This is a genomic window from Bacteroidota bacterium (genome assembly GCA_016706255.1).
In the GTDB taxonomy this organism is placed as follows: Bacteria; Bacteroidota; Bacteroidia; order Chitinophagales; family BACL12; genus UBA7236.
Genome location: JADJJZ010000003.1, coordinates 650172 through 1111544 on the forward strand (window position 1 = coordinate 650172; position 461373 = coordinate 1111544).

General features: G+C 36.3%; 391 protein-coding genes, 9 tRNA genes, 1 other RNA gene, 19 pseudogenes and 1 riboswitch (2 of these 421 running past the window's edge). Of the genes and pseudogenes, 206 read left to right on the top strand and 214 right to left on the bottom strand.

Features of this window, described 5'->3' with window-relative positions:
• A protein-coding gene (locus IPI65_04560; GenBank protein MBK7440813.1) for a gliding motility-associated C-terminal domain-containing protein crosses the window boundary here: on the top strand, window positions 1-2122 show its 3' portion. 689 nt of this gene lie to the left of the window's left edge; 2122 of the gene's 2811 nt are visible here — the last part of the coding sequence; the start codon falls outside the window, past its left edge; the stop codon is at window positions 2120-2122.
• 96 nt (window positions 2123-2218) lie between these two features.
• Here the strand turns inward: IPI65_04560 and IPI65_04565 are convergent, their stop codons facing one another.
• Both IPI65_04565 and IPI65_04570 read right to left on the bottom strand, forming a co-directional pair.
• Window positions 2219-2869 (bottom strand): outer membrane lipoprotein carrier protein LolA, encoded by a 651-nt coding sequence (locus tag IPI65_04565; GenBank protein MBK7440814.1) that lies wholly within the window; start codon window positions 2867-2869, stop codon window positions 2219-2221.
• 58 nt (window positions 2870-2927) lie between these two features.
• Window positions 2928-5360: a DNA translocase FtsK 4TM domain-containing protein gene (locus IPI65_04570; GenBank protein MBK7440815.1), complete on the bottom strand. Its 2433-nt coding sequence runs from the start codon at window positions 5358-5360 to the stop codon at window positions 2928-2930.
• A gap of 676 nt (window positions 5361-6036) precedes the next feature.
• Between IPI65_04570 and IPI65_04575 the strand changes: the two genes are divergently transcribed.
• The gene (locus tag IPI65_04575) at window positions 6037-7080 is read left to right on the top strand and encodes a tryptophan 2,3-dioxygenase (GenBank protein ID MBK7440816.1); all 1044 of its coding nucleotides are present in this window, start codon (window positions 6037-6039) and stop codon (window positions 7078-7080) included.
• A gap of 259 nt (window positions 7081-7339) precedes the next feature.
• Here IPI65_04575 and IPI65_04580 read toward each other — a convergent pair whose 3' ends face one another.
• Entirely contained in the window at window positions 7340-8548 is a 1209-nt protein-coding gene (locus IPI65_04580) for a T9SS type A sorting domain-containing protein (GenBank protein MBK7440817.1), read from the bottom strand.
• A 472-nt stretch (window positions 8549-9020) separates the two neighbouring features.
• On the opposite strand from IPI65_04580, the gene IPI65_04585 reads away from it, so the two are divergent.
• Window positions 9021-9494, top strand: coding sequence for an outer membrane beta-barrel protein (locus IPI65_04585; protein MBK7440818.1), 474 nt, complete (start codon window positions 9021-9023; stop codon window positions 9492-9494).
• Window positions 9495-9609: 115 nt separating this feature from the next.
• Here IPI65_04585 and IPI65_04590 read toward each other — a convergent pair whose 3' ends face one another.
• The 3 genes and pseudogenes from IPI65_04590 to IPI65_04600 form a co-directional block, all read right to left on the bottom strand.
• Complete coding sequence (locus IPI65_04590; GenBank protein MBK7440819.1) at window positions 9610-10005, bottom strand: flavin reductase; 396 nt, start codon at window positions 10003-10005, stop codon at window positions 9610-9612.
• A 145-nt stretch (window positions 10006-10150) separates the two neighbouring features.
• A pseudogene (locus IPI65_04595) lies at window positions 10151-10695 on the bottom strand (arsenate reductase ArsC).
• Window positions 10696-10737: 42 nt separating this feature from the next.
• Window positions 10738-11066: pseudogene (locus tag IPI65_04600) on the bottom strand (winged helix-turn-helix transcriptional regulator).
• 200 nt (window positions 11067-11266) lie between these two features.
• Here IPI65_04600 and IPI65_04605 point away from each other — a divergent pair.
• From IPI65_04605 to IPI65_04630, 6 genes and pseudogenes are all read left to right on the top strand, one after another.
• Window positions 11267-11413, top strand: a complete 147-nt coding sequence (locus IPI65_04605) for a hypothetical protein (GenBank protein ID MBK7440820.1) — start codon at window positions 11267-11269, stop codon at window positions 11411-11413.
• A gap of 322 nt (window positions 11414-11735) precedes the next feature.
• On the top strand, window positions 11736-12452 hold the full coding sequence (locus tag IPI65_04610; protein ID MBK7440821.1) for a hypothetical protein: 717 nt from the start codon (window positions 11736-11738) through the stop codon (window positions 12450-12452).
• A gap of 8 nt (window positions 12453-12460) precedes the next feature.
• The gene (locus IPI65_04615) at window positions 12461-12838 is read left to right on the top strand and encodes a putative metal-binding motif-containing protein (protein MBK7440822.1); all 378 of its coding nucleotides are present in this window, start codon (window positions 12461-12463) and stop codon (window positions 12836-12838) included.
• 145 nt (window positions 12839-12983) lie between these two features.
• Window positions 12984-13160: pseudogene (locus tag IPI65_04620) on the top strand (putative metal-binding motif-containing protein).
• Window positions 13142-13462 (top strand): hypothetical protein, encoded by a 321-nt coding sequence (locus IPI65_04625; protein ID MBK7440823.1) that lies wholly within the window; start codon window positions 13142-13144, stop codon window positions 13460-13462. Before IPI65_04620 ends, IPI65_04625 begins: the two are co-directional and overlap by 19 nt.
• Window positions 13426-13773: a T9SS type A sorting domain-containing protein gene (locus tag IPI65_04630; protein MBK7440824.1), complete on the top strand. Its 348-nt coding sequence runs from the start codon at window positions 13426-13428 to the stop codon at window positions 13771-13773. The genes IPI65_04625 and IPI65_04630 overlap by 37 nt, the downstream gene beginning before the upstream one ends.
• A gap of 1170 nt (window positions 13774-14943) precedes the next feature.
• Here the strand turns inward: IPI65_04630 and IPI65_04635 are convergent.
• From IPI65_04635 to IPI65_04665, 7 genes are all read right to left on the bottom strand, one after another.
• The gene (locus IPI65_04635; GenBank protein MBK7440825.1) at window positions 14944-16038 is read right to left on the bottom strand and encodes a hypothetical protein; all 1095 of its coding nucleotides are present in this window, start codon (window positions 16036-16038) and stop codon (window positions 14944-14946) included.
• 239 nt (window positions 16039-16277) lie between these two features.
• Window positions 16278-16880 carry a cupin domain-containing protein gene (locus tag IPI65_04640; protein MBK7440826.1) on the bottom strand — a complete coding sequence of 201 codons (603 nt, stop codon included), beginning with the start codon at window positions 16878-16880 and terminating at the stop codon, window positions 16278-16280.
• 708 nt (window positions 16881-17588) lie between these two features.
• Entirely contained in the window at window positions 17589-17891 is a 303-nt protein-coding gene (locus IPI65_04645; GenBank protein ID MBK7440827.1) for a hypothetical protein, read from the bottom strand.
• Window positions 17892-18079: 188 nt separating this feature from the next.
• Window positions 18080-18607 carry a hypothetical protein gene (locus tag IPI65_04650; GenBank protein ID MBK7440828.1) on the bottom strand — a complete coding sequence of 176 codons (528 nt, stop codon included), beginning with the start codon at window positions 18605-18607 and terminating at the stop codon, window positions 18080-18082.
• 82 nt (window positions 18608-18689) lie between these two features.
• The gene (locus tag IPI65_04655) at window positions 18690-18890 is read right to left on the bottom strand and encodes a hypothetical protein (protein ID MBK7440829.1); all 201 of its coding nucleotides are present in this window, start codon (window positions 18888-18890) and stop codon (window positions 18690-18692) included.
• Between the two features lie 176 nt (window positions 18891-19066).
• Entirely contained in the window at window positions 19067-19219 is a 153-nt protein-coding gene (locus tag IPI65_04660; protein ID MBK7440830.1) for a hypothetical protein, read from the bottom strand.
• A gap of 186 nt (window positions 19220-19405) precedes the next feature.
• Entirely contained in the window at window positions 19406-19759 is a 354-nt protein-coding gene (locus IPI65_04665) for a hypothetical protein (GenBank protein MBK7440831.1), read from the bottom strand.
• 209 nt (window positions 19760-19968) lie between these two features.
• On the opposite strand from IPI65_04665, the gene IPI65_04670 reads away from it, so the two are divergent.
• From IPI65_04670 to IPI65_04685, 4 genes are all read left to right on the top strand, one after another.
• Window positions 19969-20256 carry a hypothetical protein gene (locus IPI65_04670; protein MBK7440832.1) on the top strand — a complete coding sequence of 96 codons (288 nt, stop codon included), beginning with the start codon at window positions 19969-19971 and terminating at the stop codon, window positions 20254-20256.
• Window positions 20257-20378: 122 nt separating this feature from the next.
• Window positions 20379-21122 (top strand): hypothetical protein, encoded by a 744-nt coding sequence (locus IPI65_04675; protein MBK7440833.1) that lies wholly within the window; start codon window positions 20379-20381, stop codon window positions 21120-21122.
• 71 nt (window positions 21123-21193) lie between these two features.
• Window positions 21194-21847, top strand: a complete 654-nt coding sequence (locus IPI65_04680) for a T9SS type A sorting domain-containing protein (GenBank protein ID MBK7440834.1) — start codon at window positions 21194-21196, stop codon at window positions 21845-21847.
• A 9-nt stretch (window positions 21848-21856) separates the two neighbouring features.
• A complete protein-coding gene (locus IPI65_04685; GenBank protein ID MBK7440835.1) occupies window positions 21857-22735 on the top strand; it encodes a T9SS type A sorting domain-containing protein in 879 nt (292 codons plus the stop codon).
• A 476-nt stretch (window positions 22736-23211) separates the two neighbouring features.
• On the opposite strand, the gene IPI65_04690 is transcribed toward IPI65_04685, so the two are convergent.
• The 25 genes and pseudogenes from IPI65_04690 to IPI65_04810 all read right to left on the bottom strand — a co-directional run bounded on the left by IPI65_04690 (window position 23212) and on the right by IPI65_04810 (window position 47984).
• Window positions 23212-23358, bottom strand: coding sequence for a T9SS type A sorting domain-containing protein (locus tag IPI65_04690; protein ID MBK7440836.1), 147 nt, complete (start codon window positions 23356-23358; stop codon window positions 23212-23214).
• Between the two features lie 31 nt (window positions 23359-23389).
• Window positions 23390-23605 carry a putative metal-binding motif-containing protein gene (locus IPI65_04695; protein ID MBK7440837.1) on the bottom strand — a complete coding sequence of 72 codons (216 nt, stop codon included), beginning with the start codon at window positions 23603-23605 and terminating at the stop codon, window positions 23390-23392.
• Between the two features lie 111 nt (window positions 23606-23716).
• Window positions 23717-23980, bottom strand: a complete 264-nt coding sequence (locus IPI65_04700) for a hypothetical protein (protein MBK7440838.1) — start codon at window positions 23978-23980, stop codon at window positions 23717-23719.
• A gap of 65 nt (window positions 23981-24045) precedes the next feature.
• Entirely contained in the window at window positions 24046-24255 is a 210-nt protein-coding gene (locus tag IPI65_04705) for a hypothetical protein (protein ID MBK7440839.1), read from the bottom strand.
• 255 nt (window positions 24256-24510) lie between these two features.
• Window positions 24511-24657, bottom strand: a complete 147-nt coding sequence (locus tag IPI65_04710) for a hypothetical protein (GenBank protein MBK7440840.1) — start codon at window positions 24655-24657, stop codon at window positions 24511-24513.
• 214 nt (window positions 24658-24871) lie between these two features.
• Window positions 24872-25483, bottom strand: coding sequence for a hypothetical protein (locus IPI65_04715; GenBank protein ID MBK7440841.1), 612 nt, complete (start codon window positions 25481-25483; stop codon window positions 24872-24874).
• A 78-nt stretch (window positions 25484-25561) separates the two neighbouring features.
• Entirely contained in the window at window positions 25562-25708 is a 147-nt protein-coding gene (locus IPI65_04720) for a hypothetical protein (GenBank protein ID MBK7440842.1), read from the bottom strand.
• Window positions 25709-26709: 1001 nt separating this feature from the next.
• A complete protein-coding gene (locus IPI65_04725) occupies window positions 26710-27021 on the bottom strand; it encodes a hypothetical protein (GenBank protein ID MBK7440843.1) in 312 nt (103 codons plus the stop codon).
• A 452-nt stretch (window positions 27022-27473) separates the two neighbouring features.
• The gene (locus IPI65_04730; protein ID MBK7440844.1) at window positions 27474-27752 is read right to left on the bottom strand and encodes a T9SS type A sorting domain-containing protein; all 279 of its coding nucleotides are present in this window, start codon (window positions 27750-27752) and stop codon (window positions 27474-27476) included.
• Between the two features lie 189 nt (window positions 27753-27941).
• The gene (locus tag IPI65_04735) at window positions 27942-28289 is read right to left on the bottom strand and encodes a hypothetical protein (GenBank protein ID MBK7440845.1); all 348 of its coding nucleotides are present in this window, start codon (window positions 28287-28289) and stop codon (window positions 27942-27944) included.
• A 195-nt stretch (window positions 28290-28484) separates the two neighbouring features.
• Complete coding sequence (locus IPI65_04740; protein MBK7440846.1) at window positions 28485-29075, bottom strand: hypothetical protein; 591 nt, start codon at window positions 29073-29075, stop codon at window positions 28485-28487.
• A 33-nt stretch (window positions 29076-29108) separates the two neighbouring features.
• On the bottom strand, window positions 29109-30044 hold the full coding sequence (locus tag IPI65_04745; protein ID MBK7440847.1) for a T9SS type A sorting domain-containing protein: 936 nt from the start codon (window positions 30042-30044) through the stop codon (window positions 29109-29111).
• Between the two features lie 557 nt (window positions 30045-30601).
• Window positions 30602-32287: a T9SS type A sorting domain-containing protein gene (locus tag IPI65_04750; GenBank protein MBK7440848.1), complete on the bottom strand. Its 1686-nt coding sequence runs from the start codon at window positions 32285-32287 to the stop codon at window positions 30602-30604.
• A 1031-nt stretch (window positions 32288-33318) separates the two neighbouring features.
• Entirely contained in the window at window positions 33319-33792 is a 474-nt protein-coding gene (locus IPI65_04755) for a hypothetical protein (GenBank protein MBK7440849.1), read from the bottom strand.
• A gap of 42 nt (window positions 33793-33834) precedes the next feature.
• Window positions 33835-34674, bottom strand: coding sequence for a hypothetical protein (locus IPI65_04760; protein MBK7440850.1), 840 nt, complete (start codon window positions 34672-34674; stop codon window positions 33835-33837).
• Window positions 34649-35617, bottom strand: coding sequence for a hypothetical protein (locus IPI65_04765; GenBank protein ID MBK7440851.1), 969 nt, complete (start codon window positions 35615-35617; stop codon window positions 34649-34651). Before IPI65_04765 ends, IPI65_04760 begins: the two co-directional genes overlap by 26 nt.
• A gap of 562 nt (window positions 35618-36179) precedes the next feature.
• A complete protein-coding gene (locus IPI65_04770; GenBank protein ID MBK7440852.1) occupies window positions 36180-36815 on the bottom strand; it encodes a hypothetical protein in 636 nt (211 codons plus the stop codon).
• Between the two features lie 34 nt (window positions 36816-36849).
• Window positions 36850-37293 carry an ATP-binding protein gene (locus tag IPI65_04775; protein MBK7440853.1) on the bottom strand — a complete coding sequence of 148 codons (444 nt, stop codon included), beginning with the start codon at window positions 37291-37293 and terminating at the stop codon, window positions 36850-36852.
• The gene (locus tag IPI65_04780) at window positions 37290-37919 is read right to left on the bottom strand and encodes an ATP-binding protein (GenBank protein ID MBK7440854.1); all 630 of its coding nucleotides are present in this window, start codon (window positions 37917-37919) and stop codon (window positions 37290-37292) included. The genes IPI65_04775 and IPI65_04780 overlap by 4 nt, the downstream gene beginning before the upstream one ends.
• A gap of 117 nt (window positions 37920-38036) precedes the next feature.
• Window positions 38037-38342, bottom strand: coding sequence for a hypothetical protein (locus IPI65_04785; GenBank protein MBK7440855.1), 306 nt, complete (start codon window positions 38340-38342; stop codon window positions 38037-38039).
• A gap of 13 nt (window positions 38343-38355) precedes the next feature.
• Window positions 38356-41103, bottom strand: coding sequence for a DUF4926 domain-containing protein (locus IPI65_04790; protein ID MBK7440856.1), 2748 nt, complete (start codon window positions 41101-41103; stop codon window positions 38356-38358).
• A pseudogene (locus tag IPI65_04795) lies at window positions 41096-42654 on the bottom strand (Eco57I restriction-modification methylase domain-containing protein). Before IPI65_04795 ends, IPI65_04790 begins: the two are co-directional and overlap by 8 nt.
• Window position 42655: 1 nt before the next feature.
• Entirely contained in the window at window positions 42656-43306 is a 651-nt protein-coding gene (locus tag IPI65_04800) for an SAM-dependent DNA methyltransferase (GenBank protein ID MBK7440857.1), read from the bottom strand.
• A 449-nt stretch (window positions 43307-43755) separates the two neighbouring features.
• Window positions 43756-47154 (bottom strand): hypothetical protein, encoded by a 3399-nt coding sequence (locus IPI65_04805; GenBank protein MBK7440858.1) that lies wholly within the window; start codon window positions 47152-47154, stop codon window positions 43756-43758.
• A complete protein-coding gene (locus tag IPI65_04810; GenBank protein MBK7440859.1) occupies window positions 47106-47984 on the bottom strand; it encodes a hypothetical protein in 879 nt (292 codons plus the stop codon). The genes IPI65_04805 and IPI65_04810 overlap by 49 nt, the downstream gene beginning before the upstream one ends.
• 915 nt (window positions 47985-48899) lie before the next feature.
• Between IPI65_04810 and pruA the strand changes: the two are divergent.
• The 8 genes and pseudogenes from pruA (at window position 48900) to lpxB (ending at window position 56613) form a co-directional block, all read left to right on the top strand.
• Window positions 48900-50527, top strand: a pseudogene (gene pruA / locus IPI65_04815) (L-glutamate gamma-semialdehyde dehydrogenase).
• Window positions 50528-50537: 10 nt separating this feature from the next.
• Window positions 50538-51773: a gliding motility-associated C-terminal domain-containing protein gene (locus IPI65_04820; GenBank protein MBK7440860.1), complete on the top strand. Its 1236-nt coding sequence runs from the start codon at window positions 50538-50540 to the stop codon at window positions 51771-51773.
• Window positions 51770-52726 carry a PorP/SprF family type IX secretion system membrane protein gene (locus IPI65_04825; protein MBK7440861.1) on the top strand — a complete coding sequence of 319 codons (957 nt, stop codon included), beginning with the start codon at window positions 51770-51772 and terminating at the stop codon, window positions 52724-52726. The genes IPI65_04820 and IPI65_04825 overlap by 4 nt, the downstream gene beginning before the upstream one ends.
• Window positions 52727-52734: 8 nt before the next feature.
• Complete coding sequence (locus IPI65_04830; protein ID MBK7440862.1) at window positions 52735-53448, top strand: hypothetical protein; 714 nt, start codon at window positions 52735-52737, stop codon at window positions 53446-53448.
• A 17-nt stretch (window positions 53449-53465) separates the two neighbouring features.
• On the top strand, window positions 53466-54236 hold the full coding sequence (locus tag IPI65_04835; protein ID MBK7440863.1) for a PD40 domain-containing protein: 771 nt from the start codon (window positions 53466-53468) through the stop codon (window positions 54234-54236).
• 83 nt (window positions 54237-54319) lie between these two features.
• A complete protein-coding gene (gene surE / locus IPI65_04840; GenBank protein ID MBK7440864.1) occupies window positions 54320-55159 on the top strand; it encodes a 5'/3'-nucleotidase SurE in 840 nt (279 codons plus the stop codon).
• A 9-nt stretch (window positions 55160-55168) separates the two neighbouring features.
• A complete protein-coding gene (locus tag IPI65_04845) occupies window positions 55169-55486 on the top strand; it encodes a hypothetical protein (GenBank protein MBK7440865.1) in 318 nt (105 codons plus the stop codon).
• A gap of 11 nt (window positions 55487-55497) precedes the next feature.
• The gene (lpxB, locus tag IPI65_04850; GenBank protein ID MBK7440866.1) at window positions 55498-56613 is read left to right on the top strand and encodes a lipid-A-disaccharide synthase; all 1116 of its coding nucleotides are present in this window, start codon (window positions 55498-55500) and stop codon (window positions 56611-56613) included.
• A gap of 66 nt (window positions 56614-56679) precedes the next feature.
• Here the strand turns inward: lpxB and IPI65_04855 are convergent.
• Window positions 56680-56753, bottom strand: a tRNA-Ala gene (locus IPI65_04855).
• Window positions 56754-56797: 44 nt separating this feature from the next.
• Here IPI65_04855 and IPI65_04860 point away from each other — a divergent pair.
• From IPI65_04860 to IPI65_04870, 3 genes and pseudogenes are all read left to right on the top strand, one after another.
• A pseudogene (locus IPI65_04860) lies at window positions 56798-57686 on the top strand (1-aminocyclopropane-1-carboxylate deaminase/D-cysteine desulfhydrase).
• Window positions 57687-57690: 4 nt separating this feature from the next.
• Window positions 57691-59490: a hypothetical protein gene (locus tag IPI65_04865; protein MBK7440867.1), complete on the top strand. Its 1800-nt coding sequence runs from the start codon at window positions 57691-57693 to the stop codon at window positions 59488-59490.
• Between the two features lie 32 nt (window positions 59491-59522).
• Window positions 59523-60887: a dipeptidase gene (locus IPI65_04870; GenBank protein ID MBK7440868.1), complete on the top strand. Its 1365-nt coding sequence runs from the start codon at window positions 59523-59525 to the stop codon at window positions 60885-60887.
• A gap of 1041 nt (window positions 60888-61928) precedes the next feature.
• On the opposite strand, the gene IPI65_04875 is transcribed toward IPI65_04870, so the two are convergent.
• Complete coding sequence (locus IPI65_04875) at window positions 61929-63467, bottom strand: 2,3-bisphosphoglycerate-independent phosphoglycerate mutase (protein ID MBK7440869.1); 1539 nt, start codon at window positions 63465-63467, stop codon at window positions 61929-61931.
• Window positions 63468-63604: 137 nt separating this feature from the next.
• Between IPI65_04875 and IPI65_04880 the strand changes: the two genes are divergently transcribed.
• The 5 genes from IPI65_04880 (at window position 63605) to IPI65_04900 (ending at window position 68113) form a co-directional block, all read left to right on the top strand.
• Window positions 63605-64006, top strand: coding sequence for a DUF4783 domain-containing protein (locus tag IPI65_04880; GenBank protein MBK7440870.1), 402 nt, complete (start codon window positions 63605-63607; stop codon window positions 64004-64006).
• On the top strand, window positions 63999-64859 hold the full coding sequence (gene nadC, locus IPI65_04885) for a carboxylating nicotinate-nucleotide diphosphorylase (GenBank protein ID MBK7440871.1): 861 nt from the start codon (window positions 63999-64001) through the stop codon (window positions 64857-64859). The genes IPI65_04880 and nadC overlap by 8 nt, the downstream gene beginning before the upstream one ends.
• A 98-nt stretch (window positions 64860-64957) precedes the next feature.
• Complete coding sequence (locus IPI65_04890) at window positions 64958-66886, top strand: sulfatase-like hydrolase/transferase (GenBank protein MBK7440872.1); 1929 nt, start codon at window positions 64958-64960, stop codon at window positions 66884-66886.
• Window positions 66883-67785 carry a diacylglycerol kinase family lipid kinase gene (locus tag IPI65_04895; protein MBK7440873.1) on the top strand — a complete coding sequence of 301 codons (903 nt, stop codon included), beginning with the start codon at window positions 66883-66885 and terminating at the stop codon, window positions 67783-67785. The genes IPI65_04890 and IPI65_04895 overlap by 4 nt, the downstream gene beginning before the upstream one ends.
• On the top strand, window positions 67772-68113 hold the full coding sequence (locus tag IPI65_04900; GenBank protein ID MBK7440874.1) for a translation initiation factor: 342 nt from the start codon (window positions 67772-67774) through the stop codon (window positions 68111-68113). Before IPI65_04895 ends, IPI65_04900 begins: the two co-directional genes overlap by 14 nt.
• Before the next feature lie 43 nt (window positions 68114-68156).
• On the opposite strand, the gene IPI65_04905 is transcribed toward IPI65_04900, so the two are convergent.
• The 4 genes from IPI65_04905 to IPI65_04920 all read right to left on the bottom strand — a co-directional run bounded on the left by IPI65_04905 (window position 68157) and on the right by IPI65_04920 (window position 71594).
• A complete protein-coding gene (locus tag IPI65_04905; GenBank protein MBK7440875.1) occupies window positions 68157-68495 on the bottom strand; it encodes a hypothetical protein in 339 nt (112 codons plus the stop codon).
• A 14-nt stretch (window positions 68496-68509) separates the two neighbouring features.
• Entirely contained in the window at window positions 68510-68845 is a 336-nt protein-coding gene (locus IPI65_04910; GenBank protein MBK7440876.1) for a tRNA-binding protein, read from the bottom strand.
• A gap of 82 nt (window positions 68846-68927) precedes the next feature.
• Window positions 68928-70181, bottom strand: coding sequence for a T9SS type A sorting domain-containing protein (locus tag IPI65_04915; GenBank protein MBK7440877.1), 1254 nt, complete (start codon window positions 70179-70181; stop codon window positions 68928-68930).
• 207 nt (window positions 70182-70388) lie between these two features.
• Window positions 70389-71594 (bottom strand): T9SS type A sorting domain-containing protein, encoded by a 1206-nt coding sequence (locus IPI65_04920; GenBank protein MBK7440878.1) that lies wholly within the window; start codon window positions 71592-71594, stop codon window positions 70389-70391.
• 84 nt (window positions 71595-71678) lie between these two features.
• Between IPI65_04920 and IPI65_04925 the strand changes: the two genes are divergently transcribed.
• The 6 genes from IPI65_04925 to IPI65_04950 all read left to right on the top strand — a co-directional run bounded on the left by IPI65_04925 (window position 71679) and on the right by IPI65_04950 (window position 80699).
• On the top strand, window positions 71679-73487 hold the full coding sequence (locus IPI65_04925) for a gliding motility-associated C-terminal domain-containing protein (protein ID MBK7440879.1): 1809 nt from the start codon (window positions 71679-71681) through the stop codon (window positions 73485-73487).
• Window positions 73488-73625: 138 nt separating this feature from the next.
• Complete coding sequence (gene dnaE, locus IPI65_04930; GenBank protein ID MBK7440880.1) at window positions 73626-77237, top strand: DNA polymerase III subunit alpha; 3612 nt, start codon at window positions 73626-73628, stop codon at window positions 77235-77237.
• Window positions 77238-77331: 94 nt separating this feature from the next.
• A complete protein-coding gene (gene trxA / locus IPI65_04935; GenBank protein MBK7440881.1) occupies window positions 77332-77649 on the top strand; it encodes a thioredoxin in 318 nt (105 codons plus the stop codon).
• Between the two features lie 68 nt (window positions 77650-77717).
• Window positions 77718-78653 carry a DUF58 domain-containing protein gene (locus IPI65_04940; protein ID MBK7440882.1) on the top strand — a complete coding sequence of 312 codons (936 nt, stop codon included), beginning with the start codon at window positions 77718-77720 and terminating at the stop codon, window positions 78651-78653.
• Window positions 78654-78882: 229 nt separating this feature from the next.
• A complete protein-coding gene (locus IPI65_04945; protein MBK7440883.1) occupies window positions 78883-79641 on the top strand; it encodes an alpha/beta fold hydrolase in 759 nt (252 codons plus the stop codon).
• 62 nt (window positions 79642-79703) lie between these two features.
• Window positions 79704-80699 (top strand): T9SS type A sorting domain-containing protein, encoded by a 996-nt coding sequence (locus IPI65_04950; protein ID MBK7440884.1) that lies wholly within the window; start codon window positions 79704-79706, stop codon window positions 80697-80699.
• 50 nt (window positions 80700-80749) lie between these two features.
• On the opposite strand, the gene IPI65_04955 is transcribed toward IPI65_04950, so the two are convergent.
• The 5 genes from IPI65_04955 to IPI65_04975 all read right to left on the bottom strand — a co-directional run bounded on the left by IPI65_04955 (window position 80750) and on the right by IPI65_04975 (window position 88325).
• Window positions 80750-82504 carry a T9SS type A sorting domain-containing protein gene (locus tag IPI65_04955; GenBank protein ID MBK7440885.1) on the bottom strand — a complete coding sequence of 585 codons (1755 nt, stop codon included), beginning with the start codon at window positions 82502-82504 and terminating at the stop codon, window positions 80750-80752.
• Window positions 82505-82715: 211 nt separating this feature from the next.
• Complete coding sequence (locus tag IPI65_04960) at window positions 82716-84530, bottom strand: T9SS type A sorting domain-containing protein (protein ID MBK7440886.1); 1815 nt, start codon at window positions 84528-84530, stop codon at window positions 82716-82718.
• 303 nt (window positions 84531-84833) lie between these two features.
• Window positions 84834-85958, bottom strand: coding sequence for a 4-hydroxyphenylpyruvate dioxygenase (gene hppD, locus IPI65_04965; GenBank protein ID MBK7440887.1), 1125 nt, complete (start codon window positions 85956-85958; stop codon window positions 84834-84836).
• Between the two features lie 622 nt (window positions 85959-86580).
• The gene (locus IPI65_04970) at window positions 86581-86928 is read right to left on the bottom strand and encodes a four helix bundle protein (GenBank protein ID MBK7440888.1); all 348 of its coding nucleotides are present in this window, start codon (window positions 86926-86928) and stop codon (window positions 86581-86583) included.
• Between the two features lie 239 nt (window positions 86929-87167).
• A complete protein-coding gene (locus IPI65_04975) occupies window positions 87168-88325 on the bottom strand; it encodes a homogentisate 1,2-dioxygenase (GenBank protein MBK7440889.1) in 1158 nt (385 codons plus the stop codon).
• A 330-nt stretch (window positions 88326-88655) separates the two neighbouring features.
• Between IPI65_04975 and IPI65_04980 the strand changes: the two genes are divergently transcribed.
• Complete coding sequence (locus IPI65_04980) at window positions 88656-90194, top strand: hypothetical protein (GenBank protein ID MBK7440890.1); 1539 nt, start codon at window positions 88656-88658, stop codon at window positions 90192-90194.
• A 186-nt stretch (window positions 90195-90380) separates the two neighbouring features.
• Here the strand turns inward: IPI65_04980 and IPI65_04985 are convergent, their stop codons facing one another.
• Complete coding sequence (locus tag IPI65_04985) at window positions 90381-91460, bottom strand: proline dehydrogenase family protein (protein MBK7440891.1); 1080 nt, start codon at window positions 91458-91460, stop codon at window positions 90381-90383.
• A gap of 184 nt (window positions 91461-91644) precedes the next feature.
• Here IPI65_04985 and IPI65_04990 point away from each other — a divergent pair, with 184 nt between their 5' ends.
• A complete protein-coding gene (locus tag IPI65_04990; GenBank protein ID MBK7440892.1) occupies window positions 91645-92940 on the top strand; it encodes a cyanophycinase in 1296 nt (431 codons plus the stop codon).
• A gap of 4 nt (window positions 92941-92944) precedes the next feature.
• Here the strand turns inward: IPI65_04990 and IPI65_04995 are convergent, their stop codons facing one another.
• Entirely contained in the window at window positions 92945-94027 is a 1083-nt protein-coding gene (locus IPI65_04995; GenBank protein ID MBK7440893.1) for a gliding motility-associated C-terminal domain-containing protein, read from the bottom strand.
• A gap of 281 nt (window positions 94028-94308) precedes the next feature.
• Here IPI65_04995 and IPI65_05000 point away from each other — a divergent pair, with 281 nt between their 5' ends.
• Together IPI65_05000 and IPI65_05005 are read left to right on the top strand one after the other, a co-directional pair.
• On the top strand, window positions 94309-96087 hold the full coding sequence (locus IPI65_05000; protein ID MBK7440894.1) for a DNA polymerase III subunit gamma/tau: 1779 nt from the start codon (window positions 94309-94311) through the stop codon (window positions 96085-96087).
• 25 nt (window positions 96088-96112) lie between these two features.
• Window positions 96113-99250, top strand: coding sequence for an insulinase family protein (locus tag IPI65_05005; GenBank protein ID MBK7440895.1), 3138 nt, complete (start codon window positions 96113-96115; stop codon window positions 99248-99250).
• 62 nt (window positions 99251-99312) lie between these two features.
• Here the strand turns inward: IPI65_05005 and IPI65_05010 are convergent, their stop codons facing one another.
• Entirely contained in the window at window positions 99313-100008 is a 696-nt protein-coding gene (locus tag IPI65_05010) for a hypothetical protein (GenBank protein ID MBK7440896.1), read from the bottom strand.
• A gap of 306 nt (window positions 100009-100314) precedes the next feature.
• Here IPI65_05010 and IPI65_05015 point away from each other — a divergent pair, with 306 nt between their 5' ends.
• From IPI65_05015 to IPI65_05025, 3 genes are all read left to right on the top strand, one after another.
• A complete protein-coding gene (locus IPI65_05015) occupies window positions 100315-101622 on the top strand; it encodes a pyruvate dehydrogenase complex dihydrolipoamide acetyltransferase (protein MBK7440897.1) in 1308 nt (435 codons plus the stop codon).
• Between the two features lie 93 nt (window positions 101623-101715).
• Complete coding sequence (locus tag IPI65_05020) at window positions 101716-102078, top strand: CoA-binding protein (protein MBK7440898.1); 363 nt, start codon at window positions 101716-101718, stop codon at window positions 102076-102078.
• A gap of 248 nt (window positions 102079-102326) precedes the next feature.
• Complete coding sequence (locus IPI65_05025) at window positions 102327-102998, top strand: metal-dependent transcriptional regulator (protein ID MBK7440899.1); 672 nt, start codon at window positions 102327-102329, stop codon at window positions 102996-102998.
• A 4-nt stretch (window positions 102999-103002) separates the two neighbouring features.
• On the opposite strand, the gene IPI65_05030 is transcribed toward IPI65_05025, so the two are convergent.
• The 5 genes from IPI65_05030 to IPI65_05050 are packed head-to-tail and all read right to left on the bottom strand — an operon-like array spanning window position 103003 to window position 107664.
• The gene (locus IPI65_05030; GenBank protein ID MBK7440900.1) at window positions 103003-103869 is read right to left on the bottom strand and encodes a metal ABC transporter permease; all 867 of its coding nucleotides are present in this window, start codon (window positions 103867-103869) and stop codon (window positions 103003-103005) included.
• A 12-nt stretch (window positions 103870-103881) separates the two neighbouring features.
• On the bottom strand, window positions 103882-105165 hold the full coding sequence (locus IPI65_05035) for a metal ABC transporter permease (protein ID MBK7440901.1): 1284 nt from the start codon (window positions 105163-105165) through the stop codon (window positions 103882-103884).
• A 6-nt stretch (window positions 105166-105171) separates the two neighbouring features.
• Window positions 105172-105906, bottom strand: coding sequence for a hypothetical protein (locus tag IPI65_05040; protein ID MBK7440902.1), 735 nt, complete (start codon window positions 105904-105906; stop codon window positions 105172-105174).
• 5 nt (window positions 105907-105911) lie between these two features.
• The gene (locus IPI65_05045; GenBank protein ID MBK7440903.1) at window positions 105912-106685 is read right to left on the bottom strand and encodes a metal ABC transporter ATP-binding protein; all 774 of its coding nucleotides are present in this window, start codon (window positions 106683-106685) and stop codon (window positions 105912-105914) included.
• Window positions 106686-106737: 52 nt separating this feature from the next.
• Window positions 106738-107664, bottom strand: a complete 927-nt coding sequence (locus IPI65_05050) for a zinc ABC transporter substrate-binding protein (GenBank protein ID MBK7440904.1) — start codon at window positions 107662-107664, stop codon at window positions 106738-106740.
• A gap of 97 nt (window positions 107665-107761) precedes the next feature.
• Here IPI65_05050 and IPI65_05055 point away from each other — a divergent pair, with 97 nt between their 5' ends.
• Both IPI65_05055 and smpB read left to right on the top strand, forming a co-directional pair.
• Window positions 107762-108157: a hypothetical protein gene (locus IPI65_05055; GenBank protein ID MBK7440905.1), complete on the top strand. Its 396-nt coding sequence runs from the start codon at window positions 107762-107764 to the stop codon at window positions 108155-108157.
• Between the two features lie 40 nt (window positions 108158-108197).
• Window positions 108198-108656, top strand: coding sequence for an SsrA-binding protein SmpB (smpB, locus tag IPI65_05060; protein MBK7440906.1), 459 nt, complete (start codon window positions 108198-108200; stop codon window positions 108654-108656).
• A gap of 11 nt (window positions 108657-108667) precedes the next feature.
• On the opposite strand, the gene IPI65_05065 is transcribed toward smpB, so the two are convergent.
• The 3 genes from IPI65_05065 to IPI65_05075 form a co-directional block, all read right to left on the bottom strand.
• The gene (locus tag IPI65_05065) at window positions 108668-109267 is read right to left on the bottom strand and encodes a hypothetical protein (protein ID MBK7440907.1); all 600 of its coding nucleotides are present in this window, start codon (window positions 109265-109267) and stop codon (window positions 108668-108670) included.
• Window positions 109268-109403: 136 nt separating this feature from the next.
• On the bottom strand, window positions 109404-110219 hold the full coding sequence (locus IPI65_05070) for a hypothetical protein (GenBank protein ID MBK7440908.1): 816 nt from the start codon (window positions 110217-110219) through the stop codon (window positions 109404-109406).
• A gap of 167 nt (window positions 110220-110386) precedes the next feature.
• The gene (locus IPI65_05075) at window positions 110387-111007 is read right to left on the bottom strand and encodes a protein-L-isoaspartate(D-aspartate) O-methyltransferase (GenBank protein ID MBK7440909.1); all 621 of its coding nucleotides are present in this window, start codon (window positions 111005-111007) and stop codon (window positions 110387-110389) included.
• A gap of 271 nt (window positions 111008-111278) precedes the next feature.
• Here IPI65_05075 and IPI65_05080 point away from each other — a divergent pair, with 271 nt between their 5' ends.
• The 3 genes from IPI65_05080 (at window position 111279) to IPI65_05090 (ending at window position 114864) form a co-directional block, all read left to right on the top strand.
• Complete coding sequence (locus IPI65_05080; GenBank protein MBK7440910.1) at window positions 111279-112139, top strand: alpha/beta hydrolase; 861 nt, start codon at window positions 111279-111281, stop codon at window positions 112137-112139.
• Between the two features lie 238 nt (window positions 112140-112377).
• Window positions 112378-113778, top strand: coding sequence for a phosphoglucomutase/phosphomannomutase family protein (locus IPI65_05085; protein MBK7440911.1), 1401 nt, complete (start codon window positions 112378-112380; stop codon window positions 113776-113778).
• Window positions 113779-113820: 42 nt separating this feature from the next.
• Window positions 113821-114864, top strand: coding sequence for a DUF2279 domain-containing protein (locus IPI65_05090; GenBank protein MBK7440912.1), 1044 nt, complete (start codon window positions 113821-113823; stop codon window positions 114862-114864).
• 194 nt (window positions 114865-115058) lie between these two features.
• Here the strand turns inward: IPI65_05090 and IPI65_05095 are convergent, their stop codons facing one another.
• The gene (locus tag IPI65_05095; GenBank protein MBK7440913.1) at window positions 115059-115712 is read right to left on the bottom strand and encodes a methyltransferase domain-containing protein; all 654 of its coding nucleotides are present in this window, start codon (window positions 115710-115712) and stop codon (window positions 115059-115061) included.
• Window positions 115713-115752: 40 nt separating this feature from the next.
• Between IPI65_05095 and IPI65_05100 the strand changes: the two genes are divergently transcribed.
• From IPI65_05100 to IPI65_05125, 6 genes are all read left to right on the top strand, one after another.
• Window positions 115753-116724, top strand: coding sequence for a Smr/MutS family protein (locus tag IPI65_05100; protein ID MBK7440914.1), 972 nt, complete (start codon window positions 115753-115755; stop codon window positions 116722-116724).
• Between the two features lie 94 nt (window positions 116725-116818).
• Window positions 116819-117199, top strand: an RNA gene (rnpB, locus tag IPI65_05105) — RNase P RNA component class A.
• Window positions 117200-117221: 22 nt separating this feature from the next.
• On the top strand, window positions 117222-117446 hold the full coding sequence (locus tag IPI65_05110) for a hypothetical protein (GenBank protein MBK7440915.1): 225 nt from the start codon (window positions 117222-117224) through the stop codon (window positions 117444-117446).
• A gap of 162 nt (window positions 117447-117608) precedes the next feature.
• Window positions 117609-118241 (top strand): toxin-antitoxin system YwqK family antitoxin, encoded by a 633-nt coding sequence (locus IPI65_05115; GenBank protein MBK7440916.1) that lies wholly within the window; start codon window positions 117609-117611, stop codon window positions 118239-118241.
• A 169-nt stretch (window positions 118242-118410) separates the two neighbouring features.
• Window positions 118411-119766 (top strand): sigma-54-dependent Fis family transcriptional regulator, encoded by a 1356-nt coding sequence (locus tag IPI65_05120; protein MBK7440917.1) that lies wholly within the window; start codon window positions 118411-118413, stop codon window positions 119764-119766.
• Window positions 119767-119768: 2 nt separating this feature from the next.
• The gene (locus tag IPI65_05125) at window positions 119769-119918 is read left to right on the top strand and encodes a hypothetical protein (protein MBK7440918.1); all 150 of its coding nucleotides are present in this window, start codon (window positions 119769-119771) and stop codon (window positions 119916-119918) included.
• 51 nt (window positions 119919-119969) lie between these two features.
• Here the strand turns inward: IPI65_05125 and IPI65_05130 are convergent.
• Window positions 119970-120882, bottom strand: a pseudogene (locus tag IPI65_05130) (ribonuclease Z).
• Window positions 120883-120885: 3 nt separating this feature from the next.
• Window positions 120886-121257 carry an STAS domain-containing protein gene (locus IPI65_05135; protein ID MBK7440919.1) on the bottom strand — a complete coding sequence of 124 codons (372 nt, stop codon included), beginning with the start codon at window positions 121255-121257 and terminating at the stop codon, window positions 120886-120888.
• A gap of 220 nt (window positions 121258-121477) precedes the next feature.
• On the opposite strand from IPI65_05135, the pseudogene IPI65_05140 reads away from it, so the two are divergent.
• The 4 genes and pseudogenes from IPI65_05140 (at window position 121478) to IPI65_05155 (ending at window position 127720) form a co-directional block, all read left to right on the top strand.
• Window positions 121478-124059, top strand: a pseudogene (locus IPI65_05140) (ATP-dependent Clp protease ATP-binding subunit).
• 614 nt (window positions 124060-124673) lie between these two features.
• Complete coding sequence (locus IPI65_05145) at window positions 124674-125570, top strand: hypothetical protein (protein MBK7440920.1); 897 nt, start codon at window positions 124674-124676, stop codon at window positions 125568-125570.
• Between the two features lie 247 nt (window positions 125571-125817).
• On the top strand, window positions 125818-126318 hold the full coding sequence (locus IPI65_05150) for a T9SS type A sorting domain-containing protein (protein MBK7440921.1): 501 nt from the start codon (window positions 125818-125820) through the stop codon (window positions 126316-126318).
• A gap of 229 nt (window positions 126319-126547) precedes the next feature.
• Entirely contained in the window at window positions 126548-127720 is a 1173-nt protein-coding gene (locus IPI65_05155) for a T9SS type A sorting domain-containing protein (protein ID MBK7440922.1), read from the top strand.
• A gap of 310 nt (window positions 127721-128030) precedes the next feature.
• Here IPI65_05155 and IPI65_05160 read toward each other — a convergent pair whose 3' ends face one another.
• Complete coding sequence (locus IPI65_05160; GenBank protein ID MBK7440923.1) at window positions 128031-128678, bottom strand: ester cyclase; 648 nt, start codon at window positions 128676-128678, stop codon at window positions 128031-128033.
• A 151-nt stretch (window positions 128679-128829) separates the two neighbouring features.
• Between IPI65_05160 and IPI65_05165 the strand changes: the two genes are divergently transcribed.
• On the top strand, window positions 128830-129159 hold the full coding sequence (locus IPI65_05165; protein ID MBK7440924.1) for a helix-turn-helix transcriptional regulator: 330 nt from the start codon (window positions 128830-128832) through the stop codon (window positions 129157-129159).
• 103 nt (window positions 129160-129262) lie between these two features.
• Here IPI65_05165 and IPI65_05170 read toward each other — a convergent pair whose 3' ends face one another.
• The 5 genes from IPI65_05170 to IPI65_05190 all read right to left on the bottom strand — a co-directional run bounded on the left by IPI65_05170 (window position 129263) and on the right by IPI65_05190 (window position 135115).
• Complete coding sequence (locus IPI65_05170; GenBank protein ID MBK7440925.1) at window positions 129263-129706, bottom strand: hypothetical protein; 444 nt, start codon at window positions 129704-129706, stop codon at window positions 129263-129265.
• Between the two features lie 8 nt (window positions 129707-129714).
• Complete coding sequence (locus IPI65_05175; protein MBK7440926.1) at window positions 129715-130437, bottom strand: hypothetical protein; 723 nt, start codon at window positions 130435-130437, stop codon at window positions 129715-129717.
• A gap of 20 nt (window positions 130438-130457) precedes the next feature.
• Window positions 130458-132086, bottom strand: coding sequence for a S8/S53 family peptidase (locus tag IPI65_05180; protein ID MBK7440927.1), 1629 nt, complete (start codon window positions 132084-132086; stop codon window positions 130458-130460).
• On the bottom strand, window positions 132080-133939 hold the full coding sequence (locus IPI65_05185) for a caspase family protein (protein ID MBK7440928.1): 1860 nt from the start codon (window positions 133937-133939) through the stop codon (window positions 132080-132082). The genes IPI65_05180 and IPI65_05185 overlap by 7 nt, the downstream gene beginning before the upstream one ends.
• A gap of 120 nt (window positions 133940-134059) precedes the next feature.
• Entirely contained in the window at window positions 134060-135115 is a 1056-nt protein-coding gene (locus IPI65_05190; protein ID MBK7440929.1) for a S8 family serine peptidase, read from the bottom strand.
• 229 nt (window positions 135116-135344) lie between these two features.
• Between IPI65_05190 and IPI65_05195 the strand changes: the two genes are divergently transcribed.
• Complete coding sequence (locus IPI65_05195; GenBank protein ID MBK7440930.1) at window positions 135345-136277, top strand: hypothetical protein; 933 nt, start codon at window positions 135345-135347, stop codon at window positions 136275-136277.
• An 86-nt stretch (window positions 136278-136363) separates the two neighbouring features.
• Here IPI65_05195 and IPI65_05200 read toward each other — a convergent pair whose 3' ends face one another.
• Entirely contained in the window at window positions 136364-137185 is an 822-nt protein-coding gene (locus tag IPI65_05200) for an SDR family oxidoreductase (protein ID MBK7440931.1), read from the bottom strand.
• A 53-nt stretch (window positions 137186-137238) separates the two neighbouring features.
• Window positions 137239-137739, bottom strand: coding sequence for a hypothetical protein (locus IPI65_05205; protein MBK7440932.1), 501 nt, complete (start codon window positions 137737-137739; stop codon window positions 137239-137241).
• Between the two features lie 75 nt (window positions 137740-137814).
• On the opposite strand from IPI65_05205, the gene IPI65_05210 reads away from it, so the two are divergent.
• Window positions 137815-138423 carry a cytochrome c oxidase subunit 3 gene (locus tag IPI65_05210; GenBank protein MBK7440933.1) on the top strand — a complete coding sequence of 203 codons (609 nt, stop codon included), beginning with the start codon at window positions 137815-137817 and terminating at the stop codon, window positions 138421-138423.
• 60 nt (window positions 138424-138483) lie between these two features.
• Here the strand turns inward: IPI65_05210 and IPI65_05215 are convergent, their stop codons facing one another.
• Entirely contained in the window at window positions 138484-138924 is a 441-nt protein-coding gene (locus IPI65_05215; protein MBK7440934.1) for a hypothetical protein, read from the bottom strand.
• A 190-nt stretch (window positions 138925-139114) separates the two neighbouring features.
• Here IPI65_05215 and IPI65_05220 point away from each other — a divergent pair.
• The 6 genes from IPI65_05220 to IPI65_05245 all read left to right on the top strand — a co-directional run bounded on the left by IPI65_05220 (window position 139115) and on the right by IPI65_05245 (window position 145242).
• A tRNA-Pro gene (locus IPI65_05220) sits at window positions 139115-139188 on the top strand.
• A gap of 133 nt (window positions 139189-139321) precedes the next feature.
• Window positions 139322-141358 (top strand): BatA domain-containing protein, encoded by a 2037-nt coding sequence (locus tag IPI65_05225; GenBank protein ID MBK7440935.1) that lies wholly within the window; start codon window positions 139322-139324, stop codon window positions 141356-141358.
• Between the two features lie 12 nt (window positions 141359-141370).
• The gene (pyrC, locus tag IPI65_05230) at window positions 141371-142636 is read left to right on the top strand and encodes a dihydroorotase (GenBank protein MBK7440936.1); all 1266 of its coding nucleotides are present in this window, start codon (window positions 141371-141373) and stop codon (window positions 142634-142636) included.
• A 1-nt stretch (window position 142637) separates the two neighbouring features.
• A complete protein-coding gene (locus tag IPI65_05235; protein MBK7440937.1) occupies window positions 142638-143171 on the top strand; it encodes a DUF4199 domain-containing protein in 534 nt (177 codons plus the stop codon).
• Window positions 143171-144127: a glycosyltransferase family 2 protein gene (locus IPI65_05240; GenBank protein MBK7440938.1), complete on the top strand. Its 957-nt coding sequence runs from the start codon at window positions 143171-143173 to the stop codon at window positions 144125-144127. The genes IPI65_05235 and IPI65_05240 overlap by 1 nt, the downstream gene beginning before the upstream one ends.
• Window positions 144124-145242: a glycosyltransferase gene (locus IPI65_05245; protein MBK7440939.1), complete on the top strand. Its 1119-nt coding sequence runs from the start codon at window positions 144124-144126 to the stop codon at window positions 145240-145242. Before IPI65_05240 ends, IPI65_05245 begins: the two co-directional genes overlap by 4 nt.
• Here the strand turns inward: IPI65_05245 and IPI65_05250 are convergent, their stop codons facing one another.
• From IPI65_05250 to icd, 3 genes are all read right to left on the bottom strand, one after another.
• Window positions 145243-146562 carry an amino acid permease gene (locus IPI65_05250; GenBank protein MBK7440940.1) on the bottom strand — a complete coding sequence of 440 codons (1320 nt, stop codon included), beginning with the start codon at window positions 146560-146562 and terminating at the stop codon, window positions 145243-145245.
• 41 nt (window positions 146563-146603) lie between these two features.
• On the bottom strand, window positions 146604-147380 hold the full coding sequence (locus IPI65_05255; protein ID MBK7440941.1) for a hypothetical protein: 777 nt from the start codon (window positions 147378-147380) through the stop codon (window positions 146604-146606).
• Between the two features lie 102 nt (window positions 147381-147482).
• A complete protein-coding gene (icd, locus tag IPI65_05260) occupies window positions 147483-148784 on the bottom strand; it encodes an NADP-dependent isocitrate dehydrogenase (GenBank protein ID MBK7440942.1) in 1302 nt (433 codons plus the stop codon).
• Between the two features lie 136 nt (window positions 148785-148920).
• On the opposite strand from icd, the gene IPI65_05265 reads away from it, so the two are divergent.
• The gene (locus IPI65_05265; protein MBK7440943.1) at window positions 148921-150357 is read left to right on the top strand and encodes an amino acid permease; all 1437 of its coding nucleotides are present in this window, start codon (window positions 148921-148923) and stop codon (window positions 150355-150357) included.
• Window positions 150358-150464: 107 nt separating this feature from the next.
• Here IPI65_05265 and IPI65_05270 read toward each other — a convergent pair whose 3' ends face one another.
• Window positions 150465-151361, bottom strand: a complete 897-nt coding sequence (locus IPI65_05270) for a hypothetical protein (GenBank protein MBK7440944.1) — start codon at window positions 151359-151361, stop codon at window positions 150465-150467.
• 227 nt (window positions 151362-151588) lie between these two features.
• On the opposite strand from IPI65_05270, the gene ruvB reads away from it, so the two are divergent.
• Window positions 151589-152581: a Holliday junction branch migration DNA helicase RuvB gene (gene ruvB, locus IPI65_05275; protein ID MBK7440945.1), complete on the top strand. Its 993-nt coding sequence runs from the start codon at window positions 151589-151591 to the stop codon at window positions 152579-152581.
• Window positions 152582-152700: 119 nt separating this feature from the next.
• Window positions 152701-154026 (top strand): T9SS type A sorting domain-containing protein, encoded by a 1326-nt coding sequence (locus IPI65_05280; GenBank protein MBK7440946.1) that lies wholly within the window; start codon window positions 152701-152703, stop codon window positions 154024-154026.
• Between the two features lie 193 nt (window positions 154027-154219).
• Here the strand turns inward: IPI65_05280 and IPI65_05285 are convergent, their stop codons facing one another.
• The gene (locus IPI65_05285) at window positions 154220-154840 is read right to left on the bottom strand and encodes a PorT family protein (GenBank protein ID MBK7440947.1); all 621 of its coding nucleotides are present in this window, start codon (window positions 154838-154840) and stop codon (window positions 154220-154222) included.
• 78 nt (window positions 154841-154918) lie between these two features.
• Between IPI65_05285 and IPI65_05290 the strand changes: the two genes are divergently transcribed.
• The 3 genes from IPI65_05290 (at window position 154919) to IPI65_05300 (ending at window position 159102) form a co-directional block, all read left to right on the top strand.
• Window positions 154919-155194: a hypothetical protein gene (locus tag IPI65_05290; protein MBK7440948.1), complete on the top strand. Its 276-nt coding sequence runs from the start codon at window positions 154919-154921 to the stop codon at window positions 155192-155194.
• Entirely contained in the window at window positions 155191-155952 is a 762-nt protein-coding gene (locus IPI65_05295) for an MBL fold metallo-hydrolase (protein MBK7440949.1), read from the top strand. The genes IPI65_05290 and IPI65_05295 overlap by 4 nt, the downstream gene beginning before the upstream one ends.
• Before the next feature lie 183 nt (window positions 155953-156135).
• Window positions 156136-159102 (top strand): T9SS type A sorting domain-containing protein, encoded by a 2967-nt coding sequence (locus IPI65_05300; GenBank protein ID MBK7440950.1) that lies wholly within the window; start codon window positions 156136-156138, stop codon window positions 159100-159102.
• A 76-nt stretch (window positions 159103-159178) separates the two neighbouring features.
• On the opposite strand, the gene IPI65_05305 is transcribed toward IPI65_05300, so the two are convergent.
• From IPI65_05305 to IPI65_05315, 3 genes are all read right to left on the bottom strand, one after another.
• Window positions 159179-160861 carry a gliding motility-associated C-terminal domain-containing protein gene (locus IPI65_05305; protein MBK7440951.1) on the bottom strand — a complete coding sequence of 561 codons (1683 nt, stop codon included), beginning with the start codon at window positions 160859-160861 and terminating at the stop codon, window positions 159179-159181.
• Between the two features lie 78 nt (window positions 160862-160939).
• Entirely contained in the window at window positions 160940-162628 is a 1689-nt protein-coding gene (locus IPI65_05310) for a gliding motility-associated C-terminal domain-containing protein (protein MBK7440952.1), read from the bottom strand.
• Window positions 162629-162792: 164 nt separating this feature from the next.
• Window positions 162793-164910, bottom strand: a complete 2118-nt coding sequence (locus IPI65_05315; GenBank protein ID MBK7440953.1) for a sodium-translocating pyrophosphatase — start codon at window positions 164908-164910, stop codon at window positions 162793-162795.
• A 238-nt stretch (window positions 164911-165148) separates the two neighbouring features.
• On the opposite strand from IPI65_05315, the gene IPI65_05320 reads away from it, so the two are divergent.
• From IPI65_05320 to rpoC, 22 genes are all read left to right on the top strand, one after another.
• Window positions 165149-166795: a sodium-dependent transporter gene (locus tag IPI65_05320; protein MBK7440954.1), complete on the top strand. Its 1647-nt coding sequence runs from the start codon at window positions 165149-165151 to the stop codon at window positions 166793-166795.
• The gene (locus tag IPI65_05325; GenBank protein ID MBK7440955.1) at window positions 166792-166935 is read left to right on the top strand and encodes a hypothetical protein; all 144 of its coding nucleotides are present in this window, start codon (window positions 166792-166794) and stop codon (window positions 166933-166935) included. Before IPI65_05320 ends, IPI65_05325 begins: the two co-directional genes overlap by 4 nt.
• A 126-nt stretch (window positions 166936-167061) precedes the next feature.
• Window positions 167062-167946 (top strand): helix-hairpin-helix domain-containing protein, encoded by an 885-nt coding sequence (locus IPI65_05330; GenBank protein MBK7440956.1) that lies wholly within the window; start codon window positions 167062-167064, stop codon window positions 167944-167946.
• On the top strand, window positions 167943-168473 hold the full coding sequence (locus IPI65_05335) for an adenine phosphoribosyltransferase (GenBank protein ID MBK7440957.1): 531 nt from the start codon (window positions 167943-167945) through the stop codon (window positions 168471-168473). Before IPI65_05330 ends, IPI65_05335 begins: the two co-directional genes overlap by 4 nt.
• Before the next feature lie 39 nt (window positions 168474-168512).
• On the top strand, window positions 168513-169655 hold the full coding sequence (locus IPI65_05340; protein MBK7440958.1) for an acyl-CoA dehydrogenase family protein: 1143 nt from the start codon (window positions 168513-168515) through the stop codon (window positions 169653-169655).
• 71 nt (window positions 169656-169726) lie between these two features.
• The gene (locus tag IPI65_05345) at window positions 169727-169924 is read left to right on the top strand and encodes a 30S ribosomal protein S21 (protein MBK7440959.1); all 198 of its coding nucleotides are present in this window, start codon (window positions 169727-169729) and stop codon (window positions 169922-169924) included.
• Window positions 169925-169976: 52 nt separating this feature from the next.
• The gene (locus IPI65_05350) at window positions 169977-170882 is read left to right on the top strand and encodes a tyrosine-type recombinase/integrase (protein ID MBK7440960.1); all 906 of its coding nucleotides are present in this window, start codon (window positions 169977-169979) and stop codon (window positions 170880-170882) included.
• Window positions 170883-170911: 29 nt separating this feature from the next.
• A complete protein-coding gene (locus IPI65_05355) occupies window positions 170912-171214 on the top strand; it encodes an HPF/RaiA family ribosome-associated protein (protein MBK7440961.1) in 303 nt (100 codons plus the stop codon).
• A 135-nt stretch (window positions 171215-171349) separates the two neighbouring features.
• A tRNA-Thr gene (locus IPI65_05360) sits at window positions 171350-171422 on the top strand.
• A gap of 9 nt (window positions 171423-171431) precedes the next feature.
• Window positions 171432-171514 (top strand) — tRNA-Tyr (locus IPI65_05365).
• A 117-nt stretch (window positions 171515-171631) separates the two neighbouring features.
• Window positions 171632-171704: transfer RNA gene (locus tag IPI65_05370), tRNA-Gly, on the top strand.
• Window positions 171705-171834: 130 nt separating this feature from the next.
• Window positions 171835-171907, top strand: a tRNA-Thr gene (locus tag IPI65_05375).
• Window positions 171908-171994: 87 nt separating this feature from the next.
• On the top strand, window positions 171995-173182 hold the full coding sequence (gene tuf / locus IPI65_05380) for an elongation factor Tu (protein MBK7440962.1): 1188 nt from the start codon (window positions 171995-171997) through the stop codon (window positions 173180-173182).
• A 42-nt stretch (window positions 173183-173224) separates the two neighbouring features.
• A tRNA-Trp gene (locus tag IPI65_05385) sits at window positions 173225-173297 on the top strand.
• Window positions 173298-173312: 15 nt separating this feature from the next.
• On the top strand, window positions 173313-173504 hold the full coding sequence (gene secE, locus IPI65_05390; protein MBK7440963.1) for a preprotein translocase subunit SecE: 192 nt from the start codon (window positions 173313-173315) through the stop codon (window positions 173502-173504).
• A 19-nt stretch (window positions 173505-173523) separates the two neighbouring features.
• On the top strand, window positions 173524-174069 hold the full coding sequence (gene nusG, locus IPI65_05395) for a transcription termination/antitermination factor NusG (GenBank protein ID MBK7440964.1): 546 nt from the start codon (window positions 173524-173526) through the stop codon (window positions 174067-174069).
• A gap of 1 nt (window position 174070) precedes the next feature.
• Window positions 174071-174517 carry a 50S ribosomal protein L11 gene (gene rplK / locus IPI65_05400; GenBank protein MBK7440965.1) on the top strand — a complete coding sequence of 149 codons (447 nt, stop codon included), beginning with the start codon at window positions 174071-174073 and terminating at the stop codon, window positions 174515-174517.
• A 22-nt stretch (window positions 174518-174539) separates the two neighbouring features.
• A complete protein-coding gene (locus IPI65_05405; GenBank protein MBK7440966.1) occupies window positions 174540-175238 on the top strand; it encodes a 50S ribosomal protein L1 in 699 nt (232 codons plus the stop codon).
• 25 nt (window positions 175239-175263) lie between these two features.
• On the top strand, window positions 175264-175794 hold the full coding sequence (locus IPI65_05410; GenBank protein MBK7440967.1) for a 50S ribosomal protein L10: 531 nt from the start codon (window positions 175264-175266) through the stop codon (window positions 175792-175794).
• A gap of 47 nt (window positions 175795-175841) precedes the next feature.
• Window positions 175842-176228, top strand: coding sequence for a 50S ribosomal protein L7/L12 (rplL, locus tag IPI65_05415; protein ID MBK7440968.1), 387 nt, complete (start codon window positions 175842-175844; stop codon window positions 176226-176228).
• Between the two features lie 114 nt (window positions 176229-176342).
• Entirely contained in the window at window positions 176343-180164 is a 3822-nt protein-coding gene (gene rpoB, locus IPI65_05420; GenBank protein MBK7440969.1) for a DNA-directed RNA polymerase subunit beta, read from the top strand.
• Window positions 180165-180194: 30 nt separating this feature from the next.
• Window positions 180195-184517: a DNA-directed RNA polymerase subunit beta' gene (gene rpoC, locus IPI65_05425; protein ID MBK7440970.1), complete on the top strand. Its 4323-nt coding sequence runs from the start codon at window positions 180195-180197 to the stop codon at window positions 184515-184517.
• 49 nt (window positions 184518-184566) lie between these two features.
• On the opposite strand, the gene IPI65_05430 is transcribed toward rpoC, so the two are convergent.
• Window positions 184567-186255, bottom strand: a complete 1689-nt coding sequence (locus tag IPI65_05430; GenBank protein MBK7440971.1) for a L,D-transpeptidase family protein — start codon at window positions 186253-186255, stop codon at window positions 184567-184569.
• 80 nt (window positions 186256-186335) lie between these two features.
• On the opposite strand from IPI65_05430, the gene IPI65_05435 reads away from it, so the two are divergent.
• The 4 genes from IPI65_05435 (at window position 186336) to IPI65_05450 (ending at window position 189560) form a co-directional block, all read left to right on the top strand.
• The gene (locus IPI65_05435; GenBank protein ID MBK7440972.1) at window positions 186336-186647 is read left to right on the top strand and encodes a DUF3467 domain-containing protein; all 312 of its coding nucleotides are present in this window, start codon (window positions 186336-186338) and stop codon (window positions 186645-186647) included.
• Between the two features lie 25 nt (window positions 186648-186672).
• Complete coding sequence (locus tag IPI65_05440) at window positions 186673-187416, top strand: glycosyltransferase family 2 protein (protein MBK7440973.1); 744 nt, start codon at window positions 186673-186675, stop codon at window positions 187414-187416.
• Entirely contained in the window at window positions 187416-188534 is a 1119-nt protein-coding gene (gene rffA, locus IPI65_05445; GenBank protein ID MBK7440974.1) for a dTDP-4-amino-4,6-dideoxygalactose transaminase, read from the top strand. Before IPI65_05440 ends, rffA begins: the two co-directional genes overlap by 1 nt.
• 108 nt (window positions 188535-188642) lie before the next feature.
• Window positions 188643-189560, top strand: coding sequence for a hypothetical protein (locus IPI65_05450; GenBank protein ID MBK7440975.1), 918 nt, complete (start codon window positions 188643-188645; stop codon window positions 189558-189560).
• A 5-nt stretch (window positions 189561-189565) separates the two neighbouring features.
• Here IPI65_05450 and IPI65_05455 read toward each other — a convergent pair whose 3' ends face one another.
• The 4 genes from IPI65_05455 to IPI65_05470 form a co-directional block, all read right to left on the bottom strand.
• On the bottom strand, window positions 189566-190327 hold the full coding sequence (locus tag IPI65_05455) for a shikimate dehydrogenase (protein MBK7440976.1): 762 nt from the start codon (window positions 190325-190327) through the stop codon (window positions 189566-189568).
• Window positions 190324-190986, bottom strand: a complete 663-nt coding sequence (locus IPI65_05460) for a DedA family protein (GenBank protein MBK7440977.1) — start codon at window positions 190984-190986, stop codon at window positions 190324-190326. Before IPI65_05460 ends, IPI65_05455 begins: the two co-directional genes overlap by 4 nt.
• Window positions 190987-190998: 12 nt before the next feature.
• Window positions 190999-191757, bottom strand: a complete 759-nt coding sequence (locus tag IPI65_05465; GenBank protein MBK7440978.1) for a phosphosulfolactate synthase — start codon at window positions 191755-191757, stop codon at window positions 190999-191001.
• A gap of 119 nt (window positions 191758-191876) precedes the next feature.
• Window positions 191877-193292 carry a tetratricopeptide repeat protein gene (locus IPI65_05470; protein ID MBK7440979.1) on the bottom strand — a complete coding sequence of 472 codons (1416 nt, stop codon included), beginning with the start codon at window positions 193290-193292 and terminating at the stop codon, window positions 191877-191879.
• A gap of 125 nt (window positions 193293-193417) precedes the next feature.
• Between IPI65_05470 and IPI65_05475 the strand changes: the two genes are divergently transcribed.
• Both IPI65_05475 and IPI65_05480 read left to right on the top strand, forming a co-directional pair.
• Window positions 193418-196465 carry a M1 family metallopeptidase gene (locus IPI65_05475; protein ID MBK7440980.1) on the top strand — a complete coding sequence of 1016 codons (3048 nt, stop codon included), beginning with the start codon at window positions 193418-193420 and terminating at the stop codon, window positions 196463-196465.
• A 233-nt stretch (window positions 196466-196698) separates the two neighbouring features.
• On the top strand, window positions 196699-197349 hold the full coding sequence (locus tag IPI65_05480) for a hypothetical protein (protein MBK7440981.1): 651 nt from the start codon (window positions 196699-196701) through the stop codon (window positions 197347-197349).
• A gap of 155 nt (window positions 197350-197504) precedes the next feature.
• Here the strand turns inward: IPI65_05480 and IPI65_05485 are convergent, their stop codons facing one another.
• The 3 genes from IPI65_05485 to IPI65_05495 all read right to left on the bottom strand — a co-directional run bounded on the left by IPI65_05485 (window position 197505) and on the right by IPI65_05495 (window position 203726).
• Window positions 197505-198110, bottom strand: a complete 606-nt coding sequence (locus IPI65_05485; GenBank protein ID MBK7440982.1) for a YdeI/OmpD-associated family protein — start codon at window positions 198108-198110, stop codon at window positions 197505-197507.
• A 101-nt stretch (window positions 198111-198211) separates the two neighbouring features.
• Window positions 198212-199753, bottom strand: a complete 1542-nt coding sequence (locus IPI65_05490; GenBank protein ID MBK7440983.1) for a hypothetical protein — start codon at window positions 199751-199753, stop codon at window positions 198212-198214.
• Window positions 199746-203726, bottom strand: a complete 3981-nt coding sequence (locus IPI65_05495) for a T9SS type A sorting domain-containing protein (GenBank protein MBK7440984.1) — start codon at window positions 203724-203726, stop codon at window positions 199746-199748. The genes IPI65_05490 and IPI65_05495 overlap by 8 nt, the downstream gene beginning before the upstream one ends.
• Window positions 203727-204286: 560 nt before the next feature.
• Between IPI65_05495 and IPI65_05500 the strand changes: the two genes are divergently transcribed.
• Complete coding sequence (locus tag IPI65_05500; protein ID MBK7440985.1) at window positions 204287-205840, top strand: aldehyde dehydrogenase family protein; 1554 nt, start codon at window positions 204287-204289, stop codon at window positions 205838-205840.
• Window positions 205841-205964: 124 nt separating this feature from the next.
• On the top strand, window positions 205965-207245 hold the full coding sequence (locus IPI65_05505) for a hypothetical protein (GenBank protein MBK7440986.1): 1281 nt from the start codon (window positions 205965-205967) through the stop codon (window positions 207243-207245).
• 63 nt (window positions 207246-207308) lie between these two features.
• On the opposite strand, the gene IPI65_05510 is transcribed toward IPI65_05505, so the two are convergent.
• Window positions 207309-208118 (bottom strand): class I SAM-dependent methyltransferase, encoded by an 810-nt coding sequence (locus tag IPI65_05510; protein MBK7440987.1) that lies wholly within the window; start codon window positions 208116-208118, stop codon window positions 207309-207311.
• A 3-nt stretch (window positions 208119-208121) separates the two neighbouring features.
• Complete coding sequence (locus IPI65_05515) at window positions 208122-210620, bottom strand: YfhO family protein (protein ID MBK7440988.1); 2499 nt, start codon at window positions 210618-210620, stop codon at window positions 208122-208124.
• 99 nt (window positions 210621-210719) lie between these two features.
• Here IPI65_05515 and IPI65_05520 point away from each other — a divergent pair, with 99 nt between their 5' ends.
• Window positions 210720-212015 carry a glycosyltransferase gene (locus tag IPI65_05520; GenBank protein ID MBK7440989.1) on the top strand — a complete coding sequence of 432 codons (1296 nt, stop codon included), beginning with the start codon at window positions 210720-210722 and terminating at the stop codon, window positions 212013-212015.
• Here the strand turns inward: IPI65_05520 and wecB are convergent.
• Window positions 212007-213098 carry a UDP-N-acetylglucosamine 2-epimerase (non-hydrolyzing) gene (wecB, locus tag IPI65_05525; GenBank protein ID MBK7440990.1) on the bottom strand — a complete coding sequence of 364 codons (1092 nt, stop codon included), beginning with the start codon at window positions 213096-213098 and terminating at the stop codon, window positions 212007-212009. The genes IPI65_05520 and wecB overlap by 9 nt on opposite strands.
• Window positions 213099-213199: 101 nt before the next feature.
• On the opposite strand from wecB, the gene IPI65_05530 reads away from it, so the two are divergent.
• Both IPI65_05530 and pfkA read left to right on the top strand, forming a co-directional pair.
• On the top strand, window positions 213200-214141 hold the full coding sequence (locus tag IPI65_05530; GenBank protein MBK7440991.1) for an NAD-dependent epimerase/dehydratase family protein: 942 nt from the start codon (window positions 213200-213202) through the stop codon (window positions 214139-214141).
• A 29-nt stretch (window positions 214142-214170) separates the two neighbouring features.
• A pseudogene (pfkA, locus tag IPI65_05535) lies at window positions 214171-215141 on the top strand (6-phosphofructokinase).
• A 1-nt stretch (window position 215142) separates the two neighbouring features.
• On the opposite strand, the gene IPI65_05540 reads toward pfkA, so the two are convergent.
• The 5 genes from IPI65_05540 to IPI65_05560 form a co-directional block, all read right to left on the bottom strand.
• Entirely contained in the window at window positions 215143-216555 is a 1413-nt protein-coding gene (locus tag IPI65_05540) for a T9SS type A sorting domain-containing protein (protein MBK7440992.1), read from the bottom strand.
• A gap of 131 nt (window positions 216556-216686) precedes the next feature.
• Window positions 216687-217832 (bottom strand): putative porin, encoded by a 1146-nt coding sequence (locus IPI65_05545; GenBank protein MBK7440993.1) that lies wholly within the window; start codon window positions 217830-217832, stop codon window positions 216687-216689.
• 34 nt (window positions 217833-217866) lie between these two features.
• Entirely contained in the window at window positions 217867-219171 is a 1305-nt protein-coding gene (locus IPI65_05550; GenBank protein ID MBK7440994.1) for a hypothetical protein, read from the bottom strand.
• Between the two features lie 163 nt (window positions 219172-219334).
• Entirely contained in the window at window positions 219335-220099 is a 765-nt protein-coding gene (gene rlmB / locus IPI65_05555) for a 23S rRNA (guanosine(2251)-2'-O)-methyltransferase RlmB (protein MBK7440995.1), read from the bottom strand.
• Window positions 220080-223505 (bottom strand): DUF2723 domain-containing protein, encoded by a 3426-nt coding sequence (locus IPI65_05560; protein ID MBK7440996.1) that lies wholly within the window; start codon window positions 223503-223505, stop codon window positions 220080-220082. The genes rlmB and IPI65_05560 overlap by 20 nt, the downstream gene beginning before the upstream one ends.
• Window positions 223506-223653: 148 nt before the next feature.
• On the opposite strand from IPI65_05560, the gene IPI65_05565 reads away from it, so the two are divergent.
• On the top strand, window positions 223654-225339 hold the full coding sequence (locus tag IPI65_05565) for a Na/Pi cotransporter family protein (GenBank protein ID MBK7440997.1): 1686 nt from the start codon (window positions 223654-223656) through the stop codon (window positions 225337-225339).
• Between the two features lie 61 nt (window positions 225340-225400).
• Here the strand turns inward: IPI65_05565 and IPI65_05570 are convergent.
• Together IPI65_05570 and IPI65_05575 are read right to left on the bottom strand one after the other, a co-directional pair.
• Window positions 225401-227123 (bottom strand): annotated as a pseudogene (locus IPI65_05570) (MFS transporter).
• Window positions 227124-227265: 142 nt separating this feature from the next.
• The gene (locus IPI65_05575) at window positions 227266-227763 is read right to left on the bottom strand and encodes a hypothetical protein (GenBank protein MBK7440998.1); all 498 of its coding nucleotides are present in this window, start codon (window positions 227761-227763) and stop codon (window positions 227266-227268) included.
• 281 nt (window positions 227764-228044) lie between these two features.
• Between IPI65_05575 and IPI65_05580 the strand changes: the two genes are divergently transcribed.
• The 3 genes from IPI65_05580 to IPI65_05590 all read left to right on the top strand — a co-directional run bounded on the left by IPI65_05580 (window position 228045) and on the right by IPI65_05590 (window position 232734).
• Window positions 228045-229124, top strand: a complete 1080-nt coding sequence (locus IPI65_05580; protein MBK7440999.1) for a cobalamin-independent methionine synthase II family protein — start codon at window positions 228045-228047, stop codon at window positions 229122-229124.
• Between the two features lie 22 nt (window positions 229125-229146).
• Entirely contained in the window at window positions 229147-229707 is a 561-nt protein-coding gene (locus IPI65_05585; protein MBK7441000.1) for a carboxymuconolactone decarboxylase, read from the top strand.
• Between the two features lie 213 nt (window positions 229708-229920).
• Window positions 229921-232734, top strand: coding sequence for a T9SS type A sorting domain-containing protein (locus IPI65_05590; protein ID MBK7441001.1), 2814 nt, complete (start codon window positions 229921-229923; stop codon window positions 232732-232734).
• Between the two features lie 54 nt (window positions 232735-232788).
• Here the strand turns inward: IPI65_05590 and IPI65_05595 are convergent, their stop codons facing one another.
• From IPI65_05595 to IPI65_05625, 7 genes and pseudogenes are all read right to left on the bottom strand, one after another.
• Window positions 232789-233346 (bottom strand): hypothetical protein, encoded by a 558-nt coding sequence (locus tag IPI65_05595; GenBank protein MBK7441002.1) that lies wholly within the window; start codon window positions 233344-233346, stop codon window positions 232789-232791.
• 155 nt (window positions 233347-233501) lie between these two features.
• Window positions 233502-234866, bottom strand: coding sequence for an oxygen-independent coproporphyrinogen III oxidase (hemN, locus tag IPI65_05600; GenBank protein ID MBK7441003.1), 1365 nt, complete (start codon window positions 234864-234866; stop codon window positions 233502-233504).
• Window positions 234867-235288: 422 nt separating this feature from the next.
• A pseudogene (locus tag IPI65_05605) lies at window positions 235289-236376 on the bottom strand (agmatine deiminase family protein).
• 91 nt (window positions 236377-236467) lie between these two features.
• Entirely contained in the window at window positions 236468-237166 is a 699-nt protein-coding gene (locus IPI65_05610; GenBank protein ID MBK7441004.1) for a response regulator transcription factor, read from the bottom strand.
• Complete coding sequence (locus IPI65_05615) at window positions 237153-238010, bottom strand: histidine kinase (GenBank protein MBK7441005.1); 858 nt, start codon at window positions 238008-238010, stop codon at window positions 237153-237155. Before IPI65_05615 ends, IPI65_05610 begins: the two co-directional genes overlap by 14 nt.
• A gap of 281 nt (window positions 238011-238291) precedes the next feature.
• Complete coding sequence (locus tag IPI65_05620) at window positions 238292-238684, bottom strand: gliding motility-associated C-terminal domain-containing protein (GenBank protein ID MBK7441006.1); 393 nt, start codon at window positions 238682-238684, stop codon at window positions 238292-238294.
• Entirely contained in the window at window positions 238659-240218 is a 1560-nt protein-coding gene (locus IPI65_05625; GenBank protein MBK7441007.1) for a hypothetical protein, read from the bottom strand. The genes IPI65_05620 and IPI65_05625 overlap by 26 nt, the downstream gene beginning before the upstream one ends.
• A gap of 197 nt (window positions 240219-240415) precedes the next feature.
• Here IPI65_05625 and IPI65_05630 point away from each other — a divergent pair, with 197 nt between their 5' ends.
• The 4 genes from IPI65_05630 (at window position 240416) to IPI65_05645 (ending at window position 243520) form a co-directional block, all read left to right on the top strand.
• Window positions 240416-240694: a hypothetical protein gene (locus IPI65_05630; protein MBK7441008.1), complete on the top strand. Its 279-nt coding sequence runs from the start codon at window positions 240416-240418 to the stop codon at window positions 240692-240694.
• Window positions 240654-242177 (top strand): T9SS type A sorting domain-containing protein, encoded by a 1524-nt coding sequence (locus IPI65_05635; protein MBK7441009.1) that lies wholly within the window; start codon window positions 240654-240656, stop codon window positions 242175-242177. The genes IPI65_05630 and IPI65_05635 overlap by 41 nt, the downstream gene beginning before the upstream one ends.
• A 40-nt stretch (window positions 242178-242217) precedes the next feature.
• A complete protein-coding gene (locus IPI65_05640; protein ID MBK7441010.1) occupies window positions 242218-242907 on the top strand; it encodes a hypothetical protein in 690 nt (229 codons plus the stop codon).
• Window positions 242908-243007: 100 nt separating this feature from the next.
• The gene (locus IPI65_05645; GenBank protein ID MBK7441011.1) at window positions 243008-243520 is read left to right on the top strand and encodes a J domain-containing protein; all 513 of its coding nucleotides are present in this window, start codon (window positions 243008-243010) and stop codon (window positions 243518-243520) included.
• A gap of 269 nt (window positions 243521-243789) precedes the next feature.
• On the opposite strand, the gene IPI65_05650 is transcribed toward IPI65_05645, so the two are convergent.
• The gene (locus IPI65_05650; GenBank protein ID MBK7441012.1) at window positions 243790-245229 is read right to left on the bottom strand and encodes a T9SS type A sorting domain-containing protein; all 1440 of its coding nucleotides are present in this window, start codon (window positions 245227-245229) and stop codon (window positions 243790-243792) included.
• Window positions 245226-245486, bottom strand: a pseudogene (locus tag IPI65_05655) (GIY-YIG nuclease family protein). The gene IPI65_05650 and the pseudogene IPI65_05655 overlap by 4 nt, the downstream one beginning before the upstream one ends.
• A 333-nt stretch (window positions 245487-245819) precedes the next feature.
• Between IPI65_05655 and IPI65_05660 the strand changes: the two are divergent.
• The 4 genes from IPI65_05660 to IPI65_05675 all read left to right on the top strand — a co-directional run bounded on the left by IPI65_05660 (window position 245820) and on the right by IPI65_05675 (window position 251969).
• Window positions 245820-247061 (top strand): phage integrase SAM-like domain-containing protein, encoded by a 1242-nt coding sequence (locus IPI65_05660; GenBank protein MBK7441013.1) that lies wholly within the window; start codon window positions 245820-245822, stop codon window positions 247059-247061.
• A 592-nt stretch (window positions 247062-247653) separates the two neighbouring features.
• On the top strand, window positions 247654-248973 hold the full coding sequence (locus IPI65_05665; GenBank protein ID MBK7441014.1) for a T9SS type A sorting domain-containing protein: 1320 nt from the start codon (window positions 247654-247656) through the stop codon (window positions 248971-248973).
• A 1165-nt stretch (window positions 248974-250138) separates the two neighbouring features.
• Complete coding sequence (locus IPI65_05670; GenBank protein ID MBK7441015.1) at window positions 250139-250426, top strand: hypothetical protein; 288 nt, start codon at window positions 250139-250141, stop codon at window positions 250424-250426.
• An 850-nt stretch (window positions 250427-251276) separates the two neighbouring features.
• Window positions 251277-251969, top strand: coding sequence for a hypothetical protein (locus IPI65_05675; GenBank protein MBK7441016.1), 693 nt, complete (start codon window positions 251277-251279; stop codon window positions 251967-251969).
• A gap of 260 nt (window positions 251970-252229) precedes the next feature.
• On the opposite strand, the gene IPI65_05680 is transcribed toward IPI65_05675, so the two are convergent.
• From IPI65_05680 to IPI65_05760, 17 genes and pseudogenes are all read right to left on the bottom strand, one after another.
• Complete coding sequence (locus IPI65_05680; GenBank protein MBK7441017.1) at window positions 252230-252760, bottom strand: hypothetical protein; 531 nt, start codon at window positions 252758-252760, stop codon at window positions 252230-252232.
• Window positions 252761-252796: 36 nt separating this feature from the next.
• Window positions 252797-254209, bottom strand: coding sequence for an AAA family ATPase (locus IPI65_05685; GenBank protein MBK7441018.1), 1413 nt, complete (start codon window positions 254207-254209; stop codon window positions 252797-252799).
• A complete protein-coding gene (locus tag IPI65_05690) occupies window positions 254210-255763 on the bottom strand; it encodes an RNA-dependent DNA polymerase (GenBank protein MBK7441019.1) in 1554 nt (517 codons plus the stop codon).
• 430 nt (window positions 255764-256193) lie between these two features.
• A pseudogene (locus IPI65_05695) lies at window positions 256194-261053 on the bottom strand (DEAD/DEAH box helicase).
• Window positions 261054-261168: 115 nt separating this feature from the next.
• Window positions 261169-261480 (bottom strand): hypothetical protein, encoded by a 312-nt coding sequence (locus IPI65_05700; protein ID MBK7441020.1) that lies wholly within the window; start codon window positions 261478-261480, stop codon window positions 261169-261171.
• A gap of 126 nt (window positions 261481-261606) precedes the next feature.
• Window positions 261607-262113 carry a nucleotide-binding protein gene (locus IPI65_05705; protein ID MBK7441021.1) on the bottom strand — a complete coding sequence of 169 codons (507 nt, stop codon included), beginning with the start codon at window positions 262111-262113 and terminating at the stop codon, window positions 261607-261609.
• 772 nt (window positions 262114-262885) lie between these two features.
• The gene (locus IPI65_05710; protein MBK7441022.1) at window positions 262886-263242 is read right to left on the bottom strand and encodes a hypothetical protein; all 357 of its coding nucleotides are present in this window, start codon (window positions 263240-263242) and stop codon (window positions 262886-262888) included.
• A 62-nt stretch (window positions 263243-263304) separates the two neighbouring features.
• Window positions 263305-263703 (bottom strand): hypothetical protein, encoded by a 399-nt coding sequence (locus IPI65_05715; protein MBK7441023.1) that lies wholly within the window; start codon window positions 263701-263703, stop codon window positions 263305-263307.
• Between the two features lie 330 nt (window positions 263704-264033).
• Window positions 264034-264402, bottom strand: coding sequence for a DUF2116 family Zn-ribbon domain-containing protein (locus tag IPI65_05720; GenBank protein MBK7441024.1), 369 nt, complete (start codon window positions 264400-264402; stop codon window positions 264034-264036).
• A 410-nt stretch (window positions 264403-264812) separates the two neighbouring features.
• The gene (locus IPI65_05725) at window positions 264813-265580 is read right to left on the bottom strand and encodes a hypothetical protein (GenBank protein MBK7441025.1); all 768 of its coding nucleotides are present in this window, start codon (window positions 265578-265580) and stop codon (window positions 264813-264815) included.
• A gap of 304 nt (window positions 265581-265884) precedes the next feature.
• The gene (locus IPI65_05730; protein ID MBK7441026.1) at window positions 265885-266196 is read right to left on the bottom strand and encodes an excisionase family DNA-binding protein; all 312 of its coding nucleotides are present in this window, start codon (window positions 266194-266196) and stop codon (window positions 265885-265887) included.
• 115 nt (window positions 266197-266311) lie between these two features.
• Window positions 266312-267286, bottom strand: a complete 975-nt coding sequence (locus tag IPI65_05735) for a hypothetical protein (GenBank protein MBK7441027.1) — start codon at window positions 267284-267286, stop codon at window positions 266312-266314.
• Between the two features lie 273 nt (window positions 267287-267559).
• Complete coding sequence (locus tag IPI65_05740; GenBank protein ID MBK7441028.1) at window positions 267560-269224, bottom strand: WG repeat-containing protein; 1665 nt, start codon at window positions 269222-269224, stop codon at window positions 267560-267562.
• Window positions 269225-269235: 11 nt separating this feature from the next.
• A complete protein-coding gene (locus IPI65_05745; protein MBK7441029.1) occupies window positions 269236-270525 on the bottom strand; it encodes a DUF4852 domain-containing protein in 1290 nt (429 codons plus the stop codon).
• Between the two features lie 478 nt (window positions 270526-271003).
• Window positions 271004-271207 carry a hypothetical protein gene (locus IPI65_05750; GenBank protein ID MBK7441030.1) on the bottom strand — a complete coding sequence of 68 codons (204 nt, stop codon included), beginning with the start codon at window positions 271205-271207 and terminating at the stop codon, window positions 271004-271006.
• 38 nt (window positions 271208-271245) lie between these two features.
• Window positions 271246-271773, bottom strand: a complete 528-nt coding sequence (locus tag IPI65_05755; protein ID MBK7441031.1) for a hypothetical protein — start codon at window positions 271771-271773, stop codon at window positions 271246-271248.
• 168 nt (window positions 271774-271941) lie between these two features.
• A tRNA-Glu gene (locus IPI65_05760) sits at window positions 271942-272013 on the bottom strand.
• A gap of 256 nt (window positions 272014-272269) precedes the next feature.
• Here IPI65_05760 and gap point away from each other — a divergent pair.
• The 16 genes from gap to ftsZ all read left to right on the top strand — a co-directional run bounded on the left by gap (window position 272270) and on the right by ftsZ (window position 292841).
• Complete coding sequence (gap, locus tag IPI65_05765; protein ID MBK7441032.1) at window positions 272270-273271, top strand: type I glyceraldehyde-3-phosphate dehydrogenase; 1002 nt, start codon at window positions 272270-272272, stop codon at window positions 273269-273271.
• A gap of 37 nt (window positions 273272-273308) precedes the next feature.
• Window positions 273309-274505, top strand: coding sequence for a phosphoglycerate kinase (locus IPI65_05770; GenBank protein ID MBK7441033.1), 1197 nt, complete (start codon window positions 273309-273311; stop codon window positions 274503-274505).
• 206 nt (window positions 274506-274711) lie between these two features.
• On the top strand, window positions 274712-276841 hold the full coding sequence (locus tag IPI65_05775) for a ComEC family competence protein (GenBank protein MBK7441034.1): 2130 nt from the start codon (window positions 274712-274714) through the stop codon (window positions 276839-276841).
• A 226-nt stretch (window positions 276842-277067) separates the two neighbouring features.
• Entirely contained in the window at window positions 277068-277523 is a 456-nt protein-coding gene (gene mraZ / locus IPI65_05780; GenBank protein MBK7441035.1) for a division/cell wall cluster transcriptional repressor MraZ, read from the top strand.
• The gene (rsmH, locus tag IPI65_05785; GenBank protein ID MBK7441036.1) at window positions 277520-278440 is read left to right on the top strand and encodes a 16S rRNA (cytosine(1402)-N(4))-methyltransferase RsmH; all 921 of its coding nucleotides are present in this window, start codon (window positions 277520-277522) and stop codon (window positions 278438-278440) included. Before mraZ ends, rsmH begins: the two co-directional genes overlap by 4 nt.
• Before the next feature lie 19 nt (window positions 278441-278459).
• Window positions 278460-278828 (top strand): hypothetical protein, encoded by a 369-nt coding sequence (locus IPI65_05790; GenBank protein ID MBK7441037.1) that lies wholly within the window; start codon window positions 278460-278462, stop codon window positions 278826-278828.
• Complete coding sequence (locus IPI65_05795; protein ID MBK7441038.1) at window positions 278815-280902, top strand: transpeptidase family protein; 2088 nt, start codon at window positions 278815-278817, stop codon at window positions 280900-280902. Before IPI65_05790 ends, IPI65_05795 begins: the two co-directional genes overlap by 14 nt.
• Window positions 280899-282356, top strand: coding sequence for a UDP-N-acetylmuramoyl-L-alanyl-D-glutamate--2,6-diaminopimelate ligase (locus IPI65_05800; protein MBK7441039.1), 1458 nt, complete (start codon window positions 280899-280901; stop codon window positions 282354-282356). Before IPI65_05795 ends, IPI65_05800 begins: the two co-directional genes overlap by 4 nt.
• Window positions 282356-283660, top strand: a complete 1305-nt coding sequence (locus tag IPI65_05805; GenBank protein ID MBK7441040.1) for a phospho-N-acetylmuramoyl-pentapeptide-transferase — start codon at window positions 282356-282358, stop codon at window positions 283658-283660. Before IPI65_05800 ends, IPI65_05805 begins: the two co-directional genes overlap by 1 nt.
• Window positions 283657-285006, top strand: a complete 1350-nt coding sequence (gene murD / locus IPI65_05810; GenBank protein MBK7441041.1) for a UDP-N-acetylmuramoyl-L-alanine--D-glutamate ligase — start codon at window positions 283657-283659, stop codon at window positions 285004-285006. The genes IPI65_05805 and murD overlap by 4 nt, the downstream gene beginning before the upstream one ends.
• Window positions 285007-285024: 18 nt before the next feature.
• Window positions 285025-286302, top strand: coding sequence for an FtsW/RodA/SpoVE family cell cycle protein (locus IPI65_05815; GenBank protein MBK7441042.1), 1278 nt, complete (start codon window positions 285025-285027; stop codon window positions 286300-286302).
• Entirely contained in the window at window positions 286302-287408 is a 1107-nt protein-coding gene (gene murG, locus IPI65_05820; GenBank protein MBK7441043.1) for an undecaprenyldiphospho-muramoylpentapeptide beta-N-acetylglucosaminyltransferase, read from the top strand. Before IPI65_05815 ends, murG begins: the two co-directional genes overlap by 1 nt.
• Before the next feature lie 3 nt (window positions 287409-287411).
• The gene (locus IPI65_05825) at window positions 287412-288758 is read left to right on the top strand and encodes a UDP-N-acetylmuramate--L-alanine ligase (GenBank protein MBK7441044.1); all 1347 of its coding nucleotides are present in this window, start codon (window positions 287412-287414) and stop codon (window positions 288756-288758) included.
• Window positions 288755-289552: a hypothetical protein gene (locus tag IPI65_05830; GenBank protein ID MBK7441045.1), complete on the top strand. Its 798-nt coding sequence runs from the start codon at window positions 288755-288757 to the stop codon at window positions 289550-289552. The genes IPI65_05825 and IPI65_05830 overlap by 4 nt, the downstream gene beginning before the upstream one ends.
• Entirely contained in the window at window positions 289539-290945 is a 1407-nt protein-coding gene (gene ftsA, locus IPI65_05835; GenBank protein MBK7441046.1) for a cell division protein FtsA, read from the top strand. Before IPI65_05830 ends, ftsA begins: the two co-directional genes overlap by 14 nt.
• A 78-nt stretch (window positions 290946-291023) precedes the next feature.
• Entirely contained in the window at window positions 291024-292841 is a 1818-nt protein-coding gene (ftsZ, locus tag IPI65_05840) for a cell division protein FtsZ (protein ID MBK7441047.1), read from the top strand.
• A gap of 225 nt (window positions 292842-293066) precedes the next feature.
• Here the strand turns inward: ftsZ and IPI65_05845 are convergent, their stop codons facing one another.
• From IPI65_05845 to IPI65_05870, 6 genes are all read right to left on the bottom strand, one after another.
• Entirely contained in the window at window positions 293067-293927 is an 861-nt protein-coding gene (locus tag IPI65_05845) for an alpha/beta fold hydrolase (protein MBK7441048.1), read from the bottom strand.
• Complete coding sequence (locus IPI65_05850) at window positions 293924-294442, bottom strand: TetR/AcrR family transcriptional regulator (GenBank protein MBK7441049.1); 519 nt, start codon at window positions 294440-294442, stop codon at window positions 293924-293926. Before IPI65_05850 ends, IPI65_05845 begins: the two co-directional genes overlap by 4 nt.
• Window positions 294443-294553: 111 nt before the next feature.
• A complete protein-coding gene (locus IPI65_05855) occupies window positions 294554-295597 on the bottom strand; it encodes a formimidoylglutamase (GenBank protein ID MBK7441050.1) in 1044 nt (347 codons plus the stop codon).
• Between the two features lie 105 nt (window positions 295598-295702).
• Window positions 295703-297091 (bottom strand): dihydrolipoyl dehydrogenase, encoded by a 1389-nt coding sequence (gene lpdA / locus IPI65_05860; protein ID MBK7441051.1) that lies wholly within the window; start codon window positions 297089-297091, stop codon window positions 295703-295705.
• Window positions 297092-297953: 862 nt separating this feature from the next.
• Entirely contained in the window at window positions 297954-299423 is a 1470-nt protein-coding gene (gene glpK, locus IPI65_05865; GenBank protein MBK7441052.1) for a glycerol kinase GlpK, read from the bottom strand.
• A 314-nt stretch (window positions 299424-299737) separates the two neighbouring features.
• A complete protein-coding gene (locus IPI65_05870) occupies window positions 299738-300811 on the bottom strand; it encodes an endonuclease/exonuclease/phosphatase family protein (protein MBK7441053.1) in 1074 nt (357 codons plus the stop codon).
• Window positions 300812-300878: 67 nt separating this feature from the next.
• On the opposite strand from IPI65_05870, the gene IPI65_05875 reads away from it, so the two are divergent.
• Together IPI65_05875 and IPI65_05880 are read left to right on the top strand one after the other, a co-directional pair.
• Complete coding sequence (locus tag IPI65_05875) at window positions 300879-301712, top strand: alpha/beta hydrolase (protein MBK7441054.1); 834 nt, start codon at window positions 300879-300881, stop codon at window positions 301710-301712.
• Window position 301713: 1 nt separating this feature from the next.
• Entirely contained in the window at window positions 301714-302172 is a 459-nt protein-coding gene (locus IPI65_05880) for a hypothetical protein (protein MBK7441055.1), read from the top strand.
• On the opposite strand, the gene IPI65_05885 is transcribed toward IPI65_05880, so the two are convergent.
• The 6 genes from IPI65_05885 to IPI65_05910 form a co-directional block, all read right to left on the bottom strand.
• A complete protein-coding gene (locus IPI65_05885; protein ID MBK7441056.1) occupies window positions 302169-303158 on the bottom strand; it encodes a T9SS type A sorting domain-containing protein in 990 nt (329 codons plus the stop codon). The two genes, IPI65_05880 and IPI65_05885, sit on opposite strands and share 4 nt — an antisense overlap.
• A gap of 226 nt (window positions 303159-303384) precedes the next feature.
• Entirely contained in the window at window positions 303385-303621 is a 237-nt protein-coding gene (locus IPI65_05890; GenBank protein MBK7441057.1) for a hypothetical protein, read from the bottom strand.
• Window positions 303622-303936: 315 nt separating this feature from the next.
• Complete coding sequence (locus tag IPI65_05895) at window positions 303937-304992, bottom strand: VOC family protein (GenBank protein MBK7441058.1); 1056 nt, start codon at window positions 304990-304992, stop codon at window positions 303937-303939.
• Between the two features lie 30 nt (window positions 304993-305022).
• A complete protein-coding gene (locus tag IPI65_05900; GenBank protein ID MBK7441059.1) occupies window positions 305023-305820 on the bottom strand; it encodes an SDR family oxidoreductase in 798 nt (265 codons plus the stop codon).
• A gap of 13 nt (window positions 305821-305833) precedes the next feature.
• On the bottom strand, window positions 305834-306538 hold the full coding sequence (locus IPI65_05905) for a TIGR04283 family arsenosugar biosynthesis glycosyltransferase (protein ID MBK7441060.1): 705 nt from the start codon (window positions 306536-306538) through the stop codon (window positions 305834-305836).
• Window positions 306535-307053, bottom strand: a complete 519-nt coding sequence (locus IPI65_05910) for a GNAT family N-acetyltransferase (GenBank protein ID MBK7441061.1) — start codon at window positions 307051-307053, stop codon at window positions 306535-306537. The genes IPI65_05905 and IPI65_05910 overlap by 4 nt, the downstream gene beginning before the upstream one ends.
• 206 nt (window positions 307054-307259) lie before the next feature.
• Here IPI65_05910 and IPI65_05915 point away from each other — a divergent pair, with 206 nt between their 5' ends.
• The 3 genes from IPI65_05915 (at window position 307260) to IPI65_05925 (ending at window position 312168) form a co-directional block, all read left to right on the top strand.
• Window positions 307260-307640, top strand: a complete 381-nt coding sequence (locus tag IPI65_05915; GenBank protein ID MBK7441062.1) for a hypothetical protein — start codon at window positions 307260-307262, stop codon at window positions 307638-307640.
• An 89-nt stretch (window positions 307641-307729) separates the two neighbouring features.
• Window positions 307730-310321 carry a PIG-L family deacetylase gene (locus IPI65_05920; GenBank protein ID MBK7441063.1) on the top strand — a complete coding sequence of 864 codons (2592 nt, stop codon included), beginning with the start codon at window positions 307730-307732 and terminating at the stop codon, window positions 310319-310321.
• Window positions 310322-310437: 116 nt separating this feature from the next.
• Window positions 310438-312168: a sodium:solute symporter gene (locus IPI65_05925; GenBank protein ID MBK7441064.1), complete on the top strand. Its 1731-nt coding sequence runs from the start codon at window positions 310438-310440 to the stop codon at window positions 312166-312168.
• Between the two features lie 50 nt (window positions 312169-312218).
• Here the strand turns inward: IPI65_05925 and IPI65_05930 are convergent, their stop codons facing one another.
• Window positions 312219-312626: a DUF1761 domain-containing protein gene (locus IPI65_05930; GenBank protein ID MBK7441065.1), complete on the bottom strand. Its 408-nt coding sequence runs from the start codon at window positions 312624-312626 to the stop codon at window positions 312219-312221.
• Between the two features lie 158 nt (window positions 312627-312784).
• On the opposite strand from IPI65_05930, the gene IPI65_05935 reads away from it, so the two are divergent.
• From IPI65_05935 to IPI65_05955, 5 genes are all read left to right on the top strand, one after another.
• Window positions 312785-313579 carry a thymidylate synthase gene (locus IPI65_05935; GenBank protein MBK7441066.1) on the top strand — a complete coding sequence of 265 codons (795 nt, stop codon included), beginning with the start codon at window positions 312785-312787 and terminating at the stop codon, window positions 313577-313579.
• A gap of 24 nt (window positions 313580-313603) precedes the next feature.
• Window positions 313604-314101 (top strand): dihydrofolate reductase, encoded by a 498-nt coding sequence (locus IPI65_05940; protein ID MBK7441067.1) that lies wholly within the window; start codon window positions 313604-313606, stop codon window positions 314099-314101.
• 19 nt (window positions 314102-314120) lie between these two features.
• The gene (locus IPI65_05945; protein MBK7441068.1) at window positions 314121-315374 is read left to right on the top strand and encodes an MFS transporter; all 1254 of its coding nucleotides are present in this window, start codon (window positions 314121-314123) and stop codon (window positions 315372-315374) included.
• Window positions 315375-315637: 263 nt separating this feature from the next.
• Window positions 315638-317047 (top strand): T9SS type A sorting domain-containing protein, encoded by a 1410-nt coding sequence (locus tag IPI65_05950; GenBank protein ID MBK7441069.1) that lies wholly within the window; start codon window positions 315638-315640, stop codon window positions 317045-317047.
• A gap of 75 nt (window positions 317048-317122) precedes the next feature.
• Complete coding sequence (locus tag IPI65_05955) at window positions 317123-317578, top strand: hypothetical protein (GenBank protein MBK7441070.1); 456 nt, start codon at window positions 317123-317125, stop codon at window positions 317576-317578.
• A 4-nt stretch (window positions 317579-317582) separates the two neighbouring features.
• Here the strand turns inward: IPI65_05955 and IPI65_05960 are convergent, their stop codons facing one another.
• The 5 genes from IPI65_05960 to IPI65_05980 all read right to left on the bottom strand — a co-directional run bounded on the left by IPI65_05960 (window position 317583) and on the right by IPI65_05980 (window position 326046).
• Complete coding sequence (locus tag IPI65_05960; GenBank protein MBK7441071.1) at window positions 317583-318323, bottom strand: response regulator transcription factor; 741 nt, start codon at window positions 318321-318323, stop codon at window positions 317583-317585.
• Window positions 318304-320193, bottom strand: a complete 1890-nt coding sequence (locus IPI65_05965) for a histidine kinase (GenBank protein MBK7441072.1) — start codon at window positions 320191-320193, stop codon at window positions 318304-318306. The genes IPI65_05960 and IPI65_05965 overlap by 20 nt, the downstream gene beginning before the upstream one ends.
• Window positions 320194-320667: 474 nt before the next feature.
• A complete protein-coding gene (locus IPI65_05970) occupies window positions 320668-321420 on the bottom strand; it encodes a response regulator transcription factor (protein ID MBK7441073.1) in 753 nt (250 codons plus the stop codon).
• Window positions 321417-324302: a histidine kinase gene (locus IPI65_05975; GenBank protein MBK7441074.1), complete on the bottom strand. Its 2886-nt coding sequence runs from the start codon at window positions 324300-324302 to the stop codon at window positions 321417-321419. The genes IPI65_05970 and IPI65_05975 overlap by 4 nt, the downstream gene beginning before the upstream one ends.
• A gap of 268 nt (window positions 324303-324570) precedes the next feature.
• The gene (locus IPI65_05980; GenBank protein ID MBK7441075.1) at window positions 324571-326046 is read right to left on the bottom strand and encodes a proline--tRNA ligase; all 1476 of its coding nucleotides are present in this window, start codon (window positions 326044-326046) and stop codon (window positions 324571-324573) included.
• Between the two features lie 97 nt (window positions 326047-326143).
• On the opposite strand from IPI65_05980, the gene IPI65_05985 reads away from it, so the two are divergent.
• The 4 genes from IPI65_05985 to IPI65_06000 all read left to right on the top strand — a co-directional run bounded on the left by IPI65_05985 (window position 326144) and on the right by IPI65_06000 (window position 332947).
• Window positions 326144-327724 (top strand): hypothetical protein, encoded by a 1581-nt coding sequence (locus tag IPI65_05985; protein MBK7441076.1) that lies wholly within the window; start codon window positions 326144-326146, stop codon window positions 327722-327724.
• A gap of 31 nt (window positions 327725-327755) precedes the next feature.
• The gene (locus tag IPI65_05990) at window positions 327756-329261 is read left to right on the top strand and encodes a hypothetical protein (protein ID MBK7441077.1); all 1506 of its coding nucleotides are present in this window, start codon (window positions 327756-327758) and stop codon (window positions 329259-329261) included.
• Window positions 329262-330148: 887 nt separating this feature from the next.
• Window positions 330149-332041, top strand: coding sequence for a menaquinone biosynthesis decarboxylase (locus tag IPI65_05995; protein MBK7441078.1), 1893 nt, complete (start codon window positions 330149-330151; stop codon window positions 332039-332041).
• A 69-nt stretch (window positions 332042-332110) separates the two neighbouring features.
• On the top strand, window positions 332111-332947 hold the full coding sequence (locus tag IPI65_06000) for a sterol desaturase family protein (GenBank protein MBK7441079.1): 837 nt from the start codon (window positions 332111-332113) through the stop codon (window positions 332945-332947).
• Window positions 332948-333247: 300 nt separating this feature from the next.
• On the opposite strand, the gene IPI65_06005 is transcribed toward IPI65_06000, so the two are convergent.
• A complete protein-coding gene (locus tag IPI65_06005) occupies window positions 333248-335356 on the bottom strand; it encodes an OmpA family protein (protein MBK7441080.1) in 2109 nt (702 codons plus the stop codon).
• Between the two features lie 114 nt (window positions 335357-335470).
• On the opposite strand from IPI65_06005, the gene IPI65_06010 reads away from it, so the two are divergent.
• The 3 genes from IPI65_06010 to IPI65_06020 all read left to right on the top strand — a co-directional run bounded on the left by IPI65_06010 (window position 335471) and on the right by IPI65_06020 (window position 340475).
• Window positions 335471-337318, top strand: a complete 1848-nt coding sequence (locus IPI65_06010; protein ID MBK7441081.1) for a PQQ-dependent sugar dehydrogenase — start codon at window positions 335471-335473, stop codon at window positions 337316-337318.
• Between the two features lie 138 nt (window positions 337319-337456).
• Window positions 337457-338359, top strand: coding sequence for a fibronectin type III domain-containing protein (locus IPI65_06015; GenBank protein ID MBK7441082.1), 903 nt, complete (start codon window positions 337457-337459; stop codon window positions 338357-338359).
• A 232-nt stretch (window positions 338360-338591) separates the two neighbouring features.
• Entirely contained in the window at window positions 338592-340475 is a 1884-nt protein-coding gene (locus IPI65_06020; GenBank protein ID MBK7441083.1) for a PQQ-dependent sugar dehydrogenase, read from the top strand.
• Between the two features lie 58 nt (window positions 340476-340533).
• Here the strand turns inward: IPI65_06020 and IPI65_06025 are convergent, their stop codons facing one another.
• A complete protein-coding gene (locus IPI65_06025; GenBank protein MBK7441084.1) occupies window positions 340534-341199 on the bottom strand; it encodes a G-D-S-L family lipolytic protein in 666 nt (221 codons plus the stop codon).
• 230 nt (window positions 341200-341429) lie between these two features.
• Between IPI65_06025 and IPI65_06030 the strand changes: the two genes are divergently transcribed.
• Entirely contained in the window at window positions 341430-344369 is a 2940-nt protein-coding gene (locus IPI65_06030) for a T9SS type A sorting domain-containing protein (protein MBK7441085.1), read from the top strand.
• Between the two features lie 52 nt (window positions 344370-344421).
• On the opposite strand, the gene IPI65_06035 is transcribed toward IPI65_06030, so the two are convergent.
• Window positions 344422-346017, bottom strand: coding sequence for a hypothetical protein (locus IPI65_06035; GenBank protein ID MBK7441086.1), 1596 nt, complete (start codon window positions 346015-346017; stop codon window positions 344422-344424).
• Between the two features lie 933 nt (window positions 346018-346950).
• On the opposite strand from IPI65_06035, the gene IPI65_06040 reads away from it, so the two are divergent.
• On the top strand, window positions 346951-347394 hold the full coding sequence (locus tag IPI65_06040; protein MBK7441087.1) for a hypothetical protein: 444 nt from the start codon (window positions 346951-346953) through the stop codon (window positions 347392-347394).
• A gap of 30 nt (window positions 347395-347424) precedes the next feature.
• Window positions 347425-347994: a group 1 truncated hemoglobin gene (locus IPI65_06045; protein MBK7441088.1), complete on the top strand. Its 570-nt coding sequence runs from the start codon at window positions 347425-347427 to the stop codon at window positions 347992-347994.
• A 545-nt stretch (window positions 347995-348539) separates the two neighbouring features.
• Here IPI65_06045 and IPI65_06050 read toward each other — a convergent pair.
• The 7 genes from IPI65_06050 to IPI65_06080 form a co-directional block, all read right to left on the bottom strand.
• Entirely contained in the window at window positions 348540-349469 is a 930-nt protein-coding gene (locus IPI65_06050) for a hypothetical protein (protein MBK7441089.1), read from the bottom strand.
• A gap of 237 nt (window positions 349470-349706) precedes the next feature.
• Window positions 349707-351083: an SUMF1/EgtB/PvdO family nonheme iron enzyme gene (locus IPI65_06055; protein MBK7441090.1), complete on the bottom strand. Its 1377-nt coding sequence runs from the start codon at window positions 351081-351083 to the stop codon at window positions 349707-349709.
• 291 nt (window positions 351084-351374) lie between these two features.
• The gene (locus IPI65_06060) at window positions 351375-352157 is read right to left on the bottom strand and encodes a hypothetical protein (protein MBK7441091.1); all 783 of its coding nucleotides are present in this window, start codon (window positions 352155-352157) and stop codon (window positions 351375-351377) included.
• A 32-nt stretch (window positions 352158-352189) separates the two neighbouring features.
• Window positions 352190-352606, bottom strand: a complete 417-nt coding sequence (locus IPI65_06065) for a hypothetical protein (protein MBK7441092.1) — start codon at window positions 352604-352606, stop codon at window positions 352190-352192.
• Between the two features lie 149 nt (window positions 352607-352755).
• Entirely contained in the window at window positions 352756-353502 is a 747-nt protein-coding gene (locus IPI65_06070) for a hypothetical protein (protein ID MBK7441093.1), read from the bottom strand.
• Window positions 353503-353574: 72 nt separating this feature from the next.
• Window positions 353575-354699, bottom strand: a complete 1125-nt coding sequence (locus IPI65_06075) for a hypothetical protein (protein MBK7441094.1) — start codon at window positions 354697-354699, stop codon at window positions 353575-353577.
• Between the two features lie 151 nt (window positions 354700-354850).
• A complete protein-coding gene (locus IPI65_06080; protein ID MBK7441095.1) occupies window positions 354851-355282 on the bottom strand; it encodes a hypothetical protein in 432 nt (143 codons plus the stop codon).
• 193 nt (window positions 355283-355475) lie between these two features.
• On the opposite strand from IPI65_06080, the gene IPI65_06085 reads away from it, so the two are divergent.
• The 6 genes from IPI65_06085 (at window position 355476) to IPI65_06110 (ending at window position 360735) form a co-directional block, all read left to right on the top strand.
• The gene (locus tag IPI65_06085) at window positions 355476-355934 is read left to right on the top strand and encodes a mobile mystery protein A (protein ID MBK7441096.1); all 459 of its coding nucleotides are present in this window, start codon (window positions 355476-355478) and stop codon (window positions 355932-355934) included.
• Between the two features lie 728 nt (window positions 355935-356662).
• Window positions 356663-356962, top strand: coding sequence for a Fic family protein (locus IPI65_06090; protein MBK7441097.1), 300 nt, complete (start codon window positions 356663-356665; stop codon window positions 356960-356962).
• A 718-nt stretch (window positions 356963-357680) separates the two neighbouring features.
• The gene (locus IPI65_06095; GenBank protein ID MBK7441098.1) at window positions 357681-358442 is read left to right on the top strand and encodes a hypothetical protein; all 762 of its coding nucleotides are present in this window, start codon (window positions 357681-357683) and stop codon (window positions 358440-358442) included.
• A gap of 428 nt (window positions 358443-358870) precedes the next feature.
• On the top strand, window positions 358871-359599 hold the full coding sequence (locus tag IPI65_06100) for a hypothetical protein (protein MBK7441099.1): 729 nt from the start codon (window positions 358871-358873) through the stop codon (window positions 359597-359599).
• 111 nt (window positions 359600-359710) lie between these two features.
• A complete protein-coding gene (locus IPI65_06105; protein MBK7441100.1) occupies window positions 359711-359896 on the top strand; it encodes a hypothetical protein in 186 nt (61 codons plus the stop codon).
• Window positions 359897-359952: 56 nt separating this feature from the next.
• Entirely contained in the window at window positions 359953-360735 is a 783-nt protein-coding gene (locus IPI65_06110; GenBank protein MBK7441101.1) for a hypothetical protein, read from the top strand.
• Between the two features lie 150 nt (window positions 360736-360885).
• Here IPI65_06110 and IPI65_06115 read toward each other — a convergent pair whose 3' ends face one another.
• The 7 genes from IPI65_06115 to IPI65_06145 all read right to left on the bottom strand — a co-directional run bounded on the left by IPI65_06115 (window position 360886) and on the right by IPI65_06145 (window position 366699).
• Complete coding sequence (locus IPI65_06115) at window positions 360886-361122, bottom strand: hypothetical protein (GenBank protein MBK7441102.1); 237 nt, start codon at window positions 361120-361122, stop codon at window positions 360886-360888.
• Between the two features lie 95 nt (window positions 361123-361217).
• Window positions 361218-361790 (bottom strand): hypothetical protein, encoded by a 573-nt coding sequence (locus IPI65_06120; GenBank protein ID MBK7441103.1) that lies wholly within the window; start codon window positions 361788-361790, stop codon window positions 361218-361220.
• Window positions 361791-361896: 106 nt separating this feature from the next.
• Window positions 361897-362193 (bottom strand): hypothetical protein, encoded by a 297-nt coding sequence (locus IPI65_06125; protein ID MBK7441104.1) that lies wholly within the window; start codon window positions 362191-362193, stop codon window positions 361897-361899.
• A gap of 86 nt (window positions 362194-362279) precedes the next feature.
• Complete coding sequence (locus tag IPI65_06130) at window positions 362280-362744, bottom strand: T9SS type A sorting domain-containing protein (GenBank protein ID MBK7441105.1); 465 nt, start codon at window positions 362742-362744, stop codon at window positions 362280-362282.
• A 329-nt stretch (window positions 362745-363073) separates the two neighbouring features.
• On the bottom strand, window positions 363074-363283 hold the full coding sequence (locus IPI65_06135) for a hypothetical protein (protein MBK7441106.1): 210 nt from the start codon (window positions 363281-363283) through the stop codon (window positions 363074-363076).
• A 65-nt stretch (window positions 363284-363348) separates the two neighbouring features.
• Window positions 363349-363651: a hypothetical protein gene (locus IPI65_06140; GenBank protein MBK7441107.1), complete on the bottom strand. Its 303-nt coding sequence runs from the start codon at window positions 363649-363651 to the stop codon at window positions 363349-363351.
• 258 nt (window positions 363652-363909) lie between these two features.
• Window positions 363910-366699: a T9SS type A sorting domain-containing protein gene (locus IPI65_06145; protein MBK7441108.1), complete on the bottom strand. Its 2790-nt coding sequence runs from the start codon at window positions 366697-366699 to the stop codon at window positions 363910-363912.
• A gap of 208 nt (window positions 366700-366907) precedes the next feature.
• Here IPI65_06145 and IPI65_06150 point away from each other — a divergent pair, with 208 nt between their 5' ends.
• From IPI65_06150 to IPI65_06175, 6 genes are all read left to right on the top strand, one after another.
• The gene (locus tag IPI65_06150; protein MBK7441109.1) at window positions 366908-367978 is read left to right on the top strand and encodes a DUF1573 domain-containing protein; all 1071 of its coding nucleotides are present in this window, start codon (window positions 366908-366910) and stop codon (window positions 367976-367978) included.
• 433 nt (window positions 367979-368411) lie between these two features.
• Complete coding sequence (locus IPI65_06155) at window positions 368412-369428, top strand: site-specific integrase (protein MBK7441110.1); 1017 nt, start codon at window positions 368412-368414, stop codon at window positions 369426-369428.
• 280 nt (window positions 369429-369708) lie between these two features.
• A complete protein-coding gene (locus tag IPI65_06160; protein ID MBK7441111.1) occupies window positions 369709-371457 on the top strand; it encodes a hypothetical protein in 1749 nt (582 codons plus the stop codon).
• A gap of 99 nt (window positions 371458-371556) precedes the next feature.
• A complete protein-coding gene (locus tag IPI65_06165) occupies window positions 371557-371835 on the top strand; it encodes a helix-turn-helix domain-containing protein (protein ID MBK7441112.1) in 279 nt (92 codons plus the stop codon).
• Window positions 371836-371876: 41 nt separating this feature from the next.
• Window positions 371877-373160, top strand: coding sequence for a hypothetical protein (locus tag IPI65_06170; protein MBK7441113.1), 1284 nt, complete (start codon window positions 371877-371879; stop codon window positions 373158-373160).
• Window positions 373161-373411: 251 nt separating this feature from the next.
• Window positions 373412-373933, top strand: coding sequence for a DUF3874 domain-containing protein (locus tag IPI65_06175; GenBank protein ID MBK7441114.1), 522 nt, complete (start codon window positions 373412-373414; stop codon window positions 373931-373933).
• A 181-nt stretch (window positions 373934-374114) separates the two neighbouring features.
• Here IPI65_06175 and IPI65_06180 read toward each other — a convergent pair whose 3' ends face one another.
• The gene (locus IPI65_06180) at window positions 374115-374432 is read right to left on the bottom strand and encodes a hypothetical protein (GenBank protein MBK7441115.1); all 318 of its coding nucleotides are present in this window, start codon (window positions 374430-374432) and stop codon (window positions 374115-374117) included.
• Window positions 374433-375093: 661 nt separating this feature from the next.
• Window positions 375094-375888: a hypothetical protein gene (locus IPI65_06185; GenBank protein MBK7441116.1), complete on the bottom strand. Its 795-nt coding sequence runs from the start codon at window positions 375886-375888 to the stop codon at window positions 375094-375096.
• A 196-nt stretch (window positions 375889-376084) separates the two neighbouring features.
• Between IPI65_06185 and IPI65_06190 the strand changes: the two genes are divergently transcribed.
• The 7 genes and pseudogenes from IPI65_06190 to IPI65_06220 all read left to right on the top strand — a co-directional run bounded on the left by IPI65_06190 (window position 376085) and on the right by IPI65_06220 (window position 384800).
• Window positions 376085-376684 (top strand): hypothetical protein, encoded by a 600-nt coding sequence (locus IPI65_06190; GenBank protein MBK7441117.1) that lies wholly within the window; start codon window positions 376085-376087, stop codon window positions 376682-376684.
• 91 nt (window positions 376685-376775) lie between these two features.
• A complete protein-coding gene (locus IPI65_06195; protein MBK7441118.1) occupies window positions 376776-377843 on the top strand; it encodes a nucleotidyl transferase AbiEii/AbiGii toxin family protein in 1068 nt (355 codons plus the stop codon).
• A 21-nt stretch (window positions 377844-377864) separates the two neighbouring features.
• On the top strand, window positions 377865-379427 hold the full coding sequence (locus IPI65_06200; GenBank protein ID MBK7441119.1) for a type I restriction-modification system subunit M: 1563 nt from the start codon (window positions 377865-377867) through the stop codon (window positions 379425-379427).
• On the top strand, window positions 379424-379828 hold the full coding sequence (locus tag IPI65_06205) for a hypothetical protein (protein ID MBK7441120.1): 405 nt from the start codon (window positions 379424-379426) through the stop codon (window positions 379826-379828). The genes IPI65_06200 and IPI65_06205 overlap by 4 nt, the downstream gene beginning before the upstream one ends.
• Window positions 379829-379896: 68 nt before the next feature.
• Window positions 379897-380667, top strand: a pseudogene (locus tag IPI65_06210) (restriction endonuclease subunit S).
• A complete protein-coding gene (locus IPI65_06215) occupies window positions 380660-383776 on the top strand; it encodes a type I restriction endonuclease subunit R (protein MBK7441121.1) in 3117 nt (1038 codons plus the stop codon). The pseudogene IPI65_06210 and the gene IPI65_06215 overlap by 8 nt, the downstream one beginning before the upstream one ends.
• Window positions 383777-383840: 64 nt before the next feature.
• The gene (locus IPI65_06220; protein ID MBK7441122.1) at window positions 383841-384800 is read left to right on the top strand and encodes a DUF932 domain-containing protein; all 960 of its coding nucleotides are present in this window, start codon (window positions 383841-383843) and stop codon (window positions 384798-384800) included.
• 137 nt (window positions 384801-384937) lie between these two features.
• Here the strand turns inward: IPI65_06220 and IPI65_06225 are convergent, their stop codons facing one another.
• Window positions 384938-385075 carry a hypothetical protein gene (locus IPI65_06225; GenBank protein MBK7441123.1) on the bottom strand — a complete coding sequence of 46 codons (138 nt, stop codon included), beginning with the start codon at window positions 385073-385075 and terminating at the stop codon, window positions 384938-384940.
• Window positions 385072-385428, bottom strand: coding sequence for a hypothetical protein (locus tag IPI65_06230; protein ID MBK7441124.1), 357 nt, complete (start codon window positions 385426-385428; stop codon window positions 385072-385074). Before IPI65_06230 ends, IPI65_06225 begins: the two co-directional genes overlap by 4 nt.
• 286 nt (window positions 385429-385714) lie before the next feature.
• On the opposite strand from IPI65_06230, the gene IPI65_06235 reads away from it, so the two are divergent.
• The 4 genes from IPI65_06235 to IPI65_06250 all read left to right on the top strand — a co-directional run bounded on the left by IPI65_06235 (window position 385715) and on the right by IPI65_06250 (window position 389536).
• A complete protein-coding gene (locus IPI65_06235; protein ID MBK7441125.1) occupies window positions 385715-386140 on the top strand; it encodes a hypothetical protein in 426 nt (141 codons plus the stop codon).
• Window positions 386141-386275: 135 nt separating this feature from the next.
• A complete protein-coding gene (locus IPI65_06240; protein ID MBK7441126.1) occupies window positions 386276-386965 on the top strand; it encodes an agmatine deiminase family protein in 690 nt (229 codons plus the stop codon).
• A gap of 257 nt (window positions 386966-387222) precedes the next feature.
• Complete coding sequence (locus IPI65_06245) at window positions 387223-388773, top strand: IS21 family transposase (protein ID MBK7441127.1); 1551 nt, start codon at window positions 387223-387225, stop codon at window positions 388771-388773.
• Between the two features lie 25 nt (window positions 388774-388798).
• On the top strand, window positions 388799-389536 hold the full coding sequence (locus tag IPI65_06250) for an ATP-binding protein (GenBank protein ID MBK7441128.1): 738 nt from the start codon (window positions 388799-388801) through the stop codon (window positions 389534-389536).
• A gap of 51 nt (window positions 389537-389587) precedes the next feature.
• On the opposite strand, the gene IPI65_06255 is transcribed toward IPI65_06250, so the two are convergent.
• The 26 genes and pseudogenes from IPI65_06255 to IPI65_06380 all read right to left on the bottom strand — a co-directional run bounded on the left by IPI65_06255 (window position 389588) and on the right by IPI65_06380 (window position 406341).
• Window positions 389588-390232, bottom strand: coding sequence for a hypothetical protein (locus IPI65_06255; protein MBK7441129.1), 645 nt, complete (start codon window positions 390230-390232; stop codon window positions 389588-389590).
• 54 nt (window positions 390233-390286) lie between these two features.
• Window positions 390287-391582 carry a J domain-containing protein gene (locus IPI65_06260; GenBank protein ID MBK7441130.1) on the bottom strand — a complete coding sequence of 432 codons (1296 nt, stop codon included), beginning with the start codon at window positions 391580-391582 and terminating at the stop codon, window positions 390287-390289.
• Window positions 391583-391587: 5 nt separating this feature from the next.
• A complete protein-coding gene (locus IPI65_06265) occupies window positions 391588-391956 on the bottom strand; it encodes a hypothetical protein (protein ID MBK7441131.1) in 369 nt (122 codons plus the stop codon).
• Window positions 391957-392598: 642 nt separating this feature from the next.
• The gene (locus IPI65_06270) at window positions 392599-392796 is read right to left on the bottom strand and encodes a hypothetical protein (protein MBK7441132.1); all 198 of its coding nucleotides are present in this window, start codon (window positions 392794-392796) and stop codon (window positions 392599-392601) included.
• Between the two features lie 298 nt (window positions 392797-393094).
• The gene (locus IPI65_06275; GenBank protein MBK7441133.1) at window positions 393095-393481 is read right to left on the bottom strand and encodes a hypothetical protein; all 387 of its coding nucleotides are present in this window, start codon (window positions 393479-393481) and stop codon (window positions 393095-393097) included.
• Between the two features lie 437 nt (window positions 393482-393918).
• Window positions 393919-393991: transfer RNA gene (locus tag IPI65_06280), tRNA-Lys, on the bottom strand.
• A gap of 111 nt (window positions 393992-394102) precedes the next feature.
• Entirely contained in the window at window positions 394103-394348 is a 246-nt protein-coding gene (locus IPI65_06285; protein ID MBK7441134.1) for a DUF4920 domain-containing protein, read from the bottom strand.
• Window positions 394349-394377: 29 nt separating this feature from the next.
• Window positions 394378-394554, bottom strand: coding sequence for a hypothetical protein (locus IPI65_06290; GenBank protein ID MBK7441135.1), 177 nt, complete (start codon window positions 394552-394554; stop codon window positions 394378-394380).
• A 192-nt stretch (window positions 394555-394746) separates the two neighbouring features.
• A complete protein-coding gene (locus IPI65_06295; protein ID MBK7441136.1) occupies window positions 394747-394884 on the bottom strand; it encodes a hypothetical protein in 138 nt (45 codons plus the stop codon).
• A gap of 6 nt (window positions 394885-394890) precedes the next feature.
• A pseudogene (locus tag IPI65_06300) lies at window positions 394891-396143 on the bottom strand (NAD(P)/FAD-dependent oxidoreductase).
• Window positions 396144-397182: 1039 nt separating this feature from the next.
• Window positions 397183-397356: a hypothetical protein gene (locus IPI65_06305; protein MBK7441137.1), complete on the bottom strand. Its 174-nt coding sequence runs from the start codon at window positions 397354-397356 to the stop codon at window positions 397183-397185.
• A 175-nt stretch (window positions 397357-397531) separates the two neighbouring features.
• Entirely contained in the window at window positions 397532-398101 is a 570-nt protein-coding gene (locus IPI65_06310; protein ID MBK7441138.1) for a hypothetical protein, read from the bottom strand.
• Window positions 398102-398551: 450 nt separating this feature from the next.
• On the bottom strand, window positions 398552-398776 hold the full coding sequence (locus tag IPI65_06315; GenBank protein ID MBK7441139.1) for a hypothetical protein: 225 nt from the start codon (window positions 398774-398776) through the stop codon (window positions 398552-398554).
• 139 nt (window positions 398777-398915) lie between these two features.
• On the bottom strand, window positions 398916-399155 hold the full coding sequence (locus tag IPI65_06320) for a hypothetical protein (GenBank protein MBK7441140.1): 240 nt from the start codon (window positions 399153-399155) through the stop codon (window positions 398916-398918).
• A 20-nt stretch (window positions 399156-399175) separates the two neighbouring features.
• Window positions 399176-399451, bottom strand: a complete 276-nt coding sequence (locus IPI65_06325) for a hypothetical protein (protein ID MBK7441141.1) — start codon at window positions 399449-399451, stop codon at window positions 399176-399178.
• A 22-nt stretch (window positions 399452-399473) separates the two neighbouring features.
• Complete coding sequence (locus IPI65_06330) at window positions 399474-399974, bottom strand: hypothetical protein (protein MBK7441142.1); 501 nt, start codon at window positions 399972-399974, stop codon at window positions 399474-399476.
• A 132-nt stretch (window positions 399975-400106) separates the two neighbouring features.
• A pseudogene (locus tag IPI65_06335) lies at window positions 400107-401616 on the bottom strand (ABC transporter ATP-binding protein).
• Window positions 401617-401641: 25 nt separating this feature from the next.
• A complete protein-coding gene (locus IPI65_06340; GenBank protein ID MBK7441143.1) occupies window positions 401642-401887 on the bottom strand; it encodes an ATP-binding cassette domain-containing protein in 246 nt (81 codons plus the stop codon).
• 139 nt (window positions 401888-402026) lie between these two features.
• Window positions 402027-402752, bottom strand: a complete 726-nt coding sequence (locus tag IPI65_06345; GenBank protein MBK7441144.1) for a glycogen-binding domain-containing protein — start codon at window positions 402750-402752, stop codon at window positions 402027-402029.
• 335 nt (window positions 402753-403087) lie between these two features.
• Complete coding sequence (locus tag IPI65_06350; protein ID MBK7441145.1) at window positions 403088-403477, bottom strand: hypothetical protein; 390 nt, start codon at window positions 403475-403477, stop codon at window positions 403088-403090.
• Window positions 403474-403806 (bottom strand): hypothetical protein, encoded by a 333-nt coding sequence (locus IPI65_06355; protein MBK7441146.1) that lies wholly within the window; start codon window positions 403804-403806, stop codon window positions 403474-403476. The genes IPI65_06350 and IPI65_06355 overlap by 4 nt, the downstream gene beginning before the upstream one ends.
• Window positions 403807-404068: 262 nt before the next feature.
• Window positions 404069-404392 carry a hypothetical protein gene (locus tag IPI65_06360; GenBank protein ID MBK7441147.1) on the bottom strand — a complete coding sequence of 108 codons (324 nt, stop codon included), beginning with the start codon at window positions 404390-404392 and terminating at the stop codon, window positions 404069-404071.
• 112 nt (window positions 404393-404504) lie between these two features.
• Window positions 404505-404720 (bottom strand): hypothetical protein, encoded by a 216-nt coding sequence (locus IPI65_06365; GenBank protein MBK7441148.1) that lies wholly within the window; start codon window positions 404718-404720, stop codon window positions 404505-404507.
• Window positions 404721-404761: 41 nt separating this feature from the next.
• Window positions 404762-404941 (bottom strand): hypothetical protein, encoded by a 180-nt coding sequence (locus IPI65_06370; GenBank protein MBK7441149.1) that lies wholly within the window; start codon window positions 404939-404941, stop codon window positions 404762-404764.
• Window positions 404942-404983: 42 nt separating this feature from the next.
• Window positions 404984-405784 (bottom strand): hypothetical protein, encoded by an 801-nt coding sequence (locus tag IPI65_06375; protein ID MBK7441150.1) that lies wholly within the window; start codon window positions 405782-405784, stop codon window positions 404984-404986.
• A 311-nt stretch (window positions 405785-406095) separates the two neighbouring features.
• Window positions 406096-406341, bottom strand: a complete 246-nt coding sequence (locus IPI65_06380) for a hypothetical protein (protein ID MBK7441151.1) — start codon at window positions 406339-406341, stop codon at window positions 406096-406098.
• 505 nt (window positions 406342-406846) lie between these two features.
• Here IPI65_06380 and IPI65_06385 point away from each other — a divergent pair.
• The gene (locus IPI65_06385) at window positions 406847-406993 is read left to right on the top strand and encodes an Hsp20/alpha crystallin family protein (GenBank protein ID MBK7441152.1); all 147 of its coding nucleotides are present in this window, start codon (window positions 406847-406849) and stop codon (window positions 406991-406993) included.
• A 110-nt stretch (window positions 406994-407103) separates the two neighbouring features.
• Here the strand turns inward: IPI65_06385 and IPI65_06390 are convergent.
• From IPI65_06390 to IPI65_06400, 3 genes and pseudogenes are all read right to left on the bottom strand, one after another.
• Window positions 407104-407820, bottom strand: a pseudogene (locus tag IPI65_06390) (ribonuclease H-like domain-containing protein).
• Window positions 407821-407860: 40 nt separating this feature from the next.
• On the bottom strand, window positions 407861-408286 hold the full coding sequence (locus IPI65_06395) for an SDR family oxidoreductase (GenBank protein MBK7441153.1): 426 nt from the start codon (window positions 408284-408286) through the stop codon (window positions 407861-407863).
• Entirely contained in the window at window positions 408283-408462 is a 180-nt protein-coding gene (locus IPI65_06400; GenBank protein MBK7441154.1) for a hypothetical protein, read from the bottom strand. The genes IPI65_06395 and IPI65_06400 overlap by 4 nt, the downstream gene beginning before the upstream one ends.
• Window positions 408463-408715: 253 nt before the next feature.
• Here IPI65_06400 and IPI65_06405 point away from each other — a divergent pair, with 253 nt between their 5' ends.
• A complete protein-coding gene (locus IPI65_06405; GenBank protein MBK7441155.1) occupies window positions 408716-409369 on the top strand; it encodes a hypothetical protein in 654 nt (217 codons plus the stop codon).
• Here IPI65_06405 and IPI65_06410 read toward each other — a convergent pair.
• Entirely contained in the window at window positions 409366-410664 is a 1299-nt protein-coding gene (locus IPI65_06410) for an NAD(P)/FAD-dependent oxidoreductase (protein MBK7441156.1), read from the bottom strand. The genes IPI65_06405 and IPI65_06410 overlap by 4 nt on opposite strands.
• Before the next feature lie 122 nt (window positions 410665-410786).
• On the opposite strand from IPI65_06410, the gene IPI65_06415 reads away from it, so the two are divergent.
• The gene (locus IPI65_06415) at window positions 410787-411992 is read left to right on the top strand and encodes an aminotransferase class I/II-fold pyridoxal phosphate-dependent enzyme (GenBank protein MBK7441157.1); all 1206 of its coding nucleotides are present in this window, start codon (window positions 410787-410789) and stop codon (window positions 411990-411992) included.
• A gap of 57 nt (window positions 411993-412049) precedes the next feature.
• Here IPI65_06415 and fabD read toward each other — a convergent pair whose 3' ends face one another.
• The 5 genes from fabD to IPI65_06440 all read right to left on the bottom strand — a co-directional run bounded on the left by fabD (window position 412050) and on the right by IPI65_06440 (window position 415017).
• Entirely contained in the window at window positions 412050-412925 is an 876-nt protein-coding gene (fabD, locus tag IPI65_06420) for an ACP S-malonyltransferase (protein MBK7441158.1), read from the bottom strand.
• 40 nt (window positions 412926-412965) lie between these two features.
• On the bottom strand, window positions 412966-413400 hold the full coding sequence (locus tag IPI65_06425; protein ID MBK7441159.1) for a hypothetical protein: 435 nt from the start codon (window positions 413398-413400) through the stop codon (window positions 412966-412968).
• Window positions 413401-413440: 40 nt separating this feature from the next.
• Window positions 413441-414067, bottom strand: coding sequence for a GTP cyclohydrolase I FolE (gene folE / locus IPI65_06430; protein ID MBK7441160.1), 627 nt, complete (start codon window positions 414065-414067; stop codon window positions 413441-413443).
• A 12-nt stretch (window positions 414068-414079) separates the two neighbouring features.
• A complete protein-coding gene (locus IPI65_06435) occupies window positions 414080-414487 on the bottom strand; it encodes a 6-carboxytetrahydropterin synthase (protein MBK7441161.1) in 408 nt (135 codons plus the stop codon).
• Window positions 414488-414579: 92 nt separating this feature from the next.
• The gene (locus IPI65_06440) at window positions 414580-415017 is read right to left on the bottom strand and encodes a hypothetical protein (protein ID MBK7441162.1); all 438 of its coding nucleotides are present in this window, start codon (window positions 415015-415017) and stop codon (window positions 414580-414582) included.
• Window positions 415018-415126: 109 nt separating this feature from the next.
• Between IPI65_06440 and IPI65_06445 the strand changes: the two genes are divergently transcribed.
• The 6 genes from IPI65_06445 to IPI65_06470 are packed head-to-tail and all read left to right on the top strand — an operon-like array spanning window position 415127 to window position 420777.
• Entirely contained in the window at window positions 415127-415621 is a 495-nt protein-coding gene (locus IPI65_06445; GenBank protein MBK7441163.1) for a hypothetical protein, read from the top strand.
• A 56-nt stretch (window positions 415622-415677) separates the two neighbouring features.
• Window positions 415678-416709, top strand: a complete 1032-nt coding sequence (locus IPI65_06450) for a class I SAM-dependent methyltransferase (GenBank protein MBK7441164.1) — start codon at window positions 415678-415680, stop codon at window positions 416707-416709.
• 16 nt (window positions 416710-416725) lie between these two features.
• Complete coding sequence (locus IPI65_06455) at window positions 416726-417979, top strand: FAD-dependent oxidoreductase (GenBank protein MBK7441165.1); 1254 nt, start codon at window positions 416726-416728, stop codon at window positions 417977-417979.
• Window positions 417980-418032: 53 nt separating this feature from the next.
• Entirely contained in the window at window positions 418033-418797 is a 765-nt protein-coding gene (locus tag IPI65_06460) for a DUF1365 domain-containing protein (GenBank protein ID MBK7441166.1), read from the top strand.
• Between the two features lie 18 nt (window positions 418798-418815).
• On the top strand, window positions 418816-420024 hold the full coding sequence (locus IPI65_06465) for a class I SAM-dependent methyltransferase (protein MBK7441167.1): 1209 nt from the start codon (window positions 418816-418818) through the stop codon (window positions 420022-420024).
• Between the two features lie 9 nt (window positions 420025-420033).
• Window positions 420034-420777, top strand: a complete 744-nt coding sequence (locus IPI65_06470; protein MBK7441168.1) for a T9SS type A sorting domain-containing protein — start codon at window positions 420034-420036, stop codon at window positions 420775-420777.
• Here the strand turns inward: IPI65_06470 and IPI65_06475 are convergent.
• Window positions 420774-421634, bottom strand: coding sequence for a universal stress protein (locus IPI65_06475; protein ID MBK7441169.1), 861 nt, complete (start codon window positions 421632-421634; stop codon window positions 420774-420776). The genes IPI65_06470 and IPI65_06475 overlap by 4 nt on opposite strands.
• Window positions 421635-421768: 134 nt before the next feature.
• On the opposite strand from IPI65_06475, the gene IPI65_06480 reads away from it, so the two are divergent.
• Both IPI65_06480 and IPI65_06485 read left to right on the top strand, forming a co-directional pair.
• Window positions 421769-422662: a MerR family transcriptional regulator gene (locus tag IPI65_06480; GenBank protein ID MBK7441170.1), complete on the top strand. Its 894-nt coding sequence runs from the start codon at window positions 421769-421771 to the stop codon at window positions 422660-422662.
• Between the two features lie 93 nt (window positions 422663-422755).
• Window positions 422756-423271 carry an RNA polymerase sigma factor gene (locus IPI65_06485; protein ID MBK7441171.1) on the top strand — a complete coding sequence of 172 codons (516 nt, stop codon included), beginning with the start codon at window positions 422756-422758 and terminating at the stop codon, window positions 423269-423271.
• A 43-nt stretch (window positions 423272-423314) separates the two neighbouring features.
• On the opposite strand, the gene IPI65_06490 is transcribed toward IPI65_06485, so the two are convergent.
• Both IPI65_06490 and IPI65_06495 read right to left on the bottom strand, forming a co-directional pair.
• Window positions 423315-423698 (bottom strand): VOC family protein, encoded by a 384-nt coding sequence (locus IPI65_06490; GenBank protein ID MBK7441172.1) that lies wholly within the window; start codon window positions 423696-423698, stop codon window positions 423315-423317.
• The gene (locus IPI65_06495; GenBank protein ID MBK7441173.1) at window positions 423698-424060 is read right to left on the bottom strand and encodes a YraN family protein; all 363 of its coding nucleotides are present in this window, start codon (window positions 424058-424060) and stop codon (window positions 423698-423700) included. The genes IPI65_06490 and IPI65_06495 overlap by 1 nt, the downstream gene beginning before the upstream one ends.
• Window positions 424061-424086: 26 nt before the next feature.
• Here IPI65_06495 and IPI65_06500 point away from each other — a divergent pair, with 26 nt between their 5' ends.
• The 8 genes and pseudogenes from IPI65_06500 (at window position 424087) to IPI65_06535 (ending at window position 432160) form a co-directional block, all read left to right on the top strand.
• The gene (locus IPI65_06500; GenBank protein ID MBK7441174.1) at window positions 424087-425070 is read left to right on the top strand and encodes a bifunctional phosphoglucose/phosphomannose isomerase; all 984 of its coding nucleotides are present in this window, start codon (window positions 424087-424089) and stop codon (window positions 425068-425070) included.
• Window positions 425070-425768 (top strand): lipoyl(octanoyl) transferase LipB, encoded by a 699-nt coding sequence (gene lipB, locus IPI65_06505; GenBank protein MBK7441175.1) that lies wholly within the window; start codon window positions 425070-425072, stop codon window positions 425766-425768. Before IPI65_06500 ends, lipB begins: the two co-directional genes overlap by 1 nt.
• The gene (locus IPI65_06510; GenBank protein MBK7441176.1) at window positions 425768-426832 is read left to right on the top strand and encodes an RluA family pseudouridine synthase; all 1065 of its coding nucleotides are present in this window, start codon (window positions 425768-425770) and stop codon (window positions 426830-426832) included. The genes lipB and IPI65_06510 overlap by 1 nt, the downstream gene beginning before the upstream one ends.
• A gap of 15 nt (window positions 426833-426847) precedes the next feature.
• Window positions 426848-428086 (top strand): T9SS type A sorting domain-containing protein, encoded by a 1239-nt coding sequence (locus tag IPI65_06515; protein ID MBK7441177.1) that lies wholly within the window; start codon window positions 426848-426850, stop codon window positions 428084-428086.
• A gap of 133 nt (window positions 428087-428219) precedes the next feature.
• Complete coding sequence (locus tag IPI65_06520; GenBank protein MBK7441178.1) at window positions 428220-429515, top strand: T9SS type A sorting domain-containing protein; 1296 nt, start codon at window positions 428220-428222, stop codon at window positions 429513-429515.
• A 76-nt stretch (window positions 429516-429591) separates the two neighbouring features.
• A pseudogene (gene mqnE, locus IPI65_06525) lies at window positions 429592-430790 on the top strand (aminofutalosine synthase MqnE).
• A 1-nt stretch (window position 430791) separates the two neighbouring features.
• Entirely contained in the window at window positions 430792-431400 is a 609-nt protein-coding gene (locus IPI65_06530; GenBank protein ID MBK7441179.1) for a histidine phosphatase family protein, read from the top strand.
• Entirely contained in the window at window positions 431393-432160 is a 768-nt protein-coding gene (locus IPI65_06535) for a menaquinone biosynthesis protein (protein MBK7441180.1), read from the top strand. Before IPI65_06530 ends, IPI65_06535 begins: the two co-directional genes overlap by 8 nt.
• 1 nt (window position 432161) lies before the next feature.
• On the opposite strand, the gene IPI65_06540 is transcribed toward IPI65_06535, so the two are convergent.
• Window positions 432162-433034: a nucleoside phosphorylase gene (locus tag IPI65_06540; GenBank protein ID MBK7441181.1), complete on the bottom strand. Its 873-nt coding sequence runs from the start codon at window positions 433032-433034 to the stop codon at window positions 432162-432164.
• Between the two features lie 48 nt (window positions 433035-433082).
• On the opposite strand from IPI65_06540, the gene IPI65_06545 reads away from it, so the two are divergent.
• Window positions 433083-433946 carry a universal stress protein gene (locus tag IPI65_06545; GenBank protein MBK7441182.1) on the top strand — a complete coding sequence of 288 codons (864 nt, stop codon included), beginning with the start codon at window positions 433083-433085 and terminating at the stop codon, window positions 433944-433946.
• On the opposite strand, the gene IPI65_06550 is transcribed toward IPI65_06545, so the two are convergent.
• Complete coding sequence (locus tag IPI65_06550) at window positions 433943-435772, bottom strand: hypothetical protein (protein ID MBK7441183.1); 1830 nt, start codon at window positions 435770-435772, stop codon at window positions 433943-433945. The genes IPI65_06545 and IPI65_06550 overlap by 4 nt on opposite strands.
• A complete protein-coding gene (locus IPI65_06555) occupies window positions 435705-436319 on the bottom strand; it encodes a YigZ family protein (protein MBK7441184.1) in 615 nt (204 codons plus the stop codon). Before IPI65_06555 ends, IPI65_06550 begins: the two co-directional genes overlap by 68 nt.
• A gap of 226 nt (window positions 436320-436545) precedes the next feature.
• Here IPI65_06555 and IPI65_06560 point away from each other — a divergent pair, with 226 nt between their 5' ends.
• A complete protein-coding gene (locus tag IPI65_06560) occupies window positions 436546-437790 on the top strand; it encodes a hypothetical protein (protein MBK7441185.1) in 1245 nt (414 codons plus the stop codon).
• 54 nt (window positions 437791-437844) lie between these two features.
• On the top strand, window positions 437845-438711 hold the full coding sequence (locus tag IPI65_06565) for a cyanophycinase (GenBank protein MBK7441186.1): 867 nt from the start codon (window positions 437845-437847) through the stop codon (window positions 438709-438711).
• A gap of 8 nt (window positions 438712-438719) precedes the next feature.
• Here the strand turns inward: IPI65_06565 and IPI65_06570 are convergent, their stop codons facing one another.
• Entirely contained in the window at window positions 438720-440156 is a 1437-nt protein-coding gene (locus IPI65_06570; GenBank protein MBK7441187.1) for a hypothetical protein, read from the bottom strand.
• A gap of 204 nt (window positions 440157-440360) precedes the next feature.
• On the opposite strand from IPI65_06570, the gene IPI65_06575 reads away from it, so the two are divergent.
• On the top strand, window positions 440361-442094 hold the full coding sequence (locus tag IPI65_06575) for a hypothetical protein (protein MBK7441188.1): 1734 nt from the start codon (window positions 440361-440363) through the stop codon (window positions 442092-442094).
• A gap of 28 nt (window positions 442095-442122) precedes the next feature.
• On the top strand, window positions 442123-444429 hold the full coding sequence (locus IPI65_06580; protein MBK7441189.1) for a M4 family metallopeptidase: 2307 nt from the start codon (window positions 442123-442125) through the stop codon (window positions 444427-444429).
• Between the two features lie 118 nt (window positions 444430-444547).
• On the opposite strand, the gene IPI65_06585 is transcribed toward IPI65_06580, so the two are convergent.
• Window positions 444548-446662: a S9 family peptidase gene (locus tag IPI65_06585; protein ID MBK7441190.1), complete on the bottom strand. Its 2115-nt coding sequence runs from the start codon at window positions 446660-446662 to the stop codon at window positions 444548-444550.
• Between the two features lie 186 nt (window positions 446663-446848).
• Between IPI65_06585 and IPI65_06590 the strand changes: the two genes are divergently transcribed.
• The 4 genes from IPI65_06590 to IPI65_06605 all read left to right on the top strand — a co-directional run bounded on the left by IPI65_06590 (window position 446849) and on the right by IPI65_06605 (window position 453265).
• Window positions 446849-449920, top strand: coding sequence for a TonB-dependent receptor (locus tag IPI65_06590; GenBank protein MBK7441191.1), 3072 nt, complete (start codon window positions 446849-446851; stop codon window positions 449918-449920).
• 36 nt (window positions 449921-449956) lie between these two features.
• Complete coding sequence (locus IPI65_06595) at window positions 449957-451297, top strand: RagB/SusD family nutrient uptake outer membrane protein (GenBank protein ID MBK7441192.1); 1341 nt, start codon at window positions 449957-449959, stop codon at window positions 451295-451297.
• Between the two features lie 419 nt (window positions 451298-451716).
• Window positions 451717-451974 (top strand): hypothetical protein, encoded by a 258-nt coding sequence (locus IPI65_06600; protein ID MBK7441193.1) that lies wholly within the window; start codon window positions 451717-451719, stop codon window positions 451972-451974.
• Window positions 451975-451990: 16 nt separating this feature from the next.
• Entirely contained in the window at window positions 451991-453265 is a 1275-nt protein-coding gene (locus tag IPI65_06605; protein MBK7441194.1) for a T9SS type A sorting domain-containing protein, read from the top strand.
• Between the two features lie 60 nt (window positions 453266-453325).
• On the opposite strand, the gene IPI65_06610 is transcribed toward IPI65_06605, so the two are convergent.
• From IPI65_06610 to IPI65_06620, 3 genes are read right to left on the bottom strand one after another with little or no spacing between them, the layout of a single operon-like run.
• Window positions 453326-453520 carry a hypothetical protein gene (locus tag IPI65_06610; protein ID MBK7441195.1) on the bottom strand — a complete coding sequence of 65 codons (195 nt, stop codon included), beginning with the start codon at window positions 453518-453520 and terminating at the stop codon, window positions 453326-453328.
• A gap of 5 nt (window positions 453521-453525) precedes the next feature.
• The gene (locus IPI65_06615; GenBank protein ID MBK7441196.1) at window positions 453526-454179 is read right to left on the bottom strand and encodes a hypothetical protein; all 654 of its coding nucleotides are present in this window, start codon (window positions 454177-454179) and stop codon (window positions 453526-453528) included.
• A gap of 24 nt (window positions 454180-454203) precedes the next feature.
• Complete coding sequence (locus IPI65_06620; protein ID MBK7441197.1) at window positions 454204-454668, bottom strand: L,D-transpeptidase; 465 nt, start codon at window positions 454666-454668, stop codon at window positions 454204-454206.
• A gap of 255 nt (window positions 454669-454923) precedes the next feature.
• Here IPI65_06620 and IPI65_06625 point away from each other — a divergent pair, with 255 nt between their 5' ends.
• Window positions 454924-456087: an acyltransferase gene (locus tag IPI65_06625; GenBank protein ID MBK7441198.1), complete on the top strand. Its 1164-nt coding sequence runs from the start codon at window positions 454924-454926 to the stop codon at window positions 456085-456087.
• Window positions 456088-456097: 10 nt separating this feature from the next.
• Here IPI65_06625 and IPI65_06630 read toward each other — a convergent pair whose 3' ends face one another.
• The 4 genes and pseudogenes from IPI65_06630 to IPI65_06645 form a co-directional block, all read right to left on the bottom strand.
• Window positions 456098-456673 carry a MarC family protein gene (locus IPI65_06630; GenBank protein MBK7441199.1) on the bottom strand — a complete coding sequence of 192 codons (576 nt, stop codon included), beginning with the start codon at window positions 456671-456673 and terminating at the stop codon, window positions 456098-456100.
• A gap of 207 nt (window positions 456674-456880) precedes the next feature.
• Window positions 456881-458095, bottom strand: a complete 1215-nt coding sequence (locus IPI65_06635; protein MBK7441200.1) for a homoserine dehydrogenase — start codon at window positions 458093-458095, stop codon at window positions 456881-456883.
• 5 nt (window positions 458096-458100) lie between these two features.
• Window positions 458101-459278: pseudogene (locus IPI65_06640) on the bottom strand (PLP-dependent transferase).
• A gap of 184 nt (window positions 459279-459462) precedes the next feature.
• A riboswitch (SAM riboswitch) is annotated at window positions 459463-459563 on the bottom strand.
• A 117-nt stretch (window positions 459564-459680) separates the two neighbouring features.
• A complete protein-coding gene (locus tag IPI65_06645) occupies window positions 459681-460052 on the bottom strand; it encodes a DUF4345 family protein (GenBank protein MBK7441201.1) in 372 nt (123 codons plus the stop codon).
• A 49-nt stretch (window positions 460053-460101) separates the two neighbouring features.
• Here IPI65_06645 and IPI65_06650 point away from each other — a divergent pair, with 49 nt between their 5' ends.
• The gene (locus tag IPI65_06650; GenBank protein MBK7441202.1) at window positions 460102-460767 is read left to right on the top strand and encodes an RluA family pseudouridine synthase; all 666 of its coding nucleotides are present in this window, start codon (window positions 460102-460104) and stop codon (window positions 460765-460767) included.
• Here the strand turns inward: IPI65_06650 and rnr are convergent.
• Window positions 460764-461373 carry the 3' end of a ribonuclease R gene (rnr, locus tag IPI65_06655; GenBank protein MBK7441203.1) on the bottom strand. Its footprint extends 1535 nt past the window's final position, so 610 of the gene's 2145 nt are visible here — the last part of the coding sequence; its start codon lies off the right edge, out of view; the stop codon is at window positions 460764-460766. The two genes, IPI65_06650 and rnr, sit on opposite strands and share 4 nt — an antisense overlap.

Consider the following 461373-nt stretch of genomic DNA (forward strand, 5'->3'; position numbering starts at 1 on the left):
TTGTATTTTTGGCGGGATGACGGTTACCGGATGGCATTCACCTTTTACTCAAGCGCGTAACGTAAGGCAAAATATTTTATCTTATCTCTATAATTTCGAAGGTGTAATTGCTTCAACTTTTACCTACCCCGATTCAATTTATTGTAAAACAGACCCCGATCCATTCCCGATTTTTGAGCCGGGTGCCGATACCGGAACTTTTACTGCAACTCCTGTCGGAATGATAATCGATCCCGAAACCGGGGAAGTAGATTTAAGTGCTTCCGCTGCAGGAACATATATTATTACGAATGGTGCTGTTATCGATTGTATCCCCGCCGCATTTACCATGATAATTGGTGATGAACCAAAAGCAAATTTCACCTATTTAGGCGGACCTTATTGCAGCACTGATTCAGACCCTACACCTTCTTATTTATTAGGCGGAATTGCGGGTACTTACACAGCTGCTCCGGCCGGATTGGTTTTAAATGCAGCAACCGGTACTATTGATATCAGTGCCTCCACTCCGGGAACTTATACCGTTACAAATACAGTAACAAGTTTATATTGCGGTAATGATGTACATACTGATATCATTACGATAAATCCTGCTTATGATTTAATTGTGGATGCAGAAATTTGTGAAGGAATATCATATACATTACCGGATGGTACGGTTGTAACTGTTGGGGGCACTTATATAAATAATTTTATTACACCGGCTGGTTGCGATTCTATAATTACAACGAATTTAATTGTAAATGATGCCTATGCAACTACAGTTAATGCCTCTATTTGTAATGGCGAAGTTTATGTTTTACCCGATGGCACAAATGCAACAACACCCGGCGCGTATGTGCAATTATTTCCAACTGCAGCAGGTTGCGATTCTGCAATTACAACTATCCTGGATGTAAATCCGGTTTATTCAAATGTGGTAAATACCGGAATTTGTTCAGGTGAAACTTATACCTTACCTGATGGAACTACAACTACAACAATGGGTACCTATAATATTACATTGCCAACTGTTGATGGTTGCGATTCAAATATTATTACACATTTAATGGTGTTTCCCGTTTATGCTATTAGTGAAACTGTAAATATTTGTGCTGGCGAAACTTATACATTACCTGATGGAACTGTAACCGGTGCAGCAGGTATTTATAATTCAAATTTATTAAGCGAATATTCCTGTGATTCAATTATTACAACAACATTAATTGTTGACCCTGTTTATAATCCTGTATTTAATGAAGCAATCTGTGAAGGTGAATCTTATACTTTACCAAGTGGAGTAGTTGTAAATGCATCCGGAACATATACTTCTTCTTATACAACTGCCGCAGGTTGCGACTCCATTATTACAACAAACTTAACTGTAAATCCCAACCCAATAATCACATTTACAATTGATGATATTGTTTGTTTGGAAGACGCTGTAATTCCACTGACTGCATTTCCTGCAGGTGGTATTTATTCAGGTACTGGTATAACAGGAACTGATTTTATTCCGTCCACTGCAGGTGTTGGTGGTCCATATATTATTACATACGATTACACCGATGCCAACGGCTGTTTTGCTACTGCATCTGTATCTATAAGTGTTGATCAAAATACCGCTGTAGCATGGGGAGATACTACTGTATTCGCCGGTGAACAAGCAACATTATACAGCGAAGCCGGCGGCGATTATACGTGGACACCACCAACTCAGCTCATTTGCGCAACATGTCCTGAAACGCCTGCTTATCCGCTGGAAAGTATTTTATATACCATCACATCTTATAATGTAAATGGATGTGTTGCTTCCGATGATGTTTATATCGAGGTATTACCAAATCCGGGAAATGCGACATTTATTCCCAACACCTTTACTCCAAATGGTGATAATTTTAACGACTACTTTTTTGCTTATGGATATAATTTAGTTTCTATTAAAAGTATGCGCATTTACGACCGCTGGGGAAGTATGATTTTTATAAAAGAAAATATGAATGCTGAAGCAGAAAATGAAGGGTGGGATGGAACTTACAATGGTGAAGTTGTGAATCAGGGTGTGTATGCTTACATCGTTGAGCTCACTTTTCACAATGGCATCACAACCAAATATCAGGGAAATATTACACTCATCAGGTAATATTAAAATACAAACTAATTTTCCTTAAAATAAAACAACCCTCTTAGCCGCAACAAGCTGCCAGGAGGGTTGATTATTTTCTTTCCGGGAAAATGATTACTCTCTTAAATCAATTACTTCAACACCGGGATATTTACTTTTATCAAATTTAAAAGTGCTATCCGATAATTCCATATTGAATTTAAAATTGGAAATTGTATAAGTATAATGAATCGCATTTTTATCGTAAACAACACCACGTTTAACAGTATTGTCACTAATGTCGATATACATTTTAATTTTACTGAAACTTAAATTTTTATTTTTTGGTGTAAGCTCAATTACCTGAATTGTTTTTCCGTTTTCAGTTAACTTTTCACCCATGTAAGCGAGATAATCTTTTTCAGCAATTTTAAAAATATCATTTGGTGTCATGATATCCTGACCCTGCTCAAAATTATTTATCTGCACTTCATTTACATCTTTTAAATAAGTCCAAAGTGTTTTGCCATCTGAAATAATCATTTGGTTGCCCATATCAGCTTTAAACATATTGCCTTTGCTGCTTACTTTGCCGGTTTTAGTTTCTTTGCTTTTGGCATCCTGGTTTTCAATGGTGAGGGAAATGTCCATCTGCATGGTTTTGTAAGCACTGTATTTCTGGCTTACCGCCTTTAACAGTTTAACTGCATTGGCATCAGATGTTTGTCCAAAAACAGTGTTGGCAGTAATAAAGAGAACAAACACCCCTGATAATAGTTTTTTCATGACTCGTAGTTTGAATTTCGTTGCAAAATTAACTTGTAAATGAATAGTTTGATTAAAATCAATCAAGATTTTGCAAATACTGTTCCAACTCTGTTAAATCGCCGTATAAAACTTCTCTGGCCTTACTTCCGGCATTGGGTCCAACCACACCTGCTGCCTCCAACTGATCCATCAAACGCCCGGCCCTGTTGTATCCCAGCTTAAGGCGGCGCTGAATTAGCGACGTGGAACCTTGCTGATGTTGAACAATAATTTTTGCAGCCTCCTCAAAAAGTGGGTCTCTGTCACCCTCCAAAATCTCCGCTTTTTCCTTCTGCGCCTGCTCATCAACAAACTCAGGCAGCATAAAAGCCTCGGGATAACCCTTTTGATTGGCAATAAAATCCACCACCTTGTCTACCTCCGGTGTATCCACAAAAGGACACTGTAAGCGAACTACATCGCTGCCTATCGCCAGCAACATATCACCTCTACCCACCAACTGCTCGGCACCACTACTGTCCAGGATGGTCCTGCTATCTACCTTACTGGCTACCTTAAACGCTATACGAGCCGGGAAATTGGCTTTAATTGTTCCCGTAATAATATTTACCGATGGCCTTTGTGTTGCAATTACGCAATGTAAACCCACAGCACGCGCCAGCTGGGCAATACGCGCAATCGGCATTTCCACCTCTTTACCTGCTGTCATAATCAAGTCGGCAAACTCATCAATCACCAGCACGATATAAGGTAAAAACATATGCCCTTCTTTCGGATTCAACTTCCGTTTTACAAACTTGGCATTATACTCTTTAATGTTACGCACCTGCGCATTTTTCAGCAGCTCATAACGCGTGTCCATCTCAATACATAAGGCATTCAGGGTAGCAACCACTTTTCTTGTATCAGTAATAATCGCATCTTCCTCACCCGGCAATTTCGCCAAAAAATGTTTTTCTATCACCGAAAACAAGCTCAATTCCACCTTTTTCGGATCCACCATTACAAATTTGAGCTGGGAAGGATGTTTTTTATACAATAGCGAAATCAGCAAAGCATTAATACCCACCGATTTCCCCTGACCGGTTGCTCCGGCCATTAGTAAGTGCGGCATGCGGGTTAAATCGGCGATATAATTTTCGCTCGAAATGGTTTTGCCCAAACAAACAGGTAAATCCATTTTAGCGTGTTGAAACTTGTCGCTGGCAATTTGACTCCGCATCGAAACCGTTTCTTTATTTACGTTCGGTACTTCTATACCAATTGTTCCTTTACCCGGAATCGGCGCAATAATACGAATACCCAAGGCAGCTAAACTTAATGCAATATCATCTTCCAGATTTTTTATTTTCGAGATACGTACACCGGCAGCAGGAATAATTTCATATAATGTTACCGTTGGGCCGATGGTCGCTTTTATTTTCGAAATCTGAATATTATAATTATTTAAGGTGGCAATAATCTGATCTTTATTGCGCTCTAATTCTTCCGTATTAATTGAAACGGTTTCGCTATTATATTCTTCCAGTAGTTCTAGGGTTGGATATTTATAATTTGGTAAATCTAAAATCGGATCAAAATTGTAGTGCATGTTTTCCATCTCTACAATTTCTTCATGCGGTTCTTCAATATCCAATGCTAAATTGTCCTGCTCTTCCATTAGCGGTTCCTCTTCACCTGCAACAACAGTTGTAAGTGGTTCATCCATTTCTAAAGTAACGGGAGTTTGTTTTTCAGCAACCGGCTCCACCTTTTTCAGCTCCATAATAATGGGCTCTTTTATTTCTTCATTCGAAGTATATACAGGCGGAACAATAATATTTTCTTTTATTACATTTACCGGATTAACTGCAGCAGCAACTAAAGTATCATCCTCTGAAAGTGGCTCTGTATCAGCATTTTCAGGTTTCGGTTTTCTGTTGAAGAGATTCATCAAAAAACTAAAATCTACTTTTGTAAAAATAATCATGTAAATAATCATCGCCGCCGTAAGCATTAAAATGGCGCCGATTTTCCCGAAAGTACTTTCTAAATAAAATGCAGTTCCTTTTCCAAATGCACCTCCGTAAGGGAACTGTGCAGTATAAAAAATAAATCCCAGCATGGTGCTGAGCCATATCATAATTACGGCACCCTGACCAATTATCGTGATATTATTAAATACGCGTTTATTAAAAAAACTATTTACGCCAATGGTAAAAAACCAAATCACAAAAAAGAAACTCGCAATACCAAACCAGCAATAAAAAAACTGGTGACTTACCACTGCACCTAAATTACCTAAATGATTTTGAACGGCAATGCTGCTGTTAAACACCTGCTTCCAGGGATGTTCCCAAATTAAACTCTGATCCTGTTTCCACGTAAGCAAATAACTTGCAAAAGCAATTCCAATAAAGAAACTACCCAATATCAGCATCACGCCCGTGGTTTTTTTAAACCTTTCGTCTTTTAAAAACGCGAGACTGCCCTTTTTCGATTTTTTTGTTGCTTTTTTCGATTCTGCCATCCTATAATAATCTATACACTTTGTCGAAGGTAAAGGTATATAACCTCTCGACACATGGAAACGCATTTTTACCCCAAACCAATATGTGGTTGTCTAAGATTTTGGGCGTCCCCTTTCGTAGTGTTTTTTTAAAAGCAGAAAATTAAGCAGGGCATTCCAAACGCTGATTCTAATTAACAGCTATCCCTACAATTTATTAATAAAAAACCCTACTCCAGGTCGGGCTATCCACTCCAACTCCTTTGCCGAGGCGGACAAACGGGTTTCCGTTTCTATCCCTAACGCGCCATGCTAATCACTTAATCGAAAAATTAATCCGTCCCAACCCGCTTAATCCGTTTAATCCGTGCCTGCCTGCCGGGGCAGGTTACTCTACACCACCTCCCACAAAAAATCAGCGAGTATCATCACACACCATAAAAAAAATCAGCTAAAATCTGCCAAAATCTGCGACCCGCCCCGCCGGGTTCGCGCCTGCCTGCCGTGGCAGGTTCCTCTTCAACACACCCCACAAAAAAGTCAGCGAGTATCACCCCACATCATATAAAAAAATCAGCTAAAATCATCCAAAATCCGCGACCCGCTAGCCGGGTTCAGCGTTCCCTTTAAAATGTGCCTATTCCTTTCACCCCGGAATTCCACTCAAACATTGTATTTTTGAAAAAATTTAAAACTAATGCGTCAACCAGTCGAATATACCGAATACCTCCAGCTCGAAAAAATACTAAACGCACAATCCCTCGAAAGCGATAAAGAAAATGCCCATGCCCACGATGAAATGTTATTTATCATTATTCATCAGGCATACGAACTCTGGTTCAAACAAATTCATTTTGAAGTAGATTCTGCATTAACCATCATGCGTAAAGATGCAGTCAACGATAATTCCGCAGAATTACAAACCATTGTTCATCGTACATCAAGAGTTATCACGATATTAAAATTATTAGTGCAGCAAATTGATATTCTTGAAACTATGACTCCCCTCGACTTTCATGAATTCAGAGATTTTTTGCGTCCTGCATCCGGATTTCAAAGCTGGCAATTTAAAATGCTGGAAGCTAAACTCGGTTTAAAATTCGATGAACGTCACGGTCAGCAATATTATTTAAGTATGCTGAAACCGGAATATGTACAATTTGTAAAAGAAGTAGAATCACAAAAAACATTTCTCGAGTTAATTGACGATTGGTTAAAACGTATGCCATTTTTTAACGACCATAATTTATGGGCGAATTATCATACACCAAACACAAACGATTCCGGTTATCATGCATTTTGGAATGATTATCTGAAAGCCTATGCATCAACATTAGTTGAAGGTGAAAAACAGAATATCGAAACGTTTGAAAAAATATTTTTAAGCGAAAATAAAAGTGAGTATACTAATTTAAGCAGTGAGGCAATGCGTAATGCATTATTTATTTCATTGTATCGTGGCAATCCGATTTTACAAATGCCATTTCAGCTCATGCAAAATTTATTGGATATCGACGAACAAATGGCCACTTGGCGTTTCCGTCACATCAACATGGTTCACCGCATGATTGGCTCCCGTGTTGGCACCGGTGGAAGTTCAGGCAAAGATTATTTGCAAGGTGCACTCAACAAACATTATATTTTTAAAGATTTCGCATTCCTCAGCAGCTATTTAATCCAACGCAACAAACTCCCCGAATTATCCCCCGAACTAAAAGCCCGACTCGGATTTAAATTTTAATAATTTATCACATCAATCGTAAATCGTATTTGTAAGGGCGGATGCAATTCGCCCCTACAAATACGATTTACTCACATTATTCTACCCTATAAAAATCCGTTTTTTTTACCCGTTCAATCCGTTAAATCTGTGCCTGCCTGGCAGTTCCTTTCAAAAACACATCCACCAAAAAAAATCAGCGAGTATCATCACACATCATCCAAAAAAAATCAGTTTAAATCCACCCAAATCAGCGACCCGCCTGCGGGTTCCGCGGTCTCTAAGCAGGTTCATCACCAAAACCGCCCCCCCGCGGGGTCCCCCCCCCCCCCCCCCCGGGGGGGGCTCCCATCTTCACCACCTGCATCCCCACTTCCCCATTCACATACAAATAATACAATCCCGCCTGTAAATCCCCACCGGTAATCGTAATTAAATTATCCCCCTCTACATCATCTTCCGCAACTAAATTCCCCATCACATCATACAACATCCACGAATCAATTAATCCCTTCTCACTATTCAAATAAATATTTTCAGTAAACGGATTCGGATAAATATTAATATCATTTTTTAATAAAGGATTTGTTTCAATTCCGGTTAATTCATCCAATCTATATTGACTAAAAAACCGCCATATTTCTCTGCAGGCATTAATATCTAAATTCGTCACCCCTAAAAATGTAACCGCAGTTCCCGGCCATGTATGACCGCCATCAATAATTTTAAATAATTCAACATTAATATCTTTATAACATGCATTGTATACATAATGCTCAGCAGTACATAAATCAGAGGGCACTAAATCCGGAATTGCTGTAAATGTTGGTGCTTCGTTACAATGATTTTGTTTTACCCAATAACTTACAACTGAGTCAACCGGTAAAAATCCGAAAGCACCATCATAAGGTACAGTGCCATCTGCGTTGCCATGAATTTGCATAACAGGTGTATTATGTTGCGGGTCGCAAAACGGCATTCTATCTTCATCAATACTTCCCGCAACACTCGCAATAGCAGCAATACGATTACTTAATTCACATGCAAGGGTATGACTCATAAATCCGCCATTACTCATACCGGTGGAATACACACGATTTAAATCAATATTATATTCGGCGTCCAGACTATCAATTAAAGCACTTAAAAATGCCACATCATCAACACCGGTTCCCGGGGCGATAAAACAATTCCAATATCTTTTGCCGAAAATATCGAAAGTACCATTCGGAATTACAGTTAAAAATCCAGCAGTATCTGCTATCGGATTAAAATTGGCGTATACCGACTGACCAAATGCATCAGAAGTATAACCATGTAAATTAAATACCAGCGGCGCAGGTGTATCCTCCGAATATGCAGCCGGCACATACAAGCGATAATTGCGATAAATACCGCCGGTAAAAATACTGTCGATAATAGTTACCTGCGCGTTAGCTGAAAACATCGCAGCAAGCATAAGGCTGAATAAAATAATTCTGTTTTTCATAATTGTATATACGATTACATAAAGATAAGGGTTTAATTAGCAAATTTGGCAATTAGCAAATTAGCTAATGGGATTGCTGCGCAATATTTTGGGTTGTGATCAAACTTGGAATGTATAGCGTACACAAAATCCGGCTGTTTAATTGGTACATCGGTACATTTTCACATTGGTACATCAATAAGCTGTTTAATCAGCATATTGAGGGAAAATTCCACAATAAATAAATAAATCGCATCATAGAAATCCAACCCGGCGCATTCGCTGAAAGCCTTTTATAATAAGCATTTCAGGAGTATATATTAACATAATTTTAAGTTTGGTTCAATTTTTCGACTACATAATATGAATGCTCACTAAAACCTTGTCAAATGAAAAAAATATTATTTATATGCAGCGCAATTCTATTGAATTTGCATGCATTCAGTCAAAGTAACGCCGGTTTTATGGAGGTTTGAACTATTCAAATGTAACGATGGAATCACCATCCATTTCTTCCGAATCAAGAACCGGATTTCAATTAGGTGCATATGTGCGCTCAGGAAATATTTTATATGGTCAGTTCGGTCTCGAATATGTTACCACCCAAAGCTATTTTTCAATAAACGATTCAAACGATATTTACAATGCAGATGAAGTGAGATGGCATATGCTGAATTTCCCGATTTATGCAGGTTTCAATTTGATACCCGTAGCGGATCGTTTAATAAATGTGCGTGTATATGCAGGGCCGGATGTATCACTTATTTTAAACGTTCCGGTTAATGATTTATCATTTGCGCCCGAAGACTTTGCTAAAGTTCGTATAGACGGAACCGTTGGTGCCGGATTTGATTTATTGTTATTTAGTTTAGATGCAGGATACAACTTCGGTTTAAGTAATGTTTTTTCTGATAATTATAACGGTAAAGCACATTACGCTTTCGTAAACCTCGGATTAAAATTTTAAATAATTGTTGTTGCTGTTCATTTACTAAAATGCGGATATTATTATAAAATAATACCCGAATTTATTAGTTTCGAAAAAGTCAAAATATCTGTTTCCTGTAACGTTGTAAACTTAACTACATCAAACAAAACAATTCATGATCACCACTTGGAATAACTGTTTTTTGTTTAGTAATAATAAAGCCGCAACATTTTCTAAAACAGGATAGTCTTGCCAAGTTGTAATTAATTTTTCTTGTGCAGGTAATTTTCCTTATTGTAATTATTCCCCGATTTTTACCTAAAATATTTACTAGTTTAATTTGCTCAGTGCTTAATAATTGTAATACTGCTGTATCGGTATTTTGCAGATTAAACAAAGTTTTAGTGTTATGATAAACAGCAACGGCATACATTTTCGGCGACATACTTACTGCAGTTACATAAGTGCAGATATTCATATTAAAATGACCATCCGCATAAGTTGCTAGACTGTAAACAGGCTGATCTACAATATTCCAGGGGCGGCGCATATTATTGCAACAAGCGGATTAATTGAATGTTCAAACATCACGTTCCGGGTCATGGCTCGAAATTTGCGCCACCGTTTTTTTATCGATAATAAATACGATAAATAAAACAGCCCAACCGAAAACACTTAAAATGTAGGGTAGGGTATCATGAATTAATGAACCGGCGGACAAATAAAAAGCAACTTATCGCAGCAACAAAAATTCCTGCAATTAATACAACCAGTTTTGAACGAAGCGAATTAATCATTGTATTTATCTTCTTCAAACCATATTTATCTACAAATGCCAATACTGCATTTTTAATAATATCGCGAATCATTCTTGTTTTAGCCAGCTTCTCTTCATAAGTGCCACCTAATCCTGAAGGGTCTTCAAAATCCCAGGCCAGTTTGCTGTGCATTCCGGGAAATACCGGACAACGCTCCGAATTTTTTGCATCACATACTGTGATTACATAATTAAACGATTTGCCCTGTTCATGTAAACTAAACACATCTTTAGTCGGGTTTTTCGAAATATCCATGCCCTCCTCAGCCATTACTGCAATTGCCAAAGGGTTCAAAACACCCGGCTCCAAACCGGCACTCTCCACTTCAAACATGTTTCCCCAAAACGTTTTAAATACGCTTCTGCCATCTGGCTTCTGGCCGAATTATGAATACATAAAAATAATACACGTGGTTTTTGCATATAATTTGATTTAATCGTAATATAACGATAATATAAATTTAATCAGCAACAGTCATTATCTGCTACCGGCCGGGTTAATAAATTGCCTAATACCATTTGCATTTGCTCCCAGACTGCTGAATCAATACAATAACAAATTTTAGCACCTTCAATTTCGCCTTTAATGATTCCGGCTTCTTTCAATTCCTTCAAATGCTGAGAAACAGTGCTTTGCGAAAGGGGCAGTTCTTCTACGATATCACCGCAATAACAACTTTCTTTTTTTAACAGGATCCGTAAAATGGCTACCCTTGCCGGATGCGCCAAAGCCTTGGCGAAATTGGCAATACGGTTGTCTTTACCGAAAATTCCTCTGCTTTAGTTAGTCCCATAATATCGCAATATTACGATAGAATATGCGAATAAACAAAATCACCATCATTAGAAACCGTTTCAATCGAATTAAGTGATGATGTATTTGCAGTTATTTAAAATCGCCTTCACTTATCATTTAGAACCCCTCCGCATTTTATTTTTACAACCGAAAGCCTATATTTGATTATTAAAACCGCTTTATTTAAACCAAACACACATGAAAAAAATTACGCTCCTCTTTCTGAATCTCGTATTTTGCTTCACCTTATTTGCTCAAATTAATATCGACTGGCAATCCAATTCGGTGGGAGCGGAGCAGATGAAATTTATGCTGCATTGGGAACTTCTGACGGCGGTGTTATAACGGGGATTTTCCACCTCAGGAATCAGTGGGAATAAAACAGTTGCATCATACGGGGCTACAGATTATTGGGTAATTAAATACAATGATGCCGGTGCAATCGAATGGCAAAAAGCATACGGTGGTTCCAGTGAAGATTATTTATATTCCATTGTAGAAACCGACGATGGCGGATTTTTATTAGGTGGCTCAAGTCAATCGGGAGCAACGGGAGTTAAAACAGAAGCGCTAATTGGTGTTTCCGACTACTGGATAATTAAAATCGATGCAACAGGAAATATTGTTTGGCAAAATACAATCGGTGGGAATAGTTCAGATAATCTCAATGAAATTGCTAAAACTTATGATGGTGGATTTATACTTGCCAGGTTATTCCTTCTCTGGCATCTCCGGGGATAAATCTGAAAATCCCTATAATGCTTCAAGCGATTATTGGATAGTAAAAATAGATAGTGTTGGCAATATTGTATGGCAAAATACCATTGGTGGAAATAGTACTGATAATCCAAAATCTGTTTATTGTAACCCTGACGGTACCAGTATTGTGCTGGGATATTCATTAAGTGGTGCAACCGGAGATAAAACCGAAGCCAATTTAGGGAATTATGATTTTTGGGTGTTAAAACTCAGTGCAGCAGGTGGTGTATTATGGCAAAATTCGATAGGTGGAAATAATGCAGACATGCCTAATAGTGTTGTACCGGCAATTGATGGAGGTATCATTATTGGCGGTTATAGCGGTTCCGGAATTTCCGGCGATAAAACAGAAGCATTAATTGGTATTTATGATTATTGGATTTTGAAACTCAATACATCTGGAAATATCCTTTGGCAAAATACCATTGGCGGAACATCCGATGATTATTTATTTAAAATTGTACCTAATGTAGCAGAAAATAAATATTTTTTATTCGGCTATTCTTATTCCGGAATTGGTGGTGATAAACAGAAGCCGGAGATGCAACCGCCAATTATTGGATGCTCGAAACAAATTTATCCGAACTATTGTTGGGCAGGAAACCATTCAGGCAACAGGATATGATTTTGGTTATGATGCAAGTATATGTAGATGGTGATTATGTTGTTGGTGGTAAATCAAATAGCGGAATTGGTGGCGATAAAACAGAAAATAATAATGGTGATTTTGATTTTTGGTTAGTAAAAATGACAACCTGTGAAGCAACAACCGAAGTTTGTAATACACTTGATGATGATTGCGACGGATTAATTGATGAAGGCGTGAAAAGTATTTTTTATGGTGATTCAGACGGTGATGGTTTCGGCGTTCCAGAAATTACAATATTGGCATGCTCCGCACCCGAAGGTTATGCAGATATTATTGGCGATTGTTATGATGCAAATCCTGCTATTTATCCCGGTGCTACTGAAATATGTAATGGGGTTGATGATAATTATGCGGATCGGTAGACGAAGGTTTACTCATCACATTTTATGCAGACAATGATGGAGATTCATACGGTGACCCAACAGATTTCGAATTATTTTGTGAGGGTATTGCTGGTTATGTGGAAGCTAATGGTGATTGCAATGATGCTAATAATTTAATTAACCTGGCGCAACAGAATTATGTAATAATATTGATGATAATTGTGATGGAAATATTGATGAAGGTTTAAATGTAACAGTTACAATTTCCGCTTCAGGTCCAACAACAATTTGTCAGGGCAGCAATGTTACAATAACTGCTACACATAATGGCGATGCATTGCAATGGAAAAGAATGGTGTAAATATCGCCGGTGCAACAAGTGCATCATTATTGGTTAATGCCACGGGAAATTATACTTGTATGGCTTACTCCGATTGTGATACAAATACTTCTTCAATAATTACGGTTACCGTAAATAAAAATCCAAAAGCAATAATATCTGCAGGCGGACCAACAACATTTTGTCCAGGTGGAAATGTTACTTTAACAGAAACACCTTCGGTGGATGCACCTATCAATGGTTTAAAGGTGCGGCAGCTATTCCAGGCGCAACAGGAACAACTTATGTGGCTACAACAACGGGTAATTATAAATGTCGCGTGACAAAAACCGCCACCGGATGTTTTAAATTATCGAATGCTATTGCAGTGTTGGTTACGTGTAAAGAAGGAGAGGGGTTGACATCAAATAATATTTCCATTTACCCAAATCCAACTTCCGATAAATTAAATATCGTTGCCGAAAATATTGATATTGCTGATTTAAAAATAATTAACAGCGCAGGTGAAATTGTTCAAATAATAAATAACTGGCAAAACGAAACGGTAGATGTGGCAAATTTACCTGCAGGCATTTATTATTTGCAATTGTTAAGCGAAACAGAAATCTTTCAGCAAATATTTGTGAAACAATGATGGAAATGAGTGATGAACGATGAGTAATGAGTGGTTTATCGTAAAGATTGAATTAAGTTTATGACTTTTATTTTTTTCTAAAATTGACATTATTTAAACAGCCGAAACCACGGAGCAACACAGAGGAAATACACAAAGGTCACGGAGAATTTCGGCTAAAATTGTTATTTATTGTGATTAATTTTCAATAAATTGTATAATTAAATTTTTTCGAAAAATTCTTTGTGTTCTTTGTGGGCTGTTTCCTCCGTGCACTTTTGTGGTTTCGGCTGTTAAGGTGGAATTAAATTAATACTGAGTGGTTTATCGAAAAGATTGAATTAGGTTTATGACTTTTTCTTTTTTCTAAAATTGACATTATTTAAACAGCCGAGACCACGGAGCAACACAGAGGAAATACACACAAAGGTCACGGAGAATTTCGGCTAAAATTGTTATTTATTGTGATTAATTTTCAATAAATTGTATAATTAAATTTTTTCGAAAAATTCTTTGTGTTCTTTGTGGGCTGTTTCCTCCGTGCACTTTGTGGTTTCGGCTGTTAAAGGTGGAATTAAATTAATACTGAGTGGTTTATCGAAAAGATTGAATTAAGTTTATGACTTTTACTTTTTTCTAAAATTGACATTATTTAAACAGCCGAAACCACGGAGCAACACAGAGGAAATACACACAAAGGTCACGGAGAATTTCGGCTAAAATTGTTATTTATTGTGATTAATTTTCAATAAATTGTATAATTAAATTTTTTCGAAAAATTCTTTGTGTTCTTTGTGGGCTGTTTCCTCCGTGCACTTTGTGGTTTCGGCTGTTAAAGGTGGAATTAAATTAATACTGAGTGGTTTATCGAAAAGATTGAATTAAGTTTATGACTTTTCTTTTTCTAAATTGACATTATTTAAATAAAAAAAGCCACTAAAAAACGCAAAGATTATTTTACAATCTACTTAGCGTTCCTTAGTGGCCTTCGCGACTCCGCGGTTATGGCTGTTAAATAATGAGATTAATTTGATTTTAATCACTCATCTCTCATCACTCATCCCTCATCACATTACCATAATCTTCTGAGAAACAGTTTGTTCACCACTTATTAAGGTTACGATATAAAGTCCGGTGCAAATGATTCCAAGTTTAAATCAATTTTATTAGTGGAGTTATAATTGCGTGTGATTAATTGTTTGCCATGTGAATCAGACACCTGAACCAAAACCGGCTCGATGAAGTATATTCAATACGCAATACCGATGTAACAGGATTAGGATATACATTTAAGCTGGAAGCCAATTCCTGATTTATTGATGTGCTGGCATATTTATTTTTTGCAAATTGCGAATTATCACAAACAATTTCAGAAACTAAACTTGGAATAAATCCGGATACATACGTATCGGTTAAGGTATTTATCGCAACCATTTTAAGCAAATTGGTAGTGTCGATGGCTGCAATTAAATACTTGCTGGTATTTTGATCAAAACAAGACGAGCCACCTACGTAGTATGGGAATTCAGCTAAATCGACACGGTTAATAATATCACCGGTTACTGTATTTATTTCAATAACATATCTTCCACTGAAATTAAATAACGTGTCGTAAGTATCATTTAAAGCGAATAATTTATCATTCTCATTATCATAATTAACACCAAAAATATTATTTATTGGTGCTGTAGTATTTAAAATAGTTCTTGTATATGAAAAAACACTATCTCTCACCGAAATGGCATATAAACCTATAGCAGGATCATTCGTGTAGCCTACATAGTAAATAATACCATTGTTGGAATCAAAACCAATTGCATCAGTAACAATACCAATCACGCCGGGCTCATTAATAATACCAATTAAACTATCTTCATTCGTGTTCACATTTAATTCGTAAATGCTGATATTTTCATCCGTTTCCATAATGAGGTTATACATTTTTCCGGTGCTCATATCAAATTCTGATATATTGGAATATGCAGAACCATCAACAAGATTTTCTTCAGCAGTTCCCGAATTAAAAGAATACAAACCCGAACTGTCGCCCGAAATTCCCGTTAAATAATAATTCGCATTGTATGCATCAAATGCTGATGAAGAAAAATAATAACCATCCAATAATGATGGTGTTACAGTTACCGACAAAGAATCAAACGCCTCCCACTGAACAACGTCAATTTTAGCAGTTGAATCGTTAACGGAAGCTCCGATAAGGGTGATTTGTGCACTTACAGCGGCATTGAGGACAAAAACAGCCGCTAGGCTAAGTATTAGTTTTTTCATGATTCTAAGTTTAGTCTCCTAACACCGGGAAGGCGGGATTGTTCACGTTTGGCATACTTTTCTTTATTAACAAGGGTTTTAAGCCCGTCTCCCGGGGTTTGTTGTCGTGGAGTTTCCAACTCCAGACGCCACCCCGGTCTCTGACCGCATTAAACGAGCGATCCCAAATTACCTGCAAGTAGAATCTAATGGAATTTCAATTTTTCAAAATTCCTTTTGCAAAATGCGAAATTTTGTAACTACGGCTTTACCCCAAAAATTCGTGCATAAGGTTTCACCACCTTTTTTATAATCCGAAAAAATATCGGTGGCGGACCTGCAGGAACAGAGTCGAACAATTCATCCAACACACAAATTTTTGCAAACATTTTTAATGTAAGCCCATTCGATTGCATTAATGGATATAACTGATCAAGCGAATAAACAAATTCAACAGGCACAAAATCTTCCGGTTTTTCTGAACGCAGCACAACTTCGTTATTGGTAGTATTCCACATTTTATGGTAAGCCCCTGCGGGAAAATTAATGCGTCCACCTGCACCAACCTGTTCCTCTTTTCCATTTAATTTATAATTCAAAGTGCCACTCACAACACTAATAGTTTCATGCATATGTTCGTGCATATGTTCAGGCGGCCCCGCTGCATGTGGCGCCAAAGTCAGTTCACAAAAAACTTTATTTCCTTCCTGCCGTAAAATTTTTTGGGTAATACCTTCACCCGTTGAGGTATATGTTTGACCCGCCTTAAAATAATTATTCAACTCCGGTTTTTTCAACGGGAATAATAAATTATAAATAACAGGTAAAATTAAAATGCCGCCGATGATATAAAGAATTAACATAACATGTGTGTTTGATAAAGAAAATCAAATATAAACTATAATAACCAAAACATTAAATACCGGCATTTATTTTTTAAAACATTTAATAATTATTGAATATTTTTATTGGAGCATCAACATCCCCCACGCCAGCACAACCCGCACCGGCTTTTCGTTACAACAAACCTCCTAATATAAATTTTTCCAAGTTGTAATAGAGCTCCGTATGAAAATACTGTAGTAATAATGTATTCCTTACTCCCAATCCGGCTGTTAATCAGCACATCAGCACATTAACACATTAGCACATTAGTTCGTTTGTTTTCACTACAATCCGGGCTAGGATATACTTGTATCTAATCTATCACAAAAATTATGGAACCCCGCTGGGGTTCTATCCGATTAGTGGGGGATATTTGTTAAAAATATGCAACCTCTAAAGAGGTTGGTTTTGTGTTTTAGCGAATTTTGGGTTAAACAAGTTACTTTTACCTCATACGGCACGTAAACCTAAAGAGGTTGGTTTTGTGCTTTATCGCATTTTTTTTAAACAAGTCACTCGTGCGTCATCCAACAAGTAAATCTAAAGAGGTTGTTTTTTGCACATTTTTGAAAAAAAAATGGGACTATGTAATACGTGAGGTAAATCTAAAGAGATTGTTTTTTTATGGCATTTTTGAAAAAAAATGTCATGCATGTCTCACCGTTTAGTAAACTTAATCAGTTTATTTAATTGGCATTTTTTGTTAAAAAAATCTCACTCCGTATCATTAAGAAATTAAACGCAAAGTAATTTAATTTACAATCAAAATTATCTTTATTAAACAAATCATAATTGTTCCCACCAGCAATTTTCAACCCCGTTGAAAATTGCTGGTGGCTGTTGTCGTGGAGTTTCCAACTCCAGACGCCACCCCGGTCTCCGACCGCAGTAAATGATAATTTATTTAGGAGCACTAAATAGAATTCACTCTTACTCCACCCTAATCCCCTGCCTGTTTGCTTCACATGCATTGCAATAAAAATTACCATCACAGCCAATTACGCCGGGGCAAGAAGTGTTACAAATATCACCTTTGTGTTCAGCGTGAAATTTGGCATCATAACAACCGGTTGATTCTTTGCTACAGGAAAAAACGAAACAACTTAATATTGTTAAAACAAAGTAGTTGAATATTTTATTAGTTTTTATTAAGTTCATTTTTAATTGGATTTAAATACTACATATTGTTTGTTGGTATTTTAATATCAGTAATTCCGGTTTTGTTTTTGAGTTTATCTACCATCGCAAAAAAACCAACTACGTGTTGGTGACAAATAATTTTTTTATTAGCCGAACGAAGGGTCAGTTGTTGCGAAAATTTGCTGAACTTTATTGAGGTAATTTCATTCAGTGGAATCTCTATTAATTTATTAAACACTGTTCGTTTTGTTACCGCTTCAACCGTAAGCCGAAATTCAACCCTGCGTTGATGAAACACCATAAACCCGCCTGAACCGAAAAAAAATAAAAAAAAGAATAATATTAAACTCCAGTCGCCGGGTTTATAATCGTGTATGCTTAGGCCTATCATAATTAATCCGAGCGCAATAAAAATAAAACCTAAATACCGGTACACATTCGGCATCTTAAATAAATCATCACCCGCTTCGGTTTTAAGGGGTGCCGATGCTGAAGCTTTATTTGCTAATGCAATTACAGCGCCAATTGCTAAAGCCGTGATTATATTTCCAATAATTGAATCCATACATGAATATTATTTAAAACCTAATTTGGTGAGCTGAAAAAATCTAGTTTTCATCAGATTCATTTTTAATTGGATTTACATTCTAAATATAGTGTGTTGTTATTTTAATATCAGTAATTCCGGTTTTGTTTTTGAGTTTTTCTACCATAGCAAAAAAACCAACCACTTGTTGGCGACAAATAATTTTTTTATTAGCCGAACGAATGGTCAGTTGTTGCGAAAATTTGCTGAATTTTATTGAAGTAATTTCATTCAAAGGAATCACTATTAATTTATTAAACACAGTTCGCTTTGTTACAGCTTCCTCCGTAAGCCGAAATTCAACCCTGCGTTGACGAAACACCATAAAACCGCTCGTAACGAAAAAAAATAAAAATACTATTAAACTCCGGTCGCCCGGTTTATAATCCCGTATCCTTAGGCCTGTCATAATTAATGTGAGCGCAATCAAAATAAAACCTAAATACCGCATACATTCGGAATCTTAAATAAATCATCACCCGCCTCGGTTTTAAGGGGTGCCGATGCTGAAGCTTTATTTGCTAATGCAATTACAGCACCAATTCCACCAATTGCTAAAGCCGTAATTATAATTCCAATAATTGATTCCATACGTAAATATAATTTAAAACTTAATTTGGTAAACTGAACAAGCCTCCATACACATATCAATTGCCATCCAAACCAACCATTCCAATAATTGTAGGATAATTGTTATCGGCAATAAAATCAAATTCCGGATCGCGGGCAACTTTCGTTATTTTTTTCTCAGGTTCTTCCGCAATTTTTCAATATCTTTTATCTCATTAATTTTTTCACTGTCCATTTGTAATAATTTAAACGCAATATTTTCTTTACTAACAAAATAAAAGTTGAATCGCCATCACTTTCTTTAAATCCATTGTTAATGGGCGATAAAATATTAACGGTATCACCCGTCTCCTGCGAAACAGCTATGATTTGAACATAATAATCCATATTCTTATTGTAGTTTGGTCCCTGACTGCTATAAATGAGTTTTATAGGCTCTTTATCTTTCAGGGCTTGCTCATCCATATGAAATTTTTCAATATCCCAATATTTATATTGGTTATTGCAACTGATAATTACAAAAACGAATAGCACAAAAACGGTGGCAAATTTTATTTTCATGGTTACAAATTAATACAACTAAGGTATTTTAAAATAAACAAAATTGCAAATGTAAGCTGCCTTGCTTATAAAGCTCCCTTCCCAATCCCGGCATAGTCTAAATCCTGTAACAGGTGCAACTACATGGTTTGTAATTGGTCATATATTTAATATCTTTATAATCATAAACCCGATATGAGCACGTATACTTCCCGCAACAGCAATGTAAATTGCAATCGGTTATCCATTTATGCGATAATTTATTGTTGCTATACATTGTTTTTCCATCCCGTAATATAGCTTATGGCCAACAATTCAACTGGGGCTGGGCCAGTCAGGTGCATGGAAATTACAACGATGAAATTCAAAAAGTGAGCACTAATGCAAAGGGTGAAATGCTTGTTTCAGGAGCGTTCTTTAGTAGTGCCATTCAATGGGGCGATACTATGCTTATAAATCCCTACGAAAATGATGCAGTCGGAGTTTATTTTGGAAAAGTAAATACACAGGGGAATTAAAATGGGCTAATAAAATATTTTGTGCCCCCGGCTACTGGGAAACAGATTTATTTTTTAGAGATGCTGATATAAATAATTTTGGTGAGAGTTTTGTTGCAGGTCATATTACCTACTATGGAATTATGGTTGATACCTTAATTCTTAATGTTGAAGGTGGTGATGATAGTAACAGCGGATTTGCTACACGTTTTGATGCAAACGGAAAAGTATTGTGGGCACACGTTTATGAGAGCGGTTGCGATGTTGCCAATATCATAGCGGATAATTACGGCGGCTTTTATATTACGGGAACCCTAAGATATTATGCGCAAGTCGATTTTGGTGATACCATTTTATATAACCCTTTAACTGAAACTCAGGCTTATATTGCGCATTACAATAGCAATAATGTTGTTGATTGGGCTAAATTAATACAAGGAAATATTAATGAAATTCACGGGCAGTCAATTAAAAATGACGAAATACTCATTTATGGTGATTATGAATCATATGTAGAGGTTAATCAATTAACCATTGATGATTTCTCAATAACTTGTATGTCGGAAACTGCAAATTGTAGTTTCTGGGGTAAATTAAATATAAAGGGTGAAGTGCAGTGGTTGAACAATGTTGCTGATGAACCAATTACCGTTTATAACCGATTTGAAGTGAAGGACGGTTACAAACAATTTATTTCGTTCGATAGTCCGTACATTACAGTATTGGGCGATACAGTGTATGGTGATGCTGAATATTATTATTCAAATCGCATGTTGTCGTTTGATAAAAATGGATTTTTTTTAGGAGCTGATATAATGCCTCAACAAATTGGGAATGCAGCGAGCCAATTGTATATGGCACCAACCGAAATTGGTATGCTACATTAAATTTAATTGATTCGGTTTCTTGTGGCGAAAATATTATTTATAACACTTCAATCAAATCTGACCCTGTTGTTTTGGAATTAGATGATGCATTCAACGCTATAGATTGTTATCATCAGGAATTGGAATATTCCAGTCATAGTCCTGTAATTAACTGGGACAGATTCGGTAATAAAGTGATGACCGGAAGTTTTAGTGGTGATACACTTCAATTTGGTCCGGATGTTTTAACAAACCTGCAGTTGCGATTTCAATATGATGCATATATCGCTTATGAAAATCGTTGCGATACCGTTTTATCATCTTTAACGTTGCAGGATAATGTGCTTAAAGCACCGGATGGTGTTGGATGGACCTGGTATGTGAACGATAGTTTAATGATGGAACAAACCGGTCAGGTTATTTTGCCCTTGTATTCCGGCTACTATACTGCAAGCGCAACACAAGCTGATGGTTGTGTTAAATGGACAAAACCAATTTGGTTTGATAGTAATATTGAACCCGGTCAAATTTTTATTTATCCGAATCCATCAAGCGGAAATTGCACCATCTTGTTGCCCGAAGTAATTACTTATTGTAATATTTACAATATCTCCGGTCAACTTGTTTATACCTGTTTGCCAAATACAAAAATCACACTCGAATTAAACAATCTGGCATCCGGCACTTATTTTATTAAATCCGGAAATGAGCAGCATGTGTATTCATCAAAATTCATTATCCTTTAAATTATTGGTATGTCAAAATTTACCCTTACAGATTACGCTATTTTTTCTGCCGTTTTTTTACAAACACAAAACCTGCAGGCAGAAGTTATTCATGTTGATATTGAACCGGACGTTGTTTTAGATGATGACGGTGAACTATATCTTTTAGATTTTGATCAGGATGGTAATAATGATTTCAGGTTTGTACACGATCAAGGAGGCTATGCTCCTGATTATGGTTCAGTGAATTTTTATTTTGATCGGGTATTTGCCGGTGTTGTAAATTATAATAATTGGATTGCAGGAACATATTTTACAGTAGGAAGTGTTATGTATAGTTCATTTATGACCTATCGCCCCTACATGATACCGTTTGCATATCCAATCGGTGTAATGTTGAGTTTTCAGGATGGTTATGCTCAACTTGCAGCGGAATTTGTTGTTGATTCGGCCGGTGAATTTTATAATGAAGAAGGAAAGTGGGTAGCAGGAGGCGAAGCATTTTTCGGTATCCGCACAAAACGCGACGAACATTATTATTATGGTTGGATACGCGCCACAGTTGCCGATTCCGCAAAATCAATAGCCCTTCACGATTATGCCTATGAAACAATTGCAGATAAAACCATAATTGCCGGTGATAGTTTAGGCACCATGTCCGTTTCCACATCATCATTGCAACCAATAAATATCACCTGCAACGGAACAACATTATTTATTCAAACAAATGAATCATATAATATTAATCAAACCGAATTAATTATTTATGATTTATCCGGCAAACAAGTTTTTAGCAAACAATTATCCGCAGGCAATCAATCAATTCAACTCCCACTGCAAACCGGAATATATATCGCAACCTGTAATTATAATGGTGATATAATTTCCAAAACAATTTCAATCCTCTAATCCCAAAGGAGCACTAAGCAAATTGTAATAATTGGAGCATCACCATCCCCCACGCCATCAAAATCGTTGCCGGCTTTTCGTTGCAACAAACCTCCTAATATAATTTTTCCAAGTTGTAATAGAGCTCCGTATGAAAATACTGTAGTAATAATGTATTCCTCACTCCCAATCCGCTGTTAATCAGCACATCAGCACATCATCACATTAGCACATTAAGTATGTTTGTTTTCACTACAATCCGGGCTAGGATTTACTTGTATCTATTCTATCACAAAAATTATGGAACCCCGGGGCCTAGGGGTTCTATCCGATTTTAGGGGATATTTGTTAAAAATATGCAACCCCTACCTCATCCGGCAGGTAAATCTAAAGAGGTTGGTGTTGTGCTTTAATGCATTTTTTTTTAAACAAGTCATTCTTGTCATTAGGTGGGTAAACTTAAAAGGGGTCTATTTTAATGTTATATAAAAAAGCAATTAATTTTTGACAAAACTATATACCTTATTAGAAGCTTCTGAATTGAGACGAATAAAATAAATTCCAGTTGGATAATTTTGCACATTTAATTCGTATTGTGTAGCCACAATCGTAGTATGAAAAACAATCTGACCATTTACATTCATAATGGAAAAGCCTGATTCAGCTTTAATTTGGCTACTCCATAATAAGGTTATTTTTCAGTAGTTGGATTTGAGATAGTATAATATCTTCTGTTTCGTAAACTGCAACACCTACTAACCCTTCATCTATTAATAAATTGCAATTATCATCTAAGGAGTTTAATATTTCCGGTGCTCCCGGATAAATATCATCATTGGTGTCATCACAGTCTGTGCTATCAGTTGTATATCCAATCAAAAATACATACAGGTAAAAGAGTCAATTGCAGGATTGCCAAAATCATCATGATCCGCATCTTTGAAAAAATGATATACTGGCAAATCTTCATTTATCAAACCATTGCAATTCTCATCCAGGTTATTACATGTTTCGATACCTCCCGGGGTGAATAAATGAATTTAAATCATTACAATCAGTGCTGTCTGCAATAAACCCCACGGTGCCCGGGCATGCTAAAGTGTCGACTGCTGCATCACCATATGAATCATTATCGAGGTCGGCAAACAGTAATACTTTTTCTGCATCATCATCAATAAGGCCATTGCAGTTATCATCAAATGTATTACATAACTCCGGAGCTCCGGTAAATAAATGAAAATTCATCATTACAATCAGTGCTGTCAAATACATAATTTAAATATGATTCGCATGACAAAATTGTATTATTAGCATCACCATAACCATCTAAATCAAGATCTAAATAATAAAGTGTGTGCATGGCATGCCAATTTAACTATCCAATAATCGCTTGTGGTAAACAAGCCAAGATTATCTTCAGATTTATCACCGTAAGCATCAGAATTCGAATACCCGCCTAATATATATCCACCATCAATCGTTGATGCACCTGAATAAATATAGTCAATTTCACCGCTTCTGATTATATCTTTGCCACTCAATTATTTGTCCGGTAGAATCTAATTTTAGTATCCAATAGTCGATACCCCAAACGCCACCTTCCATATCGCAACCACCGGGGAACTTGAATAACCAGTTAAAAATAACCGCCATCATCTGTTTGTTCAATATTTCTTAAGTAATCTTCATATCCTGCGCCAATGTCATTTTTGCCACTCAATTTCACCAACAGCGTTTAGTTTACAATCCAGTAATCATATCCATAATAACCGCCAATACAAGTATTTTCATTTTTATCACCGGATATATCCTGAAGTTGAATATCCACCTAAAATATATCCACCATCCTGAGTTTGTTCAAGATCAAATAAATAATCCGGAACGTTGCCTCCAATAGTATTCTGCCATTCAATATCACCAATCGAATCAATTTTATAACCCAATAATCTATGTCTTCATACATTACTATACATTCACACCCAAGATTATAAAAGGGATATTCCCGCCAACAGATGGTTCCGTTTTATTCCCTCGATATTTCGGATGAGGAATATCCGCCAATAATATATCCACGTCGTCTGTAATTTCAAGACTTGTCAGGTGTTCATCATCATTTGCCGCCAAACGTTTTATCCCACAAAACATCACCAACAGCATTTAATCTGACAATCCAATAATCATTAATTCCAAATCCTCCTCGGTTTTATCTCCTGAAATATTTGAAGAAGATTCACCACCAAGAATAAATCCGCCATCTGCAGTTTCACGTATACACTTTAGTTCATCCCGCGCAGTGCCACCAATTGTGTTTTGCCATAATATATTACCTGCTGTATCCAGTTTTAATATCCAATAGTCTGCATCTCCAATGTTCGCTTCAGTTTTATCACCGAAACACCTGGTTGAGTATCCGCCAACAATGTAACAGCTATCATGCGTAATCTCAACACAATTTAAATAATCTGACCCCGATCCACCAATGGTATTGTCCCATTCAACTTCACCCCATGGTGTCAACTTTACAACCCAGAAATCGCCCCAGGAGCCACCCATAAAGGCCTCGGTTTTGTCAGCGCCTACTTCCGACCACGATATACCTCCGGCAATATAACCGCCATCAAAACTTTGTTTAATACAATTTAATCTGTCATCACTGGTGCCGCCTATTGAGTTTTCCCACTCAATTTCCGGGGCCTGTGCCAACGCAGTTCCCATGTAAAGCAGGGAGCATACGGTTAAAATAAATAAAGTGAATAAGATATTTTTCATAGGGTATTTAACTTCAAAAATAATTAATCTAAAGGTGTTTTAGGTATAATTTTAATTGATGATACTATTTCATCACTTCTATATCGTAGCATCTTTTTCGCTGTTAAAATATAAATTGAACAAATAAATACCACCGCTGAACATGGTTTGACCAGTCAATACAATCGGTAATAACATAAAACCAAGGCAATAAGATAGGAGCGGAATTTTTGTAAAACTTTTCATTGTTGTGTTTTTGGTTTAATAAAGGTATAATATATTGATCAAATATTACTATAGATTTGGGTAAATTCAACGTGTGGCATTAGTTACATAATGAAATCAATTGCTTTTATTAATATTTTATTGAAGTTTATAGTGGTGTGGGTTTATAAATTATTTTTGGAGCATCACCATCCCCCACGCCATCAAAATCGTTTCCGGCTTTTCGTTACAACAAACCTCTTAATATAATTTTTTCGTTGTATGAGCCCTAAAAAACAGGTAATAATGTATGCTCACACCGGCTGTTAATCAGCATATCAGCACATCATCACATTAGCACATTAAATATGTTTGTTTTCACTACAATCCGGCTAGGATTTACTTATATCTAATCTATCACAAAATTATGGAACCCCTTTAGGGGTTCTATCCGATTTTTAGGGGGGATTTTTGTTAAAAATATGCAACCCCTACCTCATCCGGCAGGTAAATCTAAAGAGGTTGGTGTTGTGCTTTAACGCATTTTTTTTTAACAAGTCACTCTTGCATCATTCGGCAAGTAAATCTAAAGAGATTGTTTTATGGCATTTTTTGTTAAAAAAATGTCACTATTGTAAATCGCGAGGTAAATCTAATGAGGTTGTTTTTATGGCATTTTTGAAAAAAAAATTCATACATGTCTCACCGTTTAGTAAACTAACTCAGTTTATTTAATTTGGTATTTTTTGTTAAAAAAATGTCACTCAGTATCATTAAGAAATTAAACGCAAAGTAATTTAATTTACAATCAAAATTATCTTTATTAAACAAATCATAATTGTTTTACCAGCAATTTTCAACCCCGTTGAAAATTGCTGGTTGCTGCTTCGTGGAGTTTCTAACTCCAGACGCCACCCGGTCTCCGACCGCAGTAAATCGGTGCCGCGAAATGAACAATAAAAATCACTTCCAAAATGAAATTAATAATTACCGAATCCGATTTAACCAATGAACCCCTCATCACTCATCATCTCATCCTCATCCTAACCCACAACTGATATATGTTTTGGTGAACCTAACCCACCGCGTTCTTGCCACGTTATTGAAGCATGTAAACCCGCAATTTCTAAAAATCCATTCGTCTCACCAAAAATAGCTTCGCCAAACGATTGTGTTAAAAAACGAATTGCAACAACATTATCAATTTTATCTACTTTTAATTGACTGATATAATTTGGAATTTCTGTTTTTATGGCATCAAATAAATCCATATGTTCATGACTGCGAATTTCAGTTTCAAATCCATTTAACGACGGACTGTTAAACCGAAGATGCAGGCAATATTCAACTTTCAAAATCAGTTTTTTGTATTTCCAAGTTTCAGTATGTAATTCATTTCTTCCCAATTATAATAATCAATCAACATTCAGGCATCTTGTTTCATCCAGATTAACCGAAATGATATCACTATCATGAAAGTTCAATTGGTCTAAAATTAAATTAAAATTTTCCATGGGTGGTGCATTTGGTTTTGGTGTTGTTTCGTGGTTTAATAATTTGAAACTATGTCGAAATTAAATAATAAAACGCAAAACCCTGTAACCTTTGGAGCGAATTGATTTGTTATTTTAAATGTATCACTTCCAATACGAATGAGTTAAACCATCCCATGTCCGAGCAGGCTTCTTGCGCCCCAAAAAAATAAAAAAACCGCAAAACCCTGCGACATTTAGGAAACGGAATTGCGCTATTACTAAAATATATCACATGGAGTATCTTGAGGTTAAGCCATCAGCGTTTGTAACAGTTATTCAATAAATAATTTATTTGTTGCAAAAGCCTTGCCGTTTTGATTAAGTTTTATTAAATAAAGACCAGAAGCTAGTAAACTGCAATCGATGGTTATAGAATTACTTGTAATATCATATTGCCCAACTTTATGACCATCATAAGTAAATATTTCAATGAATGCATTTGAATAATTTATTAAATTCGTTTCGAAATTTAAAACTAACTTTGATCCTGATTGAGTTATTTGGAATTCAACTTCCGAATTATTTTCTATTTGAGTGTTGGTTGGCATCACAAAGAACCATCAGAATAATAACAACCAATGTCAAAATAATAGGTGTAAAGGGGAGACATAACAAACACCATAATATGTTTCCACCAGGAATTAATGCATCTCCATAAATATCCTTTTCCAAACCAACAAGAGCAATAGTATAAGAATCGGCTCCTGTGGCGGGCACATCAATATACGACAAAGTATCTATTACATCAGTAATATCAAAATAGGTTCATAATCCGAGATAATGCTGCGATAAAGAATATCTGAAGGTTTAACATCATCATCGGAGAATGTCATTTCTATGCCACCTAATCCTAAAGTTGCATCGTAAGTATGATATGTAATATTACCACCAATATGACACCAACTATTCGAAACAGTTGTCCACTTACTCGGACTTGACAAACTTAAATTACTTGTATCACCCGGTGGCGGTATTACCATGTATAAAAAAATATAGTCTTTGAAGGTATCGAATGTAGATCCATCAATGGTGAGCAATGTTTCAGGAAGCTGATGTGTTATATAATATGGCTCCACACCTCCGCCCATAGAAAATTCAGCATAACGATCAGGACTAAGTGCAAGTGCAGCCGCAACATTAAAACTAATTAGATTAGCCGGATTATCGATAGCAAAATGCGCAACTTATAATCTTCGTAACCCGAATAATAAGGTCTGGTAAATCCAAATTCATTGAATGAGTCGGCATCATTCATATTTACCAATTTTAAGTTGAAGTTTTTATTAATATTTCCCGGATCGCAGGTAATAGGGGCATCCGGTATTTGATACAGCGTATTCATATATGTCAATTGGAACTCCCGGGCCAACATAACAATCGTTTACAGCAATGTCATGTGAACTCAATCTAAGCCACCCAAAATGTGTAGAATCTTCAATATTAAGTTTTAGCCCAATAAAAGTTGTTTCGCCTCCAATCCAGGTAGCATCTGCATCACAACCTGACCACCATGATACTGAAATAAAACGATATAATCGTAATGTTTCAACTGATGACCAATCGAGTGCATCCGAAATTAGCGCACCATAGTTAAACCCATCAGCAAATGAACTATCTGCTGCTATTGCTATTACATCACCAAATATATGAATATCCACTTCATCATAATAGAAGTCGTAGTTATAATACAACATTACATCGTCAATGCCATTTGCATTAATATCAATATAAACGCTATCATCATGGCTATATGGAGAAATATTTGTGATACGTATATCCGGTTCCGGATTAGTAAGCATAACTTGTCCGCGCAAATTTGTTGTGCCCAATAAAGCTAGGGCAGAAGCGGAATATTCTAAATATCTTGGTTTCATTTGTATGGGGTTTTTATTTTATAGGTTGCTGTTTTAAATCATCATAATTTTTTTTACAAAATTTTTCCCTTCTTGATTTATTACTACTAAATAATTTCCATTAGTGTGCAAAGGAATTTGTGTATGAAGCATTTCAATATTACCCGTGTAAATTAATTTTCCAGTAATATCAAAAATTTCCATTGTTGTATTTGTATGTAATTGTGTCAGGTCAATAATAATATTCGACGCGCTGCAATAAATGTTTACACCGGATAAAATATTTTCGTTGATGTCAACATGTCCTCCCGCTTTATCGGCCGTTTCAACTGCCCAATCACAAAATGTTTCATAGGCGAAATCTTTAATTACAAATTGCTCGTTTGAGTCCACAACCGCACATCTAATCCAACCATAATGCAAACAGTCATGCTCATCGTAAAATTGAATACCGGCGTATCGGTCCTCACCGTGTAATAAATTATAATTCCACGGATTAATCAAATTGGAATAAAACCAACCACCAATTGGAGCATAAGAAGTAGCAGTAACTCCTCTTTCTTTATATGCAATATGTGCCTGACTGGTATCCACATGATTAAATGCATACATATTAACCCATTCCCATGACTCGAGTGGTTTTAAACCTGCAAAAGAATATACCGTACCCTTAGAGGTAGATGTAACAAATTGTGTTACCATCGCATTATTGCCAAAATAAAGCGCATGCATATTTATAACTGAATCCAGTATAGAGGAAAACGAATATGATTCGTAATAACCACCCCATACAGCATACTTACCTGTATGCACCGAAAAACGAAAATCATATATTCCGTTCAAATCCAGGTCGAGGTCAAAGTCAACATCATTTTCCAATACAATATCAGGAACAATGTCTGTGTACACAATTTCTGCTTCAACATTGTTTTTTGCGAATAAAAACGAAGCCGCCATTAGGGAATAAGCGGTCAATTTGTCGTGTTTCATGATATGGAAATTAAGTTAAAGTTAATAAATTCCAATTATTGTTCAAAATAATTATTCGAATAATTTCCACAATGAGCCGTGATTTTAACCCATTGGGTATAGGCTAAAAAGGCTCTTTAAATACTCCGAATTTATAATATCAACCAAAATTTTTGAAGCATCACCATCCCCCACGCCAACAAAATCGTTGCCGGCTATACGTTGCAACAAACCGCAATTAAATTTATGTTCAAAACCGGCTGTTTAATCAGCACATCAACACATTAGCACATCAGCACATTAATTGGTTTGTTTCCACTACAATCCGGGCTAGGATTTACTTGTATCTATTCTATCACAAAAATTATGGAACCCCTGCCTAATCGGTAGGTAAACCTAAAGGGGTTCAACATTCCTTTGATTGGCATTAGGAGGCTAAAAATATTCAACCCTTAAAGAGGTTCAACCCCGTTGAAAATTGCAGTTGCTGTTGTCGTGGTGTGTCTCGCCTCTAGGTGCTAAATCGGTTTCTCGACTAATTTAATATGTTGCAAACATTTTAATAAATACAACATATTTTATTGCTTAATAACTCGTTTGGTATAATACCGTCCATCCCCAAATGCGATTTTTATAAAATAAATGCCGGCTGCAAAATTGGTAATATCAATTGAGGCTTGTGAACCATTAATCGGTTGGGTCATAATGATATCGCCTACAAGATTTACAATCGAAATTTCATTTGCATCGGCAACTCCTGAAATATGAAAAATGCCGGAACCCGGATTTGGTGTTATGGCAATTAAAGCATTTATGTTATCATCAATATTAACTATTGCTGCTTCAGTAATTAATATTCTGCTGTAATAAACATCCTCTTCCCCATTTAATGTATTTGACCATGCTAAATGTGCGCCTTTATCATCGGAAGTCATATCAAAATAATCACCCATTTTATTTTGTGAGGGATAACCGACATGCGGATCAAATGATGAAGATAATTTCATATTTGCCGACCATGTTTCACCCTGATCAACAGAATAACAATAATAGAGTGACGAATAATCATCACCACCACCATCGCGGGTGTCGAGCCATATAACATCTATTCTGCCATTTGGTGCTACCGACATGGTACCAAACCAATGTGTATTGCCATCATTTTTTTCATCGTTAATCCAAATAGGATCTGTAAATGTTAGACCCCCATCAATGCTTTTTGCAAAAGCCACATCACCTTCATCCGGACCACTGTAAGGAGCAACCGAAGCTAAAACATAAATATTTCCATGTCCGGGTCCGCCTGAGCGATCAATATCAATATTTGCCTGTCCTAATAATCCTTCTGGATTAATACCACCAAATCCACCCAAATTGCCATTTAAATCCACAAATACCGGTGCATCCCATTCAATAGTTGCACCCGGAATTTGCGCATTAACCGAACGCGTAACTGTTAACGTTGTTGAAATTCCGCCACCGACCACATATAAATATCCATCGGCATCAACTGCCGGCATACCGTAATAAGGCTCAGCTTCAATATATTCACATGATTCATAACTTGCGTTGCCATCTGTTGAGCGTGTAAAATTCCCGTAGGTACATGCAGTATAATCAACCGTCCAATTGGTATAAATATTTCCGCTACCTACGCCGTTAGTGCGGTCAATGGCCATCCATTGTTTATCACCACCATAGGCATATGTGCCCGCATCCCAGGTGGCGCCACCATTTGTGCTTTTGTACACATCACATTCCCAATCGGGGTAAGGTGTGAGACTATTGTAATAAAAATTGCCCTGCAAATCATAATCTAAAACAGGGTCCGAACGGAAATTACCTTCATCAATTATCGACATATTCCATGTAGCCCCTCCGTCATTCGAATATGACCAACCCGCTTGTCTGAAATTACTTGCTATATCATCAAATTGCCGCCATCCAATTGCAATATGTAAAGTGTCGTTAATATCAATGGCAATGCTGGGTTCATTTGCCGCATCATCAACAATATTTGACGCCGCATCATTCAAATTCACCTGCATGGTTCTAATGGAAACAATAACAGTATCACCTTCTACAATACGTTGCTCAAAAAAAGGAGCAGTCGTTTTTTTATTATCCCACCTGTTGCGCAGGTAAGGGCTCTGAAGGCTTTCATTTTCAAATTTTTGTTCATTTGCGCGTATGGTAGTTTGCGCAAATAGTTGCGGTGACTGCACTAGTGCCAAAGCAATAGCAGTAGCTAAAATTGTTTTCATGGTGGAAATTTAAAACTAATTTATGTCATAATTGTTACGACATATTTCAAAAGATGAAAATATATAAATTTTCGTTGCATTAATAAATCAGCAACCATATAAAGAATACAATTATCCCAAATCATTTTCATTTTTTAAATTTTGCACTGCTGATGCCTGTAATTGTGTTTCTCTGTCTTTCGATTTCCGCGTTAGGTTCTTGTACCCCAAAAAACACATCCGCTAAAAAATACATCATCCAAAAAAACCTTCGCGCCCTTTGCGTGCTTAGCGATAAACACGCACCCCAAAAAAATAAAACACCGCAAAACCCTGCGAACATACACCTAAAATTTATACTTAATTGGAATACTTAAATCAGTATGTTTTGGAGCATCAACATCCCCCACGCCATCAAAATCGTTGCCGGCTTTTCGTTGCAACAAACCTTCTAATTAAAATTTTTCCAAGTTGTAATGGAGCTCAACCTAAAGGGGTTCTAACTGATTTCAGGGGGATTCTTTTGTTAAAAATATGCAACCCCTGCCTAAGCGGTAGGTAAATCTAAAGAGGTTGGTTTTGTGTTTTAGCGCATTTTATTTTTAAACAAGTCACTTGTGCGTTATTCGGCAAGTAAATCTAAAGAGGTTGGTTTTTTTGGCATTTTTTGTTAAAAAAAATGTCACGCTTGTTTCGCCGGGTAGGTAAACCTAAAGAGCTTGGTTTTTTTGGAATTTTTTATTAAAAAAATGTCACGCTTGTATCTCCACGAAAGTAAACGCAAAGTAATTTAATTTACAATCAAAATTATCAGTATCTACTAAATCATAATTGTTCCCAACTGCAATTTTCAACCCCGTTGAAAATTGCAGTTGCTTGTTGTCGTGGAGTTTCCAACTCCAGACGCCACACCGGTCTCCGACCGCAGTAAATGCGCGATGCAAAATGGATAATAAAAATAACTTCCAAATTGTAATTAATAATTACCGAACTCGAATTAAACACAGAACCACTCATCACTCATCATTCATCATTCATACCCAGCACTCATCCTACTCTCTAATTGATATATGTTTCGGTGAACTTAAATAATCAGGTTCTTCCCAGGTTATTGAAGCGTTTAATCCTGCAATTTCTAAAAAGCCAAAATTTTCGCCGAAAATTTCTTCTCCATAGGAATGAGTTAAAAATCTAATTGCAATTGCATTTTCTTTTTTGTCCTCATTTAATCCTTTGAGGTAATTGGGGAGTTCTTTAATAATTAAATCAAATAATTCCAAACATTCATGACTATGGATTTCTGTGTCAAATGCGCCTAATCCCGGACTATGAAATCTGAGGTGAAGGCAATTTGTCACCTTTAGAATTAGCTTTTTTGTTATCCATTTATCATCAGAGTCTTCATTTCCTTCCCAATTATAATAATCAATTAAAACAATCAGACTTCCTGTTTCATCAAGATTAACCGATATAATTGTACTATCGTGAAAGTTGAGTTTGTCTAAAATTAAATTAAAATTTTCCATGATATGTAAATTCGGTTGTGTTGTTTTTCGGTAATTTGTACATTAATGCTCGTGTGTTATTCCTTTTTGAAATGCGCCTAGTAAGGCAAAGGCGTACTCAATTTCTTTATCCAATTTTATTGCCCATGCTTTTGCAATAGCCGATTTAGAAACATCTTCCAAATTAGTTTCTAAAACCTTTAATATTCTAGCTGAAATAGCTGCAGATTTTTGCAAATATAATCGGGAATTTCTGCCCAATACTTCTGCTGCTATCAACAACTGGTCAAAAGGGTCTTTATCTAAAGTGTCGTAATGCTTTTCTATAATTTCATCCCATTTCAAATTATAATAATGTTGTATGATTTTAAGTATATCTGGAAGATCATCATCTCTCTCTTCAGGACGGTCGCTCCAAGCTATTAATTTTAATATTACCATTCCCTCTAATGGTGGAATGTTGGCGATTTTTTCTTCTATTTCAACCTGCACCGCTTCCTCCATTACTTCACCAAAACCTAACCAATGGAGATCAACGTTTCGCTCATTGAAGTTAACTGTATTCTTTTCCTCTATTTCACCAAAGGGAAGTAAATCAATGGCTATCTTAAACTTTTCCGAATAAAACGTCCATGGTGCTGCAACTTTATTAAAACCTTTAGATGCTAATGCAGCACTGATTTTATCATATGCTTTTATACTCGAAACCATAACAGCAAAATCAATATCCTTAGTACCTCGGCCCGGTTGAATGCCTGTTTTAAGTAATTCCAGTGCAATAGCACTTGCACCTATCAAATAATATGGAATTTCTAACTCACGCATCACCTCGTCAATACAATCAAAGGATTCTTTGAAATAAGGGATGGCTAGCGCTTTATAAGTTTGGTTGGATGTACTCATTGTATATTTTTTGAGCAGTTTCTTTATTTCGTTTTCCTCCCTCCAATATCAAGTCTGTATACACCAGCATAGGTGGTGCAGTTTTATTGGTATTGATTTTCCAAAACATGTCCAGCACTTCTACGGCTCCATTTTTATCAGGCATCAACTTATATTTTTTTATAAGTTCCATTCTATTTTCTTTGGTATAAATCAATAACTTTTCCGGTCTTAAATGTCTAGTGAGCTGATCTGCCGCAGGCTCACCACCCCAAACTGTTTTTTGGGTATCAAACTTTATTTCCTGCCAATTTCTTTTTATGGTATAACGTTCTTTCACCAATTTAGGTCTTAAAACCGTTGCGTATTCTGCTATCCATCTTTCGAATAACGCTTTTTTATTTTCCCAGATATAGGTTTTCTTATTTAATGATAACAGATAGCCGGTTTCTTTCAAACCTTCAATTACCTGTGGGATGTTACCTAAACCTACATTGGCATTTTCCGCTAACGCTCTTTGGGTTAACTGAATAGCTTCTTTGTGTTGTAACAGATAAAATAACACTTTAAGCCCTGTTTTGGTGAATGCCCTGTTTCCTTTGTTTTTTTCTATCTCTAAAGGTTTTTGGGTATCAACAAATAAAAAAAAACCACCCTTTTTAACATAAATATTCCCGTTGGCCTCCAGGTAGGGGATTCCCTTTTGTCGGAATTCTTCTTTGATTTTTGGAAAAAGACGATTGGCTAACAGAAGAAAATGATCATTTTTGCGAAAATCATCTTCCATCTGTTGCAGTTGATATGTTCTTATTTCACGTAAAACTTTGACCGTAAAGACATGTTTACGATGATCCATCTTTAGTTCCAAAACACCATCCAATGGACCTTTGTTGCTCCATTTGGCCTGAATTCCAACGATTTGGTTTAGGTTTTGAAGGGCAATATCTGCGATTTCCTGTTCCATTCTATTTATTTTATGTTCACAAATATACAATGTTCACGTGACGTGAACAAATTTAAAAGGTGAACGAATGGATAACTAAACCTGAACAAACTTTTTTTAAAAGGCATAAACACTGCTCAGACCCGTCATGGTTTGACGTGAAATTGGAATTTATTCCTTCGTAGGTGTCATGCCTGTTATTTTGTAAGGGCGGATGCAATTCGCCCCTACAAAATAACAGACATGACAATTTTTAGAAAAAATTAATGTGCAGAAAAATATTTTTATTTGAATCACGAGCAGTACTCAGACTGTGGAGACTGAATTTAAAATTTCACCGTTTATGCCTAAATTAATCATACACCCAGCTCTGTAAGAGCGACAGAATGGTAAAAAAAAGAAGACCACAAAACGTAAGCCCTGTAAGGGCGAAAGAATGGTTCTGAAAATTTAATTTTGAGGGAGATATCATGAAGACAGAAATTGAAAATTGCTAACCTTTTCCGGCATTATTCAACAGAAATGCCATTGCTATTGGCTTCACATTCGTTGCAATTATTTTGCCATCGTATCCAATCACATTTTAAGCTATATCAAAATTTTCATACCCGTTTTCTTTCGATCTTGATTTACCTAAAAACAAAACCCCAATAGAAAAACACCACAACGGAATTAAAAACCCACTTTTTAGGGCATGCAAATAATCATGCCCGCCTTTATGATTTACCAATTCGAGCAGGAGGGTTGAAAGTGGTATTGAAACAATGATACCTACAACCGACAATACCAATCTTGCAAAAGGGATATTTTTACCAAAAAATTTTAAAATAAAAAATGTCCCAACTGGCATAAATGGTATAATTAAATAAAAGGCATTTCTAAACAAATTAAATTTCCAGGCCGGTGTGGTGTTTAGCAACATATACGCTGTTGGCCCCTGACTAAAAAAGTATGTTAGCGAAATATCCAGCCCATAATAAACCAACGCACCAAAAATAATTGCCACAACATTAAACAACACCTTCCTATTCGGTATCACATCCACAACCCCATTTGCCCAAATCAAAAACAACCCAAAACCCACCGGAACAGCCCAATGAAAATACCCCAACCAAATCAATCCCGTCCACCCATGATATTCCACCTCAATTCTCCAAAGTAAGCCGCATAGGAGGGAGAGGAGGGTTAGGGAGGTATATGGGAATAATTTAAATTGCAATTTGTGTGTTTTAATAACTTATAACTATAAAAAATTATTTTATTTTTAAAATTTTATAAAAGTGTTTCATGCCTATTTGTTCTTTCTGACTTATTGCAGTTTTAGCTACACTATCAATTAGCAATTTTAGATCAGAAAATGAATAATCTTCAGTGTTGTCTGCTAGCAAATCCCAATCGATAAACTCACTCGGACGATCTTTCATATATTGCATGATGAATTCGTGTCTAGCTTCTAAATCGGGAACTTCAACTAAAACTTTTAGATCAAAACGGCCTGGTCTAATTGCAGCGGAGTCAATTTTATCCAAATGGTTTGTTGTCCCAATTATTAATATATCTTTTGAAGCGGCTTGTTCTAGGTGTATTAGGAATTCATTAACTTCACTACTGTAACTATGTGATAAATCATTTTTTCTATTGGGCAATATTGCATCCAATTCTTCAAAAATTATAACACAAGGGCTTTCTAAAGTCATTTTTCAAAAAAAATCTTAATGTTTTCTTGGCCTCCATGTACATAAATGCTTGCAAACTCAGATGGATTTACTTTAAAACACTTTAGTTTCAAACGTTCAGCTAGATTCTTTGCAATGAACGATTTTCCACAACCTGGAGGGCCATGAAAAATTACACCACTTGGTATTGGAATTTTGTAGGCAAGGTATAATTCCCGTTCAAGAAGTGGTAAAACAATTTCAGTTTCTAAAATTGACTTTAATTGTCTCATGCCTGCCACACCATTCCAGTCCTTTTGAAAATCCCTGGTTAAATTTATACTTGAAGAAAATGAAGTTCTATTTTGCAAATTTAATCCAGCAAGTAATTGCTTTTTTAAGGCAACAGCGGTTATATTTTCAGGATTAAGTTCACACTCTAAACAAGTCCATGCTAAAGCTTCTGCATGCCTGCCGATATTACGTAGAATGTCAATTCGCAACAACCAAGTTGCGCGCCTCATTTCAAAAGTTTCTTCTGCATCAGAAAAAAGCCCTCCTGAATCTGCAATTGAGGCTTCGATCAAACTTAGCGCTTTATTATATTTGCGAGCTGATAACAATCGCTGAATAATTAGAGGGATGTTTTTTTTATTAGAAAGGTTCATTTAAATAAAATGTATAGTTGAACAAATATTTACTTGAAATATAAATGTTATTTTAAGTTTAGAAACCTCAAATTGGTGTTTTTCTTATCCTCAGGTTGAAATAAACTTTTAAAATATTTATTTTGCAGGATAAGCGGTTATCAATATAGGTTTTTCTTGTCCGGTTTCAATAATCCAAATTGTTATTATGCAAGGGTTTCTTTGGTCTGGAGTAATAATTTTACACTTTAATTCGTACTTAATACCAAATTTGGAATCTTTTGTTTGCTCAATTTCCCTCTCAATTGCATGTTGAATAAGCGAATTCTTAAATGTTTCAATATCATCAATTTTGTAACCGAAACGTTTGAAAAAGTTAGCTTTGTGCTTCCCAATTTCGTGTAATTCATTTAATAAGTAGCCGGTAATTTTATTATCTGCCACAAATGACTGATTGTTATTTGGTATCTTCATGCTTTGGTTTTTCATCAATTTGATAACCATATACTGTTTCAGTCACACTTGAATCATTTACAATAAATTCTACTTCATAAGCATCTCTATTTTCATAAACATGCACTACTGTGCCAACTGAACCTTTAGGGACTTTATCGATTTTGGAATTTGCAACCACCATTGCATATTCATTAATTAACTTTGAAATATTTTCAAAGCTTTCCTCATAGTCTTGTCTTGATAAAACAGTATCAAATAGTCCAATATCTTCACCCTCGTGCCTATTGATTCCGATATATTCCAAACTGGCATCTTCGTAGCGTTTGAATTTGTAAACGGCATCATTCATAAGTGCAGAGTTAAAAACTCCAAGACTAACTAATAATTCAAAGTCTCTTACTGAAAGTGCTGTTACCTTTTTAAAAAGACCTGGTTCTAATTGTGTAATTACATCTTTGAGGCTTCTTTCTCGATAATCTGTGAGGTACATAAATACAGGTACACGGGTAGCAAATTTTATTAATTTATCTTGTATTTGTTTCCTTAAACTTTTGTATTCTTTTTCTTCTGCTGTTAATTCCTGCTTCTCTTTCTTAGTAAGTGATCTATCGTTGGCTTCTTTTTTTGATTTTTTAATTGCTTCCGATTTATTTATAATGGTTTCAATATCTTGATTTAAATTTCTAAATCCCTCAATACTCATTAATGCTTTCATTGCTTCTTCATTAGCCATCAAACGTGCAAGTGTAGGGTTATCTACATTTACAAGTAATGCGCTTTCCCATCTTCTAGCTAAAAGCGTTGCAGTTGTACCACTCATTGCCATATCTAAAATTCCTGCAGCATCTACTTGTTTCATAGAGCTACCATCATAAGCCAAAACCGGAAGGAAGTTTATAAACTCAGCAACTTTAGCTTCGGGATTTGTTTCATTTACATTGAGCCGACAACTGTAATCTGCAATTTGCCTTAAAGCGCGATCAGGTGCAAAGTCAAAAACATAACATTCTTCTTTTAATATTTCTTCCTTATTTGGTGACTTGCTGTCAGGATTTTTAATGACCCAAGGTGTTTGAACTCGAAATGCTGCTTGAAAATATGTTTCGGGACTAGAAGAATTACGCAACATAAAAATGCCAGTCCATGGTTTCACAGAAACACCAGTGGTGAGCTTTCCACACGAAAGAGTAATTGTTTTGGATTCTAATGGATTGTCAGTCATAGCATTCAAAACAGGAGGCAATGCTTCAATTCCTATGCCCGCTTGCATTCCTGCCGCAACAACAACTTTGTAATCGTGATAAAATGTATTTTGTCGTTTTTCTAGCAACAATGCCATTGCATTACAGGCAGCCACGGTCGGTAAAAACCAAAAAGTATGATTCAGTACTTTGAGCAATGGAGCGTGTGAAAAGGGCAAAGGCGGTTTTTTTGCTCCCATTTTTAAATGGTCAATGGTAGTTTCGCTAAACGAACCTCGAATTAAATCCAACCATTTTTGGACTTCATCTTCGTATTTGAAACGTACTTTTCGTCCTTCGCCTTCGGCTGAAAAGAATATATTTAAATCAAATCCGTCAAATTCACCTTGCATCGCAATTTGACGAATGGAATCAGGTAATTGATAAGTGAGCATTACCATCCGTGGTAACGATGCGTAAGGATTTGGACCTTTGGAATTATCCCAATTTTCTTTAGCTTTTTGCTCGTCAGAATATGTCCAGTTGAAAATTTGCTCTTCGATAAATTCTCCTGAACTGATGGCTCGAAAAGGAGTGCCTGACAAATATAAATAATGATTAGTGCTGATTGGGATAATTTTCTCCAAATGTTCTGTTTTATCCTCTTCGGCTATCCCTTCTCTTTCAATTTTATTATATTCTTCAATTTCTTTTTCAGCTTCTAAATCTTTACCGAATAAATCCTTGGCGTTTTCTCGCCATGCACCAAAATGGTATTCGTCAAAAATGATACAATCCCACACAGTTGCATGTACCCATTCATTTTTGGTTTTAATACCCCCTGTGTTGGTGTTCTTTCCTAAAAAATCTTGAAACGAGCCAAAGCAAACTAATGGTTTTTTAGTGTTAATATCCTGGCTCGACAATTCATCAGCGTGTTTGGAAATGAATTGCCAGCCTTTAAAATCTACATGAGATAGCAAATCTTCCTTCCAAGCATCTTCAACGGCTGGTTTAAATGTTAGCACCAGCACTTTTTTCCAAGCCATTTTTTTTGCTAATTGGTAACTGGCAAATGTTTTTCCGAAACGCATTTTGGCGTTCCACAAAAAATGGGGTGTTCTATCTTTATTTTCTTTTTTGAAGCTCTTGAAATATGAAATGGTCTTATTAACAGCCGCTTCTTGTTCAGGACGCATACCAAAATTAAGGATACGATTTTCTTCTGTTTTTTCACCTGTTTTGATTTGGTGAATTGCTCTCCGCAAATCATTTAATGAACATTTAAACCATTCTCCGCTATCATTTACTATTTTCCATTTTCGTAAAAGGCGGTGCACTTCATAGTCAGTAAATGAACTACCATCGCTTTTCATAGCCGATTCTTCAAATACAATTTTGTATTGAATAGCAGCTGTGCCTAACTGCTCTTTAATGCGTGTTTGGGCATCTCGGTCCGTATACCCTATTTTGAGTAAACCCTTATGCGTATCCACACCTATTAATTCATAAGCGTATATGGTTGGATTGGTGGACGGGCGTGGTGGAAAAAAATCTTTTTTACTCATCAGTGTCGTAATTTTCGTTTTCACTGTTTGGACGAACCATTGATTCAATGAATAAAATCTCGTCTTTAGTTAGTTTGTATTTCTTGTAAAGTTTTTCGTCTGTCCAACATTGTTCAAAGTCTTGAATTGGAACAAACGAATATACTTTTTTCATTGCGTTTTGGGTTATTTTAATCAATGAAACCAATAAATGAAAAAACCGTGTTTGAGTGTATCTTACTGCATTTTCTGCTGTGGATTTTTTAGCAAAAGGCCCCAAAATTAAATACGTTTCAGTACAACAAGAATTCGGCTCAACTATTAAAGGGTTCAACCAATCTTTTGCCATATTTCCAACGCCCCAAGCCTTTGTGATAAGAACTTTATAGTCGTTAATTAAATCTACATTTTTTCTGATACTGTCTTTTTTGATATAGCCAATTCCTTCTCTTTGCCATCCGTTGTAGTAAAACATAACAGCATCCTTGAATGGTTCTTTTTTGAATTTTGGTTTTACCCTTTTATAACTGCCATCAACTCTTACATCAAATCCGAAAGGGTCATTAGCACTTATCATTTCTGCAAAACTTTTCTCTTTTAAAGCCTGAACTTTATGTAGAATAGAAATTGCTTCATTGTATCTTATGAATGTTTCGGCCCCTTTTCTAATAAGACTCTTTCAGACTCAGACTTTATTTCTCCGCCTTCGTGAGTAAATACTTTCGTTTTTCCATTAAATTCCTTTTCCCATAAAAAATAGCATACTCCACCTTTGATTTCAACCCCTGGGAAACAATCAGAAGCAGTTGGAAAGTCGTGTAATGTTTTAATTCTTTTGTCTTTCAACATTTCGTCTCTAAACTCATCAAGTCCACGACCGCCTGTAAACCAACGAGAAGGGATAATCATAGTTAAATAGGTCGGATTAAGTTTTTTAGCTTGTTGTATAAACTTATGATAAATTGGAATTGCACTTGAACCTGTGCCACCACCATCATTTAATTGATAAGGTGGATTTCCAACGATAACGTCAAATTTCATATTGAATATTTTTTCAGGTTTGTCTATGTGAATAAAATTATAGGCGTAGGTTTCAAAGGCATCTACCCTATCATATACATCTTGGCTCGCACCGCAATAGTTACATTTACCACTTTGCCAGGTATGTTTCATTTGTTTGTAGCGAATGTTTCCTTGCTCGTCATCAAAGGTTTCGCAAATGGAGTATTTACCATTCGCTGTTTTGGAGCAATAAACACTCCTACGAGAAAGCAAAGCTGTTAAATCTGTAATAGCTATACCATATAATTGTTGGCTAAATATGTGGTTAATGCGTTCTTGGTTGTCGGGTATTTGGGTTGCCAAACCTTTCATCAATCGTTTTGCGATTTCACGCAGAAACACACCACTTTTAGAAACTGGGTCTAAAAACTTAGATTTGGGATTGCTCCACAATTTGGCTGGGAGTAGGTCTAAAATATCATTCACTAAACTGGGTGGTGTAAACACTTCGTCATTGCTCAAATTGGCAAGGCAGGACAGAACATCAGGATTATAGTTTGTTTGCACCATTTTATCCGATCTTTAGGTAATGTATTAATGGAAAGTCTTGAGTTGGTTCATCTATTGCTGCGGGATTATCTTCATCATTGAACATTGAAGTTTGATGAGAATTTTCAACTAAAAACTTGAAAATAAAATCTCTTCTTTTTATCATATCACCTATTGAAAAACTCCATTCTGAAAAAACTATTGGTTTTTTAGTTACCGGATTTGTATAGTCTAAAGCGTCTCCCCACAATATATTTCTACTTATAATATATTTTATGCTTTTAAGAAACTCAATTTTAACATTTGTGCCGTAATTAGACAAGTATCGTCTTGAAAAATTTGTATACAAACGGTCGCGACATTCTGCAGCGTTATCTTCCAAAATGTCTACACCATAAATAGATGATATTGCAAGTAAGGCATAACGTTCCCATTCATATTGACTTTTTTTATATCGGGTGTCAATTATGTCTAATTTACGTTTTAAAATTTCAGATAGAAAATTACCATTTCCGCATGCAGGTTCAAGGAAGCGTGACTCTATTCGTTCTGTTTCATGTTTTACTAAATCAAGCATAGCATTTACTTCACGCTGGTTAGTAAATACTTCACCGTGTTCTGTAACCCGCTTTTTGGATTTTACTTGATTATCTGTCTTTAGTTCTTCGTTCAACTAAGTTACTTTTTTTGGTTCATTAGTTTCAGGGTGCTTTAGCAAAAAATGTCGATTTTTGGTTATTAACCGTTGGGCATTTGGTCGGAATTAACCAATTGTGATAAGTGTATTTGGCTTTTTACTCATAATCATAAAGGAAAAATACCGTTTCATTTAACCAGTCCAAAAATACCAAAAAATCCGAAAAAGAAGTATTTCCTTTGTAAAATTATGCGACATATATTGCTGGATTACGCAATATCAATTTTGGGGTAGATTTAGTATTGCGCTTGTTTAGACCGTAATAAGTTCAATAAAAATTTAGGTCTAATTAATTTAACAACAAAATTTTACCAATGTCACCAAGGCATAAATGGTTACCTTTTTTTTATAAAAAAGCAATCATAATAGGCCATTTTCTAACAATATCTTTATGGGAAAAGGAATTGGATTTTTGTAACTGGAGCCTAAATATGGAAATCATAATTCATTAATGGGGTATCATTTATTTCATCTTTTTTTAATTTGTCAATTTGATGTCTTAAATAACCAGAATTAATTTTTTGCCGCTCCAAAGCTATGCCAAAATGATATAAGTTATCACTAAAATCATCCTCTAAGCAATACATATTGCTTAGTTTTATTTTGTAGGGATATCGTTCTTGGTGCAAATGGAGCGCTTCGTAATAATTTTTTATTGCTAAATGGAATTGTGAAATGGGTTTTAATGTAATCACAAAGTCTTTGTTTATTACTTTAATAAGCTTTAAAAAGGGGTCGTGTGTTTTACATTTACTTAATTTTAAATCCTTTGTATTGTGTATTGAATTTCTTAGCATATTTTTGATTCCTTTTTCATTTTCAACCATAAAATACCTAGATTTGTATACCAATTTGAAATATTCAAATTGCTTTAATATTTCTCCTAGTCGTCTATGATAATCGCCTAACGAACTATAATTGATTAGATAATTTATTCCACTGCTGTTGTAAATCTTAATTATTTCTGTAAGGCAGTAAATTGAATTGTTCACAATGTTCATCGCTTCTTCAAACTCCTCTTTTTTATAACCAAATATTTTGCTCATTTTGATTATATAATTGAATATTGATTTGTTCTCTGTTAAAAATTTGCTATTCTTTAACATGTATTTTAATATTTTTTCATCAATTTTCCATAAATTATTACTTTTAAATTCCATAATTAATGATTCTATATCTTTTATTTCATAATTTTGTTTTTTAATTTGTATTTTAATTAATTCCAATACTCGAATTAAATTAGAATTGATATTATCAATTGGAAATGGGATATTTGCATCATTTATTTTGTAGGAGTCGAAATATCCATTTTTAGGATTCCATTTTTCAGAAATAAAGCTCAATATTTTATTATTACTGTTGTTAATAAGTGTGAAATTTATTGCATACTGAAGGTGTAGTTCATGAATTCTGATATACTGAGAACTTACTAAATTATATTGCGATAATAAGGTATGATAATTCATTCTGTTGTAAAGGTCATCTTGTTTAAATTTTTGGTTGGCAAGTTTTAATTCGGATACTTTTAATTTGTGATTAATAAACGTGTAAAAAAGTACAACTTCTCTTATTTCTGGGTTTGCAGAAGTTGCTGAGAATAGATATCTTGATGTTAAATGAGGTTGATAATATTGATCCAAAAGATTAAAATGATGTTTATATTTTTCAAGTTGTTGCCTATCCGTACTTGAACTGTTCCAACTTACCACATTTATGCATTCTGGAAATATGCAGTTGCGAATTATTTTTTCATAATAAATTAAGAACTTGACTTCTGCAATTCTTCTAAAGATATTTAGTATTTTTTTAAGTTGAAATCCATAACTAACGCTTCTTCCTGCCCATAGAAATGTTTTACCAGAAGTGTAAAGAAGTGAAATTATAATCTGAAACACTTCGCCACTACTTACTGTAATTTTTTGGTGTATCAGTTTGTTTACCTCTGCAATATGCCATTGATCTAGATATTCAGTATTTAAATAGTACTGGCTACAACTAATTTCTATTGAATCAAGGCATTCTGCATTATAATCATTGTATAAATTTGTAAGCAAAGTATCTGCTATATTGGAGCATAGTTGAGCAAAATTAACTAAAAGTGATTTTGATTGGTTTGCGCTATTAGCCCTAATAATAGAATAAATGTGAGATAAAATAGTGAGAGATTCAACAGTTTTATTGTCTTTAATAATACTTGTCTTTTGATACAAAATACATGCAGCTGTTAGGTAGCATTTTAAAGACTCCAGACATTGTCTTTGATCAAGAATATCTGGTCTAGAATTCCTTTTGAACCAACAAAATAGTTTGTCCGACTCAAAGTCGAAACTTAAATTGTTTCCACTGATTTTAAAATTGTCGAAGCGAGCATTTTTATAAAAAAGTAAATGGCCAATAGAATTATAAAATAGAAAATGTATTTCAATTTTATGTAGATAATCACTAAATTTTAACGAGTCTAAAGCGCTTTGGAGTTCTTCTAGGTCATACGCTGAAACTCCTTCTGGATTTTTTTTCTCTACTAAATATAAAGAAGCTATACATGACTGTGTGAATATTGTACTTATAGCTTTTCGTGATAAAGAATTCGATTCGTTTTCAATATTTATTACAGATAAATATTTTCTACTATAATTTAATACGTCATAATAGTGGCTTAAAGCAAGCTCATATGATTTCATTTTTTCATACGTTAATCCTAGTTTTAACTTCAATTTACAATAGTTATAAATTTTACCATAATCATCATTTGCTGTGGGTTTTTCGCCTAATGTTAAAATAGCATCCGAATATGATATAATTGCTTCGTCATATTCTTGGTCGAAAAAAGATATGTCGGCCAGCAATGCGTTCAGAAAAACAATTGAATTAAATTGAATAGAGTCTGTGCTTGATACCGAATTATAATTTTTAAAAATGGAACGTAGTTCCTTTATGCGCATCTTAATAAATAATTTTATATCATAGGACTCATCTAACGAAAAATTAAAAGCAGCTGACTCATCTTCAAAAATTTTACTAATATAAGTAAGTTCAATTGATGTTTTATTATAATATTTGTAATCAAATAACCCAATTTCAGTTTCTCTGATGTGATTTATGCTTAAATAATTTATTAAATTTTCTATAAATTCTCTTAATTCTGGATTTTTCGTTTCAGAAATTAACTCAGGGACGGTTTCAAGATTATTTAAACTAAACGCAAAAGGGTGAAATTTAATTATATGATCCATTAAATAGGTAATTGAAACTAACATTTTATCACTATATCGTTTTATGTACCTGCTATTTGAAATTATAAAGGGGCGGTATAGGTATGAAGTGAAGTTATACTTATACTGATTATAGTAGTTAATATTTAAAAAATACTTGCTAGAGCCAAGTGAATTATTTTTTTTGGCATAAATAAATATGTTTTTGTGGTCTTTTTGAGAATAATTTTCAAATGGAATCAAAATTACGTTTTCATCTATTAGTTTTTTTAATTTTTTGGGCGAACCATTACTTCTGTACGTTAAATAAATTATCAAATTTTGCAAACACGTAACAACTTTAAAAATTGCAATGGAAGTAGCACCACCATTATTATGAACCAATTGCTTATAGTATTTACTCAAAAATGTATCATTTAGGGTATAAACATGTTCGGATAATAATAAATTGCTCAAATACACTTCTATAAGCTCTGTAAAAACCTTTGATTTGCTATTTTCAGATGAATATGTATTGTCTTTTATGAAACTATCAATATAAATTACATGTTGGAATATACTGCTTAAAGAACTTTGTCTATCGGAAACGTCAGCAAGCGAAGCATCAAACATTTGCGCCCAGCAACAAAAATAAATTTCGCTTTTGCTGTTGTTGCAAGATACTTTAAACTACCAAGAAATTCTAAAACCCTCGCTCTTTGTTGGCGGAAGTTATTATTTAGTGTAGTATTAATTGCAAGTTTTACATCTGTCATCTCCTCATGATAGGAAGTTGGGGATTGCTTATTATTTAATTTGTCAATTTCATCAAAAACAAAAATGAATTCAAATTTCTTGTCTTGAAGTTTGGATATTTTATCAAGATAATTTATAATTTCATTTTCTATTTCTTTAGGTGTTGCAATGACATAATTAATTTTTTTTGAACTGTTTAAATTAATTTTAAATTTATCCATGAATAAACCTTCATCATGATTTTCTTCAATTTGACTAATGCACCTATTATATAAACGGTTTATACCTTTTTGTAAAATAAAATGACGGTATTTCGGATGAATTGCCCTTACCATAAGTAGAGCTGAAATAAAAAGAATTGAAATTGCGATGGATAATAGTCCAGCAAGAATAATTGAATTTATTGGGGTAGCAAAATAATCCTTAAGATTTAAATCAGAAAATTTAGCAGAAAAGAAAAGTATTAATGACCAGGCAGCAATTGTAAATATAGGCAATAGTTTAAAGCTAAAAATGTTTTTATTCAGTATATCCTCACATCGGTTTAACAAATTAGCCTGTAAATAAAAAAGAATTTGACGATAAATATCAAATTCTTTAATGTTTGATTGCCCTAAATTTATTTTTGCAACAATAATGTTTTGATTATTTTTATTTTTTTGTTTATGATTTTCAAGGCATTTATTGACATACGTAGTCTTACCCATCCCTCTGTAACCGGTAATAAGGAAAGAGCCCGAATTTTATTATTGTTGAGTAAAAGTTCGAGTGTTTCGATTTGTTTTTGTCGCCCAATAAAATATTTGTTGGAAGACAATTCTTCAATATTTGCATAATCAGGATATGATTGTAATTCGAGATTTATGCTTTTTATATAGCTGCTATAAAGTGTGGTTTTCATGTAATAAATATATTTATTTATAAAATGTAATAAATTTAATTTATGATTAAGATTTTGGGTTTTACTTTTATTTATATTTCATATGTTGCTTGGTTAAAATTAATATGAGAGTTAGAATGATTATATATAAAATATTTGAGATTAATTTTAATTGTTTCATTAGTTTAAAAATGTATTTAGAATTATGCGGTTTATTGATGTCAAAATAAAGCATAATCTTTTGTGTAGTTTTTTCATATTTAATTCTAGATTTTTTTTTGAAGTAAGTATTGATCATATTAACTACAGGATTTTACTTTTGCAAATTTTTAACTTTAATAAAGTTATAATTATTTTATTTAGAGAAATAGTGTATACCCATCAAATTCACGGAAAAACCCCTCCCCCCCTCCATGTCACATTACAAAAACAAACCTCCAATAATACCAACGCTCCCAAGCAAAAACTCCTTGTTATCTGCCTACCAACCATGTCACAAATCACAAAAAATTATCTAATAAACCTTGCCATTAATACCTCCAAAACTCCCCTAGCCCGGGGCGCAGCGTAAAGCCCGCATCCCGCCTTAAGCGGGAGAGGACTTGCAGCGTAGCACCGGAACAAAACCCCCTCACGAAGCCCCCAAGCCCCTGCTCCAACCTCAAAAAATCTCAATTTGTGACAACATCTGCTTCAACCAATCCAATTAAGCTCCCTATCTTTGCAAAAAATTTCCTTTTATATGTCTAATGCTATTTTTCGTGTGCCTAAGGCGGTGAATGAGCCGGTGAAGGGTTATGCTCCCGGGAGTGAGGAACGCCGGTTGTTGAAGGCGGCTATTGCTGAACTGAAAGCAATGCAGGTGGATATTCCGATGTTTATTGATGGTAAAGAGGTGCGGACGGGTAAAACTGTGGCAATTCATCCTCCGCATGAGCTGAGTCATACCCTTGGGCACTATCATCAGGGTGATGCAGGTCATGTGAAAATGGCGATTGATGCGGCTTTGAAGGCGAAGGCGCAATGGGAAAATACTTCGTGGGAGGAGCGCGCTGCCGTGTTTTTAAAGGCTGCAGACTTGCTTACCGGCCCTTACCGATATAAAATGAATGCAGCCACCATGTTGGGCCAAAGCAAAAATGCGTTTCAGGCGGAAATCGACTCGGCTTGCGAACTGATTGACTTCTGGCGTTTTAACGTGGAATTTATGACGCAGGTGTACACCGACCAGCCGGAAAGTTTGCCGGGCATGTGGAACCGCATGGAACATCGCGCACTGGAAGGATTTGTGTTTGCTTTGTCGCCGTTCAATTTCACTTCAATTGGCGGAAACCTGCCTACAGCGCCGGCTATGATGGGGAATACTGTGGTTTGGAAGACTTCAAATACGCAAATTTATTCTGCCTGGGTAATTATGGAAATTTTACGCGAAGCGGGTTTGCCTGATGGCGTGATTAACCTGGTGCATGTAAGCGGTAGTGAAGCGGGTAAAGTGATATTTAGTCACCCCGATTTTGCCGGTATCCATTTTACGGGTTCTACTGAGGTGTTCCGCACCATTTGGAAAACCATTGGCGATAATATTGCTACCTACCGCTCATACCCGCGCATTGTGGGTGAAACGGGTGGTAAGGATTTTGTAATTGCGCACAAAAGTTCAAATGCGAAGGCGGTGGCGACGGCGCTGAGCCGCGGTGCGTTTGAGTTTCAGGGACAAAAATGTTCGGCTGCCTCTCGTGCCTATGTGCCGAGCAATTTGTGGCCGGATGTGAAAAAATATATGCAGGATGACCTCGGCAGCATGAAAATGGGAACGGTTGAGGATTTCGGCAATTTTATAAACGCAGTAATCGATGAAAAAGCATTTGATTCGATTTCAGGATATATCGCCAAAGCAAAAGCGGATGGTCAGGAAATTGTTGCGGGTGGCAATTTCGATAAATCGAAGGGCTATTTTATTGAACCTACGGTAATTGTTGCCAAAGACCCGAAATACCGCACGATGTGTGAGGAATTTTTGGTCCGGTGCTCACCATTCACGTGTATGATGCCGAAAAATGGGATGAAACACTGGAAATTGTAAATACTACCTCACCTTACGCGCTTACGGGAGCTATTTTTTCGCAGGACAGATATGAAATTGCCAAAGCAACACGCGTTTTGCGCCATGCTGCGGGTAATTTTTACATCAACGATAAGCCAACAGGAGCAGTTGTAGGACAGCAGCCGTTTGGCGGCGCCAGAGCTTCGGGAACCAATGATAAAGCGGGTAGTATCCTGAATTTATTGCGTTGGGTTTCAGCGAGAACGATTAAGGAAACGTTTAATCCACCAACCGATTATCGTTATCCATTTTTAAATGCAGAATAAATTTCTATTTTTGAAGATGATTAAATCTATTCAGTTGAGATATGTGATCATAGCGTTTTTAGCCACTTTTGTGACAAGGTATGCAAGCGCTCAAAGCTACGATGCTGCGCCTGATGTGTACTCGGTTAACGAGGATTTTGAAGATGCTATTTTCGATGTAATGAGCAACGACTTAAACACCACCGGTGAAACGAATGTTTATCTCACCATTCTTACCCCTCCGGCAAATGGAACTGTTATAGTTGATGAAGTGAATGATGTTTTAATCTATACGCCGAATCCTGATTTTGCAGGCACTGATAATTTTACCTACAACGGATGTGCTGATACCGACCCGGATATTTGTGGTTCAGCAACGGTTATTGTGACCGTAAATCCGGTTCCCGATAAACCGATTGCCAACGATGATGTGGTAAATACTTATGTAAATGCACCCATTAATATTGAACCTGTTTTAAATGATATTGATATTGATGATGAGGGTTTGGAATTTGAAATTTTAGATGATGCTAATAGTGGTGCAACAACAGTAATTGGTGGCGAAATTGTTTATTACGAACCATTTGATTGTTTCCTCGGCACCGATGAAGTAATTTATTCTGTTTGTAAAATTGGTAGCAGTATTTATTGTGATACGGCTACAATTACCATTAATGTTTTATCTGCCAATTTTAATGCACCAAATTTAGGTGATGATGTTGCAGAAGTTTATATCGATAATATTGTAAGCATTCCTGCTTTAGCAAACGATTTTGATGGCGATGGTGATGCAATTGCAATAACCGAATTATTATTGGATGGTGCAACCGGCCTTGTAGAATTTGTTGGCGATACCATTTTTTATACCGGTGTTGAAATTGGTATTGATGAATTTCAATATGTAGTGTGTGATGATAATTGTCCGTTCCGTTGCGATACGGCTTTGGTTTCTGTAACAGTTACTACACCACCTCCGGGCGAAATTATTGTGCATGTGCCGAATTCATTTTCACCAAATGGTGATGGTATAAACGACTTACTCGAAATTGAAGGTTTATTTCCGAACAGTCGCTTCGATTTAAAAATTTACGATCGCTGGAGCAGTCTGGTTTACGAAAATGTTGACCAAAGCAAAACCTGGGATGGTAAGAGTAATGTTGAATTTATTTCCAGCTCGGGTGATGTGCCTGAAGGAACATATTATTACGTTTTAAGAATTAATGGTTTCACCGATCCGATAGCAGGGTTTATAGTTGTAAAACGATGAAGAAAATATACACAACGTTACTTTTAGTAAGCTGCTTTGCGTTGGGAAAAACGTATGCACAGTTGCAGCCATTGTTCGACCAGTATCATTTTAATCAACTGGTGTTTAATCCGGCTTATGCGGGAAGTAAAGGCATGCTGGAAACAAACTTTTTTCTGCATCGCCATTCGGTAAATATTGATGGTGCTCCGGCATCGGAATCGTTTACCGTACATACGCCACTTGCCAATGATAAAATTGGTGTCGGCGTTAAATTTTTTCACGATAATATTGGTGTAACCAATACCAATTATTTGGGATTAGATTATGCCTATCGCATGCATATTAATTCGAATTTAACTGCGAGTATCGGCATTGAATTATCTATTGCTAATTACAATGTAAATTATAATAAACTGGATGCATTTAACGATGGTGACCCAACGTTTACCAATGCAACAGATTCGTATTGGGTGCCAAATGCCGGTATCGGTTTGTATTTACACAGCGACAATTATTATTTAGGATTGAGCACCGTTTCATTATTGGGATTAACTGATGATGATACACAAAACGAAGGCGCGCCTTATGATGATTATTTTGATCAGGCAAATGCCATTTACGGAACATTAGGTACCATTATCGATATATCAAAAAACTTTGCGATAAAACCGGATGCCATGGTTAAAATGACCAGCGGTTTACCTACGCAGTTAGATGTAAACATGAGTTTTATTTTAAACAATATGTTTTTAATTGGCGGTGGTTACCGAACCAACGAAAGTTATTCGATTACGGCTGAATATTTATTTGCTTCAGATAATGATATTACCAAACATGAAGCAGGATTCGGTTATTCTTATAATTCGATGTTGGGCGATGATGCGGTATTTTTAAGTCCTTCACATGAAGTGTTTTTTGTTTACCGATTCAACAAACACAATAACAATATTAAAAACCCAAGATTTTTCTGATACCCTTTATGATGAATCGTTGTAAAATCTGGATACTCTTATTTGGTTTGCTGACTGTTCAGGCAGCACAAGCGCAGGATGCTGAATTTATTCAGCGTGCGGACAAATTATATAAAAACCAAATTTATAATCGCGCTGCTGAAATGTATATTACCTATTTGCAGCAAAACTATAATTATGAAATTAATTTAAAACTGGCTGAGTGTTATCGCATGATGCACAATACCGTTGATGCAGAATATTGGTATGGTGTTATTGTTGACCAAAATGCAGCTGACCCGGATATTCTTAAAAAATATGCGGACTTATTAAAAACCAACGGAAAATATAAATCGGCGAAAATATATTATTTGAAATATGCTGCTTATGAGGAAGAGGGATATTATTATGCTGCTTCCTGCGACTGGGCGATATCGAATAAAAATAAAGCGCCTGAATATTATATTGACACTTTAGGATTTAATACTTCAGATTCAGAATTAACACCAACATTTTTTAAAAAGGGTATTATTTATTCGAGAAGTAGTGGTAATGAGATAAATCCTACCACCGGTGTTTCTTACTACGATTTATATTTTACGGAACAACGCAACGATTCACTCTGGATTATTACGCCAATGCAAAACGTAAATACCGAATTGCACGAGGCAGCACCTTTTACGATCAAAACGATAAAAAATTATATTTCACCCGCAACAATCACTACCGTGGAAGAACTGTAAAATCAAGCGATGGTGAAGTGAAATTGGAATTATATTTTTCTACTTATGTAGATAATAAATTTACCGGTCCGCGCCCTGTATCGGTTAATTCAAAAACATATTCTGTTGGTCAGCCAACTATTTCACCCGATGGTAATATTTTAATTTTTGCATCCGATAAACCGGGTGGATACGGTGGAATCGATTTGTATTTCTGTTCTAAAAAAGGAAATACCTGGTCGAACGCAAAAAATATGGGCCCAGCAATTAATACTGCCGGCGACGAATTATATCCATTTATGAGTATAGATGGCACATTGTATTTTGCAAGTAATTATCACCCCGGATTCGGCGGTTTTGATATATTTAAAAGCAGTCGTGTAGATCAATACTGGACAGCACCTGAAAACTTGGGTATGCCGGTTAATTCATCGCAGGATGATTATGCCATGATTATTAAAAACGGTTTTGGTTATTTTACTTCGAACCGCGCAGGCGGACAAGGCAGCGATGATATTTATGCGGTAACACAAATGTCGGCTTTGTCGAAAATTTATGTTTACGACACCGATTTGAAGCCGATTTACAAAGCAAGGGTAACATTTATTGAAAGTCCGAACATGCAGATTATTTGTGAAACAGATGCTGCAGGTTTGGGTGATATCAGCACACTTTCAGGTGCTACCATGGGTATTAAAATTTCGAAAGAAGGTTATCTGGATAAAATTGTTTACGATTTGAGCAGTCTGCGTTCCAGCAATGGCATTATTCCGGTTGAATTACAACCTTTACTTGGAAATAATAATTAATGCGGCGCTTTTTGCGTTGTGTTGATTATCATTTTACATTAATTTATTTATTGGGTAATTAACACCATTTAATTTTGTTTGACATGAGGGAGGATAAGGAAGTAACTATTTTAGTAACAAATGATGATGGAATTAATGCGCCCGGAATTCACGCATTGGTAAATGCGGTTAAACATCTCGGAAAAGTTGTAGTAGTAGCACCAAATAAACCGCAAAGCGGAATGGGTCATGCCATTACCTTAAATGAGCCGCTGCGTTTAAAAAAATCGAATGTATTTGGTGATATTGAAGCTTATGAATGTTCGGGCACACCTGTTGATTGTGTGAAACTGGCGAAGGATAAAATTCTGCATAAAAAACCGGAATTATGTGTTTCGGGAATTAATCATGGCAGTAATTCATCTATAAATATTATTTATTCCGGAACCATGAGTGCGGCTATGGAAGCGGGTATTGAAGGTATTCCGGCTGTGGGATTTTCGTTGTTGAATTATGCGCACGATGCCGATTTCAGCGGCGCTCAACATTATGCAAGTATTATTGCAAAACAAATATTAACTGCAGGATTGCCACAAGGCACTTTGTTGAATGTAAATATTCCCGATTTACCTATTGAGGCATTAAATGGCATTAAAATTTGTCGGCAGGCAGTAGCAAAATGGGAAGAAGAATATGCAGAACGAATGGACCCGCATGGACGCCCTTACTATTGGCTGACCGGAAAATTTGAAAATTACGATAAGGGTGAAGATACTGATGAATGGGCTTTGACAAACGGTTATGTATCGGTTGTGCCTGTGCAGTTTGATTTAACCGCACATCATGCCATTGCATACTTTAATAAAAACTGGAACGTTAATACCATTACCCATCCGCATAAAATGCATATCGATACAACTAAATCATTTAACGACCTGGGCTAAACAATTGGTATGAGCAAATTACAAGAAGATAATGTTTTTGTCGGGATGCTGGTATCCCTTTTTTTTACCGTTACTATGTTTTATGTTTTTTATCAGATTAACGACAGTCTTGCCGGCGACGTTTATATAAATGGTAACATATTTTCCGGTGTTTCAGAACGTTTTATTTCCACGCTCGCAGTATTTTTTAATATTATTCCTTTTGTTATTTACATCCGGACAAAAAAAGATAATTGTTTGCGCGGGGTTGGAATTGTTACTGTTTTGGCAGCCATTTTTATGCTGATTTATTATTATATTCTGCACAATAATTATTTAATTAATTAAACCCGCCCACCTTGAAATATTATATCATTGCAGGTGAGGCTTCCGGCGATTTGCATGGTTCAAATCTGGTTGCTGCAATAAAAGCCCGCGATGCAAACGCACAATTTCGTGGTTTTGGGGGAGATAAAATGAAAAGTGAGGGAGTTACTTTATTCCGTCACTATAAAGAAACGGCTTACATGGGGTTTATCGAGGTAGTAATGCACCTCCGCTCGATTTTAAAAAATATTGAGCAGTGTAAAAAGGATATCCTTGCCTACAAACCCGATGCAATTATTTTAGTGGATTATCCCGGATTTAATTTACGTATTGCACCTTTCGCAAAAGAAAACGGATTAAAAGTATTTTATTATATCTCACCACAACTGTGGGCATGGAAAAGCAGTCGTGTTGAAATAATAAAAAAATATGTCGACCACATGTTTGTGATTTTACCATTCGAACAAGCGTGGTATCAGCAACATGACTATCAGGTTACTTATGTTGGGCATCCTTTATTGGATGAAATTAGTAATAAAGTAAAAAATTCGCTTTTTTATAAAGTCAATAATTTATCTGCAGAACCCATTATCGGTGTATTGCCGGGCAGCAGAAAGCAGGAAATCGCCGTAAAATTGCCGGTGATGTTATCGATGGCAAAATATTATCCTAAATTTCAATTTGTGGTTGCCTGTGCACCGGGAATAGAAAAAAGTTACTACGAACAATTTGTCCGCGAGCAAAATGTATTTTATTTATTTAATCAAACGTACGACATACTACAAAACAGTGAAGCAGCACTGGTAACCAGCGGAACGGCAACACTGGAAACGGCATTGTTTAATATTCCGCAAATTGTTTGTTACAAAGGCAGTTTAATTTCCTATTTAATTGCCAAACAACTCATAAAGGTTAAATATATTTCGCTGGTGAATTTAATTGCCGACAAAGAAGTGGTGCCGGAATTAATTCAATTAAAATTCAACGAAAAAAATCTGAAAGCACATTTCGAACGTTTGGTTTACAATGATGAATACAGAACTACCATGCGCGATAATTACCAGCAACTGCGCGATAAGTTGGGTGGGGAAGGGGCTTCGGAGATGGTTGCTGCGGGAATAATCGAGCAACTATCAACAGTAAACTAATAATCCGTTTTAATCCGTTAAATCTGTTTAATCTGCGTTCCTTTTAAACGTCATTCAATCAGGTAGTGGAGATAGTGAGACTCGAACTCACGACCTCTTGCATGCCATGCAAGCGCTCTAGCCAACTGAGCTATACCCCCGATTGAGCGCCAAAGATAATATTTTTCAGCATCTTTGTAAGCCAATGATTTTGCCTATTCCAAAAGATAATTTTAACTACAAGGGTTATGCAGTAACAATTTTGCGTCTCGATAAGGCGCAACCTGAATTGCAGGGTAATAAATATTACAAACTAAAATATAATCTGGAAGCAGCAAAACAGCAGCAACACGATACCCTACTCACTTTTGGTGGCGCTTTTTCAAATCATTTACATGCAGTTGCACTCGCCGGCGAACAATTTGGATTTAAAACAATTGGCGTTGTGCGTGGTGAAGATGATGCACAAAATCCAACCCTGCAATTTGTGCGCAAAAAAGGTATGACCTTACATTTTATTACCCGCGAAATGTATCGCAACTCAAGAAGCAACGACGATTTATTACAATCCTTACACCAACAATTCGGCAATTTTTACGCCTTACCCGAAGGTGGCACAAATAATTTAGCGGTAAAAGGCTGTAAAGAAATGCTTGATGGAGAAAATAGTTATGATGTGCTTTGTTGTCCCGTTGGCACCGGTGGAACAATTTCGGGACTTATAGCAGCCAATTTACTCAATACGCATATTATAGGATTTCCTGCACTTAAAAGCCGGCACTCAATTACAACAGGAAATTCAATTATTATCCGGAAATGTGCATTCAAACTGGGAATTACAAACAAATTATCATTTCGGCGGTTACGCAAAATATCATCCCGATTTAATTAATTTTATTCAACAGTTTAAAACCGATTACCAAATTTTACTCGACCCCGTTTATACCGGAAAAATGTTTTACGGCGTATTCGATATGATGCAGAAACAACAATTTAAACCGGGCTCTTCTATTGCCTGTTTACATACCGGTGGTTTACAAGGTTGGGATGGCTGGTATTACCGGTTTCCCAATCAGCCAAAACTGAACAATTAATTCCGTGCAAAAAAAAATATTTTCATATCATTCGCTTTATTGGTTGTTGCACCTGGCATTGTTTTTTATTTTTTTTCTGCCGGAACTGATGCACCTCAATACATTTATGTATTCCAGCAGTGGCGACGGACTTAAAAATTATTTTACACTCCAAAGTTATATCAATCAGCCTGCTGCAGACGGTTATTTTCAGTATACCCAAATGAATTATCCGTATGGGGATTATATCTGGTATACCGACAATTCACCATTTATCGCTTTGCTGCTGCGGTTTATACATTTAAATATTACACCGGTGCATCATCCAATTGCTATTATGCACTTGTTGATCATGCTCAATTTATTGGCAGCCGCTTTTGTAGTCCGAAAAATATTAAAACGATTTATACAAAACGAATGGTTGCTCATTTTTGCATCGATAATTTTAGTATGGACCTCCCCGCAATTTTTCCGATTATTTGGCGGCCATTATAATTTATCTTTTTCCGTATTTTATTTTCTCGCCATCGAGTGGTGTTTCCGATGGTATGCTGCACTTGAAAACAAAGAAATAAATAAACATATTTATCTGGCTGCAAGTATGGGCTTACTGTTATTTATTGCATCAGGTATTCATTTATACTACATGCTTTTGCTTGGTTTACCGGTGGGTTTATTTGTGTTTTTTACTGCTGTGCTGAAATATAAAATGTTTGCGGTGAATCTAAAAAAATATAGCATTACCATCGCCGGTATTGCTATTGGTGTTGTCGCAATTGTGTTGTGTATCCGTTTCACCGATGGTTATCTCAGTCTGCGCTCCAATACACCCGACGGCGTTGATGTATCCAACTGGCAAGCACGATTGTTTCATTTTTACAAAGCAAAAAGCCAAATAAATTCAATTGCATTTATCGGCGGTTACCGAAATTTTGACCCTGAAAATGCACCTTATCTCGGCAACTTTTTTTGGTATCTTACAACAATTTCGTTGTTGTTTTTTTTATTCCGCTTTATAATTTTTAATAAAGTGAAAATACCTAAACCCACAACACTATTTTGGGTTACAACATTAACTGTAGTATTTGTTTTTTTCGCAGCCCGCGGTGAAGAAATGGGGTTTTTAGGGCTCGACAATTATTTTAATCCGCTGTATTGGTTGGGTAAAGTTTATCCACCTATAATACATTTCCGTTGTATTGCACGTTTTACCTGGTGGATATTTTATTTGCTGCCAATAGCATTAATTATCTATATAGACAGATTTGTTTTTATCCCTGCGCCTAAAATAAAAATGTTGTTTTATATCTGTGGTGCATTTTTAGTTGCACTTGATGTAAAAGATGTACACAAATTTTATAATTCCAGAATTTCGGAAAGCGATTTTATAGAAAAAAACACTGCTGTAATTCCCGACATTAATTACAACGATTATCAGGCCATTTTGCCAATTCCTTATTACACCGTTGGAAACGAAGATTATAATTACACCATCGACAATAATGAAAACTGGTTCCGCTATACTTGTCAGTTGCAAATTAAATCGCAACTGCCATTAATCTCGGTACGTTTATCGCGCACGCCCGTATCCTTTACAAAAAATATATTCACGTTATTTCAGGGTGATTCCATAAGCGCAACGTTATTAAAGCAATTAAACAATAAACCAATTTTGGTAATCTATAATCCGAAGGTGGAAGAATCCTCTAACTTGGAACCCGCGGCCACCATAATTAAAACCGCTCCCGATATTATTGAAAAATACCACATGGAAAAAATTGCCCAGCAGGGAAATACCATCTACTATAAGTGGAACATTAAATGATTTTGAACTAATTTTGAAACAAAAAACCGATTATGGATTTTATAAATAATTATATCGAAACCAATAAAGAGCAGTTGCTGAATGAACTGCTCGAAATTTTGCGTATTCCAAGCGTAAGTGCCGATCCAAAATACAAAGCAGATGTTGCGCGCATGGCAGAAGCCGTTGCCGAAAGTTTGCGCAAAGCGGGGGCCGACAATGTTAAAGTAAATACCACTGCAGGTCACCCGATAGTTACTGCCGAAAAAATTATTGACCCGGCAAAACCAACGGTATTGTGTTACGGCCATTACGATGTGCAACCCGCCGACCCAATCGATTTATGGGATTCACCACCTTTTGAACCGGTAATTAAAGACGGTAATATTTATGCACGCGGCGCATGCGATGATAAAGGTCAGGTGTATATGCACGTAAAAGCATTTGAAGCCATGATGAAAAATAATGCTTTACCATGTAATGTGAAATTTATTATTGAAGGCGAAGAAGAAGTTGGCTCACCAAATCTCGCAACATTTATTACCAATAATACAGAATTATTAAGTTGCGATGTAATTCTGATTTCCGATACTTCAATTATTGCAAACGATGTGCCTTCGGTAACTGTCGGCCTGCGCGGATTAACGTATATGGAAGTTGAAGTAGTTGGACCAAACCGCGATTTACATTCCGGTGTTTATGGCGGAAGTGTTGCCAATCCGATTAATACATTATGTGATATGATTTCATCCATGATCGATAAAAATGGACATATTACCATCGAAGGATTTTATGATGATGTGGAATTGGTAACCGATGCCGAAAGAAAAGAAATGGCAAAAACACCTTTTGATCTCGATGAATACAAAAAAGATTTAGGTGTAAATGAAGTAAAAGGTGAAGAAGGATATACATCACTCGAACGCGTTTCTATTCGCCCGACACTCGATGTAAATGGTATTTGGGGCGGTTATACCGGCGAGGGTAGCAAAACAGTATTGCCATCAAAAGCGTATGCAAAAATTTCCATGCGTTTGGTGCCCAATCAGCAGTCGCAAAAAATCGCCGATTTATTCGATAAACATTTTAATAAAATTGCACCACCTTACGTGAAAGTAAAAGTTACGCATCACCATGGCGGCGAACCTGTTGTTGTGCCTTTAGATTATCCGCCAATGCAGGCTGCAATTAAAGCAATGGAAAAAACATTCGGCAAAAAACCAATTCCAACACGCGAAGGTGGAAGTATTCCGATTGTTGCATTGTTTGAACGCGTGCTCGGTGCAAAAAGTATTTTAATGGGCTTCGGATTAAACAGCGATAATATCCATTCACCAAACGAAAAATACGGCTTGTTTAATTATTACAAAGGCATCGAAACATTGCCTTGGTTTTTTAAATATTATTCAGAAATGTAATTAATTAAAAATAGCTGCATTAAAAGGCTGATTTATTTTTTGGAGCATCAACATCCGAATTTAAATCAGCCTTTTTCACCGGCTATCCATTCCGGCAGGGGCTTTATCCTGGGCTCGTAATCCCAAATCTCCAAATCCCTCAATCTTCAATTCACAAATTTTTCCTCCCCCCCCTGGCCTCCATTTCTATCCGGGCTAGGATTTCATTAATGAGTCCTAATTAAATTTTATTTTGGGTTTTAATACGATTAATTTCCTACCAATTTTCTTACCACTGAAAAAATAAACAATCAGTAAAACCCTGCTCGGACAGGGCTGGTTTTTTTTAAAAATTGGCATCATCAGCTTCGTCCTCGTCCTGCACATTATTTTGTAGGGACGCATGCAATACGTCCCTACAAAATAACATGCATGACAATTTTGAGTAAAATATTAATTTGTGAAATGTCCTTTTTTTCAAATTGTGCTTTTGCAACCTAATTGAGCAATTGGTCTGTGGTTGTAGGGACGAATTGCATGCGTGCCTAGAACCACAGGCCAATTGCGATTGGGTAGGGTAAATGCCATTATAAATCGAAATTATTGTGTAAATTAAATTCCTGCCACCCACAGATGTCCGAGTAGGTTTCTTACGCCCAAAAAGAAATAGACAATCATTAAAACCCTGCGACCATTAAGAGATGGAAGTGGAATTAATTATGAGTAAATATTTTTATTGCTACATTCAATTTATCGCTCCGTAGTTGTCCTCATTTATATTTTGTAGGGGCGGATTCAATTCGCCCCTACAAAATATAAATGAGGACAGTTTTGAGAAGTATTAAATTTATCGAATTGTGTTTTAAAAGGAATTATTTCCTTCATAAAACAAATTGAGCAATTGGCAGCGGTTTGTAGGGGCGAATTGAATCCGCCCCTACAAACCGCTGCCAATTGCGACTCGGTAAGATAAACCCTATTATAATCTACTTCGAATTATCGCAGGGTTGTTCCGGTATAAAATATTTTAATTGAGGCAAGAACCATGCTTGTACAGAAAATTCAACTCACCAAAATATCCCCGGTCATTTCCGCAGGAATCGGTAATCCCATCAACGTTAAAATTGTCGGTGCAACATCACCCAGTTTGCCATTTTTTAATTTGGTGAATTGTGGTGTATTGTCAATATAAAATACCGGAACCGGATTGGTGCTATGTTGTGTATTGGGTGAACCGTCGGCATTTATTTCAAAATCGGAATTGCCATGGTCTGCTGTTAATATAATTGCGAAATTATGTTGTAAGGCCGCTGCAATTACTTCACCCACACAAGTGTCCACTGCTTCGCAGGCTTTTATACATGCTGAAAATACACCGGTATGTCCAACCATATCCGCATTAGCGAAATTCAGACAAATAAAATCTGCTTCGTCATTATTTATTGCTGCTACAATTTTATCTTTTACTTCGTAAGCACTCATCTCCGGTTGTAAATCGTAAGTGGCAACTTTTGGTGATGCTGCCATTATTCTTTTTTCACCGGCAAATTCTTTTTCTCTTCCGCCACTAAAAAAGAAAGTAACATGCGGATATTTTTCTGTTTCAGCAATACGAATTTGTCGTTTATTATTGAGCGATAATATTTCGCCCAACGTTTTATTTAAATCATCATTTTCAAATATCACCGAAACATTTTTAAAGGTGTGGTCATATCTGGTCATGGTAACATAATAGAGTGGTAATTTAAACATGCCCAAATCCGGAATATCTTCCTGCGTTAACACACGCGTAATTTGTCGGCAGCGGTCAGTTCTGAAATTAAAACAAATTACTACATCATCAGGCTGAATCACAGCTAGCGGATTGCCTGCTGCATCTGAATGTACAATCGGTAAAATAAATTCATCTGTTACATTTTCAGCATAACTTGCTTGTACTGCTGCAATTAGATCGGTTGTTTTTCTGCCTGTTCCTTTTACTAATAAATCGTAAGCGAGTTTAATTCTTTCCCAGCGGTTATCTCTGTCCATCGCATAATAACGTCCGCACACACTGGCAATAGTACCAATACTGTTATTTAAATGTTGTTGTAAATCTTTTAAAAATCCCGCTCCACTTTTCGGGTCACAATCGCGGCCGTCGGTAAATGCATGAATAAATAATTTATCTCCCGCTACCTGATTGTTTTTTGCAATATCACATAATGCTTTTAAATGATTAATATGTGAATGTACACCACCATCACTAACCAAACCGATGAGGTGAATATTTTTATTATTCGTTTTTGCATAATTTAATGCAGCAATTAAATTACCATTATTGGCAAGTGTTCCGTTTTTTATTGCGACAAAAATGCGTTGTAATTCCTGATAAACAATTCGGCCTGCACCTAAATTTAAATGGCCAACTTCACTGTTTCCCATCTGTCCTTCCGGCAAACCCACAAATTCACCATCGGTTCTCAGTTCTGCATTCGGATAACGTTTATAGTAGTTGTTTACATTTGGCGTTTTAGCCTGAGCAATTGCACTGGCAGCCGGGTTTTTACCATGTCCCCAACCATCCATTATAATCAGCATTGCTTTTTTTCCATTTTCCATACTACAAAGGTAGACGAGAAATAGAATTTTGCAGTCTAAAATTGTTATCCACGCGCTGTTATAGGGTATTTGTTAAAAATGCCTAATTTTGGTATGGTTTTAGCCAATACATCAGCATTGACCAAATTTGTATTACCATGACAAAGAATTCAAAATCCCGATTGTTAATCACACTACTTGTAGTGCCAATAATGATATTTGCTGCTGTAGTGAGCGATTTAGACAGTATTGCCAGTGCCATAAAAGGCGGTGATTCCAAAGAATTAGCTACTTATTTTGACAATACGGTAGAAGTTAAAATTGCAAATAAAGAAGGCGCTTACAGTAAAAGTCAGGCCGAAGCTATTGTAAAAGACTTTTTTACAAAAAATCCGCCTAAAGCCTTCAATTTTATCCACGACGGACCTTCCGGAGGAAACAATGCACATTACGCCATCGGTTCATTAACTACCGACAAAGGCAAGTTCAGAACTTATGTGTATATGAAGAAAAAAGCAGACAAATTCTATATACAGGAGTTAAGTTTTGAGAATGAGTGATAGTGTAGTGATTTGGGACCTGCTCGATGTTATCGATGAAGCCTTGATAGAAGACATTCAGGAAGGTGATCATACCACCCTCGCAACAATCGAACACGAAGCAGCAGGCACCGCAAAACTACTCGTAAAAGAACCCGGCATAATCGCTGGCGTAGAATTAGCCGAACAAATTTTAAAACATGTCAGCCCCGAACTCGAGGTTGACATTTTTATTCCCGATGGCGCCAGAGTGGTGCCCGGGGATATCGTTTTGCATGCCACAGGTCGCATTCAAGCCCTCCTTGTTGCTGAAAGAACCATGCTGAACTTTATTCAGCGCATGAGCGGAATTGCCACTAATACCAACCGTTTTGTGCAGGCCGTGCGACATACCAACGCTAAAATATTAGACACCCGCAAAACCACTCCAGGCCTCAGAACCTTCGAAAAATGGGCTGTGCGCATAGGTGGCGGACATAATCACCGCTTTGGGTTATACGATATGATTATGATTAAAGACAATCATGTTGATTTTTGCGGAGGTATCGAAAATGCCATTACCAGGGTGTTGCAATACCTTAAAGACAATGAATTAAATCTCCGTATAGAAGTGGAAACCCGCAATCTGGACGAAGTACAGCAAGTGCTGCGCACGGGCAGGGTCGACCGTATTATGCTGGATAACTACAAATTGGAAGATTTGCGCGAAGCAGTTAAAGTAATTGCCAATCAGTTTGAAACCGAGGCTTCAGGTGGCGTAAATATTAATACCGTGAAAGACATCGCCGAAACCGGTGTCGATTTTATTTCGGTAGGGGAACTCACCCATTCCGTAAAGAGCTTAGACCTCAGTTTTAAGGCCTTAATGCAGTAAAATCAACTGTTAAGGATACTTAATGTTCAGATTTCCGTTAAAGTATTTGATAATTACGGTTTATTTATTTATTACCTTTGTAGCCTACTTACAGCACCGTGAAAGAACAATTATTTCATATTGAAATCCTCATCAAACGACTTGCTATCGTTTTATTGTTGTATACCGTTTGCCGCTTATTGTTTTTTCTGTTTAATATGGATTTATTTCCACCCATTCCACCGGGTGAATTTTTACAGATTATGGGCTACGGTCTGCGTTATGATGTTTCTTCCATTATTTATGTAAATATCATTTTTATTTTTTTACATGTTTTACCAAATCCCTGGTTCGACAATCCTAAATATCAGCGGATATTAAAAATATTATTTTATTCATTTAACGGTTTTGCATTATTGCTGGAAAGTGGCGACTGGATTTATTTCGAATATGGATTAAAACGCACCGATGCACATGAACTCGGTTTAACCGGTGATACCAATATTTTACCTCAGGTAATAAAAGATTACTGGATAATTTTTGTTTTGGCATTCTCCCTCATTTTAGGTGTCGAATATTTATATCGCAAAACGGAATTACATCGTAAACAAAATAAAAACTTTGGAGTACCGCGTTTAATTCATTACCCGAAACAGGTTTTTGCCATGGTAGTGATTGTCACCTTTGTAATAATTGGTGCACGCGGTGGTATTCAGCAGGAACCACTATCGCCAAACGAAGCTGCAAATGTGGTGGAAGACGGACGTTTCAGTTCGCTCATTATTAATACGCCGTTTTCGGTTATTTATGCATTCGGACACAGAGAATTACACGAACCAAAATATTTTAGTGAAGAGGAATTAGCAAAACGATATAATATTTTTCATGATAACGAAGCATATTATATCAGGCCTGATTCTATTCCCGCCCCAACACAACCACAAAATGTGTGTGTAATTGTATTGGAAAGTTTTTCGAAAGAATATCTCGGTTATTTTAATCCGGGTGAACCTTATACACCTTTTCTTGATTCGCTGATGCGAGAAAGTTTAACATTTACCAATGCTTATTCAAATGGTAAATCATCTAATCAGGGTATTATTGCTGTTACCAGTGGTATTCCGGTTATGATGGGCGAACCGTTTATTTCTTCAATTTATCAGAAAAATGCATTTGAAGGAATGGGCACCATATTAAATAAGGTGGGTTATGGTTCTTATTTTTTCCATGGAGCAAACAATGGTTCAATGGAATTTGACCGCTTTATGGAACAAGCCGGATTTACAGGTTATTTTGGAAGAAATGAATATGGTAACGATAAAGATTTTGACGGCAACTGGGGCATTTTTGATGAGCCGTTTTTAAAATGGACAGCAAATAAAATGAGTGATTTAAAAGCGCCGTTTTATTCTGAAATATTTACCATTTCTTCGCATCATCCGTTTACGGTTCCACCACAACATATCGGTGAATTTCCAAAAGGTAAAATTCCGATGCTGGAAGTTGTCGCTTATGCCGATTATGCATTGCGTGAATTTTTTAAAGAAGCAGCTAAACAACCTTGGTATAACAATACATTATTTATTTTAACAGCAGATCATCCCGGCCCTCCGCTGCCTGAACATGAATTTTATCAGGAACAGGTTGGTGCACACAGCACATGGATGGTTTTGTATAAACCCAACGGTGAATTTAAAGGCACATCTGATATGGTGGTTCAGCAAACCGATATTATGCCAACTGTATTAGATTATATTGGTTACAGAGGTAAGTTTATGGCTTTTGGAAATTCCATCTTCAATAAATCTGCAGAACGCTATGCATTTAATTTCCATACACCGGATTATATGTTGCTGGATGACAGTTTCTTTTTGCAATTCAACGGCGGTCGTGCAATTGGATTATATGACTACAAACGTGATAGCACAATGAGTAATAATTTAATTTATGAATTGCCCAATGTTACGATGTCCATGGAGGACAAATTAAAAGCGATTATTCAAACACATCATCATGTTATGATAAATGATAAATTAGTTGCAGAGTGAAAAAACGCATCTTATTTATTATTAATCCGGTAGCCGGGGTAAAGAGGAAAGATAAAATTCCTGCCTACATCAATAAGTACCTCGACCACGATCATTTTGATTACGAAGTGGTGTATACCGAAAACCGAGGTCATGCTACAGAAATTGCACGTGAAGCAGCACAAAATAATTTCGACGTAGTTGCAGTTGCCGGTGGCGATGGCAGTGTAAATGAAGTTGCAACCGGTTTAATGGGCACGAATACCTGTCTGGCTATTATTCCCAGCGGTTCAGGAAACGGACTGGCAAGGCATCTTGGTTATTCTATCAATATTAAATCTACTTTACAAATTATCAATGCCTATCAGGTTAAAAAAATTGATGTTTGTAAAATAAATGATGAATACTTTTTTAGTTTAATCGGAATTGGATTTGATGCCTTTGTAGCAAAAGTATTTAGCCGTGAAGAAACGAGAGGATTTTTAACCTATGCCTGGAGTGCCATAAAAAGTTTAGGCTCATTTGATTCATTTGAATTTGAATTAACAGCACCGGAAAACAACCGAAAAGGCAAAGCATTTATGATTAATATCTGCAACTCCAATCAGTATGGTTACAATGTGAAAGTTGCACCACATGCAAATTTGAGTGATGGTTTAATGGATGTGATTATTGTAGATAATATTCCGAAGTGGAAAGTGCCGATTGCCGTAATTCAGGTATTTACACAAACACATCTAGGCAGTAAACATTTTTCTTCATTTAGAACAAACGAACTAAATATCAGCTCGCCGAATTATTCTTATTTACAAATTGATGGCGAAACAGTTCCAAAGGATAAAGATTTTAAAATCAGCATTATTCCACAACAGTTGCATGTTTTAATTAACCCAAAACATTTAACCGATGGCGAAAAATAAAATTAATTTATCGGGATTGGTATTTTCAACTGACCCCGATTTTAAAATGCCGGAAGATAATAATCAACAAGAAACCCTGCCACCCAATCAGCAGGATTTACGTATCTGGCTCGAAAAAAATCACCGCGGCGGAAAAACGGCCAGCGTCATTAAAAATTTTGTCGGCGACGAAACAGCACTTGAAAATTTATGTCGCGAACTCAAAACAAAATGTGGCACCGGCGGCTCTGCTAAAGATGGAGAAATAATTATTCAAGGCGACCACCGAAAAAAAATTGGTGAAATACTAACTAAAATGGGTTATAAATTTAAAATGGCAGGCGGATAAAACAAACTGTGCCTGAAATGTAGGCACAATTTGTCTCTAAAAATTAATTATTCGGGGCTCCCGCATTTATCCAGCACTCAATTTGTGCCCGCTCTTCACATGACATATTAATATTGCCCTGAGGCATATTTTCACTACTTACTACCTGACTATATAAATTACCGTTATCGGCAATGTTTTTTAATCCGGAATAGGTACCATAACTGGTATGGCATCCGCTCATGGCACATTTAGTTGCAACCAAAGGTTTAATTGTTCCTGAATAGGTAATTCCAGTGCAATCGATTGAAGTTCCACATCCTACTCCTGATTTTGAACACGCGCTCAATGTTACTAATCCGATTAATACCACGGGCATCATTTTTTTCCAACTGATTCTCATATATACTATTTGTTTTATGCAATGCGTAAGCCGTTCGAAACGGGCTTTTCTGTTTGCAATAAAACGATGCTCCCATCTTCATTTACTGCACCCAGCACTAAACATTCTGAAAAAAAATTGGCAATTTGTTTTACCGGAAAATTTACTACGGCAACAATTTGTTTACCAATCAGGTTTTCTTTTTCGTAATGCACGGTAATTTGTGCGCTTGATTTCTTTAATCCTAATTCACCAAAATCAATTACTAACTGATAAGCTGGTTTTTTAGCATTTGGGAAATCATTTACTTCCACAATTGTTCCGGTACGAATTTCTACCTTTTCAAAATCGGCATATTGAATAGCAGGCATCATGTGTTTTTTATTACACAAAAGTATACTATTGCTCCGAATGCCACGGTCAATTTTTTAATTGCTCAGCTAATTTTATTCACTAACGGTTAGCTGATTTAATAAATGTGGTTGAAATGGTTGTGCGTGCAGATATCAGTGTAACGAAATAAATTCCGGGAGGATATTTGCTGATGTCTGCATGTATAACGCCACCTTCATTTGTTATAGTATTAAAATTTTCAAATATTTTTCCGGAGGCATCACTAATTTTTATTACCGCTGCTTCCGATGCTGTTGTTTTAATCGAGATGTCATTATTAGCAGGATTGGGAAATACCGTAAGCTGATGTTCTGTTTCAAAATTGATACTGATACATTTACTATAGCCATAAGTATTATCCTGATCAACAAGTTTTAAGCGGTATAAATTATTTCCTGTAAATGGATGTTCATCTTCAAAAAAATAATTCAACTGCGCTGTGCTATATCCTGCAGCTTCTGCGTAGCCGATTGTTTCAAAAATTACACCATCCTGCGAACGTTGTATTTCAAAATAAGCGGTATTTATTTCATTCGCTGTTATCCAGTTTAAATTTACTTTATCATCGGATGCTGACCCTGAAAATTGAATTAACTGGAGTGGGAGCGGAGTTGCAGGTTTCACAACAACATCATCTATATAATAATAGGCTGCTGAAGAAGTTGGGTAACCAACCGCTTTTTTTGTTTGAATAGTAGTTGCCGCATCAGTTCTGAAATTACCAATTGTCATGTACTGACTGGCATCGGTTGCAGTAAAGGTGAAAGTTAGCTGATGCCATAAAGTGTCCCACAGTACCGTTGGATATTCAACCTGAGGAGTTGCTGCAATATACCCTGCAGCCGGTTGTGTTAAGGCTGATGTTGTGAAGGCAACACCAATATTATTTGTTGCATTTCCATTTAACCAGGTAATACCATTTGTGAGCCAGAAGGAAACTTCATAACTCGTTCCCGGAACAAGTGGTGTATTCAAAACGGTTGAAACATATTCTCTGAAATTTAAATATGAAGGATAATAAGTTGCAAACCCTGCCATGCCCGCTCCACTGTGTGGTGAAACTGTTGCCCAAAAAGTAACCGGTGTGCCTGCACCACCCAATCCGCCTGTTTTATAATAATCAGGACTACCATGACCGGGAACTACTGCACAGTATCCGCTTGGTGTATTCCATCCTGTTGGGTAACAAATCTGAGCATAGGAATTCGGGTTAGTTGCACTTGTGTCGAAACTGGCATTATTAACCAGATTTTGAGCAGACGTAGATATGCATGCGAGCAAAAAAATTAGTGACAATAATTTCAGCCTTTTCATAAATTATAGCATTTTGAAATCCGAAATAGTGTGCATGCATTCAATTAATAAAACAAAGATGTTTCACTTTTCGTGCTTCAGAAACTACAATTTTTATTGGTTTCCGAAAAAATAAAGCCGCTTCGTGCAGGTAGATTTAAAATGAGGGCAAAATGATTTTGGTTGTTGTGTGACATAAGTCACCGAACTAGGCTTGCATCAAACACTTTATAATTTTACAAATGCTTTGCTGACAATAGTTTCAGCATTTTGGGCAGAGATTAAATATACGCCGGAAGGGAGCGAAGTGACATCCAAAACGGACAGTCTATTTCCAAAAGTTTCCGAAAAATTTGCTGTAGAAATGAGTTGGTTTCCCATCATATCAAAAATCATGTATTGTTCAAATCCGGGAGCTTCAATGGTGATAGTTGTTTTACAAGGGTTGGGATAAATGATAAGATTTGTTTCAAATTCCGGCAACGAATTTTTATCTGCAAACACAGCAACACCACCATAACAGGCCACCCAAACACGATCATCTGCATCAATAAATAAACCATCGCAGGTATTATGTGGTAATCCGGAATTATCAGAATAAAATTGTGACCAGTTGTTATCAATATCTGCGCTGGTTACACCAATATGTGTGGCAAACCACATCGTACCATTTTCCTGAAAGCCAATTTTATTTACGCGTTCAGAAGTCATTGGTGCCGTAAATGTATTATATACAAATATCCAGTCATCATTTATTACATCATATTTATTTACACCAAAATAATCGGCGATATACATATATCCGTTTGCATCACCACAAACTGCACGAATCCAATTATCATTAATGCCGGCATTATCAAAATTATAATTTGTAAAAATATTATCCTGCAAAGTTGTTACACCATGATATCTTGAACCAATCCATAAAACACTGTTTGCATCTTTATACAAACAGGTTAATTTATTTGCGCTGATGCCGGAATTTAATGAATCAAAAATTTCCCAAGTATCATTTTCAATTTTTGCCAATCCCTTATCTGTTGCAACATACATCGTATTTTCATCATAACTACAAAAATCGGAAATGCTCATGCCGGGTAAAGGTGAATTAATGGTATCTAAATAAATCCAATTATTATTTTCTAAAATATATAATCCTTTATCAAAAGTACCGGCATATACTTTATCATTAACAGCTAAAACACATCTGAAATCATTGGTAACAAAAGGCGTATTGTCTGTATTGTAAATTGTAATTCGTCCGTTATTGGTGTTCAAAAACTGAATACCATTATTTTGAGTAGCAGCCCAAATCCCGTTTTGTCCGCCGGAAACTGAAATTGCAGAATCAACAATTCCTGTTGCAATCCACTCCGGTTGCTGCCCGAAAAGTGCTGTAGAAGTGAGTATAAACAGTATGACGATAAATTTCATCTTGCCTTGCAACGTTAAACGTTTATTAAACCTGAAAATTATATCTAAATTAAATTACTTTTGTAACCTGTTAAAATTACACAAATGAAACAAATATTCACTCCTCTTTTGATACTAGCCTGTTCGCTGGTAAATGCGCAATTTGTGTTAAATGGTGATGCAGTGAGCTTAGGGGGCAATTGTTATCAATTAACGGAAGAAGTAAACTACAGCGCAGGTTCAATTTGGTATGAAACCCTGATAAATTTAGAAGAAGATTTTGAAATTAATTTTTCACTCAATTTTGGTGATTTAGATGCAAGTGGTGCTGATGGAATGTATTTTGTTTTACAACCTGTTGGAACAGGATTAGGTGATGCCGGCGGCGGAATGGGTTATTTAGGTATTACACCTTCATTGGGTATAGAATTCGATACTTATCAAAATGGTGGTTATGGTGATCCGGCTTTTGATCATGTTGCCATTCAGTATAATGGTGATTTAGACCATACAGGGATTTTTAATCTGGATGGCCCCGTTCAAATTTTAGATGGAATAAATAATGTTGAAGATGGTGATTATCATCAGGCAAAAATAACCTGGGATGCAGAAACGCAACATCTACAGGTATTTGTTGATTGTGTTTATCGCGTTGGATTTGTAACGGAAGTTTTTGATATTATTGAAACCATTTTTGCCGGTGATCCGGAAGTGTATTTCGGATTTACTGCAGGTACCGGCGGTTCATTTAATAATCAATACGTATGTTTTGAATATACTACCGAAATTGATGCATTGGAAGATGTGAGTATTTGTCCGGGCGACAGCACACAATTAATTGTTCCCGACGGATTTGTTTCTTACGAATGGTCGCCTGCAACAGGATTAAGTGCAACTGATATTCGCGACCCGTGGGCATCACCAAGTGAAACAACAACATATACAGTAATGATAACCGATAATTGTGGTGAAATAATTTATGATACGGTGAATGTTATTGTAAATACACCCGATTTTATCGATTTAGGTGATGACCTTACTTTATGTGAAGGTCAATTATGGACATTTAATGTATTAACACCTGGTGCAACTTATTTATGGCAAGATGGTTCTACTTTGCCCACCTTAACTGTTGATGAAGATGGAACTTATTCGGTAACTGTTACGGATGGAAATTGTATTGATGCAGATACCGTTAATGTTACTTATGTACCAGCTCCTGATATTTCATTGCCGCATGATACTGTAATTTGCGGATTGGAAAATACCTATACAATTGATGTTACTACTTTAGGTGCAACTTATTTATGGCAGGATGGATCCACTGATCCAACTTTTACGGTTACTGATGATGGATTGTATTATGTTACAGTTTCCGTTGGAGGTTGTAGCGATAAAGATTCAGTTTTGGTAAGTTATTCTGTTCAGCCGACAGTAGATTTAGGTCCCGATCAAAGTTTATGCGCAGGCACAACAATTTTATTGGATGCAGGCTCCGAAAGTTTTGATTATGAATGGCAGGATGGTTCAACCGGAAGTACTTATTTAGTTACAACAGCAGGAACATATTTTGTAGAAGTTACCATTAACGGATGTTCAGCAGTTGATGAAGTGGTAATTGTTCCCGATCCATGTATTTGTGTGGTAACAGCACCCAATGTTTTTTCTCCGAATCAGGATGGTGTAAACGATTATTTTAGTCAGCTCGATTGTTACGATTTATCTGCTTATGAACTCACCGTTTATAATCGTTACGGTGAAATAGTTTTTAACACCAATATTTTAGATGGAAAATGGGATGGCACCTATCAGGGTGAAGATTGTGAATTGGGCACCTATGTGTATACCATAGCCTTTACCCGCATCACCGGTGAAACAGGAATGGTGCAGGGAAATGTGATTTTGGTGCGCTGATATTTGCAATTTAACCGCTTAAATAGGCGATTTCACTGAATCCTGAAATTATCGGAAAATTTATTCACATACGTTGGTAAATTATCTCTGGCATTTACCTTAACTTAAGGGTTGGAAAAATTATTTTCGCAGTCCGAAATGCCTAAATTTTCACATTTACACAATCATACCATGTTCTCGCTGCTCGACGGAGCCAGCGATATTTCCCGCTTATATAAAAAAGCCGTAAAAGATAATATGCCCGCACTGGCAATTACTGATCATGGTAATATGTTTGGTGCATTTCAATTTGTGGCGGAAGCATATAAACACAAAAATGAAGACGGCACATTAAAAGTAAAACCGATTGTTGGTTGTGAATTTTATTTAGTTACCGACAGGCATCGCAAACAATTTTCACGCGAGGAAAAAGATATTCGTTACCATCAGGTATTATTGGCGAAAAATGAAATCGGATATAAAAATCTGGTAAAAATGTGTTCGCTGGGATATATGGAAGGGATGTACGGAAAATATCCACGTATCGACAGAACATTAATTGAAAAATATCATGAAGGATTAATTGCCACTACTTGTTGCCTCGCTGCAGAAGTGCCACGCGCCATCATGAAAAAAAGTAAGGAAGAAGCTGAAGCAACATTTAAATGGTGGCTCGATATTTTTGGTGAAGATTATTATATTGAATTACAACGGCACGATATTCCTGACCAAATTTATGTGAATGATACTTTATTGCAATACGCAAAAAAATATAATGTAAAAGTTATTGCAACAAATGATGCACATTATGTAGATCAGGCCGATGCTAATGCACACGATATTTTATTGTGTATCAATACGGGTGAAAAACAGGCTACACCAAAAATGAAAGATTTTGGTGATGATGATATGATGATAAAAGGAAAACGTTTTGCCTTTTATAACGATCAGTTCTATTTTAAAACACAAGCAGAAATGACTAATTTGTTTGAGGATGTTCCTCAGGCAATTGATTATACAAATGAAGTAGTAGATAAAATTCAGTTACTGGATTTAAAACGCGATATTTTATTACCGGCATTTCCTATTCCTCCAGAATTTAAAATACACCCCGATGATGTATTAAATCAGTGGGAATATTTAAAACACCTCACTTTTGATGGTGCCAAAAAACGATATGGTGAAGTTGATGCAGAACATGAAGAAAGAATAAATTTCGAATTGTTTACCATTAAAACAATGGGATTTGCAGGTTATTTTCTTATTGTAATGGACTTCATCAGAGCAGGTCGCGATATGGGCGTTTTTGTTGGCCCCGGTCGTGGTTCTGCAGCAGGTTCGGTGGTTGCTTATTGTATTGGCATTACCAATATTGACCCGATGAAGTATAATTTACTCTTCGAGCGTTTTTTAAATCCTGACCGAAAGTCAATGCCCGATATTGATACAGATTTTGATGATGATGGCAGACAAAAGGTTATTGATTATGTGGTTGAAAAATATGGTAAAAATCAGGTAGCCCAATTAATTACCTATGGCACCATGGCAGCAAAAACAAGTATTAAAGATGTTGCCCGCGTTATGGATTTACCTATTTCTGAAAGTAATGCCTTATCTAAATATGTTCCTGAACGTCCTGGAATTTCATTAAACAGATTAATTTATGCGCCTTTAAGTGGAGATGGCAGTTTGGTGGATAAAGAAAATTTATCGCCTGATGAAATGGCCAACGCAAAAACACTGCGCAGTATTCTGGAAGATAAAAAAGATGTACGTAGCGAAATTTTAAAAGAAGCATTGGTATTGGAAGGTAGTGTGCGCAATACAGGCGTACACGCTGCAGGTTTAATTATTGCACCAAGCGACCTTACCGATTTATTGCCTATTGCCGTAGCAAAAGATTCCAATCTTTATGTTACACAATTTGAAGGCGAGGTAATTGAAAGTGCCGGTGTAATTAAAATGGACTTCCTCGGTTTGCGGACCTTGTCAATTATTAAAACTGCATTAAATTTAATTAAACAAAATCACGGTGTTGTTATCGATATCGATACAATTCCGCTTGATGATGTACCAACTTTCGAATTATATCAGCACGGTGAAACAAACGGAACTTTCCAGTTTGAAAGTCCGGGCATGCAGAAATATTTAAAAGAACTAAAACCCGATAAATTTGAAGACCTGATTGCGATGAATGCCTTATATCGCCCGGGTCCGCTTGAATACATTCCAACCTACATCAAACGTAAACACGGTCGTGAAAAAATTGTGTACGATTTGGTTGAGATGGAAGATATATTGAAAGAAACATACGGTGTAACTGTATATCAGGAACAGGTGATGTTATTATCTCAGCGCCTCGGTAATTTTACAAAAGGTGATGCCGATACCCTGCGTAAGGCAATGGGTAAAAAGCAAAAAGATGTGCTGGATAAAATGAAATCCAAGTTTATTGCAGGCTGCGAAAAAAATAATTTCGAACCAAAAATTTGCGAAAAAATATGGACCGACTGGGAAGCATTTGCACAATACGCATTTAATAAATCGCATTCAACCTGTTATGCTTTTGTTGCATATCAAACTGCTTATTTAAAAGCACATTATCCGGCAGAATATATGAGTGCGGTATTAACGCATAACCAAGGTAATATCGATAAGGTAAGTTTCTTTATGGATGAATGTCGCCGCATAGGTGTTCCCGTTTTGCCGCCTGATGTAAATGAAAGTGCAGTAACTTTTGCCGTAAATAAACAAGGGCAAATTCGGTTTGGATTAACCGCAATAAAAGGTGTTGGCGAAGCAGCTGTAATTGAATTAATTCGTGAACGGGAAGATGGCGGCGTGTTTACCGGTTTATATGATTTAACCAGAAGGGTAAATTTGCGCAGCGTAAATAAAAAAACATTAGAGTCGTTAATTCTAGCCGGCGCATTAGATAGTTTTGGATTAAACCGTGCACAATATTTTGCTGTAGCAAAAAATGAAGCAGCAAATGTGATTGAAAATGCAATTAAATACGGAAATAATTTTACCGGAAATGTTGTTACTTCGCAAAATACATTATTTGGCGACAGCAATGATATTGAAATAACAGAACCCAAAATTCCGGAACATCCTGAGTGGAACACTATTGAAAAATTAAAAAAGGAATTTGAGGTTATTGGTATTTATTTAAGTGGACATCCGCTCGATGATTATAAAATTGAAGTGGATGCATTTAAAACATGTAATATCAATGAGCTGGAAAAATTTACGGATAAAGGTGAAGTAGTTATAGTTGGATATGTAGCATCAACTGATACCAAAATCGGTAAATCAGGCGATAAGTATACCATTTTTTCACTCGAAGATTTCAGCAGTCATATTGAATTGGGCTTGTTTAAAAACAATTATATCAAGTACAAAAACTATGTAGACCAAACCGGAAATGTGCTGTTTGTAAAAGGAAATTATCAAACCGACAGAAATGACCCTGAACGGAAACGGTTTTGGGTTTCAGATATACAGTTGTTGAGTGAGGTTAGGGAGAAGAAATCGATGAAAATTACGCTGAGTATTTCCCTTTCGTCGCTAAACAAGGAGTTTTTGAGCAGTGTTGACCAGATGATTAAGGCAAACCCCGGAAAAGACCGAATTGTGCTGAAAATTGTAGAGGAAACGGAAAATTTTGATGTGCTTTTCCGCACCCAGACCGCTTGTGTGAAGGCAGATAAGCCGGTTTTGAACACCTTGGGGAAATTTGGGGAAGTGAGTTTACGGGTGGCTGGTTAAATTTGCAGATTAAAGCGATTTTTATAGGACTGTGGAACTAATTTGCAGCCTTATTGTTCTAAATTATACAAAACGAATAAAACAATTTTATACTATGGCATTAGAATTTACCGATGCGAATTTCAAGCAGACAGTGCTTGACAGCGAAAAACTTTCAGTAATCGATTTTTGGGCAGAATGGTGCGGTCCGTGCCGTGTTGTTGGCCCTGTTATTGAAGAACTTGCAAAACAATATGACGGAAAAGTAAACATTGGAAAAGTGAATGTTGACTTCAACCCAGAAATTTCAATGATGTATGGTATCAGAAATATACCTACCATTTTGTTTGTTAAGGGTGGGCAGGTTGTAGACAAACAAGTTGGGGCTGTGCCTAAAAGCGTGTTGGATGCTAAAGTACAACAACACTTATAATTGTTAAACATACTTAATTAAAGCCTTCCTTCGTTTGACGGAAGGCTTTTTTAGTTTTATTTTGTAGCATGAACGGACAACTCATATCGCTGAAAGATCTCAGACAGGTTGAAAATCTGGAGCTTATCGCCAAACAGGTGGTGGAAGGATTTATCCTCGGATTACATAAAAGTCCGTTCCATGGTTTTTCCGTTGAGTTTGCCGAACATCGGATTTACAATCCCGGTGAAGCAACCAGGCATATCGACTGGAAAGTATTTGGCAGAACTGATAAATTATTTACCAAAAAATATGAAGAAGAAACCAACCTGCGCTGTCAGATTGTAATTGATGCTTCTTCCAGTATGTATTTTCCTGAACCGGATAAAAAATCGACAGGATTGCATGTAAATAAATTAATTTTTTCTACCATTTGTGCCAGTGCAATTATTCACCTGTTAAAATTACAGCGGGATGCAGCAGGCTTAACCATTTTTACGGATGACCTTTTAGTGCATACCAAATCGGGAAGCAGCAATGTGCATCATAAATTATTACAAACGCATTTAGAACAATTTATCGGCAAATCATCACGCGATGTAAAAACAGATGCCGGAAAATGTTTGCATTTAATTGCCGAAAATATTCATCGCAGAAGTTTGGTGGTAATTTTTAGTGATATGTTTGAAGATACTTCAAAAACAGAAGAATTGTTTTCTGCGCTGCAGCATCTGAAACATAATAAACATGAAGTGGTTGTATTTCACGTTACCGACAAACAACATGAATTAGATTTCACTTACGATAATCGCCCATATGTTTTTGTAGATATGGAAACAGGCGAAAAAGTTAAGTTGCGGAGTAATGAAGTAAAATCGTTTTACACCGAACAAATGACTGAGTACATCAAAACATTAAAACTCCGTTGTCACCAATATCATATCGATTTTGTTGAAGCAGATATGAATACGGGATTTAAAGAAGTGTTGTTACCTTATTTGGTTAAGCGACAAAAACAACGTTAATCAGGTTCAATAAAAAGGTTTGATTTACATTTTTGCTCACTGACAAATTGTCGGAAGGTGAATTTTGTGGGTATTTTTTAAAAAAGTCAGATTTTACAGATGCGTAAGCGCTTAAGATTTCAAATTATTGATAATTAAACCTTCCAGGTTTAAACCTGGAAGGTTTTAGAGAGTCTGCCAAAATTACAGTAACTAAAAATGCTAATTTTAAGTATAATATCTTTGCCAAATGCAATTAAATTTCAAATCCACAGGACAAGGTGAGCCATTAATTATTTTACATGGGTTGTTTGGTATGTTAGATAATTGGCAGACAATTGCCCGTGCGCTGGAAAATCATTTTACCTTGTATCTTGTTGATCAACGCAATCACGGTAAATCGCCGCATATGGATGAGCATAGTTATAAATTAATGGCATCCGATTTAAGGGAATTTATGTTGCAACAGGGCATTCCGCAATCCAATTTGCTGGGACATTCCATGGGTGGAAAAACAGCGATGCAATTTGCACTGGATTATCCTGAAATGGTTACAAAATTAATTGTGGTTGATATGGGTATTAAACAATATGAAGGCGGCCACGATACCATTTTTGATGCATTAAAATCAGTGGAATTAAATACCATCACCAACAGGCATGAAGCAGATGTTCAATTGTCGAAATACATAAATTCAACTGGCGTAAAACAATTTTTATTAAAAAATTTAACACGCGAGCCGGATGGTTCGTATCACTGGAAATTTAATCTGAAAGCATTATCAGATAATTATAGCAATATACTGTCTTCAATTAGCAGTGAAATTCCATTTGAAGGCGAAACATTATTTATAAGAGGTTCATTATCAGATTATATTCCGGATGCAGATTGGGAAGCTATCACAAAATTATTTCCCATGGCAAAATTGGAAACAATAACAAATGCAGGTCATTGGGTGCATGCCGACCAGCCTGAAGCGCTGATAGCTGCCATTCGTCAATTTTTGTAAATAGATGTTAATAATGCCGAATTTGGCTATGTTTCAGTTAGCTTTGTTTTAAATAGATAACTATGAAAAAACAAATACTTACTACATTTTTATGTGCAAGTGCAATTGTATTGATTGCACAACCTACTATCACTTCAGGTGTAAATGGTGGTGTTGGGGATGAAATTACTTTTATGGAAATTCAACCTGAAGGCCTCAATTCAGGCGCAGTTGGCGCAAATGTTACATGGGATTACAGTGATATTATTCCTACCGGTTTCGAATATGGATTTACTATTGTGGATGCCGCAACTACACCACAGGCAGCCTCCTTTCCGGGTGCAAATGTTGCAGCTGACAATGGCTTAGGGTCATTAGGATATTCAAAAATTACAGCTACCGAGTTTACGAACTATGGCTCTTATGCAGGAGATGTTTTAACTTATTATGATGATCCTGAAGAAATTTTTGTTTTTCCATTAACATTTGGAACTACAAACATCGATGATTTACATTCAAACTTTTTTAGTGGAGCCGATTGGGAACGCTCCGGTACTACCACAATGGAAGCCGATGGTTATGGAACACTGATTTTACCTTCCGGCACTTATACCGATGTATTGCGTGTAAAAGTATATCAGGACTATCAGGATGAAACCGATTTATTACCTACACCAATTGAATATGATTTTACCTTGTATTATTGGTTTAAAGAAGGTTATATCGGTGCACTGTTCGAATATTTTGAATTAAATGTAGGTGGTGCTTTCCCTTCTGAAACAACTGCCGCAGCTTTAAATGCTGCTTTACCGGTAGGAATAAATGCATCAATTAATGCAGATAAATTATCGGTGTCACCAAACCCTGTAACCGATATGGTAAATATTGAATTGCCTGTTGCAATCAGTAATACGCAGGTTCGTGTTTATAATAGTTTAGGCCAATTAGTAGTTAATGAAAACCTAAACCCTAGCGGAAATATAATTACATTGAACATGCAGGATTATACAGCCGGAATTTATTTTGTGGAAGTAAGTGATGGAGAAAAAACATATAAAACTAAAATTGTAAAAAAATAATAATCAAAAAGGTCCGCAATTTGCGGACCTTTTTATTTTAAGCTTTATTATTAATGTTGGATAATTAATTTTTCAGAGAGAATTTCCCCTGCATTATTTATTTGAACAAAATAAATACCTGATTCCCAGTTTTTAATATTTAGTTGAAGGTTTTCAGATTCAATATTATTTTGGTTGAAAATTATTTTACCCTGAATATCAAATATCACTACATCATGCGCACCTTCAGCTTCAAACTGAATGGTAACTTGTTCTGCAGCCGGATTAGGGAAAACAATAAGATTAGCTGACTCTGTCGTATTAAAATCTTCACGACAAACTAAAGTTGTAAACTCCTGCAGTGGCGACCATGCTGAAACCACATCGGTGCCAACGGTATCACAAATACTTCTGATTTGCCAAACATAATTTTTGCTGCATTGTAAACTTTTTAAATTAAGTTTATTGTTTGCGCCCGGAACAATTTTTTTCTTCCATGTTGCAGCTGTGGCTTTTTTATACCATACTTCATATTGCATTGCACCAGGTTCAATGGTCCAGTTTAAACGAGCCTTTGTTGTTGTAATATTATTGGTAAATAAACCTGTAGGTGTTTCGCAGGTAATAATCGGGTCCTGAATAAAGTGTGCTATGGAAAGGCCGCCAACCATATAAATACTATAGTCGTTACCAAAATCAAAATCATTATTATAACCACTAGACGCTAATGCAATCCAATCGTTTGTACCATCTGCATTTACTTTTGTTACAGCTTGTTGAAATAATGTACCTGCTGCGAAATAAATATTATTTGCAATATCCATTTTCATGATATTGTGTAATAACAAATTATATAATGGGCCGTCGGCATCTAAATTTTGCCATAATACAGTTCCTGCAGCATCATATTTTATCATTGCTACACCGGTAGTGCCAACACCCGGATATCCTGCAACTACAGGAAAATTATCATTTCCCACTTCAACCTTTGTTGCGGTAATATCATTGTTGGCAGTCCAAATTGTTGTTCCGGTTGTAGATAATTTAGTTATAATACTTCCCTGAACGCCAACTACAACATACTCACCATTAATAATATAAGTATTACCCGAAGCATCACCGGCTGCATCTCCAATAGTTAAACTTAAAACACCGCCTAAACTCCAGATTTCATTACCATCTAAATCAATTTTTGCATAACCATTAACACTACCAACTATGCCGCGACCTGAAATTAATAATTTATTATCAGGCGTAAATTTGAAATTCATTGCAGCACCAATGCCATCTGCATCAAAATAATCCCATAATTCAGCACCTGCAGGTGAAAACTTTTTCACTTTGGTTACATATCCCGATGGTCCAGAGCCCATGCCTAATACATAAATATTGTTTGATGCATCAATTAAACATTTTTTTGTTGACGAGCCATCAAATGTGGTTTCATAAACATTGCGCCACAATAAAGAGCCTGCAGCATTAAATTTCATAATAACACTAGCGGCATCCACAGGTGAAGCAAAACCTGAACGGATAGTACCGGTCACAATAATATTATTGTCATTATCTGTTTCAACCCATGTTGCAACTTCATGACGGGTATTATCGGTATTGTCATAGGAAACAGTCCAGATAAAATTGCCTGCCGCATCATGTTTTGTCAAATAGATATCACCTGCCGGATTATAATCCCAACTGATGGTATATACATTATCAATATTGTCGGTAGTTAATGATAAACCACCTGTAAATTGCTGCCAGTCTAATGTTACCTGGGCATGCACAAAAATCGGAAGTGCTAAAAGTAGCAATAATATTTTTTTCATAATTTAATGTTTAGGTTTAAAAATTTTTTTTAAAATACAATGTACCATGATATTAATTACTTAATATATGTATATACAAAGAGATTACAAATTGACATAAATCATTGTGACTGTGGTTCAGTAGTTTGGTGATATTTGTCACTTAACAGTAATTTAAAAAAAAGGCAGCAAGATTATTTTTGCTGCCTTTATATGTTATGTTTTATTGAAATTATTTATTAATTATTAATTGTTCATTCACAACACTTGTTTCAGTTTCAATTCGGATTAAATACATACCGGATGGTAAATTTGAAACATCAATACCATTGGATAAATTATTATTTGATGTTATTACCATTTGGCCTGACATATCGAAAATTGTTGCTGATTTAATTGCTGCATCATCTGCATGAATATATACAATATCGTTTGCCGGGTTTGGATAAACATGAATTGTGCTTGCATCAGCAATTTCGCCTTCACGCAAAGGTAAAGTAGTGAAAGGTTGCTCTGCTGAAAATTCTGAAACCAATCCATCAGCACAAATACTTCTTATTTTCCAAACATAATTTTTATCTGCCTGTAATGATTTTACATTCAGTTTATTTTTAGTGCCTACTACAAATTTAATTTTCCATGTTGCAGCCGTAACTTTTTTATACCATATTTCATATTGCACTGCTTCAGGAACCAGTGTCCAGTTAAAGCGCGCCTGACTGCTTGTAATGTTATTGGTAAATAATCCGGTTGGTGTTGAACAAGGTGTGGCTATTACCTGATTATAATGAATTAATACTGCATATTGTTGTCCTAATGCATAAATTGAATTATCTGAGGCAAGACAAATTGCGGATCCTGTATTTGAGTAATCAGTATGTAATGCAATCCATTCTTCTACTCCGTCGGGAGTGTATTTAATGGTAACCATTTGCACTAAACTTAACCAAAAATATCCCGGCCACGGGCCGCCTTGGCCTGTGATGTAAATATTTCCGGAATTATCTTTTACCATCATTTTTGGTATTTCATCATTGCCGGTATGTTCATCATAAACTTGTGACCATAACATATTACCTGTTGCATCTATTCTAAATGTATACCAGTCGAAATAAAGGTCCCCATAACCTGTTATATATGCTCCGCCACTATTATCGCACACAATTTGGCGTGAAAATTCTTCATGTCCGAAGTCGTAATTATTGGTCCATAACAGTGTTCCGGATGAATTAAATTTTGTAACCACAAAATTTGATGAAATAAAAGGTGGAGTTCCAAACGTAGCATGTGAAGCTGTAAAAATATTTCCTGAAGGATCAATATCAAAACTAACTAACCCATTCACTATACCACTGGTATGCCATAAAACAGTACCGGCTGTGGTGATTTTTGCTAAGCTGGTGCCATATGCTCCAATAACGATATTGCCATCAGGTGCGAATTGCATTTTTAATAAAGTGCCACCAAAATCATTTCCTGCAGCATCTTCAATTACTGTCCATATATCATTACCATCAGTATCATATTTTTTCACCATCATAGTCCCTACTTCACCATGATATAACATCCACGCATTTACATCACCACCAACATAAATATTACCTGATGCATCAGTTAATATTTTTCTTCCGCGATAAGCGACACCTGTGCTGTAAGTTTTACGCCAGATCAATGATCCATCATCACCATTAAATTTCATGGTAACCATTTGAACCGGAAACCAATCGGTACCAAATCCGGTATTGGTGTAGCCCGTAACAATAGCATCACCATTCACATCAATGGCTACGTCACCTGCTAATTCCCATTGTGATGGTGTGGTGTTATCATAAGTTGCCGTCCACAATATGGTACCGTCGGTGCCTCTTTTTGTCAAATAAATATCTCCAAAAAAGATATCACTTAAGGCATAGGTATTGTCTGCAGCGTCCGTTACTACGGCACTTCCATCCAATCCATAATAAAAGTCGGGAGATACCCAATCTTCGGTAACTTGGGAAAACAATGTGCCTACCATTCCAAACAGCGACACAATAAACAGTTGCATTTTTATCATAACAGTTTCAAATTATATGTATATACAAATAGATTGCTTTTTACGTTCGTAGTTTGTGACTACAATCGCGCCATCTGCTGACTTTAGTCACCTTTTTGCGGGAAGATGAAAAAAGTATATAATTCGAATGCGGTAAGAAGAACTGCAAATATACGGTGGATTCCGAAGAAAAAAAATCTTTTTTCAGATTGTATGTATATACATGTAATCTTTTTACTAGAAGATTAAAAATAAAAAAACCGCTGATGCTGAACTATCTTGTTCAATATCAGCGGTTTACGTTATTTGGTGAGGTTAAAGTGTTCCTCTCAATTCCTGTTCTCTTTCAATGGCTTCAAAAAGTGCTTTGAAATTGCCTTTGCCGAAACTTCTTGCACCGTGGCGTTGAATAATTTCATAAAACACGGTTGGACGGTCTTCCACAGGTTTGGTGAACAATTGTAATAAATACCCTTCATCGTCGCGGTCGATTAAAATGTTCAGTTTTTTGAGTTCATTAAAATCTTCATCAATATGGCCAACACGATCTAAAACATCTTCGTAATAAGTATCGGGCACTCGTAAAAATTCAACACCGCGTGCGCGTAATTCGCTAACGGTTTCGATAATATTATCGGTTGCAATAGCAATATGCTGAACACCCGCACCTTTATAAAAATCGATGTATTCTTCAATTTGTGATTTTTTCTTTCCCGCAGCCGGTTCGTTGATTGGGAATTTAACGAATCCATTTCCGTTGCTTACAACCTTACTCATTAAGGCAGAATATTCAGTTGAGATATCACTGTCGTCGAAAGTGATTAATAATTTGAAGCCCATTACATCTTCATAAAATTTCACCCATTCGTTCATTTTTCCTAACTCAACATTGCCCACACAATGGTCAACATATTTTAGTCCTACCGGTTTCACGGTAAAAGGAGATTGTTTAGCAGCAAAACCCGGCATAAAAACACCATTATAATTTTTGCGTTCAACAAATTTATGAATGGTTTCACCATAAGTTTGAATTGCAGAAATCACCACTTCACCAAATTCATCTTTCATGGTGGTTGGTTCAATTACACCTTTTGCTCCGCGTTTAACAGTTTCTTCGTAACTTTTTGTTGCATCATCCACCCACAAAGCCAACACTTTAACACCATCGCCATGTTTACGAACATGCTCCGAAATTTCACTTTCCGGGTCAAATGATGTGGTTAACACAATTCTGATTTTATCCTGCTGCAACACATACGAAGCTCTGTCCTTAACACCGGTTTCCAATCCGGCATAAGCCACCAACTCATAACCCCAGGCCGATTGATAATAATAAGCTGATTGCTTTGCATTCCCCACATAAAATTCAATGTGGTCTGTACCTTGGAGTGGGAGGAAGTCTGTGGTTGTTTGATTTGTTGTTAATTCTAATGTATTCATTTTATTTTGTATTAAAATTTAATATTGAGGTTATAAGTATAGACCAAGTGCGAAATTTCCGGAAAGGCGGATGGAAAATTGGAGACACAACAAAATTCCAACGGAAAAAAAAGGCGGTGGGGGGGCGGGGGTGGTGGGGTGGGGAAGACCGGCCGAGAGTGACAAAAAGGAAAAAAAACAAAAAACAACCAACAAAAAAAGGTGGGGGGGGGGGCGGGGGGGGGGGGGGGGGGGGGGCGGGCCGGAAGGCTGACAATAAGAAACACAAAAAACACACCCAGGAAAAAAAATGCTGGTGGGTTAGCGAAGGGGCGGGGGGGCGGACGGACGGCCAGAGGGACAAAAAAGACAAAAACAAAACAACCATCAAAAAAAAAAAGTAGTGGGCGGAAAGGGCAGTGGGGGGGGGGGGGGCAGGACAGCGGAGTGCGAATGAGAAACCAAAAAAACCACGGAAAAGCAAAGTGACGGGCGGCGGGGTGGAGGTGGGGATGAGGGGGCGAAGAGCGGATAAAATGAAAAAAAAAAAAAGGGGTGGAGTGTGTTAATGTGTCCGCCGCGGCGGATGCTGATAAACAGCAGGTATATTGCCAATTTTAGTCACATTTAGCGATCAACGGGTTTATTTTTTTGATGATGAAATAATTTTAGTTAATATTTTATTTATTATAACAATTCTTTCCAGTAAATCGTCGCATGCAGGATAGTTTTTAGAATGTTTGCACAATCGTAGCCAATAATGTGACTCACTACCTTCCTTTGCGGCAATTTTCATTTTGTGAATAAAATCTGCCCTGCTTTCAGCATTTTGCGATTCGTTAACATTTGCTCCGACAGAAGTGCCGGCATCAAATAGCTGCCATGCCATTCTGTTTTTTTTTAATTTTTCAAGTTCCTCCGTGTAATCAATAATTAATAATGAAAATTCAAAAGTTAAATCAACGATTAAATTTTTTTCCTCGTTACTCATGTCAATTGTTTTTAAGGTTACAAAATATTTTGATATCAATATCAGGGATAAGTTGATATGGATATTTATTATTTATTTCATTGTGCTATATTTATTTTGTTTAAAAATTATCAATCGAACACATGATGCTATCTTCAAATCAACAGTTACTTCGGAAGCACATCACCCAATCAGCACATTAGCACATCAGCACATTAGCACATTCAACGAGCATGCCCTTCAAAGGACACATTATCACCTCAACTCAACCAGCTCAAATAATACTCAGTATCCTCAATCTCCAACGCAGCTTCAGTTAACTGCAGTGGTTTAAAAGGATCAATCATTACAGCAAGTTCCTTTGTTTCAGTTTTGCCGATGCTGCCTTCGTAGGTGCCGGGGTGCGGACCGTGGGGGATGCCTCCAGGGTGGAGGGTAATTTGTCCGCGCTCAACACTTTTTCTGCTCATAAAATCTCCGTCTACATAATATAATATTTCATCGCTATCGATATTGCTGTGATTGTAAGGTGCGGGAATTGCAAGCGGATGATAATCATACATTCGCGGCACAAAACTGCATACCACAAAATTGTGTGCTTCGAATGTTTGATGCACCGGAGGTGGTTGATGCACACGACCGGTTATAGGTTCGAAATTATGAATAGAAAACGCCCAGGGATAAACGTAACCATCCCAGCCAATTAAATCGAACGGATGATTTGCGTAGTGATAAGGATAAATAATTCCCTGCTTTTTTATTTTGAAATAAAAATCACCCTGCTCATCGTAGGTTTTTAAATTTTGAGGTGTTTTGATATCGCGTTCACAAAATGGTGAGTGCTCCATTAATTGACCAACACGATTTAAATAACGTTTTGGAAATTCAATCGGAGAAAATGATTCAACAATTAATAGGCGATTATTTTCGGAATTAAATTCAATCTGATATAATGTTCCTCTTGGAACAATAACATAATCGCCATATTCAAATGGAATTTCTCCATACATGGTTTTTAATGTGCCTGTTCCTTCATGGATAAATATCATTTCATCAGCATCCACATTTTTGTAAAAGTAATCGCTCATACTTTTACGCGGCGCTGCCAATGAAATGTGTAAATCGCTGTTCACCAAAACCGCTTTCCTGCTTTCCAGATAGTCATCGACAGGTTGAATTTTAAATCCTTTTAAGGAGCGGTGTTTGAGTTGCTTCGACAAAACCACTTTTGGTTCAACACTATAGGCCTCGCCCACCTGTTTAATTTTTGTGGGTGGGTAAAGATGATATAATAAACTATACGTGTTGCTGAACCCTTCAGTTGAAAACAACTCTTCGTGGTAAAGTGTCCCGTCCGGCTTGCGGAATTGGGTATGACGTTTCTCGGGAATTTTCCCGGCTTTGTTGTAAAATGGCATAAAATGTCCCTTTTTGAGTATCCTATAGCAAAAATACAAAGGAAATCATTCTTGAAAAGGTGATTTTTGTCGGAGGTGATGTGGTTAAGTGCTCATATAGTTTAGACTACAATACCTGTAGTTTAGACTGAGATAAGTTTTAAGTGGCAGATATGGGATTTGATTAGGCCTTTAAGCGGTATGCGCCTGAATTCGGCATTTTTGGCCGGCAGCAGTTAAAGCAATCATGAAAGCCCGTTTTATGATAGAAATGGTGAATATGGTCAATGGATTATATTTGTGCAGCTAAATTGTTTTCCCATCGTTTATTATTCAACTTAAATCAACAACATGAAACATTTACGAATTATTGGTGTTTGTCTCTTTTTTTTACAGATTTTTACTGTTACTGCTCAGGATATTAAGGTTCAAACTTCTTTATTAGATAAAGAGGTTGGTGCAGATGCATCCAAAAATCTAGGTGGTGATGAAAGCGGATTTTATGTAGCCAGTTTTACTTCAAAATATAAATTTGAAGTTGGTTTTAATGCAACAGGCACTCAATCTGCATTAGTGATCCAGAAATTTTCGAATGACCTTAAATTGCTTGCAGAAAAGGAAATTGTTCAGGATGATGATGAAAGTTTAGAGTGGCCAATTTTATTAGGCGGCGACTTATACAGTATTTCATTTAAATTAAATAAAAAAAGCAAGACCTGGAATGTTTATGGTCAAAAATTAGAAACCGATAAATTATATAATTCCGGTACACCAATTTTATTATATTCAAAAAAACAAGGGGAGGATGAATTTTCTCTAGCGCTTCAGACGGCTCTGTCGCCCGACAAAAAAAGTATCGCTTTTCATTCTTTTTACTCGCCGGGTGCCGGGAGGGATTATGCGCGTGTATTGGACCGTTATTATGGAGGTAATAGTACAACTATTGCAGTATTTGGTGAAGGCATGGTGAAAAATTGGGAAAAAGAAATTGTAATTCCGTATGGTGAAAATAAATACACCACATCGCAGGTACAGGTTGATAATAATGGTGATGTTTATGTTTTGGGATGGAGATTTGGTGCTGAAATCAACAAAATGAAACCAAGCGCCAATAAAGCAATTACAAGCTTACATAAAATTACAAACAAAGGAGCAACAATAACTGAACTTGAACTTAATATAAAAGGCGTTAATATTTTAGATGGTACAATGGCTTTTGATAAAACAGGTAATATAATGGTATCAGGAATTTGTAATTCGAATGATGAACCAAAAGAGATAGATGCTTTCTATGCTATTTCAGTAGATAAATCAACCCTCACAATTGCTAATGCGACATCTAAAAAATTTACCGCAGATTTATTAAAACGACTTGAAACCAATAAAAATGCCAACCTTGAATTTTCACTTGATGAGTTGTTATTAATGGACAATGGCGATTTTATTTTTTTGATTGAAGAATTTATTTACAGTGAAACTCAGGCCGGCGGTGTATACAGTGCTTTGAGTCTAATATCAGTTGGTATTGACGCGAATGCCGGAATAACCTGGATGAATGCCGTGCCCAAAAAACAATATACTATTTTAGATGATTATACATCCTATAATTTTATGCAAACCCGAGATAAAATATATTTATTTTATAATGGCAATGTAAAAAATGTAAATGCAAAAAGTTATGCTGAGCTCGAAGATTACCAGGCTAAAAATTCGGCAATTATGATGGTGACAATTAGCAGCGACGGCACTTATAAAAAGGTTGTTATTCCGGCAGAAATCAGCACTTACCAGTTGCGCGTTACCATGTCGCAGCAATCAACAAAAGATAAATTTATTTTCTTTGCCAAAGATGGAAAAAAGGAATACATTGGAGCGATTCAATTTAATTAATGTGCTGTTTTACTAAAGATGTTATTTAAACTCCGAATCGCGTTAGGGATTGTAGTGGAAAGCCCGCAGGAGCTGTAACGCAGTGGAAGCGACGAGGACTTGGAACGGAAAGCCCGGCCCCTATAGTAGATAAATAATTTGCGGGGGCAAATTATTTATCACTATAGGGGAAACGCCCAAAAAAAATTACAAACCTCTGCGTTTAATTTCTTTGTCGATGAGATTGAGTTCACGGCTCATTTGTCCGCTTACCGATTTGTTTTCCTGAGCGCGACGAATTAAATAAGGGATTACATCTTTAACAGGACCGTAAGGTAAATATTTTGTTACATTAAATCCGGCCTTTGCGAGGTTGTAAGTAATTTGATCGCTCATGCCATATAATTGTGAAAAATAAAAATGCGGATGATTTGCAGGAATATTTCTTTTTTGCATTTCGCTAGCAAGTAATAAACTACTTTTTTCGTTATGTGTTGCTGCGCAAACGGAAATTCGTTCACTATTATTTAAACACAACATAATAACCGCATCATAATCGTGGTCGGTTGCATTTTTGTCGGGTTGAATTGGCGATGGATAATTCATTTCTTCGGCGCGCTTGCGTTCTTTATCCATATAAGCACCACGAACCGGTTTTAATCCGAGTATATAATTATGTTCAACAGCATCGGCCAATGCGTGTTTCGAAAATTCGAGGCGGTCGTGACGATACATTTGCGGCGTGGCATATACAACAGCTTTTGTTTTATTGTACTTGCGCATTAATTCAAATGTTAATTCATCAACAGCATCCTGAATCCAACTTTCTTCTGCATCAATAAATAATCCGATATGATTATCGGAAGCCGCTTTTGCAATTTGGTCCATGCGGCTATACAATTTCACTTTTTCAGATTCTTCGTCTGCAGTTAATTGTGCTTTCGCATTTAATTTTTCCAATAATGCAAAACTGGTAACACCGGTTACTTTACTGCTGATAAACGGAATATTTTTTTTACCTGAAGCAAATTGTATAATTCGGATTAATTCATTTTTTGTCCGCTCAAATTCTGCTTCTGATTCTTTTCCTTCAACACCATAATCGATAATGGCACCGATGTTGAATTGTTCTAATTTATTTAATACCGGAATTGTTTCTTCCAACGTTTCACCACCACAAAATTGCTCATAAACGGTTTTTTTAATTGCCCATTTAAATGGCAAATGCATTTTTAATGTTAAGTTGGCCAGAGAGGTAAGGGTGTTGGTCATAGCCGGATTATTCATCACTTTGAATAACCAGTGTTCCCATTTAAGTTCCTTATTTGATTTACCTGAAAAAGCTATTTCGGTATCGTTAAAATCGATTTTCGGCGAAGGTTCCAAGGTTGTAATGATTTTTGGCAAATATACGCGGTTGTATTAAATGAAAAAATGACTTTACTACTTATATTTGCTCAAAATGATTGATATGCGGCTATTTCAGGCGATTTTGCTTATTTGTTGTAATGTTATGGTGATGGGACAGTCTTACACCAGTTATTTTACCGGCGACACTGCTGATGTGACTGTAACACCGCTTAAAGGGACAGTTTTGATGGGTGGTGCAACTGAAAATGACAATGCCATGCGCTGGTTTTTGGAACGTGCAAACGGTGGCGATATTTTGGTTTTGCGGACAACGGGTGAGGATGGGTATAACGATTATTTTTATGCTGATTTGGGTGTTGATGTTAATTCGGTTGAAACGATAGTTTGTAATACTGCCGAAGCCTCAACCGACCCTTATGTTTTACGCAGAGTGAGCGAAGCAGATGCTTTATGGTTTGCCGGTGGCGACCAGTGGGATTATGTTTCGTTTTGGCGGGATACACCGATGGAAGATGCATTTAATGCACTGATTAATGATAAACAAATAACCATTGGTGGAACCAGCGCCGGATGTGCAATTCAGGGCGAAGCATATTTTTCGGCTGAAAATGGCACAATTACTTCTTCACTTGCCATGCAGGATCCTTTTCATGCTTTAATGAAACTCGGCTATGCTGATTTTTTAAATAATCCGGCAACACAAAATATTATTACAGATACACATTATGATAACCCCGACAGACGCGGAAGACAAGTTGCATTTTTAGCGCGATTAGTTACTGATTACGGTGGAACATTTTATGGTATTGGTGTTGAGGAATATACTGCTGTTTGTATTGATGAAAATAATCATGCACATGTGTATGGCTCATATCCTGCTGATGAAGATTATGCATTTTTTTTACAAATGAATTGTTACGAACCTGCAACACCGGAAGTGTGTGAAGATGGTGAAAAATTAACCTGGAACAGGAGTGAAGCTGCATTAAAAGTGATAAAAGTTGCAGGCACAAATTCAGGTGCGGGTTATGTTGATTTAAACGACTGGAAAACGGTTACAGATGCAACTTATAGCTGGGAAAACTGGTGGGTAGAAAATGCAGTTTTTAATAATACGGAATCAGCTTCACCAATTAATTGTGATACCGTTTTGCAAGTGAATCAACTTGATGAAAATTCAATTAATTTAATGGTAAATCAGCAGCAGCAGGTTTTAATAATTACCAGTGCAATACATTTTGAAAAATATTTTATTCGTGATATTAGCGGAAAATTAATTGCAGAAAATAGTTTGGATTCCAATCTAATTTCAATTAAGGATTTAATACCGGGTAATTATTTATTTTCTGCTACTGATGCTGCAGGTAAAATATATTCCGGCATTTTTACTAAATAAATTTTTAACGGATTAAGGTAATATAACCTTGTTTAATTTCGGTTGTTTCGCTTATGTTGTTGAAGTAAGTGAGGTTGTAAACATACACACCGATATCGGCAGGAACGCCGTTAATAGTGCCATCCCAGCCAGTATTATAATCGGAAACCGTAAATATTTTTTTGCCGTAGCGGTTGTAGATATCAAATTGAGTAATCATAATATTTTCTTCGGTGATGCGGAATTTATCGTTAACGCCATCCTGATTTGGAGAAAATGCATTTGGGATAATAAATACTTCGGGGCAGTCAGTTAAATAATCGATTTGTACAAATATGGTATCAGTTGCACAACTGTTATTTACCGTTGCAATATACATTCCGTTTTGTTTAATGGTGCGTTTACTTCCGATAAAACCATCTTGCCAAACAAATAAGGGTTCAGTATTATCTGGTTCATCAATTAATTCGGTTAAATCAATATCAACAAGCTGGCCTTTACACACTGCGGTATCAAAATAAACAGTTTGTACCGGCATGGGTATTAATGAAATATTATCGAGATATAAATAAGCGGAATGAAATGCACCTCCATCACCTAAACATGGTGAAAAAGCATCTGAATAATTATTACCAATCAGTAAATATTTTTCTTCACCGCTTGCAATAAAACAATAATCCATTTTTATCCAGTTGTTTTCATTATCAAAAACAATTCCTTCCTGATTGCAAAATGTTTGTTCGAAAGCAAGCGGATTAGTAAAGTAACCGGTCGTAGAAAAATCGGTAAGCAGTTGATTGGTTAAATACATACAAATATTTGTCGGGAAGCAACTGCTTTGTTCGGCAAGGCTCACAAAATATTCAATGTGGTATGGTCTATTCGCAATCAACGGTTCTGTTAAGGCAACTTCAATAAATTCACGATAGGGAGAGCCGCCGGTTTGTCCGACAAAAATGCCTGCATATCCGTTGCCGGATTGTGCTGTTTGTGAGCCCATAAAATTGCCCGGAACGGAGGCCATTTCACCCATGTCGCAGCTATTAAAATAATCGGCAGTGGCAAAAGTAGGGTCGAACCAAAAGGGTGTGTATTCGAGTTGTGACATGTTGTTTGGGCAGCTGTCAAATAGTTCAAAATCGCCGTTGGGGATAAGATTTTGCCCGTGGCCAACCTGAAAACCCAATACAAAACAAACTGCAACAATAAATTTGATGCAAGTGGTTGAAACAGATAGAAATGTAGCCGTAAGCGGCATTAGGCGTCGGTAGTTGGTCACTACAAAAGTATCATAATTATTGAGGAAATGCGATTTTTAGGGCTCTTGGCGGGTAAATTTTGTGTCAGAATGCAAATACCAAAAGTCGGCAAAATTAGTATCTTTACCCCGTGCAGAGTTTTGTTGTTTCAGCGAGGAAATACCGGCCTTCATCATGGCATGATGTAATAGGGCAGGACCAGGTGGTGGTTACGTTAAAAAATGCGATTAAAAATAACCATTTGGCGCAATCGTTTTTATTTTGCGGACCAAGAGGGGTGGGGAAAACAACCTGTGCGCGTATTCTTGCAAAAACCATTAATTGCGAAAATTTACAGGAAAATGGCGAAGCATGTAATGCATGCGAAAGTTGTACTTCTTTTAACGAAAATGCATCGTTCAATATTCATGAAGTGGATGCTGCATCAAACAACTCGGTGGAAGATATCCGCAGTCTCGTTGATCAGGTTCGTTATGCACCGGCTTCAGGAAAATTTAAGATTTATATTATTGATGAGGTTCATATGCTCAGCGCATCTGCGTTTAACGCATTTTTGAAAACGTTGGAAGAACCGCCTGTTTACGTAAAATTTATTCTTGCCACAACAGAAAAACATAAAATTATTCCGACTATTTTGAGTCGTTGTCAGATTTTTGATTTTAACCGTATCAAAATCAAACACATGACCAAACAGTTGGAAATTATTTGTAAAAACGAGGGAATAGATTGCACCGACGAAGCCATGCACCTGATTGCGCAAAAAGCGGATGGTGCTATGCGCGATGCATTGAGTATTTTCGACAGAATTACCAGTTTTTCGGGCAAAACAATTACGGCAAAAGATGTAATTGAAAATTTAAATATTCTCGACTATGAATATTTTTTCAAAATAACAGAAGCATTTGCTGCAGAAGATGTAACTACTGCTTTGTTGTTATTTGATGAAATTATTAATAAAGGATTTGATGGTGATATTTTCATAAACGGACTCGCAGAACACTTTAGAAATATTTTGGTTTGTAAAGATGAAAATACACTTAAACTACTCGATACCAGTGAATCGGTAATTGAACGTTATAAAAACCAAAGTGATTTAATCAGTGCTTCGTTTTTAATAAGCGGTTTAAATATTTTAAATGGTGCAGATGTAAATTATCGTGCAAGCAAAAACAAACGTTTGCATGTGGAGTTGGCTATTATGAAATTGTGTTATATGCACAATGCAGTTTCTACACTGGCAAATGGCGGCGTGGAAAAAAAAACTTCTGACCTGAACGGAAAACGCCAAACCGTTTTTAGTAATCGTCTTGAAACCCCCGTAAAATCTGATACGCAGCCGGTTGCAGAAAAAAAAGAACCGGTTAATGATGCGCCTGTTAAAAAGGTAAAGGTTGAAAATAGTACAATAATTACAGCACAGGTTGAATCGGTGGAAACGGTAATGATACCGAAAAAAACAGATTTACGTCAGGCTATAAAAAAAGAAGAAGACGAAAAAAATGCCGCTCAACTGGTGCAAAAAACCGAAGAGCCGCTGAAGGTAATTTCACCGGAAATGTTTTTTATTGTTTGGAAACAATATGCTGATTTTATCCGTAACGATCAAAACCGTGTGGCAATTATTATGGATGCAGCCGCAGTTTCCATTAATGATACCAATAATATTGTTGTAAGGCTGGAGTCAAACCTGGAAGCCAATATTATGAAGGAAATGCAAAACGATTTACGTGAATTTATAATGGAAGGGCTTGAAAATAATCAATTTGATATTTCGTTTGTTGTAGAAACGGTCAAAAGTGATAAAGTAAAACGACCTTATACAACACAGGAAAAATATAAAAAAATGGAAGAAATAAATCCGCTCATAAAAGAGTTGAAAGAATCACTCGGCTTTGAGCTGGATTATTAATTGAATTTAATTGTAAACAAATACTATGAAAAAACAATTTCGTTTATTTATTAATTTGCCGGTAACATGTGTAATCACAATGTTATTGTTCAGTCAGGCTTTGATTGCACAACCAACTTCAGGTTCATCAAGTTCATCGGGAAATTCAAATCCCAATAATAAACCACCAACAACGGGAAGTCAGAGTTCATCCTCTTCTTCATCGTCGTCATCAAGTGGTGTAAGCGGACCGGTTCGAGTTGAACCGGGCACACCAGATCCGATTAGTATTTTTAATGCTAATAACACATCAAATGCACAAAATATTCCGCCAAAACCGGGAAAGTATGCATTTACAACTGTGCCTGACGATCCAACCAGAACACGTATTTATAAATTAAATAACGGTTTAACTGTTTATTTATCACAAAATAAAGCGGAACCAAGAATTCAAACCTACATTGCTGTAAAAGCAGGCTCTAAAAACGACCCGAAAGAAACAACAGGATTAGCGCATTATTTAGAGCACATGATGTTTAAGGGAACAAGTAATATTGGCACAACAAATTGGTCGCGCGAAAAAATGGTAATTGATGCCATTGCACAATTATATGAACAACATCGCAACGAAAAAGACCCGGTAAAAAAAGCTGCTATTTATAAACAAATTGATGTCATGAGTCAGGAAGCTGCAAAATTTGCGGTACCTAATGAATATGATAAAATGATTACTTCACTGGGAGCAAAAGGAACAAATGCATATACCAGCAAAGAACAAACGGTTTATGTGAATGATATTCCTGCCAATGAATTGGAAAAATGGCTGGTAATTGAAAGTGAACGTTTCAGCACCTGTGTATTACGTTTATTTCATACTGAATTGGAAGCAGTGTATGAAGAATATAATATGGGACAGGATCGCGACGGCAGCAAAATGTTTGAATCATATTATCGTGCGTTATTTCCAACACATCCTTATGGCACACAAACCACAATTGGTGAAGGTGAACATTTAAAAAATCCTTCGATGGTGAACATCATGGGATATTTTTATACTTATTATGTTCCGAGTAATATGGCCATTTGTTTGAGTGGAGATATTGATTACGATAAAACGATTGAGCTCATTAATAAATACTTTGGCACTTATGTAAATAAACCTGTCGGCGAAATGAAATTTGCTCCTGAAAAACCAATGACCGAAGTGCAACGCCGCGATGTGTGGGGACAGGAATCAGAAACCATGATGATGGGTTATCGTTTACCGGGCGCAAATACAAAGGAATCGATAATGGCAAAATTGATTACCGGAATTTTATATAATGCACAGGCCGGGTTGATTGACTTGGATTTGAATCAGCAACAAAAAGTTTTGGATGCCGGCGCTTATTCAACTGAATGGAAAGAATATTCTGTTTTAACATTATCGGCAGATCCGCGCGAAGGCCAAACCCTCGAAGAATGTGAGCAATTACTATTAGCAGAAATAGAAAAATTAAAACGCGGCGAATTTGATGAATGGCTGATAAAAGCTGTAGTAAACGATTATGAATTATCCAGAACAAAATCATTTGAATCGAATACCGGCAGAGCAAGCGCATTTGTGAATACTTTCGTAAAGGGTGTTGACTGGGGTAATTACCTGAATGAATATAAAGTGATGGAAAAAATCTCTAAACAGGAAGTAATAGAATTCGCGAATAAATATTTAGGTAATAATAATTATGCGGTTATTTATAAACGTAAAGGTGAAGATAAAAACATAAAAAAAGTTGACAAGCCGGCAATTACGCCAATTGAAGCAAATCGCGAAGCGCAAAGTGTATTTCTGAAAAAATTCATGGAATTACCTTCCAGCCGCGTACAACCTGATTTTATCGATTACAACAAACGTATCAGCAACCAAACCTTGGGAACAAATGTTCCGTTTGCGTATATTAAAAATGAAGAGAATAATTTATTTGAATTGTATTACATTTTTGATATGGGTTCTGCTAACGATTTGTATTTAACCCTTGCAATAAATTATTTACCTTACTTGGGGACAGATAAATACTCAGCTTCTGATTTACAGAAAGAATTTTTTAAATATGGTTTGAGCTTTAATGTATATACATCGAGCGACAGGGTGTATGTTTCATTGTCAGGTTTGGAAAGTAATTTAGATAAAGGTGTTGAACTGTTTGAACATGTGTTAAGTGCTGTTCAACCCGACAATAAAGCATATAAAGAATTAGTAAACGGGATGATAAAAGAACGTGTTGATGCCAAAACAAATAAATCGGCTATATTCAACAGCGCAATGGCCAGTTATGCCAGATATGGAAGTTTTTCGCCGGTTACTGACTTGCTTACTGAAAAAGAATTAAATAATACTTTACCGGCCGATTTGACGGGTAAAATTAAATCGCTCAGCACCTACAAACACCGAATATTTTATTACGGTCAGCGTTCACAGGATGAAGTAAAAACCGTGTTGGCAAAGTATCATAAAGCAAATGAAAATTTATTGGATTATCCTGTAGCTAAAAAATATACGGAGCAGGAAACAAAAACCAATAAAGTATATTTTGTAAACTATCCTATGGTTCAGGCACAGGTGATGTTTATGGGAAAAGATGAAACTTTTAATAAAGCATCGTTACCTGCAGCTCGCTTATTTAACGAATATTTTGGAAGTGGATTATCCAGTATTGTATTCCAGGAAATTCGTGAAACAAAAGCTTTAGCCTATTCAGCGTATTCCAATTATACTACTCCGGCAAATAAAGATGAAGCGCATTATGTTCGCGCATTTGTTGGCACTCAGGCAGATAAAATGCAAATGGCCATTGAAGCAATGCTTGAAATTATGAACAATATGCCACAGGCAGAAGAACAATTTAATGCTAGTATTGAATCGGTTACTAAACAAATTGAAAGCGAACGTATTACGCGTGCAAATATTTTCTGGAGTTATGAAAATGCTAAACGCAGAGGATTAACTACCGATATCCGCAGAGATATATATACAGAAGTACGTGGTATGACAATGCAGGATTTACAACAATTTTTCAACGACCATATTGCAGATAATACATATACCATAATTGTAATGGGCGATAAAACGAAATTGGATTTAGCTTATTTACAATCAATAGGTGAATTTAAAGAATTAACCCTCGAAGAAATTTTCGGGTATTAATTATATTAATAAATTATGTTATTCAGAGCCGTTAAGTAATTAGCGGCTCTTTTTTTATTGTATTATTCAATGGCACTTCCGGCGAGCCAGGCGGTCATCATTTTATCGTCAAGAATTTTTCCTACCACGCGATATTTTGAATAGTAAAAAGGATTTACACCAATTGGTTCTTCAGCCATCACACCAATATCCGGCTGATAATAATTTGAATGCACAAATTGAATTGTTTTGGCATCGTAATATATAAATCCAACATGTAAATCTAAACCTACAACATACAATCCGGGGCCCCGCGTTTTTATTTCCGCAATTACTTTTTCTGCAGGCACATTACTATAACGTTTAATGTCTGTTGTCATGCGTAAAATCATCGTTTCCGATGCCATTTGCGCCCATTTAACGCGCGGTATTTTAAACCCTGCATCACGTAAAACGGTAGTGACAAAATATCCACATGCAATAGAATCCGTTTTTGGTTGTGTGGTAGTACCATTAAATGCCCAGGGTGTGCCGAACCATGCAGGAAAAACGGAATTCGTTATTTCTCCAAAAATATAAGCACGAGATACTTTTATTAAACTATCCTTATTATTTCCAACTTCCAGATATGCATCATGTAATCGTTGTTGTTCAGATGTGATTTTAGATTTTATTTCTGTGTATGAAACCGGAGTTGCAGTTGCTGCGGGTGATGTCGGAACTTGATTACAATCTGCCTGTAAACAAAATAAACAGCAAATAATAAACATGGTTTTCATAAATGGGCAATTGAAGTGCAGTAACGTAAAAAAATCAATTTTATTGTGTTAGTGCATTACTTTATTTTATCAGATAAATGAAAATATTATATTGATTTAGCTGCGTGCTTTTAATACTATTTTCACCTCCCTCCATTACCCGCTTCTGAGCTAAGTAGTTGCAGCATACCGCTGCTGCAAATCCAAACCCTAAACCAACAACCGTCCCCGGAGCTATGATGAACACCCTACCTCAACAGCACAATCCACCTCCCCCCATAAATTTTCCCACTTTTCTTCCTATTTTCGCACTAAATAATAGTGATTATGGCGGAAGTAATACGTATGCCCCGAATGAGCGACACCATGACAGAGGGAACTTTTGTGGAATGGCATAAAAAAGTGGGCGATACAGTAAAATCAGGTGATATTCTTGCAGAAGTGGAGACCGATAAGGCCACTATGGAGCTCGAAAACTATGTGAAAGGAACACTGTTGTATATAGGGGTTGAAAAGGGAAAAAGTGCTCAGGTTGATCAGGTTATCGCAATTGTTGGTGCTCCCGGTGAAGATTTTCAGGCATTGTTGAATGATTCAGGCAAAACCGCAGCTCCGGTTGAAAAAAAGGAAGAAAAAGCGCCCGAAGCTGAGCCAAAGGCAGAGGTGAAAACCGAAGTTAAGGAAGCAGCCAAAGTTGAAACTAAAACTGAGGAAAAACCTGAAACCAAAACCGAAGCACCGGTTGCCAAAGAAAATACCGAAGACGGCAGAATAAAAGCATCACCTTTAGCGAAAAAAATTGCTCAGGATAAAGGCATTAGCCTCGACGCTGTTTCAGGTAGCGGACCTGAAGGTCGCATCATTAAAAAAGATGTAGAAGAATTTGTTCCGCAAACAAAAGAAGCTGCTAAAACGGAAAAACCTGTTATCCAAATTCCTCAAATTGTTGGCGAAGAAGGATACGATGAAACACCGGTTTCGCAAATGCGAAAAGTTATCGCTGCACGTTTATCGCAAAGTAAATTTACTGCACCACATTTTTATTTAACCATTTCGGTTGATATGGATAATGCAATCGCTGCACGTAAATCACTTAACGAAGTGAGCCCGGTAAAAATATCTTTTAACGACCTCGTTGTGAAAGCTTCCGCAATGGCATTGCGTCGAAATCCTGCTGTTAATTCAAGTTGGTTAGGCGATACCATCAGAACAAATAAACATATTCATATTGGTGTTGCTGTTGCAATAAATGACGGATTGGTTGTGCCGGTAATTCGTTTTGCAGATAATAAATCGTTGTCGCAAATTTCTGCTGAAACAGGCGACCTTGCCGAACGTGCAAAAAATAGAAAATTACAGCCTGCCGACTGGGAAGGAAATACATTTACCATTTCCAATTTGGGTATGATGGGTATCGAAGAATTTACTGCAATTATAAATCCGCCGGACGCTTGTATCCTTGCTGTGGGCGGCATTCAGCAGGTTCCGGTTGTTAAAAACGGACAAGTTGTTCCGGGCAATGTGATGAAACTTACCATGAGTTGTGATCATCGCGTGGTTGATGGCGCTGTTGGTGCAAAATTTTTACAAACATTAAAACAATATCTCGAAGATCCCGTTCGGATGCTTGCTTAAATTATAAATAAAATGGTTGGTTTTTACCGACCATTTTTGTTTTAGTAAATAAATTAGTCGGAACTTTTTCTGCCATTTTTGAATTTTAATAATATGTCGAAAAAAACTTTGGTAATTGGTGCTTCCAATAATCCTGAACGTTATGCATATCGCGCTGTAAAAAAATTAACGGCGCACGGTCATCCCGTTTTGGCACTCGGAAAAAAAGATGAAATGATCGATAATATTCCGGTGGTAAAAGAACGTCCCCTCGACAACGATATTGATACGGTTACACTTTATGTAAATCCACAATTGCAAAAAAATTATTACGATTATATCTTGCAACTGCACCCAAAACGAATCATTTTTAATCCCGGTACCGAAAACGATGAACTCGCAAACCTCGCCGAAAAAAACGGCATCCAAACAATCGAAGCATGCACACTGGTAATGCTCTCTATTGGCGATTATTAAAATATTAACTATAAACTTTTTTTGGGCGTTTCCCCTATAGTAGATAAATAATTTGCCCCCGCAAATTATTTATCTACTATAGGGGTCGGGCTTTTCGCTCCAAGTCCTCGTCGCTTCCACTGCGTTACAGCGCCTGTGGGCTTTCCACTCCAATCCCTAACGCGATTCGGAGTAAAAATTCCAATTTGATTCAAACAGCACATTAAAAAAATTGATTTAATATTGCATTACATTTATAACCGGAAATTTTGAGCACTGTAATATCACATACCGAAGAAAATTACCTGAAGGCAATATTTAAACTTTCAGAAATGCAAAATGGTAATGTCAGCACCAATGCGATTGCCGAAAAACTATCTACTACGGCAGCATCGGTAACCGATATGCTCAAAAAGTTGGCAACCAAAAAATTATTACACTACGAAAAATATTACGGTGTTTCGTTAACTGAAAAAGGAAAAAAACTCGCGAAAGATTTAATACGTAAACACCGTCTCTGGGAAACATTTTTAGTAGATAAATTAAAATTCAGTTGGGATGAAGTTGATGAACTCGCCGAACAACTGGAACATATTAATTCCGAAATTTTAACCGACCGTATCGACCATTTTCTCGGCTTCCCTAAATTCGACCCACATGGTGACCCTATTCCCGATAAAGATGGAAATATCGATTATCATGAAGATATTACACTCGATAAAATGCAAAAGGGTGATGAAGGTATAATTGCAGGTGTTATCGACCACTCAACACAATTTCTGCAATATCTCAATAAAATTCAATTGGTAATTCATACACGCATCAAAATAAAAGATGACGAAGAATACGACCAAAGTAAAGTGATTTTAATTAATCACAAACACGAATTGGTTGTTTCGCAAAAAGTAGCTGCAAATTTATTAGTCCGGAAAACAAAATGATTTGTTAAACTCCGGCGCTTGGTTCAGGCACCAACATTTTTTTATTTCTGCTCACTAGCAAATTACCACAAAAAGCGATTAAAAATAATCCGCCCAATACAGTTACCATTGCACCTGAAACCGATGCATTTAAAAGTAAGGCAAGATAATATCCACCCACACTGGCAACAATACCTATAGCTGCAGCCAATAAAAGCATCACTTTTAATTTATGTGTAATTAAATAAGCTGTTGCACCCGGAACAATTAAAAATGCTACAACTAAAATAGCACCTACACTTTCAAACGATAATACGGTTGTCATCGACACGGCACCCATTAATAAATAATGCCACAAGGTTACTGATACGCCAAGTGTAATGGCATAATCCGGATCAAATGTCGTTAAGTATAATCCCTTGTATCCAATTAAAATAAATCCTAAAATAAAAATGAATAAACTACCCAATAACCAAACTGCAGTTGGCACACCCGCCCACGTTTCGAAATTAATAAATGTAATGTCGCCATATAAAACGCAGTCTTGATCTAAATCTACCTTATCTGCAAAATAGGTAATTAATATTACACCTAATGCAAATAACCAGGTAAAACTTATTCCGATGCTGGCATCCTCTTGCAATTTTGCTTTTTTATGAAATAATTCTATTAAAACGGTGCACAACATCCCAAAAGCAGCTGCTCCAATTAACATCGGAACCGAGTTTCTTGAACCACTAATTAAAAATGCAATTGCAATGCCCGGTAAAACGGCATGCGAAATGGCATCACCAACCATGGTCATTTTTCGTAGTATTAAGTAACATCCCAATAACCCTGATGTAACTGCCACCAAACTACCCGTTAACATTATCCAAAATGCATCTGTCATCATATTACATTATTAATAAGGTATAATTTTTTCATGCGGATCTTTTTCCGGCTTATCTAAAAGCATAATTAATTTTTGTTCAATTTCCGGCGTAATAATATGTTCTATCCCTTCAGCATCATCATGCACATGGTCGCCCTGAATTTGTAATTGTTGGGTTAAATACATTTCCCACAAACGGTGAATGCGTGTAATACGTTTGCCTTCTGCCTGACCGGCTTCTGTCAATAAAAATCCGTTTACATGTTTCACAACATAGTCGTTGTGCAACAACATACTAAAACCCTGTTTAAACTCTCTGTTTTTCATTTCGCGCTCTTCAACAATTTCTGAAAGTGTAAAAACATTTTTACCCGGATTTTTTTCTTCCAAATGATACATTTCTTTCAGAATATTTTCACGCAACATTTTATTCAAATATTTTTTTCGGATGATATACTTCGGAACTACACCTTTTTTAGGTGCAAATAAAATACTCAAAACAGCAATCAATGAAATCATCATAACAATCCATGGCCCTGTCGGCATTTTATTGTCCGTGTAGGATACATAAGCACCAATAACACTGCCTGTAACTGCAAATAAAACACTTAACAAAATCATTTTCCGTAAATCGTTCGTCCAGTATTTTGCTGCAGCAGCAGGTGTAATAAGCATTGCAGCCATAAGCACAACACCTACTGCCTGAATGCCTGCAGCAACTGCAAGTACCGTTAATGTAGTCAGCAACAATTGTAATTTATTTACCGGTAAGCCTGCACTTTGGGCATAAGCCGGATCAAAACTTAATACTTTAAATTCTTTAAAAAATGTAAGCACCATCACAATAATTAAAATGCTTACACCGCCCATAGTTTTAATATCATCCGGTTGCATGGCCGCAGCTTTTCCAAAAAGGAAATTGTTTAAACCACTTTGCGCTGCATTTCCGCTTTGCTGAATATAAGTAAGTAGTAATATCCCCACACCAAAAAACACTGATAATACTAAACCAATTGCCGTATCTGATTTTAATTTGCTACGTTTCGTAATTACATCAACACAAACAATAGATAACCATCCTGTTACAAATGCGCCACCCAATAAAATCCACAAATTGCGTGAATCGAATAATATAAACGACAAACATACTCCCGGCAAAACCGAATGTGCAATGGCATCTCCGGTTAAAGCACGTTTCTGTAAAAACGCAAATGTTCCAATTGTAGCAGAACTGATCCCTAATAAAATCATTCCCATTACCACAAATAGTACATTTGGGTCGTTTAGTGAAATAAAATCTATAAATGTTTTCATCTTATATTATAAGTCAAATCTGTAAGCAAAGCCGGTTGAAATAAACGGGACATCATAATCAAATTGGTAACCACCGGATACGTCAACTTGTATATTTGTATTAATTAAATACGTAAACCCCATATCAACTGAGGCTTCAAAATCGGTTAAATCTTCAACAAATAATTCTGCGAAATAACCAAACTTATCACCAATTGCAATTCCGTTTGAAAGTGAAAAAGGCATCTTTACATATCCATCGTCACCACTTAATGTTCCACCGGTATTTACACTTAGCGTCCAGAATTGATTGATATCAGCCGCGGCAGCAATCAGTAATTCAAAATTCGGGTCGGCATATAAATCTTCCTCTTCTCTTGTAATAGTTGAACCACCACTGCTGATTGCCGCACAATTAAAATAATTGCCGGAATACAATATACTTTTTAATCCCATTGAAAAGCTTTGCATTTGTAATACAGTTTCGCCCTTCAGGTTTTCATGAAGTTCAATAGATGGCGCATACGCAAGCCTTAATTCAGTATGTGCATTTAATCCCCATCTCACTAATGTTGTTGCATAATCAACAATTGGGCTATTATAATCGCTGTATTGAAATCCATGTTCCAATTGCAGCCAACCCGCAGGTACTACTTCTGCGCTTTCAGTAATATCAGGGCGGTCAGTAATTATACTTTCTGATTGTGAAAACCCAACCTGACAAAAAAATGAACATGAAAAAAATGCGAATGGTTTTAACATAATAATTATTTTTCACGTGGTGGAACCTGCAATTCGCTTAACATTTCACCAACTTTAGTTAATAAATCAATTTTTCCGCCATACGTTTTTTGTAAAAACTCGGGAACAAATATTTTTTCTTTCGGACCGCTGGCAATTAATTGTGTGTTTAATAAAATAATCCAGTCGAAATATTCATACGCACTTTGTAAATCGTGATGTACAACTAATATTGTTTTCCCTTCTGCGCGCATTTTTAACAGTAAATCAAAAATTGTTTTTTCGGTAGTCGCATCAATTCCCGCAAATGGTTCATCCATAAAATATAAATCTGCTTCCTGCGCCAGACTTCTTGCAATAAATACACGCTGCTGTTGACCACCTGAAAGTTGTGAAATTTGTCGGTTAATATATTGTTGCATATTTACCTTTTCCAGACATTCCATCGCCATTGCTTTATCAGCTTTGTTTATGCGTTTGAACAATCCTTTTTTCCCATAACGACCCATTAATACAACATCGAGCACACTTGCAGGAAAATCCCAGTCTACACTACCACGCTGTGGCACATAAGCAACTCGGTCGCGCACTTCATTAATATTTTTACCAAATAATTTTACGTATCCGCTATCAAGACTATTTAAATCCATCATGGCTTTAATCATAGTGGATTTTCCGGCACCATTTGGCCCAATTATGCCAACGAGTTTGCCTTCCGGCACTTCAAAATCGATTCCCCACAAAGCAGGTTTCCGATTGTAAGAAACCGTTACGTCATGTACTTCAATTGCCGGTATCATTTTAGTTTCCATTCCTATTTTTTATGCTTAATTATTTTATTAAAAGCAGGTTTTATTTTAATGCTTCATACATCACATTGGCATTGTGTTTTACCATGCCGATATAATTACCTTCATCAGTGCCGGCTGCCCCCATTGCATCACTATATAATGTACCACCTGTTTTAACCGGATGATTTTTTTGATTACATCCCTCAACAACAGCCTGAATACTTTTTTGACTCACACTACTTTCAACAAATACCGCTTTTATTTTATCAGCAATAATCATATTAACCATGTCAGTAATATCTTTTAATCCAAACTCCGCAGCAGTAGATATTCCCTGCAGTCCTTTCACTTTTATTCCATAAGCTGCACCATAATAACCAAAGGCATCGTGTGAAGTAATTAATATTCTGTTGGCTTCCGGTATGGACTGCATTTTTTCGCGTACGTATTTATCCAGTTCTTCCAATTGTGTTATGTATTTTGTTGTCTGCTCCTGATAAAATTTTGCATTATCAGGATCGGCAGTACTCATTTTGTTACCAATTTCACGCACACACAATATCCAAAGTTGCACATCAAACCAAACGTGAGGGTCATGAGTTTTAACGCCATTCACCTGTGCAACCGTACGTAATTTTTCTTCAGGTATTCCCGCTGCCACCGGGTACACTTTTTTACTTTCTGCCAATCGGTCAAAAACCTCCTGCATTTTACCTTCAAGGTGCACGCCGTTATAAAAAACAATATCAGCTGCGCGCAAAGCATTTAAATCGCCCTGCGTTGCCTTATACAAGTGTGGATCCACACCGGGACCCATCAGGGTAGTCACATTGGCTTTTTCACCAACAATATTTTTTACCGCATCGCCAATCATACCGGTTGTGGTAACTATGTTGAGTGTTGTGCCCGTTTTAGCCGTTTCCTGCTTGCAGGAGCCTAAAATCAGCAAGGTTGCAATTACATATACGAGTTGTCTCATGCCTTTCATAACGCAAAGGTATATAAAAAATTTAGATTAGTCTAAAATAATTTTTAGAATGTTATAAATTTGTTCTTCTGCGCAAATCCGTAACTTCGCTGCCACTATGGTTAATCCATTTAAGCCGGGAGATAAAAAAGTGTTTACGCATCTGGTAACAGACAGCGATATAGCCGCTTTTGAAACCGGCATTGTGCATCAGGTTTATTCAACTTTTTGCCTAACCCGCGATGCAGAATGGAGCACCCGTTTGTTTGTTTTAGAAATGAAGGAGCCGGATGAGGAAGGAATTGGAACATTCATTGAAGTAATTCATCGTTCACCTGCTTTGGTTGACAGCACAGTTGATTTTTTTGCAACTTTAGATGCAGTTAACGGACATGAAGTAATTTGTTCGTTTGTTGCAAAATGTGGTGAACGGATTATTGCAGAAGGGAAAACCGGACAAAAAATATTAAAAAAAGAAAAGCTGGAACGCATTATGTCGTCTCTGGAAAAATAATTTTCGAACTTGCTAACCGATTTATTTGTTACTTTGAATAATGAAACCTGCCGAATTAAATATCAGAAATAAACGAGCCACCTTCGAATACGAAATTATCGACAGGTATACAGCAGGTATTGTTTTGCGTGGCAGCGAAATAAAAAGTGTACGCGAAGGCCATGCAAGTATCAATGAAGCGTATTGTATGTTTAAAGAAGGAGAGTTGTGGGTAAAAAGCCTCAACATATCTGAATATAAACAAGCAACAGTTTGGCAACATGAACCTTTGCGCATGCGTAAATTATTGCTGAGTAAAAAAGAGTTAAATAAATTATTAGCAAAGGTGAAAGAGCGCGGCTACACTATTGTTCCGCTGAAAATGTTTTTAAACGACCGCGGCTTTGCAAAACTCGAAATAGCCCTCGCGCGTGGTAAAAAAACACACGATAAACGCAATTCCATTAAGGCTAAAGACGAAAAAAGGGATCTTGACAGATCCCTTAGAAATTATAAATAATGTACTGTTGTTTAAAGTGCAGTTAAATCAACATCGAATTTTAATTCAAGTAATACACTTTCAGACCCTGCTTCGTATGTTGAATCAAGTGGATTATAAATAGTGTAATTATCAGAATAATCTACATTCATGATAATATCATTATAAGCAAGACGTGTTAAATCATAATTTTCCCAACTAGACATAATTCCGGTTAAATCAAGATTAATACTTGTTTTACTTTTATTGTCATCACCCCAATACCAATAACTGGTTTGTGAACTTTGAGCAACAACACTGCCATCACCAAAATCATTCATAAATTCTTCTGAAAATACCTCACCATTTTCTTTAATATCCATATTGTAGATGTAGGTATAAACTTTGGTAACACCATTGGTAGTTATATATAAATTCGTACCATCATACTCGTACTCCAAATTTGTAGTTTGATCGTCAATAGTGGTTACAACAGTTCCTGTCATACTTTTTAATACCCACGGTTGAGTTATACGGCTATCGCGTGAATGGATAGAAAAAAATGGGTCTTCTTCTCCTTTTGCACATCCTGAAAATGTTAACGTAGAAGCAGCCAAAAGGCCAATTAATGTAAACGAAAGTAGTTTTTTCATATAAAATGCTTAAAAATATCGCGGCGCAAAGTTAAGGAATAACAGCTAGAAAGAGGGGTTTAAAGGGAAAATAGTTGCAATAAAAAAAATCCCGGCACATGGCCGGGACAATAATATTTTGATTTTTTGCTGCTAATTACCAGTAAATCATCAGGTTAACTCCGCCGTAGCTGTTAACATTGATTCCGGAAACGCCACTTTTATACTCACCGCGATCATTAAATTCAGTAGTAGTTGTTGTTCCGCCATTAGTGCTGCTGGTTACGATATCGTTAGTCCATTCACCACCCATGTTTTGCATAGCGAAACCTAAGCCTACTTCGCCACCAATAGAAATATTATCAGCAAAGAAATAGTTAAAACCACCGATTAAATTTAAGCCTAAGCCTAAACCACCCGGGTAACTAACATCCTGAGTTGTTGATGATGAATAACCATCTCCTGTGATGTCGTTAGTGTAGCTGTAACCTAAGCCTGTAAGCATGGCAAACATTAAATCAACACCTAAATATGGGTCTACTTTGCTCGATTCGGTAGCCATATGTTTTTCCATACCTAAGCCAATACCAAAGCTGAAACCATTCCATTTAACTTCTGTTTCAGAGTATTCATCCGGAACGCCTGTTGAATCACCCATAAAAGTTTTGCTGGAAACACTGTTTAAGCCAATAGAAAAGCGACTTGCAAGGCCATCGCTGTAGTAACGTTTATAAGCAATAACACTTTGTGGAATCAGGTTATCAATTGTTATAGGATATCCACCGGTAATAACACCTGCAGGGTCCTGAATTTCGGTACCTGATAAAATGGAAGAACCGTAATTTCCAAAAGCAACAGTTGCCAAACCGGTAATATTAAATCCTAAGCCGGAATATCCTTCCTTAGGCATATTTTGGGCAAACGCAGATACTGTGAATGCCGACAAGCACATAATTAACATTATTTTTTTCATAATTAATAGGTTTTTGTTTGGAACAAAGTTAAACACTGACTGGCCTGCAAAAATTGCGCAAATAACAATTTACTAAAGAGGTGAACGATTTTTAGTACGTTTTATCGCAATTGGAAAATAATTAAAATTCCAATAGAATCATATCATATTAAATATTTTGTAATATGTCAGAAAATTTTACCGGGTAACATAGGCACAAATTTGAAATTATCACCTACTTCTTTTCTGAAGTCATTTTCCCCGGTTTTGGTCATTTTTACCATCATCTGATCGGCGTCATTCCCCAATGGTAAAACGATAATACCACCTACTTTAAGCTGTTTCAGCAACTGCTGTGGTATCTCCTTGGCTGCTGCCGTTATTATAATTCTGTCGTAAGGCGCATGTGTGGGAATGCCCTCATAACCATCGCCGAAATACATTTTTACGCCTGTATATCCCAAAATGTATAATTGTTGTTTAGCCTTTTCATGTAATTTCCGAAAACGCTCAATCGTATAAACTTTGGCACCCATTTCAGCTAAAACCGATGCCTGGTAACCGCTTCCTGTCCCCACTTCCAACACTTTCATGCCGGGTTCCAGTTCTAACCATTCGCTCATATAAGCAACGGTATAGGGCTGACTAATCGTTTGTCCTTCTCCGATTTGAAATGCTTTGTCCTCATAAGCATGCTCCAAAAAGGCTGCATCCATAAACGCATGTCGCGGAATGGCATTTATTGCCGAAAGTACCCGTTCATCCGATATTCCTTTCCCGCGCAAAATCTCCACCAATTTTTGCCGCATGCCCTTATGCCTGTATGTGTCAAACGACTGATTCACCGTCACTTTAATTATTTCTTTGAGTTATTTTCAATCAGCAGCCTTAATTTTCTGCTACGCAGTTGCAAATGAATAACACTTTAGGAGTATACTTTCCACTTTTAACAACTAATTATCCACAATCAGTTTTTTAGCTGAAAAAATTATTTCCTGCTTTTTATTTTTACAGGCACGAATTTTGAAACTACGGGGTAACAATTTTAACAAAAAACATTAAAAACCTTATTTAACAATTATGAAGTTGCTTAAAAAAATCATTTTACCGGTGCTCATTTGTGTTACTACAATAGTAAGCGGACAACAAAAATTGGGCTTAAATGCACAACGCACTTATGATGTAACACCTGCAGATTACGGTCTGGTTTTCGATACCTTACGTATTTCTACCGACGATGGTGCAAGCCTTTTTGGATGGCATTTATATCCCGGTGAAAAAAATGATAAATCCTCAAAAAAATCAGTAATTATTAGTCACGACGGTAACATGAATATGGCAAACAGCCTCGAACAGGCAGGTAAATTCCTGGGTTTAGGCTATCATGTTTTTATGTATGATTACCGCGGTTTCGGAAAAAGCTCAGATTTTAATGTGAGCCCGAAATTTTACATCTATCAGCAATTTGCTACCGATTTAACTGCAGTTATTGAATATGTAAAAAAATATCACGCGTTATTTTCTATCGATTTATATGGCTACGGCATTGGTGGTGGTTTATCTTTAGGTGTTGGTGCAAATAATTTAAAAGTGCACAACGTAATTGCAGATAACCCTTATACCACTTTCGAAACAGTTCAAAATCGTTACGAACAAAAATCAGGCACCAGAATTATGATGCCAATCGGTTACAACGTAACATTATTGGAACCTAAAATGGCTTTAATCGACAAAGGTGATCACCTCCGCGGCATTTTGTTAATTATTGGCGAACAGGGCAATATCATGACCCAGGCTGATATGCTCGAATTACAGGCTATGAAGAAAAAAGTTACTACCATCTACACCGTTAAAGGCGTAGATAACGACAAAAACTTCAGCAGCAACCGCGATGAATACTTCAAACAAATAAAAGCCTTCTACGAAAAAGTAGGCGAATAATATTACACTACTTATACCGGTCCCCTGAGCCTGCTCAGGGGACTTCGTATGTACACTACCCGCGACAGCAAAGAATCTTAATCCCAACTCATAAATCCATCATGTGCACCACCAATGGTTGCATCCCCAGACCAACCATACCTCGCGAAGACGAAAGTCCTTGGCAGACCACCTCATCCTTTGGACTACACATTCCCTCCAAGAAAGTACTATATCTTTGCCGTCCAAATCTATTAGCATGATCAACATCAAATTCGGAACCGACGGCTGGAGAGCCATTATTGCGCAGGAATTTACAACTGATAACGTAGCTCGTGTTGCTAAAGCAACTGCTGATTGGATCAATCAGATTTCCGATAAACCGGCTGTGGTAATTGGTCACGACTGTCGCTTTGCCGGCGAATTATTTGCAGAGGTTACTGCTAAGGTTTGTTGCGAACAGGGACTCACCGTTTATATCGCAAAAGGATTTGTTTCCACGCCAATGGTGAGCTATGGTGCATTTGTTTTGAAAACAGCTGCCGGTGTTGTTATTACAGCATCACATAATCCGCCTGCTTACAATGGATTTAAATTAAAAAGTGGTTATGGCGGACCAACAATTCCGGAAGATATTGCTTTAGTGGAAAGTATGATTCCTGAAACACACGCAATTCCAACAACATCGTTAAAAGAATACGAAGCGCAAGGTAAATTACATTGGGTTGATTTAGAACAAATGTATTTTGATCATGTGACAAAAAGTTTTGATTTACCTGCAATAAATAATTCAGGTATTCGCCTTGGTTACGATGCCATGTATGGCGCCGGTCAGCGTGTTGCACAGCGTATACTAACAAATATGAGTGTGTTACATTGCGATGATAACCCGGGATTTAAAGGTCAGGCACCTGAACCGATTCACCGCAATTTATTAGAGCTAAGTAATTTAATTAAAAATGATCCATCACTGCAATGTGGTTTAGCAAACGATGGTGATGCTGATAGAATTGGCATGTATGATGGTGAAGGTAATTTTGTTGATTCACATCATATTATTTTATTATTAATTCATTATTTACATAAATACAAAGGTTACACCGGTAAAGTAGTAATTGCATTCAGCGTAAGTGAAAAAGTTAAACGTTTGTGCGAACACTACAATCTTGATTATGAAGTAACCAAAATCGGATTTAAATATATCTGCGGAAAAATGGTTGTGGAAGATGTTTTATTGGGTGGAGAGGAGAGTGGTGGTATTGCTGTAAAAGGCCACGTACCTGAACGCGACGGCATTTGGTGCGGATTATTATTACTCGAATTTATGGCTAAAACCGAAAAAACACTGATACAATTAATTGAAGAGGTGTATGCAATAACCGGTAGTTTCTTCTTCGACAGAAACGATTTACATTTAACCGAAGCATTAAAAACTACAATTATCGATAATTGTAAAAATAATAAATACAGCAGTTTCGGAAATTATACTGTTCAAAAAATGGAAGATGTTGACGGATTTAAATTCCATTTAAATGATACCAGTTGGGTTATGATTCGTGCAAGCGGAACGGAACCATTATTACGTGTTTATGCCGAATCACCGAATCAAACCGAAACGGAAAATATTCTGGCTACCGTTAAAAAAGTATTATTAGGATAAAATTTGCGAAAACGATAAATTATTTCTGCCCCCAAAAATACCATGTTGCGTAAACAAAAAAGTAATTCAATAAAATCAAATTTCCGTATTTTTTTATTGGGGGGATTATTATGTATCGCAAGTATTAAAAATAGTGCATTACATGCGCAAACTGCAGCCGACAGCACATTTAGCCTAAAGGAATTCGTAACTCCGGCGGATACATTTTCCGGTAAACGATTGGGATTAATTCTGGGAACAGAAACGGTATTATATACCGGAGCAACAATTGCATTATATCAATACTGGTATAAAGATTATCCTTTATCTGATTTTCATTTATTTAATGATAATGGTGAATGGTTACAGTACGATAAAATGGGCCATTTTTATACTACCTATTTTGAAACAAATATTACCACCGGTTTTTATAAATGGACCGGCATGGAAGAAAATAAAGCTTATCTGGCCGGCGCATTAACATCATCGGTATTACAATTAACCATCGAAGTATTTGACGGGTTTTCAGATAAATGGGGATTTTCCATCGGCGATTTTACAGCAAATACTTTGGGTGCATCTTTAAGTGCTGGACAAAATTTTTTGTGGGATGAACAACGTATTAAAGTAAAATTTTCATCGCATTATGAAGATTATTCCGGCTATGATCAAACTGTTCAGGATCGTGCTGCAAATTTATTCGGCACAACAGGCCCTGAAAAAGTATTAAAAGATTACAACGGACAAACCACATGGCTCAGCGTAAATCCATCCATGTTTATGCGTGAAGATACCCGTTTCCCAAAATGGTTAATGGTATCAGCAGGTTACAGTGTTGCAGGTTTATTAGGTGGTTACGAAAATCAGTGGTGCACCGACCCGCTCATGCGCCCCGAAGATTGTCCGCCCGAAGATTTAATTGATTACAGCAATATCGACCGTTATCGTCAATATTATTTATCGCTTGATGTTGACCTCACACAAATTCCAACTAACTCTCCCTATTTAAAAATGTTATTCGAAGTGCTCAACATTGTGAAGTTTCCGGCGCCGGCGCTTGAGTTTAATCAAAATCATGGGGTGAAGTTTAAGCCACTCTATTTTTAATTAGCAAATTAGCTGATTAGCAAATTAGCTAATGGGGGTTACTGCTAAATCTCACAATCCGTTTTCAAATTTGCATTTCTTTTTAATTGCTTAGCGCAATTAAACCTCCATATGAATCTGTTTTTATCCGTTAAAACCTTTAATCAATTTTTCTTTTAAAAAATCAGTTTAAATCAGCCCAATCAGCGCCCCGTTCACGGGGTCCGCGTTCCCACTTGCATGTAGTGATCAAAAAAGAATTCATGCTTCAGCTTGTCCGTTTTTAACATTGCAAATCCTCTGTCAGTTAAAAATCGTTCATATTCTTTTAAATCATATTGATGTGGGTGTAAAATATCACCGGGAATTGTTCTGAATAGATGTTTGAAAAAATTATGATTATGTGCATCAATTGTAACCACTAATTTACCGCCCGGTTTTACCATTTTTGCCAATAAATCATAACTGAAATTAATATCAGCAACATGGTTAATTGCATTCATACAATAAATAATATCGTATTGTTTATTGGCAACATATTTTTCAAGTGGTAAACTATAAAAGGTAGTATACGGATAATTGCTGCGTTTAAAATGTGGAAGATTTTTTTCATATTCATCTACCAAAGGGTCAACCGCATCTACATTACATTGTGCTAAATTCATAAAAATACCTGCAGGTCCGCAACCGGCGTCTAATACATCCATTCCGGGTTTTGGGGGACAAACAGGTTCGATCAAATCGAGTAGTTTTTGCCAATATGCCCGTTTCCAGACATGGTAATTATCGACATCTTTGCCCTTAAGATAGTTTTCCCACCATTTTAATTCAGCCTTTTGAGCCAGACTCCACTTTATCGTTTTTTTCATTCGTAACTTTGTAAGCTTAAGGCGTAAAATTACACAAACAATGAAAATACCTGTTGGAACAGCGGTGGTAATTCTCGAAAGCGGGGAAACAGGCATAATTGCATATTATGATGGCAATACGGCATTCATTGATGTGGATGGCGATACTGTGCAGGCCCATGCTAAAGATATTGAGCCGGTTGCCAGTTTCGGAAAAGCACCTGTCAAACAAATAAATACCGATACACCAAAAAAATTCGACAGTATTGAAGAAGGTTTGCTCATTCAATTTGCAGCTGTCAGAAATATGGCCGGCGAACTTACGCGATTCGATTTGTCGTTAGTAAACAATACTCCATCCAATATATTATTTGAATATCAGTTTCATGTTTTTGGCGCATCACCAATTACCATAAGAAAAGAGCTGAATAGTGCAGCAACAATTAAACTGCATGAATTTAAAAGAGACCAGTTAAATGATGCCCCCATGTTTGTAGTTAATTGCTGGTTAAAAACAGAAACGGGTGGAACCAAACCTTCCGTAACAAAAGAAATAAAATTAAAAGCAAAACAATATTTTGCAAAAATTGATAGTCCGGAATTTAAGCAGCAGGATAAATTTGTTTTAGAAGTAGCAAAAGAAATTGAACCCAAAGTAAAAAAGGTACCCATTGTTGAAGTAGAAAAAGATGATTTCTTTTTTGAAAAGAAAAAAATTCCGGCTCAACACGAATTAATTGTTAAAGCAGAAATGCCGGATTTTATCGATTTACACGCTGAAAACTTTTTATCAGGCTATCAACAAATGGAAGCAAACGATATTTTATTTCGACAAATTAGCCACTTCAAAAACTTCTTAGAAAAAGCCATTCGATATAATCTCCATAAAATTTATGTTGTGCATGGTATCGGTAAAGGGGTATTAAAAACAGAAATTGAAAAGGTGTTAAAAAAATATCCTGAAGTAAGTTCTTATAATAATGATTTCCATGCCCGATTCGGCTTTGGTGCTACAGAAATATTTTTGGATTAAAATTTGCTGTAATTTCGTGTTAATTCTAAAAAACACATGCTGTTTTTTGAATAAATTAAGTCGAATAACAATAAAAACGTTCTTTAAAGAAATTCCTGTAAGCCGTTCTATCGCTTCGCAGTAATGCGGAGAGGAAAGTCCGGATAACACAGAGCACCGCAACACCTAACCGGTGTGTATCCGCTCAGGCGGGTAACGGAACAGTGCCACAGAAAATAACAACCCCAAAGTAGATGTCACTGCGTGGCATCACTTCGGGGCTAAGGTGAAAACGTGAGGTAAGAGCTCACGGGTATTTATGGTAACATGAGTATCGGGTAAACCCTGCGGGTTACAATGTCAAATATGCCGGAGTAAAAGAAAAGCGGCTCGTTTTAATCTTCGGCGGGTAGACAGCAAGAACCTGGTGGTGACGTCAGGTCCAGATAAATGATAGAAACTCAAACAGAATCCGGCTTATGAGTTTACAGGGATTTTTTTAATGAACGTACAATAATATGCAAATCGGTAACCAAATATTAATTTGCCCTTATTGTGGTCAGCCTACAAAAGTTGTTTGGGTGCATGGGCACGGACAATGTATGATTTGCAAAACAAATTTTGATGAATGTTGCAGAGGTGAAACTACTGATGAAACATTTAATCAAAAAGAAGAAACCGAATCAGAAAAAGAAAAAAATAAAACGAATAACAACACCACTACACAAAATGAAAACAATTAAACCCGCCATTACTTTTTATTATTAATTATTTCAGGTGCGCTATTTGCACAAAACCCGGTTACATTTATTCCGCCTGATCCTGCAAAAGGTGGACCAGCAGCGGCGCCGGTAAAAACAGATACCATAATCACCGTTCTTGATGCAGCAAAAAATTATCGCAGAGTGGTGGTATTACAAAATGATATTATGGTGCAGGATGGTTGCTGGATTGGAAAAAATAAAACAGGAAAATGGTATAATTATTCACCTACCGGATTACTCATCAATTTAGCTGAATATGATAACGGTGTTAAATCCGGTATATACATGGAATTCGATAAAGGTGGTGCATTAGTTGTTCAGGAGGCATATAAAAATGATAAATTGGATGGCGAACAAAAAAAATATGCTTTTGGTCCCGGTGGCAGAATTTTAAAAAGCAGTTATTCCTATACAAATGGAAATTATAACGGCACCTGTACCGAATATGCAGATAATGGATTAATCCGCTCTCAAATTCAATATAAAGACGGTAAAAAACATGGTATCACGAAGTGGTATTATACCAATGGAAAAATAGCCATGATGCAAACCTACAGCAATGATATGCTCAACGGCCCGCAAAAAGTTTATAATCAGCAGGGAGGCGTTAGCAGCGAAGGAGATTATGCCCAAAATATGAAATCCGGCATCTGGAGCGAGTTTTATGATAACGGTAAACTGAAATCGCAAGGCGCTTATAAGGCAGATGTTAAAACCGGTATCTGGAAATATTATGATGAAAATGGTACTGTAATAAAGACAGAAACTTTCTGAAAAAAACTACAAAATTTATTTTCTCTGTCCAATAAATTATATTTACCTTCGTTTAGTTTTGTGTACGAACACTGTACACTAACTTAAACTTTTTAACAATTAAATTAATTCAACAGCATGCAGGTTTCACGCGCTTTGCAGGCTGTAAGTGAACACTTAAACGAACAGAATGGCTAACATTTTATTAATTGATGACGAAAAAAGCATCAGAAAAACCCTCAAGGAAATACTTGAATATGAGGGTTATGTAGTAGACGAGGCCGGCGATGGTGCCGAAGGCCTTCGTATGATTCAGGAAGGTGATTATGATATCGCCCTTTGTGATATTAAAATGCCAAAAATGGATGGCATGGAAGTGCTCGAAAAAGCACAAATCAGCAATCCTGATGTGCCTTTTATCATGATTTCCGGTCACGGCACTTTAGAAACTGCTGTTGAAGCGGTAAAAAAAGGCGCTTTTGATTATGTGGCAAAACCACCTGATTTAAATCGACTTCTCATTACCATTCGCAATGCGCTCGATAAATCGAATTTAATTACTGAAACAAAAGTATTAAAGCGCAAGGTTACCAAAACCCGCGAAATAATTGGCGATTCACCGGCTATTCAAAAAATAAAAGAAACTATTGAACGTGTTGCCCCAACCGATGCCCGCGTATTAATTACCGGCGATAACGGAACAGGTAAAGAACTGGTTGCGCGTTGGATTCACGAAAAAAGTAATCGTGCAAATGGCCCTTTAATTGAAGTAAACTGCGCTGCAATTCCAAGCGAATTAATTGAAAGCGAATTATTCGGTCACGAAAAAGGGGCATTCACCTCTGCCATCAAACAACGTATCGGAAAATTTGAATCTGCTAATGGCGGAACATTGTTTTTAGACGAAATTGGCGACATGAGCCAAAGTGCACAGGCAAAGGTATTACGTGCATTACAGGAAAATAAAATCACCCGCGTTGGTGGCGATAAAGAAATTCCGGTTGATGTTCGTGTTGTTGCTGCAACCAATAAAGATTTAATTAAAGAAGTGGAAAATAATACTTTCCGCCTCGATTTATATCACCGCTTGAGTGTAATCCTCATTCATGTTCCTTCGCTTAACGACAGAACTGATGATATCCCATTATTATCAGAACGTTTTGTAAAAGAAATTTGTGAAGATTATGGTGTGCCGAAAAAAGTAATTACACCAAAAGCCATGATGGAAATTATGAATATCAACTTCACCGGAAATATCCGTGAGTTGCGTAACGTAATTGAACGTCTGGTAATTTTAAGCGAACAAAAAATTACGGAAGAAGATGTAATTAATTATGCGCAATCACCAAAAAGTGGTGGCAGTCCGAAAGATTTATACGAACGTTTCGAAAAATTCCAGGATTTTAAAGACCATATCGAAAAAGAATTTATTTTACATCGCTTAAATAAAAATGCCTGGAACGTTTCCAAAACTGCTGAAGAACTCGATATTCAACGCAGTCACCTGTATAATAAAATTGAAAAATATAACCTTAAACGCGACTAATCATGTCAAAAAAACAAGCTGAAAAAAAACAGGCTACTCAGCAGGTAAAAGAAGAATCCGTCGCTTCAACCGCACTCAATATAGTTATAGGAATAATAATAGTGGCTATTATGGCATTAATTATTATTTGGATGATCCGCGATTTGTTGTAAAATAATTATAGCATTTATTTAATCCTGCACTGAAAGGTGCGGGATTTTTATTTACCGCTCCACCACAACCACCTTCCCCTCAATAGCAAGAATACTATTTTCAAACACCGTTTTTGCTTCTTCAAGCAATGGTCTTAAATCATCGTACTTAGAAGAAAAATGTCCGATCATTAATTTATTTACTGCAGCAAGTGAAGCCATTTGTGCAGCTTGTAAGGTTGTGGAGTGAAAAGTATCTGCAGCGCGTTGTTCACCGGCAGCATCAAAAGTGCAATCGTGATACAATAAATCTACACCTTTTATTTGTTCAGCCATTGCTGGATTTAAAGCCGTGTCGCAACAGTAGGCATAAGCGCGTGCACGTAAAGGATCCAGCGTAATATCTTTATTTAAAATCCGTTCTCCGGTTTTTTCATCGAGCTTCCTTTTTTTATTTCCGGAATTAATTCAACAGGAATATCCAACTCATGAAATTTTTCACGATTTATTTTTCTTTCCCGCTGCTTTTCCCGAAATAAAAATCCAAGGCAATCAATTCGGTGTTTTAATACAATGGTATCAATTGTAATATCTTCACCATCAAAAATTGTTTCCGAACGTGTTGGGTCAAGTGCACGAAAAACTAATTCATAACATAAATCAGTTTGCCCAACTTGCAATTGTATTTGCAGAATATCAATTAATGCTTGCGGCCCACAAATATATAATGGCCTGTTGCGTTTTAATAAATGATAAGTGGAAACAACTCCAATTAATCCGAAATAATGGTCGCCGTGTAAATGGGAAATAAAATATGATTGATTTTCATCCACTTAATGCCCAGCTCGTTGAACCGCATTTGCGTGCCTTCACCGCAATCAATCAAATATAATTTATCGTTGATATTTACCACCTGAGCACTTGGATGTCGCCCATGCGCAGGTATGGCACTATTGCTCCCGATAACGGTTACCGAAAACGACATTATTTATTCTTCGCCTATTTCGCGTTCAATTTCTTCCATTAAAATGAAGTCTGTAGCCTCACTTTCGGTAGGCACCACATTCAAAATGGTATCCAGTTGCGATATCTTGATCAGCTTCACGGTAGAGTCGCCACAGCCGGTCAACACAAAGGTGCCATTCGACTCTTTACAAAGGCGGTGACCAATTAATAGGGCACTCAACCCGGAAGAATCGATAAAATTAACGTCGCTCAGGTCGCAAATAATGTTGCGAAACCCTTCCTGGTTAAGGATTACAAGCTCACTTTTCAGGTTGGCTGATATAATAGAGTCCAATTTAGGCTCATCTAGCTTAAAAATGCAATAACGCTCTTTTTTGTCTACTGTAAACTTCATACTGTTGTTATTAGGTGTAAAAATAAACTTTACCCTGCGAAGGTAAGTAATTAAAATTTTTTCCAAATTTGTTAGTCAATTAGAAAACACCGGGAAAGGGAATTTTATTTGGACTGTAACGTTTACACTAAAACGACAATCAAGTCACAACTTTATCACAACTTTCCTTGTTATTTTGTCAGGATTGCAGGGATGGTTCAAAATTTGAAAGAAAGATATAATGGACGCAAAATTTTCTCCAAAAGTAAAAGAAGTGATCTCTTACAGCCGTGAAGAGGCGCTGCGACTGGGACACGACCATATTGGGCACCGAACATTTACTGCTCGGACTGATACGTGATGGCGACGGTCTTGCCATAAAAGTGCTGATGAGCCTCGACGTAGATATCGCCGTACTGCGCAAAACGGTGGAGGATGCCATAAAGGACAAAACCTCACGCCAGCCTTTTAATGCAGGCAGTCTGCCGCTTACCAAACAAGCTGAAAAGGTGCTCAAAATAACTGTGCTCGAAGCCAAAGTGCTCAAAAGTGATACAATTGGCACTGAACATCTCATGTTGTCTATCCTGAAAAACAAGGATAATATCGCAACACAGATTTTAGGACAATTTGACGTGGACTATGACGTATTCCGTCAGGAACTCGATTATGTGCGTCAGGACAAAGGTTTAAAAGATACGCCTCCAACCAACCAACAGGAAGATGATGGTTTTGAAGAAGAGGATAAAGGCGACCGTGGCTTTAATGTGCCACGCAAACCGGGTAATGCAAAATCAAAAACGCCTGTGCTCGATAATTTTGGCCGCGATGTAACTCGTGCTGCCGAAGAAGGTCGTCTCGACCCGATTGTTGGCCGTCAGGAAGAAATTGAACGCGTTTCGCAAATCTTAAGCCGACGCAAAAAAAATAATCCGATTCTAATTGGTGAACCGGGTGTGGGTAAAACTGCAATTGTGGAAGGTTTGGCACTGCGCATTATTCAGCGTAAGGTATCACGTGTGTTATTCGACAAACGTATTATCATGCTCGACCTTGCAGCATTGGTTGCAGGAACAAAATACCGCGGTCAGTTCGAAGAACGTATGAAAGCAATTATGAACGAACTCGAAAAAAATCGCGATGTGATTTTATTTATCGATGAAATTCATACAATTGTCGGAGCAGGTGGAGCCAGTGGTTCGCTTGATGCATCCAATATATTTAAACCGGCTTTAGCACGTGGTGAACTCCAATGTATTGGTGCCTCAACTTTAGATGAATATCGTCAGTACATTGAAAAGGATGGTGCTTTAGATCGTCGTTTCCAAAAAGTATTGGTTGATCCGCCTTCACCTGAAGAAACAGTTGAAATTCTTACAAATATTAAATCGAAATATGAAGAGTTTCACAATGTAATTTATTCAACTGAAGCAATTAAAGCTTGTGTTACTTTAAGTACAAGATATATTACCGACCGTTTCCTTCCGGATAAAGCCATTGATGTTTTAGATGAAGTTGGTGCACGCGTGCATTTAAAAAATATTCACGTGCCAGATGAAATTGTAAAACTCGAAGGCCAGATTGAAGAGATTAAAGAAGAAAAAATAAAGTAGTAAAAAGTCAGCGTTACGAAGAAGCAGCAAAATTGCGCGATACTGAAAAACGTTTGCTCGAAGATTTAGATAAAGAAAAACGAAATGGGAAGAGCATGTTAAAAGTGAACGTTATCCGGTTACCGAAGATGATATTGCAGAAGTAGTAGCGATGATGACCGGTATACCAACCAAACGCATCGCTCAAAGTGAAGGCATTAAATTGGTAGGCATGGGCGATGAATTACGTCGCGGTGTTATTGGTCAGGATGAAGCCATTCTTAAAATTACACGCGCCATTCAACGTAACCGTGTTGGATTAAAAGATCCGAAAAAACCAATCGGTACCTTTATTTTCTTAGGTCCTACTGGTGTTGGTAAAACAGAATTGGCAAAAGTGTTGAGTGAATATTTATTCGATTCAAAAGATTCGCTGGTGCGTATCGATATGAGCGAATACATGGAAAAATTCAGCGTGAGCCGCTTAATTGGTGCGCCTCCGGGATATGTTGGTTATGAAGAAGGTGGTCAGCTTACTGAAAAAGTACGCAGAAAACCATATAGCGTAATTTTATTAGATGAAATTGAAAAAGCACATCCGGATATTTTTAATATTTTATTACAAGTATTAGATGATGGTATGCTTACTGATGGTTTAGGTAGAAAAATTGATTTCAAAAATACCTTAATCATTATGACTTCTAATATTGGTGCACGTCAGTTAAAAGATTTTGGTTCAGGCGTAGGATTTTCAACGCAGGCAAAACAATTGTCGCAAGATGAAAATAATAAAGGTGTAATTGAAACAGCGTTAAACGCACCCTTCTCACCTGAGTTTTTAAATCGTATCGACGATGTGGTAATATTTAATTCATTAAGTCGCGAAGACATTTTCAAAATTATCGATATCACTTTACGCGATGTAAAAAACAGACTGGAAACATTAAATTACAAACTCCAGTTAGAAGACAGCGCAAAAGAATTTTTAAGCGAAAAAGGTTACGACCCGCAATTTGGTGCACGTCCTTTACACCGCGCCATTCAAAAATACCTGGAAGATCCGCTTGCAGAAAGTATTCTTTCCGGTAAATTTAAAGAAGGTGATACCATAGTTGTTGAATACGACAAAGATGCAGCAGGCCTGATTTTAAATCCTGCCGGCGAAAAAGACAAAAAGAAAAAAGATAAAGGCAAAGACAAAAAAGAGGAAAAAGAAGAAGAAAAAGCCTAAATCATTTTTTTAAATAATTCAAAATCCTGCAATTTTTTTGCAGGATTTTTTTTTGAAGCACATAGCTTGCAGTTTCTCACAACCCGCGCCCCTGCTTTCCGTTCCAATCTTTGCTGAAAAGCGCAAAGGATTTCCACTACAATCAGGGCTATAAATAACCCTGCGCTGCCACTTACCCGGCCTTGTCAAAAAAAGAACAAATTGATTTATATCATAACGCTCTGCGCAGTCTCCGACTGCGCAGCCGAACCCGGGTCTCCCGACCCATAGGTTCACATTGTCACAAATTATTTTCAATAATCAAAACATTAAACCATACCAATTCAAATAATCATATCTGCGATCCAAAAAAATGTTTAAAAAATTCGAATCATTTTATTTCCAATATTTAATATTTCAATTTAAATACTAAAAGGTAATTAATTATAATTCATTTTTTATAAGTTGCAACACTGTCTTTGAAAGCGTTCCCAAACCCTTGTAGAAACTAGAAAATCCATACTCATTTGTTATAGTCACAAGTTTGCAATTTCGAAATGTATTGTAATAAAACGAGAAAGTTATGACAATTTATAAGCAGAACCAATGCAATTTTGTATAATAAACCTTAAGCTATGAGAACTTTAATTACACTGGCATTGATTTTTGTAATATATTGCACACATGCACAAGTACTTGAAAATGGAGTAATGGACATTAATAATATTGAAGCTCTGCTTAATGCAGACGGAGGCTTGTTTATGGAAGTGGAAGACTTTGATGCATATTTTTATGTGCCTAAACCAACAGATGACAATCCGCCTTCAACTATTTTTTCTGCCGGATTATGGATTGGGGCAACAGATATATCTGGTAATAAATATACAGCGGCACATATATACCGGCAATTCGGGCAGGATTTCTGGTTTGGCCCTGTTGCCATTGATTATACAGATGCTGATTATATTGAAAAATATAATAACGTATGGATATGTGATAAACCTACAATTGAAAATCATATAACTAACTTTGCAACAGCAGGTTACGAAGTTCCGTCTTCAATTGCTTCCTGGCCTGGCAATGGTAATATTGACAATGGTGAATCTGCAATTTTAGCACCTTTTTTTGATTATAATAATAATTTGATTTACGACCCCGAAAATGGTGATTATCCAATTATCAGAGGTGATAAAGCTGCTTATTTTATTTTTAATGATGATGCAGATATACATACTGAAACTGATGGTTCAAAATTGAAATTGGAGTTGCATGGTATGGCTTACGCTTTTGATGCTCCTGCAGACAGTGCATTAAATAATACATTGTTTATTAATTATTCAATCATCAACCGATCATTAATAGACTATAATCAATTTCAAGTAGGTGTTTTTACAGATTTTAATGTTGGTGCTTTCGATGATGACTACGTTGGATGCGACTCTACTTTAAATATGTTTTTGGTTATAATTTGGATAGGATTGATGGTCCAACTACCCCAAGTTATGGTGCATATGTACCTGCACAAGGTATGATTTTTCTTAATCAGTCAATGTACACGTTTAAAAATTACTACAATGACTTTTCAGTAATCGGTACGCCCGTAACAGATGAAGATTTTATTAATTATTTAGCGGGCAATTGGAAGGATGGAACTCCACAAACATTTGGAGGTAATGGCTACGGTGGGTTAATAAACTCAAGGTATGTTTCCTTCTGATATTTTTTGATACATTAGGTTGGTCCGCTGTAACATCTTTAGGAGCACCATCTGATGCTCGTGTGGTTGGAGCTATTTCACCTCAAACATTGTTAAGCAATGATACTTTATGTCTTGACATTGCCTTCCCTTTTGCTATAGCTTATGATGATTTGTATATCGATTCACTTGGATTGGGAAGCAGAGCATGGTATGCTGTTTCAAAATTAAAAGAAAGATCTATCCAGGTTTTAGATTATTATGATACCAACGTTACTGATTGTCAAATTGTTTATGCCAAAAATCCCGATTTTGTTTTGGATATTGAAGACGAAGTTTTATCTGGATATTCTTTGGCTCCAAACCCGGTTATCCAGTCAATAACAATTAATATTGAAGATAAAACAATAGGAGAATGTCAAATTTCAATTTACAATACTGCTGGTGTACTATTACAACAAAGTATTGAAGATGGAAGTCAGCCCATAATGGTTGACATGATTAAATTTCCCCAGGGGATGTATTTGATTCAAATTAAATCAAATAATAAATTGCTTATAAATCACGTAATAAATAAGTTGTAATTCCAAACATTTTTCCGGTTAATATCCCGCTCTGCGCAGTCTTCGACTGCGCAGCCGAACCCGGGTCTCCCTACCCATAGAAAATTTGCCTAACCTCTTAATTTTATTCCTAAAACAAAAATCACCCAAATGACTTTTATCACTCCCCATCAGTAACTTCTGTTACATATTTTCCCAACCAATCCCGATATTTTTGTAAATTGTTCAATCATTTAAATTAATTTACCCTATGCCTAGAATTTTTATCGCTATAATGGTATTATTATATACCAATTACTCTTTCGCGCAATGCGAAGTTGAAATTTCGCCAAGTAGTCCCGTGAATTTATGCCCGGGTGAATCTATTGAATTAACAACAAGTGTTTCTGATGTAGAATTATCAATAGACCAGCAACAATTGTTATACCTCGGTGGTGAAAGTGCGCGAAATTTACCGGGATACAGCACATGGCAATCGTTTACAGCTGGGGTAACCGGAGATTTAGTGCAAATTGACCAGGGCTTTTTTAATGAAATGACAGGAACTGCAACCTTGAATATTTTCACAGGAACCGGAAATGGTGGCAGCTTATTATATAGCGAAACAGTAACTATTTCCGGCGCTGGAAATTTTTGGGAAACATTTATTATTGAGCCGCCTGTTTCGATAACCGAAAATGAAGTCTACACTTTTGAATTAGTTCCTGATTTAGCAGGTGGATTACCCGACCCATATGGCGTTCAGGTTTCCGGACCGGCTGATAATTATGCAGGTGGCAGATGCGAATTCGATGTTACCTGGGATGATGTTTTTAAAACTTATGTAGCTGCGCCAATTTCTTACACATGGAGCACCGGTGAAACAACGGCAGACATTACCGTAAACGAACCCGGAACTTATACAGTAAATATTTCTGATGGCGCAGGTTGTTCCGCAACTGATGAAGTGACTGTAATTGTAACAGAAGTAAATACTGATGTTATTGTAGATTGGAACGTATTAACTGCGGAAGCTGCAGATGCTACTTATCAATGGATTAATTGTGAATTTTATGAAGCTGTTGAAGGTGCCACTAGTCAAACATTTTATCCGGAAGAAAACGCTTATTTTGCTCTTATCGTAACACAAAATGGTTGTACCGACACATCTGATTGTTTTTTCATGCAAATTGAATCGATATTATCATCCAACAAAACCAATATTGTATTAAAGCCAAATCCTGCAACCGATTTTATTTTATTAGAATTTGATGCCACAATTCATCCACAAACAATAGTTACTTATGATATGCATGGTAGTGAAATTCCGGTAACATTCAATAATAATTATGAGGCCAACATTCAAACAATAGCACCCGGTTTATATTTTAGTAAAATAAACCTCCCAAACGAATCCTACATTATTAAATGGATAAAAAATTAATGGCAATACCTTGCCACCGCTCTGCGCAGTCTCCGACTGCGCAGCCAAACCCGGGTCTCCCGACCCATAGGTACCGTATTTAAAAACAATAAAATTCTGTCAATTAATACAGCATAATTAAAAACTTAATTGCATCTCTAATCTATCCCACAATAACCCTAAAAAAACAAACACACAAAACACACAAAAATGATAAATTATTTTTTGCGCATTTTGTGTATTCATTAAATCTCATCGGCTATTTAACACAAATAAAACAGCCTAAAGTTCACTTTAGGTTCTTTATTAAAGAACCTGTTTCAAATCTTATTTAATTAGACTTTTTCATATAATTTTTCACGTATTTATTTTTTTCCTTCGCAGGTAATAAATCGTAATTCACAACTTTACCATCTACATATAAAAAGTCGTCACCCTTTCTTACCGGTGGTTTTGATTTAACACCAAATCCACCTACAAATACAGAATAAAAGAATAACGCACCACCACCAATTTGAGTCATTGTGCCCAACAAATCTGTAGTTTGCCATTCCTGCATTACCTTACCATTTTTAACGTTGCGCATAAATATGCCATCAACGTGCAGGTTTTTTTTGTTTGCCGGAGCGCCCATAAATTTTCCTGTATTTACAACACTGGAAGTAAACTGTATAGAAACAAAATCGCCATCTACAACCAATTTAGTCAAAGACATTTCAAAATCTGAAAATGCTGCACGCATATCCTGCATAAACCCGATGTATTGATCTTTAGTAAATACATATCCATCGCCGGTATATGTAAAATTATCATCCAATAAACCATCCAATTTAGCCCAGTCACCTTCCAGAATGGACTGTGAAACGGCAATTGCTGTTGCTAAGTTTGAAGATTCTTCTGACGTATGTGCTACCTCAGGTATTTTGTTTACAATGAGTTTTGCAGGTTGTTGACCTACTACTTTAAAAGTTGTTGCCATAATTAATAAAATCAAGGTGATAAAATAATTTTTTTCATATTAAAAATTTGAGCAACAAAGGACGAGAGAAAATACACGGCATACAATATACTTACCAAAAAGGAAGTGCTATAGTTTTGGGTAGCGTAATTATTCTATTTACTTTTACATCATGGAAACGTATAAACTTAACGGAACCTTTTTTTATTGCCCTGTTGACCTTACCCTAAGTGTAATAGGTGGCAGATGGCAGGGGCTTATCATCTGGAATTTACGCTCAGGCCCAAAACGATTTAATGAGCTGAAAAAAATACTCGTTGCCATTAATGATAAAATGTTATCACAAACATTAAAAACACTGGTTGAACAAGGCGTTGTTTCCAGAACCGACTTCAAATCAACACCACCACACGTTGAATATCAACTTACCATGAGTGGCCAAAACTTATTGAGCATTTTCGAACAAATGGAAAATTGGGGAAAAAAAATTAGTAATAATTAAAAAAGAAGCGCTCTGCGCAGTCTCCGACTGCGCAGCCGAACCAGGTCTCCAGACCCATAGTTTCATAATAATCAATAAAATCTCCCAACATTAATAATCCATCTCACAACCACCCATTCAAAATCTCCTGAATTTCACTTAACTCCGGCTTTAAATATTCAAAATGCGTAACATGTATATTCCCCGAAACAATATGCTTGTGATTTGCCGGAATAGATATTTTATTAGTTAATTCAAACAATGCGCTCAACACAGGAACAATTGTATCGTTCGTGTAAGCATGAAATATTTTCCTGTCAATTATTCCTTCCTCAATTAACCGTAGAATTTTATTATTTGGCTCGTAATTCGAAGTTATCACATGATAGTTATTTCTATCGAAAACAATTCCGTTTAATTCTTCAATCAAATTACTCTCCAGTTCTAAATCATTTACACCCGGTAAATTAACTATTCCATTTGCTAATGCACCAACTAATTGTTTTAGCGCACCGGCTATTGGAGTAGCACCAAACGGCAAGCTTATAACATTGCTTACCAAGTTCACATAGGATCTTAAATTATTATAATCAGCAATATGGGTCCCTTCATTTGGTGTGCGGTCATAATTAATTTTTTCACCTTAAATGGTGCCTTTGCATCTGCGTTCCAGATTACCTCATTTAAATAACGCGAAACAATTCCACCACGACTACGTGCAATTATTATACAAGATTTATTTTTATTGAAGCCCGCTTTTTTAAATGTGGTATTAATCCATTCAGCGTTTGCTTTAATACCATCTGTAACTGTTGGCATATTAATGCCTATTACATATCTGCAGCATTTTGGAATCAAATTTCCGGTTACCGTATCGTTACCAAAATATTCATCAAACCCTTTTTCTATTTTACTAACTAAACCCGGCAAACATATTAATACAGGTAATAGCGAATTATTAATTTCTTCAACTATTTTAGGTGTTAGTGTATCAACACTCCAGGGATTTAAATTCCCTAAAACACCCTTCGACATGTCATAAACCTTTATCTCATAATCTGTATCAACAATTGAACGTAACCAGGCACGACCCTTTTCAGGAATTTTTATATCTGCCTGCGGTTTTTTCCATTTGAAAATTTTGAAACCAATTTTGAAAATCTTTTTTAAAGGACCTCTGGAACGTGATTTTTGTAAGCCATTTAAATTTATTGAAAAGCCGATTTCATTTTCAAGTTCACTGGAACCAAAATTGCGTTTACCATCTGATGTAGTGCCTGTAGCTCGGGAAACATCCATTCCATAAGTTGTTCGTCATCTTAAAAATGTTTGGTCAATATCATTGCTTGTTGTAATTCAGCTGTATCAATATCACTATTGATATCCAGTTTTGGTGGATTATCACCTCTGGTTGCAATATCCATTACCTCAATTTCAACTTCATCTACCACCCAATTTTGACCGTTTAATTTTGGTTTACTTTTTTTAGCTGAGGTAGTGCTGTCACTTAATCCACGCTTATTTTTTTTACCCGGCTCAATAATATTACACTGCATACCGGAAACACTTATAATAATATCACCGGTTTCTGTGGGCAGAATAATATTACTTTGTCCGACATTTTCAAATGAAATACTGCGCGAATTTTTTGACAATGGGTCATTTGCGTAATTATTACGCAAATTGCGTTTCAAAAAGTCTGAAGCATATGGTGATGTTGCAATAGTTTGATATAATAATTGTAAATCTGCATCACTCAACTGATTCGCATCATTATTTAAATTGTAAGCTAACAACGGATGTAATGCAGGTTCAAGATGTAAGAGTTGTAATACTTCTGTTTGCATCATATTTCCAAGTTGCTCATTAATTGCAGTATCATCAATTCCTCTCCTGCGGAACAGTCCAAATAATTTTTTGAAGAAACCACCCTCATCCATTGCGGGAGCAGCTTTTTTAATTTCTTTAACTAATTCATCAGGATGAAAATCTAGTGCATGCGCAGCTTTTAATAATCCGTTTCCAAAATATTTCCTGTTCGAAGGGTTCGAATTATCTGCTGATTTAAATAAAGCCAGCTTAACAATTTCAACTTTTTTCCACGCGTTTGCTCCTGTGTATTTACTTAACTCTTTTTTATAATATTGAATATATAATGAAGCTGCTGCTGCAACTTGAGGCGTAGCACTCGATGTGCCTCCTCCCGATTGCACATAATATGTATGAATGCCTGCTGCTTTATTTACTAAACGATGAAACCACATTACATTCGGCGTATATCCCGCAATTGCTGTTTTCATTGCTTCATCGGGACCGTAGTTCATTTGCATATATAATCCGCCTTCGCTGCGCAATTTTAAATTTTGATCATAGAGGTAAGGACTATATTTACAAGTAGCACCCACTGCAGCTATAACACGGTCATATCGCGCCGGATATAATAAGGTTGTTGGTAACGCTTTTTTACCACCTTTTACCCAACTATTACCTGCTGCCGATACAATTACAATACCCGCTTCATAAGCACGGTTAACTGCATCCGCCATAATTTGTGTTGGCCAACCTGCCATCGACATCGTTACAACATCACAGTTATTTTTTATCGCATGATCAATGGCTTTCGCAAATGCTTTTCCCGATAATAACACAACCGATTCACCTGCTTTAATTGAAATAATTTTAGCAAACGGATTGCCACCAAAATACCCCGCATATTTTCCATCCGAAATGGAAATATCCACTTTATTTCCGGCGAGTAACGATAAGGTTGCATTACCATGACCCTGCTGTTCAACACCATCAGGCAATAAATTAATGTTCTCATCTTCCGGTGAACCTAAATCGCCGGTGCTTACACTAAATGATGTCGATTTATGTTCATCTAAAAATATTGGACGTAACGGGTGTCCATGTAAATAACCCGTATCAATATGTGCAATGGTTACCAAATCATCACTTTCATCCGAATTAAACCACGGTTGTATAAATCACTGAATACTTTTTGAAAGGCACTGCGCAACTGACTGTAGTTATCTTCTAAATGCCATATAAATTCGTTGTCGGTTTCAACATCCTGAGGGTTGGGGTAGGTAAATAAATATCCTTCATCACTGCGCACACCTCGGTTATTGGTATCTTCAACAGTGGCATCCGTAAATAAAGTTGCAGCATTATCCGGCTCAACAAAATTGATTTTTTTGTCGCTGTTTGCCATTAATAATTGATAAGCTTTATCCCATTCTGTTTTCCCGGGAAGTGATTCAGAAAACACACTTTTATCAACCACACGTAAACTATCTTCTGCAACACCCCTTAAACCACTTTGTGCAGAATGGATATAATTTTCTTCGGTATCCAATATGATACTTTTTATTTTATTGGAAGTTTTATTTTTTGTTTTTGGGGGAGATGCAACAGGATTCGGATTGTCAACTATCGTATCTGTTTTTATTGTTGCGCCAAAGTCAAATATTTTTTGTGTGCTGAATATTTTATTTTTAAACACTTCACTATCATCAATTCGCGGATGTTGATCAGAAGGCATTGCATTTAAAATTCCCTGCAACCAATTTTCATAAGTCAAAGTGCTCTTATCCGAAGTCGCATTAAATAATTTAATTAAATTGCTCGTAAAAATCCCATGACCTAATTCTTCCTGTGCAAATTCTTTATCCTGACAAGCTGCTAATAATAAATAATTTGCGGCGGTTTGTTTTTCATCAATTTTGGTAGTGCGTTGTTGCAAACTTGCTGCCGTCATGCCACGTTCCGATAAAATTTTCGTAACACTGCTTAATGGCACATAACGACGTTTCCGCGTTGGATGCGGATTTGTAATTAATGCAGCTTCAAAAGCAAATACACGGTTTACCGAACCTGAATGACAAGAATCCGAAATTAACACCACATTGGCGTCCGGCACAAATTGCTGAAAGGCTGCTTTTATTTCATCATCCAGCAAAAACTGGTCATAAGTAACCCACGATTCATCAAAACCATCTTCTTCATCGCCATCGGTATCAATAATTGGTGCACCATGTCCTGCATAGGTTACCAGAAAAAAATCACCCGGACCTACTAATTTGGCATATTTGGCAAACGCTGATAAAATTGCACTTTTGGTTGCCGCTTCATTTTGTAATGTTTCCGTATTAAATTGCATTGCCCGCGCCATTTTTTCCATACTCTCCATATCTGCAACACAACCATCTAATACAGGAACATGATTTCCGTAAAAATTCGTGTCCACAAAGTTTATTCCGATATGTAATGCATATCCTTTGCCGATTGTTTTTGTAGTGTCCATAATTATTCGTTTTTTATTAAATGCTAAAGTGTTTTGAATTATATTATTTGCCATCAATAAACCATTGCCATATTTTTCGCTGATATTATTTTGATAGTCGGTTTGATTGCCAATTTTTTTGCACGATTGAATAATAATTTGTTTAGCCTGCTCACGTGTTAATTCAGGCGCAAGCGATAACATTAACGCAGCAATTCCTGCTGCTCCCGGACAAGATGCGGAAGTGCCGTTAAAAAAATCATAAAATTCGCTTTTACTAAATCCGCCATCACCAATAATATCTGCAACGCGCGAACCGAAAGTGGGCTGATTAATATTATCTACCAATGTATAATCACCACTTGGGAAACAACATAATAAGGGCGGTCCGTAATCTGAAAAAACAGTGCTTTCATCTTTATCATTACTCGAACCAATTGCCATTACCATTTCATGTGAAGCATACTGATCATTTTTTAATGGCTCTTTACCATTTCCCGCAGCAAAAAACACCAAACAACCTTTTCCGTTTCTTCCTTTTTCTGCAGCATATTTAATGGCAAGATTAGTATGATCCGGAATTGGAAAAACATAATCATCATCTGTTTGATTGGTAAAATTACCAGCCGGTGGTCCTCAACTGCAGCAAATAATATCTGCACCATTATTAGCAGCCCACACAAATGCTTCGGCTTCAGTAATGGAACCCAAACCTATTGAACGTATTGGCATTAGCCGCGCATCAGGAGCCATGCCGGGGAATCGTATATCTGCTGAGCACGCAATACTTGCACAGCCTGTTCCATGCATATCATCAATGGCATGACCAGGCAATCGTTTACGTTGTTTATCCATTAAATCGACCGGATAAATAATTTTCCCCGGTATTGAAAATGCAGGATGTGCAAAATCCAAACCATCATCAATCACACAAATTACCGTATTTGCACCCCGGGAATATTGCCAAGCTTTTTCTGCTTCTACTTTTTTTAATACCCAATTATTTTCAAGCGCTGTAATTGCTGCAGCAGTAATATCATTTTGTAATAATGATCTTCGGCGGACTACCAATTCAGGGTGACAATATTCCACAGGTTTAAGGCGCAATAATTCCTGACATTTATCAAAAATATTTCGACCTAAATCAGCAACGGGCTCACAAAAAAATCCGTTTTTAATAAATTCTAATTGTCGCTTAATTACAAATCCATTTGATAGTAAAATACTAAAGGCATTATTGTAACTCAGTTCATCATAAAATTTAATAAAAATATTGCCGGTGTAAATCTGGTAAATACCTGTTTTCGCATAAACAAAAACGGAACCTACAAACCTGATTTGTGGCAAGGCTGCTTCCGCAACCAAAAGTTTTAATTCATTAATTAATAAATCAGCACCAATTACAACCGATTTCAATTTATATACAAATGCGGAAGCGTCACTAAATGTATTCATCAGTTCAAATCGGCTAAAAATTTCACTGATAGCAGCATTACCGGAAAAAATCACTTCAGGCCGAACACCACCATGGGTTCTAACGATAATCATATCGTCACTTTCCACTAAATTGTGGGTTTGACCTAGTTCTCCGTTAAATGTGACTGCCCGGTTCATGTTGTTTACAGAAGCATCTAAATGGTAATGTTGTGGTAATTCCTTTAATAAAATTCGGTAAAAGGTTTGGCATACCATTCACGGTTTTCCGTGAATTTGAAAATTTTAACATTTTTTTGGGGGGTAGATGTACATGTATCGTAAAATCGGCTAACCGCTTATTGCCTTTTCAATATTATTAATAATCGCTTAACATCTAAATGGTTTTTGAAGATGTCATTTTTTATAAGCAAATAAAATATTTCTTCGGTTTGGAGATTATTAAGTTTTTGATATTTTTACCCGATTAACCTTAAAAACAATTATTATGTTCTCATTTTTTTCCCGCGAATCGGATTATTCGATTGTGCCCGGATGGGCAACCTTTTTCAAACCAAATGAATACACTGCTTTCCTCGCCGCCCTGGATAGTTATTTCAAATCAAAAAAAATGGATTATGATTTGGGTGATGAAGTAGTTACAATTAAAAATAATAAAGCCTTATCCGGCTCATTGGGATTAAGCAATGTATCGCGAGCGTGTAAACAACAAAAAATAAAAAAGTACAACAAAATTGTTACTGATTATTTTGATGCTTTATTGCGGGCAGCAACAACTCAAAAAAAATTTAATACCACAGCCCTTGATTTTGAATCAGTTAAATCACATATTGCTGTCCGATTATATCATAAAAATTACATCAAACAAACCGGTGAACTTCTCGTGTTAACTAAACCTTTTTGTGGTGATATTGTTGCAATGCTGGTTTTTGATATGCCTGATAGTATTATTAATGTTCAACCACATTTTTTAGAAAAATGGAATAAATCATTTGATGAAGTATTTAAACTGGGAATGGAAAATGTAAATGCAAAAACAAAACATTCACCCAAACAAATTCAATTAGGAGAAATTATCATCCATCAGGTAACAGCCACACACTTTTTTAGCCCGAACATAATTTATCAATTTGAAAATTACCCGGAATTACTGGGTAAGTATGGAACACTTTTTTCCATTCCTAACCGCCACTCGGTGCTGCTTCATCCAATAAACAACAGAAGCATGGTAATGACTACAAAAGTGTTGATACAGGCAACGCTGGGCGCTCACAGTCAAGGCCCCGGGCCAATCAGCAATAATTTATTTTGGATGTATAATAATGATATCACACAAATCCCATTTGATATAGATGATAAAAACATCACACTTAATCCGCCAGAAAATTTTCAATTGATTTTGGCACCACTATTTTATTGAAATAATTTCTAAACACCACAAAAAAATAATCCTTGTCTTTTAGTTAAGACAAGGATTTATTTTAAATGAAATGATATAACTTTTATTTATGCTTCATCTTTCGATAGCATATCCATAATTTCCTGACTAACACCAACTGAACTGAAACCACCATCGTGATATAAATTCTGCATGGTAATCATACGACTTAAATCGCTGAACATGAATACACAATAATCGGCACAGGCATCAGCGCTTGCATTGCCTAAAGGTGAAAGGCTGTTGGCATAATTAAAAAATGCATCAAAACCTTTTACGCCACTTCCTGCAGTAGTCCAGGTTGGTGATTGCGAGATAGTATTTACCCTTACTTTTCTGAATTTACCATAGTGGTAACCAAAACTGCGGCCTATACTTTCTAAGGTTGCTTTAGCCTCAGCCATATCGCTATAACTTGGGAATGTACGTTGAGCAGCGATGTAGGTTAATCCTAATACACTACCCCATTCACTGATAGCATCTTTTTTATAAGCAGATTGTAATACTTTGTGAAATGAAACAGCTGAAACATCAAGTGTTTTCATCAAAAACTCATAACTTAAATCTGTATAAGCACGATTTTTACGCACGTTCGGACTCATGCCGATTGAGTGTAAAATAAAATCTATTTTACCGCCTAACACTTCTACTGAACGGTCAATCAGTTTTTCCAGATCTTCAATACTGGTTGCGTCAGCAGGTATTATTTCAGTTTTACATTTTTCAGCTAATTGATTAATTGCACCCATACGCATTGCAATTGGTGCATTGGTTAAGGTGAAAGTAGCACCTTCTTCAAAACATTTTTCGGCAACTTTCCATGCAATTGAACTTTCATCTAAGGCACCGAAAATAATTCCTCTTTTTCCTTTTAATAATTGATGAGCCATATTAGTGGTTTTTAGTGATTGTAACGTCGCGAAAATACAAAGTTTTCCTTTGCTTAATCCTTAATTTTAATGCGATTCTTCTTTTTCTTCCGCTTTTCGTAAGCTAGATCCTGATACTTTTTAGTGAGCATTAAAAAGGCAGCCTGGGTTTCCTCTTTGCTGGAAGGCGTGTCAGAAATGCTATAACTACCCTTTTGCGAGATATCTGTCAGTTTGTTTTTTTTGAAGATATACCTTCCTGTATAAGTAACTTTTATCGTGTCGGAATTTACCGGCGGCGTAGCATTCGCATTATATAATCGTTGATATTCATTTATCAGACTAATGGAATCGTTCCAATAATAATATTCACGGCGAACATCCCCGAAATTAAAACCGAAAAAGGTTTCTATCTTATACAAGGAGTCGTTTTTAAAGTAAGCCTTAAAAGTGGCACCCTTTTCAGGCATTGCCTGCACAAAAGTGGAATCGGCAATCAAAACGTAGTAATGGCTACGCGGCTTTTTGGTGTTTTGCGCTTCAGCTGAACTAATCAGCGAAACGGCTAAAAGCATAATGAAGAGTTTTTTAAGCATAAGTTGAAAAACAAAGTTAGCAGATAAATTGTTATCAAAACGTAATTTTGCCCAATGGCACTAACCCGAACAAATAACTCAGGTGAAAAACCACTCATCAAAAACCCTGCTATAATTGTAGTAAATTTTTTGCTGGTTGGTATTGTAGTGCTTTTTTTAGCCTTTTCTTATGGTTATTTTGCCTTCAAAAATGAGGACTGGATTGCATTTCGGCTGCCAAGGGTGTTTTGGCTCAGCACCTTATTTATTATTCTGGTAAGCGTGCTTTTGCGCAAAACAGTGCATTTTTATGATAAAGACAATGCCTTAAAATTGCGGATTCACGTGGGTATTGCCCTTATTTTTGCAACTGCTTTTGTAGTTTGCCAATGGATAGGCTGGCAGCAATTACATAGCCGGAATCTTCATCTTGACACCTCAACCAGTGTTTCATATATATACCTACTAACCGGTTTGCATGCCATTCACGTTTTGGTAGGGATGGTTTTTTTAATAACCGCATTTTTCCGCGTTTATAAACATACCGGAAGCCAGGTGAATGCGCTAATTTATTTTTCGGACCCAATTAGAAGAAGTCGTTTTAAAATGTTGGCTACCTACTGGCATACTATCGATTTATTGTGGGTGTATTTGTTTCTTGCGTTTTTATACAATCACACCTAAGTTATTTAAATGGCATAAAAAAACCCCTCCGGTATCACCCGAAGAGGTTTGTTTCACTCCTTAACCAACTATATAAAAAATTACTCGTCTTTTTTTATCGTGTTTGCGTTGCAGTTTTGCTTTCGCTTCTGCTTTGCTACCGGATTTTGCTTTCACTTCTGCTTTATGCGCTTTTACTTTTTCTTTATCGGTAGTTGTTTGCGCATCATGATGTTCTTTTACGGCTGCTTTCGCTTCGCCTTTAGTTTCGTATTTACCTTTTAACTCATCTTTATGTTTTGCAGCAATTGCTCTTTTTGAAGGAGTAGCGGCTTTTTTAGCAACCGGTTTTTTTTCGGCTTTTTGGTTTACTACTGCAGCTTTACTTTTTTCGGTAGTTGCAGCTTTCACCTTTTCTTTCTTTTCACCTGCTACTTTCGAATCGCCACTTGCTGTTTGAGCAAACATGTTGGTAGATAAAACCATCATCGCGATTGTCATCATTACCATTATCTTTTTCATAATTTTAAGTTTTAGTAGTTAATCAATTATTTGATACATGAAATACGAATACCGTGCCAAACTGGTATCATTATAACGCATGATACCCCATTTAAAACAGCAAAATCAATTATAACATCTTGAAATTCAACATTTTATAAATTTTCATCGATTTATCAATTTCTGTTTATACTTTTGCGCTCAACATAAACGGGATGTAGCTCAGCCCGGTAGAGCACACGTCTGGGGGGCGTGGGGTCGCAAGTTCGAATCTTGTCATCCCGACACGTATTTTAGCTGCTTACCGGCAGCTATTTTTATTTACCTTCCGTTAATGTGTATTAAATTACCCAAACCATAGCTGAAGGCATACTAAATTTACCTCAGTTTTGGTTTATAACTCGATTAATTAAACAATATGCAGTTTGTATACCCGGCATTTTTATTTGGATTAGCAGCACTGGCAATTCCGGTTATTATACACCTGTTTAATTTTCGCAGGTTTAAAACGGTTTATTTTACTAATGTTCGGTTTCTTAAAAACATACAGGAAGAAACTGCAACAAAAAGTAAACTGAAACATTTGTTTATTTTATTATCCCGTTTACTGGCAATTGCTTTTTTGGTTTTTGCATTTGCACAACCTTTTATTCCTTCTAACCAATCGGCAAAAACTACTGCACATCGTGCTGTAAGTATTTACATTGACAACAGCTTTAGTATGGAGGCTGTTAATAATGATGAACAATTATTAAATATTGCTAAACGCAAAGCGGAAGAAATTGTACAGGGATATACAGTTGATGATAAATTTCAATTGCTTACAAACGACATGGAAGCAAAACATCAGCGACTGGTAAGTAAAGATGAAATGTTGCAGATGATAGCGCAGGTGCAACGAACACCTGAAGTGCGCAATATGGATGAAATTTTTAAACGCCAGAAAGATATTTTAAATCGCGAAGATGCCGGAACACAAAAGTTGATTTACAGTTTAAGCGATTTTCAAAAAAATGCCGGTGGCTTCGAAAATGATACCACCTTTAATATTAACCTCGTTCCACTTAAAAGTAACGAACAGCGCAACCTTACTGTTGATTCTGTTTGGTTTGCTACACCGGTTCAAATTTTAAATCAGCCATTACAACTTTGTTATACAATAAGTAATTACGGCAGTGAAGAAATAACCAACGCGCCGGTTTCTTTAAAATTAAATGAACAAATTAAATCTATCGCCGACATTACGGTTGGAGCTTATAGTAAAATTACTGATACCATGTCGTTCACACTTACTGAACCGGGCTGGTATAATGGCGAATTGAGCGTAAAAGATTATCCGGTAACTTTTGATGATGTATTATATTTTACTTTTAAACCGGTAAGTCAGATTCCGGTAATTACCATTAATGGAAATGCTGAAAATCCATTTTTAAAATCACTGATCGGGAAAAATAATTTCTTCGCAACAACTAATAATGCTGTTACACAAATTGATTTTAATGCTTTAGATAAATTTGATTTAATTATTTTAAATGAAGTAAAATCTATTTCCGGAGGTTTATCCGCAGCATTAAATCAACAATTGGAACGCGGTTGTAATATTATTATCTTCCCCGCAATTGATATGGATTTAAATTCTGTAAATGCATTTTTGCAAAGTAACAGTGTTGGCACATATGGCAATCTCCAAAAAAGAAACAGAAACGTGATTGCCATTAATACGAAAAATCCTGTTTTTACCGATGTATTTGAAAAAATACCTAAAAACTTATCGCTCCCTTATGCTGCCCAAAGTTTTGAAATAAATGCCTATGCCCAAACCATAGAAGAAATGGTAATGGAATTTGGCGACCACAGGCCAATGGTTGCCGGATATCCTGTTAAGCAGGGAACGATTTACCTTTCTGCTGTGCCACTCGATCGTGAAATAACTGATTTGCCCGTGCAGGCGAGTTTATTTGCACCAATGATGTATAAAATTGCTGTCAGCACACAAAAAGAAGCATCATTATATGCCACAATCGGCGATACAAAATGGCTGGAGCTACCGGGTATCAATTTGAGCGGTGATGCCACTTTAAAAGTGAAAAGTGCAGACAATGAATTTATACCTGAAATCAGAAAAACCGGCAACCGAACTGCTGTTAACCTAAGCGCCTATACAAATACAGCCGGAACTTATGCCATTGAAACTGCAGGAAATGCAATACCGCAAACAGGTCAAACCCTGGCTTTAAATTACGACAGAAGTGAGTCAGACCTGAGTTTCGAATCAGAGGAAAGCCTGAAAACACTTTACAATGCTAAGAACATCACTATTTTAGATAATACCGGCAGAAACTTTGCAAACGTTGTTACACAGATGAGCATTGGGACACCGCTATGGAAATTTTGTATTATATTTGTGCTGATATTCCTTGCGGCGGAGATCCTGTTAATCCGTTTTTTGCCGTAGTAAAAATCAACTATGCATTGCATCATTCAGGGAGTAAAGATTATAGACCCAACCTCACCTCATCATCTTTCAGTTAAATCTATTCGTATTCATAACGGTGTAATTGCCGAAATTGCTGATGTTATCACCAACAGCGATGCCGAGGTTTACGATTATTCCGGAAATTGTATTTCACCCGGATGGGTTGATATGCTGGCCGCTTTTGGCGACCCGGGTCATGAATACAAAGAAACAATAGCTACCGGAACAGCCGCTGCAGCTGCCGGTGGATTTACAACGGTTTGTTTAATGCCCAATACAGAGCCGGCATTACACAGTAAAGCTGAAATAGAATACGTTATAAATAAATCGGCTGCATCACCGGTTACTGTTTTACCTTATGGCGCAATTACCAAAAACAGAGAAGGTAAAGAACTAACTGAAATTTACGACATGCATTATGCCGGAGCAGTTGGTTTTACTGATGCTGATGTTGCTATTCGCGATACCGGAATTATGTTGCGCAGTCTGCAATATGTTAAACCATTTAATGGCGTAATTATAAATATTCCCAACGATCATAAAATTGTTGGAAATGCAAATGTGAATGAAGGGGTAATGAGCGTGCAGCTCGGTATGTATGGTATTCCGGATGTGTTGGAAGAATTAATGGTAATTCGCGATATTAAATTAGCTGAATATGCTGATTCAAATGTGCACCTCGGGGTAATTTCTTCAGCAAAATCGTTACCTCATATTCGCGATGCTAAAAAGCGTGGAATAAAAATTACAGCGGGTATTGCTGCTTATCAGATTTATTTCGACGAATCGGTTTTACATGATTACGATACTAAATTCAAAGTGAATCCACCACTTCGAACAAAAGAAGATATAACGGCGTTAATAAGTGCTATGCAAGATGGAACTATTGATGTAGTTTGCAGTTATCATTTGCCACATGAAAATGACGCAAAAGAAATTGAATTCGAATACGCTGCTTTTGGAATGGAAAGTTTGGAAGCTACTTTTGGTGCTGTGAATTATGCAGTCGGTAATGCTGTTTCAACTGAAACATTAATCACCATGCTGGCAATTAATCCGCGCAAAATTTTACAACTGCCTGTGCCATCAGTTAAACAAGATGGGTTGGCAGAATTAACCATTTTTAATGAAAGTGAAATTGCAGATTTTGCCGATTCTAATATTAAGTCGCGTTCACACAATACAGCTTTTATCGGAAAAAAGATGAAAGGTAAACCGCTGGCAATTATTAATAACAATCAATTTAAAGCTATATAATTTGGAAAATACCAATACGGATTCGGTAGAAAAAACGGGCTCCCGTAAACCAATCGTAGTGCGCAATGGTATTGTGTTGTCGCTCATATTAATGGGTATTTTACTCACAGTACATTTTTTTGATGTGGGTTATATGAACGAGCGCATTGCCTTGGGTAATATGGTATTGTTGTTGGTTGCTATTATTGTAACCCAACTGGAAGTGCGGGATAAAATTTTCAAAGGTATTTTACCTTTCGACCGTGCTTTTGGAACTGCCATGATGGTAGTTTTGATTGTAACAGCAATATTTTCGATATTTACATTAATATTTTATTTGACTATCGGAAAAGAGTTGCTTGGGCAAATGCGGGAAATTGCAGAAAATTCGTTGCGTGCTGATGGTAAAACAGAGGAAGAAATAAAAGAATCGATGCAATTTACCAATCATAGTTTTACGCCAATTGGAACATTTGTTATGTCGTTGATCGGCATGTTGTTTTTTGGCACAATCAGCGCTTTAATTGCATCATTATTTACTCAAAGAAGAGCATAATGCAGATATCGGTTGTAATACCATTATTAAACGAAGAGGAAAGTTTACCTGAATTAACACAGTGGATTCATCGTGTTATGACGGATAATAATTTTTCGTACGAAATCATTTTTGTTGATGATGGCAGTCGCGATAAGTCATGGCAGATTATTGGTGAATTGCACAATCAATTTCCTGCTGTAAAAGGGTTAAAATTCAGACGTAATTATGGCAAATCTGCAGCATTAAACGAAGGTTTTTCTGTGGCTCAAGGGGATGTAGTAATTACTATGGATGCCGATATGCAGGATAGTCCTGACGAAATTCCGGAATTGTATAAAATGATTATGGTCGATGGACTTGATTTGGTAAGCGGATGGAAAAAACGTCGCCATGACCCAATTTCAAAAACTATTCCTTCGAAATTTTTTAACTGGACAACCTCACAAATAACCGGAATTAAATTACACGATTTTAACTGCGGATTAAAAGCATATAAAAAAGACCTGGTAAAGAGTATTGAGGTTTATGGCGAAATGCATCGTTATATTCCGCAAATAGCAAAAACTGCAGGTTTTTATAAAATAGGAGAGAAGGTTGTAGAACACCGCGCGCGTAAATACGGGCAATCTAAATTTGGATGGGAGCGATTTATGAAAGGTTTTTTAGACCTTACATCCATAATGTTTGTTTCAAAATTCGGAAAAAAACCGATGCACCTTTTTGGCACCATGGGTTTTTTATCATTTTTAGTCGGTGGTATTATTACCATCTGGCTGATTATTGAAAAATTGTTAAAAATGAACTCCGGTGAAAAGTACCGACAAATTACCGACCAGCCGTTATTTTATATCGCATTAGTTGCTATTATTGTTGGCGTGCAATTATTTGTTGCCGGATTTTTAGGTGAACTCATTTCACGAAATTCACCGGATAGAAATACTTATCAGGTAGACCAACAGATTGGTATCGCATGAAAATTGTTTTACTTGGAACAGTTTGGCCGTATCGCGGTGGTTTGGCATCTTTTAATGAACGTTTACTCAAAGAATTTCAGGATAATGGTCACGAGGTAAATGCAATTACATTTACGTTACAATATCCCAATATTTTATTCCCCGGTAAAACACAATATTCAACTTCCCCGGCACCTGCAAATTTAAAAATTGAACGCACTGTAAATTCCGTAAATCCGCTTAATTGGATTAAAGTCGGCAAGCAAATTCAAAAACAAGCTCCTGATATTTTAATTATTAAATACTGGATGCCATTTATGGCCCCGTGTTTTGGTACCATTGCAAAAATTGCCAAAAAAAATAAAAAAACGAAGGTGATTTGTATCGCAGATAATATCATTCCGCACGAACAAAAGTTTTACGACCAACGATTTACAAGATATTTTATTAATCAATGCGACAAGTTTGTGGTGATGAGTGCAAGTGTGTTAAAAGACCTTACGCAATTTGACCGCACTAAAATGCGTGCAACAAACCCACACCCGTTATTCGATAATTTTGGTGAAAAGGTGAGTAAATCTGCTGCTTGCACTAAATTAAATCTTGCCCCAAATAAAAACTATATTTTATTTTTTGGATTTATTAGAGATTATAAAGGCCTCGATTTATTATTACAGGCAATGCCACAAATTAAATCGGATGTTGAATTAATTATTGCGGGCGAATATTATACCGATGATAAACCTTATCAGGAATTAATTGAAAAATATCAATTACAATCACGTGTTCATCAGTTTAATCATTTTATTGCCGATGAAGAAGTGAAGTATTTCTTTTGTGCTGCGGATATGGTGGTGCAACCCTATAAACATGCTACACAAAGTGGCGTAACACAAATTGCCTATCATTTTGAATTACCGATGTTGGTTACTAATGTTGGCGGGTTGCCGGAGATGGTTCCGGATTATAAAGTAGGCTATGTTACTGAGGTGGATTCAAATGCAATAGCTTCTGCCATTGATGATTTTTATTTACATCAACGTGCAGCACAATTTATCGAAAATATTAAAGCTGAAAAATTGCGTTTTGGTTGGGACAGAATGATGCAGTCGATTATTGCACTTGCTGCTACCTAATTATTTCTTCCGGTTAAAAATAAATTGCATCACAAAGTATAAAGGTAAACCACCAATGAAAATCAGAAATCCATAAAACGATGACTCACGGTCGCTGGTAATGGTGTTGTAGGTTACAAACAACAGTGTCGCAATAAATAATAATGGCACTACCGGAAAACCCTTCATTTTAAAACCATTATAATTAGCTGCAGATTTTTTTCTGAGTATAAATATTGCAGCTGCAGCGCTTGCCAAACTAATACTATCTATAAATAAAACATAGTTTACAATATTCTCAAAATCGCCGAGCAGAAATACGGATAATAACATTACAGCAATAAAAAAAGTTAGTCCGAATTGCTGAACTTGTGTTTTGGGATTAACAGATGCAAAAACCGGTGGCAAAATTTTATCTTCTGCCATGGCGTAGTAAACACGTGGGTTACTCATTACAGAAGTATTTAAGAAGCCCAAAACTGAGGTGAATAATACCACTGAAATAATCGTAGCGCCAACAGGACCAAATATTTTTTCAGCTAATGTGCTGGCAATTAATGGCGAAGTTTTCATTGCTTCAAATCCTATAACGTGCACATACGTGAAATTTAATAAGAGATATAATACAATTACAATTCCCATACCTGTAAAAATTGCTCGCGGAATATTTTTATTGGGTTCTTCAACATCAGCACCAAAATTTACTGTTTGCTGATATCCGCCGTAGGTAAAAAATATAGAAATAAGTGCTACACCAAAAGCACCTATAAAATTAAAATCACCATTGTTGTTTACCAATATTGTATTTTCAGATGCTGGTTTTCCGAAAATGGCGAAACAAAACGCCGTAATCATCACGATTTTTAAAATGGATAAAAAGTTTTGTGTTCTGGCACCCATTTTAATACCCAGAAAGTTGATGAAAAACAGAATCAGAATTATAACCTCTGCAATTATTTTTTGAATTTGCTCGGTATTTGATGCATCCGGAAAAATGATAGGTGTGATATATTCCGCTCCAATTAGTGCAACTCCTGCGCTGCTGCCTGCATTTATAATTACCTGACTCCAGTTGAGCATAAATGCGTAAGCCGGATGATAGGCATAGGAAAAAATTTTATAATAACCACCTGCAGCAGGTAATCGTGAGCCAATTTCTGCAAAAGTAAGTGCACCGCAAATAGATATAAATCCTCCAAAAATCCAGGCTGCAAAAAATATCCATTCACTACCTGCATTAGAAGCTACAACAGATGGGGTTCTGAATATGCCGACACCAATTACTAAACTCACCACTATCATGGTAAGGTCAAATCGTTTGAGTTTAGGTTGAATGGACATCCGGCAATAAAAATAACAAAATAATATTCAGGCAGGCAGATTTAATAGTATACTTCTAATTTGCTCAAAGGCACTATCATATCCTTCCCGGCAAAACCGGCATTTCTTACAATAGCATGATTGTCATCCTTTAAATTTATAACCATCACCCAATACATTTTGTCAAAATATAAAATATTACTCGGAACAATATCCTTACTTTGGGCGGCGCGAACACCATAAAAAACATCAGTATAATCTGCTGTACCCGTACCACTGTATTCGCTATATTTTACATACACAAAATCATTTTGGGGTTTTACATCATCGGTAACTATTGCTTTGTAAGGTTCAAAGTCCCCGAATTGCCGGATAATCACTGAATCTCCCTTTTTTAATAAAGTTATATTTATCCAAGGTGCTTTATATAAAAATTTATCTGCTACCCATATTGTTTCACTAAAACGCCCTTCTCCAATTCGAACCTTGTAAGCATTGGTAATGATATTTTGAATTACACTATAGGCACTATTATAATAATATGTTTTATAATCTGCTGCAGTAACCCATTGCGTTAAATTAGAGCGTCCAACTTTTGACCCAATTAAATAAACGGTATCCGCTTTATCCTGAATTTCACATTCAATTTGAAATTCACCTGTTGTATCAACTATGGCAACCTTATCATTTATTTTTATTTCAAAAGGTATAACATCAGGCCTTGGCAACAAGTTATCTAAATAAATCACCGGGTCTTTGTCAGCATACGCCTGACTATCAAACTTACAAGCTTGAATTAAATACATATTTACTAAAAGCAGTAATAAAAATTTACGCATGTGTAATCTGTTATTCAAATATACTAAATCATAATTAAGTTGTGCGTGGGCATAAAAAAAGAGCCTGTGAGAGGCTCTTTTAAAATATAATGTGCTGTTAAATTACATGTGACTGATTATTTCATTACCAAACTCGCTGCATTTAAGCATCGTAGCGCCTTCCATCTGACGGTGGAAATCGTAAGTAACACGTTTAGCGGCAATAGCTTTTTCCATACCTTTAATAATAAGGTCGTTTGCTTCCTGCCAGCCTAAATATTCAAACATCATACAACCACTTAAAATAACTGAACCCGGATTTACTTTATCCTGATTAGCATATTTAGGTGCTGTACCATGTGTAGCTTCAAATATTGCATGACCACTCACATAATTAATGTTGGCACCGGGAGCAATTCCAATACCACCAACCTGAGCAGCAAGTGCATCACTTAAATAATCGCCATTTAAATTTAATGTTGCAATAACATCAAATTCATCAGGACGTGTTAATACTTGTTGTAAAGTAATATCAGCAATTGAATCTTTAATTACAATGCCGGCACCAGGTTTTCCTTCCGGAATAACACACCATGGTCCGCCATCAATTTCAACTGCACCAAAAAATTCTTTAGCTACCTGATATCCCCAATCTCTGAAACCACCTTCAGTAAATTTCATGATATTTCCTTTGTGCACAAGGTTTACACTTTTGCGGTTATTTTTAATTGCATAATCGATCGCTGCATAAACCAAACGTTCAGTTCCAAGGTAACTTACCGGTTTAATACCAATACCAACCATGGTGTCGATATCGCGGAAAGGCATACCAACTGATGTTAAATCTTTTTGCCACGCATCCGCTTTTTCTTTTGAACCAAAACGAATTTTATCGAAATCTTTTGGAGAATTTTCTTTCAGCCAGCTTAAAAATTTAGTTGCTAACTCGCCATTTCCCTGCCAATCGATACCGGCATAAATATCTTCAGTGTTTTCACGGTAAATTACCATGTCCACTTTTTCAGGAGCTTTAACCGGTGAAGGAACACCCTGAAAATAACGCACCGGGCGTAAACACACATATAAATCAAGAATTTGACGTAAAGCCACGTTTAATGAGCGGATACCACCACCAACCGGAGTGGTAAGCGGACCTTTAATACCTACTAAATATTCACGGAATGCATCCAAAGTTGCATCCGGTAACCAACTGCCGGTCTGATTAAATGATTTTTCACCTGCAAGCACTTCCATCCATTCAATCTTGCGTTTTCCACCGTATGCCTTTGCTACTGCAGCATCGAATACGCGAACTGAAGCCGCCCAAATATCAGCGCCAGTGCCATCACCTTCTATAAATGGAATAATCGGATTGTCCGGAACGTTTAATTTGCCATTGGCAATTGTAATTTTTTGACCACTCATTGTTGTTTAATTTTTTAATTTGACCGCAAAGATACGACTAAGAGGGGAGTAGACAAGGCATTTTTTAATTCAAACTTACCTTTTCACACAATGGGCAGAAGCGCTTACATTTCAAACTTTTGCTTATTCTTACAGTATGAACAAACAACCGGAGTTAAAACGCGTTTTGGGATTGAGCACTGCCATATTATTGGTAATCAGCTCAATGATTGGCAGCGGCGTATTCAAAAAAATTGCTCCCATGAGCAGTGCGCTTATGGACAATCAACTCATTTTACTGGCCTGGATATTAGCAGGTGTGGTATCCATGTTCGGGGTATTTACTTATGCAGGTCTTGCATCGCTTACTGAAGAAGGGGGCGGACAATTCGAATACTTCAGAATTATTTATGGTAAATTTTTCGGGTTTTTGTTTGGATGGACATGTTTCACGGTTATTCAATCGGCTTCCATAGCTTCTATTGCTTATGTATTTGCAGAATCGGTAAATAATTTGGTGCATTTTAAGCTGCCGTTAGATGCTTATAAAGATATTAATATTGGAGAATTTATTTATCCGTTTGCGAATTCAGGGGTTAAAATTTTTACTATCGCAACTATAATTGCACTTACCGTAATTAATTATTTTGGCGTAAAAAAAGGCGGACTCATTAATGATATTTTTTCGTGGGCGAAAATTGGCGGCATACTTTTTCTCATATTTACCGGTTTCATTTTATATGGCAATTCAGATCAGGTTGCTGCTGAAAATAGTTTATTAGTTAAACCCGCAGATTTTAATTTAATATCCGGTTTATTTACTGCCATGCTTGCTGCTTTTTGGGCTTATGATGGTTGGGTGAATTTATCTTATATGGGTGGAGAAGTAATTAATCCAAAACGCAATATCCCGATTGCAATTGTTGGTGGAACTGCTGTGGTTATGATTTTATATACGCTCGTAAATATTGTTTATTTGCGTGTTTTACCGGTGCAAACTTTTATTGATATTGATAATGCCGGAAATAAAATTGCAGCAGCAGAAGTAGCACAATCTATTTTACCCGGAATTGGATATACCTTATTATCAGTATTAATTATGTTATGTACGTTTGGAGCAACAAATGCCAGTTTAATGTCATCACCGCGTATATATCATCAAATGGCAAAACAAAAATTATTTTTTAAAGGTTTTGGCGCAACACATCCTAAATATCAAACTCCTCATAAGTCATTAATTTATCAAATGTTATGGAGTAGCGTGCTGGTTGTTTCCGGAACATTTGATCAGCTTACCGATATGCTCATATTTGCTTCCTTTATTGCTTATGGCAGCGGCGCCGCAGGTTTATTATATATGAAAATGAAAGGAAAATTAGTAACTAATCCTGAAGATGGAACTACGCAACGCATTAAAATAACGGCTAAAGTTATTGGTTATCCAGTAATTCCCGTTTTATTTTTATTAGTTGCAATCGGACTTGTTTTTAACACATTACTTACAATGCCTAATGAAAGTATGGTTGGATTAAGCTTTATTGCAATAGGTATTCCGGTTTATTACCTTGTAAAAAAACAACACGCTGCTAAATGATAGCTTTTAATTGAACTTAATTTGGAAATAATATAAAATAAGAAAGGAGCCCCAAGCGGAGCTCCTTTTCTTTAGATAATACTTCTCTTAACAGCCATTCAGAAGTATTAATCTGTCAGCACAACCAGAAACTTAGAGGTTTTCCAGAACGCATCCGGATTTTCAATAACTAATTCCTCAATTGTTTTATCACCTTCAACCAAAGTATATGAATCGGTTGCATGTGTTGTAATTACTTTTGCACTTTTTGAATTGATAGATAATTCTTTGAATTTACGAATATCTATTTTAGTAAATGCACTTGCATCGAAGTTATTAACTAATTCTTTGTTCGCTCCGATTCCGATAAATCCACCTTCTTTATCTACTACACCTAATTCTTTTAATTCTTTATACGTACCGGCAATGTAATATGCAGTGTTTAAATCATCAGTCTGCTTAGAAATTACTTCAGCCTGTTGCGTATTTTGAGATTCTAATTCTTGTTTTTGAACTGTAATGGTACTTAAATCGGTAGATAAAGTTGCAATTTGATAATTTGCTTTTTCCAATTCAGTTTTTAATGCTAATAAATCAGATTCTTTTTGAGCTAATTGTTCGTTCAGTAAAGCAACTTTTTGATCTAATTCTTTAATTTTTAAACTGCTGCCTTTGCTTTTGCGATTTAACTCTTCAACTAAAGTTTTGTTTTTCTGAATTAATTCGTTTAACGTATTAATGTTAGCCAGAATATCCTGTTTTTGTTGATCTTTGCTGCGACCTTCTGTAGTTAAATTGGCATCTATTAAACCTTCGGTTCTTTTGATTTCGATAAGGTTTGAATCGATTTCATTCATCATACCCATATAGTCACCAATTTCATTCAGTGCGGCATCCCAACCTTGTTTATATTCTGCGCTTTTGCCTTGGAGGTCTGCGTTTTGTTTTTCCAGATCATCAATTTTTCCCTGGTTACATGCAAACATGAGTGGCGTGAAGCTGAAAATTAAAAGATACTTTTTCATAATTTTAGATTTGTAAGTGTTTATTGAAAATAGTGAGCCAAAATTTCATTACGATGTAAAATGCAATAAAATCAAGGCTTTGTGTAATTAACCATCAAAGCTACACACTTATTTTATGTGGAATTAGTCCTCAACATGTGGAAAATATTATAGTGTGTTTTATATTTCCTACACTGTATCTTTGAACCGTAGTGAAAAATCCGAATTTAGATCCTTCAGATGAATTTATGTCGAGTTCCGAAAAGGAATTTGAAAAAGCGATGCGCCCGCAGGGTTTTTTCGAGTTTCAGGGGCAGGATAGAATCGTTGATAATCTAAAAGTATTTATTTCTGCAGCCAAACAACGCGGTGAAGCACTTGACCACGTATTATTACATGGCCCTCCGGGTTTAGGTAAAACCACACTTTCATTTATTGTTGCCAATGAGCTGGGTGTAAATATGAAAATTACTTCCGGCCCGGTATTGGAAAAACCCGGCGACCTTGCGGGATTATTAACCAGCCTTGAAGAACGTGACGTATTATTTATAGATGAAATTCATCGCTTAAGCACCGTTGTTGAAGAATATTTATATCAGGCAATGGAGGATTTTAAGATTGACATCATGATTGAAACCGGCCCTAACGCCCGTTCCATTCAAATTAATCTGAACCCTTTTACACTTGTTGGCGCAACTACCCGTTCGGGAATGCTGAGTGCACCATTGCGCTCCCGTTTCGGAATTACTTCCCGCATCGAATATTATGATGCCCTTACTTTACAAACTATTGTTGAACGTTCAGCTAAAATTTTAAATACCGAAATAACGAAAGACGGTTCCTGGGAAATTGCCCGTCGCAGCCGCGGAACACCTCGTATTGCCAATAACCTCCTGCGCAGAATCCGCGATTTTGCCCAGGTTAAAGGTAAAGGTATAATCAATGTTGAAATTGCCCGTTTTGGCCTTACTGCCCTAAATGTGGATGAGCATGGACTTGATGAAATGGATAACAGAATCCTGAGCGATATAATTGAAAAATTTTCAGGCGGTCCTGTGGGCTTAACTACTATTGCCACTGCTGTTGGTGAAGATTCAGGTACAATAGAAGAAGTTTATGAGCCATTCCTTATTCAGGAAGGTTACCTCAAACGCACACCTCGGGGTCGTGAAGCAACCGAAAAAGCCTATAAACACCTCGGAAAGGTGCCACCCGGCAATAATTATAAACTTTTCGAGTAACACTTAAACATCCTTTTTCCGTTAAGTTTCGTCTTGTATTAAGCAGTCCAAGGCATTTTTATTTAATATCTTTGCATATAAATACCCTTTATAACACACAAAAAAAGCGCACTTTATAAATGAAACTATCAAAATTTTTAGCAGTTGCACTTATTGCAGCATTACCCGTTGTTACGCATGCGCAAGCAAATTGTGATGCGCCTAACACAGGCCTCGTTCCTTTTCTTGACCTGCAAACAGGTTACTACATGGGTTATCAGGCGGGTTTATATCCCGGTGGAACTAACGTATTATCAGGTTCGCATCTGAAAAGTGGAAAAACCATTGCTAAAGGCATAAAACCTTTGGATGGCGACGGTAACGTAAATTTTGGTGATGGCGTTGTGCTCGTTGCCGGTTTCGGTCCGTCTGTTCCCGGTCACATTTACGGCAAATTTGTTGAACACGTGAGAACACCGTCGGTAAGTTATGATTTAAATCCATGTATGGATGGTATCAACCTTTGTGTTGGCGGAAAAGATATTGGTTACGCAACCGACGACTCTACTGAAGTTGATTACTGGGAATTATTAGTGCAGAAAGTATATGATGTTGGATATACACCTGAACAGGTGCAAATAGGATGGATGTACTTTAATGCGAAGGGCTTAACCGTACCACCGGTTTTTCCTGACAAAGCACTTGAAACAAAAGAACTGGATATTGAATTTATTAATAAGGCAAAAGAATATTTTCCGAATTTGAAAATCGTGTATTGGAGTTCTCGCCATTTTGGTGGATATGCTGATACAACAATTGTTGAATATTATTCATTAGCTGAACCAACATCTTATCAAAATAGCTGGACCGTAAAATGGTTAATAGAAGCACAAATAAATGGTGCCGATCCTCGCCTGCAATACAAAGGTGCAAATCCTAAAGCTCCATATATTATGTGGGGACCAAATTTTTGGTGCGATGGTGATATCAGAAGAATGTATGATGACCAAAAGTATGTTTGTAATTTATCATTCGACCCGGATGATGGTTACCACTTAAGTGATCAACAAGACAGTAAAGATGCTTTGGATATTTTAGATGTTATGTATTACGGTGAAGTAGGAAAACAATTCGCTAAAAATAGTCCAACATGGTCTAGTTGTGTGCCTTGGCTCGATACTTTAGCAGGATTGCGCAAACCGGAAGAAGTTGCAGAAATATTTGACTATATGAAAATTTCACCAAATCCGGGTCACGATGAATTTTATATTAGTCTGCCAAATGAAACCAGCGCAGCTTATATCACCATTTATAATGAATTAGGCATTGTGGTAGATGAATTTATACATGAAGAAAGTTTTTCTACAGAAGTATTAATCGACATGAGTGGTAAACCAACCGGAATGTATTTCGCTAAAGTAATGATGGAAAATAAAATTACGACTTTACGATTTATTCGAAATTAATTTTCCTTAAATTATATTATTCAACGGCTGTCTGTATTAGGCGGCCGTTTTTTTTTGGGGGTAGATGGTTGTATATACGTTACCGGGGCCTTATAGTAAACATCAACATCAATTCAGCCTGAAATAAATTGGTAATGAATAGTTGTATATAATGCGGATTGAAATAATTTAAAACAGATAATTAAATATTTTTTTAGAAATAATAAACACCTCGTACTGTAACTAATCGATTAATTAAACCAACCACTTGTGGATTTGCTGAGGCGCCTACAGTAGTTATGGAACCCTGATATCGTGCATTTACACCCCAGTGTTTTTTCTCCCCAATTAAAAAAGTACCGCCAACAATATAACTGAGCTCATCATCATAAAGTGCACCTTCAATATTTTGTTCTATACCATTTATTTCTTCTCTCGAATTTATTAATCGCCCATACGATAAACCTGCCTGAAAAAGTAATCTGTTTTTATCATTGTAATTTGCAAGTATTGGTACTTCAGCATAATCCATCACCAATAAAAAAGTATTAAAATTATTGGCATTCGGTTTTGTTTTTGCTCCTTTTTGTGAGTAAAGCAATTCTAAACTTGCACTCCAGTTTGGTGAAAAATTTACATGCACAATTGGTCCGATATTTACCCCCAATTTGTTAAATCCCGCCAAATCATCACCATCAACCTGCGAAAAATTAACCCCCAGGCTTAATCCTGCGTCAAATAAATGAAATTCGCTGTCATTAGGATCACCTGCATTTATTTGTGCTTCAGCTACCGAAAACCCCGCCAAAATGGCAATTAAAATAATTATCCTCATTTTATGTGCATTACTTGTTTTTTATTCCCAGACTGCCCCGCCTAACTTTGGCGTTACATATTGCAAATAACGTAAATAATAATGTTTAAATATACCACCACCACATTAAAAAAGATTGAAGACCTGCTAAAAGAGTCAGGTTACATTGTGCGCTACGAACGTGGAAACTTTGTTGCCGGCTATTGTATTCTGGAAAGCAAAAAGGTGATTGTGATTAATCGTTACTATGAAACTGAAGCCAGAATCAACAACCTGATTGAAATTATGGGCAAAATAGGGTTGGTAGAAGCTGATCTTAGCGAAACTTCACGTAATTTCTTTAACGAAGTTCAATTGCAAACAGTAAAAGTTTGATAATCAGGGTATTAGGCTCAGGCACTTCGGGTGGCATTCCCATGATTGGATGCAAATGCCCGGTTTGTACCAGCTCTGATACCCACGATAAACGTTTGCGTTCCTCCATTCTAATTCAAACCGCAGAGCACAATTACGTTATTGACGCCGGCCCCGATTTTCGCCAGCAAATGCTCCGCGAAGGTATCGACAAACTGGAAGCTATCATTTTCACCCATTCCCATCGAGACCATACTGCCGGTTTAGATGATATCCGGGCATTCAACTTTTTTCAACAAAAACCGATGGACCTCTACCTTACTGACGCAGTTGAAGCATCACTTCGAAAAGAATACCATTATATTTTTGACGGCGGCTGGTATCCCGGATTGCCGGAAATCAGGTTTTTTACCATTCAAAACCGACCATTTTACATCAATGAAACCAAATTTCAACCCGTTGAAGTGCTACATCACAAAATGCCGGTTTTTGGGTACAGAATTAATAACTTCTGTTATATAACCGATGCGAATGCCATTTCACAAGAGGAAAAATTGAAACTTTTTGGATGTAAAGTGCTTATTATCAACGCTTTACGTAAAGAACCACACCTATCGCATTTTAATTTAGAGCAGGCCCTTGCCATTATTGATGAGGTAAAACCTGAAACTGCCTATCTCACCCATATTTCTCACCAAATGGGCTTACACGCTGAAATTGAGGCAACCTTACCGCCAAATGTTCATCTGGCGTACGACGGGCTCTCTCTTGAATTGTAACAAACTGCAATTATTTCAGCCCAAAACCCGCTCATTTAACCATTGTTCATAAGTCACAACAGGGGTAAATATGACTTGCCAATGACCAACCGAACTTTTATCTTTACCGACTGTTTAAATGAACAACAATCACGCTTTGTAGTATACTCAAATTCTTTATTCATTAAACCATCACATCAAATTATGAAAAAAGTGCTTACACTCCTCACGGCGGTTTTATGCCTAACTGTGACAAACGCACAAGATGCCCATCAAAAAGACCCATACAAAAAGACATTTATTCAAAACAATCAACGTTTGCCTAACCTACAGCTTCAAACTCAATATCGGGATATGCAAGCGTGGGAAAATTTTCGTGAACAAAACGGTAAATGGTGGGTTGAGTTTAAAGAAGAAACCGGAACGCCACACCGCGCTTTTGGTAAACCAATTGCAACCTCAGGAATTACCGCTCCTGAACGTGCATTAAATTTTATTAGCGCAAACTTACAGGCATATCAAATTAATACGTCTGATTTACGTTTGGTACAAAATAATACTACAGCAAAGTACCATTATGTAACTTTTATTCAGCAATACAACGGACTCGATATTTTATGGAGTGAAGCTACCGTTCGTTTAAACATGAATAATGAGGTATGTATGTTCGGTATGGATATTTATAATAATATCGATATCAGTACAATACCTTCAATTGGCACTGATGCAATTAAATCATTTGCTACTGCCGATTTTACGATTCAAGTTACAAGTGTTGATGTTGTTGCTATACCTAAAATATTACCGCTTCCCGGAGCTGATGGAATGGAATTTAAATTAGTTTATGAAGTAACTGTAAATACAATAAACGCGAATAATATTCCGGGTATGTATTACAGCCTGGTTGATGCAAATAATGGTAAAGTTTATTACCGCAGCAACAAAGTGCACGAATGTGGTGCTTATATGATGTCTGCCGATTTACAGGTTAATAGTGATATTACCGATAATCCGCTTACCGCTCCGGTAAATCGTGGCTTACCTTATTTAAGAATAGAAATTGACGGTGATTTTTATTACACTGATGAGTTAGGACATATTTCGCTTAATTTTATTACAGTACCAACTCCTGCAACAATCGACCTTCGTGGTTTATATGCAAGAGTGAGTGAAGGAACGGGTGCAACAAATATTGAGTCAATTGATATAACAGTTTTTCCAGGTGACAATATTATTGCATTTGATGATGAGTCAGGTGCAGTACCTTCTGAAGTTTCGGCTTACTATTGGCAAAACATTGTGCATGACCATATGAAATCTTATTTCCCAACATTTACAGATTTAGATGTTGATCAGTTAATTCGTGTGGAAAGAAATGATGGTTCATGTAATGCATTTTACGATGGAACAAGTACAAACTTTTATCAGGCAGGTGGTGGATGTCCTGCAACAGGATTATTCGATGATGTTGTAATGCATGAATATGGTCACGGAATTAATTATGATTTATATTCAGCATTAGGAGATCCGGGTGGAATGGGCAATGGCGCTATGCAAGAAGGTTATGCTGATTTATGGGGAATGACTGTTACTAACAATCCTATTTTAGGTCAGGGATTTTTAGGCGGTGCCGGTACTTATGTAAGAAGATATGATACAGCTCCAAAAGTTTATCCTGAAGATCTAATTGCAGAACCACATGCGGATGGTGAAATTATTGCCGGTGCATGGTGGGATTTAAATGAAAATTTGGGTGGCGATTTAACCTCAATGACCGCAATCTGGATGGAAACATTAAATGCAACAGTTGATGGTTTTGATGGAAATGAAGGTGAAATTTATCGCGATGTTTTAATTGAAGCATTATTGGCTGATGATGACAATGGTGATATGTCTGATGGTACACCTAATGATGATGCAATTGCTTCGGCATTTTGTGAGCATGGCATTGCACTCATTTACAATATTAATCTTGATCACGATGAATTAGTAACACCGATTGTACCATTAACACCAATATCTATAGAGGCTACTTTAGAAGTTGATTATCCTGAATTTGTAGGCGCTACAAAAATGTATTGGAGAACTAGTCCGGGTGTAGCATACAATGAAATAGAAATGACAGACCTTGGCGGTGCAAATTATTCAGCTTCAATTCCTGCACAGCCTCAAGGTACTATTATTGAATATTATTTTAAAGCAGATGATGCATATGATTGTGGAAGTGTTATTTTGCCGACCAAAGCTGATCTGGATGTTGAACCTAATTTACCATATTTCGCATTAGTTGGATTTAACCTAATTCAATATGAAGATTTTGATACAGAATTTGGTAGCTGGGAAGTTAATCCATTTGGGACAGATGGTGCAACGCTTTATGGTGTTTGGGATATAAATTCACCAATTCCTTCGAGTGATGATTTTGGTAATGCTGTTCAAACCGGAACAGACCACACTGAGGGTCCGGGTAATTTATGTGCATTTACCGCAAATGCTGGACTTGGTGATGGTATAGGAATACAAGACGTTGATGGTGGGGAAACAACATTAAGAAGTCCTTTCTTTGATTTAACAACATATGAAGATCCTGTGTTTAGCTATTACAGAAATTATTCAAATGCATCACCAACAAGTGCCAACCCAGGTAATGATGTATGGGAAGTATATATTACTGATAATGGAACCGATTGGGTTAAAGTTGAACGCACACATACTGAAGACAATACATGGAGAAGAAATGTTGTTCGAGTATTAGATTATGTAGATAATACTGACGAGGTAGCATTTATTTTTATAGCTGAAGATAGTATACGCACCGATGATGCATCTGGTTTTAATGGTGGTAGTGTTGTTGAAGCTGCAGTTGATGATTTATTTTTATATGAAGTTGGTGAACCTGTAATTCAATCAATAAACGAGACATATTTAATTACCGGTATTTTCCCTAACCCTGCTAATGACATGGTAAGCGTTTATTTCGGTGAAGTAAATGGTTCAGTAAATCTGATATTAACCAATGCAATTGGCGAAGTTGTTTTAACTGAAAATATGAACTTAAGTAGTAATAGTCAGTTTACCATTTCTACTTCAAAATTTGCACAAGGTATTTATACCCTTACTGTAAAAAATGATGGAGCAGTGGTGAATAAACAGATTGTTATTCAGCATTGAAAATAAAATTTTAGCATAAAAAAAGAGCGAACATTTTACAGTGTTCGCTCTTTTTTTTTAAATAATATTTTTAACATCACCTTACCAAAGTAACATTTTCATGCGCGAAAATAGTTTCTCCATAAATTGATTCAGCACTAATTACAACTGTATAAACACCTAAAGGTGCATCTTCATTATTATAAGTACCATTCCATCCATTATTAATATCTGTAGAAACAAACACAACCTCACCCCAGCGATTGTAAATGGTAAAGTCAATTAAATTACACGCTAATAATACAGGTGTAAAAATTTCATTATTGCCATCCCCATTTGGAGAAAATGCATTTGGTGCATGAATACCCGGTTCAATAATTACAATCACGGTAACAGAATCAAAACCGATACAACCGTTTGCATCTGTACCATAAACAACATATGTTGTGGTATCCTGAGGTGATGCAGTTGGATTGGAAATATCATAAGCCGACAAAGTTGGATCCTCATTCCACAAATATGTTGTTGCGCCGCTTGCATTTAAAACGGTATAACCTCCCAATGGTATACTAACGTTATCACCGGCATCAATAATCGGATCGGGATATAAGGTTACATTAACATAATCGGTATCATTACAACCATGTATATCAGTAGTAACTATTGTGTATACCATATCCGTTAAAGGATTTACAACATCGGTTGTTGCAGATGTAGGATCAGATAAATAGGTTGTGGGAATCCATTCATAGGTAGCTCCACCGCTTGCTGAAATCGTTACCGTTGAACCTGAACAAAGTGAAACATCTTCTGATGCAACTGCTTCGGATGGTTCATAAATTGTAATGGTATAATTAGATGAATCGCTTGCACAAGTGGCATCTAAAATTGCATTTATTATTGTATAGGTTCCGGGTAAAGAAGTTGCGATATGAATTTCACCGGTTATACTATTTAAATCTAAACCATCCGGTTCCGAAATAAATGTACCCGTATCTGCACCTGTCGCAAAAATGGGTAATAACGAAACATCCTCATAACTGCAGAAAGTGCTATCTGCATAACTGAAATCTAAAAACGCATATGAGGATAAATATTTAAAAATGTTTAATCGCAAATTAACTGCTTCAGGTGCAGGTGAATGCCATGATGTTACTGTCATCCCACCAAACATTACTTTACCTGCGCCCCAGTTTTTTTCTGCACAAGCCATTCTGTCTGAGAATGATTCTGTAATTAATGGCGTTAAATCCGGGCCTGTAATTTCTGTATGTGTAAAAGATGTACCTGACCATGCTGAACCCACAGGTGTGTATGGACCGTTAAAAATAGGATGTAATAAATCCACAGCCACAGCATCTGAAATAAATGATGGATACACAATTGTTACACCATCAAATCCGCAATTAATAGAAGTGCCTTCATTAGGTGCAGCATTCAAAAATAAATTTCCACCGTTAAAAACCCAATCTTCAATTAATGTAAGATTTGTTGTTAGAAAATTATTAAATTCATCAGCATGATCATCACCACCTTCCATAAAAACAAAACAAGTGCCGGCATCAAAAACTTCCTCAGCAACTACCGATGCATAATATCCTGACTCCCAGCTCCCGGCGCCAAAAGCTTCATCCATTTCGGTAATATTGGTATTTAAAATCGGCGCCCAGGTCCAGGGTTCAGGTGGGTCGCGTCGAATATACCAGGTTTCAGACTGGGCGTTCATTTCTAAAGCCGAAAAAAAACTAATAATTAAACAAAGTAGTATTGGATGTTTCATAAATGCAATTAAAAAAAATATGCATTTAAAAAGGAAGAACCGTTTCTAAATGCATATTCAAGTGAAAGAATTAAAATATTATCTCAGGAGTGCAACCGTTCCGGTTTTTATAAGCGGTTCTCCAAATTGATTCTCTGCTTTTATAACAACGATATAATTACCAACTTCCTGTTCAGTACCATTATAATTTCCATCCCATCCAACACTTGGATCTGCTGTAAAATATAATAATGCACCCCAGCGATTATAAATTGAAAAATCGGTAATGGTTCCTAAACCCATAAACGAAGGTTTATAAGAATCATTTAATCCATCACCATTTGGCGTAAATGCATTTGGTGTGGTAATATCTGATTCTTCAATTACAAAAATGATTACCGTATCTGTTCCAATACAACCATTTAAGTCAGTTCCTGTAACAACATATATGGTAGTATCTTCAGGGAATGCAGTTGGATTAGAAATATTCGGATCTGATAATGATTCAGCAGGAGCCCATACATAAGAAACGCCACCTGTTGCATTTAATTCTGTAAATCCGCCTAAAACCATAATTTCATCTTCACCGGCATCAATAATTGGGTCAGGATATAAAAATACTGCTACATCATCTGTATCTGCACAACCATTAACATCGTATGCAATTAGTTGATAAAATACATTTGTTGGTGGTGCAATAACAGTCGGATCTTCTAATGCAGGATCATCCAGATATACCGGAGGTGTCCACAAATAAGTTAAGCCACCACTACCATCTAAATTTGCATTTGTGCCTTTACAAATATTTTGGTCAGGACCTGCATCTGCAGTCGGTGTATCAGAAACTGTAAATTCGAAAGCTGATAAATATTCGCAACCACCAACAGCAACTGTATTGGTAATTGTATATGTTCCCGGAGTGGAAGCACCTAAATCAACTTCGCCGGTAATTGAATCAATTACTAAACCAACCGGTGTAGCTTCAAATATTCCCGGGTCACTTCCAACACCAAGTTCAGGTAGTGGATTGTCTTCATATTGACAATAAATTGAATCAGGATAAGTGAAATAAGTACTTACAAAAAACGGCTCAGCCATGTTTGCAAGATATTCGTGAATGTTTTTACGCAGATTTGATGCATTAGGTGCCGGTGCATGCCATGATGTACTTGTCATACCACCATAGATAATTACACCCATACCATAAGTTCTTTCAGAACATAAAACGTCACCATATTCATTTTCAATTAAGGTAAATCCGCATGGCACCTCAACAGTTGAGTGGCCAAAGTAGTTACCGGTCCATGTAGTTCCAACAGGAGAATATGGGCCTAAAAATATTGGGTGTGTTAATGCTACAGCAAATCCACTTGATGAATAATCAGGATAAGACAATGTAACACCGTCCAAACCCCAATCCATTGAAGTGCCATAATTCGGAGCTGCATTCATAAATAAATGCCCGCCCTGATAAACCCAATCGTAAATAGCAGTAAGGTTAGCGGTTAAGAATGTATTCATCGGTATCGCATGATCATCTCCACCTTCAAGAAATACATACTTCGATGTAGGTCCGAAAGCAGTAGCAACATCCACTGTAGTGTAATAGTCGGAATTCCATCCGCCGGCACCGAACACGGTGTTCATTTCGTTAATATTGTCATTTAATATTGGTGCCCATGTCCATGGTTCCGGTGGTGTTCGGCGTATATACCAAACATCTTGCGCAAACAATTCCGTTAAACCACTTGCAGCCAATAATAAAGTAAAGAGGAGAACCTTTTTCATAAATAGTGCAGTTTTTGGTGTTTCTATTTCTTCAAATAAGGTAATAAAGTTAATTTATTTTCTACAAAACCAAGTCATTTGCCATAATTTTTTTGTTAAGAAATAAAAAACCCGGTCAATAGCGCGCTATAACCGGGTTTCAAAAGAGTTAACTGACTGTTTTTTTACAAATAGGCAGCAATTATTAAGCTCACAATACTCATAAGTTTAATAAGAATATTCATACTTGGTCCGGATGTATCTTTAAATGGGTCACCAACAGTATCTCCGGTTACGGATGCTTTATGTGCATCAGAACCTTTATAATGTGTAGTTCCGTCAATATCAACACCCTTTTCAAACGATTTTTTTGCATTATCCCATGCTCCACCCGCATTACTTTGGAAAATGGCTAATAAAACACCACTCACTGTAACACCTGCCAACAATCCGCCTAGTATTTCAGCCGAACTGGTGTTTTCAAACATACCTTTTAATCCGAATCCAAATAAAACCGGAGTTAAAATTGCCAATGCTCCCGGTAATATCATTTGACGAATAGCGGCTTTTGTAGAAATAGCAACACATTTATCATACTCAGGTATACCGGTACCTTCCATAATGCCCGGTATTTCGCGGAACTGTCGGCGCACCTCTTCAACCATACTTTTTGCAGCGTTTCCTACAGCTTTAATTGCCATCGAACTGAATAAAAATGGAATCATACCACCTATAAACAAACCGGCTAAAACCGGCGCTTTAGATATATCAATTGTAGTTAAACCTGCTGTTCCCATAAAGGCAGCAAATAATGCTAACGATGTTAATGCAGCAGATGCAATAGCAAATCCTTTTCCTGTAGCTGCAGTGGTATTTCCAACTGCATCTAAAATATCTGTGCGTTCACGAACTTCTTTTGGTAATGCACTCATTTCGGCAATACCACCTGCATTATCCGCAATTGGTCCGAAGGCGTCAATGGCAAGCTGCATGGCAGTTGTAGCCATCATACCGGCTGCTGCAATAGCTACACCATATATACCTGCAAAAGAATACGACATAACAATTCCAATTGCCAATACAATAATCGGCAACATGGTAGACTGCATACCGATATAAATACCACCGATAATATTTGTGGCATGTCCGGTGCTACTTTGTTCTATAATTGCAGTAACGGGACGTTTGCCCATACTGGTATAATATTCTGTGAAATAACTAATCAGTGCTCCTACAACCAATCCGGTAATAATTGCGGCATAAACACCATTCATGGTAATAATTTCACCGGTTTTGATCATAGTCATTTGCTCAGGTAATATCCATTTTGCAATGAAATAAGATCCAACCGCAGTAATGGCAATTGAAAGCCAGTTACCCAGGTTTAAAGCACCCTGAACACTACCACCTTCTTTAATACGAACAAACCAGGTTCCTACTATACTAGCCAGCAAGCCAAATCCTGCAACCATCATAGGGAATACCATTGGTGCCATGCCGCCCATACTATCATCAGACAACACCTCACGACCTAATACCATGGTAGCCAAAACGGTTGCTACATAACTTCCAAATAAATCGGCGCCCATACCGGCAACATCTCCAACATTATCACCAACGTTATCGGCAATAGTGGCAGGATTGCGCGGATCATCTTCCGGAATTCCTGCTTCAACTTTACCAACTAAATCGGCACCTACGTCGGCAGCCTTTGTATAAATACCTCCACCTACTCGTGCAAATAAGGCAATACTTTCTGCCCCGAGTGAAAATCCTGTTAATACTTCTAATGCTACTTCCATTTGAGGGCCGTTCACATCTGCCCCATTCACAAACATATAATAGAACCATATAAATAAAGAGCCTAAACCAAATACAGCAAGGCCTGCAACGCCTAATCCCATTACGCTTCCGCCGGCAAACGACACATTTAATGCCTTGCTCAAACTGGTTCTCGCAGCTTCAGTAGTGCGCACATTCGCTTTGGTTGCGATTTTCATACCGATAAAACCGGCAAATCCTGAAAACACAGAACCAATAATAAACGCTACAGCCACCATAGGGTCTGAACGGTCAGAACTGCTTGCCAACCAGGCTAATAATCCTGCAGTAATTGCAACGTATATAAGTAATACGCGATATTCTGCCTTCAAAAATGCCATCGCTCCATCGGCAATGTTTTTAGCAATGCCTTGCATCTTTTCATTACCGGCTTCACGTTTATTTACCCATAATGCGACAAAAATCATGTACGCCAAACCAATTAAACCAAGGGCGGGAATCAAATAAAGAATTGTATTCATATATATGTTAATGCTGCTTAAAAAGAGGGTGCAAAGTTACCCTTCTGACTTGTGAAAATGAAATATGAAAATAAATTCTTTAGATAATTCCTTACGGAATAGCCTTTTTGTCGCAGAAAAATCAAAAAATCATGCAAATTGCCTCCCGATTAAGCCTTTAGCGTTATTTAACATGCTGCAATTTTGCCAACGGATAAAAATTTGTATTTTGCGCTCCAATTAAAACAACAACTAAAATATGGCACAACAAAAAGAAGCATGGGGTTCGCGGGTTGGCTTGATTCTAGCCATGGCAGGTAATGCTGTTGGTTTGGGTAACTTCCTCCGATTTCCCGTACAGGCAATCCAAAATGGTGGGGGCGCATTTATCATACCCTATCTCGTTTGTTTTTTGCTGATGGGTATTCCACTTTTATGGGTTGAATGGGCTTCGGGCCGGTTTGGCGGAACAAGAGGACATCACTCAACACCGTTTATTCTTGATTCAATGGATAAACGAAAATTCTGGAAATACATCGGTGTATTCGGTATTTTTACCAATCTCGCTGTAGCAGCGTATTACTGTTATCTTGAATCATGGACATTATCTTGGGTTTGGCATACCATTACACGATCATTTGCCGGACAAAGCCAGGATCAGGTTGCAGGATTTTTTACGGATTACGTAGGTTTATCTTCAGCAGAACCAATTATTTTTTGGGTAATCTGTTTGTTGTTAAATACATGGATACTCTCTAAAGGTTTAAGTGGTGGTGTTGAAAAAGTAGCGAAAATCGGTATGCCTCTATTAATAGGTTTCGGCGTTTTCCTGGCTATCATGGCCGTGACACTCCAGTCTGGTCACCACGGTGCTGTTAATGGCGGAAGCGTTGGCTTGAATTTCCTTTGGACACCCGATTTTAGTACAATTTGGAATATGAAAGTCTGGCTCGCAGCAGCCGGTCAAATATTTTTCACACTTTCTGTAGGTATGGGCTCCATACAATGTTATGCATCTTATGTTCGTAAAAAAGATGATATCGCATTAAATGCCATGAGTGCAGGATGGATGAATGAATTTGTTGAAGTTGTACTCGGTGCAGCTATCATTATCCCAATATCTGTTGGTTATTTAGGTATCGATAAAGTAATTGAGATGACCCAATCAGGTGGATTGGGACTCGGTTTCAGAACCCTGCCATTTTTGTTTGAACAATGGGGAACAGTGTTAGCGATAATTTGTGGGGTGTTTTGGTTTGGATTATTATTTTTTGCAGGTATCACATCTTCACTTGCCATGGGTACACCTTGGATGGGTTTTATGACCGACGAATTTGGATGGTCACGCGAAAAAGGTGCATGGAGTTTTGGTGCAATCGTTTTAATTCTCGGCTTACCTACTGTTTTATTTTTTAATTATGGTGTTTTCGATGAATATGACTATTGGGCCGGAACGGTCTCCCTGGTTGTATTTGCACTCGCCGAAATAATTTTATTCAGTTGGGTATTTGGTATGAAACGCGGTATGCAGGAAATAAACTCAGGTGGTGATATTAAAGTGCCAAATGCCTTCGGATTTATTATTAAATGGGTTACACCAATATTTTTACTGGTTGTATTTTTAGGCGCATTAATTACACCTTTAAATAATGATTGGGCAGGTGCATTTCAAAATGGATGGCAACTTGATAATAGTTCCATTATTATGAAAATAACCAACAACGGATTAAAAGAACAAATTGCCGCAGCACAAACTGCCGGTGATCAAGCTACAGTCGATAATTTACAAACCACAATTACCTATGTAAATGCATCAAGGTTACTGCTGCTCGCCGTATTCAGCGCTGTAGCATATTTAGTGTATTTTGCCTATCGTAAACGTATAAAAGAAGGGAGGTTCGCATGAGTTCAGTCGCATTATTTATGATGATAACTACAATATCCGTAGTTACATTTGTAACAGGGTTTTTCTTTTGGAAAGTATTAAAAACACCACCAAAAGAAGAACCGGATTCTTATTCGGAAAATGACGATGAAAAAAGGTGATTATTGTCATGAAAATAACTACAGGAGATAGTCAAAAGATTATCTCCTTTTGTTATACTTTTAGGCATGCAAATGAGGAAAAAGAAATGGCGGGAATATTTTACTTTCTCAAGGAGAGAGCGAAATGTGGGTTTGTATTTATTGATACTTATTGTTGTAATTACAATAAGTCCGGCTTTTGTCCGGATTATTCAGCCGGAACCTGAAAAGGTCAGCAATGATATTTTGGCAAAATTGGATTTTAATTTTATAACTACCGAAGAACAATTTCAATCTGATAACTTCGCTCAAAATAATTATAAAAATTTTAAAACGGATACCAAATATAATAAGTATCAAAATACAATTGTACCCGAACAAAAAATTACCTTGTTTGAATTTGATCCGAACACAATTTCAAAAGAACAATGGGAGCAATTAGGGGTTTCGAAATTTGCTGCAGAACGTTTGGTAAACTATATTGCAAAAGGCGGAAAATTCAGATCAAAATCAGATTTACTGAAAACTTATGGATTTACGCAAACAGATTTCGAGCGATTAGAGCCATATATTAAATTGGATACAATTTCTAATATAAAATTTGAAAGCAAAACACTGCCGGGAATTACGATTAATCGGGTAACAACTAACTTAAATACTGCTTCAAAAGAACAATTTATGCAGCTGGGTTTTTCTGCTGATAATGCCATGCGCATAATTAAATTCAGAGAAAATGCCGGTGGTATTTATAGTAGTGAACAATTAACAAGTTTATTTGGAATTGACATGGCTGTTTTATCAGAAGCGCAACCTTTTTTGGTGGCAGATGAAAATGAAATCGTTAAATTAAATATTAATACAGCAACAACATCAACGTTAGCAGCACATATTTATATTTCGGATGAAATGGCTCAGGCTATTGTTGATTATCGTAATGCAACAGGGAAATTTTATTCCTTATCCGAAATCAGAAAAGTACCCGGTATGTATGCCGGTTTGTTCGAAAAACTGAAACCTTATTTAATATTATGAATATTGAACAAAAAATAAAAAAAGCAATACGCGATGTTGCTGATTTTCCTAAAGAAGGTGTAGTATTTAAAGATATTACTCCTTTACTATCTGACCCGGTTTTATCAAACGATATTGCCGATGCACTCATGGAACATATTAAACCATTAAATATTGATGCCATTGTTGCCATCGAAAGCCGTGGATTTTTATATGGGTTTTTATTAGCCAATAAATTAAATATTCCATTTATTCCGGTTCGAAAAAAAGGCAAATTGCCCGGTGATACACTTGAATATACGTACGACCTCGAGTATGGTTCCGCAACTGTTGAAATTCATACTAAAGATATTCAACCAGGCTGGCGAGTGCTTATTCACGACGATTTACTCGCAACCGGAGGAACCGCTCAGGCAGCGGCAGAATTACTAAAAATGCAGGGTGCGCATGTAGCAGGTTTTGCTTTTGTTGTTGAACTCACATTCTTAAATGGCGTTAAAAAAATAAAACCTTATTGCGATACTATTGTTTCATTGGCTACGTATTGATACTTTTGCAGTCCTCTAAGCAATAACTATAATCATACTATGTCATTAGCAAATACAGATCATCTTTCAATAATTACTGAGTCAGCCCGCGACTTTGCAGAAAAATTTATTCGACCGGATATGATGGAATGGGATGAATCCCAGCATTTCCCCGTTGAACTTTTTCACAAAGCCGGAGAATTGGGTTTAATGGGCGTTTTAGTCCCTGAAGTATACGGCGGCGCAGGTTTAGGATATACTGAATATGTAAATATTATTGTAGAGATTGCATCTGTTTGCGGTTCAATTGGCTTATCTGTTGCGGCGCATAACTCATTGTGCACCGGCCACATTTTACAATTTGGTAATGAAGAACAGAAACAAATGTATCTGCCAAAACTGGCTTCGGCCACCTGGATTGGTGCCTGGGGATTAACAGAACCAAACACCGGTAGCGACGCAGGCAACATGCAAACTACTGCCGTTCGCGAAGGCGATGAATGGGTTTTAAACGGCACCAAATGCTGGATTACACACGGTAAATCAGGTGATGTAATGGTAGTAATTGCCCGCACAGGCGCACCAAGAACTTCCGGAAACTGCACAGCATTTATTGTTGAACGCGGTACACCCGGTTTCAGCGCAGGAAAAAAAGAAAACAAACTCGGTATGCGCGCAAGCGAAACTACCGAAGTGATATTTGATAATTGTCGTATTTCCGACAGTCAGCGCATGGGCGAAGTTGGCGAAGGGTTTAAACAAGCCATGAAAGTATTGGATGGCGGCCGTATTTCTATCGCAGCTTTAAGTTTAGGCATTGCCAAAGGTGCTTATAAAGCAGCTATTAAATACTCTAAAGAACGTCAGCAGTTTGATCAGCCTATTGCCAATTTCCAGGGTATTTCCTTCAAACTGGCAGATATGGCCACCAAAATTGAAGCCGCTGAATTGCTTACGCTCAAAGCCGCTGATTTAAAAAATAAAGGCAAAAAAGTAACAGAAATATCCGCCATGGCAAAATACTACGCTTCTGAAGTATGCGTTAGTGTTTCAAACGATGCTGTTCAGGTATTTGGCGGCTACGGTTACACCAAAGATTTTCCGGTAGAAAAATTTTATCGCGACTCAAAATTGTGTACCATTGGCGAAGGCACCTCCGAAATCCAAAAACTGGTTATCGCAAGGGAAATTTTAAGCAAGTAATCCATTTTTTAACCGCATATTAGGTATTTTAAATAACAAACCCTATTTTTGCAGTCCCAAAATAAAAATTAATGTTAATCATCGACGCAAGAGAAGCAGAATCAATCGACAAAGCACTCAAAAACTACAAAAAGAAATTTGAGAAAGCAGGTATCGTAAAAGAATTACGCAGAAGACAATCTTTTACAAAACCGTCTATTGATCGCAGACAAGAAGTTATCAAAGCCCGTTACAAACAAACATTTGTAACCGAGGCGAACAAAGGTTGATTTACTACACTATTGTGTAACAGCCTTTTTTGTTTACCTTTCAAATTCAATTATGTATTTGGATGGCTTTTACACATACCTCAAGTTCGAGAAGCGCTATAGTGCGCATACACTCGAAGCTTACAGTAAAGACATTTCGCAATTCCAATCCTTCCTTCAGGAAGAATATCAGTCGGACGACCCTGAATTACTATCCGTAAATCACCGTCAGGTAAGGGCTTGGGTAATACATTTAATGAATAATCAGGTTGCGGCCAAAAGTGTAAACCGCAAAATTTCTGCCCTCAAAACATATTACCGTTTTTTATTAAAAAACAATGCCATCACAAAAAATCCGATGGCAAAAGTTGTGGCACCCAAGGTTCCGAAAAACCTGCCGCTATTTGTTGAAAAAACGGGCATGGAGTCATTATTCGATGTTTTGGATACCGTTTATCCAACCGATACGGAAACCGATAAATTTGTAAAACTCCGCGACAGGCTTATCGTTGAATTATTGTACAGTACAGGCATGCGGCGCGCCGAGTTGTTGGGGTTAGATGATCAATCTTTCGACCGAGCGCAATTGCAGGTAAAAGTTTTAGGAAAAGGTAACAAAGAGCGCATTATTCCCGTTAGTAAGGGGATATTGATTATGGTGGATGCGTATATAGCGGAGCGGAAGAAAATGTTTGGGGCTGGAGGTCCATTTCTGGTTGCTGAAAGCGGCAAACCGGCTTACCCGAAAATGGTGTATAATATCGTACATAAAGTGCTCAATCACGTTACAACAATTACAAGAAAAAGTCCCCACGTTTTACGCCATACTTTTGCAACACATTTAAGTAATAATGGCGCAGAACTCAATGCCATAAAGGAATTGCTGGGGCATGCCAGTTTAGCTTCCACGCAGGTTTATACGCATAATACCATCGATCAGTTAAAAAAAATTCACAAGTTGGCACATCCTAAAGGATAGTGCTATATATTTACCAAAAAAGAAAAGACATGGACGTAAAAATTCATTCCATCCATTTTGATGCGGATCAGCAGCTGTTGGATTTTATCACAAAAAAAGTTACTAAAATCGAAAAACTGGACATGAACATTACCGACTTGCAGGTGTATCTGAAGTTAGACGCTGCAATTGGAGGAATACATGCAAAAATTGCCGAAATCAAGGCAAACATACCCGGTAAAACAATTTTTTCTGAAGAGCAGGCATATAGCTTCGAAGATGCCATAGAAGCCGCTGTGGACAACACTTTGACCCAGTTGAAAAAGCACAAGGATAAGCTCAAAATTGGGTAGGCAAGAAAAAATCATTCCATTTTTTTTGGAAGTTTTGCACAATCAATAAAAAACTTCGTATATTTGCATCCATTTTCGTAAAAACACCAGCGGAAATCATCAGATTTTCTTTGAAATACGATTAGGTATATAGAGGCCAATGTAGCTCAGTTGGTAGAGCTGCTGATTTGTAATCAGCAGGTCGGCGGTTCGAGTCCGTCCATTGGCTCTAGGCGGAGGGAAGATACCAGAGTGGCCAAATGGGGCAGACTGTAAATCTGTTGTCTTACGACTTCGGTGGTTCGAATCCACCTCTTCCCACTATCCATCAGTTCTTTGAAACTGAGAAAGACGCCGAATATAACAACCTTGCAAAGCATTCTGCTTGAATAGGATTGCTGTCTTCGTCATTTTCTCAGTAGGTATTAAAATTTTTAAGCGGGAGTAGCTCAGTTGGTAGAGCGTCAGCCTTCCAAGCTGAAAGTCGCGGGTTCGAGTCTCGTCTCCCGCTCGCTTAATAGCACTAACTGCTATGCTGCTTAAAAAGCAACAGGCGGTTAAAACCATTTTAATTTGTTAAAACAAATTAAATGGCGGGCACATGGGAACGTGCAGATGTGAAAAGGCGGAGAAAGAAAAAAGCCAATGTAGCTCAGTTGGTAGAGTGCATCCATGGTAAGGATGAGGTCACCAGTTCGATCCTGGTCATTGGCTCAAAAAAACAAATTGCAGATTAATCGGCTGCATAAAAAAGTAGGATTCGTTAAATATTAAATAATACAATTTTTTAAATTTTATAAAATGGCTAAAGAAAATTTCGTACGTTCGAAACCACACGTGAACATCGGTACAATCGGTCACGTGGATCACGGTAAAACAACCTTGACTTCAGCAATTACCTCAGTTCTTTCAGAAAAAGGTCTTGCTCAGAAGAAAGATTATGATTCAATTGATGCTGCACCTGAAGAAAAAGAAAGAGGTATCACCATCAATACAGCTCACGTTGAATATGAAACGGAAAACCGTCACTATGCACACGTTGACTGTCCGGGACACGCCGACTATGTGAAAAACATGGTAACGGGTGCTGCTCAGATGGATGGTGCAATTCTCGTGGTTGCTGCTACAGATGGTCCTATGCCACAAACACGTGAGCATATCCTCTTAGCTCGCCAGGTAGGTGTACCTGCAATTGTAGTATTCATGAATAAAGTTGACCTTGTTGACGATCCTGAATTATTGGATTTGGTTGAGATGGAAGTTCGCGATTTGCTTACTTTCTATAGCTTCCCTGGTGATACTATTTCTATCATTAAAGGTTCAGCATTAAAAGCACTTGAAGGTGAAGCTGCCGGTAAACAGGCAATTTTAGACTTGATGGATGCTGTGGATAAAGACATTCCAATTCCTCCACGTCTGACTGAATTACCTTTCTTAATGCCTATCGAAGATGTGTTCTCTATCACAGGTCGTGGTACTGTAGCAACAGGTCGTATCGAAAGAGGTATCATTAACTCAGGTGAAGGTGTTGATATTATCGGTTTAACTGCAGAAGCATTAAAATCTACTGTAACAGGTGTTGAGATGTTCCGCAAAATTCTTGACCGTGGTGAAGCTGGTGACAATGCCGGTTTATTACTCCGTGGTATTGAGAAAGATCAGTTAAAACGTGGTATGGTTATCTGTAAACCAGGTAGCGTAACCCCGCACACTGAATTCAAATGCGAAGTTTACGTATTGAAAAAAGAAGAAGGTGGTCGTCATACCCCATTCTTTAACAAATATCGTCCTCAATTCTATTTCCGTACAACTGACGTAACAGGTGAAATCACCTTACCGGAAGGAGTAGAAATGGTAATGCCAGGTGATAACATTACAATTACAGTAAAACTCATTTATCCGATTGCTATGGAGAAAAACCTCCGTTTCGCTATCCGCGAAGGTGGTAGAACCGTAGGTGCTGGTCAGGTAACTGAAATTTTAAAATAAATAAACAGGAAAATCCGCCCGTAAAGCGGATTTTCCGCCCATACGGGTGTAGCTCAATTGGTAGAGTGGCGGTCTCCAAAACCGTAGGCTGGGAGTTCGAGCCTCTCCACCCGTGCAACAAATAAAGAAAATGAATAAGTTAAGAGTATTTATAAGCGAAGCGTATCAGGAGCTCAGATTTAAAGTGAGCTGGCCAACATGGCCCGAGCTGCAATCAAGTACCCAATTGGTATTAGTTGCCTTCCTGATTATATCTGTAATAGTATTTGTTATGGACTTAGCATCTAAGGAATTGCTCGACTTATTCTACGGATTGTTTTAACCACCAGATCATATAACTAATGGCAGACAAAAAATGGTATGTATTAAGAGTGATCAGTGGAAAGGAACGCAAGCTGAGAGACTATATTGAACAGCATGTGAAACGCCTTGGATGGGACCACATTGTATCACAGGTTCTTGTTCCTACCGAAAAAATCTATAAGATTAAAAACGGTAAAAAGGTAATCCACGAAAAAAACAGTCTGCCGGGCTATATCCTGATCGAAGCAACTGAAGGAAAAATGACCCCGGAAATGATGCAAACGATAACCGGTATTACCAGTGTTATCGACTTTCTGGGAAAAGAACAACCAATTGCCCTGCGCCGCAATGAAGTGAACCGGATTCTGGGTAAAATGGATGAAATGAGTGAGGAAGGTGCTTCAATGAATGAACCATTTATCATTGGTGAAACAGTGAAAATTATTGATGGTCCGTTTAACGAGTTCTTAGGAAATGTTGATGAAGTGCACGAAGACAAGAAAAAAGTTAAAGTAATCGTAAAAATATTCGGTAGAAAAACACCAGTGGAATTAAACTTCGCACAGGTAGAAAAAGTAAGCTGATATGGCTAAAGAAATTCAAACGTATGTAAAACTGCAGGTTAAAGGAGGACAGGCAAACCCTGCCCCGCCAATTGGTCCTGCGTTAGGTTCTAAAGGTATTAATATCATGGAGTTCTGCAAACAATTTAATGCAAGAACACAAGATAAAATGGGTAAGGTATGTCCTGTTGTGATAACCGTTTATAAAGATAAATCTTTCGAGTTTATCATTAAAACACCTCCGGCAGCAGTACTTATACTCGAAGCTACCAAAAAACAAAAAGGCTCTGCTGAACCTAACCGCAACAAGGTTGGTTCTATTTCTTGGGATCAGATAAAAACGATCGCTCAGGAAAAAATGCCGGACCTGAATTGTTTTACAGTAGAAAGTGCTATGAAAATGGTAGCAGGAACTGCCCGCAGTATGGGTATTACCGTTACCGGAGACGCACCTTGGATCAACAATTAAGTCAACTAAAAAATTATAAGAAGTGAAACTTACAAAGAACAGAAAAAAGGTTCAGGCATTAGTTGACTCCAACAAACTATATTCGTTGAGGGAAGCTGCTGAACTTGTAAAAAAATCAACAACCTGCAAGTTCAATGCATCTGTTGACCTCCATGTGAGACTGGGTATTGACCCTCGTAAGGCTGATCAGGCCATCAGAGGAACTACCGCATTGCCTCACGGAACAGGTAGAGATAAAAAAGTTCTCGTGCTGTGTACTCCTGATAAGGAAGACGAAGCAAGAAAAGCAGGTGCTGATTACGTAGGTCTTGACGAATTCGTAGACAAAATTGTCGGCGGTTGGATAGACATGGATGTTGTTATTGCAACTCCGTCAGTAATGCCTAAAATTGCAAAACTCGGTCGTGTATTAGGTCCAAGAAACCTGATGCCTAACCCTAAAGTTGGTACTGTTACCAATGAAGTTGGTCAGGCTATCACCGAAGTTAAAAAAGGAAAGGTTGCCTTTAAGGTAGACAAATACGGAATTATTCACTCTTCAATTGGTAGAATTTCTTTCAATCCTGATCAGATTGCAGAAAACTCTGAAGAGCTCATCAAAGCATTGGCTAAATTAAAACCGGCTTCTGCAAAAGGTGCGTATTTCAAAAGCATTACTATGGCCTCTACCATGAGCCCTGGTATCGCAATTGATCCAAAAAGTGTAACTGAAATTCATTAATGCTAATCATCGAAATTCATACAAGATGAACAAAGAACAAAAATCGGCCGTAATTGAAGAACTCAAAGTAAAGGTGTCGCAATACGACAACTTTTATCTGACCGACGCTTCTGCAATGACCGTTGAAGACGTAAACAAATTAAGAAGATTATGTTTCGAAAGAGGCGTGAAATTCGAAGTGGTAAAAAATACTTTACTTCGTAAGGCATTCGATGCACATGGTTTAAAATATGAAGGTCTCTTCAATATCCTCCACGGTGAAACTTCTGTAATGTTTAGCGAGTCTTCAAATGAACCTGCTAAACTGATTAAAAAGTTTCGCACTGAAAATCAAAAAGAAAAGCCGCTTTTAAAAGGTGCTTATGTTGGAGAAGATGTATTTATTGGTGATAACAACCTTGATGCATTAATCAACCTGAAGAGCAAAGAAGAACTTATCGGCGATATTATTGGTTTACTCCAATCTCCTGCAAAAAATGTTATTTCAGCATTATTGTCAAGCGAGCAAAAATTAGCCGGAATCGTAAAAACACTCTCAGAAAGAGAGGACAAATAATTTCAAATTAACTAACAATTTTTCTAAATCAATAAAAACTCAAATCAATGGCTGAATTAAAAGAATTTGCAGAGAAGTTAGTAAGCTTATCTGTAAAAGAGGTTAATGAACTGGCAAAAATCCTTAAAGAAGAATATGGTATCGAACCTGCCGCTTCTGCACCCGTAATGATGGCTGCAGCTGGTGGATCAGGCGCAGGCGCTGCTGATGCAGCTGCTGAAAAAACCACGTTCGACGTAATTCTTAAAAACGCAGGTGCTGCTAAATTATCTGTAGTGAAAGTTGTAAAAGACCTCACTGGTCTTGGCTTAAAAGAAGCTAAAGATTTAGTAGATGCTGCTCCGAAACCGGTAAAAGAAGGCGTAGATAAAGCAACTGCTGACGATATCGCTAAGCAGCTTACTGAAGCTGGTGCTGAGGTAGAGGTTAAATAATCTCGCCCGGTTCTTTCTGCCTTCGGGCGGAGACAAATTTTAATAAGGCTAATCCCGATGCCAATATCGGGATAGCCTATTTGTTATTTTATTATATCAAAGCTTTGATATTGTATGCCAAAATCTACTGCAACCTCCAGAAAACCTGAAAGAATAAATTTCGGAAAAATAAAAAGAGCAGGTAATTATCCAGACCTTTTAGACATACAAGTTAAATCGTTCAAAGACTTTTTCCAGCTTGAAACAACTTCTGAAAACAGAAGAACGGAAGGGCTGTACCGGGTGTTTACTGAAAACTTCCCGATTACAGACGCACGCAGCATTTTCGTGTTGGAATTTCTTGACTATTTCATCGATCCTCCCCGTTATTCAATGGAGGAATGTATGGAACGTGGTTTAACTTATAGTGTACCTTTAAAGGCAAAACTCCGACTCTCTTGTAACGATGAGGAACATATTGACTTCCAAACTATCGTTCAGGATGTTTTTCTAGGAAATATTCCTTACATGACTCCGAAAGGAACGTTCATCATCAATGGTGCTGAACGTATTGTTGTTTCTCAACTCCACCGCTCACCGGGCGTATTTTTCGGTCAGAGCGTCCATCCAAATGGTACCAAAATTTATTCCGCTCGTGTGATTCCTTTTAAAGGCGCATGGATGGAATTTGCTACCGATATCAATAACGTAATGTACGCATACATCGACCGTAAGAAGAAATTCCCGGTTACTACTTTATTGCGTGCTATTGGTTATGATTCCGATAAAGACATTCTTGAATTATTCGGATTGGCTGAGGAAGTTAAAGCGGATGAAAAAACGCTTAAGAAACACATCGGTCGTAAACTCGCTGCCCGCGTATTAAAAACCTGGCGCGAAGACTTCGTAGATGAAGATACCGGAGAAGTTGTATCCATCGAACGTAATGAGGTTATCCTCGAACGCGATACCGTAATGAGTGCTGATAACATCGCACAAATTATCGAAACCGGCGTTCAAAAGGTAATTCTTACGCGTGATGATGTTACTGTTGACTACGGTATTATCCTCAATACATTACAAAAAGACGTTTCTAACTCTGAACTCGAAGCAGTTCAGCATATCTATCGTCAGTTACGTGGCGCAGAACCACCAGATGATGATACCGCCCGCGGTATTATCGATAAGTTGTTCTTCTCCGATAAACGTTACGACTTAGGTGAAGTTGGTCGTTATAAAATCAACCAAAAATTAAATCACCACCATATCTCAATTGATACCAAGGTGTTAACGAAAGATGACATTATTGCCATCATTCGCTACCTCGTAGAGTTATCAAATAACAAAGCTGAAATTGATGATATCGATCACTTGAGCAATCGTCGTGTTCGTACCGTTGGTGAACAATTATATGCACAATTCGGTATCGGTTTAGCCCGTATGGCAAGAACAATCCGTGAACGTATGAACGTACGTGATAACGAGGTGTTTACGCCAATCGAATTGATTAATGCAAGAACATTATCATCTGTAATTAACTCATTTTTCGGAACCAGCCAGTTAAGCCAGTTCCTCGACCAGGTTAACCCATTAGCGGAAATCACGGCAAAACGTCGTATCTCCGCATTAGGACCCGGCGGTTTGAGTCGCGAACGTGCAGGTTTTGAGGTACGTGACGTGCATTACAGCCATTATGGCCGTTTATGTACTATCGAAACTCCGGAGGGACCAAACATCGGTTTGATTTCTACACTTTGTGTACACGCGAAAATCAACAAAATGGGCTTTATCGAAACGCCATACCGCAAGGTGGAAAATGGTCGTGTCGATTTAAAAGGTGATATCGTTTACCTGAATGCCGACGACGAAGACAGATTTGTAATCGCTCAGTCGAACGTTCCGGTTGATGAAAAAGGTAATTTCACAATCAGTAAAATAAAAGGCCGCGAACAAGGTGAATTCCTTGAATTTGAACCTGAACGTGTTCAATACATGGACGTTGCACCTAACCAGATTGTTGGTGTTTCGGCTTCTTTAATTCCATTCCTTGAACACGATGACGCCAACCGTGCGCTCATGGGTTCAAACATGCAACGTCAGGCTGTTCCGCTGTTAAAACCGCAGGCACCTGTTGTTGGAACCGGTTTGGAAGAAAAAGTAGCATCCGATTCAAAAATGCTCGTTAACGCCGAAGGTAATGGTGTTGTTGAGTATGTTGATGCTAACGAAATTATCATCCGTTACGATGTTGGAGATAATGACTCTCTCGTAAGTTTTGAAGATAACCGCAAAGTTTACAAACTGCGTAAATTCAAAAAAACCAACCAAAGCACCTGTATCAACCTGCGACCAATTGTGGTTAAAGGTCAGCGCGTAAGCGAAGGTGAAGTACTTTGCGAAGGTTACGGAACTGAAGGTGGCGAATTAGCACTCGGAACTAACCTTAAAGTGGCATTCATGCCTTGGAAAGGTTACAATTTTGAGGATGCTATCGTTATTTCTGAGCGTGTAGTAAAAGAAGATTTATTCACTTCTATTCAGATTGAAGAATTTGAATTAGAAGTTCGTGACACCAAATTAGGTGAAGAAGAATTAACTTCTGATATTCCAAACGTTTCGGAAGAGGCTACCAAAGACCTCGATGCCAACGGTGTTATCCGTTTAGGAGCACACGTAAAAGAAGGAGATATTTTAATTGGTAAAATCACTCCAAAAGGTGAAACTGACCCAACTCCGGAAGAAAAATTATTACGTGCAATCTTCGGTGATAAAGCCGGCGACGTAAAAGATGCATCATTAAAAGTTCCACCATCAATTGAAGGAACTGTTATTGATAAAAAATTATTTGCGCGCGCTAAAAAAGATAAAAACGCTAAAGCAAGAGAAAAAATCGCTCTCGAAAAATTAGAGAAAGATCATACTCGCGCTATGGACGAATTAAGAACTATTCTTATTGATAAATTAACACTTATTCTTAAGGATAAAAAATCTTCCGGCGTTAAAACTGCTTATAAAGAAGAACTCGTTCCATCTAAAACCAAATTCAATGTAAAAGTGCTTGAAGGAATTAACTTCAGCAATATTGACCCATACAATTGGACCGGCGAACCGGAAACTGATGACATGGTACGTATGACTTTACATAATTATGGTATTAAAGTAAACGAAGAACTCGGTCGTTATAAACGCGAAAAATTCAATATCAGCGTTGGTGATGAATTGCCTACAGGTGTAATCAAACTGGCTAAAGTATTTATTGCAAACAAACGTAAATTACGTGTTGGTGATAAATTAGCAGGTCGTCACGGAAATAAAGGTATCGTTGCACGTATTGTTCGTGCAGAAGATATGCCTTTCCTTGAAGATGGTTCACCGGTTGATATTGTATTAAATCCGCTTGGGGTGCCATCTCGTATGAACCTTGGTCAGATTTATGAAACAGTATTAGGCTGGGCAGGAATTAAATTAGGCGTAAAATTCGCAACACCAATTTTTGATGGTGCCGAATTATCTGATATCGAATCATATATTTTACAAGCAGAATTACCTGCATTAGGTAGTACTTATTTATATGATGGCGAAACAGGTGACCGCTTCCACCAAAAAGCTACAGTTGGGGTTATTTATATGATCAAACTGAATCACATGGTGGATGATAAAATGCACGCTCGTTCAATCGGACCATATTCACTCATTACACAACAGCCGCTTGGTGGTAAAGCACAATTCGGTGGTCAGCGTTTTGGTGAGATGGAGGTTTGGGCACTCGAAGCATATGGTGCATCAACTATATTGCAAGAGTTACTTACCGTTAAATCTGACGATATTGTTGGACGTGCAAAAACCTATGAATCAATTGTTAAAGGCGAAAACATGCCGATTCCACAAATTCCGGAATCATTTAACGTATTGGTACATGAGTTACGCGGCTTAGCGCTCGATTTAAAATTTGAATAATTTCATTTCATAGTAAAATACAATCAGCATATGCCTTTCAAAAAGGATATCAAGATCAAACCAGACTTCACCAGAATCAGCATTGGACTGGCATCGCCCGATTCAATTCTGGAACGCTCATACGGTGAAGTACTGAAGCCTGAAACTATTAACTACAGAACGTACAAACCTGAACGCGACGGTTTATTCTGCGAACGTATTTTTGGTCCAATTAAGGATTATGAATGTTATTGCGGAAAATATAAACGTATTCGCTATAAAGGTATTGTTTGCGATCGCTGCGGTGTGGAAGTTACCGAAAAGAAAGTTCGTCGCGAACGTATGGGGCATATCAAATTAGTTGTTCCAGTTGTACATATCTGGTATTTTAAATCACTCCCGAATAAAATAGGTTATTTATTGGGAATGAGTTCTAAAAAACTGGAATCTATAGTTTATTACGAACGCTTTTGCGTTATTCAACCAGGTCCGCTGACGGAAGGAATCATGATTAATGGCGAATTAAAAAGCTATAAAACACATGATTTAATTACAGAGGAAGAATATCTTGAGGTATTGGAAACATTACCTAAAGAAAATCAAATGCTTGACGACAATGATCCGAATAAGTTCATGGCCGACATGGGTGCACCTGCGGTGTTTACCATGTTATCTCGCATTAACCTCGACGATTTATCAGCAGCATTGCGCCATCAGGCAAATACAGAAACATCACAGCAACGTAAAGCTGAAGCGTTAAAACGTTTGAGCGTTGTTGAAATGTTCCGTGAAGCAGTTGGTCGTTACGAAAATCGTCCGGAATGGATGGTTGTTCAATATTTACCTGTTATTCCACCGGAATTACGTCCATTAGTGCCACTGGATGGTGGTCGTTTTGCGAGTTCCGATTTGAACGATTTATATCGTCGGGTAATTATTCGTAACAATCGTTTGAAACGATTAATCGAAATCAAAGCACCTGAAGTAATCCTTCGTAACGAAAAAAGGATGTTACAGGAAGCTGTTGACTCATTATTTGATAATTCACGTAAATCGAATGCCGTTAAAGCAGAAGGTGGTCGTGCATTAAAATCATTGAGCGATGTACTGAAAGGTAAACAAGGTCGTTTCCGTCAGAACTTACTCGGTAAACGTGTCGATTATTCCGGCCGTTCTGTTATCGTTGTAGGTCCTGAATTAAAATTACATGAGTGTGGTTTACCAAAAGATATGGCGGCCGAATTATTTAAGCCGTTTATTATTCGTAAACTCATTGAAAGAGGTATCGTAAAAACAGTTAAATCAGCTAAAAAATTAGTTGATCGCAAAGAACCTGTTATTTGGGATATTCTCGAAAATATTTTGAAAGGACATCCTATTATGCTTAACCGTGCACCAACTCTGCACAGGTTATCTATTCAGGCATTCCAACCAAAATTAATTGAAGGAAAAGCAATCCAGTTACACCCGTTAGTTTGTTCTGCGTTCAACGCCGACTTTGATGGTGACCAGATGGCGGTTCACGTACCACTCAGCAATGCTGCAATTCTTGAAGCACAATTGTTGATGTTAAGTGCACACAATATCCTTAACCCACAAAACGGAAATCCAATTACCGTTCCTTCTCAGGACATGGTATTAGGATTATATTATACTTCTAAAGGAAAAAAATCTACCAAAGATGATTTAGTTCAGGGCGATGGTAAAGTATTTTATTCTGCAGAAGAAGTAATTATTGCTTACAACGAAGGTAAGGTTGAATTACATGCATACATTAAATGTAAAGTAAACATACTGGAGGACGAAAAAATTGTAAATAAATTAATCGATACCACTGTTGGTCGTGTATTATTTAATGAAGTAGTACCTGCTGAACTTGGATTTATTAATGCAATTTTATCTAAAAAAGCAATCGCAAAAGTAATTGGTGAAGTAATTCGCAGAACAGATGTTCCAAGAACTGCGAAGTTTTTGGATGATATTAAAGATCTCGGATTCCGTTCAGCATTCCGCGGTGGATTATCTTTCAACATCAGCGATTTAGTTGAGTTAGAAAGTAAACCTGCATTAATTGACGCTGCACAAGCTGAAGTTGATGAAGTAATTAGCAACCACATGTATGGTGTAATTACACAGAATGAACGTTACAATCAGATTATCGATATCTGGTCGCGATTAAATACAAGATTAACCGGTGATTTAATTACCAAACTTACTAATGATAAAAAAGGATTCAACTCAGTATTTATGATGTTGGATTCCGGAGCGAGGGGTTCTAAAGAACAAATTCGTCAGTTAGCCGCTATGCGTGGTTTGATGGCGAAACCACGTAAATCCGGTGCATCAGGAGAAGGTGGAATCATCGAAAACCCAATTCTTTCAAACCTGAAATCAGGATTGAGCGTATTGGAATACTTTATTTCTACTCACGGTGCGCGTAAAGGTCTTGCCGATACAGCGTTAAAAACAGCCGATGCCGGTTACCTTACTCGTCGTTTGGTTGACGTTGCTCAGGATGTTGTTATTACCGAAGTAGATTGCGAAACATTAAGAGGTATTTCTATCAGCGCATTAAAAGATAATGAAGACATCGTTGAGCCATTAAGTGAGCGTATCATTGGTCGTACAAGTTTGCACGATGTATATGATCCGTTAAACGATGAATTAATTGTTAAAGCTGGTGAATTAATTTCTGAACCGATTGCAAACAGAATTGATGAAACAGCAATTGAGGCTGTTGAAATTCGTTCAGTGTTAACCTGTGAATCGAAAAAAGGTGTTTGCGTAAAATGTTACGGAACAAACTTATCGAACAATCGCGTTGCACAAGCCGGTGACGCAGTAGGTATTATTGCAGCACAATCAATTGGTGAACCGGGAACGCAGCTTACATTACGTACCTTCCACGTTGGGGGTGTTGCGGGTAGCGTTGATACCGAATCAAAACTCGTTGCAAAATTTGACGGTAAAGTTGAATTCGACGGCGTTCGTTTTGTTGATACCAAAAATGATGAAGGCAAAAAAGTACGTATCGTAATTGGTCGTACCGGTGAAGTGAAATTGATAGAAGCGAAAACAAATAAATTGTTAATTACCAACAACGTTCCTTACGGTTCAATATTAAATGTAAGCGATGGTGATGAGTTGAAAAAAGGTGATGCCATTTGTTCATGGGATCCATTCAACGCGGTAATCGTTTCTGAATTCCCTGGTATTGTTGAATACGAAAATATCATTGAAGGTATTACCTATCGTGAAGAAAGTGATGAACAAACAGGTCACCGCGAAAAAGTAATTTCTGAATCACGTGATAAAACAAAAATACCTACCATCTTAATTAAAGATAAAAAAGGTGGCGATGTAAAAAGTTATAACTTACCTGTTGGCGCTCACATCAACGTTGAAACGGGAGATGAAGTTAAATCAGGTCAAACTATAGCGAAAATACCACGTGCCTTAGGTAAAGTGCGCGATATTACGGGTGGTTTACCACGTGTAACCGAATTATTTGAAGCACGTAACCCTTCTAACCCAGCAGTTGTTGCAGAAATTGATGGTGTTGTTGCTTTCGGAAAAATTAAACGTGGTAACCGCGAAATTGAAATTGAAAGCCGCGATGGTGAAAAGAAAAAATACCTCGTTCCACTTTCAAAACAAATTCTGGTTCAGGAAAATGACTATGTATACGCAGGTATGCCATTAAGTGATGGTGCAATTACACCTTCCGACATTCTTGCTATTAAAGGTCCTTATGCTGTTCAGGGATATATCGTTAATGAAATTCAGGAAGTATATCGTTTACAGGGTGTAAAAATCAATGATAAACATATCGAAGTTATCGTTCGTCAGATGATGCGGAAAATGACTATTACCGATGCCGGTGATACCAGATTCTTAGAAGATGCTAACGTAGATAAACTCGACTTCCTTGAAGAGAATGACAGAATATTCGATAAAAAAGTAATTACTGAAAGCGGCGATTCAACTAAATACAAAGCCGGTCATATTGTTACTTTACGTCAGTTGCGTGAAGAAAATTCACACCTGAAACGCGCTGATAAAAAACCTATCGAATATCGCGATGCGGTTTCTGCTACGGCAACACCTTTATTACTCGGTATTACCAGAGCATCATTAGGAACACGCAGCTGGATTTCTGCAGCTTCATTCCAGGAAACTACTAAAGTGTTAAGCACTGCATCTATATCTGCTAAAACAGATTACCTGATGGGTCTGAAAGAAAACGTTATCGTTGGACATCAAATTCCTGCAGGTACAGGTCAGCGTCATTTCTTAAACACTATAGTTGGTAACAAGGAAGAAATTGAAGAGCTAACAGCTAAAAAAAGCAAAAAGTCAATTGAACTTGATTAATTAAAGTTCTGACTAAACATACTAAGCCTCCTGTAACAGGGAGGCTTTTTTATTGGATTACTTCCTTAGGCGGGAATAAAGTATGTTCCAGTTTTGCATCGTGCCCATAAATATCACGGTTGAAATGAATTAATCCATTCGTGTCAACCCATGCTGTAAAATAGACTAGATAAACCGGAATTTTTTCTTCCAGCTTCACATATGTTTCTCGCCCTAAATAATAAAGGGAATCAATTTTTTGCTCGGTATAGGTGGTATCATTGCGCAATAAATAAGTGGCGAATCGTTTTGGTTCTGCAATACGAATACATCCATGACTAAAGCTGCGTGATTCTTTTTCGAATAAATTGCGCGAAGGTGTGTCGTGAAAATAAATGTTGTGTTCGTTCGGGAAAATAAATTTCACCCAACCCAGTGAATTGCTGTTACCTGGTTTTTGACGAATGATATAAGGTATTTTTGAATACTTATCCCAGTCAATATTTGAAACATCCACTACTTTTTTTGTGGATGGATCAACAGCTTCCATATTTTCTTTTTTCAGATAATTGGGATCTTTTTTTAAGGCGGGTAAAATTTCATTGTTTAATATACTTGGTGGTGGCACCCAATACGGACTGAATACAATATATTCCAGTTCATCATTAAATATTGTTGTGCTGCTGGATGATTTTCCAACTACAACTTTCATATCCCAGGCTAAACTATCCGATTCAAAAATATGCATGGTATATTCCGGAATATTTACCATGATATAATCGCCGGAAGGCACATCAGGCAGCCAGCGCATGCGTTCCATGTTTATTTCTAATTGCCTTACACGTTCCGCAGGACTTATATTTAATTCTCTGAAAAACTTTTCTCCCGCAATACCATCAGCAGTTAAGCCATGACGTAATTGAAATTGTTCAACAGCAATAACTGCTGTGGAATCAAGTATTGTTGTAGAATCCAAAACAGCAGCATCTCCCAATAAATACAATCGTTTTTTAATAGCCGCAATTACGGAATAATCATCGCCGGGTTTAATAGATTTTTTATCGGCCGGTAATTTTAAACTATCCCAGGGTTCAGCAGTTAATAATTTATATTTTTTTAATTCTTTTTTCAATAATTGATATTGCGGATATAACGGTTCATACGCAGTAAATGAATTTTTCCCGCCAGACAAAATTGAATCCAAAATGGCAACCGAAGGCACCGTTTTTCTTGTTACATACCAGTCTAATTCTTTTGTTGTTTTTTCGTTAATTCCGAACCACACTTTCTGCGCATAAACAAAAAATTCGGCAGTCAGCATTAATTCGAATTGGGTAGTTATTTTATCGGCACCGGCGTAATTATATTGTGGGTCGGCAATTGTAGTGTATGTTTTTTTTAATTCGGAATAATATAAAACGGAATCATTTAATCCCTCATCATCAAAATGGTCGAGCTGACTCATAAAAAAGCCGCCTTGTTCAATAATACCGTATTCATTAAACCAGGCCGACTGGAAATTACGGTTTCGGTAAAAGGTAAAAAGCTCATCTTTATGGTAATTAAAATCGGGATATTTCGCTAAAAAGGTGCTGAGTGTTTGAGAATCAAGGGTTAAGGGATGAAACACTTTGGTTAAAACCATGGTTGTGTCGGAATCAACGGCAGATTCCGCATCAGCCTTATTTTTACAAGCAAACAGGGCAGAAAAAATCCAGGCAACAAACAATAAAACAAGCAGGTTTCTGAAAGATTTCATAGTTCAAGTTTGTGCTAAATTGCTAAACAATTTCGAGATGCGGTGAATTTGGGATAATTTTACTAACAAAATTAAACGACATGAGCGATCAGAAAGAAAAAAACCAACTCAATATTGAGTTGTCAGAGGAAGTAGCAGAAGGTATTTATTCAAACCTTGCCATTATTACCCATTCAAGTGCAGAAATGGTAATCGATTTTATCCGCGTGATGCCCGGCGTTCCAAAAGCAAAAGTTAAAAGCAGAATATTAATGACACCGCAGCATGCAAAAAGATTATTACGCGCACTGGCTGATAATATTCAAAAATATGAAAGCATGCACGGCCCTATTACCGAAAATGAAGGATTTGGCGGATTACCAATGAATTTCGGGCCTACAGCTAAAGCTTAATACGAAAAAAATTATTCTGTTTATTTTGCAGGAAGCAACATATATCAGCATTGTTAGTCCTGTTTATCAGGGGGAATTATTAATTGAATTGTTGGTTCGCCGAATTATTAAATGTGTTGAACCTTTAACCAATGCATTTGAAATTATTCTTGTTAATGATGGTAGTGCAGATAATTCAGAAATTATTATCCAACAATTAGCTGCAGTCGACAAACGAATTAAAGGAATATTTCTTGATAAAAACTATGGACAACATATTGCGATAAAAGCAGGTTTGGACCATGCCAAAGGAGAATATGTTGTAGTGATGGATTGCGATTTGCAGGATCAACCGGAGTTTATTGCTGATATGCTCATTCAGGCTACACATGGATATGATGCGGTGTTTGCAAGAAGAGAAAAACGACATGACAGTAGATTGAAATTGTTTTATTCAAATTTGTTTTATGCTGTATTAGGTTTGTTTACGTTTTATGAATTAAATGGCTCAACTGCAAATTTCGGTATCTATTCAAATTCGCTAATTAAGGCAATCATTAATAAAAAATATTATTTTTTCTTTTTTCCAATTGCCGTTCGAAATGCAGCAACCAAAACCACAAATGTAATTGTGGAGCACGACATTCGTGCTGCCGGGGTTACAACGTATTCAATTAAAAAAGCATTATCGTTGGCATTTAAAATTTTATTTTCCACTAGTATATTTCGTATTTTTAAACACAAACATTTTATTTCATACGGCATTAAAAATAAATTCAATTTCGTGTAATGATTCCATTTAACAAACCTTGTATTTCCGGCAACGAAATGAATTATATTTCAGATGCGATTCAGCGCGGAAAAATTTCCGGGAATGGCTATTATACAGAAAAATGCCAAACCTTTTTTGAAAATAAATTCGGATTTAATAAAGTGCTGCTCACCCATTCGTGCACAGATGCTTTGGAAATGGCAGCCATTTTATTAAATATCGTTCCGGGTGACGAAGTAATTATGTCGACTTACACGTATGTATCTACGGCGAATGCATTTGTATTGCGCGGCGCGAAAATAATTTTTGCCGATACTGAAAAGGATACTCCAAATATTGATACAGCTAACCTGGCTCAGATAATTACAAAAAATACAAAAGCCATCGTCGTAACACATTACGGTGGAATTGCGGCAAATATGCAGGCTATACTCGAACTTGCTGCAGCGCATCGTTTGTTTATTGTTGAAGATGCCGCTGCTGCAATTGGTTCCTATTATAATGGTTTACCGGTTGGTAGTATTGGTCATCTTGCCACTTTTTCTTTTCATGAAACAAAAAATGTGCAGTGTGGTGAAGGTGGTATGCTGGTAATAAATGATGAACGTTTTATTGCCAGGGCTGAAATAATTTGGGAAAAAGGGACAAACCGGGCTGCTTTTTCCAGAAAAGAAGTAAATAGATATCAATGGCTGGATATTGGTTCCAGCTTTTCCCCATCGGAGTTGAATGCCGCTTTTTTATACGGACAACTTGAAAATTTTGATGATTTGCTATCAGCACGGGCAAAACAATGGGAAACCTACTACTCGAATTTATCAGAACTCGCTCCAAAGGCATTTCGTTTTATTAAAATTCCGGATTATGCCGGCCAAAATCACCATGTTTTTGCCATCCTAACCATATTTGGCGATGCCAGAGAAAACCTCTCAAAACACCTGCTTGAAGCCGGTATTTTAGCTGTGTCGCATTACCAATGTTTACACAAATCTCCCTATTACGATAAACAATATGTAGGCCCTGAACTGCCCAACAGCATTGCATTTGAGGAAAATTTATTACGCTTGCCAATTTATCCCGACCTAAAATTGGATGAAATTATTACAATATGTGACAGGATAAAAACGTTCTTTTGAAAGTTTCCTTCAGGTCAATTATATTTTATTTTTTCTCCTATTAGCCCGTTTTTTTTGATTTTGTTAAAAAAAAATATGATTTTCGTGGTTCCCTTATCATTGACCCACATGCAAAGAAAAACAAACATAACGTGTCTAGCGCTAGGAATAGCTTTGTTTGCATTTTGCAGACCTGCTATCGCTCAGCCAATTACACTTTCACGTGAGTTTGGAGCAAATTTGGGCTTTTCGAGCTTCCTGGGTGATTTAGGGGGTTCAGATGACATTGGGCGTCCTTTCTTCTGGGATGTTGACCCTGCAGTAACCAGACCGGCTTTGGGTATCGTTTTCCGTCAGGAACTTATTCCGCGCACTGCTTTCCGTTTTAATGCTTATGCTTCTATGTTAAAAGGTGATGATGCCTTGACAGATAATGAATTCAGACATTACCGGAATTTGAGTTTTCGCAGTCCGATTGTTGAAGCTACCGGTATGGTGGAATTAAGTTTATTTAGGTTCACCGGTATCAAGAAAAAACGCTGGAGTCCATATATATACGGTGGAATTGGCGCGTTTTACTTCAATCCGCAGGCAAAATATGATGGCAAATGGGTTGATCTACAACCTTTAGGCACCGAAGGCCAAGGTTTACCTGAATACCCTGACCGTCAGAAATACAATAGAATTGCGGTATGTTTCCCAATTGGAGGTGGTTTCCGAGTATTAACTTACAATCACTGGGTGCTTGGTTTTGAAATGGCCAGCCGCTTTACAACCACCGACTATATTGATGATGTAAGTACCTATTATCCGAATCCGAACTATTATTATTTGCATTACGATATCGACCAGGCTGCAATGGCGGCTTATTTATCCAACCCTTCTGACGGAACTCGCCCTGATTTGGTGCGTATAGAAGAGGGTAGAGGTGATCCTACAAATAATGACACTTATGTTTTTGGTGGCATGCTTACCTTTACTTACCACATTGAATTCCAACGCAAAGTGAACACCATTAAGTGTTATTTTGACGAAGACAATAAGTAAGCACTTTAATAACCTGCAGCGTTTTCTTCCTCGCTTTCATTATTCCAAATTTCCCAGGCATACTCAGCTTGCAGTTCAAGCATTTGCAATCCGTTTTTAATTGTAGCACCTTGTTTTTCTCCTTTTTCAAGAAATAAGGTTTTGCCGGGATTATAAATTAAATCGTATAAAATATGTTGAGCAGTAATAAACTCATAAGGAATTTCGGGACATAGTTGAATATCAGGATACATGCCAACCGGTGTGCAATTAATTATAATTGAGTGTTGGGATATAATTTCTTTAGTTAGTTGCTGATAAGTTAATTCAGTTGTTCCTTCTTTACGTGAAACTAATGTTGTTTGTATTCCTAATTCATTTAAGGCATACTCAACAGCTTTTGATGCACCACCTGTACCTAACACCAATGCTTTAGTATGATGTTTTTTTAATAGTGGCTTTAATGAATCACGAAATCCTGCATAATCAGTATTATAACCAACACGTTGAATTTCATCTATTTTAATACAATTAACGGCACCAATTTTTTGTGCAATATCATCAAGGTCGTCTAAATATTCTATTACTGATTCTTTATACGGAATGGTAACATTTAAACCTTTTAATTCTTTATTTACTTCAAAGAGGAAACGCACATCTTCCACGTTTTCGAGCGGATATAATTCATATTTACATTCTTCAATTTCTTCCTTGCGAAATTTATCCGAAAAATATTTTTCAGAAAAAGAATGGGTAAGTGGAAAGCCAATTAAACCAAATAGTTTCATGACTGGGTGGTATTGGATTTTGAAAACCGGGCTTTAATCAGTTCAACAAAAATTGGCACAACTGATATAAATATGATTGCTAAAACTACAATTTCGAAATTGTTTTTCACAAATTCATTTTGGCCTAAAGCGTAACCGAGTATGGTAATGGAAGGAATCCATAAAAGCGCACCAACAATATTATAGGTAATGAATTTTTTGTAGGTCATTGTCCCCAAACCTGCTACAAACGGGGCTATGGTGCGCACAATCGGAACGAAACGTGCAAGTATAATTGTTTTAGAACCGTATTTCTCGTAAAATTTATGTGTTTTGGCGAGATGTTCCGGTTTTAAAATTTGTTTACCTCTGAATTTTAATTTTAATGCCCGTTCACCAAAATATTTTCCAATAAAATAATTTGAAGTGTCACCTAAAATTGCAGCGACAATGAGCAATGGTATTAAAACAAAAATATTTAATGAGCCGAGCGCGCAAAAAGTTCCTGCCGCAAATAATAATGAATCACCGGGTAGCCAAGGCCAAATTACAATACCGGTTTCAACAAAAATGATGAGAAATAAAATAACATAGATCCAATTTTGGTATTGGGTAATCCAGTCGGCAAGGTATTGATCTAAATGTAAAAAAGTATCAATAAACGAGTGTATCAGTTCCATTTACAATTGATATTATTTCAAAAAATGATGGAACGTATCACCACGTAAACCTAAACGAAGTGTTTCGAGTGGAATTACTTCATTTGGCGGAATATTTCCAAGATTTACATTAGAGCCAAGTAATTTAATAAAATATACTTGTTGTGCTTTTAACGGCGCTTCCCAAAGAATTTTTTCCTGAGGCACTTGCGTTAATATTTCATCAATTAAATCGCTGCGCACTTCACCTTTGCTTTGGTAAATACCTACTGTTCCGCTTTCACGTGCTTCAGCAATTACTTTATAACTTCCGGCTTCTATTTCTTTTTTCATTAACTCGATCCATTTGTATGGGGCGAGCATTTTATTTTCATCTTTTGAGCCAACTTCACTTAACACAGTAACATGTTTGCTCAGGGTATTGATGTATTTACATTTTTCGTCGTGGTTCATTTCGATAGAACCGTCGCTTACTTCAGCATATTCCATTTTATAACGTTCGAGTAAACGCAGGTAGTCATCAAATTGACCTCTGATATAAAATGCTTCAAATAAAGTTCCGCCAAAGTAGCAGGCGATACCGGCATTTTTGTAAACAGCCAGTTTGTTTTCAAGATTTGGTGTTACGAATGCAGTTCCGAATCCTAATTTTAACAAGTCGATATATGGTTCGCCAACAGAAAGCATGTCTTCAGCTTCGCGTACGCTAAGGCCTTTGTCCATTACCATGGTAAGCCCCTCTTTGCGCGGTTTCATTTGACGCTCAGGGAGATTGCTTATAGAAAAGTTCATTAATTTATTAAATGGTTTCGGCGCAAAATTACGTAAAGGAAAGCAGAGTTTGAAGTTAAAAGCACACTGTTGCTAAACGCGAAAAAAAATCACTTATTTAATTCATTTTCAGGCAGGTATCAGTTGGCATTATACAATCCGATAACACGCTGAAATTCGGGGCGCATAGCCACATCTTTACAAACTTCGTATAAAATGGTATGTCGGCTGTAATCCAGCATCAACGCATGTTCCAACACCGAAATTGCTTCGCGCATACGGCCGGTATAACTCAAAGCCGCACTTTGCAGATAAAAATATTCAGGATAATGCCCGCTTCTGGTAATGGCATCATTTATAACCTCAAGCGCCTCAGGGTATTTTCCAAGGTCAAAAAGGTAAATAATATGGTCGAGCCAATAACTGAGAATGTCGGGACGCACATTAACCAAAATATTGAGGTATTCGAGCACATCGGTATCGCGGTCGAGCATTTTATAAATACTGATGATGGTACAGATGTAATCTTCATTACTCTCGTCGAGTTTCAAGGCTTTTTTGTAGTTCACCAAAGCCGGTTCAAAGCGGTCTTCCTGACGATAAGTTTCGCCGATGCGGAAGTAGGCTTCATGTAAAAACGGGTCCTGACGGGCAGCTTTGCGGAACTGGAATCTTGCCGATTTGTAGTTTTCGAGTCGCTCGTAACACAGGCCGATACGGAAGCTGTAATCTTCATAGCCACCTGATTTTTCGTGTGCCAGCTCGAACATGGCGATTGCTTTTTCAAAATTTTCGATGCGATAGTAAACATCAGCAGCATCGCGGTAAACGAGGTCAAAGTTTTCGTCGATGGCCATTACAAACTCAAAACTTTCGATAGCTTTTTCATATAAACTCAATCCCATGTAAGCCCTGCCGAGGTTAAACCACGCGAGCCAAGCGTAGGGTTCTTTTTCGATAATTTCCTTGTGCAACTTGACACTTTCGTCGTATTTGTCAGTCATGTCGACAATATGCGACAGTTTATATAAAGCATCCTCGCTGGAAGGGTTAATGGTTAAGGCTTTGGCCAGACAATCAAAAGCCTTGTCGAAGTTTTCCTGAATTTCATAAATATCACTCAATTCGGCATATACAACGTCTTTTTCCTCATCATCGGCTATTTCCAGGGCTTCGAACAGAATGGCTTCGGCTTTTTCCGGTTGGTTGGTTTCTATAAAAATATCGGAACGGAGCAGATAAATGTCTATTTCGTGGCTATCAAAAAGAAAGGCTTTATCTAATAAATCAAGGGCCTCATTATATTTTTTTCTATTCACCAAAAACTCCGCTTTACGCACCAGGAAGTCCGATGAGTAAGGGTTTTGGTTAATGGCGTAGTCGGCTACGGCTTCTGCGCGCTCAGGTAAATTGCGCATTTCGTAATATTCTAATATGCGTTCCAGACTGTCCTCATCAAAAAAGTGTTGTTCATTCGAATTGAGATATTTTTCAAATAACTCGATCAACTCCCCCATTTCTGTGTGCTCCCTGTCATTATAATCCGGCTCCATCATATTAATGCAAATTTAGTTTTTCCAAAATTAGTTTCCTTAACGTTTAACTATTCTGTAACATTTTTACCACTTGTTTCATTAACGAAGCAAAAGGCGAAACTGTATCTTTACCCAAAATTTTACATATGTATAAAATAGCGTTTGCGTTCACCACTATTTTAGTGCTCAATTTACTCCAAAATGTCAATGCACAAACAACAAGTTATTGGCAGCAAAATGTGGATTATGACATTACCGTATCACTTGACGACGTAAATCATGTGTTGAATGGTAATATTACCATGCAATACACCAATAATTCACCTGATGCGCTAACTTTTATCTGGATTCATTTATGGCCAAACGCCTATAAAGACAATAATACAGCTTTTGCAAAACAAAAAGTATTGCAGGGCAGCACCGATTTTTATTTTGCAAAAGATAATGAACGCGGTTATATCGATAATCTTGATTTTAAAGTAAACGGAACGTCAGTGCCTTTGGAATATGATCCTGAAAATCCGGATATCGCAAAAATTACTTTAAATACACCTTTGGCAAGCGGACAAACGATAACTATTACAACACCTTTTAAAGTGCAAATGCCAAAATGTTTTTCACGTATGGGACATGTTGGTCAGCAATATCAGGTTACACAGTGGTATCCAAAACCGGCAGTTTATGATAAACATGGCTGGCATCCGATTCCGTATTTAGATCAGGGCGAATTTTACAGCGAATATGGAAATTTTAAAGTAACAATTACTTTACCTGAAAATTATGTTGTTGCTGCAAGTGGTGATTTAAAAACTGCATCTGAATTAGAAAAATTAAATGAATTAGCAGATAATACTGCTGCAACAAATTTGACGGATGAAAATCTTGATTTTCCTGCCTCATCTGCAACTACAAAAACAATTGTTTATGAATTAAAAAATGCGCATGATTTTGCCTGGTTTGCAGATAAACGTTTTCATGTGATGCGCAGTTCTGTGGTTTTACCTGAATCAGAACGTACTGTATTAACATATGTATATTTTACCAATCAACATAAGGAAGAATGGAAAAAAGCATGTGACTATGTAAATCGATCGGTATTATTTTATTCGGATAATGTTGGTGAATATCCATGGAATATTGCACAAGCAGTTGATGGCACATTGGAGGTTGAAAGTGCAGGCGGAATGGAATATCCTACTGTAACAGTTTTAGGGGGAGATTATGATGCGGAGTCGCTGGATAATGTAATCACCCATGAGGTAGGTCACAATTGGTTTTATGGAATTATAGGCAGTAATGAAAGAGAACACGGTTGGATGGATGAAGGTATAAATTCATTTTATGAAAACCGATACATGGACACCTATTATGACCGTGAAAATGCATTAGGTTTACCTGAAAATCTTGTAGCCAAACTTGGTGTTGACACTTCTAAAGTTGATAATGTACAATTTCATTTATATCAGTCGATGGCGAAACAAAATAAAGCACAGGCTATTAATTTACACGCTACAGAATATACCATGATTAATTATGGTTTAGATGTATACATGCAAAGTGCTTATATTTTTAAATACCTTGAAGATGTAATGGGTAAAGATGAATTTGATCGTGTGATGCGCAAATATTATAAAACGTATGAATTTAAACATGTTTATCCTGAAGATATGCGCGAATTATTTGAAGCAGAAACGGGAGAAAAATATGGTTGGTTTTTTGATATGCTTATTAATGATGCCTGGGGCCCTGATTATAAAATCAGTAAATTCCAAAAAGGTAAAACTGCAATGGCAGTTGATATTACCAATAATTCTGATATACCTGCATCTTTTTCAGTTTCATTAATGGATGGTGATAGTGTTTTAAGGACAGACTGGTTCAGAGGATTTACCGGCAGCCAGACGATATATTTTAATTACAAACCGGAATGGCATGTTACACATTTAAAAATAGATGCACAAAAAACAATGCCTGAATATGAGCGTGAAAATAATACCATAAAAACATCCGGTATTTTAAAACGTGTTGAGCCTTTACAAGTAAAATTGATGGGTGCTGGGGTTGATAATCCGGATAAAACAACGCTGATGGTATCACCTGTTTTGGGATGGAACGAAAATGATAAATTCATGCTTGGTCTAGGCGTTTGGAATTCAACAATGCCAACACCTGCAATTGATTTTGTTGCAGCTCCGATGTATGCATTTGGTTCTGAAAAATTAGTTGGACAAGGAAGTATTGGTTATAACTTATATCCAAAATCAGGATTTATTGACCGCTTAAGAATTAGTGAAAGTATTGCCGGTTATAGTTACGGAATGTATGAAGTGAGCACTACAGCTGAAACAGTAAATATCACACCAACTTATATGCGCTTACAATCGAAAGCTGAGCTGGATTTCAGGAAAAAACATATGAGTCAGAAAATGAAACACAGTTTAAGTTATCGCAATATATTTATCAGAGAAAATGATGCGTTTTTTGATATTGGCATAAACGGAGACATTTTAGAATCGTATGCTAATGAATATATGGTAAATGAAATTGGTTATCACTTAAATGTGCCATCTACTTTATTCCCGCAGTCGTTATCTGTGGTTGGTGAATTGGGTGATAATTACACGAAATTATCACTTACTTATAATACCAGCATACATTATCCCGGAATGAAAAAGGGCATTGATGTGCGCATTTTTGCAGGAAGTTTTCTTGGCAATGCAGGAGATGAAAAACACAATTTCACCTTAGCCGGTAACAACGGTTATTATGATGATTTATATGATGAAATTTATTTGGGCAGAAATACTTACGACCGTTTATTAGCCAATCAAATTAGTTTGAGCGACGGTTTTTTTAAAGTGCCTGTTTATAATTACGGATTTAATTCAGATCAAATGCTGGCAGCAGTGAATTTGGAATTTGGTATTCCTAAAATTCCATTGGTAGGATTGTTTGCAGATATTGCCTATATCGGAACGGAAATTGAAACAAATAATTTTGAAGCAGTGCAATATGATGCTGGTGTTATGATAAAATTGCCAAAAAATATTTTTGCATTTTATTTCCCGTTAGTGATGAGCAGTGATTTATCTGATCAGTTTGGTGAAGATGATTCTTATTCCGATAAAATGTCGTTTATGTTAAGTTTAAACGCCCTCAATTTATTTGAGGTAATGCGGAAGATGGAATTTTAATTGCAAAATACCGTTGCGACGAATCAATATTCGCCCTACGAGAATTTGTTTCCTATCACATGCCTCTTGGGCGAATGTTGATTCGCCCTTACGAGCCCCTACGGGCCTATACGGCCCTTGTGGTGCCTGTGGCACATATTGTGTGAAGGCATGTGCGTATGCCTTTGATTCAAAAGTGGTTTTGGATAAGATTTTAATATGGATTTTCGTTTTATTGATTAAATAGCCTCCAATTGCATATTAAATATGGTTTTGTTGTTATGATGTGTTTTGCAATTGCATGCTCTGCCTGCGGTTCTCGTCATTTTTTGTTTGAAAATAATGCGTATAAAAATAAGTTAGCGGATGGCAGTTATTTTTTATATAACGACAGTGGAGAAATTTATTGGGAAACTATTTATAAGAATGGAACTATTATTAAAGAATACGAATACTGCCAAAATTATAAGTACAGTTTAATATTAAAATACGCAGTTGATTATGATACCTTGGGGATGCAGGAATATTTTTGTTATTTTAAAAATGGAGTATTATTTCAGGAGGGTAATTACAAAAAATGTCCCGGTATAATTGTAACTTATGTAGACTCCGTTTCACGAGGCGATTCAATAAGTTATAGTGCAATTTTAAATAAAATTGAAACCGGTACTTGGAAAACTTACTATAAAAATGGGCAACTTAAAAATACGGAAAATTATGCGCAATATTATTTGGAGTATAATACTTATCATTCAGATACGAGTGGTAACTTTTATATAATTCAAACAACGTTGCCCACAAAAAATGGGAAGTTTGAATATTATACTGAGGATGGGAGATTGTATAAATATGAAATTTGGGAGAATGGCTACTTAATTGAAACCCGCGTTTTTAAAGATAATTAGCGTTGAAAAGCGAATTTTTCATGTCACCCCTGCCTCGCCCGGCAGGTAAACCTACGGGGTTTTCTGAACTTATGAGGGGATGTTAGTTACAAACGTGGCACCCCTTCCTTATCAGGAAGGTAAAGCTACGCGGTTGTGATTTAGTTGGTTACGCCTCAGGCGTATTTCCAGTTGCGGCTTTTGCCTTCTTCGAGTAACTGGAGCATGGCGGTTAGGCGTTTTTGTTTGGTTGCGGGGGTTTTTGCTTCAGTTATCCATTGGATGTATTCTTTGCGATGAGAGTTGCTGAAAGCGGTCCAGGTTTTTTTGGCTTTGGCATTTTTATTTATTTCTTTTTGGACTTCTGGAGGTACAGTGACGGTGGTGATTTTTTTTGCGGTGGGTTTTGATAATTTAATTCCGGCATCGTTGAGTTGCATGGCTGTTTTAATCCATTTGGTTAATATTTTATCGGATGGTAAATCTTTTAGGGAAGTAACTTTTCCTAAATGTCCCATTGCTTCTTCGGTTTTTGCTGTGGCAACCAGTTTTTCGTCAATTAATTTTGCTTTCCAAAATCCAATTGCACAATGTTGTTTGAAGGCAGCCATGTGACAGATGTTATCATCTTTATAAACAAAAAATGGCATTCCCCATTTAATTTTTTCTTCTACCTCGGGACAAACAGCATGGACTAAGTCACGAAAATGTGTGAGTATAGGTTGTGCAAATGCTGCAGCTTTTAAAATTACCTGATCAACGTGCGGGCTTCGATTAGACATGTTTAGCGTTTTGATATAAATTGCCTTTATCAATTGAAAAAGCTATGCAATTTTAATAAAAAACTCACAAATAGAGTCGCCTGGTAATTTTAATAAACGTATTAATTGACTATAATTTTAAAATCACCAATGTTTACATTATTGTATTTAACCAAGGTATGATAATACCCGGCCAACAAATTTTTTCTATACACATTAAACCGAATGGTTTCGCCCGGATTACTTACGGGGATATTGGCATAGATATCTACAATTTTACCACTTATATCCATTATTTGTAACATAATTGTTGCACCTGATAGTATTTGAAAATTATCGGGAATTTGCAATTCAACAGTTGCGGTGTTGTGCATGGGGTTGGGGTAAAAATTAAATAATGTTGTATTTTTTACCGTTATAGTTGGCACATCAACAATATCACAACCCGGTTCCAAACAACCCATACTATCAAGACGCACCAGCCAAACATCTTGATCGGTTTCGCTAAATGCTGTGCCGGTTAAAATATAACCGCCATCCGAAACTTTTGCCACATCCGTAAAATAATTAGGCCTATCTGTTCTTGAATAATATGTACGCTCCCAAAGTTTTACCCCATTGCTGTCCAATTTGCAAATAAATCCTCTTCCCTGGCTAACATCATCTACATTTTTAATCCCAACTACTACAATTGATTTATTGTCCATTTCGCGAATACCCCAAATATCCTGTTTATAGGGTCCATTAAAAAAAGTTCGCCAAATGAAATTGCCATTATTGTCAAGTTTACCAACGTAGTTGGGCATTGGTGCATCACCAATTGAAACAACTGTATCTAAGCTTTGTTGCAAATAAATGTTTTGTTGATCGAGGGTTATTCTTGCAACACATCCACGATCATCATCAATAGTTCCAATTTTTTTTTGCCAGATGAGGTTCCCGGATGAATCTAATTTTGCGATGTACCCATCTGTCTCTGAAAAACTTGTTGTTGGATCTGTCAACCCACCAATGATAAAGTCACCATTTGTATATGAATCTATAGAAAATGCATAATTATTTAACAAATAATCAAACGTTTTTTCCCAAATAATGTTTGCGGACGAATCTATTTTTACTAAGTAGAATTGGGTTATTGAGGTCGATGTGTCTACAGCTACACCTGCTGAAACATAAGCCTTATTTTTGGTTCGTGCCCCCCTATAAATAATTGAATAAGATTGGCTATAGAATTTTTTAGTCCAAATTGTATCGCCTTCTTCACTAAACTTATAAACCATTCCTAAACTACCAACACCTCCATCAAAAATGGAATCGCAGTATTGATATATGCCACATGTTAAATACTGATTATCAATTTTAACAAGGTTACCACTAGACCCAACTGAATAAAGCACGCAAGTATCAGCAATTAAATTTTCACGAAATATATTACCTTCTAAATCCAATTTTCTAAAAAACACACCATCACGGTAAAATCCATCTTTTAAAACATTAGTATAACCTGTCATAACAATAGTATCCATATCCATCAAAAGACTATAACCCCATTCCGATTGGTGTTCGTGATCAATCAAAATATTGTAGGTGTTTTGGGATTTTATTTCCGGTAAAAAAAATAAAATGCTTATCTGTAAAAAAACTATCCGAAAATACTTATTCATTGACTACAAATTTTATTGACTGTTTAATCATATTATTTGATGTGACTACTCCTAGATAAAGACCAGAGGTTAACATATCATTATTCACAATTATCAAAGTAGATTGTTGTAATAAGTCATACTTAAATAATACTTTTCCATGCAAATCATAGATTATAAATCTTGAATTTTCTTGTAAATCGGATAACAAAATTTCAATAACACTTTGCGAACTTACCGGATGAGGGTAGATTTGAATGGCTCCTGTTTCGTTGATTTCAGATTGCTCTTTATAATCCTCATCCGATTCTAAATTGATTTCTTCTAGTGGTTCCTCGTAAGGCACACTTGAAATTTCTTCCAGAATAAGTTTAGCAACTACACCTATTCTATTATTTAAAGTTGATAATTGTTTTATTTTTTCAAATTGTTCTGCATTCATGTCGAACCAACTTAGGGTATCTTGATTTAATTCGTTTAGTATTGAATAAAGCTCATTAGAATAGCCAAATTCATCGCTATTTATATTTTCATCAATTAATTGAATGTTGGAGCTAGCTGCTTCATAATTACCCTGTTTCATAGCGATAACGGCATTTAAACTAGCCGCTCTTGAACTACTATCTGTTGATAAAAATGTGCTTAATTCTGAAATTTGTTCTGAGTCTAAATAATTTCTAATAAGTTTATTTCTTTCCATATCAGCCGCAAATTGCGATAAGGTATCAGTCATATCTTTAGCATTCAAACTATAATCAACCAATCTTCGTTGAGTCGGATTGACTAATCTTGAACCACCTCCATCAGAAAAATCTTCAGGGCAGGAATTTGTAGAATTAAAATTTTCTGTGCATTCAACTAAGGTAACAATTGAGGATGAAAACTCATAAGGTTCATAAAAAGGAGCCGTCGCAGAATTCGCATCATTATGATGATGGTAAATTATTTCATCGACACCTGAATTTGCTGCAAATTGTAGTGTTGAAGTAGTCAAATTATCTGTAAATAAATTTCCGGCAGGTGTAGTTACATCACTTGATACACATTCTCCCTGATCTTTTTTTATTCCACCTGATGTAACTGCAATATCATATTTATTTTCATCAAATGTATTACATTTAAAAAATATACCAGAGGTTGTATTTCCATTACTATTTTGCGCTTTTATTCCATATGCAATATCGGTAAAGGCATTACGATAAATTCTATTATTCGACGTGCCGTTATCATTTATAACTATACCTATTTGTCCAATTGGATTAGTCGCACCTGAACCTGTAAAATAATTCTCTTCAACTCCATAATCTGTTGAGGCATCCAGGTATAAACCATAATTTGATTTTGCTGGCATTGTTATAGCATTTAGATTTACTTCTGCTAACTCTGTTCCGCCAAGATATATACTCCTTACATTTTCTTCAAAAGTATTTGCATCAATTACAATATTATCAGCGGCAACTGTAAACTGCGTTGCATAAATGCCATAATATAAATCGATAACAGTATTAGGTGCACTGCCAGCTCCCCCGGTAGCCCCAAAAGCATTTGGGTTATCGTTGAATTTAAATGCAGCATCTGTACCTTTTACAGCCACACCTCTGTCAGTTCCTTTATAAATTGCTTCAGAAACACTATTTTCAAAATGGTTGCCACGGATATTTACCCCTTTAACAATTTTCATTTCAATATGTGCCTGTGGAATTTCATTAACATCGGCCAATGCGGAATTAGTTAAAAATTCACTGTTGCGAATTAATGATCTATTAACATGGGTATATGGATAGAATTCGATATCTGTAGTGTTATTAATAAAATGTGCATCATCAGCAATAATAATACCACCTCCCCAATTACCTGTTACCGGAGGTAAAAATTTACGTGGTAAACCTAAACTTACTGCTGTTCTTGCGTTTTCAATAATTGCATCACCTTTAACCCAGATAAAACCGTGATCGCTATTTGTATAGCTAGCAGAAATAAATGCTGGGGGAGTCGGATGACTGGTACCAGAGGTTCCTTCAACGTAAATCCCTTCCCACATCGTGCCACATGTAGTATTACCTGTTAATTTTGCCCCACCCTCAATTATTAGGCGGCCACCTCTTTTAACTCTGATATAGGTGGGATGGTTTGCAGCTTTACTGTCGGCAAACTGAATGATAGCGCTGTTATTTATAGTAAGTGTACCGCCAGATTCAATTGTTACTACTCCTTTTATTTTTGCATTATTATTCCATGTAACAGACGAAGTAATTGGTGATGGGTCAACTAAATCGTATGTTCCTGTGTACGTTTGATATATGTTACAATCATCAAATACACGGTAAACAAAATCATCATCAAAATTTTTAGAGTTATTACCTGCCAGAATATAACCACCTTCATCATCTTGAAGAATTTCATAAACGCATTCCAACCTTTTTATATCATCAGGGTAATGTGTACCATACCCATCAGTAACAATATAAGAATTTCGCCATTCCAAAACATCCGAATTATTGAATTTTGCAATGTATGGGTTGCTATTCCAAGTATAAGTCCAAGTATGTAATAAATCACAATCACAAGGTTGATCACCTGCAGTTATCGGGTCACAATCTTCATTATATTCAAAATCTTCCTCGTCGCCATCAAATAAATCGGAATCATGGAGGGTTGATGTAACAGCAAAACCACCATCATTGGTATTTGTTATTCCAACTTTTAAATCATAAGCACGAAATATTTCACTGTCTTCATCATCTACAATTGAAAGATTTGCTTCAAATGTCCAATCCGGTGAAGTTCCCGGATGAATTCGATAAACATGCACTAAAGCTTCGTCGTTAATACTTTGCACATCATCATTTCTATTAACTTGGACAGCAGCTACTAAATCACCGTCATCAGTTATTACATCGAACGCTACACTTGAACAATAACTAACAAGTCCATCTAAATCAGGTTCTTCGGTCGAAGTAATTTCAAAGGCAGTGCCAATATCTGCTAATGAGTTTGATAATCTATTTATAAAAATATGCCCGTATAATTCAGGGATTTCTGCAGTTTTTTTTGTGGAAAAAACGTAAAAATCATCATCCATTTCTATTAAACAGGTGCTGTGAGAGTTAAAATTATCATCCTCATATAAGATATTTTCATATTCTACCATTAGTGTTGTTGGGTTGAGTGCAACAACATAACCTCGACGCCGTTTTTCGTCTTCCATTGTTATCGGGTTATACCATAACTTTTCTGCATATCCGGCAATAATTAAATTTCCATCATCATCTTGAATTACACCGTAAGCTTCTGACATAAAATCAGTTGGGTTGTCTACATCAGGGTCTGCAATACCATAAACAGCTTCTTCTAGTATTTCACCTTCCATATCGGTTTTTACAACATACATTAATTCGTAAGGAGTTGAAGTGCACTCATCTAAATAAAATTGATCGCCCTCAAAGTTATATACCAAATCACCCGGATCGTCCCCACCATCATATTTAATTTGACCCACAGCAATATAACCACTTTCGTCATCTAATTGAATTACTTGTCTAAACCAACCTTGCCCTTTTGTATAAATTTCATACCATTCAACATGCCCATTTTCATCCATTTCGGCAATCTTAGGATATATACATCCACGTTGTAAATATTCTGTTTCAAATTCATTACATTCAGGATCAAATTCACCGCAATCCATGCAATTAAAACTACCAAAATCATTTAATCTTGAACTATAACCTGCAGCAACATAACCAACAATAACATCTTCATCTTTGTACGGACTAATATTATAATACCAATCTTCGCCAGATTCGTCTTGTTCAATATTATCATCAATTCCATACCAATGGTCTCGGTTCCAATTTAATCCAGGACCGGTTTGCCCAATTAAAGATAGGTTTTGGAAAGTTAGAAAAGTGGTGAAAATTAAAATTCCAACATTGAAGTTAATTGTTCTTTTAAATTTCAAACAATTGAAATTCAGGTAGATAGAAGGTTTCATTTTGAGAAATTTAGTGTGAAAAAACTATTTTTGATATAAGGTTTTAATCATTTTATAAAATTGTGTAATGTGAATTTAGTTAATTATTAATAAAAAAACAATCAAATTGCATTAAATCTGTTTAAATTAACATAAATGTGATTTTAATTGTATAGTAAATTTTATGTTCATTTAATCCGATTGTGACGAAAATAGATTGATGTTAACGGAGTTACAGATGTAAAAATTAGTTACGCTAATAATGCACTAATGGGCTGAAATTCAATTCATTGAAAAAAAATACATCGCTTTAAGAGCGGTAGAGCGGTTTTGTGATAAAATAGATGCAGTTTCTCCCAGCCCGGACTGCAATGGAAAGCCCGCATCCCGTTTTTTCAACGGGAGCGGACTTGTAATGGAAGGCCGGTGCAAAATGTGATGGCGTGGGGGATGTTGATGCTCCAAATTTTTATAATTCAATTTTTGTCAGATTGTAGCAATTTGAAGCGCGATTGCGGAACCGGGAGGCTGTTTTTTAGGTTAATTCGACGTAACTTTGCACATCAATTTTAAATACTAGAATGGAAACTTTAACAAAACAACATCAGATAGCGGCCGAATTGAAGGCTTTAGGCGTAGAATCAATGAATTCGGGGGTTAGCACCGGGTTAAAATGGTTAAAAGGGGATGGAAATGCGGTAGAAAGTTATTCGCCGGTTGACGGGGCTTTAATAGCTGCGTGTTCATCGGCTTCGCGTGAAGAGTATGAGCATATTATACAGACTGCGCAGGCAGCATTTTTAGAATGGCGCATGTGGCCGGCTCCAAAACGGGGTGAGGTGGTGCGTCAGATTGGCGAAAAATTGCGTGCACATAAACAGGATCTCGGCAAACTGGTGAGTTATGAAATGGGAAAAAGTTACCAGGAAGGTTTGGGTGAAGTGCAGGAAATGATTGATATCTGCGATTTTGCTGTGGGCTTGAGTCGTCAGTTATATGGTTTAACGATGCATAGCGAGCGCCCATTGCACCGCATGTATGAACAATGGCATCCGCTGGGTATTGTGGGCATTATTTCTGCCTTTAATTTTCCGGTTGCCGTTTGGAGCTGGAATGCAGCACTGGCTTTTGTTTGCGGTGATGTTTGTATTTGGAAACCAAGTTCAAAAGTGCCACTGAGCGCTATTGCTACACATAAAATTATTGCTGAAGTATTTAAAGCAAACAATGTTCCTGAAGGTGTTTCCAGTTTGATGGTTTCACATAGTTCGATAGGTGAGGAGTTGGCAAAAGATAAACGTGTGCCATTATTATCGGTAACCGGCAGCACGCGCGTTGGAAAACGTGTTGGAGCAATTGTTGGCGAAAGATTAGGTCGTGTAATTCAGGAATTAGGTGGTAATAATGCCATTATTATTTCGGAACATGCGAATATGGATATTGCCATTCGTGCAGCAGTTTTTGGTGCGGTAGGAACAGCAGGACAACGTTGCACAACTACCCGCAGATTAATTATTCATGAAAAAGTTTATGATGATGTAATTGCACGTTTGAAAAAAACATATGCTCAGTTACGCATCGGAAATCCATTGGATGAAAATAATCATGTTGGTCCGCTGATTGATACCAAAGCAGTTGACGATTATAATGCAGCGATTGAAAAAGCAATTGCTGAAGGCGGAAAAATACTTGTTGAAGGGGGAGTATGTGCTGGTGAAGGTTATGATAGCGGATGTTATGTGAAACCATGTATTATTGAAGCTGATAATAGTTTTGAAATTGTGCAGCATGAAACATTTGCGCCGATTTTATATGTAATGAAATACAAAACGATTCAGGAAGCAGTTGCAAAACATAATGATGTGCCGCAGGGATTGTCATCTGCAATTATGTCGAATAATATTCAGGAAACAGAATATTTTTTATCGCAGGCAGGTAGTGATTGTGGTATTGCGAACGTAAATATTGGTACCAGCGGTGCAGAAATTGGCGGCGCATTTGGTGGTGAAAAAGAAACCGGTGGTGGTCGCGAAAGTGGCTCTGATGCGTGGAAAGCTTATATGCGCAGACAAACGAATACGATTAATTATTCAACAAGTTTGCCATTGGCACAGGGAATAAAATTTGATATTTAATTTTAGATTATAAAAATGAAACAGTGTTGCACATTTCTATACGGAATAGCAACACTGTTTTTTTTGTGATTGATTCAGGCTTTTGTTTTAAGGTATTATATTTAAATAATAATTAACCAATTAATTGAAACCCGTAATTAAAATCCGAATTGATTCTGCACTTATTGCAGAATACACGTGGACACTAAAAGTGTTTGGCGATTATATCGGATTTACGGTTGAAACGGTTACCGAAAATTATGATTTGTTTGTTGCTGAACATGGATTAGGTGATATTCAGGTATCCCATTTTTTCAGAAATACTTATGTGAGCGGTGATAAACAATTTAAAGCGTATTTCAGAAATGAACCACTACATTTTACGGCATCAAATAAACCGGATTACCTGAGTAGTTGTTTTTATTTATTGAGTTACCTGCAAGAGTACGCTGATTATTTTCCGGATAAGTATAATCGTTTTCCATTTGCGATTAGTGTGCAACAACATTTTAATATACATCAGCAGAATTTGGTTGCGATTTATTTTGATCGGTTATATGCGGCAACACCAAAGTTGCAAGCGCTTGTAAAAAAACAAAAAAACAAATCTGCTTTTTTCCTTTCGCATGATATTGATTCGGTGTATGGGGCTTTGGGTGATAACTATCGTTATTTGTTAAAACACGGAAAAATCCGCACCTTGTTGCAATTGATATTTAATCATTATGTAAAAACGCCGGATTATTTGTTGTTAGATAAGATTATGCAAATTGAGGATGCATTTGATGTACGTTCTACTTTTTTCTTTATAGTAAATGAGGGTAAGGGAACACGAAAAATTCACAATGCGGATTATAATTATAAGGACGATAATATTCAATCGGTTGTAAAAAACATACAACAACGCGGATGGCAAATCGGGTTACACAAAAGTGCGGGGAAGAACAGTTATGAAAATGAATTGCAACGTTTAAATTCCGGCAGCTTACCTATTAACAGAAATCATTATTTGCTGACCGAACTACCGGCTACTTTCGATGCACTAGAACATGCGGGCATTGTTTTGGATGCCACCATGGGTTTTCCTGATGAACCCGGGTTTAGGAACAGTTACGGATTGCCTTTGAAGCCATTTAATTTCAGCACTAAAAAAGCCTATTCGTTTTTGGAAGTGCCACTTAATGTGATGGATACTTCACTGAAATTTTATCAAAAACAAGATGCTCGAACTGCTGAAAAAACCATACTTACGTTTTTAGAAAATAATACTGAAAATGCCTTGATATCTGTTTTGTGGCATAATAATTACTTTTTTGATTATACCGATAAAGGCTGGATTGATACTTATAAAAGTATCCTGCAATTTATTAAACAACAACATTTTGAAGTGCTTTCGCCCGAGCAGATTTTGCAAAAATATGTTTAATAGTAACTACTTATTGTAAAAATTACAATAAGTGCATTTTGTAAAAAATACAATAAGCAAATTTTATTTCCAGGCTTTCACAATTAAACCGGTTCCGGTTGCATGTTTACCGTTCACATCCATTTTATTTAAAATTAAACAGAAGGGAAAAGTAATGAGGTAATAAAATGGAATTAGGATGAAAAATAATTTAGAAACATTCAGCATTTGCAAAGGGTATTTCATGGAAAGTCGCCACGAAATTTTACCCGGATTTCCGTAAGCATAATACGCTTCGGTTTTGCTGAAACCGGCCAGCTTTAATTTATCCTGAATATCATTAATATTATAACCGTCGCGCACATGTTCTTCGATAAAAGAAGCTTCACCATCGCCGGAAACATCGGAACCACCCTGATCGGAAGGTGTTGAAATGAGCAGCATGGCGCCGGGTTTTAACGAGGTGTGATAATTTTTGAATACCTGTACATCTTCCAATACATGTTCCATTACATCGACACAAACAATTAAATCGAAATGTCCGGGAATGGTAAATGTGGTTAAATCTTTTACCTGAAAGCGGATATTGGTTTTACCGATTTGTTTGAAAAAACGATTGCAATCATCAATCTGCTCTTCTTTAACATCTACCCCTAAAAATTTCCATTTATTGCTCATGGAATTGAGGTAATATGAATACTGACCGAAACCTGAGCCGGCATCTAAAATATGTTGTTCCGCCTCGCGTTTACCTTTTGCCCAGGCTTTTAATTCTTTATGAATATGCCATGACCTTAATAATAACAGGTCGAGCATTTTATAAAACAGAATACGTAATGCAGGTGTTTTTTTAAAAACGTTTCCCAGACTTCTTTTTACCGGATCGTATTGCATGAATTAAATCTTATTGTCGTTTAGGGTATTTTTTGATTCTTTTCGATAAGCCATAAATGCACCGGCAGCAACTAATAATAATATTAAAGAAGATGCTGCGGTTGATATTTTTTTACCGGTATAAAAAGAATGTGGTTCAAATTTAAATACGATTTCATGTTCACCTTTTGGTATCCACAAACCGCGTAATAAATAATTTGCGCGGAAATGGTCAACATATTTTCCATCGATATATGCTTTCCAGTCCTCATTACCACGATACCAAATTTCAGAAAATACGGCAGGTGCATCAACATTACTTTTTGATGTGTAGGAAATTTCATCCATACCATATTTTTTTAATTTAATACTGCTGCTGGAGTCGCGCTGAATGGTTGTTGCAGGAATACTATTTTTAAATTCCTGATTTACGATAACGGTTGTTGCAGGATTAAAATTTGCGAGACCTTCAAATTCAGCATCATCATTTTCAACCATACGCACTGAATCAACAAACCAAACATTCCCCAATGCCATCGGATTGCGGTCAACAGATAATTTTCCATTGCGTGCGCCATAAACATATTTTGTATTGAGCATACTAATTACCTGCGGATTTCCTTTGCTTAAATAACCTTCAATTACATCCTGATAACGTTGCAATTTGGCACCGTGATAACCACCAATGCTTTTATATAAATAAGAAGTGCTGCCATCTTTATCTACGTCGGCCATGGTGCTCATAACCCTAAAATATGGGTCAGCATCTTTAATTACAGGAACCGACTGACGGAAACGCTGATCGTAATAATCAGCTTCCACAAAATTGTCTTTACCGAGATATTGTGCATCTACAATAAGTAAATCGATAACCGGTAAAATACAAATTGCTGCAATGGCAATATTGCGAGAAATGGTTTTCTTTAAAAATAAAAATAAGGCTAAAGCAGCTAAGCCAATTAAAAATGTTTCTGTAAATACATCTTTACGAATCATGCTTACGCGTGCATCTTTTATCAGCTCAATAAATGAAGTTGATTGTGGGTCGTTAACCGCAGCAAGGTATGCTTCTTCATTCGGACTTGTTAAATCAAATAAACTGCCTGACATTAACAACATTACACTTATAACCGCAACACTTATTGCAGCCCATTTTAATCCGTTTCTTTTTTTCTCATCACTTAATTCACCTGAAGTACTTAAAAACCGGTCGATGATATAATAACCTAAAACCGGAATGGTGAAACACAAAATGGTCATTGCCATTGATACCGTTCTGAATTTATTATACATCGGGAAATAGTCGAACATAAAATTGTTGAAAGCAGGAAAGTTTTTCCCCCAGCCTAAAAACAACGATAATAATGTTGCGGCTAATAACCACCAGCGTGTTCTGTTATCACCAATTATTAAACCGATAAAAAACAGAAAACATAAAATTGCGCCAACATAAATTGGTCCTGATGTAAACGGCATATCGCCCCAATATTTTCCTGCTTGTCCTGAATATTTTAATAATTCCTGTGCTTTTTGCGGACTTTGTTGATTAACGGATTGTAAATAATTCATCAGCGGGCCTTCAATTGCTTCACCTTTGCTGTCTTGCAAAAATGATTTTCCTGAACCACCGCCTGCAAAATTCGGATACATAATGCTGAATGATTCTGCAACGCCGCTGCTCCATCCGAAAGCATAGTCGCGATTCAAACCGTCTTCACCTTGTTTGTCGGCCTGATGTGTTAAATGTGAACCACCACGAATAGATTCTTTTCCATATTCATAAGTGGTCCATAATTTTGAGGTATTTGCTGCAACGGCAAAACCAACGGTTAATATTACGATGCCGACAACTTTAAATAATTCTGCCAGTTGTTTTGTTTTAACTGCAAAATAAAATTCAGAAATCAGCCAGCATAACAACATTAAAAACATGTAATAATTTATTTGCGGATGGTTGGCTGTAATTTCGAGTGTCATTGCAAATAAGGTAAGTGCACCGCCCAACCAGTATTTTTTGTGGAGGAGATAATTAATTCCCGTGAGCACGAGGGGCATTAACGCGAGCGCATTTACTTTTGTATTGTGACCTGCTTCGATAAATGTGATAAAATACGTACCTAAAGCATAACAAACTGCACCTGAAATGGATAAAAAATTATTTACTTTAAAGCTGCGCAACAATAAAAAGAAGGTTACCATTGCGATAAACATATAATTGGCCGGTCTGGGTAAAAACAGTCCGAGCATTTTATTCACTTTTTCAAATAAATTACCGCTATCATACACTGCAACCTGATAAGTTGGCATACCACCAAACATACTGTTGGTCCATAAAGCAGATTCGCCGGTATTTTCGTAATTGGTGGTAACCTCGTGACTTACGCCAACGAAGTTCATGATATCACCCTGTAATAAAATCTTGCCCTGGAGCAGGGGACTAAAGTACAAAGCACTGAAAATCATAAAAAATGCGAAAATCGCAATATAGGTCAGTAGTTTTTTAGCACCTTTGTTTTGTTCCATAGCAGGTAAAAATTTTGAAGTGCTAAAGTTAAGAACTTCGGGCTAATTGGGGCAATTTGTTAGGTAAGTTGTATAATTTTAACCCGATAAATAATTGTGTTGAAGAAGGTTTTGATAATTACCTATTACTGGCCGCCGGCAGGCGGAGTTCCCGTTCAGCGATGGGTTAAAATGACCAAATACCTGCGCAAATTTGGCTGGGAGCCCGTTATTTACACTGTTACAGCGGGTGAGTATCCGGTTTTGGACAGCACATTGGCACAACAAATTCCTGCTGATATTCAGGTGATAAAAACCCCGATTCGCGAACCGTATACGGTTTACAAACAATTGCTGGGCTACAAAAAAGATGAAAAAGTAAATGCCGGATTTCTGCATGAAAAGAAGAAACAGGGGTTTATGCAAAACCTGGCAGTTTGGGTAAGAGGTAATTTTTTTATTCCTGATGCCCGAAAATTCTGGATAAAACCATCTGTTAAATACCTTACTACTTATTTGAAAAATAATCCCGTTGATGCCATTATTTCAACCGGACCACCGCATAGTATGCATTTAATTGCAGCGGGTGTGAAACAAAATACCGGTATTCCGTGGATAGCAGATTTCCGTGATCCGTGGACTAAAATAGATTATTACAGCGAATTAAAACTTTCCGCTGCTGCGGATAAAAAACATCATCAGTTAGAAAAAAAAGTGCTCACTGAGGCAAATAAGGTAGTTACGGTTAGCTGGCAATGGGCTGCCGATTTTAATAAAATAAATAATGGTAATACAGAGGTAATAACGAATGGATTTGATGCTGCTGATTTTGATCCAGAACCAAAAACATTATTCGAAGGATTTGTTTTGCATCATGTTGGTATGATTAACAAAGCACGTAATCCGGAATTATTATGGGCAGCTTTAGAATCATTATGTAATGAACATCCGGATTTTAATCGCGATTTACAAATTCGTTTTACGGGGAAATCGGACTACAGTGTTTTAGATTATTTGAAAAAATATCATCTCGAAAATAAATTATTTCACGCCGGTCAGGTTAACCATGCAGCAGCAATTGAAGCGATGCAAAAATCTACTGTATTATTATTGTTATTAAATGATACACAGGATATTTTGGGTCGTATTCCGGCAAAATTATTTGAATATCTTGCAGCGAAACGTCCTGTTTTGGCCATTGGAAATCCTGATGGAGATGCAGCAAAAATAATTCGTGAAACGCAGGCAGGTGTTGTTGCTGATTTTAAAGATATTGAAGCAATTAAATCGGCTGTATTATTGATGTATAAACAGTTTCAGCAAAATACACTTCGTGTTGATGCCGGTGCAATCGACCATTATTCACGCGAACAAAATGCAAAAAGTTTGGCCGATTTATTAAATCGTTTAACGTAATTTATTCAGTATTTCGAATATGCGTGCAGTTGCGCGGCCATCCCAAAACGGAGGAATACTTCCTTCTTTATAATTATGTGTTTCTATTTGAGTAATCAGTTGATTAATTGCATTTATATCAGCATCAACAAGTGTATTGGTGCCTAATTGGATGGTTGATGGTCGTTCGGTATTTGGGCGAATGGTAATGCAGGGTTTTTTTCTAAAAGTTGCTTCTTCCTGAATGCCGCCACTATCGGTAACAATAAATTTACAGGTGGCAATTAATTTTTGAAATGCAAAATAATCTAAAGGGTCGGTGAGGATAATATTTTTGTTGGAATTGAGTTTTTCCCAAAGGTGAAAATTGTCTAATTTGCTTTTCGTTCGGGGATGTATGGGAAATACAACCGGATATTTTTCCGATAAATTAAATAACAAATCAATATTTTTTTCGAGGGCAGCTTTATTATCTACATTCGATGGTCGGTGGATGGTAACTAAGGAGAAAAAACCTTTATCTACACCTAATTTTTCCAAAATCGGATTTTCAGCAATTTTTTCATCAAAAGCAACGAGTGCATCAATCATGGTATTGCCGACAAAAAACATATTTTTTTCGGGTTTACCTTCTTCAATTAAATTATCGATACCACTTTGTTCGGTTATAAAAAAATAATCGCTGAGGTTGTCGGTAACGATGCGGTTTATTTCTTCGGGCATCGACTGATCGAAGCTGCGCAAACCACTCTCCACGTGCGCGAGTGGAATGGATAAAATTTGTGCGGTTTCGGCTGCTGCGCGGGTAGAGGTAACATCGCCTACCACCAGCATTAAATCGGGTTTGTAAGTATTATTGAGAAAATGGTTTAACCGGGCTTTGATGATATTTAACTGCATTTCGGGATTTGCAGTGCGGGTGTCGAGCAGGTAATCGGGTGTTATTCCTAATTGCTGAAAGAACACATCTGACAGGTTTTCATCGTAATGCTGACCCGTGTGGACGATACGCAGGTCGAAGTTATACAGTGCAGCATAATGTTTAAACTGCACAATTTTAATAAAATTGGGTCGTGTGCCGACCACCACGAGTAGCTTATTCATTTCAGTTTACGAACGCACGTAAAGGTAAATCATTATATCTTAGCGCAATAAATTTGTAAATATTACGTGTAAGTCTAATTTTGTTCTGTTAAATTGCATACATGCCAGGAGAAACGATACTATTAATAGGTGCCAGCGGCCAGATCGGCGCTGAATTAACAATGTTATTACGCAGTCAGTACGGTAATTCAAATGTAATTGCTGCTGATATTAAACAAGCTGAAGGCGAATTATTTGAATCCGGGCCATTTGAAGTGCTGAATGTACTGGATAAGGCAGGCATAGCCGCGGTGGCCGATAAATATAAGATTACACAGATTTATAATATGGCAGCCATGTTGTCGGCAACAGGAGAAAAATATCCACAAAAAGCATGGCAATTAAATATGGATGGTTTAATTAATACACTTGAAATTGCCCGCGAAAAAGGTATTTCAAAAATGTATTGGCCAAGTTCAATTGCTGCATTCGGGCCTACTACGCCGAAAGTAGATACACCACAAACCACCATTATGGAACCGAATACCATATATGGTATCAGTAAACAGGCAGGGGAAAGATGGTGTGAATGGTATTATTTAAAATATGGATTAGATGTGCGCAGTATTCGTTATCCGGGCATTATCAGTTATAAAACAGAACCTGGTGGTGGAACAACAGATTATGCGGTAGATATTTATTTTAAAGCTAAACAAACCGGAAAGTATACTTGTTATATTGCAGAAGATACCTTGTTGCCTATGATGTATATGCCTGATGCAATTAAAGCAACTATTCAGTTAATGGATGCACCTGCAGATAAAATAAAAATTCGTTCTTCATACAATCTTGCTGCCATGACTTTTTCTCCTAAAATGGTTGGTGCAGCAATAAAAAAATATATTCCTGATTTTGAATTAACTTATGATATCGATTTTCGTCAGAAAATTGCAGAAACATGGCCGGGCAGTATTGATGATAGTTCAGCGCGCAGCGACTGGGGATGGCAACATGAATATGATTTAGATAAAATGACAGTAGATATGCTTAAGCATATTAAATAATAATTAAACAAAAACACAGTACAACTCAAATGAAAAAAATTGCAGTAATGACTTCCGGCGGTGATTCACCGGGTATGAATGCTTGTATCAGGGCAGTAATTCGTACCGGTATTTATCACGGACTGGAAGTGTATGGTATCAGAAGAGGATATGAAGGGATGATTGATGGTGATTTTTATAAAATGGAATCACATGATGTAAGTAATATTATTCAACGCGGCGGCACAATTTTAAAAACTGCGCGTTCGCAACGTTTTATGACTGAGGAAGGCAGAAAAACTGCTTACAATAATTTAAAAAGTCATGGTATTGAAGGTTTTGTTGCTGTTGGGGAGATGGTACTTTTCGCGGGGCAACAGTATTTGAGCAGGAATATGGGATTACCTGTGTTGGCGTTCCGGGAACAATAGATAATGATTTATTCGGGACAGATTATACATTAGGTTTTGATACTGCAATTAATACAGCAATTGATTGTATTGATAAAATTCGCGATACGGCAATTTCGCATAACCGTTTATTTTTTGTGGAAGTAATGGGACGTGATGCCGGATTTATTGCATTAAGTTGCGGTATTGCCGGTGGTGCTGAAGCTATTGTAATTCCTGAAACGGAAACGAATATTGATAATTTAATCAGTATTTTACAAAATGGCTGGTCGCATCAAAAAACTTCGGCTATTGTAATTGTTGCAGAAGGTGATGAACGCGGCGGCGCATTCGAAATTGCGAAACTGGTAAAAGAAAAATTCGATTATTACGATACACGCGTTTCGGTATTGGGACATATACAACGCGGAGGAAATCCGACAGTACGCGATCGTATTTTAGGCAGCCGTTTAGGTATGGCAGCAGTTGAAGCGTTGTTAGATGGCAGAAAAAATGTAATGGCCGGATTAGTGAATGATGAACTTTCGTTTACACCATTCGCTAATGCGACAAAACATCACATGGACATTAATAAACAAATGCTTAAGCTGGTAGAAATACTTGCTTTGTAATTTATAGTTTAATAAAATTTCCGGTAATAATATTATTATTACCAATAGCAGATACCACATAATTTCCGGCAGGTAAATTATTTACATCAATCGTAATTAATTTATCTGCTGTTTTTATTTGTGGTATGGTTATTACTGCTTCACCGTTCATATTATAAATTACAACAGCATTAACAGTATTCATTTGCGGAATCGTTAAACCGATTTCATTTTCTGCAGGGTTTGGGTGAATGGAAATTGATGCTTCTGAAATAGTATTAATATTTAAAAATACACTCGGTTCAAATATTTCTACACCGGCACCTTCACCACCTGTCACAATAACTTTTTCATCAGGAAATTGGTCGGCAGCATAATAATATCGTTCATGGAAAAACATTGGAATTTCTTCCCATATTTCATAAATAAAATTATAAGCATAACTTGAGGAATACGTGAGATCAACACCAAAGCCTGAAGCATTTGTGCCGCCCGGAACTAACATACATGGGATGCTTACATCATATTCAAAATACGAAAACGGAAATACCTGAAAATAACTTTGTGGTGCAGGCATTGCTTCAACTTCTGTCCACGAATCACCATCCTGCATAAATTTTTCAACGCTGGTGGTTCCTTCATAGCCAAAGCCATTAAAATATCTTCCACCTAAAATATAAACGGCATTCATGTGTTCTATAAATGTTGAAGCTGCATAATCTCTGGCTGCATGTAAATCACCAACTTCGGTCCATGTTCCGGCAGTAGGGTCATATATTTCGGTACTGGCCATCTGAAAACCATAATCGGGATTATATCCTCCTGCAACCAATACTTTACCGTTTTCAAATAAAGCAGCGGTATGGTAACTTCTTCCTTTGTGTAAATTATCTACTTCTGTTAAGATATTTAAAGTTGGGTCGTAAATTTCAACTACATCGGTATTTCCATCTTCATTACTATAGCCACCAACTAAAAGCACACGACCATCTTTTAATTTTGTTGCAGTATGTCCTGAGCGTCCGAAACGCATATTGGGGCCATGTGTAAATTCACTTGTAGCCGGATCGAATAATAAAGTGGATTTATAATTAACAAATCCGCCGTCCCAGCCACCTGCTATTAATACTTTACCATTATTTAATAAAGTAGCAGTATGCGAAAAACGAACGCTATCCATTGAACCTGTAAGTGTCCAAACATCCGCCAATGGATCATAAATTTCTGCCGTAGCGGTATTTTGTGTGCCATCGTAACCACCGGTTGACAATACACGTCCATCGGCTAAAACCGTTGTAGTATGACCATTTCGGGAGGTTGTCATGTCGTTAAATACATTCCATGAGCCGGATGTAAATCCTTCAGTGCGATAGGGCGCTTGTGCAAAATTTTGGAAACTCAATAATAGGAGAGCAACAAGTAAACATGTACGCATACAATATATTTTAACCTCAAAAGTAAAAAATATAATCATTCGCTGTAAGGTATTTAACGGATTTTAAATCTATCAAAAAAAGGGTTGAAACATTAAGTTCCAACCCTTGAAGTAATAGCAGCAAAATTTTTTTAGAAAGCGATATTCAAATCCAGTCGGAACCGATTTGCTGTTTCAATTTCTGATTGTGGCGTATTGGCAACAATACCATTACATAAATAAGTTCTGGCAAGTAAATTAAATTTTTGTCCGAAAGCGTAACCTGCTCTTAATTCCATTCCTTCAAAATTGCTGCTTCGTGTTCCGGAAGCACCGGAATAACCCCAGCGCAGCCAGTCATCCTGAGCAAAATAATCTACTACACTATATTTTTCGATATGTGCGTAATAAACACCCAGCATAAAATCTTTTTTATCTTTTAACTGACCTAGTTCAGCGCCAACCACATAGCCGGTTGTTTGATCCTGATGATTATTTGCGACAATTGTGGAATCGGTATAATCTTCTAAATTCAACATTACATCTGCGGTAACAGATATCGGTAATTTAGCTTTGTAAGTATATTTTAATGCACTTACAAACATGGTATAATCTATTTTAAATGTTCCGGTACCGTCAGGTAAATTAGGTAAATCGTTAATACTGAAAATACCTGTTGCAACATTTAATTCCGATTTGTTTTTTGCAACATTTACATGTAACTGAGCAGCTTTTAATGTAACATCAGTATCCAATGGTTTTCCTGTTGAGGAAATAAAAAAGAATCCGGCAGTAGGTTTGAAATGTGTTGTTTCACCAATTTTCCAGTCGTAACCTGCTGCAATACCTTCGGGTGTAACATCCTCATCCCAAAATAATTCGTTGTGATAATAAAACGGATAAGTGTTTTTACCTGTTGATGCCCATAAACCTTTATAATTAAATTTGATGTAAGCTTTATCAAATGCGAGCCCAATTGGTGCAAATTCTCCGGGTGCGCCAAATGTAACGTGTGGTGATTGCTGATCGGTGGCACTTCCTGCACGTAGACGCATGCCAAATTCAACGTAATCGTTGTATTTATATGTTAAGCCAAAACGTGCACGTGTGCGCAAACGCAAACGATTATCGTTGGTGTCGCCGGCGGCTGTTATATTCATCCAGTCGTATTCTGCTCTGGTGCGCAGGTCGGCATTAAATTTAATTTTATCCCAAAATGGATTCACAGGTGGTGTGGTTTGTGCAGACAAAGCTGCAGTTATTGTAAAAAATACAATAAGTATTAAAAATTTTTGCATAAAGTTTTTTTTGAAGCGTGTGAATGAATGGTAATTATTGTGGAAGTTCAATTACATAATGGCCAACAAATGCGTGGCGTTCAAATGATAATAATAAAATGTGCACCCGGTTTGGATTTCCTTCTTCCCTAAATAAAAGCGGACCATCAGTGCCGACAGTATGACTGTCGAGCCATAATCCATTGCCGTCTAAGAGTAATCCGTAATAAGGATTTTCGAGTGATGAATTACTGATAATATCAGCGTATGCATTATAAAAAGAATGATTGCCAATTCCCATTGAACGTTGAAAACCGTTGTGCATATTTTCAGGTAGTAGTACCGGAATTTTATCCGGATTTATTCCGCCAATTACATATTGAACAGGATTGCCATTGTAATTAAAAATTAATTTAATTTCAATTGTTTTTGATTTTGCCGAATTCGTTGATGTTGTGGTTGAATAAATTACTTTCGATAAATCTTTAAGCATACTCAACTGTGTGGCGCGCGGTTGGGTTTTAGTATACATACCCGGCGCTGCGAAGGTTGCAAATTTTGTGGTATCGTTTAAAAAATTATTGATGCTGCTATAATTTACCGGATAAATAATATTTTTTGCTTTTGTCTGCCGTTCACCTTTTAATGGATACAGTTCGTTGTTGAGGTTTTTAAATGGCAATTCGTTTGATGCTTCTACTTTACGTAAAACACCAAGGTCAACATATTCATTACTGCGGGTGCCATAATTTTTTAACATTTCATTATACGCAGTTATTTCTATGCCATTGCGCGATTTGAATAATTGATTATATAATTCATCGGGAAAGGTAAACCAGCATTGAAAATATAATACCTCTTTATCGTTTTCTTTGGTGAAGAAAATAATTTCCCACGCACCTTTACCTAAACAATTATTTGCAATATCAACACGGGTTACAATTTTATCTTCATCACCGGCGCCGTTTGTGGTAAACTGCTGGTTATTAAATTTCACCTGTATACGATTCCATTCCTGATTTAATAAAGCCAGATAAGTGAGGTAATCGTTGCCTTTCACATAAAATGGCACAGATGGCATCATTTCTTCTAAATTGATATCTTTTAATCCGATGCTGTCGCTTTTTGCATTGCCCGGTGTAATTACAATATCAAATTTCCCTGTTGAGCTGGGAGTAAAAATAATTTCGTTGTGACTGTAAATGCCTGCCTGTGCGCTTCTGAATCCGATACTGTTGTTATCGGGATATTGTTCATCGGTCATGCGCATAATTGATGCACGTACCGATTTATCTGATGATTGTGCGGACAAAAAAAGCCCGATACTCATTACTGAGCATAATAAAATAATTTTTTTCATTTTGTTTGCCTGTTTGAGCAGCAAAAATAGACCTATGCAAGTGAGCAACTGGTAATTTTTTGTTAATGACTTCAAACGTTGTTTAAATGTTTCAGCGCATAAAATTCCAACAACAGCTGTTAAGTAGTTGAAAATGATGTAATTAGCAGAAAAAATAAAAATATTACATACGTTGGCGCATCACTTCATATAATAACATACCTGCTGCAACGGAAACATTATAGGAGTCGAAATTATTTTGCAGTGGAATTTTCACGGTAGTGGTTAAATATTTTCGTGACAATGCGCTTATACCTTCATCTTCTGCACCCATAATTATTGCGGTGGGAACAGTAAGGTCGGTATCGAAAACATATTTTGAAGCATTACCATCGGCACCAATTATCTGAATGCCGTTTAATTGGAGATATTTTAATACCAGTTCATAATTTTTTTCGCGACAAACCGGAATTTGTTGCAATGCACCGGCGCTGGTTTTAATGGCATCACTATTAACGGGCGCTGCGCTATGAGCGGGGATTACAATTGCGTGTACACCGCTTGCCCAGGCTGTTCTGGCAATAGCACCAAAATTTCGAACATCGGTAATGCCATCTAGAATTAAAATCAATGGTGTTTCGCCGCGTTCGATAACAAAAGGAATAATATCATCAATTTTTTGAAAACTGATGGCAGCAGTAAAGGCAATCACCCCCTGGTGATTGCCTCCTGTTAATGCATTTAATTTTTCGATTGGCACATATTGCAGCGGTATTGCTTTTTCTGCTGCTTTTTGTTTTATGAGCGGAACGATATCGCCCTGTGCCGAATTTTGTAGTAGAATTTTATCTACTGTTTTATCGCTATTCAGTAATTCAGCAACCGGTTGTCTGCCGAATACCAGATTATCAAATTTTTTCCGTTGTCGTTTATTTTCTGCCTCTCTCATTCGGTGCTAATATGCCGTATTTCATACGTAACGTTTCCCATTCCTTATCCAGTGCCTGTGAAAAATCAGCATCACCTGCTTTGCGCGATAAATCAATAGTATAATAAACCCATGTTTCTGAACGCAATTTATCATCTTCAAACATTGAAGCTGTTAATGTACTTTGTTGGGTCATTTTGTAATAATATTCTAATTCACTCATTACGCGGTCTTTCATCGATTTTACGATGTCCATCGCTTTTTCATTTTCACCTAAGCGCTGATAAACCTGAGCAACATTAATCATATTAAAATCGTAAGGAATACTGGAAGCCGGAAATAACTGATCCATTAAACTTAAAACGGTCAGCATTTTTTCTTTTTTCTCAGCACTTTCTTTCATCAGTTGCTGACCAACTTCATCATATTCTAAATTCACGGTATCGGTCATCATTTGACGTGCCTGTGCTTCAAGGTATTGACGTTCTTCATCCAGGCTTTTTACTAACTCAAAATAATTCATATATTTTGCTGTTAATATAGAACCCATTCCGCTTGGGTCAACATACATTTTACCACCACGTTCAACACCACCGTAAGTAAATTTATCTTTTTGATTTACCAGTAAATCGTATTGAATATCGGTGTTCATTTGTTTGCGATAACCATCCATTACCGATTTATCATTTTCCATTTCAACCGGCATCAGCTGATAAACCATGTTGCGCTGCATGAGGTATTTTTCCATACCTAAGTGTGATTCACCTGTTACGCTGATGGCAAAACAAATTGGACGAGTATTGATATTATTTGCAACAATATCTAACGTCATCAAATCATTTTTTAATAATGTTCCACGTTTTAAATCGAAGGTGAGTTCTTTTTTCATCGCTTCCACCATTGATTCAGGAACAATATTATTTTTTTTCATTGCATCGGCATCAATGGTAATTTTAAATTTCTTAGTAGGCACATAATTAAAATAATCATCTAACCCTTCACTGTAAATCTGGAATTTAGGATCGTCCTGACCAATAAATTTAATTACCTCACTCAATTCCATGGTTTGGTTTTTAAATTTACTCTTGTCATTATCTACAATCTGATTACGTTTATCACCAATAATTTTATCTGATGATAACGTAAGCGGAATTGCTTTTGAATCGTTTGTGGCATGACGCAACTGATTAATATACCAATCTACACCCAATAAACTTAAATTCACAATACGAATATCCGTTCTAATTCCTTCCACTTCCTGTGCATACCATAGCGGATAAGTATCATTATCGCCTTGTGTAAATAGAATTGCATTTGGCGGACAGGACTCCAAATAATTTCTTGCAATATCACGTGCAAAAGTGCGGTCTGAACGATTGTGATCATCCCAACCTTGTTGTGCCATAAGCAGCGGTGCAGGTAAACATAAAATAAATGCTATTGCCGCAACAGCCATTTCTTTTTTCATGATATTATTAATCAGATATGCAATACCACCCATGAGCAACATCACTGCCAAAGCATAAATGCTAATCATTATAAACATGGTAAATGAATACATGGTTAATCCTAAAAAGAACATAGCAAGCAAAATTATTCCTGCATACAATAAATATTCCTGAATCGTTTTTGTTTTAAAGTTTTTCGCTAAATCAATTATTGCACCGATACCAAAACCAATCCATATTGCAAATGCAAAAAATGCACCTACCTGCGCATAATCACGTTCACGTGGTTCGGTTGGTGGCTGGTTCATGTTGATGATGTTCATGATACCCATAAATAAAAACAGGGTTAACACGACAGCAAATCCGCGTTTATCTTTTCGCAATTGATAAGCCATACCCATGATACCGATAATAAATGGCAACATGTAATAAGTATTATGCGTAACTAAATCTTTTAATGAAGCAGGAACATCAACTAATTGCTCATTTTTAGTTTTATCGATAGCTTCAATCCCGGTAATCCAGTTACCATCTTTATAACCATCATAAAAATTACCTTGTGTATCGTTTTGTCGACCGGAAAAATTCCACATGAAATAACGCCAAAACATATGACCAAACTGGTAATTAAATAAAAATCCTAAGTTATCTCCATACGAAGGAACATAGGTTTCTTCATTTTGCGGATCAACACCAACATAATCATAATATAATCCGGCATGGCGATCTTCAAGTGAACCCATACGTGGAAATAAAACCTGCTTATTACGTTCTTTGAGTAATAATGCTTTATCATTTACATTCGGTCCTGAAAGATATTCGGAAGGAATTTTATATACAGGTTCAAATTCATGAGAAACAACCTGGTAACCATCTTTTCCTTCAACTACACCATATTTTGCTTTTCCTTTTTTATAATCTACCGGTTGCGCTGTCCAGTAAGGGCCATAAAATAATGCGCGACTTCCGTATTGTTCACGTTTTAGGTAAGATAAAAATGAGTGCACATCATTAATTCCGTTCATATTAATAACGGGTTCAGCTTTTGCACGGATTAACACCATGGCATAAGAAGTTAAACCAATTATTAACATGCTGAACGACATCATCACAATATATAATGCACGTTTTCCTTTTTGAATAGCATAACGAACGGTATAAATAATACCACCAATTACGAGCAATGAAAAGAATATAATTCCGGTGCCATAAGGTAAATTCATTCCGTTTACAAATACACGGTCAAAACCTGCTGCAATGGCAATAAATTTATCGAGGATACCATATAATACAAATGCAACTAAAGCTGTTCCGAGTAATAAAGTATAAATTAAACCTTTGCGGGTATAAGTATAATTTTTAAAATAATAGATTAAAGCAATCGCAGGAATAACGAGTAATGCCAATAAGTGCACACCGATACTTAATCCCATCATGAGCGCCATAAATAATATCCAGCGGTCTGAATTTGGATCATCAGCATGTGCTTCCCATTTTACGATAGTCCAGAAAATTAATATGAAGAAAAATGTTGCTAACGCATATACTTCTGATTCAACTGCAGAAAACCAGATACTATCCATAAAAATAAAACAGCCTGCACCAATAATTCCACCAAAAATGATGGTAGCGATTTGACTTCCGGTTGGTTCGTTGATACCTGCAACTGCTTTACGCATCATACGTGTTACAATCCAGAAAACAAACAAAGCACCGAATGCGGTGGACAGGGCTGAGAAGAAGTTTGTCATTATCGGGACCTGTTCGGGTCCGGAGGCAAACAGTGTGAAAATACGACCTACCATTAAAAAGATCGGTGCTCCCGGTGGATGCACTACTTGTAATTTGTATGTGGCTGCAATAAACTCACCGCAATCCCAGAAACTGGCGGTTGCTTCCATGGTGGAGGTGTATACTACCAGGGCAATCGCGAAAATAATCCAACCTGTTATGTTGTTGATCCTACTGAAACTCTTCATTCCTTTTATATTAAGTGGCGTAAAGATAAATAATTGGAATCGAAGGAATTTCAGTAGTTGTGTTATTATTTGTGAAATCTTAAGCAAGCATGATACAGGTCGGCACTTATTAGCTAAAAAATGAGTAGGTTAGCCTTTCTAAATCGCTATGGGACTAAACGTTTGGTTGATTTTTGGGGGTGTGGGCATTTTCCTGTTTGGCATACTGATGCTGGAGCAGGCGCTTCAAAATTTAATGAGTCGCCGTTTCAAGCTGTTTTTGAAGAAGCAGACGGGCAATACTTTTCGGGCGATTTTTAGTGGAACCCTTATTACTGCTGTGTTACAGAGCAGTTCAGTGGTTAATTTTATGGTGCTGGCCTTTGTCAGTTCAGGGGTAATAACACTGCGTAATGCCCTGGCTGTGATTATGGGCACAAACCTTGGAACTACCCTAAACAGCTGGATAGTGGCTACACTGGGCTTTAAAGTGGATATAGCGGCTTTTGCCTATCCGGTTGCCGGTTTGGCGGGGATGTTCCTCTTCATTTTTAAGCATAAGAACCGCCTGGAGCCACTTTTTAAGTTTTTGATGGGATTTAGTTTTCTATTTATCGGACTGGAGCTAATGAAGGAATCAGCCGAGTCGGAAGCGATTCAGCAGGTATTTAGCCGTTTTCAGGACAGCGGGGCATGGGTTTTCCTGTTGCTAGGCTTTGTTGCTACCACCATAACCCAAAGCAGCGCGGCAACCGTGGCTATTACGCTGAGTTTCCTGAATCAGCAGTTGATTGGATTTGAATCTGCCATGGCTGTCGTAATCGGCTCCGAAGTGGGCACTTCCGTAAAATTGTTATTAGGAGCATTAGATGGGGTTGCAGTTAAGCAAAGAGTGTCGGTGGGTAATTTTCTATACAATGTGGTAACTACCATAGTAGCATTTATTTTATTGCGGCCAACAGCGGTGTTGATTCAGGATGTTTTGGGCATATCAAATCCATTAACCGGACTGGCGACATTTCAAACGCTGATGAATTTTGGGAGTATACTGTTGTTTTTACCGTTCCTGAATGTTTTTAGTAAGTGGTTGGAAAAACGATTTAGGCATGAGGATAGAAAACTCACTATGTTTATTCAGCCACATCAGCCTGTTATAGTGGCAACGGCATTCGAATTATTACGTTCGGAAACCTGGTTTTTTATTAATCAGTGTAAAATTTTTACGGCGCATCAGTTTAGGGTAGAGGAACAAACACTGCATATCCCGGAAGTTTTTTTGCAACACCATCAACAACACGATTTAAATAGGAAATCGGTGGATGATTGGTATCATTTTTTGAAGGAACACTATGGAGAAATTCAGACATTTTATATTCAGTTAAAAATGAAATCATTAGATGCAGACGAGGTGAAAGAAATTGACCAGTTAATGGCTGCATTGCGCAGTGGTATGCATGCAGTAAAATGTATTCATGATATTGACCATGATATAGCGGAATTAAAAAATTCTTCAAATGAAATTAAGTTTAATTTTTTGCAACACATGAATACCCAGCAACAACTATTTTATAATAGTTTGTTTTTTGAAGATAAGCAGCAGACCGATGATGAAGCGATATTTAACAAATTGGTTGATTTATTAAAAGCTGTTCAACACACCTATAATGAACATCTGCAACATATTTACAGCATCTCATCTGAACATCAATTATCGGATATTGAAATTGCTACACTGATGAATTTTAATCGGGAAATTTTCACCGGCAATAAATCACTTATCATGAGTTGGAAAAATTATCTGCTCAGTCCTGAACGCTCAGAAAAATTCAGTGATTTACCGACATACCTCGCCTGATAAAAATTAGCAACATTCGGCTAATTAAATCTACCCCCTAAAAAAATTAATTTATAATAAATTAATGTGCTTCGGAAGCACCAATTTGAACACCCTGTTTTTTTAATAATTTAGAAACTGCTAATGCAAACCAAGCTAAATATGCAAAACATAAAACGGTAACCCAATATGAAGGATGGATTCCGATTATATCTGCAAGTTTACCCTGAATTGGCGGAATAATACCACCACCTAAAATCATCATAATTAAAAATGCAGAACCCTGAGAAGGTATATTTTCCTAAACCTGCAATTGATAATGCAAAAATATTCGGCCACATTATACTGCAAAATAAACCACCGCTTAAGAATGCAAAAATGGCAATTGTTCCGGTAGATAAAATACCAATTAACATGGCAGTTACACCTAATGCAGCGAAAATAAATAATGTTCTTGCCGGTTTATCTTTTCCGTAAAAGAATGCGGCAATTTGAATAATTACGCAAACGATATAAGCGTATAACGGCGTCATATCGTGACCTGCGAGTGTATTTACGCCAATAATTACTCCAAAAGCAATTATAGGAACTAAAATCATTAATAATTTTTTGCGCATGCCATAAACCGAAAATGCAGCAACGGAACCGGCCCATCGACCAATCATTAAACTGCCCCAGTACATCGAAATATAAGGCGCAATTTCAGAGGCTTGAAATCCGCCAAATGCATCCTGTTTTAATAATTCGGATAAATTACTTTGAATTGTTACTTCAACACCAACATAAGTGAATATACCAAGCATACCCAAAACTAATTGAGGGTAGTGTAATGCGCCCCAGCCTTCCTGATTTTTTGATGCGCGTGATTTAGCAAATAATAAACCACCAACAATTACAACCAGCGCTCCTGATAATAATAACATCCTTTTATTTTCAATAGGTGCATTTAATTCATGAATGGCTTCGGTTTGTGCGGCAATTGCTGCAGTATCCGTTGCTGGAATTTCTGCTAATGCAGTGCGCATATTTTCCACTTCCTGTGCATCACTTGTTTTATAACTACTGAATACAACGGTAAAAATTACAACTAACGCAAGTGTAATTCCAACTAATGTGCGTAAAGCATGGTTTGCTTTTTCAACGTGCGCGTCAATTTTTCCATCAGGCACTTTTTTCGAAGTGAAAAACAATAATGCACAAATTACAAATAAAGCACCGATGCCGCAATATAATAATGTGATGGTATTTAATTCAAGTGAATTAACCATTTCGTCGGTATGTGAAACGGCGCCAAACAATGCTAAACCAACTATAATTGGGCCAATGGTTGTACCAAATGAATTTACGGCGCCACCAAGTGTTATTCTGGTATTACCGGTTGCCGGATCACCCAAGGTTATTGAAAAAGGTTGTGCTGCAGTTTGTTGCAATGAAAATCCGAGGGCAACAATAAATAAGCTAAATAATATACCGCCAAATCCGCCGAAGTTAACGGCAACTATCATTGCCAGCGAACCTAAAAATGAAAATAATAATCCGTAAACAATACTGCGTTTATATCCCCAGGCAGAAACCAAATCGGACTGGCGGACAACGCTTAAAATAAATAAAGTGAGTGCACCTAAATAATATGCACCGTAAAAAGCAAAGTCGATTAACTGCGACTGAAACTGGTCGAGATGAAAATAATTTTTACAGAATGGAATAAAAACCCCGTTACCGGAAGCGATGAACCCCCAGAAAAAGAAAACGGTTACCAGGGTAGAAAGGGCACTGTAATTGGTTTTAATTGTTGGTTGCGTCATAATTTGCTGATTTACGGTTATGCCTGAAAGCTTATGCTATGCAAATAAGTGAATAATTTGGCATATCACCAAACGTATTGGGGGGTACTTATTGAAAAAATTACAATAAGTAGGTAAAACCGGCTGCAGAACCTGTAAATGCTTACTCTTTAGTCCATCGTGTTTCCTCAGAAAGAAACTCCGGTTTGATCATAGAGGTGCGAATTTGATTTTGGAATGCTTCAGTGGAAGTAACGGCATCAACACCGCCATCAAGTAAACTGATATCATATGTAAGCAAATCTTTTCCGTCAAATTTGTATGCGTAATGAAAATAATCGGAGGTGTCGCTTGCATAATTTTGGAGGTATACAAATTCTTGTCCTTCAATTTTTGTGCACCAGGCTTTGAATTCATCAGTCTCTTCCATATACATGCCGCCACGTTCCAAAACGGTAACTTTTAAGGTATTGTCATTTAGTTTAACAATTTCCATTTTCATTACTTCCATATCGGCATTTGACTGGCTCCAGCGACCAATAAGGTTTTTATCAATTTTTTCAGTGCCGGGACTGGCGATAGGGTAGTTGATACCAACGGGACAGCCTGTTAAAACCAGACATAAAGGGATAAAGAGGAGTAGTGAATGAAATTTGCGCATGTTTTTTATTTGGAGATTAAAGTTACAAGGTCTTATTTGTATAACAAAATGGATTTTAAATTATATAACGATTTGATAGATAAACGTTTAAATAATTAAATTAATTGGATATGAGGTGAGATTAATTGTTGTTTACATAGCGGTTACATTTTAAATTTTAATTAAATGAAAATGTTAATTTGTAAATGTATTTTGAATTCTGTTAATGAAACGTAAATCATTAGGTGGGTTAAGCAGGCATGTCTACTTTCGTTCGACATACTAAAAGAAAAACCACTATGATTAAAATTTCAACAGAGCCGATTGGCAGTGTACCACGTTCACAAAAATTATTGGATGCCATGCAAAAAAATGCGGCCGGTGAATTATCCGATACTGATTTTAATAACATTTTAATAGATGAAACAAAGTTGGTAATTCATAAATTTCATGATACCGGTTCAACTATTATTACTGATGGAGAACAATGTAAACCAAGTTTTGTGACTTACCCTTTACACGGATTAAAAAATTTATCGAATGATGGTGCTGTTATTCCGTTTGCAGACGGACATACAAGGCAATTACCTAAATTGGTGAGTGGTCCTTTTAAATATAATAATTATGCTGCACAATATCTCAACTTCGCAAAACAAATAACAAATTCACCATTAAAACAAGCAGTTATTTCTGCATCAGCTATCAGTTTAATTTATCCTGCTGAAGGTATTGCGGATTACCCGCGTGAACAATTTATTGCAGATTTAATCAACGAAGCAGAACGCGATATCAGAATGTGTCTGGAAGCCGGTGCAGCCAACGTACAGATTGACTTTACAGAAGCCAGGCTTGCATTAAAACTAGATCCTTCAGGAGGTGTACTAAATGCATTTATAGATTTAAATAATCAGGTGATTGACCGGTTTAGTGATGCAGATAAAAAAAGAATTGGTGTGCATAGTTGTCCGGGCGGAGATCATGATTCCACACATAGCGCAGATATTGATTACGCTGATTTATTACCGTCACTATTTAATTTACATGCAACTAATTTTTATCTTGAATTTGCTGCTGAGGAAGATAAAATTCATGTATTGGAATTAATCAGAAAAAATATTAAACCTAATCAGAAAGTTTTTATTGGTGTTACCAATGTAATCAGTCCGAAAATTGAAACACCGGAGGAAGTGCGCGACACGATTTTATTAGCTGCTGAATTTATTCCTGTAGAACAATTAGGCACTACTGATGATTGTGGATTTTCACCATTTGCGGATGACAGGTCTACAGCTCAGGATATTGCCTTTGCAAAAATTGCTGCAAGAATTGAAGGCACTAAAATGGCTGAAGCAATTATGAATTTACCACATGCATCAAATTAATTTATTAACTAAACATAAATATATGGCATACATTACATTACCGGAGGGAATTCCGGGTATTATCGGACCAATGATATTTCGTCCGGAAACTGCAAAACCAATGAATCAACTGGTTGAGGTATTATTACGCGGACCATCTTCTTTAAGTAGTGGTGAACGTGAAATGATTGCAGCATTTACCTCTTACCGCAATAAAACAGTTTTTTGTTTTCGTTCACATGGTGCTGCTGCGGCGCATCATTTAGATGGAAATATAGGTTTAGTACATCAGGTCCTTGAAGATTTTGAATCGGCACCGGTATCATCAAAACTAAAAGCGCTGTTAAATATTGCAGGAAAAGTGCAGCAGGATGGTAAATTGGTAACACCACAAGATATAGAACGCGCAAAAAACGAAGGTGCAACTGAATTGGAAATTCACGATGCCGTTTTAATAGCCGCGTCATTTTGCATGTATAACCGATATGTAGATGGATTAAATACATTTCAGCCGGAAGCAATAGAGGCTTATTTCGAAACTGGAAAAATGTTAGCAGAACAGGGATATTTGAACAGTATACCCGAACCACAAATCGCAGAATAATAATTTCGATACATGCCGCTCAGGTATGAAAAGCCACCTTGGGGAAGGTGGCTTTTTTTATGTGTAAGTGTTTTTGATATCATTATTTTTATTGGTTTATTTGGTCCAATCAATTTATTGGATTAACCACATTCCTTCTAAAATCACAATTATTTCGTGAAAAAAGTCTATATTGGTAAGTATTTGATGAATACTTTTACTCAAACTTAACATATGAAAAACTTCCTCGTTTTCACCTTAATCCTATTGTTGACAAACAATTTAATAATAGCCCAAACGCCGGGTAATGTTGACCTTTCATTTGAATGTGGCTGGTATGCTGACAACACGGTAAACAAAATTGTAGTGCAAAGTGACGGTAAAATTATTTTGGCGGGTGAATTTCAAACGTTTAACAGTACTGTGGCGCATCAAATTGTGCGTCTGAACCCTGATTTAACTGTTGACCCAACATTTAATTCGGGTTCCGGATTTCCGGATTGTAATATTACTGACATGTTGGTTACTGCTGACAATAAAATTGTGATAAGCGGCGATTTTATGAGTTATGATGGACATGCCTGTAGTTTAATTGTAAGATTAAATGCAGATGGATCATATGACCCGACATTTAATACGACAGCTTTAGGATTATTTTACCCACCGGAAAATCTTACGTTGCAACCGGATGGTAAAATACTTTATTCAGGAAGTTATTTGGAAACACCGGCTTATTTGGAAGATATGATTGTGCGCATGAATACCGATGGTTCACGCGATTCATCATTTAGTATTAATCTGGGTATTTCACAAACCTCTGATATAAAAGATATGGCTTTACAGTCGGATGGTAAATTAATTATTGGAGGATTATTTTACGGGCCGCTTGGTGTTGATTCGATGTATAATGTAATGCGCTTAAAAACGAATGGCGCAAAAGACAATCCTTTTATTGCAGCAGTGGGATATGCCGCAGGTGCAATAAGCGGAAATTATATTTCAAAAATTGCTATCAAAAATGATGGTGCTATTTTACTGACAGGTAAATTCACCAATTTTAACGGAACTCCCGCTAATGGAATTGTTCAGTTAAATGCTGATGGAATTGTTGACGTTACATTCAATTCCGGAATCGGATTTCCGGTAGGTGCAACATTTAATACCCTAAGTATTACCCCTGAAAATACCATTTTAGTTTCAGGTGGATTTGGAAGTTATAATGGCTCGTTAACAACTAACACAATAATTCTGAATAGTAATGGGTCAATAAATAAAACCTATCTCGTGCCATTTTCATTACAATATCTTTCAACAGTTATTTATGATATCGCTTATCTTGCAGATGGCACTGCAGTAGCAGGTGGCCCATTTAAAACATTTAACGATAAATTACGTACACATTTTGTTCATCTGAATGCTGATAGATCGGTTGAAGATGTTGATTTCCCGCTTATGGGAATTTATGGAGGGCAGAATGTTATATATGATTTCGTAATTACCCCGGACCAAAAAATAATTATAGCTGGCTTTTTTGATTTTTATGATAAATACCCTGTTGATAATATTGTTCGCTTAAATGCAGATGGTACTATTGATACGACATTTCATGTATCGCTGGAGTCAGATGGCGTACAGAAATATATTTTAGATATTAACCAAACACCAGATGGTAAATTATATATTGCAGGAGAATTTACTAAGGTAAATGGATTGTTGAGAAAGCGTATTGCACGACTAAATGCTGATGGAACAGTAGATTTAAGTTTTGCTCCGGTTGGCGGACCAAATGATGATGTATATAAAATAGCCGTTTCAGCTGACGGAAAAATATTTATTGCCGGATTTTTCAGTTCGGTTGCTGGTGTAACGAGAAAAAAAATTGCCTTACTGAATGCTGATGGTTCATTGAATTTAGCCTTTGATCCCGGAAGCGGCCCCAACAATGATATTTTTCAAAAGGCAATATTTCAATCTGATAATAAAATTATTTTATCCGGAGCATTTACTAAATATAATGGTATTACAAAAAAATATTTAATGCGATTAAATTTAGATGGGACAATAGATCCAACTTTTAATATTACTGAGCCTCCTTCTGCTATTCCCACTGATCTTGTTTTGCTTGCGGATGATAAGTTGCTTATTTCCGGGATGGAATTTTACAATGGAACCAATATTCATAATATTGCCAGATTAAATGCCGACGGTACTATTGACCCAACGTTTGATTTTACAGATGGATTAAATGGTACTTGTTATGATATTGATTTGCTGGCTGACGGAGGTTACCTGATTGCCGGCGATTTTTCAAACATTGACGGAACTCCATGCTATCAGGTCGCTTTGTTGAATAGTGACGGAACATTTAATGATGATTTCATTGTTGAATTTCCATCACCGCCAAATTATGTAGGCGTGCCAATCGCGGTTGTAGCTGAAATGCAGGATGATGGCAATATATTAGTTTCAGGCAGTTTTAAATCTTTTAATGGAGTAACCAGAAATCAATTTGCAAGAATTTATGGTATTCCTTCAGTATGCAGTATGCCTGAAAATTTATTTGCCGATAACATCACACCAAATAAAGCAAAAATTCACTGGGATGTAGTGCCGGGTGCAGAAACTTATCAAATTTATTACCGCGTTGTTGGTGCACCGAGTTGGACGAAGGTGAAGGCTTTTACGAATTTAAAAAACCTGAATGGTTTAGTGCCTTCAACCAATTATGAATATAAAATAAGGGCCAACTGTGGTGAAGGATATACTGAATTTTCTCCAACAGCTACTTTTACTACTTTACCATTAAAAATGGGCAGTCAGGAAATACAAGTTGAAATATATCCAAATCCTACAGATGGTAAAATTTCTGTTGAATTAAGTGAAACTACTGAAACAATTATAACATTTTATGATATCACCGGACGTCAACTTGATGTGATTTCAGAGGGAAATTCAAATCAATATACAATTTTGAATTATCGCGGATTAGTAATTATTAAAATTGCCGGAAATGCCGGTGTAATTACGAAGCAGGTAATTGTTCAGTAACGGTATTGCTTTTTTAAAAATAATCTGATTCGAAAATTAATACTCGGAATTATTTTAATTTCCGGCAATAATATTTTCCAAGGTTTTGGTATTACCGTTTGAATTTATTTCTAATTCCTGCAAAACACTTTTCCAGGTTACGATATCACTTTGGTAAGTGTTAAAATGTACATTGTAATAAGATAATTCTTGTTGTATTGCTTCATCAGAAAGGGCACCATTTGCAACTTGAGTTTTAAAATCTGCAAAACGTTTTTCGTCAACAGCCAACAACTCCATGACCACTGCATATAATTGCTTCATATTATTCCTTTTTGTAACCAATTCGGTTAATGCAGCATTTGCAATATTCATCTGAATGGTTTTATCTGCAGGAACTTTTGTGGTAGACAGCAGATTAAGTGCTGCATTTTCCTGCTTTGCCATGTTATCCAGTTTTGTATAAATGGTATCTTTCCATGCAATTAATTCGGCTTTAGTTTGGTTTAATTTTTCTTCACTTTTTGCTACTGTGAATTTTTCTGGAGCCAATACAGATACTGCAGATTCATTTGAACATCCGAAAATTGTGAGCACAATAATTGATGTAAAGAGTATAGTTAGATTTTTCATGCTATTGAATTATAAGTTTTCAAAATTATAAACAATCATTTGGCTATCACACGATAACCTTAATATTAAGGTCTGAATTAAGGCATTTAGTTCAAAACTCGCCTAAAATGGACTTAATTCTAAGGTATTTACATTTTTTTTACAATTCGAAGCCTCTAAATAGTTGAAGAAAATAACTCAGTAGCCGGTTGATTTCGCCTTAACCTAACATCAAAGGCCATACATACATTTCGAACAAATGGTTTGCCTTTTGGTGTAACAATTAATTTATCCGGATAAATTTCAACCAATCCATCTGTTTCCATTTCATGTAATTGTGCTGTTATTTCATGCATAATCGGTAAATAATTATTTTCGCTCGACCAGCTGGTTTCGAAACGACACATCAGATTTAAAATGTGTTTTCGGAAATTAATATCTTCAGGTGTTAACAAATGGCCGCGGAAAATTGGCAGTGTATTTTCCTGAATTTTTTCAATATACGTTTCCAGCGATTTTTCATTTTGTCCGAATGCATACCAGCTATCACCTATTGCTGAAACACCCAGTCCAATCATTAATTGTGTTTTTGAACCGGTATAACCCATAAAGTTGCGATGTAATTTGCCTGTATTAAACGATTCAAAAAGCGAATCTTCAGGTATCGCAAAATGATCCATACCAATTTCCACATAACCTAATTCCAATAACTGTTTTTTACCGATTTCATACAATAGTCTTTTTTCTTCATCACGCGGTAAATCCGCTTCATTAAAACCTCTTTGTCCATTACCTTTTATCCAAGGCACATGCGCATAACTGTAAAATGCAAGTCGGTCGGGACGCAACCGGTTCGTTTTATTAATGGTGTTTAAAATATCATCTACCGACTGAAAAGGCAAACCAAAAATTAAATCGTGACCAATACTTTGGTATCCAATTTCGCGAGCCCACTTTGTAACGCGTTCAACATTTTCGAAAGGCTGAATGCGATGAATAGCCTGTTGCACTTTTTCATTGTAATCCTGCACACCAAAACTCACACGGTTAAATCCAAGTTCAAATAGTTTTTCCAGATGTAATTTTGTTGTGTTATTCGGATGTCCTTCAAAACTAAATTCATGTTGAGGGGCTATTGTTGCCCGCGAAAAAATACCGTTTATTAATTGCGCTAAATTTTCTACGCTAAAAAATGTAGGTGTTCCGCCTCCTAAATGTAATTCCTTAATAATTGGTTTTTCAGGAAATAAATTGCAGTATAATTCCCATTCTTTTAACACCGTTTCGATATAGGGTGTTTCAACCTGATGCTGTTTTGTAATACGTTTATTACAACCACAAAACGTACATAAACTTTCACAAAAAGGTAAATGTATGTATAGACTGATACCTTCAGTAGAATTTGAATTTTGAAATGAACGGATGAGTAAATGCTCCCATTCGGGATAGTTAAAATTTTCTCCATCCCAATAAGGAACAGTTGGGTAACTGGTATACCTTGGACCGGGAACGTTGTACTTTTGAATAAGGCCTGAAAACATGCCACAAAGGTAGGTCAACCTTTTTATAAGGGTTGAGATGTGGGTCATTGCAAAATTGGGATGAAATAGCTATAGAAATACTATTTCATCCCAATTTCATACAATTTTAACGTTTAATGCGCTACAGAAATAATAATTCCTTTGCTACGCTGATTGTTGATTTTTACAATACTGATATAATTACCGGTTTCAAAATTACTTACATCAAGAGTTACGATATTCATTCCTGCCACAAGTTCAGCAACTTCAATTTGTTGAATTAGCATGCCATTTAAAGCGTATATTTCAATCACAGCCTTACCGGAAATTGCACTATTTATTACAAGTTGAGTTGTTGTTGAAGCCGGATTAGGTGAAACGGTAGTTGAAATTTGTGTATCAACATCACCATCATCAAAATGAACAAATTCTTTTAATGGCAGGCCAACGGGTTGTTGCTGGGTAACACAATGTACCATACCACCATAAAAGTATAAGTTACGACTATCGATTCCGATCACTGTTTTATCAGGATATAAATCTGTTAAAATAGCCAGCGCATCATCATCATTTACATCATTAAATGTTGTTGCAAGCACTACGTTATTACCTACATAATAATTATTGTAAGAAGATTTAAATCCTACACTTGCACCCCATGTTGTTTTAACATTTTTATTGGTTAAGGGTAGATATACTTTATTATAAACAGCACCATATGCGTTTTCAGCGTTCATTAATGTAGTAATATCAGTAGAAGAAATTCCCCAGTAATTTAAATCTGTTGAATTCATGGTTACCAAAGTTGTGCTGTCTAAAAATTTTGCAAAGCCGTCAATATGTGTATCGGTAATATCAAATGCACCACCATATAAACCATCGAGCCATATAATATTTGATACACCAAGATATTGTTCTAAATAATTATTGATATCAGCTTCAGTAAGCGACGGATTTCTGCTGTCGCCTGAAATACTGCTGCGGGTTGCTAAAAAAGTTCCTGCACCATCAACTTCTACTGCTCCGCCTTCTAAAACCATGGCCGATAAATTCACTCTTGAAATTCCCGTTTTTTCGGAAATACGTTGGGGCACTTTATCATCTTTTGAGTAAGGTGTATCATTACCCCAGCCATTAAATTTCCAGTCTAAAATTACCAGTTCATTAGCTGCATTATAAACATACATCGGACCGTTATCTCTCGACCAAACATCATCCGTTTTAATGATATAAAAAAATACATTTCCTAAAGCAATTCCTGCTGTGTTTAATAAATCGATAATTCTGTTTTTTCGGTATTATTATAGGCCACAATAAATACCTTTTCAGAGCCAACGAGCGCTGCCGTCATATCAATAAATGTTTGATCCAGTCTGTTTCTATACGTCATTCCATAAGTATAGTGATGTGGCCATTGCAGCCAAGTGCCTTCGTGTTGTGAAGTTTCACCGGGAAGGGTGTAAGTAGGAGCTTGTCCATTAACCATTTGTGCTATTGTGAGGCACATCATTATCAATAATATCTTTTTCATACGCTTTTTTATTAAAGGTAGGTATGTGGTTTTTTAAATATGCTGCTTTTTCGGGAATGGTAATATTTTGGGTATGAATGGTAAATATCGGTTATTTTTTATTCATCAAATTGGTAAGTTCAGCTTTCAAACCACGGCTCACAGGCACCTTGTAAGATCCGGCAAATATGGTATAACCTTTAATGCCGCTGATTTTATCTAACTGCACTAAATACGATTTATGACATCTGAAAAACAAATTATTATTTACTGTTTTTTCTAATTGCGATAATGGCATAAGTGTTTCGAAAACACCGGAAACAGTATAAATGCGGACATATTTTTGAACAGCTTCGGCAAATACAATATCTCTCACAGGGATACGCTGTAAAATGCCGTTACTTTTAATTGCAATTGATGTTTGTTCTGTTGTATCGTTTTGTTTGTTTGTTAATGATTTATATTTGTTAAGTGCCTTCGAAAATCGTTCTGCTGTTACAGGTTTAACGATATAATCTACAACATCGAGGTCGAATCCTTCAACGGCGTACTCCGGATGGGCAGTTGTGATGATTATTTTAGGTAAAGTTTGCGATTTTTTCACCCATTCAATGCCGCTGATTTTAGGTAAATTGATATCTAAAAAAATCAAATCAATTTCATTTGTCTCGAGTAAAGTTTCTGCCTGTATTGTGTTTTTACATACACCGATTAACACAAAATCCGTTTGGGTAGAAAGATGTTTTTCTATTAACAAACGAGCCAAAGGTTCGTCATCAATTACAAGGCAACGAATTTTATGCTGTTCCATGTAATAATTTTATGTGAATGGAATACTTATGATTTTCATCTTGTATACTGATTTGATGCGCATTTGGATAGGCAATAGTCAACTGTTTTTTAATATTATCAAGGCCAATACCCGGATGACTGTTTTTGGGTTGATAGGAATTGCTGACAGTAAATAACATTTCCTGATTTGTTACGTTTAAAATTATCTTAATAAAAGCATTTTCATTTTCAAATATGTCACTATGTTTAAATGCATTTTCAACAATTGTGAGTAATAGCAGTGGTGGTACTTCGTGATCAAAAGTATCTGCATTTGTTGTAAAAACGATATTTGTACCACCATTTTGTAATCGCGCCTGTTGTAATAATAGATAATTTTGAATTACCTCAACTTCTTCGTTTAGCTTGACCTGATTGAGTTTTGGGCTATAAATGCTATAGCGCAACACAACAGATAAATTATCTACCAATGTGGCAGCCTTGGTGGGGTCGATTAAAATTAAACTGTAAATTCCGTTTAACGTATTAAATAAAAAGTGCGGACTCAACTGCGATTTTAATAATTCCAGTTCTGATTTTAATTTTTGATTTTCAAGCTCAATTGAACGCCGTTTTTCTTTTTCATATTTGGTTACATACCAATATAAAAACGATATCAGAATAAACAGCGCATGATTAATAAAAAAGGTTAGCAATGCACGACCGGTGTTTTCCGCCAATAACATATTGCCAAGGCCTGAAAACAGATAAACACAATAAATGCCCGTTAGTAATAGGAAAATTGTAGTTACATAAACCTTCCATTTACCGTTGGCCGCAAATCGAGGAATTAATACCCCCAGATTAATGTACGCTTCAGTCATGTAACAGGCCAATTCGAACAAGGAAAGTAAAATTGCTGTTTGCAAGCTGTAAATGTCCAACAGGTAATCCATTTCATACATAAAAATGAATATCCAGAAGGCTACATGTATTAAAAATCGTTTTATTTGCTGATTAGCTGCTATCATTATCCCTGCATAGATAATGGTTTTTTATGTGGTGTGCAAGATGATGAACCACGGACTAAAAATCAGGAAGCGCTGTGTTAGCTAGATTAAACCTGAATTACAGCTTGTTTTTAAGTAATGATTTATGAATATAATTATCGCAACAAGGTAACCGTTCCCGATTGTTGCATATCCATTGTATCAATAGTTGCATGTGCCACATAAATGTAAGCTCCTAATTCCTGGGGTATATTTTTAAAATTGCCATCCCACCCAATATTAGCATCCGTGCTTGTAAAAATTAATTCTCCCCAGCGTGAATAAATTTGTAATGTATAAGTTTCGATATTACAATTATTATTGGTTACGGCATTAAACACTTCATTGTAGCCATCCCCATTTGGAGAAAATGCATTTGGGAATTGTATAAAACAACCTGTTGGGTCAGTATTATCAATCGTATCAATTTCGCAATCTATAAAATCAACAACAATAGTATCTGATTGTAATATACCACAATCATCAACTCCACTCACATAATATACCATCTGCCGAAACTTCAATATCTGCAACGGTTGAGCCGTTGCTCCATTCAATATCCGAAATTGGTGCAGTTACAATTAAATTAATGGAAGTAAAAACTTCATTACATACTATTGAATCAGCAGGTAATAAATCAAATAATTCACCACTATTAATTATAATCTCTGTAGTAGCTGTATCAGTGAAACAACCTATTGTAAAAATAAGAGTAACTAAATATGTTCCGGTGTCTGAGTATATATACGTTGCATTAAATAAATTAGAATTATCATCAATAGTTGCAGGATCACCAAAATTCCATGTAACAGCATCATAAACAGCGTCAGTGGTGAAATTAAATTGTGCAGCTCCACCCGCACATGCAGCAAATAATTCAAATTCCGGCTGATAAGATATTTCATTGTTTTGCACAAAAGCGGGAAGGCCGGCGTATACCGTTTCTCCGGATAAATTAAAGCCATTGTCTACATAATTGCAGGCAATACCGGCTTCATCCGGCGCATTAATTACACCTACTTTATTTTTATATTGCGTTGCGGCATATATTTTATTATCGGGTGCAATTTGTAATGCACCTACATTTGCCGTAGCTGAAGTTGTTCCAATAACTGTTGCGCTGGCTTCTATCAATGCAGCATCACCACTGGTAATATCCATTTGATAAATATTATCATCGAACCAACTTGAGGTATAAATAAAATTGTTGTTGGGAGAAAATTCTACACCATAAACTGTATTTCCGGGACCTAAGCCGGTAGCTGAATGTGGCGTTGTTATAACAATATCATTACTCACAATTCCGGTGGCATTATCAAAATCATATAATTCAATTCGGTTGCCACTTATTTCAACCGCAACTGCCAATTTATTATTGTCGCGATTCATTTTCATACAGCCAACACTTTGAAAAAAATCAGGACCATGCACAGGACCGATGGCTGTATTTACAGGAGTTGGATCAACACCTGCGGCAGTAACTAGAAATACACGAAATTCATTATCATTCCAACCATGCGTTAATACCCATACATCTTTTCCATTTGCATGTAATGCCGTGGTAACTTTTTCAGGTGTTTGTCCCGTTAAAAACACATTTTTTTCTGCATTTACAACAGCACCTAATCCACCATCAAGACACATATCTACGAGCGTATAATGTAATCCCGTTAACGGGTAATAACATTCGGTAGTAAAAATGTAATATTTATTTGGATCACCCGGTTTTGGAACAATAACAGCAGAATTACTGCTTGAGTTGTCTCCAACTAGATCAGTTCCGGAAGGCATAACATTGTTTTCCCGGTTAAACACGCTCACGCCATCTGTATAAAACAACAGGTTACCAAATTTATCAGAAACAGTGGCGCAACCTTCAAAATTGCTCATCGCACTGGTAGTAATGGCAACAGGGGAGGGGCCGTTAAAATTTATTCCGGCAGTGGCGAAATACCAATTATTATTTTGATTCTGACCATATAATTTACCGTGTGGTAACAAACATCCAACATATATAAAAATAATTAATATGGTATATTTCATGCGTATTTCAGTTCAAGCTTAAAAATTAATTTTGTTGTATTTTTACTTAAACAAAAAGGTTGGTTAAAAGTTTACTCAAATGGCATTAAAAGATACTTTTACCAAATATCTGATACCCTGTTTTAAGCAGTTTTAACCTATCGGCATAAATAGGGAGTTCGCTAAAAATGTTATATTTATATTCAAAATACACTAAGTTGAAGAAAATTACCACAACGTTGCTGATTTCATTAATTACATTTGGAACGGCATATAATCAAATAGCTGCACCATCATGGTATAAAGCAATGTGTGGGTATGATCAGGGTAATTCCCATGTATATGCTGATGACGAACTTAATATTTATTTTTCTGCAGTTTTTTTTGATACTTTAAATTTTGATTATACGAATAGATACAACACTGGTGTCTACAGGTGGTCTAATGATAACAAAAATGGATCCGGAAGGAAATTTGCAATGGATGAATACGATTAGTGTACATGATAGTTCTATAACACCGGCAGGTAATTTAATGGCTCCACGTGTTCAGGTTAACAACGGTTTGGTATATGTTATTGCGGAAGCATTTGATACACTCACCCTTAAACCAGGTGATACTAGTTTTCTTATACCCGCAAGTTTAAGCATGGCTACTTCTTTTATCGCTGCATATAACACGGAAGGGTCACCGATGTGGGTGAAAAACCTTCGATCAACAGATGCGGTTATTATACATGATTTTGAGGTTGATAATGCAGGCAATCTTTTCATTGTAGGTAATATGGGCGGCATTACTGATTTTGATCCTTCTGCTGCTGAATATTTTATGTCAACCCTGGGCCCCACAGATGATTTTATCGCTAAATATGATTTTGCAGGAAACTTAATTTGGGTGCATGCAATTAAAGCAACAGGGTTGCCCTGTCCTATTTTTTTGGAAACTGATCCGGATGGCAATGTGGTTATCAGCATGGCAATGATAAATAATGTAAGTGCAGATTTTGATCTCAGTGAAGCTGACCTTATTTTCGATTCAAATGAAGCAGGTGCTATGGTTATTGCAAAATATACCACAGATGCAGATTTAGTATGGGCTTTTAAAATTAGTGTTGATACGGGTTATGGTGGAGTAAATTTAACTGATATGTCGATTGATGATGATGGAAATATAATTTGTGTTGGTCGTGCAGGTGGAGATAATCCGATTGATTATGACCCTTCTGCAGATGTATATGCTATTTCAGGAGAAGACGGAACTGAGGGTGGTATGATTGCAAAATATAATGGTGATGGCAATTTTCAGTGGGCTTATCAATGGGATGTAACAGGCCAATTACAGTGCACTGCAGTTGCAACAGATAATGAAGGCAACGCATTTGTTTTAGGAGAGTTGATTGGCACAGTAGATCTTGATCCATCGGCTGCAGAATTTATGATAACAACAGAAGCGTATGCAGCTACTCCATATGATTATGATGGTTTTATCATGCAATTTGATGCTGTTGGTAATTTCGTGGATGCAGGACAGTTTTATGATGGCGGTAATGGATGGTATAGCAATGATATATTTATTGATGATGCGGATAATTTATTAATCACAAATTATTTTTCCGATTCAATAGATATTGATCCTACAACTGACACAGAAATTATTTACAGCTTTGTTCCATTTCTGCCAGACGATTATGAAGTAGAAGGATATTTGGCTAAATATGGCAATGCAACAACCTTTGTAGAATCTTTACAAAATGATTCGGAAATAATGTTGTATCCTAATCCGGTTCAAAATACATTACACATAGACTGCCCACAAAAAATTGAAAGTGTTGCTGTATTTGATATAACAGGAAAATGTATTTATATAAATGAGCAATTTAATCAGTCCGGTATTGATATGACTTCGGCTCCTTCCGGAATTTATTTTATCCGAATTCATAGCCAAAATTTAATTAATTCAGGCACATTTATCAAAATATAATAACTTTGTGCACTTCTGCTCAATAATTCATACATTCAACATGCAAAAATTTCTTATCGGCTTATTATTTATTGTTAGCTCAAATATTGCACTCGCACAACCCAATGCATCATTTAAATTAAGTTTGCAATATGCACAAACCACAAGGCCTGAGTTAACAAATTATTTTCAGGTAATGTCGGACAGTTTGCATATAAATGATGTACTCGATATTAATTCAGGTGGCGGATTTGCCGTTGGAATGGTGTTTGGCGGCGATCATACAGAATTTGATGCCGGAGGAGGGTATATCAGGTCTGCAGATGAAATTGGTTCAGATACGGCTAATTTGTTGTTTTACATAAACAACGACATCACCTATTATTTTGGTGCTAATTATTTACCGGTAAACTTTTTCCTTATTGGTGGAAGTTTTGTAATTAATTCTGCAACGGGAAAAAGTAATGTTTCAGGAGATGGAAATGGTGAACAATACCTTGAATCATTACCTTCTACCGATTTTAATATTTTTAGGGGATATAGTGTTGCCCTAAAAGCACAATCCGGCTTTTATGTAAATATTAATGAAGATGATGGCAACCGCTTGCGTTTAACCGGATATTATATTTACGGATTAACTGACTATAATTTTTATACAATTTCTGAAAAAAGACTTGCCAATTATCTGGGTGAGCAAAAAACAAATTATACCACTTTTGGGATAGAGCTGGCAATATTATTTGGAATGTGAGCGTAGTTAATATTTAATAATTTGCCCGGAGGTTTTTTAGCGAAAAGTTTTGTCAAGATTTGTATAAAACGGCTATTTTTGCCTCTGTTGATTCACACCCATGGATTTTTACACACTATTAGAAGTTGAGCGAGATGCTACTCCGGAAGAAATTAAATCCGCGTATCGCAGGTTAGCCAAGCAATACCATCCCGATTTAAATCCCGGCGATAAAAATGCTGAGGAAAAATTTAAATTTCTCGCAAAAGCGTATGAGGTGCTCTCCAGTCCAAATAAAAGAGCTATTTACGATCATGTGCTTGCACAACACGAGCAACACAAAAACGACCAACCAGATCCAAGCGCATATTACCATGAAGTCTACGATGACCCGCGTCCAAATGCCCGACCCGAGCCACCCTTAGGCCGAAATTCATCCAATGAAAATAAATTTATTCGCATTTTATTATGGTCGTTATTAATAGTATTCAATTTCATTATTTGTAAAGACCGTAACACACAACAACCGGCACAAATGAATAAACATTTTATAGATAGTTTATTTCAATTTTATGAGGTAACGGATAGTGTAGGGTTGAAGTTGGATACGACTATTAATTTACCTCAAGAATAAAATTATTTTTTGGGCGTTTCCCCTATAGTGATTAATAATTTGCCCCCGCAAATTATTAATCTACTATAGGGGCCGGGCTTTTCGTTCCAAGTCCTCGTCGCTTCCACTGCGTTACAGCTCCTGTGGGCTTTCCACTTCAATCCCTAACGCGATTCGGAGTTCGAAATTTCAATTTGGTTTATTAACAAAATTAAAAATGCATAATTGATGTCAAGTTCATTTGACGAAGCGATGCTAATTTAATTGGAAATTAATTAATTTAATTTATTTCACGATTTAATAAATTTAAGCGATTTAATTGCATTACCACTATAAATTGCAATTTGATAAACGCCAGCAGGAAGTTGATCAACAGGAATACTTAAAATATTATCCGGTGAATTCGATTTTACTGTTTTACTGAGCAACTGTTTTCCCATAATATCAAAAACAATAAATGTGAAATCTGAATTTAAATTATTATTCCATGTTAAATTAATAATAGCATTTGCCGGATTTGGATAAATTTCAAATCCAGATGCATGATTTGATAATTCATTAATTGGAATTACACAATCTGTAGTAAAAGTTACTACATTAGAAGGTGTAAGTTCATCGTTGCATTCGGTAACCATATATGCTTCGTATGCAGTACATGGTTCAAGGTCATGTAAAATGAGCGGACTGACAAGCGCATCAGCGGTATCTGTTTCTCCAGAAACTAGGTTGGTATAAATGATTTTATAAACATGAGCAAGTTCAGCGGTCCATGATATTTTTGCAGTTGTTGTAGTAATTGCCGTAGCTGAAATTGTTGTGTCAGGTAAACACTCCACGATATAATCATTGTTGAGTGTTGCAAGGTATGCTTCTTCCATTGCTGCAGGAGCAAACACATAGGCGAAAATAAATTCAACAGAATCGCCGGGCGCAAGTTCAGGTCTATAAAATGACATTTGCATTGAAATATCTCCTCCCTCCGATCCGACGATTGAAAACCCACCGGTACCCCAAAATGGATCATCCAAATCACTATCAGTCAATTGAAAATTTCCATAAGATCCGCGAGCAAGAGGGTCGCCGGCTACCATACCCAGAAATAGACCATAAGTAAAACTTTTAGCATAAGAATAATTAGAATCAACATTAACTCCATTTTCGGTGGCATAATCACCTGTCCACATTTGTTCATTGTCAGGATCAATTAATCGCACATAATAAATATTTTCTAATGTATCAGGCGAAATATTTATTAGTTTCAATTTTGTCAGGAAAAATAATTTATTAGCATACGCTGTTGTTGTTTGTTTTATAATAACATCGGTAGTATCTGCAATCCATTCAACAGTAATGCTGTCATCGTTTGCCGAATAACTAAAAATACTGCCCGGCATATCAGCAAAACCAGATGCGCCATTATATAAATTATCCCCATTCCAACTTAACCCCCATTGTTCAACAGGAGTCCCCGGGGCCACAAAATCACCGCTATAAGCCGGGCTACCCATATCCCAGCCATTCATGTCGTAATCCGCAATAATGCCATAAGCCGGATTGGGATTATCCAGTAAAATATAGCCTTCCGGAACTGTGTCGGTAATATATGCGCCATTTTCATTAATAGCTACCTCAACCAAATTAGTTTTGATAAATGCATTATCATCAACCATCTGTGAAGAAGCTTGATAGGTAATCAAGCTTAAGGAAATTAAGGATAAAAGTGTTTTCATAACCTATTGTTTCTCCAAAAATAATTGTTTTTTAATTTTCTTTTGCCAGCCGCAGACTTAAAATAAATTTCACGTTTTCGTGCAGCTTCAAATCCTTCACATTGTTAAGTATAAAAAATCGACCAAGGTTTAAATGCTTTAGTATATCGATTTTTTCCGGAATTATGTTCTTTTAACCTTCGTTCCGGATCAGTAGAAATTCCGACATAAATTTCATCATTGATTTTGTTTTTAAGTGCATAAACAGTCACTACCATATTTTTTGTTTTAAGGGTAAAAAAAAAGACCAATAAGCAAAATGCTGATTGGTCTTTTTAATAAATGGTTGTAGCCGTAGTGCTGACGTGTCAGGGAACCAGAATGAAAATCAACCAATTTTAATATCAACTCAAAAAAGACCAATAAGCAAAATGCTGATTGGTCTTTTTAATAAATGGTTGTAGCCCGTAGGGGACTTATCAAATATTAATGTCGTTTTCCTTGTTCTTACATAAACTACTGTAAATCAGTAAAATATGATTTTATTTTAGGTTTAGAATTGCATGTCTGACATCGTTTAACCTACCTTTGCTCGACAAATGCTCGACAAAATGAAAAGTATAAAAACAATTATCCGCAACAAAACCACAAAAGTAGACGGCACAGCTCCGATCTACTTTCAGTATTCTTATGACCGTGAAAAAAGAACATTATTAAAGACAGGAAAATACATAGAACCTGCTTTTTGGAGTGAAGACAAACAAAAGGTAAAACCCTCTCATCCTGCCGAAGAACAAATAAATGATTTTTTGAAATCTCAGAAATTAAAACTGGAAAAAATTATAGATGATGCTCTGATGCTAAAGCAAGATCCTACCATAAACTTTGTAATTGAAAAGTATAAAACAGATGTATTATTAAATGCTCCTAAAGTGAATGGCTTTTACGATATACTTGACCAATATGTTGAAACAGCTAAATCAAGAATATCAAAAGGTATAATTTCGGACTATGGAACTTTAAAACAATACTTACAGGATTTTGAAGAGTTTAACAAAACTACAGTGTCTTTTGCAACAATTACAAAGCCTTCAACCTATGATGATTTCCTGACCTACCTGAAAACAGAAGTAAAAAATCAAAGAGGCGGCAAAGGCCTGAAAATTAATTCCGTTGGCAAACACGCAAAAAACCTGAAAGCATTCTTGAATAATTGTATACGCCGCGAAATTATTCCGCATACCGACCTCCGATTTATGAAAAAACTCAGTGAAAAAGCTTTTTCCGTTTATCTGAATGAAGCAGAACTGGAACGTTTACATAAATTTGACCTCAGCAAAAAACCGGAAAAAGAAATTATCCGTGACCTCTTCCTGATTGGTGCAGAAACCGGATTGCGTTTTTCCGATTACTCACGGCTATCTAAAAACCACCTAAAAGAGAATTTTATCCGCATCAGCACCATCAAAACGCAGGACATGGTAGTTATTCCTATCTCAGCCCGTTTAAAGTCCGTATTGAGCAAATATGAAGATCATTCTGTATTCCAGATAACCAACCAATACTTTAACCGGGAACTAAAAGAAATACTCAAACTGGCCGACTTTACCGAAAAAGTAGTAATCCCCACAAAAAAAGGAACCAAGACCATTGAGAAGACTTTCGAAAAATGGGAATTAGTATCTTCGCATACTTGCAGGCGGTCATTTTGCACCAATCAATTTTTGAAGGGAGTGCCTTCATTGTTGATACGCAAGATCAGCGGACATAAGACAGAAAAGGCTTTTTTGGAATATATAAAGGTGGATGAGGAGTTGGCGGCGAAAGAGATGATGAAGTATTGGAATATGTGACGCGGACTTTAATAGACAAATCCATTTAAACGGAATTAAATGCTCTATCACATGGGGGCAATTTGTTAAATGGTGTAGTTAAAACCATAAATATAAAAAAATGAAGAATCCTACACTAATTAGAAAGAATAAAAAAGGAAATATTACCTTAAAGAATATTTTATGGGTTGATGGTAGTAATTTTCTCTAGTTTGAGTATGGGATTCAAAAAGGAGAAATAACAGAATTATCACCTGCATTATACCGGACAATGTATAAAAGACGAAAGATTTGCGGGTAGCAGACGGATAAGGAGTGTTAGAATATATAAAAAGGAATGCCGAGTTGCTGAAAAGGGGATGATGCGATATTGAAATTATGAAAACTACTTAATTTATCCTAGCTAATAATTTTATAGCTTTTGCATACTTCCTTTAATTTGATTCCAATTCATCATAATTTCTCCATTTTGCTCAGATTTATAATCAAAAATATGAGTTTTGAGCAATTTGGTAGAATTTTTATTTGTTTTTTCACCTATTTTATAATATTTTTGCTAACCTGACTTGAATTTCAAAAGAAGAGGAATTAAATTAATAACCAATTACATGCTATGAAAACAATCAATATACTATTATTATTGCTACTCTCAAACTGGAGTTTTTCGCAAATTACACTAGATTATTATTTGGAATGTATCCCTTGCGCACCAGCTGCTGGGGATGCGACATTAAGGTATTCAGATCAGAATACAGGTGCAATAATTGGGACATTTACTTCAACTGAATGTTACCTGGATATTAAGGGAATATTGCTACTTGAAGAAGGAGAAATTATCATTCCACTACAACCACCAATACTTTATTATGCAGAAGACTTTATTATCAGTGACCTGGTAAAATATGATGATAAAATGATTGCCTCAGGCAGTGTTGGTATACAATTTATTGACTCGTGGTCAAACCTTGATGGTTTATATGTGGAAGTCCAGAATATGGATATGGAGCTTGATGATATTCAGTTAGCAGTTGACACAACACATAACCTTCTTTATTTCGGAGGTGGACAAATTGAAAGTGTGAATGGTTTTGAAGAGAATGTTTTCTTTGGTTATTATGATGGTGATTCGGTTTATTTAGTAGATGTTCCGTTTTCTGAAGAATATGGAATGACCAGTATGGTTGTCCCTGAACCTGGGTTGGTATGGTTTGTTTCTTCTGGAGTAGGTGGGGGTATTTATGAATATAACTATTCTACTGATGAACTTATTGAAATCGATGATCCACTTAATATTATTATTCCTAATTACCTTAAATTCACTGAGAAAATGTCGGACGGATACATATATGCATATGGTTGGAATTTAGAAGATGGTATGACCTATATTGCAAGGTATCAGGATGGTGTTTGGAGTGAGCCTATAGCAACGTTTGGAGTCGATTTAATAGATGGTGGGAATGGAATTATCTATGCCAGCGGATGCTTGGACTATGACTGTCTAAATAATTTCGGGATATTTAATTATCCCGTGCTAATTCCGGCAGAACTTCAAAATGCTTCCCTAAGTGGATATATAGAAGGGTTGGTGCAAAATGATGAGTTATTTATTCTAGGGCCTTTACATGTGACAAGTGATTGCTCTTGGTTTGGAAAATTCTCCTTGGATAATCCGCTTACTATTTTTGAAGATTATTCGAATCCTATTTCCGTTTATCCAAATCCTGTAAAAAACGGATTTACTTTTGATCTTCCTCAGATTTTTACCGAAGAAAAAGTTTACGTGGAAGTCATAGATCAATTTGGAAAAAAAGTAACAGATTTAGTATATGTAGAAAATGATTTCATTAATATGGAAAAAGTTTCCAATGGAATTTACTGTTTAATAATCCAAACTTCTACAAAAGTATTTTATTCAAAATTTGTAAAAATTTAATATAGTGGTAAAAATGCAAGTAGGTAAGTGCCGATGAAAATTAACGTCGCTAAATATTTGTTGTATTTCAGTTAAAAGTTGGTGCAATTCGCGTAAAGAGGCTGAAAATCACCTGAGCGCCCTTAAATCGGCTGATGCGGCGCTTCGCAATTCGTCCCTATTAAAAAATATTCTTGTTTAAACTAAATTATTATGAGAAGATCACAGGTTGGAATGTACGTTTAAAGCGCAATGTTACTTTCAAATTTTTGCCTATTACGCTACTTGCAAACGGGCAATACTAGCCAGACGAGGAAATATTTGGCAATATTGGGATTTTTAATAAGGCTTCAGAGATTTCTTCATTAATTCCGGATGAAGAAATTATAAACCTTCCTTAGAATCAAATATTAATGATCCCAAATTTTATCAACTATTCTTTTCAATATATTCTATAGTTAACTAAAATTATATTTTGCAAAATCAAATTCAGTCAACTTCGGATCAATTATTTTTGTTTCATCATAATTGATGTTGTAAAGATGATATGCCATTACTTTAACCGGGAACTCAAAGAAATCCTAAAGCTGTCCGAATTTACAGAAAAAGTAGTGATACCTACAAAAAAAGGAACCAAGACCATTGAAAAGACTTTCGAAAAGTGGGAGTTGGTATCTTCTCATACTTGTAGAAGGTCTTTTTGCACAAATCAATTTCTTAGGGGAGTACCCTCATTATTGATGCGCAAGATTAGCGGGCATAAGACAGAGAAGGCGTTTTTGGAGTACATAAAGGTGGATGAGGAATTAGCGGCGAAGGAGGTGATGAAATATTCGGACTTAACGGCAAATAATTCAATTCGGGTAAAATAATAAGATCTTTGTTAACTTTAATTTAGTTATTCTCTATTTTATCGTGTCTAAATTGTTGTAAATCCCTTTTAATATTTGAATAACCCACACAATCATAATAAATTAGGAATATAAAATTCCAAATTTGAAAATTGCAATCAGGTATGTATACCACTAAAAAACGAGGTTTTCTAACAGTCAGGCTAGGAAGTGTAAAAATATGGATAGCAACCCCGGGAACAATCGGAAAAACAAGATCAAAAGAATTGAACGGTTGGGAGTTATGTTTTATATAAAATCTTATTTAATTTTACCGAAATTACAAAATACAAAAAATGGTAATAATTGAATTTAAGCGAGGAGATTTGTTGAAAAGTTTCGAAGATAACCTTAGTATCAAAGGAATTTCTTTGGATGCTGAATCTATTGAGCAATGTTTAATTCGAATTACCCAAATATTAGGAATGGAAGATGTTTCATTTATTATTAGACCTGAACCTTCAATCTATGATAAAGGAGTAATTCCTATTAGATTTACACGAAGGTCAAGATTTTCGGACAATGCCTTTTTCGAAGACCTAAAAAAGTTATCTGATTTTATTAATAATCAAGGCAATAGTTAGTTTTTATATCTCTAAGAAATAAGATTATTTATAAAATAAATAGGAAGATGGACTACTGGAACTATTACAATCGGCGGAGCCTTAAAACTTCGGTTGAAGGAGCTTAAAACATTATTTGACTACCTACCATTTTAGATTTCTGCTTCAAAGAAGACACCTCATTAGTATGCCACTATGGATATTTAAAATCCGGGCAAATCAAATCTGGTAGAATAAATTTAAGTCCAAGTATGGAAAAGGTAGGCAGCATTGATCTAACTGTGAAAATGGCGACTGATTTTCCTTACCTTGAATTTAATCACCATTCAAACGGAACTCCAATAAATTATCGAGTTAATTGCAGTATGACCGAAATATTCAGTTAATTAAGTTTCAAAAATTTCAAACTCTGGTAAAGGAATTGTACGTAATTCGCTTGCTCTAAAACCGGACCATTCCGTTTTCCAGATCAGCAATCAATATTATAACCGGGAACTCAATGAAATATTGAAACTGGCAGATTTTACCGAAAAGGTTGTGATCCCGACTAAAAAAGGAACCAAGACCATTGAAAAGACCTTCGAAAAGTAGGAGTTGGTTTCTTCGCATACCTGCAGGCGGTCGTTTTGCACAAACCAATTTTTAAAAGGTGTACCTTCGTTATTGATACGTAAGATTAGTGGACATAAGACGGAGAAAGCGTTTTTGGAGTATATAAAGGTGGATGAGGAGTTGGCGGCGAAGGAGATGATGAAGTATTGGCAGAATATATCTAATTGACAATTTTGAAATGATTGTAATCAAATAAAAATACAAGAAGTTAAATTATGTATTATATTTTTTATGAACAGGCGATGAAAAAATCAATGCCATGAAACTTTTTAAGATTATATTCTTTATCATATTTATACTTATGCTAGGCTCCCAACTAAAAGTGAGGTATGATGAAAAAAGAAATCAGATAGAAGCTGCAAATGCCTACAAAGTTAATTTGAATGCGTGTATTTACTCTCCATTTACTAAATTAAATCCTCCTTATTTCCAAGGCACTGAAGGTTATATAAAGCCGAATAGGTCTGACAACGAAAGGGACCATATTTATCCTCGGAAAATTAAAACATATACCCAGATCGGTCCGAATAAATATCGTGCAACCAGTTTTACATTAAATGAAAGAATCCCTGTTAAAGTAATTGATGAAAATATCACAACAAACTATCTTGGGCATTATGGATATTTAACTGTTCAATGCCTTGATACACTTCAGGATAAATTATTTATAATTTCAGATAAGTCATTTTCCGCTATACGATATTGGGAATGCCCTTTTACTAAAGCTATCTTACAGGCGCCGACACTTGCTAAATTAAAACTAGGGGCGGAACCACCATTATATGAGGGTGAATGGGTGAACTTAAGTGAGAAAGCCGTTATAATTTGTGTCAGGGTTTATGGAACTAATGATAAATATGTTGAAGGATATATCTATGATCCACAGAGTAAAATTAATTACTCTCATTCAATTAATATAAATACAGATATTTTAATTCCATTAGAATATTAGATTGAAAATAATTAAACTTTGGTATTTTATTAATCGCCTAGAATAAGCAATATTTATTTGAGGTTGATTTAACAAACCAATTTCAAAAATGTTCGCCTTCGCTGTGAATTCGTAGGGTCATGGGACATTAAACGGTGGATACTAGTTGGGAAAAAAATTAAGTTTATTAATTTTAATCTTTTATATTAAAATCACTATATAAAATTTACGTCCATTACCACCGGGATTCTGCAATATGAAAACTACAGAATAAGTTGAATTTAATTTATTAATATAAAGTTTTTAAAGTTTCGATATAAATCTTCGTTTATATGATTTAGCCTTAATAATCTATCAAGAAGTTCCAGATAATGGGTATAAAACTCATATCCTGCATGTCCACTTTTTTTAATATCTCCCAATGTAAAGGTTCTCCCTACTAAATAAACTTTATGAATTAATTTATGCATTAAATCCCAATGCGAATAACCCTGAATATCATATCGTTTAACAACCCCTTCACTGTCCTTAATATCAATGCGCATATTAAAAGGCAGGCCATTGATTACCCAAAACTCTTCACTACTAAGTACTAAAACGGTATCCCTGATTGTAAATTGAATCCCATTTCCAATTACGTCAAGGAATTCATATTTGTAATATGAATATAAATTTCCCGCTTGCGATTGATTTGTTTGATGATGCACTCTTTTTAAAACACAGAATATGTCCTCAGGCAAAGTGTTTGGAATAAAATCTTTTAATTGCTCAACTCCGAGTTTCTTAGTTATTTTGTAGAATTCATCTTTCATTGTTTGTTTTTTAAATTTTAGTTATTAAATATAATGTTATACCAACCACCAATCATTAGCCAAATTTAACTCAACTTTTGTTCTTGTCACCGCAGTGTACCACCACCGAAATAATTCCGGCTGCCGCATTCCATACATACTCTTTTCAAGAAATAAAAATATATTATCCCATTCTCCTCCCTGAGATTTATGACACGTCACAGCATAACCATAAGTTGCGCGTAAACAATTTAGGAAATCATCTTTCATCATTTCTTCTCGATATCGATCACTATTTCCTTTAATACCCTTACTTTTCATTCTCCTATTGAAATCTACCATAATTGCTTTATTCTGTTCCTTTGTAAAATTATTGGTTCTATTATATAAAACATCCAAGGCAAGTAAAATTTCATAGTCGGTTTCTGATAAAACTGCTCTAACCCTTACACTTTGGAAATGTAAATTAGCCTGTATTCGAATTTCTCCAAGGGATGTGACAACTACGAAATCTCCATTAGTAAGCGGAACTTTATAGTTATTTTGGGTTACTAATAGGATATCATTAACCTGTAGTGGTAAATCCAATGACCCATATAAATCTCGCCGAAATGCCCTGTTTAGGTTTTGAACTGTTTTGTTACTTCGGGCAATTGCTAATGCACCATTGTATCCTACTTCATTATATTTTTTAAAATAGTTATTAAACAATTCTTTTGTAGAAATGTGTATTTTAATATCATGGAATTTAGAAACGGGTAATTTTGGAAACTTAGGTGGGTTATTTATTAAGTTCAGGTTTCTAATTTCCCATGCGAAAAAAACAAGATCACTATTTTTCGTTCGTTCAATTTGCTGAAGATTATAATGAATTACTATTCGATTTTGCTCTGTTACCCAATTTCGGTCTAAAGCAGGACTATAAATTTGTCCGACTGGAGGTAATTGAAAAGGATCGCCGATAAAAATGACTTTATTATTTTTAACTGCTAAAAAAAAATCAATTAAAAGATATCCTGAACCGAATTTAGCTAAGGAGTCGTCAGATAGAATGCTGGACAGCATTGATGCTTCATCAACTATGTATAGTTTTTTTTCTTCATCAGGTTCTCTTAAGGCGAATTGCATTGTCATTTGACCATACCTATCAATTGTTGCTTCCGGTGGAAGTTCTTCATCGGCGCCATCAACTCTAGTAAAGTGGTATAGCTCACTATGAACAGTTTTAGCTTCAAATCCAGTTTTGCCTCTTAAAACAGCAGCAGCTCTCCCAGTTGAAGCAAGCATACAGAAATTCATATTATTTTCCTCCAACCATTTACCTAAATACTGCATTAAAAATGTTTTCCCTGTGCCTGCGTAACCTGTCAGAATAAATGTGTTTGCAGCTGGATGATTTAAAAAGTACTTAATTAGCTTAAATGCCTCTTTTTGGTCATTATTTAATATTTCCTTTGAAGATGCCGACATTTAATTATTCAAAAGTTTATTTAAAATATTCCAATGTCTTTTAGTTTGTTTTTTAATATTATTGTGCCCTATAATTTTGGATGCCTTGAAAGCATAGGATAAAAAGTTCCCCCAATTATATGAATCACTTTTTACAAATTTTTTTTCCTTTGAATTCCAAAGATATTTTCTAGTTCTTTTTGCTCCTTTGTACGAGAATCTTTTGTATAATCTTCTTTTAAAAATGATTCCTTTATTCTTACTAAAAATACTTTTTGAATAATATTTAGCCTTTCTAACGGAGCGTTTCATTTTACGGTAATAACCAGATAGACTTGCTGACTTTAATAAAACATTTTCACCATTAAATTCAAACCCGAGGTAAATAAAATTTTTATTCCAATTTACAACTGTATTAAACTCCTGCCCACAAATTAATTTTCCATTTTCCCTCTTAAATTGAAATATTTGAGTTTTAGTTGGTTGAATTTCCAATTTGTATTTTTCAATTTCTTTATATACGAGTTTCAATAATTCCTCTTTTATATTTAAAGGACAAACAACAACAATATCATCAGAATATCTTTTATAAATACTATTGTGGGTCGTAATAAAATCATTGATTGTCTTATCAAAGTGTAGTAGATACATATTTGCCAAAACGGAACTAATTGGTGAGCCTTGTGGAATGCCAAAGTCACGGTAAATTACAGTGCCATTCTTTAATTTTTTGGTTTTAGAAGGTTGAAGGAGCTTACCCTTCAATTTAAAAAAATCTTCTTTAGTGCAAAAGGCAATTGCATTCTGATTTCTTAAAAAGCGCATCCTGTCAACTTTCTTTTGTTTAATCTCAAGGGGAACGCCAAATTTATTTACTTTTCGAACGTAGATTTTATTCTTAAATTCATCAAAAATATCAACAATATCTACATGGCTGAATCTTGTAATATTTTTGAATACGTTAAAATGATCTGGACTTAATCGTGATACGCCTAATACCTCTGCCCAAATTTCTCTTAAAAGCTTATGGTTTAAGTTGTCAAAGAAACTGGAAATATCAAATGCGATTACTGCAAATTCATCTTTTGGATAACTCCGAATAAATTTGAAGACATCATTAGCGAAATCGATATTGCATTTATTAGAGCTATTTTTATTTTTAGGATTTACAGGAATTGAACGATATGCATTCACGACCGGATCTAAATTATAGCCATTGCTTTTGATTTTGATTTCATAGTGGTCAGAAAGTAACTTCGCATAATAACTAAAAATCAGCGAATCCAAATGGTTTGCGTAAAAAAGTTCTCGTGTTTTATGAGAGGATATTCTTTGCAATTTATTTTCTTTTTTGTTATTTTCATTAATTTTTCCATCGTGTGGTAAATATTCCTTCCTGAATTTTTTAACTGTAGAGGTTTTGTGGATGAAGGGTAAAAAAGCATGTTTTGCAATTATTTCTGGACTTGTGACATATTTTTCAATCCAGATATGTCGTTCACTATAATTTAATGGCAATCCAATGTGTGGATACCGCTTAATTTTAAACCAATCTTTATTTTTCTTAATAACCATACTGAAAAAAATAAAGTGAGCAGCGAAGACCCAATGCGAAGCTATTTGCTTTTAGAATTAGTTTCCCAATTCCCGAAATATGCATGCTGTTTCGGCACCGAAATGCCGCTCCGACTCAAGCTGGGTAACGAAATAATAATCGTATATTTACATCTAAATTCAATAATGAACCTAAAGAAACATATAATCATCAAGGTTGGCCTCGTAGCTGTTATGCTATTTGGCCAGCTGAATGCAGCTTTATCTGAAAATTGTCCAGAAATCGCTTGCATTTCAGAAATACCTTGTCCTCAACAGTTTTTCAAGTTGAGTGCAGAACTTTCGTTCATACCATAAAACGCATACTTCAGCCTCTTCGACTGCTCACAAAATTATTTTATAAACGTTAAATATAGCTTTGATTTTCAAAAATACAAGTATAATTAATAAGCTATTCAAAATTTAACTTCGGCAATCCCTCCACAATATCCACCGTCTGCACACTCACATTAATAACACTCAACAACAAATCTAATATATATCTTGGATTTCCAACCTCTTCTGCCCAATCATTGGGGTCGTTTTTGATACCGCTTTCTTTGTGGGTTGTGACTTGGTAACGCTCCATTATCCATTCTATTGCACTTTTGCCATTCACTATGTATTGATATGCCTTTTCCGGAATATCTTCAATAGTGATAAGACCATTATATGAAATTGTTTCTTTTTGGCCTTTTTTTGGAAAGCGCATTTTTGTTACTTTAAAGTTATTATATTCTGCCCCAATTAGGATAAGATCTTCATACGGAGGCACTTTTTCATAGTTGATGTGTAATTCTGCTAATTGTCTGCCTGCTTTGCTGAATTTCCAGAAATCTTTTACTTCTTCAACTAAAGGAATGCGAGGTAACATTTTTTTTAAATCATTAGCGAACTTTATTTTGTATTCAGGTGAATGTAAAAAACCATAGACATAATAAAAGATATCTTCTTTAATTACTGTTTTACTGTACAATTTTTGCGCTCGTTCCAATATTAGATCACTAATTCCATCTCTTCGGATGTATTCACTATCATCAAACTTATCAAATAAACTTGGATTTTGTTTCTGATGCACGTCATAGTAATAAAGTGGAAAGCATTGGCAACCTCCATCATACATATTTAAATCAGGTATACTATCTGAAATCAATGAGGCGAATCCTTTTCTTTCTCCCAATCCCGGAATTGTAATCACTCTATTATCCAATGTGTTGTTTGGAAAAAGTTTTGGAATTTTATACACCATATCATTAATTTCACGAGCAAAATAAACATTCTGTTTGAAAAAAGGTCGATATAGGCCTTTTCTTAAACTAGTGGAATTAAATTTGTGAATTTTATTCTTTTCAATGTCTTGCTTGAGACCTCTATTCCAAGTGATTTTAGTTGAATCAAAATCCAGAAAATCTTCTAGCTGTAAACTTTTATTTTTACTCAACTCATTAATGTAAGCAACACGTTGTTCATTGTAAAAAATGATTAGATTTTTAATATTTTTTTGCAGAATTATTAGGGATGAATTATAGCACCATGCATCGCGGGCAGTGGCGAGCCCTCGACTGTAAAATTGATTAAATATTGTAGGTTCTTTTGCATCATCTTTGTTACCCATCGAAATATAAGTATTAAAAATAGCATTTCGTTGACTGAGCCAATCACCATTTTGTTCCGGCGCTAATAACTTCCAATTTATATCAATATTCTTTATAGATTTATACTTCTTTATTTTATGAAGTTTTTCTTTGCGATTTAAATAATCGCCAATGTCAAAGTAATTTATTGTGGCAATTCCTGTGTGCTTTGGTTTTTTTATTAGAATTGTGATTGCAACTCCGGTTACAATGTCAAATATATTTTGGCCCTCTTGTTTCGCCGAATCTCCAGATCTACCTCTAATTGATCCCCGTAAATCTGCTACATAAATATTAGAAAATTCTTTTTGGATAACCTTTCTAAACCCATCAGTAGCATTGGTATCTAACCAACCTGAATTTGTAATAAAGGCAATTATACCACCCTGTTCTTTATCTAATCTATCAGTAGCCCAACGGAATGCTTTTATATACGAATTATATAAAGAGTTTTTGTTTGTAGCGACTGTTTCTGCAGCGTATGTTTTAGCAATCCGAGAATGGAGTTGCGTATAAACTTGATTTTGAGAATTGTCATTAGTGGATTTCTGACCAACAGAATATGGTGGGTTTCCAATAATTACTCTAAGTGGAGTTTTTTTCTGAGATGCCACTCTCTCCGAATTTTGTGGAAACATTTCACTAAATAATTTATCATCCCCTTCACTCTCCCCTAATTGAAAAGTATCCGTCAGACAAATTCCATCAAAGGACGTATATTCCTTTTCACCTAATGCATCGTGAAAAGCATTTTCAATATTTACAGCCGCAATGTAGTATGCCAATAAGACAATTTCATTAGCATGAATTTCTTTGTGGTATTTGCGGTATAAATCTTTCTTCTCAATTAATCCACTTTGGAATAATCTTGAAATAAATGTTCCTGTTCCTGTAAATGGATCAAGTATGTGAATATTTTCATCGGTAAGACTACGGTTAAATTCCTTTTTTAAAACATCATTTACTGAGTGGATAATAAAATCAACAACTTCTACTGGGGTATAAACAATACCTAATTTCTCCACCATTTTTGGCATTGCGGTTTTAAAATATTTTTCGTATAATTCCAATATTATCTTTTGTTTGCCTTCCGAATTGTCAATTCCTTCTACACGCTTGCGGACACTTGCGTAAAATTTTGAAAGGGATTCTGTGTCTTTATCCAATGCTTGGTCATCTAGTAGCTTTAGCATTTTTTCCATTGCAATGGAGATCGGGTTATTTTTTACAAAGGAATATTTTTCAAACAAGGCTTCAAAAACCTGAGCAGTTATGATATGCTGAGACAACATTTCAATAGCTTCATCTTGATTAATATTCGGGTTAATATTTTTCGAAGTCCGCCAAGAAAGCGATTAAATTCTTTATCATATTTTGGCGTTTCTTTAATTAATCTGTTAATACGTTCAACATGGCGTTGCGCAATTTCTGCAACACTTTTTAGCCCATTGCTCCCAATATAATCTGTCGCCAACTTTATTTACCATTCGGGCATAAACTACATTCTGCAATTGTTCGAATTGCAATGCCATTTGCTGACTTATATCTTTTGATGTTCCCGTAGCTAATTCTGGATCAAAAGGAACAGGCGTTCCGTCCTCAAATGTATATTCGGGACGACCAACCAAAATTTGTTCCGGTCGACTTTTGTTCAGTTCAATTTTATTTACAATTGCATTAAATCTGTCATCATGTGCACGCAGCGCATTTAAGACTGTCCAAACTACTTTATATCGTTCATTAGAATCAAGAGCTTTATCTGCTTCAACTGTTGATGGAACCACAACCGGAATAATGATATATCCATATTTTTTCCCCGGAGATTTGCGCATCACTCTTCCAACAGACTGAACCACATCAACCTGTGAATTGCGGGCTGATAAAAACATTACTGCATCCAAGGAAGGAACATCTACCCCTTCACTTAAACACCTTACATTGGTAAGCACACGGCATTCATTATTTTCAGTATCTTCTTTCAGCCAACCTAATAAATTATCGCGTTCCGGTGCAGACATTGTTCCATCAACATGTTTGGAAGCAACAGAAACCATTTGTTCCATCTTTTCAGTTGGTAATGAATTTATATATGCACTTGTAGCTAAATTGAAAGTTGAAGTAATTTTTCCTGAGATTTTAATACTCTGACAAAACGCCACAGCTCTTCGCATAGGATTAGGGTCAGTTGATTTTATAATTCCTTCATCACCTAAAATTTGTTTTGATAGTGCATTAATACATCCAATTAATTTTGAAGCATCATCGGAATTTATTTCGCTTTCTTTATCAGCTATCATTTTTTGCACTGCCGGAGGAACATCTTGATCACTTAATGTTAAGATCAATACTTTATAATCGGTCAGTAATCCACGTTCAACAGCTTCTCCAAATCCAATACGATAAATTTCTTCACCGTATAAATTCACATCATCCATAGAGCATAAAATTGCTTCTGCCTGTGCGGCTTTGCTTTTAACTTCATCGTTATATAAACGCGGAGTAGCGGTCATATACAAGCGTTTTTTCGCTTTTATAAAATTATTGTCATGTACTTTAACAAATGCAGATTCTTCTTCATCAGCAATGGTTACACCTGTTGTTCTGTGTGCTTCGTCACAAATAATTAAATCAAATTCGCCAAAATTATTTTGTGTTTTTATTAATTCTTTCTGAGCTTTCGAAATAACCTCAATTGATTGATATGTAGAAAAGACAACTGTCATTCCGGCATTTCCCTTTGTTTTGATCCTGTGAAATTGTTGCACGATATCTTTCATATTTGTGGAAGCAGGTAACGCTAGATCCACAATGCTAAATCCGTCAGAATCATCATTTTTTTTCCGACTTTGGCTAACTTCCGAGTCAGAACAAATACAAATAGCATTAATTGGCTCATCCGCTTCGTTACTCCATTCCCTTAATGTTTGTCCAAGCAAAGCAATAGATGGAACCAAAAAAAGTACTAATCCTTTTTTATTCGTTTCATTTTCTGCAATTTTCAGTGAAGCAATTGTTTTTCCGGTTCCACATGCCATAATTAATTTACCACGGTCATGTGTTAAAAAATATTCATGAGTAGCAGTTCTTACTTCATAAATATGTGGAAACACATCTTTTTTCTTAGATCGCGCAGATTCACCATGAATACCTTTCTCTAATTTTTCCCAATCAACCTTAGCTTCCTTTAAATCATTTAAATTTAATCTGGTAACAGGCGGAATTTGGTTTCTTATTGCTTCCTCTGCATTGGAACCCCATTTTTTGCCCGTAGTATCTATCCAAAGGCAATTAGTAAACCGGGTAGTTTTTAAATCCTCGTTTTTAAACTCCCGGCTTGAAGTGGCAAGAAACGAATCCACAGAGGGTTTATTTATAACGGCATCCTCAGCAAAACATTTACATTGAATTGCCCAAAAGTCCCCTTCCTGAGTAAGTGCAACCAGATCAATCCCTGTATCTTGTCCCCCAAAGTCGTTTTTTGCAAAAAAATCATTCCACATCCACACATTCTTAAACTTATACTGATATTTTGGCTCCGTTTGAAGGTAAGCCTGCATAAGCCGCTCGAACCGTGTGCCTTTATCGTGTTCGGAGAATGAATATTTGCGGTATTTGGTTAGGAGCTGAGTAAAGGTCATGGGATAAAAATAATATATTTATGGAAAATTTAAAATGAAATATACCTTAATTAGACCCTTGCAAATTATCAATTACTAAAATAGTATTAAGGATTGTTTGAGATAGCTAAAAATATTAATTGCCAGTATAAACAGGCAATCTGTCATAAACACCATTGTATCCATGGTCATAAAATGCATTTTCATGACCATTTATTTCTGAAATATTTATATCTACTGTGTTATTAATATTTGCATCTATTTCACCAGATACATTTATTGACCCATCAGAAACACTAACTGAGCCATCTACATCAACAGTATTTACAACTTTAACATTTTGATTTGTTGGAATGATTCCAGCATTTTGTAGGAAAATTGCCCATATTCCAATAGCAATTATTATTAAAATTGAATTTTTTGAAGTGTTTTTTGTGATATTTTCCATATAACGGCATTTTGGTTATAAATAAATGAAATAATTATTATAAAAGCTTAAGGATAGTCATTTTCATAGTTATAATATTAGCTTAAATATTAACTACCAATAAAACGAATTTTTCTAGTATTTATCTTACAATATTCTATTTGTATCAATATCATATCCTGCTGCTTTAAGTTCTTTTACAAGTTTAAATTTCCAATTTTCTTGATTGTCAATTTCAACATACAGAAGTCCATATAAGTCGCTTGGTAATTCTACACCTGTTATATATAGTGGACAAACTCTGTTTCTACCTAATTTGCCTATAAAATACCCCATCTCTAATATAACATTTTGTCGAGCTCGTATTATTAAATCCAAATCATTTTTATTTTTACCTAAATCGTCATCGGTAAGCAGTATAATAGCGAATCCAACCTTTGAATGCGCTTCAAATTTTTCTATAATTGTTTTCCCTTCATTTGCTTGTTCGTGAAGTATTATTGGATTTAGGCCAAGTTTTTCAAGTAGACGTGCAACATCAATTTTCACTTCGTTATTGTGTCCATGTACAATGAATATATCCTTAGAATTGTCTAAATTCAATAAATTGTTATTTTTTGTAGGGGAAACTTGATCAGGAATTTCGGACTTCATTAAATCAACTTTAGCGATTAATTGTTTTAGATTATTTAATTTAGCCTCAAGTTTTTCTTTTAATATAAATGGCTCAGTCTTATTCCTGTGTTCATAATAAAAATTTACCTTGTTATAAGAATTTTTGTATTCATTATTTTCATTATTAAATGATTGTTTTAAAAGTTCATAATTATAATCATCCCAATTTGAAAAATCTCGCTTACTTTGCTCAACTTGTTCTCTAGTATTGTTTTGTCTGGTTAATATTATTTCACCTAATTCTATCCTTTCTTGAACAGCGCTCTTAAATGAATCTTTCCCAACTATTAGTTGAGTTGGTGTTCTCTATCAAACCCTTGTGGCTGAACCTTTTTATAGTCATATGTGTATATAATATTGCCTCTATATATTCGTGTGGTAAAATAAGGTAAAATAAATTACATTTCAAATTTCAAAATTACCCTCAAATTTTCAAATTTAAGTCAAAAATAGTGAATCGAAGCCTAAAATTTTAGTTGTCATAGGTTTTTTTGACATAGGCAGCTCTTTAATTTATTAATTATCCACATTATAGTGCTTAATTTACAATATCTATAGTTTCCTTCAACTTTAGACAGGCTTTCAATTTTACGAAAATTCTTCCATATAGATAGACTTATGTTTTGTAGTTTTATTAAAGAGTACTTTTGGTAGTACAAGATCAAAAGTTAACTTTTTGGTTTGTCTACATAGTTTGCTTTTGCCATCATTATTTATTTTATTAAAAAAATATTTTCTAAATTGCATATTATTAAGAATATCCTGGGAAATTGCAACTCGCTATAATTCTATTATTATTTACTTTATCCTCCTTAAAAATTCTTGTCCCTGTGAAATCATTTATTCCTCTTTTAAAATTATCATAGGAGCTAATTTTTGGTATACTTATTGTCTTACCTTTTAGAGAATAAAAGGTCTGAGCCTCAAATTCCTCAAGCTTAATAGTTTTATCTGTAATGGGAGAATAGCAAAACCAAAAGTTATTCATGGCGATTACCAGGTCTGATAAAGTATCTGGAATACAAGTGTTATTTATTTTTTGTAAGGTTATGGGTTGATTCCTCCCCAAAGCAATTACTTGAAGGTTTGGATATATTTGATGTAACACCTCTCTATTATTGTAATACGTTATTGAATTGGGCTTTTTCTTAATTAATTTAATTAACTCTCCTACCCGAATTTTGGAATTTCCGACATAGGGAAAATCGACATCATTAAAAATTTAGTCATATAATTAGGTGATAATCGCGTAAATTTATGGGCGCTTGAATTTGGTTTATTTATATTTCCTATTTCATTATGTTCTTTAATTCTACTAAATATTCTTGATTTCCGTATGCCTACATAATATGGAATAAATTGCATTGAGCCTTTATTATATTGTGGCATAACATTTTTGTTATTTATTGGAGCTGCTAATCCAAAATTGTTATATGAATACATAAATCCCCATATATAAATACCTGGTAAGTTTGGGTTTGGAATATTACTAGAGTTATTTATAATTTCTCCTGTTTTTGGGTCTATATCATTAAAATGATATGGGCCATAAAAATCTATTGTTTTCATTGATTTTATTTAATTTAAACACTTCGTTCTGGGTGAAAGTAGAATCAAAGTAAATTGGTTAATTACTCAGGTGCGTTATTCTTAACAAAACTACCTTTTATTTTTAAATGACTAAGTTTTAAAAATTAATAAGGAACTGTTTCGATATTTTTTGGAGTTTGAGTGATTGTTGGCTTGGTTTTGCTATTTTGATTATTCAAGTAAGATAGGAGTAGGGCTATCCCAAATAGCACAAGGACTGCAAGTAAAAGACCAATTAAGGTTTGATTTCTATTGGAAGTTCTTGCGGATGATAAATCGTTAGAGGTTAAATTAGTAAGGTCTATCGGACTAAAAGATTCCATCATATTTCGTAATTTTTAAAGTGTCATTTAAAATTGAAAACCCATACTCAAAGCAGAAAATGTAGTTTTTACTATCCTCAGACTTAAGTTGATGGGTTAGGTAGGTAAAATTGTATCTTTTGGCTTGCAAGTCAGTTTTTGAAATTTCGGTGGTTCCGGTCTCAAAAATGGCTTTAAGGATTTCGCGGTTTCGCATTAATATTTTCAAAATGCTTTTGATATCTTCCCTGTTATTTCGTGCATTGGAGTTGTTGAAATCAAACCTGCATTTTACAGAGCAGAAATATTGATTCAAACGACCGTAAAATTCAAGACTGCATTCCCTGCATTTTTTAATCCTTGTTTTTTCTTCCATTGGATAAAAATATAATAATTTTTTCTGTATACAGTGTATATATGAGTTTATTTATATTTATTTACTAAATCTTACTTTGGTTAACGAGTGAAGTAGTAATTAAAACAAGTAAATTCGTATTAATTCAAATTTGCCGTGTACAATCGTTTGGCGAAAACATGTTAACACGTATTTATATTTAATTGCTTGGAAAAAAGAATTGCATTCGAGTTTACACGGATTTAATAGGAAGAATAGTATAATTAATAAGTGGTTTCAGAATTCAAAGTTTTGAACTTTTAGACAGTGCGGTGGTTTTATACTTTGGAAGATAAAAATGGTTATGATACGAAATGTGGAAGTGGAGGCAAACATGCTTTAATTTACCCCAAAAAAATATGATCAAAATTATTACTTTTGTGTATTAATAATTAAAACCTACTTCTCGGGCATCCCTGTGGATCCGATAACATACACCCGTTACTGCTTCCACATAGTGAGCAATCATTTGAAAAGTAAAAATTTGACTTATTTTCCATTTCCTCCTCCTCAATAATTGCATTTTGACTTTCAACGTTGTCCTCATTTCTAATTCTAAGAATTGTTTCATTATTTAAATCTTTTAGTTCTGAAGGGATTGTATTTAATATATTTTTGAATTTAAAAGTATATTGAATCAATCCGTTTTTCATAATGTAGAATTGTAAGTGAGTAATTCTATTTATAGGACGTGATTCAAATTCTTTAATTTGACCTTCATCTAAAGCAAAATGACTAATAGTTTTAATGCACCAATTTATGTATTCTGGATGAGCGAATAAGTAGTTTGGCTTAGCAATATTCGACTCCTCTAAAATCAAATTATTTGCTTTATAGGTATCTTTGAAAAAATTTTCTATATTGTTAAATGTAAAGATGTTTGCAAATTCAATAAATACTGGTAACGGTAATTTAGGTGGTGTTGATGAATATTCTATTGTAACTTGATTATTTGCAAAAAACTTACATTCTATATTGCTAAACGTAGTCCAGTTGTTCGTGATTCTATATTTGCTCTTTTCTAATAATTTTAACCTGTAACTTATTATATATGGTATGAGGTCTTGTGTTTGGCCACCAATTCCAAAATACACATCGTTAACGGAAAGATTTTTATACTTACCGAAACTAAAAACATAGGTTCCATATTTTTGATACATTAGTAAATATTTTAAATTTATCGAAACTTCCTTCAGCTGACATCCTGTTAATCCCTCTACACCAAATAGTTTAATTAGATCAATCCAAATTTAAATCTTCTCCATGGAAAAAAAGTATAAAAATAGAATGATCAATATAAACTGAGTATTGATAGATAAAGTTATAGAAAATAATATTAACAAAATAAATTTATTTTCAAATAACAAACCATTCTGCTCCCCTCGTCGGAAAAACAAAAATCTTTGAAACGCAAGGGTTTCTCAGGATCTGGGCAGTTCGTGGGAAAAACACTCCCTGATTTCATTACATCTCGTTTGTGAAGTAAGAATGCGCTCCTGCTTTAATGGATTGAAGCAATTCAAGTTTATTAAACAATCTTCTTGAACGACTCGATGTTCCCATTTGAGAAGATTGTATCTTGCCTTCCTCCATTCGCTTATATAATGTTGGTTTGGAAATACGAAGGAGTTTACATGCTTCATCAACTGTTAGAAACTCTTCGTGAGCGTTTACGGTGCTTTTTTCTTTTGCCTCTTTATTAAGGGCAAGGTTGACTGATTTCTGGAGCATCTCCTGAAACTCATCTTTGGTAAGTGATGTAAATATTTGACTCATTGTAATTAATTTGAGTCATAAAGGACGATATAAAAAAAGGATAAGTAAAGGAAATAATCTAAGGTAATTCGATTAACTTATTTCGTAATTTCCCCTAGGGGAGAATCTGTTTTTTCTATTTTGATTTTCCCTTAGTTGATTTAAGAACTCCCTTGACACGGTCTCTCAAAAAGGTAGGAAGAGATGTGTAGTTGTTACTTGTTCTCAAATAATCAGCCTCTTTTATAACATCAAAATGAAGAGCGATAAACCCGGTTAACGTTGCCTGACGATGCTCGGACAGTTCGGTAAAAGTTTTTTCTACTTGTTCATGAATAAGACGTATATAATTGGATTCCAAAGATTTATTATCCAAATCCAGATTATCTTCAAAAACGTTAGAAAGTGAAAATCCGGAAAACATCTGACTACTAAATAATTCTTGTTTATTTTCTGGTTCAACTCTGAAATGGTGCATTAACAAATCAAGTTGCTTCTCTGAAATTTCATTGTCGATTTTATTTATTGCGTCTTGTTTGTGTTGTGTGTCGTCACCTTCAGTGTCGATACCAACTTTTTTTAGCTCTTCAGTTATTGCATTAATTTTTTCTTCAGTATTTTTCATTTCCCCTTTTATTGTGTCCATTAGGTTAACCATTAAAGTCATAAAATACAAAACAGATAAACCAGAATAGGCTATTCTATCGTGTTTGGTTGCACGATAATGATTGTAAAATGGGATCAGACTAAATTCCACTTTAGAATAAAACGTATCCAATCCATAAAGTATAGAAGTTTTATCTTCAGATGTTAATTTATTGTTTGGAATTTTTAAATACCTTTCATTAATATCTTCAATTGCTTTGGAGGATAACATTTGGTATTCAAGTTTACTTAACAATTTTGAAAATTTATATTCAGGTAAAATCACAGCATAGCCCATCATTTGTTTCATCTCGGTGATTTTCGCCCAAAAGTATTCATATTTATTAAACATTGGCAATAATTCTACCGCACGGCGAAATTCGGGGCCTGAATTACCTAAATGCTCTAAATAGCAAATGGGCAAAAGCATGGCTTCAATATCGGGGTTTATTTTGGGTTTCATCATTTTTCTATTGAAAATTTGTCACCTATTTAAGGCCAAATAAATATAGATTGAGAAAAATCTAAATTTTGAATTATAAGGATAAATATAACATAATTTATTTTTGCTTGCTGTTGTCAATCAAAGTCGGGCTCTACAAATAATCGATGTAAATTTGCTGTATTAATATCGTATTTTTCGTTGTTGTATTTTATTAAGGCGTAAATTCTAATTTTTTTGCCATGTTTTTTGAGCAAAAAATATGAATTACCGTTATCAGGAATTTTCTTGTTTCGTTTATAAATCAGTATCACCGGGATTTGCAACTTTATTGTAGTACCTTATTTCAATATATTGTGGAGATTTTGTAACATAATTTATTACTATACTGTAGTTATTATTTTCCATTGAAAGGAATGCAATCTCGCCCCCTAATCTTTCTTCATTAATAGTGAGATCAGTATTGGTTATCAATTCATCTTTAAGTCTTGTATAAATTTCATTAGCATGATCTTGTGCCTTGTCTTTTAGCTCAATTTTGAAAATGGCACCTCTAAATTCAGCACTTTCATTATTAATATTATCATAATGATCAAAAACTTGCTCGTTGTAGTAGCCTCCTTTACGACTATCATATCGTTGAATGGTTTTATATATTGGTATTTGTTGCTTAATATTTTCCGAAAATCCAAATGTTATTTCATCTATAAATACATATTCGTTTATTTCAATGTTCTTGTAGCTGATCAAATTTTTGTAGTTTAAATCCCCTTTAAAATTTGAAGAGATTTCTTTGTAGGTAGATTGTGGATTTATATTGAAAAACATGTTTTTATCGGTTCCATTTAATAGGAAATCAGCTATTTGATGTGTGTTAAAGTAATCAGATTTAATGCTTTGAAAAGCAAACAAATATTCTGTTATTTCCGGATATAGTATATTATCAAATTGTGGGTTTACTATATATGAGCCTTCCATGTCAATAATACCCCATTTGCCTGCAGTTCGAACAATAGCTATGTCCTTATAAAAGCTGCTTGCAGATTCAAATTGGGGGTTAATCTTAAAACTCCCCTCTTCGTTTACATATCCAAACTTATCATCAATGCTTTTGGCTGGAATTAAATCTGATATTTTATGTTTAGGAACTTGTTTAAATTGGGGGTTTAGTAAATATTGGCCCTTATTATCAATCATCCCCCAGCTATCACCGTTGTTAACGAAAGCTACCCCATTTGAAAAATCTTTGCCTGATTTAAATTGCGGGTTGATTTTGTATTTTCCTTCTTTGTCAATGTAGCCATATAGTTCACTGTTGGATACACGTGCTAGTCCATCATGAAATTCCCCGGCATATTTAAATTGTGGGGTAATAATAATGATCCCTTTTTCATTTATATAGCCATATTTAGGTTCTTCGTCATCATTGCCTTTTAGAGAGAATGCTGCTAGACCTTCATAGTAATTGCCTAGAGATTTATAAATTGTCGGTATTGCAATGTCTCCGGTTTTATTTATCATTCCCCAATAGGAACCTTTTTTTACTAATGCATAGCCATTGATAAAGGGTTTAACTTCCTCTAAATCTGTGAGGGTTTTTATTACTTCTCCTTTAGTATCTATTAGTTGGGGATGGTTATTTTCTTGAACAACTATTGCTATTCCTTCAGCAAATATTGATCCTTGTTTGTATTGAGGGGTAATAATAAATTTTCCTTCTGTGTTTATGTACCCCCATTTGTCATCGTCTGTTTGCACTAATGCAATATTTTCATAGAAAAGTGATGCTGTTTTGAATTGTGGATTTATCAGTATCTCCCCTTTTTTGTCAATGTATCCCCACAGTTTATTCTGTTCGAAGGGGATAATTGATAAATCATAATCAGAGATAAAGTCAGACTTCTTGTTGCATGCAAATAGAGATACTGCAATAAGTAGGAATCCGATAATTGGTGATTTCATAAGTATATCTTTTAGTAAATTGACAAAAAGTTGAATAGCGCTGTTTGTATATCATTTGTTAATGTCCATGAAATAGTTGATGTATTGCCGAGGGGAGAGCAGTTGGGGAAATACGTATTGGTGTAATTTTTATTTCCTGGGTCAGTAACGGTTGGACCAACTTGAAGTGTTATTTTTTTGATTCCTCTCTTTTGCAAAATCTCATATGTAACATCAGTAATGTTTACTCTGACTATTGAATATGGAATCTCTTTATCAAAAAAGTTAACGGAATTTACCATTAATGGATATTGGTAATCATGAAGTCGGTAAATGTATATATATAGCCGGGAAATACTCATGCAACTGCTTGTCCAAATGGTAAATTCAAATTCTCTGCCATCGGTTTTTTTATTTATTTTTAATGTGATATCAAAGTAGCTCTTTTTATCGCATGTTTGTGTTGAGGAGATAAAAAAACTATTCAATAAATAAATGGATGACGGTTTAAGTATAAGCGTTTCGTCTTGAATGGTGCTTTTTTTAAGTGGTTGTTTTGATAACAGATTTGCATTACTAATTTCTGTTGGTGGTTGTGACTTTGAATGTAATACAGTTAATAGTTTTGCTTCTTGACATTCGTCTGACCATACTTCAATTTTATGTATGTAACACACAGTGAAGTTTTTGAGGTCAAATTTTGATGGAGAAACTGATTTTTCACTTTTAGAATATATCTTATTAATAAAAGAATAATGAAGTTTTAGGTACACCCTACGGTCAATTTTATCAGGCCCAGATTGACTTTGCACGGTACGTTCTTTCAATAGTTTGTCAGCTGAATCTAGTGACATTTTGATTTCATTAAATTCATCTCCATTGGCTATGTATGAATTTATTCCTTGGTTTACTTCGTCAAAGTTGACAGATTCTGCAAATTGGAGATATACGCCTGAGGGAAGCGGTTCAAAGTTAAAGGCTTGTGATTCCTTATTATATTTGCCGAAATTTGTTGTTATTTTAGCCGAGACATATACCGTGTCATAAGTAAATTTGTTGCAAAGCAGTTTAATTTTATTAATAGTTCCGTTTTTTTCTCTTGAATATTCTATTTCATTATTTCTATAATTATTGTAATCTTTGTCAAACCTTTTTAAATATGCATCACTAAATTGTTGCAAGTCAATTTTATTGCTATAATAGTATTTCATTAAATAAATGAATGACATTTCGTTAGTTGCAGTTCCCTGTGAGCGTAATGTAAGTGGTAAGAATAATAATGTAATAAAAATTTGCTTTTGGAAAAAGTTTAAGATTCTCATAGATAGCTTTATTTGGTAATAAATCTTTGTGTATTAAGAATAATGTACCCCGGTTTTAGTAAGGGATATTAGGCAAATATAGTTGTTTTTTGATTCATTAATAACTTTTTTTTATCTAACGGTTTTAGGCTACTTTCAAGTAAAAAGTTGAAGGCTTTTTAAACCCTAATGGCTGATGATCTCTTTCGTAATAGTAAAAATTAAAATATGAATTTAATCCGTTGTAAAGTTGAACGCCATCTTCGAAGCAATGCAGTTAAACACATTCGTATTTAACTGACTTCCAAAGCCTCTATAAATATATTATCAATTGCTCTTCCTTTTCCGTCTATACTGCTTTTTATAGGATTTTCTCTTTCGTTCCACAGACCTAAATATTCTTAACCGGTGAATTGAGACCCCTGGTTGGAGTTAATTATTTCCGGTGGATTATATTTTTCAATGGCTTCTTTAACAACTTGCCGACACCACTCACCAGTCATTTAACCTCGATAACTATAACGCCATAGCCTTTACGCATTAATATTATATCGGGCCTATCACCATTTAGAAAAGGCTGGAAATAAACCTCAAAAGAATCATCAAATGATTTTTCTAAAAATTCTAATATATATAATTCACCTGGTTCGGGTTTAACGCGATTGGATTTGATTATTGAAACGTCAGGGAATAATTTAGCCATATTCTTAATTTAAGCCGTGTCCGGTGATCGCAAATCTTTTATTCGTTTAGTACAAAACTGACTAAGTCCCAATAGCTTTCTGTAGGTGTAACCTTCCATTTTACCCATACAGAGATATTTTCAGCTCCTTTGGATTTATACAATGCGTTAAGATCACTATATTCATTAAACTCAACATGCTGAGGATTAATTTCTAATTCCTTATTTCCGTCTTTGATTTTAATCAGTATTCCTGTTTGTCCATTCACCGCAATCAATCTTCCTTTTATTAGATCACCATTATAGATCGTGGATTGAATTTCAGTTCCGCTATTTACCTCACTGCAACCATAAAATTTTGTTTCATTACCCGCATAAATAATCATGAAGACTTTGGATGCTTCAATAGTCTTTAATAAGTTATTATCCTTGGGATCTTCATATTGAACTTTGGAGTCGGAAGCTGCCTCGACATTACCCTTGATAATAACTCCAGTTAACAAAATAATTCTGTCGGTATTATCGGCTGTTTGTGAGTAAAGACTTAGAGCGGATGCCAACAAAACGAATAGGCTTATTGCTTTCATAAAAGACTTTTAAATGTGATCAAATATTGGTAAAAAAAACTCTAATTTAAAATAAATAAGGATAAGGAAGGTAAAGTTAACCATCGAAGGTTTATTCCTGTCCGCTCGACAATAGCTCGACCAAAAAAACAAAAACCCTTGCACAGCAAGGGTTTTGAAGGAATCTAGTAGCCCGTAGGGGAATCGAACCCCTGTACCAAGAATGAAAATCTTGTATCCTAACCCCTAGATGAACGGGCCATTTTTTTTGCCGCAGTATAAGAACATTTGCTTCGGAGCCGAAACCCCGGGAATCCCTCCCCATCGCGTTCCTTGATGGTGAGGCAAGCCTGCCTGCGTGTATTTTTCATCATTATTAGTAACAAAATCTTGTATCCTAACCCCTAGATGAACGGGCCGTTTTTGTAAACGAGAGTGCAAAAGTAATAGAAAATTTATTTTTATTAAAATTTCTGCACAAAAATTCTGTTTTTGAAGCTAATTTTACAGGCATATTATGAGTAACTATCGCGTAGCAATCAATGGATTCGGGCGTATCGGAAGAATTTTCCTCCGCAGGGCCCTCGAAAAAAGCAATTTTGAAATTATTGCCATTAACGACCTTACCGACGTTCAAACACTGGCACATTTGTTTAAATATGACTCTGTGCACGGGAGATTTAGTGGTACAGTTGAGGTGAAGGGTAACGATTTGCTCATAAATGATAAGCTGATTCGTGTGTATGCCGAAAAAGACCCCGCTAAATTGCCATGGAAAACCCTCAATATCGACCTGGTAATGGAATCAACAGGGCATTTTCTCGATAAGGAACATGCAATGCTACACATTACTGCCGGCGCTAAAAAAGTTGTGCTTTCTGCACCACCAAAGGGTTCCGATATTAAAACAATTGTGCTCGGTGTTAACGATAACCTGCTTACTCAGGATGATGTTATCATCTCCAATGCCTCATGCACAACCAACTGTGCTGCTCCTATGATTAAGGTGATTCATGAAAATTTTGATATCGAATCGGCTTATATTACTACCGTGCACAGCTATACCGGCGACCAACGTTTACATGATTCGCCGCATAAGGACCTCCGCAGGGCAAGAGCCGCTGCCGAAAATATTGTGCCTACATCAACAGGCGCTGCAAAAGCAATCACACTCACTTACCCCGACCTGATTGGTAAAATTGGTGGTGCAGGTATTCGTGTTCCGGTAAAGGATGGTTCATTAACGGATATTACTTGTATCATTAATAAAGAAACTACAGTTGAACAGATCAACGTATTATTTAAAGTTGCAGCAAACAGCGATTTGAAAGGTATTTTAAGTTATACCGAAGATCCAATTGTTTCAACCGATATTATTGGTGACCCGAATTCATGCATTTTTGATGCGCAACTTACACACGTTATCGGCAGAATGGTGAAAATTGTTGGCTGGTACGATAATGAATTTGGTTACTCCAGTCGCCTCGCCGATTTAATTGAACGTATTGCAAAAATGTAATCATAAATTAATCTTTAGAATTACCAACTCTTAAAAAATGAAAACTGTTGCCCAATTTAATTTCTCAGGACACCGTGCAGTAATTCGTGTGGATTTTAATGTGCCTTTAGATAAACAAACATTTGCAGTTACCGATGATAATCGCCTGCGCGCTGCTTTGCCAACTATAAATAAAATAATTAATGAAGGTGGTTCGGTTGTGTTAATGTCGCACCTGGGCAGACCAAAAGGCGGACCTGAGGATAAATATTCGTTACGTCACGTTGTGCAACCTTTATCGCTGTTGCTGGCTAAACCGGTTCAGTTTGTTAATGATTGTATTGGCGAGACTGCAGTGCAGGCAGCAAAAAATTTAAAATCAGGAGAAATTTTATTAGTTGAAAATTTGCGTTTTCATGCTGAAGAAGAAAAAGGTGATGCTGCATTTGCACAGGAATTAGCAAAACTGGGTGATGTATATGTAAATGATGCTTTTGGAACTGCTCACCGTGCACATGCATCAACAACTATTATTGCAAATTATTTTGACGCTGCACATAAAATGGCCGGTTTTTTATTAGCGGCAGAAGTGGCAGCAGCTACCAAAGTTTTACATCAACACGAAAAACCATTTACTGCTATAATCGGTGGCGCAAAAGTTTCTGATAAAATTATGATTTTGGAACGCCTGCTCGAAAAAGCAGATAATATTATTATCGGTGGCGGAATGGCGTATACCTTTTTTAAAGCAATGGGCGGTAATATTGGAAGCTCATTATGTGAAACAGAAAAATTAGATACGGCAAAAGAATTATTAGAAAAAGCGAAGGCAAAAGGTGTAAATATTTTATTGCCTGAAGATTCAATTCTTGCCGATAAATTTGATAATGCTGCACAAATTCAATCCGGCGACAGTAATAATATTCCTGATGGATGGATGGGTTTGGATATTGGCGAAAAAGCGATTCAAAAATTCAGCGAAGTAATTGCTGCATCTAAAACAATTTTGTGGAACGGACCTATGGGTGTTTTTGAGATGGAAAATTTTGCGAAAGGAACAATTGCCATTGCAAAAGCCATTGCAGCATCTACAAAAAATGGTGCATATTCATTAGTTGGTGGTGGCGACAGTGTTGCTGCGGTAAATAAATTTCATCTTGCAGATGAAGTTAGTTATGTATCAACCGGTGGCGGTGCAATGCTCGAATTTTTGAAGGTAAGGAGTTACCCGGCGTTGCGGCGATTCATTAATTAGCTTTCGCTGATTGATTTAATCATTATTTTTTCGCGTTTATTGTGATTGCATTTCGCGTTCCAATTGATTGGAATAGTGAATAGATTAAACCTGCGCAAAACTTTCTAACCGCTTACTACCTAATAAACAAACAACATTATTTTTCTTCGCTTTGCTGTTGTTGTAATCTTCACCCACAAAATATAGTTTTAACGCCGTTTACCCTTATGAACGGATATTGGAATTACATCCCTTTATTCCGGTATTTGATTCCATTTATTGCCGGAATCATCATATGCCTGAATTTTCATTTTAGTCAGCAATGGCTGAACTACTTGTTTTATGCGCTGGTGCTGGCGTATGCATTTTTACAACTGTATAACAAAACGGCATCCAAATTTAATCTGCAACCTTTTTATGGTGTATTGTTACATACAATTTTATTTATTGCAGGAATTGTTTTAGTAATTCATGAAACGCCTATTTATAAATCAAATTATTTTATGCAAAGCGCAGATAGTTCATCTGTGTTTCTTTGTCGTATAACTAAACCACCTGAACTGACTGATAAAAATATCCGCTTGTATGTAAATGTGGAGCAGCAAATTACATCTAACAAACAAATAAAAACGGTTGGTAAATCTATTTTATACATTGTCATTGATTCTACCCAAAAATATAGTTTTGTATATGGTGATTTGTTATTACTTAAAAATGTATTTACCACACCAACACCACCAAAAAATCCGCATGCTTTTAATTATGTAACCTATCTTCAAAATCAAAAAATATATCATACCGCATTTGTAAAATCGCACGAATATTTAACAACCGGAGCTAATAAGTCCAAGCCGGTTTGGAATTTCATCTTCAACACAAAAGCAAATTTTATTCGTTCGCTGGAAGCAAATCTGCACGACAAAAATGCTTTAGCTGTTGCTGAAACATTAATCATCGGACAAAAAAGTGTGTTGGATGAGGAAGTTCGTCAGGCCTATGCCAATACAGGAACCATGCATATTCTGGCGGTTTCAGGATTACACGTGGGTATTTTATTTATTATCCTGGAAGTATTATTTAAACCATTTGGCTTTTTCCAAAAGAAAAAAAGTAATGCTGCATTAATTAAAACAATTTTGATATTAATTATTATCTGGATATATACCTGTTTGTCCGGTTTATCAGCAAGCGTAAACAGAAGTGCTGTTATGTTTACCTTTTTGGCAATTGGAAAAACATATGAACGTCAGACCAATACATTTAATATTTTATTTTTATCGATGTTGATATTGCTGGTTGATGATCCGTACCAAATTACTCAGGTTGGATTTCAATTATCGTATATGGCTGTTGGGGGAATAGTTTTTTTTCAACCAATTATAACCAAGTTGTGGTATCCGAAAAATTATCTCTTGAAACAAATATGGGGCATGACTTCCGTTTCACTTGCTGCACAATTGGCAACATCACCAATTAGTTTTTTTTATTTCCACCAGTTCCCGAATTATTTTTTATTATCTAATATCGTTGCAATTCCGGTTTCATTTGTTGTATTGGTTTTGGGTTTAGCATTTTTTGTTGTCGGCACAATTCCATTTATTGGTATTTGGGTTGCATTTCTGCTCGAGTGGAGTTTGCGTATTATGAATTTTGCAATTATTAAAATTGAAAGTTTACCATTTGCGCTAACCGAAGGATTATATCTTGAAACCCCCGAAACAATATTGTGTTATATCGTACTAATTTATCTCGGCGCATTTCTGGTTTTAAAAGAAAAACGGTATTTGCTAAACATGTTGCTGCTTAGTGTTTTGATTACCGGTTTTATAGCAAACCGAAAAATCACCAATGACAGACAGATTTCTACCACGTTTTACAGTCTGAAGAACCAAACCGCTATTCTCTTCAAAAATGGTGAAAAGGCCGTATTATACTCCGATACTTCCCGGATTTTGGAAACTCCGGAGTTCAAATTCCAAATTTCGGCCGATTTTGTCGCTCAGGGCATAGCTGACCCCCCGGTAGGGCGTTTTGATGGTCCGGATACCAGTTTTTTGGAGGCAGATCTTGCTTTTCACTTCCCGTACCTTGTTTTTGGGGAGATGGTCATTTTTGTGGTAACTCCGGAAAACCGGCTTCGATTGCCACTTCAGGCAGATAATGTCAATTACGTTTTGTTACATGACAACCCGTTCATCAAGGCGGAAAAACTGCTGGAAACCTTTCCCAATGCGGTTTTTGTGGCCGATAATACCAATAGCAGAAAGAGTAATGGCTATTGGAAAACCCAATTTGAGGGTCTGGGTGTACATTTTCACTCCCTGAGGGATGATTCGGCACTGATTGTGAAGCACTGAATTTGTCACAAAACCGACTCAAATTTTGCATTTTTTCACGACTTCTCATTTTCCTTTCCGCCCCAATGCCCGCCCAGCTTGCACTCCGGTGGCATGCTAACAAATGTGCATAACCGATGTGCATTATTTGTGCAAAAATTTTTCAACCTCGAAAGTGTACAAAAGTGTACGAAAGTGTAATAAAACTTCTAAGTTTACGTTCGAATTAGTTCATTAACGACCAACTATGGCATTTTTAATCGGAGAATATGAGTGCACCCTCGACGTAAAGCAGCGCATCCGCGTTCCTGCCGGGCTCGTGTCACAACTCTCCGGTGATGACGTCGGAAAGTTCGTAATAACCCGTGGAGTTGACCCATGCCTTTATCTATACCCCATGAGTGAATTCTACACAGAAATGGACAAAATCAATCAGATTCCCGAGAACTCTGAAGAAGACCGTGATTTTAAAAACATGTTTTACAGTGGCACTTCGATTTTAACTATCGACTCAGCCGAACGCATTCTGATTCCCCGTTTGCATGTGCAACACGCCGGAATTACAAAAGATATGATTATGGTTTGCCAGAAAAACAAAGTTGTGGTTTGGGCGATGGAGAAATTCCGTGAAAAATACCTCAACAGGAATCCTGCAGACTATCAACAATTATCTGAAAAAGTGCGTGGCAAGTACGGTATATGAGTACATATCACACACCTGTTCTTTTACATACGAGCATTCAGGCACTCATTACAGATCCTGACGGAATTTACGTAGATGTTACTTTCGGTGGTGGCGGACATAGCAAAACAATTTTGCAACATCTTTCACCAAAAGGTAAACTTTACTGCTTCGATCAGGATGCTGATGCGCAAAATAATTTCATCAATGAGTTTGACGCTACAAACGCCACCTTTATCCCGCAGAATTTTAGATTTATTTCTAAATTTTTGCGGGTGCAGGGTGTTACCAAAGTAAATGGCATTCTCGCCGACCTTGGTGTTAGCTCTCACCAGTTTGATGAAGGTGAACGCGGATTTTCAATTCGTTTCGACGGTCCGCTCGATATGCGCATGAATGCAGCGCAACCGGTTTCTGCTTTCGATATTATTAATCGCTACACTGAAGAACAATTACAAAATATTTTCAGCTTATACGGTGAAATAAGAAATGCAAAACAATTGGCATATGCCATTACTGCTGCAAGAATTCAATTACGCAGTGAAGGTGGAATAAAAACAACTGCACAACTACGCGATATTGCACTTTCTGTAGTTAAAGGCGAAAAAAATCCTTACCTCGCCCAATTGTTTCAGTCGGTACGTATTGAAGTAAATGAAGAAATGGCTGCCTTAAAAGAAATGCTCAGCAGTGCTGCTCAATTAATTGTTCCCGGCGGACGATTAGTGGTAATCAGTTATCACTCACTGGAAGATCGTATGGTAAAAAATATGATGAAAACCGGCGATGTATATGGCAATCCGGAAGAAGATTTAATGGGCAGAAAAAATATTCCTTTTAAAATTATTACTAAAAAACCGGTAACACCGGAAGCAGAAGAATTACAAATAAATCCGCGTTCACGTAGTGCAAAATTACGTGTTGCAGAAAAAATATAATCGTTTTTTATAACAGGTAATGTCAGAAAAACAACAAGATACTAAAGCACCGGAAAATAAACGCAGCCTCGCATCAATATTAAAATCGTTTGATGAGGTGAAGTTTTTTAAGTGGGAGAATATTGTAAATAATATTCCCTACTTCGTATTTATTGTAATTATTGGCATTTTTTACATCTGGAATAATCATCGTAGTGTATCAATGGACCGCGATATCAGATCAATTAATCAAGAATTACTCGAAAAACAATATTACTATAATGCAACACGCGATTCACTTACACAACACAGCCGCCAAAGCTCTGTTGCGAAACGTGTCGACACATTAAATATGCAGGAATTATCTCACCCACCTTATACCATTAAACCAAAAAGTGGAAAACACTAAAAAGGACATATTATGGAGATTGTATCTCATCCTTGCAGGGATGGTGGTGGTGGCAATTGCTATAGTTGTGCAAATTGGTAATGTACAATTTGTGCATGGTGATGAATATCGCGCAATGGCAGACAGCATGCGCACAAAACGTCAGGAAATTAAACCAACACGTGGTTCTATTTATAGTGAACATCATGACGTGCTCGCAACTTCTTTCCCATATTTTAATACTTACATGGATGCCGTTGCGCCAAGTGATGCTGATTTCAAAAAAAATATAGATTCATTAAGTATTTCGCTTTCAAAAATGTTTAAAGACAAATCGGCTGCACAATACAAACAAAAAATTATGCAGGCACGAAAACAAAAAAAGCGATATGTTGAAATACATAAAAAAGTTACGCTGCCGCAAAAGCAACAAATGGAAAATTTTCCATTGTATCGTTTAGGTCAGAATAAAGGCGGATTAATTGCTGAACCAATTGAAACACGTGAATATCCATACGGAAGTTTGGCAGTAAGAACAATTGGATATGTGCGTGATAATAATCGTGTAGGATTAGAAGGCACTTATGATACACTGCTGCGCGGGAAATCAGGTTTTGCTAAAGTTAAAAAAGTTGCCGGTGGAAGTTGGGTACGCGTAGGTGAAAAAAATGAATTGGATCCTGTTGATGGCGTTGATGTAATTACAACTTTAGATATCAATATTCAGGATATTACTGAAACAGCGTTACGTCGCGCATTGGTGAAAAATGAAGCTAAATGGGGAACGGCAGTTGTAATGGAAGTGAAAACCGGAAAAATTAAAGCCATTGCTAATTTATCGCAAACAAGCGATGGACGTTATCTGGAAAATTATAATCATGCCATTTCCACAAAAGTTGAACCGGGTTCTACATGGAAATTATTTTCCTTAATGTGTTTGTTTGAAGATGGTATTGAATTAAATGACCATGTGGATTTAAATTATGGAAAATATCAGTTCGCTGATCGAACCATGAACGACAGCGAAGAGCATAACAGAACAAATGTTACTGTAAAAACGGCCTTTGCGTTATCATCCAATGTTGGTATTTCACGTCTGGCTTACCAAATGTATCAGAAAGATCCGCAAAAATATACTCAACATTTAATTGCTTCCGGCATCACTGAAAAAACAGGAATTGAATTATCCGGCGAACGTAAACCAACATTTAAACAATACCCAAAAGATAAAAATGATTGGTATGCCACAACCATTCCATGGATGAGTGTTGGTTATGAATTAGAACTTACGCCATTACAATTATTAACCTACTACAATGGTATTGCTAATAATGGTAAAATGATGAAACCATATTTAGTGCAGGAAACACAACAATATGGTGTTACACTTCAGGAAACGGAGCCGGTTGTATTAAATGAAAAATTATGCAGTGACGCAACAATTAAAAAATTGCAGGAATGTTTATTAGCGGTTGTTGATAGCGGAACTGCAAAACATTTAAAAAACGATTATTATCAGTTTGCAGGAAAAACGGGTACTGCGAAACTGGTTGAAAATGGTATTTATACACATAATTATCTGGCAAGTTTTGCAGGATATTTTCCTTATGATAATCCAAAATATTCCATTATCGTAATGGTTAATTCTCCGAGTAAAGGAGCGTTTTACGGTGGTGCAGTTGCAGCGCCGGTGTTTAGAGAAATTGCTGATAAAGTGTATTCGCATTTTATCAATATCCGCGAACCAATTAATACAAACGATTCTCTTTTTGTTGGTGTAGATGCAAAAGCACGTGGTTATGCGTACGACTTCCGACAAATATTATCGTGGTTGCATGTTAATGAAGGATTTGATGATAATGAAGAATGGGTTGCATTAAATGCACATGGTAAATCTGCCTCTCATGAAGCAATTAAAACATATCAGTATACCATGCCTGATGTGAGAGGAATGGGTTTACGCGATGCGATGTATTTATTGGAAACAAACGGATTAAAAGTAAAAGTAAACGGAGCCGGAAAAGTAGTAACACAAAGTATTACACCCGGTCAGGCAATTATTGAAGGAACTTATGTAACGATACAATTAAATTGAAAACTTTAAATACCATATTAGCTGCTTTAGGTGATGTTGCTGTAGCAAACGATATCAATATTGCCGGAATTACTTCTGATAGTCGTCAGGTAAAACCGGGATTTGTATTTGTCGCAGTTAAAGGAAGTACTGTTGATGGTCATGAGTTTATTAATAAAGCATTTGAATCAGGTGCAGTTGCAATAATTGCAGAAAATAAGGATAACGTAACTGTTGCCGGCCATATAATAATTGTAAAAAATGCTGCTGAAGCATTGGGTAAATTGGCACATGCCTATTATGATTATCCATCTACACAATTAAAACTGGTTGGTATTACCGGAACAAATGGTAAAACCACAACGGCAACTTTAGCTTATCATTTATTAAGGGATTTAGGATTCAAAGTTGGGTTAATTTCTACCGTTGAAAATAAAATTAACGATGAAATAATTCCATCTACACATACAACACCTGATCCTGTTCAATTAAACGGATTACTGTCAAAAATGGTAGAAGCCTGTTGTGATTATGTATTTATGGAAGTGAGTTCACATGCAGCACATCAGCATCGTATTGCAGGATTGGTATTTGCGGGTGGCGTATTCACCAATATTACGCATGATCATCTGGATTATCATAAAACATTTGATCATTATATCCGCAGTAAAAAAATGTTTTTCGACGGACTTCCAAAATCGGCATTTGCATTGGTAAATGTTGATGATAAAAGGGGAGAGGTGATGTTGCAGAATTGTGCTGCCACACATTATACTTTTTCTGTAAGAGGTCCTGCAAATTTCAAAGCACAAATTAAAGAAAATCTCATTACGGGATTAGTATTAAATATTGATGGCACCGAATTTCATTCCAATTTATTGGGAGAATTTAATGCATGGAATTTATTAACTGTTTATGCTATCGGAATTTTATTAGGTTTTGAAAAAAATGAAGTATTAACAGCATTAAGTAATCAAAAACCGGTTGAAGGAAGATTTGATATTGTGTATTCTGCAAATGATATGATAACAGGTGTGATTGATTATGCGCATACACCTGATGCGGTAGAAAAATTATTATCTACTGTTCGCAGCATGTTAAAAAAAGAGCAACAATTAATTACAGTTGTAGGTTGTGGTGGCGATAGAGATAAAACCAAAAGACCTGTAATGGCAAAAGTTGCTGCAGGTTTAAGCGATAAAACGATACTCACTTCTGACAATCCGCGCAGCGAACAACCTGAAGAAATAATAAAAGAAATGGAAGCAGGTGTTGCAGGCGAATTAATTAGAAAATGTTTATCCATTACCGACCGTAAAGAAGCAATTAAAACAGCAGTAATGCTGGCAAAACCAGGTGATGTAATATGTGTTGCGGGAAAAGGCCATGAAAAATATCAGGAAATACAAGGCGTAAAATATCCTTTCGACGATAAACAAATACTTTCAGAAACATTCAAAACCCTATCGCGATAATGTTATACTATTTCTTTAACTGGCTCGATCAAAAATACGACTTCCCCGGTGCCGGGATGTTTCAATACCTCTCATTCAGAGCAGGCTTGGCGGTATTATTATCGTTGATTATTTCCATTATTATCGGAAAAAGAATTATTCGTTTTTTACAAAAACAACAAATTGGTGAATCCGTTCGTGATTTAGGATTGGAAGGACAACTCAGCAAAAAAGGAACACCTACCATGGGTGGTATCATCATCATTCTGGCATTATTAATTCCTGTCTTATTGCTGGCTGATTTGAAAAATATTTATGTGTTGCTGATGTTAATTGTTACCGTGTGGATGGGATTAATCGGATTTCTTGATGATTATATTAAAGTTTTCAGAAAAAATAAAGAAGGATTACGCGGGAAATTTAAAGTAATGGGACAAGTTGGTCTCGGCGCAATTGTGGGATTAGTATTATATTTTTCTGACGACATAAAATTGCGCGATTACGATAATATTTATGTGTATGAAGTTGAAAACGGTCAACCAGTTGGTAGACCGGTTGAAAGTTATGCAGCTCAAAATGTAAGACTTGATGGTGCAGGTATGCTGAATGAAGCCGGAGATAAATATCTGAGCCATGATACACGTTCTACAAAATCAACAATTCCATTAGTAAAAAATAATGAGTTTGATTACGAATGGTTAGTTGGTTGGGCAAGTGATGATACAAAAAAATGGTTATTTCCTTTAGTATTTGTTTTAATCATCATCATCATTATCACAGCAGTATCTAATGGTGCCAATTTAACTGATGGATTAGATGGACTGGCAGCGGGAACATCTACAATAATTGTTTTAACGCTGTTAATTTTTGCATACGTTGCAGGTAATGCCATTTTGAGTGATTATCTAAATATTATGTATATACCCGATTCCGGTGAATTGGTTGTATTTAGTGCAGCATTAATCGGAGCTTGTATCGGGTTTTTATGGTACAATGCATTTCCTGCCCAGGTATTTATGGGTGATACCGGAAGTTTAACCATTGGTGGAATTATTGCTTCACTCGCAATTGTTATTCGTAAAGAATTATTAATACCTGTTTTATGCGGAATTTTTCTCGTGGAGAATTTAAGTGTAATGATTCAGGTGAGTTATTTCAAATACACTAAAAAGAAATACGGTGAGGGCAGAAGAATATTTTTAATGAGTCCGCTGCATCATCATTATCAGAAAAAAGGCATGTTCGAAACAAAAATCGTAACACGTTTTTGGATCATCACCATATTATTAGCAATTGTTTCCATAGTAACACTTAAAGTGCGATGAAACAGAAAAAACTTGTCATAATAGGCTCAGGCGAAAGCGGAACAGGTGCTGCCATATTGGCTAAGCGCAAGGGTTTCGACGTGTTTGTGAGCGACAAGGGAAAAATAAAAGATATTTATAAAGAGAAATTAATTAAAGAAGAAATTGCTTTTGAAGAAGGGCAACATAATTACGAAATTTTATTTGCAGCAGATGAAATTATAAAAAGTCCGGGCATTCAGGAAAAATACGAAGTGATGAAAAAAATCCGCGAACGTAATATTCCTGTTGTAGGCGAAATTGAATTTGCGTGGCGGTATTGTGAAGGAAAAGTAATTGCCATAACCGGCAGTAATGGTAAATCAACTTGCACATCACTTACTTATCACATGTTGCGTAAAGCAGGGTTAGATGTAGTGATAGGAGGAAACATCGGCAAAAGTTTCGCAGAATTAATTGCAAACGGAAAAAACGAATATTATGTATTGGAAATCAGCAATTTTCAATTAGATGATGCCATTACATTTAAACCATATATATCTGTTTTATTAAATATAACACCAGACCATTTAGACAGTTATAATTATGAATTTGAACGATATATCGCATCGAAATTCAGAATTAAAATGAATCAGACAGCAGGAGATTATTTTATTTATAATGCTGATGATGCTGTAGTTACAAATGAATTAAAAAATCAATTAACAAATAACAACAGCCCAAAATTAATCCCATTCACCTTGGATGACCGACCAGGTGAAGGGGCGTGGGTTGCAGATAACCAAATACAAATCAATATCAACCAAAACAAATTTACAATGACCATCAACGAATTAGCGCTACAAGGAAAACACAACCAGTACAACACTATGGCCGCAGGCATCAGTGGGAAGTTACTCGGGTTGAACAATGAGAACATGCGTGAGAGTTTCAGCGACTTCACTTCATTAGAACACCGTTTGGAGTTTGTTGCTCAGGTGCATGGCATCGAATTTATTAATGATTCAAAAGCGACCAATGTAAATAGTTCATGGTATGCTTTAGAAAGCCAGACAAAACCGGTAATCTGGATTGTTGGCGGAATCGATAAAGGAAATGATTATGCACTCATGACCGATTTAGTAAAAAAGAAAGTAAAAGCAATTGTTTGCCTAGGAAAAGATAATACCCGCATTCAGCAGGCATTCAGCAAGTTGGTTGACATCGTTGTAAATACTGAAAGTATGCGCGATTGTGTTGAGATGGCTTATCGTCTTGGCAATAATGGTGATGTGGTTTTATTATCACCTGCTTGTGCTTCATTCGATTTATTTGAAAATTATGAAGACAGAGGTAATCAGTTTAAAGCACGTGTTCGTGAATTATAAGCGTATAAGAAATTAATTATGTCGAAACCGGTAACATTTTTATTAAGTAAAGTAAAAGGCGATCGCTATATATGGCTGGTTGTGTTTTTGCTTTCCGTTGTTTCGATATTGGCTGTTTACAGTTCAACTGAAACGCTTGCCTATAAATCTGCAGGCGGGAATACCGAATATTATTTAATTAAACATACAATCATTTTATTGTTCGGGGTTTTTCTCATGTATCTCAGTCACCTTATTCCTTATAAATATTATAGCCGTATTGCACAAATATTATTATGGTTGAGTGTTCCGGCTTTGGTTTACACCATGACGCTTGCTCCTGAAGTAAATGATGCTTCGCGTTGGATCACGTTGCCGGTAATTAACCTTACCTTCCAAACATCAGATTTGGCGCGGTTTGCACTCATTATGTATACAGCCCGTGTGTTATCGAAAAAACAGGAAAAAATGGATTCTTTTAAAGAAGCATTTATTCCGGTTATTTTACCGATAGCAATTATTTGCGCATTGATTTTACCTGAAAATTTATCTACGGCAAGTGTTTTATTTTTTTCTTGTATTGTATTAATGTTTGTTGGTCGTGTTCGTTTTAAATATATCATGCTCACGGTTGGAGCAGGTATTGTTTTACTCGGAATTATTATTGCCCTTTCCTATTTATTACCTGATGTTGGTCGTTTGGGAACCTGGAATTCGCGCGTGGAAAGTTTTATAAACGGTGGTACGGAAGATGATTCATTCCAGACTGATCAGGCAAAAATTGCTATTGCCAAAGGAATGGTATTTGGTGTTGGTCCGGGTAACTCTACACAAAAAGATTTTTTACCATATCCCTATGCCGATTTTATTTATGCAACAATTATTGAAGAATATGGAATGATTGGCGGCATATTCATCATTTTTTTATATCTCGTTTTTTTATACCGCTGTATCAAAATTGTAGCAAAAGCACCAAGTAGTTTTGGTGCACTGCTTGCAGTTGGTTTAGGCCTGGTGCTTACCATTCAGGCCTTTGTAAATATGGGTGTTGCGGTGCATTTATTACCTACAACCGGTTTAACATTGCCACTGGTAAGTATGGGGGGAACTTCACTTTGGTTTACCAGTTTAAGCATCGGAATTATTTTAAGTGTGAGCCGTGAAATTGAAATGAAGGAAGAAAAAGAAATTAAACAGGCAGAAGCAATGGAAGCTTTAGCGGAAGATGTGATAACAGAAGAAAATGATGATGCTATTCATGCTGAAGAAGAGGCATTGGAAGCAATTGCTCCCAAAAAAATAAAAAGTAAATCTTAATGGAAAAAGCAATTAATATATTAATAAGTGGTGGTGGAACAGGGGGACATATTTTCCCTGCGATAGCTATTGCCAACGAAATAAAACGCAGAAGACCTGATGCGAATATATTATTTGTGGGTGCTGAAAATAAAATGGAAATGGAAAAAGTTCCTAAAGCAGGTTATCGCATTGAAGGGTTATGGATTAGCGGATTTCACCGTGGGTTAGACATGCGTAATTTGAGTTTTCCATTTAAATTAATTGCCAGTTATTTTAAAGCCGGCAGTATTGTGAAACGATTTTCACCTGATGTAGCCATTGGTACAGGCGGGTTTGCGAGCGGACCTTCACTGAATGCCGCAATTCGTCATGGTGTACCGGCATTGATTCAGGAGCAAAATTCTTTCCCCGGAGTTACCAATAAAATATTATCCAGAAAAGCAAAAACTGTTTGTGTGGCTTATGATGGAATGGATAAATTTTTTCCTGCACAAAAAATTGTTAAAACAGGAAATCCGGTTCGACAAAATATCGTTTTGTGTAATGTGAAACCGGAAAAAGCAAGAAAAGATTTCGACCTCGATTTAGACAGTAATATATTATTAATTGTAGGAGGAAGTTTGGGTTCACGTACTTTAAATAATTGTTTAATAGCAGGACTCGATCATTTTCGCGATCAAAAAATTCAGGTCATTTGGCAAACGGGAACACTGATGTTTGATGTTTGTAAGCAGGCAGCTAAAGGATATGATAATGTTAAAGTATTCGACTTTATCGCCAATATCGACCATGCTTATGCTGCCGCAGATGTAATTGTTTCGCGCGCCGGGGCTATTGCCATTTCTGAATTGTGTTTGGTTGGCAAACCTGTAATTCTGGTGCCTTTCCCAGCTGCTGCAGAAGATCATCAAACTAAAAATGCGATGGCACTGGTGCAGGGAAATGCAGCAATTCATATCACCGATAAAAATGCGCAAACAGAATTGGTGCCTGCAGCTTTAGCATTGTTGAACGATGAAAATAAACGCAACGAAATAAGTAAAAATATTACCGAATTCGCAATTGAAGATGCGGCAGAACGCATTGTTGATGAAGTATTTAAATTAATTCCATCCACTAATTAAATTATGCAATTACAGGATATAAAACGGGTGTATTTTGTTGGAATCGGCGGTATCGGAATGAGTGCCCTTGCAAGATATTTTAAATATCTCGGCGCTTCCGTTTCCGGTTACGATCGCACTGCAACTGCATTAACAAAACAATTGGAGCAGGAAGGTATGTTTATCCATTATGAAGATAATGTGGCATTAATCGACCGTCAGGCTGATATTGTAATTTATACGCCTGCAATTCCTAAACAGCATGCTGAATTAAATTATTTTATTCAACATAATTATCCTTTATATAAACGCTCTGAAGTGTTGGGTATGATTAGTCGCGAACGCTTTACCATAGCGGTTTCCGGCTCACATGGAAAAACTACCGTTTCCAGTATGATTACCTGGATTTTGAAAGATTCAGGTTATGATTGCACTGCATTTTTAGGGGGCATCTGCACAAATTTCCATTCCAATTTTGTGATTGGTGCAAATGATGTTTTAGTTGCTGAAGCAGATGAATACGACAGGTCGTTTATGCGATTATTTCCAAATATCACTGTAGTAACGGCAGTGGACAGCGATCATCTTGAAATTTATGGTACGCAGGAGGAAGTAGAAAAAGCCTTTATTGAATTTGGAAATAAAACGGAAGTTGGCGGATTAATGGTAATTAAATCCAATTTGCCAATTATCCCACATCTCAGAGAAAAAGTTTGGCGGTACTCGTTGCAGGATACCACTGCAGATTTATACGCAAAATCTTACGAAATAACGTTGACCGGAAGTAATGTAACACTGAGCAATGGCATTTCATTTTCGCTGAAATATCCGGGCATTCACAATATTGAAAACGCTGTAGCAGCGGTTTCCGTAGCTGTTCAACTCGGAATTGCGCCTGAAAAAATCAGTGCTGCATTGAATTCATTTAAAGGCATTTATCGTCGTTTCGAAAACATGTATGCAGATGATAAAACAGTGTATATCGACGATTATGCGCATCATCCGGAAGAAATCAGAATGTTTTTAAAAAGTGTGCGTGAAATTTATAAAGGCAAAAAAATCACGGCTATTTTTCAACCACATTTATTTACAAGAACCCGCGACCTCGCAGATGGTTTTGCTGCCAGTCTCGATTTAGCGGATAACATTTTTTTATTGCCGATTTATCCCGCACGTGAAGAACCAATTGAAGGTGTAACAGCAGATACCATACTTTCTAGAATTACCAATCCGAATAAAAGTATTTTATCGAAAGAGGACTTGCTTGAAAAAATTCGCACCACAGATTTTGAAATTATCTGCACAATAGGTGCCGGTGATATCGATAAACTCGTTCAACCAATAACAGAAATCCTAAAATCGCGCAAATGAGCTGGAAAAAAAAGGTAGTTCGCGTGTTTGGAATATTGATGCTAACGGCCTGTATCATCGGTTTGGTGGTGCTTACATCGTTTAATGCCCAGAGGCAGGATGAAATTGTATGCGAAAATGTTGACATCGCTATCGACCATGAAAGCGGCATGTTTTTTTTAGATAATGAAGACGTAAAAGGAATTTTATTACATCAATTTGGCGACTCGGTAAAAGGAGATCAATTACAAAAAATTGATGTGGGCAGAATAGAAAAAGTTTTAGAAAATGATCCTTATGTGCAAGATGCAGAAACCTGGCTTGATGCAAATGGTGAATTACATATCAAAATTGTACAGAAACAGCCAATTGCAAGGGTTATTAACAAGTATGGTGTGAATTATTATATTAATGAAAATGCTAATAAGATACCTATCAGCGGTAAATTTACAACTCGTGTACCTGTAGTTACAGGAAACATACAAGAAGGCACTTATAACTCGAACATGATTGAAACCCCGGTGCTCAAAAACGTGTTGAAATTAACACGGTTCATCCACAACAACACATTCTGGAATGCCCAGATTGAACAAATCTCCGTCGCTGATAACGGAAGTTATGTGTTGATACCAAAATTGGGTGATCACAAAATTGAGTTCGGTGGAATTGATAACATGGAAGAAAAATTTCACAAGCTGGAAATTTTTTATGCGGATGGATTGAGTTATGCGGGCTGGGAAAAATATGAAACAATTAAACTCGATTATAAAGGGCAGATTGTTTGTGTAAAAAAAATCAACTATGAGCAGGAATAACCGGATAATTACAGGCCTCGACATCGGAACAACAAAAATTTGTGCTATTGTAGGACAAATTACCGAAAATGGAAAAATTGAAGTGCTGGGCATGGGTAAGGCCGATTCGTTTGGCGTTATGCGTGGTGTGGTTGCCAATATCGATAAAACGGTGGAAGCAATTAAACTCGCTGTTGCCGATGCAGAACAAAAAAGTGGTGTTACCATTCGTGAAGTTTACGTTGGTATTGCCGGACAACACATTAAAAGTTTACAACACCGCGATATCTTAACCCGCAACGATGCGGAAAATGAGATTTCAATGGAGGATATTGACCGCATGGTTGAAAACATGCAGAAATTGGTTTTACCTCCGGGCGACAGAATTATTCACGTGTTACCACAGGAGTTTATTGTTGATGGTGAACTGGGAATTAAAGATCCGATTGGTATGAGTGGTGTTCGCCTTGAAGCAAATTTCCATATCATCACCGGTCAGATTTCTGCAGCAAAAAATATTTTTAAATGCGTAGAAAAAGCGGGATTAAAAGTTACAGATTTAATTCTTGAACCACTTGCATCTTCAGCATCTGTTTTAAGTGAAGAAGAAAAAGAAGCCGGCGTTGCACTGGTTGATATTGGTGGCGGAACAACTGATATTGCTATTTTCCAGGATGGTATTATTCGTCACACCGCCGTAATTCCATTAGGTGGAAATATTATTACCGAAGATATTAAAGAAGGCTGTATGATTATGAAAAATCAGGCAGAAATTCTGAAAGTGAAATTCGGTTGTGCTTTGGCAACAGAAACTGAGGATAATGAAATTATTTCCATCACCGGATTAAAAGGTCGTGAACCAAAAGAAATTAAAGTGGAAAATCTTGCCCGCATTATTCAGGCAAGAATGGAAGAAATTCTGGAACACGTATATTATGAAATTAAATTATCAGGATTTCATAAAAAATTAATCGGTGGTATTGTTGTTACCGGCGGTGGTGCTCAGTTAAAACATATTGTTCAATTAGTTTCTTATATCACCGGAATGGATGCTCGCGTAGGGTTTCCGACTGAGTATCTTTCAAAATCAAAATCTGAAGATATTCGTCACCCGATGTATGCAACTGCAGTTGGACTTATTTTAAAAGGTGTTGAAGATCGCAACTATCGTGAACAGGTTGTAATTGAAAACGACACTAAAACCACTGCAACACCTGTATTACAGCAGGAACCGGTTACCGTAAATCAAATGCAGAACAATAATGAGAACGATGAAGCGTTTGAAACTGCAAATGATTCGTATGAAGAAAATAAATCTGAAAAAAATAAAACCGAAAAACCGGGTTGGCTTAAAAATATGCTGAGCTCAACAAAAAAATGGTTTGAGGAAGATGACGTTTCAGATTTTAAATAAAAAAAATACCTGCATCTGACCGTGCAGTTTAAATAAACCAACTAAGTAAACCTTTTATAAAAAGCGCTACAACAAATTATGTATTTCGATATACCAAAAGAACAATCATCAATTATTAAGGTAATTGGTGTTGGTGGTGGCGGATCAAATGCCGTAAACCACATGTTCATGCAGGGCATTAAAGATGTGAACTTTGTAATTTGCAATACCGATCAACAGGCATTGGAAATGAGCCCGGTTCCAAATAAAATTCAATTGGGACCAAGTCTCACAAAAGGCCGTGGAGCCGGTTCACACCCTAGTGTCGGACAACAGGCTGCAATGGAAAGTATGCAGGAAATTAAAGCCCTGCTCGAAAAAAATACGGAAATGGTTTTCATCACAGCCGGTATGGGCGGTGGAACCGGAACCGGTGGCGCTCCTGTTGTAGCAAAACTGGCAAAGGAAATGGGCATTCTTACCATCGGTATTGTTACCGTTCCTTTTGGCTTTGAAGGAAAAAGAAGAAGAACGCAGGCACATGAAGGTTTAGAAACATTAAAACATTTTGTAGATGCAATTCTGATTGTTTCCAACGATAAATTGCGTGAAATGTTTGGCAACCTCGCATGGAACGAAGCCTTTGCAAAAGCAGATGATATTTTAACTACTGCTGCAAAAGGTATTGCCGAAATTATTACCGTTCCCGGTTATGTGAACGTGGATTTTGAAGATGTGAAAACAGTATTACGCGATAGCGGTCTGGCAATTATGGGTTCAGGAAGTGCGGAAGGTGAAAATCGTGCATTGGAAGCTGTAAGTGTTGCATTGGAATCGCCATTATTAAATGATAATGATATTCGTGGTGCAAGAAATATTTTATTAAACATTTCATCCGGCTCTAAAGCTGTGTTAATGGATGAAATTGCATCTATTACCGATTATGTGCAGGAAGCAGCAGGTAACGATTGTGATATTATCTGGGGGAATTGTACAGATGAAACTTTAGGTGAAAAAATTATGGTAACGGTAATTGCAACCGGTTTCGAAACCATCGAACAACGCAATACCCGCATCAAAAAAAACACCTATAAAATCACACATGTTGATACCAACGAAATGGTTTCAACTAAACAAGCACCAGTAGCGAAAGAAACAGAAGTTTTGGAAGAACCGGTTGAAAAAGAAGAAGAACCTGAAATTAAACTGGTAAATAAAAACGAAGTTAAACTCGAAAAAAAAGAGATTAAAAAAGAAGAGGATACTAATCCGCGCCAGTTTGCATTTAATTTCGACATGTTTGCTCCGGTAGAGGAAAAAATTGAAATTAAAAAAAATCCTGAACCGGTTGCAGAAATAATAAATGAAACACCAATTACGGAAATTGTTGCTGAAGATAAAATAGAAGTAACACCTGTAGCTGTTGTTAATCCGGTAAATGAAATTACGGAAGAACCAATTGCGGAAATTAAAAATGAAACTGAAATTGAAGCCGCACCTTTCTTCGAAATTAAAAAAATAACCAAAGAAATTGTTGAAGACGATGTGCAGGCAGAGGAAGAAATAATTTCTTACGTTAAAAAAGAAGAAATTATACCTATTGCAGAAAAAGAGGAAATTACTTTAAATACTCAACGCAATGAGCCAAAAACATTTATCACAAACAACGATAAAATGGATGTGGTAAATAATGCTTCAAGCGACAGAATTAATCGCTTAAAAAGTATGAGCATGAAATTGAATAACAACAATCTGGAAGAGATTGAAAAAGTGCCTGCTTATATGCGTCGCAATATTGACCTGGAAGAAACACCTGATGCGAGAGAAATTAATGTGTCGAAATACAATGTGGTAAATGGTGAAAACGGACCGGAGTTAAAAAAGAATAATTCATTTTTGCACGACAACGTAGATTAATTCGCCAATTAATAAAATACAAGGCGCTTCGAAAGAGGCGCCTTTTTTTCTGCTATAATGGCAGATTTTGGGTCTTTTTAGGGGTTTTTCGACTGCATTATTGTCATAGTCTCTAAGACCTTCCAGGTTTAAACCTTCCAGGTCTAAACCTGGAAGGTGTCCAACTTGAAACTGTAATTTTTACCCTCAACTTTAATTCCTTTCAATATTTCACCACGTCGTTCCTCACCCCAAAAACGCCTCTATCACCGGACCTGCAACTACACTTTTTTCCTCCAACACAAAGTGACCGGCGTCCTCGTATTTCACAACTTCAGCAGTCGGAAATTGTTCTTGCATCCATAACAAATGTTTTTCAGTTATAAATGCATCTTTCATCCCCCAAATAATTAATACCGGTTTATTTTTTAACACGGGTAACATTTTACCGATTGATTCATAATAATCCTGATCGCGTAATAATGATTTTGCGAAGGAAACTGTTCCATTACGTTCACCTGCATTGCCAAATGGTTTTAAATATTGCTGATGTACTTCAGGCGTTAATCGCGAACGTTCACCAAACGCTGCAGGTAAAATATATTTCGCAGAAAAATTAAAATAGCGATATAAAAATGGCATCAGCGGACTACCCAAAATGCCTTTCATTTTTTTATACTCCGGTTCATCCTGAATCGAACGGCACCAAGTATTTAATATAATTAATTTACTGATTTTATCCGGAATTTGTTCTGCAGCAGCTAACCCAATAATTCCACCAAAATCGTGCACCAGCATTGTAAACTGATTTAATTGCAAATGGTTAATCAGTTTTAATAAAGTTGCCGTGTGATTTTGAATACTATAATCATACCCCGAAGGTTTATCGGATAAGCCAAAACCGATATGGTCTAAAGCAATACAGCGATATTTTTTGGATAAATATTTAATTACATTCCTGAATTCAAAACTCCACGAAGGTGTGCCGTGCACAAACAGTAGCACTTCGCCTTGACCTTCATCAATATAATGTAATTGCGCTCCATCTACGGTGATATAATTGTGTGCAAATGGATATTCCTTCGTATTTAACCAGTTGGTATTCATATTTTATATTTTTGAAAAAGTACTTTTTTAATTGAAGCTAACGGGAAATATTTTGGTGCCATTAAATGATTTACTACCAATCCGTCAATCAGCGTAAAAAATAATTTTGCTTCATCTGCCGGATGGGCATATCCTAATGCTTTAAAATTTTGCGTCAGCGTGCTGTTAATATAATCTCTGGCCTTTGCATAATCCTTATCTAAAAATTGCTGTACACCATCCTGCATTTTAATAGCGTGAAACAAGCGCCAGAAATCTTTGTTTGCTGCTACCAAAGCAAAAGTTGATTCTACATGCAATGCCAACGCTTTTTTGGGTGGCAGTTTTTCGCGGTAGGCCGACATACTCGCCTGCACATCCGCAAAGCCGGTTTCCAAAATGGCTAACAGTAAATCTTCTTTTGAAGTAAAATAGTTATACATCAACCCTTGTGCAACGTCGGCTTCCCGCGCTATGGTTGCAATTGATGTGCTGCCGTAACCCTTTTCCGCAAACAAGCGGAGGGCCGTTTCCATGATGTGGTCTTTCTGATTTGTTTTCATTATGAATGAACGTTCATTCACAAAGGTAGATGCACTTTTTTAATTCACCAAATTTATTTTTTTAGGGAGATTGTAATGTGTTATTTATAAAGGACGTTTCGCAACTGCTTTTACAAAATCGGTAATAATATAAGCAACGAGTTTTCCGGTTTTATTGTCCATTTGTTTATGGGCCAAAACCGGCGCACCTTCGGCAATGTGGAGGTAGCAGGCGTCTAATGAAGTGCCGCAGTGGTAAACGTATTTGCGGACATCAACAGGTAACATACCACTTGGTGTGCGTGCACTTACCGGAACGTTTTGGATGGAGTCTAAATCTATTTCAACACCACAAGGTGCATTTTTGCAGAAATGAATACAATTATTTAAAGCCAACTCAAAGCTGATTTGTTCGCGGACAAAAATATCATCGTAAGTTTCATAATGTAAATCCGCTGAATGTTGTTCAAACAACGCGAGTGCGGTGTGAATATTATAGGATTCATGTAATCCGAACACCGCATATTTTGTTAAATATTTTTCATGATAAGCATATAAAAATCCATTGCCGCTGTGACGCCCCAACATCGGACGCATATCGCTATGCGGGTCGCAATTTATTACGTGAATGCCATGCAGTTTTTTTCCAAGATTAATACCTTTAATTATCGGATAAGCATTGTTATGTCCGCCCCCAACTACAATTGGAATTTTACCCGCTGCACTTATTTTTTCAATTACGGCACAAACACGTGCATCAACCTTGCCAACTAACCATCTTGCTTTTTCAATATCCGTATCTGATTTATAGTTTAATCCGTTGGCCATTTCCATTAAATCATCCATATCTACATGACCTAAAATCAGTAATTCCTTGCCGTTGCAAAACTGATTGCTTTGCATGTTTAATAAAAAATCGAGACTCGGTTTCCAGGCGGCATAAGCACCACCGCGACCGTGATTTGCGCGAACACCAATGTCTTCAGGAATGCCCAGCACGACAAATTTTGCCTGATCATATTTTAATTGTTGCTCCCAGTTTTCGGTGTCCTGAATGGTATGAACCGTTTCACCAATTTTGGTTTCACCGTGACGATGTTTTGTTCTGGAAATAATTTCTTCCTTTGAATAAAAATGTATGTGGACCATTTGACAAATTTAAAACTTAACAGCAGATCAATTAATAAATCAACAACATAAAAAAAGCCCTGTCTAAAAACAAGGCTTTTAAATTTTTATCTATTTAATTAAAAATTATAAATGAATTACTTCACCATACGCAGCAGCCGCAGCTTCCATAATTGCTTCACTCATTGTAGGGTGTGGATGAATTGCTTTAATAATTTCATGTCCCGTTGTTTCTAATTTACGAGCTACAACTACTTCAGCAATCATTTCAGTAACATTTGCACCAATCATGTGGGCACCTAAAAACTCACCGTATTTAGCATCAAAAATTAATTTTATAAAACCTTCAGGATTGCCACCGGCTTTTGCTTTTCCGCTTGCCGTAAATGGAAATTTTCCGATTTTTAATTCATATCCAGCAGCTTTTGCAGCAGCTTCTGTCATGCCCACACTGGCAATTTCAGGAGAGCAATAAGTACATCCCGGAATATTATTATAATCAATGCCTTCGGGTTTATGACCTGCAATTGCTTCAACGCAGGTAATACCTTCTGCGCTGGCAACGTGTGCTAATGCAGGGCCGGGAGTAACATCTCCAATAGCATAATATCCGTCAACATTTGTTTTGTAATATTTGTCGACAGTTATTTTACCTTTTTCAGTTTTTATACCAACAGTTTCCAGTCCGATATTTTCGATATTGGCAACAACGCCGGCAGCACTTAATACAATATCACATTCAATTATTTCTTCGCCTTTTGCCGATTTCACTTTTACTTTACAACCTTCGCCTGCAGTATCAACACCTTCAACTGATGATGAAGTCATAATGGTAATACCTTGTTTTTTGAAATTGCGCGCTAATTCTTTAGAAATTTCTTCATCTTCAACAGGCACAATACGATCCATAAATTCAACAATGGTAACCTGAGTGCCGATTGAATTATAGAAATAGGCAAACTCAACACCAATTGCACCTGCACCTACTACAACTAATTTTTTTGGTTGCACCGCAAGGTTCATTGCTTCGCGATAGCCGATAATTTTTTTACCATCCTGTTTCATGGTTGGTAAATCTTTACTGCGTGCACCTGTTGCAATAATAATATGGTTGGCAGCAACAATTTTTTTACCACCGGCATTATCGGTAACCTCAATTGTTTTTCCCGGTTTTACAATTCCGCTACCTTCAATAATATCGATTTTATTTTTTTTCATGAGGAACTGAACACCTTTGCTCATTCCGCCGGCAACGTCGCGACTGCGTTTTACCATTCCGGCAAAATCTGCTGTGGCGCCATTAATTTGGATACCGTAATCAGCCGCATGTTTCATATATTCAAAAACCTGAGCACTTTTTAATAATGCTTTGGTAGGAATACAACCCCAGTTCAAACAAATTCCACCTAATTCAGCGCGTTCAACAATGGCAGTTTTTAAGCCCAATTGCGAAGCTCTAATAGCCGCAACATATCCTCCGGGTCCGCTTCCTAATATAATTACATCGTAGTTCATAATTCCTCAGTTTAAGTTTTGCAGGCGCAAAGATACGGCAAACCGTGGAATGTATAGAAAAGGGAACGCAGAGCCCTACGGGCCGCAGATTTGGCTGATTTTTGCTAATAAAGGGAGAAAATTGATTTATGGGATTAAAAAATGGATAAAATAGGTTCAATTTCATCGCACAAAAATTAGCACTCATTTGCGGAATCCCCACACATATCTATTTAAAAAATCCGTCTATATCCGTTCAACCCGTCTCGATAGCAATCGGGATCCGCGTTCCCTTTCAAATACAACCCACAAAAAATCAGCGTCCCGCTAGCGGGAATCTTCCAAACACATCCTATAAAAAATCAGCTTCAATCAGCAAAAATCAGCGACCCGCCTGCCGGGTTCCGCGTTCCTTTTCACCCTCGTCCAAAAAATCCCATTAATCGAAATTTTACCACAAAGAACCAAAGGCCGCAAAGTAACGCTAAGGAAAAATGTTTAGATTATGTGTTATAAGATCCCACAGCGCACCAAATCCCATCCACCCAAATAAGTAATCAGCTCCCCGCTAGCGGGAATCTTCCAAACACATCCAATAAAAAATCAGTTTAAATCCGCCCAAATCAGCGACCCGCTTGCCGGGTTCAGCGTTCCAAAAAAATCCGTCCCATATCCGTTCAACCCGTTCAATCCGTGTTCCATTTCAAAAACATCCCACAAAAAATCAGCTTCCGCTTGCGGCATCCTCAAACACATCATCCCAAAAAAATCAGTTTAAATCCGCCCAAATCAGCGACCCGCTTGCCGGGTTCAGCGTTCCAAAAAAAATCCGTCCCCTATCCGTTCAACCCGTTCAATCCGTGTTCCCTTTAAAATCCGTCCATTATCCCTTTGCTCTATCCACCGCCGTATGCCATTTAAAATACAACTCATCCGCTTCCATCAATTTCATTTTGGGTTTAAATTTGGTCGATGTAAGTGGCTGTGTAGACAAATCTTCCATCGTAAACAACCCCGCACCAATACCCGCTAAACTCGCAGCACCTAATGCAGTAGATTCTAAATATTCTGGCCTTACAACCTGTGTCTGTAAAACATCACTTTGAAATTGCATCAGCCAGTTATTAGCAGTTGCTCCGCCATCAACTTGTAATGTTTTTAAAATAATGCCGGCATCTTTATTCATTGCCTGCAACACATCGCGTGTTTGATATGCAATCGATTCCAATGCTGCGCGAATAATATGCGCTCTGCCGGTGCCGCGTGTTAATCCGGAAATAGTTCCTTTTGCATACATATCCCAATGTGGCGCACCAAGTCCGGTAAATGCAGGGACAAAATACACATCACCATTATCATGTAATGAAGCAGCAATATATTCCGATTCGTCGCTGCTGGAAATTATTTGCAGACTATCTCTCAGCCATTGCACAACAGCACCACCAATAAATACACTTCCTTCTAATGCATAACTGATTTTACCATTTATGCCCCAGGCAATAGTGCTTAATAATTTTTGTTGAGATATCACCAATTGTGCACCTGTTTGCATTAACATAAAACAGCCTGTTCCATATGTATTTTTTGCACTTCCCGGTTCAAAACATCGCTGTCCGAATAAGGCAGCCTGCTGATCGCCGGCAACACCTAAAATCGGAATTTCTTTCCCACCAATATTTGCAAAACCATATTGGTCGATGGAATTTTTTACTTCAGGTAAAATGTTGGCAGGTATATTTAATGTTTGTAATAAATGTGTATCCCACTGAATACTTTTAATATTAAATAACATGGTTCTGGATGCATTACTAACATCAGTTGCATGTACATTACCATTTGTTAATTTCCATATCAGCCAGCAATCAATAGTGCCGCATAATAATTTATTTTCTGCAGCTAATTGTCTTGCTTGCGGAACAGTATCTAAAATCCATTTTATTTTTGTTCCCGAAAAATAGGCATCAATCACCAGTCCGGTATTATCGCGAATATAATTTTCTAATTGATTAGCCTTTAAATCCTCACAAATATCCGCCGTTCTTCTATCTTGCCAGACAATGGCGTTATAAACAGGTTTACCCGTAGTTTTATCCCACACCACCACTGTTTCGCGCTGATTGGTAATGCCAATACCGGCGATATCATCTAACGAAACATGTGCAATTGCTAATACTTCACGAAGTGTTTCCAACTGTGTTTCCCAAATTACCTCAGCATCATGTTCCACCCAGCCCGGCTTAGGAAAAATTTGTTCAAATTCTTTCTGTGCACGCCCAACCTCAACTAAATTTTCATCAAACAAAATAGTCCGCGAACTGGTAGTGCCCTGATCAATTGCAATGAGATATTTCATAAGCTTTGGTTGATTAGCTAATTAGCCGATTAGCAAATTAGCTAATGGATTTTTAGTAAAAATGTAATTTAGAGTTCTATTTTAATTAGCAAATTAGCTGATTAGCAAATTAGCTAATGGATTTATCGTAAAAATGTAATTTAGAGTTCTATTCACAATTTGCTTATTGATTTATCGTAATAATTTAATTTTTCCTTTTACTCAAAATCATCACTTATTTGCCTGTGGCAAATAAGAAATCGAAGCACAGAATTCGAATCATTCACAGAACCCCCATTAGCTAATCAGCTAATTTGCTAATCAGCTAATTACCATCACATTAACTGAATCGACATCTTCACAGGTTGATGATCCGAGTATTCAAACTTAGTATCAATGGTATTTATTTTCAGTAATTTAATATTAGGTGAAATCAAAAAGAAATCAATAATTGTTCTGAAGGTATTTTCATCTAAAGGTGTTTCAAGATGTCGGTTGGTTGGAACATCGGGATCGTAGGCCCATATCCAGTTTTCGGGTGTGTAATCAAAGCTCATGGATGGCGGCATAAAGCCGTCGTATCCCGATTTGGGAATAAATTTATCTTTTTGGAAATTGGGTGGACATTGATTCCAATCGCCACCGGCAATTACGTAATTTCCTTTTTTGTATTCTGCTTCCACATATTCTTTTAATGCCTTCATTTCACCATCTTTAATTTCACCCGTTTCGTCGTATGCGGAATTATGTGTGTTTATTACAATTAATTCTTTGCCATTTGCTAAAGGATAACGTTGTGTAAGAAAACATCTGTCGAGAAAAAATATTCTGGTTGGCCATGGAAATTTTCCGGGGTATTGTATGCGTGTAGATTCAGTTGGTTTATATCTTGAAAATGTGGCAACGCCACCAAATACTTTTCCCATTGGATTGGTATATGGAACAGGTACAAATTTTACATTATAATTTAATGCAAAACTGGAAGCATATCCCTGTAAAATATGATTGATTTCGCGCACCTGATCAATTTCATAACTTCTTTTTGATTCGCGGTCGATTTCCTGAATCAGATAAAAATCGACATCAGCATTTTCGCTAATTATTTTTTGTACACCCTGAAAATCTTTATCCCAAATTTCGCGTGGTGCACGAACTGATTTCCCGCCATCATAAAAAAAGTCCATTTCCTTACCTAAACCGCTGTAGCCGATGTTCCAGCACATGAGTGTAATTACCGAATCAATTTGTTTTGAATCAGCAGCCTTTCCTTTAATATCGGCCACCTCTTGTGCGCCGGGATCGCGTTTATAATCGGTTACTGTTCCGTAAATAATTACACCTGCAAGGTAAAGCACTACAACCAGCACCAGCCAGCCGACGATTTTGAGAATGGGTTTCAGTTTTTTCATACTGTTATTTGCTGTGAAGATAATACCTGTAAATAAATTTATATATTTATCACATAATTTAATATGCATGCAACATACCACTTACCTAAAACATAACAAAAAGGGACAGGAAATTTTTGAACAAAGCTGGACAGGGGAGAAGGAACCGATAGCCGTAATTTGTCATATTCACGGCCAGAGCGACCATAGTTCGAGGTTTGAACATGTTGCACAGTTTTTTGTAGCCCATCAGGTTGACTTTTATGCGGCAGATTTAATAGGTCATGGCAAATCGGGTGGTGCAAGGGGGCACGTGAATAAGTTTGAAGAATATCTTGAAACGGTTGATATGTTGTATGCTGACGTAACAGCCCGTTATCCCGGAAAACCTATATTTATATATGGACATAGTATGGGTGGAAATGTGGTGATTAATCACGCATTACAAAATAAACAAGCGGTAGCAGGTTATATTGCAACTTCACCGTGGATTCGGTTGGCATTTGAACCGCCTGCATGGAAGGTGGCGTTGGGTAAAACGGTAAAATCAATTTTTCCCGCGTTATTGCAACCAACAGGTTTAAATCCGGATTTAATTTCGCACGATAAAGTTGTGGTAGAAAAATACAAAAACGATAAACTGGTGCATGGAAAAATTTCTGCTGCCGGTTTTTTTGAAATATTAACGCATGGTAAATCCATTTTAACCCACGCCGGTGAATTACATTATCCCTTATTTATTGCGCATGGCACAGAAGACCGCTTAACCGATCATCATGCAAGCGGTGAGTTTGCAGCAATGCGGCCTGATTTAATTACTTATAAAGCATTTACGGGATTGTATCACGAAATGCATAATGAAGCAGAAAAAGAAGATTTATTTAATGCCATTTTACATTTTATTCACCAAAAAATTCAATAATATGACAACGCAGGTTAACGGATACTTAAAAACATTACAAATTCTTTTTATCGGGTTATTTACCGGACCTATTTTATTTTTAGGTGTATGTTTATTTATTCAATCAGGAAATCAACCGGTTGAACAAACGGGACAAAGTCCGCTGTTTTTTATCGCAATTGGCTTTGCAGTTATCGGAATTATGGGTTCTCGTGCCCTGTATAGTTCGAGAATAGCCAAAATACAAGAGATGGATAATGTAAAACAAAAATTAGAAAATTTTAGAACAGCATTTATTATTCGTCTGGCATTAATTGAAGGACCAACATTATTATGTATCGTTGGTTTACTGGTAGAAGAACAACAAATATTTTTATATGTTGCTATCGTGCTTATTTTGGCTCAGGCATTGAATTACCCGACAAAAAGCAAAGTAGCAAATGATATACAGATAAGTGAAGCAGAACTGATGTCCAATTAATTTTTTACGATTGTTCCCGACTGAATACTTTTATCATCAGCATATATTGTATAAAAATAAACACCTGCAGGAAATGATTTTACATTTATTTCCTTATTGGAATTGAAATTTTGCAATTTAAAAACCTCAGCACCTGTGGCATTGGTTATGGTAAGTGTGTAAAACACATTTTCAGTACCGGAATAATTTATATGCAGTATGTCTGTTGTTGGGTTTGGAAAAACAGAAAATATTTCTTTATGCTCAAGGGTGATTACATTTACGCCCAATGTATCACATTCACTGCCCGGAATAGCGCCGAGGCTATAGTTAACCATATTGGGTAAACCAGTTATAGCTCTTCTGCCACCCAACCATATTGTTGATGTATCAATATTGCATGCGTCTCCTAGCAAATTTGGTTCATTAATTACACAAAGATTCATGTTCTTGTAGGTATATATGTTATTTGGTATTAGATTATATCCGATAATAAAATATATTCTTCCATCAGGGCCTAATTCATGTTGCCCTATAAAATACCCACCATAGGGGTTTTCAAATAATAACACTTTTGTTTCTTCAATACTGTCATTACAATTTAGACAATATTGATAAAGAACATTTTTATCTGATAAATATATTTTGTTACCATCAGGGCTGAATGAAAAACCATAAGTGGTGAAAGATGGGGTATCAAAATTATCAATATAAGCAAATTCAGTTAAATCACCTGTGCATCTGTCAAAATCAAATAGTTCTACGAAATTATATCCTGTTAATGCTATTTTGCTGCCATCAGGTGAAAAAATCATTTCACCAATACTCGTATAAAAATCAATTAAATTTCCAACATTTTGAATAAAGGGACCTGAAATTCCATCTGGTGTGATTAAAAATTTATAAAATTTATTTGTTAACCCTGGATTAAAACTAGGAATGCTTTCGTGCACCACCAGCCACCAATCTCTTCCATTTGCATGTTTTACTGCATGCATTTTTTCCATAAGAGTATCATTTAATATGGGCGGATTTTGCATTTCGACATCCCCTAACCCACCATCTGCATTCATATTTACAAGACTATAGCTTATATGTTATTTTCGCTTTTGTAAAATATAAAATAAATTTGAATTGTTACCGGTATTGGAATAATTAATCACACCTTGTGTTATACTAGATGCATAAACTCCATATTGATCAACATTTAAGCAACATCCATTTGGCATTAAATTATGCAATTTGTTCCATACGTATCTTGCCATCTGTATGAAATAACAAATTTCCAACGCCATCAGAAATAGATGCGCTTGATTCATATATTATATTAGTCGGTATTTGCACACAGTTAATCCCAGTGTCGGTAAATGTCATTAAAAGTGAATCACCAAATACCCAATTGTTAGTTTCTTTTTGAGCATACAAATTTATGGTGAAGCATGTTACATAAATAAGTAGTGCATATTTCATAAGTTTAACTTGGGAGCCAATTTTTCAGTTACCGTTAATAAAATTACTAATTAATTTTGACTATTTAAACTCAAATGGAGTAAAGTTAATTGCATCACAAGATTCGCGGATGTTCAGAACTTACATCCCCCCAAATAAAATGCATATTACATATAGACTGGAGCAAAATCAATCAATCAATCCCGCTCTTCCATTAAGTATCGGGCTTACTTCAATCTTGCTGCAATCTTGTTTCAATTTTGCTTCAATCTTGTTCAATCTCGCTCAATCTTGTTCAATCTTGTTTCAATTTTGCTTCAATCTTTTTCAATCCCCTTACTTCACCCTATTCAATCCCATGGCCTTCACCATCCAATTAGGTAAAGCCTCATTCGGGTCGCGTTTTTTGAGATTTAAATACCAGCCGAATTTTTTTAAGATGGGCACTTTATGTGTTTCAACAAATTCAATAAGTGCGCCATCTGGATCTTCTATATAACTAAAATGACCCGCAGCTTCGCCCATATCAAAGTGGTTGCCACTGTCTACAGTAAACGGATAACCCTTTGATGCGCATAATGCCTTCATTTTATCCATTCCCTGAATATCAAAACAAAGATGAATAAATCCTAAATCGCCCCAATAACGATTGGCAAATATTTTATTTGGTAAACGGTCATAAACTTTTACTAATTCTATTTCACCATTGCCTAATAATTTACTAAAAGGTCCGCGACGCGATTCAGATTGTGCTAATAACACACGGCGCGATTTAATATTACCACCGGTTAAAACAGCAGTATCACTAAATACATCTTCTTTATCATAAATTACTTTATCAAAACCTAATATATCGGCATAAAATGCTTTTGACTTTTCAATATCGCTAACACCAATTATGGCACCATAACTTCCACCGGTTGTAAAATTTGTTTTGCCAAACCAATCGTTAGCTTTTACGATTTCAAAAATATTTCCATGTAAATCGCGCAAATAAAAATGGTCATCACCATTTGGATTTTTACTTATACCACCTAAAATATTTACCTGTTGGTTTTTTAAAAATGCATAAGTTGCTTGTATGTCGCGACTTTTCATCTTGCAACCATAAATACCTAAATCGCCATATTGTATATCAAATGCTGCAGCAACAGGTGTACGTGACGTGTATTGCCATATTTCAAATCCACCCCCGCCATTCATATTTACAGCTAATACAGCATGGCGTTTGTGCGGTTTGCCACCGGTATAAGGCAACATTAAATTTGCTTCTGCTGCTTCTTCAAAAATTTTAACATCCATGCCAAATTTTTCCCGGTACCATTTCCATGTTTTATGAACATCCGGATTTCCAATTCCTACCTGTTGAATGCCACTGATAATTGGTTTCATTGCTGACTATTGTAATTTAATTTTTAATAATTATTTTGTTGCTACTTTAGTTATTAATTTGTAATAAAGGGAGGGTATAAATCTTCTAAAGTATGCCATTAATATTTCTTTTCTTCCGATTAATACTTCTTTTTTATTTTTTCGGATGGCAGTAATTATTTTTTTTGCACAAACTTCAACCGACATACCATTTGCTTGACCCTTATCCATAAGCCCTTGTTCCCGTCCATCGCCTGTTACTGCATGAATAGATATATTGGTATGAATATAACCCGGCATAATAATATTAATATTCACCGGTGAACTACGCATTTTTAATTCAGCGCGCAGTGAATCAAAATAACCGATAATGGCATGTTTACTTGCACAATAAGTGGAACGGTTTGGCACACCTATTTTTCCGGTTATACTGCTCATGAGAATGATATTTCCAAATCCGTTTTTTTCCATTTGCGGCAAAACAGCTTTTGTTAAAGTGATGGCACTGAAATAATTGGTTTGCATAATGCGCTGCTCCACGTCGGCTGTAGTTTCCAAAACTGATGAGCGCTGACTGATGCCACCGTTATTGATGAGCATATCAATACGACCAAAAAGTGCAATTGCTTTTTCGGCGATGGCTGGTAATGCAGTATTATCCAATAAATCGACCTGTAAAATGGCAACATCGGTTGTGTATTGCAAACATTCCTGTTGCACCCGTTCCAGTTCAGGAATACGTCGTGCCGATAAAATGAGCTTGGCTTTTTGTTTAGCGAGTTGTTTTGATAACTCCTCCCCAATGCCTGAAGAGGCGCCGGTTATCCAAATAACTTTTCCTGAAAACATGCCGCAAAGATACCTAACTGTCTTTAGGATGTTTAATGAGGCTGTGGTAAGTTGATTTTATGCGCTGCGGAGAGGCTGTTCCAGTTACAAATAACAACATCGCAACAGTATTGGCAAAATTTACTTTCACCCATGTATTTTCATCATATTTTCTTGCAGAAACCAATGAATATTCCGGTATTACAACAAATTGATGTTTTTTTTGAATGCGTCGCACCAGGTCGTAGTCTTCCATAATGGTGAACTTTTCGTTAAAACCGTTGAGGGACTGAAAAACAGTTTTTTTAATAAACAGGGTTTGGTCGCCACCACGGCAAATGAGGCCGCCAAATTTGTTAAAGTAGGCATTTACACGCAACAAAAAACGGTCGGAGTCGAAACGGTACCTGAAACAACCGGCTTCAGCTCCGGCTTTGATTTGGGCCATTATAGATTTGAAACAAGATGATGGCGGGAGGCAATCGGCATGCACAAAAAATAAAATTTCGCCACTTGCTTTTTGTGCAGCATAGTTCATTTGTCCGGCTCGTCCTTTTACCGGGCATAAAATAGTGTGCACCCCAAGCCTGGAGGCCATTTCAAGGGTTTTATCGGTACTGCCACCATCAGATACAATAATCTCTACCTCAAGCCCCGCACTAATGTATTGCAGATGCCTGATAAGCCGGTGAATAAACCGCTCTTCGTTATAAGTTGGAATTATAACACTAAAGGTCATATATCTAAGTGTTTTACCATGATATAGTCGTCCTGAATATCTGCCCCTAAAATAAAAGTTGTGTTGCCGACGATGTTGTAACCTAATTTTTTATAGATTTCAACCGAAAGCGGATTTTTTTGCCAAACACTTAACCACATTGCTTTACAGCCTGTAGTCGCTGCCAAATTTTCGGCGGTTTGCATTAATTTTTTACCCACTTTTAACCCTTTAAAGGCATTGGATACATAAAACCGGGCAATTTCCATCGCTTTTATTTCGGGAATATACGTATTTCCACCGGCCATCAGTTTTATATAACCAATCATTTGTGCATTTGTTTCAGCTACATAAAAAGTAGTGTTTTTTTCTTGTAATTCCGCTTCTAAGTTGCTGATAGTGAAGTATTTATCTAAATAATTCGACATATCTTCTTTTGTATTAAAGGCATGATAGGTATCAAAAAAAGTTGAAGCCCCCAGTGTAGCCAGCGTCTGAGCATCCTGTAATATCGCTTTTCTGATTAAAATCTCCATTTTCACAACAAATTCGCCCTCAATTTTACCACTTCATCCGTTCATTTTTGGCATTGGTCGAAAAAAGATGTTAAAATTTGTCACCTCACTGTAACTTTAGGCATAGTTCATGCGTCAAAGCGTTAATAATGGTTAATGATATACCATATTAACATAAAGTATTTTAATTTCACAGTGCGTTAAAGCACTTTTGTAAAACCCGAATTATGAAAAAGCTGATAACCTTATTACTTGTTATTTTCACCGGACTATCGGTAGCTAAAGCATGCGATGAACCGGATAACGAAGATTTAGTAAAAAAAGCGGCAGCCATAATTGATGAAACGGCGCATCAGCAATACGCCAAATCGGAAGGTGAAAAGAAAATTTCAACCGCATCTGTATTACCTAAGCCGGATGAAAAAAATGTGGTAATAACCTTTACCATCGATGAGCAAAATAAAATTCACGTTGTTGAAGTGCAGGGTGGTTATGCATTTATAAACCATTATATCAAAACATCGCTTGAGGGTAAAGAAATAAAAACTGAAAATGCGATTCCCGGCATTAACTACATGATGTCTGTAAAATTGCCTACTTCAGTATAAACAACCTTCAAAATAATTTAAAACCTTCGTTTCGGCGAGGGTTTTTTTATGCCCCGTACTTTCAGGGCACTCGAAAGTTTTACCTACATTTGTTACTGCAAAAAAAAGAAATCGATTTTAACGATGCCGGGGAACAAACCATAGCAACAGCTTGTTTCACTTATTTAACAAATTTAATCAATACCATATATCACATCTACATGCGTAATTTATTTTTTAGTGTTTTATGCTTATTAATTTGCACATCAAATGCTCAGCAGGTTCAATGGAATGCATCACGTATTTTATTGGAAATAGAAAAATTAAATACCACAGCCAGTGTATTGTATATTGCTGCTCATCCCGATGATGAAAATACCAGACTGATTACCTACCTCGCAAACGAAAAACGTGTGCGCACCGGATATTTGTCATTAACTCGTGGCGACGGTGGGCAAAATTTAGTGGGAGAAGAACAAGGTGCATATCTTGGTGTTATCAGAACCCAGGAATTATTAGCTGCCCGCAGATTAGATGGGGGAGAACAATTTTTTACCCGTGCAGTTGATTTTGGTTACAGCAAAACCGCAAGTGAAACATTTACAAAATGGCCCAAAGACAGTATTTTATCAGATATGGTTTGGGTAATCAGAAATTTTAAACCGGATATTATTATTACCAGATTTCCTGCCGATGAACGTGCAGGTCATGGTCACCATACTGCAAGTGCAATGCTTGCAGAAGAAGCTTTTGAAGCAGCTGCCGACCCGACTCGTTTTCCTGAGCAGTTAGCTTATGTTTCTGTTTGGAAAACACAACGTTTATATTGGAATAATTCAACTTGGTGGGATAAAGATTTACCAACAAAAATTGCAAACGGTAGTCCCGAACTTGCTGTGTTCGATGTTGGCGGATATAATGTTTTACTCGGAAAAAGTTACGGCGAAATTGCTGCTGAAAGTCGCACCAACCATAAAAGCCAGGGTTTTGGTAGCGCACCAACAAGAGGTGAACAAAAAGAATATCTTGAATTAAAAAAAGGGAATGCTTTTACCAATAACGATATTTTTTCCGGCATTCAAACCGGATGGGAACGTTACCGCCAGGGCGCTGATTTGCAATTTATGATTTCAGATATAATCAATCATTATGATGTAAGTTATCCTGAAAAATCAATTGATGCATTATTAAAAGTTTATGCTTATTTAAAAACTATTCCTGAAGATCAGTTAATTGTTTATAAAAAAGAACAGGTGAAAAAAATTATTGTTGCCTGTTTGGGATTATGGATAGAACCTGTTGCCGATAAAGATATTGTTGCTAATGGTGATGCATTAAAAATTGTTAGCACAGCTTTAAAACGCAATAATTATCCAATTTCACTGGAGTCAATTTCTGTTTTGGGAAATGATTATAAAAGTGGCGAAATTTTACCTGCAGGTATAAATCAAATGGATACTTTTAATATTATTGTGCCGGAAGGAATTTCATCCTCACCTTATTGGCTGAATGGTGATTATGAAGGTATATTTAATGTGACAGACAGGAAATTAATTGGTAAAGCTGAAAATGATCCGGTAATATTATTTACTTACCATATTAAAATTGGAGATGAAACTTTTGCCTTTAACAGAGGTGTGGTTTACAAAGAAACGGATGCTGTAAAGGGTGAAATATATAAACCACTTGCTGTAGTTCCACGCGCAGTAGTTAGTGCATCTTCGTATAATGTGTTATTTACCGATAACAATCCGGAACAATTACAACTCAGCATTAAATCGTTTGCTGCCGATACATTAAATGGTCGTGTGCGTTTGTTCGGAAATAAAATAAATACTACAGCACAATCATTTACCATATTAAAAAATGGCTCAACAGCAGCTGTAAATTTTGATATAACTGCTCCTGCTGAACCGGGTGTAAAAACCACAACGGTTCAAATGTTGTCAGATAATGCCAATGCAGTATTAGGCGAACCGGCGAAAAAAATTACCATTATTGAATACGATCATATTCCGCGTCAGGTAATTGTTGAAGATGTAAAAGTAAAAGTGGCAAAATTTGATGCTGCTCCATGCACAAAAAAAATTGTTTACATTGATGGTGCTGGCGATTTGGTAGATGAAAGTTTATCTCAAATCGGATTACATATCACAACTATTAAACCTGAAGCCATGACGGCGGAATTATTGAGTCAGTTTGATGTTGTAATTATTGGTGTGCGCGCATATAATACTTCAAAAGCAATTGCAGATAATCAGCAGATGTTAATGAATTATGTAAATGCGGGAGGATTGGTTATTGCTCAATATTCTACCAATTGGGATATGTATACCGACCAGATTGGCCCATATCCTTTTAAAATTACCCGCAACCGCGTAACTGATGAAAATTCTCCGGTTGAATTTGTTTTACCTGAACATCGTTTATTAAATTTTCCGAATAAAATTACCCCTGCCGATTTTACAGGTTGGGTGCAAGAGCGTGGTATTTATTTTGTAGGTGAACCGGATGCTGCTTATCAGGCACCATTATCATTTACAGACCCGAATGAAAAAGCACAAACCGGCGGATTAATTGTTGCAGATTATGGTAAAGGGGCATTTATTTATACCGGCCTTGCATTTTTCAGAGAATTACCTGCAGGTGTTCCGGGTGCATATCGTTTGATGTTAAATATGATTGAATATAAACAGCAATAATATATAACCATGCAACAAACAAATGGAAAAAGCTACTGGCGTAATTGGTATGTGCTTGTTGTAATTGTTTTGATTGCAGAAATAATTATTTTCACTTTATTAACTGAACATTACTAATGAGTTGGATCGACTGGTTGGTAATGTTTGGTTCGTTAATTTTAATTGCCGCTTATGGCATTTATAAAACGCGTACCGTTCACACTGCTTCAAGTTATTTAAAAGGTGATGATGAAAAAAAGTGGTGGGAGATAGGGTTAAGCGTAATGGCTACACAGGCCAGTGCGATAACTTTTTTATCGGTACCCGGACAAGCTTACGACAGCGGATTAGGATTTATTCAATTTTATTTTGGATTGCCGCTGGCCATGATTGTAATATCGGTGTTTTTTATTCCGATGTATTACAAGCTGAAAGTATATACCGCCTATGAATTTCTGGAACAACGTTTTGATTTAAAAACACGCACCTTTACCGCAGTTTTATTTTTAGTGCAACGTGCATTTTCTACCGGTATTACCATTTATGCGCCTTCTATAATTTTATCGCAGTTATTAGGCTGGGATTTAAATGCAACGGTAATATTTATAGGTGGTATTGTTACGTTGTATATTTTATCAGGTGGCACAAAAGCTGTTGCCGTTACACATAAGCAACAAATGTTTGTTATTTATGCCGGAATGTTTACTGCATTCGGTTGCCTGGTTTATTATTTAAGTGAATATATTTCATTTAATGAATCGTTACACGTTGCAGGTGCATTAGGGAAAATGAATATCATAACATCAGGTAGCGAAAATGGCAGTTTTAATTGGAGCGACCGTTACAATTTAATTTCAGGATTAATTGGCGGATTATTTTTACAACTCAGTTATTTTGGAACCGACCAAAGTCAGGTAGGACGTTACTTGGGCGGAGAATCGGTGAAAGAAAGCCGTTTAGGATTAATGTTTAACGGTTTAGTGAAAGTGCCCGTTCAGTTTTTTATTTTATTGACAGGTTTACTGGTATTTGTTTTTTATCAGTTTAATCAGCCTCCTGTTTATTTTAATCAGGTAGCTTATGAAAAAACGCAACAATCGAAGTATGCAGCCGAATTAAAATCGCTTGAAATACAGTATAATATTGCAACAACGCAACAAATATCCTTAAACAGACAACTTGCGGAGCAGAAAATTACGGGTGATGAAGCGCAAATAGATTTATTAAAAAAATCGCATACGGAAACAGACAAATTGCGTAAGGAAATTAATGCTGTTGTGGTAAAGGCAAATCCCGGTATAGATGATGACCATGATTATATTTTTATGCATTTTGTGATGCAATATTTACCTGTTGGATTAATCGGGTTGTTATTCGCCGTAATTTTTTCAGCCAGTATGAGTTCAACATCTTCTGCGTTAAATGGACTGGCAACAACATTTTCGGTAGATATTTACAAACGAATGATTAATAAAAATGCAAGTGAAAAACAACATTTGCAGGCTAGTAAATTATTAACTGTAATGTTTGGTGCATTGGCAATTGGGTTTGCACTTATTTGTTCTATGTTTGATAACCTGATAGAAGCTGTAAATATTTTAGGCAGTTTGTTTTACGGAACAATTCTGGGCATATTTTTAACAGCATTTTTATTGAAGCGGGTTAAGGGCAACGCTGTATTTATTGCAGCAATTATTTCTGAGATGGTGATTTTATATCTGGATTTCAGTATTCGTTACGATTGGAATACACCAAAATTGGAAATTGGTTATTTATGGTATAATGTGATTGGATGTTTATTGGTAATGATTATCGCATTTTTTATCAGTTTATTTAATCCGCGTATCACTGAACCCCTTGATGCATAAAAAAAACAGGATGTTGAGCACCCTGTTTTCAATTTCGAATAATTATTTTTTTAACTGATTACCGCATAAATAACAGCAGCTACAATACTGGCGATGGTTGTATATCCGGCATCATAAAAAATAAGCATACCGTTGCGCATGGTATACAAATAATGAATGTAGGTAGTTAATCCGGAAAATATGAAGCCTACAATTAATCCGAATTGTGCGGCATCACTTACGCTCAAATTCGGGCCCATTAAAGCGCCCATAAAAAGCACAATAATAATTTCCACCAAAAGGGTTAGGCCATAAACGGCTTTGTTGAATTTGGTTTTAATTTCTTCGGAGGTTAAACCGGCGGCAGCCATCCAGCCTTTGCCGAGTATGCCATACCAGGCGGCTCCGATTACATAATAGGCGGCACCCCCTGCGAGGGCAGCTAGCCAGTTGACATTGTCGAATAAAGAACTTATCATAAGTAATTGGTTTTATATAAAATTAGGGTTTTGCAGCCTGAATTTCAAGCATTTGGCACTTTTTAACGTTGTGGAAAGCCTGTTAATGATTTTATTTCCTGAAGCAGGAGGGTGGTTTAGATGAACTTTTCACCCGCTATTTTGATTAATTTTACGCCATGCAACAGTATCTCGATTTACTCAGCAAAATATTAGAAGAAGGTAACCAAAAGTCAGACCGCACCGGAACCGGAACCATTAGTTTGTTCGGTTATCAAATGCGCTTCGACCTGCAAAAAGGATTTCCTTTATTAACTACTAAAAAATTGCATACCAGAAGTATCATTCATGAATTATTATGGTTTTTAAAGGGAGATACCAATATTGCCTATCTAAAAGAAAATGAAGTGCGCATTTGGGATGAATGGGCTGATGAAAATGGAAATTTAGGTCCGGTTTACGGACATCAATGGAGAAGCTGGCCAGCAGCAGACGGAAGAACAATTGACCAGATTACGAATTTAATTAATCAAATTAAACGCAATCCCGATTCAAGAAGATTAATTGTAAGTGCATGGAATGTTGGTGATATCGAAAAAATGGCATTGCCACCATGTCATTGTTTATTTCAGTTTTATGTTGCAGATGGAAAATTGAGTTGTCAGTTATATCAGCGCAGTGCCGATACATTTTTAGGTGTGCCATTTAATATTGCCAGTTATGCCTTACTCACATTAATGGTAGCTCAGGTTTGTGATTTGGAACCCGGTGAATTTATTCATTCGTTTGGTGATGTGCATTTATACAACGACCATATTGAACAGGCTAAACTGCAAATAACACGCGAACCACGGCCACTTCCGCAAATGAAAATAAATCCTGCTGTTAAAGACATTTTCGGATTTACCATCAACGATTTCGAATTGGTTAATTACGACCCGCATCCGCATATCAAAGCAAAAGTGAGTGTTTAATTTCATGTATTAAAATTAATTAACATGCCCGTTTTTTCAATAATTGTTGCTGTAGATTTAAATAATGTTATCGGATTAAACGGTGATATGCCCTGGTTAAAATTGCGCTCCGATTTAAAATATTTTAAAGAAAAAACATCCGGTCACTGGTGTATTCTTGGCAGAAAAACATATAATGCACTTGGTAATAAAGTGTTACCCGGCCGAAAATTTATTATTGTTACCAGAGATAAAGAATTTATGGCACCCGATAGTTTAATTGTGCATTCTTTAAAGGAAGCAATGAGTTTACCTGAATTGAATGATGAGGATGAAGTATTTGTATTAGGCGGTGGCGATATTTATAAACAATCTATGCAATTTGTAACCCGAATTTATCTCACCCGCATCCATGCTGAATTTGAAGGTGATACCTATTTTCCGGAATTAGATGAAGAATGGGCAATGGATTCAGAAGACAAGCGAAAAAAAGATGATGTGAATCCCTATGATCATGATTTTCTGATTTATGAAAAAAATTAGATAATTTCATGCTTCAATTATGAGCACACCACACAAAAGCCCATCCCGAAGTATTTTAAATCTTACCGTTTTAGTTGCAGCATTAGGCTATTTTGTCGATATCTATGACTTGCAATTATTTAACCTGGTTAGTAAACCTAGCTTAAAAGGTATCGGCATTACTGACCCCGCTATGGTCGACTTTTGGGATGTCAGGTTGTTTAATGTGCAAATGATAGGCATGTTGTTTGGCGGAATTTTATGGGGCATTATGGGCGATTTAAAAGGACGAAAATCTATTTTATTTGGCAGCATATTATTGTATTCGATTGCAAATATTTTAAATGGTTTTGTAGATAATACCACCCAGTACCAAATTGTGCGATTTTTTGCAGGCCTCGGACTTGCCGGTGAATTAGGAGCTGCAATTACTTTGGTTGCAGAAATAATGAGTAAAGAAAATCGCGGTTACGGAACCATGCTCATTGTAAGTGTCGGCGCATTGGGAGCAGTGGCAGCATTTTTTATCACATCACATGTTGACTGGCGGACTTCTTATTATATAGGTGGCGGACTTGGATTAGCATTATTGGTACTGCGATTCGGAACTTTTGAAAGTACCATGTTCGATTCCATTAAACATGAATCTGTTACCAGAGGTAATTTTATTTCACTATTTACCAATCGGGAGCGTTTTGTAAAATATGTGTATTGCATATTAATTGGTGTACCGGTTTGGTATTGTATTGGCGTATTAATGAAATTCAGTGAACGATTTGCAGGCGAATGGGGAATAGATACCAGCGGCGATAATGCGCTTCAAATTCGACGCACTGCCATTATGTTGAGTTATGTTGGTTTATGTGTCGGAGATATTTTGAGTGGTTATTTAAGTCAGGTTTTTCGTTCACGGAAAAAAGTGGTGTTAGGTTATTTAATTGCAACAATTATTTTAGCATTATTATATCTGAATATTAAAAGTACATCACAAACCTTATTTAATATTATGTGCTTTTTATTAGGTTGTGCTACCGGATATTGGGCATTATTTGTAACCATCGCATCCGAACAATTCGGAACCAATATAAGAGCCACAGCTACTACCACAGTACCAAATTTTGTAAGAGGATTTGTAGTGCCGCTCACACTTGGTTTTTCTGCACTGAGTTCAAATACAAATAATATTACCGCTGCACTTATTGTCGGAGCCATTGCACTTATACTGGCAATTGTTTCAATTCTGGCAATTAAAGAAACATTCGGCAAAGATTTGAACTATGTTGAAATGAGTTAGCCATTGGGCTGAAATGCCCTAAGTACAGGTGTTTTTATGATTTTTACAATCGTTTTCGTTTTTGTATTCCCGTATGCAATGTTATGCTCAACAACATAACCATTTAAATTTAACGTAAGGCCTTTTTTACACTTGTTTATCGATTTATACCACTTGTTCATCTGGTAAAAATGGCATAATCCACCATACTACTTTTGGCTTATTGATTTAAACCCCTGTTGGGGAAAACTAAAAAAATAATGCTAAATCTAAACAAGACACTTATGAAAAAATTGAACACACTTATTTTAACCTGCCTTTTTTTACTTGGCTTTACCGGCAGCGTTTCAGCTTGCGACAATTCTTCCTTTTCCTTAATTAACATGACTGATTTAGGTGGAGGACAATATGAGTTTACTGTAGAATTTTGCGCCGGAGGTGGCGTTGGCGGCGCATCCGGAGGAACCGGTACGTGGTTTGTGCAAGCTGTTGGTGGTGGAACAACATTCGCAACCTATCCTGCTACATTAACAAGCCCGCAAACTGCTGCAATTTACAGCGCATCAACATTCCCTTATTTAGGTAATGAATATCTGGTGTATGATTTATTGAGTTATCCCGGAACAGGCTGGGGGGCAGATTGGTGGACCACAACAGGCGGATTATTCGGCCCTGCAGGTTCATATTGCGTTACGTTTACTTTTGTAACGAACGGTATGCCGAATCAATTAATTTTAGGTGGAGCAGAAGGAGCCGGAGTTGGTGTTGCACCATACGGTTGTAATGGCTTACCTGAAATGGAAATTAATTTCGGTTTAGCTGCCGATGCAGGTCCTTCTTTTAATTTATGTAAAGGAAATCCGGGAACAATTACCGCATCTGCAACAGGCGGTACGGCACCTTACACTTATTTATGGAATACCGGTGCAACTACTGCATCAACAACTGTAACTCCACTTGTAAATACAACTTATACAGTTACTGTTACCGATGCTTTGGGAAATACGGATACAGATAATATTCCGATTTTTGTTAACCCTAAACCTACTGTTAATGCCGGCTTGGATAAAACAATTACCATTGGTTATGGTGCAACTTGTGTAACATTAAATGGTACCGCAACCGGTGCTTCTGATCCTTACACTTATTCATGGAGTAATGGTTCAACTATTAAAACACCTTCTGTTTGCCCAACAACAACTACTACATATACATTCACTGCAACTGATTACTACGGTTGTTCAAATAGTGATAATGTTGTAGTTACCGTAAAAGATGTACGTTGTGGACCGGGAAATACTAAAATTTATGTTTGTAAAAATGGTACAACAAAATGTATTAACTACGGACAAGTAGGCAGCCATTTAACCAGCGGTTGGGTATTAGGTGCATGCTGGATGAAATTAGATGATGCTACTGCCGAAGGTGAAAATCCAATTGCTATTTTCCCTAATCCTGCATCACAACAAGTAGAAATTGTTTTTGTAATGGCAGAAGATGCTACTGCAACAATTGATATTTATAATATGGCGGGAGAAAAATATCCGATACAAAATAATACTGTTCAGGGTTACGGCGGACAGGAAATTACACAGGAATTAAATGTTAGCGATTTACCTGCAGGTATATATCAGGTATTCGTAACAACAAGTTATGGTCAGGTTTTAACAGAAAAATTGGCTGTTGTTCGTTAATGCTGATCGTTCAGTTCATCTTAAAAAAGCCTTCTATCTTCGGAAGGCTTTTTTTCATTTCAACTTTTAATCAATATGAAAAACAGAAAAAATATCAATCGCATTTTCGTTGGCGCAGCAGTATTTATACTCGTTGCACTTACTGTAATATTTTATATTATGATTACGGCTGAAAATAAATTGTTTAAAGAAAAAGGAATTTCAGTAAAAGCAACTGTAATTGAAATGTGGCAAATTGAACACAAATCAAAAAGGTCGGTAGACATTGATTATTACTGTAAGGTAGCTTTTTTTACGAAAGATACAACTGCAACCAAATCACCGGTTAACACACTGCCCGATACTACTAAAAGTGGCGCAGATGCATTAATTGATAAAATATTTGAGAATATTGACTTAAGTATCGGTGATTATACTACTGCTGATTGCCTTATTAACAGCACCGTTTATAATGATTTAAACGTTGGTGATTCGTTACAAATTATTTACATCAGTGATGACCCTGAGCGCGTAAAAATGGATTTAAAATAAATATTTAATGTTCCAGAATTTTTAACACGGCATCCTTTTTTCTTTGTGAAACCGGAATGGTACTGCCTTCATCTAAAATCAGCATACCACCTTCCGATTTATCGAAAAGCCTTATTTTATCCGGGTTTACAAGAAAAGAATGGTGTGTGCGAACGAACCCGAGTGGTTCTAATAAACTTTCATATTCCTTCAAATTTTTAGAAACTAAAATGGTTTGATGATCAGATAAAACAAATTTGGTATAAATACCATCTGCTTCACAATATAAAATATCATCAATTTTTACATAATAGGTTTTATGAATATCTTTTAAAACAATTTTTTTGGGATGTTCATTTTTGTTTTGCATTTGTTCAAGCAACAAAGCAAGTTGTTTGGCAGGGTCCTGTTTAATATTATGGTAAGCTCTGGTTACAGTTCTTTGCAGTTCTGCAGGATCAACCGGCTTTAACAAAAAATCCATAGCACTGAATTTAAATGCATTAATGGCATATTTATCGTGCGCAGTAATAAATATTAACTGAAAGCTATATGTCTGCAACTGACTCAACAAATCGAATCCGGTGCCGTCATCAAGTTCTACATCTAAAAAAACCACATCCGGGTTATAAAGGGCAATGGCATTAATTCCACTCATCACACTATCAGCTTCATGTATGGCAATTATTTCAGGGCAATATGCATGTAACATCTCCCGCAACCCTAACCGAATGTTCACTTCATTGTCAATGAGTAATACGCGCATTTTTATAAATTTTAGGTAAATAAATTTTTACAATTACACCTTTTTCTTCGGTATTATTATTTATACTGAAACTGGCCTTTGTTTTTAATTTGATGTTCAGTAAGTAAATTCTGTCTTTTATAATCTGACTGGCACGTGAAATATGTTCATTGTTTTCTGCAGGAGTTGAATGTAATCCTTTCCCATTGTCAATTATGGTTATAATAACCTCATCATTTATTTCATCAAACAACACTTTTAATTCACCGGTATAAGTTATGCCACTAAATCCGTGTTCAATCGAATTTTCAACGAAAGGCTGAATAATCATCGATGGAATCATAATTTCATCTGTTTCAATATCCTTTACCAAATCTAAATGATAAGAAAACTTGGCGGGGAAACGCATTTTTTGCAACTCCAGATATTCCCGTAAAAAATCCACTTCCTGTTCAATAGTAACGTAATCCTTATAAGAACTTTCGAGTGTTTCGCGCATGATATGTGAAAACTTACTCAAATTGCTTGCTAATTGTTTTCCGTCGTTTTCCAACAACGCGTACGACTGTAAAGCAGTTAAGGCATTAAAGAAAAAATGCGGATTCATTCTGGCCCTGTTGAGCCGCTGTTCCGTTTCCAGTATGGTTTGCTGATGTTTCAGGTTTTTTTGACGATAATATAAAAATATGGTAATAGCAATTAAAAAGGCAACCACCACACCGGCAACTAAAAAACGAATTTTTAAAGCACTGATTTGTTTTTCCTGATTTAATTCGGTTATGGTTTGTTCATTTTTTGCTTTATTATATTGTTGCTCTAATTGATTTACAGTTGTTGTTTTTTCAATATTCATCAAACTATCGCTAACTGCTTTGTATTTCTCAAAATATTGTAAAGCAGCCTCGGGATTTTTATTGTCTTTGTAGGTATAATACAGCTGCTGATAAAATAACAACACCACATTATCATTACCCCATTCTTTAGCCCAGACTAATCCCTGTAACAATGTGGTAAGCGATGTTTCGAATTTTCCCAATGCATATAAACTCTGTCCCTTTCTGAACATCGCTGAAACCCGTAATTGCTCCAGTGCTTTATCCGATGATAATCCAATTACCGTATCACAATATAAAATCGCAGTTTCAAAATCCTGATGCTCTAATGCCAAACCACCTAAAATGTTATAACATTTAATAATATAAAACGGACTGTTGGCTTGTTGCGCATATTTTAATGCAAGTGGAGCCAACACCTGCATGCTGTCGAGGTATTTTTTATTTTTTGTCGACTCATACATCATACCATACGAAGTAGCAAGATTAGAATAGCCCATGGTGATTAATTCATTATCACCATATTCTAAAGCACGCTCCAGCGACATTTTCATGTATTTGGTGCCTTCTTCAGGTTGTGTGATACTGCTGAATGTGTAAGATACTTCATTACAGAAAATGATTTCATATTTTAAATTGTGATGTAGTTCTGCATTTTTTAAACCTTCAAGATAATAATATATCGCACTGTCGGGTTTATTTTCAGCAGCACTTACCATTCCACGTAAACGGAAAGTTTCCGGCGTAACAACGGAGTCGTATTTTTTATTGAGATATTTATTGGCTTTATTAATTCGAAATAATACACTGTCTAATTTTTTCTCTCTCAAATGAATATTGGCAAATAAAATTTCAGCCTGGGCTTTACAACAATTATTATCTGACTGGAGCAATTTTTTCGATATGGAAATTGGAACTGCATATTTTCCGGCTTTAAAATTGGCATCATAATTTGCTTTATCTGCCTTACTAAAATCATCACATGCACAGTCATTTTGTGATTTGGCTAACGACACAACAAAAACAAAAGCTAAGAGTGAAACTATTTTGGATAACATCGTAATAATTTTATTTATACGGATTAAAAGTAGCGCAAACAATTAATTATTTTTTATATAAATGCCGCATCAATAACTGCAATTCGTTGCACTTATTTCTAATTATGTATCAGTTGTGTATCCAGATGAATCAGTTGTTGCTCATCTTGCTCAAATGTTAAAATTTGCAGGAAATAAGTTTATATGAGATTAAGGTGAAGGTTAAATTTCACCCCAAAAACCACCTGAAATGCGGATTTGAAGTAGTATTTCGCACTTGTACTATTTTAAGCTACACTTATCCAAAAATTGAAGGGGTATACTTTATTAAGCATTACTTTTACCCTGTTGTCATGTGAATGTAGTTGCTTTGTTCTTCTGTTATCCATTTCGTTGTTCGGAACCGGAAACACACTAACACCCTGATCCTTTAAATAGTAATTGCAATGCAACTCAAATTTAAGCCGTAGCCTCATGCGGCTTTTTTTTATGCCCTTAAACGTTGTTGAGTTTTTCCAGTTGTTCAAGAAACGCACTTTTTTTACGCAGCGAAACCGGCACTTCGCTTAAATCACTCATTATTACCAAACCACCATCTTTATGCCGGAACGATTTTACATGGTTCAAATTTATTAAGTGGGAATGATGCACACGCTCAAATCCAAATGGCCGCAGCGATTCTTCAATTTCTTTAAGAATTTTAGCCAACAAAATTTTATTGCCATCTTTCAAATAAACAAAACTATAATTACCATAAGAGTTACAACGAATAATATCGGCCACCTGAATAACAAATAAACCATCGGAAGTATGTAAAATTATTTTCTTCTGCTGTAAAGTGGTTAAATCAGGAACTGCGGCGTTTGGTTCTACTACAGGAGGAACATCTTCCTTCTTTTGCGACACCTTCGCTACCGCAGCAATTAATTCTTCACTGTCGATGGGTTTTAATAAATAATCTAATGCATTGGTTTTAAACGCCTTAATGGCATATTCGGAGTAGGCCGTAGTAAATATGATTTCATAATCCTCATTCCCAACCACATCTAAAATATGAAATCCTAATCCATCCGATAATTGGATGTCTAAAAATATCAACTCAGGTGAAACCGACTGAATTAATTCAACAGAACTTTGAACGCTATCGGCTTCTCCTACAATTAAAACCTCGGGACAGTTTAACGCAATTTCCTGTTTGAGCGCTGAACGTGCTCGTGATTCATCATCTATAATAATTGCTCTTATCATAATATATTTTGTTCTAAATAGATTAACGGCATAGCCAACGCAACGCGGGTGCCAATAGCTTCCCCTTGTTTATCAGTTAAATCCCGTATTTCTAATGTGAATTTATTGGTATTTTCTTTATTGTTTAATGCTTCAAGATATTCCGTAATTAACAGTGTGGCTTTTGAATTGTGATTGCCCATTCTCGATTTTGATGAAGATGCCATCCTGCCAATACCATCATCAGTAATATCACATATTAACTTGTTACCACTGATTTTGAATTCTATTAAAATGGTCCCTTTTCCCTGTTTAGGTGCAATGCCGTGTATCAGTGAATTTTCAATAAACGGCTGCAACAACATCGGCGGAATACCAACTTCAGCAGGGTTTAATGCACTATCTGTCATTACCGAAAACACAAATTTATTTTCATACCGCATGCCTGCTAAATCCAGATATAGTTTAATGGCTTGAATTTCACGCTCCAACGGAATAAACTGTTCCTTATTTTCGAGAATATTCCGTAACAATTTTGAAAATTTCGAAATATAATCACTAGCCTTTTTTACATCGTTTTCTGCATAATAACCTTTTATCGTATTTAAGGCATTAAAAATAAAATGCGGATTCATCTGCTGCCTGAATGCCTGCTGATTTAATTCGGTTAATTTCTTTTCAATTTCAGCATTTTCTTTTTCCAGCAAAAACGTTTTATTTTTTTGCTCGTATTGCACCCGTAAAGCCTGCAGCCTCCGCCGCCACAACATGTATAAGGTGATGCTTAACAACGTAAGTATAATCAGCCAAAACCACCATAAACTCCAAATGGGTGGCTGTATATCAAACGCAAACGATTTAAACTCACTTTCCAATCCCGACTTATTAATGGCTGCTATTTTAAAATTATAATTTCCGGGTGGCAACGATTTAAAATGTATACTGCGTTCATCCGTAAAATGCCATTCCGTATCATAACCTTCCAAAATATATTTATAAGTTACTTCTGCCTTACTCATAAAAGAAGTTCCTGAAAAAGAAATGGTTACATCATTTTGGTTGTATTTAAAGTCAGCAGTGTTTGATTTTAAATACGAAACATCATTCACCATAAAATCCATAAACCGAATACGCGGTGGCGTGGCAAATTGCAGTGTTTCATTTTTATTAAAATAAATCAACCCCGATTCGGTGGCGATATATATTGTTGCTCCAATATTATCAATATCGGTAATTCTGTTAACTTCAATTTTTAATTTATTGGTAAAATTTACTACTTCAATTTTGCCTTCTTTGTAATCTACACGCACCAATTCATTACCAAAAGCTGCCCAAATAAAATTGTTTTCATCTACATACAAGGCATTACATTCACTATTCGGTAAACCCGCTTCTTTGTCCAGAATTTTAGTGAGTTTATTATCTTTTATAATCAATAAACCATTCAATGTAGCAATGTAAGTATAGAAACCATTATTGTCGAACGCTATATCGCGAACAGGCGATTTTAACAGCGGATTCAATTCACCCAGATTTATAAGCGTATCACCGTAATAATAAATCCCCTTCGATGTGCCAACCCATAAATGATTATACTTATCCGCTTTAATTACATTGGTTCGCGCGTTCACAAATTCATAATTACCGCGCTTATAAACCATATTGTTTATCACTTCAGAAATATGGTTTTCAAACAAACTTCGTTCAAGCATTATCGTATTATCCTGCCCTAAATAAACACGTGTTTTATCCTGAAACAAATCATTACCATATATATTAAAGGTTTTATTTGTTGTTCCTGTTATTTGGCGAATACTGCTTTTACCAATTACAAAAGTGCTGTTTTCAAAATGGCGAATATTGGCAATATCATGGGGTGAGGAAGCATCTAAGCGGCTGTGTTTAAAACTGCCATCAGGATATAAAACACCATAATTATCCTCTGCCATGCCAACCCATAAATTGCCGTCGTTGTCGTGTTCCAGACAAGTAATTTTATCAACCGGTAAATCATTTTGTTTGTTGTAAATATTTACTTCAAGCGATGGAATAAAATACAAACCCGCCTGCAAAGTAGAAACCCACAAATTATCCTCAAAATCAAACTCAACAGAAGACACACTGTAACCGCCCATGATTTTCCGCAGCGGTTTTATCCCCTCAGGATCATATATGAATAAACCTTCACGTGTGCCGAAATAAATTTCATTGGCATTTTTTATTTTAACGAAAATAACTTCCTGGCTGGATGCCGGTAACTCCAGTTTTGAAACATACGAAGTATCGTCTACAATTTGAAAAATATGTGTTCCCGCACTGATATAAATTAAATCATCCTGTTTATCACCGCGAATCGATTTAAACATTTGCGGAAATTTCCGCTCTACAAACCGAACTGTATTATCCTTTCCAATCCACGAAAAATTTTCCCGCCCGGTATATGTAAATGCGGTTGCCTGATCATTAGCATCAATTTTATAATATAACGATTCCCGTGAGCCGATATATAAATTACCCGCATCATCTTCACATTCCGACAAAATCATTTTGTTAAACTGCAACTTAGCAACCAAAGGTGAATTATAGGCATTATAAATTTTACCATCTAAATAAAAAGAAGCATTTCCGTTTACCGACTGAAACCAAATACGCTTTTTTTTGTCCTGATAAATTCTTAATATTTCATTATCTCCCAAACCATCAGCACTCGTAAAATGGGTGAAGCTATAACCGTCATATTTGTAAACACCGGTGTTCGTGCCAATCCATATAAAATGGTCAGCATCTTGTGTTACATAATAAATGGTTGAGGGTAAATAATTAATGGTTGGAACTACCTTAATAGAAACCGGCTCCTGTGCAAATACATGGTTGCTTAAGCACACACAAAGCAGCAAAAGCAAAAACAATTGTTGTATTTTTTTACCAAAAGGCGACATGAGCAGCATCCAGTATAATTGGGTTATAAAATTACCGATATAATAATTGGAAAGTGGAATTTATCACTATCACTTATCTTAAAATTCCCGGCACTTACATCGATTTAATAATCAGCTATTGATAAAACCTGCACACTTGTCAGAAATTTAAAATTAAGCCGGATTGATCATCTCCCCCAAAAAAAATACGACACCAAATGATGTCGTATCTAATTTATTTGAAAAAAAAATGTTAATACGCTTTGGCAAATACCACACGTTTGTTACTCGGTTTGCCGCTGTATATACATTTACCTGCTTCCTCTTTTGCATCCATCGGAATACAACGAATGGTAGCTTTGGTTAATTCTTTAATTTTATCTTCAGTCTCCGCAGTACCATCCCAATGCGCATGAATAAAACCACCTTTTTCAATTTGAGCAGTAAATTCATCCCAGGAATCCAATACAAAAGTATTTGCTGAACGAAATGCTAAAGCCTTATTAAACATGCTTTGCTGTATGGTTTCCAGCAATTCGCTGATATATAAACCAAGGTTTTCATTTTTTACCGTCGTTTTTTCTTTGGTATCGCGACGTGCAATTTCAACTGTTCCGTTTTCAACATCGCGCATTCCCATAGCAATACGAACAGGAACACCTTTTAATTCATATTCCGCAAATTTCCAGCCCGGTTTGGCAGTATCACTATCATCGTATTTCACAATAATATTTTGTGCCTTCAGTTCTTTAATAATAGCATCTGCTCTTTCAGTAATTGCTGCAAGTTGTTCAGCATTTTTATAAATAGGAACAATTACAACATGCAAAGGCGCTAGGCGAGGAGGAATCACCAATCCGTCGTCATCACTGTGCGCCATAATTAATGCACCCATCATTCTTGTTGATACACCCCAGCTTGTAGCCCAGGCAAATTCCTGTTTACCTTCTTTATTTAAAAATTTAACATCAAATGCTTTTGCAAAATTCTGTCCTAAAAAGTGGGAAGTTCCGTTTTGGAGCGCTTTTCCATCCTGCATCATCGCTTCAACACAATAAGTATCTTCTGCACCTGCAAAACGTTCGTTCGCTGTTTTTACCCCTTTAATTACCGGAACGGCCATATAATTTTCCATAAATTCGGCGTAAACATCCAGCATTTTCAGGGTTTCTTCAACCGCTTCATCCTTAGTGGCATGTGCTGTGTGGCCTTCCTGCCAATGGAACTCGGCAGTGCGCAAAAACAAACGTGTGCGCATCTCCCAACGCATAACATTTGCCCACTGATTAATCAAAATTGGCAAATCACGATAACTCTGAATCCAGCCGCGATAACAATTCCAGATGATAGTTTCACTCGTAGGCCTGATAATCAGCTCTTCTTCCAGCTTACTTTCAGGGTCAATCATCAATTTACCTTTTTTGTCAGGATTCGCTTTTAACCGATAATGCGTCACAACGGCACACTCTTTGGCAAATCCTTCAGCATGACCTTCTTCCTGCTCAAGAAAACTTTTTGGTATCAACAACGGAAAACTGGCGTTAACGTGTCCAGTGTCCTTGAATCTTTTGTCCAGAATACTTTTCATATTCTCCCAAATGGCCCATCCATGCGGCTTTATCACCATACAACCCCGCACAGCACTATACTCCGCCAACCCGCTCTGTATAACAAGATCGTTATACCACTCCGAATAGTTTATATCTCTTTTTGTAATCTTTTCCGCCATATGTTATTTTTGGTATGATTTTGGTTTTAAGTGTTTTGCAAAATTAATAATTGCAGCCACAGTAAACAGATTTAATTAAACAATTAAAATATCAGTTATGAAATTAAGATACCTTCCAATCCTCGCAGCGCTGGGCTTTTTCGCTACTTCCTGTGCTACCCAGACAGCATCACAGGGATCTTCAACTGACGATATTTACTTCTCTTCAGGTGATGAAATCCCTGCAGAGGTCATTACAACCACAACCACTTCAACCAGTTCTTCATCCGACCAGTATTCTACCTATCCCGGCAACACCGGTAGTTATGAATATAACGAACCAGCAGCAGATGATAACGGTTATCGCAGCGGCGAAGAATTTCCTACAACATCTGATGAATATTATGATGAAGAAGGAAATACTTACATCGTGAACAATTATTACGACGACAACGACTATGATGATTATTACTACACATCTAGTTTGTATCGTTTTTACTATCCAAACTATGGTTTCGGATATTATTCGCATTGTTATTCACCTTACTATTACGACCCTTTCTGGGGACCATCTTACGGCTGGAACGTAGGTATAGGCTGGGGTTACGGCTCTTACTATCCTTATAACTACGGTTATTGCTACCCTGGTTACTATGGTTATTACGATCCTTGGTATAACCCTTACTACGGTTACGGTTACGGATACGGTGGATACTATGGCAGCTACTGGAATGGCTACAACAACGGTTATTACGATGGTTACAACGATGGCTACTATGGTGGCAACTACGGTAACGACGGTTATTATGGTTATAGCGACGATTACTATTATGGTCCAAACACCTCAACCGGTTCAAATACCAATACTGGCGTAGCTTCTGCCGATATTTTAGACGCAGGTTACGACAAAGCGCATAACGCTGATATCAATCACGTGCTTACCGATAAAGGTGCACTGGTTACCGATAAAAAAGATGTAAATACAGCAGCAGGTTCCGAAGACTTTGCTTCAGCAGGTGATGCACCTTCAGTTACTACAGTTAAAAATGATGTAACTAAAGCCGATGCAGTTAGCTCTGGAAACTTCGTAAAACCGGGTGCAGTTGCAATCGACCAACCTACAGTTGCCGGTGCAGGTGTTGTTAAAGAAAACAGCGGTGTTAAAGTAATTAAATATTACAGCGCCGATGCTAAACCTGCAGTTGCCGACAATACTCCTGTAGCAGCAGATGTTAAAACTGACCGCGGTGTGCGCGATGGTAGTTATAATACCGTTTCAAAACCGGTTCCTTCTAACGACAACCGTCCCGCTGCCAATACAACTAAACCGGCTAACAATGGTAGCAACGATGCTTACCGTCCTGCAGGCGACCAAACTCGTCCACAAGGTGGTGCAGTAAAACAAAATACTGAACAAGCACCGGTAAGAACTTACGAGCAGCCAAAACAAAATGGCGGTAAAACAAATACATATGAACAGCCAAAATCAAATGGCACCAAAACATATGAGCAACCTGCTAAACCTTCACGTCCAACTTACGAAGCACCTAAATCATCAGGTTCTTCATCAGGAAGTAAAGGAACATATAACAATGGCGGCGGAAGTTCAACACGCAGCAGCGGATCTTCTTCAAGTGGTAGCAGGTCATCATCAGGTGGTGGTGGCTCTACCTCTAACAAGAGAGGCGGCGGTAATTAATCAACATTAAAAAACACTAAAATTTTAAACCATGCGCAAGATTTTTACAATGGTTATAGCTACTGCTTTGTCCGCATCTTTATTTGCACAAAGTGATGTTGATGCACTCCGCTATTCCATGATCGACTTTGGTGGAACAGCCAGGTCACTCGGTTCAGGAAATGCTTACGGTGCCCTCGGTGGCGATATGAGCACATTTAGTATGAACCCCGCCGGTATCGGAATTTACCGCAGTTCTGAATTTGTTATTACACCCGGTTTGCTCAGCATTAATTCCGATAGTAAATATTACGGCTCAACTGCAAGCGACGATAAATATAAATTCACCATCAATAATGCAGGAATTGTTTTTGCCGGCGTAAATAAAGGTAAAGAACATGCAACAACAGGATGGGTTGGCGGCGGATTCGGAATTTCTTTTAACCGAATTGCAAATTTTAACAGCTCAGTGTATTATTCCGGATTTAATGAAGGTTCTTCTTTATTAAATTCATATGCCGATTATATTAATGGCAACGGCGGAACAAATCCCGGCGATGTATATGATAAAGACCCGTTTGGAGCAGGTCTTGCATGGGAAACATATTTATTAAATCCCACTGCACTCGATTCAACACAATATTATCCTGTTGTTGATGGCAGATTGCAACAATCAAAATCAATTTTAACACAAGGTGGAATAAATGAAACCGCAATTACTTTCGGTGGAAATTATGGCAACCGTTTATATGTTGGTGCAACAATCGGAATTCCGCATATCAGTTACGTAAATACTTCAATTTATAACGAAGAAGATGTAAATAGTGAATACAACGATTTTCAATCATTTACATTAACCGATATCAGCGAAACTTATGGAACAGGTATTAACGCAAAATTCGGATTAATTTATCGCATCAACGATAATTTCCGCTTAGGTGCTGCAGTGCATTCACCAACATTATACGGTTTAACCGATAATTATATTTCTACCATGAGCAGCGATTTAGAAGGCAGCGGTTCTTATTCTTACGATTCGCCAATCGGTGAATACAGTTACGAACTCGTAACACCATGGAGAGTAATTGCAAGTGGTGCCGTTACAATTAAAAATATCGGATTTATTTCCGCAGAATATGAATTTGTAGATTATAGTGAAGCAGCTTATAATTTCAACAGAACATTAGATGGCGGCGATTTATCTTATGAAAATACAATTAATACCAATATAGACACAAAATACGGCGCATCGTCAACCATCCGTTTAGGCGGTGAATTAACTTACGATGTGTTCCGTTTTCGCGGCGGTTATATTATGAGCAGCACACCATTTAACGATGGTATTGCAGCAGAAGGTGCAGATTTTTCAAAAAATACCTGGACTGCCGGTGTCGGAATTAAAGAAGAATCTTATTTTATTGACCTCGGTTTTGCGCACAGTAATGTGACCGAATACGATACACAATATGTATACGACAACGGTGCAGGCGTAAACGAAGGGGCAACAATAAATAAATCTTTAAATAATTTCCTTTTAAGTTTTGGTTTTAGGTTTTAATGATTGTCAGTGAAGCAAAAGCCCTCCTGGTGGTTCGGGGGGGCTTATTTTTTTGGAGCATCAACATCCCCCACACTATCACATTCCCAACCGGCTCTCCACTGCAACAAACTTTACTTGCTTCATTATACTCAAAACCGGCTGTTCAATCAGCACATTAGCACATTTGCACATCAGCACATTAGTAAGTTTGTTTTCGTTCCGATCCGGGCTAGAATTCACTGCATCCATTTTATCAACCTCCAAACTGCAAACCGGGACACCTGGTATGAATTAGCAAATTTGTCGATTAGCAAATTAGCTGATGGGGTGTGGTGGTTGGATGGCAATCGGGCTTCGAAATTCGGTTGTTTATTTCTAGGAATAATCAATTGACAGCATCATTGGCTGACACATGGGTCAGCCCCTACGGGAGCTCCGAATGGTGAATTAGCAAATTAGCTGATTAGCAAATTAGCAAATGTGGGTTCGATGGTTGGATGGTAATCGGGCTTCGAAATTCGGTTGTTTAATTAATGATATATCATTTAATTATGAGCCGGGCTAATATTGATTAGCCCCAACAGGAGCTCCGAATGACATTCCTACTCAAAATCGGCTGTTCCATTGGTGCATTGGTACATCGGTACCTTCGCACATTATCAAGAGCTCCGAATAAAATCCTCACTCAAAATCGGCTGTTCAATCAGCATATCAGCACATCAGCACATTAGCACATTAATCGGCTGTTCCATTGGTACATTGGTACATAGGTACATTCGCACATTAATTAAGCCTCCGAATGAAATGCCCACTCAAATTCGGCTGTTTAATTAGCACATCAGCACATCAACACATTAGCACATTAGCACATTAGAACCTTCTTTCCCTACCTTTGTTGTATAATTATGTCATACCGAAATCTACAGCAATTTATCGACCTCCTCGAAAAAGAAGGTGAACTGGTACGTGTTAAAGAATATGTAAATCCCAACCTCGAAATAACCGAAATCGCCGACCGCTATATTAAATCAGATAAACCGGCATTATTATTCGAAAATACCGGAACCGAATTTCCTTTACTCATAAATAGTATGGGTTCTTACAAGCGCATGTGCCTCGCACTCGGCGTAAACGACCTCGACGATATTGGAAACGATATTGAATCGCTGTTCAAAAAAATGACATCCCCAAAAAATAGTTTAATGGAAAAAGTGATGTTATTACCCGAACTCGGAAAAGTAGCATCCTTTATGCCGAAAACAATTAAAGGTAAAGGTGAGTGTCAACAGGTAATTATGCAGGATCCGGACATTACAAAATTACCGGTTATGACCTGCTGGCCTGCCGATGGCGGACCGTTTATTACACTTCCCGTAATTCATACCATCGACCCCGAAAATAATATCCGAAATGTAGGTATGTACCGCATGCAGGTGTTCGGACCAAAATTAACCGGCATGCATTGGCATAAACATAAAGTAAGTGCAGGTCATTTTAATAAATATAAAAAATTAGGTAAGCGTATGCCGGTATCCGTTGCTTTAGGTGGTGATCCGGTGTATACATATTGTGCAACTGCTCCACTGCCACCAAATGTTGATGAATATTTATTAGCAGGTTTTATTCGCAAACGGAAAGTGGAATTGGTAAAATGTATCACCAACGATTTATACGTTCCTGCCGATGCCGATTTTATTATTGAAGGTTATGTTGACCCTGAAGAAGATTTTATTTTAGAAGGGCCATTTGGCGATCATACCGGTTATTATTCTTTAGCCGATTATTATCCTAAATTTCACATCACTTGTATTACACATAAAAAAAATGCTGTTTATCCTTCTACCATTGTTGGTATTCCGCCACAAGAAGATGCGTGGATTGGTAAAGCAACAGAACGCATTTTTATCACCCCAATTAAATTAACCATGTTGCCGGAAGTGGAAGATATGGAATTACCAATTGAAGGTGTTTTTCATAACCTCACCATCGTAAAAATAAAAACTGAATACGAAGGCCACGCACAAAAAGTAATGAATGCCATGTGGGGCGCCGGACAAATGATGTTTAATAAAATATTGGTCATTACCGATAAAATTGATATTCACAATTACGCAACCGTTGCAGCTTATTTAAGCAATAATGTTGACCCTGCCAACGACATTTATTTCAGCGCCGGACCAATGGATGTGCTCGATCATAGCTGCAGCAAATTTGCTTTCGGCTCGAAAGTGTGTATCGACGCTACCGATAAAAATAACGAGACAAAAATGCCTGTCGATACCAAATCGGTTACCATTAATAACGCTGAGCTACAAAATAAATATCCTGAAATAACCGGTATCAATACCGATTTATTAAAAGCAGGATTTTCATTTATTGCCATTGGTGTTAAAAAAAGTAAACCGGCGCATATCAGTTCACTGCATCAGCAACTGGTATTGGAAGAAGGCATCAATCAGGTGAAATTTATTATTTATGTAGATGATGTTGTAGAAGTAAGCGATTTTGGTGTAGTTACCTGGAACACCGCAAATAATATCGACCCGCGTCGCGATATGTTTTTATCGCCGAAAGGGAAATACGGTATTTCTCATTGTAGTATCGATGGCACACGCAAAACAAAAAAATACGATGATTTTCAGCGCGACTGGCCCAATGTTATTGCCATGGACAAAGCAATAATCGAAAAAATTGATGCTGCATGGCCAACCCTCGGGCTTGGAGAATTTTTACCATCACCATCACATAAATATGTCGGTCAGGTAATGAACCCGGGGGCTGTGGTGTTGGAAGATTAATGTTATGCATGCGCATTTAACAGTGCAAATGGTAAAATCTTTTTACCTTAGGGTGCTAAGTCTACTAGTATGCAACAGCTTGTAAATTATTTTGAAACCATTTCCAGCTTACACCGCTCGCTCATTTTATTTGGCGGCATGTTGTTTTTTTATTTGATTGAATATGCAGGTCCTTTATTTAAATTCAATTATAAAAAGCTCAGTCATGCAGGAATAAATCTTGTATTTACATTCACTACAATAATTGTAAATTTTTTATTCGCATTTACGATAGTAAAAATTGGCGACTGGTCTATTCAACATAATTTCGGCATACTCACACATGTACATGTTTCCTTATTCCTATATACCATTGTCGGTTTATTATTACTCGATTTAATTGGCGCCTACACGGTGCATTATGTAGAACATAAAATAAAATGGATGTGGCGTTTTCATCTCATTCATCATTCCGATACGTTTATCGATACCACATCTGCCAACCGACATCATCCCGGTGAAAGTATTTTTCGATTATTTTTTACGGTATTGGCAGTCGGCATTGTCGGCGCACCAATGTGGTTAGTGATGTTATATCAATCGGTTTCTGTAATTCTATCGCAATTTAATCATGCCAATATTAAATTACCATCTTGGCTCGATAAAGGCATCAGTCTGCTCATTGTTTCACCAAACATGCATAAAGTGCATCATCATTTTGTGCAGCCTTACACCGATTCCAATTACGGCAACATATTTTCCATCTGGGATCGCCTCTTCGGCACCTTTAAAACCCTTCCCCCCGACAAAATCCACTACGGCATCGACACCCACATGTCACCACAAGAAAACAACACCCTCGGTAATCTCTTCGCCATCCCCTTCCAACCTTACCGAGCGCCTAAGGGAAGTAAATTTAATGAGTGAAAATTTAATTAATCAAATTGATAATTTCAATCCGACAAATTAGGAAATTATTTTTTTTAACCACAACCCCGATAGCTATCGGGGCACAAAGAAAATACACGCAAAGTGCACGGAGAATTATTCGTATAATCGAATTAATCTCTATTGTAACTCATTAAAATTAAAATGAAATACCATTCGATAAATCCCTCTGCGTTTCTCTGCGTGCTGTTCCTTTGTGAACTCCGTGTTACCGGCTGTTTTATTGGTACATAAACCGGCTGTTTAATTAGCATATCAGCACATTAACTCATTAGCACATTACTCAGACTCTAAATTCATCGTCGCACTAGTAACCTGAAAAGTAGTCCTTCTATTTAATTGATGCAGATATTCGAAATTGTCTTTTTTGGCTTTGTATTTATTGATAAATGCCTCCGTTAATACACTGCCTTTCGGAACAATGGTGCCGTCAGGTAATGTTTCATCGGAGGTTAGGGTGCTTGGTGAACTTTCGCCATACCCTTTAAAGGTTAAACGCTCAGCAGCAATGCCATGGTCAATAAGATATTTTACAACGCTATTTGCGCGACCGCGACTGAGTTTTTCATTATATTTATCAATACCGCGCGAATCGGTATGTGAATTTAACTGAATATTTAATCCGGGATTTTCATTTAACAATTTCACTAATTTATCCAGTTCCGGAAACGATTCAGCCCGCAGTGACGAATCATTATAATCGTAATAAATATTTTTCAGTTTAATTTCTCCCGCTTTTTCGCCGATGGCAATTGGAATTTTATCTAATACCACTTCAGCATAAACAAAAACAGTATCGCCGGGTTTACCTTTAACTGTTTTGGTTGAAGTAAAAGAAGTATTATTAAAATAACCTTCTTTCATACCGGTCAATTTGTAATCTTTTAACGAATCAACCTGAACCGAAAATCCGTTTTCATCTTTTAAATTCCATTTACCTAACAAGGTTAATACATCCGGATAACTTAAAGTTGCAATCGCATTATCCAAAGGAATAGTATCTAATACCGCACTATTTACATCCAGTGAATCACTATATACTTTTTGAAAAACTTTTCCTTCTAACACATAAACCGGTGGCGGTAATTTCTTTTTTGTTTTCACAAACAAATAAATATCATCATCACCCATTCCACCTTTGCGGTTCGATGAAAAATATCCTGCGCTTAAAGTATCACTGTTTACAAATCGTTTTTTATCCAGCAAAATATATCCAAAATCATCAGCACCCGAATTTATCGGATATTCTAAATTTCTAATATTGCTGAATTTGCCATTTTTCCAAGTAGCGGAAAAAATATCCAATCCACCCATACCCGGATGTTTATCGCTCGAAAAATAAAAATTGCCTTCAATATCAAAATACGGAAACACTTCATTACCGGAAGTATTAATAACCTGTCCAATATTACTCGCCGCATCCCAGCCCGATTCCGTACGTTTACTCATATATAAATCTGCACCACCATAACCATCCGGATTTGTTGCTGCAAAAAACAAGGTATTACCATCAGGCGATAAACAAGGTGTGCCAATATTCATCGTATCATCAAAAAACGGCAATGCAATCGGTTCAGCCCATCCGCCATCAGGTTGCAGATTACTCACGTAAATACCACAATAATCATCAACTTTCCTGTCGGTGCTGCCGCAACGTGTAAAATAAACCTCAGTATAATCTTTATTGAATGCTAAAGTGCCATCATTATATTCAGAATTAAACGGACCTTTAAATAATTCAGGTGCCGTAAAACTGTTTGCATCTTTTATATCACTCACATATAAATCATAAAATTTATCGCCCGTCCACGAATCTTTATTTTCACCGGTGCTTGTTTCTCTTGAGGAAGTAATAATGAGTTTATCGTTTTGAAATATAACAGGGTTAAAATCTGCAGTACCACTATTTAGTACCGTTAATTCCGTTACATAAGTATCGCGTTCATATTCATTTTCCTGACGTTGTTTCCATGCAATTGCTTTTTCACTGGCTTCTATTTCTAATGTAATTTCCGGTCTGCGATAAGGCTCTTCCATTAAATACTTTTCAAATTCTTTAAGGGCTTCTTCATATTTTTCCTGCGCTTTAAGCATGAGCGCATAATTTAAAATCGCAATACTTTCATAACCCAAATCGGAAGCTTTGTAATACCACTCAGCAGCACTTTCATAATTATTATTAAAATTATAACTCTCAGCTATCTGATAAGCGAGTTTTGCTTTTTCATCGGGCAATTCTGCGCGGTTATAATCCTTTTGCAGCAACTCAGCCGCAAGTTTATATTTTTTTAATTTATAAGCAGTTGCACCATCCTGAATATTTTCCTGCACCTCACATGCTGCAAAAACAAGGCAAATAGCACCAACAATCAGTATTTTTAACTTCATAAACATCAAGTAAAGTTATAAAACGAAAAGCTATCGCAAATGGTATATCTGTATAAGTTTTGTAAAATCTCCATTTCGGCTTAATTTCATCAGTATTACAGCAAAAATCATTCTATGCGCAACACCTTTACCACCTTTTTTATCTTTTGCGGCCTAACCCTCGCTGCACAGCCCAATTTAGGCGTTCAACTCCGAACTTCAGGTTTTAATGAACCGCTCGACATTGTACATGCCGGCGACTCAAGATTATTCATCGTTGAGCGTGGTGGAACAATAAAAATTTTATACAGCGACAATTCCGTTGCAACCTTCCTCGATATTACTACGATAGTCGGCTCAACCGGCGGTGAACAGGGCCTTTTGGGGCTTGCCTTTCACCCGGATTATGCTTCAAATGGGTATTTCTATGTGAATTATACCGACTTAGCCGGCGATACCCATATTTCTCGTTTTAGTCGCTCCATTGGTGATTCCGAAAGTGCTGATCCTGCTTCAGAGCTCAATTTATTGTTTATGGACCAACCGGCATCTAATCATAACGGCGGCGATTTAAATTTTGGACCGGATGGATATTTATACATTTCAATGGGCGATGGGGGTGGAGCCGGACATAACCGTTCACAGGACATCACGGATAATAAATTGGGAAAAATTTTGCGCATTAATGTAGATGAGGGTATTCCCTATGCCATTCCGGAGGATAATCATTTTGTTGATGCCATTGGCGACGATGAAATTTGGGCTATGGGTTTGCGCAACCCGTGGAGGAGTAATTTCGACCGATTAACCGGTGACCTCTGGATTGCAGATGTAGGCGCAGATAGTTGGGAAGAAATAAATTTTATTGCTCATGATACTGCCGAATTTATGAACTTCGGATGGAAATGTTACGAAGGAAATATGTTGCGTGAAGGTACTTTATGCGATACCATTGTGCCTGATTTCGACTTCCCGGTTTTTGTTTATCCGCATGATATTAATGATGGCGGATTTGCTATTACTGGAGGATATGTTTATCGTGGCACAACATTCCCCGAATTATACGGTAAATATATTTTTTGCGATTATATCAGTGGCAATTTCTGGACATTAGAACCGGATGGTGCCGGCGGATTTATTAATACATTTTATGATTATATCATTGATCATATTACTTCCTTTGGTGAAGATGTAAATGGCGAAATTTTTGCCTGCGTAAATGAAACAGGAAATATTTATCAGGTTGTAGATTTATGTAATGCGTTCAGTGCAAATTTTACTGTTACCAACGCAAATGCACCAACAATAAATAATGGAGCAATTAATTTAAATGTTATTGGCGGAACTGCTCCGTATAATTTTATCTGGAGCAATGGCGCAACAACTGAAGATATTTCCGGATTAAATGCTGGCACTTATGCAGTGACAATTACCGATAACGAAGGATGTACTTTTACCGATAGTGTAATCGTAGAAAATAATTGTCAAGCCGCAACAGGAATAACATCTACCCCAACCGCAACTACAGTATTTATTAATTGGGATGATGTTGGTGCAACAGGATATCGTGTATTATACAAACCGGTTGGTCCGGGAGCATTTACACAAATAAATACACCTGTTTCTTCAATTACTATTTCCGGATTATCACCATCAACTGCATATACATTTAAAATAAGAAATAAATGTCCCGGCGCACCCGGAAGTTTTACCGCAAATGGAAATTTTATAACAGCACCACTAAAGGAAGGGGAATTTGCTGAAACAATTAATATCTATCCAAACCCAAATTCAGGTTTATTTACACTAAGTGGAATCAATAATATAACGGATGTAACGGTAATCGATTTACAGGGAAAATTGCTTGGAACTTACCAAACAACCTCTGATGGTTATCTTGACCTAAATAATATACCGAATGGTATTTATTGTTTGTATTTGCCTGATTATCAGCAATTTATATCATTAATCATCATCAAATAACAATTTATAATTTTAACATATGCAAAAAATTATAAGCAGTTTACAATTTATTAACCATTGATAAAAAATGAAAATTCATCAAATAAATTAGGATTTCAACAGGCTTAAGTTTAGATTTAACATCTAAAACCTACTCAAATGAAAAAATTATTTTTACTCATTTCTTTTTGTTTTGTGTTTATGGCAGCAAAGGCCACTATTCACATAATAAATGTTTCCAATTTTGTATTCAGTCCAAATGCGTTAACAGTAAATTGTAATGATACCATTCAATTTCATCGCGTTAACGGTACACATCCTGTTGTTTCTGAAACCGCTGCCTGGACCACCTTTACCATGAGTGGTGCGTTAATAAACCAGAATATTGTTTTAACCACAGCAGGAACCTACGCTTATTATTGCGATTTTCATGGTGGTGCAGGAGGAACAGGAATGGCCGGTACTATAACAGTTACCTGTGCACCGCCAACCTGTGCAACACCAACCGGTGTAACAAGCACAATGATAACTTCTACATCTGCTAAAATATCATGGAGTGCAGTTGCAGGAGCTACAAAATATCAAATTCAATATCGCCCTGTAGGCACGCCAACATGGCTGAAAAAAAATGCAACAACTACAAACAAAACATTAGTTGGGTTATCACCTGCAACTACCTATCAATACAAAGTAAAAACAATTTGTGCGTTGGGTAGCAGCCCGTTTTCCGCAACACAAACGTTTACAACATTAGTGCTTAAAACTGATGACAGTGGAACAAATTCCGAAGCACCTGCGCAAGAAGAACACGTAACACAAATGGGTGTATATCCAAATCCAAATTCAGGTGAATTTCAGGTGGTCATGATGCACGTGCATGAAGATGATGTGCGCATTAAAGTATATGATATGACCGGTAAATTAATTCTGGAACAACCGGTTACATTAATGGATATGGACTTTGTTGAAAATATAAAATTGCCTGATGGATTTAAAGGTAATGCAATTGTAAAAGTTACTGTCAACGGAAAAGATTATACCAAAGATATTTTAGTGCAATAATTAATTATTAATTTATTTTTAAGGGGTTGATTTAAATATTAACCCCTTTTTTATTTTTCATCATGCCCGCTAAAATTTTCCTGCTAAAGCTTCAGTTCAGGGCCTGTTTTTTCATCAAAACCGCAAAATATTTGTTTTTTTCAAATATGATTGCTTATCTTCGGTTTACTAATTCTTTTCAGGAGATACAACACACTGTAAACTTTTAATCATTAACATTTAAATTTATTGTATGCAAAACAAATTACGCAAATTGCTGACCATTGCAGCTTTGGGTTTGAGCACCGCTATGTATGCTCAGCCTGTACTTGATCTGGAAGTGTTGCCTTCGCCCGGGTTTAATTCGCCGGTTGATATTGCCAACGCTGGTGACAGCCGTTTATTTATTGTTGAACAAGATGGATATATCCGTATTTTAAATACCGATGGAACTTCTTCTTTATTTTTAGATATCGATTCCAAGGTAAAATCTTCCGGCAGCGAACAGGGTTTATTAGGCCTCGCATTCGACCCGAATTATGCCGTAAACGGATATTTTTATGTGAACTATACCAATAATACCGGCACCGGAAATACAGTAATTGCACGTTATACCAGAAACGCAGTTAATCCGAATATTGCTGATGTGGCAAGTGAAGTTATTTTATTATCTATTGTTCAACCATTCACAAATCATAATGGTGGTAATTTAGAATTTGGTCCTGACGGATATTTATATATTGGAACAGGTGATGGTGGAAGTGGTGGTGACCCGGGCAATCGTGCACAGGATATTACCGACCAAAAATTGGGTAAAATGTTACGCATCGATGTGAGCACAGTGCCTTATTCAATACCAGCCGATAATCCATTTGTTGGAATTACCGGAGATGACGAAATTTATCAATATGGTTTACGTAATCCATGGCGTTTTACGTTCGACAGATTAACCGGCGATTTATGGATCGGTGATGTTGGACAAGGTGCTTGGGAAGAAGTTGATTTTCATCAGGCCGGTTCACCTGCAGGTGAAAACTGGGGCTGGCGTTGTTATGAAGGAAATTCAACTTACAACGTAGCAGGTTGCGGTGTAATGGGTGATTATGATTTTCCAATTTATGTTTACGACCACTCATTTGGTGCAGGCGGATTTGCAATTACCGGCGGTTATGTTTATCGCGGAACACAAAATCCCGGAATGTATGGCTATTATATTTTTTGTGATTATGTTACCGGAAACTGGTGGACTACCGTTAGCAATGGCGCAGGTGGATGGATCAGTGCAATGAGTGATTTTGCATTTGATGGTATTTCATCTTTTGGTGAAGGTGTTGATGGTGAAATTTATTGTTCATCATTAAGCAGCGGCGAAATTTATCACGTAGTAGATAAATGTTCAAATATTGATTTAAGTTTTTTAGTAACAGATAATGCAGCACCAACAACTTCAAACGGTGCAATTAATTTAACCGTAACAGGTGGAGTTACACCTTATAGTTATAGTTGGTCAAATGGATCTACAACTCAGGATATTTCCGGTTTACCTTCAGGAACTTATACCGTTACAGTTTCTGATGCACAAGGTTGTAACGTAGAAGGTGAAACATTTGTTGATGATAATTGTACCGGTGCAACCGGATTGGTTGTTACTGCTGTAACGTCAACAACTGCAACAATAGATTGGGACGATGTTGGTGCAACAAGTTATAAAGTATTATACAAACCTGCGGGCCCGGGCGCATTTACCAGTGTGAATGCAGCTACTTCAAATAAAACTTTAACCGGTTTATCGCCAAGCACAACTTATACTTATAAAGTACGCAATAAATGTCCTGGTGCACCGGGTAATTTCACAGTAAACGGAACAAACTTTACCACTAACCCTTTACGCGAAGGTGAAGTTGCTCCGGCAATGGAAATATATCCTAACCCTGGTTCAGGTGTGTTTTATATTGATGGCGTTACCAGTGGCGATTTAATTTCCGTTCGTGATATTGCAGGCAGATTAATTTTATCTACTACAATAAGCGACGATGCATTTATCGACTTATCAGGTAATGCTGATGGTGTGTATTTTGTTGAGGTAAGTGATGAAGGAATAATTATTGCAACAGAAAAAATTATTCTTGCACATTAATTAAATATTTAATTCCAATAAAAAATCCGTGTTTAACTTTAAACACGGATTTTTTATTTTATTGCACCAGTAATGGTTTTACTATTTCCGACCACAACCGGTAACCCTTTCGATTCATATGCAATTTATCTTCAAAAAATAAAGTGATGTCAGGTTGCCCGTCTGCCGCAAGCATTGGCGTAAACACATCCGCATATACAATGTTTTGTTCATTGGCTATAAATGCCTGAACAAGTGTATTGTATGCAAATATTTTACTCATCATACCTAATTTCGACGGACTCGGTTTTAATCCGATATAAACAATTGGTGTTTCCGGATATTTAGCTCTGATGATGCCGTATAATGTTTTAAATCGTTCAAATACAATTTCCGGCGTCACATTATATTCATTCGCAAAATCGTTTTCACCACAATAAATTACAAATTGTTTTGCATCGTGTTTTAAGGCAATATCATTCGCATATTTAATTTGGTCATTTAATGTTGACCCACCAAAACCCCGATTTAAAACAGGATATCCTGCAAAAGAACTATCTAAATCAATCCAGTTTTTTATAGATGAACTGCCAATAAAAACAATTGGATGTTCAGGAATTTTTGAAGTATCATCTGCGTGTTTGTAATAATTTATTTCCGGCTCAAATTTTCCGGCATCCGGTTGTGCTGCAACTTCGCCCTGAATTTTAAATAACAACAGCAAACTTGCAATTTTATATTTCATTTTTTTGAAAAATTGGGATAATGGACGCATTGTGGTAATCAATCAAATTGTGTGCTAATAATAAACTGCAAAATTAACTTAAAAATTGTGTGTTCAACCGCCAAATTTAACAAGGTTTGGCATATAAAATTTGCAGAAAACACGGGTTTTAGTGCAGAAAATTGACATTTTAGTTAACGAAAATTAACAAATTGTCATTTATTTGTTATTTTTAACTAAAATCCACGTTTATGAAAAAAAGCTACTTAAAAATGTTAGTGATAGCCGGCCTGTTTGGCAGCAGTGCGGCTTATGGCCAGCTTGATCCTCCTTGTCTGGTGCCCGGAGCTACTTTATGCGACAACTTTGATGCCTATACTTCCGGCGACCCGCTTGGTCCCGGCGCGTCCTGGTTTACTACCTGGAGCGGAACCGAGGGTGGGGCAGAAGATGGAACAATCAGCTCCGATTATGCCTATTCCGGTGCTAATTCAGCACTTATTCCCGAAGGTGGTTCTACCGATGTTATCTTAAAATTAGGTAACCTGACCACCGGAAAATACCATCTCAACTGGCAAATGTATATACCTGATGGCAACATGGGTTACTACAATATTCAGGAATCTGAAACGCCCGGTGTTGCTTGGAATATGGAAGTGTATTTCGGAAACGTAACTTCAGGTGATGGTTCATTTATTGTTCCTGTTGGTCCTGACTTTACTTATCCTGTTGGTGAATGGTTTTTAGTTGAACATATTATCGACCTCGATGCCAATACCATTGAAGTAAAATTAAATGGCACAACAATTATGTCCGACGTTTTTGCGGGCAGTTTAGGTGCTATCGATTTTTATTCTGCCGGTGTAAATAACAGAATGTATTTTGATGATGTTGTGCTCATGGAAGAATTACCTGCAGAGGCATGTGCAATTCCCGGTGCAATTTTTTGTGATAATATTGATACCTACACTGCCGGCGATGCAGTTGGCCCTTATGCCGACTGGTGGAGCACATGGAGTGGTGTAGAAGGTGGTGCTGAAGATGGCGTTGTGAGCGATGCGCACGCTTATTCAGGAACTAATTCAGTATTAATTCCAAATACAGGTTCTACCGATTGTATTTTAAAATTAGGTGATGCCACAAGTGGTGTTTTACGTTTAGAATGGCAAATGTATGTGCCTTCAGGAAGTTCTGCATATTATAATATTCAGGAATCTGAAGTACCCGGTGTTGCCTGGAATCTCGAATTATATTTCGGCGATATCACCGATGGTCAGGGCGAATTTACTGTTCCTGCTTTAGGCCCAACTTTTTCTTATCCTGTTGACCAATGGTTTTTGGTTGAACATGTTGTTGATTTAGATGCTGATAATATTAAAGTGTATATCAACGGTGTTTTAGTTTTAGATGATGTTTATGCAGGTAGTTTAGGTGGTGTCGACTTTTTCTCATGGTCAGGCACGAACACATATTATCTTGATGATATTTTATATAAACCTGAAGATATTGTTGTAGTTGAACCTTGCGCTATTCCTGGTGCTATTTTCTGCGATAATATTGATACTTATACTGCAGGCGATGCAGTTGGTCCTTATGCCGACTGGTGGAGTACCTGGAGTGGTGTTGAAGGTGGCGCTGAAGATGGTATCGTGAGCGATGATTTTGCAAACTCAGGAACTAATTCAGTATTAATTCCGGGAACAGGTTCTACTGATTGTATTTTAAAATTAGGTGATTTAGGTGGTGGCGTTGTTCGCCTTGAATGGCAAATGTATGTGCCTTCAGGAAAAACTGCTTATTACAATATTCAGGAAACTGAAGTACCGGGTGTTGCATGGAACCTCGAATTATATTTTGGTGATGTAACCGAAGGTCAGGGCGAATTTACTGTGCCTGCAGCAGGACCAACTTTTTCTTATCCTGTTGACCAATGGTTTTTAGTTGAACATGTTGTTGATTTAGATGCAAATAATATTAAAGTTTATATCAACGGCGTTATGGTTTTAGATGATGTTTATGCAGGTAATTTAGGTGGTGTTGACTTCTTCTCTTGGTCAGGTACTAACACCTATTATCTTGATGACATTTTATATAAACCTGAAGATGTAGTTGTTGTTGAACCTTGTGATGTTCCCGGTGCTGTATTTTGTGATAATATAGATACGTATCCGATTGGTGCTTTAGGTCCTAATGCAGACTGGTGGAGCACTTGGAGTGGAACTGAAGGTGGTGCTGAAGATGGTTTGGTAAGTACTGATTATGCTTATTCAGGAACAAATGCAGCATTAATTCCTGAAGGTGGTGTTACCGATGTTATTTTAAAATTAGGTAACCTTTCAAGCGGAAAATATAATCTTTCATGGCAAATGTATGTGCCAAGTGGAAAACATGCTTATTATAATATTCAGGAAACTGAAGTGCCCGGTGTTGCATGGAATGCAGAAGTGTATTTCGGTTTAGCAACTGCCGGAACAGGTGATATTACTGTACCTGCTGAAGTATCGTTTACTTATCCCGCAGATGCATGGTTCCTTGTTGAACATATTATTGATATGGATGCAAATACCATTGAAATTAAAATTAATGGCACCTCAGTTTTATCAGAAGTATATGATGGTAATATGGGTGGTGTTGATTTTTATTCTATAGATGCAGATAATCGTTATTATTTAGATGATATCGTTTTAATGCCTATGGAACCTGTTGATTTAAATACTTATTATGCAGATGCCGACAGCGATACTTATGGAAATCCGGATGTATCAATTACCGTTGCAGGTGATGCACCTACAGGTTATGTTGAAAATAGTTTAGACTGTGATGATACAAATCCTGATATTTATCCTGGTGCTACTGAAGTATTAAATGGAAAAGATGACGATTGTGATAATTTGATCGACGAAGGATTAATCAGCATCGAAGATTTAAATGCTAATGGTATCGCAGTAAATGTATTCCCTGTTCCTGCAAATAACGAAGTGACTATCGAAATTATGAGTTTAATGAGTGGTAATACTGCTACATTCGAAATTTATAATACAACCGGTCAGTTAGTTTATGCTGAACAACTGGTGTTAAGCAACACCACAATCACAAAACAAATTAATATTGAATCAATGAGTTCAGGATTATATTTGGTTAAATTAACTTCAGGTAAAACTGCTGTTAATAGTCAGATTGTACAACATTAATTGCGTTAGAAAATTCAATTTAAACCACTGTCTGCAAAGGCAGTGGTTTTTTTTAATTTATTATTACCCGTTGAAATTTCCCGCCAACAATCTGATAAACAATTCCGTCGATAACAATTCGGTCGCCTTCAACCATTGTGGCTAAATTTTCAATATCCTGATCAATAGTATAAACACTGCCTTTATTTGCTTTCGCGAAATTGAGATAGTCTATATTAATACCGTAATTGGTGCCGCATAAAATTATTTTCACAGGCTTATTTACTTTACTTAATAATTCCATATCTCTTGGTGTGGCATAATTATCTGCAATCATAACAATCGTTTCCGCATCCGGATATTTTTTTAATGCAGCAATCAAGGCTTCTACATTATTTTCAGGTGCATCGCCACCGCTGCCATTTTTCATGGTAGTTTGCACCATTTGTTTTACATCCTGAATGGAACCGGCCTCACCCAAATAAATACCGCCCGTGCTGCCTTTTATTTTTGCGAAATCCGGTTTGTTGTTACCATCATTAAAAAAACAAAAATAATTTACTTTATTTTCGTTATTATATAACATTAATTGATACCATAATAATATTTGTGCAACGTATGGCGACATACTTCCTGTTAAATCTGCCACAACTAGCATTTCTTCCCATTCTTTATGTCGTTCCATTACATTTAATACGGTAGAATCATATAGCATCATTGTAGATATATCGTATGTTAATTCAGTTGCCGGTGTGCGGGGACATGTATTGAGCAATTTTGCCGGACTAACGGTTACAACACATTGATGGTTTTTATTTCCATCTGCATAAAACCGAAATCGTATTTTATATAAATATTGTGCTTTGCCACTAATAAATTTCGATTTATTAAAATCACCTAATTGCTGAAGTGCATTATATACTGCCGTTGTAAAAGCAGTGTCCAAATATCTATTGTCAATAGTGAAACTATCAATACTACCATATTCTGAAACATACAATTGTGTTACAATGGTGCCATTAATATCTTTTCTGCGTTTTATTTCCGGAAATACAATAGTATTCGTTAGGTTGGTTTTTAATTCGCCGCGTACACTACCATAAACCGGAGCACTAGGTAATTTTTTATCGTAAACTAATTGTTGAAATTCAGTAAAACAACCGGGCGGTACTTTTTCGGTAATTTTTTCAAATACAGAATCAACATAAGCAGTTTCCGAACCAGCAAAAGGAATTTCCATAGCCGGCATAATAGTAATAATAAATCCATGAAAATATTGAATCGCCTGCGTGGTATCTGTTGCTTTGGTTTGTTCCAGTAAAACCCATTTTACATCCGGCTCAAATGCATCCGGTAAAATACCATTTAAATTTTCGAGACGAATTTTATTTAAAGCCTTTTGCTGAAACGTTTCACTTTGTCTGTATTGCGTGTATACCAATTCCACTTTAATAATTTTATTGGCACGAATTAATCCCATGCCAATAGTATCTTTTATTGCATCTTCCGCAAATGCAGAGGTAATATAAATCTTATTAAAATTGTCGTAATTCTTAACAATTTTAGGAACTAAAACCGGTTTAAGATTAACAATAGAATCAATTGTCGCAGATTGACCGATCAGGCAGAAATGGATACATACAGCAAGCAGCGTACACAACGATTTCATGGCTAAGGTTTTGGAAATAACGAAAATCTCCCGGAAAATAGTATATGCGCGCACTCAACCAAATCTAAGCTGCAGCGAACAACTCATTCCTCATCAAACATTTTTGAACCACCTTAAAACAGCCGAAACCACAAAGGTCGCAAAGAAACAGCCCACAGAGAAAAGGAAGAGGGATTTATCAAATAAAATTAATTTTTAATCTAAATGAACAACTATTACAATTAATTTGAATATACGAACAATTTCTCCGTGAACTTTGTGTGTATTTTCTCCGTGGTCTTTGTGGTTTCGGCTGTTATTATAATTATCTATTTTATAAAAAATGAAAAATAAAAAACCCTAATTCCAAAGCCAATAATTAACTTCTATTCCTTCATTTTTCAACCCCCATAAAACAGCCGAAACCACAAAGGGCACAAAGAAACAGCCCACAGAGGAAACACAGAGCGAATAATCAAATAAAATTAAATTTTTATTTAACGGAACTACTATTACGATTAATTCGAATAAACAAACAATTTCTCCGTGAACTTTGTGTGTATTTTCTCCGTGGTCTCCGTGGTTTCGGCTGTTAAAAAATGTTCAATTAATAAAAAATTAAAAATATAAAACCCTAATTCAATCTATAGCAAAACCACTCATCCCTCATGTGAGCGCAGCGAACAACTCATTACTCATAGCTCATTACTCATTTTTGGCGTTTGCCGCAGTACAATCTATCCTCCAAATCCCATCCTGTCTGGCGGCACCGGGTCTTCCGCTGCAACCCCTTTTCCGAGGCGGACAAAGGGGGTTTCCGCTACAACCCCTAACGCAATGCGGTGGTAGCATGAACATACATCTCTAAAAGCCCATTACCACTGCATTTCACATTAATAGTAGTGCATTAAATCCAATCGAACTTTATTTACGTATGTAGTAGAAACAAACAAAATGAAGCGGAAAATCATAAAATGGAGTTTAATTACAGCATCAGTTGCCGTGATATTATTCCTTGCATTAGGCATACACTTGTATTATGTAACTGATAATTTTTATCAGAATCAGCGCAGTGGTCCGCAATTACAATTGGGCAGAATAGATTTTAAACAACCAATTGATTCAATACAAGCTGCCGATTTGCAAACAAAACTGAAACAAGTTCCCGGTGTTCAAAAAACATATTTTAATATCGAAGATCAAATTTTGGTGTATTCATTTTACAATACAGAACAAAGTGCCGATAAAATATTTGCTTCATTTAATGCAGGAAATATGGTTCCCGCAGAAAGATATATTGTTGCTGAGGAAGACAAAATGAAAGGTTGTCCGGCAATGAGTGGCAAAGCACAAAGCGGATTATTGCTGGTGTATCAAAAATTATTTTCAATTTTTTAATTCAACAAATACTAACCTAAAATTACAATTATGATTAAGAACAAAATGTATTTAGTGGTACTCGCAATGGCTGCCACTTTATTTTATACTTCCTGCAAGGAAGATGAAACACCGGACCCAACACCGGTAACACCATCGTTATACACCAGAGTTGGTGGAACAACATTAGTTGATGATCCTGCTGCACCCGGAACAATGATTGAAGCTGGAAGATTAACCCTGCGTTCAGTAGTAGACTCTTCAATATTTGTTATTGCAGCAGATCCGGAAATGGCAGCATTTTTTCCTGTATTGTTAGGAGAAGTAACCGGTGGTGATTTTTCAGGATTTGTTGCATTAAGCGATAATTTCACTGACTTTTTGTGTTCAGCAACAGGCTCAACAAATCCTGATTATGCCTACATTGGTTTAAGCATGACAGCAGCCCACGATCCCGGCACAAATTCACGCATGGGTATGGCAGCAACCGATGCCGATTTTGATGCATTTATCGGCGACATCGCCATTGGTTTATCTCAAAACGGCGTAACCGACACCGAACTCATCAACGACCTCGTTGAACTCCTCGAAACCACCAGAGCCGACATCGTTCAAATGTAAATATCACGGGTAATTATATATAAAAGCGATCATGTGAATGGTCGCTTTTTTTTTGTGTGTGTGGTCAATTATTTTTTAACAAATATGATTTTTAAAAGAAAATACCTATCTTGAGTTTATTGGGATCCAAACTGCCTTTTTTTTAATCTTTAAAATCAGTTTAATCCACGAATGAAATTATTTTAAATTTTATCATCTGTAAGCTTAAATAAGGTAGGTGATTTTCCAGCCTCCTGAACAAGCTCAAAAATTAAGCAACAATGACATTTGGATTTTGAGAACATTTTCAAAACTCAACATTTTCATTAACAACTAATATGACATCGTTTATGTAGAAATGATTGCGCTCTTCAAGCACACTAACGAAGTGACTTTTAGAAATCGCGCTACCAAACCTCGTTTGGCCAACGTGGCTATTATGATAACTCAGAGCTGCTGATATAGGGAATTTATAAACTGCTGTTGGAATTTGCAAGGTTGTAGATTATAATGGGTTGCATATTTTCATCAGATAAGGAATTTATGCAACTTTAAATTCCCATTTTTTAGTTTAAATATTTAATTTCAGCAGTTCGCACATCAAAAATCACGTTGATGTATTTTGAATACTTTTCCGAGTAAAATTTAAAATAGAATCTATCACCTTTTTGCTTATTAAATTCAACTGTTGTAGGCAAATACTTACTATAGCTTATGAAGTAAATAAACGGTTGCAGGTGGGTTGAGAGTAGCTTATCTTCCAACAACTTTTCATATCCCTTCTCGTCACCGAGCCTATCCTTAAACAGAAACCACATGGCAAATAAATTTTTAACGGAATTATTATAATTCCCCAATTCGGGTGACAATCCCAAAAATGAAAAATCATCTGCTTCCTGAAATATATTTTCATTAGAGTATGGATAGTTGCAATTAATCCGAATGGCTATTAAATAACTAATTTCAGTTACTTCATTTAAAACATTTTGTAATTTTGTATTAGATTTATTTAAATTATAATCTTTAGGAAAATATGTATAGGGTCTACCATCCAACTCATAGCAATCAAAAGATAATGGCTTATCAATTCTTATTTGCAAAAATTTATAATTATTTTTATATGTGCTATAAAATGCAGAATCTATACCTCGAATAATTGAATCTGAATTTAGCACTGAAATATTTAAATTTATCATGCAATCGTTGGGAACTATATATGCAGTTAGAAAATCATTTATATCATTTTGATTGCCGGTTGTATTCTTATTGCTCTCAGTTAGCTTGTTAATAATACTTGCTGCCAGTTGTTTTTCAAAATTAATTTTAATATAATTTGTAATTGCTTTATTTGTTAAATATTCATTATTGTCTACATGATACCACGGGCAAGAATAATACAAGCTTGTAAATAAAACATCTTTTTGAATTCTGAGATTTTCAGAAGTTTTACAACTAAAAGTAAGGAACAAACAGACAATTATTGCTAAATGCTTCATGAATGATTAATTTTTCAGTGATCTAACTTAAATGTTATTCTTGATAATTTATTTTTTATCTGAAAACATTGGGCGTTTCTCAAAAAATCACTAGTTGGAAATACATTTAGATTTGAATTCTGAGTGAATTTTCAACTGGCAATTTTAATTACTTGAATAAATATTAGGTATTGCCTAGTGTAAAATTATATTTAATTGCATTTAGTATTTAAATATGGAGTCATTAATAGGTCATTTTTATTTTTGTTTTTTCCACTTCCTATTCCACTTATATTTAAATGTGCGTTCATACCACCAATTATCGAGATTTGTAAAATATTTGGCATCGGGATTTACGGGGATTGACAGATAATTCATTGCGCATCTAAATCCCACATCGCACCGATATTCATTTTCCCGCATTTTAATCCTGGACTCAAGAGTCGGCTCTTTCCATGTACCACCTTTCACTACACGAAAGCGATAGTTTGAGGTGTCAGGCATATATTTCCGTAACTTTAAATAATCAGCACCCGTGCCCAGGTCGAAAAACATGTAATTAAGATATCCTTGCCGGTCCATGATTGGATACATATCCTCGTCATAATCAGTTCTGTAGGGATAACTAAATCCACCTGCTAAAAATACTTCTAGTGTATTTACAGGGTCTGAGTTAAATTTTTCTTCAAACGCATCTATTACCCATTCCCTCACATTTCCCTGCATATTTGCCACACCATTCCATTCAAATGCATAATCATTAATATCGCTCATTCGTTTGGGCAAATTAAGTTCGTTTAATTCTGAGCTATGATTAGAAGCAAAATCATCCAATTTAAAGTTATCCGGACGCATTCCTTTTGAGCGTGCAATTTCTAAAATAAAATAATCTTTGCCATAAGGGTAATTATTGATATCACCTTTGTTATTAATTGTTTTAAATGGTAGCTGGTAGGCATTATGTGCAGCGTATTCCCATTCTTCTTCTGTCGGCAAGCGGTATTGGGGTAATAGCAGCCCATCTGAAACAATTGGAAATCGACCCATTTTAGGATCGCCGGCATAGGGAGAATAATCTTTTACACCACGGTTTATGCCTGTAGTATACATATTCGCTAAATAGGTTTCTGTTGTAAAATGGTCTTCACCGGTCCCCATTTTATTAATATCAAGCATACCCCTGTCCCATAAAATAATTTCATTTAACCTGTCCGTTTTCCATTGTAAATAATCCTGAATCTGTAACCATGAGAGCCCAATTACAGGGTAATAGGAAAAGGCGGGGTGTAAAAAATTATTTGAAATATAAGGGTCATTGTAAGTTAAATCATCATTACAAATGTTTTCAGGTGGTAAACATTTTGTATATACTTCCGGGAAATCAGGAAATTGTTCTTTTGTCCAAATAGTATAAACGCGATAATTATAATTTATTTCTTCTGATGGTGCTAACCAAAATGATCGTAAAGATTTATTTCCTTTTATAAACGCCATATCCGGTGGCTTTACCCCAATTACTTCATCCATAACTTTAGAACGTTTTTCACGCAATGAATCGGCTGTTATAAAAGAAGTGAGGCTAAGCAGGAAAATAAATAATAAAATGAGAACGGGTTTTATTTTATTGTGTTTCATATAGGTTGCTATCTAATTAGTTATTCAAACAGGTTACTATAACCTTTTAAAATTATGCCTTCATTTGATAATTTACTCGGCTTAAAGTAATTAAAATGCCACTTACCTTCTTTCGAATTGATGGCATTATTATAAAAGAAAAGTGTATTTTCTAGAAAATTATATTTGCCAACAATTACCTCAGGGCAACTATTGTTATCTAAATAAATGTTTCCAATGTGATCAAAACGAATTTTAATATCTTGTATATCACTTGGTTGATTTGATAATGTAATAGATTTTTGATTTTTATCAACATGGAGAAAAAGGTTTGCCAGCCGTCAAAAAGTAGATGCCCATTTCGTCTAAGGTGTTACCCAAATAACTTATTCGAGTTTCTGTTTTGGTATTCGCATCAATTTTGACAATTTTATTTTTATCGCTCATGAGTGACACTCCGATTATGACGCCATATTGATATTGCATTTGATTATAATTTGCTAAATTATTATTATTATTATTATTATAAATATAATTATAAAAATCAATATATGGATTATTAATTAAGCTATTAAATATTTCTGGACCTTCCTTGAGACCATTATAGTAGAAATTTGAATTGATGCTTTGCTGGTAATTAATAAATTTTCCATGTGGTATCAGTTTGTAATTTTTTTGTAGTTTTAAATATTGGATTGAATTGATGTCTAGTCCTTCAAACGTTGTATCAATACAATAGCCATCAATGAGATAATTTGATTCATATACAGGGTATAATTCAGATTTATCACTTAATTTAACAACCTTTTTATTTATTATTCCTTCACCTGTTACTCTGGTTATTTCAGAAAATTTTTCAGCGTTATAGGCACTCCTGCTATTAATTACCGACTTATATAGTTTGCCCATTTTATAATAGGAGGTATCACCTTTTATTGTTGAAATGTATCCATCTCCATTAAACAAGGTGTGTTTACCATTTAAAAACTGCCAGCTAAGGAAATAAAGCTCACCATCTTTATAGGTGCAAGATTGAATATATTTATATGGTCTGTTAAGGCCTTCAGAAATATATTGGGTCCATACGCTATCCATAATGCCATGTGTAAAGTGTCCATGCAACACTCTCAAAACGGTATCACCGGATATTTCATATTTTGAGTATTCACCATTTGGCCGGCCTTTTCCATTTCTATTTCCAGATCAGGTATAGTATCTCCTTTATATAAAGTATACAATCCATCCATTAATCCATTCTTCCAATGGGTAATTGCATAAGGAAAATCAAAAGGAAAATTATAGGAGATATCTTTTCCATGTAGTTTATGATCCAAAACGTCAAATTCCCTTACCAGAATTTTATCAAAATATCGGGAATAGATCATATAATGTGCAGCATTTGCAGTATCCTTTAAAGCATATTGTTCATTAGCGAATTCAAAGTAATTTAAATCCCCATCAACTATCCTGATCGTATCCTGTGATAAAACCTGATTTAATTGAAATATAATCGCTAAATAGCATATGGTTAATCTGCGTGACATAATTTAAAGATATTTATTTTTTGCCAAATACCGCACAACTACAGTGATTCTTTCGGGGGAAATGAAAATTTTAACCATTTGTTAGGAAAAGCTATGTTTTGGGGGTTTACAAATTCAAAATGCGGCTTCACTGCATTGTAATATAAATCCTACTTACTTTTTACCAAATAGTATTTTCTAATTGAATATGTTATCGTGGTTTTAATGGAATGTAAATCTGCTTCTTCGTCAAAATCAGATTCATTTGAAATTGCTAATGGAATTATTTTTAATTGTTTCTTATTGATAACAAATTCATTCCTTTCATAAAATTCAGTATCGCACTGATAATCATTTTCAATTGCTGTTGTATCTCCCTCTTCCCTAAAACAGGCTGCATTTGTGCAGGAAGTTTCGGAGTCTTCCAGTTTTAAAACACAAATGAGTTGCATGGGATTTAAATTAATCAAATAAGCATCGGTAGAACTATAACCACCACCTCCACATGAACTCATATGCCAAAAACCTGAAGTTATAGATATGTTTAACATCTTTTTTCCTCGCATATTTTCAACTCGACCTACATGCACCTCAGGGACCTCCGATTCATTAAAGTCGCACAAAAAATAGGTAAAATAATATCCGCTATTTTGCTTGACAATAAACAATGAAGATTCCGTTTTAAATATTAAAAGATTTTCGCTCGCAACGCTATCAACTACAATTGTCTCCGCCGGAAAATTCATTTCTTTTGAATCACTCAGGAGTAGAAGATTTATAAAAAAAATTGTATCCGGATAATTTGCAACTGCTTGTTCATAGTTTGTTTCAGCATCACTATTTTGAAGGCTGGAATCGTCTACCTGACTGAAGCAGGGGATTGTTGAAAATATTATGATATAAAACAAGTATTTCATTTCAAAGTAAATTTAAATAATATTATATATAAACCTAATTTGAACAACAATTTATTATGCAAATTACCTGTTTTATTTTATGTTATGCCTTTTTAGGTATTCGTTTATTTGTATTTCAGATTTCTGTTTTAATAAATTATAAACGTCTACTCGTGGGTTAAAGTAAAGTAAATAATAGTTTGGTATTGAATAGTTCCCATTGTATTCAAAAATTCTGGAACCGAGGGCTATGTAATTCCCATTATCGAAGTTGATTTCCTTCAAGTAAAATTCTTTGTTTTTTATTTCTGTAGTATCAATAAAATCCCTTATGGGCCATATCACCCAATTTTTTAAATCATCGAAATTTGATGTATAAATAACTGGTTCCTCACCAGTCTTGATCAGCATTATTTTTTTGCCATCGCCAAGGATTTGGAGATTGGAATAGATATTTTTAAGCATTGCAATTGGAATTTGACCTTCAGGTGTTTTTTTATAAACCACCTTATAGTATTGGCCTCTTATAATAGTATCACCGGCGAAATAATTACTCATAGTATTGTAAGGATTTGATCTAATTAACCAATCTAATATTTTTTCGGGATCTTTGTTCTCCGATTTTGGGTAAACTGCATTAGAATAATAATTTTCTACATTAAAATCATAGATATTATCCGGAGTTATAAGAGACCCATTGAGTGGAATAAAATTCTCCTTGGCATACCAAAGCACAGGATCAATTACATAAGTTCCTTTTTTAAAGGCTATTGAATCCAAAATGAAATCGTTATCTCTAAAATCACTAGGGACAATTCGCATTGTATCCTTTCCATGCACAACCACTGCCATTAGGTCAGTTGGACATAAACCCCCTCCGGGAGTGGGAACTGAACTGAAATAATAATATCCCTTTTCAAATTGCAAAATAGGATAGAGGTATTTAGAAGATGAGCTAGCGTAAGTTATGGGATGCTGGTAATGCTTACCCGTGTAATAATCTGGCATCTTGCTAAAAACATGAAACCACTCAGCCTCCGATTCTGGCCAACTAACAAAAACTTTATAGTCCTTTGATTTAGGAGTAATGACATTGGAATCTGCATCAAGAACACTGATTTTGAAAGTGCCTCCATAAGGGCCAGGCTGTGCTAGTAAATAATTACAGGCAATAAAATAAAAACAAGTTAGGAAAAATAATTTTATAATGATTTTCATGGGTTAATATTTGGATTTAGGTCTTTGCAGAAATGAAACATTAATATAATTCAAACCCGAATTTAAAGTGCAACGGAGCATTCACCGAAAACTAATAGGTAATTCAAAATCGAAAAATAATAAACGTTTGCACTATTGATATATTTTTCAGTTACAAATTATTTACAATTCCTGAATAACTCTTCCCAATTTCATCATAAGTAATTTTTTGTCCAACCTCCAATTTATTTAGGGATACTAAAATTTCATTTATCGAGTTTGATAAATTTTCTTTTTGTTTTAGATTAAAATCACTTTCATCAATTTCACCATTTAAATCTAATATTTCTTCATTTAAAAAAAACATTATACTTTCCAATTGGTAATTTTCAGGACAATTTCCTTCACCGGTATAAGTACAATCCTTTACATGGTTATCATATTTAAGTTTAATCAGTGTTAATAGGTGTTGAAGGAATTCAATTTTGAAAGCTAATCTTTTGTAATCATAAATCTTTGATTTTACAGAAGATATAAATTCCTCATAATTGTCAAGCTGTGTGTAACTTACAAATTCTTCAGCATGTTGCTTAATAAGGTTCATTAGGTATCAATTGAAACAAAGTCTAAGGTAAACTATTGTTTCAATTATTTATTGACATTTTCATTCTACTCAAAATTTCAGGTAATACTTTGACAAATGAAGTTGAATAGACAGGTTATAACCTGACAAATAATTGCATAAGTTAGGATATTACCTTACATTTGCACTAATAAGTCAGGTAATAACCTTACAAATGAACAAAAAGAACCTACTCAAACAACAATTGAACAGCAAAATGGCCGCCTACGCTACTTTGAAGCATGTAGCCATTCCTACAACCGGTTGGATTAAAGCTATTCGAAGTGCCTTGGGCATGTCGATGGAGCAGCTGGGCAACAAATTATCAATTACAAAACAAAGTGTGCACGAGATTGAACACAGAGAAATGGAGGGTCGTATTACAATCAAATCGTTGAAGGAGGTTGCTTGCGCAATGGATATGCAATTAGTGTATGGTTTTGTTCCAAAAGATGGTTCTTTAGATGCACTTATTGACCGAAAAGCAAAAGAATTAGCCATGCAGATAGTAATGCGCTCTGCAAACACAATGAAACTTGAAGACCAGCAAAACACTCCTCAACGAATTGAGCAGGCTATAGCGGAAACAGCATCTGCAATTAAAAAAGAAATGCCCAAAATATTATGGGATTAAAATTTCGGGTTTTATTTAATCATAGATAGGAGCGTATTCAACTGTGATCCAACCTTAACTGCCGTATATATTTCTTTTGTTTGAATGAATGCCGGGAAACAGATCAATTTGATAGGATTATTGGCATCTTTAGCACAATTAGAATGCCCAACAATTTGTATATTGGTGCTACCAAAACATCATAGACTAAAATTTAATTACTTTTGGCTAACTCCAATCTGCCGAATGTGCTCACGCTAATTTGGCATGTATGAGTAAATTTAATTGATTTTAATAAAATGAATCTCATTAGCCGGTAAACAATAACACCTTGAAAACCAATCAAATTCATAACCAGTTATATAAATTAATATATGATAAAATTTAATAGACCAAATTCTTTATTTGGATTACTTTTATTATTAGTTTATGGTTGTAATTTGCTGATTACTTTAAAATGGACCAAAAACTACGACGAAATATTAATAGCTTCAATTATTTTCGAAGTAATTAGCTTTGCTATATTTTATTTTATAAGATATAAGATATTTATTAGCAATCTCTCGTTCTTTACCGTGTTTTTTGTGCTTTTTCCGGTTTACTTGGATATGTTATTGGATGACACTATTGGATTTAATTACTTAATTATACCACAGGCACTAATCTTGTTAATTATTGTTATTTTTATTAGGAAAAAACCTAAGTTAAATTCTAATGAAAATTGATTTAATACAGGTTCGGGGCTTGAATTGAATAAACTGTTGAACGACACTATTTATTGGATTGAAAATAAAATATTTGAGCCCGATGAAATTGCCATCCGATTTAAACACCGATTAGTCAGCATCCATTGTATCCCAAACGGAAACGGAAGACATAGCCGACTGATTGCCGATATTATTATTGAGAAAATTTTCAAGCGAAAGGTTTTTTCCTGTGGAGCTAATAATTTGACACATACCGGTGAAGCAAGAAAAAAATATATACACGCACTCAGAGCTGCTGATAGAGGGAATTATAAACTGCTGTTGGAATTTGCAAGATTGTAGATTATAATTGGTTGGGGAAGGAAGGTTGTAGTGAACCAATATTCAAAAAAATGTATATTCGTAGGAAACTAAAACGCAATTGATTAAATTAGATTATAGAAGATAAACTATGTAATTTGTTGATGTTTCTTACCATGATAGGAAAAAATACTTACTGCAAATCCAATGCAAGAAATAAATAAGGGTATGATCGGAATATACACAATTAGAAAAACTAGACCTTCTTCTTTTGATTTTAAAGGTAAATTTGGAAAACCTGCAATTTCTGACATAAGGATTATTATTAATAAATAATTTATTAACGTCAAAAACCAATATATTTTAATGCTTTTGGAGAAAATTCAAGACTTCTAATTTACCCAGATTAAAAGTTAAAATCCAATATGTAATTAATACAAGCATATAAAGTATGCTAAATAATTTATTTTTAACAGTTGGAGATGGAGGAGACATCCCAGGAGGATCAACATGTTGATACGTATATGTCCATGCGTAGAAAAAAAATATAAATGCTAATATGGTAAAGCAAAAATTAATTAATTTAAATTTTGCTAGTTTTGTGTTAGTGTCATTTAAATTTGCAACTGATTATTTCCTAAAGCTCTTCTTTTATGGGGTTACTCTCAGCTAAGTTTCATTTTTACTAAATTCGGAATTTGTCAAGTTTGATATAAAATTTTCCCTCAAATTTTTTATCTTTCCAGTAAAATCACATATTATGAAAATGAGCACAATTGGATGGATCGGGTTGGCCATTGGACTAATTGGCGGACTAGCAGGGTTGGCAGTGGGCATTATGGCTGCGCCTGTGGAGGGTTCTATTTTTGGCGTTGTTTTTATTGGTATATTTTTTCTTGTTTATTGGGTTTTTTTCCGGCCTATGATTACAGCAAACCGTATTTTAAAAACCGGTGAACAGCGCAACGGAAAAATATTGGAAGTGTGGGATACAAATGTCACCATAAATAACAACCCACAAATAGGATTACTTGTGGAAGTGAAAAATAAATACGGGAAAACATATAAGACAAAAACCAAAATGGTTATTTCCCGATTACAAGTTGGCGATGTGCGTCCCGGACAATCAGTAACGGTTCGTGTGGATCCACAAAATGAGCAAAAAATTGCAATTGAATCATTCGGTGCGGGTGGCGATGTGAGTTATACCAAAAATGAATATGAAGAAGACCTGCAGCAAATTCTTGGACAAATAGATAAAGAAAATAAAGAAATTTTATTGTCAGGTATATCTGCCGAAGCAAAAGTTGTAGGTTATTACGACCTGAATATAAAAGTAAATGGCGATAACCCGATGGTAATGTTATTTCTTGAAATTTACCCCGGCTTGCAAACTCCTTTTTTTGCAGAAGCCAAAGGCGTAATTGCAACGCAATCAGTATCGAAATTTCAACCCGGTAATATGATTACTGTAAAATATGATCCTAGAAATACTTCGAGGGTGACGTTGGAGCATAGTTGATGAATTAAGAATCGACGTTGAAGTTCATATGCCGATTTAGTCTTATTTTTAAGCCTATGAACAGGATAGTATTGCTAATCGGATTTTTTTTGTTTTGCGGAGCAGGAATTGCTCAGGTTTATATAATTGAACCTTTATATTAATGTAAAACCATACAACTTAAGGCGGGTGGTGAAATTGAATTATCTAACATTCATCAGAATATTAACCATTCAATACTACCTGAATTAGATTTGGATTAAGTATTTTTAATTTAAACTTTGAACATGTTAATAAATTCGCTCTGCAAAGCTGTTTCTAGGAAATGGATGTATTTCTATTTTATGAGTCTCATATTTATTTCTGGATGCTCCTCACCACAACGGATTTATGTCCTTAGTGCATGGGAATTCGAACATCCGATGTTACCAGATACAAAATTCGGATTATTGTCTGAAGAAGAAAAAAATAATTTAATAAAAACGGTATTTCAACAACGACTTAAATTACAGATAATAGTTGATATCAATAATTATGAAAATCACACGAACTTAAATAATACTGAAAAAACGGAATATATACAGTCCCTTTTAACGAATTTTCCACCAAACAATTGTGAAATGGCAATGTCAATTCGCAAAATCGATAGCACTTATTTCGATAATAAAGTATTATTAGTTACCCCAAATATAGGGAATTACGATTTTTATCAAATTCACTTTGCCGGGGAAGGCGGGAAAATTGATTTCTTTTGCAAGGGTAATCCAGGCTCATCAAACTATATTCAATTGCCTATTTTTAATATTGATACAAGTATAATTTACTATGGTAATTACTTAATAGCTATAAATAGAAATGCTAATTTTGATGTATCATCCAGAGCAAATGAAATTTTAGTTCCGGAAATATTATTTTTAAACAAGCCAATGCTGGAATACGATTTATCTGAATATTATTTAAATTATTTAGTATTTCACAATTATGAGCTTGGTGTGGAGAGCTTTATAAAATGGCTTAAAATTTTATCATATACTGAATATTTGCCGAAAGATATTAAACTTGACAGTGAAGAAAAAAAATATTATATTTTTAAATTCTATTCGATGGAAAAAAAGATGACAATGAGAGCTAAAGTGTATAAGCAATATCCAAATGCAATTGAGTATCTTGATAAATAAATCGGGCAATGCTGCATGGAAGTAAATTTATGTAAAATGAAAATAATCACAAATTCATGGCAGGGCTTAACATAAGCAAAAGTTGTCGGTTATTACGACCTGAATATAAAAGTGAATGGCGATAACCCGATGGTAATGTTATTTCTTGAAATTTATCCCGGCTTACAAACACCTTTTTATGGTGAAGCTAAAGCCGTAATTGCAACGCAGTCGGTATCAAAATTTCAACCTGGAAATATGATTACTGTAAAATATGACCCTAAAAATACTTCGAGGGTGACATTGGAGCATAGTTAACGCATTAAGAATCGACCTTGAAGTTCATATGCCGATTTAGTCTTATTTTTAAGCCTATGAACAGGATAGTATTGCTAATCGGATTTTTTTTGTTGTGCGGAGCTGGCATAGCTCAGGTTTACACAATTGAACCCTTATATGAATGTAAAACCATACAACTTAAGTCGGGTGGTGAAATTGAATTGTATTCTATAGATAGTTTTTCACGAGGAAAATTTATTATTGATCTGGATAAAATGTTATTCACCGATCCTATTACCATTAGGTCGCAGCCTGAAATTATCGACATTAAAAAGGTTACCAGATTGGAAAATAACCGGATTCAAATTGATCTTAAAAAAGATAATCGTTATTCACCTGATTTATATTATTTGCAGCTTGATTCCCTAAATAATCCATTATATCTTCAACAAGCAGAAGTTATATTTACAAATTATACCAGTAATCCTGAATCACTCATATTATTTTCAGAATGCACCCGTAACCTCGTGGTGGAAGTTCCACATCAGGAAGGTGACCCGGCTCCGGATGCTGTATTGATGGAAGGCCTTGAAAATGGTAAATATACAGATGGTGAAAATTCTTTTAAACTGGAAAATGGATACGTTATCTGGACAGCAGGAAAAGGAAAAAACGCGTTTCAACGAAAGATACATATCGATAATGCCTATGTATCTACGAATACAAATAACTATTACATTCAGCTCACCGGAAAAGATAATAACGGCATCGGTTATAGCATTGCATTTTTTCATTCCAGTTCAGCATATCCTGCAAATAATTATATTTATTTTGAAAGAATTGAGGGTGGTAAATGGATTGCGATGCGGTGTAATTGAAGAGGAGCGTATTTATGGGTATATTCATTTAACTCAGTTCAATCAAAATTTACTAAAGCGGTTATATTTGAAAGTAAATTCCTCTTTAAACATCGCAGGCAGAATACTTAGAAGAAATAAATCTTCAATATAAATAATTTAGTATCCGGTTCAATAAAACACATATTCAAACGTTATCATCGACTCCAATTCCTCAATACCTTTGTTAGTTGAATAATACATAATTTTATAAGGTAAGGATTTGTCATTGTAAGAAATCGTAGTTCTCCATTCATTTCCTCGTTCATTACCTGTTACCTCAACCGGAAGTCCATTATTGTATTTGACAATAACATCGGAAGAACTATATTTATTTGAGATTTTTGTTTTTTTAATTACTTCGCCCATCTTATTATATGTATAATTTACGAATATAGTATCGCCAATAATTACGGTATCTTTGCTAACAAAATCAATAGGAATTTCTATTTTTTGTATCAAAGTTAAATTCGAATCATATTTAAAATATTCAATTTTTCTATCACGGGAGTATCAATATCATCATATTTATCGTCAGAATAAAATTCCTTTTTTAATTCCCTATCTCCTGCATTGTATTCATAAAGAATCTTATACTCTAATTTCTGGTCTCTATAAGTTAGTTCTGCTTTAATTTTATCCTTGTCATAAAGGAAAACGGTTGAGTCGGTGTTTTTCTCCACACTAGATGTCGGATAATAATAATATTCATATCGGTTTACCAATTCTAAAGCTTTCATACCGCGGTTATTGTATTGATATTCAACACTTCTTTTAATAAGGTAGGCATTTGAATCTATGTCGAATTCATAAGAACATTCGCGCAGTGATTTCTTCCTTTTGTATTCTGCAAAAAAGAAGAGTTTACGATCGTCATAATCCAAGTAGCTATAATCTGGTAAACCTTTTCTATTGAAATGGATTGTTCTAACGGTCGTGTCAATTGCCTTTTTGTCATAGAAGGTTACTTCCGTTTCGATATATTCTTTAATATTCAATTCTTTAGCTACATCTGAAATATCAAAGCCTTTCTCCAAAAAATCCTTATGGGCTTTTTCAACTACTCCTTGGGATGACAAAGTTTTTGAGATGATGATTAACATCAAATAAATTATAATTTTCATAGGTAACGACTAATGATTCTTATTTAAATCCAGTGTAAACAAATATATTCCATGTATTTTTATATGTGGGATTAAAAGAATCGAAATATACTTCCGCCATTTGTATGAATTTTCCTTTATGTACATACGATGTCGAGATATTCATTGGTGCAATATCCTTTAATACAAATGGTGAGAAAATAAGATCCTGATCTGCAAGAAAATGAAAGCCATATTCGAGAGCAATTTGATTTTTTAAATGCGTTGAATCCTGCGCCTTTGATTTTACAATTAGTAAGGTAATAGCCAGGATGAATAACAGAAGTTTATTCCACATGTTGCAAATTTACTATAGTGTGTTTATCATGTATGATCAATGGGTAAAAAGACCTCTTTGCATAAGCTAATACTTAATTTCAAGCATTATTCTGAAATATAAAATGCAGAAATGGTATTGCTTGAATCAGATACTTTAATTATATAAATTCCCGGATTAACATCCTGCAGGACAATATCAGTTTTATTGGTCTGTGCAATATTTTCCCGGCTGATTATTCTGCCTGTAATATCCATAACCTCAATTGAGCTGAACAAAAAGGAAGCATTCACTGAAACAATTCCGGAACCGGGATTAGGAAAAATTTCTACATAGTTTTTGACTGGCAGATCATTTGCTGCGCCTATATTCAGCGTATAACAATCAGTAGTATCGACACAACCGCCTTTATGTAATATCAAACCGAATTCTCCATCACCGCCGGCGAAACTTGAAGGGTATAAACTAGATTCGATGATTTCACCCGAATTACAATCAAACCATTCGTACAGATCGGCATCGGTTTCGTATGGCTCAATATAATAGTCTGTAACATATAGAGAATCATTCAATTCAGTAAATAAGGTAGCCGGCCATCGCCGCCCGATATAATAAGCAAGAAGGTGGTGGTGTCAAAAGTCTCGTTCACCGTCTCCTAGTCCCGGAGGGTTTTCAGGTACACGAAACGTCAGGTGAAATAAGCTGTAACCGGAACGGCCACGATCACTCTCCCAGTCTGATAGCCTGTGAGGCCGCCGAGTGGGATTTTCCTCAGTTTTATCATAGGGCGGGAGGGGCTACCCAATACAATTCTGTCAGAATCAAGTAACAGGGAAGTATGAAGATATTCATCGTAATTGCCACCGAGCGATTTATCCCAGATTGCATTACCGGCTTGATCTTATGCCTGGAGCCAGCCGGCTGTTTTATCCCACCGCCGCCTTGATTTGCGGCGCGGCATCGTATTCAATATATCATCTGATCCTGCGCCTAATGTTTTATCCCACATTACATTGCCTGCGCTATTTATTTTTACGATCCAATAATCATACGTTAAATAGCCCGGAACAGTATCTCGGTTGATTATCGCCGCCAGGGTCGGGTTCCGCATCGTTGTTCGCGGCGCGCCTTGTCTGTCTTTTATTACCCAATAATCACTTCCACACCGAATGGTTCTCAGATTTTCAACCCGCACTGAGCTCCCGCCAGAATAAAAGTATTATCTTCTGAAGGAATTATCGCCGCCAGTTCATCTGTCCCGTAATCACCATTTCCGCTGAATACTTTATCCCATTGTGGTGTTCCCGAAGCGTTCACTTTCAACAGCCAGTAATCGTAATCGTACCGGTTTTCAGATGTTTTGTCAAAACCTGCAGGAGATCTTGAATAGCCGCCCAATAAATAGCCGCCATCAACGCAACGTTGCATACAAGTGAGTTTGTCTTCGTCTTGTCCGCCGATCGTATTTTCCCACTCCACATTGCCGATTGATCAATTTTCACGATCCAAAAATCATTCATGTCCCAGGAGCAGTTTCGATTTGTCACGAAATATTGGATTGGAATAACCACCTAACACGCCCGGGCATGCTTCATTGCTTAAATTCCTCCGGCCTCGATAGTTTTCCCGGCTGGACGGGTTAATTTCAAAGTCCCTCAGAGATCAGGCAACAAATTATTAAGTTTAAATAACAGTTGTTGATCGGTTTTAATAATATTGTTGTCAACATTGATTTCTTCACTTTAATATTTTATTCGATAATAAATTTCTGGTCAAATTGATTCCATTTACAATTACTTTCACAAAATAAATTCCGGTAGCATAATCAGAAACATCAATTTCAGTTTCACTTGATTTAATTTCTATTTGTAAAATATTTTTCCCTGATAAATCGCAAATTGAAATGTTTGATGAAGAATTTATATTGAATTGATTATCAATTGACAGGATTATTTTATCATTTGCAGGATTTGGGAAAATAAATATTCCATTTTCGTTTTGCAAGCTATTTATTTCTACACCTTCATCTATTAATTTATTGCAGTTATTATCTATTCCGTCAAATATTTCGGGTGCTCCGGGGTAAATAAATGGGTTTGAGTCATCACAGTCCGTGCTGTCAGATACATAGCCGGTAATTCCGGTTAAACATGAAAGGGAGTCGATTGTGGGATCTCCGTAACTGTCACCATCATTATCAATAAAAAAAAGTTGCGTGGGTAAACCTTCATCAATCAACAAATTGCAATTATCGTCAATTGCGTTACATAATTCGTTTGAAACAGGATTAATAAAGATATTGCTGTCATCACAATCATTACTATCAATTACATACCCGGCAGGTGCGGAGCCGGAGCAACTCAAAATAGTATTTAATACATTTCCATAAAGATCGCCATCAATATCTGCAAAATATACAACCGGTACATGAATTAGATTATTGAAATCATCGCAATCCGTATTGTCAATAACATAACCGGGTGGGGGAATCTCATCGCAAGTGTTTATTGAAAATAAATCATTTCCGTATCCGTCAGCATCTGCATCATGGTAATAAGTATAAAAAGTAAATCCTTCATCAATTAATACATTACAATTATCATCAAAAGTATTACAAATTTCAATCGCTGAAGGATTAATCAAATTATTCAAATCATTGCAATCGGTACTATCTTCAACAAACCCCGTAGGTGCAAATCCTGAGCAGGAAATAAATGGAATTAATACATTACCGTAGCCATCTTCATCAGCATCGAGAAAATAAGTTGTTGCTGTTAATCCCTCATCAATTAATAAATTACAATTGTCGTCGAGACCGTTGCATATTTCCGGAGTTGCGGGATTCATAAATGCATTTAAATCATTACAGTCTGAATTATCTGCAACATAACCAGCCGGAGCACCATCACATGTTGAAACGGAAATTAAAGGGTTTCCAAATCCGTCAGCATCAAAATCTATATAATAATTTGAATAAATAACACCTTCATCAATCAATGCATTACAATTATCGTCCAAAACATTGCAAAGTTCAATTGCATCAGGATAGATTAAAGGATTTGAGTCATTACAATCGGTATTGTCAAGAACATAACCTTCGGGAGGAGTGCATGAATTTAGGGGGTCAGATACACTTCCATAACCATCACCATCTGAATCGAAATAAAAAATTGTCCCATTTTCACACGACAATTTTATTACCCAGTAATCTCCATTTAATATTTGAGCTTCGGTTTTATCCCATGAAATATCTGAACTTGATTCACCACCAATGATATATCCGCCATCAGTGGTTGGCTCGATGCAATAAAAATTATCTGCGCCGCTTCCTCCAATAGTATTTTCCCAAACAACATTTCCCGATTCATCTAACCTTAATATCCAATAATCTATAACGCCAAGGCAAAATTCTGATTTATCTGCCATAATTCCAGACTTTGAACCTGTTCCAAGTATATATTCTCCATCGCTGAGTTGATGGATTTCTGTAAAAACTCCATCCTCACCATCACCGCCAATCGTATTTTGCCAAATTATATTACCTAAACTGTTAAGCTTCAATATCCAGAGATCCATGTAGCCAATCAAATTCTCCGTTTTATCACCGCCGATTCCTGAATTAGAAGCCCCACTTACAATATAACCACCATCGTTTGTAATATCAATATAGGTTAGGCTTTCACCTAGGGTGCCACCAATTGTTTGTTGCCATTGGATTAAACCTATATCACTTATTTTCACAATCCAATAATCTGAATAACCACCACCACCTACAGTGCCTTCTGTTTTATCTCCTGAAATTAGTGAGCTTGAAGTACCCCCTAATATATATCCTCCATCAGCAGTTTGTTTTATTGACTGTAAAACATCAGAACCATTTCCACCTATTGTATTTTCCCATTGTATATCACCTTCTCCATCTAGTTTGATGACCCAATAATCGTATGAAGCAAGGAAACAATCCTCACTTTTATTACCCGAAGCATACGAATTTGAATATCCCCCTATTAAGAAACCACCATCAGATGTTTCTATAATATCTCCGTTTCTTTCATTTAACGTTCCACCTATAGTTTTATCCCATTGTATAATACCCACGCTATTTACTTTCACAATCCAAAAATCATAACTACCTTCATAATTTGGCTCAGTTTTGTCATAAGAAATATCTGATTCAGATACACCCGCCAAAATAAATCCGCCATCTGAAGTCAATGAAATACTATATAAATCCTCATCTTTATTTCCTCCAATTGTGTTTTGCCAAAGTATGTTCCCCTCAGTATCAATCTTTACAATCCAATAATCAAACTCACCAAGATTGGATTCTGTTTTATCACCATATATATTAGATCCCGATACCCCGGCGAGGATATAATTTCCATCTGGGGTTTGTTTAATTGTTTTCAATTTGTCAGTTGATCCGCCGCCAATGGTATTCTGCCATTCGATTTCAGGCGCCTGTCCGTAAACACGAGTCAAGCACATTAATAAAATTAGGAATATGTATTTTATGAGGTGTTTCATGGAAGTAAATTTAAGGAAAAAATTGGGATTACGGTATCATTATTGCTTATTTCAGCGATTTATACCTTGATGAAATATTTGCTGCAAGCCCCCATGAATTGAATACAAATGATAAAGAGTGTTTACGTGAAAATTTAATCTTATGAAAATAAAACTGCTTCTTTTCAACTGTTTCATTTTACTGACACTAATAGTTAAGTGCCAAAATATGATAACGGCAAATGATTCTATGTTTTTAAGAGCGCCTAAAATAAGTTTCAGAGATAAAAACTTGTTTGATACTACCTTTAATCGGATTAACAACACTTTATATCTAAAATATAGAGACACCATTTACGGTTCTGAAGGAAGAGTTCGTTATTTATGGTTCCGTAATGAAGGAGATTCACCCGTAAAAATTTTAAACACGTTAACCAGTGATCCATGTTATGTTGCCAGCTTTTCACACGACCCAATCAACCCCGGGGATTCTGGTTATTTGTATTGTACTTGTCCATATAATGACCATGAAACTATTGGAAGCACTTTTACTATAATTACAGATGACTCAATTTCACCTCAGCTCAAATTAAACTTTAAACTGGTTGCTAAAGACTTTGTTAAATTAATTGATACAATTCTTTATAATGTGCCTAAGGAAAATGATACAATATTTGCAAGAATGATTTTTAAAAATGTGTCAGGTAAACCGCTCTGGATTGCCTTTGATTCAATTCCAAATTATTTAATTGGAAAATATATTATTAAATATAATAAAAATCCCTTGCCTGATACTACATATTATAAATTCAATAAAAATCGAGTTAGCAATTATTCACAATCAAGAATATACCCTGATTCAACCGGTTTCATTGATATCTTTTGGTTTCAGCGACCTTATGAATACTCTTATTCACCCGGAATTGCTTTTAACATTTACTTTGATACAATTTTATCATCTCAGCAAATTAAATATTTCGATGCTGTTGATTTTTATGGTGAGATTAAAAGATATTATCCTTATTTTGATGTTGAATCAATTAATGCATCCGGTGTATCAACTCCGGATGGTTTTGTCTTTAAATTCCATTTCAAAAATACCGGCAACCTACCGTTAATCATTTATGAAATTAATGCTCCGGAGTATGCCTCAGTTACAGTTAATAAAAATGAATATGCTGTAGGAGAGGAGGGGGAAATAATAATCAATTGTAATAAACCAATAAATAGAAGTTTTCAGGTTTCAGTGAGCACAAATTCTATTTGGAAAAATATTTCACTCCAATGTGAAATTCAATAGTTAATTTCCAAATGGTTCACCAATAATAAAGAAACCTCGTAAATCTTTTATTTACAAAGGTTTAAACCTGTTTAGTGTGATCCCCCTGGAACTTCCCGACGAATACTCCGTTGCACTTCGTATTGTCGGGATAAACTTCTCGTCCTATTTCATTAATTAAATATAAAAATCCGCCTTTGAAGCGGATTAATTTGTTCTTTTCGTGATCCCCTGGAACTTCCCGACGAATACTCCGTTGCACTACGTATTGTCGGGATAAACTTCTCGTCCTATTTCATTAATTAGGTACATAAAAAAATCCGCCTTTGAAGCGGATTAATTTATTTTTTTTAGTGATCCCGCTGGGACTACCAATACTGTTCCCGATTGCACCCTATTTTTATGTAATGCCCTGTTTATAACGGTTTCAACTTTTGCAGAGTTGCAAAATGATATGATTGAAATGAATACCAATGAAAAGTCTCTTACGGGTCGACAATTAAGGGATGGAATCTACGGTAAGAAACCAACAGATTTTTTTGTATTTGCCAATGGAGTGTGTGAAGAATATAAATTGGCAGAGCAAATTGGAACTTACGATAAGAACCGATCTATCCTTGCAAAGCTCAAAGCCTATCCCAAAAGTGGTCAACTATGTTTTCAAGACATCACCCCTGAATTTTTGGAGGTGTATAGCCAATACCTAAAGACTGAGCACAAGAATAAAACAAATACAGTCAACAAGGATTTTAAGTTTATCCGCAAGGTTTTTAATGATGCGTATAGGAAGGGAATTATTGAACATAAGGTTAATCCTTTCAATAATTATAAAATGAAAACCGATAAAACGAACATTTGTTTTCTTTTGGAGGATGAATTAGCTCTTTTCGAGAATGTAGCAACAACCCCCGGAACCCGATTAGAGTTACACAGAGATATGTTTGTTTTTGCAGGATGGACAGCGGGAATCAGAATATCCGATCTTTTGCAATTACAATGGAAAAATTTTAACGGAACGCAATTAGATTTTACAATCAAAAAAACAAAAACGCAACTTTCTATTAAGGTTCCAAACAAGGGACTGGCAATAATAGACAAGTACAAACCGGAAAAGCCGAACAAAAACGCTTTCTTATTCCCGGTATTTTCAGAAGAGTTGGATTTAAATAATCCGGTAGCAGTTGATCAGGCAATTAGCGGAGCCACAGCCTACATCAACAAGAATCTTAAGATTTTGGCAAAAAAGGCAGAAATCGATAAAAACATAAGTTTTCATGTAAGCCGACATACATGGGCTACCATTGCATTAAGAAAAGGTGTTACTTTATTGGCGGTTTCAAAGTTATTAGGGCATTCCAATATCCGAGAAACCATGATTTATGCTAAAATTGTTAATCCTGATCTGGATTTGGCAATGGATAAGTTTAAGTTTAATGATATAAGTGTTTCACAGAATTTAACTTATCGATAACGATTAAATGGAATTATGGCAGTAAAACCCATCAACGACAGTGTTGAAGAACATTTCACAAAAATATACCTGCCAGGAGGCTGGAATTCGACAATACACGGAGGCAATTGGGATTAATTTTTCAAACTTAGACCTTTTCCAACAAATACAATTGCTTGTCAATGAATACTAAAGCTCGATGAACAAGAACATACTAGTGATTATCCATTTTTATATCCATAACCATGAATCATCAAATACTTATTAAACCAGTTTTCAAGTAGGAACCTTTTTGCTAAATGTGGATGAATCAGAGGTGCTTTTTGATTGTGTGAAGTTAGGGCGGTTGAAATTAGAAGTATATGTAAAGTTTGAATTAACCACAAGAGTAATTCCGCAATATTCCTTTGAAGATTTCATGAATGGAGTTCCTAATCCTATTTTATTTGAATTAGGCATAACTAAGTTTTTTAATGAATTGGAATTGCACAAAATAATGAAATGGCAGGAAGAAACATTAATTGAAGTAGTTGACCGGGAAACAAGTCTGGTTATTAAAGGTTTACAAACAAAATGCAGTTCCGTAACTAAGCCTGAAGAGTTTCTCAAAGGAGAATTGGTCAAAATAATATTGTTAAAGGAAGCTCCTAAAAATGATATTGGAGAAATAGGCAAACTGATTTTTAATTTATATTCTTTTAAAGGCATGAAAAATAATAATTTGGATACAACAATATTATTGTATTCCTACGACAATTTTATTAATAAAAGATGCGGCCACAAATTCTTAACACCCTCCAATTTTGAATATTTAAAAGGAAAAAAGCGAACAAAGAAAGATGTAATATTCACTACCGAAATCACAATTTTTTATATAATTGAAAAATTACGCATTTGGATAGAACTTGTTCTTGAAAAAGGAAGTTGGAATGAAACATATTTAATTTTTAACTGGAAAGAACGACTGGAGCAAAAATTAGTGGAGGTAAAACAAAGAATTGAAACTGATACTAAGGAGATTGAATTGAAATTGGTTGATACTCCTGAAAATATGAAAGAACAAGTGCGTTTTAAATATTTCAACTTTTATAGGAGTTCATTCAACAATTTTAACAACAAAAGATATTTTGAATTTTATTCCGGAGTCACTTCCGATTATTATTTAAGGAAGTATACTAATTATGGTTATTTTGAAGGCAATCCCTCCAATGAAGTTAAACAAATTGGTGAAGCAATATATATTCAAAATATGGCTTGGAGGGCAAATAAAAAATTTGTGGAAGCAGCACAAGATCATTTCGACGACTATAGTGATATGGAAGAATTTGTAAACGAAATACCTGCAATCCTAAGTCATATGGTATACGACAAGATATCTTATGTAAATACGCAATTATTGGGCAATCCTTTAATGGATGAAATTTGGTATTATGGTTTGCCTAAGGAAATGATGGAGTTTAACTACAGAGAGTATTTGGAAAATCATCTTGAAAGTATGATAAATAAACTTGAAGTATATTTAAAGGAAGCCGAACAAAATAAAGGAATATTGTATTTGCAATCTCGACTGAAGCAGATGCGGTTAAGGAATTTGGATTACCGAAAATATAGATTTACAGATCAGCATAATAAAATTAAAACAAAATATTCTGAACGGTTGAAAGAATATTTAGAAATTGAAGCAGATTTTATTAATGGAACAAAAGATATTGAAACGCCAAGAATTTTAACTGTTAAAAGCTCGGGTGAATCATTTGACACAATATTTCCAGGAACCAAGGGAGAATTTATTTTGGATTTGCTTGAAGATTTATCAATTACAGTAAATGGTATTTCGCAATTAAGCGATAGGAGAAAGGGAGCTGTAAGAGGGGTGGTAGACGCATTACTTGAGAATAATGTCGCCCCCAATATAAGTATAGAGATTTTATGTAGAATTATAGCTGATAAAATTAGTCTTCCCCTAAATTCAAAACTTAATTTTACCAATATAAGTCAACATTATCAGGCTACTAATACAGCTTATATTAAAAAGAACTACATACATTAAAATTACATCCTATGCAGTCTTATGTAGTCAACTGAAAGGGCACTATCGTTTGCGTTGTTTTACACCGTGCAATGTTGCACAACAAAAAACAACAGCAAAATGAACGTCATTACGATCCAATCAGAAGCATTTGAGCAGCTTAAAAGTATGCTTGATGCAATCAACAACCGACTTACTGCAAAGGAAAAAGAACCAAAGGAAATTTGGCTCGACAATCAGGAGATGATGCAAATGCTAAAAATCTCCAAAAGAACCGCACAACATTACCGTGATAGCGGAATGATCTCTTTCTCTCAGGTAGGGAATAAGATTTACTACAAACTATCTGATGTTGAAGATCTTTTAAAGCGCCATTACAACAAGGCTTTTAAAAGATGACATTACGTATCCAATTTCTTAAATGTTTAAACTTATTATTTATGAATGTATCATTATTTAAAAACATCAAATATTTTATTGGTGACTGCACTTTAGAAGAGGTAGTTCACCGAATTAAAAGCGGAGAAACTCAGGAGCAAATACTTGCACTCCGACAATTAAAAGCAGAGAGCAAAGAGGAGGAATATGGAATTGCTAAGAAGAATCTGGTCAGTTTCACTGCTTCCGGCACTTTTACAAATGGAAGGAAAGTAACTGATCTGGTCGCTTATAATGGAAACATCGTAATTGATGTAGATAAACTTTCGCCCGTTTTGTTAAAGCAATGTGAGCATATTGCAAAACTTAACTCTTATACTCATGCCTGTTTTATTAGTCCGGGAGGTGATGGACTAAAAATTATTGTCAGGACAAACGGGACAAAGGAAACACATAAAGACGTATTTAATGCGCTAAAGAACTATATAGAGGAACTCTTGAATGTTTTTATTGACGAAAGTGGTTCTGACATTTCCCGACTCTGTTTATTTTCATTTGACACCTCCGCATCGTACAATCCAGATTCCATAATTTTTGATCCATTAAACCTAATTAACATGAATAACCAGAAAGAAATAACTCATCCTGAAGCACTTTTTGAACATTGCAAAAGATACACGAATAAAAAACATACCTATGCAGAAGGAACCCGCAATAATTATATTCATGCTTTGGCCTGTAATTGCAACAGAAGAGGACTTTCAGAAGAGCAATGCTTAGGCTTTACTATGGCTGAATTTGATTTGCCAAAAGATGAAATTAAGAGTGCAGTCAATAGTGCATATAAAAATATTTCTGATCATAACACTGATGAAACAAAAACTAAAAAAGAGAAGATTTCTAATATCAACAAAATTGAATCCTTTTTGCTTGAGAAATATGAATTTCGCTTTAATGTAGCTATGGGTACTATTGAATACAAATTACATTCTGATATATTATTTCAGACAATGAGAGATTACACGGAAAATTCAATGTTTCGGGAAATATTAAAAGCTGGGATAAAATGCAATATTTCAAACCTTAGGAGCATTTTGGGCTCTGATTTTTGTCCGATATATGATCCATTTTTTGAATATTTTAATGCACTTTCTGCTTGGGATGGTGAAACTGATTACATTAGTATGTTATCTGAAACTATTAAAACAACCAAAAAAGAAGAATGGGAAATTTGTTTCAGAAAATGGATTGTAGCCTATGTTGGCTGCATTATTAAGACTGAAACGATTAACCATACTGCAATTGTATTTGCAGGCAAGCAGGAATCGGTAAGACAACATGGTTAGAAAAACTTGTCCCGGTAGCCCTGAAATCACATTTGTTTTCGGGAACAATAAACCCGGAAAATAAAGACGCATTGATACATTTATCAGAGTGCATCTTAATTAATCTAGACGAATTAGAAAATTTGAATAAAACCGAAATTGGTTCATTAAAGAGTTTAATTACTTTACCCTCAGTAAAAATTCGGCGGCCATATATGCGCAACAACGAACTTTCACCACGAAGAGCTTCGTTTTGTGGTAGCGTAAATAATATGCAGTTTTTAAATGATCCAACAGGTAGCAGGCGTTTTCTTTGTTTTGAAGTGTTGGAAATCGAATACCAGCATAGCATTGAGATTGATAAGGTGCTTGCTCAAGCAATTAGTTTATTTCATTCCGGATTTAAATTCTGGTTTACTCAGGAAGAAATTAAACGGATAAATAAAAACAATGAGGAATTTCAAATGAGATCAATTGAGGAGGAACTCCTTCTTACTAATTTTGAGCATCCCAATCATAAGAGCACAAATATGTTATACCTAACAGCAACGGATATTGCTGCTAAAATATCACTAAATACAAAAATGAATCTTTCCAATGCAAGCGCAATAAGTATTGGTAAAATTCTAAATAAATACAAATTTAATAGAGTAAAAAAAGGTGGAATATATGTTTATGAGGTTTGTTCAATAGATTTTGAAAAAATTGATCGGAATACGAGGGAGGCCCCGAGTGATCCTGAATTGAGTGAATTGGAATTAAACGTGCCTCCCGATTCTAACTTGCCATTTTGAATGCAGGGTAGATTAGGTAACACCAGCTAATGAAATCCTGAAATCATTAAAGTTGGGAATTATTTGGAATAGATTTCACCTAATTACAGCAAAATGGAGCAATTTGTTTGCTCCATTTGCTATGTGCCGGAATTGCAATAATTTGGTTACCATTCTTACCTAAATTCTTTAATAGATTAATTTAGCCAAATGCCTCATCGGAATTAAAATTAACGATTAAGGCGATTAATTTTATTTTTTTTAAAGTTTTTCCATATTCTGTATTAAGGTTGTTAATACTTTCTTGGACTTCAATGGAAATAAAATTCAAATCTAAATATTTAGAATATTTATCAATCAATATTTTTGTCTCTAATAATTCTTCAATCTCAGATTGAAATTGCCATGTAAAAAAGCTGTGCAATGCGCCTTTGATTTTGTCTCGATTGGATGCGATTGCACTAAGATTGATTGTTTTTAAATCTACTTCAAAACCTGCAACGGCAGATTGAAATTTCATCGGTTCATATATCCTTTCAATTATTTGTTTAATCCTATCTTATAAATCATAAACAACGTCATTTAGAACAGGTGGAATGTAGGTCTCATTCAAACTTTTTATTTCTTTCTCAAAATATGCGAATTGTTTTTTGGACTTCACACTTTGAATCAACTTAAAATATGAACAAAAGTCCTTTATACTCAAAAATTTGACGACATCTCTTTCCCTAATTAATCTCAATAGCCAATTTGCATCAATTGTTAGGGTTGCAAAAATGGAAACTACCTTTGCCAAATCAAAAAGAATTTCTTTGCACAAAATTTTTATTTTTTCCTTTCCGTCTATTCCAAAATGTAAATCGATTTCGTAAAGTAAGGTAAGTGGTACTGGAAATAATCAAACCTGTTCTCTGAATATGGGTGAAATGGCCTTAATGTATTCACTTTGTCTGGTAAAGAGGCATATGGATTATTATAGTTTGGATCGCACATTTTACACATTTCTGTAAACAAGCCCTCTATTTGCGTCATTCCTAAAGCATAAAACCAAACCATTTATTTGCTTATACAATTCTATTAGTTCAGAAAAATCAACTTCCTTTGCTCACTGATGTAGGGGAGAAATTCTAATTGTTGCAGCATTATGCTTCTAACACTTGGGAATCTGGTATATACTTTTCCTAATTCTTCATAAAAAGTGCTTTATCAGTTTTATACAGTTTTTTCAACTCTCTGCCTTCAATACTTGTGATTTCACCAAGCCTGTGACCAACTTTATCAATGCTGTCAAGATCAAAATACTCTTTTGATTTTGGATTTGGAATCCGGTAAGGTCTATCCTTAAATTCGTCAAGCATCAATTCTACAAAACCCCACATATTATCTCTTCTTGCTTTGCTTAATGCCCTATCATTAATTCCGTTTGCTAAGTGGTTTTCAATTTTTTCCTTTTCCGTAAGACATCTTTTATAAAAATCACTTTGGGTTTTTTGATTGTGATTTCTTGGAGTTTCACCTTTTTTAATAAAATCTATTTCCTCATATCTAGCTATATAATAAGATATTTCTTCTAAATCAGACTTAACCTTACTTTCCAATTGTTCTCTATATATCCCGGGTAATCCTTTAAAATCAAGGAAGTAATAAAGGAATCTATCTAATTGATTGTCCCATTTTGACTCAGATTCTATTTTAAGACTGGTTTCAAAATCATCCTCAATTCCCATCAAATTCAGAATAAATTTACAACCAGTTTCAAGAGATGAAAAATTAATTTTGTTAATTGTTCCTTCAGGAAAATCAAATTCATTCAATATAAAAAAGCATAATTCTTCCTTTGACTTACTGAACAATATTGATTCTGGCATTTTCTTCATTATTTTGTCACTTGCATCAATAATGTCACCTCTGATTTTTAGTTCGTTTTTTATAGAAAATTTTAACATGTCTTTTTGACAAAGATAAGGGCTGTTCATGCTGTTTTATTCTTCTCGGGTTCTAAATTGCCTCTATGGGTTGCTTAATTACGGCAGCTTTTTAAGTTTGCTGCCGTAATATAGTTTACTTATATTTGCACTAAATTACGCAGATACTATCGCTATAGAAAAATTAAATATTGCCAAACTACAAATCCATTTTAAAGAACAAAGTACCTTTGGAAACAGCGACGTTGTGCAGTTCTACAGGAAGTTTGAACCCAAAGTTAAAGATACCACTATCAACTGGAGAGTTTACACCTTAGTGCAAACAGGGGTGCTTTCACGCGTTGGCAGAGGCAAATTCACTTTGGGTGAAGGCAGAAATTTTGTTCCGCCTGTTTCAAACCGTTTAAAAACCCTTTATAGCAAACTGCACAAACAATTTCCCTACCTGCAAATATGTATTTGGCACACCTCAGTGCTAAACGAACTCATGCTCCACCAGCCTGGCAGGTTCTACACTTTAGTTGAGGTAGAAAAGGACGCTGTAGAAAATGTGTTCTACTCGATTAAAGACCACAAATCCAATATCTTTCTCAACCCCTCAGCCGAAATCCTCAGCCGTTACGCTACCGGCGCACAAGAAATCACCATTGTAAAATCCTTGGTTTCTGAAGCGCCTATGCAAAATGTGCAAGGCGTTCAAACCACCACCATCAGAAAAATTCTGGTGGACATCTTTTGCGATGAAACCATTTTGCCGCGCAGCAGGGGGCGAAATGCAGTTCATTTTTCGCGAAGCATACAATCGCTACACCATCCAAGAAAGCCGGATGCTTCGGTATGCAGATAGGAGGAGGAGGAAAGAAAGTTTCGATAAATACTTAAATAAAGTTTCTAAATTTCGGCAGCAAACAAAGTAAAGTGCCGTTTTATAGTGCAATATGATACATAAAAATACTATTACATTAGAGTGGGTCGAAAAGGTTTCTAAGACAAACCGCAATGCTGATAAAATCTTGGTCGAAAAGGTTATCCGCGCTTTGCTGCTTTTGGAAGGGTTAAGCAAAAGCGGCTTGGAGTTTGTGTTTAAAGGCGGCACAGCTTTAATGTTATTGCTCAACTCGGCAAAGCGTTTATCAATTGATATTGACATCATCCTTTCAGACCCGCCAAAAGATTTGGACCAGCTACTCCAACAGGTGGCCGAAATGCAGGGCTTCAATAAAATGGAATTGCAGCACCGCGCCACTGCCTCTGATATAGAAAAAGCGCACTACAAATTTTTCTATACCCCCGTTCACAAAATGCACGCGGGCGATGACTATGTATTGCTCGACATTCTTTTTGAAGCTAACCACTACACTAAAATTTCGCCTGTTCCATTGCAGTCGCAGTTTATTATCAATGAGGGTGACCCCGCTCAAATAAACATGCCATCGCTTGAAGACCTATTGGGCGATAAACTCACTGCCTTTGCCCCCAACACCACCGGTATTCCATACGTGCGCAACGATAACAGCATGACAATGGAAATCAACAAGCAGCTTTACGACATCGGCAATTTGGTGGATGTGGTAACTGATGTTGAAGTAATAAAAACCACTTACCTTAACATTGTTAAAACAGAAATTGCTTATCGCAAGCTCGAAGGTACAACCGCTGCTGATGTATTGGAAGACACCTACCAAACAGCCCTCTGCATCGCGTTGAGAGGCACAGATGGCAGAGGCGATTTTGAAGCATTGCTAAAAGGCATCGAGAGTGTTAGGGGCTTCATCTTTTCCGAAAACTTCCACTTAGATAGGGCAATTACTTTCGCTGCTAAAGCAGCTTACGTTTCTCAACTCATTGCAGCCAGCGCCGCCGAAATAGAAAAATTCACAGACCCTAAACAAGTGGCAGAGGCAGTCATTCAACAACCGCACAACACCAAACTGAACAAGCTCAAAAAATCAAACCCCGAAGCATTTTTCTATTGGTGGAAGGCAACCCAATTAAGAAATGAGTAAATAAATATCAACTAATAATTTATGGTAAAAGAACAAGAACGCGACGAACTGCACCGCACCATCTGGCAAATAGCAAACGATTTACGAGGAAGCGTTGATGGCTGGGATTTTAAATCCTATGTATTGGGTATGCTTTTTTACAGGTTTATTTCTGAGAACCTGAGTTCTTATCTTAACAAAGAAGAGCGGCGAGCTGGAAATAGGGATTTTGACTATGCATCTATCTCGGATAAGGATGCTGAATTTGGCAGGACCGACACCTTAAAGGAAAAGGGTTTTTATATCCTTCCATCTGAGTTATTTGTCAATGTTCGAAAAAAGGCAAAAACTGATGGAAACCTGAACGAAACTTTAAGTAGAGTTTTCAAAAATATAGAGAACTCTGCCAAAGGATCTGACAGCGAGGATGACCTGAAAGGTTTGTTCGATGACCTGGATGTAAATAGCAATAAATTGGGTGCAACTGTGGCCAAACGGAACGAGGTATTGGTTAAAATATTGGATTCCATTGGAGATTTGAAATTGGGTGAGTTTCAGGAGAACTCTATTGATGCCTTTGGCGATGCTTATGAGTTTCTGATGACCATGTATGCCAGCAATGCCGGAAAATCAGGCGGTGAATTTTTTACCCCTCAGGAAGTGTCAGAGCTTTTGGCGGAAATTGCGGTTGTAGGCAAAAAGCAGGTGAATAAAGTTTATGACCCTGCTTGTGGTTCTGGCTCACTGTTGTTGAAGTTTGCTAAGGTGTTGGGTAAAGAAAATGTTAGGCAGGGATTTTTTGGGCAGGAGGTTAATATTACCACTTACAACCTTTGCCGCATAAATATGTTTTTACATGATATCAATTACGAGAAATTTGATATTGCACACGGTGATGTCTTAACAGATCCGAAACATTGGGATGATGAACCTTTTGATGCCATTGTTTCCAATCCGCCTTATTCTATCAGATGGGAAGGCGATGCTAATCCTTTATTAATAAACGATCCCCGCTTTTCTCCCGCAGGTGTGCTGGCGCCCAAGAGTAAAGCTGACCTTGCATTTACCCTGCACATGCTACACTGGCTTTCTACTTCGGGTACGGCCGCCATAGTTGAATTTCCCGGTGTGTTATACCGTGGCGGTGCCGAACAAAAAATTCGCAAATACCTTATTGATAATAATTATATAGATGCTGTAATACAGTTACCACCTGATCTATTCTTTGGTACTACCATCGGTACCTGTATTGTAGTGTTGAAGAAAAGTAAGAAAGACAACGCTACATTGTTCATTGATGCATCTGCCGAGTTTGTAAGAGGTGGTAGTAAAAACAAACTAACCGATGATAACCGGAAGAAAATACTCAAAGCTTACATTGAACGAAAAGACCACAACCATTTTGCAAAACTGGTATTGAATGCAGCCATTGCTGATAACGATTACAATATTTCCGTAAGTAGTTATGTTGAACAGGAAAACAATACCGAAGAAGTGGACATAGAGAGACTGAATGCACATATTGCTGAAATAGTGATTAAACAAAATAAACTGCGTTCGGCTATTGATGAAATAATTGCTGATTTAGAAGGAGGTAATTTATGAGTAGGATAGACGAGCTAATCGAAGAACTTTGTCCAAATGGTGTTAACTATAAAGAACTATGTCAAATAACAATTTGGGATAAAAGGTTTAATGGAGTGCCCAATTCAAAACAATTAAAAACATTTTCTTTTAAACATGTTTCAGCTGCACATCTAAAGCAGTTAAATATTAAGAATGGAAATATAAAATTGCTATCTACAGGTAAATTTCAAGGTTGGACAAGCGAAATTCTTGCTGAAGACAATTTAAATTTTGGAGAAGTTATTACTATACCTTCTGGAGGTTCTGCAAATATTAAGTACTATAATGGCAAATTTGTAGATAGTGGTAACATTTTAGCTGTTGCAATAGACCAAAATGTCAATTTAAAATTTGTATATTATTTTCTTTACAAAACATAATAAAGGTCGAAAGTTGCTTTAGGGGTTCTGGTGTAAAGCATCCCAATATGGTAGAACTTCTGAATTTTCAAGTTCCTATGCCCCCTATAGAAATCCAAAATGAAATAGTCAAAACCCTTGACTTGTTCACTGAATTGGAAACTGAATTGGAAACTGAATTGGAAACTGAATTGGAAGCTAGAAAAACGCAATATACGCATTATAGAGATAGTCTACTCCGTTTTGCAGGCAAAGAAGTTGAGTGGAAATCGTTGGGGGAGATTGGTGAATTTATTAGAGGCAATGGTTTACAGAAAAAAGACTTTACCGAAAGTGGGATTGGCTGTATTCACTATGGGCAGATTTATACATACTATGGAACATCTGCAACCCAGACAAAGTCATTTGTATCGCCAATCTTAGCAAAGAAATTAAGAAAGGCCAGTAAGAATGATTTAATTATTGCAGGTGTAAGTGAAAACGTAGAAGATGTATGTAAAGCAGTGGTTTGGCTTGGTGAAGAGGATATTTGTATCAGCGGAGATGCATTCATTTTTAAGCATAAGCAAAATGCAATGTATATCGGTTATCTTCTTCAAACTAAATCATTTTTAGAGTTTAAAAAGAAGTATGCACAAGGTGCCAAAGTTACACGATTACAAAGCGGAAGATTGCCCCAGTTTAAAGTGCCTATTCCTTCCTTGAAAGAACAGGAGCGAGTTGCATCCATCTTAGTAAAATTCGATACTTTAGTAAATGACATATCTATTGGTTTACCAGCCGAGATTGAAGGCCGCAGAAAGCAATACGAGTATTATCGAAATTGTTTATTGACATTCAAAGAAGTAGCTAATGGATAAATTCAATATAGTTGCTGAGAATCCGGAGAGCACTGTTGTTGCTGAATACACTCCTCCTATAAAAAGGGAAACTGTTTATCAAACAGAGGCACAGTTAGAGAAGGAGTTTATTCAACTCCTGCAAAGCCAGGCGTATGATTATTTAACAATCAGTAGCGAAGCAGAATTGGTTAACAATCTTCGTATTCAATTGCAGAAGCTGAATAACTATTTATTCAGTAACAACGAGTGGGATCATTTCTTTAAAAGTAAAGTTGCTAATTCCAATAGCGGAATAGAGGAGAAAACATCACTGATACAGGAAGATCATATTCAAATCCTGGATTGTGAAGATGGTACAAAAAAGAATATTTACCTGCTGGATAAAACTAATATCCACAACAATCAGTTGCAGGTTATAAATCAATACGAAGTATCAGATGGGCAATGCCCCAACCGCTATGATGTTACTATACTGGTAAATGGCTTACCATTAGTGCACATTGAGTTGAAGAAACGGGGTGTAGACATTAAAGAGGCCTTCAACCAGATTAACCGATATAATCGTGAATCTTTCTGGAGTGGCTCAGGCTTATTTGAGTATGTGCAGTTATTTGTAATTTCCAATGGAACTTATACCAAGTACTACAGCAACACAACAAGGTTTTCACTTGTTAAGGAACAGGGTCGCAGCACTGCAATCAATAAGAAACGCACCAGTAATAGCTTTGAGTTTACCTCCTGGTGGTCAGACGCCAATAACCGTCCAATTACAGACCTAATGGATTTTGGTCGCACTTTTTTTGCTAAGCACACAATGTTGAATATCCTTTGCAAATACTGTGTGTTTACAAGTGACAAACTATTATTGGCCATGCGACCTTACCAGATTGTTGCTACAGAGAGAATTTTACAACGAATCAATTCAGCCAATAACTACAAAGCCTATGGCAGTGTGGATGCCGGTGGTTATATATGGCATACTACAGGTAGTGGCAAAACATTGACTTCATTTAAAACAGCACAATTAGCTAGTAAGCTGTCATATATATATAAAGTAGTGTTTGTGGTAGACAGGAAAGACTTGGACTATCAAACAATGAAGGAATACGACAAGTTTGAAAAAGGAGCTGCTAACAGCAATACAAACATTTCCGTATTAAAGAAGCAACTAAGCGACACAAAGGCAAACATAATCATCACTACTATTCAGAAACTTTCCATTCTGATAAAGAAAGAAAGGAATCACAGTGCATTTACACAACCCATTGTTATCATTTTTGATGAATGCCATCGTTCGCAGTTTGGTGATATGCATAAGGCTATTACCAAAGCCTTTAAGAAATACTTTCTGTTCGGCTTTACCGGCACACCCATTTTTGCTATCAATGCCAGTAGTAGCAATAGGCCAGATCTAAAAACCACAGAACAGGCGTTTGGTCTAAAGCTTCACACCTACACAATTGTGGATGCAATCAATGATAAGAATGTGCTGCCGTTTCGTATTGATTATATACGAACCATGAAAGAAAAAGATGGTATCAAGGACGAAAGGGTTTGGGATATAGATAGAGAAAAAGCATTAGCAGCTCCGGTAAGAATCAGTAATAATGTAAAATATATTCTGGAGCATTTTGATCAAAAAACAAAGCGAAACAGTAAACCCTACAGCTTTTCGTCTTTGAAGAATATTTACGAGGTTGTGTCTGCAAAGGACCGCAAAAAAATTGAAGAAGTGAAGCAGAAGATCAGACTTACCGGCTTCAATTCCATATTTGCAGTTAGCTCAATTGACTTTGCAAGGTTGTATTACAATGAGTTTAAAACGCATCAAAACAGATTGCCTGAATTGCAGCGTTTAAAAGTAGCCACTATTTTCAGCTTTGGTGTAAATGATGATGATGAAGATGGCCTGCCGGATGAGAACTCTGAAGGTACAGAAGGTCTGAGTTTATCAGATAGGGATTTCCTTGATACTGCAATCAGCGATTACAATCAGATTTTTAAAACCAATTATGATACATCTACCGAAAAATTCCAGAACTATTACAAGGATGTATCTCTGAGAATGAAGAATAGAGAGATTGATTTACTGATAGTAGTAAACATGTTTCTTACGGGTTTTGATGCCACAACACTCAATACGCTATGGGTAGATAAGAACCTTAGGTTACACGGATTGCTGCAGGCATATTCGAGAACCAACCGAATTTTAAATTCTGTAAAGACGTTTGGAAATATTGTTTGCTTCAGAAATTTAGAGAAGGCTACCAATGAAAGCATAGCATTATTTGGTGATAAGGAAGCTGGGGGTATTGTACTGCTAAAAACTTTTGATGAGTATTATAACGGGTATAATGAAGGGTCAAAGATATTTCCCGGTTATATTTCACTGATCGATGAACTCACTGCAAAATTTCCGGTGGGTGAACAAATAATAGGAGAACAGAATCAAAAAGCCTTTATCCGCTTGTATGGTTCAATTCTAAAAGCAAAAAACATACTCACCGCTTTCGATGAATTTGTAGGAAAGGAAATACTAAGTGAAAGAGATGTACAGGATTACCATAGCATGTACATTAATCTTTACCATGAGTTCCGCAACAGAAATACTGGAGATGCAGAAAATGTGAATGATGATATTGTGTTTGAAATGGAGTTGATAAAACAAGTAGAGATAAACATCGACTATATTTTGGAACTTATTAGAAAATATCACGAAAGTCACCTAAGGGATAAAGAGATAATCATCAGTATAAATAAGGCAATTGATTCAAGTGTAGAATTACGGAATAAAAAGGACCTTATCCTTAAGTTTATTCAATCACTTACACCAAATGCCAAGGTTACAGATGATTGGCAGGATTATATTGAAGGGAAGAAGATTGAAGAGTTAGACCAAATTATAGCTGAAGAGGGTCTTGACAAGGAAGAAACTTATAAGTTCATAAACAATGCCTTCCGCGATGGATATGTGCAAACAACGGGCACTGGCTTGTCGAGGATACTGCCGCCGGTTTCGAGGTTTACACCAACAGGGGAAAGGACCCAGAAGCGAAATTCTGTTATAGAAAAGATAAAATTATTTTTTAATCGGTTTTGGGATATTTCAAACAATCATGATGATTAATTAGATTCTAATTTGACTTTTTTAATTAATTTTTGTTATTTCGATAAATGTAAATTGAGTTTATATGGCGTTACCAGCATTTCGTGAGTTGGATTTTAAGGCATCAAATGTGGACCTGAAATCAATTTTATTTGACGTTGAATTGAGAGACTTATATGTTTTGGAAAACTCTCGCGATAAAATATTTCAAGATTTTTACGCTAAAGTAAAATCTTATAAAGCGATTGTTAATTTGACAAACAACGAGGTTTTATCCGTTGTTACGGGTAATTATAAAATAGTGACTAATGAAGAGGCAATTGCTCTTGGCAAAAAGGCTTTTGTTGAATTATTCCCATCTGTGAATGAAAAGGAATTGGTTATTTTTAAAATAATATCCTCAGCACGTAAAACGTTTTGCCATATTGATCTTGTACATAAAAATATTAAATTGTCCCACGATAGTAAAGAATGGGAACAAGATAGCTGGTACCCATATCTAAGAATTACAAATAGTTATAATAAAACATATGCTTTAAGCTTTGAACTCGGGTTTGTTCGCAAACTTTGCTCAAACGGGGTTATTTTCAATAAGAAGACAGTTCGAGTTAAATATAATCACACAAAAACAGAAATACCCTACGATATACTTCCAGATGTAAGTGCACTTAAAAAACTTGAGGCTGATTTTATTTCGAGTCTTTATAATTTGAAGCGATTTTATGTTAAAAGTGATTTTTTTACTCCGATCACTTTAAAGGCATTGAATATAAAGGAAAAATCGTATACTGGAAAGGAACAACAATTTGATAATTTAGTTTCTTCCGTTGAAGGTTTGAATACTAATTATATAAATAAGGATGGGGAGAATGCTTACGCTTTATTCAACGTTATGAGTGATTTAGTATCCAATAATCCAAATGATATTATGGGGTATCATTTAGCGCCTAATTCGTATTATAAGAAGATATCCCACTGGATGTTAAGCTTTGCGTCGGCCATGGAAAGTCGGGATTTTACAATTGAGAGATATCTTAATTCTTAATTTATATATCCCTAATGAGATCGAGATATAAAAAAACTTTACTAGCCTGATATTCGTGTTGGGTGGGATTTAGGTTAATACTGCTCGCATTTAATTAATTAGTTGTCTCTTTTGATTTTCCCGATAAACAATGTACTTTATATGCCAAAAATTGCAACTATAATAATTATTATAATCCATAATAATCTTGTTGCCTTGTCGTTACTTTTTTGTGCAGCGATTGAAATTCCGATATTTGGTTCCACTAATTCTGTTATTGTTGTAATATCAATCATTTTCTTATAATTTTGATTTTATCGCCCTCTTGTGACACGATGATGAAATTATACACCGCCATGAAATTTTTACCAGCTAGCTCCTCGTAATGAGTAAGAACCATAAATGAATACCCCCGGCCGAGTAGAAACTGTTTGTGAAATACCTCTTCCTTTTTACCGGCCATAAGTTGATTCAAAATGCGAAAATTGATGAGTAATGGTTTATCAATTTCAGATTTACTTTCACGCAGTTCTTTTGCTTTAAGATTGTTATATCTAATCCTGTTTTCATCAGTTGCGAAAACTTGGTTTGCCCGGAATGCAGTAAATATTTCTCCTGTTAACGGATCTGTTTTTTCTATTTGTTTCATATCTACAAAGGTACAGCGAGTTTTTTCAGATAATTAATCCGGATTGAAGCAAATTAATGCGGTTGAGCGTATAAAAATCAATATATGCATATTAATCTACATGAATTTAAATTATCGATATATATTAATATAATTAATTGGCAATTTATATTTAATTTATATAAATAAAACTATTGCCAATGTAACGTATTAGCAAAAAAGAAATACTTAAAAAAGTTAGGTTTTTAAATCTTAAATCTGAAACCTTTATGCTTAAGTAAGCAATTAATTAGTAAATTTTAATTTTATGAAAACAAATATTAAAGTAGATAATAATAACCCTAATTATTTTGAAGAGTTAGAAAAGGAGGAGCAACAAAAAGCTGAAGTTGAATTAAGTTGCTTGTTGTTAGACCTGCAAGCACGGGAGTTGAATGTGAAAAAAATGAAGGCTGAAATACGGCACATGATTTCTGAAACTGCTAAAAACAGAATTAGCCTTGCCAACGAAAAACTGAGAGGCTCAATGGAACAAATAGCTCTGGAAATGGATATCCGGCGTACAGAGAACGTAAAAGATAAACTATATTTCCTAAAAGAGGCTTTGACAGACAATATAATGGATACGGATAATACCTATTTAGGCAGCGAACCAATCTATAAGCCATTGCTCGAAAATGAAAATAGAAAAATAGTTTTAAATAAATTAATGCAGTTGATAAAGGAATTATGATAACGGATAATATAAAGAACGTTATTTACCTTGCTGATGTTTTGTCGTCTAAAATGCCATCGTTTTACAAGCATTTTGTAAAGCTTATAGCTACTGCGGATTGGAATATGGTATCTTAAAAGGCACGGCAGATATTTGGGCGGTAGATTATATGCGGTGCAGTTGTCGAAAAACCAGTTTGTGCAGTATATTTTTAAGCCTGATTATTTGACTACCCGCAAGTATTTCCATTTATTAACCGATGCAGAGAGAGTATGGAGCAATTTGGAACTAGATACCGAAGTGGTTTCTTGTGATCTCGTATTAGATGGAGGTAACCTCGTTTATGAGAAAGATACATTAATTGTCACCGATAAAGTATTCACTGAAAATGCAGACAAAACCAAAACTCAGGTAATTCAACTTTTGGAAAATTGTTTTCATGCACGGGTTATTGTCATACCGAGAGCCTATAATGATATATTCGGCCACGCAGATGGCAATGTCCGGTTTGTTAATACTGATACAGTTATAGTGAATGAGCCAGGAACGCAGTTAGAATACTTTAAAAAAGTAACCGATATCCTTAGAATAAATAAGTTAAAATATATCTGTGCTCCCTATGGTTGCTTTGAATCCGGTCTAAGTGCAATGGGTTTGTATATTAATTATTTGCAAGTTGGGAATACTATTTTTCTTCCTGTATTTGACATAGAACAGGATGCAAGAGGTGTGAAGTTTTTTGAGGATGTCTTCAGTGGCTGTAATATTATTCCGGTCAAATCAAAACAAATTGCAAAAAGGGGAGGGGTTTTAAGATGTGTTAGTTGGGGAGTTAAGATTTAGATAACCTGTCTTCCCAAATTTGCCTGATGCCGGGTGCAATTTTCAGAAACTCCACTTCATTAAATTCATCTGTTTTAGCATTATTGCAAAAATCGGTGAAATTGACCACCCCGCGCCGATTTAAACTGACCACCTAAGGCCGGTTGAAATTGACCACCTGAGGCCGGACGAAATTGACCACCAAAAATTAAGTTTAGGTTCATGTTGATTTGGTAGCACTAATATACACAGTTTTGAGCAATCAAATTGTGCAAAAAGTGCCAAATAATCCAATCAGTATGAGTAAAATAAGACATATACTTCGCCTACATAGCCAAGGCCACAGTAAATTACAAATTGCAACCCAAACCGGTGTTGCCCGTAATACGCTCAAAAAATATTTACAAACGTTTTTGTCGAGTGGATTGACTATTGAACAAATAAATACGTTAAGTGACAAGTCATTAGAGGATTTGTTTATTAAAGTTGAAGCTCCACGTGTGAATGATAAAATTGTTGCCCTGGTTGCATTGCTCCCGCATTATGACAAAGAATTAAAACGTAAAGGAGTAACCCGAAAATTACTTTGGGAAGAATATAAACAGTTACATCCGGATGGTTTTGGCTTGAGTCAGTTTAAATATTATTATACCGAATGGAAGGGTCAAATGAATCCTACCATGCATCAGGAACATAAAGCGGGAAATAAATTGTTTGTTGATTTTGCAGGTAATAAAATGCAAGTCATTAATCGTCATACTGGAGAAATAACCACTGTTGAAATTTTTGTAGCGATACTCGGTGCTAGTCAATTAACTTATGTTGAAGCTGTTGCCTCACAACAAAAGGAAGATTTTATAGCTGCATGTGAAAGGGCAATTTTATTTATTGGTGGTGTTCCTGCTGCCATTGTTCCGGATAATTTAAAATCGGCTGTGAATAAAAGCAGCAGATATGAGCCTACAATAAATGAATCATTTGCAGATTTTGCTGAGCATTATGGCACTACTATTTTGCCGGCCCGCGCTTATAAACCGAGAGATAAAGCACTGGTTGAAAATGCAGTGCGCCTTGTTTACACACGAATTTATGCAAAACTCAGGGGCATAACGTTTTTTTCTTTAGAAGAACTCAATGCAGCAATACTTATTGCACTAGAGGCGCACAACAATGGCCCTCTAAAAGGCCGGAACTACAGTCGCAGGCAGCAGTTTAATGATATTGAGGTATCTGCGCTTGCTCCGTTACCTACGTTGCGCTATGAGCTTAAAAAACAGCATTTTGCCACTGTTATGAAAAATGGTCATGTTTGTTTAGGTGCCGATAAACATTATTACAGCGTCCCTTATCGATTTATTAAAAAGAAGGTGAAATTGTTATACTCGGTCCATAGTGTAGAAATATTTTATCACTATGAACGCATTGCATTGCATACTAGGGATAAAACTCCGCATGGTTATACAACCGAAAAAGACCACATGGCTTCTACCCATCAGTTTGTTAGCGATTGGTCACCTGAAATGTTTATTAACTGGGCTGCCACGATACATGAAAATGTTCATGCGTATGTCAAATCAGTATTAGCCGTTAAAAAGCATCCTGAACAAGCCTATAAATCATGTTTAGGCATATTAGCACTAGGAAAAAAGTATGGCAATGAACGGTTGATTAACGCCTGCAAACGCGGATTAAATTATGGTGTTTACAACTACAAACTAATCAATGAAATACTTCTAAAAGGTTTAGATACAATTACAGATGAAGAAATAAGCGAACAGCTCAAAATGCCGGCACATGATAATATACGCGGTGAAAACTATTATCAATAATAACTAAATATATTAAATAAAAAAAATGAATACTACAACATTATCAAAAATGCAAAAAATGCACTTGTATGGGATGTACAGGGCATTTAAAACCAATCTGGAATCTGAAAATCAACCATTACAAACTGCTGATGAAATCGTGGCAGAGTTAATATTATCGGAGTGGGAAGACCGGCAGAATCGGTCCATTGAACGACAATTAAAAAACGCAAAGTTTAGATACAAAGCAGCAATAGAAGATATATTTTATGATGACACCAGAAATTTTGACAAGAATCAAATGATGCGTTTTGCCGAATGCAGTTTTATAAATAAAAAAGAGAATATTATTATTACAGGTAGTACAGGAATCGGTAAAAGTTATATTGCATCAGCTATTGGTCATCAAGCTTGCAGTTTGGGTTATCGAGTAATGTATTTTAATACCACAAAATTATTTGCAAAATTAAAAATGGCAAAAGCTGACGGGTCGTATATGAAAGAAATAACGAAATTAGAGCGTCAGCACCTGCTCATATTAGATGATTTTGGTATACAACCCTTCGATGCTCAAAGCAGATCGGCGCTCATGGAAATAATAGAAGACCGGCATGGTAAAACTTCAATTATTATCACTTCACAGCTTCCTGTAAGCAAATGGTATGAAGTAATCGGTGAAAAAACAGTAGCAGATGCCATTTTGGACCGAATAATACATGGTGCACATCGGCTTGAACTTATTGGAGAATCTTTAAGAAAAAAAACACCGATTATCCAGGAATAAAAAAAGATATTATCTTTATAAAAATAAACTATTTTTTTAACACCAAAAAAATTACATTAACCTAAAAACTTCGCCAGCAAAAATGGTGGTCAATTTGCTTCGGCCTGATGTGGTCAATTTAACCGGCCTGTGCACATTATTGCACCAATAACAGCAAGGGACACAATTATCTTTAAAATACTCAAGATTTGGTTCCCTTCTATCAATTTCCATTGACCATCCTCGTGTAATCTGTTTTTTAAATATTTTCCTATGTTTAACCAGTTGTTTTATTTGATCGATAGTTGTTTTGCAATAATAACATTGGTCTTCAGAAATGATTTTTTCAAATTCATTAATTGATAGTTTGAAGGGGAATTTGTTTTTAACATAATCCTCCATTTGCTTTTCAATATTATTCTTTTCCAGAATTTTCAACTCTTCAATCTCTTTGTATATTTTATTTATAGTATTGTATGGCTCTGGGAAAAGATTCTCATCAACACTTTCATTTTGCCAATATATTTCAATATATTCTTTTAATTTTTCATTATTTAGGATTAATTCAAAATTTTGAAACTCGTGCCAGTTTATTGGGTTTTCGCCTTTTCTTACTGATGCATACAAGAATATATTCAATTTGCTATTAAAGCTGGCTACTGCTTTTGCAAGGTATTTAACTGCATGTGGCGACTGTGTTAAAAATGGATTATTCATAATTTCCTTTGCTTATTGTGGCATATAAATTTATACTCAATTACTTAATTATTTTCATTTCAGTTCATTGTCAAGACTCTCTAAGTATTGGATCATTCCATCACTTTTTTCATTCATCCCTTCACTCATATCAAATATAGCATCAAGTTGTTTAACTATTTGATCCCAGATCTCCGTATTGTCATTCCCGATATAATATTCAGTAAAAAGATTTTTTGTCAAATCAATGTTTTTTTCATTATTAAAATAAAATGTAATAATATGTTCGGCATAAGCTTTTCTTGTCCCATCATCGAAACCACTAACTAATTTTGGCAAATCCCTATTCTTTAAGTATGTCAAGTTCTCAAAAATTATTTGATTTAAATCCGTATCTTGTTTGTCAAAGTAAAGCGCACCCTTTTCATATACTAATGTTATATAAGGGGTAAATTTTCCATTGGGCAGTTCATTACTCATATTACAAGCATAGAAAGTGTAGAAATATCCAAGTTGTGCATATAAATTTATTTTTAATTTGTTATTATTAAAATCAATGGCCTGATAACCCCCTTCAAAGGAAAATATTGATTTAAATGTGTTTGTAGAAATTTGCTGAAAAAAATTGTAATTATAAGTGTGAGCACCCCCAGTATAATAGTAGGTAAGCAATTCAGGTATATTATCACCATCGATATCTGTAAAAATATACTTTCGCCAATTATTTTGTTCCTGTAAGTCTGTAGAATCAGGAAATTTTGAAAGTTGGGTATAGGTTGTATCAATAATGAGGATAATTTTGTCGGGGTCAAAGCCATTTGATTCGATAACACTCGATGCTTGTGATTTTATTAATGGAGGTTGAATATAGTCAACTTTAGGAGAAGTTGGACTTTTATCTGATATGGTTGATTTACTTTCATTTTGATTGATCAATAAAAAGTAAATCAGTAGCCCTATAAAAATAACAATTATAAAAAATAAAGGGATACCTAAAGATTCTTTTCCTTTTTCCGATTCATTTTTGGTTTTAGTTTCAAGATCCTCATATGTTTTTCTTAGTTCTTCTTGCTTCTTTCGATATTCCTCTTCAAATTTACGGCGCAAATCCTCTTCCTTTTTTTTTAGATCATCGCTATTTGGTCTTGAAGCCTTAAAGTAGCTTAATCTTAAATCGTAATCTTTTCTTTTATCGTTTTTTGATAATATTTCATATGCTTCTAATATTTCTTTGAACCTTTCTTCAAAGAATTTTTCTCCATTATTTTTATCTGAGTGAAATTTATTCGATAGTTTACGATAGGCACTTTTTATTTCTTGCTCATTGGCCTTTTCTGAAATACCTAATATGTAATAGTAGTCTCGCACAATTATTTTTATTTATATTGTTCAGATTCTTTTAGATATTCCTCCCAAAGTATTGCTTTATTAGAGTTAATATTATCCTCTATAAATTGGATTCCTTCATCAGAGAGTTCACCAACCTTTCTAAATGGCTCCCACTCAATCCTTTTAAGAAGTTTTGCTCTAACGAAATGGGTATTATTAAAAGTTAATTCAAAGTTGTTACCTTTTTCATCATTTATTCTGATATGTTCCGGTTTCATTAAAATATTTCCGGGGTATCTTTTGGATGAAGTCAACATTACTCCGATAAAGAAGCCCGAATCATAATCTTCTAAGTAAACTATAGGATGATAAGCCTCCGAAGATTTCCTTCCGAAAAATATTTCTCCTTTGATCATTGCTTAATGCTTTTTGATTAACATAAAATAGTTTCTCAAAAATAGAGCTTTCTGCCCTAAAACTCCCAATTTTTACCCCAAAACTAAAAACCCTTGTAAAGGATTGATTTACAAGAGTTTATACTTGATTATCGATCACATTAGAATTATTGAAATTGTTTCCGATTACACCCTATCTTTATCAATGCTCTGTTTAAAAAGGGTTCATCTGTTTGACGATGCTTTCAAAAGTCAAATAAATTCAACAAATGAGCCAAATGCTTACCTACTTTCACTTTTTGGAGTATATTTGATATAAATTCAATAACATGTATATAGCAGCAGTTACAACCAATTTACGCAAAGACAAAATGAACAAAAAAGGCATGGTCCCTGTCAACTTTAGGGTTGTAAAAGACCAGAAAATTTATTATGTTACAACTGATACTAAACTAACTGCCGATGAATGGGGTGAAAAAAATAATAGGCATATAAATGCTAGATATTGTCCTAGATGCCAAGAAGACCCATGCATGTGTAGCGATATTGACTAGGTCGCTTAAATTATGAGTTATGCCAAAGGTTAACCAGTGAGGCACATAATCATCAATAAATCCAAATTAAGGTATTTATATTTGTATTACTTATTAGTTGGTGTTTAAATTATTCAGCATCGGGATCACTACACATGCATGGGTCTTCTTGACAATAAGGGCAAGATGTATCCCGTTCAATATAACTATCTTCTAAATCTCGTTTCATACTTTCATAAGCTTGATTGTTTTGATAACTAGAATAATTTTCCTCATCATTTTGAGTGTTTTCTTTTGCATAGTCCCAGCCATATTTTATAAACATCAAATGAAGCCTATCAAATTCGCTTGGTGCAAATATATCTATGGCAAAAATATCATAGGGTGTTGAGAGTAATTTGATCTTTCAGATGGAGAATCTTCTAAAACACTTTGAATCAAATTTTTGTGACGTGCTTCGGATTCTAAATATTGCTGCCAGTGATACACTTCGCCATAATAATAACTTCCATAAAATATAAATTCCGGGTGAGTTTTCATTTCGTTAATTGTTTCTAAATCAAATTGATTTAACCTGCCAAATAAATAGTAGGCATATTTCTCTAGTAATGGAAAATTACTTTCTCTCAGAAATATATAAATTTTTTGTAGTTTAAATCTTTATTTTCATATAAGTATTTAAAGACTATTTGATCTTGTGTCTCTAATAGTAATGGATACCTTATAAAATCTTTATTGAGGATATAATAGAATACTTTTCTGCGGGGCGAAAAATTAATTCGCCCAGTTAAGAGGATTTCCGGAGTCAATGGAGGATCTTCTTGGTTTAATAAATTATCTCGTATTAGCATATAAGGTCTGCAAATGGTTTCTCCCCTTATAATATAAATTTTTTTGTCGTAAATTTTTGTAAATTCATAGATAATATCATCCCCCATTTCATTAGTAATGCCTGGAAATGATTTAAATACTTTTTCATAAACTAATGATTTGTTGGGTTGATGTTTAAACATATCTATCAGGTTTTAAATTGTATTTATCAGGTATACGTCTTTAGGCTGTTTTTAACACTGGCTTTCGTATTTTATAAAATTCTCTCAATTTACCTTCTGAGTTTAGAACTCTATTTATTGGCTGTGTCAAAGCCTCTAAACTTAAGTTAAAAGCTTATTTTCTTCAATTCTAGTAAAAATCATTAACCTTGATTAAACTCATTATTCAATAATTATGTGTTAAAGATAAACTATTAGTAAAAAAAATTCGATAACACTCAATTTGCCCATAGTTTGCGGTGCTTTGGATTGGTTTTGAAATGAAGTTGGTTCGTATGTAAAGCTTGTATTATTGAGAAAGGAGAGCAACTAGCGAAGCATTGTTTACCCAATGTTTACCCCAAAACTAAAAAACCCTCGTAAATCATTGATTTACAAGGGTTTATGCTTGATTAGCGTGATCCCGCTGGGACTCGAACCCAGGACCCCAACATTAAAAGTGTTATGCTCTACCAACTGAGCTACGGAATCGAAATCACCTATGTTTTGATATTAAAGGCAGCAATATTTTGCACCCCTTTTTTTCAAAAGTGTCGCAAAGATACAACCTTTAGTGGTAAATAAAAATAATGTGGAAAAGAATTATTTTATCAATACACCGTCGGCTACGAAACGTAATTCCTGCTTGGGTTGTGTGATAGCATCTATTTCTTTTTGGCTCTTGCCGGCATCTGCTGCAAGGTGACGTTGCTCGTCAACAGAAACTTCACGGATTTCTGCTTTGCCTTCTACAACAACAGTTTTACCTGTGATATCTTTCGGAACAAAAAATCCGTAGTCTTTAAAGGTTACCATCATGGTTTCACCGTTGCCTGCATCTAAGGTCATCCAGCAACCTTTGGCCTGACAAACACCTGTTACTGTCCGAAAACTTTTCCGGTGTAACCGTCAGCCTTAGCTTTGTTACCTGCAACATTTAATATGTTTGCAGCACCTTCTGCTGTTATTGCTTTACCGTAGGTTTTTGATGAATCGCCGGGCGTGTATGAAGCCAGTTGATATACACTTCCTTCGTTCATGGTCATATCTTCCATATCTTCGGCATCATCGCCCTTTTTATCCTACCACCGCAAGACACCATCATGATGGTTCTGAAACAAATAACAGACTGTAAACTAATTTTTTCATTGTTCAAATTTACACAAAATTACATCGAATTGGAGAAAGAATTGTTCTAAATTTTCTTAAAAAGTGTGTGTGCCTCCAAAGAGCAAATGTTGTGCCGTTTAGGCGAGATTGTCAGCGCTGATTACATAAGTAATGTCATCGATGTCATCATCACTGCTGATCTTTTCCTTGTCTTTGCAAGAAGTAGCCAGACTGAACGTTGCAGCCATTACTACGAGGTAGATTAATTTTTTCATATGATGTCAATTTTTACCCGAAAATAACAATTTGAAATAAAACGAAGGCTTTCTCAACTGGTCGCGAATGTCGATATCTTCGAACATTACCATGATAGTTTCGCGTAAAACCTTGTTCCTGTTGGCTTTGCGGACCACAAAGTTGAACAGCCAGGGGTATTTAACTAATTTTTGCATCCGGTAACTCAGGTTTAATTCGCCACCTAAGCGCCTATAAATGGCCTCATCGTATTTTTTGAGCCCTGCCGCAGCGAAGTTTTGTTGCTCAATGGCCTCCTTTGCCTGCTGCGCTGCCGTATAACCGCTTAAAATAGCGTTTCCGATACCTTCGCCGGTAAAAGGGTCAATCAGGCTGGCAGCGTCGCCAATAAGCATGTAGTTGTCGCCGCTCAGTTTTCGCTTTTTACTGCCTAAGGGTAAACCATAGCCGCGTATATCGTCCACAGGCTCCGCATTTTTGAAGCGTTCACTTAGTTGTGGGTATTTTTTGATGATATTGTTGAGCTCGTTTTTGAGGTTGATACGCTTTTTTTACCACGTAATCGCTGCGCATACCTACGCCCACGTTACATTCGCCATTTGCCAGCGGGAAAATCCAGAAATAACCCGGTAAAAAGTCCTTTAGGAAATGGAGCTCAATATAATTGCCTTCCTTGATGCCTGTAACACCTTTATAATATACCCGCAAACCAGCGCAGTGGTGTTCCTTCTCTACCTCCAAACCCCAATTTTTTCGCAACTGCGAATGCGCGCCACTTCCGTCAATTACCAGTTGGGCGTTGATGGTATAGTTTCCGGCTTTATCGTAACAGGTGAATCCCTCAGCGGTTTTTTCAAAGCGGTCGATTTCAACACCCTGCAGCAAATTAACCGAAGCATGTTTTTTCACCTCTTCGATCATAAAATTGTCGAAATCCATACGTTTTGTAATAAACCCGGGTGCGATTTCGCGTTTTTCGTCTGTTTTTGGGTTTATTCGGAAGGGAATGCTCAATTCCTCCAAATTAGGCGCAACAAACGTAACACCCAGCAATTAAGCTGGATGGGGACAAGCTCAGTTTTTCGACAAAGGAGCGGTCGTAGCGGTTTAAAATTTCAACCACCTTTCCGCTCAGGGCATCACCACAAATTTTATCGCGGGGAAAAATCGCCTTATCGGCGACAATACAAGGGATATTTTCTTTTGCTAAAAACAATGGTTGCAGCCCCTCCGGTCCGGCCCCAAGAATTAAAACAGGTGTTTGTAAAATGTTCGACATGAAGCGCAAAAATAACCCAAGATTTTTAAGATGTGATTATATGTGTATCACAACAAGGTGATGTATCCCATTTAGCGAAAATGAATTTGCAAATATTAGATGCCTGAATGGTGATTGCAGGCATTATCCTAGATTCACATTTTTGTGTCACCCCTGCCTTATTAGGCGGGTAAGCCGCTGGGTTCAACAGATTCTTGGGGGTGGGTTTGTTACCAATCTTTCCTGCTGCAGTTTTTGTTTATGGGTGAAATGACATGTTGTGCTATTATTTTTACATTAATCTTTAATGCACATTTTTTGTGTCACCCCGCTGGGGTTCAAACGATTCTTTTGGATCGATGTTACTACAAACTGCTACGCAGTTTTTGTTTATGGATAAAATGGCATGCTGTGATATTATTTTACATTAATCTTTAATGCACATTTTTGTGTCACCCTGCCTCGTCCGGCAGGTAAACCTGCGGGTTCGGATTCTAGGGGTTGGTTTTACCAATCTTTCACTGCTACGCTGGTTTGATTTGTAGATAAAATACCATGAGTCGAATTATTTTTAAATTGCATGATCAAATTATGAGGCTAGGAGATATTCGATTAATGGTCCTAATTAAAAACAACGATGCACCAACCGCGGCGGTGAGAGAATGGTAAACAACGATGCCCTCCCTAAATAAGTAACTCCGTAGAAAGTGAAACAAAAATGTAAAATCGAACAATAAATCCGTAAATCATAAACAAAAAATGAAATATAGACAAACTCAACCGCGTAGCTTTAACTGCCGAACGGGTTGCATATTTAAATTCACAACCTCACCACTACCGAACCGTATGCACCAACGCCTTGAAGGCATCGGGGGCTACGAGGCCGAGGAGGCTGTTGGAGCCCCAGGCGGAGATCGAGAAACTGCCGAATGATTTTGAGATGTTGATGCCTGCATTAAATTGGCCGTAACCTCCTGTATGGGCATTAATGCCAACTGTTAATTGTATTGGTGTTATGGATTTTGCAATCTCCATAAATACGAGGGATCATATGGTGTATTTAATATATACTGACCACCAAGAGTGAAATAAAAGATTCACCAAACATTTTATTTGCAGAAATATTTATGCGTGATGGTAATGCTTGTGTAAATACATCCGTTTCTTCTGTTACGCCTAATATTTGTAATAAAGAATCTGAATTTCCTTCCGGTAACATCATCTGCAGCGCCAAATAAATTATCTATTTCAACACCTTCAAAATGAACCGTTGAATCTGAATATATTTTTGTCGGGTCCTATTCAAAATACCATACCCAAATCGTTTACCATTGCATTAATTCTAATTTCAGGACCTTTTAAATAAATCTGACCAAAATATCCGCGCTAAATCCAACCCCGCAAAATTACTAAGTGATGGTTTTATCACCGGATGTTTTGATACTGAAATCATAATCTAAATCAAGATAACGTCCATCTTCAGCGGTGTATAATGTTGCTGTAGGGGCTTTAATATCTAAACCCGAAATGCCTTGCACTAATCCTATAGTTGCTCCAAGTTTGAAATTGTTATAATCTTCAGTGTAATTTTTCATCAACCCAACTTTGTATTCCATCGTGTTGGTGAGACTAAACTTAGAACCAGAAAGTTGTGCGGTATAATCCTGATAATCGTAATTACCATAAAACACTAAATGAAATAAATCGTCAGTGAATTCGCTGCTCTCCTGAAAATTATAATCTACCCACGCAATAAAAATGGTTGAAGGATAATTTTTTAATGCCATCATCATATACAACCCACTGGATAAATCAACACCAATTCTGTTTTTATCGGATAATTTTGCAACAGCATCGGCTTTCATTTGTTCGGTAATAAATCCGCTGCCAAAAAAGTTTTGAATAAAACTCGCACTGAAACAATTACTTGCTGTATATAAATCGCCATAACCATTAAATACAATCCTGTGATCTTTCATCTCACATTTAATGGATCGTAAATGCCAAAAATGGTTGTTGGCGAGCATATAAATCGTTATTTGTTATGATTGCGGTTGAATCACCGGCAGCGCTGATGGTATTCATCAGGCAGAATAATCGAAAAAAATAAATCAGTTTTTTAAACATCACTTGTCAGAAATCAGCGGTTGAAAAGGTGCAATTACATCTCCAACCAACTGTATCGCCATTTATAATCACTATAAATTTTTACGATATCACTGCAGCTTGGAATTGATGCGGTATTAAATGTAACGGTGGCTACTGCTTTTGTTGCAAGCAAAATAGCATCTTTAATTCACCGTCAACGAGTTGATGAATTTCGGTTTGTGTTGCATCGTACACGACAATCATCAGACAAAACGCCTGCCTGAATATTATATCCACTAAAATTTAGCGAGTCGAGAGATAGTGCCTAAATCATCCATAAACTACAATGTTAATATTTGCTTCAAGTGGAAAAGTATTATCGGCAAAAATGTTAAATCAATATTGCCAATACCTTCTATACCACTTTCTGCATCAAGGGTTACAGGGAATTCACTTTGTAATGTTAAATCAGTAGCCATAAATTCAAGTGGCATACTTAAATTCAAATCGATATCAATAATACTGGATGGAATTGCGAAATCCTGGTAATTAAATTCGTTTGCCATTCGGATTTACCTGCATTTCAACATCATAAAATAATTTATCGGGAAATATTTCTACTAATTCATTCACATTGGAATTAGCTGAAGTTAATGCAATGGTTGTATAACTCGGGAATAAACGGATTGTTTAATGCGATTTATATTAATTGGTACTTTCAACTACAGACGGACAATTTAAAAACACGGTTTCGCCGGTTTCTGTATTTGTGCCACCTAGAGAATTAATTAAAACTGTTCCACTTGCACCCAAACCATTGGTGATAGCTAAATCAATATTAATGTCGCCGAAATTAATCTCTCCCGATATAAACTGATCAAATAATTCAACACCTGAAGTAGTATCGGCAACGAGTATTTCATATTGCCCTAAATACCCCTTCAATGAATTAGGAACAAGATTTTCTAAACCATAATTACCTGCAAACTATCTTCTAATGTGATGTAGGCTTCCATTCCCATTTCGGTAAATTCGGGCCCGCCCATATCATATTGCACATCGTTGGCATTATTTATCAGATTTTGCTCAGGGAAAACGGCAACGGCTTCCTGCAATTCCATATCGCGGGCAGTAAGTGTTATTACTACAACATCGCTGGTATCTATTAAAACCGGAACATCAGGACTGCCCGGTGTGCTGAAATATAATATCTGGCCTAACAAATTTCCTTCAACCGTCATTGTCGCGGAGTCTTTGTAATGGTTAAAGGAACCCGCAGCAGGAATATGAAAAGGTATCTTCTAAAATCGTTTCGCCACCCACCGAGTTGGTTAATTTAAATACAACAGTATCTAAATCAACCGGTAAGCCATTTGCAATACTAAGATCCAGGTAGCCGGCATTAAAAGTAGCCGTTTCGAAAAATGTAGTTGCATCCACGGGAGTTGGGTCGGTGGATAGCCGTAAATCGGGTCCAGCGTAGTTTCTGAGCCGTTTGATGCAATAATAAAGTACCCAATTGGAAACCCCTAAATCGATAGCAATATTTCCCAATGATAGCCTAACAGAAACGGTTTGATCGTCGAGGGCTAAGGAATCGAGAGAAACAAAATATTCAACGGAGGTATCGGGTATTTCGATTGCCTCTTCGGTTAAATTGTAGTTGAGGAGCTGACTTTGGTAAACGATGGTAACACTTTCATCGTCGTTGATTTCTGAAAGTGAATCCGGCACTAAATCATAAACATCCAATTCGCCGGTCACAATGGGCGCGAGGTAACGCGTATCCTGCCTGTATCAGCTTCTGCGGCATGCACTGAACAAGGCTGCAGCCAATAGTATGAGGAGTATACCTTTTCTATTTATATACATTTAGTTGTGAAGATAAAGAATATTTTATTGCAGTTGCATGAACCGGCTCCGTATGTCGTTAATCTGACCTTTCGGAATTGCCTCAATCAGCTTGCGGGTATAGTCTTTTTGAGGGTTATTGTAAATTTCATCTGCATCGCCCATTTCTTCAATTACACCCTTGTTCATTACCACCATGCGGTCGCTCATAAACTTTACAACACTAAGGTCGTGGCTGATAAAGATATAGGTGAAATTAAACTCATTACGCAATTGTATCAATAAATTGAGCACCTGAGCCTGAACGCTCACGTCGAGTGCAGAAACACTTTCATCACATATAATAAATTGCGGATTCAGCGCCAGTGCGCGGGCAATACAAATCCGCTGCCGTTGTCCACCCGAAAATTCATGCGGATAACGATTATAAAATCAGCTTTCAGCCGGTTTTTCCATCAGCTCAATTACTTTTTGTTTTCTTTCGGCATCGTTAGCATATAAATTGTGCACCGTCATTGGTTCTTTAATGGCACTGCCAACAGTCATACGCGGATTAAGCGATGAATACGGGTCCTGAAATATTATCTGAATATCTTTTTCGCAGCGGTTTCATTTCGCTGTTGGGAGATGTAAAATATTTTCCCCTTAAAAATGATTTCTCCTGAAACAGGTTCAACCAAACGAATAATGGTTCTGCCTAAAGTTGTTTTCCGCAACCACTTTCGCCCACAAGGCCAAGTGTTTCTCGGGATAAACATTAAATGAAACATCATCCACTGCTTTTACCCAACCTGTTGCTTTACCGAATAAACTTTTATTTGTTGGAAAATATGTTTTCAGATTTTAATCTGCAAAATGGGCTCCTGCTGAAATAATAACTGGTGACGCATTTTAGTTTCAGCGTCCGACACAACATTACTTTCTAAAGCACCTGCAACAGTTTGATTTTTTTCAACTAATTCACCGTTGGCATTTTCTGTCATAAAATCAGCGATGACAGGTAATTTGCGCAAACGTTGTCCCAGCGGTGGGCGACAAGCCATGAGGCCTTTGGTATAGGGATGTTTGGGGTTTTCAAAATTTCGAGCACTGTGCCCTGTTCAACAATTTTACCTTTATACATTACCAATACGCGGTCGGCAATATCTGCAATTACACCAAGGTCGTGTGTAATAAAAATGATGGAAGAATTAATTGTACTTTTTAATTCGGCCATTAAATCCAGAATTGTTTTCTGAACTGTTACATCTAATGCCGTTGTTGGTTCATCTGCAATTAAAATATCAGGATTACAACTCATGGCCATGCCAATCATGACACGTTGTTTTTGGCCACCACTTAATTCGTGCGGATAAGCATTATATATACGCTCGGGGTTTGGCAATTGAACTTTAGCAAATAATTCGAGTGTTCGTTGTTTCGCTTCTTTTTTTGATTTTTTCTGATGTAAAATTATTGCTTCATCTACCTGAGCACCACAAGTAAAAACGGGATTTAAACTCGTCATGGGCTCCTGAAAAATCATAGAAATTTTATTGCCGCGATAATGACGCATATCCTTATCGGCGATGGTCCGCAAATCAACCGGCGTTTACCCTCTTCATAATATAACATTTCTCCACCGCAATAATACCCGGAGGATTAGGAATCAGTCGCATCAATGATAAAGAAGTTACCGATTTGCCTGAACCAGATTCACCCACAATACCCACAGTTTCACCTCTGAAAATCTGGAACGAAATATCATCCACCGCCTTAACAATTCCACTTTCTGTCTGAAAATGGGTAGCCAGGTTTTTTACGTCGAGCAATAATGGTTTGGACATGAGGTAAAGGTAACGAAAATTTGGCGTTGAATTTGGGTAGTAAAATCCTTATTATAAAAGTGTTGTTTTTAGAAATTTATGATGTGAAAAAATAAACATCAGTAAATTAAATATCCACTTTTAAAAAAGGAGCAGCAATTTATTTCTCCAAAAAACTCTTCATCCGGAGAAACCCACAAAACGGAGTTGCCTCTGCCATATTCGTTTTGTTCGGTATTGGAATTGTTTGGGTCAAGAATCCACTTGCCGTCAACAACAAATTTGTAGGTATATTTTCCGGCAGGCAGATAACAAGGAAAATCCAAACTCCATTGTCGTTCATCATTTTATAACCGGGTTCGGCCCAATTACAGAAACTACCGTAATAAATACTTCTTTTTGCCTGCGGGAAATTATTTAATGAAAATAAATGATTTGCTGATATCACGATACAAGAATTTACATTTTCTTCTAATAATGACTTACACTGATTTTTAGGGTCGGTTATCCATTGCCCGTCAACAATAAATTTATATTCATAATTGCGGAAGGTAATACAAAGGAAATTTGCCAACCGGTTGCCGTTTTCCATAATGAGTTCACCGGCATTCCAATTATTAAATGAACCTGTTAGCATTACGATTTTAGCATCCAAATAACCATCTAAAACAAAATAATGTGGTTCCCCAAGTGACATGACAGAATTAATATTTCCTTTGCCATCAGGCCTTGCAAGCGGGTTTCCGGGGTCGAGCATCCATTCGCGGTCGGCAATGTATTTGTAAGTATGTGTTCCTTCTTTTAAATATAAATTTAATTCCCAACCGGTTGCGGTTTTTTGCATGGCGAGTTCTTTTTCATTCCAGTTATTAAAACTGCCTGCCAATATCATTTGTTTTTTATCGGTAAATCCGTTTAATTTAAACGTATAATTCGTATGAAAATAAGTACTGTTATAACTATTATATCCATCAGATTCTCTTACATTATTATTGGTATCGAAAATCCATTTCCCGTCTACAATATATTTATAAAAATATTTTCCGGTTTTAATTTAATTGTTGTAACCCAGCCGGAATCGGTTTTCTGCATCGGTGTTTGCCCTATCTCCAGTCGTTAAAATTGCCACTTAAAAATACATCTGTAGCAGATAATTGTTGCGGTAAATAAAATACAGTTATATCTTCCGCATTCTCAAATACTGTTGGTCTGCCGGAGAAACTATTTACCCCGTAACTGACCGGTCCGATATCCCGGTGTGCTGCTGCCTTCTCCTTCAAAATTAAAAAACAAAGGCATATTTCCCCATTGAAAATCAATATTATCGTCACTTACTGACTTATAAATAATCGCTTTGCGTTTTGTTATAGATTTAATTTTCCATCCTTCATCAAACAGCTTGCCTAAATTGTGATAAGTGAATAAACTATCTTCATTTAAACCAAAATACTGCATGAGATGGTCATAATCAGCACGTTTTTGTTTTATTTTAACCTGCACCATTCCATCTGTAACACGAACCGCTGAACCCGATAATTGTGCATGCGACAATTCAGGTAATGCTACAGTAAGCAACAATAAAAAAATACAATATTTTATAAATCTGCTCATTCTTTAACTACAGGATAAAAATACATACTCAATTGTTTTTTCTTTTGATTGATGGTCACAATTCCCTTCGAAAGATAGTCATAACCAAGGATTCCATTTATAGTTGTTTCATAAACCAGTTGCAAATAATTCAAATTGGTAAGGATAAATGGCATGGCGACAAATGATTTACCTCCTATAACAACAGAATCCATTTGTCCGTTCAGCACCAGTTGATTATTTCCGCCCGAACCTGCCAACGAACCATTGGTGGTAAGTGTAAAATGTTTTAATACTTTATTACTCACCATATTGCTTAATACATTTCGTTCTGCACGGTGTCGAGACAAAAGCGCAATTTTTTTCAGCGGCATATACATCCATAAAAATGATATTATTTACAATATCAATTGGCACATTGAGGTCGGGTTGTGCTAAGCGGTTATATCCTACTATACGATTTCCTTCCTTATCCAGTTTATATAGAATCAGTAAATTATATTTGTAAAATCGATTTCCATTTCTACCTCTTTAAACAAGGATGTTCCCTAACAACCTAATATTTTTACCCCGCGGGCATCCTCAAGGTGACCCAGATTCACAATATCAGCATCAACATTGGTGTAAAACATTTCCTGTAAAACAAGGGAATCGATTGTTGTGTTTAATACCGTATTGCCACCTCCGGTGATTCCGTATGATGCGGCATTGCCCTCTGCCATTCTGCCCCAGAAAATAGGTTTTATTTAATACTAAATGTGGTGCTCCTGTATCTAAAATGAAGTTGCCAACCAGTGAATCTACTCTCGCTTCAATCAGAAATAAATTCTGAACCCGTTTCAGCGGAATAAATAATTCATCAAATTCGCCCTGGGGAATAGGGTCATCAAAACCCTTATCTACATCAGGCATACTTACCGTTGTTGCCTGTGCCATAAAACACATTAACAACAATGGTAAAATCAATATATACCTGAAATTATTTTCACCCCCATCAATTGCCCAAAAATAAACGAATAAAGCTATACCTCGGCCGGTTTTAACACAATTAAACATTTCTTACCGGTGAATGCCATTTTTTTATCGGTGGGGAGATGGTTGTTTTCGGCTCCGAATTAAATACTCTGTTGCTATAACAACAACGAAACCTGAAGTGCATCAACAAATCGATAGTATTAAATTTACTGCCAATTATGGTTCTGGCTGCTTTATTATCCGCTAATCCTAATTTTTCAACCAGTCCGATGTATTGTAATCCTTCCACAAAAAAGCAAACAATAAAACAGCTATTGCAACACAAAGTAATTACCCCGAATAAAATTTTACAAAAGTATAAATAAGAATTACGACTAATAAATCGCCGATGTAAGGCCGTACAATTCTATCATTTACAAATAGCGCTATTGCTACTTCAGTTAAAAATAGACCTACAGTTGCCAAAAGATAGAATAAACGGCGTTCATGATAGGGGAGTTGTTGATGCATATTTGTGAGGATGCAAGTAAATCCTGAATAGTTGTATCCTTATTACAATAAACGAAAAGCGATTAAAAATAAATCGGCATTCGTGCCTGAACCTGATTTGGAAATCCATCCTGCAATAACCAGGTTTCCGGCATTATCTAATGTTGCATCATGAATATCAAAATAATCGTTTTCAGTAATATCGGGATGCTTATAAACGATAGTTCCCTCTTCGCCAAAACTGGTATCCAATTGTCCATCCGCATTATATCTTGCAACCAAAATAGTGTGGCCTGTTCCGGCGCCTATTAATAAAAATTTACCATCGGGTTGCATAATGCTGCACCTCAGTGTTTCATTCGACTTTTTGGCAAACTCAAGTTTGATTTTACCAGTAGGTCCGTATTTTTTGCTGATATCACCAAAATAGGAATAATCAAGATACCCTTTTTTGTTAATTAACATTGCGCCGAAATCATCATTACTATTTAGCGTTGTTGTGCCACACAAAATATAATTTCCTTTGGCATCAAGCATAATATCTTTTAAATCATCAAATGCATCTTCAAAACCTTGTTGCATTGATTTGCCATAAGCAAATGTAGAATCCGCAGTGCCGTTATCATTTATTTTCTGGATAATAAAATTGCTGGTTGGATGCGGATTGTTTTTTGGAACGGCATTTCCGCCTATGAGATAAGTGCCATCAGCAAGTGCAATTATGGTTGTTGCTTTACATTTATCTTTTGAATCTATAGCTAAAGGGTCGCCAATCGGGAAACGATTTGTATAATGTCCACCATTCGCGAAACTCAAGTCAGGTCTGCCATCAGATTTAAATTTTGTTATGATGAGATTCGACAAATTGCCTCCATTTGAGCTGCCAACGCCAACGATATTATTATAAAAATCTATATCAAAATCATACAGCTGATAGGCTGACTCGTTTGCAGGAAATAATTTAGCAAAGGTTGAAACAGCAACACCATTATCACCAAATTGTATATCGCGTTTGCCATCGGCATTTAAACGAATAAAAATACTTCACTTGGTTTTCCTTATCAAAACCATAACCACCAATAATAATTTTTTATCTGCCTGCAGTAATATTTTTACCACTGTTGAATTATGAAATAATTTAATACTAATAATGCCATTTGTGCCAAATTGATTATCTAAAACCCGGACTGATTAAATTTTGTAATAAATATTTCCTTGCCCGTATCATAACCTGCTTCTTTAGTTCCGGCAACAAAAATGTCGCCGTTTTGAGCTGCTGTGATAGCGGTTGCATAATCTGATCCATTTGATATGGGATATTGTAAAATTCCACTATTTGCAAATTGCGTATTTAAACTGCCGGGTTGTGCAAATGTTACATAAAATGAAAAATAGAAAACCGAGAAAATTAATAAGCGCATGCCTGTTATTTTGTTTACAAAGATATACATTTCGGCGGCTTGTCCAAATTACATGCCAATTTAATAAATATCGCTTGAAAGTGTTGATAATAAAGAGTTTTAAGGTTTAGTGGAAATCTCACAAATATAAATTAGACAAGACGGAAATTGATGCTTTGAAACTGATTAAAATCAATTTCAAATCGTGATGCAGGTCATACCTTTTAGGTTAAAAACTATAGTATATTCGGGATGTAAAAATTATTCAGTTCACCTTAAAAATAAATGATATGACACTCGTAAAAAAGGCTGGTCTTCACCATTTGCCAACGGATATTTATCCGACTTATTTAACACAGATAAGTTTTTTAATGACGAATTCATTAATTTGGAAAGAATGCCTGCAGTTAATGTTATTGACAATGAAAAATTTTATGAATTAAGTTGCTGTTCCCGGAATGCACAAAGAGGATTTTAAAGTTGAAATAAAAGGACGGTTTGTTATCAATTTACGGCGAACGTAAGGATGAAAAAAAGGAAGAGGATAAAAAATTACACCAGAAAAGAATTTAGCTGCTTGTCGTTTTCACGTATGTTTACCTTACCTGAAAATGTTAGAGCAGGAGAAATAGATGCTGATCAAAAATGGCGTGTTGAACATTGTATTACCTAAAAAGAAGTAACTACGGTTGCTGCAAAAAAGTTGAGGTGAAATAACAGGTTAAACAGGTTTTTATCAATGCTAGTTTTAGTGATGCCCGGGTGTGTAATCCGGGCATCGATTTAATCCTGGAATACAATATATTCTTCATTCAACAAGGGCAATCCTTTTAACCGCATAATTACCTGTGCAACGGCGATTACATCTTTGCTACAATATTTTGCTATTCGATTTAAATTATCTTCTTTCCAATAAACATTACCTACCATACTGCCGTCAATATCATCTTTAGGTGTTGGAACCTGCAGTACATGTGCAAGCAGATTTAATGAGGTGTAATTTTTGAAATCCCCGAATTTCCAGAGCTCCAGCGTATCAACATGATTTACTTCCCAAGGTTTTTTGCCGTAAATATCCAGCACAGGCGGTAGGGCTAAACCATTAATTAAAAACCTTCGGCACAACCACGGCACATCAAATTCTTTGATATTATGACCGCACAATAAATAATCATTTTTTGATACATTAATTAATGTTGGTGTAAATGTTTCCAACAATAATTTTTCATCATGCCCACTGTAAGTTTTAATATTCAACACATAGTGGTCATCTTTTTTTACAAAATAGCCACAGGAAATCACAATTATTTTTCCGAATTCAGCCAATATTCCTGCTGTTGAAAAATAATATTCTGCAGGATCTTCCTCTTCCTTTCGGAAACGGCGGTTTTGTCGTTAAATAATTTTGAACAGCAGGAGGAGCTGATTAAAATCAGCATATCCCGGAACAGTTTCGATATCGAAAATGAACAGAGATTCGGGGTTTACATTTTTTAACATAATTAAGGGCGTTACAATTTATGCGCAAAATAAATAAAAATCATGTATTTATTTTGTTATACATTGGTATAACGGTACCTGTAATTCCTTTTGCCGCGTCAGACAATAAATATAAAATTACATCTGCCACATCGCTGGTTGGTGTAAATGTTTTGTATTGTTCAGGTGTTGCCCAGCTTAAATTATTTGGTGTTTGTAAAGTGGCAGGAACGATACAGTTCGCACGGATATCCGCTTCACGACCTTCTTCTGCAACACTTAAAGTTAGGGTAACCACTGCACTTTTACTGGCTGCATAAACGGCATTTCCGGCAGCAGGATAAATGGCAGGTTTTGCGCCAATTGTTATGATACTGCCACCATTATTTTTTTTCAAAATTTGAACAGTATGCTTTAATAATAAAAATGTAGGCAGGGCATTCAGGTTAAATAAAAACTCATAATCTTCAAACGAATAGTCGCTCACCGATTTACCCGGTTTATGCCCCGCCTGCAAGGTGCACCCAGTCCTGCAATATTGGTATCATTTCCAACCAGTGCCTCCACATCGGCTTCTTTACTCAGGTCGGCTACCATAGGAAATAAGGTTTTGTTGATGACATCCGGGAAAAGACTGCCAAGGGTTGCGAGACTCTTTTTCATTTACCGCACTTGCCCTCAAAAGTGCCTTTTTCGAGCAGTAATGCTGCAACCACGCGGCCTAAAGCCCCATCGGCGCCTGTAATTATTATCGTTTTGCCTGACATGTTTTTTTCTCAAAAATAAGGTTTTGTCACTGGTATTGGACAAATATATAAGGGCATGTGCAGACCAAATTTTAAATTGCTATAAAAAAACCTTTATTTTGTGCAGTATTGAGCAGCAGCCTGCCGCTACGATTAATCAATTCTTGAGTATGAAAAAAACGACACTTACACTGATTATTACTTTAGTTACCTTGTTTTCTGCCCGTTCCACGTATGCCCAGCTTTGGTTGATGACCGATGGCGGGGTTTTTTTTACTGAAGATTTAGTGGGCTATGGTATCAACGCGAAAGCGGCCTACCATTTCGGCGATTACGACCGCAACATGGCTACTTTTGGCGGTGGTTTCAATATGATGCCTAATAAGAAACTCGATTTTGTGGTGTATGATTCAACAGGTTTACTTACTGATACCCTATCAACTACCTTAACTTCTAATGTAATTACCATTGATGGTGATTATCGCAGATACTTCTTCCAAACTGATGCTGACGACTATTTTGCCTTTTACGGATTAATTGGTGCCAGCCTTTGGATGGTGAATTCTAAACTTGCCCTTGGCGCTTATGCCGATACCATTTACGCACCACCTGCGGGAACTGCTCTCGTGCAGTCGAATATGAGTGTGCGTATGCCAATTGGTTTCGGTATGGACTGGACAATCCGTGGTCGTTTTTGGTGGTATTTTGAAGCTAAAATGGAATTGCCGTTTACTCAGGTAAATAACGATTTTATTGGCAACGATTTTGGCGTGAGTTACCACATGAATACAGGTGTTCGTATCCTCCTTTGGGATATCTATTAATTTAATTCCTGCTTTTTTGTTGGGCTGATGTTGTTGATGATAATCCGCAAGGCTCTGTCGTACGTAATATAATTCCACATCCAGTTTATAAATACCATAAACCGGTTTCTGAATCCAACCAGCGACATTAAATGGATAAACATCCAGATATACCAAGCAAAATAACCACCGAAAGAATAACGTGGTAAATCAACCACGGCACGGTGACGCCCAACTGTGGCCATGTTTCCTTTATTTTTATAAATAAATGGTTTTAATGGTTTTTTAGCAGACATTCGCTTAAAGTTTTCTGCGAGATTAGATGCCTGTTGTAATGCAACTTGCGCCACACCGGGATGTCCGTTTGGAAATGCCTTATCTGTTTGCATTAATGCAATATCACCTATTGCATAAATATCTTTGTGGTCGGCAACTTCATTAAATCCATTCACCATAATTCGATTACCTCTGGTAATTGCAGCTGCATCAATTCCTTCAATAACAGCACCTTTAACACCTGCTGTCCAAATAACATGGTCGGAGGAAATAGACTTACCATCTTTTAAAATTAATTCCGTTCCTGTGTAATCGCTTACCAATGTATTTAACCAAACTGTTACACCTAAATCTTCAAGATATTTTTTTGATAAGCGAGAAGCTTTTTCCGACATGGTTGGTAAAATACGATTGCTGCCTTCTATTAAATGTATTTCCATTTTTTCAGGATCTAATTCCCGATAATCGGATGGCAATACATTTTTTTTAATTTCTGCCAGCGCACCCGCTAATTCTACTCCCGTAGGGCCACCACCAACAATAATAAAATTGAGTTTTTGTTTCTCCGGATTTCCCGCTGCCTGCAAAACAGCATTTTCAAACTGCTGTAAAATTGCACTACGCATACTTAATGCTTCAGGAATCGATTTCAGCGTATATGTTTTGGTTTCCAGATTTACATTTCCGTAAAAATTTGTGGTTGCACCGGCTGCAATAATGAGATAATCATAATTGAAATCACCGGCTGAGGTATGCACTTTTTTTTGGGTTTTATCTATACCTGTAACTTCTGCCAAACGAAAAGCAATATTTGGGTATTTACCTATTTTTCTCCGCAAGGGATATGCAATACTTTCAGCAGTTAAACCGGCTGAAGCAATTTGGTATAATAACGGTTGAAATGTATGATAATTATACTTATCAATTAACACTACCCGGTAAGGTAAATTATTTAGTCTTTTAATTAATTCCAATCCGGCAAATCCGCCGCCAATTATCACAATTTTGGGAAGTGAAGTATCACCAAATCGATTTTGCATAGCCTGAACAATTTGATTATAAGGATAACCCAAAATTAAAACAATGTGTTCAGAAAAATGCGAATATTTTAGTTCCTGCAATTTTATTTCAGTTAGTTTTGTAAAACAAAAAATCTATTGGTATGGCAAAGCAAGTAAGGGTTTCCGGATTTGGTTCTTTATGTGTTCAACCGGGCACTTCCGATAAAGTTATTTTACCACATAATGAGCCGATTTATGCTACAACGGCATATACATTTGAATCAACCGACCATGCTTTGAGTTTATTTGACGACCATCACAAAGGTTATGTTTATTCAAGATGGGGAAACCCCACCGTTTCCATGGCAGAAGAAAAAATTGCCGGCCTGGAAACATTCGGTAGCGATATTAAAGCAAAAGCGCAATTATTCAGCAGCGGCATGGCAGCAATTGCAGCAGTAATCTTAGCTAATGCAAAAGCCGGTGATAAAATATTAACCCAACCGCAATTGTATGGCACCACCGATGAATTAATTCAGAAGCAACTCAGCGACTGGCAAATTGGAAATATCCGTTGCGATTTAAATGATTTTAAAACTGTTGAGCAAATTTTAAAAACAGATAAAACAATTCGTTTAATTTATATTGAATCACCTTCAAATCCCATGATGGAGGTTTTTGATATTCAAACATTATGCAAAATTGCGCATCAATATAAATGTCGCGTTGCAGTAGATAATACTTTTTCTTCACCTTATTGTCAGCGCCCACTATTGTTAGGTGCTGATTTTTCTGTGCATTCTGCTACCAAATATTTAAATGGACATGGAAGTGGTTTAGGTGGTGTTATAATTGGGCGAGATGAAAAGTTTATGAAAAATGAAGTTTGGATGAAGGTGAAGTTATTAGGTGCAAATTCAAATGCATTTGATAGTTGGTTATTATTACAAGGATTAAAAACACTTGAATTGCGTATGGAGCGCCATTGTAATAATGCAAAAAAAGTGGCTGCATTTCTTGAACAACATCCTGCCGTATCTAAAGTATTGTATTGCGGTTCAAAAAATCATCCTCAAAAAAATATTATTAAAAAACAAATGCTGGCACACAGTGGCATGCTGAGTTTTGAATTAAAAGGCGGATTAAAAGCCGGTGTTAAATTGATGAACAAAGTAAAAGTGTGTAAAATGGTAACTTCCTTAGGCACATTAGATACTTTAATTCAACATCCTGCAAGTATGACGCACGTAAATGTTCCACGCGAACGCAGAATGGCTGCAGGTATTACCGACGGACTAGTTCGGTTAAGCGTGGGCATAGAAAATGCAGCAGATATTATTGCAGATTTAACTCAGGGTATGAAATAAAAAAGCGGCCTTACTCATGTAATTCCGCTTTTAGTTAAATATATTATTGATATAAATTTAGCAACTCATTGCTTCAACTGTCGGACTTATTTTTTTAATTAATCCCTGTAATACTTTTCCGGGACCTACTTCAATATAATTTGTTGCCCCGTCAGCAGTCATTTGTAAAACACTTTGTGTCCATTTAACCGGTGCTGTTAACTGTGCAATTAAATTATTTTTTATATCTGCAGGGTCAATTACTGCAGCAGCAGTAACATTTTGATAAACCGGGCAAACAGGTTTGCTGAAATTAGTGCTGTTAATTGCATCATATAATTCGATACGTGCAGGTTCCATTAATGGTGAATGAAATGCACCTCCAACTGGTAATAATAATGCGCGTTTTGCACCGGCAGCTTTTAATGCTTCGCAGGCTTTGTTTACTGCATCAATTTCTCCGGATATAACTAATTGACCGGGGCAGTTATAATTGGCTGCAACCACAACACCTTCAGTTTCATTACAAATACGTTCAACAATATCATCCGCAAGGCCAAGTACGGCGGCCATTGTAGACGGTTGTAATTCGCATGCTTTTTGCATGGCCATTGCACGTTTATAAACTAATAATAAGCCATCTTCAAACGACAAGGTTTTATTTGCAACCAATGCAGAAAATTCACCAAGTGAATGCCCGGCAACCATATCAGGCTGAAAATTTTCGAGTGTTGCCGCTAAGGCAACAGAATGTAAAAAAATGGCGGGTTGTGTAACACTGGTTTGTTTTAATGCTTCTTCAGTGCCGTTAAACATAATATCAGTAATAGAAAAACCTAATAACCAATCGGCAGCATCAAACATATTTTTTGCAACCGGATTATTGGTGTACAATTCTTTCCCCATACCCGGAAACTGTGAACCCTGTCCCGGAAAAACATAAGCTTTTTTCATGTAAATTATATTATTTGGTATTTAATAATGTGCGAGTAGATTAATGAACAGCATTGGCATACATTACAAAATAAATATCCTTTGTAAGTGACCAACCTGCCTCTAAATCCTGATTATATTTTGCGGGTGCAACAAGTATAACTTTATCATCTAATTGAATTACTTTATACACCACGTATTTTTTTAAGGCATCGGGATTTGCCATGCGCATTTCAAAGGAAGCTAGTTTTTCCGGCCAGCCCTTTTCAGAGCCATTTTTCTTAATTTTTTCAATTAAAAAATCTTTTATACCATCAATTTTCATCATTTCAACATCGCCATCACTTAATTCATAATTACTGAATAACCCACCCGGTGTAATAATTTCTACACGGGTACATTTCCTTCCTTCTGTTTTATATTTTTTTGATTGTGCGTGCAGGTTACTGCCGACAAATATCAACAGCGTAACCAATGCAATTTGTATGTTTTTCATATTGCAAGTTTAGACTGTAAATGTAAATAATTCTGATAAACTATTTGCTTAAGCGGGCTGAGATGAGGTTGATGAACTCATTTCTGGTTTGCATTTCCTGAAACTGTCCGGTGAAGGCAGAGGTAGTGGTTACAGAGTTTTGTTTTTGCACGCCGCGCATCATCATACATAAGTGGCTTGCTTCAATAACAACAGCAACCCCTATTGGATTCAGTGTATTTTGTAAACAATGTAACACCTGTTGGGTAAGCCTTTCCTGCACTTGCAAACGACGGGCGTAAATATCTACCACACGAGCAATTTTGCTGAGGCCAACAATTTTGCCATTTGGAATATAGGCAACATGAGCACGACCAAAAAACGGCAGCATGTGGTGTTCACACATGGAATATATTTCAATATCTTTCACAATTACCATTTCACTGCACTCTTCAGTAAACATGGCGCCACGAACAACTGCTTCAGCATCCTGATCATAACCTTGTGTTAAAAACTGCATAGCTTTGGCAATACGCTCCGGTGTTTTTTGTAAACCTTCGCGCTCAGGGTCTTCGCCTAACTGCGTAATAATTGCTTTGTAATTCTCCTGTAATCCCGAAAGTGATTCCATACCGTATTGTTCTACTTTTTTATAGAACTGTCCATTTTGGTTGTTTGATTCTGCCATTGAGTATTAATTTTATTCACCGTAGTATTCCGCAGAAATATTTTCGGTTTCCTGAAGTTTAATACAGTGTAAAACGCCACCACTAATTAATGGTTCAATAATCCGCCAAATTACCTTGCAAAAATTTTCAGTACTTGGTTGAACATCAATAAAGTATAATGTGTCTGTGTTCAGGTTTTTATGATCAAATAACTCAATAACTTCCTTTTTAATCAGATCGCTCAATTTTTTAGCATCCATAATGAAACCTGTATCAGGATCAGGATTGCCTTTAACCGTTACAAACAACTGGTAGTTATGTCCATGCCAGTTTTTATTGGCGCATTTGCCAAAAATTGCAACATTTTGCTCTTCTGTCCATTTGTTATTATACAGCCTGTGTGCTGCATTGAACGTTTCACGTCTGGTAAGATAAACCATGGCGCAAAGATAATACTATCGAATGGTTTTGGTAAGAAATTTTGTCCTAAAGCCGACTGATCAAAAAAGGCTCAAAAACGGGTAAAAATGACTTAAGCAGCCAAAATTGCCACTTTTTTCGGGTCTTTAGCGTCAACTTTTACCTGCAACGTGCGTCCTTTACGGTAATTCTGCAGTTCCTCACGCGTAATATTGTGTTTTATCTCCACCTCGTAAGGTACCATACTGCGATGACGAATTTCCAATAATAAGCCGATTCGGGGATTATGATCAACGGTTTTGCCCGTTTCCCATACTTCAAGAATAATAGCCATAGCAGGCTCGCCCGATTTCATTACATCCATAGCAACGAAGGCCGGCCTGAAAAAAAACCAGTAACCTGCGAAACCAACGCCACAACATAATATAAACGTGGCAATTCCGTAAGTCCATTGTAATACAGATATGATACCCACCGCAGTAAATGCGATGCCAAGAAATAACCAAACTACATAATTAGGTAATCCAAATTGTTTAACCATCTTTTCCATTTGTGCTCAGGGGTTTTTGTCTTTAATTAAGTTTATATACGTAAAATTGTACCGTTTTGTTCAAATTGAGTAGCCAGTTTTTCACATTTTTATATGAATAATGTCAGGCATGCATAAATTTAAATCCATTTTAATACTAATTTTATATACTACCACTGTCAAGACGGCTTTTGCACAACAACCCGTTGCAGCTGGAAATGAAAATTTTACGGCAGTTCAGGCAACAGTGGACGGATTATTCAAAGCAATGTACCAAAACGACAGCGCCGCACTTACTGCGCTTTTTGCTGAAAATGCGCGTTTACTCACAATTACAAATCATGGTGATAAGAAAATTCTCGTAACTGAAACACCGGCAGATTTTGCAAATGCGGTCGGAACACCTAAAACAGAACGATGGAAAGAAGTACCCGACTATTATAAAATTGAAGCCGACAATGAACTGGCCAGCGTTTGGTGCCCTTATCATTTTTATATTGAAGAAAATGGTGCGGAACAATTAATACATTGCGGTGTTAACAGTATAACATTATTTTTTAACGGCAGCAAATGGCTTATTACACAAATTACCGATACCCGTTCTGAAGCAGCTTGTAAAGAATAAGACAACATCCAATTTTTAAAAATAATCGTAATTAAATCAGCAAACCCAATATATCTGTGAATAAAATTATCGAGCGTTTACTGGAAAACGACCATGTGCCGGATTTTTTAATCCGAAAAAAAATTGTCCAGCTTCTGGAAGTAAGGTTAAAGGATGAAACGCTTGCCAACAGGGAGTTGCAGCAGGCGCACTTAATGAACATTATCGCCGAATTAAAACAATCGCCCATTGCAATAGAAACACGTGCCGCTAACGAGCAACATTATGAAGTGCCAACAACATTTTTCAAAATGGTAATGGGGCAACATATGAAATATTCTTCCTGCTACTGGACACCGGAAACAAAAACGCTTTCGGAAGCAGAAACGCTTGCGCTGGAAAAAACCTGTGCACATGCAGAATTGCAGGATGGTTTGCAAATTTTAGAGTTGGGCTGTGGATGGGGTAGTTTATCGATGTTTATGGCAGCCAAATACCCAAATGCACAAATTACCGGCGTATCAAATTCAGCAACTCAAAAAGCATATATTGATGCTACCTGCGCCCAACGCGGACTAAAAAATGTGCGCATTATTACTGCTGATATGAATGTGTTTGCGCTTGATGAAAAGTTTGACCGGGTAGTTTCAGTTGAAATGTTTGAACACATGCGCAATTACCGTTTATTGCTGAAAAAAATTAGCAATATGCTTACAGACGACGGTAAATTATTTGTGCATATTTTTACCCATAAAGAATTTACTTACTATTTTGATGTTGTTAATGATGATGACTGGATGAGCAAATACTTTTTCACCGGTGGTATTATGCCTTCTGATGATTTGTTATTTTATTTTAATGAAGATTTAAAAGTGCAAAAACATTATCATTGGGATGGCACACATTATCAGAAAACTGCTGAAGCCTGGCTGCAAAATATGGATGCACATAAAGCTGAAATAATGCCGATTTTAGCATCAACTTATAGTAAAGAAAATGCAACAAAATGGTGGGTTTACTGGCGCATATTTTTTATGGCCTGTGCAGAATTATGGGGGTATAAAAACGGAAATGAATGGTTTGTCAGCCATTATTTATTTACTAAATAAACACATCAATTAATCAATGGAAATTGCCATTATAGGGACAGGAATTGCAGGAATGGGCAGTGCGCATCGTTTGTTCAAGAAGCACAATATCACTGTGTTTGAGCAGGCAGATTATGTTGGCGGGCATACTAATACTGCTTATGTAAAGGAAGGTAATAACACTATTCCAATTGATACCGGATTTATTGTATTTAACAACGAAAATTATCCGCACCTCAATAAATTATTTGCAACAATTCAAGCACCAATAAAAAAAACAGATATGAGTTTTGCTGCACATATTGTGCACGAAAATATTCAATACTGCGGAAGTAGTTTACCACTGTTGTTTGCTCAAACGAAAAACATTTTTTCGCCGCGATATATTCGTTTTTTAATGCAGTTAAATGCATTTAACAAAACTTGCCTTGAAGTATTGGAGCAACCGGAATTACAAAATTTATCCATTGCTGCTTATGTAAAATCAAAAGGTTGGGGCGTAGATTTACTGAACTGGTATATTTTACCAATGAGCTCAGCATTATGGAGCACACCACCTGATACCAGTGCCCAATTTCCGGCATTAACCCTGGTAAGATTTTTTAAAAATCATGGCTTTTTGGGATTGAATACTCAATTTCAATGGTATACCGTTAATGGTGGAAGCGAAGAATATAAAAAACGATTAATTGCGCCTTTTAAAGATAAAATTAAACTGAATGCACCTGTAACAGGTATTGAAAAATCGGGCGACAAAGTAGCTGTTACCACCCAACAGGGAGAAATATTTTTATTTGATAAAGTAATTATTGCTACACACGGTGATCAGGCTTTGAAAATGCTTAAAAATCCGGATGATTTACAGCAGAAATTATTAGCTCCGTTCATTTATCAAAAAAACAAAGCTACTTTACATACAGATGCCGGAATAATGCCAAAAATAAAAAAAGTGTGGAGCAGCTGGAATTACAGAACGGAAAAAATAAATGGCAACATAACCGCTTCCTGCACCTACTGGATGAATAGTTTACAGGATGTTTCAAAAAATGAAAATTATTTTGTCACCATCAACGACCCGGGAATTGTTGACAAGGGAAAAATTATTAAAGAGCTGATGTATGAACATCCTGTGTTTACTGTTGAAGCAATGCAGGCGCAGCAAAATCTTGCACAGCTTAATAACAATGGACAGATTTACTTTTGTGGAAGTTACTTCAGGTATGGGTTTCACGAAGATGCACTCATGAGCGCGAATGCTGTTTGTGATTTAATTGTTGGTTCTGATAATTAAATGGTAACTTAACGTAAAATAAAATGGATTCAGCCTTATATAAATGTCTTGTAATGCACAACCGGATTGCCCCAAAAAAGCATCGGTTTCATTATAACGTATTTATGTTTTGGTTAGATATCGATAAATTGGATAAACTGGCATCCAAACTAAAATTATTATCGTATAATAAACCGGGCCTTTTTAGTTTTCGGGACAGCGATCATTTTAAGTATCCGGAGGGTGACAGCAGGAACCAACTTAGTACTAGAACAAAATTGAATGACTATCTGGCAACTAAAGGAATTACACATTTTCCGGAAAAGGTTTTTTTACTGAGCCATATCCGCATGTTTGGTTATGTGTTTAATCCGGTAAGTTTTTACTTTTGCTACGATGAACAAAATGTGTGCAATTATGTTGTCACAGAAATTAGCAACACTTTTGGTGAAATGAAATTGTTTTTGGTAGATGCGAAAAACGGAACAACTTTCGAACAAAATGCACAGAAGTTCTTTTATGTATCACCATTTACCGAAATGGATACCGAATTTGAATTTCGGTATAAAGTGCCGGATGAGAAGTTGAATATACAGATTAATGTTAAAGATAAATCAGGAGATAAATTTTTTATCAGCACCCTGACAGGCAATAAAAAATCAGTTACAGATGCACGTTTGGGATGGTATCTTATTCGTTTTCCGTTTATCACCATTCGCGTAATGCTGGCAATTCACTGGCAGGCTTTAAAATTATGGCTTAAAAAAATACCTTATCATAAAAAGTCAGCTAATGCTGATTTGCAACGCGACATTATTAATGTCCGAAACAACAACTAACTTTTTGAGCGACAACCAATGAAACTATATAAAAAAACGATTCTAAAATATTTGCAACCCATGCAAAAAGGGTATTTGTTTATTACCCTCGCCGATGGCAGCACCATGGAGCTTGGCAGCAAACAAAATGAATTACATGCAGATGTAACCGTAGTGGATGATAATTTTTTTAAACGGGCATTTTTGTTCGGTGATATTGGTTTTGCTGAAGCATTTATGGCTGGCGAATGGACTACAACCAATCTCACTGCTTTATTATCCTGGTTTCTATTGAATGTTGACAATGCACCAACATTGTCAGGATCAACAGCTAAAACTATTATTGTTAATGGTTTTCAACTGGCAAATAAAATATTCCACAGCAAAAGAAAAAATTCACTGGATGGGTCAAAAAAGAATATTGCAGAACACTATGATTTAAGTAATGAGTTTTTTAGTTTGTTTCTTGATAAAACAATGACCTACTCTTCGGCTTATTATTCAAAACCGGATTTAGCACTGGAAAAAGCACAATACGAAAAATATGATAGTTTATGCCAGTCGCTAAAATTAAATGCCAATGACCATTTACTTGAAATTGGAACCGGATGGGGCGGATTTGCCATTTATGCGGCTAAAACTTATGGTTGTAAAATTACTTCAGTAACCATCTCGCAACAACAATATGATTTTGCAACAACACGAATCAAAAACGAAAATTTATCGGAACATATTGATGTGCAATTAAAAGACTATCGTTTAATTGAAGGCCAGTTCGATAAAGTGGTTTCTATTGAAATGATTGAAGCAGTTGGGGCACAATATTTAAAAGTGTATTTCGATAAAATTCAATCTGTACTAAAACCAAATGGCGTTTTGGCATTGCAGGCAATTGTATGTCCTGATTCCAGATTTGAGTCGTTTAAAAAGAATGTAGATTTTATTCAAAAACATATTTTTCCGGGCAGTTTATTACCGAGTATCGCAGCTATTAACACTGCTATTAACGAAACGGGTGATTTATTTATGTTCGGTTTAAAAGACCTCGGCAAAAGTTATGTAATTACACTCTCTGAATGGCGTAAACGTTTTAATGAAAATATCGAGAAGGTTAAACTGTTGGGTTTTGATGATGCTTTCATCAGAAAGTGGAATTACTACTTTTCCTATTGTGAAGCTGCCTTCGACATGCGCAATATCAATGTTGTGCAAATGGTTTATACCCGCCCGAATAATTATAAATATTAACTTTACGGTATGAAATCGTTTTTGGTATGTCTGCTCAGCCTGGTTTTTACCGGTTCAGCCTATGCACAGCTGGTTACAGCTGAGGATTGGACACAAAACGACTGTAACGGCATTGAACACAATTTATATACTGAATTGGATACCGGCTCAGTAGTGGTTATGGAGATTGTTATGCTCGACGGCTGTATGCCTTGTATTAATGCTGCTCATTTGTTCGGCCCTATAATTGAGGCATATAATCTGACGAATAGCAATAGGATTCAATATTATTCTTTCGGTTACAATGATACTTATACCTGCACGCAATTGAGTGACTGGAAAACCGAAAATGCAATAACCTGCAATGCACAATTTGTTGAAGGGTATGACATTTCTGAATTTTATGGCGGCATGGGAATGCCAACAATTGTTGTAACTGGCCGCTCCACACATGAAGTAAGTTTTTCGCAATACGGTTTTACTGTTTATGATACCATCAAGTTTGCAAATGCACTTGAATATGCTTTGGGTTTAACTGAAACTTTACCAATTCAAAATTTGCAACCAGCAGAAATAAGTTGCTTTCCAAATCCTGCAACTAATTTCATTACGCTGAATAATTCATTTTCAGGTGCGGTAATAATTTATGGAATGGGCGGCGCACAAACGTATCAATTAAATTGTGTAAATGGTACAATTAATATCGCAACATTACCAAAAGGCTTTTATTTGTTGCAATCTGAAATCGGAAATACTACCTTCCTTAAAATTTAATATTTGTGTAATATCAATAAAGGTAATTTGCTGTGATAAAGTACATCAGCAGCAGTATCCTGATTGAGCAATCGCTGTAAACCACTGTGTTTATTGGCGGTCAGCGCAATGAAGTCAATATTTTTATGCGCCACATATTGCACCCAGGCATCTCTCAATACATCAGCATCAACGGTTTCATAATCTATTTTTACTTCTTGATGATCACGTTTAATTTGTTCACCCAAAGCAAAAAATTTCCCTTCTGTATTACTTTCATGAATATTAAAATGTACGATGTGCAAATTAATGCCAAATGGTTTTAACAAATTTAAAATCTTGCCAATTGAAATTACATCTGCAGCATCCATATCACTCATATATAAAACTTCCTGTGGTTTTGTAAATGTATATTTTTCAGGCAGTACTAAAACCGGACAATGCGCTTTTTTCATTACCGATTGTGTAACAGTTCCAAAAAACAGGCGTTCAATTCTGCTGTGATGATGTCTGCCCATAATTAATAATTGCGGCTGAATTATTGCAGCCTGATGCAGAATAATTTCATCTGCCAAACCATTTTCCACGTGTGAAAAAACGGGCATTGGTTTACCTGCAGCATTTAATGCCAAGCGGAATTGTTCAGCGTAAACAAGCATGGCAGCATCTGCCTCAGCCCGCATTTTATATATAATATCGCTGGTATATTTTTCTACACCCTGTTCGTCGAACTGCGTACGTTCTTCTTTCACAAATGGGTCGTCAACAGCATGCACTAAGTGAATTTCTGCATCTTGTTCAATAAGCAGTGGTATGAGATAGGCAAAAGCATCAGTAGCATTATCTGCCAGGTCGGTTGGTATCAGTATTTTTTTCATAACCTGAAATTTAGTGCAAGTTACCGCTCAGGAAACTAATAAAATAGATGAAAAGTCACCATTTTGCTTCGACTCAAAACAATATTTTTGTATAACTGTTATATAAATATCTTAAACAAAAGTAATTTTACAACATGGCAGCAATCTATTCAATCCGTGATCTGGAGTCGTTATCGGGTATAAAAGCCCATACCATACGTATTTGGGAGCATCGGTACGGTATTTTAAAGGCACACCGCACCGAAACCAATATTCGTTATTACTCCGAAACCGAGTTAAAATACTTGATGAGTTTGGCGTTGCTTAACCGTAACGGGCATAAAATTTCAAAACTGGCTATTTTATCTCAGGAAGAAGTATCTGCTTTGGTTGGGGATATGATTAACCAGCCGCGGGAGTTTATCAACCAGATTGAAGGCCTCACTATTGCTACCATTGCCTATGATGAAGAAAAGTTTGAAAAAATACTGAATACCTGCATTTTACAAATGGGATTTGAGGAAACTATTAAAAAAGTGGTTTTCCCATATCTTGAAAAACTAGGCATGTTATGGGTTTCAGGAACGGTTATTGCGGCACAGGAGCACTTTATGACACAGCTCCTCAGGCAAAAGCTGATTGTGGCTATTGATGGCCAATCAACCAAATATGATGAACATTCCAAAGAGTTTGTTCTCTTTTTGCCAAACGGCGAATGGCATGAGCTCAGTTTGCTTTTCCTCTCATATCTGCTTAAAACCCACAACCACAAAGTAGTGTATCTGGGTCCAAGTGTGCCCATTAATGATGTGATTCAGGTAGGAGAGAGCCTGCATCCTGATGGGTTTTATACCATCATAACAGCACATCCCACTGCATTTACGGTAAGTGATTACCTGAACAAACTGGCTGCTACTTTCCCGGAAAGTAAAGTGTTTGTTAGCGGCGCGCAAACCATAAACGCTATTAAAGGCCTGGAAAGCAACGTTTATGTAATCAGTAACCTCGAAACAGTTGTTGAACGTCTTGAAACCCTTGCAGTGGCTTAATTACTTAATATTGTTTAACATTTAACATTAAAGATTAAACAAAAATTTGGAATTTCACCTTTTCAGTGTTTACTTTGTATCAAAATAAGGATTATGACAAACCACGAATTTGAATCTCATATCATCCGGTTGAAATCACCTCTTAAGGCTTTTGCTTTAAATCTGACCCGCGATAGAGATGATGCACTGGACTTAGTGCAGGAAACTTACTTCAGGGCTTTGTCGAACCAGGACAAGTTTCACGATGGCACCAATCTGAAAGCATGGTTGCTTACCATCATGAAAAATATTTTTATCAATAACTACCGCAAACATGCTAAAAGAAATACGCTGGTGGATAGTTCTGATAACCTTTTCTTGCTGAATTCAAGTGCAGCTATTACGGCAAATCAGGCAGAAAATGATTTTGTGATGAAAGACCTGATCAAAGCAATTAATCAGCTTGATGAGGAATATAAAAAACCTTTTATCATGCATTATCAGGGTTATAAATATGAAGAAATTGCAGAAGTAATGCACTTACCGTTAGGCACTGTAAAAAGCCGCATCTTTTTTGCGCGTAAACAAATGAAAGACTTTCTTGAAAATAAAGGATTCGACAGATATTGAAATATCAAATTAAGGGAGCCCAATTGTAAAGATTGGGCTTTTTTTATGCCTCGTATAATTCAATGGGCAATCCATCAGGGTCAGTAAAAAATACAAATCGTTTTTGAGTATAAATATCCGTGCGAACCGGCTCAAATACAATACCTTTTTGTTCGAGGGATTTGATTGTTTCATCAAGCTGATCAACACTGAAACACAAATGCCTTAATCCCCTGGCTTCCGGATACGATGGGCGTTCCGGCACATTTGGAAATGAAAATAATTCGATAGCCGTGTCTGCATTTACACGTAAATCAAGTTTCCACGAATCCCGTTCACTGCGATAATTTTCCGCAATTATTTCAAAACCTAAAATGGTATGATAAAAATGTTTCGATTTGTTATAATCGGAACAAATAATGGCAATATGGTTAATCCCTGTTATCATTAGTAATTAAAAAATGCGTCTTCTAAATGTTCAATCTGCCAGCTTCCATCCTTCAATTTTAAAATGGATATTACATCAAAACGTATATCCAATTCTAATTTATGCTGATACATATATTCTGATGCCGCTTTACTGATAAGTTGTTGTTTCCTGCTGTTCAAAGCCTCCTCCGGATATCCGAATTTCAAACTGCTTCTTGTTTTTACTTCCACAAACAAAATATGGGCTCCATTGCCGGCAATTATATCCACTTCTGCCCGCCCAAAACGATAATTTCTTTCTAGTATCGTGTATCCTTTTTCAAGCAGATAAGCAACCGCTTTTTCCTCTCCCAACAGCCCCAATTCGTTATGCCTGCCCATAATAGTGTATTTTTGTGCTTCAGAACATGGACAAATATATTGATAGATTTCCTCAACAACTCCTCGAAGCTGTTGAAATAGGCTTAAAAGTGGAAAGTTTTTCATTTGAGCGCGAGATCAAACATATTGTGGTTTCTGGTATGGGCGGCTCCGGAATAGGCGGCTTATTGCTCAAAGATGCGCTCAAACATAAGTTAGCCATTCCTTTTGAAGTTAGTAACGATTATCAATTGCCGGCAAGCTGCAATCAACATACTCTGGTGATTTGCTCTAGTTACTCAGGAAATACTGAAGAAACTATTTCAAGTTTACAAGATGCCCTGCGCAAAGGATGTATGATAGCCTGCGTTACAACAGGTGGTAAATTGCATGAGCTGGCTAAATCAAATAATCTGCCGGTAATTCTGATTCCCGGTGGAATGCCACCGCGCACTTGTTTAGGTTATTCATCGGTTGCACAATTATTTATTTTGAAGCATTCGGGTTTGATTGATGAGCAATTTATTGCAGATATTAAATCAACTGCAGCCATGTTATCTGCTCAAAAAAATGAAATTCAGTTAACTGCAAAAATAATTGCCGACCGTTTTCAAAATACCATCCCGCTGATATATGCTGATATTTCCATTTATGCAGTTGCATTACGATGGAAACAACAGATCAACGAAAATGCAAAAATGGCATGTTTTGCAAATGTTTTACCGGAAATGAATCATAACGAACTGGTTGCTTTTCATGAAGCAGATCAACGCATTGGTGTTATTTATTTACGCCACAATCATGAACATCCGCAAACAGCAAAACGGTTTGAATTAACATCGGAATTAATTCAGGAAAAAATTTGTTGTAGCACCAATGTTGCCGCAACAAGCGCATCTGCCCTCGAAAATATGTTCTATCTCATTCATGTCGGCGATTGGGTAAGTTTATATTTATCTCAGTTAAAAGGTGTAGATCCGATTAAAATCGACATGCTCGATTGGTTAAAAACAGCATTGGAAAAAAAATAATGCAACTCGTTCAATTTCGCGATTTAGGAATAATGGAATACGGCTATGCATGGAAATTGCAGGAAAGTATTTTTAATGATATCGTAGAAAAAAAATTACAAAACCGCATTCGTAATGAAGAGGAACAATTATCGTATAATCATCAATTACTTTTTGTTGAACATGAACCGGTAATTACGTTAGGTAAAAGTGCTGATGAAAAAAATGTTCTGCTCAACGAAACATTACTCAAACAAAACGGGGTTAGTTTATTTCATATTAACAGGGGAGGAGATGTAACTTATCATGGGCCGGGACAAATAGTTGGATATCCGATTCTTGATTTGGATTTTTTCTTTACCGATTTAGGAAAATATTTACGCAGTATTGAAGAGGTAATTATTTTAACCCTTGCCGATTACGGTTTAAAAGGCGAACGATTGCCCGGTTCAACAGGGGTTTGGTTAGACGCAGATAATAAAAAAGCCCGCAAAATTTGTGCTATCGGAATTCGCAGCAGTCGCTGGGTTACCATGCATGGATTTGCTTTTAATATTAATACAGACCTGAGTAAATTTAATTTTATAATACCTTGTGGTATACAGGATAAAGCAGTAACTTCATTACAAAAAGAATTAGGCAGAATTATTCCGCTTGATGAAGTAAAACAAAAACTTAAACAACATTTTTCAACGGTATTTAATTGTAAATTAATCTGATGCAGGAATTTGATGATGATATAGATGTAAACGACTTAGGTGCTGATACCGAAGAAGAATTGTATGAACACTATCGTGTAGTTACCGACCGCAAACAAGAGCCGTTGCGTATCGATAAATTTTTATTTAACCGCATAGAAAACATCTCGCGTACACGAATACAAAATGCTGCTTTAGCAGGATGTATTTTAGTAAACCAAAAACCGGTTAAGTCGAATTATAAAATAAAACCTTTCGATGAAATTGTTGTCGTATTACCGCAAAAACCCGCTAAATACGATGTTCGCGCTGAAAATATTCCTATTGATATTGTTTATGAAGATGATGATATTGTGCTCATAAATAAAAAACCGGGCATGGTTGTTCATCCCGGCCTCGGCAATTTTTCCGGTACTTTAGTAAATGCATTATTATATCATTTTGAGCAACTCCCGCCAAAACAAGATGAACCTTTTCGTCCGGGTTTAGTGCATCGTATCGATAAATTTACCTCGGGATTAATTATCGCAGCAAAAAATGAATATGCGATGGCGCATCTTGCCAAACAATTTTTCGACCATAGTATCAATCGCAAATATTATGCATTGGTTTGGGGCGAATTTGATGAGGATGAAGGAACCGTAACGGGTAATATTGCCAGACATCAGCGCTACAGAAAATTATTTACTGTGTATCCCGTTGGTGGCGAAATTGGTAAACATGCCGTAACGCACTACAAAGTTTTAGAACGATTCGGATATACCAGTTTGATTGAATGTAAACTCGAAACCGGCCGCACACACCAAATCCGTGTCCACATGCAACATATTGGTCACCCGGTGTTTAGCGATAATACTTATGGCGGTGATAAAATCGTTAAGGGAACAATTTATACCAAATACCGTCAGTTTGTGGAAAATTGTTTTGAATTAATTCCTCGTCAGGCGCTACATGCAAAATCACTCGGCTTTATCCATCCGCGAACCGGAGAGGAAATGTATTTTGAAAGTGAATTACCGGCCGATTTTGCCTCTGCTACTGAAAAATGGCGGTCGTTTGCTAAAAAAATTAAATTTGAAAATTAATTACCTTTAGTTGTTATGAGTAAGCATGTTGTTGCTGTTATCTTATTGGTTTTTTCTTTTTCAGTTAGCCAAGCCCAAAGCAAATGCGCTACTACTGACGTATTGGAGCAAATCAAAAAAAATGACCCTGCTGCTTATCAGCACATCTTAACACAAAAAAATATTCCTGCAAATGCCAGACTTACCGATGATGTTTACATCATACCTGTTGTTGTGCATGTAGTTTATAATACAGCAGCCGAAAATATTGATGATACACGCATTTACACCCAAATAAATACTTTAAACGAAGATTTTAGACGTTTAAATGCGGATACCGTGAACACGCCGCCTGAATTTGCTGCAGTTGGCGCGGATGTAAAAATTGAATTTTGTCTCGCCTCATTTGATCCCAATGGCGATTCCACAACTGGAATTATTAGAAAATACACCGATACCACTCAATATTTGCTTTCATTTTCGGAAGAAGTAAAAAAATCGGAACAAATGGGTGATGATGCCTGGCCGGCTTCTTCTTACCTCAATATTTGGGTTTGCGACTTACAGGATGGTATTTTAGGGTATGCCGTTTCTCCGGGTGCGAGTCCGGAAGTTGATGGTGTAGTTATCGATTACAAAAATTTTGGGTTGGCAGATATCAGTTCCGCCCCATATAACCTCGGTCGCACTGCAACACATGAAGTAGGCCACTGGCTTGGTTTATCGCATGTTTGGGGCGATGACGGCGGTATTTGTGATGGGTCCGATGGAATTGATGATACACCGAATCAGGGTGATTCCACTTACGGTTGTCCGGGCGAGGTTTTAGTTGACGAATGTTCTCCCACAGCTCCGGGAATTATGTATCAGAATTACATGGATTATACGGATGATGCCTGTATGAATATATTTACCGAAGACCAGAAAACGCGTATGCGCACGGTTATGGAAACATATCGTGCATCACTGCTCACTTCCGCTGCCGGTTGCAATGAAATTGGCCCGCTACCCGGCGATATTGCTGAAATATTAGTGTATCCCGTTCCAACAAATGGTCAGTTTACCATTTCCATAAAAAACTTTTTAGGCGATTATCAGGAATATTTTGACATCACTGTTTACAACACGCTGGGACAGTTAATTGCAAGCGCACAACCTGCTGCAGCTAATAATGTTGCGCAATATTTTGATTTAAGCGGACTTTCAACCGGGTGTTATGTGGTTCAGGTGTTTAACGGGACATACTTCCTTACGCAGCAATTTATCATAAATTAATGTCTCCTTTCAGAGAAGCTTAACGATTGTCAAATCGCTATCATTCTTTAAATAAACTTAATGGGTTATGATAAAATTTTATAGCTTCTGATTAACTTTGGCTGAAATTCTGAAAATTTAATCCTAATCAATAATGAAAAAAGCTTTATTAGCCGCTTTAATGCTGGCTTTAACAACCGTAACCTACGCACAAACTGTTGTTCGTTGCGGTGCAAACTCCTACCTGAAGCAACTTGAAACGTATTTTCCTGAAGAATTTGCTGCCATTAAGGCGGAAGCAATGAGAAGGGACAGTGCTAGTGTTACAACAACTTATCGCACCAACGGTGGCGTGTACACCATTCCGGTAGTAGTGCATGTTGTTTATAGCACTGAAACGCAAAATATCGATGAATCTTTTGTTAACTCTCAAATTGAAGTGTTGAATGAAGATTATCGCCGTTTAAATGATGATGCAGATGAAACACCTGCTGCATTTGAAGGTATTGCTGCTGATGCACAAATAGAGTTTTGCCTTGCACAACAAGATCCTGATGGTGTGTTAAGTTCAGGAATTGTTCGTGTTGAAACAGATATTAATAGCTGGAGCTTATTTGTTACGCCCGGCACTGATAATTATGCTGATAACGTGAAGTTCACCAACAAAGGTGGTGATGATGCATGGCCGAAAGCTGATTATTTAAATATCTGGATTTGTAATTTAACAGGTGGCGTTTTAGGTTATGCAACACCTCCGGGTGGTGCTTCTGCTAAAGACGGTGTAGTTATCGGTTACAAATATTTTGGTAACGCAAGTCCGGGCGGCGTTTATAATAAAGGAAGAACTGCTACACATGAAATTGGTCACTGGTTGGGATTAAACCATACTTGGGGTGACGATGATTTTGCTGCTGAACCGCAATGTGGTGGCTCTGATGGTATTGCTGATACACCAAATCAGGAGGATGCTACTTATGGTGCCCCTTCTTGGCCTGTTTTAGATGATTGCTCTCCTTCAAGTCCTGGTATTCAGTTTATGAATTATATGGACTATGTTGATGATGGTTCAATGAATATGTTTTCTGAAGATCAGGTTGCTGATATGCGCAACGTGTTGGAAGACGACCGCGTTACTATCCTTTCATCTCCGGGTTGTATTCCTGGTGGTGTAGATGTAAATGAAGTATTAAAAAGTCAATTAATACAATTAAGCATTTATCCGAACCCTTCTAATGGTGAATTTGTTTTCGAAATGAAGAACTTTGTTCATAATGATTTAACTATAGAAGTTTATAACCTGACAGGTCAACTTATCGACAAAATTCAGATTGTAAATACAGGCGACCAGCACATTGTTTTTGATGCAAGCGCATTAAGTGCAGGTGACTATTTAGTTAAAGCATCAGATGGCGAGTTTTACCTGACTCAAAAAATTACTGTTACGAAATAACATGTTTTGTAACTTATTATAATTTTAAAGTGGTTGGGGGGAATTCCAACCACTTTTTTATTTTAAAATTGTTGTGATGACACGCGAAGCGGAAATTAAAGTATTACTGGAAAGTACAACTCAGGATGCACAGTTAGTTGCAATTGCCGATAAGGTATTAAATGGTGAACGCATTTCGTTTGAAGATGGTGTAGCCTTGTTTGAACGGGCGGATTTAAGTTTTGTCGGAACACTGGCAGATTATATCCGCAAAAAGAAACATGGGGATATCACTTACTTTAATCGGAATTTTCATATCGAGCCGACTAATTTATGTGTGTTTGATTGTAAGTTTTGTTCGTACTCACGACTAATCAAACAACGTGGTGAAGGTTGGGTGATGTCAAGTGAAGAAATGTTGGACATTGTACGTTCTTATAATAATAAACCGGTTACTGAAGTGCATGTGGTAGGTGGCGTTTTGCCGGAATTAAATTTAGTTTGGTTTGCAGATATTATTAAAGAAATAAAAAAATAAGACCTGATTTACACGTTAAAGGTTTTACGGCTGTGGAACTGGATTATATGATTCGCAAAGCCAAAATGACTACTCGTGAAGGATTGAAATTTTTACAGGACGCCGGTTTGGATTCACTTCCCGGTGGTGGTGCGGAAATTTTTGATGAGGAAATCAGAAATAAAATTTGTGCAGATAAATGTGATTCTGCAACCTGGTTACATATTCATAAAACTGCACATGAATTAGGCATGCATACCAACGCAACAATTTTATATGGCCATATCGAAAATTTCAGTCATCGTGTTGACCACATGGATCGTTTGCGAAAATTACAAGATGAAACAGGTGGATTTAATACATTTATTCCATTAAAATTCCGCAACAAAAATAATCAGATGGATAATGTTGCTGAAGTGAGTGTAATTGAAGATTTACGCAATTATGCCATCTCCAGAATTTATATGGACAACTTCCCGCATTTGAAAGCTTATTGGCCAATGATTGGCAGACAAAATGCGCAACTCAGTTTAAATTTTGGTGTGAACGATATTGATGGAACCATTGATGATTCAACTAAAATTTATTCTATGGCCGGAGCTGAAGAACAATCACCGGTTATGAGCACTAAAGAAATTTGTGAATTGATTTTAACTGCAGGTAAAATTCCTGTTGAACGCGATACTTTGTATAATACCATTAAAAATTATGCAAATGTGGACCTGGATGCTGAATTTGGTGTAGAAAGTTTTGTGAATCTGCCTATTATTAATAATTAATTTGGAAAAGGAAATATTTATTATTCGTCACGGTGAAACTGATTTTAATCAGTTGGGTATTGTGCAGGGAAAGGGTGTAAACAGCTCGATTAATACGCTGGGAAAACAGCAGGCCAATGCTTTTTATGAGGCTTACAAAGAGGAAGGATTTGAAAAGATTTTCATTTCTCAGTTAAAACGTACTGCCGAAACAGTAGGTCCCTTTTCAAATTTAAATATACCTACTGTAATTCATGAAGGACTTGATGAAATAAGCTGGGGTATTCATGAAGGGGAAAAAGACGGCGACACATTTAAAGATTTTTATCGCATTTTACACCTTTGGCAGGATGGTGATACCACAGTAAAAATTGAAGGTGGTGAAAGCCCTGAAGAAGTACAGCAACGCCAACGTTTATTTATTACCGATTTATTAGCCACCACCGAAAAAAAAGTACTGGTTTGCAGTCACGGTCGCGCAATACGTATTTTGTTATGTACCATGCTCGATCAGCCATTAAAAGATATGGATACGTTTCCGCATCATAATGTAAGTTTATATAAATTACGATATGCTGATGGAATTTTTAAAATAGTTATGTTTAACGATATTGGACATTTGAATGGATAAGCAATATAGTATATCACTGGTTAGTTATCTCAATACCAAACCATTTTTATATGGTTTAGAAAATGCTGCAGTTAAAAACCGATTGGAACTGCAATTAGATATTCCATCTGTAGGAGGAAAAAAAATACTTGCGGGAAGTGTAGACATCGGTCTTGTTCCGGTAGCCGTTCTCGCAAAACTGGAAGATGCTAAAATAATTACCGATTATTGTATCGGTGCTGATGGTCCTGTAAAAAGTGTTAGCATATTTTCAGAATTGCCAATCGATAAAATTGAAAAAGTATTTCTTGATTATCATTCGCTCACATCAGTTCAGCTAGTTAAAATTTTGTTGCGCGAACATTGGCAGGTAAATCCTGAACAAATAGCCGCAGAAACAGGATATATCGACCAAATTAAAGGTACTACAGCAGGTTTGGTTATTGGTGATAGAGCTTTGGCTTTGAATGATAAATTTCCTTATGTATACGATTTGAGTGAAGCCTGGAAACAATTAACCGGTTTACCATTTGTTTTTGCTGCCTGGATTACACGAAAATCAATACCTGAAGATATTATCTTCGAAATAAATGAAGCATTAAAATTTGGTATTCATCATATTGATGCCGTTGCAGAAAATTACCGGCATCCGAATTTTACAGTTGCTTCGGTACGCAATTATTTACAAAATGATATCAGCTATAATCTCGATGCAACAAAACGTCGCGCCCTCGATTTATTTATCAGTAAAATAAGGGCAAATCAGGATATTATTGTATAAATTATAATCCTGCAATAAAATTTAATCCGTGTACAATTAATTTTTCAGTGGCAGCTTTTGGGTCTGCGCTAAAAGCACCTGTTGCCCGATTGGCAAGTAAAACATTCAGCGACAAGCAATGATGATTTAATACCGATGCCAGTCCGTACATAGCAGCCGTTTCCATTTCAATATTTGTAATACGGTTACCCTCATGATTAAATGTTCGGATATCATCATAAAATTGCGGGTGACTCACCGAAAAGCCAATTTGTCTGCCCTGCGGCGCATAAAATCCAGGTGCGGTTAATGTAATTCCTTTAATAAATTCCTGCCCTGTTTTATTTAACAAATCTGCATTTGCTTTAAATGTATAGGGATGAATGGTATGATGAAAATAACAGTGCATTTTAAACCGTTCACATAACTCAGTTTCTTCCGGTGTATTTTTAAATTGGTAAAAATGTAAAACATTATCAATACCAACCCCAAAAGCTGAGGCTACAAAACTATCCACCGGAATATCTTTTTGTATGCAGCCGGAAGTGCCGAAACGCACTATCGTTAATGGTTTTAAAACAGGATTAAATGTTTTATCACGAAAATTAAAATTGCGTAATAAATTTAATTCATTAAAAACAATATCAATATTATCCGGGCCAATGCCGGTGCTGATTACCGTTATTCGTTTTGTGCCAATATAACCCGTATGTGTAACAAATTCGCGTTTTTGCACACGATGCTCAATACGGTCGAAATGTTTACTTACCATTTCCACCCTATCGGGGTCGCCTACGGTAATTACAGTATCTGCAAGTTGTTCAGGTTGTAAATGCAAATGGTAAATACTGCCATCTGCATTCAGAATTAATTCAGAAGAAGGGGTGTTTAACATATTAATACAAAGTTAATTGTAAAAATTCTGATTATTTTTGCACCCGAAATGAGTGAGCTGCAAAAGCAAATATTTGTCCCGACTGATTTCTCTTCGGCTTCCGTGGCGGCTTTGCAATATGCTATTTATATCGCAAATCGAACCAATTCATTAATACATCTCGTTCATTTTGCCCATCGCGATAGCCTGAAAGATAAAAATGATACGGCTACTGCTTATAAAAATAAAGTGCGTGCCCTCGAAACACGCCTGGAAGAGATGAAAGTTGCCAGCGGCGCGGCATTTCGCATAAAAGCCCAGGTAATTACAACGAATGATTCAATTCCGGGGTTAATTCATGATTACGGGCTAAAAATTGATGCCGAACTCGCTTGTATCGGCACCTTTGGCTCAGATTCCAAGCCTTCGAAGTTCAATTTGGGAAACAACACCGAAAAACTCGTAAAAAGTGTAAATTTCCCGGTCTTAACCTGCAGGGATACTAAATCTCCAATTCAATTTAAAAACTTCCTGCTTCCTATCGATTTAACGAAATACACCAGCGAAAAAGTTGAACGCATCATCCGTTTTGCAAAAAGTTTTGATGCCACTATTCACCTGGTTGCTGTTTCTGAATTTTTGGAAGAATTTATTTCCAGTCGCTCAGCACTCGAAGAAAAAATGGAAGAAGCTGCAGAAACTATTCGCAAACATGGACTGAAATGTACTACCGAAATGATTCGCCACGACATGGTGAGTAATTCGATATTACTGTATGCTGAAGAAATTGATGCCGATTTACTGGTAATTATGAGCCATGCTGAAAATAAATTCAACCAATTAATTTTTGGCTCGCGCATCAATAAAGTAATTTCACATTCTGCAATTCCTGTGCTTAGTTTTAGGCCGGAGGAAGAAGAAGAAACAGATTAGTTATCTAACCGCACCAACCGAATGGATTGGGTAATTTCCGGTGTAACCACTTCCAAGATTATAATTCCTGAATAAGCTGTCTCAAAGTTCCAAGCTGTCTGATTCCCAAAACCGCTGGTGGTTTGCAGTAATTTACCATCTAAAGCATAACAATTAATGGTAAAATCAATAGCCTGCTGAAATTTAATTTGGATATTTTCTCCGTTAGAAATAAATCCGGCTGTATTTAAAAATTGAATCCCGTTTACAACTACATTTTCATTTATTGCAACAGGATTAATTAATCCGCGTGCATCTAAGGCATTGTAAATAGCATCATGAAAAGTCCCGCCAAAAATTAATTCTTCTGCCAATAATAGCAATTGTGCAGCCTGAGGCATTGTCATATTCGGTAAACTGCCATGTAATGCTTCCAATACCAATTTATCTGTATTGTCTTTACCAATTAAATCAAAAATATCCATTAAAGCGCCAGACCATATTTCACTTGATGAATAGTAATTATCAGAATTGTCTTCCGGATAATGTTTATCCGAATCAGCATTTCTGCCAAACCAAAATTCATTATGACCATCCCAGCTAAATATTTTTTCCCAATTGTAATCACTGTATCCACGCGAATAACTAGCAGCAAAATAATCGCCATAACCCTCATCAATTGCTCTGCGTTCTATACCTGTATTGCTTCCCGGCGCAGCATGATCGCTTAATGCATGTCCGTATTCATGACAAATTACATCCGCATCTTCGGCATCATCAACACCGCCTTCACCATATTGTATGGATGGAATTATTGCACTTACATAAAACGACTGGTCGGCACCACTTGCACCATGCGGATCAATTTCAATATAAAAATTTTGCATATCAACATAACCAAGGGTAAGTATTTGATTATTCATATTGGTGATATGATAAAATGCATTTACATCTTCAAATCCATTTTCACTTCTTGTAAAATAAAATTGTGGAATTGTTGCAGTCACCACCGGAACTGTCGGTGAATTTAAATCTTTAATTATAACACTGTCGTTTTTTATATAAAATACACCGTCTTCCAGTTTCACACGCATCGAAACAATTACGGCTTCAGCATTTAATTCTGCATTATCATTATCGTTATTGTCCATATAAGCACCACCATATTCAACTCCCGCAGTTGTGAGTGGATCCGGTAAAAATACTTTCGCCGAAACCGTTGTATCAACACCACTTAAATAACTGCGGTGATTATTTAATTCCAAAACAAAACCGTTTTCATCTAAAGTTACTGAATAACGCGAACGGTCAGTGCTGAACTGACAATCGTATGTGTACACATACATTGGCTGATTATTTACAATACGAATTTTAATTTGCGGTTGTAAATCAAGAGGAAAAGATTTATTATCGGGTAACTGCGGTAACAAAAAGTTTGGCTGTGCCTTCAGCGATACAGCAGGCCATGTTTTAGTGGTATAGGTATTCCCCTGAACGCTTCTGATAATGCCCTGCCGGTCGATGACAATTTTTAATAAAGCATCTTCAATTGGAAAATGATTAAAATATTGTTGATAGGTTAGATATATTGCATAAGGTGTTGCTTTTGTATAAACAATTTGCACATCAGCATGATTCAAAAACAATTCAGGATAATTTTGATTCAGATACGCTAAGGCAATTTGATTTGTATTAGTTACAGAAACGGAGTTATTTGCCGAAGCAATAATTTGTTGTTGTCCGATAGCGGGTTTACTTCCCAAACCGGCAAAATAAATGCTAAAACCGATGACTAAAAGCCACTTCGATTTGCCAGATGGATTCCATTTTCTGAATAATTTTAACATGCTTATCGCTGTTGAACGTAATCATAAAGTTACATGTTTCACCGAATTCCGTATCGGTAATCCTGGCGCCTGCTTTATTAATTTCATGAATGACCATGTGCATATCACTTTCGCTGCAGGTCACTTTGTAACATTCCTGAATGGGAATAATAACGATTTGGTTGTGTTCAATACCATCTGCCGCCGCAGCACCATAAGCGTGAATTAAACCCGGAATGCCCAACTTTTTGCCTCCAAAATAACGGACAACGAATACAGCACATTGGGTGAGGGAGCGACTTTTAAGCTCGTTTAAAATTGGTCTGCCTGCGCTGCCGGACGGCTCGCCATCGTCGGAAAAGCGCTCAACATCTGCAACCAGCCCTATACGACAAGCCCAGGCAACATGTACTGCCTTGTGGTGTTCTTTGCGCAGCTTTTCCTTTATTTGTTTTACCACGTCCTCATCTTCAACCCGATAACAATAGGCAATAAAACGACTGCCGGACTCTGTGTACAAGCCTTCCGAAGCGATTTTAAGTGTTTGATATTGAGTATTTTGCTCCACAAATTTCACTGCGAAGATGCATCAGTAATCCGAAAATAGGGAATGTAATTTTTTGGTAACTTTTTTATAATCAATGGTTTAACGTTAAATTTTTAAGAAAAAACTGTTTTTTAACATTGAAATGCCGGGTAGTTTGCAAACATTTTTGCCTTTATATTCAAAATAAAAATATTTGTTTGTTTCGGGATGAACAACTAATCTTGCATTACAAATTTCCGGCTAAACATTGACTACAGCAGCATATATCTCCATTATTGCAGGCATGTCTGAAAAGATATCCTCGTTGCGTACAACTGATGAATCAATTGCCTATTTTGCAAAACAATTTTGTCTGTTATTTCCCATTGACAATTATGCCGTTTATCGTGTCAGTGAAAAAACTGAATTATTTATTCGCACAATAGAAAATAAGCCAAAACTTAAATCAGGAAATTCTGCCAAATTTGAACAGCGTTTACACTTACCGGATGATATCAGAAACAACCAGGAAAAATTTGTTTTTATCCTGGATAATGCTGAAAAATTCATTTCAACGCACAAACCCATTGAAGTTATAAATGAAGTAATACTCCCGATAAGGCGAAATGGAAGTGTTGAGTTATTCTTTTATGGTGTAACTGCTGAACCGGTGCAGGTAGATGCATTTCAAAATGATACCTGTCGCATTTTTGCTAATTTTTATTTACAGGTTGAAGATGCATTACTCATAAGAAATAAAATCAACGATAAACAACAGGAATTATCAGGCCATATTTCAGAAAATAATGATACGCTTTTTGAATTAAACGAGCGACTGATTTCTTATAATCAGGAATTACAACAGTTCGCATATTCTGCATCACATGATTTACAGGAGCCGCTGCGCACTATTTCTTCATATATCAATTTATTTCTCAAATCATATGGTGATAATTTACCTGATGATGGTCGTGAATATTTGCAATTTGCTTCAGATGGTGCACAACGTATGCATCATTTAATTAAAGATTTGCTCACCTACAGTAAGTTGGATTATCACACTGAGCCAATGACAAATTTTGAAGGGAATATGACCTTACGTCAGGCTTTGGATAATTTGCAAAAATCGGTAGAAGAAAGTAATGCACTTATTTTATATCCTGATTTACCGGTTATGTATGGTAACCATTCACAAATAATATTATTATTTCAGAACTTAATTGATAATGCCATTAAATTCCGAAGCAAAAATGAACCACTGGTGTTGATTGATGTGGAAGATAAAATTGATAAATGGGAATTTAAAGTCCGCGATAATGGTATTGGAATTGCAAGTCAATTCCAACATAAAATTTTTGGCATATTTAACCGCCTGCATGGCCGCGATGAAATACAGGGCTCCGGTTTGGGCTTATCTATCTGCAAAAAAATTGTCGAACGCCACAAGGGTAATATCACGGTTGAGTCAAAACCCGGTAAGGGAACCACGTTTACTTTCTCCCTGAGTAAATAATAATTATCCTTTCGTCTTATTAAATATTTTTATATTTGTTTCAAATTCAAACCTATGTTGAAGTCTTTCCTCTTGGTTATATGCGCCGGTTTATTGTTTATGGCATGTTCTGAGCAAACTGCAAAAACTGAATCTCAAGAAGTAGTAAATTATCCGAAAGGGAAATTATTTATAATAGGAGGGGGCGACAGAGGTGATAGTTTAATGATGGATTTAATTAAAGCCTCCGGATGGAAACCGGGTGATTTAATTACTACAATCACTTTACCGAGCGGTTGGGGCGATAGTGCTTATATCTGGTTAAATAATGACTTCAAAAAACTCACCGGACAAAATTGTGTAAAATTTGATTCTGCTGCAGTGGGCGTACCGGCAAAATTAGACTCGTTACGTAAATCAAAAATAATTTTTATCAGTGGTGGCGATCAGGCTGTGATGATGCGCAAAATTGCAGGAACAGATATCAAAGCCGCAATAAATGAAGCTTATCAAAACGGAGCATTAATAAGTGGCACCAGCGCAGGGGCAAGTATTATGAGCGAAAGAATGATCACCGGCGAAGGATTAGTAGATACTGCATACGAAGCAACGTTTGATAATATCTGGAAAGGTAATTTAGAACTGGTTGAAGGTTTAGGATTATTGGATTCAGTTATTATCGACCAGCATTTTGTAGTGCGCAGTCGTTATAACCGATTATTATGTGCCGTTATCGAAAATAAAGGTTTTCAATGTGTTGGCATCGATGAAGGAACCGCCATTTTAGTAAGTCAAGGCAAAGCAACCGTAATTGGTGCGAGTCAGGTTATTGAAATTGGTCAGCCCATTTCAACAGATATGTCACAAGATACTTTAATGGCAGCAAAACAAATTCATTTATCAATCTACCTGCCCGGTGAAAGTTTTCCAATAAAACAATAACGCAACTATTATTTACCATTAATAATTTTCTGTAACATCCAATTGCGCATATAGGACACATTGTCCTCTTGCAACGTAGCAATGAGTTTTTCTTTATCCTTTGTTTTGTAGTCAGGATGTAATTTGGCTAATGCACCAATATTTTTGCATACATAATTAAACTGATCGGTTACTGCTGATTCCAGATTGTTTTTGTTGTAAGCAATAAATTGTCTGAAACTTTCTAATGCCGCATTTAACAAATCCCATTCTTGTTTTTGCAGGTATATGAAACACTGCAGACTGCGCAGCTCATATTTAATCAGCAAATTTTCAGTTACAACCTGTGTAATCGCTTCGTGAGCCGATTCGTATTCTCCTTTAAAAAATAATATCCATGCATGGCATAAATTATACACTGTAGCGCGGATATGTTCAGAAACCTCTAAAACATATTTTTCTAAAATGTATTCAGCATATTCAATTTTACCTAATTGTAATGCATTTATCACAATATTAAATACCGATGCATAGGATAAACCTTTTATCTGACGCCATAATTGTTTTTCAATTTTTACATTATATAATTCAAAAAGTTCGTTTCGCCAGCTTTCATCCACCAACACTTTCCTGTCTGCATAATATAATAATCCAATTACTAAATTTTCAATCGTGTATCTGTCTTGGGTATAATCCAACGATTTTACGATATCTAACGCCTCATAATAATATTGATCACCGGACTCAACATATTGCATTTTGAAAATCAAATAAATTACTTTGGTTTCTTTGTGTTCAAATGGTTCAAAGGCTTCATACAAATCAAGAAATATTTTTAATTTTTCTTTTTCAGGTGGTAAATTAATAGCCCGTTTTGCTTTGTTATTATTCATTATAGAACTAAATACACGCATAAGCGTCCATTCAGTTATCAGATTCGGTGTTTTATCTTCCAACATTACTGTGTTGGAGGCATGCATATTTTTTATATTATTATAAATGCTGTACAAAATGCGCATATCATTTATCCATATGGCAGTGTACAATTTTTCTCGCAATTTTAAATCAGCTTTTTTAATGGATACCTCCACTTTCTTCATGTTTTTTTCAGCTAAATCCAAAACCTTACGGTCAATCAGAAAACTATTCAGATACTGGTCCTTAACCGTATTACCAACCTTCAGCGATTCCTGTGCAACAAATTCCATCATCAACGCCAAAAAGTCAGAGCACAAATTACGATACCCGGCATCGTTGTAACTCTTTGATTCTGTGGTAGTTAGATAAATTTTTTCCTTTTCCTTTTCGGTCAGCTCAAAATGCGGAAAGTAAGGTTGCAGTAATTTGTAAAACCTTACAAACTTGTCGTTTTTATTGAAATAGGGTGAAGCAACAAAGTCAGCAAATGCCTTCCACTCGGTTTTGGTCAATACGCGCAGCACTTGTTGCAAATAGGTATTCTCCATGCCCAAAATAACAAATTGTCTGCTACAAAGTCAAAAATTTCTACTGGATTATGCTCCATGAAAATCGTCCCTTTGTCCCATAAAACTACCGATATGCAATACCAGCTTACAAAACAGAATTATGGATTGGATAAAAGTAGTAACCCGTCAAAATCACAACAACTAATGAACATCCCAATTTTTAACTTTTTAAAAACAAATCAAATGAAAAAGCAATTACTTTTATTCGCTGCAATGATTTTTGCAGGAACGGCTTTTGTAAAAGCCCAAACCAACACGTACCCTGCATCAGGAAGTGCAGGTCTTGGAACAATTACACCGGTGTCTTCAGCATTACTCGAAATGCAAAGTACTACACAGGGATTATTAGCACCACGTATGACCAAAGCACAACGTGATGCAATTGTTGCTCCAACCACTGGATTATTAATTTTTCAAACAAATTCAACACCCGGATTTTACTATTATACAGGTGCGGGTTGGACAGCAATTTCTACAAAAGGTGCAACTACCGCACTTTCAAATTTAACCACTACTGCAATAAATGCAGCTTTATTACCTAATGCAAATAATACATTGGATTTAGGTTCATCAACATTAAACTGGAATGAAGTTTATGTAAACTCAATTAAGTTTATGGATGGAACAACACAGTCAACAGCAACTGTTGGCGGTGGTGGTGGATTGGCAGGAAGTGGTTCGGCAAATTATGTTCCGAAATTTACTGCTGCAACTACTGTTGCAAATTCTACAATTTATGATAATGGCGGAAATGTAGGTTTAAATACCACAGCCATGATTGGTTCAGCAAACTTTACCGTAAAATCATTAAATGTGACCGGTTACGGTGGTATGTATTTAGATATGGGTGGTGCCTCCGGTCGTAAGCCTTTTTATGGCTATTCAATTGGTGGTTTAGCAAGAGCATGGACCTATTTTGATGAAGCAACAAATCAGTTCAGAATTAATAATAATGGCGATCAGTTTGTAATTGATAATAGCGGACAAATTGGTATTGGAACCACAAGTCCTTCTGCAAAATTAAATGTTGAAACTACAGGCACAGCTCCGGTTATGAAAGTAACAAAACCTTGGGTAGGTGCCGGTGCAACAAATTTTAATCTTATTGAAATTAGTAATACCTACACGTTTGGTTACGGAACCGGTTTACAATCAGGTGGTGGCCAAACAGGTGTAAAAGGTATTGCATCAAATGGTGCTAATACAGGTTATGGTGTTTACGGAACTGCATTTGGTGCTGCCGGTTTATCAATCGGTGTTTATGGCACTGCAGGCGCAACTGCCGGTCCGGCATATGGTGTTTACGGCACAACCACAAGTGGAACTACACAATATGCAGGTTACTTTGAAGGACGTGGATATTTTTCCGGCAATGTAGGTATCGGAACTACTGCACCTGCTGTTAAATTACATATCGACGGTGGTAGTGATGCAAGTTTAGCTTCCGGTGGATTTATTGTAACAGGTGCTACTACTTCATTAAATCTCTCCCTTGATAATAATGAAATAATGGCGAGAAATAATGGTGTTGCTTCAACATTATATTTAAATAATGATGGTGGTAATGTGAGTATGTGTTATAGCGGTGGCAGTGTAATGATTGGCGCCTCTGTTCCTGCAACAGGTTATTTATTATCTGTAGATGGAAAAGTAATGTGCGAAGAATTAAAAGTGCAATTAAGCGAAAGCTGGCCTGATTACGTTTTTGCAGATGATTATAAAATGATGTCGTTATATGAATTAGAAGCTGCTATCAATGAAAACAACCACCTTCCCGGAATACCATCTGCTGAAGAAGTTGCCGAACAAGGAATTGAAGTAGGTACTATGCAAGTTCAAATGATGGAAAAAATTGAAGAGCTTACTTTATATATCATCGAATTGCAAAAACAAATCGATGCATTAAAAGCAGAATAATTGTTTATTCACCATTAAATTAACTCTTATGAAAAAATGGAAATTGCTTTTAATAGTCATCCTTTGTTTGCCTATGCAACTATTAAAAGCGCAACAGCGGGTATTACCTGCAAATGTTGAAAAAAAGTATCAGGCTATTATTAAGCCCGGCTCAACACTCGACTGGATTGAGTTTAAAGCAGACGCAACATTTAAAGCTGTTTCGGTTTTTACTGAAGCGCCCGACCTACTAGGCATGTCAGGAAACGATGAATTGCGTTTAATGAAAACAAATACAGATCAAGCCGGAAATAAACACTATAAATTTGCGCAATATTACAACGGTGTGCGTTTAGAAGGTGTTGAACAACTTTCACATGAAAGAAATGGAAAACTGCACCTCGTAAACGGCGATTTTGTTCCCGGGTTAAATTTAAATGTAACACCAAATGTAAGTGCCCAACAAGCAATTGAAACGGTATTATCAGCTTACCCCGCAGAAAAATATATGTGGGAAAATGAACGTGCCGAAGCTGCATTTAAGAAAAAAGAAAATAATCCAAATGCAACTTTATACCCAACACCTGAATTATTAATTGTTAAGATAAATCCAAAGGAAAAAAACATAGCAGCTAATTATGTGCTGGCATACAGAATGTATGTTTTTGCAGTAAAACCTTCAATTGCAAAATATGTTTATGTAAATGCAAATACCGGTGAGATAATTCGTGACCGCAGTCTGGAACATTTTTGTAATAGCACAACCGTTGAAACTACATTTAATGGAAATCAAACTGTTTATACCGATTATCGTACAGAAGATTGCGGCGCGTTTGGTGACACAGAAACATCCTATTTTCCAATTGACGACTGCAATCCGGACACTGAAATAAGAAGCTATTATTCTGGTGGATATGGCACTGCAAGTTATGGTGACGACTGGTATTATTGTTCTTCTACGAATGACTGGGATGGTTATATTAATTACAAAATGGTGATGACCTCTCTATGGGGAACACGAAAGGCATTCGATTATTATTTAGATACCTATGGCCACGAAAGTTTTGATGGTGCAGGTGGTGATATTGATATTTTTAATAACAGAACATATTTTGATGATGCCGATGACCCTTATTGCAGTAATGCAAATTATACCAATATTATCGATAATTTAAATTTCGGCAGTGGTGGCGATTGCGCTCCCGGAACATCAGATGATTATAATGCAATTGATATTGTTGGTCATGAATTTACACATGGTGTAATTGAATATGCACATTTTGACGCATTAGATTATTCTGAAGAAAGTGGCGCATTAAATGAATCGTTTGCTGATATTTTTGGCGAAATGGTAGAATTTTATGTTGAAGGTGATGACGCACCAACATGGTTACACGGTGAAGACAGAGGTGCAAATCGTTCATTTATTAATCCTAACGATAAAGGTGATCCGGATACTTACTATGGCGATTATTGGGCAGATATAGCCGGGGGTGATTACGGCGGTGTGCATACTAACAGCGGCGTGCAAAATCATATGTTTTATTTATTGAGTGTTGGTGGAGAAGGTATTAATGATTTTGGTGTTGAATTTCATGTAGATGCTATTGGTTACGATAAAGCCAGACGAATTGGCTGGGGCGCTATGATGGATTATCTGGATGGTGATGATGGTTATATTATGGCAAGAAATGCATGGATTCAGGCTGCAATCGATTTATACGGAAGTTGCTCACAGGAAGTAATTTCGGTTGGACAGGCATTTCAGGCAGTTGGTGTAACTAAATTTACATCTTATGATATTGCATCAGTATGTGGAACTTATACTTTAACAGGTTATGCAGATGCAACTTATGGCATCGAAAATAGAAGTATTTTATTTGACAATTTTTTAAGTGACTGCAGCACTACAATTCTTTCAACCGCAGTAGTAACATTTGAATCTGCTTATTATATTAATTTACATCCTGGTTTTACGGCAAATTCAGGTTGCACATTTGTTGCATGGATTGATGAATGTGAAATGACTGCATACAATCCTGACGATTTACGATTTGCAGAAAATAATATCGTGGGTGAAAATAATACTGCAGCAATGGCACATTTTTCAATTTATCCCGTGCCAAGTGCTTCAACTGTTACCATCGATTTATTAATTTCTAGCGGCGCTGTTGCCAATCTTTTTGTAACAGATTTGTCCGGCAAACAAATTGCAAATTGGATGGTTGATCAAATAGTTGAACCCGGAACACAACAATTTCAATTCGATGTAAGTAACCTTGCATCAGGAATGTATATCGCGGTATTTAAAACTGCCGATGAAATGCAAACCACAAAATTTGTTGTTCAACATTAGTTTTATTTATCGGTAGTAAATAAAATGGGCTGCTTTCTTTATAGAAGGCAGCCCTTATTTTTTGGTAATCACAGTTGAGAAAAAATTAGATTCCTTTCATCAACCTTAAATTTTCATTTTATTCATTCACCCCCAAACAATACAAAATAAAGGTATACATAAACGCGATTTCATTTACACTTTCATATCGTCCCGATTGTCCACCATGACCGGCATCCATATTTACTTTTAATAATAATAAATTATTATCCGTTTTTGTGTAACGTAATTTTGCTGTCCATTTAGCCGGCTCGAAATATTGAACCTGACTATCATTTAATCCGGTAGTAATAAGCATATTCGGATAACTTTTTGCTTCCACATTATCGTAAGGAGAATAAGAATACATATAATCATACTGCTCCTTAATTTTAGGATTTCCCCATTCCAGATATTCAAAAGTAGTTAGTGGAATACTTTCATCTTCCATGGTAGTCATTACATCCACATAAGGAACATCAGCAATAATGCCTCGATATAATTCAGGAGCAAAATTACTGATGGCACCCATTAATAAACCACCTGCACTACCACCGTTTGCAAACAATTTATCTTTCGCAATATATTTATTATCAATTAAATATTTACTGCAATCAATAAAATCGTAAAACGTATTTTTTTTATTCAGCATTTTACCATCTTCATACCATGCACCACCCATTTCCTGTCCGCCACGAATATGTGTATTGGCATAAACAAATCCTCTGTCCATTAAACTCAAAATATTACTGTCGAAATAATCTTCATTACTATATCCGTATGAACCATATCCGTAAATAAAGCCGGGTGCAGTACCGTCTTTTTTATATTTGTCTTTGCGATAAGCAATCGTCATCGGTACCATCTTTCCATCACGCGCAGGAACCATAATTCGTTCGGTTACATATTGTGATTTATCGTATCCGCTTGGTATTACATCCTGTTTTAAAATTGTTTTGGATAAAGTTTTGGTATCATATTCATATGTTGTAAAAGGGGTAATTAACGATGAATATAAAAACCGTATGCTTGTTGTATTAAACTCCGGATTGTAAGAAAGTGTGCTGTAATAAGCAGGTTCATCAAATTGAATTTCATCTTCATCGCCGTTTGGTGCAACAATTCTTAATGAAGTAAGTCCGTTTTTACTTTCTTGCGCAACATAAAATGTAGCGAAATATTCTACATCTTCTAAAAACACATCCTTGCGGTTCGGAATAATATCTTTCCAGTTTTCTTTGGCGGCATTATCAATTTTTGCCGTACATAAACGATAATTTTTAGCCTGATAATTAGTGTGAATCATAAATTCATCACCCTTAACATGATCAGCAGAATATAAATGATCGGTAGTAAGCGGTTCAATTAAAATAAATTTTGCAGGATTTGCACAACTGGTATACGCAACATAGCTGGCATCGGTGCGCGAACCATTTACAAAAATGAAATCTCTGCTCCGGCTTTCATAAACATATAAATCTAAAGTGCTGTCATCTTCCTGTGTTAATACAATATCCTCTTTTTCTTTACTTCCGATTATATGTTTCTTAACCTGATACACACGTAATGTTGCTTCATCAGGCACGCCGTAAACAATTGCTTTATCATCTTTCGACCACACGCAACCGTTTCTTGTATCTTTAATTTCATCTTTTAACCAGTTACCTGTAGTTAAATCTTTTATTTTAATGGTATAAAAATTTCTTCCTGCAACATCCATAACGATGCATGCTTTCGATTCATCGTGACTAATCTCAACATCAAAACTTAAAAACGGATGTCCTTTAGCTAATTCATTGCCATCAATAATAATTTCTTCAGGTGCGGTAAGCGCTTCTTTTTTTCTGCATACGAGCGGATATTCTCCACCTTTTACATAACGGGTGTAATAATAGTAGTTACCCTTTTTGTAGGGAACACTGCTTTCATCTTCCTCTATACGGCCAACCATTTCATTGTACAACTTTTCCTGCAGCGGCTTAGTAGGAGCCATCACTTCTGCCAGATAAGCATTTTCTGCCTTCAGATAATCGATAACCTTACTATCGTCACGATTTTTTAGCCAATAATACGGGTCTTCTCTATCACCAAAACTACCTTTTATAGTATAAGGAACCCGCTGCGCCATGGGTGGCTTTGGGCCTGATACTTGGGCAAAACCTCCAACCAACTGCATGGTTGCAAGCAATAACAGGGCTATTTTTAAGTTTTTCATGGTCGAAATATACAATTTTACTGCAACTCATCCCAAATCCCGACAGTAAGCAGGTAAATGCCATTTTTGGCTATTTTAGAAATAGTGGCTGTTCAACCATGTCACATTTTACCATTTTTTTTTACGAAAATTTTCTAAATGTTATGCCGAAATGCTTTACTTTAGCGACTGACTAAACCTAAAACTATGCGGAAATATCTACTCCTGATTGTTGTTTCCTTTGTCTCCATTCAGCTATTTGGGCAAGGGCGCACCATTACAGGGAAAATTACAGATGCAGACAATGGCGAATACATGCCCGGCGTTACCATTTTATTAGAAGGAACCCAAAATGGTACAATTAGCGACTCTGACGGGAAATACTCAATTTCAGTCCCTGAAACCGGCGGTGTGCTGGTTTTTTCATTTGTAGGCTATGAAACTCAAAAGGTTACGTTAACTGAGAAGAACGTAGTATATGTGAGTTTAAAAATGTCACAAGAAGTGCTGGATGAAGTAGTTGTTGTGGGATACGGAACAGAGGTGAAAACCAAAGTTACCGGCAGTATCTCCGAAATCAGCGGCGATGAAATTGCACTTACACCTGTTGCTACGGTAGAACAAACATTACAAGGCAAAGCTGCCGGTTTGTTTATAGAAGCAAACAACGGAAAAGTTGGGGGTGATGTAAAAATTCGTATCCGTGGATCATCTTCTATTAATGCAAGTAATCAGCCACTCATTATTGTAGATGGTATTCCAATTAATACTGTAGCAGTAAACGATTATTTTAACGTTTATCTTAACCCGCTTAACGATATCGATTTTAATGATATAGAAAGTGTTGAGGTATTAAAAGATGCTTCAGCAAGTGCTATTTATGGTTCACGTGCGGCTAACGGTGTAATCATTATTACTACAAAACGTGGTAAAGAAGGAAAAGCTAAAATCACCCTCGACTATCAGCAGGGTTTCAGCACACCAACCCGTTTACGCGAATTTTTAAATGCCGAAGAATATATTGATTATTTTACGCAGGCTGCAATTAATGCCGGTGAATACGATTTTGCAAACGGCCTCAGCGGTTATGCAACTGTTGAAGAAGCAGTTGATGATTATATTAGTGATGTTGAGAAAAAATTCGACCGACTTGCCGGTCATACCGATTGGAGAACAAGTCCGGCAAATACCGATTGGCAATCAAAAGCTTTCCAGCCGGCTACATCAAGTATGATTGATTTTTCAATTTCAGGAGGAACTGAAAAAATACAATATTTTACCAGCGTTGGTTATTCTTATCAGGATGGTATTATGTTGGGTAATCACGGCGACAGATTTAATGTATTAAATAATCTGGATGCGCAGCTTACCGATAAATTCAGCATGAGTTTGAATTTGAATTTAAGCCGTTCTATTAATAATGATATTCCGGATGATAATTCATTTTCTACGCCGTTACAAATGGTAGCTCAATCGCCACTTACACCAACAAAAGATACCACCGGCGAATATTATAATACGCCAACCGCTTTATATTATAATCCATTAATTGAAGTGGATAATGTATTTTTTGAAAGTACAACTTTCAGAACACTCGCAAACTGGTCAGGTGAATATCAATTAATTCCTTCACTCGCAATCAGAGCTGAATTAGGTGGTGATATTACCAACCACTGGCAACAACGTTTTTACGGAAGTAAAAGTGAAGTTGGTTTATCCGTTGGTGGTTATGCAACAAATTATAATTCAGGTGTACAATATCTGGATACTAAATTGCTGCTCGTATTTAATAAGAAAGTAGAAAAAAGTACATTCGGTGCAACCGGCGGTGTTGAATATAATAAATATGACGATTATTATAATTCAGTAGAAGGCCAGGGTTTCCCTAATGACAAATTACAAACTTTAGCAAGTGCCGCAGAAATAGTTGAAGGTACTTCCGTATTATCTTATTACCGTTTCATCTCTTATTTTGTTCGTGCAACTTACGATTATGAAACAAAATATTTATTAAACATTACTGCACGTGCCGATGGTTCTTCACGTTTTGGTGAAGCTAACCGTTACGGTGTTTTTCCTTCTGCTTCTGCAGGTTGGGTTATTTCAAATGAAGATTTCCTGAAAGGCAGCAAAAAAGTGAGTTTATTAAAATTACGTGCGAGTTTTGGTTTAACAGGAAATGCAGGTATTGGTAATTTCGATTACAAAGGTTTATATGGTATCAGTTCTTACGCAGGAACTTCTGCCTTATATCCTTCAACCATTGCAAACCCTGAATTAACCTGGGAAAAAACAGCACAATTTGATATTGGTTTTGACTTTGGTTTCTTCAACGACCGTATTACAGGTGAATTAGATTATTATATTAAAAATACAACTGATTTATTGTTAGATGTTCCTGTTCCTGCAACAACAGGTTATGCAGTGCAAACTCAAAATGTGGGTAGCCTCGAAAATAAAGGTTTTGAAATTGTTATTAATACACAAAACTTTGAAGGCGACTTTTCTTGGGGAACTAGTTTCAATTTTTCAGTGAATAAAAATAAAATCCTTGAACTCGCAAATGGTCAGGAATTAATTGACCTTGGTGGTAGCGATTTTATGAATGTAATTATGGTTGGTCAGCCATTAGGTGTATTTTACGGCGCTGAATATGCAGGTGTAGATCCTGAAAACGGCGACGGTTTATTTTATGTAAATGAAACTGAAGGAAGCACTGAAACAACAAACGATTTTAACCTCGCAAATTATGTTGTAATTGGTGACCCGAATCCTGATTTTATAGCAGGTATCACAAACAACTTCGCTTATAAAAATATAGCATTAGATGTTACTTTACAGGGAGTATATGGTAACGATGTAAATTTACAGGGCGACTATTGGATGAGTTCAAACGCAAGTCAGTACGATAACCAAACTGTTGACCAGTTAGACGCATGGCAAAATCCGGGCGATGATACTGACATTCCTGAAAACCGTTTATTATTTGCTAACGGAACAGAAGCGCGCTCAAGCCGTTATCTTTCAGATGCATCTTATTTACGTGTAAAAACTGTAACCTTAAGTTATACTTTCCCTAAACGATTAACACAAAGAATGAACATGTCGTCATTACGTTTGTATGCCTCTGCATATAACATGTTCACGTTTACGAATTACATCGGATGGGATCCGGAAGTATCAACCGACTCATTTACAGATAACGTTTATTATGGTATCGATTTTTACAGTGCACCACAACCTAAAACCATGGTACTGGGTATTAGTATCGCACTTTAATTTTTGTAAATAATTGTAATCATAAATCGAAAAAATATGAAAAAGTCATTATATAGATTTTTAACATTGAGTTTAATTGTGGTTTCAGTTTCTTCTTGTGAAGATTTATTGCAATTGGAACCGGCTCAAAGTTTAAGTAACGAAACTGCCCTCGATAACGATCAGGGTGTTAAACAAGCACTTATTGGTGCTTATGATAATATGTCGCAAACATCCTTATTGGGTGGCGAATTAATGCGCAATGCCGAATTATACGGTGGTGCCGGTGAAATTTTATGGGTAGGTACTTATACGGCACCGCGTGAAATTTTTAACCGCGACATACTTGCCTTAAATGGTGATGTGCTCGATTTTTGGACCGATGCTTATGAGGTAATTAATTCATGTAATAATGTAATTAATGCAATTGATATTGTATTACCTGAAGATCAGGCAAGAGTTAAAGGTGAAGCACTCGCTTTAAGAGCCTGGGCACATTTTGAACTTACGCGTATGTTTGGTCAGCAATATGAAGCGGGTTTAGATAATACACAATTGGCTGTTCCGCTAATTTTAATTCCTACTATAAATTTTGGTGATAATGTTGATGTTACACGCAATACTGTGGAAGAATGTTATGCACAAATCATCACTGATTTAAATGAAGCAGAAAGTTTATTACCGGAGAAAAACGATGAGTTTATTAATAAATATGTAGCTGCTGCATTACTTGCACGTGTGTATTTACAGAAAGCGGATTATGCTGCTGCACGTGACGCTGCGAACCGTGTAATTGGTTCTAACGATTTTCAACTGAACGAAACTTTTGCTGAAACTTTTGCAAACGACGATGCAACAAATGAAGACGTATTCAGTGTTGAAAATTCAGAACTTGATAATAGTAATGTAATGGCAACCTATTTTGCAATTAACGATTTTGGTGGTCGTGCAGATATTGAAATTGAACCGGAACATCTTGCACTTTATGATGATGCAGATGCACGTAAAGCAATGTTTTTGGTAGATGGGGATGCTACTTATACTACTAAATTTAATAATGAATTTGGTAACGTAAGTATTATTCGTATTGCAGAAATGTATTTAATCCGCGCTGAATGTAACGAACGCCTTGGAACTGCAATTGGCGCCGCACCGGTAGATGATTATAACAAAACACATGTACGTGCCGGTTTACCTGCTGCTGTTACCGTAACTTTAGAAGCTATTTTATTGGAACGTCGCCTCGAACTAGCATTTGAAGGATTTAAAGTGCATGATATCAAACGCCTTAAAGGTATGGTAGGCACTATGAATTACAATGATCCTAAAATGGTTTATCCTGTGCCAATTTCTGAAATAGAAATTAATCCTTTACTTATTCAAAATGAAGGGTATTAATAAATAGGATTTATTATAAATTAATTAAAGCGAGCTGGTTTTCCGGCTCGCTTTTTTTATAATTTTCAGTAAAGTCAATTCACAAAATACTCGGCAAAATTTCAGGAAATGTGACATGGTTTAAAAGTCTAAAAATGTTCTCTATCTTCCCTTATGCCATCAATTTTTGGAAAAAAGTGATAAAAAAGTGTCGAAATGTGACATGAGTGTAGAAGTCACTTTTTTAAGTATTATCAGTTACAGTAGGATTTATAGTTATATTTATTGTGATAAATAAAATTATTTCACATTAAATTTTGCCAAATGAAAAGATTAATTCTTCCCGTGCTCCTCGCAGCTGGTTTGTTATTATCCGTTGATGGATATGCACAAACGGCAGTGAAAGTTGACAAAAATTTTCCATCCAATTAACAGATGAATTGTTACAACAAAAATTTGTTCAATTGGATATTTCTGATTTACAGTTTAAAAGCGAAGCTGATGCGCAGAAATTTTTTAAATCAATCGCTAACAACCTTTGTGAATTTAAAGTTGATTATGCAAATAAAACTGCAGTAATGATGCTTTATCCTGATCGTTTAGGAAAATTCACATGGACGCTCGACGATTGGAATAAATATGTAGGCGATATGTCTGCACGTTGCACTGCTACGTATAATTCATTTTTAAACCAATAATGCTAAATCAGAAACTATGAAAAAAAATTACATAAAAATTTCGGCTGCAGCAATTATAATTATTGGTTCAGCTATGGTAGGCAACGCTCAAATTGTTGGCGGTGTTTCTTATTTGAAAGGTAAATTTGTTGAAGTAGCAATTTCCGATTGCGGAACTTACACTTCAGCAGCAGAAGGTGTTGTAGTTGCAGCACCAACAGGTTATCACGAAAATACTATAGATGGTTCATTATCATTTGGTAATGACGTAAATGTTGATGGATGGGACTTAGGTGTACCTGATCAGTGTGGTGATTATATTATGCCGGGTTCACCTGAAGATGGCTTCGCTATTCAAATGGGAACAGGAACTGTTTATGGAAACATTCAACCATATTGCTATAGCCCAACGTTATTTACACCAAACTTACCTTCATTTGAAGGTGGTAACACTTTTAATGCAAATGGTGGTGCAACAAGAAAAAGCATTTGGCAGGGAACGAATACCGATTTAGGTTTAGCTATTGCTCAAACTTCTTATTTCTTAAATAAAAAACAGGCAATTTTAACTATCGTTGATATTTGTAATGGTGGTGATGAATTGTATGATGTTTATTATGCAAGAAATGCTGACCCGGATAATGACCAGGTTACTACCGGCGATTTTACAACAAAAAACAATGTTGTAAAACAATATGCAACAGGCGGTTTTTCTTATGTATCTGCAGCAAGTAATGTTGGCTCACCTTGTTTTATGAGTTATGTAACCGGTGATGCACGTGGTAAAGTATCACGCGGTAATTTCAGCATGGGTTCACCTTACGATATGTATAATGGCTTAAGTGGTTATGTAACTACTTCAGGTGCAAACAGCGCTGATGAAGCAATTCAGGTTTCATTTAAAATCGACACTATTGCGCATAACGATTGTGCATGTGTTGCTTACAGTACCGTGTTTACTTCTGCAGGTGTTACTGAACAGGTTGCTTTAACAAATACAGCTTGTGCTACTTTAGGTACACTTGCTCGTTTTGGTGAAGACGTTGTTGCTGAATACCTCGATAATCCAACTTATTTCTTAAACAATCAAATGTTAGTATATCCTAACCCTTCTAACGGTAATTTCACTTTGAATTTATTCGAAATTGAAAATGCTACAATTACAGTTGTAAGTATTACAGGTCAGGTTGTTTATACTGAAACAGGTGTTAGCAATATTGCAGGTATCACACTCGAAAATTTAACTCCGGGTTTATATCTTGTAAATGCTGAATACGCAGATGGTAAAAAATTACCAAATCAGTTGTTATAGAATAATTTTCTTTAGAGCTTAAAAATGAAAGAGGCTGTCGTGAGATGAGCCTCTTTTTTTTTATTCCCATCTATATAATTCATCACCATTAAAATTAAATTGTGGTGTAGCAATTAAATCATGTTGAATCGAATACCATGGGTTGATTTTTCCTTCATCCAGATTAATTAAAATTTCAATTTCCTGAGCAGGTGTAAACCCTTGTGCCAATAAAAATAGGCGCTCACCGGTACTATCATTTTTACATACATCCATTACAATTACAACATGCCCGGGAAAACGGGATGGATAAATAAATCACCCGGCTGAATGCTGTCAATAGCAACTTTTTTTAATTCTTCCGATAAAGAAAATGATCCGGCATAGGTATAAACTAAATCCAGATAATCCTGAAAGGTTTCATATCCATAATCTTTTTTTGCTTTTTGAATCCAGCTTGCAGTATTACCATTAAATTGTATACGTTTGCCCTCAGCATAATTTACATAAGCACATGGCTGACCGTTAGAGAAATTAAATGTTATTTTGTTGTATTGTTTATTCGCATATAAATATTCAGCATACAACCGCATACCGCTGTCGGCGCATTGTTGCAAATCTTTGTTGCGAAGTGGCATATCAATTACGCCACAATGCACAAATACACGCTTCGAGCGGCCGTCAAACAATAATACATCCTCATCTGAAGGTTTTAAGGGTAGGTTTCTTAAATAAGCTGTAAACGAACCCTCCGGAGCAGGTATTCTGGAAAATGATGAGGGACAAGCGATGCGTTTTGCAATAGTTCTGCCGCTTGTGTCAATTAATTTTTCATTAACCTCACCTTTTGTAATTCCGGCTTTAATTAATAATTTGTTTTTACAACTGCTTAAAATTCCAATAAACAGTAAACAAAATAAAATAGGGTAACGCATGGTTAAATATTTTCTGCTAAATTATTATTGCACAATTTCTACTTTGGTGCCCACTTCAACAAATGCATAAATTTCATTGATATGCGCATTTTTTAATGAGATACAACCTGCTGTCCAGTTCATGTTTTCATCTATCATATAATCCGTTCCATCAGGCACACCGTGAATACCAATTTCACCACCAATTTTTGCATTTGCAGATATTTTCCCCTCCTTTTTTGCAGCTTCATGTTTTTTGTAACTTTCGGCAGTAGGATAATCAATCCATAAAAATTTACTCCAACCTTTATGAGGATATAAATCGCGGAGATGGAATATGCCTTCAGGAGTGCAATTATCACCCTGCTGGTTTTTATCGGCTGTTGGATTTTTTCCTAAAACAACCGGGTATGATTTAAGTGTAATACTGTCATGTTTGAGTAATAAAATAAAATCTGATTTATCAACGTAAATCCAGGTGTCTTTTTTGGTTAGATGTAAAGAGTCCATTATTGAACTGAGGGATTTATCAGGAAATGCTGATCTAACTTTAATTTGTTGCCCTGGTTTTTTATTTTCAACGGTGTTACAGGCTAACAATATACAGCATAGTGTAACTGAAATTAATAAGCGGTGGGTTTTCATGCCAAGTAAACGGTTCGTTTTATTTCTTTAGTATATCTTGAACTTCCCATAACAGTCATATTAAGGTATCTCCATATTTTCATAAATTTGCCTGTTCGCTTTTAAACCTGATACCCAAAAATGCCCAATAATTACTGGTGGTTTCCTGTGTTAGTTATGCTGATGGCAATTATAACGGCCTATGTCATTCAACGGCTGTTTCCAATTACATCGAAACCCGGCCGTTATGAAACGATCGATGGCATGCGTGGTTTTTTAGCATTATTTGTATTTATTCACCACTGTTATATCTGGCGCAATTATCTGGCTACCGGCGAGTGGTCGGCGCCCGGTTCAACTTTATACCAACATTTCGGTGTAACGGCAGTTTCCTTTTTCTTTATGATAACTGCATTTTTATTTATCACCAAATTATTAAAAGCGCGTGAAACAGGAATAAACTGGATACAATTTTATATTTCTCGGTTTTTCAGGTTAACACCAATGTATTATGTGTCGGTTTTATGTATGATTTTAATAATACTAAGTCTTGATCACTGGCATTTAAATGTATCATTAATGCAATTTGCAAAAGATGTTGTCTATTGGGGATTATTTACATTATTGGGACCAACTTTAATAAATGGTAATAACCTAACCTTCACAACAAATGCCGGCGTAGTTTGGTCACTTACTTATGAATGGTTATTTTATTTAATGCTGTCGATTTTAGCTGTGCTGATATTAAAGAAAAAACCAAACCTGTTGTTTGCAGGTGGTATTTTACTAGCACTGATTGTTTATTTTAATTTCTGTGGCGGATATGAATTATCACTTTTTTTTCCATTCATTGGTGGGGCAGTAGCGGCGCTTTTATATCACTATTATCCAAACATTTTATCCGTAAACCAAATATGGAAATCCATCGCCGCAGTAATTGGGCTTGTTATAATTACGCAGATAAATTTACCACATAGTATACTAAGTAAATTCGTTACCATGCTCACATTTATTTTATTTGTGTATGGTGCAAATTTATTTGGTTTATTAACCTCTAAACCCGCAAAAATACTGGGCGACATGGCCTACAGCATTTATTTGATGCATGGCATATTGTTATTTACCACCATTTATATGCTTATTGGTAATGATGCCGTTAATAATATGGATGGAATTACCTACTGCCTAACCTTAGCTGCAATTGTTCCTGTATTAATTATAATTTGTTATGCTACATTCCGACTGGTGGAAAAACCCGGTATGAGTGCTGCGATAAAAATTAATAAAAAGAAATCGGAAAATTAATTCTTCGAAATTATTTCGAAAAATTAGCCATAAATATTTTAATAGCTAATGCCAATGCAATTACACCAAAAAATTTAGTGATGGCATGTAATCCCGTTTTGCCCACTTTCGCTTCAATCCAGTCTGTTGAACGTAATACTAAATACATAACAATGATATTAATTAGTACTGCAATTAAAATATTATAAATTGAATATACAGAACGCATACTGATTAATACAGTAAGTGTTCCGGCTCCAACCAACAGGGGGAAAGCAATAGGCACCAGACTTGAAGAAGATCCACCTTCAGGGCTTGATTTAAAAATATGTATTCCTAAAATCATCTCTAACCCCAATAAAAAAATTACCACTGATCCTGCGAGTGCAAACGACTGGGTGTCTAAGCCGAGCAAACTCAAAATGGTATCTCCCAAAAAAAGAAAAGAAACCATTAAAATGCCGGCAAAAATGGTGGTTTTAACAGGTTGAAGTACAATGCCACGGTTTTTCATTGAAATAATTACGGGTACATTGCCGAGTACATCAATTATCGCAAATAGCGTTAAACTGATGGTAATAATATCTGAAAGTCTGATTGCAGACATAAAATAAAATTTAAAAACTAAAAATTGGGTGTATCGGTGTGTAACGGAAATATAGCCTTACTTACAGGCAGAAACGCAGTTGTACCAAGGGTATTCGTGAATACCAATTGCGTTGTTGTAGATGTTTAATGTAAATTTCATAGCAGTTACATGGGCATAAAGGAAAAACGGACCCAAAAAGTTCCCGTTTTTCCACTTTTTTGTCAATTATAACGCAATTAGATTAATAGCCCGATTTTTAACCCAGTCAGCATCGATAATTTTTTCCAGTTGAATAGTGCCAATTATATATTTAAATCCGGCAGATTCATATTTTTCTATGATATCATTAAACGCTTCAATCGGAACATCCTGCACATCCGAATACCTTACAAATATCTTTAACTCGATATTATTATTGAGTAGTAATGTATCCTCAACCTTCAAGTCTAAGGCTTTTTGAGCTGCCAGCTGCTGGCTTATCTTTCGGTATTCATAACGATAATTATAACTCAATGCCGAAATATCACTTAATACTGCAGAACCTGTAGGTGTGCTTCCTGCTCCCTTACCCGTAAAAAACTGACGGTCCGAAAAGGCACTTTCTACTAATACACCATTGTATTCATTGTGAATATTGGTTAATTGTGAATTGCCATTAACAAAATGCGGAAATACATAAGCATAAATTTCATTGCCCACTTTTCGGCATTTCGCGATGAGTTTTATTCGACAATGTTTTTCCCGCGCATAATTGATATCAAAATCATTTAAACGATCGATGCCGAAATTAAAAATATGTTCAGGTTTTACAAAAATGCCAAATGCATGCAATAATAAAATGCACAGTTTAAATTTCGGGTCGTGACCTTCAATATCCATGCGCGGATCTGTTTCGGCAAAACCTTTTTCCTGCGCTTCCTGTAACGCTAAATCAAAACTTATAGCGTCATCAAATATTTTGGTAAGAATATAATTGGTTGAACCGTTAAAAATTCCTTCAATACTGTGTAATAAATCATTGTCATAATATTCTTCCAGATTTCTTATAATCGGAATGCTTGCACAACAAGCGCCTTCGTACAAAAATGGCACATGATATAATTGTTGTAAATCATACAGTTCATTTAAATGCGTGGCAATCATTTTCTTACTTGCACTCACCACCGCCTTTCCGTTTTTCATTGCAGTAGATACAATTTCAAACGCTGCTACATCATCATTAATTAATTCTACCACCACATCAATTTCAGGGTCGTTTAGTATTTCATCTCTGTTGGTGGTGAATAGGGTAGGGGGCTGACTGCGCGCCTTGTCTTGCTCTTTAATACATATTTTTTTGATATTCGCTTTTAATCCCTGCGTGCGCGAAAGCACTTCATACAAACCCTGACCAACACAGCCAAATCCAAATACACCTAAGGTTAAATTTTTCCTTTCCATAAAAATTATTTTATTATTTGTTTTGCTGCAATTGGTTGCGATAAACTCACCTCAATGGCTTGATGAATATCCTGAATTAAATCTTCCGCAGATTCAATACCACAGGATAATCGAATTAATGAATCCTGGATACCCGATTTTTTCTAATATCCTCCGGTATCGATTTATGTGTCATGCTGGCAGGGTGACACAACAAACTTTTTACACCACCCAAACTTTCGGCACATTTAAACAATTTCGTTTTACTGCAAATGGTATTGGCATTTTCAACAGTATCATCCTTCAGACTAAAACTAATAACACCACCAAAATAATGTTGCTGTGCACGCGCAATATCATAATTTTTATGTGTAGGTAAACCGGGATAATACACCTTGTCGACTGCCGCCAATCCGCTTAAATAATTTGCAACAGCCAATGCATTATTGCTTGATTTTTCCAAGCGCAAAGCCAGTGTTTCTATACCTCTAATGGTAAGCCAACTATCGAAAGGTGCAAGAATTCCACCACTGGCATTTTGAATAAATTTTATTTTTTCTGCTAATTCAGCTGTTTTGGTAACTACCAGTCCGGCAATTACATCACTATGCCCTGCAAGGTATTTTGTGCCTGAATGTATAACAATATCTGCACCCAACAATAAGGGTTGCTGACCAATTGGCGAGGCAAAAGTATTATCAACCACAACCAGGGCATTAAATTGTTTTGCAATAGCACATATACCTTGTATATCCGAAATTTTAAGTGTTGGATTTGTTGGAGATTCCAGCCAAATTAATTTTGTTTTCGTATTAATAGCATCAATTACGTTAATGATATCTGTTGTATCAACATAATTTACCTTAATGCCGAACTTTTCATAAATGTGCGTGAATAAACGAAAAGCACCTCCGTAAATATCATCAACGGCAAGTATTTCATCACCCGATTTTAATAATTTTAATACGGCATCAATGGCTGCAAGTCCGCTCGCAAATGCATAACCACCGGCTCCGCCTTCGAGCTTTGCGATTAAATCTTCTAGTGCTTTACGTGTTGGATTATTACTGCGGGCATAGTCATAACCTTTGTGAACGCCGGGGCTTTCCTGCACATAGGTTGAGGTTTGATAAACGGGAACTGAAATGGCACCGGTTAATTCATCTACCGGAATTGCGTGAATAATTGCTGTTTCTTTCTGCATAAAAAAAGTGTTTTTTGATTAGAAAATAATTCCTATCAGAAAACACTTATCAAAAATAATTTCTACCGGAAAGCTTTGTTGCCAAACAATTTAATTATTGCAAAAAAGCAATAACGCTATCGATGGGCAAAAAAAAAGCTCACCGATAAATTGGCGAGCTAAAATATTTTTAGGTTATCTCTCCAACTTATCTGTCTGAAATTAGCACCTTCACAACAACGAGTTAAATTGTTATGGGTTGCCAAGGTATCGTAGGGTCAGTCCCTCCTCCTTTCTTGATAAGTAATTTCTAAAGAACGTGATGCAAAGATATATGCACCAAAATCAAATTTGCAAATTTATTTTTAAAAATGCGTTTAACCTTGGTTCAAAACACGCATTAGTTTTATTGGAAATGCCGCATCAATATTGGGTCAGCAGCCACACAGCCCATGCACCTAAAATAATTTCTAAAATGGCAATAAAATAGGTATTATTGGAAGCAACACCCTTTTGAAAAATCGAAATCCAACGTCCGATTACCACGCCCGAATACAGAAAAACACTGTAAAATACACCTGCGTATTCCATACTTTCATTCATTGCGCAAATGGCATACATCACAGCCCAGGCAGCTTCTAAACCCACGTAAATGGCAAAATATTCTGCCCGTCCCGACACATTTAAAAAAGATAAACCCGAAAATGCGGCAGTTTTATTCGGCTGAATCATACACCAGGCGGCAAATGCAGCATATAACACTGCGTTAATCCATAAATATATTTCTGCATTCATATCTAAAAAATGATTTTAAACCTTAAATATAGGTTATTTTTGAACGCAGATGGAAAAATTACCCATCCTCTTTGAGGATAAACATTTACTGCTGGTGAATAAACCCGCAGGTATAGCAGTGGAGCGCGACCGTTACCGCAACCCAAGTGTTGAAGGTCGTATAGCTGATTATTTTAATACGCTGAAATTGCCGCATAATACCATCATCGGTATTGCACATCGACTCGACAGGCCTGTTAGTGGTGTTATGCTGGTGGCTAAAAAGAAATCGGTGTTGGTGCATATTAATCAGCAGTTTGAAGCTGGCACTATTAAAAAAGTATATTTCGCTTTAACCGAAAATAAACCGGAAAAAAAGAAAGCTACACTCGCTAATTTTTTGTTTAAAGATGTACAAAAAAAACAGGCAATCATTTACGATAAAGCTGCAAAAAATCGATTGCCTTGTTCATTAGATTATAGTTATAAAGGTGAAACTTCACTCGGCCACTTAATAGAAATTCATCCGCATACCGGAAAATTCCATCAGATACGCGCGCAATTGGCACATATCGGTTGCCCCATTATTGGTGATGATAAATATGGTTCGAATAAATTATATAAGGAAAATGAAATTGCACTACATGCTTTTTCACTGACCTTTTTTCATCCCATAGAAGAAAAAGAAATGACCATTGAAGCTCCGTTACCCGGCGAATTTGAATTAATAATTTAATCAGGAATAAACTCCAGTTTCCTGGTTGACAAATCTGCTTTTTGCACTTTTATTCTTATTTTATTCCCTAATTCATAATTGCCGGAGTTGGTTAAACTCACTAGTCGCCTGCGGGTTTCATCATACATTAATTCATCGCGGATATTATCCACGTGTATCATTCCTTCGCATTTATTTTCTACAATTTCAACAAATACACCCCAGGTAGTAATGCCGGATATCACACCATCAAAACTTTCACCAACATGTTTGGTCATGTATTCTACCTGCTTATATTTTACACTTTCACGTTCTGCTTCCATGGCTTTACGTTCAGTTGCGGATGAATGACGACACTTATCTTCTAATTGTTCTTTATTCGGATAAAGTAAACTATGGTTGTCTAATACATTCGCCAAAATACGATGCACCATTAAATCCGGATAACGGCGGATAGGAGAGGTGAAATGCGTATAATGTTCAAATGCAAGTCCGTAGTGACCAATATTTTTAGTAGTATAAACAGCCTTCGCCATGCAACGAATCGCCAGACTTTCTAAAATATTTTGCTCCGGTTTTCCTTTTATATCGGTCATTAAACGATTTAATTCCGAAGAAATATTTTTT

Bases quoted from the DNA above. Each gene is read 5' to 3' on its own strand.
- IPI65_04565 (MBK7440814.1), bottom strand. From the start codon at position 2,869: ATGAAAAAACTATTATCAGGGGTGTTTGTTCTCTTTATTACTGCCAAC.
- IPI65_04570 (MBK7440815.1), bottom strand. From the start codon at position 5,360: ATGGCAGAATCGAAAAAAGCAACAAAAAAATCGAAAAAGGGCAGTCTC.
- IPI65_04575 (MBK7440816.1), top strand. From the start codon at position 6,037: ATGCGTCAACCAGTCGAATATACCGAATACCTCCAGCTCGAAAAAATA.
- IPI65_04580 (MBK7440817.1), bottom strand. From the start codon at position 8,548: ATGAAAAACAGAATTATTTTATTCAGCCTTATGCTTGCTGCGATGTTT.
- IPI65_04585 (MBK7440818.1), top strand. From the start codon at position 9,021: ATGGAATCACCATCCATTTCTTCCGAATCAAGAACCGGATTTCAATTA.
- IPI65_04590 (MBK7440819.1), bottom strand. From the start codon at position 10,005: ATGCGCCGCCCCTGGAATATTGTAGATCAGCCTGTTTACAGTCTAGCA.
- IPI65_04605 (MBK7440820.1), top strand. From the start codon at position 11,267: ATGAAAAAAATTACGCTCCTCTTTCTGAATCTCGTATTTTGCTTCACC.
- IPI65_04610 (MBK7440821.1), top strand. From the start codon at position 11,736: ATGAAATTGCTAAAACTTATGATGGTGGATTTATACTTGCCAGGTTAT.
- IPI65_04615 (MBK7440822.1), top strand. From the start codon at position 12,461: ATGATGCAAGTATATGTAGATGGTGATTATGTTGTTGGTGGTAAATCA.
- IPI65_04625 (MBK7440823.1), top strand. From the start codon at position 13,142: ATGGAAAAGAATGGTGTAAATATCGCCGGTGCAACAAGTGCATCATTA.
- IPI65_04635 (MBK7440825.1), bottom strand. From the start codon at position 16,038: ATGAAAAAACTAATACTTAGCCTAGCGGCTGTTTTTGTCCTCAATGCC.
- IPI65_04640 (MBK7440826.1), bottom strand. From the start codon at position 16,880: ATGTTAATTCTTTATATCATCGGCGGCATTTTAATTTTACCTGTTATT.
- IPI65_04645 (MBK7440827.1), bottom strand. From the start codon at position 17,891: ATGGTAATTTTTATTGCAATGCATGTGAAGCAAACAGGCAGGGGATTA.
- IPI65_04650 (MBK7440828.1), bottom strand. From the start codon at position 18,607: ATGGATTCAATTATTGGAAATATAATCACGGCTTTAGCAATTGGCGCT.
- IPI65_04660 (MBK7440830.1), bottom strand. From the start codon at position 19,219: ATGGAATCAATTATTGGAATTATAATTACGGCTTTAGCAATTGGTGGA.
- IPI65_04665 (MBK7440831.1), bottom strand. From the start codon at position 19,759: ATGAAAATAAAATTTGCCACCGTTTTTGTGCTATTCGTTTTTGTAATT.
- IPI65_04675 (MBK7440833.1), top strand. From the start codon at position 20,379: ATGGTTGATACCTTAATTCTTAATGTTGAAGGTGGTGATGATAGTAAC.
- IPI65_04685 (MBK7440835.1), top strand. From the start codon at position 21,857: ATGTCAAAATTTACCCTTACAGATTACGCTATTTTTTCTGCCGTTTTT.
- IPI65_04690 (MBK7440836.1), bottom strand. From the start codon at position 23,358: ATGAATGTAAATGGTCAGATTGTTTTTCATACTACGATTGTGGCTACA.
- IPI65_04715 (MBK7440841.1), bottom strand. From the start codon at position 25,483: ATGAAAAATATCTTATTCACTTTATTTATTTTAACCGTATGCTCCCTG.
- IPI65_04720 (MBK7440842.1), bottom strand. From the start codon at position 25,708: ATGAAAAGTTTTACAAAAATTCCGCTCCTATCTTATTGCCTTGGTTTT.
- IPI65_04735 (MBK7440845.1), bottom strand. From the start codon at position 28,289: ATGGGCGGAGGTGTGGAGCCATATTATATAACACATCAGCTTCCTGAA.
- IPI65_04740 (MBK7440846.1), bottom strand. From the start codon at position 29,075: ATGAAACCAAGATATTTAGAATATTCCGCTTCTGCCCTAGCTTTATTG.
- IPI65_04745 (MBK7440847.1), bottom strand. From the start codon at position 30,044: ATGAAACACGACAAATTGACCGCTTATTCCCTAATGGCGGCTTCGTTT.
- IPI65_04750 (MBK7440848.1), bottom strand. From the start codon at position 32,287: ATGAAAACAATTTTAGCTACTGCTATTGCTTTGGCACTAGTGCAGTCA.
- IPI65_04755 (MBK7440849.1), bottom strand. From the start codon at position 33,792: ATGGAAAATTTTAATTTAATTTTAGACAAACTCAACTTTCACGATAGT.
- IPI65_04760 (MBK7440850.1), bottom strand. From the start codon at position 34,674: ATGAGTACATCCAACCAAACTTATAAAGCGCTAGCCATCCCTTATTTC.
- IPI65_04765 (MBK7440851.1), bottom strand. From the start codon at position 35,617: ATGGAACAGGAAATCGCAGATATTGCCCTTCAAAACCTAAACCAAATC.
- IPI65_04775 (MBK7440853.1), bottom strand. From the start codon at position 37,293: ATGACTTTAGAAAGCCCTTGTGTTATAATTTTTGAAGAATTGGATGCA.
- IPI65_04780 (MBK7440854.1), bottom strand. From the start codon at position 37,919: ATGAACCTTTCTAATAAAAAAAACATCCCTCTAATTATTCAGCGATTG.
- IPI65_04790 (MBK7440856.1), bottom strand. From the start codon at position 41,103: ATGAGTAAAAAAGATTTTTTTCCACCACGCCCGTCCACCAATCCAACC.
- IPI65_04805 (MBK7440858.1), bottom strand. From the start codon at position 47,154: ATGTTTGATGCTTCGCTTGCTGACGTTTCCGATAGACAAAGTTCTTTA.
- IPI65_04810 (MBK7440859.1), bottom strand. From the start codon at position 47,984: ATGGGTAAGACTACGTATGTCAATAAATGCCTTGAAAATCATAAACAA.
- IPI65_04825 (MBK7440861.1), top strand. From the start codon at position 51,770: ATGAAGAAAATATACACAACGTTACTTTTAGTAAGCTGCTTTGCGTTG.
- IPI65_04830 (MBK7440862.1), top strand. From the start codon at position 52,735: ATGATGAATCGTTGTAAAATCTGGATACTCTTATTTGGTTTGCTGACT.
- surE (MBK7440864.1), top strand. From the start codon at position 54,320: ATGAGGGAGGATAAGGAAGTAACTATTTTAGTAACAAATGATGATGGA.
- IPI65_04845 (MBK7440865.1), top strand. From the start codon at position 55,169: ATGAGCAAATTACAAGAAGATAATGTTTTTGTCGGGATGCTGGTATCC.
- IPI65_04870 (MBK7440868.1), top strand. From the start codon at position 59,523: ATGGATTTTATAAATAATTATATCGAAACCAATAAAGAGCAGTTGCTG.
- IPI65_04875 (MBK7440869.1), bottom strand. From the start codon at position 63,467: ATGGAAAATGGAAAAAAAGCAATGCTGATTATAATGGATGGTTGGGGA.
- IPI65_04880 (MBK7440870.1), top strand. From the start codon at position 63,605: ATGACAAAGAATTCAAAATCCCGATTGTTAATCACACTACTTGTAGTG.
- nadC (MBK7440871.1), top strand. From the start codon at position 63,999: ATGAGTGATAGTGTAGTGATTTGGGACCTGCTCGATGTTATCGATGAA.
- IPI65_04900 (MBK7440874.1), top strand. From the start codon at position 67,772: ATGGCGAAAAATAAAATTAATTTATCGGGATTGGTATTTTCAACTGAC.
- IPI65_04905 (MBK7440875.1), bottom strand. From the start codon at position 68,495: ATGAGAATCAGTTGGAAAAAAATGATGCCCGTGGTATTAATCGGATTA.
- IPI65_04910 (MBK7440876.1), bottom strand. From the start codon at position 68,845: ATGCCTGCTATTCAATATGCCGATTTTGAAAAGGTAGAAATTCGTACC.
- IPI65_04915 (MBK7440877.1), bottom strand. From the start codon at position 70,181: ATGAAAAGGCTGAAATTATTGTCACTAATTTTTTTGCTCGCATGCATA.
- IPI65_04920 (MBK7440878.1), bottom strand. From the start codon at position 71,594: ATGAAATTTATCGTCATACTGTTTATACTCACTTCTACAGCACTTTTC.
- IPI65_04925 (MBK7440879.1), top strand. From the start codon at position 71,679: ATGAAACAAATATTCACTCCTCTTTTGATACTAGCCTGTTCGCTGGTA.
- dnaE (MBK7440880.1), top strand. From the start codon at position 73,626: ATGCCTAAATTTTCACATTTACACAATCATACCATGTTCTCGCTGCTC.
- trxA (MBK7440881.1), top strand. From the start codon at position 77,332: ATGGCATTAGAATTTACCGATGCGAATTTCAAGCAGACAGTGCTTGAC.
- IPI65_04940 (MBK7440882.1), top strand. From the start codon at position 77,718: ATGAACGGACAACTCATATCGCTGAAAGATCTCAGACAGGTTGAAAAT.
- IPI65_04945 (MBK7440883.1), top strand. From the start codon at position 78,883: ATGCAATTAAATTTCAAATCCACAGGACAAGGTGAGCCATTAATTATT.
- IPI65_04950 (MBK7440884.1), top strand. From the start codon at position 79,704: ATGAAAAAACAAATACTTACTACATTTTTATGTGCAAGTGCAATTGTA.
- IPI65_04955 (MBK7440885.1), bottom strand. From the start codon at position 82,504: ATGAAAAAAATATTATTGCTACTTTTAGCACTTCCGATTTTTGTGCAT.
- IPI65_04960 (MBK7440886.1), bottom strand. From the start codon at position 84,530: ATGCAACTGTTTATTGTGTCGCTGTTTGGAATGGTAGGCACATTGTTT.
- hppD (MBK7440887.1), bottom strand. From the start codon at position 85,958: ATGAATACATTAGAATTAACAACAAATCAAACAACCACAGACTTCCTC.
- IPI65_04970 (MBK7440888.1), bottom strand. From the start codon at position 86,928: ATGAGTAACGAGGAAAAAAATTTAATCGTTGATTTAACTTTTGAATTT.
- IPI65_04975 (MBK7440889.1), bottom strand. From the start codon at position 88,325: ATGCCATTTTACAACAAAGCCGGGAAAATTCCCGAGAAACGTCATACC.
- IPI65_04980 (MBK7440890.1), top strand. From the start codon at position 88,656: ATGAAACATTTACGAATTATTGGTGTTTGTCTCTTTTTTTTACAGATT.
- IPI65_04985 (MBK7440891.1), bottom strand. From the start codon at position 91,460: ATGAATAATCCGGCTATGACCAACACCCTTACCTCTCTGGCCAACTTA.
- IPI65_04990 (MBK7440892.1), top strand. From the start codon at position 91,645: ATGCGGCTATTTCAGGCGATTTTGCTTATTTGTTGTAATGTTATGGTG.
- IPI65_04995 (MBK7440893.1), bottom strand. From the start codon at position 94,027: ATGTCACAACTCGAATACACACCCTTTTGGTTCGACCCTACTTTTGCC.
- IPI65_05005 (MBK7440895.1), top strand. From the start codon at position 96,113: ATGAAAAAACAATTTCGTTTATTTATTAATTTGCCGGTAACATGTGTA.
- IPI65_05010 (MBK7440896.1), bottom strand. From the start codon at position 100,008: ATGAAAACCATGTTTATTATTTGCTGTTTATTTTGTTTACAGGCAGAT.
- IPI65_05015 (MBK7440897.1), top strand. From the start codon at position 100,315: ATGGCGGAAGTAATACGTATGCCCCGAATGAGCGACACCATGACAGAG.
- IPI65_05020 (MBK7440898.1), top strand. From the start codon at position 101,716: ATGTCGAAAAAAACTTTGGTAATTGGTGCTTCCAATAATCCTGAACGT.
- IPI65_05030 (MBK7440900.1), bottom strand. From the start codon at position 103,869: ATGACAGATGCATTTTGGATAATGTTAACGGGTAGTTTGGTGGCAGTT.
- IPI65_05035 (MBK7440901.1), bottom strand. From the start codon at position 105,165: ATGAAAACATTTATAGATTTTATTTCACTAAACGACCCAAATGTACTA.
- IPI65_05040 (MBK7440902.1), bottom strand. From the start codon at position 105,906: ATGTTAAAACCATTCGCATTTTTTTCATGTTCATTTTTTTGTCAGGTT.
- IPI65_05045 (MBK7440903.1), bottom strand. From the start codon at position 106,685: ATGATACCGGCAATTGAAGTACATGACGTAACGGTTTCTTACAATCGG.
- IPI65_05050 (MBK7440904.1), bottom strand. From the start codon at position 107,664: ATGAAAGGCATGAGACAACTCGTATATGTAATTGCAACCTTGCTGATT.
- IPI65_05055 (MBK7440905.1), top strand. From the start codon at position 107,762: ATGGTTAATCCATTTAAGCCGGGAGATAAAAAAGTGTTTACGCATCTG.
- smpB (MBK7440906.1), top strand. From the start codon at position 108,198: ATGAAACCTGCCGAATTAAATATCAGAAATAAACGAGCCACCTTCGAA.
- IPI65_05065 (MBK7440907.1), bottom strand. From the start codon at position 109,267: ATGAAAAAACTACTTTCGTTTACATTAATTGGCCTTTTGGCTGCTTCT.
- IPI65_05070 (MBK7440908.1), bottom strand. From the start codon at position 110,219: ATGAAAAAAATAATGTTAATTATGTGCTTGTCGGCATTCACAGTATCT.
- IPI65_05075 (MBK7440909.1), bottom strand. From the start codon at position 111,007: ATGCGGCAAAAATTGGTGGAGATTTTGCGCGGGAAAGGAATATCGGAT.
- IPI65_05080 (MBK7440910.1), top strand. From the start codon at position 111,279: ATGAAGTTGCTTAAAAAAATCATTTTACCGGTGCTCATTTGTGTTACT.
- IPI65_05085 (MBK7440911.1), top strand. From the start codon at position 112,378: ATGATCAACATCAAATTCGGAACCGACGGCTGGAGAGCCATTATTGCG.
- IPI65_05090 (MBK7440912.1), top strand. From the start codon at position 113,821: ATGTTGCGTAAACAAAAAAGTAATTCAATAAAATCAAATTTCCGTATT.
- IPI65_05095 (MBK7440913.1), bottom strand. From the start codon at position 115,712: ATGAAAAAAACGATAAAGTGGAGTCTGGCTCAAAAGGCTGAATTAAAA.
- IPI65_05100 (MBK7440914.1), top strand. From the start codon at position 115,753: ATGAAAATACCTGTTGGAACAGCGGTGGTAATTCTCGAAAGCGGGGAA.
- IPI65_05110 (MBK7440915.1), top strand. From the start codon at position 117,222: ATGCAAATCGGTAACCAAATATTAATTTGCCCTTATTGTGGTCAGCCT.
- IPI65_05120 (MBK7440917.1), top strand. From the start codon at position 118,411: ATGGCTAACATTTTATTAATTGATGACGAAAAAAGCATCAGAAAAACC.
- IPI65_05125 (MBK7440918.1), top strand. From the start codon at position 119,769: ATGTCAAAAAAACAAGCTGAAAAAAAACAGGCTACTCAGCAGGTAAAA.
- IPI65_05135 (MBK7440919.1), bottom strand. From the start codon at position 121,257: ATGAAGTTTACAGTAGACAAAAAAGAGCGTTATTGCATTTTTAAGCTA.
- IPI65_05145 (MBK7440920.1), top strand. From the start codon at position 124,674: ATGAGAACTTTAATTACACTGGCATTGATTTTTGTAATATATTGCACA.
- IPI65_05155 (MBK7440922.1), top strand. From the start codon at position 126,548: ATGCCTAGAATTTTTATCGCTATAATGGTATTATTATATACCAATTAC.
- IPI65_05160 (MBK7440923.1), bottom strand. From the start codon at position 128,678: ATGGCAACAACTTTTAAAGTAGTAGGTCAACAACCTGCAAAACTCATT.
- IPI65_05165 (MBK7440924.1), top strand. From the start codon at position 128,830: ATGGAAACGTATAAACTTAACGGAACCTTTTTTTATTGCCCTGTTGAC.
- IPI65_05175 (MBK7440926.1), bottom strand. From the start codon at position 130,437: ATGGATGTTTCCCGAGCTACAGGCACTACATCAGATGGTAAACGCAAT.
- IPI65_05190 (MBK7440929.1), bottom strand. From the start codon at position 135,115: ATGGTATGCCAAACCTTTTACCGAATTTTATTAAAGGAATTACCACAA.
- IPI65_05195 (MBK7440930.1), top strand. From the start codon at position 135,345: ATGTTCTCATTTTTTTCCCGCGAATCGGATTATTCGATTGTGCCCGGA.
- IPI65_05200 (MBK7440931.1), bottom strand. From the start codon at position 137,185: ATGGCTCATCAATTATTAAAAGGAAAAAGAGGAATTATTTTCGGTGCC.
- IPI65_05205 (MBK7440932.1), bottom strand. From the start codon at position 137,739: ATGCTTTTAGCCGTTTCGCTGATTAGTTCAGCTGAAGCGCAAAACACC.
- IPI65_05210 (MBK7440933.1), top strand. From the start codon at position 137,815: ATGGCACTAACCCGAACAAATAACTCAGGTGAAAAACCACTCATCAAA.
- IPI65_05215 (MBK7440934.1), bottom strand. From the start codon at position 138,924: ATGAAAAAGATAATGGTAATGATGACAATCGCGATGATGGTTTTATCT.
- IPI65_05225 (MBK7440935.1), top strand. From the start codon at position 139,322: ATGCAGTTTGTATACCCGGCATTTTTATTTGGATTAGCAGCACTGGCA.
- pyrC (MBK7440936.1), top strand. From the start codon at position 141,371: ATGCATTGCATCATTCAGGGAGTAAAGATTATAGACCCAACCTCACCT.
- IPI65_05240 (MBK7440938.1), top strand. From the start codon at position 143,171: ATGCAGATATCGGTTGTAATACCATTATTAAACGAAGAGGAAAGTTTA.
- IPI65_05245 (MBK7440939.1), top strand. From the start codon at position 144,124: ATGAAAATTGTTTTACTTGGAACAGTTTGGCCGTATCGCGGTGGTTTG.
- IPI65_05250 (MBK7440940.1), bottom strand. From the start codon at position 146,562: ATGTCCATTCAACCTAAACTCAAACGATTTGACCTTACCATGATAGTG.
- IPI65_05255 (MBK7440941.1), bottom strand. From the start codon at position 147,380: ATGCGTAAATTTTTATTACTGCTTTTAGTAAATATGTATTTAATTCAA.
- icd (MBK7440942.1), bottom strand. From the start codon at position 148,784: ATGAGTGGTCAAAAAATTACAATTGCCAATGGCAAATTAAACGTTCCG.
- IPI65_05265 (MBK7440943.1), top strand. From the start codon at position 148,921: ATGAACAAACAACCGGAGTTAAAACGCGTTTTGGGATTGAGCACTGCC.
- IPI65_05270 (MBK7440944.1), bottom strand. From the start codon at position 151,361: ATGAAAAAGTATCTTTTAATTTTCAGCTTCACGCCACTCATGTTTGCA.
- ruvB (MBK7440945.1), top strand. From the start codon at position 151,589: ATGTCGAGTTCCGAAAAGGAATTTGAAAAAGCGATGCGCCCGCAGGGT.
- IPI65_05280 (MBK7440946.1), top strand. From the start codon at position 152,701: ATGAAACTATCAAAATTTTTAGCAGTTGCACTTATTGCAGCATTACCC.
- IPI65_05285 (MBK7440947.1), bottom strand. From the start codon at position 154,840: ATGAGGATAATTATTTTAATTGCCATTTTGGCGGGGTTTTCGGTAGCT.
- IPI65_05300 (MBK7440950.1), top strand. From the start codon at position 156,136: ATGAAAAAAGTGCTTACACTCCTCACGGCGGTTTTATGCCTAACTGTG.
- IPI65_05305 (MBK7440951.1), bottom strand. From the start codon at position 160,861: ATGAAACATCCAATACTACTTTGTTTAATTATTAGTTTTTTTTCGGCT.
- IPI65_05310 (MBK7440952.1), bottom strand. From the start codon at position 162,628: ATGAAAAAGGTTCTCCTCTTTACTTTATTATTGGCTGCAAGTGGTTTA.
- IPI65_05315 (MBK7440953.1), bottom strand. From the start codon at position 164,910: ATGAATACAATTCTTTATTTGATTCCCGCCCTTGGTTTAATTGGTTTG.
- IPI65_05320 (MBK7440954.1), top strand. From the start codon at position 165,149: ATGGCACAACAAAAAGAAGCATGGGGTTCGCGGGTTGGCTTGATTCTA.
- IPI65_05325 (MBK7440955.1), top strand. From the start codon at position 166,792: ATGAGTTCAGTCGCATTATTTATGATGATAACTACAATATCCGTAGTT.
- IPI65_05335 (MBK7440957.1), top strand. From the start codon at position 167,943: ATGAATATTGAACAAAAAATAAAAAAAGCAATACGCGATGTTGCTGAT.
- IPI65_05340 (MBK7440958.1), top strand. From the start codon at position 168,513: ATGTCATTAGCAAATACAGATCATCTTTCAATAATTACTGAGTCAGCC.
- IPI65_05345 (MBK7440959.1), top strand. From the start codon at position 169,727: ATGTTAATCATCGACGCAAGAGAAGCAGAATCAATCGACAAAGCACTC.
- IPI65_05350 (MBK7440960.1), top strand. From the start codon at position 169,977: ATGTATTTGGATGGCTTTTACACATACCTCAAGTTCGAGAAGCGCTAT.
- IPI65_05355 (MBK7440961.1), top strand. From the start codon at position 170,912: ATGGACGTAAAAATTCATTCCATCCATTTTGATGCGGATCAGCAGCTG.
- tuf (MBK7440962.1), top strand. From the start codon at position 171,995: ATGGCTAAAGAAAATTTCGTACGTTCGAAACCACACGTGAACATCGGT.
- secE (MBK7440963.1), top strand. From the start codon at position 173,313: ATGAATAAGTTAAGAGTATTTATAAGCGAAGCGTATCAGGAGCTCAGA.
- nusG (MBK7440964.1), top strand. From the start codon at position 173,524: ATGGCAGACAAAAAATGGTATGTATTAAGAGTGATCAGTGGAAAGGAA.
- rplK (MBK7440965.1), top strand. From the start codon at position 174,071: ATGGCTAAAGAAATTCAAACGTATGTAAAACTGCAGGTTAAAGGAGGA.
- IPI65_05410 (MBK7440967.1), top strand. From the start codon at position 175,264: ATGAACAAAGAACAAAAATCGGCCGTAATTGAAGAACTCAAAGTAAAG.
- rplL (MBK7440968.1), top strand. From the start codon at position 175,842: ATGGCTGAATTAAAAGAATTTGCAGAGAAGTTAGTAAGCTTATCTGTA.
- rpoB (MBK7440969.1), top strand. From the start codon at position 176,343: ATGCCAAAATCTACTGCAACCTCCAGAAAACCTGAAAGAATAAATTTC.
- rpoC (MBK7440970.1), top strand. From the start codon at position 180,195: ATGCCTTTCAAAAAGGATATCAAGATCAAACCAGACTTCACCAGAATC.
- IPI65_05430 (MBK7440971.1), bottom strand. From the start codon at position 186,255: ATGAAATCTTTCAGAAACCTGCTTGTTTTATTGTTTGTTGCCTGGATT.
- IPI65_05435 (MBK7440972.1), top strand. From the start codon at position 186,336: ATGAGCGATCAGAAAGAAAAAAACCAACTCAATATTGAGTTGTCAGAG.
- rffA (MBK7440974.1), top strand. From the start codon at position 187,416: ATGATTCCATTTAACAAACCTTGTATTTCCGGCAACGAAATGAATTAT.
- IPI65_05450 (MBK7440975.1), top strand. From the start codon at position 188,643: ATGCAAAGAAAAACAAACATAACGTGTCTAGCGCTAGGAATAGCTTTG.
- IPI65_05455 (MBK7440976.1), bottom strand. From the start codon at position 190,327: ATGAAACTATTTGGTTTAATTGGCTTTCCACTTACCCATTCTTTTTCT.
- IPI65_05460 (MBK7440977.1), bottom strand. From the start codon at position 190,986: ATGGAACTGATACACTCGTTTATTGATACTTTTTTACATTTAGATCAA.
- IPI65_05465 (MBK7440978.1), bottom strand. From the start codon at position 191,757: ATGAACTTTTCTATAAGCAATCTCCCTGAGCGTCAAATGAAACCGCGC.
- IPI65_05470 (MBK7440979.1), bottom strand. From the start codon at position 193,292: ATGATGGAGCCGGATTATAATGACAGGGAGCACACAGAAATGGGGGAG.
- IPI65_05475 (MBK7440980.1), top strand. From the start codon at position 193,418: ATGTATAAAATAGCGTTTGCGTTCACCACTATTTTAGTGCTCAATTTA.
- IPI65_05485 (MBK7440982.1), bottom strand. From the start codon at position 198,110: ATGTCTAATCGAAGCCCGCACGTTGATCAGGTAATTTTAAAAGCTGCA.
- IPI65_05490 (MBK7440983.1), bottom strand. From the start codon at position 199,753: ATGAATAAGTATTTTCGGATAGTTTTTTTACAGATAAGCATTTTATTT.
- IPI65_05495 (MBK7440984.1), bottom strand. From the start codon at position 203,726: ATGAAACCTTCTATCTACCTGAATTTCAATTGTTTGAAATTTAAAAGA.
- IPI65_05500 (MBK7440985.1), top strand. From the start codon at position 204,287: ATGGAAACTTTAACAAAACAACATCAGATAGCGGCCGAATTGAAGGCT.
- IPI65_05510 (MBK7440987.1), bottom strand. From the start codon at position 208,118: ATGCAATACGATCCGGTAAAAAGAAGTCTGGGAAACGTTTTTAAAAAA.
- IPI65_05515 (MBK7440988.1), bottom strand. From the start codon at position 210,620: ATGGAACAAAACAAAGGTGCTAAAAAACTACTGACCTATATTGCGATT.
- wecB (MBK7440990.1), bottom strand. From the start codon at position 213,098: ATGAATAAGCTACTCGTGGTGGTCGGCACACGACCCAATTTTATTAAA.
- IPI65_05530 (MBK7440991.1), top strand. From the start codon at position 213,200: ATGCCAGGAGAAACGATACTATTAATAGGTGCCAGCGGCCAGATCGGC.
- IPI65_05540 (MBK7440992.1), bottom strand. From the start codon at position 216,555: ATGCGTACATGTTTACTTGTTGCTCTCCTATTATTGAGTTTCCAAAAT.
- IPI65_05545 (MBK7440993.1), bottom strand. From the start codon at position 217,832: ATGCAAAAATTTTTAATACTTATTGTATTTTTTACAATAACTGCAGCT.
- IPI65_05550 (MBK7440994.1), bottom strand. From the start codon at position 219,171: ATGAAAAAAATTATTTTATTATGCTCAGTAATGAGTATCGGGCTTTTT.
- rlmB (MBK7440995.1), bottom strand. From the start codon at position 220,099: ATGAGAGAGGCAGAAAATAAACGACAACGGAAAAAATTTGATAATCTG.
- IPI65_05560 (MBK7440996.1), bottom strand. From the start codon at position 223,505: ATGAAGAGTTTCAGTAGGATCAACAACATAACAGGTTGGATTATTTTC.
- IPI65_05565 (MBK7440997.1), top strand. From the start codon at position 223,654: ATGGGACTAAACGTTTGGTTGATTTTTGGGGGTGTGGGCATTTTCCTG.
- IPI65_05575 (MBK7440998.1), bottom strand. From the start codon at position 227,763: ATGCGCAAATTTCATTCACTACTCCTCTTTATCCCTTTATGTCTGGTT.
- IPI65_05585 (MBK7441000.1), top strand. From the start codon at position 229,147: ATGGCATACATTACATTACCGGAGGGAATTCCGGGTATTATCGGACCA.
- IPI65_05590 (MBK7441001.1), top strand. From the start codon at position 229,921: ATGAAAAACTTCCTCGTTTTCACCTTAATCCTATTGTTGACAAACAAT.
- IPI65_05595 (MBK7441002.1), bottom strand. From the start codon at position 233,346: ATGAAAAATCTAACTATACTCTTTACATCAATTATTGTGCTCACAATT.
- hemN (MBK7441003.1), bottom strand. From the start codon at position 234,866: ATGTTTTCAGGCCTTATTCAAAAGTACAACGTTCCCGGTCCAAGGTAT.
- IPI65_05610 (MBK7441004.1), bottom strand. From the start codon at position 237,166: ATGGAACAGCATAAAATTCGTTGCCTTGTAATTGATGACGAACCTTTG.
- IPI65_05615 (MBK7441005.1), bottom strand. From the start codon at position 238,010: ATGACTGAAGCGTACATTAATCTGGGGGTATTAATTCCTCGATTTGCG.
- IPI65_05620 (MBK7441006.1), bottom strand. From the start codon at position 238,684: ATGGTATATTATGTGAGTGGAGTTGATGATTGTGGTATATTACAATCA.
- IPI65_05625 (MBK7441007.1), bottom strand. From the start codon at position 240,218: ATGAAATATACCATATTAATTATTTTTATATATGTTGGATGTTTGTTA.
- IPI65_05635 (MBK7441009.1), top strand. From the start codon at position 240,654: ATGGATCCGGAAGGAAATTTGCAATGGATGAATACGATTAGTGTACAT.
- IPI65_05640 (MBK7441010.1), top strand. From the start codon at position 242,218: ATGCAAAAATTTCTTATCGGCTTATTATTTATTGTTAGCTCAAATATT.
- IPI65_05645 (MBK7441011.1), top strand. From the start codon at position 243,008: ATGGATTTTTACACACTATTAGAAGTTGAGCGAGATGCTACTCCGGAA.
- IPI65_05650 (MBK7441012.1), bottom strand. From the start codon at position 245,229: ATGAAAACACTTTTATCCTTAATTTCCTTAAGCTTGATTACCTATCAA.
- IPI65_05660 (MBK7441013.1), top strand. From the start codon at position 245,820: ATGAAAAGTATAAAAACAATTATCCGCAACAAAACCACAAAAGTAGAC.
- IPI65_05665 (MBK7441014.1), top strand. From the start codon at position 247,654: ATGAAAACAATCAATATACTATTATTATTGCTACTCTCAAACTGGAGT.
- IPI65_05670 (MBK7441015.1), top strand. From the start codon at position 250,139: ATGGTAATAATTGAATTTAAGCGAGGAGATTTGTTGAAAAGTTTCGAA.
- IPI65_05675 (MBK7441016.1), top strand. From the start codon at position 251,277: ATGAAACTTTTTAAGATTATATTCTTTATCATATTTATACTTATGCTA.
- IPI65_05680 (MBK7441017.1), bottom strand. From the start codon at position 252,760: ATGAAAGATGAATTCTACAAAATAACTAAGAAACTCGGAGTTGAGCAA.
- IPI65_05685 (MBK7441018.1), bottom strand. From the start codon at position 254,209: ATGTCGGCATCTTCAAAGGAAATATTAAATAATGACCAAAAAGAGGCA.
- IPI65_05690 (MBK7441019.1), bottom strand. From the start codon at position 255,763: ATGGTTATTAAGAAAAATAAAGATTGGTTTAAAATTAAGCGGTATCCA.
- IPI65_05700 (MBK7441020.1), bottom strand. From the start codon at position 261,480: ATGGAAAATATCACAAAAAACACTTCAAAAAATTCAATTTTAATAATA.
- IPI65_05705 (MBK7441021.1), bottom strand. From the start codon at position 262,113: ATGAAGTCCGAAATTCCTGATCAAGTTTCCCCTACAAAAAATAACAAT.
- IPI65_05715 (MBK7441023.1), bottom strand. From the start codon at position 263,703: ATGAAAACAATAGATTTTTATGGCCCATATCATTTTAATGATATAGAC.
- IPI65_05720 (MBK7441024.1), bottom strand. From the start codon at position 264,402: ATGGAAGAAAAAACAAGGATTAAAAAATGCAGGGAATGCAGTCTTGAA.
- IPI65_05725 (MBK7441025.1), bottom strand. From the start codon at position 265,580: ATGTATCAAAAATATGGAACCTATGTTTTTAGTTTCGGTAAGTATAAA.
- IPI65_05730 (MBK7441026.1), bottom strand. From the start codon at position 266,196: ATGAGTCAAATATTTACATCACTTACCAAAGATGAGTTTCAGGAGATG.
- IPI65_05735 (MBK7441027.1), bottom strand. From the start codon at position 267,286: ATGATGAAACCCAAAATAAACCCCGATATTGAAGCCATGCTTTTGCCC.
- IPI65_05740 (MBK7441028.1), bottom strand. From the start codon at position 269,224: ATGAAATCACCAATTATCGGATTCCTACTTATTGCAGTATCTCTATTT.
- IPI65_05745 (MBK7441029.1), bottom strand. From the start codon at position 270,525: ATGAGAATCTTAAACTTTTTCCAAAAGCAAATTTTTATTACATTATTA.
- IPI65_05750 (MBK7441030.1), bottom strand. From the start codon at position 271,207: ATGGCTAAATTATTCCCTGACGTTTCAATAATCAAATCCAATCGCGTT.
- IPI65_05755 (MBK7441031.1), bottom strand. From the start codon at position 271,773: ATGAAAGCAATAAGCCTATTCGTTTTGTTGGCATCCGCTCTAAGTCTT.
- gap (MBK7441032.1), top strand. From the start codon at position 272,270: ATGAGTAACTATCGCGTAGCAATCAATGGATTCGGGCGTATCGGAAGA.
- IPI65_05770 (MBK7441033.1), top strand. From the start codon at position 273,309: ATGAAAACTGTTGCCCAATTTAATTTCTCAGGACACCGTGCAGTAATT.
- IPI65_05775 (MBK7441034.1), top strand. From the start codon at position 274,712: ATGAACGGATATTGGAATTACATCCCTTTATTCCGGTATTTGATTCCA.
- mraZ (MBK7441035.1), top strand. From the start codon at position 277,068: ATGGCATTTTTAATCGGAGAATATGAGTGCACCCTCGACGTAAAGCAG.
- rsmH (MBK7441036.1), top strand. From the start codon at position 277,520: ATGAGTACATATCACACACCTGTTCTTTTACATACGAGCATTCAGGCA.
- IPI65_05790 (MBK7441037.1), top strand. From the start codon at position 278,460: ATGTCAGAAAAACAACAAGATACTAAAGCACCGGAAAATAAACGCAGC.
- IPI65_05805 (MBK7441040.1), top strand. From the start codon at position 282,356: ATGTTATACTATTTCTTTAACTGGCTCGATCAAAAATACGACTTCCCC.
- murD (MBK7441041.1), top strand. From the start codon at position 283,657: ATGAAACAGAAAAAACTTGTCATAATAGGCTCAGGCGAAAGCGGAACA.
- IPI65_05815 (MBK7441042.1), top strand. From the start codon at position 285,025: ATGTCGAAACCGGTAACATTTTTATTAAGTAAAGTAAAAGGCGATCGC.
- murG (MBK7441043.1), top strand. From the start codon at position 286,302: ATGGAAAAAGCAATTAATATATTAATAAGTGGTGGTGGAACAGGGGGA.
- IPI65_05825 (MBK7441044.1), top strand. From the start codon at position 287,412: ATGCAATTACAGGATATAAAACGGGTGTATTTTGTTGGAATCGGCGGT.
- IPI65_05830 (MBK7441045.1), top strand. From the start codon at position 288,755: ATGAGCTGGAAAAAAAAGGTAGTTCGCGTGTTTGGAATATTGATGCTA.
- ftsA (MBK7441046.1), top strand. From the start codon at position 289,539: ATGAGCAGGAATAACCGGATAATTACAGGCCTCGACATCGGAACAACA.
- ftsZ (MBK7441047.1), top strand. From the start codon at position 291,024: ATGTATTTCGATATACCAAAAGAACAATCATCAATTATTAAGGTAATT.
- IPI65_05845 (MBK7441048.1), bottom strand. From the start codon at position 293,927: ATGAATACCAACTGGTTAAATACGAAGGAATATCCATTTGCACACAAT.
- IPI65_05850 (MBK7441049.1), bottom strand. From the start codon at position 294,442: ATGGAAACGGCCCTCCGCTTGTTTGCGGAAAAGGGTTACGGCAGCACA.
- IPI65_05855 (MBK7441050.1), bottom strand. From the start codon at position 295,597: ATGGTCCACATACATTTTTATTCAAAGGAAGAAATTATTTCCAGAACA.
- lpdA (MBK7441051.1), bottom strand. From the start codon at position 297,091: ATGAACTACGATGTAATTATATTAGGAAGCGGACCCGGAGGATATGTT.
- glpK (MBK7441052.1), bottom strand. From the start codon at position 299,423: ATGAAATATCTCATTGCAATTGATCAGGGCACTACCAGTTCGCGGACT.
- IPI65_05870 (MBK7441053.1), bottom strand. From the start codon at position 300,811: ATGAAAAAACTGAAACCCATTCTCAAAATCGTCGGCTGGCTGGTGCTG.
- IPI65_05875 (MBK7441054.1), top strand. From the start codon at position 300,879: ATGCAACATACCACTTACCTAAAACATAACAAAAAGGGACAGGAAATT.
- IPI65_05880 (MBK7441055.1), top strand. From the start codon at position 301,714: ATGACAACGCAGGTTAACGGATACTTAAAAACATTACAAATTCTTTTT.
- IPI65_05885 (MBK7441056.1), bottom strand. From the start codon at position 303,158: ATGGAAAAAATGCATGCAGTAAAACATGCAAATGGAAGAGATTGGTGG.
- IPI65_05890 (MBK7441057.1), bottom strand. From the start codon at position 303,621: ATGAAATATGCACTACTTATTTATGTAACATGCTTCACCATAAATTTG.
- IPI65_05895 (MBK7441058.1), bottom strand. From the start codon at position 304,992: ATGAAACCAATTATCAGTGGCATTCAACAGGTAGGAATTGGAAATCCG.
- IPI65_05900 (MBK7441059.1), bottom strand. From the start codon at position 305,820: ATGTTTTCAGGAAAAGTTATTTGGATAACCGGCGCCTCTTCAGGCATT.
- IPI65_05905 (MBK7441060.1), bottom strand. From the start codon at position 306,538: ATGACCTTTAGTGTTATAATTCCAACTTATAACGAAGAGCGGTTTATT.
- IPI65_05910 (MBK7441061.1), bottom strand. From the start codon at position 307,053: ATGGAGATTTTAATCAGAAAAGCGATATTACAGGATGCTCAGACGCTG.
- IPI65_05915 (MBK7441062.1), top strand. From the start codon at position 307,260: ATGAAAAAGCTGATAACCTTATTACTTGTTATTTTCACCGGACTATCG.
- IPI65_05925 (MBK7441064.1), top strand. From the start codon at position 310,438: ATGAGTTGGATCGACTGGTTGGTAATGTTTGGTTCGTTAATTTTAATT.
- IPI65_05930 (MBK7441065.1), bottom strand. From the start codon at position 312,626: ATGATAAGTTCTTTATTCGACAATGTCAACTGGCTAGCTGCCCTCGCA.
- IPI65_05935 (MBK7441066.1), top strand. From the start codon at position 312,785: ATGCAACAGTATCTCGATTTACTCAGCAAAATATTAGAAGAAGGTAAC.
- IPI65_05940 (MBK7441067.1), top strand. From the start codon at position 313,604: ATGCCCGTTTTTTCAATAATTGTTGCTGTAGATTTAAATAATGTTATC.
- IPI65_05945 (MBK7441068.1), top strand. From the start codon at position 314,121: ATGAGCACACCACACAAAAGCCCATCCCGAAGTATTTTAAATCTTACC.
- IPI65_05950 (MBK7441069.1), top strand. From the start codon at position 315,638: ATGAAAAAATTGAACACACTTATTTTAACCTGCCTTTTTTTACTTGGC.
- IPI65_05955 (MBK7441070.1), top strand. From the start codon at position 317,123: ATGAAAAACAGAAAAAATATCAATCGCATTTTCGTTGGCGCAGCAGTA.
- IPI65_05960 (MBK7441071.1), bottom strand. From the start codon at position 318,323: ATGCGCGTATTACTCATTGACAATGAAGTGAACATTCGGTTAGGGTTG.
- IPI65_05965 (MBK7441072.1), bottom strand. From the start codon at position 320,193: ATGTTATCCAAAATAGTTTCACTCTTAGCTTTTGTTTTTGTTGTGTCG.
- IPI65_05970 (MBK7441073.1), bottom strand. From the start codon at position 321,420: ATGATAAGAGCAATTATTATAGATGATGAATCACGAGCACGTTCAGCG.
- IPI65_05980 (MBK7441075.1), bottom strand. From the start codon at position 326,046: ATGGCGGAAAAGATTACAAAAAGAGATATAAACTATTCGGAGTGGTAT.
- IPI65_05985 (MBK7441076.1), top strand. From the start codon at position 326,144: ATGAAATTAAGATACCTTCCAATCCTCGCAGCGCTGGGCTTTTTCGCT.
- IPI65_05990 (MBK7441077.1), top strand. From the start codon at position 327,756: ATGCGCAAGATTTTTACAATGGTTATAGCTACTGCTTTGTCCGCATCT.
- IPI65_05995 (MBK7441078.1), top strand. From the start codon at position 330,149: ATGTCATACCGAAATCTACAGCAATTTATCGACCTCCTCGAAAAAGAA.
- IPI65_06000 (MBK7441079.1), top strand. From the start codon at position 332,111: ATGCAACAGCTTGTAAATTATTTTGAAACCATTTCCAGCTTACACCGC.
- IPI65_06005 (MBK7441080.1), bottom strand. From the start codon at position 335,356: ATGAAGTTAAAAATACTGATTGTTGGTGCTATTTGCCTTGTTTTTGCA.
- IPI65_06010 (MBK7441081.1), top strand. From the start codon at position 335,471: ATGCGCAACACCTTTACCACCTTTTTTATCTTTTGCGGCCTAACCCTC.
- IPI65_06015 (MBK7441082.1), top strand. From the start codon at position 337,457: ATGAAAAAATTATTTTTACTCATTTCTTTTTGTTTTGTGTTTATGGCA.
- IPI65_06020 (MBK7441083.1), top strand. From the start codon at position 338,592: ATGCAAAACAAATTACGCAAATTGCTGACCATTGCAGCTTTGGGTTTG.
- IPI65_06025 (MBK7441084.1), bottom strand. From the start codon at position 341,199: ATGAAATATAAAATTGCAAGTTTGCTGTTGTTATTTAAAATTCAGGGC.
- IPI65_06030 (MBK7441085.1), top strand. From the start codon at position 341,430: ATGAAAAAAAGCTACTTAAAAATGTTAGTGATAGCCGGCCTGTTTGGC.
- IPI65_06035 (MBK7441086.1), bottom strand. From the start codon at position 346,017: ATGAAATCGTTGTGTACGCTGCTTGCTGTATGTATCCATTTCTGCCTG.
- IPI65_06040 (MBK7441087.1), top strand. From the start codon at position 346,951: ATGAAGCGGAAAATCATAAAATGGAGTTTAATTACAGCATCAGTTGCC.
- IPI65_06045 (MBK7441088.1), top strand. From the start codon at position 347,425: ATGATTAAGAACAAAATGTATTTAGTGGTACTCGCAATGGCTGCCACT.
- IPI65_06050 (MBK7441089.1), bottom strand. From the start codon at position 349,469: ATGAAGCATTTAGCAATAATTGTCTGTTTGTTCCTTACTTTTAGTTGT.
- IPI65_06055 (MBK7441090.1), bottom strand. From the start codon at position 351,083: ATGAAACACAATAAAATAAAACCCGTTCTCATTTTATTATTTATTTTC.
- IPI65_06060 (MBK7441091.1), bottom strand. From the start codon at position 352,157: ATGGATAGCGTATGGACCCAATATATTTCTGAAGGCCTTAACAGACCA.
- IPI65_06065 (MBK7441092.1), bottom strand. From the start codon at position 352,606: ATGTCACGCAGATTAACCATATGCTATTTAGCGATTATATTTCAATTA.
- IPI65_06070 (MBK7441093.1), bottom strand. From the start codon at position 353,502: ATGAAATACTTGTTTTATATCATAATATTTTCAACAATCCCCTGCTTC.
- IPI65_06075 (MBK7441094.1), bottom strand. From the start codon at position 354,699: ATGAAAATCATTATAAAATTATTTTTCCTAACTTGTTTTTATTTTATT.
- IPI65_06080 (MBK7441095.1), bottom strand. From the start codon at position 355,282: ATGAACCTTATTAAGCAACATGCTGAAGAATTTGTAAGTTACACACAG.
- IPI65_06085 (MBK7441096.1), top strand. From the start codon at position 355,476: ATGAACAAAAAGAACCTACTCAAACAACAATTGAACAGCAAAATGGCC.
- IPI65_06095 (MBK7441098.1), top strand. From the start codon at position 357,681: ATGAAAATGAGCACAATTGGATGGATCGGGTTGGCCATTGGACTAATT.
- IPI65_06110 (MBK7441101.1), top strand. From the start codon at position 359,953: ATGAACAGGATAGTATTGCTAATCGGATTTTTTTTGTTGTGCGGAGCT.
- IPI65_06115 (MBK7441102.1), bottom strand. From the start codon at position 361,122: ATGGGCGAAGTAATTAAAAAAACAAAAATCTCAAATAAATATAGTTCT.
- IPI65_06125 (MBK7441104.1), bottom strand. From the start codon at position 362,193: ATGTGGAATAAACTTCTGTTATTCATCCTGGCTATTACCTTACTAATT.
- IPI65_06135 (MBK7441106.1), bottom strand. From the start codon at position 363,283: ATGCGGAACCCGACCCTGGCGGCGATAATCAACCGAGATACTGTTCCG.
- IPI65_06145 (MBK7441108.1), bottom strand. From the start codon at position 366,699: ATGAAACACCTCATAAAATACATATTCCTAATTTTATTAATGTGCTTG.
- IPI65_06150 (MBK7441109.1), top strand. From the start codon at position 366,908: ATGATAACGGCAAATGATTCTATGTTTTTAAGAGCGCCTAAAATAAGT.
- IPI65_06155 (MBK7441110.1), top strand. From the start codon at position 368,412: ATGATTGAAATGAATACCAATGAAAAGTCTCTTACGGGTCGACAATTA.
- IPI65_06165 (MBK7441112.1), top strand. From the start codon at position 371,557: ATGAACGTCATTACGATCCAATCAGAAGCATTTGAGCAGCTTAAAAGT.
- IPI65_06170 (MBK7441113.1), top strand. From the start codon at position 371,877: ATGAATGTATCATTATTTAAAAACATCAAATATTTTATTGGTGACTGC.
- IPI65_06175 (MBK7441114.1), top strand. From the start codon at position 373,412: ATGCAGTTTTTAAATGATCCAACAGGTAGCAGGCGTTTTCTTTGTTTT.
- IPI65_06180 (MBK7441115.1), bottom strand. From the start codon at position 374,432: ATGAAATTTCAATCTGCCGTTGCAGGTTTTGAAGTAGATTTAAAAACA.
- IPI65_06185 (MBK7441116.1), bottom strand. From the start codon at position 375,888: ATGAACAGCCCTTATCTTTGTCAAAAAGACATGTTAAAATTTTCTATA.
- IPI65_06195 (MBK7441118.1), top strand. From the start codon at position 376,776: ATGATACATAAAAATACTATTACATTAGAGTGGGTCGAAAAGGTTTCT.
- IPI65_06200 (MBK7441119.1), top strand. From the start codon at position 377,865: ATGGTAAAAGAACAAGAACGCGACGAACTGCACCGCACCATCTGGCAA.
- IPI65_06205 (MBK7441120.1), top strand. From the start codon at position 379,424: ATGAGTAGGATAGACGAGCTAATCGAAGAACTTTGTCCAAATGGTGTT.
- IPI65_06215 (MBK7441121.1), top strand. From the start codon at position 380,660: ATGGATAAATTCAATATAGTTGCTGAGAATCCGGAGAGCACTGTTGTT.
- IPI65_06220 (MBK7441122.1), top strand. From the start codon at position 383,841: ATGGCGTTACCAGCATTTCGTGAGTTGGATTTTAAGGCATCAAATGTG.
- IPI65_06225 (MBK7441123.1), bottom strand. From the start codon at position 385,075: ATGATTGATATTACAACAATAACAGAATTAGTGGAACCAAATATCGGA.
- IPI65_06230 (MBK7441124.1), bottom strand. From the start codon at position 385,428: ATGAAACAAATAGAAAAAACAGATCCGTTAACAGGAGAAATATTTACT.
- IPI65_06235 (MBK7441125.1), top strand. From the start codon at position 385,715: ATGAAAACAAATATTAAAGTAGATAATAATAACCCTAATTATTTTGAA.
- IPI65_06250 (MBK7441128.1), top strand. From the start codon at position 388,799: ATGAATACTACAACATTATCAAAAATGCAAAAAATGCACTTGTATGGG.
- IPI65_06255 (MBK7441129.1), bottom strand. From the start codon at position 390,232: ATGAATAATCCATTTTTAACACAGTCGCCACATGCAGTTAAATACCTT.
- IPI65_06265 (MBK7441131.1), bottom strand. From the start codon at position 391,956: ATGATCAAAGGAGAAATATTTTTCGGAAGGAAATCTTCGGAGGCTTAT.
- IPI65_06275 (MBK7441133.1), bottom strand. From the start codon at position 393,481: ATGTTTAAACATCAACCCAACAAATCATTAGTTTATGAAAAAGTATTT.
- IPI65_06285 (MBK7441134.1), bottom strand. From the start codon at position 394,348: ATGACCTTAGATGCAGGCAACGGTGAAACCATGATGGTAACCTTTAAA.
- IPI65_06290 (MBK7441135.1), bottom strand. From the start codon at position 394,554: ATGGAAGATATGACCATGAACGAAGGAAGTGTATATCAACTGGCTTCA.
- IPI65_06295 (MBK7441136.1), bottom strand. From the start codon at position 394,884: ATGAAAAAATTAATCTACCTCGTAGTAATGGCTGCAACGTTCAGTCTG.
- IPI65_06310 (MBK7441138.1), bottom strand. From the start codon at position 398,101: ATGAAAGATCACAGGATTGTATTTAATGGTTATGGCGATTTATATACA.
- IPI65_06315 (MBK7441139.1), bottom strand. From the start codon at position 398,776: ATGGCAAACGAATTTAATTACCAGGATTTCGCAATTCCATCCAGTATT.
- IPI65_06325 (MBK7441141.1), bottom strand. From the start codon at position 399,451: ATGACGGTTGAAGGAAATTTGTTAGGCCAGATATTATATTTCAGCACA.
- IPI65_06340 (MBK7441143.1), bottom strand. From the start codon at position 401,887: ATGTCCAAACCATTATTGCTCGACGTAAAAAACCTGGCTACCCATTTT.
- IPI65_06350 (MBK7441145.1), bottom strand. From the start codon at position 403,477: ATGAGCAGATTTATAAAATATTGTATTTTTTTATTGTTGCTTACTGTA.
- IPI65_06360 (MBK7441147.1), bottom strand. From the start codon at position 404,392: ATGGCACAGGCAACAACGGTAAGTATGCCTGATGTAGATAAGGGTTTT.
- IPI65_06370 (MBK7441149.1), bottom strand. From the start codon at position 404,941: ATGCATCAACAACTCCCCTATCATGAACGCCGTTTATTCTATCTTTTG.
- IPI65_06380 (MBK7441151.1), bottom strand. From the start codon at position 406,341: ATGCGCTTATTAATTTTCTCGGTTTTCTATTTTTCATTTTATGTAACA.
- IPI65_06385 (MBK7441152.1), top strand. From the start codon at position 406,847: ATGAAAAAAAGGAAGAGGATAAAAAATTACACCAGAAAAGAATTTAGC.
- IPI65_06400 (MBK7441154.1), bottom strand. From the start codon at position 408,462: ATGAAAAAGAGTCTCGCAACCCTTGGCAGTCTTTTCCCGGATGTCATC.
- IPI65_06405 (MBK7441155.1), top strand. From the start codon at position 408,716: ATGAAAAAAACGACACTTACACTGATTATTACTTTAGTTACCTTGTTT.
- IPI65_06410 (MBK7441156.1), bottom strand. From the start codon at position 410,664: ATGCAAAATCGATTTGGTGATACTTCACTTCCCAAAATTGTGATAATT.
- IPI65_06415 (MBK7441157.1), top strand. From the start codon at position 410,787: ATGGCAAAGCAAGTAAGGGTTTCCGGATTTGGTTCTTTATGTGTTCAA.
- fabD (MBK7441158.1), bottom strand. From the start codon at position 412,925: ATGAAAAAAGCTTATGTTTTTCCGGGACAGGGTTCACAGTTTCCGGGT.
- IPI65_06425 (MBK7441159.1), bottom strand. From the start codon at position 413,400: ATGAAAAACATACAAATTGCATTGGTTACGCTGTTGATATTTGTCGGC.
- folE (MBK7441160.1), bottom strand. From the start codon at position 414,067: ATGGCAGAATCAAACAACCAAAATGGACAGTTCTATAAAAAAGTAGAA.
- IPI65_06435 (MBK7441161.1), bottom strand. From the start codon at position 414,487: ATGGTTTATCTTACCAGACGTGAAACGTTCAATGCAGCACACAGGCTG.
- IPI65_06440 (MBK7441162.1), bottom strand. From the start codon at position 415,017: ATGGAAAAGATGGTTAAACAATTTGGATTACCTAATTATGTAGTTTGG.
- IPI65_06445 (MBK7441163.1), top strand. From the start codon at position 415,127: ATGCATAAATTTAAATCCATTTTAATACTAATTTTATATACTACCACT.
- IPI65_06455 (MBK7441165.1), top strand. From the start codon at position 416,726: ATGGAAATTGCCATTATAGGGACAGGAATTGCAGGAATGGGCAGTGCG.
- IPI65_06460 (MBK7441166.1), top strand. From the start codon at position 418,033: ATGCACAACCGGATTGCCCCAAAAAAGCATCGGTTTCATTATAACGTA.
- IPI65_06465 (MBK7441167.1), top strand. From the start codon at position 418,816: ATGAAACTATATAAAAAAACGATTCTAAAATATTTGCAACCCATGCAA.
- IPI65_06470 (MBK7441168.1), top strand. From the start codon at position 420,034: ATGAAATCGTTTTTGGTATGTCTGCTCAGCCTGGTTTTTACCGGTTCA.
- IPI65_06475 (MBK7441169.1), bottom strand. From the start codon at position 421,634: ATGAAAAAAATACTGATACCAACCGACCTGGCAGATAATGCTACTGAT.
- IPI65_06480 (MBK7441170.1), top strand. From the start codon at position 421,769: ATGGCAGCAATCTATTCAATCCGTGATCTGGAGTCGTTATCGGGTATA.
- IPI65_06485 (MBK7441171.1), top strand. From the start codon at position 422,756: ATGACAAACCACGAATTTGAATCTCATATCATCCGGTTGAAATCACCT.
- IPI65_06490 (MBK7441172.1), bottom strand. From the start codon at position 423,698: ATGATAACAGGGATTAACCATATTGCCATTATTTGTTCCGATTATAAC.
- IPI65_06495 (MBK7441173.1), bottom strand. From the start codon at position 424,060: ATGGGCAGGCATAACGAATTGGGGCTGTTGGGAGAGGAAAAAGCGGTT.
- IPI65_06500 (MBK7441174.1), top strand. From the start codon at position 424,087: ATGGACAAATATATTGATAGATTTCCTCAACAACTCCTCGAAGCTGTT.
- lipB (MBK7441175.1), top strand. From the start codon at position 425,070: ATGCAACTCGTTCAATTTCGCGATTTAGGAATAATGGAATACGGCTAT.
- IPI65_06510 (MBK7441176.1), top strand. From the start codon at position 425,768: ATGCAGGAATTTGATGATGATATAGATGTAAACGACTTAGGTGCTGAT.
- IPI65_06515 (MBK7441177.1), top strand. From the start codon at position 426,848: ATGAGTAAGCATGTTGTTGCTGTTATCTTATTGGTTTTTTCTTTTTCA.
- IPI65_06520 (MBK7441178.1), top strand. From the start codon at position 428,220: ATGAAAAAAGCTTTATTAGCCGCTTTAATGCTGGCTTTAACAACCGTA.
- IPI65_06535 (MBK7441180.1), top strand. From the start codon at position 431,393: ATGGATAAGCAATATAGTATATCACTGGTTAGTTATCTCAATACCAAA.
- IPI65_06540 (MBK7441181.1), bottom strand. From the start codon at position 433,034: ATGTTAAACACCCCTTCTTCTGAATTAATTCTGAATGCAGATGGCAGT.
- IPI65_06545 (MBK7441182.1), top strand. From the start codon at position 433,083: ATGAGTGAGCTGCAAAAGCAAATATTTGTCCCGACTGATTTCTCTTCG.
- IPI65_06550 (MBK7441183.1), bottom strand. From the start codon at position 435,772: ATGTTAAAATTATTCAGAAAATGGAATCCATCTGGCAAATCGAAGTGG.
- IPI65_06565 (MBK7441186.1), top strand. From the start codon at position 437,845: ATGTTGAAGTCTTTCCTCTTGGTTATATGCGCCGGTTTATTGTTTATG.
- IPI65_06570 (MBK7441187.1), bottom strand. From the start codon at position 440,156: ATGGAGAATACCTATTTGCAACAAGTGCTGCGCGTATTGACCAAAACC.
- IPI65_06575 (MBK7441188.1), top strand. From the start codon at position 440,361: ATGAAAAAGCAATTACTTTTATTCGCTGCAATGATTTTTGCAGGAACG.
- IPI65_06580 (MBK7441189.1), top strand. From the start codon at position 442,123: ATGAAAAAATGGAAATTGCTTTTAATAGTCATCCTTTGTTTGCCTATG.
- IPI65_06585 (MBK7441190.1), bottom strand. From the start codon at position 446,662: ATGAAAAACTTAAAAATAGCCCTGTTATTGCTTGCAACCATGCAGTTG.
- IPI65_06590 (MBK7441191.1), top strand. From the start codon at position 446,849: ATGCGGAAATATCTACTCCTGATTGTTGTTTCCTTTGTCTCCATTCAG.
- IPI65_06595 (MBK7441192.1), top strand. From the start codon at position 449,957: ATGAAAAAGTCATTATATAGATTTTTAACATTGAGTTTAATTGTGGTT.
- IPI65_06605 (MBK7441194.1), top strand. From the start codon at position 451,991: ATGAAAAAAAATTACATAAAAATTTCGGCTGCAGCAATTATAATTATT.
- IPI65_06610 (MBK7441195.1), bottom strand. From the start codon at position 453,520: ATGGATGTATGTAAAAATGATAGTACCGGTGAGCGCCTATTTTTATTG.
- IPI65_06615 (MBK7441196.1), bottom strand. From the start codon at position 454,179: ATGCGTTACCCTATTTTATTTTGTTTACTGTTTATTGGAATTTTAAGC.
- IPI65_06620 (MBK7441197.1), bottom strand. From the start codon at position 454,668: ATGGACTCTTTACATCTAACCAAAAAAGACACCTGGATTTACGTTGAT.
- IPI65_06625 (MBK7441198.1), top strand. From the start codon at position 454,924: ATGCCCAATAATTACTGGTGGTTTCCTGTGTTAGTTATGCTGATGGCA.
- IPI65_06630 (MBK7441199.1), bottom strand. From the start codon at position 456,673: ATGTCTGCAATCAGACTTTCAGATATTATTACCATCAGTTTAACGCTA.
- IPI65_06635 (MBK7441200.1), bottom strand. From the start codon at position 458,095: ATGGAAAGGAAAAATTTAACCTTAGGTGTATTTGGATTTGGCTGTGTT.
- IPI65_06645 (MBK7441201.1), bottom strand. From the start codon at position 460,052: ATGAATGCAGAAATATATTTATGGATTAACGCAGTGTTATATGCTGCA.
- IPI65_06650 (MBK7441202.1), top strand. From the start codon at position 460,102: ATGGAAAAATTACCCATCCTCTTTGAGGATAAACATTTACTGCTGGTG.